The organism is Campylobacter concisus (assembly GCF_001298465.1).
GTDB lineage: Bacteria > Campylobacterota > Campylobacteria > Campylobacterales > Campylobacteraceae > Campylobacter_A > Campylobacter_A concisus.
Genome location: NZ_CP012541.1, coordinates 403,700 through 865,072 on the forward strand (window position 1 = coordinate 403,700; position 461,373 = coordinate 865,072).

The 461,373-nt window shown below is 37.6% G+C and carries 467 protein-coding genes, 13 tRNA genes and 13 pseudogenes (2 of these 493 only partly in view); 338 read left to right on the plus strand and 155 right to left on the minus strand.

Features of this window, described 5'->3' with window-relative positions; genetic code table 11:
- The 21 genes from CCON33237_RS02005 to CCON33237_RS02105 form a co-directional block, all read left to right on the plus strand.
- On the plus strand, positions 1 to 1,238 hold the 3' portion of the coding sequence (locus CCON33237_RS02005; protein ID WP_054196172.1) for a retention module-containing protein. 3,826 nt of this gene lie to the left of the window's left edge; the window shows 1,238 of its 5,064 coding nt (coding positions 3,827-5,064); its start codon lies beyond the left edge, outside the window; it ends in the stop codon at positions 1,236 to 1,238.
- Between the two features lie 99 nt (positions 1,239 to 1,337).
- Positions 1,338 to 1,931, plus strand: coding sequence for a LemA family protein (locus tag CCON33237_RS02010; protein ID WP_054196173.1), 594 nt, complete (start codon positions 1,338 to 1,340; stop codon positions 1,929 to 1,931).
- Positions 1,931 to 2,785 (plus strand): TPM domain-containing protein, encoded by an 855-nt coding sequence (locus CCON33237_RS02015; RefSeq protein ID WP_054196174.1) that lies wholly within the window; start codon positions 1,931 to 1,933, stop codon positions 2,783 to 2,785. Before CCON33237_RS02010 ends, CCON33237_RS02015 begins: the two co-directional genes overlap by 1 nt.
- Positions 2,786 to 2,851: 66 nt before the next feature.
- Positions 2,852 to 3,532 carry a hypothetical protein gene (locus CCON33237_RS02020; protein ID WP_054196175.1) on the plus strand — a complete coding sequence of 227 codons (681 nt, stop codon included), beginning with the start codon at positions 2,852 to 2,854 and terminating at the stop codon, positions 3,530 to 3,532.
- Positions 3,513 to 4,034, plus strand: a complete 522-nt coding sequence (locus CCON33237_RS02025; RefSeq protein WP_054196176.1) for a 4'-phosphopantetheinyl transferase family protein — start codon at positions 3,513 to 3,515, stop codon at positions 4,032 to 4,034. The genes CCON33237_RS02020 and CCON33237_RS02025 overlap by 20 nt, the downstream gene beginning before the upstream one ends.
- A 23-nt stretch (positions 4,035 to 4,057) precedes the next feature.
- A complete protein-coding gene (locus tag CCON33237_RS02030; protein WP_054196177.1) occupies positions 4,058 to 4,435 on the plus strand; it encodes a hypothetical protein in 378 nt (125 codons plus the stop codon).
- Entirely contained in the window at positions 4,419 to 5,588 is a 1,170-nt protein-coding gene (locus CCON33237_RS02035) for a beta-ketoacyl synthase N-terminal-like domain-containing protein (protein ID WP_236842017.1), read from the plus strand. The genes CCON33237_RS02030 and CCON33237_RS02035 overlap by 17 nt, the downstream gene beginning before the upstream one ends.
- Entirely contained in the window at positions 5,585 to 6,028 is a 444-nt protein-coding gene (locus CCON33237_RS02040) for a hotdog family protein (protein WP_054196179.1), read from the plus strand. Before CCON33237_RS02035 ends, CCON33237_RS02040 begins: the two co-directional genes overlap by 4 nt.
- Positions 6,021 to 6,740 carry a 3-oxoacyl-ACP reductase FabG gene (gene fabG / locus CCON33237_RS02045; RefSeq protein ID WP_054196180.1) on the plus strand — a complete coding sequence of 240 codons (720 nt, stop codon included), beginning with the start codon at positions 6,021 to 6,023 and terminating at the stop codon, positions 6,738 to 6,740. The genes CCON33237_RS02040 and fabG overlap by 8 nt, the downstream gene beginning before the upstream one ends.
- On the plus strand, positions 6,740 to 7,993 hold the full coding sequence (locus CCON33237_RS02050) for a beta-ketoacyl-ACP synthase (protein WP_054197373.1): 1,254 nt from the start codon (positions 6,740 to 6,742) through the stop codon (positions 7,991 to 7,993). Before fabG ends, CCON33237_RS02050 begins: the two co-directional genes overlap by 1 nt.
- A gap of 11 nt (positions 7,994 to 8,004) precedes the next feature.
- On the plus strand, positions 8,005 to 8,421 hold the full coding sequence (locus CCON33237_RS02055; RefSeq protein ID WP_021090821.1) for a hypothetical protein: 417 nt from the start codon (positions 8,005 to 8,007) through the stop codon (positions 8,419 to 8,421).
- Complete coding sequence (locus tag CCON33237_RS02060) at positions 8,421 to 9,089, plus strand: beta-ketoacyl synthase chain length factor (protein WP_054196181.1); 669 nt, start codon at positions 8,421 to 8,423, stop codon at positions 9,087 to 9,089. The genes CCON33237_RS02055 and CCON33237_RS02060 overlap by 1 nt, the downstream gene beginning before the upstream one ends.
- Entirely contained in the window at positions 9,016 to 9,825 is an 810-nt protein-coding gene (locus CCON33237_RS02065) for a lysophospholipid acyltransferase family protein (RefSeq protein ID WP_234402260.1), read from the plus strand. Before CCON33237_RS02060 ends, CCON33237_RS02065 begins: the two co-directional genes overlap by 74 nt.
- Positions 9,809 to 10,066, plus strand: a complete 258-nt coding sequence (locus tag CCON33237_RS02070; RefSeq protein WP_021090881.1) for a phosphopantetheine-binding protein — start codon at positions 9,809 to 9,811, stop codon at positions 10,064 to 10,066. Before CCON33237_RS02065 ends, CCON33237_RS02070 begins: the two co-directional genes overlap by 17 nt.
- 2 nt (positions 10,067 to 10,068) lie before the next feature.
- Positions 10,069 to 10,314 (plus strand): acyl carrier protein, encoded by a 246-nt coding sequence (locus tag CCON33237_RS02075; protein WP_021090641.1) that lies wholly within the window; start codon positions 10,069 to 10,071, stop codon positions 10,312 to 10,314.
- On the plus strand, positions 10,304 to 10,849 hold the full coding sequence (locus tag CCON33237_RS02080) for a COG4648 family protein (protein ID WP_054196183.1): 546 nt from the start codon (positions 10,304 to 10,306) through the stop codon (positions 10,847 to 10,849). Before CCON33237_RS02075 ends, CCON33237_RS02080 begins: the two co-directional genes overlap by 11 nt.
- Positions 10,839 to 12,395, plus strand: a complete 1,557-nt coding sequence (locus CCON33237_RS02085; RefSeq protein WP_054196184.1) for an AMP-binding protein — start codon at positions 10,839 to 10,841, stop codon at positions 12,393 to 12,395. The genes CCON33237_RS02080 and CCON33237_RS02085 overlap by 11 nt, the downstream gene beginning before the upstream one ends.
- Positions 12,392 to 14,002, plus strand: coding sequence for a glycosyltransferase family 2 protein (locus CCON33237_RS02090; protein ID WP_054196185.1), 1,611 nt, complete (start codon positions 12,392 to 12,394; stop codon positions 14,000 to 14,002). Before CCON33237_RS02085 ends, CCON33237_RS02090 begins: the two co-directional genes overlap by 4 nt.
- Positions 13,999 to 14,427, plus strand: a complete 429-nt coding sequence (locus tag CCON33237_RS02095; RefSeq protein ID WP_069174574.1) for an acyl-CoA thioesterase — start codon at positions 13,999 to 14,001, stop codon at positions 14,425 to 14,427. The genes CCON33237_RS02090 and CCON33237_RS02095 overlap by 4 nt, the downstream gene beginning before the upstream one ends.
- The gene (locus CCON33237_RS02100; protein WP_054196187.1) at positions 14,424 to 14,942 is read left to right on the plus strand and encodes a LolA family protein; all 519 of its coding nucleotides are present in this window, start codon (positions 14,424 to 14,426) and stop codon (positions 14,940 to 14,942) included. Before CCON33237_RS02095 ends, CCON33237_RS02100 begins: the two co-directional genes overlap by 4 nt.
- The gene (locus CCON33237_RS02105; protein ID WP_054196188.1) at positions 14,939 to 17,167 is read left to right on the plus strand and encodes an MMPL family transporter; all 2,229 of its coding nucleotides are present in this window, start codon (positions 14,939 to 14,941) and stop codon (positions 17,165 to 17,167) included. The genes CCON33237_RS02100 and CCON33237_RS02105 overlap by 4 nt, the downstream gene beginning before the upstream one ends.
- Before the next feature lie 157 nt (positions 17,168 to 17,324).
- On the opposite strand, the gene CCON33237_RS09980 is transcribed toward CCON33237_RS02105, so the two are convergent.
- The 3 genes from CCON33237_RS09980 to CCON33237_RS02120 all read right to left on the minus strand — a co-directional run bounded on the left by CCON33237_RS09980 (position 17,325) and on the right by CCON33237_RS02120 (position 19,629).
- Entirely contained in the window at positions 17,325 to 17,645 is a 321-nt protein-coding gene (locus tag CCON33237_RS09980) for a pectate lyase family protein (RefSeq protein WP_054196189.1), read from the minus strand.
- A complete protein-coding gene (locus tag CCON33237_RS09985; protein WP_054196190.1) occupies positions 17,639 to 18,256 on the minus strand; it encodes a pectate lyase family protein in 618 nt (205 codons plus the stop codon). Before CCON33237_RS09985 ends, CCON33237_RS09980 begins: the two co-directional genes overlap by 7 nt.
- A gap of 275 nt (positions 18,257 to 18,531) precedes the next feature.
- Positions 18,532 to 19,629 carry a CinA family protein gene (locus CCON33237_RS02120; protein ID WP_054196191.1) on the minus strand — a complete coding sequence of 366 codons (1,098 nt, stop codon included), beginning with the start codon at positions 19,627 to 19,629 and terminating at the stop codon, positions 18,532 to 18,534.
- 95 nt (positions 19,630 to 19,724) lie between these two features.
- Here CCON33237_RS02120 and ileS point away from each other — a divergent pair, with 95 nt between their 5' ends.
- From ileS to CCON33237_RS02190, 14 genes are all read left to right on the plus strand, one after another.
- Complete coding sequence (gene ileS, locus CCON33237_RS02125; protein WP_054196192.1) at positions 19,725 to 22,481, plus strand: isoleucine--tRNA ligase; 2,757 nt, start codon at positions 19,725 to 19,727, stop codon at positions 22,479 to 22,481.
- 99 nt (positions 22,482 to 22,580) lie between these two features.
- On the plus strand, positions 22,581 to 23,939 hold the full coding sequence (gene gatA / locus CCON33237_RS02130) for an Asp-tRNA(Asn)/Glu-tRNA(Gln) amidotransferase subunit GatA (protein WP_054196193.1): 1,359 nt from the start codon (positions 22,581 to 22,583) through the stop codon (positions 23,937 to 23,939).
- A gap of 4 nt (positions 23,940 to 23,943) precedes the next feature.
- Positions 23,944 to 25,392: an IMP dehydrogenase gene (gene guaB / locus CCON33237_RS02135; protein WP_054196194.1), complete on the plus strand. Its 1,449-nt coding sequence runs from the start codon at positions 23,944 to 23,946 to the stop codon at positions 25,390 to 25,392.
- Entirely contained in the window at positions 25,392 to 26,498 is a 1,107-nt protein-coding gene (gene metX / locus CCON33237_RS02140) for a homoserine O-acetyltransferase MetX (RefSeq protein ID WP_054196195.1), read from the plus strand. Before guaB ends, metX begins: the two co-directional genes overlap by 1 nt.
- A gap of 3 nt (positions 26,499 to 26,501) precedes the next feature.
- Positions 26,502 to 26,693: an exodeoxyribonuclease VII small subunit gene (gene xseB / locus CCON33237_RS02145; protein WP_004317712.1), complete on the plus strand. Its 192-nt coding sequence runs from the start codon at positions 26,502 to 26,504 to the stop codon at positions 26,691 to 26,693.
- Positions 26,686 to 27,480, plus strand: a complete 795-nt coding sequence (locus CCON33237_RS02150; protein ID WP_054197374.1) for a carbon-nitrogen hydrolase family protein — start codon at positions 26,686 to 26,688, stop codon at positions 27,478 to 27,480. Before xseB ends, CCON33237_RS02150 begins: the two co-directional genes overlap by 8 nt.
- 119 nt (positions 27,481 to 27,599) lie before the next feature.
- Complete coding sequence (locus CCON33237_RS02155; RefSeq protein WP_054196196.1) at positions 27,600 to 27,953, plus strand: MmcQ/YjbR family DNA-binding protein; 354 nt, start codon at positions 27,600 to 27,602, stop codon at positions 27,951 to 27,953.
- Between the two features lie 85 nt (positions 27,954 to 28,038).
- Positions 28,039 to 29,346: a UDP-N-acetylmuramate--L-alanine ligase gene (gene murC, locus CCON33237_RS02160; RefSeq protein ID WP_054197375.1), complete on the plus strand. Its 1,308-nt coding sequence runs from the start codon at positions 28,039 to 28,041 to the stop codon at positions 29,344 to 29,346.
- A complete protein-coding gene (locus CCON33237_RS02165; RefSeq protein WP_054196197.1) occupies positions 29,346 to 29,663 on the plus strand; it encodes a hypothetical protein in 318 nt (105 codons plus the stop codon). The genes murC and CCON33237_RS02165 overlap by 1 nt, the downstream gene beginning before the upstream one ends.
- Entirely contained in the window at positions 29,657 to 30,001 is a 345-nt protein-coding gene (locus CCON33237_RS02170) for a hypothetical protein (protein ID WP_054196198.1), read from the plus strand. Before CCON33237_RS02165 ends, CCON33237_RS02170 begins: the two co-directional genes overlap by 7 nt.
- On the plus strand, positions 29,998 to 32,202 hold the full coding sequence (locus CCON33237_RS02175) for an endonuclease MutS2 (RefSeq protein WP_054196199.1): 2,205 nt from the start codon (positions 29,998 to 30,000) through the stop codon (positions 32,200 to 32,202). The genes CCON33237_RS02170 and CCON33237_RS02175 overlap by 4 nt, the downstream gene beginning before the upstream one ends.
- 75 nt (positions 32,203 to 32,277) lie before the next feature.
- Complete coding sequence (locus CCON33237_RS02180) at positions 32,278 to 34,191, plus strand: EAL domain-containing protein (protein WP_054196200.1); 1,914 nt, start codon at positions 32,278 to 32,280, stop codon at positions 34,189 to 34,191.
- 8 nt (positions 34,192 to 34,199) lie between these two features.
- Positions 34,200 to 35,288, plus strand: coding sequence for a succinyl-diaminopimelate desuccinylase (dapE, locus tag CCON33237_RS02185; RefSeq protein ID WP_054196201.1), 1,089 nt, complete (start codon positions 34,200 to 34,202; stop codon positions 35,286 to 35,288).
- A gap of 378 nt (positions 35,289 to 35,666) precedes the next feature.
- On the plus strand, positions 35,667 to 36,065 hold the full coding sequence (locus CCON33237_RS02190; RefSeq protein WP_054197376.1) for a ribosomal maturation YjgA family protein: 399 nt from the start codon (positions 35,667 to 35,669) through the stop codon (positions 36,063 to 36,065).
- Between the two features lie 78 nt (positions 36,066 to 36,143).
- Here CCON33237_RS02190 and polA read toward each other — a convergent pair whose 3' ends face one another.
- Positions 36,144 to 38,780 (minus strand): DNA polymerase I, encoded by a 2,637-nt coding sequence (gene polA, locus CCON33237_RS02195; protein WP_054196202.1) that lies wholly within the window; start codon positions 38,778 to 38,780, stop codon positions 36,144 to 36,146.
- Between the two features lie 119 nt (positions 38,781 to 38,899).
- Between polA and CCON33237_RS02200 the strand changes: the two genes are divergently transcribed.
- The 7 genes from CCON33237_RS02200 (at position 38,900) to CCON33237_RS02230 (ending at position 44,808) form a co-directional block, all read left to right on the plus strand.
- On the plus strand, positions 38,900 to 39,943 hold the full coding sequence (locus CCON33237_RS02200) for a glycosyltransferase family 4 protein (protein WP_054196203.1): 1,044 nt from the start codon (positions 38,900 to 38,902) through the stop codon (positions 39,941 to 39,943).
- Positions 39,940 to 40,884, plus strand: coding sequence for a lipopolysaccharide heptosyltransferase II (gene waaF, locus CCON33237_RS02205; protein WP_054196204.1), 945 nt, complete (start codon positions 39,940 to 39,942; stop codon positions 40,882 to 40,884). The genes CCON33237_RS02200 and waaF overlap by 4 nt, the downstream gene beginning before the upstream one ends.
- A 135-nt stretch (positions 40,885 to 41,019) precedes the next feature.
- Positions 41,020 to 41,448 carry a TonB-system energizer ExbB gene (gene exbB, locus CCON33237_RS02210; protein WP_054196205.1) on the plus strand — a complete coding sequence of 143 codons (429 nt, stop codon included), beginning with the start codon at positions 41,020 to 41,022 and terminating at the stop codon, positions 41,446 to 41,448.
- Positions 41,435 to 41,818 carry a TonB system transport protein ExbD gene (gene exbD / locus CCON33237_RS02215; RefSeq protein WP_054196206.1) on the plus strand — a complete coding sequence of 128 codons (384 nt, stop codon included), beginning with the start codon at positions 41,435 to 41,437 and terminating at the stop codon, positions 41,816 to 41,818. Before exbB ends, exbD begins: the two co-directional genes overlap by 14 nt.
- Positions 41,793 to 42,569, plus strand: coding sequence for an energy transducer TonB (locus tag CCON33237_RS02220; RefSeq protein WP_054196207.1), 777 nt, complete (start codon positions 41,793 to 41,795; stop codon positions 42,567 to 42,569). The genes exbD and CCON33237_RS02220 overlap by 26 nt, the downstream gene beginning before the upstream one ends.
- Positions 42,570 to 42,731: 162 nt before the next feature.
- Positions 42,732 to 42,807, plus strand: a tRNA-Phe gene (locus tag CCON33237_RS02225).
- Between the two features lie 333 nt (positions 42,808 to 43,140).
- Complete coding sequence (locus CCON33237_RS02230; protein WP_054196208.1) at positions 43,141 to 44,808, plus strand: anaerobic C4-dicarboxylate transporter; 1,668 nt, start codon at positions 43,141 to 43,143, stop codon at positions 44,806 to 44,808.
- A 51-nt stretch (positions 44,809 to 44,859) separates the two neighbouring features.
- Here CCON33237_RS02230 and flhB read toward each other — a convergent pair whose 3' ends face one another.
- Positions 44,860 to 45,933 (minus strand): flagellar biosynthesis protein FlhB, encoded by a 1,074-nt coding sequence (gene flhB / locus CCON33237_RS02235; RefSeq protein ID WP_054196209.1) that lies wholly within the window; start codon positions 45,931 to 45,933, stop codon positions 44,860 to 44,862.
- Positions 45,934 to 46,065: 132 nt separating this feature from the next.
- On the opposite strand from flhB, the gene CCON33237_RS02240 reads away from it, so the two are divergent.
- The 27 genes from CCON33237_RS02240 to CCON33237_RS02370 all read left to right on the plus strand — a co-directional run bounded on the left by CCON33237_RS02240 (position 46,066) and on the right by CCON33237_RS02370 (position 66,901).
- Positions 46,066 to 47,028, plus strand: coding sequence for a hypothetical protein (locus CCON33237_RS02240; protein WP_054196210.1), 963 nt, complete (start codon positions 46,066 to 46,068; stop codon positions 47,026 to 47,028).
- Positions 47,029 to 47,135: 107 nt separating this feature from the next.
- Positions 47,136 to 47,450 carry a 50S ribosomal protein L21 gene (gene rplU / locus CCON33237_RS02245; protein ID WP_054196211.1) on the plus strand — a complete coding sequence of 105 codons (315 nt, stop codon included), beginning with the start codon at positions 47,136 to 47,138 and terminating at the stop codon, positions 47,448 to 47,450.
- 11 nt (positions 47,451 to 47,461) lie between these two features.
- Positions 47,462 to 47,719, plus strand: coding sequence for a 50S ribosomal protein L27 (gene rpmA, locus CCON33237_RS02250; protein WP_002942569.1), 258 nt, complete (start codon positions 47,462 to 47,464; stop codon positions 47,717 to 47,719).
- 225 nt (positions 47,720 to 47,944) lie between these two features.
- Positions 47,945 to 49,003 (plus strand): GTPase ObgE, encoded by a 1,059-nt coding sequence (gene obgE, locus CCON33237_RS02255; RefSeq protein ID WP_054196212.1) that lies wholly within the window; start codon positions 47,945 to 47,947, stop codon positions 49,001 to 49,003.
- 46 nt (positions 49,004 to 49,049) lie between these two features.
- A complete protein-coding gene (locus CCON33237_RS02260) occupies positions 49,050 to 49,385 on the plus strand; it encodes an EF-hand domain-containing protein (protein WP_054196213.1) in 336 nt (111 codons plus the stop codon).
- A 16-nt stretch (positions 49,386 to 49,401) separates the two neighbouring features.
- On the plus strand, positions 49,402 to 50,307 hold the full coding sequence (fmt, locus tag CCON33237_RS02265) for a methionyl-tRNA formyltransferase (protein ID WP_054196214.1): 906 nt from the start codon (positions 49,402 to 49,404) through the stop codon (positions 50,305 to 50,307).
- Positions 50,308 to 50,331: 24 nt separating this feature from the next.
- Positions 50,332 to 51,120, plus strand: coding sequence for a bifunctional hydroxymethylpyrimidine kinase/phosphomethylpyrimidine kinase (gene thiD, locus CCON33237_RS02270; RefSeq protein ID WP_054196215.1), 789 nt, complete (start codon positions 50,332 to 50,334; stop codon positions 51,118 to 51,120).
- 1 nt (position 51,121) lies between these two features.
- Entirely contained in the window at positions 51,122 to 51,757 is a 636-nt protein-coding gene (locus CCON33237_RS02275; protein WP_054196216.1) for a biotin--[acetyl-CoA-carboxylase] ligase, read from the plus strand.
- Positions 51,754 to 52,536, plus strand: coding sequence for a ParA family protein (locus tag CCON33237_RS02280; protein ID WP_021090449.1), 783 nt, complete (start codon positions 51,754 to 51,756; stop codon positions 52,534 to 52,536). The genes CCON33237_RS02275 and CCON33237_RS02280 overlap by 4 nt, the downstream gene beginning before the upstream one ends.
- A 15-nt stretch (positions 52,537 to 52,551) precedes the next feature.
- A complete protein-coding gene (locus CCON33237_RS02285; RefSeq protein WP_054196217.1) occupies positions 52,552 to 53,412 on the plus strand; it encodes a ParB/RepB/Spo0J family partition protein in 861 nt (286 codons plus the stop codon).
- Positions 53,413 to 53,507: 95 nt separating this feature from the next.
- Entirely contained in the window at positions 53,508 to 53,930 is a 423-nt protein-coding gene (locus CCON33237_RS02290) for a FoF1 ATP synthase subunit B' (RefSeq protein WP_054196218.1), read from the plus strand.
- A gap of 9 nt (positions 53,931 to 53,939) precedes the next feature.
- The gene (locus tag CCON33237_RS02295) at positions 53,940 to 54,452 is read left to right on the plus strand and encodes a F0F1 ATP synthase subunit B (RefSeq protein WP_054196219.1); all 513 of its coding nucleotides are present in this window, start codon (positions 53,940 to 53,942) and stop codon (positions 54,450 to 54,452) included.
- On the plus strand, positions 54,452 to 54,982 hold the full coding sequence (locus CCON33237_RS02300; protein WP_054196220.1) for a F0F1 ATP synthase subunit delta: 531 nt from the start codon (positions 54,452 to 54,454) through the stop codon (positions 54,980 to 54,982). Before CCON33237_RS02295 ends, CCON33237_RS02300 begins: the two co-directional genes overlap by 1 nt.
- A 14-nt stretch (positions 54,983 to 54,996) precedes the next feature.
- A complete protein-coding gene (atpA, locus tag CCON33237_RS02305; protein ID WP_009294343.1) occupies positions 54,997 to 56,514 on the plus strand; it encodes a F0F1 ATP synthase subunit alpha in 1,518 nt (505 codons plus the stop codon).
- Positions 56,515 to 56,523: 9 nt separating this feature from the next.
- Positions 56,524 to 57,411 (plus strand): ATP synthase F1 subunit gamma, encoded by an 888-nt coding sequence (gene atpG, locus CCON33237_RS02310; protein WP_002939426.1) that lies wholly within the window; start codon positions 56,524 to 56,526, stop codon positions 57,409 to 57,411.
- 11 nt (positions 57,412 to 57,422) lie between these two features.
- Positions 57,423 to 58,820, plus strand: coding sequence for a F0F1 ATP synthase subunit beta (gene atpD / locus CCON33237_RS02315; RefSeq protein WP_002939420.1), 1,398 nt, complete (start codon positions 57,423 to 57,425; stop codon positions 58,818 to 58,820).
- A gap of 18 nt (positions 58,821 to 58,838) precedes the next feature.
- The gene (gene atpC / locus CCON33237_RS02320; protein ID WP_054196221.1) at positions 58,839 to 59,228 is read left to right on the plus strand and encodes an ATP synthase F1 subunit epsilon; all 390 of its coding nucleotides are present in this window, start codon (positions 58,839 to 58,841) and stop codon (positions 59,226 to 59,228) included.
- Positions 59,229 to 59,813 (plus strand): MotA/TolQ/ExbB proton channel family protein, encoded by a 585-nt coding sequence (locus tag CCON33237_RS02325; protein ID WP_051288435.1) that lies wholly within the window; start codon positions 59,229 to 59,231, stop codon positions 59,811 to 59,813.
- On the plus strand, positions 59,814 to 60,212 hold the full coding sequence (locus tag CCON33237_RS02330; RefSeq protein WP_054196222.1) for a biopolymer transporter ExbD: 399 nt from the start codon (positions 59,814 to 59,816) through the stop codon (positions 60,210 to 60,212).
- A 1-nt stretch (position 60,213) separates the two neighbouring features.
- Positions 60,214 to 61,161 (plus strand): TonB C-terminal domain-containing protein, encoded by a 948-nt coding sequence (locus CCON33237_RS02335; RefSeq protein WP_069174576.1) that lies wholly within the window; start codon positions 60,214 to 60,216, stop codon positions 61,159 to 61,161.
- A 24-nt stretch (positions 61,162 to 61,185) separates the two neighbouring features.
- Positions 61,186 to 62,442: a Tol-Pal system protein TolB gene (gene tolB / locus CCON33237_RS02340; RefSeq protein ID WP_054196223.1), complete on the plus strand. Its 1,257-nt coding sequence runs from the start codon at positions 61,186 to 61,188 to the stop codon at positions 62,440 to 62,442.
- A gap of 65 nt (positions 62,443 to 62,507) precedes the next feature.
- A complete protein-coding gene (locus CCON33237_RS02345; RefSeq protein WP_021090913.1) occupies positions 62,508 to 63,014 on the plus strand; it encodes an OmpA family protein in 507 nt (168 codons plus the stop codon).
- Positions 63,015 to 63,031: 17 nt separating this feature from the next.
- Positions 63,032 to 63,874: a tetratricopeptide repeat protein gene (locus CCON33237_RS02350; RefSeq protein WP_054196224.1), complete on the plus strand. Its 843-nt coding sequence runs from the start codon at positions 63,032 to 63,034 to the stop codon at positions 63,872 to 63,874.
- A gap of 56 nt (positions 63,875 to 63,930) precedes the next feature.
- Complete coding sequence (locus tag CCON33237_RS02355; RefSeq protein ID WP_236842024.1) at positions 63,931 to 64,527, plus strand: FKBP-type peptidyl-prolyl cis-trans isomerase; 597 nt, start codon at positions 63,931 to 63,933, stop codon at positions 64,525 to 64,527.
- Between the two features lie 9 nt (positions 64,528 to 64,536).
- Entirely contained in the window at positions 64,537 to 65,466 is a 930-nt protein-coding gene (fabD, locus tag CCON33237_RS02360; RefSeq protein ID WP_054196226.1) for an ACP S-malonyltransferase, read from the plus strand.
- Entirely contained in the window at positions 65,463 to 66,146 is a 684-nt protein-coding gene (locus CCON33237_RS02365) for a 5'-methylthioadenosine/adenosylhomocysteine nucleosidase (RefSeq protein ID WP_054196227.1), read from the plus strand. The genes fabD and CCON33237_RS02365 overlap by 4 nt, the downstream gene beginning before the upstream one ends.
- Entirely contained in the window at positions 66,143 to 66,901 is a 759-nt protein-coding gene (locus CCON33237_RS02370) for a tRNA 2-thiocytidine biosynthesis TtcA family protein (RefSeq protein WP_021090654.1), read from the plus strand. Before CCON33237_RS02365 ends, CCON33237_RS02370 begins: the two co-directional genes overlap by 4 nt.
- 269 nt (positions 66,902 to 67,170) lie before the next feature.
- On the opposite strand, the gene recO is transcribed toward CCON33237_RS02370, so the two are convergent.
- The 7 genes from recO to bamA all read right to left on the minus strand — a co-directional run bounded on the left by recO (position 67,171) and on the right by bamA (position 73,843).
- Positions 67,171 to 67,785 (minus strand): recombination protein RecO, encoded by a 615-nt coding sequence (gene recO, locus CCON33237_RS02375; protein ID WP_054196228.1) that lies wholly within the window; start codon positions 67,783 to 67,785, stop codon positions 67,171 to 67,173.
- Positions 67,786 to 68,709, minus strand: a complete 924-nt coding sequence (locus CCON33237_RS02380; RefSeq protein ID WP_054196229.1) for a tRNA dihydrouridine synthase — start codon at positions 68,707 to 68,709, stop codon at positions 67,786 to 67,788.
- Positions 68,706 to 69,704 (minus strand): hypothetical protein, encoded by a 999-nt coding sequence (locus CCON33237_RS02385; RefSeq protein ID WP_054196230.1) that lies wholly within the window; start codon positions 69,702 to 69,704, stop codon positions 68,706 to 68,708. The genes CCON33237_RS02380 and CCON33237_RS02385 overlap by 4 nt, the downstream gene beginning before the upstream one ends.
- A gap of 9 nt (positions 69,705 to 69,713) precedes the next feature.
- Positions 69,714 to 70,070, minus strand: a complete 357-nt coding sequence (dksA, locus tag CCON33237_RS02390; protein WP_035167251.1) for an RNA polymerase-binding protein DksA — start codon at positions 70,068 to 70,070, stop codon at positions 69,714 to 69,716.
- Positions 70,071 to 70,080: 10 nt separating this feature from the next.
- Complete coding sequence (locus tag CCON33237_RS02395) at positions 70,081 to 70,536, minus strand: 23S rRNA (pseudouridine(1915)-N(3))-methyltransferase RlmH (RefSeq protein ID WP_054196231.1); 456 nt, start codon at positions 70,534 to 70,536, stop codon at positions 70,081 to 70,083.
- A gap of 2 nt (positions 70,537 to 70,538) precedes the next feature.
- Positions 70,539 to 71,453, minus strand: a complete 915-nt coding sequence (gene accD, locus CCON33237_RS02400; protein ID WP_054197378.1) for an acetyl-CoA carboxylase, carboxyltransferase subunit beta — start codon at positions 71,451 to 71,453, stop codon at positions 70,539 to 70,541.
- Positions 71,454 to 71,587: 134 nt separating this feature from the next.
- Positions 71,588 to 73,843: an outer membrane protein assembly factor BamA gene (gene bamA / locus CCON33237_RS02405; protein WP_054196232.1), complete on the minus strand. Its 2,256-nt coding sequence runs from the start codon at positions 73,841 to 73,843 to the stop codon at positions 71,588 to 71,590.
- A gap of 89 nt (positions 73,844 to 73,932) precedes the next feature.
- Here bamA and CCON33237_RS02410 point away from each other — a divergent pair, with 89 nt between their 5' ends.
- From CCON33237_RS02410 to ribD, 12 genes are all read left to right on the plus strand, one after another.
- Positions 73,933 to 74,763, plus strand: a complete 831-nt coding sequence (locus CCON33237_RS02410; protein WP_054196233.1) for a prephenate dehydrogenase — start codon at positions 73,933 to 73,935, stop codon at positions 74,761 to 74,763.
- 62 nt (positions 74,764 to 74,825) lie between these two features.
- Complete coding sequence (gene pgp6, locus CCON33237_RS02415; RefSeq protein WP_054196234.1) at positions 74,826 to 76,196, plus strand: peptidoglycan metallopeptidase Pgp6; 1,371 nt, start codon at positions 74,826 to 74,828, stop codon at positions 76,194 to 76,196.
- Between the two features lie 62 nt (positions 76,197 to 76,258).
- Positions 76,259 to 77,143 (plus strand): UDP-3-O-acyl-N-acetylglucosamine deacetylase, encoded by an 885-nt coding sequence (lpxC, locus tag CCON33237_RS02420; RefSeq protein ID WP_021090613.1) that lies wholly within the window; start codon positions 76,259 to 76,261, stop codon positions 77,141 to 77,143.
- Between the two features lie 41 nt (positions 77,144 to 77,184).
- Complete coding sequence (locus CCON33237_RS02425) at positions 77,185 to 77,586, plus strand: glycoprotease (RefSeq protein ID WP_054196235.1); 402 nt, start codon at positions 77,185 to 77,187, stop codon at positions 77,584 to 77,586.
- Positions 77,587 to 77,594: 8 nt separating this feature from the next.
- The gene (thrB, locus tag CCON33237_RS02430; RefSeq protein ID WP_054196236.1) at positions 77,595 to 78,479 is read left to right on the plus strand and encodes a homoserine kinase; all 885 of its coding nucleotides are present in this window, start codon (positions 77,595 to 77,597) and stop codon (positions 78,477 to 78,479) included.
- 21 nt (positions 78,480 to 78,500) lie between these two features.
- On the plus strand, positions 78,501 to 78,755 hold the full coding sequence (locus CCON33237_RS02435; protein ID WP_054196237.1) for a YlxR family protein: 255 nt from the start codon (positions 78,501 to 78,503) through the stop codon (positions 78,753 to 78,755).
- Positions 78,742 to 81,399: a translation initiation factor IF-2 gene (gene infB, locus CCON33237_RS02440; protein WP_054196238.1), complete on the plus strand. Its 2,658-nt coding sequence runs from the start codon at positions 78,742 to 78,744 to the stop codon at positions 81,397 to 81,399. Before CCON33237_RS02435 ends, infB begins: the two co-directional genes overlap by 14 nt.
- Positions 81,396 to 81,761: a 30S ribosome-binding factor RbfA gene (rbfA, locus tag CCON33237_RS02445; RefSeq protein WP_004317240.1), complete on the plus strand. Its 366-nt coding sequence runs from the start codon at positions 81,396 to 81,398 to the stop codon at positions 81,759 to 81,761. The genes infB and rbfA overlap by 4 nt, the downstream gene beginning before the upstream one ends.
- On the plus strand, positions 81,754 to 82,170 hold the full coding sequence (rimP, locus tag CCON33237_RS02450; protein ID WP_054196239.1) for a ribosome maturation factor RimP: 417 nt from the start codon (positions 81,754 to 81,756) through the stop codon (positions 82,168 to 82,170). Before rbfA ends, rimP begins: the two co-directional genes overlap by 8 nt.
- 1 nt (position 82,171) lies before the next feature.
- Entirely contained in the window at positions 82,172 to 83,821 is a 1,650-nt protein-coding gene (locus tag CCON33237_RS02455; RefSeq protein ID WP_054196240.1) for a formate--tetrahydrofolate ligase, read from the plus strand.
- 12 nt (positions 83,822 to 83,833) lie between these two features.
- Positions 83,834 to 84,385, plus strand: coding sequence for a hypothetical protein (locus tag CCON33237_RS02460; RefSeq protein ID WP_054196241.1), 552 nt, complete (start codon positions 83,834 to 83,836; stop codon positions 84,383 to 84,385).
- Positions 84,386 to 84,400: 15 nt separating this feature from the next.
- Positions 84,401 to 85,462, plus strand: a complete 1,062-nt coding sequence (gene ribD / locus CCON33237_RS02465) for a bifunctional diaminohydroxyphosphoribosylaminopyrimidine deaminase/5-amino-6-(5-phosphoribosylamino)uracil reductase RibD (RefSeq protein WP_054196242.1) — start codon at positions 84,401 to 84,403, stop codon at positions 85,460 to 85,462.
- On the opposite strand, the gene CCON33237_RS02470 is transcribed toward ribD, so the two are convergent.
- The 3 genes from CCON33237_RS02470 to CCON33237_RS02480 all read right to left on the minus strand — a co-directional run bounded on the left by CCON33237_RS02470 (position 85,459) and on the right by CCON33237_RS02480 (position 86,810).
- The gene (locus tag CCON33237_RS02470) at positions 85,459 to 86,322 is read right to left on the minus strand and encodes a VIT1/CCC1 transporter family protein (RefSeq protein ID WP_054196243.1); all 864 of its coding nucleotides are present in this window, start codon (positions 86,320 to 86,322) and stop codon (positions 85,459 to 85,461) included. The two genes, ribD and CCON33237_RS02470, sit on opposite strands and share 4 nt — an antisense overlap.
- A 54-nt stretch (positions 86,323 to 86,376) precedes the next feature.
- A tRNA-Leu gene (locus CCON33237_RS02475) sits at positions 86,377 to 86,461 on the minus strand.
- A gap of 46 nt (positions 86,462 to 86,507) precedes the next feature.
- Complete coding sequence (locus tag CCON33237_RS02480) at positions 86,508 to 86,810, minus strand: F0F1 ATP synthase subunit C (RefSeq protein WP_054196244.1); 303 nt, start codon at positions 86,808 to 86,810, stop codon at positions 86,508 to 86,510.
- A 206-nt stretch (positions 86,811 to 87,016) separates the two neighbouring features.
- Between CCON33237_RS02480 and CCON33237_RS02485 the strand changes: the two genes are divergently transcribed.
- The 7 genes from CCON33237_RS02485 (at position 87,017) to pckA (ending at position 96,545) form a co-directional block, all read left to right on the plus strand.
- Entirely contained in the window at positions 87,017 to 88,363 is a 1,347-nt protein-coding gene (locus CCON33237_RS02485) for a sodium-dependent transporter (RefSeq protein WP_081004423.1), read from the plus strand.
- On the plus strand, positions 88,360 to 89,691 hold the full coding sequence (locus CCON33237_RS02490; RefSeq protein ID WP_054196245.1) for a sodium-dependent transporter: 1,332 nt from the start codon (positions 88,360 to 88,362) through the stop codon (positions 89,689 to 89,691). Before CCON33237_RS02485 ends, CCON33237_RS02490 begins: the two co-directional genes overlap by 4 nt.
- The gene (locus CCON33237_RS02495; protein ID WP_054196246.1) at positions 89,691 to 91,031 is read left to right on the plus strand and encodes a sodium-dependent transporter; all 1,341 of its coding nucleotides are present in this window, start codon (positions 89,691 to 89,693) and stop codon (positions 91,029 to 91,031) included. Before CCON33237_RS02490 ends, CCON33237_RS02495 begins: the two co-directional genes overlap by 1 nt.
- A 9-nt stretch (positions 91,032 to 91,040) precedes the next feature.
- Positions 91,041 to 91,550: a TRAP transporter small permease subunit gene (locus tag CCON33237_RS02500; protein ID WP_054196247.1), complete on the plus strand. Its 510-nt coding sequence runs from the start codon at positions 91,041 to 91,043 to the stop codon at positions 91,548 to 91,550.
- Positions 91,550 to 92,938, plus strand: coding sequence for a TRAP transporter large permease (locus CCON33237_RS02505; protein ID WP_054196248.1), 1,389 nt, complete (start codon positions 91,550 to 91,552; stop codon positions 92,936 to 92,938). Before CCON33237_RS02500 ends, CCON33237_RS02505 begins: the two co-directional genes overlap by 1 nt.
- A 122-nt stretch (positions 92,939 to 93,060) precedes the next feature.
- Positions 93,061 to 94,863 carry a biotin/lipoyl-containing protein gene (locus tag CCON33237_RS02510; protein ID WP_054196249.1) on the plus strand — a complete coding sequence of 601 codons (1,803 nt, stop codon included), beginning with the start codon at positions 93,061 to 93,063 and terminating at the stop codon, positions 94,861 to 94,863.
- Between the two features lie 107 nt (positions 94,864 to 94,970).
- Positions 94,971 to 96,545, plus strand: coding sequence for a phosphoenolpyruvate carboxykinase (ATP) (gene pckA, locus CCON33237_RS02515; protein ID WP_211256089.1), 1,575 nt, complete (start codon positions 94,971 to 94,973; stop codon positions 96,543 to 96,545).
- 342 nt (positions 96,546 to 96,887) lie between these two features.
- Here the strand turns inward: pckA and CCON33237_RS02520 are convergent, their stop codons facing one another.
- The 3 genes from CCON33237_RS02520 to CCON33237_RS02530 are packed head-to-tail and all read right to left on the minus strand — an operon-like array spanning position 96,888 to position 99,468.
- Positions 96,888 to 98,243 (minus strand): cation:dicarboxylate symporter family transporter, encoded by a 1,356-nt coding sequence (locus CCON33237_RS02520; RefSeq protein ID WP_054196251.1) that lies wholly within the window; start codon positions 98,241 to 98,243, stop codon positions 96,888 to 96,890.
- Between the two features lie 11 nt (positions 98,244 to 98,254).
- Complete coding sequence (locus CCON33237_RS02525) at positions 98,255 to 98,749, minus strand: peptidylprolyl isomerase (protein WP_054196252.1); 495 nt, start codon at positions 98,747 to 98,749, stop codon at positions 98,255 to 98,257.
- Between the two features lie 11 nt (positions 98,750 to 98,760).
- Entirely contained in the window at positions 98,761 to 99,468 is a 708-nt protein-coding gene (locus tag CCON33237_RS02530; protein ID WP_054196253.1) for a YebC/PmpR family DNA-binding transcriptional regulator, read from the minus strand.
- A gap of 152 nt (positions 99,469 to 99,620) precedes the next feature.
- On the opposite strand from CCON33237_RS02530, the gene CCON33237_RS02535 reads away from it, so the two are divergent.
- The 4 genes from CCON33237_RS02535 to CCON33237_RS02550 are packed head-to-tail and all read left to right on the plus strand — an operon-like array spanning position 99,621 to position 103,096.
- Positions 99,621 to 100,175 (plus strand): GNAT family N-acetyltransferase, encoded by a 555-nt coding sequence (locus tag CCON33237_RS02535; protein ID WP_054196254.1) that lies wholly within the window; start codon positions 99,621 to 99,623, stop codon positions 100,173 to 100,175.
- Positions 100,172 to 100,375: a heavy-metal-associated domain-containing protein gene (locus CCON33237_RS02540; RefSeq protein ID WP_054196255.1), complete on the plus strand. Its 204-nt coding sequence runs from the start codon at positions 100,172 to 100,174 to the stop codon at positions 100,373 to 100,375. Before CCON33237_RS02535 ends, CCON33237_RS02540 begins: the two co-directional genes overlap by 4 nt.
- Before the next feature lies 1 nt (position 100,376).
- The gene (locus tag CCON33237_RS02545; RefSeq protein WP_054196256.1) at positions 100,377 to 102,554 is read left to right on the plus strand and encodes a heavy metal translocating P-type ATPase; all 2,178 of its coding nucleotides are present in this window, start codon (positions 100,377 to 100,379) and stop codon (positions 102,552 to 102,554) included.
- A gap of 2 nt (positions 102,555 to 102,556) precedes the next feature.
- Positions 102,557 to 103,096, plus strand: a complete 540-nt coding sequence (locus CCON33237_RS02550) for a hypothetical protein (RefSeq protein WP_054196257.1) — start codon at positions 102,557 to 102,559, stop codon at positions 103,094 to 103,096.
- A 2-nt stretch (positions 103,097 to 103,098) separates the two neighbouring features.
- On the opposite strand, the gene CCON33237_RS02555 is transcribed toward CCON33237_RS02550, so the two are convergent.
- The gene (locus CCON33237_RS02555) at positions 103,099 to 103,488 is read right to left on the minus strand and encodes a hypothetical protein (RefSeq protein WP_021090651.1); all 390 of its coding nucleotides are present in this window, start codon (positions 103,486 to 103,488) and stop codon (positions 103,099 to 103,101) included.
- A gap of 205 nt (positions 103,489 to 103,693) precedes the next feature.
- Here CCON33237_RS02555 and argH point away from each other — a divergent pair, with 205 nt between their 5' ends.
- From argH to CCON33237_RS10055, 3 genes and pseudogenes are all read left to right on the plus strand, one after another.
- On the plus strand, positions 103,694 to 105,094 hold the full coding sequence (gene argH, locus CCON33237_RS02560; RefSeq protein ID WP_054196258.1) for an argininosuccinate lyase: 1,401 nt from the start codon (positions 103,694 to 103,696) through the stop codon (positions 105,092 to 105,094).
- Between the two features lie 457 nt (positions 105,095 to 105,551).
- Positions 105,552 to 105,830 (plus strand): annotated as a pseudogene (locus tag CCON33237_RS10050) (methyl-accepting chemotaxis protein); the annotation flags it as partial.
- Positions 105,831 to 105,914: 84 nt separating this feature from the next.
- Complete coding sequence (locus tag CCON33237_RS10055; protein ID WP_374048490.1) at positions 105,915 to 106,223, plus strand: CZB domain-containing protein; 309 nt, start codon at positions 105,915 to 105,917, stop codon at positions 106,221 to 106,223.
- Positions 106,224 to 106,263: 40 nt separating this feature from the next.
- Here CCON33237_RS10055 and CCON33237_RS02570 read toward each other — a convergent pair whose 3' ends face one another.
- Positions 106,264 to 106,617, minus strand: a complete 354-nt coding sequence (locus CCON33237_RS02570; RefSeq protein ID WP_021091047.1) for a histidine triad nucleotide-binding protein — start codon at positions 106,615 to 106,617, stop codon at positions 106,264 to 106,266.
- Positions 106,618 to 106,735: 118 nt separating this feature from the next.
- Here CCON33237_RS02570 and pheS point away from each other — a divergent pair, with 118 nt between their 5' ends.
- The 8 genes from pheS (at position 106,736) to efp (ending at position 116,557) form a co-directional block, all read left to right on the plus strand.
- Complete coding sequence (pheS, locus tag CCON33237_RS02575) at positions 106,736 to 107,731, plus strand: phenylalanine--tRNA ligase subunit alpha (RefSeq protein WP_054196260.1); 996 nt, start codon at positions 106,736 to 106,738, stop codon at positions 107,729 to 107,731.
- A complete protein-coding gene (gene pheT, locus CCON33237_RS02580) occupies positions 107,728 to 110,064 on the plus strand; it encodes a phenylalanine--tRNA ligase subunit beta (protein ID WP_054196261.1) in 2,337 nt (778 codons plus the stop codon). Before pheS ends, pheT begins: the two co-directional genes overlap by 4 nt.
- Positions 110,061 to 111,338, plus strand: coding sequence for a 3-phosphoshikimate 1-carboxyvinyltransferase (gene aroA / locus CCON33237_RS02585; RefSeq protein ID WP_054196262.1), 1,278 nt, complete (start codon positions 110,061 to 110,063; stop codon positions 111,336 to 111,338). Before pheT ends, aroA begins: the two co-directional genes overlap by 4 nt.
- Positions 111,328 to 112,152: a 4-hydroxy-3-methylbut-2-enyl diphosphate reductase gene (locus tag CCON33237_RS02590; protein ID WP_054196263.1), complete on the plus strand. Its 825-nt coding sequence runs from the start codon at positions 111,328 to 111,330 to the stop codon at positions 112,150 to 112,152. The genes aroA and CCON33237_RS02590 overlap by 11 nt, the downstream gene beginning before the upstream one ends.
- Before the next feature lie 80 nt (positions 112,153 to 112,232).
- Entirely contained in the window at positions 112,233 to 113,909 is a 1,677-nt protein-coding gene (locus CCON33237_RS02595; protein WP_054196264.1) for a 30S ribosomal protein S1, read from the plus strand.
- A gap of 5 nt (positions 113,910 to 113,914) precedes the next feature.
- Entirely contained in the window at positions 113,915 to 114,397 is a 483-nt protein-coding gene (locus CCON33237_RS02600) for a hypothetical protein (protein ID WP_054196265.1), read from the plus strand.
- Positions 114,391 to 115,971: a phosphoglycerate dehydrogenase gene (gene serA / locus CCON33237_RS02605; protein ID WP_223155256.1), complete on the plus strand. Its 1,581-nt coding sequence runs from the start codon at positions 114,391 to 114,393 to the stop codon at positions 115,969 to 115,971. Before CCON33237_RS02600 ends, serA begins: the two co-directional genes overlap by 7 nt.
- A 19-nt stretch (positions 115,972 to 115,990) precedes the next feature.
- On the plus strand, positions 115,991 to 116,557 hold the full coding sequence (gene efp / locus CCON33237_RS02610; protein WP_021090997.1) for an elongation factor P: 567 nt from the start codon (positions 115,991 to 115,993) through the stop codon (positions 116,555 to 116,557).
- Between the two features lie 342 nt (positions 116,558 to 116,899).
- Here the strand turns inward: efp and CCON33237_RS10010 are convergent, their stop codons facing one another.
- Complete coding sequence (locus tag CCON33237_RS10010) at positions 116,900 to 117,157, minus strand: SelT/SelW/SelH family (seleno)protein (RefSeq protein WP_255349566.1); 258 nt, start codon at positions 117,155 to 117,157, stop codon at positions 116,900 to 116,902.
- Positions 117,158 to 117,241: 84 nt separating this feature from the next.
- On the opposite strand from CCON33237_RS10010, the gene CCON33237_RS02615 reads away from it, so the two are divergent.
- The 3 genes from CCON33237_RS02615 (at position 117,242) to CCON33237_RS02625 (ending at position 119,138) form a co-directional block, all read left to right on the plus strand.
- Positions 117,242 to 117,793, plus strand: a complete 552-nt coding sequence (locus CCON33237_RS02615; protein ID WP_054196267.1) for a DJ-1 family glyoxalase III — start codon at positions 117,242 to 117,244, stop codon at positions 117,791 to 117,793.
- A 225-nt stretch (positions 117,794 to 118,018) separates the two neighbouring features.
- Entirely contained in the window at positions 118,019 to 118,264 is a 246-nt protein-coding gene (locus CCON33237_RS02620) for an RNA recognition motif domain-containing protein (RefSeq protein WP_054196268.1), read from the plus strand.
- Entirely contained in the window at positions 118,242 to 119,138 is an 897-nt protein-coding gene (locus tag CCON33237_RS02625; RefSeq protein WP_054196269.1) for a glutamate--tRNA ligase family protein, read from the plus strand. Before CCON33237_RS02620 ends, CCON33237_RS02625 begins: the two co-directional genes overlap by 23 nt.
- Positions 119,139 to 119,207: 69 nt before the next feature.
- Here CCON33237_RS02625 and sppA read toward each other — a convergent pair whose 3' ends face one another.
- Both sppA and mqnF read right to left on the minus strand, forming a co-directional pair.
- Positions 119,208 to 120,071 carry a signal peptide peptidase SppA gene (gene sppA, locus CCON33237_RS02630; protein WP_054196270.1) on the minus strand — a complete coding sequence of 288 codons (864 nt, stop codon included), beginning with the start codon at positions 120,069 to 120,071 and terminating at the stop codon, positions 119,208 to 119,210.
- Positions 120,059 to 121,276 carry an aminofutalosine deaminase family hydrolase gene (gene mqnF, locus CCON33237_RS02635; protein ID WP_054196271.1) on the minus strand — a complete coding sequence of 406 codons (1,218 nt, stop codon included), beginning with the start codon at positions 121,274 to 121,276 and terminating at the stop codon, positions 120,059 to 120,061. The genes sppA and mqnF overlap by 13 nt, the downstream gene beginning before the upstream one ends.
- 84 nt (positions 121,277 to 121,360) lie before the next feature.
- On the opposite strand from mqnF, the gene aroQ reads away from it, so the two are divergent.
- From aroQ to CCON33237_RS09840, 15 genes are all read left to right on the plus strand, one after another.
- On the plus strand, positions 121,361 to 121,840 hold the full coding sequence (aroQ, locus tag CCON33237_RS02640) for a type II 3-dehydroquinate dehydratase (RefSeq protein WP_004317604.1): 480 nt from the start codon (positions 121,361 to 121,363) through the stop codon (positions 121,838 to 121,840).
- Positions 121,837 to 122,862, plus strand: coding sequence for a M24 family metallopeptidase (locus tag CCON33237_RS02645; RefSeq protein ID WP_054196272.1), 1,026 nt, complete (start codon positions 121,837 to 121,839; stop codon positions 122,860 to 122,862). The genes aroQ and CCON33237_RS02645 overlap by 4 nt, the downstream gene beginning before the upstream one ends.
- Positions 122,859 to 123,335 carry a 2-amino-4-hydroxy-6-hydroxymethyldihydropteridine diphosphokinase gene (folK, locus tag CCON33237_RS02650; RefSeq protein ID WP_054196273.1) on the plus strand — a complete coding sequence of 159 codons (477 nt, stop codon included), beginning with the start codon at positions 122,859 to 122,861 and terminating at the stop codon, positions 123,333 to 123,335. The genes CCON33237_RS02645 and folK overlap by 4 nt, the downstream gene beginning before the upstream one ends.
- Positions 123,336 to 123,344: 9 nt before the next feature.
- Positions 123,345 to 124,712 carry a flagellar biosynthesis protein FlhF gene (gene flhF / locus CCON33237_RS02655; RefSeq protein ID WP_054196274.1) on the plus strand — a complete coding sequence of 456 codons (1,368 nt, stop codon included), beginning with the start codon at positions 123,345 to 123,347 and terminating at the stop codon, positions 124,710 to 124,712.
- Positions 124,705 to 125,571, plus strand: coding sequence for a P-loop NTPase (locus CCON33237_RS02660; RefSeq protein ID WP_054196275.1), 867 nt, complete (start codon positions 124,705 to 124,707; stop codon positions 125,569 to 125,571). The genes flhF and CCON33237_RS02660 overlap by 8 nt, the downstream gene beginning before the upstream one ends.
- A gap of 13 nt (positions 125,572 to 125,584) precedes the next feature.
- Positions 125,585 to 125,929, plus strand: coding sequence for a hypothetical protein (locus tag CCON33237_RS02665; protein ID WP_021090750.1), 345 nt, complete (start codon positions 125,585 to 125,587; stop codon positions 125,927 to 125,929).
- Positions 125,901 to 126,605: an RNA polymerase sigma factor FliA gene (locus CCON33237_RS02670; protein ID WP_054196276.1), complete on the plus strand. Its 705-nt coding sequence runs from the start codon at positions 125,901 to 125,903 to the stop codon at positions 126,603 to 126,605. The genes CCON33237_RS02665 and CCON33237_RS02670 overlap by 29 nt, the downstream gene beginning before the upstream one ends.
- Positions 126,605 to 127,708, plus strand: coding sequence for a flagellar motor switch protein FliM (gene fliM, locus CCON33237_RS02675; RefSeq protein ID WP_054196277.1), 1,104 nt, complete (start codon positions 126,605 to 126,607; stop codon positions 127,706 to 127,708). The genes CCON33237_RS02670 and fliM overlap by 1 nt, the downstream gene beginning before the upstream one ends.
- Positions 127,698 to 128,546 (plus strand): flagellar motor switch protein FliY, encoded by an 849-nt coding sequence (fliY, locus tag CCON33237_RS02680; RefSeq protein ID WP_054196278.1) that lies wholly within the window; start codon positions 127,698 to 127,700, stop codon positions 128,544 to 128,546. Before fliM ends, fliY begins: the two co-directional genes overlap by 11 nt.
- Positions 128,546 to 129,139 carry an LOG family protein gene (locus tag CCON33237_RS02685; protein WP_054196279.1) on the plus strand — a complete coding sequence of 198 codons (594 nt, stop codon included), beginning with the start codon at positions 128,546 to 128,548 and terminating at the stop codon, positions 129,137 to 129,139. The genes fliY and CCON33237_RS02685 overlap by 1 nt, the downstream gene beginning before the upstream one ends.
- A 48-nt stretch (positions 129,140 to 129,187) precedes the next feature.
- The gene (mnmA, locus tag CCON33237_RS02690; protein ID WP_054196280.1) at positions 129,188 to 130,210 is read left to right on the plus strand and encodes a tRNA 2-thiouridine(34) synthase MnmA; all 1,023 of its coding nucleotides are present in this window, start codon (positions 129,188 to 129,190) and stop codon (positions 130,208 to 130,210) included.
- Between the two features lie 112 nt (positions 130,211 to 130,322).
- A tRNA-Asn gene (locus CCON33237_RS02695) sits at positions 130,323 to 130,397 on the plus strand.
- A 407-nt stretch (positions 130,398 to 130,804) separates the two neighbouring features.
- Positions 130,805 to 130,996, plus strand: a complete 192-nt coding sequence (locus CCON33237_RS02700; RefSeq protein ID WP_148817096.1) for a hypothetical protein — start codon at positions 130,805 to 130,807, stop codon at positions 130,994 to 130,996.
- A gap of 34 nt (positions 130,997 to 131,030) precedes the next feature.
- Positions 131,031 to 131,402 (plus strand): hypothetical protein, encoded by a 372-nt coding sequence (locus CCON33237_RS09835; protein WP_234402258.1) that lies wholly within the window; start codon positions 131,031 to 131,033, stop codon positions 131,400 to 131,402.
- Positions 131,403 to 131,550: 148 nt separating this feature from the next.
- Entirely contained in the window at positions 131,551 to 131,799 is a 249-nt protein-coding gene (locus tag CCON33237_RS09840) for a hypothetical protein (protein ID WP_234402257.1), read from the plus strand.
- Here the strand turns inward: CCON33237_RS09840 and CCON33237_RS02710 are convergent.
- Positions 131,786 to 132,540: pseudogene (locus tag CCON33237_RS02710) on the minus strand (IS1595 family transposase). The gene CCON33237_RS09840 and the pseudogene CCON33237_RS02710 sit on opposite strands and share 14 nt — an antisense overlap.
- A 17-nt stretch (positions 132,541 to 132,557) precedes the next feature.
- Here CCON33237_RS02710 and CCON33237_RS02715 point away from each other — a divergent pair.
- The 3 genes from CCON33237_RS02715 to CCON33237_RS10060 all read left to right on the plus strand — a co-directional run bounded on the left by CCON33237_RS02715 (position 132,558) and on the right by CCON33237_RS10060 (position 136,335).
- Positions 132,558 to 132,857, plus strand: coding sequence for a hypothetical protein (locus CCON33237_RS02715; RefSeq protein ID WP_141089929.1), 300 nt, complete (start codon positions 132,558 to 132,560; stop codon positions 132,855 to 132,857).
- A gap of 360 nt (positions 132,858 to 133,217) precedes the next feature.
- Complete coding sequence (locus CCON33237_RS02725; protein ID WP_054196284.1) at positions 133,218 to 133,562, plus strand: hypothetical protein; 345 nt, start codon at positions 133,218 to 133,220, stop codon at positions 133,560 to 133,562.
- Between the two features lie 529 nt (positions 133,563 to 134,091).
- On the plus strand, positions 134,092 to 136,335 hold the full coding sequence (locus tag CCON33237_RS10060; protein WP_234402256.1) for a molybdopterin oxidoreductase family protein: 2,244 nt from the start codon (positions 134,092 to 134,094) through the stop codon (positions 136,333 to 136,335).
- A 201-nt stretch (positions 136,336 to 136,536) separates the two neighbouring features.
- Here CCON33237_RS10060 and fdh3B read toward each other — a convergent pair whose 3' ends face one another.
- The 6 genes from fdh3B to tupB form a co-directional block, all read right to left on the minus strand.
- On the minus strand, positions 136,537 to 137,178 hold the full coding sequence (gene fdh3B, locus CCON33237_RS02740) for a formate dehydrogenase FDH3 subunit beta (protein WP_054196286.1): 642 nt from the start codon (positions 137,176 to 137,178) through the stop codon (positions 136,537 to 136,539).
- Position 137,179: 1 nt separating this feature from the next.
- On the minus strand, positions 137,180 to 139,990 hold the full coding sequence (locus tag CCON33237_RS02745; protein WP_155463287.1) for a molybdopterin-dependent oxidoreductase: 2,811 nt from the start codon (positions 139,988 to 139,990) through the stop codon (positions 137,180 to 137,182).
- A gap of 47 nt (positions 139,991 to 140,037) precedes the next feature.
- Positions 140,038 to 140,214 (minus strand): twin-arginine translocation signal domain-containing protein, encoded by a 177-nt coding sequence (locus CCON33237_RS02755; protein WP_054196289.1) that lies wholly within the window; start codon positions 140,212 to 140,214, stop codon positions 140,038 to 140,040.
- Positions 140,201 to 140,926, minus strand: coding sequence for a TorD/DmsD family molecular chaperone (locus CCON33237_RS02760; protein ID WP_054196290.1), 726 nt, complete (start codon positions 140,924 to 140,926; stop codon positions 140,201 to 140,203). The genes CCON33237_RS02755 and CCON33237_RS02760 overlap by 14 nt, the downstream gene beginning before the upstream one ends.
- Positions 140,927 to 141,227: 301 nt before the next feature.
- A complete protein-coding gene (gene tupC / locus CCON33237_RS02765) occupies positions 141,228 to 142,181 on the minus strand; it encodes a tungstate ABC transporter ATP-binding protein TupC (RefSeq protein WP_054196291.1) in 954 nt (317 codons plus the stop codon).
- Between the two features lie 94 nt (positions 142,182 to 142,275).
- Complete coding sequence (gene tupB / locus CCON33237_RS02770; protein ID WP_054196292.1) at positions 142,276 to 142,968, minus strand: tungstate ABC transporter permease TupB; 693 nt, start codon at positions 142,966 to 142,968, stop codon at positions 142,276 to 142,278.
- 72 nt (positions 142,969 to 143,040) lie between these two features.
- Here tupB and tupA point away from each other — a divergent pair, with 72 nt between their 5' ends.
- Positions 143,041 to 143,859 carry a tungstate ABC transporter substrate-binding protein TupA gene (gene tupA, locus CCON33237_RS02775; protein ID WP_054196293.1) on the plus strand — a complete coding sequence of 273 codons (819 nt, stop codon included), beginning with the start codon at positions 143,041 to 143,043 and terminating at the stop codon, positions 143,857 to 143,859.
- 73 nt (positions 143,860 to 143,932) lie between these two features.
- Here the strand turns inward: tupA and CCON33237_RS02780 are convergent, their stop codons facing one another.
- The 5 genes from CCON33237_RS02780 to fdhD form a co-directional block, all read right to left on the minus strand.
- On the minus strand, positions 143,933 to 145,135 hold the full coding sequence (locus tag CCON33237_RS02780; protein WP_054196294.1) for a hypothetical protein: 1,203 nt from the start codon (positions 145,133 to 145,135) through the stop codon (positions 143,933 to 143,935).
- A gap of 51 nt (positions 145,136 to 145,186) precedes the next feature.
- Positions 145,187 to 146,512 carry an aminotransferase class V-fold PLP-dependent enzyme gene (locus CCON33237_RS02785; RefSeq protein ID WP_054196295.1) on the minus strand — a complete coding sequence of 442 codons (1,326 nt, stop codon included), beginning with the start codon at positions 146,510 to 146,512 and terminating at the stop codon, positions 145,187 to 145,189.
- Between the two features lie 182 nt (positions 146,513 to 146,694).
- Positions 146,695 to 146,883 carry a hypothetical protein gene (locus tag CCON33237_RS02790; RefSeq protein ID WP_004321084.1) on the minus strand — a complete coding sequence of 63 codons (189 nt, stop codon included), beginning with the start codon at positions 146,881 to 146,883 and terminating at the stop codon, positions 146,695 to 146,697.
- A 10-nt stretch (positions 146,884 to 146,893) separates the two neighbouring features.
- The gene (locus CCON33237_RS02795; RefSeq protein ID WP_054196296.1) at positions 146,894 to 147,664 is read right to left on the minus strand and encodes a winged helix-turn-helix domain-containing protein; all 771 of its coding nucleotides are present in this window, start codon (positions 147,662 to 147,664) and stop codon (positions 146,894 to 146,896) included.
- Complete coding sequence (gene fdhD / locus CCON33237_RS02800; RefSeq protein WP_054196297.1) at positions 147,657 to 148,439, minus strand: formate dehydrogenase accessory sulfurtransferase FdhD; 783 nt, start codon at positions 148,437 to 148,439, stop codon at positions 147,657 to 147,659. The genes CCON33237_RS02795 and fdhD overlap by 8 nt, the downstream gene beginning before the upstream one ends.
- 1,066 nt (positions 148,440 to 149,505) lie before the next feature.
- Here fdhD and CCON33237_RS10065 point away from each other — a divergent pair.
- The 3 genes and pseudogenes from CCON33237_RS10065 to CCON33237_RS02810 all read left to right on the plus strand — a co-directional run.
- Positions 149,506 to 149,691: pseudogene (locus tag CCON33237_RS10065) on the plus strand (type I restriction enzyme subunit R domain-containing protein); the annotation flags it as partial.
- A 165-nt stretch (positions 149,692 to 149,856) separates the two neighbouring features.
- Entirely contained in the window at positions 149,857 to 150,750 is an 894-nt protein-coding gene (locus tag CCON33237_RS02805; protein WP_417903480.1) for a type I restriction enzyme endonuclease domain-containing protein, read from the plus strand.
- Positions 150,740 to 151,399 carry a M48 family metallopeptidase gene (locus CCON33237_RS02810; protein WP_054196298.1) on the plus strand — a complete coding sequence of 220 codons (660 nt, stop codon included), beginning with the start codon at positions 150,740 to 150,742 and terminating at the stop codon, positions 151,397 to 151,399. Before CCON33237_RS02805 ends, CCON33237_RS02810 begins: the two co-directional genes overlap by 11 nt.
- Before the next feature lie 111 nt (positions 151,400 to 151,510).
- On the opposite strand, the gene CCON33237_RS02815 is transcribed toward CCON33237_RS02810, so the two are convergent.
- The 5 genes from CCON33237_RS02815 to aspS form a co-directional block, all read right to left on the minus strand.
- A tRNA-Ile gene (locus CCON33237_RS02815) sits at positions 151,511 to 151,587 on the minus strand.
- Between the two features lie 122 nt (positions 151,588 to 151,709).
- A complete protein-coding gene (gene ppa / locus CCON33237_RS02820; protein WP_054196299.1) occupies positions 151,710 to 152,228 on the minus strand; it encodes an inorganic diphosphatase in 519 nt (172 codons plus the stop codon).
- A 70-nt stretch (positions 152,229 to 152,298) separates the two neighbouring features.
- The gene (locus tag CCON33237_RS02825) at positions 152,299 to 152,634 is read right to left on the minus strand and encodes a NirD/YgiW/YdeI family stress tolerance protein (RefSeq protein WP_054196300.1); all 336 of its coding nucleotides are present in this window, start codon (positions 152,632 to 152,634) and stop codon (positions 152,299 to 152,301) included.
- A 109-nt stretch (positions 152,635 to 152,743) separates the two neighbouring features.
- Positions 152,744 to 153,313 carry an adenylate kinase gene (locus CCON33237_RS02830; protein ID WP_054196301.1) on the minus strand — a complete coding sequence of 190 codons (570 nt, stop codon included), beginning with the start codon at positions 153,311 to 153,313 and terminating at the stop codon, positions 152,744 to 152,746.
- A 144-nt stretch (positions 153,314 to 153,457) separates the two neighbouring features.
- On the minus strand, positions 153,458 to 155,215 hold the full coding sequence (gene aspS / locus CCON33237_RS02835) for an aspartate--tRNA ligase (protein ID WP_054196302.1): 1,758 nt from the start codon (positions 155,213 to 155,215) through the stop codon (positions 153,458 to 153,460).
- 92 nt (positions 155,216 to 155,307) lie between these two features.
- On the opposite strand from aspS, the gene CCON33237_RS02840 reads away from it, so the two are divergent.
- The 13 genes from CCON33237_RS02840 to mrdA all read left to right on the plus strand — a co-directional run bounded on the left by CCON33237_RS02840 (position 155,308) and on the right by mrdA (position 166,925).
- Positions 155,308 to 156,183, plus strand: coding sequence for an NAD(+) kinase (locus tag CCON33237_RS02840; RefSeq protein ID WP_054197380.1), 876 nt, complete (start codon positions 155,308 to 155,310; stop codon positions 156,181 to 156,183).
- Positions 156,176 to 157,696 (plus strand): AAA family ATPase, encoded by a 1,521-nt coding sequence (locus CCON33237_RS02845; RefSeq protein WP_054196303.1) that lies wholly within the window; start codon positions 156,176 to 156,178, stop codon positions 157,694 to 157,696. The genes CCON33237_RS02840 and CCON33237_RS02845 overlap by 8 nt, the downstream gene beginning before the upstream one ends.
- 88 nt (positions 157,697 to 157,784) lie before the next feature.
- A complete protein-coding gene (locus CCON33237_RS02850; RefSeq protein WP_054196304.1) occupies positions 157,785 to 159,041 on the plus strand; it encodes a GGDEF domain-containing response regulator in 1,257 nt (418 codons plus the stop codon).
- Positions 159,038 to 159,823 carry a TatD family hydrolase gene (locus CCON33237_RS02855; RefSeq protein ID WP_054196305.1) on the plus strand — a complete coding sequence of 262 codons (786 nt, stop codon included), beginning with the start codon at positions 159,038 to 159,040 and terminating at the stop codon, positions 159,821 to 159,823. Before CCON33237_RS02850 ends, CCON33237_RS02855 begins: the two co-directional genes overlap by 4 nt.
- Positions 159,824 to 159,887: 64 nt before the next feature.
- Positions 159,888 to 161,099: a lytic transglycosylase domain-containing protein gene (locus CCON33237_RS02860; protein WP_054196306.1), complete on the plus strand. Its 1,212-nt coding sequence runs from the start codon at positions 159,888 to 159,890 to the stop codon at positions 161,097 to 161,099.
- Entirely contained in the window at positions 161,086 to 161,943 is an 858-nt protein-coding gene (locus tag CCON33237_RS02865) for a septal ring lytic transglycosylase RlpA family protein (RefSeq protein WP_081004425.1), read from the plus strand. The genes CCON33237_RS02860 and CCON33237_RS02865 overlap by 14 nt, the downstream gene beginning before the upstream one ends.
- Positions 161,944 to 161,958: 15 nt before the next feature.
- Positions 161,959 to 162,534 carry an imidazoleglycerol-phosphate dehydratase HisB gene (gene hisB, locus CCON33237_RS02870; RefSeq protein ID WP_169748889.1) on the plus strand — a complete coding sequence of 192 codons (576 nt, stop codon included), beginning with the start codon at positions 161,959 to 161,961 and terminating at the stop codon, positions 162,532 to 162,534.
- Positions 162,531 to 163,019 (plus strand): KdsC family phosphatase, encoded by a 489-nt coding sequence (locus CCON33237_RS02875; protein ID WP_054196308.1) that lies wholly within the window; start codon positions 162,531 to 162,533, stop codon positions 163,017 to 163,019. Before hisB ends, CCON33237_RS02875 begins: the two co-directional genes overlap by 4 nt.
- Positions 163,010 to 163,537, plus strand: a complete 528-nt coding sequence (locus CCON33237_RS02880) for an LptA/OstA family protein (RefSeq protein ID WP_054196309.1) — start codon at positions 163,010 to 163,012, stop codon at positions 163,535 to 163,537. The genes CCON33237_RS02875 and CCON33237_RS02880 overlap by 10 nt, the downstream gene beginning before the upstream one ends.
- Positions 163,510 to 163,986 (plus strand): lipopolysaccharide transport periplasmic protein LptA, encoded by a 477-nt coding sequence (gene lptA / locus CCON33237_RS02885; RefSeq protein ID WP_054196310.1) that lies wholly within the window; start codon positions 163,510 to 163,512, stop codon positions 163,984 to 163,986. The genes CCON33237_RS02880 and lptA overlap by 28 nt, the downstream gene beginning before the upstream one ends.
- Positions 163,983 to 164,597 (plus strand): ribosome biogenesis GTP-binding protein YihA/YsxC, encoded by a 615-nt coding sequence (gene yihA / locus CCON33237_RS02890; protein WP_054196311.1) that lies wholly within the window; start codon positions 163,983 to 163,985, stop codon positions 164,595 to 164,597. The genes lptA and yihA overlap by 4 nt, the downstream gene beginning before the upstream one ends.
- A 1-nt stretch (position 164,598) precedes the next feature.
- Positions 164,599 to 165,090 carry a hypothetical protein gene (locus CCON33237_RS02895; RefSeq protein WP_054197382.1) on the plus strand — a complete coding sequence of 164 codons (492 nt, stop codon included), beginning with the start codon at positions 164,599 to 164,601 and terminating at the stop codon, positions 165,088 to 165,090.
- Positions 165,087 to 166,925 (plus strand): penicillin-binding protein 2, encoded by a 1,839-nt coding sequence (mrdA, locus tag CCON33237_RS02900; RefSeq protein ID WP_054196312.1) that lies wholly within the window; start codon positions 165,087 to 165,089, stop codon positions 166,923 to 166,925. Before CCON33237_RS02895 ends, mrdA begins: the two co-directional genes overlap by 4 nt.
- Positions 166,926 to 167,122: 197 nt before the next feature.
- On the opposite strand, the gene queC is transcribed toward mrdA, so the two are convergent.
- Positions 167,123 to 167,836: a 7-cyano-7-deazaguanine synthase QueC gene (queC, locus tag CCON33237_RS02905; RefSeq protein ID WP_257719891.1), complete on the minus strand. Its 714-nt coding sequence runs from the start codon at positions 167,834 to 167,836 to the stop codon at positions 167,123 to 167,125.
- A gap of 25 nt (positions 167,837 to 167,861) precedes the next feature.
- Here queC and ybeY point away from each other — a divergent pair, with 25 nt between their 5' ends.
- A complete protein-coding gene (ybeY, locus tag CCON33237_RS02910; protein ID WP_054196314.1) occupies positions 167,862 to 168,308 on the plus strand; it encodes an rRNA maturation RNase YbeY in 447 nt (148 codons plus the stop codon).
- Here the strand turns inward: ybeY and CCON33237_RS02915 are convergent.
- Genes CCON33237_RS02915 through mobB form a run of 5 tightly spaced genes read right to left on the minus strand, consistent with a single transcriptional unit; the run spans position 168,297 to position 172,774 of the window.
- On the minus strand, positions 168,297 to 169,280 hold the full coding sequence (locus CCON33237_RS02915) for a hypothetical protein (protein ID WP_054196315.1): 984 nt from the start codon (positions 169,278 to 169,280) through the stop codon (positions 168,297 to 168,299). The genes ybeY and CCON33237_RS02915 overlap by 12 nt on opposite strands.
- Entirely contained in the window at positions 169,281 to 171,203 is a 1,923-nt protein-coding gene (gene metG / locus CCON33237_RS02920) for a methionine--tRNA ligase (RefSeq protein WP_054196316.1), read from the minus strand. It lies immediately after the preceding gene.
- Positions 171,204 to 171,222: 19 nt separating this feature from the next.
- Positions 171,223 to 171,432, minus strand: a complete 210-nt coding sequence (locus tag CCON33237_RS02925) for a hypothetical protein (RefSeq protein WP_054196317.1) — start codon at positions 171,430 to 171,432, stop codon at positions 171,223 to 171,225.
- Positions 171,432 to 172,295: a class 1 fructose-bisphosphatase gene (locus CCON33237_RS02930; RefSeq protein ID WP_054196318.1), complete on the minus strand. Its 864-nt coding sequence runs from the start codon at positions 172,293 to 172,295 to the stop codon at positions 171,432 to 171,434. The genes CCON33237_RS02925 and CCON33237_RS02930 overlap by 1 nt, the downstream gene beginning before the upstream one ends.
- Positions 172,295 to 172,774 (minus strand): molybdopterin-guanine dinucleotide biosynthesis protein B, encoded by a 480-nt coding sequence (mobB, locus tag CCON33237_RS02935; protein WP_054196319.1) that lies wholly within the window; start codon positions 172,772 to 172,774, stop codon positions 172,295 to 172,297. Before mobB ends, CCON33237_RS02930 begins: the two co-directional genes overlap by 1 nt.
- Before the next feature lie 120 nt (positions 172,775 to 172,894).
- On the opposite strand from mobB, the gene CCON33237_RS02940 reads away from it, so the two are divergent.
- Entirely contained in the window at positions 172,895 to 173,374 is a 480-nt protein-coding gene (locus tag CCON33237_RS02940; protein WP_054196320.1) for a hypothetical protein, read from the plus strand.
- Here the strand turns inward: CCON33237_RS02940 and CCON33237_RS02945 are convergent.
- The 3 genes from CCON33237_RS02945 to gltX are packed head-to-tail and all read right to left on the minus strand — an operon-like array spanning position 173,295 to position 176,507.
- A complete protein-coding gene (locus tag CCON33237_RS02945) occupies positions 173,295 to 174,932 on the minus strand; it encodes a lytic transglycosylase domain-containing protein (RefSeq protein WP_054196321.1) in 1,638 nt (545 codons plus the stop codon). The genes CCON33237_RS02940 and CCON33237_RS02945 overlap by 80 nt on opposite strands.
- On the minus strand, positions 174,910 to 175,203 hold the full coding sequence (locus tag CCON33237_RS02950; RefSeq protein WP_054196322.1) for a YggT family protein: 294 nt from the start codon (positions 175,201 to 175,203) through the stop codon (positions 174,910 to 174,912). Before CCON33237_RS02950 ends, CCON33237_RS02945 begins: the two co-directional genes overlap by 23 nt.
- Before the next feature lie 8 nt (positions 175,204 to 175,211).
- Complete coding sequence (gltX, locus tag CCON33237_RS02955) at positions 175,212 to 176,507, minus strand: glutamate--tRNA ligase (protein WP_054196323.1); 1,296 nt, start codon at positions 176,505 to 176,507, stop codon at positions 175,212 to 175,214.
- Between the two features lie 145 nt (positions 176,508 to 176,652).
- Between gltX and mscL the strand changes: the two genes are divergently transcribed.
- From mscL to CCON33237_RS02985, 6 genes are all read left to right on the plus strand, one after another.
- Positions 176,653 to 177,057: a large-conductance mechanosensitive channel protein MscL gene (gene mscL / locus CCON33237_RS02960; protein ID WP_054196324.1), complete on the plus strand. Its 405-nt coding sequence runs from the start codon at positions 176,653 to 176,655 to the stop codon at positions 177,055 to 177,057.
- A gap of 100 nt (positions 177,058 to 177,157) precedes the next feature.
- The gene (locus tag CCON33237_RS02965) at positions 177,158 to 177,796 is read left to right on the plus strand and encodes a Crp/Fnr family transcriptional regulator (protein WP_054196325.1); all 639 of its coding nucleotides are present in this window, start codon (positions 177,158 to 177,160) and stop codon (positions 177,794 to 177,796) included.
- Positions 177,797 to 177,916: 120 nt separating this feature from the next.
- Positions 177,917 to 178,489 (plus strand): cytochrome c3 family protein, encoded by a 573-nt coding sequence (locus CCON33237_RS02970; RefSeq protein WP_054196326.1) that lies wholly within the window; start codon positions 177,917 to 177,919, stop codon positions 178,487 to 178,489.
- A gap of 9 nt (positions 178,490 to 178,498) precedes the next feature.
- On the plus strand, positions 178,499 to 179,866 hold the full coding sequence (locus CCON33237_RS02975; protein ID WP_054196327.1) for a multiheme c-type cytochrome: 1,368 nt from the start codon (positions 178,499 to 178,501) through the stop codon (positions 179,864 to 179,866).
- A gap of 221 nt (positions 179,867 to 180,087) precedes the next feature.
- The gene (locus CCON33237_RS02980) at positions 180,088 to 181,200 is read left to right on the plus strand and encodes a metallophosphoesterase (RefSeq protein ID WP_054196328.1); all 1,113 of its coding nucleotides are present in this window, start codon (positions 180,088 to 180,090) and stop codon (positions 181,198 to 181,200) included.
- Position 181,201: 1 nt separating this feature from the next.
- Complete coding sequence (locus CCON33237_RS02985; protein ID WP_054196329.1) at positions 181,202 to 181,996, plus strand: phosphatidylserine decarboxylase; 795 nt, start codon at positions 181,202 to 181,204, stop codon at positions 181,994 to 181,996.
- 446 nt (positions 181,997 to 182,442) lie between these two features.
- On the opposite strand, the gene ychF is transcribed toward CCON33237_RS02985, so the two are convergent.
- The 6 genes from ychF to rpiB are packed head-to-tail and all read right to left on the minus strand — an operon-like array spanning position 182,443 to position 186,926.
- Positions 182,443 to 183,546 (minus strand): redox-regulated ATPase YchF, encoded by a 1,104-nt coding sequence (gene ychF, locus CCON33237_RS02990; protein ID WP_054196330.1) that lies wholly within the window; start codon positions 183,544 to 183,546, stop codon positions 182,443 to 182,445.
- Entirely contained in the window at positions 183,546 to 184,997 is a 1,452-nt protein-coding gene (locus tag CCON33237_RS02995; RefSeq protein ID WP_054196331.1) for a leucyl aminopeptidase, read from the minus strand. Before CCON33237_RS02995 ends, ychF begins: the two co-directional genes overlap by 1 nt.
- The gene (locus tag CCON33237_RS03000) at positions 184,978 to 185,583 is read right to left on the minus strand and encodes a DedA family protein (RefSeq protein ID WP_054196332.1); all 606 of its coding nucleotides are present in this window, start codon (positions 185,581 to 185,583) and stop codon (positions 184,978 to 184,980) included. The genes CCON33237_RS02995 and CCON33237_RS03000 overlap by 20 nt, the downstream gene beginning before the upstream one ends.
- 1 nt (position 185,584) lies before the next feature.
- Positions 185,585 to 186,133, minus strand: coding sequence for an adenine phosphoribosyltransferase (gene apt, locus CCON33237_RS03005; RefSeq protein ID WP_054196333.1), 549 nt, complete (start codon positions 186,131 to 186,133; stop codon positions 185,585 to 185,587).
- A 20-nt stretch (positions 186,134 to 186,153) separates the two neighbouring features.
- Positions 186,154 to 186,486, minus strand: a complete 333-nt coding sequence (locus tag CCON33237_RS03010) for a hypothetical protein (RefSeq protein WP_002939538.1) — start codon at positions 186,484 to 186,486, stop codon at positions 186,154 to 186,156.
- Positions 186,483 to 186,926, minus strand: a complete 444-nt coding sequence (rpiB, locus tag CCON33237_RS03015; RefSeq protein ID WP_054196334.1) for a ribose 5-phosphate isomerase B — start codon at positions 186,924 to 186,926, stop codon at positions 186,483 to 186,485. The genes CCON33237_RS03010 and rpiB overlap by 4 nt, the downstream gene beginning before the upstream one ends.
- Positions 186,927 to 187,035: 109 nt before the next feature.
- On the opposite strand from rpiB, the gene CCON33237_RS03020 reads away from it, so the two are divergent.
- Entirely contained in the window at positions 187,036 to 188,421 is a 1,386-nt protein-coding gene (locus CCON33237_RS03020) for a DUF4139 domain-containing protein (protein WP_054196335.1), read from the plus strand.
- 18 nt (positions 188,422 to 188,439) lie between these two features.
- On the opposite strand, the gene CCON33237_RS03025 is transcribed toward CCON33237_RS03020, so the two are convergent.
- Genes CCON33237_RS03025 through folD form a run of 3 tightly spaced genes read right to left on the minus strand, consistent with a single transcriptional unit; the run spans position 188,440 to position 190,854 of the window.
- Positions 188,440 to 189,099, minus strand: coding sequence for a site-2 protease family protein (locus tag CCON33237_RS03025; RefSeq protein ID WP_054196336.1), 660 nt, complete (start codon positions 189,097 to 189,099; stop codon positions 188,440 to 188,442).
- Positions 189,086 to 189,991 (minus strand): signal peptidase I, encoded by a 906-nt coding sequence (lepB, locus tag CCON33237_RS03030; RefSeq protein WP_054196337.1) that lies wholly within the window; start codon positions 189,989 to 189,991, stop codon positions 189,086 to 189,088. Before lepB ends, CCON33237_RS03025 begins: the two co-directional genes overlap by 14 nt.
- A gap of 2 nt (positions 189,992 to 189,993) precedes the next feature.
- Positions 189,994 to 190,854 carry a bifunctional methylenetetrahydrofolate dehydrogenase/methenyltetrahydrofolate cyclohydrolase FolD gene (gene folD, locus CCON33237_RS03035; protein ID WP_054196338.1) on the minus strand — a complete coding sequence of 287 codons (861 nt, stop codon included), beginning with the start codon at positions 190,852 to 190,854 and terminating at the stop codon, positions 189,994 to 189,996.
- Positions 190,855 to 190,937: 83 nt separating this feature from the next.
- Here folD and CCON33237_RS09620 point away from each other — a divergent pair.
- The 9 genes and pseudogenes from CCON33237_RS09620 to CCON33237_RS03080 form a co-directional block, all read left to right on the plus strand.
- Positions 190,938 to 191,273 (plus strand): annotated as a pseudogene (locus tag CCON33237_RS09620) (c-type cytochrome); the annotation flags it as partial.
- Positions 191,274 to 191,536: 263 nt separating this feature from the next.
- Entirely contained in the window at positions 191,537 to 192,820 is a 1,284-nt protein-coding gene (gene hemL, locus CCON33237_RS03045; RefSeq protein WP_054196340.1) for a glutamate-1-semialdehyde 2,1-aminomutase, read from the plus strand.
- Positions 192,820 to 193,098: an AtpZ/AtpI family protein gene (locus CCON33237_RS03050; RefSeq protein ID WP_054196341.1), complete on the plus strand. Its 279-nt coding sequence runs from the start codon at positions 192,820 to 192,822 to the stop codon at positions 193,096 to 193,098. The genes hemL and CCON33237_RS03050 overlap by 1 nt, the downstream gene beginning before the upstream one ends.
- A complete protein-coding gene (locus CCON33237_RS03055) occupies positions 193,049 to 193,606 on the plus strand; it encodes a hypothetical protein (protein ID WP_234402254.1) in 558 nt (185 codons plus the stop codon). Before CCON33237_RS03050 ends, CCON33237_RS03055 begins: the two co-directional genes overlap by 50 nt.
- On the plus strand, positions 193,596 to 194,840 hold the full coding sequence (locus CCON33237_RS03060) for an MFS transporter (RefSeq protein WP_054196343.1): 1,245 nt from the start codon (positions 193,596 to 193,598) through the stop codon (positions 194,838 to 194,840). Before CCON33237_RS03055 ends, CCON33237_RS03060 begins: the two co-directional genes overlap by 11 nt.
- Positions 194,841 to 194,861: 21 nt before the next feature.
- Positions 194,862 to 196,493, plus strand: coding sequence for a flagellar hook-length control protein FliK (gene fliK, locus CCON33237_RS03065; RefSeq protein ID WP_169748870.1), 1,632 nt, complete (start codon positions 194,862 to 194,864; stop codon positions 196,491 to 196,493).
- Positions 196,493 to 196,753 carry a FlhB-like flagellar biosynthesis protein gene (locus CCON33237_RS03070; protein WP_021090972.1) on the plus strand — a complete coding sequence of 87 codons (261 nt, stop codon included), beginning with the start codon at positions 196,493 to 196,495 and terminating at the stop codon, positions 196,751 to 196,753. The genes fliK and CCON33237_RS03070 overlap by 1 nt, the downstream gene beginning before the upstream one ends.
- Before the next feature lie 112 nt (positions 196,754 to 196,865).
- Positions 196,866 to 197,435, plus strand: coding sequence for a CheB methylesterase domain-containing protein (locus CCON33237_RS03075; RefSeq protein WP_054196345.1), 570 nt, complete (start codon positions 196,866 to 196,868; stop codon positions 197,433 to 197,435).
- Positions 197,422 to 198,246, plus strand: coding sequence for a CheR family methyltransferase (locus tag CCON33237_RS03080; RefSeq protein ID WP_081004427.1), 825 nt, complete (start codon positions 197,422 to 197,424; stop codon positions 198,244 to 198,246). The genes CCON33237_RS03075 and CCON33237_RS03080 overlap by 14 nt, the downstream gene beginning before the upstream one ends.
- A gap of 48 nt (positions 198,247 to 198,294) precedes the next feature.
- On the opposite strand, the gene CCON33237_RS03085 is transcribed toward CCON33237_RS03080, so the two are convergent.
- From CCON33237_RS03085 to CCON33237_RS03095, 3 genes are read right to left on the minus strand one after another with little or no spacing between them, the layout of a single operon-like run.
- Complete coding sequence (locus CCON33237_RS03085; protein WP_054196346.1) at positions 198,295 to 199,491, minus strand: MFS transporter; 1,197 nt, start codon at positions 199,489 to 199,491, stop codon at positions 198,295 to 198,297.
- A 1-nt stretch (position 199,492) separates the two neighbouring features.
- Positions 199,493 to 200,695, minus strand: coding sequence for a copper resistance protein NlpE (locus CCON33237_RS03090; protein ID WP_054196347.1), 1,203 nt, complete (start codon positions 200,693 to 200,695; stop codon positions 199,493 to 199,495).
- Between the two features lie 48 nt (positions 200,696 to 200,743).
- Entirely contained in the window at positions 200,744 to 201,172 is a 429-nt protein-coding gene (locus CCON33237_RS03095; protein WP_054196348.1) for a copper resistance protein NlpE, read from the minus strand.
- Positions 201,173 to 201,252: 80 nt separating this feature from the next.
- Between CCON33237_RS03095 and CCON33237_RS03100 the strand changes: the two genes are divergently transcribed.
- Together CCON33237_RS03100 and CCON33237_RS03105 are read left to right on the plus strand one after the other, a co-directional pair.
- On the plus strand, positions 201,253 to 202,167 hold the full coding sequence (locus CCON33237_RS03100) for an SPFH domain-containing protein (protein WP_054196349.1): 915 nt from the start codon (positions 201,253 to 201,255) through the stop codon (positions 202,165 to 202,167).
- A complete protein-coding gene (locus CCON33237_RS03105; RefSeq protein ID WP_021090625.1) occupies positions 202,164 to 202,556 on the plus strand; it encodes an NfeD family protein in 393 nt (130 codons plus the stop codon). The genes CCON33237_RS03100 and CCON33237_RS03105 overlap by 4 nt, the downstream gene beginning before the upstream one ends.
- A 22-nt stretch (positions 202,557 to 202,578) precedes the next feature.
- On the opposite strand, the gene CCON33237_RS03110 is transcribed toward CCON33237_RS03105, so the two are convergent.
- On the minus strand, positions 202,579 to 202,791 hold the full coding sequence (locus CCON33237_RS03110) for a hypothetical protein (RefSeq protein ID WP_054196350.1): 213 nt from the start codon (positions 202,789 to 202,791) through the stop codon (positions 202,579 to 202,581).
- Positions 202,792 to 202,923: 132 nt separating this feature from the next.
- On the opposite strand from CCON33237_RS03110, the gene CCON33237_RS03115 reads away from it, so the two are divergent.
- The 3 genes from CCON33237_RS03115 to recG are packed head-to-tail and all read left to right on the plus strand — an operon-like array spanning position 202,924 to position 207,007.
- Positions 202,924 to 203,970, plus strand: a complete 1,047-nt coding sequence (locus tag CCON33237_RS03115) for a dehypoxanthine futalosine cyclase (RefSeq protein ID WP_054196351.1) — start codon at positions 202,924 to 202,926, stop codon at positions 203,968 to 203,970.
- Positions 203,971 to 205,200, plus strand: a complete 1,230-nt coding sequence (locus CCON33237_RS03120) for a M16 family metallopeptidase (RefSeq protein WP_054196352.1) — start codon at positions 203,971 to 203,973, stop codon at positions 205,198 to 205,200.
- The gene (gene recG, locus CCON33237_RS03125) at positions 205,190 to 207,007 is read left to right on the plus strand and encodes an ATP-dependent DNA helicase RecG (RefSeq protein WP_054196353.1); all 1,818 of its coding nucleotides are present in this window, start codon (positions 205,190 to 205,192) and stop codon (positions 207,005 to 207,007) included. Before CCON33237_RS03120 ends, recG begins: the two co-directional genes overlap by 11 nt.
- Positions 207,008 to 207,082: 75 nt before the next feature.
- Here the strand turns inward: recG and CCON33237_RS03130 are convergent, their stop codons facing one another.
- From CCON33237_RS03130 to CCON33237_RS03145, 4 genes are all read right to left on the minus strand, one after another.
- Positions 207,083 to 207,289 (minus strand): excalibur calcium-binding domain-containing protein, encoded by a 207-nt coding sequence (locus CCON33237_RS03130; protein ID WP_054197384.1) that lies wholly within the window; start codon positions 207,287 to 207,289, stop codon positions 207,083 to 207,085.
- An 81-nt stretch (positions 207,290 to 207,370) separates the two neighbouring features.
- Positions 207,371 to 208,144: an ABC transporter ATP-binding protein gene (locus CCON33237_RS03135; RefSeq protein WP_054196354.1), complete on the minus strand. Its 774-nt coding sequence runs from the start codon at positions 208,142 to 208,144 to the stop codon at positions 207,371 to 207,373.
- Positions 208,144 to 209,151, minus strand: coding sequence for a FecCD family ABC transporter permease (locus tag CCON33237_RS03140; protein WP_054196355.1), 1,008 nt, complete (start codon positions 209,149 to 209,151; stop codon positions 208,144 to 208,146). Before CCON33237_RS03140 ends, CCON33237_RS03135 begins: the two co-directional genes overlap by 1 nt.
- 4 nt (positions 209,152 to 209,155) lie before the next feature.
- The gene (locus tag CCON33237_RS03145) at positions 209,156 to 210,211 is read right to left on the minus strand and encodes an ABC transporter substrate-binding protein (protein WP_081004428.1); all 1,056 of its coding nucleotides are present in this window, start codon (positions 210,209 to 210,211) and stop codon (positions 209,156 to 209,158) included.
- A gap of 217 nt (positions 210,212 to 210,428) precedes the next feature.
- Here CCON33237_RS03145 and CCON33237_RS03150 point away from each other — a divergent pair, with 217 nt between their 5' ends.
- Both CCON33237_RS03150 and CCON33237_RS03155 read left to right on the plus strand, forming a co-directional pair.
- On the plus strand, positions 210,429 to 212,660 hold the full coding sequence (locus CCON33237_RS03150) for a nitric-oxide reductase large subunit (RefSeq protein WP_021090748.1): 2,232 nt from the start codon (positions 210,429 to 210,431) through the stop codon (positions 212,658 to 212,660).
- 71 nt (positions 212,661 to 212,731) lie between these two features.
- Positions 212,732 to 213,274 carry a DUF1523 family protein gene (locus CCON33237_RS03155; RefSeq protein ID WP_054196356.1) on the plus strand — a complete coding sequence of 181 codons (543 nt, stop codon included), beginning with the start codon at positions 212,732 to 212,734 and terminating at the stop codon, positions 213,272 to 213,274.
- 34 nt (positions 213,275 to 213,308) lie between these two features.
- On the opposite strand, the pseudogene CCON33237_RS03160 reads toward CCON33237_RS03155, so the two are convergent.
- The 7 genes and pseudogenes from CCON33237_RS03160 to fliW form a co-directional block, all read right to left on the minus strand.
- Positions 213,309 to 213,599, minus strand: a pseudogene (locus CCON33237_RS03160) (DUF5131 family protein); the annotation flags it as partial.
- Between the two features lie 173 nt (positions 213,600 to 213,772).
- A complete protein-coding gene (gene hpf, locus CCON33237_RS03165) occupies positions 213,773 to 214,300 on the minus strand; it encodes a ribosome hibernation-promoting factor, HPF/YfiA family (RefSeq protein WP_054196358.1) in 528 nt (175 codons plus the stop codon).
- Between the two features lie 80 nt (positions 214,301 to 214,380).
- Positions 214,381 to 214,806 carry a hypothetical protein gene (locus tag CCON33237_RS03170; protein ID WP_169748871.1) on the minus strand — a complete coding sequence of 142 codons (426 nt, stop codon included), beginning with the start codon at positions 214,804 to 214,806 and terminating at the stop codon, positions 214,381 to 214,383.
- A complete protein-coding gene (locus CCON33237_RS03175) occupies positions 214,803 to 215,819 on the minus strand; it encodes a type II secretion system protein (protein WP_234402253.1) in 1,017 nt (338 codons plus the stop codon). The genes CCON33237_RS03170 and CCON33237_RS03175 overlap by 4 nt, the downstream gene beginning before the upstream one ends.
- Entirely contained in the window at positions 215,816 to 216,511 is a 696-nt protein-coding gene (locus CCON33237_RS03180) for a type II secretion system protein (protein ID WP_054196360.1), read from the minus strand. Before CCON33237_RS03180 ends, CCON33237_RS03175 begins: the two co-directional genes overlap by 4 nt.
- On the minus strand, positions 216,505 to 220,722 hold the full coding sequence (locus CCON33237_RS03185; RefSeq protein WP_141089924.1) for a hypothetical protein: 4,218 nt from the start codon (positions 220,720 to 220,722) through the stop codon (positions 216,505 to 216,507). The genes CCON33237_RS03180 and CCON33237_RS03185 overlap by 7 nt, the downstream gene beginning before the upstream one ends.
- 60 nt (positions 220,723 to 220,782) lie before the next feature.
- On the minus strand, positions 220,783 to 221,166 hold the full coding sequence (fliW, locus tag CCON33237_RS03190) for a flagellar assembly protein FliW (protein WP_054196362.1): 384 nt from the start codon (positions 221,164 to 221,166) through the stop codon (positions 220,783 to 220,785).
- 112 nt (positions 221,167 to 221,278) lie between these two features.
- On the opposite strand from fliW, the gene CCON33237_RS03195 reads away from it, so the two are divergent.
- Together CCON33237_RS03195 and lon are read left to right on the plus strand one after the other, a co-directional pair.
- Positions 221,279 to 221,926, plus strand: a complete 648-nt coding sequence (locus CCON33237_RS03195; RefSeq protein ID WP_054196363.1) for an outer membrane protein assembly factor BamD — start codon at positions 221,279 to 221,281, stop codon at positions 221,924 to 221,926.
- Positions 221,927 to 221,934: 8 nt separating this feature from the next.
- Entirely contained in the window at positions 221,935 to 224,352 is a 2,418-nt protein-coding gene (lon, locus tag CCON33237_RS03200; protein WP_054196364.1) for an endopeptidase La, read from the plus strand.
- Between the two features lie 487 nt (positions 224,353 to 224,839).
- Here the strand turns inward: lon and CCON33237_RS03205 are convergent, their stop codons facing one another.
- Positions 224,840 to 225,298 (minus strand): methylated-DNA--[protein]-cysteine S-methyltransferase, encoded by a 459-nt coding sequence (locus tag CCON33237_RS03205; protein WP_054197387.1) that lies wholly within the window; start codon positions 225,296 to 225,298, stop codon positions 224,840 to 224,842.
- Between the two features lie 127 nt (positions 225,299 to 225,425).
- On the opposite strand from CCON33237_RS03205, the gene CCON33237_RS03210 reads away from it, so the two are divergent.
- From CCON33237_RS03210 to CCON33237_RS03300, 21 genes and pseudogenes are all read left to right on the plus strand, one after another.
- Positions 225,426 to 228,011, plus strand: a complete 2,586-nt coding sequence (locus CCON33237_RS03210; protein WP_054196365.1) for a bifunctional aconitate hydratase 2/2-methylisocitrate dehydratase — start codon at positions 225,426 to 225,428, stop codon at positions 228,009 to 228,011.
- A gap of 36 nt (positions 228,012 to 228,047) precedes the next feature.
- Complete coding sequence (locus tag CCON33237_RS03215; protein WP_054196366.1) at positions 228,048 to 229,259, plus strand: ankyrin repeat domain-containing protein; 1,212 nt, start codon at positions 228,048 to 228,050, stop codon at positions 229,257 to 229,259.
- 8 nt (positions 229,260 to 229,267) lie between these two features.
- A complete protein-coding gene (locus CCON33237_RS03220) occupies positions 229,268 to 230,014 on the plus strand; it encodes an SDR family NAD(P)-dependent oxidoreductase (protein WP_054196367.1) in 747 nt (248 codons plus the stop codon).
- Between the two features lie 9 nt (positions 230,015 to 230,023).
- Positions 230,024 to 231,718, plus strand: coding sequence for a Na+/H+ antiporter NhaC family protein (locus tag CCON33237_RS03225; protein WP_054196368.1), 1,695 nt, complete (start codon positions 230,024 to 230,026; stop codon positions 231,716 to 231,718).
- Between the two features lie 2 nt (positions 231,719 to 231,720).
- Positions 231,721 to 232,824 carry a tRNA (uridine(54)-C5)-methyltransferase TrmA gene (trmA, locus tag CCON33237_RS03230; protein ID WP_054196369.1) on the plus strand — a complete coding sequence of 368 codons (1,104 nt, stop codon included), beginning with the start codon at positions 231,721 to 231,723 and terminating at the stop codon, positions 232,822 to 232,824.
- A gap of 25 nt (positions 232,825 to 232,849) precedes the next feature.
- Positions 232,850 to 234,061 carry a threonine ammonia-lyase gene (ilvA, locus tag CCON33237_RS03235; RefSeq protein WP_054197388.1) on the plus strand — a complete coding sequence of 404 codons (1,212 nt, stop codon included), beginning with the start codon at positions 232,850 to 232,852 and terminating at the stop codon, positions 234,059 to 234,061.
- Positions 234,062 to 234,163: 102 nt separating this feature from the next.
- Positions 234,164 to 234,859: a DUF4230 domain-containing protein gene (locus tag CCON33237_RS03240; protein WP_054196370.1), complete on the plus strand. Its 696-nt coding sequence runs from the start codon at positions 234,164 to 234,166 to the stop codon at positions 234,857 to 234,859.
- A 16-nt stretch (positions 234,860 to 234,875) separates the two neighbouring features.
- Positions 234,876 to 235,799: a Dyp-type peroxidase gene (locus CCON33237_RS03245; protein WP_054196371.1), complete on the plus strand. Its 924-nt coding sequence runs from the start codon at positions 234,876 to 234,878 to the stop codon at positions 235,797 to 235,799.
- A gap of 45 nt (positions 235,800 to 235,844) precedes the next feature.
- Positions 235,845 to 236,267 carry an EamA family transporter gene (locus CCON33237_RS03250; protein ID WP_054196372.1) on the plus strand — a complete coding sequence of 141 codons (423 nt, stop codon included), beginning with the start codon at positions 235,845 to 235,847 and terminating at the stop codon, positions 236,265 to 236,267.
- Positions 236,268 to 236,502: 235 nt separating this feature from the next.
- Positions 236,503 to 237,207, plus strand: a pseudogene (locus tag CCON33237_RS10070) (cache domain-containing protein); the annotation flags it as partial.
- 795 nt (positions 237,208 to 238,002) lie between these two features.
- Positions 238,003 to 238,443, plus strand: a complete 441-nt coding sequence (locus CCON33237_RS10075; protein WP_374048479.1) for a methyl-accepting chemotaxis protein — start codon at positions 238,003 to 238,005, stop codon at positions 238,441 to 238,443.
- Between the two features lie 225 nt (positions 238,444 to 238,668).
- Positions 238,669 to 239,409, plus strand: a pseudogene (locus CCON33237_RS10080) (cache domain-containing protein); the annotation flags it as partial.
- Between the two features lie 657 nt (positions 239,410 to 240,066).
- Positions 240,067 to 240,591 (plus strand): methyl-accepting chemotaxis protein, encoded by a 525-nt coding sequence (locus tag CCON33237_RS10085; protein WP_159070040.1) that lies wholly within the window; start codon positions 240,067 to 240,069, stop codon positions 240,589 to 240,591.
- Between the two features lie 539 nt (positions 240,592 to 241,130).
- Complete coding sequence (napA, locus tag CCON33237_RS03265) at positions 241,131 to 243,911, plus strand: nitrate reductase catalytic subunit NapA (RefSeq protein WP_054196375.1); 2,781 nt, start codon at positions 241,131 to 241,133, stop codon at positions 243,909 to 243,911.
- Between the two features lie 9 nt (positions 243,912 to 243,920).
- A complete protein-coding gene (gene napG, locus CCON33237_RS03270; RefSeq protein WP_087577164.1) occupies positions 243,921 to 244,679 on the plus strand; it encodes a ferredoxin-type protein NapG in 759 nt (252 codons plus the stop codon).
- Positions 244,676 to 245,467, plus strand: a complete 792-nt coding sequence (napH, locus tag CCON33237_RS03275; protein WP_054196377.1) for a quinol dehydrogenase ferredoxin subunit NapH — start codon at positions 244,676 to 244,678, stop codon at positions 245,465 to 245,467. Before napG ends, napH begins: the two co-directional genes overlap by 4 nt.
- Positions 245,464 to 245,991 carry a nitrate reductase cytochrome c-type subunit gene (locus CCON33237_RS03280; RefSeq protein ID WP_054196378.1) on the plus strand — a complete coding sequence of 176 codons (528 nt, stop codon included), beginning with the start codon at positions 245,464 to 245,466 and terminating at the stop codon, positions 245,989 to 245,991. Before napH ends, CCON33237_RS03280 begins: the two co-directional genes overlap by 4 nt.
- A complete protein-coding gene (locus CCON33237_RS03285; RefSeq protein ID WP_054196379.1) occupies positions 245,991 to 246,458 on the plus strand; it encodes a 4Fe-4S dicluster domain-containing protein in 468 nt (155 codons plus the stop codon). Before CCON33237_RS03280 ends, CCON33237_RS03285 begins: the two co-directional genes overlap by 1 nt.
- Entirely contained in the window at positions 246,455 to 247,390 is a 936-nt protein-coding gene (locus CCON33237_RS03290; protein ID WP_054196380.1) for a WD40 repeat domain-containing protein, read from the plus strand. Before CCON33237_RS03285 ends, CCON33237_RS03290 begins: the two co-directional genes overlap by 4 nt.
- On the plus strand, positions 247,387 to 247,728 hold the full coding sequence (locus CCON33237_RS03295) for a chaperone NapD (protein WP_054196381.1): 342 nt from the start codon (positions 247,387 to 247,389) through the stop codon (positions 247,726 to 247,728). Before CCON33237_RS03290 ends, CCON33237_RS03295 begins: the two co-directional genes overlap by 4 nt.
- Positions 247,729 to 248,140: 412 nt before the next feature.
- Positions 248,141 to 248,941 carry a hypothetical protein gene (locus CCON33237_RS03300; protein ID WP_054196382.1) on the plus strand — a complete coding sequence of 267 codons (801 nt, stop codon included), beginning with the start codon at positions 248,141 to 248,143 and terminating at the stop codon, positions 248,939 to 248,941.
- 74 nt (positions 248,942 to 249,015) lie between these two features.
- Here CCON33237_RS03300 and CCON33237_RS03305 read toward each other — a convergent pair whose 3' ends face one another.
- From CCON33237_RS03305 to CCON33237_RS03315, 3 genes are all read right to left on the minus strand, one after another.
- The gene (locus tag CCON33237_RS03305; protein ID WP_054196383.1) at positions 249,016 to 249,558 is read right to left on the minus strand and encodes an SCO family protein; all 543 of its coding nucleotides are present in this window, start codon (positions 249,556 to 249,558) and stop codon (positions 249,016 to 249,018) included.
- A 9-nt stretch (positions 249,559 to 249,567) separates the two neighbouring features.
- Positions 249,568 to 249,963 carry a hypothetical protein gene (locus tag CCON33237_RS03310; protein ID WP_021090968.1) on the minus strand — a complete coding sequence of 132 codons (396 nt, stop codon included), beginning with the start codon at positions 249,961 to 249,963 and terminating at the stop codon, positions 249,568 to 249,570.
- Between the two features lie 71 nt (positions 249,964 to 250,034).
- Positions 250,035 to 250,457 (minus strand): copper chaperone PCu(A)C, encoded by a 423-nt coding sequence (locus CCON33237_RS03315; protein ID WP_054196384.1) that lies wholly within the window; start codon positions 250,455 to 250,457, stop codon positions 250,035 to 250,037.
- 137 nt (positions 250,458 to 250,594) lie between these two features.
- Between CCON33237_RS03315 and pgp2 the strand changes: the two genes are divergently transcribed.
- Genes pgp2 through CCON33237_RS03340 form a run of 5 tightly spaced genes read left to right on the plus strand, consistent with a single transcriptional unit; the run spans position 250,595 to position 253,641 of the window.
- A complete protein-coding gene (pgp2, locus tag CCON33237_RS03320; RefSeq protein ID WP_021090919.1) occupies positions 250,595 to 251,560 on the plus strand; it encodes a cell shape-determining L,D-carboxypeptidase Pgp2 in 966 nt (321 codons plus the stop codon).
- Between the two features lie 2 nt (positions 251,561 to 251,562).
- A complete protein-coding gene (gene cmeU, locus CCON33237_RS03325; protein ID WP_021091016.1) occupies positions 251,563 to 251,802 on the plus strand; it encodes a CmeU family protein in 240 nt (79 codons plus the stop codon).
- Positions 251,795 to 252,808, plus strand: coding sequence for an alanine racemase (locus CCON33237_RS03330; protein ID WP_054196385.1), 1,014 nt, complete (start codon positions 251,795 to 251,797; stop codon positions 252,806 to 252,808). Before cmeU ends, CCON33237_RS03330 begins: the two co-directional genes overlap by 8 nt.
- A 9-nt stretch (positions 252,809 to 252,817) precedes the next feature.
- Entirely contained in the window at positions 252,818 to 253,249 is a 432-nt protein-coding gene (locus tag CCON33237_RS03335; RefSeq protein WP_054196386.1) for a hypothetical protein, read from the plus strand.
- Positions 253,250 to 253,299: 50 nt separating this feature from the next.
- Entirely contained in the window at positions 253,300 to 253,641 is a 342-nt protein-coding gene (locus tag CCON33237_RS03340; protein WP_069174589.1) for a flagellar protein FlaH, read from the plus strand.
- Positions 253,642 to 254,206: 565 nt separating this feature from the next.
- Here the strand turns inward: CCON33237_RS03340 and htpX are convergent.
- From htpX to ribA, 5 genes are read right to left on the minus strand one after another with little or no spacing between them, the layout of a single operon-like run.
- Positions 254,207 to 255,076, minus strand: a complete 870-nt coding sequence (gene htpX / locus CCON33237_RS03345) for a zinc metalloprotease HtpX (protein ID WP_054196388.1) — start codon at positions 255,074 to 255,076, stop codon at positions 254,207 to 254,209.
- Between the two features lie 8 nt (positions 255,077 to 255,084).
- Positions 255,085 to 255,450 (minus strand): hypothetical protein, encoded by a 366-nt coding sequence (locus CCON33237_RS03350; RefSeq protein WP_054196389.1) that lies wholly within the window; start codon positions 255,448 to 255,450, stop codon positions 255,085 to 255,087.
- Entirely contained in the window at positions 255,447 to 255,641 is a 195-nt protein-coding gene (locus tag CCON33237_RS03355; protein ID WP_054196390.1) for a hypothetical protein, read from the minus strand. Before CCON33237_RS03355 ends, CCON33237_RS03350 begins: the two co-directional genes overlap by 4 nt.
- Entirely contained in the window at positions 255,638 to 256,204 is a 567-nt protein-coding gene (gene rsmG, locus CCON33237_RS03360; RefSeq protein WP_054197389.1) for a 16S rRNA (guanine(527)-N(7))-methyltransferase RsmG, read from the minus strand. Before rsmG ends, CCON33237_RS03355 begins: the two co-directional genes overlap by 4 nt.
- Positions 256,204 to 256,767 (minus strand): GTP cyclohydrolase II, encoded by a 564-nt coding sequence (gene ribA, locus CCON33237_RS03365; protein WP_054196391.1) that lies wholly within the window; start codon positions 256,765 to 256,767, stop codon positions 256,204 to 256,206. The genes rsmG and ribA overlap by 1 nt, the downstream gene beginning before the upstream one ends.
- 68 nt (positions 256,768 to 256,835) lie before the next feature.
- On the opposite strand from ribA, the gene hemB reads away from it, so the two are divergent.
- The 11 genes and pseudogenes from hemB to CCON33237_RS03420 all read left to right on the plus strand — a co-directional run bounded on the left by hemB (position 256,836) and on the right by CCON33237_RS03420 (position 269,728).
- On the plus strand, positions 256,836 to 257,807 hold the full coding sequence (gene hemB, locus CCON33237_RS03370) for a porphobilinogen synthase (protein ID WP_054196392.1): 972 nt from the start codon (positions 256,836 to 256,838) through the stop codon (positions 257,805 to 257,807).
- A 1-nt stretch (position 257,808) separates the two neighbouring features.
- Positions 257,809 to 258,726: an ornithine carbamoyltransferase gene (gene argF / locus CCON33237_RS03375; RefSeq protein ID WP_054196393.1), complete on the plus strand. Its 918-nt coding sequence runs from the start codon at positions 257,809 to 257,811 to the stop codon at positions 258,724 to 258,726.
- Entirely contained in the window at positions 258,723 to 259,208 is a 486-nt protein-coding gene (locus tag CCON33237_RS03380) for a DUF2603 domain-containing protein (RefSeq protein ID WP_054196394.1), read from the plus strand. Before argF ends, CCON33237_RS03380 begins: the two co-directional genes overlap by 4 nt.
- Positions 259,201 to 260,562: an oxygen-independent coproporphyrinogen III oxidase gene (gene hemN, locus CCON33237_RS03385; protein ID WP_054196395.1), complete on the plus strand. Its 1,362-nt coding sequence runs from the start codon at positions 259,201 to 259,203 to the stop codon at positions 260,560 to 260,562. The genes CCON33237_RS03380 and hemN overlap by 8 nt, the downstream gene beginning before the upstream one ends.
- A gap of 114 nt (positions 260,563 to 260,676) precedes the next feature.
- Positions 260,677 to 262,346 (plus strand): annotated as a pseudogene (locus CCON33237_RS03390) (TolC family protein).
- Positions 262,347 to 262,366: 20 nt separating this feature from the next.
- Positions 262,367 to 263,023, plus strand: coding sequence for a transglutaminase-like cysteine peptidase (locus CCON33237_RS03395; protein ID WP_054196396.1), 657 nt, complete (start codon positions 262,367 to 262,369; stop codon positions 263,021 to 263,023).
- Entirely contained in the window at positions 263,020 to 264,969 is a 1,950-nt protein-coding gene (locus tag CCON33237_RS03400) for a bifunctional diguanylate cyclase/phosphodiesterase (protein WP_054196397.1), read from the plus strand. The genes CCON33237_RS03395 and CCON33237_RS03400 overlap by 4 nt, the downstream gene beginning before the upstream one ends.
- A gap of 3 nt (positions 264,970 to 264,972) precedes the next feature.
- A complete protein-coding gene (locus CCON33237_RS03405; RefSeq protein ID WP_054196398.1) occupies positions 264,973 to 267,111 on the plus strand; it encodes a type I secretion system permease/ATPase in 2,139 nt (712 codons plus the stop codon).
- 2 nt (positions 267,112 to 267,113) lie between these two features.
- Positions 267,114 to 268,580, plus strand: coding sequence for an HlyD family type I secretion periplasmic adaptor subunit (locus CCON33237_RS03410; RefSeq protein ID WP_054196399.1), 1,467 nt, complete (start codon positions 267,114 to 267,116; stop codon positions 268,578 to 268,580).
- The gene (locus tag CCON33237_RS03415; protein ID WP_054196400.1) at positions 268,580 to 269,071 is read left to right on the plus strand and encodes a DUF5416 family protein; all 492 of its coding nucleotides are present in this window, start codon (positions 268,580 to 268,582) and stop codon (positions 269,069 to 269,071) included. Before CCON33237_RS03410 ends, CCON33237_RS03415 begins: the two co-directional genes overlap by 1 nt.
- 18 nt (positions 269,072 to 269,089) lie before the next feature.
- Positions 269,090 to 269,728, plus strand: coding sequence for a response regulator transcription factor (locus tag CCON33237_RS03420; RefSeq protein WP_054196401.1), 639 nt, complete (start codon positions 269,090 to 269,092; stop codon positions 269,726 to 269,728).
- A 207-nt stretch (positions 269,729 to 269,935) separates the two neighbouring features.
- On the opposite strand, the gene CCON33237_RS03425 is transcribed toward CCON33237_RS03420, so the two are convergent.
- Complete coding sequence (locus CCON33237_RS03425; RefSeq protein ID WP_021090800.1) at positions 269,936 to 270,184, minus strand: hypothetical protein; 249 nt, start codon at positions 270,182 to 270,184, stop codon at positions 269,936 to 269,938.
- 236 nt (positions 270,185 to 270,420) lie between these two features.
- On the opposite strand from CCON33237_RS03425, the gene CCON33237_RS03430 reads away from it, so the two are divergent.
- The 28 genes from CCON33237_RS03430 (at position 270,421) to CCON33237_RS03565 (ending at position 296,366) form a co-directional block, all read left to right on the plus strand.
- Positions 270,421 to 270,496 (plus strand) — tRNA-Thr (locus tag CCON33237_RS03430).
- Positions 270,497 to 270,549: 53 nt separating this feature from the next.
- Positions 270,550 to 270,634: transfer RNA gene (locus CCON33237_RS03435), tRNA-Tyr, on the plus strand.
- Positions 270,635 to 270,641: 7 nt separating this feature from the next.
- Positions 270,642 to 270,718 (plus strand) — tRNA-Gly (locus tag CCON33237_RS03440).
- Between the two features lie 126 nt (positions 270,719 to 270,844).
- Positions 270,845 to 270,919 (plus strand) — tRNA-Thr (locus CCON33237_RS03445).
- Positions 270,920 to 270,993: 74 nt separating this feature from the next.
- Entirely contained in the window at positions 270,994 to 272,193 is a 1,200-nt protein-coding gene (tuf, locus tag CCON33237_RS03450; RefSeq protein ID WP_021090663.1) for an elongation factor Tu, read from the plus strand.
- Positions 272,194 to 272,249: 56 nt separating this feature from the next.
- The gene (gene rpmG / locus CCON33237_RS03455) at positions 272,250 to 272,408 is read left to right on the plus strand and encodes a 50S ribosomal protein L33 (RefSeq protein WP_035167196.1); all 159 of its coding nucleotides are present in this window, start codon (positions 272,250 to 272,252) and stop codon (positions 272,406 to 272,408) included.
- Between the two features lie 13 nt (positions 272,409 to 272,421).
- Positions 272,422 to 272,497: transfer RNA gene (locus tag CCON33237_RS03460), tRNA-Trp, on the plus strand.
- Positions 272,498 to 272,514: 17 nt separating this feature from the next.
- The gene (secE, locus tag CCON33237_RS03465; RefSeq protein ID WP_054196402.1) at positions 272,515 to 272,694 is read left to right on the plus strand and encodes a preprotein translocase subunit SecE; all 180 of its coding nucleotides are present in this window, start codon (positions 272,515 to 272,517) and stop codon (positions 272,692 to 272,694) included.
- 14 nt (positions 272,695 to 272,708) lie between these two features.
- On the plus strand, positions 272,709 to 273,239 hold the full coding sequence (gene nusG / locus CCON33237_RS03470; RefSeq protein WP_054196403.1) for a transcription termination/antitermination protein NusG: 531 nt from the start codon (positions 272,709 to 272,711) through the stop codon (positions 273,237 to 273,239).
- A gap of 10 nt (positions 273,240 to 273,249) precedes the next feature.
- Positions 273,250 to 273,675: a 50S ribosomal protein L11 gene (rplK, locus tag CCON33237_RS03475; RefSeq protein WP_054196404.1), complete on the plus strand. Its 426-nt coding sequence runs from the start codon at positions 273,250 to 273,252 to the stop codon at positions 273,673 to 273,675.
- A gap of 59 nt (positions 273,676 to 273,734) precedes the next feature.
- Positions 273,735 to 274,436: a 50S ribosomal protein L1 gene (gene rplA / locus CCON33237_RS03480; protein ID WP_054196405.1), complete on the plus strand. Its 702-nt coding sequence runs from the start codon at positions 273,735 to 273,737 to the stop codon at positions 274,434 to 274,436.
- A 104-nt stretch (positions 274,437 to 274,540) separates the two neighbouring features.
- Complete coding sequence (gene rplJ / locus CCON33237_RS03485; RefSeq protein WP_054196406.1) at positions 274,541 to 275,026, plus strand: 50S ribosomal protein L10; 486 nt, start codon at positions 274,541 to 274,543, stop codon at positions 275,024 to 275,026.
- Positions 275,027 to 275,055: 29 nt separating this feature from the next.
- The gene (gene rplL, locus CCON33237_RS03490) at positions 275,056 to 275,433 is read left to right on the plus strand and encodes a 50S ribosomal protein L7/L12 (RefSeq protein ID WP_054196407.1); all 378 of its coding nucleotides are present in this window, start codon (positions 275,056 to 275,058) and stop codon (positions 275,431 to 275,433) included.
- Between the two features lie 118 nt (positions 275,434 to 275,551).
- Positions 275,552 to 279,697 carry a DNA-directed RNA polymerase subunit beta gene (gene rpoB, locus CCON33237_RS03495; RefSeq protein WP_054196408.1) on the plus strand — a complete coding sequence of 1,382 codons (4,146 nt, stop codon included), beginning with the start codon at positions 275,552 to 275,554 and terminating at the stop codon, positions 279,695 to 279,697.
- Positions 279,684 to 284,198 carry a DNA-directed RNA polymerase subunit beta' gene (rpoC, locus tag CCON33237_RS03500; RefSeq protein ID WP_054196409.1) on the plus strand — a complete coding sequence of 1,505 codons (4,515 nt, stop codon included), beginning with the start codon at positions 279,684 to 279,686 and terminating at the stop codon, positions 284,196 to 284,198. The genes rpoB and rpoC overlap by 14 nt, the downstream gene beginning before the upstream one ends.
- Positions 284,199 to 284,320: 122 nt before the next feature.
- Entirely contained in the window at positions 284,321 to 284,710 is a 390-nt protein-coding gene (locus tag CCON33237_RS03505) for a DoxX family protein (protein ID WP_054196410.1), read from the plus strand.
- Between the two features lie 131 nt (positions 284,711 to 284,841).
- Complete coding sequence (gene rpsL / locus CCON33237_RS03510; RefSeq protein ID WP_021090705.1) at positions 284,842 to 285,240, plus strand: 30S ribosomal protein S12; 399 nt, start codon at positions 284,842 to 284,844, stop codon at positions 285,238 to 285,240.
- A gap of 78 nt (positions 285,241 to 285,318) precedes the next feature.
- A complete protein-coding gene (gene rpsG, locus CCON33237_RS03515; protein ID WP_021090980.1) occupies positions 285,319 to 285,789 on the plus strand; it encodes a 30S ribosomal protein S7 in 471 nt (156 codons plus the stop codon).
- 12 nt (positions 285,790 to 285,801) lie between these two features.
- Positions 285,802 to 287,880, plus strand: coding sequence for an elongation factor G (gene fusA, locus CCON33237_RS03520; protein ID WP_021090828.1), 2,079 nt, complete (start codon positions 285,802 to 285,804; stop codon positions 287,878 to 287,880).
- A gap of 79 nt (positions 287,881 to 287,959) precedes the next feature.
- A tRNA-Arg gene (locus CCON33237_RS03525) sits at positions 287,960 to 288,036 on the plus strand.
- Positions 288,037 to 288,411: 375 nt separating this feature from the next.
- Positions 288,412 to 288,789 carry a rhodanese-like domain-containing protein gene (locus CCON33237_RS03530; RefSeq protein ID WP_021090898.1) on the plus strand — a complete coding sequence of 126 codons (378 nt, stop codon included), beginning with the start codon at positions 288,412 to 288,414 and terminating at the stop codon, positions 288,787 to 288,789.
- Between the two features lie 149 nt (positions 288,790 to 288,938).
- The gene (locus tag CCON33237_RS03535) at positions 288,939 to 289,373 is read left to right on the plus strand and encodes a Dps family protein (RefSeq protein ID WP_054196411.1); all 435 of its coding nucleotides are present in this window, start codon (positions 288,939 to 288,941) and stop codon (positions 289,371 to 289,373) included.
- A gap of 82 nt (positions 289,374 to 289,455) precedes the next feature.
- A complete protein-coding gene (locus CCON33237_RS03540; protein ID WP_054196412.1) occupies positions 289,456 to 290,043 on the plus strand; it encodes a hypothetical protein in 588 nt (195 codons plus the stop codon).
- A gap of 132 nt (positions 290,044 to 290,175) precedes the next feature.
- Positions 290,176 to 290,613, plus strand: coding sequence for a hypothetical protein (locus CCON33237_RS03545; RefSeq protein WP_054196413.1), 438 nt, complete (start codon positions 290,176 to 290,178; stop codon positions 290,611 to 290,613).
- Between the two features lie 255 nt (positions 290,614 to 290,868).
- The gene (locus tag CCON33237_RS03550) at positions 290,869 to 292,143 is read left to right on the plus strand and encodes a major outer membrane protein (RefSeq protein ID WP_054196414.1); all 1,275 of its coding nucleotides are present in this window, start codon (positions 290,869 to 290,871) and stop codon (positions 292,141 to 292,143) included.
- A 92-nt stretch (positions 292,144 to 292,235) separates the two neighbouring features.
- A complete protein-coding gene (locus tag CCON33237_RS03555; protein ID WP_054196415.1) occupies positions 292,236 to 292,793 on the plus strand; it encodes a c-type cytochrome in 558 nt (185 codons plus the stop codon).
- 45 nt (positions 292,794 to 292,838) lie between these two features.
- Positions 292,839 to 295,934 carry a cytochrome c biogenesis protein CcsA gene (locus CCON33237_RS03560; RefSeq protein ID WP_054196416.1) on the plus strand — a complete coding sequence of 1,032 codons (3,096 nt, stop codon included), beginning with the start codon at positions 292,839 to 292,841 and terminating at the stop codon, positions 295,932 to 295,934.
- Entirely contained in the window at positions 295,935 to 296,366 is a 432-nt protein-coding gene (locus CCON33237_RS03565; protein ID WP_054196417.1) for a hypothetical protein, read from the plus strand.
- 666 nt (positions 296,367 to 297,032) lie between these two features.
- Here the strand turns inward: CCON33237_RS03565 and CCON33237_RS03575 are convergent.
- The 13 genes from CCON33237_RS03575 to sstT all read right to left on the minus strand — a co-directional run bounded on the left by CCON33237_RS03575 (position 297,033) and on the right by sstT (position 308,776).
- On the minus strand, positions 297,033 to 298,865 hold the full coding sequence (locus CCON33237_RS03575) for a peptidoglycan D,D-transpeptidase FtsI family protein (protein ID WP_054197390.1): 1,833 nt from the start codon (positions 298,863 to 298,865) through the stop codon (positions 297,033 to 297,035).
- A gap of 7 nt (positions 298,866 to 298,872) precedes the next feature.
- Positions 298,873 to 299,166 (minus strand): flagellar hook-basal body complex protein FliE, encoded by a 294-nt coding sequence (gene fliE, locus CCON33237_RS03580; RefSeq protein WP_054196419.1) that lies wholly within the window; start codon positions 299,164 to 299,166, stop codon positions 298,873 to 298,875.
- A complete protein-coding gene (gene flgC / locus CCON33237_RS03585; protein ID WP_054196420.1) occupies positions 299,166 to 299,666 on the minus strand; it encodes a flagellar basal body rod protein FlgC in 501 nt (166 codons plus the stop codon). Before flgC ends, fliE begins: the two co-directional genes overlap by 1 nt.
- An 8-nt stretch (positions 299,667 to 299,674) precedes the next feature.
- Complete coding sequence (gene flgB / locus CCON33237_RS03590) at positions 299,675 to 300,109, minus strand: flagellar basal body rod protein FlgB (RefSeq protein ID WP_054196421.1); 435 nt, start codon at positions 300,107 to 300,109, stop codon at positions 299,675 to 299,677.
- Between the two features lie 62 nt (positions 300,110 to 300,171).
- Complete coding sequence (locus CCON33237_RS03595; RefSeq protein ID WP_054196422.1) at positions 300,172 to 300,768, minus strand: thioredoxin domain-containing protein; 597 nt, start codon at positions 300,766 to 300,768, stop codon at positions 300,172 to 300,174.
- 8 nt (positions 300,769 to 300,776) lie between these two features.
- A complete protein-coding gene (gene smpB, locus CCON33237_RS03600) occupies positions 300,777 to 301,229 on the minus strand; it encodes an SsrA-binding protein SmpB (RefSeq protein WP_035170093.1) in 453 nt (150 codons plus the stop codon).
- A 14-nt stretch (positions 301,230 to 301,243) separates the two neighbouring features.
- Complete coding sequence (locus CCON33237_RS03605; RefSeq protein ID WP_054196423.1) at positions 301,244 to 301,987, minus strand: 4-(cytidine 5'-diphospho)-2-C-methyl-D-erythritol kinase; 744 nt, start codon at positions 301,985 to 301,987, stop codon at positions 301,244 to 301,246.
- Positions 301,984 to 302,214: a carbon storage regulator CsrA gene (gene csrA / locus CCON33237_RS03610; RefSeq protein WP_021090864.1), complete on the minus strand. Its 231-nt coding sequence runs from the start codon at positions 302,212 to 302,214 to the stop codon at positions 301,984 to 301,986. Before csrA ends, CCON33237_RS03605 begins: the two co-directional genes overlap by 4 nt.
- The gene (gene truB / locus CCON33237_RS03615) at positions 302,208 to 303,029 is read right to left on the minus strand and encodes a tRNA pseudouridine(55) synthase TruB (protein ID WP_054196424.1); all 822 of its coding nucleotides are present in this window, start codon (positions 303,027 to 303,029) and stop codon (positions 302,208 to 302,210) included. The genes csrA and truB overlap by 7 nt, the downstream gene beginning before the upstream one ends.
- Positions 303,026 to 305,095: an ATP-dependent helicase gene (locus tag CCON33237_RS03620; protein WP_054196425.1), complete on the minus strand. Its 2,070-nt coding sequence runs from the start codon at positions 305,093 to 305,095 to the stop codon at positions 303,026 to 303,028. The genes truB and CCON33237_RS03620 overlap by 4 nt, the downstream gene beginning before the upstream one ends.
- Before the next feature lie 51 nt (positions 305,096 to 305,146).
- Positions 305,147 to 305,596: a hypothetical protein gene (locus CCON33237_RS03625; protein WP_054196426.1), complete on the minus strand. Its 450-nt coding sequence runs from the start codon at positions 305,594 to 305,596 to the stop codon at positions 305,147 to 305,149.
- Positions 305,590 to 307,320: a M3 family oligoendopeptidase gene (locus CCON33237_RS03630; RefSeq protein ID WP_054196427.1), complete on the minus strand. Its 1,731-nt coding sequence runs from the start codon at positions 307,318 to 307,320 to the stop codon at positions 305,590 to 305,592. Before CCON33237_RS03630 ends, CCON33237_RS03625 begins: the two co-directional genes overlap by 7 nt.
- 88 nt (positions 307,321 to 307,408) lie before the next feature.
- Entirely contained in the window at positions 307,409 to 308,776 is a 1,368-nt protein-coding gene (gene sstT, locus CCON33237_RS03635) for a serine/threonine transporter SstT (protein ID WP_390622022.1), read from the minus strand.
- A 138-nt stretch (positions 308,777 to 308,914) separates the two neighbouring features.
- On the opposite strand from sstT, the gene metK reads away from it, so the two are divergent.
- Complete coding sequence (gene metK, locus CCON33237_RS03640) at positions 308,915 to 310,120, plus strand: methionine adenosyltransferase (RefSeq protein ID WP_054196428.1); 1,206 nt, start codon at positions 308,915 to 308,917, stop codon at positions 310,118 to 310,120.
- A 43-nt stretch (positions 310,121 to 310,163) separates the two neighbouring features.
- Here metK and CCON33237_RS03645 read toward each other — a convergent pair whose 3' ends face one another.
- Complete coding sequence (locus CCON33237_RS03645; protein ID WP_180997773.1) at positions 310,164 to 311,456, minus strand: apolipoprotein N-acyltransferase; 1,293 nt, start codon at positions 311,454 to 311,456, stop codon at positions 310,164 to 310,166.
- Here CCON33237_RS03645 and yajC point away from each other — a divergent pair.
- The 13 genes and pseudogenes from yajC (at position 311,432) to epsC (ending at position 326,310) form a co-directional block, all read left to right on the plus strand.
- On the plus strand, positions 311,432 to 311,704 hold the full coding sequence (yajC, locus tag CCON33237_RS03650; protein WP_021090619.1) for a preprotein translocase subunit YajC: 273 nt from the start codon (positions 311,432 to 311,434) through the stop codon (positions 311,702 to 311,704). The two genes, CCON33237_RS03645 and yajC, sit on opposite strands and share 25 nt — an antisense overlap.
- The gene (secD, locus tag CCON33237_RS03655; RefSeq protein WP_054196430.1) at positions 311,704 to 313,284 is read left to right on the plus strand and encodes a protein translocase subunit SecD; all 1,581 of its coding nucleotides are present in this window, start codon (positions 311,704 to 311,706) and stop codon (positions 313,282 to 313,284) included. Before yajC ends, secD begins: the two co-directional genes overlap by 1 nt.
- Positions 313,285 to 313,286: 2 nt before the next feature.
- On the plus strand, positions 313,287 to 314,258 hold the full coding sequence (gene secF / locus CCON33237_RS03660; protein ID WP_054196431.1) for a protein translocase subunit SecF: 972 nt from the start codon (positions 313,287 to 313,289) through the stop codon (positions 314,256 to 314,258).
- A 9-nt stretch (positions 314,259 to 314,267) separates the two neighbouring features.
- Positions 314,268 to 314,606 (plus strand): DUF6394 family protein, encoded by a 339-nt coding sequence (locus CCON33237_RS03665; RefSeq protein WP_021090699.1) that lies wholly within the window; start codon positions 314,268 to 314,270, stop codon positions 314,604 to 314,606.
- A gap of 8 nt (positions 314,607 to 314,614) precedes the next feature.
- Positions 314,615 to 317,080, plus strand: a complete 2,466-nt coding sequence (gene leuS, locus CCON33237_RS03670) for a leucine--tRNA ligase (protein WP_054196432.1) — start codon at positions 314,615 to 314,617, stop codon at positions 317,078 to 317,080.
- A 3-nt stretch (positions 317,081 to 317,083) separates the two neighbouring features.
- The gene (gene lptE, locus CCON33237_RS03675) at positions 317,084 to 317,623 is read left to right on the plus strand and encodes an LPS assembly lipoprotein LptE (protein ID WP_054196433.1); all 540 of its coding nucleotides are present in this window, start codon (positions 317,084 to 317,086) and stop codon (positions 317,621 to 317,623) included.
- The gene (locus CCON33237_RS03680) at positions 317,604 to 319,178 is read left to right on the plus strand and encodes a GGDEF domain-containing protein (RefSeq protein WP_054196434.1); all 1,575 of its coding nucleotides are present in this window, start codon (positions 317,604 to 317,606) and stop codon (positions 319,176 to 319,178) included. Before lptE ends, CCON33237_RS03680 begins: the two co-directional genes overlap by 20 nt.
- Complete coding sequence (locus tag CCON33237_RS03685) at positions 319,175 to 320,377, plus strand: Mur ligase family protein (protein WP_054196435.1); 1,203 nt, start codon at positions 319,175 to 319,177, stop codon at positions 320,375 to 320,377. The genes CCON33237_RS03680 and CCON33237_RS03685 overlap by 4 nt, the downstream gene beginning before the upstream one ends.
- Complete coding sequence (gene mfd, locus CCON33237_RS03690) at positions 320,358 to 323,303, plus strand: transcription-repair coupling factor (RefSeq protein WP_054196436.1); 2,946 nt, start codon at positions 320,358 to 320,360, stop codon at positions 323,301 to 323,303. The genes CCON33237_RS03685 and mfd overlap by 20 nt, the downstream gene beginning before the upstream one ends.
- Positions 323,300 to 324,064 (plus strand): ATP-binding protein, encoded by a 765-nt coding sequence (locus CCON33237_RS03695; RefSeq protein WP_054196437.1) that lies wholly within the window; start codon positions 323,300 to 323,302, stop codon positions 324,062 to 324,064. The genes mfd and CCON33237_RS03695 overlap by 4 nt, the downstream gene beginning before the upstream one ends.
- Complete coding sequence (locus CCON33237_RS03700; RefSeq protein ID WP_054196438.1) at positions 324,061 to 324,729, plus strand: endonuclease III domain-containing protein; 669 nt, start codon at positions 324,061 to 324,063, stop codon at positions 324,727 to 324,729. Before CCON33237_RS03695 ends, CCON33237_RS03700 begins: the two co-directional genes overlap by 4 nt.
- A 118-nt stretch (positions 324,730 to 324,847) precedes the next feature.
- Positions 324,848 to 325,754 (plus strand): annotated as a pseudogene (cysK, locus tag CCON33237_RS03705) (cysteine synthase A).
- Between the two features lie 4 nt (positions 325,755 to 325,758).
- Positions 325,759 to 326,310, plus strand: a complete 552-nt coding sequence (gene epsC, locus CCON33237_RS03710; RefSeq protein WP_054196439.1) for a serine O-acetyltransferase EpsC — start codon at positions 325,759 to 325,761, stop codon at positions 326,308 to 326,310.
- Positions 326,311 to 326,335: 25 nt separating this feature from the next.
- Here the strand turns inward: epsC and CCON33237_RS03715 are convergent, their stop codons facing one another.
- From CCON33237_RS03715 to rpmB, 3 genes are all read right to left on the minus strand, one after another.
- Positions 326,336 to 326,536 carry an HP1242/YdcH family protein gene (locus CCON33237_RS03715; RefSeq protein ID WP_054196440.1) on the minus strand — a complete coding sequence of 67 codons (201 nt, stop codon included), beginning with the start codon at positions 326,534 to 326,536 and terminating at the stop codon, positions 326,336 to 326,338.
- Positions 326,537 to 326,650: 114 nt separating this feature from the next.
- Positions 326,651 to 327,781, minus strand: coding sequence for a potassium channel family protein (locus tag CCON33237_RS03720; RefSeq protein ID WP_021090478.1), 1,131 nt, complete (start codon positions 327,779 to 327,781; stop codon positions 326,651 to 326,653).
- Positions 327,782 to 327,804: 23 nt separating this feature from the next.
- A complete protein-coding gene (rpmB, locus tag CCON33237_RS03725; RefSeq protein ID WP_021090707.1) occupies positions 327,805 to 327,996 on the minus strand; it encodes a 50S ribosomal protein L28 in 192 nt (63 codons plus the stop codon).
- 176 nt (positions 327,997 to 328,172) lie between these two features.
- Between rpmB and CCON33237_RS03730 the strand changes: the two genes are divergently transcribed.
- The 14 genes from CCON33237_RS03730 to CCON33237_RS03790 all read left to right on the plus strand — a co-directional run bounded on the left by CCON33237_RS03730 (position 328,173) and on the right by CCON33237_RS03790 (position 339,482).
- Positions 328,173 to 328,919 carry a hypothetical protein gene (locus CCON33237_RS03730; protein ID WP_054196441.1) on the plus strand — a complete coding sequence of 249 codons (747 nt, stop codon included), beginning with the start codon at positions 328,173 to 328,175 and terminating at the stop codon, positions 328,917 to 328,919.
- A 47-nt stretch (positions 328,920 to 328,966) separates the two neighbouring features.
- Positions 328,967 to 330,289, plus strand: coding sequence for a hypothetical protein (locus CCON33237_RS03735; RefSeq protein ID WP_169748872.1), 1,323 nt, complete (start codon positions 328,967 to 328,969; stop codon positions 330,287 to 330,289).
- A gap of 9 nt (positions 330,290 to 330,298) precedes the next feature.
- Positions 330,299 to 330,946, plus strand: a complete 648-nt coding sequence (gene rpe / locus CCON33237_RS03740) for a ribulose-phosphate 3-epimerase (protein ID WP_054196443.1) — start codon at positions 330,299 to 330,301, stop codon at positions 330,944 to 330,946.
- Positions 330,943 to 331,743: a 3'-5' exonuclease gene (locus CCON33237_RS03745; RefSeq protein WP_054196444.1), complete on the plus strand. Its 801-nt coding sequence runs from the start codon at positions 330,943 to 330,945 to the stop codon at positions 331,741 to 331,743. The genes rpe and CCON33237_RS03745 overlap by 4 nt, the downstream gene beginning before the upstream one ends.
- Positions 331,744 to 331,849: 106 nt before the next feature.
- The gene (locus CCON33237_RS03750; protein ID WP_054196445.1) at positions 331,850 to 332,290 is read left to right on the plus strand and encodes a hypothetical protein; all 441 of its coding nucleotides are present in this window, start codon (positions 331,850 to 331,852) and stop codon (positions 332,288 to 332,290) included.
- A gap of 180 nt (positions 332,291 to 332,470) precedes the next feature.
- Entirely contained in the window at positions 332,471 to 333,844 is a 1,374-nt protein-coding gene (locus CCON33237_RS03755) for a sodium-dependent transporter (RefSeq protein ID WP_054196446.1), read from the plus strand.
- Between the two features lie 11 nt (positions 333,845 to 333,855).
- Entirely contained in the window at positions 333,856 to 335,058 is a 1,203-nt protein-coding gene (locus CCON33237_RS03760; protein WP_054196447.1) for a M48 family metallopeptidase, read from the plus strand.
- Positions 335,048 to 335,860, plus strand: coding sequence for a peptide chain release factor N(5)-glutamine methyltransferase (gene prmC, locus CCON33237_RS03765; protein ID WP_054196448.1), 813 nt, complete (start codon positions 335,048 to 335,050; stop codon positions 335,858 to 335,860). Before CCON33237_RS03760 ends, prmC begins: the two co-directional genes overlap by 11 nt.
- A 10-nt stretch (positions 335,861 to 335,870) precedes the next feature.
- On the plus strand, positions 335,871 to 336,350 hold the full coding sequence (locus CCON33237_RS03770; RefSeq protein ID WP_054196449.1) for a DUF4149 domain-containing protein: 480 nt from the start codon (positions 335,871 to 335,873) through the stop codon (positions 336,348 to 336,350).
- On the plus strand, positions 336,334 to 337,116 hold the full coding sequence (locus CCON33237_RS03775) for a threonine/serine exporter family protein (RefSeq protein WP_054196450.1): 783 nt from the start codon (positions 336,334 to 336,336) through the stop codon (positions 337,114 to 337,116). Before CCON33237_RS03770 ends, CCON33237_RS03775 begins: the two co-directional genes overlap by 17 nt.
- The gene (locus CCON33237_RS03780) at positions 337,109 to 337,633 is read left to right on the plus strand and encodes a threonine/serine exporter family protein (protein ID WP_054196451.1); all 525 of its coding nucleotides are present in this window, start codon (positions 337,109 to 337,111) and stop codon (positions 337,631 to 337,633) included. The genes CCON33237_RS03775 and CCON33237_RS03780 overlap by 8 nt, the downstream gene beginning before the upstream one ends.
- A 114-nt stretch (positions 337,634 to 337,747) precedes the next feature.
- Positions 337,748 to 338,920 (plus strand): Cj0814 family flagellar-dependent secreted protein, encoded by a 1,173-nt coding sequence (locus CCON33237_RS03785; protein ID WP_054196452.1) that lies wholly within the window; start codon positions 337,748 to 337,750, stop codon positions 338,918 to 338,920.
- A gap of 10 nt (positions 338,921 to 338,930) precedes the next feature.
- Positions 338,931 to 339,083, plus strand: a complete 153-nt coding sequence (locus tag CCON33237_RS09535; protein ID WP_155463273.1) for a hypothetical protein — start codon at positions 338,931 to 338,933, stop codon at positions 339,081 to 339,083.
- A gap of 9 nt (positions 339,084 to 339,092) precedes the next feature.
- Positions 339,093 to 339,482 carry a YbgC/FadM family acyl-CoA thioesterase gene (locus tag CCON33237_RS03790; protein ID WP_054196453.1) on the plus strand — a complete coding sequence of 130 codons (390 nt, stop codon included), beginning with the start codon at positions 339,093 to 339,095 and terminating at the stop codon, positions 339,480 to 339,482.
- 43 nt (positions 339,483 to 339,525) lie between these two features.
- Here the strand turns inward: CCON33237_RS03790 and CCON33237_RS03795 are convergent, their stop codons facing one another.
- Together CCON33237_RS03795 and CCON33237_RS03800 are read right to left on the minus strand one after the other, a co-directional pair.
- Positions 339,526 to 340,776, minus strand: coding sequence for a hypothetical protein (locus CCON33237_RS03795; RefSeq protein WP_054196454.1), 1,251 nt, complete (start codon positions 340,774 to 340,776; stop codon positions 339,526 to 339,528).
- Complete coding sequence (locus tag CCON33237_RS03800; RefSeq protein ID WP_054196455.1) at positions 340,773 to 341,426, minus strand: uracil-DNA glycosylase family protein; 654 nt, start codon at positions 341,424 to 341,426, stop codon at positions 340,773 to 340,775. Before CCON33237_RS03800 ends, CCON33237_RS03795 begins: the two co-directional genes overlap by 4 nt.
- A 122-nt stretch (positions 341,427 to 341,548) precedes the next feature.
- Here CCON33237_RS03800 and rpmH point away from each other — a divergent pair, with 122 nt between their 5' ends.
- From rpmH to CCON33237_RS03880, 16 genes are all read left to right on the plus strand, one after another.
- Complete coding sequence (rpmH, locus tag CCON33237_RS03805; RefSeq protein WP_002940373.1) at positions 341,549 to 341,683, plus strand: 50S ribosomal protein L34; 135 nt, start codon at positions 341,549 to 341,551, stop codon at positions 341,681 to 341,683.
- Positions 341,671 to 342,006, plus strand: coding sequence for a ribonuclease P protein component (rnpA, locus tag CCON33237_RS09440; protein WP_081004429.1), 336 nt, complete (start codon positions 341,671 to 341,673; stop codon positions 342,004 to 342,006). Before rpmH ends, rnpA begins: the two co-directional genes overlap by 13 nt.
- Complete coding sequence (gene yidD, locus CCON33237_RS03815; RefSeq protein ID WP_054196457.1) at positions 342,003 to 342,344, plus strand: membrane protein insertion efficiency factor YidD; 342 nt, start codon at positions 342,003 to 342,005, stop codon at positions 342,342 to 342,344. Before rnpA ends, yidD begins: the two co-directional genes overlap by 4 nt.
- Positions 342,345 to 343,898, plus strand: a complete 1,554-nt coding sequence (gene yidC, locus CCON33237_RS03820) for a membrane protein insertase YidC (RefSeq protein WP_054196458.1) — start codon at positions 342,345 to 342,347, stop codon at positions 343,896 to 343,898.
- Positions 343,898 to 344,959, plus strand: a complete 1,062-nt coding sequence (locus tag CCON33237_RS03825; RefSeq protein WP_054196459.1) for a Jag N-terminal domain-containing protein — start codon at positions 343,898 to 343,900, stop codon at positions 344,957 to 344,959. The genes yidC and CCON33237_RS03825 overlap by 1 nt, the downstream gene beginning before the upstream one ends.
- Positions 344,956 to 346,281 (plus strand): tRNA uridine-5-carboxymethylaminomethyl(34) synthesis GTPase MnmE, encoded by a 1,326-nt coding sequence (mnmE, locus tag CCON33237_RS03830; RefSeq protein ID WP_054196460.1) that lies wholly within the window; start codon positions 344,956 to 344,958, stop codon positions 346,279 to 346,281. The genes CCON33237_RS03825 and mnmE overlap by 4 nt, the downstream gene beginning before the upstream one ends.
- Before the next feature lie 42 nt (positions 346,282 to 346,323).
- Positions 346,324 to 346,911, plus strand: coding sequence for an NAD(P)H-dependent oxidoreductase (locus CCON33237_RS03835; RefSeq protein ID WP_054196461.1), 588 nt, complete (start codon positions 346,324 to 346,326; stop codon positions 346,909 to 346,911).
- 273 nt (positions 346,912 to 347,184) lie between these two features.
- A complete protein-coding gene (gene purL / locus CCON33237_RS03840) occupies positions 347,185 to 349,374 on the plus strand; it encodes a phosphoribosylformylglycinamidine synthase subunit PurL (protein WP_054196462.1) in 2,190 nt (729 codons plus the stop codon).
- Between the two features lie 3 nt (positions 349,375 to 349,377).
- Positions 349,378 to 350,439 (plus strand): SDH family Clp fold serine proteinase, encoded by a 1,062-nt coding sequence (locus CCON33237_RS03845; protein ID WP_054196463.1) that lies wholly within the window; start codon positions 349,378 to 349,380, stop codon positions 350,437 to 350,439.
- A gap of 1 nt (position 350,440) precedes the next feature.
- Positions 350,441 to 351,175, plus strand: coding sequence for a TerB family tellurite resistance protein (locus CCON33237_RS03850; protein WP_054196464.1), 735 nt, complete (start codon positions 350,441 to 350,443; stop codon positions 351,173 to 351,175).
- Positions 351,176 to 351,748, plus strand: a complete 573-nt coding sequence (locus CCON33237_RS03855; protein ID WP_054196465.1) for a hypothetical protein — start codon at positions 351,176 to 351,178, stop codon at positions 351,746 to 351,748.
- A gap of 21 nt (positions 351,749 to 351,769) precedes the next feature.
- Positions 351,770 to 353,302, plus strand: coding sequence for a bifunctional phosphoribosylaminoimidazolecarboxamide formyltransferase/IMP cyclohydrolase (gene purH, locus CCON33237_RS03860; RefSeq protein ID WP_054196466.1), 1,533 nt, complete (start codon positions 351,770 to 351,772; stop codon positions 353,300 to 353,302).
- A gap of 80 nt (positions 353,303 to 353,382) precedes the next feature.
- Positions 353,383 to 354,423: a peptide-methionine (R)-S-oxide reductase MsrB gene (gene msrB / locus CCON33237_RS03865; protein WP_054196467.1), complete on the plus strand. Its 1,041-nt coding sequence runs from the start codon at positions 353,383 to 353,385 to the stop codon at positions 354,421 to 354,423.
- A 73-nt stretch (positions 354,424 to 354,496) separates the two neighbouring features.
- Positions 354,497 to 354,835, plus strand: coding sequence for a hypothetical protein (locus CCON33237_RS03870; RefSeq protein ID WP_054196468.1), 339 nt, complete (start codon positions 354,497 to 354,499; stop codon positions 354,833 to 354,835).
- Between the two features lies 1 nt (position 354,836).
- Positions 354,837 to 356,027, plus strand: coding sequence for a hypothetical protein (locus tag CCON33237_RS03875; RefSeq protein WP_054196469.1), 1,191 nt, complete (start codon positions 354,837 to 354,839; stop codon positions 356,025 to 356,027).
- A gap of 3 nt (positions 356,028 to 356,030) precedes the next feature.
- Complete coding sequence (locus CCON33237_RS03880; RefSeq protein ID WP_021091019.1) at positions 356,031 to 356,324, plus strand: metal-sulfur cluster assembly factor; 294 nt, start codon at positions 356,031 to 356,033, stop codon at positions 356,322 to 356,324.
- Positions 356,325 to 356,390: 66 nt separating this feature from the next.
- Here the strand turns inward: CCON33237_RS03880 and ftsZ are convergent, their stop codons facing one another.
- The 4 genes from ftsZ to CCON33237_RS03900 form a co-directional block, all read right to left on the minus strand.
- Positions 356,391 to 357,530: a cell division protein FtsZ gene (gene ftsZ / locus CCON33237_RS03885; protein WP_054196470.1), complete on the minus strand. Its 1,140-nt coding sequence runs from the start codon at positions 357,528 to 357,530 to the stop codon at positions 356,391 to 356,393.
- Positions 357,531 to 357,544: 14 nt separating this feature from the next.
- On the minus strand, positions 357,545 to 358,972 hold the full coding sequence (ftsA, locus tag CCON33237_RS03890; protein WP_021090773.1) for a cell division protein FtsA: 1,428 nt from the start codon (positions 358,970 to 358,972) through the stop codon (positions 357,545 to 357,547).
- A gap of 6 nt (positions 358,973 to 358,978) precedes the next feature.
- Positions 358,979 to 360,436, minus strand: coding sequence for a peptidylprolyl isomerase (locus CCON33237_RS03895; protein ID WP_054196471.1), 1,458 nt, complete (start codon positions 360,434 to 360,436; stop codon positions 358,979 to 358,981).
- A 139-nt stretch (positions 360,437 to 360,575) separates the two neighbouring features.
- Positions 360,576 to 361,163 (minus strand): class II aldolase and adducin N-terminal domain-containing protein, encoded by a 588-nt coding sequence (locus CCON33237_RS03900; protein ID WP_054196472.1) that lies wholly within the window; start codon positions 361,161 to 361,163, stop codon positions 360,576 to 360,578.
- 127 nt (positions 361,164 to 361,290) lie between these two features.
- Between CCON33237_RS03900 and rsmH the strand changes: the two genes are divergently transcribed.
- From rsmH to CCON33237_RS09635, 5 genes are read left to right on the plus strand one after another with little or no spacing between them, the layout of a single operon-like run.
- A complete protein-coding gene (gene rsmH, locus CCON33237_RS03905) occupies positions 361,291 to 362,214 on the plus strand; it encodes a 16S rRNA (cytosine(1402)-N(4))-methyltransferase RsmH (protein ID WP_054196473.1) in 924 nt (307 codons plus the stop codon).
- 2 nt (positions 362,215 to 362,216) lie between these two features.
- Positions 362,217 to 362,510 carry a hypothetical protein gene (locus CCON33237_RS03910; RefSeq protein WP_054196474.1) on the plus strand — a complete coding sequence of 98 codons (294 nt, stop codon included), beginning with the start codon at positions 362,217 to 362,219 and terminating at the stop codon, positions 362,508 to 362,510.
- Positions 362,501 to 363,307, plus strand: coding sequence for a hypothetical protein (locus CCON33237_RS09625; RefSeq protein WP_169748873.1), 807 nt, complete (start codon positions 362,501 to 362,503; stop codon positions 363,305 to 363,307). The genes CCON33237_RS03910 and CCON33237_RS09625 overlap by 10 nt, the downstream gene beginning before the upstream one ends.
- The gene (locus CCON33237_RS09630; RefSeq protein WP_169748874.1) at positions 363,264 to 364,280 is read left to right on the plus strand and encodes an FUSC family protein; all 1,017 of its coding nucleotides are present in this window, start codon (positions 363,264 to 363,266) and stop codon (positions 364,278 to 364,280) included. Before CCON33237_RS09625 ends, CCON33237_RS09630 begins: the two co-directional genes overlap by 44 nt.
- Positions 364,265 to 364,450 (plus strand): hypothetical protein, encoded by a 186-nt coding sequence (locus CCON33237_RS09635; RefSeq protein ID WP_169748875.1) that lies wholly within the window; start codon positions 364,265 to 364,267, stop codon positions 364,448 to 364,450. The genes CCON33237_RS09630 and CCON33237_RS09635 overlap by 16 nt, the downstream gene beginning before the upstream one ends.
- On the opposite strand, the gene CCON33237_RS03920 is transcribed toward CCON33237_RS09635, so the two are convergent.
- Positions 364,429 to 364,935 (minus strand): hypothetical protein, encoded by a 507-nt coding sequence (locus tag CCON33237_RS03920; protein WP_054196475.1) that lies wholly within the window; start codon positions 364,933 to 364,935, stop codon positions 364,429 to 364,431. The two genes, CCON33237_RS09635 and CCON33237_RS03920, sit on opposite strands and share 22 nt — an antisense overlap.
- Before the next feature lie 104 nt (positions 364,936 to 365,039).
- Here CCON33237_RS03920 and CCON33237_RS03925 point away from each other — a divergent pair, with 104 nt between their 5' ends.
- From CCON33237_RS03925 to CCON33237_RS03950, 6 genes are read left to right on the plus strand one after another with little or no spacing between them, the layout of a single operon-like run.
- Positions 365,040 to 365,906 (plus strand): D-amino acid aminotransferase, encoded by an 867-nt coding sequence (locus CCON33237_RS03925; RefSeq protein WP_054196476.1) that lies wholly within the window; start codon positions 365,040 to 365,042, stop codon positions 365,904 to 365,906.
- Entirely contained in the window at positions 365,903 to 366,349 is a 447-nt protein-coding gene (locus tag CCON33237_RS03930) for a 2-thiouracil desulfurase family protein (protein ID WP_054196477.1), read from the plus strand. Before CCON33237_RS03925 ends, CCON33237_RS03930 begins: the two co-directional genes overlap by 4 nt.
- On the plus strand, positions 366,342 to 366,836 hold the full coding sequence (locus tag CCON33237_RS03935) for a hypothetical protein (RefSeq protein WP_054196478.1): 495 nt from the start codon (positions 366,342 to 366,344) through the stop codon (positions 366,834 to 366,836). The genes CCON33237_RS03930 and CCON33237_RS03935 overlap by 8 nt, the downstream gene beginning before the upstream one ends.
- Entirely contained in the window at positions 366,833 to 368,842 is a 2,010-nt protein-coding gene (locus CCON33237_RS03940; protein WP_081004430.1) for a bifunctional C40 family peptidase/M15 family metallopeptidase, read from the plus strand. Before CCON33237_RS03935 ends, CCON33237_RS03940 begins: the two co-directional genes overlap by 4 nt.
- Positions 368,843 to 370,162, plus strand: a complete 1,320-nt coding sequence (locus CCON33237_RS03945) for an ATP-dependent DNA helicase (RefSeq protein WP_054196479.1) — start codon at positions 368,843 to 368,845, stop codon at positions 370,160 to 370,162.
- Entirely contained in the window at positions 370,159 to 370,698 is a 540-nt protein-coding gene (locus CCON33237_RS03950; protein WP_054196480.1) for a hypothetical protein, read from the plus strand. Before CCON33237_RS03945 ends, CCON33237_RS03950 begins: the two co-directional genes overlap by 4 nt.
- A 26-nt stretch (positions 370,699 to 370,724) precedes the next feature.
- Here CCON33237_RS03950 and lolA read toward each other — a convergent pair whose 3' ends face one another.
- Positions 370,725 to 371,237, minus strand: coding sequence for a LolA-like outer membrane lipoprotein chaperone (gene lolA, locus CCON33237_RS03955; protein WP_054196481.1), 513 nt, complete (start codon positions 371,235 to 371,237; stop codon positions 370,725 to 370,727).
- 97 nt (positions 371,238 to 371,334) lie between these two features.
- Here lolA and secA point away from each other — a divergent pair.
- From secA to CCON33237_RS03965, 3 genes and pseudogenes are all read left to right on the plus strand, one after another.
- Positions 371,335 to 373,731: pseudogene (gene secA, locus CCON33237_RS03960) on the plus strand (preprotein translocase subunit SecA); the annotation flags it as partial.
- Between the two features lie 108 nt (positions 373,732 to 373,839).
- Positions 373,840 to 373,941, plus strand: a pseudogene (locus CCON33237_RS10090) (SEC-C metal-binding domain-containing protein); the annotation flags it as partial.
- A gap of 52 nt (positions 373,942 to 373,993) precedes the next feature.
- Positions 373,994 to 375,193: an ABC transporter permease gene (locus CCON33237_RS03965; protein ID WP_054196483.1), complete on the plus strand. Its 1,200-nt coding sequence runs from the start codon at positions 373,994 to 373,996 to the stop codon at positions 375,191 to 375,193.
- 102 nt (positions 375,194 to 375,295) lie between these two features.
- Here CCON33237_RS03965 and CCON33237_RS03970 read toward each other — a convergent pair whose 3' ends face one another.
- From CCON33237_RS03970 to CCON33237_RS03980, 3 genes are read right to left on the minus strand one after another with little or no spacing between them, the layout of a single operon-like run.
- The gene (locus CCON33237_RS03970; RefSeq protein WP_054196484.1) at positions 375,296 to 376,921 is read right to left on the minus strand and encodes a cation:proton antiporter; all 1,626 of its coding nucleotides are present in this window, start codon (positions 376,919 to 376,921) and stop codon (positions 375,296 to 375,298) included.
- A gap of 3 nt (positions 376,922 to 376,924) precedes the next feature.
- Positions 376,925 to 377,299, minus strand: a complete 375-nt coding sequence (locus CCON33237_RS03975) for a heat shock protein transcriptional repressor HspR (RefSeq protein WP_054196485.1) — start codon at positions 377,297 to 377,299, stop codon at positions 376,925 to 376,927.
- 3 nt (positions 377,300 to 377,302) lie between these two features.
- On the minus strand, positions 377,303 to 378,199 hold the full coding sequence (locus CCON33237_RS03980) for a DnaJ family protein (RefSeq protein ID WP_054196486.1): 897 nt from the start codon (positions 378,197 to 378,199) through the stop codon (positions 377,303 to 377,305).
- A gap of 155 nt (positions 378,200 to 378,354) precedes the next feature.
- Here CCON33237_RS03980 and CCON33237_RS03985 point away from each other — a divergent pair, with 155 nt between their 5' ends.
- From CCON33237_RS03985 to CCON33237_RS04005, 5 genes and pseudogenes are all read left to right on the plus strand, one after another.
- The gene (locus CCON33237_RS03985; protein ID WP_054196487.1) at positions 378,355 to 379,758 is read left to right on the plus strand and encodes a Do family serine endopeptidase; all 1,404 of its coding nucleotides are present in this window, start codon (positions 378,355 to 378,357) and stop codon (positions 379,756 to 379,758) included.
- Positions 379,759 to 379,856: 98 nt separating this feature from the next.
- Positions 379,857 to 380,534, plus strand: coding sequence for a response regulator transcription factor (locus CCON33237_RS03990; RefSeq protein ID WP_054196488.1), 678 nt, complete (start codon positions 379,857 to 379,859; stop codon positions 380,532 to 380,534).
- A complete protein-coding gene (locus CCON33237_RS03995; protein WP_054196489.1) occupies positions 380,534 to 381,775 on the plus strand; it encodes an ArsS family sensor histidine kinase in 1,242 nt (413 codons plus the stop codon). Before CCON33237_RS03990 ends, CCON33237_RS03995 begins: the two co-directional genes overlap by 1 nt.
- A 31-nt stretch (positions 381,776 to 381,806) precedes the next feature.
- A complete protein-coding gene (locus CCON33237_RS04000; protein WP_021090991.1) occupies positions 381,807 to 382,244 on the plus strand; it encodes a hypothetical protein in 438 nt (145 codons plus the stop codon).
- Between the two features lie 20 nt (positions 382,245 to 382,264).
- Positions 382,265 to 383,708 (plus strand): annotated as a pseudogene (locus CCON33237_RS04005) (potassium/proton antiporter).
- A gap of 182 nt (positions 383,709 to 383,890) precedes the next feature.
- On the opposite strand, the gene CCON33237_RS04010 reads toward CCON33237_RS04005, so the two are convergent.
- A complete protein-coding gene (locus CCON33237_RS04010; protein ID WP_054196490.1) occupies positions 383,891 to 385,162 on the minus strand; it encodes an O-acetylhomoserine aminocarboxypropyltransferase/cysteine synthase family protein in 1,272 nt (423 codons plus the stop codon).
- A 106-nt stretch (positions 385,163 to 385,268) separates the two neighbouring features.
- Between CCON33237_RS04010 and CCON33237_RS04015 the strand changes: the two genes are divergently transcribed.
- From CCON33237_RS04015 to CCON33237_RS04065, 11 genes are all read left to right on the plus strand, one after another.
- Positions 385,269 to 385,601 carry a hypothetical protein gene (locus CCON33237_RS04015; RefSeq protein ID WP_054196491.1) on the plus strand — a complete coding sequence of 111 codons (333 nt, stop codon included), beginning with the start codon at positions 385,269 to 385,271 and terminating at the stop codon, positions 385,599 to 385,601.
- Positions 385,598 to 386,221, plus strand: a complete 624-nt coding sequence (locus CCON33237_RS04020) for an HAD family hydrolase (RefSeq protein ID WP_054196492.1) — start codon at positions 385,598 to 385,600, stop codon at positions 386,219 to 386,221. Before CCON33237_RS04015 ends, CCON33237_RS04020 begins: the two co-directional genes overlap by 4 nt.
- A gap of 48 nt (positions 386,222 to 386,269) precedes the next feature.
- On the plus strand, positions 386,270 to 386,524 hold the full coding sequence (locus CCON33237_RS04025; protein ID WP_054196493.1) for a DUF2018 family protein: 255 nt from the start codon (positions 386,270 to 386,272) through the stop codon (positions 386,522 to 386,524).
- Positions 386,517 to 386,948 (plus strand): hypothetical protein, encoded by a 432-nt coding sequence (locus CCON33237_RS04030; RefSeq protein ID WP_054196494.1) that lies wholly within the window; start codon positions 386,517 to 386,519, stop codon positions 386,946 to 386,948. Before CCON33237_RS04025 ends, CCON33237_RS04030 begins: the two co-directional genes overlap by 8 nt.
- Positions 386,949 to 386,958: 10 nt before the next feature.
- Positions 386,959 to 387,852, plus strand: a complete 894-nt coding sequence (locus tag CCON33237_RS04035) for a polyprenyl synthetase family protein (protein ID WP_054196495.1) — start codon at positions 386,959 to 386,961, stop codon at positions 387,850 to 387,852.
- Complete coding sequence (gene hemA / locus CCON33237_RS04040; RefSeq protein ID WP_054196496.1) at positions 387,852 to 389,135, plus strand: glutamyl-tRNA reductase; 1,284 nt, start codon at positions 387,852 to 387,854, stop codon at positions 389,133 to 389,135. Before CCON33237_RS04035 ends, hemA begins: the two co-directional genes overlap by 1 nt.
- Complete coding sequence (locus CCON33237_RS04045) at positions 389,125 to 390,825, plus strand: proline--tRNA ligase (RefSeq protein ID WP_054196497.1); 1,701 nt, start codon at positions 389,125 to 389,127, stop codon at positions 390,823 to 390,825. Before hemA ends, CCON33237_RS04045 begins: the two co-directional genes overlap by 11 nt.
- Positions 390,822 to 391,253: an FxsA family protein gene (locus CCON33237_RS04050; protein ID WP_054196498.1), complete on the plus strand. Its 432-nt coding sequence runs from the start codon at positions 390,822 to 390,824 to the stop codon at positions 391,251 to 391,253. Before CCON33237_RS04045 ends, CCON33237_RS04050 begins: the two co-directional genes overlap by 4 nt.
- Before the next feature lie 8 nt (positions 391,254 to 391,261).
- Positions 391,262 to 392,191, plus strand: coding sequence for a hydroxymethylbilane synthase (hemC, locus tag CCON33237_RS04055; protein WP_054196499.1), 930 nt, complete (start codon positions 391,262 to 391,264; stop codon positions 392,189 to 392,191).
- 3 nt (positions 392,192 to 392,194) lie between these two features.
- Positions 392,195 to 392,560 carry an Imm10 family immunity protein gene (locus tag CCON33237_RS04060; RefSeq protein ID WP_054196500.1) on the plus strand — a complete coding sequence of 122 codons (366 nt, stop codon included), beginning with the start codon at positions 392,195 to 392,197 and terminating at the stop codon, positions 392,558 to 392,560.
- 326 nt (positions 392,561 to 392,886) lie between these two features.
- Positions 392,887 to 394,695, plus strand: a complete 1,809-nt coding sequence (locus CCON33237_RS04065) for a menaquinone biosynthesis decarboxylase (protein WP_054196501.1) — start codon at positions 392,887 to 392,889, stop codon at positions 394,693 to 394,695.
- 144 nt (positions 394,696 to 394,839) lie between these two features.
- On the opposite strand, the pseudogene CCON33237_RS04070 reads toward CCON33237_RS04065, so the two are convergent.
- From CCON33237_RS04070 to CCON33237_RS04085, 4 genes and pseudogenes are all read right to left on the minus strand, one after another.
- Positions 394,840 to 396,945, minus strand: a pseudogene (locus CCON33237_RS04070) (RNA degradosome polyphosphate kinase); the annotation flags it as partial.
- A gap of 178 nt (positions 396,946 to 397,123) precedes the next feature.
- Positions 397,124 to 397,708 (minus strand): NUDIX domain-containing protein, encoded by a 585-nt coding sequence (locus CCON33237_RS04075; protein ID WP_054196503.1) that lies wholly within the window; start codon positions 397,706 to 397,708, stop codon positions 397,124 to 397,126.
- Positions 397,693 to 399,060, minus strand: coding sequence for a magnesium transporter (mgtE, locus tag CCON33237_RS04080; protein WP_054196504.1), 1,368 nt, complete (start codon positions 399,058 to 399,060; stop codon positions 397,693 to 397,695). Before mgtE ends, CCON33237_RS04075 begins: the two co-directional genes overlap by 16 nt.
- 9 nt (positions 399,061 to 399,069) lie before the next feature.
- Complete coding sequence (locus CCON33237_RS04085) at positions 399,070 to 400,239, minus strand: peptidoglycan DD-metalloendopeptidase family protein (protein ID WP_054196505.1); 1,170 nt, start codon at positions 400,237 to 400,239, stop codon at positions 399,070 to 399,072.
- 113 nt (positions 400,240 to 400,352) lie between these two features.
- Between CCON33237_RS04085 and CCON33237_RS04090 the strand changes: the two genes are divergently transcribed.
- Together CCON33237_RS04090 and CCON33237_RS04095 are read left to right on the plus strand one after the other, a co-directional pair.
- Positions 400,353 to 401,075 carry a plasminogen-binding N-terminal domain-containing protein gene (locus CCON33237_RS04090; protein ID WP_054196506.1) on the plus strand — a complete coding sequence of 241 codons (723 nt, stop codon included), beginning with the start codon at positions 400,353 to 400,355 and terminating at the stop codon, positions 401,073 to 401,075.
- A gap of 3 nt (positions 401,076 to 401,078) precedes the next feature.
- Complete coding sequence (locus tag CCON33237_RS04095) at positions 401,079 to 401,900, plus strand: YihY family inner membrane protein (protein WP_054196507.1); 822 nt, start codon at positions 401,079 to 401,081, stop codon at positions 401,898 to 401,900.
- Positions 401,901 to 402,281: 381 nt separating this feature from the next.
- Here the strand turns inward: CCON33237_RS04095 and CCON33237_RS04100 are convergent, their stop codons facing one another.
- From CCON33237_RS04100 to CCON33237_RS04150, 11 genes are all read right to left on the minus strand, one after another.
- A complete protein-coding gene (locus CCON33237_RS04100; RefSeq protein ID WP_169748876.1) occupies positions 402,282 to 403,016 on the minus strand; it encodes a hypothetical protein in 735 nt (244 codons plus the stop codon).
- Positions 403,017 to 403,018: 2 nt separating this feature from the next.
- The gene (locus CCON33237_RS04105; RefSeq protein WP_054196508.1) at positions 403,019 to 403,720 is read right to left on the minus strand and encodes a metallophosphoesterase; all 702 of its coding nucleotides are present in this window, start codon (positions 403,718 to 403,720) and stop codon (positions 403,019 to 403,021) included.
- Between the two features lie 177 nt (positions 403,721 to 403,897).
- Positions 403,898 to 405,373, minus strand: coding sequence for an aldehyde dehydrogenase family protein (locus CCON33237_RS04110; RefSeq protein WP_054196509.1), 1,476 nt, complete (start codon positions 405,371 to 405,373; stop codon positions 403,898 to 403,900).
- Between the two features lie 128 nt (positions 405,374 to 405,501).
- Positions 405,502 to 406,671: a sensor histidine kinase gene (locus CCON33237_RS04115; RefSeq protein WP_054196510.1), complete on the minus strand. Its 1,170-nt coding sequence runs from the start codon at positions 406,669 to 406,671 to the stop codon at positions 405,502 to 405,504.
- Positions 406,664 to 407,326, minus strand: a complete 663-nt coding sequence (locus CCON33237_RS04120; protein ID WP_054196511.1) for a response regulator transcription factor — start codon at positions 407,324 to 407,326, stop codon at positions 406,664 to 406,666. Before CCON33237_RS04120 ends, CCON33237_RS04115 begins: the two co-directional genes overlap by 8 nt.
- Before the next feature lie 9 nt (positions 407,327 to 407,335).
- Positions 407,336 to 407,590, minus strand: coding sequence for a pyruvate kinase (locus CCON33237_RS04125; protein ID WP_054196512.1), 255 nt, complete (start codon positions 407,588 to 407,590; stop codon positions 407,336 to 407,338).
- 62 nt (positions 407,591 to 407,652) lie between these two features.
- Positions 407,653 to 408,558, minus strand: a complete 906-nt coding sequence (locus CCON33237_RS04130) for an AEC family transporter (protein ID WP_054196513.1) — start codon at positions 408,556 to 408,558, stop codon at positions 407,653 to 407,655.
- A 97-nt stretch (positions 408,559 to 408,655) separates the two neighbouring features.
- A complete protein-coding gene (locus CCON33237_RS04135; RefSeq protein ID WP_054196514.1) occupies positions 408,656 to 410,425 on the minus strand; it encodes a hypothetical protein in 1,770 nt (589 codons plus the stop codon).
- Between the two features lie 66 nt (positions 410,426 to 410,491).
- Positions 410,492 to 410,578 (minus strand) — tRNA-Leu (locus CCON33237_RS04140).
- Between the two features lie 73 nt (positions 410,579 to 410,651).
- The gene (locus tag CCON33237_RS04145) at positions 410,652 to 410,954 is read right to left on the minus strand and encodes an HU family DNA-binding protein (protein ID WP_012001719.1); all 303 of its coding nucleotides are present in this window, start codon (positions 410,952 to 410,954) and stop codon (positions 410,652 to 410,654) included.
- A 123-nt stretch (positions 410,955 to 411,077) separates the two neighbouring features.
- Positions 411,078 to 411,824: a YaaA family protein gene (locus CCON33237_RS04150; RefSeq protein WP_054196515.1), complete on the minus strand. Its 747-nt coding sequence runs from the start codon at positions 411,822 to 411,824 to the stop codon at positions 411,078 to 411,080.
- A gap of 139 nt (positions 411,825 to 411,963) precedes the next feature.
- Here CCON33237_RS04150 and CCON33237_RS04155 point away from each other — a divergent pair, with 139 nt between their 5' ends.
- The 4 genes from CCON33237_RS04155 (at position 411,964) to CCON33237_RS04170 (ending at position 416,784) form a co-directional block, all read left to right on the plus strand.
- Positions 411,964 to 414,279: a flagellin N-terminal helical domain-containing protein gene (locus tag CCON33237_RS04155; protein ID WP_054196516.1), complete on the plus strand. Its 2,316-nt coding sequence runs from the start codon at positions 411,964 to 411,966 to the stop codon at positions 414,277 to 414,279.
- A 131-nt stretch (positions 414,280 to 414,410) separates the two neighbouring features.
- Positions 414,411 to 416,501 carry an FtsK/SpoIIIE family DNA translocase gene (locus CCON33237_RS04160; protein WP_054196517.1) on the plus strand — a complete coding sequence of 697 codons (2,091 nt, stop codon included), beginning with the start codon at positions 414,411 to 414,413 and terminating at the stop codon, positions 416,499 to 416,501.
- A 107-nt stretch (positions 416,502 to 416,608) separates the two neighbouring features.
- Positions 416,609 to 416,683: transfer RNA gene (locus CCON33237_RS04165), tRNA-Gln, on the plus strand.
- Between the two features lie 26 nt (positions 416,684 to 416,709).
- Positions 416,710 to 416,784 (plus strand) — tRNA-Met (locus tag CCON33237_RS04170).
- A gap of 46 nt (positions 416,785 to 416,830) precedes the next feature.
- Here CCON33237_RS04170 and CCON33237_RS04175 read toward each other — a convergent pair.
- The 9 genes from CCON33237_RS04175 to CCON33237_RS04215 all read right to left on the minus strand — a co-directional run bounded on the left by CCON33237_RS04175 (position 416,831) and on the right by CCON33237_RS04215 (position 424,939).
- Positions 416,831 to 417,703 (minus strand): tyrosine-type recombinase/integrase, encoded by an 873-nt coding sequence (locus CCON33237_RS04175; RefSeq protein WP_054196518.1) that lies wholly within the window; start codon positions 417,701 to 417,703, stop codon positions 416,831 to 416,833.
- On the minus strand, positions 417,703 to 417,936 hold the full coding sequence (locus CCON33237_RS04180; RefSeq protein WP_054196161.1) for a hypothetical protein: 234 nt from the start codon (positions 417,934 to 417,936) through the stop codon (positions 417,703 to 417,705). Before CCON33237_RS04180 ends, CCON33237_RS04175 begins: the two co-directional genes overlap by 1 nt.
- 10 nt (positions 417,937 to 417,946) lie before the next feature.
- Complete coding sequence (locus CCON33237_RS04185; protein WP_054196519.1) at positions 417,947 to 419,287, minus strand: rolling circle replication-associated protein; 1,341 nt, start codon at positions 419,285 to 419,287, stop codon at positions 417,947 to 417,949.
- 229 nt (positions 419,288 to 419,516) lie between these two features.
- Positions 419,517 to 420,659 (minus strand): type II secretion system protein GspD, encoded by a 1,143-nt coding sequence (locus tag CCON33237_RS04190; RefSeq protein ID WP_054196520.1) that lies wholly within the window; start codon positions 420,657 to 420,659, stop codon positions 419,517 to 419,519.
- Positions 420,610 to 421,749: a zonular occludens toxin domain-containing protein gene (locus CCON33237_RS04195; RefSeq protein WP_054196521.1), complete on the minus strand. Its 1,140-nt coding sequence runs from the start codon at positions 421,747 to 421,749 to the stop codon at positions 420,610 to 420,612. The genes CCON33237_RS04190 and CCON33237_RS04195 overlap by 50 nt, the downstream gene beginning before the upstream one ends.
- Before the next feature lie 2 nt (positions 421,750 to 421,751).
- Positions 421,752 to 422,168 (minus strand): hypothetical protein, encoded by a 417-nt coding sequence (locus CCON33237_RS04200; RefSeq protein ID WP_054196522.1) that lies wholly within the window; start codon positions 422,166 to 422,168, stop codon positions 421,752 to 421,754.
- Positions 422,169 to 422,171: 3 nt separating this feature from the next.
- Entirely contained in the window at positions 422,172 to 423,581 is a 1,410-nt protein-coding gene (locus tag CCON33237_RS04205; RefSeq protein ID WP_054196523.1) for a hypothetical protein, read from the minus strand.
- A 522-nt stretch (positions 423,582 to 424,103) separates the two neighbouring features.
- A complete protein-coding gene (locus CCON33237_RS04210; protein ID WP_054196524.1) occupies positions 424,104 to 424,325 on the minus strand; it encodes a hypothetical protein in 222 nt (73 codons plus the stop codon).
- A gap of 236 nt (positions 424,326 to 424,561) precedes the next feature.
- Positions 424,562 to 424,939 (minus strand): hypothetical protein, encoded by a 378-nt coding sequence (locus tag CCON33237_RS04215; protein WP_054196525.1) that lies wholly within the window; start codon positions 424,937 to 424,939, stop codon positions 424,562 to 424,564.
- 255 nt (positions 424,940 to 425,194) lie between these two features.
- Between CCON33237_RS04215 and CCON33237_RS04220 the strand changes: the two genes are divergently transcribed.
- On the plus strand, positions 425,195 to 425,413 hold the full coding sequence (locus tag CCON33237_RS04220) for a helix-turn-helix domain-containing protein (RefSeq protein ID WP_054196526.1): 219 nt from the start codon (positions 425,195 to 425,197) through the stop codon (positions 425,411 to 425,413).
- 2 nt (positions 425,414 to 425,415) lie between these two features.
- Complete coding sequence (locus CCON33237_RS09860; RefSeq protein ID WP_236842020.1) at positions 425,416 to 426,198, plus strand: hypothetical protein; 783 nt, start codon at positions 425,416 to 425,418, stop codon at positions 426,196 to 426,198.
- 6 nt (positions 426,199 to 426,204) lie between these two features.
- Here CCON33237_RS09860 and CCON33237_RS04230 read toward each other — a convergent pair whose 3' ends face one another.
- From CCON33237_RS04230 to CCON33237_RS04245, 4 genes are all read right to left on the minus strand, one after another.
- Positions 426,205 to 426,483, minus strand: a complete 279-nt coding sequence (locus tag CCON33237_RS04230) for an addiction module antidote protein (RefSeq protein WP_054196527.1) — start codon at positions 426,481 to 426,483, stop codon at positions 426,205 to 426,207.
- Positions 426,480 to 426,773, minus strand: coding sequence for a type II toxin-antitoxin system RelE/ParE family toxin (locus CCON33237_RS04235; RefSeq protein ID WP_054196528.1), 294 nt, complete (start codon positions 426,771 to 426,773; stop codon positions 426,480 to 426,482). The genes CCON33237_RS04230 and CCON33237_RS04235 overlap by 4 nt, the downstream gene beginning before the upstream one ends.
- Positions 426,774 to 426,900: 127 nt before the next feature.
- Positions 426,901 to 427,335 carry a tyrosine-type recombinase/integrase gene (locus tag CCON33237_RS10095; protein WP_338084042.1) on the minus strand — a complete coding sequence of 145 codons (435 nt, stop codon included), beginning with the start codon at positions 427,333 to 427,335 and terminating at the stop codon, positions 426,901 to 426,903.
- A gap of 148 nt (positions 427,336 to 427,483) precedes the next feature.
- The gene (locus CCON33237_RS04245; RefSeq protein WP_054196530.1) at positions 427,484 to 427,786 is read right to left on the minus strand and encodes a c-type cytochrome; all 303 of its coding nucleotides are present in this window, start codon (positions 427,784 to 427,786) and stop codon (positions 427,484 to 427,486) included.
- Between the two features lie 91 nt (positions 427,787 to 427,877).
- Between CCON33237_RS04245 and gmhB the strand changes: the two genes are divergently transcribed.
- From gmhB to CCON33237_RS04315, 14 genes are all read left to right on the plus strand, one after another.
- On the plus strand, positions 427,878 to 428,393 hold the full coding sequence (gene gmhB / locus CCON33237_RS04250) for a D-glycero-beta-D-manno-heptose 1,7-bisphosphate 7-phosphatase (RefSeq protein ID WP_054196531.1): 516 nt from the start codon (positions 427,878 to 427,880) through the stop codon (positions 428,391 to 428,393).
- A complete protein-coding gene (gene rfaD, locus CCON33237_RS04255) occupies positions 428,390 to 429,379 on the plus strand; it encodes an ADP-glyceromanno-heptose 6-epimerase (protein WP_054196532.1) in 990 nt (329 codons plus the stop codon). The genes gmhB and rfaD overlap by 4 nt, the downstream gene beginning before the upstream one ends.
- Positions 429,372 to 430,790 carry a D-glycero-beta-D-manno-heptose-7-phosphate kinase gene (gene rfaE1, locus CCON33237_RS04260; RefSeq protein ID WP_054196533.1) on the plus strand — a complete coding sequence of 473 codons (1,419 nt, stop codon included), beginning with the start codon at positions 429,372 to 429,374 and terminating at the stop codon, positions 430,788 to 430,790. Before rfaD ends, rfaE1 begins: the two co-directional genes overlap by 8 nt.
- Positions 430,765 to 431,334 (plus strand): D-sedoheptulose 7-phosphate isomerase, encoded by a 570-nt coding sequence (gmhA, locus tag CCON33237_RS04265; protein WP_054196534.1) that lies wholly within the window; start codon positions 430,765 to 430,767, stop codon positions 431,332 to 431,334. Before rfaE1 ends, gmhA begins: the two co-directional genes overlap by 26 nt.
- 1 nt (position 431,335) lies before the next feature.
- Entirely contained in the window at positions 431,336 to 431,731 is a 396-nt protein-coding gene (locus tag CCON33237_RS04270) for an SseB family protein (RefSeq protein WP_054196535.1), read from the plus strand.
- A gap of 125 nt (positions 431,732 to 431,856) precedes the next feature.
- Positions 431,857 to 434,478 (plus strand): DNA gyrase subunit A, encoded by a 2,622-nt coding sequence (gene gyrA, locus CCON33237_RS04275; RefSeq protein WP_054196536.1) that lies wholly within the window; start codon positions 431,857 to 431,859, stop codon positions 434,476 to 434,478.
- Between the two features lie 44 nt (positions 434,479 to 434,522).
- Positions 434,523 to 435,023 carry an LPP20 family lipoprotein gene (locus tag CCON33237_RS04280; RefSeq protein WP_054196537.1) on the plus strand — a complete coding sequence of 167 codons (501 nt, stop codon included), beginning with the start codon at positions 434,523 to 434,525 and terminating at the stop codon, positions 435,021 to 435,023.
- On the plus strand, positions 434,999 to 435,391 hold the full coding sequence (locus CCON33237_RS04285) for a hypothetical protein (protein ID WP_054196538.1): 393 nt from the start codon (positions 434,999 to 435,001) through the stop codon (positions 435,389 to 435,391). Before CCON33237_RS04280 ends, CCON33237_RS04285 begins: the two co-directional genes overlap by 25 nt.
- A gap of 12 nt (positions 435,392 to 435,403) precedes the next feature.
- Positions 435,404 to 436,558, plus strand: coding sequence for a sigma-54-dependent transcriptional regulator (locus CCON33237_RS04290; protein ID WP_054196539.1), 1,155 nt, complete (start codon positions 435,404 to 435,406; stop codon positions 436,556 to 436,558).
- Between the two features lie 70 nt (positions 436,559 to 436,628).
- Positions 436,629 to 437,654 carry an aspartate-semialdehyde dehydrogenase gene (locus tag CCON33237_RS04295; RefSeq protein ID WP_054196540.1) on the plus strand — a complete coding sequence of 342 codons (1,026 nt, stop codon included), beginning with the start codon at positions 436,629 to 436,631 and terminating at the stop codon, positions 437,652 to 437,654.
- Between the two features lie 83 nt (positions 437,655 to 437,737).
- Positions 437,738 to 438,244: a YqhA family protein gene (locus tag CCON33237_RS04300; protein ID WP_054196541.1), complete on the plus strand. Its 507-nt coding sequence runs from the start codon at positions 437,738 to 437,740 to the stop codon at positions 438,242 to 438,244.
- 104 nt (positions 438,245 to 438,348) lie between these two features.
- On the plus strand, positions 438,349 to 439,371 hold the full coding sequence (gene hemE, locus CCON33237_RS04305; protein WP_054196542.1) for a uroporphyrinogen decarboxylase: 1,023 nt from the start codon (positions 438,349 to 438,351) through the stop codon (positions 439,369 to 439,371).
- A 46-nt stretch (positions 439,372 to 439,417) separates the two neighbouring features.
- Positions 439,418 to 440,284 carry a radical SAM protein gene (locus tag CCON33237_RS04310; RefSeq protein ID WP_081004463.1) on the plus strand — a complete coding sequence of 289 codons (867 nt, stop codon included), beginning with the start codon at positions 439,418 to 439,420 and terminating at the stop codon, positions 440,282 to 440,284.
- Complete coding sequence (locus CCON33237_RS04315) at positions 440,285 to 441,109, plus strand: pyridoxamine kinase (RefSeq protein WP_054196543.1); 825 nt, start codon at positions 440,285 to 440,287, stop codon at positions 441,107 to 441,109.
- A gap of 9 nt (positions 441,110 to 441,118) precedes the next feature.
- On the opposite strand, the gene CCON33237_RS04320 is transcribed toward CCON33237_RS04315, so the two are convergent.
- On the minus strand, positions 441,119 to 441,478 hold the full coding sequence (locus CCON33237_RS04320) for a DUF488 domain-containing protein (RefSeq protein ID WP_054196544.1): 360 nt from the start codon (positions 441,476 to 441,478) through the stop codon (positions 441,119 to 441,121).
- A gap of 226 nt (positions 441,479 to 441,704) precedes the next feature.
- Here CCON33237_RS04320 and CCON33237_RS04325 point away from each other — a divergent pair, with 226 nt between their 5' ends.
- A complete protein-coding gene (locus tag CCON33237_RS04325; RefSeq protein WP_054196545.1) occupies positions 441,705 to 442,631 on the plus strand; it encodes a ribose-phosphate pyrophosphokinase in 927 nt (308 codons plus the stop codon).
- 58 nt (positions 442,632 to 442,689) lie between these two features.
- Here the strand turns inward: CCON33237_RS04325 and tilS are convergent, their stop codons facing one another.
- Genes tilS through panC form a run of 3 tightly spaced genes read right to left on the minus strand, consistent with a single transcriptional unit; the run spans position 442,690 to position 445,801 of the window.
- Positions 442,690 to 443,670, minus strand: coding sequence for a tRNA lysidine(34) synthetase TilS (gene tilS / locus CCON33237_RS04330; RefSeq protein WP_054196546.1), 981 nt, complete (start codon positions 443,668 to 443,670; stop codon positions 442,690 to 442,692).
- Positions 443,667 to 444,977, minus strand: a complete 1,311-nt coding sequence (gene rimO, locus CCON33237_RS04335) for a 30S ribosomal protein S12 methylthiotransferase RimO (protein WP_054196547.1) — start codon at positions 444,975 to 444,977, stop codon at positions 443,667 to 443,669. Before rimO ends, tilS begins: the two co-directional genes overlap by 4 nt.
- A 2-nt stretch (positions 444,978 to 444,979) precedes the next feature.
- On the minus strand, positions 444,980 to 445,801 hold the full coding sequence (gene panC, locus CCON33237_RS04340; RefSeq protein ID WP_054196548.1) for a pantoate--beta-alanine ligase: 822 nt from the start codon (positions 445,799 to 445,801) through the stop codon (positions 444,980 to 444,982).
- A gap of 121 nt (positions 445,802 to 445,922) precedes the next feature.
- On the opposite strand from panC, the gene prfB reads away from it, so the two are divergent.
- The gene (gene prfB, locus CCON33237_RS04345) at positions 445,923 to 447,023 is read left to right on the plus strand and encodes a peptide chain release factor 2 (protein WP_054196549.1); all 1,101 of its coding nucleotides are present in this window, start codon (positions 445,923 to 445,925) and stop codon (positions 447,021 to 447,023) included.
- A gap of 24 nt (positions 447,024 to 447,047) precedes the next feature.
- Here the strand turns inward: prfB and CCON33237_RS04350 are convergent, their stop codons facing one another.
- On the minus strand, positions 447,048 to 447,599 hold the full coding sequence (locus CCON33237_RS04350) for a tetratricopeptide repeat protein (RefSeq protein WP_054196550.1): 552 nt from the start codon (positions 447,597 to 447,599) through the stop codon (positions 447,048 to 447,050).
- A gap of 77 nt (positions 447,600 to 447,676) precedes the next feature.
- Here CCON33237_RS04350 and CCON33237_RS04355 point away from each other — a divergent pair, with 77 nt between their 5' ends.
- Genes CCON33237_RS04355 through CCON33237_RS04370 form a run of 4 tightly spaced genes read left to right on the plus strand, consistent with a single transcriptional unit; the run spans position 447,677 to position 450,628 of the window.
- Positions 447,677 to 447,997, plus strand: a complete 321-nt coding sequence (locus CCON33237_RS04355) for a hypothetical protein (protein ID WP_054196551.1) — start codon at positions 447,677 to 447,679, stop codon at positions 447,995 to 447,997.
- A 2-nt stretch (positions 447,998 to 447,999) separates the two neighbouring features.
- A complete protein-coding gene (locus tag CCON33237_RS04360) occupies positions 448,000 to 449,340 on the plus strand; it encodes a dihydrolipoyl dehydrogenase family protein (RefSeq protein ID WP_054196552.1) in 1,341 nt (446 codons plus the stop codon).
- Positions 449,341 to 449,350: 10 nt separating this feature from the next.
- On the plus strand, positions 449,351 to 450,004 hold the full coding sequence (locus CCON33237_RS04365; protein ID WP_054196553.1) for a tetratricopeptide repeat protein: 654 nt from the start codon (positions 449,351 to 449,353) through the stop codon (positions 450,002 to 450,004).
- A complete protein-coding gene (locus tag CCON33237_RS04370) occupies positions 450,005 to 450,628 on the plus strand; it encodes a tetratricopeptide repeat protein (protein WP_054196554.1) in 624 nt (207 codons plus the stop codon).
- 145 nt (positions 450,629 to 450,773) lie between these two features.
- On the opposite strand, the gene CCON33237_RS10100 is transcribed toward CCON33237_RS04370, so the two are convergent.
- The 8 genes from CCON33237_RS10100 to CCON33237_RS04410 form a co-directional block, all read right to left on the minus strand.
- The gene (locus CCON33237_RS10100; RefSeq protein WP_369126263.1) at positions 450,774 to 450,872 is read right to left on the minus strand and encodes a hypothetical protein; all 99 of its coding nucleotides are present in this window, start codon (positions 450,870 to 450,872) and stop codon (positions 450,774 to 450,776) included.
- A 493-nt stretch (positions 450,873 to 451,365) separates the two neighbouring features.
- On the minus strand, positions 451,366 to 451,902 hold the full coding sequence (locus tag CCON33237_RS04380; RefSeq protein WP_054196556.1) for a hypothetical protein: 537 nt from the start codon (positions 451,900 to 451,902) through the stop codon (positions 451,366 to 451,368).
- Positions 451,895 to 452,416, minus strand: a complete 522-nt coding sequence (locus CCON33237_RS04385; protein ID WP_054196557.1) for a hypothetical protein — start codon at positions 452,414 to 452,416, stop codon at positions 451,895 to 451,897. Before CCON33237_RS04385 ends, CCON33237_RS04380 begins: the two co-directional genes overlap by 8 nt.
- Entirely contained in the window at positions 452,413 to 453,417 is a 1,005-nt protein-coding gene (locus CCON33237_RS04390) for a hypothetical protein (protein ID WP_054196558.1), read from the minus strand. Before CCON33237_RS04390 ends, CCON33237_RS04385 begins: the two co-directional genes overlap by 4 nt.
- 60 nt (positions 453,418 to 453,477) lie before the next feature.
- On the minus strand, positions 453,478 to 453,924 hold the full coding sequence (locus tag CCON33237_RS04395) for a hypothetical protein (protein WP_054196559.1): 447 nt from the start codon (positions 453,922 to 453,924) through the stop codon (positions 453,478 to 453,480).
- The gene (locus CCON33237_RS04400; protein WP_054196560.1) at positions 453,914 to 454,693 is read right to left on the minus strand and encodes a lysophospholipid acyltransferase family protein; all 780 of its coding nucleotides are present in this window, start codon (positions 454,691 to 454,693) and stop codon (positions 453,914 to 453,916) included. The genes CCON33237_RS04395 and CCON33237_RS04400 overlap by 11 nt, the downstream gene beginning before the upstream one ends.
- Positions 454,674 to 455,975, minus strand: coding sequence for a tRNA (N6-isopentenyl adenosine(37)-C2)-methylthiotransferase MiaB (gene miaB, locus CCON33237_RS04405; protein WP_054196561.1), 1,302 nt, complete (start codon positions 455,973 to 455,975; stop codon positions 454,674 to 454,676). The genes CCON33237_RS04400 and miaB overlap by 20 nt, the downstream gene beginning before the upstream one ends.
- The gene (locus tag CCON33237_RS04410) at positions 455,975 to 456,217 is read right to left on the minus strand and encodes an HP0268 family nuclease (protein ID WP_002941786.1); all 243 of its coding nucleotides are present in this window, start codon (positions 456,215 to 456,217) and stop codon (positions 455,975 to 455,977) included. The genes miaB and CCON33237_RS04410 overlap by 1 nt, the downstream gene beginning before the upstream one ends.
- Before the next feature lie 172 nt (positions 456,218 to 456,389).
- Here CCON33237_RS04410 and nusA point away from each other — a divergent pair, with 172 nt between their 5' ends.
- Both nusA and CCON33237_RS04420 read left to right on the plus strand, forming a co-directional pair.
- A complete protein-coding gene (gene nusA / locus CCON33237_RS04415; RefSeq protein WP_054196562.1) occupies positions 456,390 to 457,493 on the plus strand; it encodes a transcription termination factor NusA in 1,104 nt (367 codons plus the stop codon).
- Positions 457,493 to 457,972 (plus strand): GNAT family N-acetyltransferase, encoded by a 480-nt coding sequence (locus CCON33237_RS04420; protein WP_054196563.1) that lies wholly within the window; start codon positions 457,493 to 457,495, stop codon positions 457,970 to 457,972. Before nusA ends, CCON33237_RS04420 begins: the two co-directional genes overlap by 1 nt.
- A gap of 203 nt (positions 457,973 to 458,175) precedes the next feature.
- On the opposite strand, the gene CCON33237_RS04425 is transcribed toward CCON33237_RS04420, so the two are convergent.
- Complete coding sequence (locus CCON33237_RS04425; RefSeq protein ID WP_054196564.1) at positions 458,176 to 458,646, minus strand: hypothetical protein; 471 nt, start codon at positions 458,644 to 458,646, stop codon at positions 458,176 to 458,178.
- A gap of 153 nt (positions 458,647 to 458,799) precedes the next feature.
- Positions 458,800 to 460,143 carry a transcription termination factor Rho gene (gene rho, locus CCON33237_RS04430; RefSeq protein ID WP_054196565.1) on the minus strand — a complete coding sequence of 448 codons (1,344 nt, stop codon included), beginning with the start codon at positions 460,141 to 460,143 and terminating at the stop codon, positions 458,800 to 458,802.
- Positions 460,144 to 460,438: 295 nt separating this feature from the next.
- Between rho and CCON33237_RS04435 the strand changes: the two genes are divergently transcribed.
- Positions 460,439 to 461,373, plus strand: partial view of a heavy metal translocating P-type ATPase gene (locus tag CCON33237_RS04435; protein WP_054196566.1) — the 5' end (the start) only. It continues 1,447 nt past the right edge of the window; 935 of the gene's 2,382 nt are visible here — the first part of the coding sequence; the start codon lies at positions 460,439 to 460,441; its stop codon lies beyond the right edge, outside the window.

Below are 461,373 nucleotides of genomic sequence, written 5' to 3' on the forward strand. Positions count from 1 at the left end.
AAATTCCTGGCGTTGCTATGCTTCCAGGTCGCGAAACTAGTGCAGTAGCTACTATAACAAATGGTGCTGAGACTACAACTAGTAGCGAAGCAAAAGCTAAACTTGCACCTTTAAGTGAAGCGGGATTAAGTGTAAGCATAGTTGCTGACAAAAACGACAATGGCATTATCTCAAGAGATGAGTCAGGTAGTAAAATTTCAAAGGTTCATGTTTCTATCCCAGGAAGTGTTATAGCTGGCGATAAGATAGATGTTAAGATAACAAATCCTAACGGATCTATCTTAACTAAACATTATGAAGTTATGGGAAAAGATGTAAATGGAAAAATTACACTTAAAAATTTAGATGATAATTCTCAACAAACGCTTGGCAGAGATAATCCACTTGATCTTGATGCTACTATCGCAGTTGATAAAGAAACAAAAGCTGAAGTTACTCTAACTGACACATTTGGTGAGAGCAAAACAGTAAGCGATACAGCACATGCTGAAATCGATGCTATAAGAGGTATCATGTTTAATAAAGATATAAAAACCTCAGAAAGTGGCGAGAGATCTACTACGGTTAAAGTTTATCTTAATGAAGATGCTAGAAATGGAGATACGGTAGAGTTTAAATACACTGATCCAGACAACCACCATGCACTAACCAAGACTGCAACACATACTTTATCGGCTGAAGATATAACAAAAGGTGTATTCGAGCAATCATTAGATATTAATGCTAGATCAGCTTATGATTTGGAAGTCAAAGCTACTCTTAAGACCTCGGATTCGGATGGTTTAGTGTCTAAGTCTTACGAGCCTTATGATAAATCACTTCATATAAATGTTCAAAACTATACGGTTAAATTTGACGCAAGCAAAGATATGAAAGGTGGCGAAGGCAACGATACTTTGGTCTTTGATGGCGACAAAGTTAACTTTAACAATATTCGTAATCTTGATTCAAAAGTAGAAAGCTTTGAAAATATTGAGCTTAAAGGCAAAACAGAAATCAAAGAATTGAATGCACAAAATATCCTTGATATCACTGATAATCATGATACGGTACTTAAGATAAAAGGTGGTGATGTTGATGCTAATGGTAATAAAATCACAAAAGTTGATCTAGGCGGCAAATGGAATCCAGAACATTCAAATGATACTAATGGATTTAAAGGCTACTCAAGCATAGATCAAATAAATGGAAAAACTATCCATATCCAAATAGACGACAAAATCCACACCGATCTTTAATCCCCAAAATGAGTGCGTAAATTCGCACTCATTTCAAACTCAACTCACATTATTTTTTAAGTCTTGTTTTACTAATATTTGCTCCTTAAAGGAGAAAATATGAAAAATTTAATAGCCGTTATTATAGTTATCGCTGCACTTGCTTTTGGTGCTTTTAAGTATATAAATTCATTTGTTGCACTTGATGAAAATGTAAATGCAAAGTGGTCGCAGGTGTTAAATCAATATAAAAGAAGGGCTGAGCTTGTGCCAAATTTGGTTGAAACTGTAAAAGGCTACGCAGCTCATGAGCAAAAAATTTTTGAAGATGTGGCAAATGCTAGAAGTAAGAGCATGCAAGTAAGCGTTGATGCAAGTGGTCTTAGTGATGAAGCTAAGATGAAAGAATTTATGACAGCACAAAGCTCATTTGGTTTGGCACTTGGTAGGCTTATGGCAGTTAGTGAGAACTATCCGGAGCTAAAAGCAAATCAAAATTTCTTATCTCTTCAGAGTCAGCTTGAAGGTACGCAAAACCGCATAAGCGTAGCAATGCATGATTATATCGAAGCTGTAAAAGAGTATAACGTAGCCCTTAGAAGCTTTCCAAATAAATTTATAGCAAGTGCTTTTTATCCTGAGCTAAAGCCAAAACAAAATCTTGAAATAAGTAACGAAGAGAAGATAAATCCAAAAGTTTCATTTGAGAAATGATGAAGAAAATTTTTGCTCTTTTATTTTTTACATTTTGCTTTTGTTTTGCCATAAATTTTAAAGAGCAGATAAATGATGAGGCTCAAATTTTCTCTAAAAATGAGAAAGCTGAGCTTTTAAGCTTGGTGCAAAATTACGAGCAAAATAGTACGACGCAAATTGCTGTCGTGACACTTAAATCACTAGAAAATAAAAGCATAGAGGAGATCTCTCTTGAGATAGCTAGAGGCTACAAGCTGGGACAAAAACAAAGCAGTAATGGAGCGCTTTTAATAATCGCTCCAAACGAGAGAAAAGTGCGTATAGAAGTTGGCTATGGGCTTGAAGGCGTACTAACTGACGCTATGTCAAGCCAGATCATAAATGATGTGATAGTGCCTAAAATTAAGCAAGGCGATATGGGCGGTGGCGTCATAGAGGGCACAAAAGCTATCATAAAAGTGGCTAGTGGCGAAGAATTTGAAAGTGTGAGTGATGATGAAGAGATACCGTTTGGAATAGTTGCCTTTTTTGCTGGCATGATCTCGTGTTTTATCTCTGGCTTTTTAGGTAAATTTTTTATGCGAGTTGGCTTTAGTGCGTGTTTTGCAGGGCTGATATCTACGGTATTTGAGCAATTTTTTGGCGTGGAAAATTACTTCATTGTCTTTGTCATTGTGTTTGTAATATTTTTTATTATTTTAAAAAATGCTTTTAAAAGAAATACTCAAAGCAAAAATACACATAGTGGTTTTAGAAGAGATAGATTAGACTCAAATAGCAGTGGCAGTGGCCATTCAAGCAGTTCAAGAGGTGGTGGCTTTAGTGGCGGCGGAGGCGGTTTTGGCGGAGGAGGGGCGAGTGGCAGCTGGTAAAATTTCATCAAAGGTTAGTTTGAAAAACTCAAATCCTTTAAAATATAAAAAATTTTAGGAGCAAAGATGCTAGCTGGCGAGCTACTTAAAAGCCATTTTGTTAAATTTGATCTGGTGGCGGTGCTTAGTAAATTTTTAGAGCAAAGTCATTTTGATAAAGAAAAATTTGATCTGCTTAAACAAAATAACTTTAAAATTTTAGATAAAAATATAAAGCAAGAGATAGTTGGGACTGCTGGTTTTAAAGAGTTTTTTGATGAGAAATTTCAGAGCTTTTTATGCGAGCTTATGCAAAGTAAAGTTTTGATTGTTTCTGGCAAAGAGTATAAATTTAGTGAGCTTGAAATTTATACTTGTTTTGACGCAAATACCTACAAAAGGCAGTGTGAGGCAGGAGAGATTTACTTTCACAACTTTGGTTTTGACATATCTTTTAAAAGCGAGCCATCGCTTTATGGCGGCGTTTTAGTAAGAAGCCTAAAGCCCTTAAACGGGCAAAATTTTATCTTTGGGCCAAGAAAATGTGCCTTGCATATCTTAAATAGCAAAATGAGCAATTTAAACTTTGATCTAAAAGAGGCTGATTTTAGAAAAGATAAGATCACTTTTGCGCCACGTATTAGATCATTTGGCGATGAAAACCAGCAAAAAAATGATTGTCTTAGAGCATTTACTGCCGAGTTTGAAAAAGCATTAGAGTTTGATGAAAATTATAAAAAGAGATTAAATGCCTATAAAAAGGGGTGAAATTCATCTTTTTATTAACTTTTGCGGTGAGAAATTTAGCCCAAAAATGCTAGATAAAAAAGATCGCAGAAGAGTAAAAAAATATCCAAATTTAATAAAACAAAACTCATTTAAAATATCTCGCTACTTAAAATTTAAAGCAAAGATGCGAGGTAAAATCTGTCTTTCTCATAAAGAAAATATCGCAGTTTTAGCCATTTCAAAAGAAAAGATCGGAGTCGATGTAGAAGAGCTAAAGCAGAGAAATTTTGACGCAGTAGCTAGCTTTTGCTTTACAAAAGATGAGAGCAAAATTTTGGCAAATGCAAGAGATAAAACGCAAAAATTTTATGAAATTTATACTGCAAAAGAGGCGATTTTAAAGCTTAAAAATTTATCGTTTAGCGATCTTGGTACTACCAGCTACGATGAAATGGCAAAAAAATACTTAATTATTAATAATTCATTTATTATTTGCCTTGCATTTAAGCAATGCAAAGATATAATTATTAAACTTTTGTAATTTTTAACATTAAAAGGTAAAGATTGCTTATAAAAAAAATAGTCATAATCCTTGCTATTTCGCTTTTTGCTCTTGGATGTGCAAAGAAATTTGATACGCCACAGATGGCAGATTTTGACTTAAAAACATTTAAGGTAAGCTCATCAAAGGGACTACTTTTGCTTTACGTGCAAAATAGCAAGAATGAGTATAAATTTAGCCTTGTAAATGCACTTGGCGCGCCAGAAGCTAGGCGAGTTTTAAAAGATGGTAGCTTTAAAAAATTAGGTTTTTTGCCACCAAATAGCGCCTATAATGAACTTTTTATAAAAGTACTAGAGATGATAAAAGATGAAAAAAAAGAGCAAAAATTTATGATAGGCGATCAATATTATGAGGTAGAAAGTGTTGATCTACGTTAGCAAACCAGCCATTATCAGTGCCGCAGGGAGCAGCAGTAATGAGAATTTGAGCTCGCTTTTAAGTGGAAAGAGATTTCTAAGCCTTAGCAGTGAGTTTCATCCTGAGAATAAATTTTTAGTTGCAAAATTTGATAAGGCACTGCCAGAGTTTGCCAAGAACACAAAAGAACACTTCAAAACAAGAACCAATGCTTTGCTTTTAAATACGCTTCTTGAGCTTGACGATGAGATAAAAAAGGCTATCAAGAAATTTGGTAAGAGCCGTGTAGGTGTTATTTTGGGCACTACAACGAGTGGAATTGAAGAAAATTTTGAAACTTTTAAAGAGTATATAAGAACTGAAATTTTTGATAAAAGTAAGTTTGGTATAGACAGAAACTGTCTTGCAAATGTGAGCGAATTTGTGAGCGAATTTTATGGATTAGAAGGTCCAAGTTTTTGTGTTTCAACTGCCTGTACTTCTGGTGTTAAGGCGATTATTGAGGCACAAAGACTAATAAAAAGCGATATTTGCGATGCGGTTATATGCGGCGGCGTCGATAGTTTAAACACATTAACCATAAATGGCTTTAACTCACTTAGCATTTTAAGTCAAAAACCAAGCCAACCCTTTTCTAAAAATAGAGAGGGTATAAACATAGGCGAGGGAGCTGGGCTGTTTTTGCTGAGCCGTGATGAAATTTCAAACGTCGTCGTAGTAGGCTCGGCCTCAAACTGTGACGCTTTTCATATGACTCAGCCTGATTTTAATGCCAAAATGGCAATTTGTTGTATAGAAGAAGCTTTAAAAAAAGCTGGCATAGACGGCGTGGACTATGTAAATTTGCATGGTACCGGCACGCAAGCAAATGACAAAATGGAGGCAAAAGCTGTAAATTTAACGCTTGGCTTTGCATATGCTAGCTCGTTAAAGCCACAGATCGGTCATACGCTTGGGGCTGCTGGAGCCATCGAGAGCGCCATTTGCGTTATGCTTTGCATGGGGGAAAATAGCCTCTTGCCACCACACGTTTATGACGGAGTGTATGACGAGAGTTTGGAAGCTATAAATTTGGTAAAAAGTGGCACGAAATTTGATGTTAAGGCGGCGATGTCACTATCTTTTGCATTTGGCGGAGATAACGCCGCAATAATTTTTAAAAGAGTGAGATGATGATAAGTGATTATTTGCCACACAGTAGCGCCATAACCCTGATCGATGAAATTTTAGAATTTACGCCTTGTGAGAGCATCAAAGTAAGAAGCGTGATAAATGAGCAAACTCCATTTTTAGAAGATGGGAAATTTTACATGCAAAAGGCGATTGAGATGATGGCTCAAAGCCTTGGTATTTATGACTCAAAGATGCGTGAGTTAAGGGGTGAGAAGGCGATATTTGGCTTTTTGCTAGGCAGTAGAAAATTTGAAATTTTTAGGCCGTACTTTAAAGTGGGCGATGAGATAGTGATCGTCTCAAATTGCTCGATCCAAGATGAGAGTGGATTTGGAGTGTATGACAGCGAGCTTTTTGTAAACGGCGAGCTTGGCGCAAGGGCGGTTTTAAACGTGATGAGCCCTGATGAAGAATTTGTAAAAAAGGCACTTAGTGAGTAAGAGAGTATTGATAACTGGATCAAGTAGAGGCATAGGAGCTAGCATCGCTAAACGCCTAGCTAGCGAGTACGAAGTGGTGATTCACGCAAGAAGTAAGAGCGATGATCTTTTAAAGATAGCTAGTGAGCTTGGGGCTAAATTTTTGACATTTGACGTGGCTGATACTTCCGCGGCTAAGGAGATGATAGAGGCTGACATGGAGGCAAATGGCGTCTACTACGGTGTTGTGCTAAACGCTGGTATAACAAGAGATAACACCTTTGTCGGTCTTAGCGATGAAGAGTGGTTTGATGTGATAGATGTAAATTTAAATGGCTTTTACAACGTTCTAAGACCAGCGCTAATGCCCATGATAAGGGCTAGAAAGCCAGCTAGGATAGTGACACTAAGCTCTGTTTCAGGCGTCATTGGCAACAGAGGTCAGGTAAATTACTCAGCTAGCAAAGCTGGCATCATAGGAGCTAGCAAAGCCCTTGCAGTAGAGCTTGCAAGCAGAGGCATAACAGTAAACTGCGTAGCACCAGGGCTTATAAAGACAGATATGAGCGAGGAAATTTTAAATAGCGACTTTTTAGACGAGGTGCTAAAAGCCATACCTGCAAAAAGAGCTGGCGAAGCAGATGAAGTGGCAGGACTTGTTAAATTTCTACTAAGCAGTGATGCTAGCTACATCACAAGGCAGGTTATCGGCGTAAATGGAGGACTTTGCTAATGCGTGTATTTGTCACAGGTATCGGCGCAGTCAGTGCTTTTGGCAATAGCTGGGAGGAGATGAGGGCTAAATTTCTTGAGGGTAACAATGCCGTGAGATATATGAGCGAGTGGGAGAGCTGTAAAGATCTAAACACGCGCCTAGCAGCGCCAATACTAGACTACAAACATCCGCAGGAGTGGGACAGAAAACAGCTAAGAAGCCTTGGTAAGGTCTCATGTTATAGCGTGCACGCGGCTGGACTTGCATTGAAAGACGCTGGCTTGTTAAATGGAGAGGAGTTGCAAGCTGCAAATTTAGATCCAAGCGTGCAAGATGGCAGGATGGGTGTAGCAAGTGGCTCAAGTACTGGTAGCACGGATTCCATCCTTGATATGGCAAAGCTAGTTTTGGACATGGATAGCAGCTTTAACGCAAATACCTACATAAAAATGATGCCTCACACCACAGCGGCAAATATTGCACTATTTTATTCGCTAAAAGGCCGTATCATCCCTACATCTTCTGCATGTACGAGTGGCTCGCATGCTATTGGATACGCATATGAGAGCATAAAAAATGGCAGCATAGATATGATGCTAGCAGGCGGTGCTGAGGAGCTTTGTGTGAGTGAGGCCTACGTCTTTGACAAGCTCTACGCTACAAGCGTGAAAAACAGCACGCCAAATTTGACCCCAACTCCGTTTGAAAAAGATAGAGATGGCTTGGTTCTTGGCGAAGGAGCTGGATTTTTAGTGCTTGAAAGCGAAGAGAGCGTTTTAAAAAGAAGGGCTAAAATTTACGCTGAGGTTGTTGGCTTTGGCTCGACATGTGATGGCACGCACATCACAAGACCACAAAGCGCTACGATGAAAGCGGCGATGAGCTTAGCGCTTAGAGACGCAAATTTAGAGCCAAAAAGCGTAGGTTACGTAAATGCTCATGCGACTGCGACAAAACATGGCGACATAGCCGAGAGTATCGCTACAAACGAGCTTTTTGGAGAGGGCATCGCTATTAGCTCGCTTAAAAGCTATCTTGGTCATACGCTTGGCGCTTGTGGAGGGCTAGAAGCGATCGCCTCTATCATGATGATGAGAGAAGAGCTATTTTTCCCAACTATAAATTTAAATGTGATCGATCTCGAGTGCGCAAAGCTAAACTATTTAAAAGAGCCAACTCCGATAAAAACGGACTTTGTTATGAGTAATAACTTTGCATTTGGTGGTGTAAATACATCTTTGATATTTAAAAGAGTTAAAAACATTTTTTAAAAAGGATAAACATGAAAAAATTAGTTTCATTAGTTGCTATTTTGGCGTTTGCTACAAGTCTTAATGCAAGAGATGATGTGAAATATCACTCACTTGACTTCCTAAATGGCCCAAAAGCTAAAAATTTCTTACTTCCAAATGTAAGTATCAGCTTTGGCACAGGCTATAGCGGACAGGTAATTGTAAAAGATCTAACATCTAATAAAAAGACGAATGGTTTTAATAAAAGTGATGAAGAGGCATGCCAAATCGCACTTCTTTCGGCCTTAAAGACTTTCCAAGAAAGAGCATTAAAAGAAGGCGGCACAAAGGTTGTAAATCTAACTGGCTACTACAAAAAACAGCCATTTAACTCAAAAACTCAGTTTCAATGTGGAAGCGGCGCTTTGATGTCTGGCGTTACTCTAAAAGGTGATATCGCGAAATAATGAAATTTCAGGTAGATTTTTTTGATGCGATAGCTTATGGCGATGTCGGCGAGGATCTAGCTAGATATAAAAAAGAATTTGATCTAGCAAAGATCCCACCGATTCAAAGAAGAAGATTGAGTAGTGCTGCAAAGTGCGCTTTTAGCTTGCTTGGTGGTTTTGACGAGCTTGATATGCCAGTTATTTTTAGCTCATATGAAGGAGAGATAAATCGCTGCTTTGAGCTAGAGACTACACTGGCAAAAGCCGAGCCAGTTTCGCCCACATCGTTTTCACTTTCTGTGCATAACGCTATCTCGTCGCTTCTTAGCATAGAAGCTAAAAATCACAATGAAATTCTTGCTATATCGTCATTTAGCCCAGTTGAAGATGCCTTGCAAGCGGCATTTTTAAGACTAAATGATGGATATGAAAAGGTGCTAATACTTGCCTATCACGAGTCGATAAAGCAGAGTTATTTTGATGAGAAAAAGCCGTCATTTATGCTAGCTCTTGTTGTCTCAAGGGCAAAAAACGATAAAGTGTTAACTCTAAAAAGAGCTAAAAAAGAAAAAGAAATTTGTGAGAATTTATTACAAAACTTTATTGTAAATTTTGATCCAAAAATATCAAAAAGCTGGCAAAGTTGTAGTTATTCTTCATCTTGGAATTTTAGCTATGAGCCTTAAAATTTTAAGAGCTGGATTTTTATTTTCCCTTTTTGCGATCATTTGCATAAGCGGAGATTTACTGCTTGTGCCAGTGGTGCTTTTGGGGCTAAATAAATTTAAATTTATACAAAATTTATGCCGTGATCTAGTTAGAATTTCTTGGGGATTTTTTATAAAAGTTACTAGAATTTGTGGGTGTTTGGACTATAAATTTGAGCTTAGCGAGCTAAATGGCGGATCAAATTTAGTCATAGCAAATCACCCTTCGCTTCTTGATGTGGTCTTTTTAGTTTCAAAATTTAAAAGGATAAACTGCATCGTAAAGGGCGAGCTTAGCAAAAATATATTTTTATTTGCGGCAATTAGAGCGTGCAACTATATACCAAATACAAACAACGAGGAATTTTTACAAAAAAGCGTAGATGTTTTAAAAAGTGGTGAAAATTTATTGATTTTCCCAGAGGGTACACGTACGAAAGATGAAATTATTTTTCATAAGGCAGCAGCTTACATAGGTGTAAAAGGCGCTAAAAATATTGTTTGCATCGGTATCAATATGCACCCAAGAAGCCTTAGAAAAAATGAACCATGGTATAAAACGCCAGATGAAAAGATAAAATATCATTTTAAAGAGATGAAAAATTTTGATGTTGATATGTTTTTAAAGGATAGGCCAAGCCCCGTGAGGGCCAGGGCGCTACACGAAGAGATAAGTAAAATTTATAAGGAGGAATTTGGTGAAAGAGCTAGTTAATGAGATAAAAGAGTTGATCATCACAAGCTTAAATTTAGAGGATATGAAGCCAAGCGATATTGATGAGAATGCGCCACTTTTTAATGATGGACTTGGTCTTGATAGCGTCGATGCTTTAGAGCTTGGACTTGCGGTGCAGAAAAAATATGGCCTCGTGCTTGACTCAAAGAGCGCAAATCTAAAAGAGATATTTTTTAGCGTATCTTCTCTTGCAAAATACATTTACGAAAATAGGAAATAACTATGAGTGAAAAAGAAATTTTTGAAATTTTAAAGAAAGCCTTGATCGATCTTTTTGAGATAGATGAGAGCAAGATAAAGCCAGAGACTAGGATATATGAGGATTTGCAGATCGATAGCATCGACGCTATTGACATGATTGATTACATCAAACGTCAAACTGGGCATAGGCTGATGCCAGAGGATTTTAAAAACGTAAAAACGCTTGATGATATCGTAAAAGCTGTAGCAAAGAAATTTGAAGCATAAAATAGTAAACCTAGTTCTAATTTTAGTAAGCATTGCTTATCCTTTAGTGCTATTTTTTTGGCAAGAAAACGCCACTTTGATATTTGGTGTTTTATGTGTGCTTTGGGGGCTTAGAGCCTATTTTGAAAGTGGCAAGAAAAGGCAGGTTTGCTTAGCGGCTGGGATGTTTTTCGCCATTTGTGCTATTTTTAGAAGCGTAAATTTAGCACTTTTATATCCAAGTATCGTAAGCCTTGGCTTTTTGGCGATCTTTTTTTACAGCTTAAATGGTGAGGCGATCATAACCAAAATCGCTAGATCAAAAGAGAAAAATATAGATGAAAAGGTCGTTAGTTACACAAGAGGGTTAACAAAAATTTGGTGCTTATTTTTTGTGTTTAATGCGGTTTTTGCATTTGTTTTATCGTACTTTGAAAATAAATTTTATTGGAGTATTTACTGCTCCTTTATCTCTTATATTTTGATGGGATTTTTGTTTTTTGGAGAAATTTTATATCGTAAAGTTTTTATTTTAAAGAGGAAAAATGGAGTTTGAAAATAGTCTAAAAGAGTTTAAATTTGTTGATATTGATAAAAATTTATACTCACAAGTTGGTATTTTTGGGGCAAATTTAAAAGAATATGGCGTGAGTGAGGTAGAGATCTATCTAAGCGAAACCTTTGACTTTTGTGTCGCCTTTTTTGGAGCACTTGCGATCGGCGTGAGACCGATTTTGCTTGCAAAGCCCATTTTTAGTAGTGATAAATTTAATATCAATGATGAAAATTTTAAGAATTTTTTAGCTCCAGCCAGAAATATGGAGCCAAAATTTAATCTAAATTCTACTTTTTTTCTTCAAACTTCAGGCTCGACTGGAAATAGCAAAAATATCCCAAAAAGACTTGGTGCGATGATAGAAGAAGGGCTATTTTTAAAAGAAGAACTTGGAGTTAATGAAAGCGATACATTTTTTTCAAGCGTTTCACATCAGCATATGTTTGGCCTTACTTTTAAGGTATTTTTGCCCATCATCTCTGGTGCAAAGGTTGTTAGTAGGGAGCTAAATTACCCAGAGGCGATCTTTGAGCTAGAGCTTGAAAATTTAAGCTTTGTCACAAGCCCAGTCTTGCTTCAAACGATAGTTTCTAGCCCAAGAGCAGCTGAAATTTCAGGGCTAAAAAACATAATCTGTGCCGGCTCAGCCCTAAAGAGTGAGCTAAGAGCTAGCATAGCAAAACTAAGCAGTGCACGCATTATTGACATCTATGGCAGCACCGAAACTGGTGTAGTGGCTAGAAATTTAGGCGATGAGCTTTTGCTTTTTAGTAAGGTAAAAGCTGCTTTAAGCGAGGACGAGGCACTAAACGTGAGTTCGCCATGGTGTGAGTTTTTTCAGACTAGCGACTGGGCGGAGATAGATGGTAGCAGGCTCACGCTAAAAGGCAGGATCGATAGGATCGTTAAGCTAAATGACAAAAGGGTTAATCTAATAAGCATCGAAAATAAGATGCTTGAAAGTGGTCTTTTAAAAGACTGCTACTGCGACACGCATCCAAAATTTAAACGTTTAGCCGCACTTTTAGAGCTTAGTGAAGAGGGTGTGAAACTCTTTAGAAATAGCGGTAAAAAGGGCGTTGTAGCAAGGCTAAATGAGCTTTTAAGGCCTGAGTTTAAAAATAGTGTTAGGTATTTTAAAATCGTTAGCTCACTTTGTAAAAACGCTCAAGGGAAATTTCTAAAAGCAAATTTTAAAGAGCTTTTAGAAAAGAGCGAAGGACCCAGCTGGGATAAAAGTAGCGATGGCGGCGTCTACAAATTTAAAACAAAGCTTAGCCCAGCACTTGGTATTTTTACCGAACATTTTCCAAATTTACCGCTGCTACCTGGCTTTGTGCAACTAGATTTTGTATTTAAATTTGCAAGAGAGCTTGGCGCAGAAGTAGGCGATCAGTGCGTGGTGGAGAATCTGAAATTTTTAAAATTTGTAAGGCCAAATGACGAGCTTTGTATAGAAATTTCGCAAAAAGATGAGAAAGTTTATTTTGAGATATTTTGCAATGGTACTAAAAGTGCTGCTGGTAGGATAAAGCTGGGCTTATGAAGACGCTTTTTCTCATACCATTTTACAACCATCCAGAGAAGATAAAAGCCCTTTGTAAGGCGCTTGTGAGATACAATCTACCCATTTTAATAGTTGATGACGGCTCAGATGAAGCTTCAAAAAAGGCTTTGCAAAATTTGAGCGAATTTGGTGTAGAAATTTTGACAAGAGCACAAAATGGCGGTAAGGGGGCTGCACTAAAAGATGGCTTTAGACATGCCTTGCAAAATGGCTACACGCATGCATTTCAGATCGACGCTGACTTTCAGCACGACATAAGCGAAGTGGTAGAGTTTTTAGAGCTTAGTAAAAAGTATCCGCATGATATGATCTTAGCTGATCCGATTTATGGCGAGGACGCGCCAAAGTCGAGATTTTATGGCAGAAAGATCACAAATTTTTGGGTCAAAGTAAATACATTTAGCGCCAACATAAAAGACGCGATGTGTGGCTTTAGAATTTATCCGCTAAAAGAGCTCGAGTGGGCGATATCTCAAAGCAAGTCAAATAGGATGGAATTTGACATGGAAATCCTTGTAAATGCCGTAAGAGCAGGTGTTGGACTAAGATGGATACCGCTAAAAGTAAGATATGAAAAAGGCGGCGTTTCGCACTTTAAAATGCTAAAAGATAATGTGTTAATAAGCCTTATGCATGCAAAATATTTTTTTAGTTTGGTTCCATTTTTACTGAGTAAAGCCTTTAAAGGGCAAAAATATGCATGGTGGCAAAAAGGCGAAAGATCAAATGAATTTTTCTTAAGGGTGAGCTTGTTTTTAACCAAGAATTTGCCTATTTTTCTTATAAAACCTATCGTTATGATCGTCGTTTGTTTTTATTATATTTTTTCAAAAATAGAGAGAAAAAATATAAGAGAATTTTTACAAAATGTAGAGAAATTTAGTGGCAAAAAGCCAGCTACTGGTGTTTTTAGAAATTTTTATGAATTTGGTATTGCGATTTGCGATAAATTTCGTATTTGGCAAAATGGTGTGCTCGAAAACGAACTAGATATTGACGAGCTTGTGTGGATAAAAGAAGAGTTTGAGGCATCAAAGCGTGGTAGAATTTTGCTAACAAGCCATCTAGGGAATGTAGAAATTTGCAAGACACTTTCGCTTAGATCGCCAAGTTTTCGTATGATCATCTTGGTTTATAGCAAGGGAAATGAAAATTTTTATAAAATTTTAGAGCAGATAAGTAAGGGACAGATTAGATTAATAAGCGTAGAAAATCTTGATGCAGCAGCTATGCTTGAGCTAAAAGAGGCGGTAGAAAACGGCGTAAATATTGGCATAATGGGCGATAGAACTCCGGTAAATGGCGATAAATTTGTTGAGGTTAGCTTTCTTGGCAAGATGGCTAAATTTAACTATGGCCCATACTTACTAGCTGGCATTTTGGGCGTAAAAATGAGCACGCTTTGGTGCGTGAAAAATGGCGATAAATTTAGTATCGAGCTAAGCGACATCGCAGATGAGATAAAACTAGGTCGCGACCGCAAGGCAAGCGTCATGCCATACGTGCAAATCTATGTAAGACAGCTCGAAGATCACGCTTACAAGAACCCATCACAGTGGTTTAACTTTTTTGATTTTTGGAGATGAGAGTGAAAATTTCACACGTTAGCACATTTAAAGTGGCGTTTTTTGACGTTGATAGCATGGAAGTGATGTGGCATGGCAACTACGTCAAGTACCTAGAAATGGCACGCTGCGAACTACTTGACAAGCTTGGATACAACTACATAGCTATGAAAAAAGATGGTTACGCCTTTCCTATCGTAAAACTTGACGTAAAATACGTGCGACCAGCCTTTTTTAACGACGTCATAAAGGTCATAACAACGCTTAGCGAGTGCGAAACGTTTTTGAAATTTCACTATCTTATAGAAAATGAAAAGGGCGAAAAACTAAGCGAGGCAAATACCGCGCAAGCTGTCATCGAGATGAAGAATTTACAAACTTGCTTTGAGATGCCAGAAGCCCTAAAAAAGGCGCTTAAAGCCTACAATGAAAAGGAGAAAAGATGAGAAAAATAGCTCTTTTTTTAGCCATTTTTATATCTTGCTTTGGCTACGAGCTGGGTGAGCTTAAAAATATAGTAAAAACAGATGGCGTAAGCGGAAATTTCACACAGACAAAGAGTCTGGCTGGCTTTAACAAAAGCATAAAAAGCTCTGGTGAGTTTAGGCTAGAAAAGGGTGGCCTTTACTGGGATACGCTTGAGCCTGTTACTTCAAAGATTTTTATAAATAAAAATGGCATTTTTAAAAACGAAAATGGCAAGCTTGAAAAGACAAGTGCAAATTTTGATGAAAAGCTCTTTTTGGCCATTATCAGCCTTGATGAGAGCGAACTTATGAGAGAATTTGACATAAAAACAGGCGGCAGTCTAAAAGAGTGGAGCATAGAGCTAAGCCCTAAAAATTTACTCTTTAAACAAATTTTTAAAACCATAAAGATAAGTGGCGACAAGGCGGTAAAAAAGATCGAGCTTGATGAGGTAAGCGGCGATAAAACGCTAAATGAGTTTAGTATAAAATGAAAAAACTAGCCACGATCTTGGCTTTTATCTTTGTTTTTTTAGCCTCGCTTGGATATTCGCTTGCGAGCCTAAAAAACGTCCAAACCGACATCTTTTCGCTGATAAATTTCAAAGACGCCAAAGAGGCAAAGGTGCTAAAAGAGGTGCAAGATGAGATGGCATCAAATTTTTTAGTACTAGTAAATTCCAAAGAGCTAGCCAATGACGTGCAAAGCTTGGCGCTTAAAAGCTCGCTTTTTAAGAGCTTTGAGGCGAACATTGACGTAAATTTAAATGATATAAAAAACGACATCAACCGCTCAAAGATCGCGCTTTTAAGTAGGGCTGATCTAGAGCTTTTAAAAAGCGATAAAAACGCCTTTTTCAAAAAGCGCGCAGAGGAAATTTTTAACAGTTTTAGCTTTAGGCTTTTAAATGTAAAAGATGATTTTTTCTCGCTAAGTAGTGGTTTTAGTGCAAAAAACGGCAATGTGAGTTTAAATTTATCAGATCTTATGCTTGAGGTAAAGGACGGAGAGAAGAGTTTTTTCTTGCTAAAAGGTGAGCTAAAAAAGGAAGCTTCGAGCGAGGGGCTAATAAAATTTTATAACGAGTTAAATGCGCTAAAAGTTGGACAAAACGAGCTTTTTGTGCACTCAAGTGCCCTCTATCAGGCATTTTCAAAGCAAAAAAACGAGAGCGAGAGCCTTTATATGAGTGCGCTTTCACTTAGTTTAACCGCTATGTTTTTGATGCTTGCCTTTAGAAATTTGCGAATTTTTTATGTGATATTTATCGCTGCATTTGGCTTTAGCGTGGCATTTGCAGGCACTTTGCTCTGCCTTGGTGAGCTAAACATCCTTACTATTTTAATAAGCACAAGCCTCATTGGACTCATGTTTGACTACGTCTTACACTGGCTTAGCAAAAACGAGGGCGAAGCGATCAGGGCAGACAGCATAAAAAATATGCTAAAAATCTTCTTGCTAGGCCTTCTTATCACGCTTAGTGGCTATCTAGCTTTTACGTTTTCTAATCTTAAACTGCTTAAAGAGGTGGCGCTATTTTCGGCATTTGCGCTCGTTACTGCGTTTTTGGCTAGCTACTTTTTCATGCCTTTAGTCTTTGAAGGGGTGAAATTTTATAGATCAAAGATTTTTGATGCGTTTTTAACTAAATTTTGCAAGCTCTCTGCCCTAGTTGCTAGGCATTTGGGGGTTAAATTTCTAGCTATCTCACTTATTTTGCTAGCTATTTTTCTTGTTTTTGATCTTAAAAATTTATCAAAAAGCGAAAACGTAAAAGACTACTCAAATATGCCAAAGAGCCTGCTAGCGGACTCTTCTTATATCTTAAATCTAACTGGAAATAATCAAAACACGATGATCGTGACAAGGTCTAGCGGTGACATTTTAGGAAGCGAAAAAAGCCTTTTAGACGAGCTAAAAAAGAGAAATTTGATAAAAGATGAGAGCTCGCTAAGTGATATGTTTTTAAGTAAAAGCGAGCAGGATGAGCTAAAAGAGGCGTTTAAAAAGGCGCTTGACGATGAGCAAATTTACGTGATTTATGAGAGATTTGGCTTTAGCAAGGATGAGATACGAAGCGAAATTTTAAAGGTTTTGGGCGAAAAAGAGCTTGGCGTGAGTGAAATTTTGGCTCTAAAATCAATGAAGGATTTTAAGAAATTTATGCTTGATGAAAATGCAAGTGTGGCTTACGCGAGCGGCTTTGTAAAAGGGGCAGCAAGTGATGAGGTTCTAGAGCGCCACAACGCCTTTAGTCTAAATTTCGCTAGCTCGCTAAATGAGAGCCTAACTCAGGCAAAAGAGCTTGCCTTAAAACTAAAAATAGCAGCGCTTGTGGTCGCGTTTTTATTGCTTTGGTTTTATTTTAGTGCGCTTGTTTCGGCACTTGTGATGGGCATCATCGTCTTTGGCGTGCTTCTTACGCTCTTTATTTTTGCTATTTTTGGCATAAATTTAAGTATTTTTGGCGTATTTGGGTTAATCCTTGCAAGCGCTGTGGGGATTGATTATATGATATTTGCACTAAATGATAGCCTTAGCGAAAAGGAGCGAATTTATGGGATATTGTGCGCATTTGTTACGAGTTTTATTTCGTTTTTTACTCTCTCTTTTAGCCAGACCGCGGCTCTTAGCGTCTTTGGACTAAGTGTTAGCCTTTGCGTGCTGATATATGGGCTATGTGCTAGCGTTTTATCTTGTAAAAATATAAAAATTTAGCTTTGTTTTCATGCCCCAAGCGTTTTGGCTAGCTCGGGGCTTTGGTTTTATTTTATAACGGCTAGTTTGCCTGTGCCTGCATTTTTATTTACCTCGTTTTGGACGTTTGAGGCTTGGATAAGTTCAAATTTATATGGAGGCTCAAATGGCGGCTTGGTTAGCTTTTCGCAAACGCTGCCTTTTTTGAAAGGTCTATGTTGCCGCTTTCAAAAATGGTGCCTTTGTTACACTTGTAGCTTATTTTGACGCCATTTGTAAAGTAGTTGTTTTGAGCGTATATTAGCGAGCCAAAGCGTACGCCAATGGCGTATTTTTGGTCATAGAAGCCATCTTTTGAGTCATAAAAGTTGTTATAGACGTGCACCTTTGCATTGCGCGCCATAGGTAAGCGTTGCGCGCAGTTGTCAAAAACGTTATGAGCGACCGTTATAGTCCTTGTTTCGCTGCTGCCGTCAGAGTCTATTGAGCCAATTAACATCGTTTTGTCATGGTTTTCAAAGATGTTGTGCGAGATCGTGATAGCTGCACTATCTCTCGCACAGTTCCGTCGTAAGTCTGCCATTTGGTAAGCTCTCCGCCTGCTAAATGCACATGGATAGGCTCGACCGTGTCCTTAAAATGGCAGTGATCTACCCAGATGTTTTTGCTTGACTCTATGCTGACGCCGTCATATTGCGCATTAAAGCCGTCATTTTTTTGTATATCTGGAAATGGATCAAAAGCATCTTCGATCTTCATATTGCGGATCGCGATATTTTGGACATTTTTTAACAAAAGCGAGCCGCCTTTTATTCCTGAGTTTTCGCCTAAGCCGATTATTGTGGTGTTGCTAGCTACCGGCACTACGATGAGCTTTTTCCACTCGTTGGCTAAATTTTTGCGAAGCGCTGCTAACTTTGGATCTTGCGAACCGTCTAAATTTGCACGGCATGAAACGCCGTAAGCCTGCATAAATTTGGCATAAGAGCTAAACTCGCCACCGCTAATCTCACTTATAAATTTATCCAGCCCATCGCTATTGCCATTTTGTGGGATCTTGCCTTCGCTAAGGTCTATGAGCCCATCCACATAGATGACGTAACCACCCATTTAAGCGTATTTTACGAGCTCTTGTCTATCTTTTGTGACAACTTCTTTACTCTCTTTATCGGCATATCCACAAAAATTTTGCGCCAATGTATCCAAAGGCGAGTTACTTGCTTTTATTTCGTCCGGCTACATCTTGGTGCAAATACAAATAACTAAGAAATGGCGAACAACAATATCTTTTTAAATATTTTTAGCTTCCTAAATTCGGCTTTTTGATCTTTTAGTATAAAAATTTTTGGCTAGCTAAATTTCACGCAAGATTTTAAAGGCAAATTTTAAGCAAAAAATATCTCGCTTTTTAGACGAAGTAGGCATAGATAGGCGCTTAGCACGCTCTGCTCTCTAACGTAGTTGCGATCCCCTTTTAAAAGTAGCCTCTCAACCTCTATGTTGCCGTTTCTATCGCCAGCTGCGACATAGACCGTTCCAACTGGCTTGCTAGCTGTGCCCCCACCAGGTCCAGCAATACCGCTAATAGCAAGTGCAAAGTCCGCATTTGTCGTGCTTAGCGTGCCTTTTACCATCTCCTTTACGCAAGGCTCGCTCACGGCTCCGTAAGTATCTAAAATTTCATCCTCGACACCCAGCCACTCGTGCTTTATGTGATTTGCGTAGGTCACCAATGAGCCATCAAAGCTAGCTGAAACACCGCCGTATCTTGCAAATTTAGCCGCCGCCAGCCCAGCTGTGCAAGACTCAGCAAACGAAATTTTAAGCCCCTTTTGCATGAGCCTCTTTGCTACAAATTTGATCACATCTTTTTGTAGAATAAATTTTTGTGAAAATAGCGTCTTTACCCCTTGTAAAAAGCTCTCGATCTGGCCAAATTTATTACTTTTTGCCCTTACTAGTATCAAATTTGGCAGGATCTGCGTAAGGGTGATATCGACCTCGTAAGTTTTAGCAAGTGGCAGCATAAGGATCTTAGCACTATCTGCGTCGATGTCTATTAGATGAAAGTAGCTAAAATCAGGCTCGTACTCGGTGAGAAACTCGCCTAGCTCTTCATTTGGATTAGCTTTTATGAGATTTATCTTAGCGTTATTTAGGCTTATTAAAAAGCTATTTTTTGAGTAGTCTAAGCTATCTTTAAGTGCAAGTGTTGTGCTATCTTTTAGCTCGAGCGAGCCCCCAGTTAGCGTCGCTACGATCTTTGCAGCGATGGCAAAATTTTCATCTGAGCCAAAAATGCTTACAAAGTCGTAATCTTTTGATAAATTTTCGATGATAAAAGGTAGCTCTTTGCTATTTTTTGGAGCAAAACTGACCACTCCAAGCTCGCCAAAATGATCCTCGTAACTTTGAAAAATGTAGTTTAGAAATTCTCTATTTATCTCAAGATCTTCGCCTATTATCAAGATACTTTGTCTCATTTTTAAGCTCCTTTTTTTGCCTCATTATACTATTTTTCAGTGTGATTTAACCAGCACAGGTGTAAAATTAGCAAATTTTAAAATCAAGGTAAAAAATGGACTACAAAGAGACACTTTTACTCCCAGAGACAAATTTCCCGATGCGCGGAAATCTCCCACAAAATGAACCACAAAGACTAAAATCATGGTACGAAGAGCGCAAGGTTTATGAAAAAATGAAAAAAAACCGCCAAAATGCGGTTAAAAATTTCAACATCCACGACGGCCCTCCGTATGCAAACGGCCACCTTCACATCGGCCACGCGTTAAATAAAATTTTAAAAGATATCATCACAAAAACGCACTATTTTTACGGCGAAAATGTCCGCTACGTGCCAGGCTGGGACTGCCACGGCTTGCCGATCGAGCAACAAGTCGAAGTAAAGCTTGGCGATAAGAAAAAAGAGCTTAGCAAGGTCGAGATCAGGGAGCTTTGCAGGCAGCACGCGAGAGAATTTATAGATATCCAGCGCGATGAGTTTAAAAGTCTTGGCATCATCGGCGACTTTGAAAATCCATACATGACGATGAAATTTGAGTTTGAGGCTGACATCTACAAAGCGCTTTGCGAGATCGCTAAAAAGGGGCTTTTGGTAGAGAGAAGCAAGCCAGTTTATTGGAGCTGGGCAGCTAGATCGGCGCTAGCTGAAGCTGAGGTCGAGTACGAGGAGAAAGAGGACTATTCTATTTATGTAGCCTTTGGCCTTGACAGCGACGCGCTAGAAAAGCTTGGCGCAAAAGAGGCAAGCGCTGTCATATGGACGACCACGCCTTGGACACTTCCAGCAAATCAAGCCATAAGCCTAAAACCAGATGAAATTTATGTGCTAACAGCTGAAAATTTGATCTTTGCAAAGCCACTACTTGAAAGCGTTGTGCAAAGCGGCCTAAGCAAGGGCGAGATCAAAAAAGAGTTCAAATCAAGCCTACTTGAAAACACTCACGCGATAAATCCACTAAACGGCAGAAAGTCGCGATTTTTACTAGGCGATCACGTCATGATGGATGGAGGTACTGGACTTGTTCATACAGCTCCAGGACACGGCGAGGACGACTACTATGTTTGCTTAAAATATGGCTTTAGCGAAATTTTGATGCCAGTTGATGATGGTGGCTGCTACGATGAGAGCATAAAACATCACGGACTATTTAGAAGTGACGTGGTAGATGAGTTTGTCGGTATGCACATCTTTAAAGCAAATGAGAAAATTTTAGAGCTACTTGGCAAAAGCTTGCTTAGCGTCTCTAAATTTAGGCACTCTTATCCATTTTGCTGGAGAACGCACAAGCCTGTCATTTATAGAGCCACAAAGCAGTGGTTCATCGCTATGGACGAGGCTAAACTAGGCGGCAAAACGCTTAGACAAACAGCGCTAAAAGAGCTTGAAAAGGTTAAATTTTACCCAAGTGTGGGCATAAAAAGAATAGGCTCTATGATAGAAAATCGCCCAGACTGGTGCATCTCTCGTCAGCGTGACTGGGGTGTGCCGATCGCGTTTTTCAGAGACAAAGCGACAAAAGAAGTTATATTTGATAGTGAAATTTTAGACCACATCGCAGGCATTTTCAAAGAAAAAGGCGCTGATGCGTGGTGGGCGCTAAGTATAGACGAGCTGTTACCAAAAGGCTCAAGATACAAGTCTGAAAATTTAGAAAAAGTGATGGATATCCTTGACGTTTGGTTTGATAGTGGCTCGACATGGCATGCGGTCTTGCAAAGCGATGAGTACGATGCTGGTAAATACCCTGCAAGCATGTATCTTGAGGGTTCAGATCAGCACAGAGGCTGGTTTCAAAGCTCACTTCTAGTAAGCACAGCTGTAAATTCTCACGCACCTTATGAGAGCATACTAACTCACGGCTTTACAGTCGATGCCAAGGGCGAGAAGATGAGTAAGAGTAAGGGCAATGTCATCGCTCCACAAGACGTGGCTAAGACTCATGGCGTCGAAATTTTACGCCTTTGGGTTGGTATGAGTGATTATTCAAGCGACCTAAAGATCAGCGAAGATATATTAAAACAAATTAGCGAGCAATACCGCAAAATCCGTAACACTATCCGCTTCTTGCTAGCAAACGTAAATGACCTTAAGAGCTTAAATACAGAGTTTAATATCCTTGATAAGTGGATATTAGCACGTGCTAAAAAGGTCTTTGATGAGGCGAGCGCTTGCTTTAAAAACTACGACTTTTCAAAGGGCTTTAACATCCTTTTAAATTTCCTTTCAGCCGATCTTAGTGGCGTATATCTTGACGTTTGCAAAGATAGACTCTACTGCGACGCAAAAGACGCCCCAAGACGAAGATCGGCCCAAAGTGCGATGGCGATCATCACAAAGACACTGCTTCCACTCATCGCTCCAACGCTTACTTACACAGTAGATGAGGTGATGGACTACGCTCCAAAGATCATCAAAGGCGAGGCAAAAGACGCGTTTGACTTAGTTTATGAGCCGATCAAGTTTGACCTTAGTTTTGAAGATGAGCTACTTTTTGCCAGCAGGGAGAAATTTAACGAGATCGTAGACGTTCTTAAAAAAGACAAGAAGATAAAATCAACTCTAGAACTAAGCCTAGAGACCACCAACCACAACATCACAAGCTACGACGAGCGTGAAGTAGCCGATCTTTACATGGTAAGCTCAGTTAGACCTTACGATGATAGCGAGCCTTTGGTAGAGTTTGAGCTTGAGGGTGATAAATTTAAGATCATGGCAAGTGAGCTTCATAAATGCCCAAGATGCTGGAAATTTAACGCTAGCAAAGAAGACGCGCTATGCCCAAGATGCGAAGAGGTCATAAGTGCTAAGTGAGCCAGTAAGCGCAACTATCATAGTCGCAACGATCGCTGCGGTGGTCGTTGCTAGCTTGTTTGGCATATTTTTGGTTAATAAATTTAAAGGATAAAAATAGTGGTAACTTTGAAAGAAGCTTTGAAATTTTCAGCTGAAGAGATAAAAAATTTAAGAGCTGAGCTTGAGGCTAAGATAATAAAAGAAAAAGAGCTTGGTGCTTATGTTGAGCAGCTAGCAAATTTAGAGATCGCAAAACTAGGCGAGGGCGTGCCTATCGCTATAAAAGATAATATCCAAGTAAAAGGCTGGAATGTAACAAGTGCTTCAAAAATTTTGCAAGGCTACGTAGCACCTTATAACGCAACTGTAATCGAAAAGCTACTTAGTAAAAATTTAGCTCCATTTGGCCGTACAAATATGGATGAGTTTGCTATGGGTAGTACGACAGAGAGCTCATTTTATGGCAAAACACTAAACCCACTAAATCACGCTCACGTCCCAGGTGGCAGTAGTGGCGGCTCGGCAGCAGCAGTCGCAGCTGGTCTTGCAGTAGCAGCACTCGGAAGTGATACTGGCGGCTCGATCCGTCAGCCAGCGGCATTTTGTGGATGCGTAGGTTTTAAGCCAACTTACGGCAGAGTGAGTAGATATGGCCTAGGTGCTTACTCAAGCAGCCTTGATCAAATAGGGCCGATCGCTCAAAACGTAGAAGATGCTGCCATTTTATATGATGCGATCGCTGGACACGACGCAAAAGATAGTACGAGCGCAGATGTGCCGTTTGTGAGCATTAGCGACAAGATAGATGGCGAGAAAAAACTAAAAATTTGCGTTGTCAAAAACTATGTAGGAAACGCAAGCGAGCAGACAAAAGTCGCTTTAAATTTAGCCATCGAGAAGCTAAAATCACACGGTCACAGTGTAACTTACACAAATTTTGAAGACTCAAAATACGACGTCGCAACCTACTACATAATAGCAACTGCAGAGGCAAGCGCAAATTTAAGCCGCTACGATGGCGTAAGATACGGCAGAAGAGCTGATGCTAAAAATTTAAAAGAGCTATATATAAACTCACGCTCTGAGGGTTTTGGTGAAGAGGTAAAAAGAAGAATTTTGCTTGGTACGTTTGTGTTAAGTAGCGGATACTACGATGCTTACTATATCAAAGCACAAAAAGCAAGAGCACATATAAAAGCTCAATACGAGAGAATTTTAGAAGAAAATGACCTTATATTTATGCCGGTAGCTCCGAGTACAGCCTATAAATTTGGAGCCCACAGTGATCCACTTCAAGCTTATCTAAGCGATATTTACACGATCAGCGTAAATTTAGCAGGCCTTCCAGCTATCTCTGTGCCAGTTGGCAAAGATGATCTAAATCTAAATATAAGCGCACAGCTAATCGCAAAAGCATGGGATGAACAGACCTTGATAAATGGTGCCAAGAGCCTAGAAAATTTAATAAAAGGATAAAAATATGAAGATAGTAAAGAGAGCTTTAACATTTGAGGATGTGCTTCTTGTGCCGCAATACTCTGAAATTTTGCCAAAGCAAGTTGATGTAAAAACCAGGATCAGCAAAAGTGTCACGCTAAATATCCCAGTGGTCTCTGCTGCGATGGATACGGTGACTGAGCACAGAACTGCTATTATGATGGCAAGGCTTGGCGGTATCGGCGTAATACATAAAAATATGGACATCGAAAGCCAAGCAAAAGAGGTTAAGCGTGTCAAAAAAAGTGAAAGTGGCGTAATCATAGATCCTATCTTCATACATCCAGAGGCGACCGTGGCCGAAGCTCTAGGTCTTATGGCTGATCTTCATATTTCAGGCGTTCCAGTTATAGATAAGGACCGCAAACTAATAGGAATTTTAACAAACCGCGATTTGAGATTTGAGACAAATATGAGCGTTTTGGTAAAAGACCGCATGACAAAAGCACCGCTTATCACTGCACCAAAGGGCTGCACGCTTGATGATGCGGAGAAAATTTTCTCTCAAAACAGAGTTGAAAAGCTACCTATCGTCGATAAAGACGGTAGACTTGATGGCCTTATCACCATAAAAGATCTAAAAAAACGTAAAGAGTATCCAAATGCAAACAAAGATAGCTACGGCAGACTTCGCGTAGCAGCGGCTATTGGTGTGGGTCAGATTGACCGCGCTAAAGCACTTGTCGATGCTGGTGTAGATGTCATTGTCATCGACTCAGCTCACGGCCACTCAAAGGGTATTATTGATACTTTAAAAGAGGTAAAGGCAAATTTTAATGTCGATGTCGTAGCTGGCAATATCGCAAATCCAGTAGCTGTAAAAGACCTAGCAGAAGCAGGAGCAGACGGCATAAAAGTGGGCATTGGACCTGGATCAATATGTACCACAAGGATCGTTGCTGGTGTTGGTGTGCCTCAAATTTCAGCGATTGACGACTGCGCAAGCGAAGCAGCGAAATATGGTATCCCAGTTATTGCTGATGGTGGTTTAAAATACTCAGGCGACGTAGCAAAAGCCCTTGCAGCAGGGGCAGCTTGCGTCATGGCAGGTAGCTTACTTGCAGGTTGCGAAGAGAGCCCAGGCGAGCTTATAACATTTCAAGGTCGCCAGTACAAAGTATATCGCGGTATGGGCTCAATAGGCGCTATGACAAAGGGCAGCTCGGATCGCTACTTCCAAGAGGGCACCGCTCAAGACAAGCTTGTACCTGAAGGCATCGAAGGCCGTGTGCCATTTGCTGGCAGCATAAAAGATGTGATCCATCAGCTAATAGGCGGCCTAAGAAGCGCTATGGGCTATGTAGGCGCAAAAGATATCCCAACTCTTCAAGAAAGAGCCGAATTTGTCGAGATAACAAGCGCAGGACTAAAAGAGAGCCACGTCCACGACGTAGTTATCACTCACGAGGCACCAAACTACAAAGTTAATTAGTGTTAGACCTGCAAACTAGAACTATTAAATTTAACGAGCCACTCTATCTTGAGAGTGGCCGTATGCTATCAAATTTCAAGCTTATTTACGAGACTTACGGCACGCTAAATGCTGATAAAAGCAACGTTATCGTGATCTGCCACGCCCTAACTGGCTCGCACCACGCTGCTGGCACTTACGCAGGCGATGAGAAAGCTGGCTGGTGGGACGGGCTGATAGGCAGCAAAAAGGCGGTCGATACCGATAAATTTTACGTTATTTGCGTAAATATCTTAGGCTCATGCTTTGGCTCGACCTCGCCGCTAAGCGTTGATCGAAGTAGCGGCAAAGAGTATAGGCTAAATTTCCCAGTCCTTGCTATAAGTGATGTGGTAAAGGCGCAAGTGAGATTATTTGGCGAGCTTGGTATCACAAGGGCAAGAGCCGTGATAGGTGGTAGTCTTGGCGGTATGCAAGCACTTTGCTACGCTATCGAGTTTCCAGAATTTGCGCAAGATATCATAATGCTAGCAAGCACCTATCAGACTAAGCCATGGGCAATAGCGTTTAACAAAATCGCCATCGAAGCCATTTTAAACGATGAAAATTTCAAAAACGGCGAATACGATGCGGAATTTATAAGAAAAAATGGTCTAAAAGGTATGGCTTACGGCAGGATGGCAGGGCATATCAGCTTCTTAAGCCCTGATAGTATGGATGAGAAATTTGGACGAAACTACGTCGAGACTGACGGCCTTTACGAGCTTTCTGGGCGCTTTCAGGTGGATCGCTACATGGAGTACAACGGCTACAACTTTCCAAAGAGGTTTGATCCGCTAAGCTACCTATATATCGTAAAAATGATGAATATCTTTGACTGTACAAGGCACTATGACAATCTAAAAGACGCCCTTGCGCCGATAAAAGCAAACTTACATCTAATCGCTTTCAAAGGCGATCTACTCTTTCCGCCGTGCTGTATGAGAGAAATTTATGACACACTTTGCGAGATGGGGCGAGGAGAGAATACAAATTTCGTAGAGATAGATAGCAACTACGGCCACGACGCATTTTTGGTCGAGATAGAAAAATTTGATGGATATATAAAAAATATATTAAAAGGATAGAAAATGGAGCAAAAAGAGCAGAGCTTTGAAGAAAAATTAGCCCTAGCAGATAAAATTTTAAACGATCTAAACAAAGATGATGTGAGTCTAGAAAATAGCATAAAGCTGCACGAGCAGGGCAAAAAGCTCTTAAATGAAGCAAGAGAAATTTTAGAAAACGCAAAACTTAGCATAAAGCAGGTGGATGATGAGTAGAATTTGTGCTCTTCAGCTACCAACGCAGCCTTTAAGTGAGGCAAGGCTTGATTATTATCTAAAAATTTGTGCTGACGAAAACGCAAGACTTGTTGTGCTTGGTGAATATGTGCTAAATAGCTTTTTTAAAGAGCTCATTAGCATGCCAAAAAGCCTCATAAAAGAGCAGAGCGAGCGCAAGAAAGAGGCTCTTTTTGCAATGGCAAAAAAGTATGATCTAAATATTGTTGCACCCATAGTAAATCTAAAAAGTAAGGAAATTTTTAAAAGTCTAGCTAAATTTACCCCAACACAAGTAAAGCTATATGATCAGCAAATTCTCATGCCTTACGCTCACTGGAATGAGGCGAAATTCTTTAATAACACAAGCGATGAGCTAAATTTGCCTATCTTTACCTACGATAAATTTAAGGTTGGTGTTATGTTTGGTTATGAGGCGCACTTTGATGTGTGCTGGGCGTATATGAGCGCCAAAAAGGTCGATATCGTGCTCGTGCCAACGGCTTGTACATTTTTTTCTCAGGCGCGCTGGGAGGAGCTTTTAAAGGTTAGAGCCTTTACAAATAACGTCTACGTGCTGCGCGTAAACCGCGTAGGAAGCCACAAGAGCGATGATGCGCAGTGGAGCTTTTACGGCGATTCGATGCTTATTAATCCGTTTGGTGAAGTTAAAAATAGACTCGGCAAGAACGAAGAGATGATGATCGATGAGCTTAACAAAAAGGAGCTTAGCGAGGCTAGAAACACTTGGGGTTTTATGCAGATAGAGGCTAAATTTAAAAGATGAAGCGCTGTGCCTAGGTAGAAAAGAGCAAATTTAGCAAAAGTTATCGCGATTACGAGTTGGGTAATGTGACATCACGACTACGAGAATGAGCGCTCTTTAAAGGAATTTTGGAGTGAAATTTGAAACGAAGCGAGATTGAAAAATATATAAAAGAGAAATTTGACGTTTTGGGCGAGCAAATTTTCCCAAAATATCCAAATTTTAGCGCCTTTCGCCATAAGAAAAATGAGAAGTGGTTTGCACTGCTTATGGATATAAGTGCAAGCAAGCTAGGTCTTGAAAGTGACGAGATAATAGAAGTTTTAAATCTAAAATGTAGCCCTGATCTAGCCATGGTGCTAGTTGATGAAGAGCAAATTTTTAAAGCATATCACATGAATAAAAAGCACTTGATAAGTGTAAATTTAAACTCCAAAATCTCACAAAAAGCCGTTTTTGATCTGATAGATGAAAGCTTTAGCTTAAGCAAATAAAAGCCATTTTCAGCCTTAAATTTAGTAGTTTTTGTTAAAATCACGAAAAACTTAAGGATAAAATTTGCAAGAGCTAAACAACGAGATCAGAAAAGTCCATTTCATAGGCATCGGCGGCATCGGCATCTCAGCCATCGCTAGATTTTTACGCGAAAAGGGTCACAAGATAAGCGGCAGCGACATCAAAGAGAGCAAAACGACGCTAGAGCTAAAAGATGAAGGCATCGAAGTCATCACGCCACACTGTAAAGAGGCGATAAAAGACCAAGACTTCGTGGTCTATTCAGCTGCGATAAAAGAGGATAATATCGAGCTAGTGGAGGCCAGACGAAAGGGCATAAAGTGCTTTTCAAGAAAAGAAATTTTGCCTTATGTGCTTGAAGATAAGTGCGTCTTTGCAGTAGCTGGCGCACACGGCAAGAGCACGACTTCAGCGATGCTAGCAAGCCTTATTGAAGGCTCAGTGATCATCGGCGCCATATCAAAGCAGTTTGGCTCAAATATGCGCTACGCCAAAAGCGATAACGTCGTATTTGAGGCTGATGAGAGCGATTCTAGCTTTCTAAACTCAAACCCATATCTAGCCATCGTCACCAATGCAGAGCCAGAGCACATGGAGCACTACGACTACGATCTAGCTAAATTTTACGCAGCTTACAAGGGCTTTTTGGAGCGTGCAAAGGTTAGAGTGATAAACGCTGAGGACGAGTTTTTGAGCACGCTTAAGCTTGATGCGATCAGGCTTTATCCAAGCAGTGATATCACAGAGCTAACGATGGTGGTAAGAGACTATCAGCCATACACTAGCTTCAACCTTAAAAATTTAGGCAAATTTGAAGCCTTTGGCATGGGCGAGCACATCGCTATAGACGCATCTTTGGCTATCCTTGCTGCGATGCACGAGACGCCGCTTAAAGACATTAGAGAAAATTTACTAAATTTTAAAGGGATCAAAAAGCGTTTTGACATCCTTAGCGCAAACAAAAATTTCGTCCTAATCGACGACTACGCGCATCATCCAACCGAGATAAAAGCGACGCTAAAATCAGTCTTTGAATACGCCAAAATTTTAGGTATAAACAGCGTCACAGCGATATTTCAGCCACACCGCTACACAAGACTTAGCACAAATTTACCTGGCTTTAAAGAGTGCTTTAAAGGCGTTGATGAGCTTGTCATATTGCCAGTTTATGCAGCTGGGGAAAATCCGATCGAAGTTGATATGAAGAGCGAGTTTAGCGAGTATAACCCGATCTTTACCGATAAGGTCGAAAGGGTTGAAGAGGGCATAGAATTTACAGATGAATTTGGCGTAAAAAACCGCCTGAGTGATGGCATCGTAGTTGGCTTTGGAGCGGGCGATATCAGCGTACAGCTAAGGGGCGGATATTAATGGATCTAAGCACTTTCAAGCTTCAAGATGAAAATGAAATTTTAAAAGAGATAAAAGAAAAAGAGCTTAGTGAAGAAGAAATTTCAAGCCTTATAAATTTAGGTAAAAAAGATATCTTGATCGCGCTTGCAAGGTCGCAAAAGCTAAGTAGCACTCAGATAAAAGAGATGCTGCCAAATGCCACGTATATGGCTGTTTGCTTGCTAGTTGAAAAACAAGATATCAGTGAGGTTAAGGCTGAAATTTTAGAAAAGATCGAGCCTCATTCTGAGCTTTACAAAGAACTCATCGCAAAATATAAGGGCGTAAAATGGTAAGAAATTTGATCCTAATCGCTGGCTTGATCGTACTTTTTGGAGCGATCTGGGCGATAAAAGATGAAAAGATCAGCAAAGGCATAAAAGCGCTCGTTAGCACGGTGCTTGTAGCGATCCTTATTTGCGTCTATTTTTACGAAGAGAATTTATCAAAGAACGAGGATGCCATCTCAAAGCTAGTTAGCGATTTTAAGCAGGGTAAAGTGCTAAAATGTGGCGAATATAACGTGAGCGCTGAGAAATTTAACTACGAATTTGGCACAGCGTCATTTTTAGCTAAAAGAGAATTTAGCGACCTCTCAGGCGTGATAGTGCCGATAAAAAGTTGTGAGCAATGACTGAAGAGATATTTTTAAAGCTTGATTTGGGCGAGTATTTAGAGAAATTTAACTCCTTTTTGGCAAGGCAAAAACCGCTATTTTTACAAGGTGACAGCAAAATCCACTTTGAAAACATTAGCGAGCTTTCAAAGTATGATTTTAAGGCGCCTGATGAGATAAAAGAGCTTGATGACGCGCTTATGAGACTTAGCAAGCAAGCAGTGCTTCACATCAGTGAAATTTACGAGTTTGCAAAGATCATTAAATATTTTTCATATCTAAAAAAGCAAAAATTTGAAGGCAGGCTTGGCGAGTGGATCGCTAAGGTTGAAATCCCTGAAGCGATGAGCCATATGGCAAACAGCTTTGATGAAAACGGCGAGTTTAGCGACAGCGTGGATGAGAGATTTTACGCGATAAAGCAGGCTTTTATCGAGAAAAAGCGCCAGATCGACGCTGAGCTTAAAAAGCTCATCTACTCAAAGCACATCACGCCCTATCTAGTCGATACCCAGACGCACTATATCAACTCGCAAGAGGCACTTTTGGTGCGTGGCGGCTTTAATCACGCCCTAAAAGGCACCGTTATCGCCAGAAGCTCAGGCGGCTACTTCTACGTCGCACCTGCAAGCACCGAGCGCCTAAAAAAGGAGCAAGGCGAACTGCTTGATAGAAAAGAGGAGATCATTTTTGAGCACTGCAAGAAATTTAGCTTGCAGATGAGCAAGAGCCTACTTTTTTTGAAATTTATAAACAACGCTTTTGATCAGTTTGACGCATATCAAGCGCGTGTAAATTTGGCAAGGTCACGTGATTATGAGTTTGTTTTGCCAAACAGCTCGCACGTCATAAAGCTTGAGAAATTTGCCCACCCAGCGCTAAAAAATCCAAAGAGCGTGAGTGTGGATTTTAGCAAAAAGGTACTTCTCATTACCGGCGTAAATGCTGGTGGTAAGTCGATGCTTTTAAAATCTATCATCTCAGCCACACTGCTTGCGAAATATTTACTACCTATGCGTATCGATGCAAACCGCTCAACGATCGGCTCTTTTAAAGAATTTGACGCTATTATCGAAGATCCGCAAAGTGTGAAAAACGACATTTCGACCTTTGCTGGCAGGATGGTGCATTTTGCAAAGCTTTTTACTAAAAGATCGATCATCATCGGCATCGACGAGATCGAACTTGGCACCGACTTTGAGGAGGCTGCGAGCTTATATGGAGTCATGATAGAGCGCCTCATCACTCAAGATATCAAAATGATCATCACGACCCACCACAAGCGCCTTGCGATGTTACTAGCTAAGAATCCAGAGGTTGAGCTAGTGGCGGCACTTTACGATGAGGCGGCTCAAAGGCCTAAATTTGAGTTTTTAAAAGGCACGATCGGCAAGTCTTATGCCTTTGAAACGGCGGCAAGATACGGCATATCTCAAAATTTAGTGGCTCAGGCAAAGAAAATTTACGGCGAGGATAAAGAGAATTTAAACGAGATCATCACAAAGACGCTAAATCTACAAACCAAGCTTAATGAGAGCATAAAAGAGGTTACGGCAAAAGAGGAGCGACTGGAGCGCTTGCTTGAGGAGCAAAAAGAGCTAAAAGAGAAAAATGAGATCAAGCTAAATGCGACTATTGCGCGCCTTGAAAAAGAGTATTATGAAGCGATAAATGCGGCAAAAGCTGTTATAAATTTCAAGGACATAAAAGACAAGCAAAGGGCGCTAAACGTGGCAAATGAGAAAAAAGCTGCCATCGTTAAGCCTAAAAAAACTGAGCGCGAGAGCCTAAAAATAGGCGATAGAGTGAAGTATGAAAATATAAAAGGCACGGTTTTAAGCATCTCTAAAAATGACGCAATGATCGAGTCAAATGGCATAAATTTACGCGTGCCACTAGAGCTTTTAAGAAAAAATGGCAACGAAGTAGTCTTGCCTAAAAAAGGTGGCGTGAGCCTAAATGTCGATAAACCAAAGACAGCCTCACTCTCGCTTGATTTGCATGGCATGAGAGCTGATGAGGCGATAGCAAAACTGGATAAATTTATCTCAGATAGTCTTGTTATGGGATTTGATGAGGTTAGCGTATTTCACGGCATCGGCACTGGCAAGCTCGCCTTTGCAGTTAAAAATTTCTTAAAAGAGCATCCAAGCGTGAAAGAATTTTTTGACGCACCGGCAAATCAAGGCGGATATGGAGCTAAAATAGTCAGGCTTTAACTTTTTCCCAAAAGTTAAAATTTATTTTAAGGTTGATATAATCAGGGCAATTACACAAAACAAGGGAAGTAACTTTTGAGTAACAAGGACGAGCAAACGGGTAAAAATCTAAACATCACTAAAACGATTATAGGTTTAGTGTTTGTTTTGGGAAGTATTTTTTTAGTTGAAAACCTAGCAGTTTTTTATTTTAAATTTAATAATGCTTCTGCTGAAAATGGCTTTAATCTTCGAAAGAAAGTTGATTATTTGACATATCAATATGTTGATTATTTCAAAAATGTCAGCAAATATGATGTCGCAAATTTTCAATCTTACATTAACGATAGCGCTATGGGTGATGTCCTTTTATTAAAGGATGATAATAAAAATGGATACAAGGTCGTAGCGTCTTCAGAAAAAAGAATAATAAATCAAGAATTTAACGACAAAAGCTGTGGAAATATCTTTGCTCATAATTTCCAAAAAGATTATTTTTGGGCAAAAATTTTGCCAGAAAATGCTGCTCAAGTTTGTATGTTTGTGCCGGTCGGAGAGTATATATTAGGCTTTAAAGGAAAGGTCGATCAACGTATTACTGGTGCGCATGATGAGTACTTTTTTGAGTGGCTTTTAAATAATATGACTTTAACATTTATCTTAAGCTTCGTTGGTGCAATAGTTGCTTTATCTACTTGTATATGGTATGCGGTTAAGTATATAAAAGAAAAAAATAACTATAACGCATTAAAAATAGATACTAAAAAGCAGATAGAAGAGCTTGGAGAAAAGCTTTATATAGATCCAATGACTGGACTTTTAAATAAAACAGCATTGGTGCGTGATATTAATAGCTATGAAAATCCTAAAGTAGTGCTTATAGATATTGATGATTTTGGTAAGATGAATGACTTTTACGGTAAATTTGCATGTGATCAGATTTTGGTCAAGATGGCTGATTTGATCAGTGAATTTGCCAAAGATGAGAATATGAAGGCTTACTGTATAGAAGCAGATAGATTTGCTCTGGTAGAAGATAGCGATAGCTTTATCGATAGATACGAGGATATGGTTGAAGATTTGATAGAAATTTTTAAAGGTCGTATGCTAAGTATAGTCGATGAAGATGGTAGAGAGATAGAAGGTATCGAGATACATAGTACAATAGGCTTTGCTCTTGATAGTGACCAAACACTAAGAAAAGCAACAATAGCGTTAAAAACAGCAAAAGAGCAAGATAAAGACTATGTTTGTTATTTCAAAGGGCTAAATCAAAAAGAGGAATACGCAACTCAAATAGAACGCTCTAAACTGATACAATACGCCACTATAAACAACAATATTGTTCCTTATTTTCAGCCGATAGTTAATGACCAAAAGGTACCCGTAAAATACGAATGCTTGATAAGACTTTTAGATAGAGGCGATGTTATATCACCAAATGTCTTTTTAGATATCTCAAAGCGCATTAAGCGTTATGCTGATCTTGAGAAACAACTCATTGTAAAGTGTTTTAAACAGCTTGTAGAGGATAAGAATTTAGTACTTTCTATAAATTTAAGCAGTAGAGATATGATCGATGGTGATGTTAGCTCACTTGTTTTAAATTTATTAAACAAGCACAATGTTGCTGGTAGAGTGGTGTTTGAGATCGTTGAAGATGAAGAGCTTAAAAATTTAGAGAGAGTTTCAAATTTTATCGAGCGTGTAAAAAGCATGGGTGCAAAGATTGCTATCGATGATTTTGGCTCAGGATATTCAAATTTTTCTTATATTATAAAGATCAAGCCTGACTACGTGAAGATCGATGGCTCTATTATAAAAGATATAGACATAAATAAAGATTCACACTCTATCGCAAGTGCGATCGTGGCATTTGCAAAAGACCTTGGTATAAAAACTATTGCTGAATATGTGCATTCAAAAGAGATATTTGAAATCTGTAAAGAGATCGGTGTAGATGAGTTCCAGGGCTTTTATTTTGGCGCGCCAGAGCGTGCTGGCTCATAAGGTACTTAGTGGTAATTAGCTTTTTAAAAGAGCTTTTAAGCTTTCGCTCTATCACACCTAATGATGCTGGGAGCTTAGAGTTTATCGCTAAATTTTTGCCTGATTTTGAGGCTAAATTTATAGAAAAAAATGGCACCAAAAATCTCATACTCTCTAAAATTTATGGTGATGGCGAGCATCTAGCTTTTGCTGGACACGTTGATGTCGTGCCTCCAGGTGAGGGCTGGGATAGTGAGCCATTTACTCCACTAGAAAAAGATGGCTACATCTATGCAAGAGGCGCACAGGACATGAAAAGTGGCGTGGCTGCTTTTGTTTGCGCTGCTAAAGATGCGAAATTTGATGGGAAGCTAAGCCTCATATTAACAAGCGACGAAGAGGGCGATGGCACATATGGCACGCCTTTAGCACTTGAATATTTACGCAAAATAAATGATTTGCCAAAATTTTGCGTAGTGGCTGAGCCAACTTGTGATAAAAAATTTGGTGATAGCATAAAAGTTGGCAGACGTGGCTCGATAAATGGCAAGATCGTGATAAAGGGCGTTCAAGGGCACGTGGCGTATCCTGAAAAGTGCATAAATCCGGTAAATTTAATAGCTCCACTTTTAAGTAAGATAGCTGATCACGATATGGACGCTGGAAGTGAGTTTTTTAGTCCAAGCAAGATTGTGGTAACTGATATCAGAGGTGGCATGCAAGTTTGCAACGTCACACCAAGCGAGCTTAGCATAATGTTTAATGTGAGAAACTCAAATTTAACCGACGTAAATGACGTCGAGAGCTATCTTAGAGAGGTTTTAGATGGGCTTGATTACGAGCTTAGTATAAAGCAAAGCTCAAAGAGATTTTTAACGAATAAAGATAGCAAAATCGTAAAAAATTTAATGGCTTCTGTCACAAAGTTCACAGGCGTTACGCCACTTTTAAACACAAAAGGCGGCACTAGCGATGCAAGGCACTTTGCTGAATTTGGCGTAGATGCGATAGAATTTGGCGTCATAAACGACCGTATACACGCTAAAAACGAACGGGTTAGCTCCCACGAAGTAAATAAACTTTATGAAATTTTTAAAGATTTGATAGAAAAATTTTAATCCATAAATTTCATTATCCTTAAACCAAAAGTTATTAATTGTCTAAAAAATACTTTCAAAAGCTATTTTGGTTGATATTTTTGTCAAAGAATTTTAAAAATAAGAAATTTTCTTTATTTGGCAATATTGCTATTATCTGTTACAATTCATGAAATAGCTGGGTTTTAGCAATTTTAAGTAAAACCTAATGAAATGCCCTTTTTAACGAGTACAAGATGGAAGTTATAAATACATTTATGGGCGAAAAATATATCCAGCACTATCCTGGCTTTAAAGATGGCATGGATATCATTTCTAATTTATAAAAAGGTAAAATTTTCAAATAAGTAAAAAATGCAAGTAAAACGAAAAATATACAAATCTTTTCAATACGAGAAAATGAGACATAGCTTGCGAGTTAGATTATCCTTTTTAGCCGTAGCAGTCGTGATTTTGGCAATCGAAATTTATATCGCAGCTTTTGTTAAAGGTGGCTTTGTACGTCATTATTTGGGTGATGTGTTAGTTACGGTGATGCTTTACGCATTTGGACGAGCCGTGTTTAAAACCGCACCAAAAATTTTAGCGTTTGAAATATTTGCTTTCTCACTATTTATAGAAATTTTACAATACTTTAAAGTACTTGAAATTTTAGATATTCATAATTTAATAATACGCATAGTCTTTGGTGGAACATTTGATGTTAGCGACATCGTATGTTACGCGTTGGGCTGCTTGCTGGCTTATTTGATTGATGTCATTTGCTTTCTGCAAAAGTATAAAAGTCCAAAGATATAGTGATAAACTACAACTTTATTTTTTTTAAGTATAAAGAAGGAGTTAATCATATTAAAAACTCCAGCAAAATTTATCCGTTTATTTTAGTTCACCCCAATTTTTGGCAATATTTAGCGATGTTTTAAGCGGCACATTTAGCGTATAAATTTCCTCCATTGTCTTTTGCGTCGCCTTGCCAAATTCCTGCGCAAACTCGTCTTTTACTTCAAAGATCAGCTCGTCGTGGATTTGAAGTAGCATTTTTGCATTTTCATCTAAATTTGCTCTAACTTTTACCATAGCCATCTTGACTAGATCGGCCGCAGAGCCTTGAAAGACTGTATTTACCGCCTCGCGTTCAAACATTGCTATTTGCATAGGCGTGGCACTTTTGAAGTCAAAGTAGCGTCTTCTGCCAAGCAGCGTCTGCACAAAGCCGTCGTTTTTAGCTGAAATTTTTATGCTCTCCAAAAACTCTTTGATCGTCTCAAACGCCTTAAAATAGCGCTCTATATACTCTTTTGCCTCGGCTCTTGTGATATTTACCTGATTTGCTAGCTTGCTTGAGCCCATACCGTAAATGAGGCCAAAATTTATACTCTTTGCCACGGCTCTATTTTGCCCATCACTGCTACCAAATATGCTAATAGCCGTCCTTGCGTGGATATCCTCGTCATTTTTAAACGCCTCAAGCAGCGCAGGATCACGGCTGAAGTGAGCTAGCAGCCTAAGCTCGATCTGGCTGTAGTCAAGCCCCACAAAGCTATAGCCCTCGCGCGCCTCAAAACACTCTCTAACATCCTTTGCGAGGCTACCACGAGCAGGGATGTTTTGTAAATTTGGATTTTTGCTTGAAAGTCTGCCAGTACTCGTGCCAGTTTGTAAAAAGCTCGTGTAAATTCGTGAGCCCTCATCCTTTTTCGCAAGCGCTAAAAGTGGCTCGCAGTAGGTGCTTTGTAGTTTATATAGCTCTCTGTAAGCTAAAATTTTCTCAATCACTGGATGAGCGTCCGTAAGTTCAGCTAGTACGCTCTCATCGGTGCTATATCCTGTTTTTGTCTTCTTTTTGGTTGGAAGCTTTAGATGCTCAAAAAGTATGACGCCAAGCTGTTTTACTGAGTTTATGTTGAAATTTTCGCCGCTTAGCTCGTAAATTTCACTTGTTAGCGTCTTTAGTTTGGTGTCGTTTTCAAGGATGAGCTTTTGCATCTTAGCTTCGTTTATCTTGATGCCGTTTTGCTCCATGTCAAAGAGTGTGAGGATAAAAGGAAACTCGTGCGTATCGGCAAGGGTGAGTAAATTTTTATCAAGTGTATTTAAAAAAGTTTTATAAAATTTAAGCGTTATCCAAGCGTCCTCACTCGCGTATTTGGCGGCATTTTCTAGCGGCACATTGCCAAAAGTTTGCCCCTTTTTGACAACGTCTTCAAACTTTATCGTGTCGTAGTCGTAGAGCCTCTTTGCTAGCGCATCCATGCCGACACTCGAGTTTGGATCGCTAAGCCAAGCAAGGATCATTGTGTCTTTAAAATTTGCTGGAGGATTTAGACCTAGGTTATTTTTAACTATCTCAAAGTCGTATTTCAAATTTTGTCCGATCACGCAACCTTTGTAAATTTGTCCTATCGCCCAAGTGGCAAATTTTAGGCTAATTTGCTGCGGCACACCAAGGTAGCTGTGAGCCACTGGCACGTAGTAGGCGTCCTCGTCGTTAAAGCAAAAGCTAAATCCAACGATCTTTGCGTTCCTGCTATCAACGCCTGTGGTCTCGGTGTCAAAGGCGACGATAGTCTCTGGTGTGACGTCTGATAAGAGCTTTTCAATGCTAGCCTCATCAAGGAGTAAATTTGCTCTAAAGCCAAGCTTAAATTCGGCATTTTCCTCTTTTTGCAAGCTTTTAAGAAGTCTGTTTAGATCGTACTCTTTTAAAATTTCTGAGATATTTATCAGAGGATTTTGCTCTGGAAATTTAGAGTGCTCAAGATCAAATGAACTAACTGCGTCATCAAATAAAGTGGCTAGCTTTTTGCTCAAAAATGCTTCGTCTTTTGCAGCTGCTAGCATATTTTTAGTGCGCTCGTTTCTAAGAAGGGCTAAATTTTCATAAATTCCCTCTAAGCTTCCGTACTCAGCCAAAAGCTTCTTAGCTCCCACTGCGCCGATGCCTTTTACACCTGGGATGTTATCCGAGCTATCGCCTGCGATGGCTAAAAAGTCCCTCACCTGTGCTGGATAAACTCCGTACTTTTCAAAGCAGCTTGCACTATCATGATCGATCTTGCTTTGTGGGCTGTAGATGCTCACTTTGCCGTCCTCTATGAGCTGGTAAAGGTCTTTATCGTGGGTGACTATTCGCACAAATATACCTTTATCCTTGCAAAATTTAACCGCACTTGCGATGATATCATCGGCCTCGTAGCCCTCTCGGCTAAGGCTGTAAAGTCCCATTTTTTCTATCATATCTATGCAAACTGGAAGCTGTTCTTTTAGCTGAGCTGGCGGCTCGCTCCTGTTTGCTTTGTAATTACCTAAAATTTCGTGACGTAAGGTCTTGCCTTTGCTATCAAGTGCGAAGATGAGATAGTCGCTTTGGTATTCATCCTTGAGGCTTGCTATAAAATTTGCAAAGCCACTTATCATTCCGCTTGGTTTGCCTTCTCTGTTTTTAAGTCCGCTCATGGCGTAGTAGAGCCTAAAAAAGAAACCAAAAGTGTCAATAATCGTAAGTGTTTTCATTTTTATCCTTTGTGTAATTTTATGAAATTTAGGCAAAAAATAGGCTGATTTATAAAAATTTTTGATATTATGGCGGACATTACAAATAAAAAATCACAAAAACAAAAAGCTTTGAGGTCATGAAAAAAATAGTTTTTTTACGTATCAATCCAAACGCAGTCGGTGGTGCCGAACGCTATTTAAGAAGGCTTACTAAAGCCCTAAAAGACGTAGGTATAGAGACATCTGTGCGCTCATATCTAGGAGAGGCTAGGATCTCGTCATGGAAAAAGGCTTTGAGATTTAACTCACAGGTAAAACGCCAGAAACAAAGCGATGAGGTATATTTTAGCTTGGAGCGAGTGAGCTGCGCAGATATTTATAGAGCAGGGGATGGGGTACATAAAATTTATCGTGCCACAAAGCCATTTTGGTGGGTTAATCCTCTAAATTTTGTCTATCCATATCTAGAAAAACGTTGCTTTAAAAATTCTAAAAAGATAATCGCAAATTCAAACTACATAAAAGAGCAAATCATCTCAGCTTACGGTATCGATGAGTCAAAAATCGTTACTATTTACAACGGTATAAATTTGCCACAAAAAGTAGAAAAAGGAGAAGCAAAACTTAGCGTATGTGAAGAATTTGGACTTGACTACAATTTACCAATTGTGCTTTTTATCGGAAATGGCTTTAAAAGAAAAGGAGCAAAGGACTTTTTACTTCTTGTCTCAAAGCTAAAAACACCAGTAAATGCGCTAATAGTAGGCAAAGATAAAAATTTAAATTCATATAAGAAGCTAGCAAAAAAGCTAAAAATAAAGGCATTTTTTACAGGTGAGCAAAAAATGACTGCAAAATTTTATGAAGCAAGCGATATTTTTATATTTCCAACACACTATGAGCCATTTTCAAATGTCGTTCTAGAGGCGCTTAGCTTTAAAAATATTGTCTTTACAACGGCTCAAAATGGGGCAGCTGAAATTTTAGAAAATCGTTTTATCATGCGTGAACCAAATGATGAAAGTATACTGGAGCTAGTGGAGCAGGTGCTTAATGATAATGACATGATGAGAGAGATGCAAGAAAAGTCATTTTTACTTTCGCAAAAATTTAGTATAGAAGAAAATGCAAGCAAAACTCTTGAAATCATAAATGAAGTGCTAAATTTGGAGCAAAAGTGAGAGTTTTTATAGAGCTTCCAACCTGGCTTGGAGATGCTGTGATGGCGAGCGGGGCGATAGAAAATTTAAGTAAAAATGCTAAAAATATTGTATTTTTTGGCTCTTATGTGGCCTGTGAACTTTACAAATCACATCCAAAGTGTGAAAAAGTAGTCATTGACGATAGTAAAAAGCAAAACTCAAGATATTTAAGTCTTATAAAAACAGCTAGCAAGCTTGGAAAATTTGATATTGCTATTAGTTTTAGAAGCTCATTTGCTAGTAAATTTTTGCTTTTTTTTCTAAAAGCAAAGCAAAAATTTTGCTTTAAAAAGAGTAGCGAGAGCTTGCATCAGGTGCAAAAATATCTAAATTTCATAAAGAAAAGCCTAAATTTAAAAGAAATTTCAAACGAATTAAAAATTTATTATGAAGCTAAGAAAAGCGAGCAAAAGCTTCTCGTGCTAAATCCAGGTGCTAGCTACGGAAGTGCCAAAAGGTGGTATCCGCACTATTTTGCAGAGGTTGCACTGCACTTTAAGGATGAATTTGATGTAAAGATTACTGGCTCAAAAGCCGAGCTTGAAATTTGCAATGAAATCGAGCAAATACTCTTACAAAATGGTGTGAAATGTGAAAATTTGGCTGGAAAAACAAGCATAAAAGAGCTTTGTGAGGTCATAGGTTCTATAAAAAATGGCATCTTTTTGACAAATGATAGTGGTCCTATGCATATCGCAGCTGCCTATAAAGTGCCACTTGTGGCTCTTTTTGGGCCGACTAAATTTAAAGAGACTAGCCCATGGCAAGATGAGAGTGCAAAGATGGTGCATTTAAATTTAGATTGTATGCCATGCATGAAGCGAGTATGTCCTATAAAGACACATGCCTGTATGAAGGAGCTTACGCCAAAAATGGTTATTGCTGAAATAGAGCTACTAAGAAAAAAATTAAATTTTTGAAATTCTAAACATAATTAAATATATACATACAAAATTAAAAATTTTAGTTTTTATTTGATTACATTTTTACTAAGCATTTGACATTGGTTATCAATATAGCTATAATCACGCAAAAATTTTTACTAAGAAGGTATTATGGAGCTAATTAAACATCACATTGATCACGTAATTATTGCGATTTTAGGCATTATGAGTTTTTTTGTACTTTGGTATACGATTGAGCGTATTATTTTTTATTCACGCGTTGATATAAAAGGCTACAAAAGTATCGAATCGCTTGAAGAGGCACTAACCAAAAATTTAACCACGCTTTACATTATCTACTCAAATGCGCCATATGTAGGACTTCTTGGTACAGTTGCTGGAATTATGATCACATTTTATGATATGGGTATGGCAGGCGGAATCGATACTAAAAGCATAATGGTCGGCCTCTCTCTTGCGCTAAAAGCAACTGCTTTTGGACTACTTGTGGCGATACCAACTTTGATGATTTACAATGGTTTTGTCAGAAAAGTAGATGTGATGCTAAATAGATATAAGGCTGAAAATGCGTCTAAATAAAAAAGATGGGTTAAATATTGTCCCATTTATTGATATTATGCTTGTTTTGCTTGCTATCGTGCTTAGCATTTCGACTTTTATTGCTCAAGGCAAGATAGCTATTGATCTTTCAAGTGCAAACAGTGCTGAGCAAAGCAAAGAGGACGATAAAAAGGTAAGCGTAGTAATTGATAAGGATAATAAATTTTTTATAGATGATGTAGAAATTTCTGAGAATGAACTCAAAGATAAGCTAAATGCGGTTGATATAAAGACATTGATCGAACTAAAAAGCGATAAAAATTCGAAATTTGATAGCTTTGTCAAAGTAATTGATATATTAAAAGAGAAGGGCCACGAAAATTTTGCAATCCAAACAATCTCTGAATAAAATTTCAAATTACAGCGGCTTAGCTGTTTCACTTATAGTGCATGGAGCAGCAGTATATTTTTTGCTTTCACATAATTTTGATGAGATAAAAATAGGTGAGCAAAAACCGATAAAAATAGCTCTTAATTCATTTACTCCAGTGCCGCAAGTCTCAGCACCTCAAATAGCGGAGCAAATGCTTATCCCAGAGCCAACTCCACCAGCTCCACCACCACCGCCAGAGCCACCAAAACCTGAGCCAAAGCCAGAACCAAAACCTGAACCTAAAAAGGTGGAGAAACCAAAGCGTGAAATAAAAAAGGTAGAGCCTAAAAAAGAGAAAAAAATAGAGCCAAAGCCTGAACCAGTAATTGCTCAGCCAGTGCAGCCTATTGTACCGCCAGCTAGTGTAAATACAAATTTGCCAGCCAATAACAAGTCTATCGCTGCAGCTCCAGTTCAAAATGTAACACCTGAGCTAAATTTATCAAATTCGCAAGGTGATGAAGATTTTACGAAGGTTATAATCGCAGTTAAGAGGCATAAAAGTTACCCAAATAATGCTAGACGTATGAAGCATCAAGGTATTGTAGAAGTTAGATTTTTACTCAAGCAAGACGGCAGCATAGATAAACTTAAAGTTAGTAAAAGCTCTGGTTTCGAGTCGCTTGATAATGGTGCTTTAGAAAATATTCAAAGAGCAAGTTCTGAGTTTCCAAAGCCTAAGCAAGATCGTTATCTGCGCTTTCCTATTTCGTATACACTAAAATAAATTACAAGCTTATTTAAGCTTGTAATTTATTATCTGCTTTATAGAATTTCTTTTATGTTTCAAGTCAAAATAGAAAAACATAACTTATTTTATTTAAAAAAGTGTGTATTTTAAACTTGCTTTAAATATTAAACATGTATAATCTGACTTTCTTTAACGAGTGGTTGGATAGCTCAGTCGGTAGAGCAGCAGACTGAAAATCTGCGTGTCGGCAGTTCAATTCTGCCTCTAACCACCATTACCTTTCTTTAAACATCAATCCTTTTTCTCTTAGTTCTATTAAATTTCGTATTTACAAGACTTCTAGGTTATTTATAAAATTTAAATAAATTTTTGTTATTAATAAATTTAAAATATAACAATGCTATTTTCATTTTATATATTCTAAGACAAATAAAATCTTCAAGATCAAATAAAAAATTTGTAAGAGATAATCTTATAAATTTTATCCTAAATAAGCCTTATTAATCAAAATGTTATATTTGTATCAAATTATCCTTAAAATATAAGTTTAATCTAAATCCATAAGAGATATAATCTTGATTAAATTTATATTAACTTAGGAGGTTTCATGGATTTTCTCATGAATTTAAGTGAAGGCATGCAGTTTGCTATACAGCTTCTCATCGTCCTTATCTGTTTGTTCTACGGAGCTAAAAAAGGCGGTATCGCACTTGGTATGCTAGGCGGTATCGGTCTTATAGTTCTTGTTTTTGGATTTAACATCGAGCCTGGTAAGCCAGCTATTGATGTTATGCTAACTATCCTTGCTGTTGTTGTGGCAAGTGCTACGCTTCAAGCCAGTGGTGGCCTTGATGTTATGCTTCAAATAGCAGAAACTATACTTAGAAAAAATCCAAAATATGTAAGTATCTTGGCTCCTTTTGTAACATGTACGCTTACTATTTTATGCGGCACTGGACACGTTGTTTATACCGTGCTTCCTATCGTTTATGATATTGCTATCAAAAATGGTATCCGCCCAGAGCGACCAATGGCAGCAAGCTCGATAGCTTCACAAATGGGTATCATCGCTAGCCCAGTTTCAGTTGCTGTTGTAACTCTTACAAGCTTTCTTATTAATGCTAAAACTCACCTAGCTGGCTTTGATGGGTATTTAGATCTTTTAAAGATTACAATTCCATCAACATTTTGTGGCGTTTTGGTGGTAGGAATTTTTAGCTGGTTTAGAGGCAAAGATCTTGATAAAGACGAAGTATTTCAAGCAAAGCTTCAAGATCCTGAGTTTAAAAAATATGTTTATGGCGATAGTGCGACACTTTTAGGCAAAAAGCTTCCTGGCTATCAATGGGCTGCGATGTGGATATTTTTAGGCTCTATCCTTGTAGTTGCGCTTCTTGGATATTTTAAAGATCTTCGTCCAAGCTGGACTACTTACAAAGACGCAACAGTCGTTCAAGTAATAGCTAACCTTCCAACTGAACAAAAAGTCTTAAAAACCTTAAAAATAAAAGATGCTAGCATCCAAACAGAGGCGGCTGAGTTAAAAGTAGCAAACGATAAGCTAAATGCTAATCAAAAAGCTCAATCAGTCAAAATCATCGGCAAAGATGCAAATCAAACTCTTACTCGCACAGCTGATGGTGCAGTAACATATATAAATGAAAAAGGCGCAAAAGAAGAATTCCAAGGTGCTTACATCAATATAAGTAACAAACAAGCATCTTCAAAGAGCCTAAGTATGGTTCATGTTATCCAAATTTTCATGCTTTTAACAGGCGCTATCATTTTAATCTTTACACCAACAGATGCTAGCAAGATCGGTAAAAACGAGATATTTAGATCAGGCATGATCGCTCTTGTTGCAGTATTTGGTATCTCTTGGATGGCTGAGACTATGTTTGCAGTGCATACTCCGATGATGAAAGAGGCGCTAGGAAGCATCGTAAAAGAGCACCCTTGGACTTATGCGGTTATGCTCTTGATTATCTCAAAATTTGTAAATTCTCAAGCTGCGGCCTTGGTTGCATTTGTACCATTAGCATTAAATATCGATGTTAATCCTGCTATCATTCTAGCCTTTGCGCCAGCTTGCTACGGATACTACATCCTACCAACATATCCAAGCGACCTTGCGGCTATTCAGTTTGATAGAAGCGGTACGACACATATTGGTAAATTTGTTATCAATCACAGCTTTATCATTCCGGGTCTTATTGGTGTTATATCCTCTTGTATATTTGGCTATATTTTTGCAACTGCTTTTGGATATCTATAATAGATAAATTCTCTTGCTGCTAGTAATTTCTAGTGGCAAGAGTAGAATTTATCAAAGCTTATCTTTAAATTTTTGTTTATTGCTCATATAAACGAAGCTTAGCACTTCGGCCACGGCCCTAAAAAGATGTGCTGGTATCGTATCATCGACTTCACAAATTTTATAAAGCTCTCTTGCGAGTGGTGGGTTTTCATAAATTTGCACACCATTTTCAACGGCTATTTTTTTGATTTGCAGTGCTAAAAAATCAACACCTTTGGCAAGTATTATCGGCGCCTCGTCGCGACTTTTATCATATCTTATCGCCACGGCGTAGTGAGTAGGGTTTGTTATGACTACGTCAGCTTGTGGGATATTTTGCATCATTCGACGCTTGGCTGCACGCATTTGTGCTTGACGAATTCTGCCCTTCACTTGCGGATCTCCTTCCATTTGCTTATACTCATCTTTTATCTCTTGCTTGCTCATACGAAGGTCTTTAAAGTATTGAAAACGCACGATGAGAAGGTCGATAAGTCCGATCACAAAAAGAATAAAAAGCATGACACTAACAAGAATGATGAGCTTTTCTTTTAGCCAAGCAAGCTGATCAAACATAGAAAAAAAGAGCGTGTGCGGAAGCTCTTTGATAAACTGCAAGAAAAAATAAAATCCAACACCAAAGACGATACTAACTTTTAGCACGATTTTAATGCTATCTATCACTTTTTTCATCGAGAATAAATTTTTTAGTCCCTTTAGTGGGTTTATCTTGCCAAAATTTGGCATTATAGGCTTTGCGGTAAAGATAAATCCAAACTGCATTACATTTGCGATGACACCAGCGATCGCCACACAGATACAAACTGGAAGTATCATAAGAAGCGACCTTGCAAAGGTATTTACGACGATCATTTTTACAGTTGGCAAGGTCAGTGGCTGACCGATAAATTTTGAGTAGTAGATATAAAGTGAGATGATCTGTTCTTTCATAAAATTTAGCATCGCAAGTAGTACGCCAATAGCGATGACAAGGGTCACGAACCCAGCTAGGTCCTGACTTTTGGGAACGTTGCCGTCTTTTTTGGCATCTTCTATCTTTTTGGGGGTCGCTTCTTCGGTTTTTTCCTGATCTTCGCCTGCCATCTTTATCCTGAGCTTGCTTAAATTTGAGCGATTATAGCCAAAATGCGGTTAAACTATCCGCTAAAGCCACCTTTTGCACGTGGAAAATTAGGCCTTTTTGGCTAAAATTAGCAAAAATAAGGAGCACGCAAAATGTCATTTTTAGAAGGCTTATTTAACATTTTTATAACCAAAAAACCACCAAAAAGCGACGAAGAGCTACTTTTAGACGAATATGCAAGCATTTACGCCGAGATAAAAGAGAAAAACTTAAACGATTACGACTTTTTATGTGAGCTCATACGATTACTCTCTTTTTCAAGAGCTAGACGCTACGACTTTTGCCTTGAAAAGTGCCTAGCTGAGGGCGACGCCGAGGCACTAAATGATCTTATCTTTCAATACTCTAAGCTGAATTTACTCCCAGGATGTAGCGGCGGATACGATCAGTGCGAGAAGCTCATACCAGCGTTTTTTGCTATCGCTTGTGGCGACACAGATAGTATGGCAAGCATCTTTCCAAAAGGCTTGCCACCTAGCAAAAACGGCTATAAATTTCTATGCGTCATGCATGATTTACTCACGGCAATGCTTTGGCAAGATGAAAATTTACTCGCTCCTGCCCTAGAAAAGGCTCACGCCTTTGCAGAGTCTAAAAAGCCAGCAAACGAAAGAGAAGCGGTTAAATTTGTGCTTACCCTACACGAAAAAGATACGGCTGCTATGAGCGAGCATTTACAGAAATTTTGCTCGACTTTTGGCAGGACAGATGCACCCAAATTTGAAAAACGTCTCTACATTTTCGCGCACGGACTTCATGCCTTAGCGCGCTACTTTTTGCCACTTGAGCTCTTTAAAGAGATAAAGCTTCCAAAGAACGAAAATTTCAGTAAATTTTACGCAAAAAGGCTCTTTCAAAATGAAATTCCCAAGCCAAAACTTTATTTTACTTTTCTGCCTGAGCTTGAACTGATAAATGTGATCTTAAATGCGCCAGTAGCTAAAACTCTGATATATCAGCCATATTTGCCAAATGACAAAACATTTTTTCTGGATCACGATGCGATGATTAAAAATTTGGCCGACGAGATCATAAAATCAGGGGCATTAAAGTAGAATTTATAAACTTTTGGCTAACATTCACATCTTACAACCAATAAAGCTCCATAAATCTTTTGCAAAAAAGTGCTTTTTGGTCTTACCAAATTTTAGAAAGGTAGAGTATGTCAAAATACGCTATATTTAAGCATGGCGGTAAGCAATATCGTGTTAGCGAGGGCGAGTACCTTAAGCTAGATCACTTTAGTGCTGAAGCTAAATCAACCGTTGAGATTACAGAAGTTTTAGCTGTAAATGACGGCGAAGTAAAGGTAGGTGCGCCATTTGTGAAGGGTGCAAAAGTTGTTCTTGAGGTCATTAATGAAGGCAAAGACAAAAAAGTAGTTATCTACAAAAAACGCAGACGTAAAGACTCAAAACTAAAACGCGGCTTTAGAAGACAATTTACACGTGTAAAAGTCGTAAGTATCGCAGCTTAAGGAGATAAGATATGGCACATAAAAAAGGTCAGGGTTCAACCCAAAATAACCGTGATAGTATCGGACGCCGATTAGGTGTTAAAAAATTTGGTGGTGAGTTCGTTCGTGCTGGAAATATAATCATCCGCCAAAGAGGAACAGCAACTCACGCTGGAAATAACGTAGGTCTTGGCAAAGACCACACAATTTTTGCATTAGTCGATGGCTTTGTAAAATTTGAAAGACTTGATAAAAACAGAAAAAAAGTATCTGTTTATCCAGCTGCATAATCTCAGGGGCAATCGCCCCCTTTCTTTCTTAAAATTATTCAAAAATCAAAATTTTTATTTAGTGTTTAGAATTTTTCAAATAGCTATTTGAGAGAAATTTTAAATCAACCATAACTTTATATTTTAGGCTTCATACTGATTATCTTTGCTTTATTTTAGACAAGATATTACGATTTAATTTCAGTAAAGTTGGATATAATCCAAATAAAAAATTTAAGGTAAAAAATGTTTATAGATAGTGCAAGATTGACTCTAAGTTCGGGGCATGGTGGAGCTGGAGCTGTGAGTTTTCGCCGTGAAAAACACGTCATTTTAGGTGGTCCAGACGGCGGAGATGGCGGTGACGGCGGAGATGTCTATTTTGTCTGCGATAACAACACCCACACACTGGCAAACTACAAGGGCAAAAGGGCGATGAGAGCGAGCGACGGCGAGGCTGGCATGGGCAGACGCATGACTGGCAAAAAGGGCGAGAGCTTAGAGCTCATCGTGCCACCAGGAACGGCGGTCTATGACGCGCAGAGCAATGAACTACTTTGCGACATGGTAGAAGAGGGGCAAAGGACGCTATTTTTAAAAGGCGGCAAGGGCGGACTTGGAAATTTCCACTTTAAAAACTCTATCAACCAAGCTCCAGAGTACGCTCAAAAGGGCATGCCAGAAGAGAGCATAGAGATCAGACTCGAGCTAAAGCTAATAGCTGATGTGGGTCTTGTTGGCTTTCCAAATGTCGGCAAATCAACCCTTATCTCAGCCGTCTCAAACGCCAAACCACAGATCGCAAACTACGAATTTACCACGCTTACGCCAAAGCTCGGACTTGTCGAGGTCGATCAGTTTAGTGGCTTTGTCATGGCTGATATCCCTGGCATCATCGAGGGAGCGAGCGACGGACGCGGCCTTGGCGTGCAGTTTTTAAAGCACATCGAGAGAAATAAAATTTTGCTTTTTATGATAGATAGTGCAAATTACAAAAGCATGAGCGAGCAGTTTAGCGTGCTAAAAGAGGAGGTCGCTAAATTTTCAAGTGTGCTTGCCAGCAGGGACTATGCTATCGCGCTCACCAGAGTCGATGCGGCTGAAAATTTAGATGAAAATATAAAAGAATTTATGAAAAGTATAAATTTAGAGCCAAATCAAGATGGTAAATTTGTCTATAAGCAAGATATTTACAGCTTTGACGCGAAAAAGCCATACTTTATTTTGCCGATCTCTTCAGCGACAAACGAGAATATCGACGAGCTTAAATTTGCACTGCTTGAGCTACTAAAAAAGGAGCTTTGAGTTGCGACTTTTTGGCACTTTGAGCATAGAAATTTAAGAGTATAAAATGAAGAAAATTTTTTGCATTATGTTATTTTGCTTTGGTGCATATAGCTGCGAGCCAGCCGATCCGGTGTATATGTTTTTGGATTACAATGACATAGATCGTGACGGCATGCTAAATTTAGGTGAATGGACGGCTTGCAAGGTGCCACCAGGACTAAAAATAGCACCAGATCTATGCACTAGTGAGGAATTTAAGAGGCTGGATCTTGATCGTAGTGGCAAAGTTAGCATTAATGAGCTAGGAAGTTTGATATTTCAAAAGATTGACTGGCAAGAAGATCCATGCGCCTCTTGGCTGACTAGTAGTAAAAACGTAGATCAAAATAAAAGTCGTTGAAATTTAAAGGAAAGTGATGAATGTAGTTTTTATGGGGACGCCTGATTATGCCGTTAGGATACTTAGGCACTTAAAAGAGGCTGGCTTTAATATAAAAGCGATCTTTACTCAGCCTGATAAGCCAGTTGGCAGAAAGCAAATTTTAACCCCAAGTGAGGTCAAAATTTACGCTCAAAATGAGCTAGTAGGCGTGCCAGTCTTTACACCAAATACGCTAAAAGATGAGTCTGTGGTTGCCGAGCTAAAGGCATTTGAGCCCAAATTTATCGTGGTGGCAGCTTACGGCAAAATTTTGCCTAGGAGCGTGCTTGACGTGGCGACTTGTATAAATTTACATGCTTCGATCTTGCCAAAATATAGAGGTGCTAGCCCCATTCAAAGCGCGATCCTAGCAGGCGAAAAGCAAACTGGTGTCACAGCTATGCTAATGGACACTGGCCTTGATACTGGCGATATGCTGGACTTCATCTATACGCCTTGCGAGAGCAAGATGTCAAGCGAGCTTTTTAACGAGCTTGGCGAGCTTGGCGGTGAGCTAATCGTAAAAGTGCTTAAAAATTTTGAAAATTTAAAACCACAAAAGCAAGATGACGCGCAGGCTACGCACTGCAAAAAGATAAGCAAGAGTGACGGGCTTTTTAGCTTTGATGAAGATGTGGGGCAAATTTATAATAAATTTCGTGCGCTTACACCTTGGCCGGGGATTTATTTAGAGAGTGGGCTAAAAATTTTATCACTTGAGCCAAGCGAAAAAAGTGGCAAAAGTGGAGAAATTTTAAGCGTAGAAAAAGATCACGTTGTGGTTGCTTGCAAGGGTGGCGCGGTCAAAATTTACGAGTTTCAAGAGCCAAGCAAAAAGTCAACAAACGCAAAAGCATATATAAATGGTAAGCGTCTTAGTGTTGGTGACAAGATAGAGTAATAATCAAATTTAATAGGAGAAAATATGAAAAATGCGCTAAGTATAGCAGGGGTTGATCCAAGCGGTGGAGCTGGGGTTTTAGCTGATATAAAGGTCTTTATAGCACATGGTGTGTATGCGATGGGGGCGATCACTGCGGTCACTGCTCAAAATACAAAGGGCATCTTTGGCATGCAGCTAGTTGAGACCAAGCTTATCGAGGATCAGATAAGAGCGATATTTGATGATATAAGAGTTGATGTGATAAAAATCGGCGTTGTCCCAAGCGTGGATATCATAAAATGCGTCGCAAAAACGCTAAGAGAGATCAAAAATTTACCACCAGTTGTGCTTGACCCAGTTATGAGCTGTAAAAATGGCGATATCTGGCTAGAAGGCGCTGCAAAAGACGCAATCGTGGAGGAGCTTTTCCCACTTGCTAGCGTGATCACACCAAATATCTTTGAGGCTCGTGAAATTTTAAAACGTGAGCTAAAAGGTGAGAGCAAGCTCAAAGAGGCTTGTAAGGATCTTTTAAAATTTGGCACAAAGAGCGTTTATTTAAAGTGTGGCGAGCTTGATGGCAAGTCACTTGATATATTTTATGACGGCAGCGAATATGAAATTTTTAGCGACGAGCGCATAAAAACGACCGCTACTCACGGCTCAGGCTGCTCGCTATCAAGTGCGATCGCATCAAATTTAGCAAATGGTCTTAGTCTAAAAGATAGTGTGAAAAACGCACATGACTATATCTTTAACGCTATCAAAAACGCAGTCATTATCGGCGGTGGACAAAATCCGGTAAATCACTTCTATAAATTTAAGGTGTGATTTGAAGGTTGAGTTTTTCCAAAGTCTGCCTTCAACGCAGGAATTTTTGGTAGACGCCCTAAAAAACGGCGAGATAAAAGCTCCATATATGGTCGTGGCGTATAATCAAACAAAAGGTGTCGGCAGCCGCGGCAACAGCTGGGAGGGGCTTGGCGGAAATTTGTTTATGTCGTTTTGCATAAGCGAAGATGAGTTACCAAGCGACATACCTCCGCCCTCGATCTCAATATATTTTTCTATGCTGATGCGTGAAGTCTTGAGCGAACTTGGCTCAAAGTGCTGGTTAAAATGGCCAAATGACTTTTACGTGGACGAGCGCAAAATAGGCGGTACTTTGACAAATAAAGTGGATGAAATTTACATTTGCGGCATAGGGATAAATTTAGCTAGTGCGCCCAAAAATGCGGGCATTTTAGACATAAAAGCTAGTGTAGATGAGTTAGTTTGGGGCTTTGTTAGCATGCTTGATAAAAAGATTTTATGGAAGCCAATTTTTAGCAAATTTAGGATAGACTTTTGCAAGTCAAAAAGTTTTATTACGCATATTGCAAATAGAGCTGTTTCGCTTCAGGATGCTGAAATTTGCGATGATGGAGCGATATTATTAAATGGGGAAAAGGTATATTCTTTAAGATGAGCGAGATAATAACAATAGCTAACCAAAAAGGCGGCGTTGGCAAGACCACAACGGCCGTAAATTTAGCCGCATCACTGGCGGTTGCTGAGAAAAAAGTATTATTAATAGACATCGATCCACAGGCAAATGCGACAACCGGACTTGGTTTTAGCAGAAGTGACTATGAGTTTAACATCTATCACGTCTTAACAGATAGAAAAAAGCTCTCGCAAATCGTGTTAAAAACTGAGATCCCAACACTTTTTTTAGCTCCGTCAAATATAGGGCTTGTCGGTATTGAACAAGAATTTAACGATCAAAATAAGGACTATAAACTAATCCTTAAAAATAAAATTTCAGAAGTTGTAAACGACTATGATTTTATCATCATCGATAGTCCTCCAGCACTTGGCAGCATCACGATAAATGCTCTTAGTGCAAGTGATAGTGTTATCATCCCTATTCAATGTGAATTTTACGCACTTGAGGGACTAGCGCAGATCCTAAATACAGTCAAGATTATTAAGAAGACAATAAATCCAAAGCTAAATATAAAGGGCTTTTTACCGACTATGTTTAGTTCGCAAAATAATCTCTCAAAAGAGACCATTGCAAATTTAAAGCAGCATTTTGAAAATAAGCTCTTTAAGAGTAAGGACAGCAAAGAGGAATTTGTGGTCGTTCCAAGAAATGTTAAACTTGCTGAAAGTCCAAGTTTTGGTAAGCCAGTGATACTTTATGATATAAAATCACCAGGCTCAATTGCGTATCAAAATTTGGCATATTGTATTTTAAACTAAAAAATAAGGAAAAAAATGGCTAAAAAAGGTGGATTAGGGCGAGGACTTAGTGCGATACTTGAAGATGTAGAGCAAGCCTACAGTAAAGAGATCGCAAATTTAAACGACTCTGAGATAGTCGAAGAGATAAATATAGATGAAATTTTGCCAAACCCATACCAGCCAAGAACACATTTTGACGAAGAGGCTTTAAGAGAGCTAAGTGCTAGCATCAAAAGGCACGGATTGATCCAGCCAATAATCGTCATCAAAAAAGATGATGGCTATATGTTAATAGCTGGTGAGCGCAGATACCGCGCTACAAAGATGCTTGGAGCAAGCAAGATAAAGGCAATCATCGCTGATATCAAGTCTCAAAATTTGAGAGAGCTTGCGCTTATCGAAAATATTCAGCGTGAAAATTTAAATCCAATCGAACTTGCAAAGTCGTATAAAGAGCTCATAAATGAGTATAAGATCACACAAGACGGCTTGGCAAATATCATTCATAAAAGTAGAACACAAATAACAAATACGATGAGGCTTTTACTTCTTAGTGACTATACGCAAAAACTTTTACAAGAAGACAAGCTCACACAAGGCCACGCTAAAGTTATAGTTGGGCTTAGCGCCGAAGAAGAAAAGATGGTTGTTGATACGATCATCGGTCAAAAGTTAAGCGTTAGAGACACAGAAATTTTAGTAAAAAAGATAAAAAATAAGGAAGAGATAAAAGATAAAAAGCTAAAAATTTCTGAGGAAATGAGTAAAAAACTATCAAATTTACAAGAAATTTTTAAAAATTTAAAGATAAAAGCAAAAGTAAAATCTAGCAATCTAGTTTTAGAATTTAATAATATTTCACAGATAGAAGAATTTATTTCTAGGCTAAAATAGAATTACAAATTTATTTTTATTTTTAGTAATTTATTGTAAAATCAGACTTTAATTTGAATATTAAATAAAACTTAATGATAAAATAAGGAGAGTGGATGTTAGAAATAGATGTGCCATTGATGCTTTTGACGGCTGTCGTTTTCTTGGTATTGATCGCTATTTTGAATTCCTTGCTTTATAAGCCAATGCTCAAATTCATAGATGACAGAAATGCCTCTATAAAAAATGATGAAGAGAGTACTAGTAAAAATGCAAGTGATCTAAGTGTTCATGAAAAAGAGATTGAAGAGATTATATTAAACGCAAGGACTGAGGCCAATAAAATAAGGCAAGAAGCCTTAAATTTGGCAAAAGAAGAGTCTTTAAAAGAAGTAAATGCCGTAAAGAGTAGTTTAGAGGCTAATTATAATGAATTTTTAAATGCTCTAAGCTCTCAGAAAGATAACTTAAAGGCAGATCTATCAGCTAAACTACCTGAACTTAGAGCGGCTTTAAATGCCAAGCTCTCTAAAATTTAAAGGAATTTCATGAAGATAAAAATTTTATTTTTTCTAGCACTTCCATTTCTAGCTTATGCTAGTGGGCATGGCGGAACAAATTACGATATAGTAGAGAGAACGCTAAACTTCTTACTTTTCTTTGCTATTTTGGTATATTTTGCAGCTAAGCCACTAAAAGCTCTTTATCAAAGCAGAATTGACAGGATCTCAAACAAGCTTGAAAGTATCCAAGAAAAACTCCGTGATTCTAAGGCCAAAAAAGATGACGCTCTAAAACGTGTAGAAGAGGCTAAGCAAAATGCAAACTCTTTAATCGAAACTGCTAAAAAAGAGGCTTTAAATTTAGCTGCTAAGGTTAAAAGTGATGTTCAAAATGATATAATAAATCTTCAAAAGAGCTACAAAGAGCAAAAAGAATTTGAAGAGCGCAAGATGACAAAAGGCGTTGTAAATGAAATTTTGAGCGACATTTTCTCAAGCGATAGCCTAAAAGTCGATCAAAAAGAACTTGTAAATATCATACTTAAAAAGGTTAGCTAATGAATGAAGTAGTAGCCAAAAAATATGTTAAAGCGATCCTGAGCGATGCAAAGCCGGGTGAGCTAAATGCCTTTATCGAAAATTTAGTTGAGCTAGCTGCCGCTTTTGGAAGCGAAAAATTTAAAAGCATCATAAGCTTGCCAACTTTAAAAGCTGCAAAAAAAGTAGAATTTATACTTTCTTTAGTAAAAAATTTAGACGCCAAATTTGCAAATTTTATAAAGCTTCTTGGTGCAAACAAAAGACTAGAGCTTATCCCAGCGATCTTAAACGAGATGAAGATAGAGCAATCTTTGCTTGAAAATACATATCGTGGTGAGGTCATTGGAAATTTTGAACTAAGCGCTGAGCAGCTAAAAGCTTTGGAAGAGAATTTCTCTAAAAAATTTGACTCTAAGATCAAACTTGATGGTTTAAAGAGCGATTATAATGGCGTAAAAGTTGAGTTGGATGATTTAGGTGTCGAGGTAAATTTCTCGATCGACAGACTAAAAAGTCAAATGAGTGAATATATATTAAAAGCAATTTAAAAAGGAGTGAAAGCGTGAGTGCAAAAATTAAAGCTGACGAAATTAGCACGATAATCAAAGAGCGTATTGAAAATTTTGATTTAAGTGTTGATGTAGAAGAGACCGGTAAAGTCATCTCAGTCGCTGATGGCGTTGCTAACGTTTATGGTTTGAAAAACGTTATGGCTGGTGAGATGGTTGAATTTGAAAGCGGCGAAAAGGGTATGGCTCTTAACCTTGAAGAGAGCAGTGTTGGTATAGTTATCCTTGGAAAAACTAGCGGCATCACAGAAGGAAGCTCTGTAAAAAGACTTAAAAAACTTCTACGCGTTCCAGTTGGCGACGCATTGATCGGCCGTGTTGTAAATTCACTCGGTGAGCCAATCGACGCAAAAGGACCAATCGAAGCTACTGAATCTCGCTTTGTTGAAGAAAAAGCAAAAGGTATCATGGCTAGAAAGAGCGTTCATGAGCCACTTCAAACAGGTATCAAAGCGATAGACGCACTTGTGCCAATCGGCAGAGGACAAAGAGAGCTAATCATCGGCGACCGCCAAACTGGTAAAACAACAGTTGCGATAGATACTATCATCAACCAAAAAGGTCAAGATGTCATTTGTATCTATGTAGCTATCGGTCAAAAACAATCAACCGTTGCTCAAGTCGTTAAAAAACTTGAAGAGTACGGCGCTATGGACTATACGATAGTTGTAAATGCTGGTGCTAGTGATGCAGCTGCACTTCAATATCTTGCTCCATATGCTGGCGTAACAATGGGTGAATACTTTAGAGATAACTCTCGCCACGCGTTAATCATCTATGATGACTTGTCAAAACACGCGGTCGCTTATCGTGAGATGTCTTTGATCCTAAGAAGACCACCAGGCCGTGAAGCTTACCCAGGCGACGTTTTCTACCTTCACTCAAGACTTCTAGAAAGAGCAAGCAAGCTAAATGACGCACTAGGTGCGGGATCTTTAACAGCTCTACCTATTATCGAGACTCAAGCGGGTGACGTTTCTGCTTATATTCCAACAAACGTTATTTCTATTACAGATGGTCAAATTTTCCTTGAAAGTGACTTATTTAACTCAGGTATCCGCCCAGCGATCAACGTTGGTCTTTCTGTTTCTCGTGTCGGTGGTGCGGCTCAGATCAAAGCTATCAAACAAGTTTCTGGTACACTAAGACTAGACCTTGCTCAGTACCGCGAGCTACAAGCATTTGCTCAGTTTGCAAGTGACCTTGACGAGAGCTCTAGAAAGCAACTAGAGCGTGGTCAAAAGATGGTTGAAGTACTAAAACAACCTCCGTACTCTCCGCTCCCAGTTGAGAATCAAGTAGTTATAATATTTGCTGGTGCTAAGGGTTATTTGGATGACGTTGCAACTGCAAATGTAACAAAATTTGAAGCTGAGCTATATCCATATATCGAGGCAAAATACCCTGAAATTTTCGAGCAAATCAGAACTAAAAAGGTTCTTGATAAAGAAGTAGAAGAAATTTTACATAAAGCGTTGAAAGATTTTAAAGCGACTTTTGCCGCTAACTAGGGCTAAGATATGTCAAATTTAAAAGATATAAAACGAAAGATCAAGAGCGTCCAGAATACTCAAAAGACGACGCGTGCAATGAAGCTTGTCTCAACAGCAAAGCTTCGCAAAGCTGAAGAGGCTGCACGCTACTCTAGAGTTTACGCACTTAAGATCAATGAGGTTTTATCAGAGATAGCTTATAAGATCAATCAATACGCTTCAGTTATGACTGAGAGTAAATTCTTTAATACAACGAAAAGTGTAGAGAAGGTTGATATTATATTTGTGACGGCTGATAAAGGACTTTGCGGTGGCTTTAACGTCCAGACTATAAAGACGGTTAGGCGTATGATCGATGAGCTAAAAGCCAAAAAGATCAAAGTTAGACTAAGAGCTGTTGGCAAAAAAGGCATAGAATTTTTCAATTTCCAAGGCGTTGAACTACTCGAGACTTATGTCGGAGCTAGCTCTTCTCCTACATATGAAAAAGCTCAAAAGATCATAAAAGACGCTATTGATGATTTTACAAACGGCATAACTGATAAAGTCGTGCTAATACACAATGGCTATAAAAATATGATTTCTCAAGAGATTAGAGTAAATGATATTGTGCCTATTGAGCCGTCTAAGATAGTTGCGGTTGAGACAAATTCTTTGATGGAATTTGAGCCAGAAGACAACTATACTAAGATTATGGACGAGTTGCTTAATAAGTATTTTGAGTATAGTATGTATTATGCCTTAGTTGACTCTTTGGCGGCTGAGCACAGCGCTAGAATGCAAGCTATGGATAATGCAACAAACAATGCTAAACAACGCGTAAAACAGTTAAATCTTGCTTACAATAAAGCAAGACAAGAGTCTATTACCACTGAGCTTATCGAGATTATCAGTGGTGTTGAATCAATGAAATAAAAGGAGTATGAATGAAGGGTGTTATTAGTCAAGTTATGGGCCCTGTGGTCGATGTTGACTTTAATGACTACTTGCCGAAGATCAATGAAGCTATCGAAGTTTTCTTTGAGGTTGAGGGCAAGAAACATAAACTAATATTAGAAGTTGCTGCTCACCTAGGTGATAATAGAGTTAGAACTATCGCTATGGATATGAGTGAGGGTCTGACTCGTGGCTTAGAGGCTAAAGCGCTTGGTGCACCTATAAGCGTGCCGGTTGGCGAAAAAGTTTTGGGTAGAATTTTTAACGTAGTTGGCGATTTGATCGACGAGGGTGAGGGTATAAATTTCGATAAGCACTGGTCTATCCACCGCGATCCTCCTCCATTTGAAGAGCAAAGTACAAAGAGTGAAATTTTTGAAACTGGTATCAAGGTGGTTGATCTTCTTGCTCCTTATGCAAAGGGTGGTAAAGTTGGTCTATTTGGTGGTGCTGGTGTTGGTAAAACGGTTATTATTATGGAGCTTATCCACAACGTTGCGTTTAAACACAGCGGTTACTCTGTATTTGCAGGCGTTGGTGAGAGAACTCGTGAAGGAAATGACCTTTATCACGAAATGAAAGAAAGTAACGTTTTGGATAAAGTTGCCTTGTGCTATGGCCAAATGAACGAGCCACCAGGAGCAAGAAACCGTATCGCGCTAACTGGTCTTACAATGGCTGAGTACTTCCGTGATGAGATGGGACTTGATGTTTTGATGTTTATCGATAATATCTTCCGTTTCTCTCAATCAGGTGCAGAGATGTCAGCTCTACTTGGACGTATTCCATCAGCTGTTGGTTACCAGCCAACTCTTGCAAGTGAGATGGGTAAATTCCAAGAGAGAATCACGTCAACTAAAAAAGGCTCAATTACCTCTGTTCAAGCTGTTTACGTTCCTGCGGACGACCTTACGGACCCAGCTCCTGCTACGGTTTTTGCTCACCTTGATGCTACAACGGTTCTTAATAGATCGATCGCAGAAAAAGGTATCTATCCAGCTGTTGACCCACTTGATTCTACTTCAAGAATGCTTGATCCTCAAATTTTAGGAGCAGATCACTATAAAGTAGCTCGTGGTGTTCAAGCTGTACTTCAAAAGTATAAAGACCTTCAAGATATCATCGCTATCCTTGGTATGGACGAGCTTAGCGAAGAAGATAAGTTAACAGTTGATAGAGCAAGAAAAATCGAGAGATTTTTATCTCAGCCATTCTTTGTTGCTGAAGTATTTACAGGTAGCCCTGGTAAATATGTAAGTCTTGACGAAAATATCGCTGGCTTCAAGGGAATTTTGGAGGGTAAATATGATCATTTACCAGAAGCAGCATTTTATATGGTTGGAAATATAGATGAGGCTTTAGCTAAAGCTGAGAAACTTAAGGCTTAAATTTTAAAAGGAAGCGTAATGGATAAATTACATTTAGAGATCGTAACTCCTCAAGGTCAGATATTTAATGATGACGTGAGCAGTGTAGTGCTTCCAGGTAGCGAGGGTGAGTTTGGTGTTTTACCAAACCATGCCTCATTAATATCTCTTTTAAAAGCAGGTATTATAGATATAGAACATAAAAATAAAAAACATGATGTTGTTGCGATTAACTGGGGTTATGCAAAAATTGACGAAGGCAAGGTAGTAATACTTGCTGACGGTGCGGTTTACGTCTCTGGCGATAGTGAAAGTGAGCTTGCAAATTCATTGGAAGCTGCTAGAAATTTGATAGAGAGCATGAGTAGTGATACAAATGCTTTTGCAGCAACTATATCTAAAATGGAAAATGTAGTGAGAGCAAGATAAGTGGGCGGTATAGATTTATTTTTAAATTACATTCAAAGAAGTAGTTTTATTACAATTATTGTTTTAACTTGGCTGTCAATATATTTTATAGTTAGTTTCACAATTCTTTTTTCAAGAATGGCTGGTATTGGAGCTTGGCAAAAACGTGAGCAAAATGCACTTGAAGCACTGCTTATGGGTGCTAAAAATATTCCAAATGATTCGTCTTTGAGAAAATGTGCAAATGGAAGAATCTCAAGAGAAAAACTAAACGTATGTATAAGTATAGCCGAGAAAAATGCTACAAGTGGACTAACGTGGCTAAGTGTAATAGCATCTACTTCGCCTTTTATCGGTCTTTTTGGAACCGTTGTTTCTATTTTAGAGACATTTTCACAGCTTGGAAATGGTGGAGGTTCATCACTTGGTATTATCGCTCCAGCTATTTCAGAGGCACTTGTTGCAACTGGTTGCGGAATTTTTGTTGCCATCCCAGCATATACATTTAACTTACTCATAAAAAGAAAAGCTTATGAACTAATGAGTGTTATTGAGCGTCAGGCTGATGTAATGATAGCACTTAAAAAAGATGATGAGATACTATAAATGGCCGTTAAATTTACCGATGAGACACCAGAGCTAAATATAACTCCTCTTGTTGACATTATGCTTGTTTTACTAGCCATTTTAATGGTTACTATGCCAACCATAACATATCAAGAGGATATTACTCTTCCGGATGGTTCAAAGGCAAAAACTTCAACATCTAAGCAAAAAGACCTTATAGTATCTATAAATTCGCAGGGACAAGTTAGAGTTGATCAAAGTACTATGAGCCTTGCTGAGTTTCCTGATAATATCGCATTAATGAGTACAAAATACGATAAAGCCTCGCCTATCTATATAAAAGCTGACAAAAATTTAAAATACGATGATGTTATGTTTGTATTAAAGACTTTGAAAGGTGCTGGTTTTAATAAAGTAGCTTTAGAGACAAACGGTTAAGATGTCAAATAAAGTTAAATTTCCAACGCTTAGTTCGTTTCTTGTAGCGTTTTGTATTTACGTTACTATTATACTTATTGTATTTATAAAGCTTACATTTTTTGTAGAACCTCCTAAGAAATACACCGATGATAAAGATGCTATTATGGATGTGGTTATGGTTGATAGGGAGATTGATCAAACCATTAAAGCTCCAAAACAAGCAGATGAAGTAGTTAAAGAGACAAAGCCTAAACCTAAAAAGGAGTCAGAGGAAGATAAGCAAGAGACTACAAATAAGCCTGTTGTACCAGATGAACCATTGCCAACTCCAAGCTTACCAACTCCTCCAAAAGAGGAACCAAAACCTGAACCTAAAAAATCAGAGCCAAAGCCTGAAATTTCAAAGCCAAGTGAAGAATCCAAAGAAGATGTTAAGCCAGAGTCAAAACCTGAGCCTAAGCCTACACCAAAGCCAGTTGAAAAGCCAAAACCAAAAGAACCAAATATAAAAGATCTCTTTAGTGACATAGACCCTACAAAACTTAAAAAAGATGATGGTATAAAAAAGACCGAAAATAAAGTGCAAAGTCGTAAAAAAAGCGAAGCTTCTAGTTCAAAAGCTGCAAAAGAAGCTAGTGATATAATAAAGAGTTTAAAGATAGATCAAAATCCAACTGCTCCAAAATCACAATCCACCGGTACTTACGATCCACTAATGGGTGCTATAACAAAACAAATTCAAAGAAGATGGCAAAGCTATAAGGCTGATTCTGCAAATTTAGCTAAAGTTAAAGTTATGATAGATCAGAGTGGAAATTTTAGCTATGAAATTTTAGAGCTATCATATAATGAAGAATTTAACGCAAAAGTAAGAGAGTGCTTAGAAAAACTTACAACGGAGAAATTTCCATTCAATCCAGACAAAAGCACTACTTTTAATTTAAATTTAGAAGATAAAATAAACTAAAATTTATAAAATTATGGAGTAGAGATGAAGAAAATTTTTCTTTTTTTATGTGTTGCTCTAGGGCTTTATGCTGCTGATGCAACCATATCTGTTGTAAATCAAGGTATTGCCTTGCCAAAGATAGCTTTGCAAGATGCAACAACTGCTGTTAGCGATGCGGGGTTTAAAGATAAATTCTTTAAAATCATGCTAGGAGATCTAAAGGTTAGTTCCGATTTTGAAGTAATCGAAGATCATGTGCCTTCTACCTATGAAGGAGATGCGACTACTAATACAATGAGTGATAAAGGCGTCGAGCTTATCTTTAGATATGCTCTTGAAGGCTCTATGGGCTCACCTCTTACTTTGAGAGTAAAACTGATAAACGCTAAAACAGCAACTACAAGATATGAGAAGGTTTATACTATGCCAGACGGCGCAAAGTATCCGTTTTTGGCGCATAAAAGTATAGTTGAGCTTACTAATGAGCTAAATTTACCACCAGTTGGCTGGATGGAAAAATTTATTATTCTTTCAAAATATACTTCAGCTCGTCAAAGCTCTATTATAGTTGCTGATTATACACTTACATATCAAAAGACTATAGTAAGTGGCGGGCTAAATATTTTCCCAAAATGGGCAGGCGCCGATCAGAGTAAATTTTACTATACATCTTATGTAAACAATAAGCCAACTTTATTTAGATATGATCTAAATTCTGGTACAAAAACAAAGATAATTGATAGCATTGGCATGCTTATAGCCTCAGATGTTAGTAAAGATGGAAGTAAAATTCTATTAACCATGGCACCAAAAGATCAACCAGATATTTTTATCTATAATACAAATAGTAAAAATTTGACGCAGATTACTAATTATCCAGGTATAGATGTAAATGGAAATTTTGTAGATAATGATAGTAAGATAGTTTTTGTATCAGATAGGCTTGGTTATCCTAACGTTTTTGCAACTCCTGCGATTTCTGGCGGAAGCGTTGAACAAATGGTATTTCATGGTAAGAATAATAACTCTGTAAGCACATTTGAAAATTATGTTGTTTATTCAAGTAGGGAAGCAAGTGGTAGTTTTAATATATATCTAATTTCAACTCAAACAGATTTTATACGCCAGCTTACAGCAAATGGCAAAAATAATTATCCAAGATTCTCAAGCGATGGGCAAAGTGTCGTCTTTATAAAAGAGCTTGGCGGTCAAAGTTCACTAGGGGTTGTTAGGTTAAATGAAAACAGAAGTTTTCAGTTTCCTTTAAAAGTAGGAAAAATTCAGTCTATAGATTGGTAAGATTCTGATAAAATTTAAAATTTTTGTGATATAATTCAATCAAATTTCTAAAAAAAGGATAAGGAATGAAAAAAGTAGTTCTAGCAAGTGTTGCAGTTGCAACTTTATTGTTGAGTGGTTGTAGCTCAAAAAACCCTGAAGTTGATATGAATTCAAATTCAAATCAATCTGCAGACAATTCAGGTAGCATGAGTGATGCTGATAGATTAGCAGCTCTTATTGCTAATATCGAGAGTCAAGTTAAAAGTGTATATTTTGACTTTGATAAATTTAATATCAAAGCTGATCAACAAGGTGTTGTTAGCTCAAATGCATCAGTATTCAACCAAGCTGACGCTCAAGCTCTTTCTATAAAAGTAGAAGGTAACTGCGATGAGTGGGGTACAGATGAGTATAACTATGCTCTTGGTTTAAAACGTGCTAAAAGCGCTAAAGATGCTCTTGTAAGAAATGGCGTTAGTGCTGATAGAATCGCTGTAGTTAGCTTTGGTGAAAGCAATCCAGTTTGTACAGACAAAACAAAAGCTTGCGACGCTCAAAATAGACGTGCAGATTTCAAAGTACTTCCGTAATTTATAATTAAATAATAATGAATAAAAAAATAATTGTAGTGGCTCTGATTGGAGCCACTATCTCCATTACCTTTGGCCAAGAGATTTCAGCTTTTGATGCAGGCAATATGGATAGTGCGAATCCATATGGTCTAACCGACAATGAAAAAGTTACCCTAAATAATAAGCGAAGTGTTCAAAATATTGAAGAGAATATGAATAGTGTTTTAGAACAACTTCAAGGTTTGCAAAGTTTGATTGAGAGTATGAGTGCTAGAATGAATAAGCTTGAGCAAAGAATAAATGATATAGAGACGAAGGTAAATGGTGGCATAAGTGATTCTGGTGTAAGTTTGACATCACTGAAGGCTTATGTTGATGAAACTAGAGATATACAAGACAAAAACTACAAGAATATCACCGCTGCCTTAAATAAATTAGGTGCAATAATGGATAAAAATACTGCTCAACCAAAGCAAAATACAAATCCAAAACAACAAAATAAGCCAACTTCAAATTTTAGTGGAAAAAGCGATAAAGATATTTTAGCTGATGGCATTAAGCTTTTAAATTCTGGCAATAGCACAGAAGCAGCTGAATATTTTGAATACTTAAATAAAAAAGGCTATAAAACTGGTGCTTCAAATTATTATCTAGGCGAAGTTGCTTATAGTCAAAAATCATACAGCACAGCCATACAATACTATAAAAAAAGTATACAAAGTGAAGATAAGGCTGACTACACTCCAAAACTTTTGTATCACACAGCTATAAGCTTTGATAAGATAGGTGACACGCAAAGTGCAAATAGATTTTATAAAGCTTTAAAAGTCGGCTATCCAGATAGTAAAGAAGCCAAAGCCTCTCCTAATAGAAACTAAATTTTAATCTTTTTTAGATATAATCCCACATTAATCAAGAAACCAAATCTAAGGAGATTATTGTGAGTAAAGATCAAGTCATAACTATGTTTTACGAACTAAAAGATGCTAATACTGGTGAAATTTTAGAGTCAAACATGCAAGAAGGTGGCCAAATTTCGTTTATAACAGGGCATGGCCATATTATAGAAAAGCTTGAAGAAGAAGTAAGCAAATTAAAATCAGGCGAAAGAGCAACTATAAGCGTAAAGGCAGCAGAGGGTTGTGGTGAATATAATAATGAAGCCATTCAGTCGTTACCAAAAGAGCAATTTGCTGGTATAGATTTGCATGAAGGAATGGAACTTTTTGGTCAAAATGAGGATGGCTCAAGCGTTCGTGTTATTGTTAAAGAGATCAAAGATGACGAAGTAACAGTTGATTTTAATCACCCATATGCTGGTAAAGATTTGCTATTTAATGTTGAAGTTTTAGAAGTTAAAGATGCGACAGAAGATGAAAAAGCAACAGGTATGGTAGCTGGGGCTCATACTTGCGGTTGTGGTGGTCATGAGCATGAGCATGAGTGCTGCGGGGGTCATGGACACGGGCATGGACACGGACACGAGGATGGCGGTTGCGGTTGCGGTGGACACGGACATCACCATCACTAAGAAGCTAAAATGAAAAAATTTGCTTTTGTTTTTGCGGGCCAAGGCTCGCAAAGTATTGGTATGGGAAAAGACTTTTATGAAAATTTTTCTACTACTAAGTTACTTTTAAATGATGCTTGTAATGACACTGGCATTGATTACAAAGAGCTTTTATTTACACAAAACGATAAGTTAGATAAAACAGAATTTACTCAGCCAGCTATCGTTTTAAACTCGCTAATGACTTATTTAGCTTTTTCAAATTTTATTAAAGAAAAACCAGAATTTAGTCTTGGACACTCACTTGGAGAATTTACCGCTCTTGCAGTTAGTGGAGCATTTAATTTTATTGATGCGATTAGGCTTGTAAATTTACGTGGTAAATTTATGCAAGAAGCTTGTGTTGGTAAAGATGCCGGCATGATGGTAGTTCTTGGACTTAGTGATGAAGTGGTTGAAGAAATTTGTAAAAAAGCAAGAGAAGAAGGCTTACAAATTTATGCTGCAAACTACAACTGCGATGGACAAATCGTTGTCGCTGGTGTAAGAGCTGATCTTGTTAGCTATGAAGCAAAATTTAAAGAAGCTGGCGCAAAAAGAGCAATGCTTTTAAATATGTCGGTAGCAAGCCATTGTCCGATACTTGAACCAGCTAGTGTTAGACTAGCAAGCGAGCTTGAGAGTACTTTGGCTACCAATTTTTCTCCAGTTGTCTCAAATGTAAATGCTAAAATTTATACTGATAAAAGCGAAGCACTAGTCCTACTAAAAGAGCAGCTAATAAAACCAGTTTGCTATAAACAGAGCATTAAAAACTATGAAAATGATGTTGATTGTTTTATCGAGCTTGGTGCTGCGACGTTAAAGGGCATCAATAAAAAAATTACTGAAAAGCCAACTTATAGTATTACTGATATGGCAAGTCTTGAAGAAGTTGTGAAAATTTTGGAGGAGAGATGATAGCGATACTTGGAGCTATGCAAGAGGAGATAACACCGATCCTTGAAATGGTTGGTGAATATAAAACTGTTCAATATGCAAATAATAAATTTTACTTAGCAAACTATAAGGGAAAAGAGCTAGTCATTGCCTATTCAAAGATAGGTAAAGTAAATGCAGCCATAACGGCAACTTTAATGGTAGAAAAATTTAAGGCCTCAAAATTGCTCTTTACTGGCGTAGCTGGCTCACTTGATGAGAGTTTAAAAATAGGTGATATGCTTTATGCTACTAGCTTGGTGCAACATGATCTTGATATCACGGCTTTTGGCCATCCTTATGGCTATGTGCCAGGCACAAGTATCTTTGTCAAAAGTGATGTAGGGCTAAATGAACTGGCAAAAAAGATAGCTGATAAAAAAGATATGGGCTTAAGCGCTGGTGTTATTGCGACTGGAGATCAGTTTATCTGCGATAATGAAAAGAAAGCTTGGATTAAAAAGATATTTAATGCGAGTGCTACCGAGATGGAAGGTGCTAGCGTTGCACTAGTTTGCGAAACACTTGGTGTGCCATTTTTTATACTAAGAGCTATCAGCGATGGGGCTGGTGATGCAGCAGAGTTTGACTTTGATAAATTTTTGCAAGATTCAGCAAGTGTTAGTGCAAAATTTATACTTGAAATGGTAGAAAATTTATGATAGAGCTTAGCAAAAGGCTTCTTAGGCAAGTTGGTCAGACAAATGCCAGATACAAGATGATAGAGGGCGGAGATAAGATCTTGCTTGGTCTTAGCGGTGGTAAAGATAGCCTCGCACTAGCTCACGTACTAAAGCATATCCAAAACGTTACACCTGAGAAATTTGAGTTTAAAGCAGTAACACTAAGCTACGGCATGGGTGAGGACTACGCTTATCTTACGAAGCATTGCAATGAGCACGGAATAGAGCATGAAGTGATAGATAGCTCAATCTTTGAGATTTCAAAAGAGAAAATCCGTAAGAATTCCAGTTTTTGTAGTTTCTTTTCTCGTATGAGAAGAGGTTATCTTTATACTTACGCCTTAAAACATGGTTTTAATAAACTTGCGATTGCTCATCATTTAGACGATGCAGCGGAGAGCTTTTTTATGAACTTTACATATAATGGTGCACTAAGGACGCTTGCTCCAAAATATACTGCAAAAAATGGAATCACGGTTATTAGGCCATTTATCTTCGTTCGCGAGAGACAGCTTCGCGAAAATGCTATCAAAAATGAATTAAGAGTCATTGGCGATGAAGCATGCCCTGCAATGAGATTTGACGTGAAGATGCCGCATGCTAGATATGAAACCAAACAGCTTTTAGCAACATTAGAAAAAGAAAATCCAAAACTTTTTACTTCGCTAAAAGCAGCATTTGAAAATATTCATACTGATACTTTTTTTGCTCTCAATAGCAGTAGTGAAGAGTAAAATTTTACTTGCTTTTTGGGACTAATCCCAAGAAGCAAGCTATAAATATTTCTATTTTAATTAGCTCGTATCAAAATAAATAAAAAATGTATGAATAGATGAAATTCTTGTACTTGTGCATAAATCAAAACTATCATATATAGCAAATACAAAAGCATTTAGTGCAAAAACTACTGGTTAGAATTTTATAACTTAGAAAATTGAAGCTTAAAAAATAGCCATGTGCTTTAAGCATTAAGAAATAGCTATTTAAAATAGCAAGCTATGGCTTAAAGTCCATCAAGTAAAATTTTATAAAGCCGGTTTATCTCATCATCATTTAGCTCGATCGTGCTTTTTGTATCAAACAAATTTTTGATCTTACCAGCGTCAAATTCGTTCCTATCAAGGCAGTGCTTGTGAGAGGGTAAAAAACCACGAGTTAAGCAAAGCTCGCTCTCTATCTCCTCGTCGCAGATGAAGCACTCAAGCTCGCTGTGAAGCCTACCTTCATACTCTAAAATTTTAACGTAGCTTTCGATGATAAGGCGCTTTGGATTTTGTAGCTGCATCTGTTTGGCGCAGCGATCAAGCTCGTTAAAATAAATTTCATCGAGCTGCTCGACCTCTTTTAGATGATCATAAAGTAGGCGCATGAACTGCTGCCAAATGATGAGTTTATCGCGTTCTAACAGCCATTTAAAGCCAAGATGAAGTATGCTTCTAAGCTTTGGTAGAAATTTTGCCTCTTGCTCTAGCTCAAAGTCGATCTTGTAGCCAGTCATGATGTTTGAGTGCCGTGCGCCAAAAAATCTATATGACTTTACGAGCAAATTTGGCGTTAGCACAAAGACTAAAAGGTCCTCGTCTCTGACCTTTTGCACGCGCAGGATGTAGCCTTGCATCTAGGCAAAAAACTCCCTTATGCGCTCTCTCATCACGTGGGCATCTTTGATGAAATTTACATCGTTTCTAAATGTTGTTGCGCCGTCGATGCCTTTGCTGTATTGGTGCAAATGCTTTCTAAATATACAAAGTCCATGCTCTCCGTAGTGCTCTATCATAGCGTCGAAGTGAGCTAGGATGATCTCTTGTTTTAGCGCCTTATCCACACTAGTTTTGCTCTTTATCTCGTGAAATATCCAAGGGTTGCCGATGCTTGCTCTGCCGATCATTAGGGCGTCGCATTTTGTAAGGTTTAAAATTTTATCTGCATTTTGTGCATTTATATCGCCATTTGCGACGACTGGAATTTTTACACTAGCCTTTACTCTAGCGATCGCTTCGTAATCAACCTTTGCGCTGTATCCGCCAGCTCTTGTACGCCCATGCACTGCGATGTAGTCTGCGCCGGCTTCTTCGCAGGCTTTTGCTATCTTTTCTTCATTTTTATCGTTAAAGCCAAGTCTAAATTTAACACTCAGGCTCTCTTTGTTTGAGACGCTTTTTATGGCTGAGATTATATTTTGAAGTTTGTTAAGATCGTTTAGTAAAGCAGAACCCGCTCCTTGTCTAACGACCTTTGGTACGGGGCAGCCGCAGTTTAGATCGAGCCCATAAATTCCATCAAATTTATTGATGATTTGCACAGCTTTTTTTATATTTTCCGTGTCATTACCAGCTATTTGAACGATGTAAGGCTCTTCGTTTGGGGATTTTTTAATCATTTCAAACGTTTTGTCACTACTCTCATATACTAGAGCATTTGCGCTGATCATTTCGCTAACAGTGACATCACAGCCAAATTTCTTAACTACGCTTCTTAGTGGCAAGTCAGAAAAGCCAGCAAGGGGCGCTAAGAAAAGTGGCTTTTTGCTAAAGTCTATCATTTAAAAAATAGCGAGCTAGGCACCATTTTGCCGTTATCTCGTAAAAACAGCAAGACCTTTATCTCTTTAAACTCATCTGGGTCGCTACCTTCGATAGCCTCTCTTACTTTATCAAGCATCTGAAGCTCAAATAGCGCATATACGTAAGCCTCATCAGCGTCAGCATGGATGCTTTTTAGCTTCTCAAAGATGCCGATAAATGCATCTGGTTTTAGCTTATTTTTAAGCATTATAGCTGCTTTGTCGTATTGTGCTTTTGTCACTTTTGCGTTGTTTAAAAGATCAAAAATTTCATCACTGCTTAGATCGATCTCGTCATTTACAAAGCGGGTAATAATAAGCATTATATCTTCACTCGCTAGTTCAAAATTTAATCTTTTGATCTCGCTGAAAGAAGCTACTTTTATGAGTTTATCAAATGCGGCTTTTTTAAGGCTCTCGTTTTGATCTTGATTTTTAAGTATGTCAAGATAGTAAGTAGGTAGTTGCTCGATTTTATTTAGCTCATTTAGGATATTTAACTTGCTATCTTTTGCTAGTCTAAATTTCTTTAGATCGACGATCTCTTTATTTTTTATACTTTTTATAGTTTGTAAGATATTGTTTATCTCGGCATCATCTACACCGACATCTTTAAGCTCGCCTACTGGTGAGATAGAGCGAGTAAGCTGTGAGGCGATCTTGTAAGTGTCGGTTTTGAAGTCTTTGTTGCTCTCAAAGCCAAGAAGCGTCTCTTTGGCTAAGTCTTTATAAAGCTGGCTATCTTTTTTGATCCATTTTTTATATCTATAAAAAGCATATCCATGATAAGCGATATGAAGTAGGGCAAGAAGTGCTAAAACAGCTACTGGAAGAGCGACCCAAATAGCAATTGGCAAAGTTATAGTTTGGCCTAAAAGCTCAAATGTGTAATCAGAACTATTAAGAGAATAAGTGAGTCCTGCAACAACTACTATGTAGATTATGCAGTAGACGAGAAATTTTCTAGTTTTCATGTTTTCTCCTTAGTTTTTTGCTGTTTTTTCGATTATTTCACGGCAAGTTATGCAGTATTTTGCATGTGGTTTTACTTTTAGTCGCGGTATGCTGATCTCCTCTTCACACATATCACAAATTCCATAAGTTTTATTTGCTATCTTCTCTAGTGCTTCATCTATCTCTGATAGCTCCGCTCTTTGTTGTGTCGATATCGAATGCTCGATTAACTGGTCTGTATTTACAGAGGCTATATCAAACTCATCGCTTACACCACTATCTCTTAAGCCATTTACTTCAACAGATGAATCATAGATATTTTTTTTGATCTGTAATTTTCTTTCTTCAAGTAATTTTTTAAAAAAATTTAGCTCAGTTTGTGTCATTTATATTCCTTTATTTGTGATATGGGTGGTTTGCATTTATGCAAAGTGCTCTAAAAATTTGCTCAAAAAGTACAAGCTTGGCAACCTTATGCGCCATCGTCATCTTGCTCAAACTTACGACTTTTTGTGCTTTATTTTTTAAATTTTGGCTAAGACCATAAGCTCCACCTATGAAAAAGTTAATTTGTGAATTTGAGTTTAAAATTTGTGCAAATTCTTGGCTGTCAAGTTGCAAGCCATTTTCATCAAGCATTACACAAAAGCCTTTTAAATTTGGCTCGTAAATTTCATCATAGGCTCTTAATGCTTCGCTTTTTCCGGCACTTTGAGCTTTTGCTATTTTTTCATTGAAAAAGATTTTATCGTTTACCTTGGCAAATTTTGCACTCATTTTTATATATTCTTGTATTTCGTTTTCAAAGTTGTCACGTGATGATTTTTGAATGCTAAAAACTGAAATTTCCAAATTTAGCCTTTGGTTTTTAGCTTTAGTTCAAAGTTATTTCCATTTTCATCTTGTCTTTCTTTTTGATGCATTGTCTTGTTATTTGTGAGAAATTTAACCATATCGCTTATATATTTTTTATGTTCGCTTCTTGGCACAATAGCATCGATTAAGCCATGTTCTAACAAAAACTCAGCTCTTTGAAATCCCTCTGGTAAATCAGCACCAATGGTTTGTTTGATGACCCTTTGACCAGCAAAGCCTATCAATGCGCCAGGTTCAGCGATTATTAGATCTCCAAGCCAAGCAAAAGAAGCACTAACGCCACCCATTGTTGGATCAGTAAGTATTGAGATATAAGGCAGCTTTGCTTCATCAAGTAGTTTTAAAGCGGCTGATGTCTTTGACATTTGCATCAAAGAGAATGTACTCTCTTGCATTCTAGCTCCACCTGAAGCACTCACTATGACTAAGGCTTGGCGTTTTTCTATCGCTCGTTTTATCGCTCTTACGATCTTTTCACCCTCAACTGAAGCCAATGAACCACCCATGAAACCAAAGTCAAAAACAACTAGCTGGATTTCTTGTCCGTCGCATTTACCTTCGCCGCATATCACTGAGCTTGTGCGTCCTGTTTTTTCTTTATTTTCTGTGATTCTTTTTTTGTATGATTTTTTATCAACAAAATTTAATGGATCTGCCGGTTTTAAATTCGCGTCAAATTCTACAAAGCTATCTTCATCACAGATCAAATTTATACGATCAGTAGCTTTTAGTCTCATATGATAACCGCATTTTGGGCATACATTAAAACAAGCTTCAACTTCTTTGTAGTACATCAGTGAGTGACAATTATCGCATTTTACCCAGTGTGTAGGCGCTTCTTCTGGACGAGGTTGAGCTTTTCTTATTTTTGAAAAAATATCTGAGAAATTCATATTTTTACCCACTTATATTAAAAATTGTGGGATTATATCTAATGTTTGCCTTGCTTTTTCTTATATGACTTAAAGTTTGTTTATTTGTAAAGGTTTGAAGGGGGGGGGTAAGTTAGCCCCTTCAAAGTATCTTATTAGAAGCGTCTTCCGATAGTAAACTCAAATGTATTTGTATCATCGCCCTCTTTAGGTTTAAGAGCTTTTGCAAAGATTAGTTGAAGTGGTCCGATAGGTGTTATCCACTCGATACCTGTACCAACTGATGATCTTTTTATCTCATTTAGGCTATTTTCGCCGATCATACCGTAGTCATAAAATACAACACCACGCATTTTGACACGATCTATTATAGGAAAGCTTATTTCAGCTGAATTATTAAATGAAGTTTCGCCGCCGTATTCGTAGTAGTCGCCATTATATTTTACCTTTGGAGATACGGTTCTGCTCTCGTAACCACGTAAGCTTCTTATACCACCAAGGTAAAGTCTTTCGTTGATCGGAGTATATCCTCTTTCCCAAATTTTGCCAAAGCTTGCTTTGTATCTTAAGATAAGATCGTAGTCGATGTATTCTCTAAGACCTAGGTAGTAGTTAAAATTTGTGCGATTTTTGATAAAGTCTATATCGCCACCAAGTCCAGCTATCTCAAATGATGTACTAGCTATGATGCCACGTCTTGGCAAGTAATAATCATCGGTGCTATTATATGTTAAAGCCGGAGTTATAGCGCTTTTTATAGCTTTACCTTCTCTATAAATTTCTTTTTTAGTTTTTGCGTTGATATCTCTTAGTTCATCATCTTTTAGAGTAATTTTGCTTTGCTCAATATTGTAAGTAAGCGATGCACTTAAATTTCTAGTTAGTTTTCTACCAAGAGTTGTGCTAAAGCCATAGCTTCTCTCTTTATATGTTCTCCAGTCATAGTCATTTGCATAAAGTGTTCCGCCAAGGCTATACTCTGAGTCGAAAATTCTTGGGTTTGTAAGACTTATCTGACCTGAAAGCTCTCTGTCACTTTTATCTACGCTTATTTGTCCTTGAAGGCCAGAGCCAAAGATATTTGTATCAGAAAGTGCTGCATTTAGTAGTAGTCCGTCACTGCTGCCGTATCCGATACCGCCGCTTATTGAGCCAGTTGAGGCTTCTTTTACTTTTACTTTTAGATCGACTGTATTTTTATCAACTGGATCTTCTTCTATCTCGACATCGTCAAAGTAGCTTGTTCTTTTTAGCGCATCTTTTGAGTCTTGAAGGTCGGTTCTACTATATAAATTTCCTTCGGTTAGATAAAGTTCACGTCTTACAACGCGGTCAACGGTCCTATCGTTTCCTGAAATTTGAACATTTCTTATATATACTTTTTCGCCAGGATCTACTTCATAATCAATATCGACAGTTTTATTTTCATCAAATTTATCAGTCTTTGGATAGACCTTCACAAACGCATAACCTTTATCAGCAACCATATCATCGAGCTTTTTCATATCTTGGCGAAGTCTTGCTGAGTTCATCGTATCGCCAGCCTCAAGCCTAAAGTCATCTATGATCTTTTTAGTGTCAAGCTCCAGCTCTTCAGGTGCTGTAATGCTTACATTTGAAACCTTATAAGGCTCACCTTCATGAACATAATAAGTAAGATCAGCTGTGTAATTATCAAACGATGAATTTAAATAAGGTGACGAAATAGTCGCGTCTAAATAGCCTTTTTGGAAATATTTGTCTTGTATTCTTGCTGGATCATTTTCAAGCTCAAAAAGTTTAACTTTACCGTCATTTCTGCCCCAAAGCCAGCCCATAAATTCTCTACTTTTATTTGCAACTACTGGCTCAATGTCGTCATAATCAAACTCTTTTGCGCCGACTAAATTTACATTTTTGATTATCATATTTTCGCCGCGGTTTATGTTGAGTGTTATAAAAAGTGAGCTGTCGTTGTCTGCAACTGGTTGTTTTTCTACGTCTACAACGGTATCAAAATATCCCTTTGACTCATAATACTGACGAATTCTCTCTTTAGTTTTTTCTATTGTAAGCTCATCGTACATATTGCCTGGTTTGATATTGATTAACGACTCTATGGCAGTTTTGTCATTTGTTACGACGCCTTTTAGATCGACCCTAGCAACACTTGGCTTCTCTTTTACAGCTACTAAAAGATTACCATTGCCTGTATCTTCTATGTAGATATCGTCGAAATAGTTTTGTTTGTATAAATTTGTGATCGCCTTATCGCTAAGCTTTGGAGTCAGATCCTGACCGACTTTTAAGCCCATTATTTGGCTTGCTACTTCAGGCGAAAGGTGAATTAGGCCTTTAAAGTTTATTGACTGGATTGTTTGTGCGCTTAGGCCGCTGAAAGCTAATGCTAATAAAAATAATTTCTTTTTCATTAAATTTAACCTAGAGTTTTAGTATAAGTGCGTATAATATCATATTTTATTTTTAATAAATTTAAATTTTATAATTTTGAAGGTTTTTTATGAAAATAGGTATCATCGGACTTGGTCTTATGGGTGGCTCGCTTGGTCTTGCACTAAAAGATGAAAAATTAATCTCTTGTGTTAGTGGATATGACAAAGATGAAAATCATAGCAAAAAGGCCTTAGAACTTGGCTTGGTGCATGAAATTTTAAGCATTGACGAGATGAAAAAGAAGTGTGACATCATCTTTTTGGCTGTGCCAGTTGAAGCTATCGTATCAATAGTGCAAAATTTAACCGATATTAGCGAAGATACAACTATCATTGATTTTGGCTCAACCAAACAAAAGATAATAGAAGCTGTGCCAGAAAAAATTCGTAAAAATTTCATCCCAGCTCATCCAATGGCAGGTACTGAGTATTCTGGTCCAGAGGCTGCCTTTAAATCACTTTACACAGGGGCAACTATTATCGTTTGTGACTTTGCTGAGAGCGCAGAAAAACATGTAAAAAGAAGCGTTGAGTTATTTTCTTGTCTTGGCATGAAGATCATTTTCATGAGCGCAAAAGAGCATGATCATCACGTAGGTCTTATTTCACATTTGCCTCATGCGATCGCATTTTCGCTTGCTAGTGGAATTTTAAAAGAAGAGGATAAAAGGCACATCGTAGCGCTTGGCGGACCTACATTTAAGGGCATGATACGTGTCGCAAAGAGTTCGCCTTTTATGTGGAGCGATATTTTTAAGCAAAATAAAAATAATGTTGTTGAAGCCATAAATATGTTTGAAAAAGAGCTAAATTTGTGCAAAGATCTCATCAAAGATGAACGCTGGGATGAGCTTTTTGCATGGATGAGCGACGCTAGAGCTGTAAGAGAAATTTTGTAATTAACTAAAAATTTATTGATTTACGTGTAAAATTTTGCAAATTAAATTTAAGGTAAAAATATATGTATAGACGTGGAATTGGCGGTTTTGGTATTGTTGTGCTTTTGCTAATTTTAATCTTAGTCGGTGGTTTTGGCTATGCTTTGATGTCAAAAGATTTTGAGCGAAATGAACCGATAATCGGTGTTGCTGATAAAGTTTATTGGAATCTTAGAACCCCAATGAATATCAAATTTAAAGACGATAGTGGTATAAAATTTGTACGAATTAGTATGAATGATGGGAAAAATGATCTAAATTTGTTAAATCAAATCATGCAAAATCCAAGTACTGAGCTTGATGTAAATTTAACCTTTCCAAAGACTGGCTTTTTTGCTCAAAAAGATACCTATGAGATGAATATCGAAGCTGTAGATACTAGCAAATGGAGTTTTTTTACTGGCAACAAAGCTAGCAAAAAGGTTGAAGTAGTGCTTGATACTTCAAAGCCTGATCTTTACGTACTTTCGCAATCTTATTCTATCTCAAAAGGTGGTAGTGCTGTTGTGGTGTTTAGAGCGACTGATAACCAGCTAAAAGAGGCCTATGTCCAGACAAATTTTGGTAAGAAATTTAAAGCTGTGCCATTTTATAAAGAGGGCTTTTATGCAGCACTTGTTGCTTGGCCAGTTCAGGTTGAAAATTTTAGTGCTGAGGTCATTGCAAGAGACTTTGCAGGCAATGAGAGCAAGTCTCACGTGAGATATTTTTATGAAAATGTAAAGTATAAAACTTCAACTATTGCGTTAAATGATAAATTTTTAGATGGAAAGATAGTTGATCTAACAGATCAATACGCAAAAGATCCAAGAGCGCTTTCAAGGCTTGAGAAAATGAGATTTGTCAATGAAACACTTAGAAACTCAAACGAAGAAAAGATAACAGCACTTACTTCAAATCCTGGCGATGAGATGCTAACTGGCTTTAGTGTGGCTCCATTTTACCCACTAAGAAATGGTAAAAAAGTGGCTGACTTCGCCGATCACCGATACTATACATATAATAATGAGCAAGTAAGTGAGTCTTGGCATATGGGAATAGACTTTGCAAGCGTGGCGGCAGCTCCAATAATAGCTACCAATGCTGGTCGTGTTGTGCTTGCATCAGAAAATGGAATTTATGGATTAAATATCGTGATCGATCATGGATTTGGGCTTTATTCACTTTATGGACACTGCTCAAGCACTAGAGTAAAAGAGGGCGATATGGTGGCAGCTGGCGATCAGATAGGTGTTACTGGAACTAGTGGCCTTGCACTTGGGGATCACCTTCACTTTGGAATTTTAGTCCAAGGCGAAGAGGTGAGACCACAACAATGGATGGACAAAAAGTGGATAAAAGACAATATCACAAGTGTCTTAGATGCTGCAAAAGCGATGATAGACAAGAACTAAAAAATTTGCAAAATTGATTTTTTAGTGCTATCATAAGCGGATTAAAAATATAAGGAAAATTCTTGAAACAAACTACTATCGCAAGACGCGTTGAGACCGTTGGTATAGGGCTTCATAAAGGTGAGCCGATAAGACTTATACTAGAACCTCTTGATGCAAATTCTGGCATTATTTTGCACCGCGAAGATCTTGGTATTAGTTTTAAAGCCGAACCTAAAAATGTGATAAATACGCAGATGGCAACCGTTGTTGGCAATGAAAAGGGCTTTATTAGTACGATTGAGCATCTAATGTCAGCCATAAATGGTTATGGCATTGATAATATTAGAATCTCTGTTGATGCAAATGAAATTCCAGTGATGGATGGTAGTGCAATAAGCTTTTGTATGCTACTTGATGAAGCTGGCATAAGATATCTTGATGCTGGCAAAAAAGTAATTCTTGTCCGCCGTGAAGTTGAAGTCATTGAGGGTTCTAAATTTGTACGAACTTCACCTTCAAGAAGTCCAAAATTTGACTATACGATAAAATTTGATCATCCAGTTATTGGTGAACAAAGATATGTTTTTGATTTTAGTAAAAGCTCGTTTATAAAAAATATAGCTCGTGCTAGAACTTTTGGATTTTTGAAAGATTTACAGCGTTTGCAAGCTCAAAATTTAGCCCTTGGTGCATCACTTGATAATGCTGTGGCAATCGATGATACACATATCCTAAATCCAGAAGGTTTGAGATTTGAAAATGAGTTTGTAAGGCACAAAATTTTAGATGCGATTGGTGATTTAAGCTTGCTTGGAGCGCCTTTATTGGGCGATTATACAGCATTTGCTGGAAGCCATGACCTAAATCACAAATTAACTCTTGCTTTGATGTCCGATGAGAAAAACTACGAGATCGCAACTCTAAATGGCGAACTTCTAAAAGAGTATCAAAAGGTATTTGCATAGAAAATATTGAAATTTTAGTTGTCTCTTTATCGACTCCGCTCTTGGTTGGAGTTTATAAAGATGGCGTAAAATTTGATGAAATTACGACTGATGAACATGTCAGTGAAGCTTTGATAAAGATCTTAGAAAATTTATCCTCTAAATTTAATATCGCAAAAATTATTTATGCAAATACGCCAGGCAGTTTTATGGGGCTAAAGGTGGCCTATGTCATCTTAAAGACTTTCTCTTTGGCAAAGGGTTGCGAATTTTATGCGGTTAGTGGCTTTAGCTTAAATGGTCACCAAGCGATCAGGGCAAATAAAAATTTAAGCTTTGTTTTAAAAAATGGCGAAATTTTACTTGAGAAAGTTGAACCTGTGAGATTTGTGTTGCCTTTAAATTTAGATGAATTAAAACTAAATTCAGATACACTTCCAAATTATATTATCCAAGCTGTTTAGGAGAAATTTTGAATATCTTAATCCCTGCCACGAGTGCAAATTTAGGTCCTGGTTTTGATGCTTTGGGGCTTAGTTTGAAGCTTTTTAATAGCGTAAAGATCGAGCCATCTAAATTTAGCTCAGTATCAATAAATGGTGAGGGAAGCGATAGTGTAAATTTAAAGAGAAACAACATTTTTTTGAGCATTTTTAATGAAATTTTTCTAGAACTAACTGGTAAAAATGAAAATTTCAGAGTAGTTTTTGAAAACAACATCCCATTTTCAAGAGGGCTTGGCAGTAGCTCAGCTGTAATCGTCGGCGCCATAGCTTCGGCTTATGAGATGGCTGGCTTTAAGGCCAGTAAAAGCGTTGTTTTAAATAAAGCGATCATCTATGAAACTCATCCAGACAATATCTCGCCAGCAGTTCACGGTGGATTTATCAGCACGATCGTAAAAAATGGTAATGTCTACGCAAATAAAATAAATTTAAGCGATGAGATCAAAGCAGTCGTTGTCATCCCAAATAAACCAATGAGCACGGCTTCATCAAGGCAAATTTTGCCAAAAAGTTACACCATGAAAGAGTGTGTGAATAACTTGTCTCGTGCTGCATTTTTAACATCATGTTTTTATGAAAAAAAGTATGATCTTTTGAGGATTGCAAGTGAGGATATGATGCACGAAGAGCGCCGAATGAGTGCTTTGAAAGAGCTCTTTGAGGTGCGAAAAGTAGCTTATGAAAATGGAGCGCTTATGAGCACACTTTCAGGCTCAGGCTCAAGCTTTTTAAACATCGCTTATAAAGACGACGCTAAAAATTTACAAGATGTTTTAAAGAGCAAATTTAGTGACTTTAGAGTTGAAATTTTTTCATTTGATAACGATGGATACGAAATTACACAAAGCTAGAAACAAGTTTAAAAAGATATAATGAATAAAAATAATCCAGTAAGGACATGCGTCGCTTGCAGAGTTAAAATTTCTCAAAACTTACTAAAAAGATACCGCTTGGTAGGTAAGAATTTAGAATTTGGCAAGGGAAATGGTCGCAGTTTTTATCTATGTAATGGCTGTTTGCAAAAAGACGACAAAATTTTAAAAAAAATAATTGATAAACAAACTAAAGGTGTTCTTGGACTTGATGCACCGAAGTTAAAGGAGATACTCTTAAATGAGCAATGTTAGGATTTCAGAGATCGCAAATGAGCTTGGCTACCCAAGCAAAGAAATAGTAGAAAAAGCTCAAGAGCTAGGACTAAAGGTCAAAACTCACGCAAATGCTGTTAGCCTTGAAGAAGCAGAGGCTATATATGAATACGTTCAAACTGGTGTAATACCAGATAAATTTAAAAAGAAAAAGAGTGAGCCAAAGACAAAAAAAGAGCCTAAAAAAGAAACAGAAAAAGAGTCAACTAAAAAAGAAGATAAATCTAAGACTGAGCCTAAAAAGGCAGCCACTAAGGTCGAGCAAAAGCCTGAGAAGCCAAAGGCTGAACCTAAAAAAGAGGTAGAAATTTCAGAGGAAAAACCTAAAGCTGAGCCTAAAAAAGAAGAGCCTGCAAAGGTTGAGCAAAAGCCAGTCGAGACACCAAAGCCAAAAGAGAGCTTGGCTGATGTAACTCAAAAAAGGCGCGGTCTTGTAATAGTTAAAAAGAAAAAGGACTACGAAGCCCCAGTTGCTGTAAAAGAAGAGAAAAAAACAGAACCAGTGGTGGCAAATATAAGTGATTTTAAAAATATGTTTTCTGCAAATGATGAAAATTTAGCAAGAAAAAAGAAAAAAGAGAAAAAAGTAGTAGTCGTAAGCAAAAAAGATAGTGCCCAGAAGATGGATCTACTTGGCGGAAGCGACTTTGGTGACATCGTGCTAGAAGATGAAGATGTGGTTGTTCTTCCTGATTTTAGTTTTAAAACCCCAGCACCAGCACCAGCACAAAAGACAAAACAGCCAAATGTTATGAGAACTACAGTCAATAACACAATAAATTCATTTGGCGAGGGCGGCATACAAAGAAGAGCTAGAAAAAAACATAAAAAGCCTGAAAATAAACAAAACAATGAAGCTGTGACCTCTATAAATATTCCGAAAGAAATTCGTGTTTATGAATTTGCCGAGAAGCTAAACAAGCAGCCAAGCGAGGTCATAGGCAAGCTGTTTATGCTTGGTATGATGACAACAAAAAATGACTTTTTGGACGAAGATGCAATTGAAATTTTAGCCGATGAGTTTAATGTTGAGGTAAATATCATCGACGATCAAAAAGAATTTGACTATGTAGCAGCCTACGAAGAAGAGATAAAAGATGATGAAAATCTCCAGCCAAGAGCACCAGTCATAACCATCATGGGTCACGTTGATCATGGCAAAACTTCACTGCTTGATTACATTAGAAATTCTCGTGTAGCAGCTGGTGAGGCCGGCGGTATTACTCAGCACGTGGGTGCTTATATGGTAAATAAAAATGGCAAAAACATCACATTTATCGACACTCCAGGTCACGAAGCGTTCACGGCTATGCGTGCAAGAGGTGCTGGTGTAACTGATATAGTTATCATCGTCGTTGCGGCAGATGACGGCGTAAAACCACAAACAAAAGAGGCAGTTAGCCATGCAAAAGCTGCTGGTGTGCCAATAATCATCGCAATAAACAAAATGGACAAGGAAACCGCAAATCCAGATCTAGTAAAAACAGGTCTTGCTGAACTTGATGTCATGCCAACAGAGTGGGGCGGAAAGTATGAATTTGTGCCAATCTCTGCAAAAATGGGTACAGGTATAGATGATTTACTAGAGATCGTACTTTTACAAGCTGAGCTTTTGGAGCTAAAGGCAAATCCAAAGGCAAATGCAAAAGCAACAGTTATTGAGAGTTCGCTTCAAAAGGGTCGTGGCCCAGTAGCTACCATTATCGTTGAAAACGGTACATTAAATGTTGGCGACACTGTTGTTGCAGGCGTTGCGTATGGCAAGATAAGAAGCCTGCTTGATGATCAGGGCAGGCCATTAAAAGAGATAAAACCAGGCGAATGTGGCGTGATAGTAGGCCTTAGCGAGATAGCAGAGGCTGGCGAGACATTAATAGGCGTAAAAACTGATAAAGAGGCTCGAGAATATGCACAGAAAAAGGCTGAATATATCCGCCAAAAAGAGCTTAGTAAGAGCACAAAAGTTAGTATCGATGAGCTTAGCGCTAAGATCGCTGAGGGCGAGCTAAAAACACTTCCAGTCATCATCAAAGCTGACGTTGGTGGATCACTCGAGGCGCTAAAAGCGAGCCTAGAAAAACTAGCAAATGACGAGATCAGAGTAAATGTGATCCACTCAGGTGTTGGCGGTATCACGCAAAGCGACGTTGCGCTTGCAGGTGCAAGTAATGACTGTATCATTCTTGGCTTTAATATAAGGCCAACTGGCGAGATTAAAGAAAAGGCAAAAGAGAGTGGCGTCGAGATAAAAACTTACAACGTTATTTATAACTTAATAGACGATGTGAAGGCGATTTTGGGCGGACTAATGTCGCCGATCATCAGAGAAGAGCAGCTTGGTCAAGCTCAGGTTCGCCAAGTGATCCATGTGCCAAAAGTAGGTGCAATCGCTGGATGTATCGTCACTGAGGGTACGATAAACAGAGGGGCAAAAATTCGTCTTATTAGAGAAGGTGTGGTCGTTTATGAGGGCTCGGTAAGCTCACTAAAACGCTTCAAAGATGACGTTAAAGAGGTTGCTAAAGGCTACGAGTGTGGTGTTGGTATCGAGAATTTCAACGACATCAGAGAAAATGACTACATCGAAAGCTTCAAAGAAGTCAAGGAGAAAGCTACTCTATGAACGCTAACGAAATAAAGCGTATGAGGACAGAGAGCGTGCTAAAAGAGCTCATACCAGAGGCTCTAGCCACTCTTGAAGATAGCATTTTAAAGGGGCTTTGCGTCACTGACGTCGAGTGCAAAAAGGGCAGATATGACGCCTTTGTCTATCTTGACAAGATGATGTTTGACGAGCGCGAGCAAGAGTATATTTTGGGGCATTTAAAGCGAGTTTGCAGGCACTTGCAAAACCACTGCATGGCTGCTGAGGGCTGGTATAGATGTCCAAATTTTCACTTTAAATTTGACGATAGATTAGAGTATCAAAACCATATGGATAAGTTGTTTGATAAAATTTCAAAGGATTTAAACAAAAATGGATAATTTAGACAAACTAGTACGCGAGTGCGGCGTAGAGCTTTATGACAGCGAGATCGCAAATGAAAATGGTAGGGCTATTTTTAGAGTTTACATCACAAAAAATGGCGGAGTGAGCCTTGATGATTGCGAAAAAGTGAGCCGTCTGCTCTCGCCTATCTTTGACGTGACACCGCCAGTTAGTGGAGACTACAACCTTGAGGTTAGCTCGCCTGGCCTTGAGAGAAAGCTTAGTAAGTCTTCGCATTTTAAAGCGAGCGTTGGTGAGCTAGTTAAAGTTCAAACCGAGAGTGAGAAATTTGCAGGAAGGCTTGTAAAAGCTGACGAAGAGAGCATCGCAGTAGAAAACGAAGAGGGAATTTTTGAGATCAACATTAGTGAGATAAAAAAAGCAAAAACATATTTGGAGTGGTAAAATGCTAAGCGACATCGAGATAACTCACCAAACGAAGTTAGAACACATCAGTAAAGTTGCCGCAAAACTAGGCTTAAACGAAGACGAACTTGAGCTTTACGGCAAATTTAAGGCTAAAATTTCCCCTAGGCTTGAGCCATCAAACTCAAAACTCATCTTAGTCACCGCGACTAATCCAACCCCATACGGCGAGGGCAAAACGACTATGTCAATAGGTCTAGCTGACGCACTAAATTTGCTTAATAAAAAGGTCTGCCTAGCACTTCGCGAGCCATCTCTTGGGCCAGTTTTTGGCATAAAGGGCGGAGCAGCAGGTGGCGGCTACTCGCAGCTAGCGCCGATGGAGGATCTAAATTTACACTTTACTGGCGATTTTCACGCGATAACATCGGCAAATAACCTGATTTCTGCCATGATAGATAATAGCCTCTATCAAGAAAACCCACTAAAAATAGAGAAAATTTTATGGAAGCGCTGTATGGATATGAACGACCGCGCGCTAAGATTTGTCACTGTGGGGCAGGGCGGCAGGACTGATGGCGTGCCAAGAGAAGATGGCTTTAACATCACCGCCGCAAGCGAGATCATGGCTGTGCTTTGTCTAGCCACAAGCCTTTCTGATCTAAAAGAGCGCGTGGCAAACATAATGGTCGCATATGATAGCGATAAAAAGCCTATCTATGTGCGTGATCTAGGCTGTGAGGACGCTGTTTGCATACTCTTAAAAGATGCGATCAAACCAAATTTATTTCAAACACTTGAACACACACCTACGCTCGTGCATGGCGGCCCATTTGCAAACATCGCACACGGCTGCAACTCCGTCATCGCAACAAAAACAGCTCTAAATTTAGCTGACTACGTCATCACTGAAGCTGGTTTTGGCTCGGAGCTTGGCGCGGAGAAATTTTTAGATATAAAGTGCAGGGTTGCTGACATCAAACCAAGTGCTGTGGTGCTTGTAAGCACGATCAGATCGCTAAAATATAACGGCGAAGCAAATAAAGACGAGATCACAAAACCAGACATGAATGCCCTTAAAAAAGGTATCGAAAACCTTGGCGGACACATCGAAAATTTAAAAGTCAAATTTGGTCAAAACGTAGTTGTGGCGCTTAATAAATTTGGCTTTGACACTGATGAAGAGATAAATTTCGTAAAAGAATACTGCCGTGGGCTTGGTGTAGAAGTGGCAGTTTGTGAGAATTTCTTAAAAGGTGGTAAAGGTGCACTTGAGCTTGCTGAGCTAGTTTTAAAAGCATGCGATAAGCCAAGTAAGATAAATTTCACATACGAGATGAGCGATGATACGAAAACTAAAATAGAAAAAGTCGCTAAGGAAATTTATGGAGCTGGCGAGGTAGTCTTTGAAGAGGCCGCTCTTAAAAAGATTGAGATGATAAAAGAGCTAAATTTGAGTCATTTGCCAGTTTGTATCGCCAAAACGCAGTACTCATTTAGCGACGATGCGAAGCTTTTGGGAAGAGCAAAGGGCTTTACATTTAGCGTAAAAGACCTTGACATTAGAACGGGAGCCGGCTTCATCGTCGCGGTTTGTGGTAAGATCATGCTGATGCCAGGACTTCCAAAAGTACCAGCCGCTGTCAATATGAAGATAGACGTAGATGGCAAGATCGACGGTTTGTCGTAAATTTGGAGAAATATGAAATTTGTAAAAATACTCTTTTTAATAGTTTTAGGTATTTTCTTTGTTGGATGTGGGGGAAGATATAAATATAATGTTGAGCCAACGCCGATACAAAAAGGCGTGGCTAAATACATTGTTAGTGATTTTAACCTAACATTGACAAATCAACCAACTAGATACGAGCACAACACTAACTATAAAAATGAAAGCGAACTTCGTGATGAGTTTGTGGAATTTATAAACAAACATCTAAAAGAGCAGGGCATTTTAGGGGATGAAAATAGCTTCAAGATAAAAATACAAATGGACTATGAAAGATGGTTTAACTGGGGTGGCAAGGCGTTAAACAAGCCACACTTTCGCTATAGCGTGAAAATTTATGATAACACTGATAGGCTTTTGGTTTCTTACGCTATACCACTCTCTACAACGAAATATAGCTATTTTAAAGATATCGCCGTTTCGGCAGAGATTGCTGCTTTTAGGTGGGACGCGGAGGATGAGCCGACCGATATCGACTTGATCTCAAAAACTCTTGTTGATGAGATAAAAGATATAGGAAAATAAATATAGCTTGTTAAGATGAACGACGAATTTTACATGGATCTTGCTTTAAGCGAGGCTTGGAAATTTCAGATCCTGACCTATCCAAATCCAGCCGTTGGATGTCTTATTCTTGATGAAAATGGTCAAATTTTATCTTGCAAGGCTCATGAAAAGGCTGGATATTTGCACGCTGAACCAACAGCGATACTCTTTGCACTTTGCAAAAAAAGTGAAAAATTTAAAGATGATTTCATAAAGGCGTATAACGCCAAATTTGCTTCTAATATAAAAGAGGGCGAATTTGGCCTTTTAGAGCCAAAATTTACCTACGAATTTCTACTAAATAATCACGCAAATTTACTAAAAAATGCAAAAGCATACGTCACTCTTGAGCCTTGCTCGCATCATGGCAAAACGCCACCTTGTGCAAATTTGCTAAAAGAGCTAGGTTTTAGAGAGGTAATAATAGGCAGTCATGATGAAAATAAGGTAGCAAGTGGTGGCGCAAATTTACTGCAAAGTGCTGGTATGAGGGTGAAATTTAGTGTTTTAAAAGAGCGTTGTGACAAGCTACTTGAGCCATTTTTAGCCTATCAAAATGGTGGATTTATTTTTTTAAAAATCGCCCTTAGTAAAAACGGCGTGGCAAGTGGCGGCATCATCACAAATGAGCTTAGCCGTACGCACGTCCATAAACTTAGAAGCGTCATAGATACGATAGTGATCGGTGGCAATACAGTGCGAGTTGATCGCCCAAAGCTTGACAGTAGGCTAGTAAGTGGCGGTAAAAATCCAGATGTCATAATCTACTCAAGAAGTGATAAATTTGATAAGACAATACCGCTCTTTAGTGTGCCAGATAGAAAAGTCAGCATTCAAAAAGAGCTTAATTTAACAGGGCTTACTATGTTTGAAGGAGCTGATGAGTTTTTAAAGCTTGCAAAAGATGGCAAGCTAGCAAACGTAAAATGGCTACTTATCTATCAAAGCTCAAATTTTAAGGATGGTAAAAATTTAAGCCTTGATCTAAATTTAAAGCCACTATTTAGTGGGAATTTTGGAGACGATAGCTACACTTGGTATGAAATTTTGGATTAAATATCTAGGCCAAAATAGTGCTTGACTAAAAAGCCAATGCCAAATGAAATGATCGCAACACCAAAAGTTATCACACACATTTCAATCACTCTTGGCAAAAATTTAAGCTCTTTTGCCACGCTTATGTAAAAGTTGTAAGTGATAATGGCAACAAAGGCAAAGAAAAACATCGACAAGACAGCGTAAACACCACTTGAAAAGATGAAAAATGGAAGTATCAAAAACGCCGTTGTTATGATGTACGAACCACCTGTGTAGAGCGAATAGGTAAGCGGTTTGATCTCGTCACTTGGATTTTCTTTTGACTCGAGATAGGCTGACCCTGCCATAGAAAGAGCAGCTGCAATGCCCATGATAAGGCCTGTTGCACCAACTGATTTTGTATTTGAAAAAGCTAGAGCGATGCCACTTAGCGTGCCAGTTAGCTCAACTAATGCGTCATTCATACCAAGAACGATACCACCGGCATTGACTAGTTTCGTGTCTTTTAGCATAGAAATTAAATTATTTTCATGATTTACTTCTTCATTATAAATATCTCTAGCTTCAGGATACTCATCAACAATACCAAGATAAAATTGCTCTGCGTCTTCTTCACGTGACTCCATAAATTTTAAAGTAAAAGATGTACCAAAAATTTTAACAAGTATCGTATAGAAGATGACTTTGAATAAATTTGCAGTTCTGCTCTCACCTGTTATCTTTTGGCAAAAAGCATAATGTCGTTTTTCCTCAGTGATTAATTTACGAAGTATTTTTTTATTTTCTTCACTTTTTTCACTAGCTTCGAGTAATGTATAGATAGCGGTATCATCTGCTTCATTTTGTAGCTGTTTTAAAGCACGCTTTTTATCTAGCATAAATTCCCCTTTTTAAATTTTGTAAGATTTTGAACTTTGAAGTGTAAGATTAGATGGTGCGATCAGCGAGACTCGAACTCGCACACCTAGCGGCACTACCCCCTCAAGATAGCGTGTCTACCAATTCCACCATGATCGCAAAAAGAGTAAAGCCCCAAAGAGGGGGCTAAATTTAAGCTCTACGCTTAGCCAAGCATTGGGTTTGCGTAAAGAACGATAAGTGTAATAACAAGTGCGTAGATAACTTGTGCTTCGATCATCGCAAGAGCAATAAACATTGTAGTCATAAGTTTGCTACCAACACCTGGGTTTCTAGCTGTTCCACTAATTGTTGCAGCAGCTGTATTGCCCATACCAATAGCGCCACCAAGAGCTGCAAGGCCAAGGCCAATACTACCAGCGATAACTGAATATGATTTGATCATCTCGCCATCAGCGCCGAATGCGAATGCAGCAAGACCAAGAATTAAAAACACGATCTTTTTCATCGTTGCTCCTTTAAAATTTTAAAGCTCTTTCGGATCTGTCCCCTACTTAAACTTTATGAGCCGTAATATTACAAAAACAAAACTTTGTTTCAAATAAAAACACTAAAAATTTAAATTGCCTATAAAAAATTCTTGGCTTAGAAAAATAAAAGTTTTTTTATGCTATCTTTTAAAAAAATTAATTTATTCTTAATCCTAGGTTTTCAATGATAAATGAAAAATTTTCAAAAATAGGCTTTGTTCTTGCGATGGCAGGTTCCGCTGTAGGTCTTGGCAATGCCTGGAAATTCCCTACAATGGTAGGAAATAACGGCGGTTCAGCATTTATAATTTTATATTTGCTCCTTACATTTGCTATCGCATTTGTGGCATTTTTGGCGGAGCTTAGTATAGGAAAGCTCGGTGAAAGCGACGTCGTAAGCTCTATTTATAAGCTTGCTCCAAAGCATAAAAAAGCGTGGTCTCTCTCTGGCTTTTTTATGATCGGCGCGATTTTGATAGCTTCATTTTATATGGTGGTTATTGGCTGGATTTTAAAGTATATCTATCTTAGTTTTTCGCCACTTTTGGCTGATACTAAAGAAGCAGCAGTGCAGTTTAATACACTTTTAGCAAATGACTTAACTAGTAGTGTACTTTGCTTTAGCATAGTTTTTTTAATGGTATTTTTTGCCGTTTCAAAAGGCGTAAAAAGTGGCATAGAAAAGCTAAATATATGGATGATGCCAAGCCTTTTTGTTTTACTTGTTTGTATGCTTTTTTACGCGCTTAGCATGGGCGATGGCTTTGTGAAGGCGGCTAAATTTTTATTTGTACCAAATTTTAGTGCGATCACACCAGATGTGATTTTACAGGCTCTTGGACTTGCGTTTTTTTCGCTATCTATGGGCGTTGGCGTCATACCAACATATGCTGCAAATTTACCAGAGCGTACAAATTTAATAAAATCAACACTTTCTATCATTTTTATAAATATATTAATAGGCATTATGATGGGGCTTGTGGTCTTTACATTTATATTTGCTTATGGAGCTGATAGCACGGCAAGTGGCCCGGGTCTTATCTTTATCTCGCTTGTCACGCTTTTTGCAAAGCTTGGCGTCGTTGGCAACGTCATGGCGGTTGCATTTTTTATATCGCTTTTGTTTGCAGGTATCACGAGTGCGGTTTCGATGATCGAGCCCTTTGCTTATTATTTGGTTAGAAAATTTGAAATTTCACGCAAGGCAGCACTTCTTTATATAGGCGCTTTTGTCTATGTTTTGGGAATTTTTTGTATATTTTCATACTATTCTGATACGGCCAGCACATTTAGTATATTTGGCAAGCCAGTATTTGACGCGCTCGACTTTCTTACATCAAATATTATGATGCCAATAGGTGCCATAATTTTTAGTTTTTTTGTTGGCTATAAACTTAAAAAAGAGAGCCTATATCTACTCTTCGGTGAATTTATGGGAAAAGTATTTTTTGAAATTTGGTATTTTGCTTTAAGATACATCGTACCAATCGCAATTTGTGTCATTATGATCTATCAAATAGCAGGTAAATGATGGATAGATTTAGTAAAGTTGGTTTTGTTCTTTCTATCATTGGAGCGGCTATTGGCCTTGGTAATGCATGGAAATTTCCATATATGGTCGGTAGTAACGGTGGTTCAGCATTTATTCTTATATATCTATTTTTTGCTTTTGTTGTTGGCCTTAGTATATTTTTTGCTGAGATGGCAATGGGAAAAATTTCTCGTCTTGATACGGTTGGAGCATTTAAGAGCCTAGCCACAAAGGGGTCAAATTTATGGAAATTTGCTGGCATTATAATGGTAACAGGGCTTTTGATAGCTTCTTTTTATACGCTCATTATCGGCTGGGTGCTAAAATACGTCATCCTAAGCCTTGGCGAGCTTCCTAAAGATATCACACACTCAGAGGCACTTTTTGTAAATTTTACTTCAAATGGCGCATTTGAGCAAATTTTATATTTTAGTATCGCCTTTTTTGCCTACTTTTTTATCTTGACAAAGGGTGTTAAAAGTGGCATAGAACGCATAAATGTCTATCTTATACCGGCTTTATTTGTCTTGCTTTTACTAATGCTTGGTTACTCTTTTGGTATGAATGGTTTTGACGAGGCGGCTAAATTTTTACTTGTGCCAGACTTTTCAAAAATTGATCAAGGTGCTATTTTAAACGCTCTTGGACTTGCTTTTTTTACGATGTGTATTGGTATAGGCTGCATACTTACTTATTCATCAAGTCTTGGTGATGATACAAATTTGTTCACTTCATCGCTTTATGTAGTCTTTGCAAATATAATTATTAGCGTAATTATAGGGCTTATAGTTTTTACATTCACCTATGAATTTGGCTCAGAGCCATCAAAGGGGGCAGGGTTAGCATTTATCTCGCTTCCAACGCTTTTTGCAAAGCTTGGTTTGCTTGGAAATTTCTTGGCTTTTGCATTTTTTACATCTTTATTTTTTGCTGGTATAACATCGGTTATTTCGCTAGTCGAGCCATTTATATTTTTCTTAAATAAAAGTTTGGGATTTAGTAGAAATAGATCAATTATTATTGTCGGTGCCGTAGTTTATGTTTTAGGGATTTTATGTGCGTTAAGCGGTATTGGCGTTTTTAAAGAAGCACTTACATTTTTTGGTAAGAGCTTTTTTGATTTGCTTGATTATCTTAGCTCAAACATTATGCTCCCACTTGGTGGCATTATATTTGCCATTTTTGTTGGATACTTTATGAAATTTGAGCTTTTAAAAGAGCTATTCTTGCCTTATATGGGTAAGATTGTTTTTAAAATTTGGTATTTTTTAATAAGGTTTGTGGCACCAGTTCTAGTTTTTGTGGTGTTAGTAAGGGAGATTGCATAATGGCAAAAGAACAGTTTTCTAAAATAGGTTATGTTTTAGCAGTTGCAGGGTCAGCTGTTGGACTTGGCAATGCATGGAAATTTCCATATATGGTTGGTGAAAATGGTGGATCGGCATTTGTTATTTTATATCTTTTGATAACGTTTTTAGTTGGCATACCTATCTTTATGGCAGAGCTAAGTATCGGCAAACTTAGTGAGAGCGATAGTGTAAATGCCTTTAGAAAGTTGGCGAATAAAAATAAAAATTTATGGCAGCTGGTTGGAATTTTAGCTATGGTAACCGCAGCCATAATCTCATCTTATTATATTGTGATCATCGGCTGGGTCTTTAAGTATTTCAGCCTATCTTTTACCGGTCTTCCAAACGATATAGAAAGTTCAAAAGTAATATTTAATGAGCTTCTTACGCATGGTCTTGGCGAGCAGACACTTTATTTTGTTATAGCATTTGTAGCTTGCTTTTTTATCCTTTCAAAAGGTGTGAAAAGTGGTATTGAAAAGCTAAATGTTTGGATGATGCCAAGCCTATTTATCATGGTTTTAATCATGCTTATCTTTTCTATGACAATGAATGGTTTTACAAAATCGGCTGAGTTTTTACTTGTTCCCGACTTTAGCAAAATTTCATTTAACTCGCTTTTGCTTGCTCTTGGTCTTGCTTTCTGGACACTATCTCTTGGTATGGCAGCGATCATTACATATTCAGCTAGCCTAAGCGATGATACAAATTTAGCCACTTCTACGCTAAGTATCGTCTTTATAAATATCGTCTTAGCCATCATGATGGGTCTTGTTATCTTTACATTTATATTTGAATTTGGTGCCGAGCCGTCTCAAGGACCAGGACTTGTCTTTATCTCGCTTCCAACGCTCTTTGCTAAGCTTGGCGTGATAGGTCAAATTTTAGCTATAGCATTTTTTGCTGCGCTTATCTTTGCTGGCATTACTTCAGCCATCTCTATCGTAGAGCCGTTTGTATTTTTCTTGATCAGAGAGTATGGCATTAACAGGATAAAAGCTCTTAGTATAGTTGGAGCTGGTGTTTTTGTTTTAGGATTTTTATGTCTTTTATCAAATATAGAAAATGTTGGCGACAAATTTATGCTCTTTGGTAAAAATTTCTTTGATTTTCTTGACTTTACCGCTTCAAATGTTCTGCTTCCAATTAGTGGTATTGGTGGAGCGATATTTGTTGGATATTTTATGAAAAGAGAGGCACTTTATGTGCTATTTAGTCCATATATGAGCGACTTTGTATTTAGTGCATGGTATTTTTTATTAAGATATGTGGCACCAGTTTGCGTATTTATCATCATGATAAATAAATTGTTTTTTTAAGGGTTGGTTATGCAAAAAGTTGAGAAATTTTTTGATAAGGTCGGCGATATAGTCGGCTATATTTGCATGTTTATTATGGCTTTGATGATAATAGATGTCTTTTTTAACGTTGTGGCAAGATATTTTTTCTCTTACGGTAATGTCGCATTTCAGGAGCTTGAGTGGCATTTTTTTGCTGTAATATTTTTACTTGGCATGAGCTATGCATTAAAAGAAGATGCACACGTTAGAGTTGATATCTTTTATGCTAAATTTTCACCAAAAAATAAAGCTCTTATAAATATGATAGGAACTGTTATTTTTGTAATCCCATTTGCACTTCTGGTTTCAAATTTATCATTTGAATTTGTGAGTGATGCTTATACTTCAGCTGAAGCTAGTGCAGATCCAGGCGGTCTTACTCACAGATGGATCATAAAAGCACTTATCCCTTTTTCTTTTTATCTGCTTGTATTTTTTGCGATTGGCTTTTTTATAAGAAATTTTAATCTTTACAAAAAAGCTAAAAAGGGGGAATAATGGCTGGTTTGATAATGTTTATAGCTGCACTTTTGATGCTAGGCATTGGCTTTCCAGTAGCCTTTACCTTTGGTGCGGTTTCGATGATATTTGGCATGATTGGTAGTATTGTTGAGAGTATTGGAGACGGAGACGGGCTGCTTGGAAGTATCGAAGTCTTCAAAGATATGTTTAACTTCATGCCTTATAGAATTTTCTCTATCATGGAGAGTAGAATTTTTATAGCAGTTCCACTTTTTGTCTTTATGGGCGTTGTGCTTCAAAAGTCAAAACTAGCTGAGAGGCTACTTGAGAGTATGGGTATGCTTTTTGGAGAAATTCGCGGAGGTATTGCTATTAGCACTATCTTGGTTGGAGCACTTCTTGCAGCTTCAACTGGTGTTGTTGGTGCAAGTGTCGTTGCGATGGGCGTTATAAGCTTGCCTGTTATGTTAAAGTATAAATACGACCAAGCGCTAGGTTGTGGCACTATATGTGCCGCTGGTACGCTTGGACAGATCATTCCACCTTCTATTGTGCTGATTATCTTGGGTGATATATTTTCAGTGCCAGTTGGTGAGCTTTTTCATCAAGCCATCATACCAGGACTCACACTTGTAGCAGTTTATATTATTTATATTTTGATTGTTGCTTATTTGAAACCAGATACTGCACCGGTAGTAAAAGATGAGAGCGGTGTTAGTAAATTTAAGCAGATCATGAGAGCACTAATTGCTATCTTTCCGCCGCTTTTACTTGTTATTTGTGTATTGGGCTCTATATTTGCAGGTATCGCTACACCAACTGAAAGTTCAGCTTTTGGCTGCGTTGGAGCCATTATTTTAGCTATTTTTTATAGGACATTTTCATTTTCTATGATAAAAGAGGCATTGGCAGAAAGCGTAAAAACCACAGCTCTAGTCTTTGCCATACTTGTTGGTGCGACAGCCTTTTCTATGGTATTTAGTTATACTGGTGGAGATGAGATTGTTGAAAAATTTATGACAAATTTACCAGGTGAGAAGTGGGGCTTTATCATTTTTAGCATGGTTGTCATCTTTGTGCTTGGCTTTTTTATCGACTTTGTTGAAATTTCATATATTGTGCTTCCTATCTTGGTACCAATAGCCGCAAAGCTTGGTATAAATCCAATTTATCTAGCAATCTTAGTTGCAATGAATTTGCAAACTTCATTCCTGACACCACCATTTGGTTTTAGCTTATTTTTCCTAAGGTCAGTCGCACCAGCTGAGATAAAAACGACTGCTATTTATAAAGGCGTTGTGCCTTATATTTTTATTCAGCTTGCTGTACTTGTATTTTTCTGCGTCTTTCTAATGGAATTAAAGCCAATGCTTGATGCGAGCCACGGCGGATTATTAAACTTCTTACTCTCACTTTTTAAATGATATAAAAGTTTTTGGTTGTAAAATACCAAAAAACAAGCAAAATGGCTAATTTGAGTTTCTAACCAATTTAGCCATTTTCTATGAATTCTTTAAATAAATTTATAAAATTAATGAGGTGGGTGATGGCGAAGAAATTTATCGATGTTATGGATACGACCTTTAGAGATGGCTTTCAGTCAGTTTATGGCGCTAGAGTGCTTATGAACGACTTTTTGCCCGCGCTTGAAGCAGCCAAAGAGGCTGGCATAGAGCATTTTGAATTTGGTGGCGGAGCGAGATTTCAAAGCCTTTATTTTTACCTAAATGAAGATGCTTTTACGATGATGGATAAAATTAGAAGCATCGTAGGACCAAAAGCAAATCTTCAAACCCTAAGCAGGGGCGTAAATACCGTAACACTTGATACTGGTAGTCGTGAGCTAATCGACCTTCACGCAAAGCTTTTCAAAAAACACGGAACCACCACCATTAGAAATTTTGACGCACTAAATGACGTTGAAAATTTAAAATATTCAGGCGAGAGAATAGCTCATCATGGACTAAAACATGAGGTCGTCGTTACTATGATGGATCTACCAAATGGCTGTGTGGGGGCTCATGATGTTAAATTTTATGAGAAAATTTTAAGAGAAATTTTAGATGCAAACATCCCTTATCACAGCGTTTGCTTTAAAGATGCAAGTGGCACAAGCAGCCCACAAAAGGTCTATGAAACCATAAAAATGGCTAGAAAACTACTACCAGAAAAAACTCATATCAGACTTCACACTCATGAAACCGCAGGCGTAAGTGTTGCTTGCTATCTTGCAGCGCTTGAGGCTGGCATTGATGGCATAGATCTAGCCGCAAGCCCAGTAAGTGGTGGTACAAGTCAACCAGATATCTTAACTATGCTTCATGCAGTAAAAGGCAAAAACTACGATCTTGGCGGACTTGACGTGGAGAAAATTTTAAAATACGAAAGCGTTTTGAATGACTGCTTAAAAGAGTATTTCTTGCCACCTGAGGCCGTGCAAGTAAGCCCACTCATACCATTTTCACCGATGCCTGGTGGCGCACTTACTGCAAATACCCAGATGATGAGAGATAACAACATCTTAGATAAATTTCCAGAGGTCATCCTTGCGATGCGTGAAGTGGTGCAAAAGGGTGGATACGGTACTTCAGTAACCCCTGTTAGCCAGTTTTACTTCCAACAAGCATTTAATAATGTAATGTTTGGCAAGTGGAAAAAGATTGCAGAGGGCTACGGTAAAATGGTGCTTGGCTACTTTGGCAAGACACCAGTTACGCCTGATAAAGAGATCATCAAGCTTGCAAGTGAGCAACTAGGCTTAAAACCAACTACAAAACACGCAGTTGATATAGCTGATAAAGATGAGAGTAAGTCGCTTGCTCACGTAAAAGAAATTCTAAAGCAAAACAATATAAAAACTACCGAAGAAAATATATTTATAGCAGCAGCTTGTAAAGAAAAGGGTATCGCATTCTTAAAAGGCGAAGCCAAAGTAAATGTAAGAAAGATCGATCCAAACGCTAAGGCAAATGAATGCAGACAAACTCAAAGTGGCAGATATAGTGTCGTTGTAAATGGTAGCCGCTACAATGTCGAAGTAAGCGAAGGCTTTAACGATAGCATCCAAGTAAAATCGATCACTGAAGTTGAAGGCAAGAGCGTAAAAAATGCTAAAAGTGCAGCAGCAGGCATAACAGCAAATGATATCGTTGCTAGCTTGCCAGGCGCTGTGCATAAAATTTTAGTAAGTCCTGGCGATCAAGTCAAAAAAGGGCAAGCTGTAGTCGTGCTTGAGGCGATGAAGATGGAGATAGAGGTCAAAGCCCCAAAAGATGGTGTGATAGGCTCTATTGAGGTTAGCAAAGGTCAAAGTGTCGCGAACAATCAAGTGGTGGCTAAATTTAAATAAATTTGCCCATTTTAAAAAGAGAGTGTTAAGCGAAATTTGATTAACATTTTGATGACTTTTAGGTCAGAATTTATAAAGAAATGAAAATTTTAAAAGGAAATAACATGATAAATAAACTAGACGAGCTAGGTCTAAAAGAGATCAAAAAGATAAATCACAATCTAAGCTATGACGAGCTTTTTGAGCTTGAAAAGGCAAACAACGAGGGCAGTGTTTCAAGTAACGGCACATTTATGGTTGATACTGGAATTTTTACTGGAAGAAGCCCAAAAGATAAGTACTTTGTCAAGCAAGATCCAAGTCAAAAATACATCGCTTGGGGTAAGATAAATCAGCCTATCACAAAAGAGCTTTTTGATAAACTTCTTAAAAAAGCAAAAGAGCAGCTTAGCGGCAAGGAAATTTTCATCCAAGATGCATTTTGTGGAGCTAGTAAAAAGAGCCAAAAATCAGTCCGTTTTGTCACCGAAGTAGCGTGGCAAGCGCACTTTGTAAAAAATATGTTCATCCGCCCAAGCGAGGCAGAGCTAGCTAAATTTGAGCCTGATTTTGTAGTATATAACGCTTGTAAAACAAAAAATGAAGAATATAAGGCTGATGGGCTACATTCAGATGTCTTTGTTATCTTCAACGTCGAGGAAAATGTCGCAGTGATCGGCGGTACGTGGTACGGTGGTGAGATGAAAAAGGGTATTTTTTCTATGATGAACTACTGGTTGCCACTTGAAGGTAAACTAAGTATGCACTGCTCTGCAAACGTAGGCGAAAAAGGCGATACAGCGCTATTTTTTAGCCTATCAGGTACTGGCAAAACGACACTTTCAACTGATCCAAAACGCAAACTAATAGGCGATGACGAGCACGGCTGGGATGATGATGGCGTGTTTAACTTTGAGGGTGGCTGCTATGCAAAATGTATCAATCTTGATCCAAGCAGTGAGCCAGAAATTTACGCAGCGATCAGGCGTGATGCGCTACTTGAAAACGTCGTGGCTGATGAAAAGGGTGTGGTTGATTACAAAGATGGCTCAAAGACTGAAAATACACGCGTGAGCTATCCGATCTATCACATCGACAACTACGAACCAAGTTCAAGCGCTGGCCATCCAAAAAATATCATCTTTTTAAGTGCTGACGCTTTTGGCGTGCTTCCTCCAGTTGCGAAGCTTACAAAAGAGCAGGCTATGTATTATTTCCTAAGTGGCTACACAGCAAAAGTTGCTGGTACAGAGCGCGGTATCACCGAGCCAGTCGCTACTTTTAGCGCTTGTTTTGGCGAGCCATTTATGCCACTTCATCCAACTGTCTATGCAAAATTACTTGGCGAGAAAATAGATAAACACGGCGTTAATGTCTATCTTGTAAATACAGGCTGGAGTGGTGGTGCTTACGGCGTTGGCAAGCGTATGAGCATAAAAGCAACTCGTGCTTGCATAAATGCGATCCTTGATGGCAGCATCACAAAATGTGAGTTTGAAAATTTTGATAAATTTAACTTCGCTATTCCAAAAGAGCTTGATGGCGTCGAGACAAAGCTACTAAATCCTATAAACACATGGACGCATCCGGCTGAGTATAACGCTTCACGTGACAAGCTAGCTAAAATGTTTGTTGAAAATTTCAAACGTTACGAAGATGTAAAAGAGGGCGTTGAGTACGCTAAAGCTGGTCCAAAAGCTTAATTTGCATAGCCTTGCAAAAAATTTTGCAAGGCTAGTTTTTTTAGTTGGCATTTTTGATATTAAAGTATCTTTCTTCTAAATTCCAAGTTCAATTGTTACATTTGTAAATTTATTCTAGTAAGTAACAAAATATTAGATATTGCCAAATATATGAGTTACTAATAAAATTTTCCTATTACACTTAGCCTAGTTTTTTCTGTGCTTGAACCAAGTATCAAATATCATTTATTGTGCTACTGTTTTCTAAAAATTTTTATAGGTTTTAGGAGGAGATAGATTGCATAAATTTAGGGTAAAAAGAAAAAATAAGGGCAAAGTTGCCCTTATAGTTATAAATGTATATTATGAGTGAAAGTGAAATTCCTCTGGATGATCTAGTGCGTATCTAAATTTATCCATATCGACTTTTTTATCCCAGATAGAAACTATCATGCAACCAACAGCGTTACCGCAGAGATTACCAACTGCACGCATCTCTGACATAAATTTATCAACGCCAAGTAGCACAGCCACGGTGACAACTGGTATGCCAGTGCTTGGGAGTGCGCTTAGTGTGCCTGCAAGGACGACAAAGCCTGAGCCTGTCACGCCAACAGCGCCTTTACTTGTTATCATTAGCACGATTAGAATACTTATTAGATGCTCAAAACTTAGCGGGATGTTGAAAGCCTGCGCTAAGAAGATAACGCTTAAGCTTAGATAGATGTTGGTGCAGTCAAGGTTAAATGAGTAGCCAGTCGGGATGATAAGTCCAACTGCGCCTCTATTTATACCAGCTGATTCTAGCTTTTGCATAAGTGGCGCAAGAGCTGTTTCGCTCGAGCTTGTCGCAAAGACTACCAATACCTCTTTTGAAATAAAACGCATAAATTTAAAGACATTGATTTTTGCAAAATAGCAAATAATGCCAAGCACGACAAAGATAAAAAAGCAGCTCGCAAGTGCCATAACAACCAAAAGCTCCATCATGCCAAGAAGCGTTCCGATACCAAATTTGCCGATTAGATAAGCCATAGCTGAAAATGCAGCCACTGGGCTAAAGAGCATAAGCCAACTAAGAAGTTTTAAGACATAGTGCTGGATAAATTCAAGTGGCTTTAGGCAAGCTTGTTTTTTATCATGAGCTAGCAGCGAAAGTACGATGGCAACGATAATAGCCATGAAAAGTACTTGAAGTGTGTTTGATTTTATAAATGGATCAAGTATATGCACGTATGGGAAAATGTCATCTACTGGCACAGCACCTCTTAAAAGATGAAGTGTATGTGCTACAAATCCGCTATTTGCGTCCATATTTGCAGCTTGAGATGTAAATTTAGCCACACTTGAGGCATCAAGCTGAGTATAGTCAAGATTCATACCATGTCCTGGACGAAGTGTCTCGCCAAAGATGATACCGACAGCAAGTGCAAGTGTGCTAACTATCTCAAAATAGATAAATGCCTTTAATCCAATAGACCCAAGATCTTTTAAACTCTCAAGTCCAACGATACCTGAAACGATCGTTAAAAAGATAATAGGACCAATCAAAATTTTAAGTGCTTTTATAAAATAATCAATGCCTGGCTTGCTTGCTATACCAAGCTCAGGTGCGACCATGCCAACGATAACGCCACCAACAATACCGATCACAACCCAAAAGGCAAGATTGGTAAATAATCTTATGGCAAGGCTTCCTTGCTTTTTAGTATTATTCATAAATTTCCCCTTTATAGGCTTTCTCTGATCTTAGCAGAGATGATCTTATCGCCTTGTCTTATAGCGTCAAGCACCTTTAGGCTCTCTTCATCAACGCATTTTCCAAAGACTGTATGCACGCCGTCAAGATGAGGTTGTTTGCTATGACAGATGAAAAACTGTGATCCGCCAGTATCACGCCCTGCGTGAGCCATGCTTAGGCTACCGCGCTCGTGTTTTACCTTTTGGTTGTCGCATTCGCATTTTATTCTCCAGCCAGGACCGCCTGTACCTGTGCCATTTGGACAACCGCCTTGGATAACAAAATTTGGTATAACTCTGTGAAAATTTAGACCAGTATAAAAGCCTGATTTTATCAAATGGATAAAATTTGCGACAGCTTGTGGAGCTTCTTCGGCAAAAAGTTCAAGTCTGATCTCGCCTTTGTCTGTCTCTAAAACTACAAATTTATCTTTTTTAAGTTCATCTAAATTTATATCATAAACTTTTAATTCATCAAAACGCATGTATTTCCCTTTTATTCGATATTTGTATAAACTGCTTGAACATCATCATCATCTTCTAGCTTATCAAGAAGTCTCTCAACCTCAAGCATTTGCTCTTCGCTTAGATTCACGGTTTGATTTGGTAAGTATTGAAGTGAAGCTTTTTTAACTACTAAATTTAGCTTTTCGATACCTTCATGAAGTGTGCCAAAATTTGCATAATCACCGTATACAAATAGCGTCTCATCGTCAGCCTCGATATCGCTTAGGCCATAATCTATCAGCTCAAGTTCGATCTCTTCAATGTCTGCGCTTGGTTTTTCAAGCTCAAAAACGCTCTTTCTTGTAAACATAAAGCTAAGGCTGCCACTTGGTAAAATTTCTCCACCATTTTTGCTAAATATCGCTTTAACATTGGCAACCGTTCTTGTTGGATTGTCGGTCGCACACTCAACGATGATCTGCACGCCGTGAGCTGCTTTACCATCATAAAAAATAGTCTTAATATCGGCACTGTCTTTGCCATTTGCTCTTTTTATGGCAGCGTCGATGTTATCTTTTGGCATATTTTCAGCTTTTGCTGCTGCGATTGCCGCACGAAGTTTTGGGTTCATATCTGGATCACAACCACCATCTTTTGCAGCTACTGTTATAGCTTTTGAAAGTTTTGGAAATACTTTGCTCATCTTATCCCATCTAGCTTCTTTTGCCGCTCTTCGGTACTCAAATGCTCGTCCCATAAATATCCTTAAATAAATTTTTTACGGATTATAACTAAAAAAATTTTATACTTTTTTAAAACATTTTTAGTTTGCATATTGCGGGTTATTAATTTGTAAATCGCAGATTGATATTTGGTAAAAATTTAAGCTAGAGTTTTATAATGACGCACATGATACAAAATGCTCAAAAACAAGATGCAAAAAGCTGCATAAAGCTACTAAATCTAGCAATGGAGGATATCGCCTACAAGCTAAGTGGCTACGACGATCCTATTAAAAGTGATGAAATTTTAGAAATTTTTTTCAAAAGTGAGACAAATAGACTAAGCTATAAAAATGTCTTTGTTTATAAACATAACGAGGAAATTATAGCTGCTATGTGTGCTTACTTTGGTGGCGACGTGGAGCAGCTTGATAGAGAAATTTCGCAGCATTTAATGGCTCTTGGCAAAGATACTCAAGTAGAAAAAGAGTGTTTTGACGATGAGTTTTATATAGATAGTATCGCTGTTGATAAAAATTTTAGAGGCCAAGGGCTTGCAAAAGAGCTCATAAGGCATTCATTTGTCGTAGCAAAAGAATTAGGGCATAAAAAGGTTTCATTAATAGTAGATACAAATAAACCAAAAGTTCGTAAATTTTACGAGAGCCTTGGCTTTAAATTTAATGTTAAGAAAATTGTAAATTTACATGAATACGACCATATGATAAAGGAGATAATATGAAAACATTTGAAGCAAGCAATATCCACTGCCAAAACTGCGCAAACACTATAAAAAACGCACTTGAAGATGACTTTGGCAAGATAGAAGTTGATCTTAGCAAAGAGCCAAGACAAGTTAGGGTTGATCTTAAAGATAGTGAAGTTGAAAAATTTAAATCTGAAATGGCTGATCTTGGATTTGACGTTATAAAGGAGCTTTGATATGCCTTTAAAAGTCAAGCTAAATATAGCGGGAATGAGCTGCGTAAATTGCTCAACCGCTATCGAGAAAGTTTCTAAAAAGATAGATGGGGTGCTTGAAGCAAATGTAAATTTTGCAAATGCAAGCGGCGAATTTGTCCTAAAAGACGCTAGCGTGCGTGAAGTTTTAGAGCAAAAGATAAAAAAGCTTGGCTACTTTGTGGCGACAAATATTGATGAATTCGAAGCCAAAAGAGACGAGCATATAACTGCGATCAGAAATAAATTTATATTTGCATTTCTAGCGAGCATGGTCATCATGGCGCTTGAGATGTTTGTAAGGCCTAGCGTGGTTGTAAATTTAGCCATTTTAGTGCTTGGCTTTTTGGTGCTAGCTTTTAGTGGCAAAGACTTCTTTGCTCACGCCATAGAGGCTGTTAAAAACAAAAACTACGATATGAACGTGCTTGTAGCTCTTGGAAGCGGCAGTGCATTTTTATACTCGCTTTTTGTTGTGATCTTTTCAGATTTCATCCCAGATGATCTAAAAAATGTCTATGTCTCGGGCGCAGCGATGATAATAGCCTTTGTTTTGCTAGGTAAGTATCTTGAAGAGCGCTCAAAGGCAAAGGCAGGCGACTACCTAAAGACGCTACTTAAAATTTCGCCAAAGACCGCCTTTTTGGTCATGCCAGATGGACATAGTAAAGAGGTAAATGTAAATGAGCTAAAAGTAGGCGACATCGTCATCGTAAAAAATGGCTACAACATTCCAAGTGATGGCGTGATAGTTCAAGGTGGCGCTGAGATAGATGCTTCTATGCTTACAGGAGAGAGCTTGCCAGTTTATAAAGAGGTGGGAGATGGCGTATTTGCCGGCACTCTAAACACAAATGGCTACATAAGCGTCAAGGTGACAAAGAGCTCTTACGAGAGCTTGCTATCTCAAATTTTAAACCTACTAAGCGACGCTAGCTCTAAAAAGATGCCTATCGGACGGCTGGCTGACAAGATAGCAAACATCTTTGTGCCAAGTGTCGTGGCGATCTCAGTTCTTACATTTTTTATATGGATAATTTTTAGTGGAAATTTCGCCTATGCGATCTCTAGCGCGATCTGCGTTTTAATAATCTCATGTCCATGCGCTCTTGGACTTGCTACGCCAATAGCAATAGTAAGCTCGCTTGCACGTGGTGCAAAAGCTGGAATTTTAGTAAAAAATCCAGAAGTTTTAGAGCTAATAAAAGATGCTAAATTTGTAGCATTTGATAAAACTGGCACGCTTAGTAAAGGGCAAATCAGTGTCAAAAGCTCAAATTTAAGCGAGCAAGATTTAGCTCTTATCGCTTCTGCTGAAAATTTAAGTGAGCATCTCATCTCAAAAGCTATCGTTAGATATGCAAAGCAAAAATGTATAGATTTACAAAAGCTAAATGGAAAATTTCAAAATGTTGTCGGGCAAGGCATCATCTATGAGGATGAGAATAATCAGATAATAATCGGAAACGAAAAGCTGCTTTTGGCAAATGAAGTAAGTTTAAATCCGGATGAAAGTAACGCTATAAAAGAGGCTACAAACGATGGAAGCGGCGTCATACTTTGTGCTATAAATAAAAAATTTGTCGGTTTTTTAACGCTTAGTGATGAGCTAAAAGACGAGGCAAGTGATGTTATAAATGAGCTTACAAGTCTAAATTTACAAAGTGTGATCCTCTCAGGCGATGATGAGAAAGTAGTTGCAAGCATCGCTAAGAAGCTAAATGTGAGCAAATATCACGCAAATATGTTGCCTGAAGATAAATTTAATGAGATAAAAGAGCTTACAAATCATGGTGGCGTTATCTTTGTTGGTGATGGCGTAAACGACTCACCATCACTTAAAGAAGCAAGTGTTGGTATAGCTATGAACTCGGGCTCAGATATAGCAAAAGGTGCTGGAGATATCGTGCTTATTAAAAATGATTTGCGTGGCGTGACCGGACTAGTTAGACTAGCAAATGCTACTATGGCAAACATAAAAGAAAATTTATTTTGGGCATTTATGTATAACGCGATTTGTATTCCAGTGGCTGCTGGTGTGCTTTACCCGGTCTTTGGGCTACTTTTAAGCCCAGTTTATGGCTCAATGGCGATGTGTCTTAGCTCTGTTACTGTCGTTTTAAACGCACTTAGACTTAGATATCTACGACTTAAGGATTAAAATTGAGGCTTGGGGAACTTTATAGCGTTGTAGCGGCTGCGCTTGCTGCAAATTTTAGTGGCATTTTGGATGTTTCATCTTTTATGCGTATCAAAAAGACAAATGCGTGGATAACGCAGACTAATAGCGAAGCAAATAAAAAAGGCAATGAGCTTTATGCCAAATTTATCAAAGATGAAAGTAGTGCTGCTTTATGTGACGATTTTGTCATTTTAAAGTCAAAATTTGAGGCAAGTTACTGTTTTTCTTCTGCAAAAGATGATCTAGCTCAATTTTACAAGGCTATAAATTTTCAGCCAAAAATGGGCGAGGTTGATAGCATCTCAAATCAGTTAATTTTAATAGCAAATATTTTAAAAAGTGAAGCATCTAAGGAGTCTATGAAGCTTCTTGCAGCTTTTAGTGTCTCATTTTTCTTGCCTTATGCTAAACAGCTTTCAAGAGATATCCAAAAAGACGCAACTAGCAATTTTTATAAATCAATGGGATATTTTTTAGAGGATTTTTGCCTAGTTTTAGAAACTATTATTGGTAAGGCTTAGTTTTAAGCCTGTGCCATTTCTATCATTTGAGTTTTAATGCTTAAAATGTTATTTTGAATGGCTGACTGCTCTAAATTTAAGTAATGAAGCATTTGCATAGAGTTACGATCTTTTAGGCTTTGGATGCTTGAAATTTGATGTGAAATATCTAGCTTTTGATCTTGTAATTTTTCTAAGTCTTTTTGTAACTGTATAGCGCTCGCTTTATTAATAATTATAGGGGAAATTTTAGCATCTTCTCTTTGTTCTACATGTACTTCATTGCTTCTAACAATATCTTTTTTGTCATAGCCAGAAGATACTAACATGCTTGTTTTTGAGCTATTTGAAGAGATAGATGTATAGCCATCATGATAGAAAATATTTGAGTTCATATTCGCATCTATTTGCATATCATCCTTCCTCTTATAGATTATTTTTATTTTAAACTATATTCAATAGAAAATTAAAATAGTTTTTAAAAAGTTATATTTTGAATTATATTTCTATATCCTTAAAGATAAATTATATTTATAACTTTTTTGCAACTTTATAGTTAAAATACCCAGTTAAGTGCTATTTTGTTAAAATCACGCAAAACTAATTAAAGGTAAAGCTATGAAAAAAGATGAAAACGCACATAAAAAGATGTGGGAGGGAAGATTTAGCGAGGCTAGCTCGAAGTTACTTGAGGAATTTAATGCTTCTATAAATTTTGATAAAAATCTTTTTGAAGAAGATATCGCTGGAAGTAAGGCTCACGCAAAGATGCTTGGAATTTGTGGAATTTTGAAAAAAGATGAGTCAGAGGCGATCATAAAGGGGCTTGATGAGGTTTTATCTGAGATAAGAGCAGGTAAATTTATTTTTAAAATAGAGGATGAAGATATACATATGGCAGTTGAGAAGCGCCTTAGCCAGATCATCGGAGCTGAGCTTGGTGGTAGATTGCACACAGCTAGAAGTAGAAATGACCAAGTTGCGCTTGATTTTAAATTTTACGTATTGAAGAAAAATTTAGAAATTTCTTCATGTATAAAAGAGCTCATCGCCACGCTTACAAATTTAGCCAAAAATCACAAAGATACGCTAATGCCAGGCTACACGCACCTTCAGCATGCCCAGCCGGTAAGCCTTAGCTACCATTTGCTAGCGTATGCCTTTATGTTTAAGAGGGATTTTGAGCGATTTGTTAGCTCCTATGAGCGAAATAACTTTAGTCCGCTTGGCTCAGCAGCACTTGCAGGCACTCCTCATAAGATAGATAGAACTATCGTTGCAAGTGAGCTTGGCTTTGCAGGTTGCACGCAAAATGCGATGGATAGCGTGAGCGACCGTGACTTTGCGCTGGAAATTTTATTTAACATTAGCGTTTTTATGACGCACGCTTCTAGGCTTTGCGAGGAGCTCATACTTTGGAGCTCTCAAGAATTTGGCTTTGTAAGCATTAGCGACGCTTATAGCACGGGCAGTTCCATAATGCCACAGAAGAAAAATCCAGATGTAGCCGAACTCATACGCGGTAAAACTGGACGTGTAAATGGAAATTTAGTAGCACTACTAACTACGATGAAAGGTCTGCCACTTGCTTATAATAAAGATATGCAAGAAGATAAAGAGGGTGTGTTTGACAGCGTCTCAACCATTTTAAGCTCGGCTACTATCCTAAACGAGATGATAAAAACGGCTAAATTTAATGAAAAAAACATGTTAAAAGCGACAAAAACTGGGCATCTAAGTGCCACTGATCTGGCTGATTATCTAGTGCGTGAAAAAAATATTCCATTTAGAACAGCACATTTTATTACAGGTAAAGCTGTTGCAAAGGCTGAAAGTTTAGGACTTGATTTGAGTGAATTAAATGAAGAGCAGCTAAAAAGTGTCGATGAAAATTTAGATGAAAATGCTATTAAATTTCTAGATCTTCACGCTTCAAAAGAGGCTCGCAATTCAAAAGGCGGCACGGCAAATAAAAGCGTTGAAGAGCAAATTAAAATTTTAGACGATTGGCTTAAGTAAAAAGAGTTATAATTACGCGTAATTTACAAATTTTAAAGGATGAAAAATGTTTTTTGATGGCAAGAATAAAGAGCTTTCTAGTAAAAATGAAGCTTTACAAAGAGAAAATGAAGCTTTAAAGGCTGAAATTTTAGTACTTAAAGAGGAGCTAAAAAACGTTAAAACTTGCGAGCCAAAAGAACAAGCTAAGGATAAGCAAGAGGCTGTAAATTTATTGCTTTCAAGTTATCAAGATGGTATAAATTTCTTGCAATTAACAATGGAAGAAAATCTAAAAATGCTTGAAAGTATAAACGGATTAAATGAAAAGACTTTCAAAGAGACAGGTGAACTCAAGTCGCAAACGGCTGAAATTTTAAACTCGATCGAGCAAGTAAGCCAGATGAGTGGCGATCTCTCAAACGACGCATCTTCACTTGATGGAAGCGTAAATTCGATTGTTGAGATTATAAATCTAATTAAAGACATCTCAGATCAGACAAATTTACTAGCTCTAAATGCTGCGATCGAGGCGGCCCGTGCTGGTGAGCATGGACGAGGTTTTGCTGTCGTGGCAGATGAAGTTAGAAAGCTAGCTGAGCGCACTCAAAAAGCAACACTTGAAGTAGAAGTGAATATAAATGGCCTTAAGCAAAGTGCGAATACGATGATCGAAATGAGTGAGAATTTTTCAAAAATTTCTGCAAATGCTATGAAAATTTTAGGTGGATTTGAAGGAAATATCTCAAGCGTAAACGCAAATACGCAAAATATCCTAAATCAGGCTTTAAATGTTACAAATGAAGTCTATGTAAGTAATGGAAAAATAGATCATATAAATATGAAGCTAAATGGATATAGAGGTGTGCTTTTAAATGAATTTAATAAAATTCAAGATGTTCATGAGTGTAGATTTGGCAAATGGTATGAAAAAGATGTGAAAAATACTCTTGTAAAAGATGCCAAAATTCTCTCAAGTATCGCAGCTCATCATGAAAATGTTCATCATGGACTAGAAAAAGCGATGGTTATTTTTGCTGATAAAGACAAAGGAAATCTACCTGGCGTTGAAATATTAAAAGATGTTGAAAACTCAAGTAAAGTAGGTTTTGAAGAGTTGCTTGAAGCTATTAAGTCTGCAAGAAAATAAAATCTTAGACTCATGCTTTGAGTCTAAGATTTATAAGTTATTAAAATGTGCTTTGTGGATCAGCTACGCCTTCGCTCCAGCCAAGCTTCGCTCCGCCAAGTAGGTGAAAATGTAGATGCATAACCTCTTGGCCGCCGTTTTCGCCGCAGTTTGTGATGAGGCGGTATCCGCTCTTATCAACGCCCATTAAGGTCGCCACTTCTTGGATAAATTTAGTCATCTCTCCCATTAAAACCGGATCCATCTCTTGGAAATTTTTATAGTGTTTTTTTGGGATGATTAGGATGTGGATCGGTGCTTTTGGATTTATATCGTTAAAAGCTAGAAATTTCTCGCTTTCAAGCACTTTGTTGCAAGGGATTTCACCAGCTACGATCTTTTCAAATATGGTCATTTTAGCTCCTTTGAAATTTTTCAAAATTATATCAAAGTGTGCTTAAATTTCGTGCTCTTTATCTTGATTTTAACTCTTTTTCTATAAAATCGACTCAAAAATTTATAAAGGTAAAAAATTGCAAGATTTCGTTAATAAAATCAAAAATGAAATTTCAACGCTTGACGATCTTGAGAAGGTCAGGGTAGAAATTTTTGGCAAAAAGGGCATCTTGGCGCAAGGTTTTGCAAAGCTAAAAGAGCTTGGCGAAGATGAGAAAAAGGAATTTGCAGCAAATTTAAATAAGCAAAGAGATGAGCTTAGCGAGCTAATAGAAGCTAAAAAGGCTGAGCTTAGCGAGCAAGAGATAGATAACAAGATGAAAAAAGAGGCTGCTGATATCACGCTATTTAATGAGCCAGTTGCTAGCGGAGCGCTGCACCCTGTTATGGCTACGATGGATAAGATAATTGAATACTTTTTAGCGCTAAATTTCTCGCTCGAGACTGGGCCACTTATAGAAGATGATTTTCACAACTTTGAAGCGCTAAATTTACCAAAATACCACCCAGCAAGGGATATGCAAGATACATTTTACCTAGATGATTTTAGACTTTTAAGGACGCATACAAGCCCAGTTCAGGTGCGAACTATGCTAAATCAAAAACCACCAATTCGTATGATAGCGCCAGGTACTGTCTTTAGACGTGATATGGATTTAACGCATACACCGATGTTTCACCAGGTCGAGGGCCTTGTGGTGGAGGATGCTGAGAAAGTTAGCTTTGCAAATTTAAAATCAATGCTAGAGGGCTTTTTAAAGCATATGTTTGGCGACGTTGAAGTGCGTTTTCGCCCTAGCTTCTTTCCATTTACGGAGCCTAGCGCTGAGGTTGATATTAGTTGTATATTCTGCCATGGCAAGGGCTGCAGAGTGTGTAAGCAAACTACTTGGCTTGAGGTACTTGGATGTGGTGTCGTTGATCCAAATGTATTTAAGGCGGTTGGCTATAAAAATGTAAGTGGATACGCTTTTGGCCTTGGCGTTGAGAGATTTGCGATGTTGCTTCATAGAGTGCCTGATCTAAGGTCGCTTTTTGAGGGAGATTTAAGATTGTTGGAGCAGTTTAAATGATAATTTCAAAGCATTGGTTAAACGAGTGGATCGACCTTAGCGACGTTAGCGGCGAGACACTTTCAAAGACATTAAATTCTATTGGGCTAGAGGTTGATAGCTATAAAGAGATAAATTTACCAAAGAGCATTGTGGTTGGCTACATAAAAAGTAGAGAAAAGCACCCAGATGCTGATAAACTAAGTGTTTGTCAGGTAGATGTTGGTGGAGAGACGCTTCAGATCGTGTGTGGGGCTAAAAACGTTGAAGCTGGCCAGTTTGTGCCAGTTGCACTTATTGGCACGACTATGCCAAATGGTCTTGAGATAAAAAAAGCAAAGCTAAGAGGTGTTGAGTCAAGTGGTATGATCTGTTCTTCAAGTGAGCTGGGACTTCCAAAGATAAATGATGGAATTTTGCCACTTGATGAGAGCATCGGCAAGCTAAAACTTGGTACAAGCCTTAGTGAATTTGAGGTCTTTAGGGATACGATAATAGAAGTTGATGTCACAGCAAACAGAGGCGATTGCCAAAATTTACATGGCATCGCAAGAGAAATTTGTGCAGCGCTTGATCTAAATATGAAAGATGGCCACGAAGACGATGAAAGCGAAAATTTACTAGGTATTGGCAGAATAGCTTCTGTGCGAGCAGAGGATAAAGTAAGTGGGTCATTTTTGTATAAGGCTTTTGAGCTAAAAGAGGGACTATATGAAAATCTAATAACTCGCATGCGTCTAGCATTAATAGAGTGCCAAAAGACAAATTTAGTTGAGAGACTGCTTGAATACGCGACATTTTGCACGGGTGTTTTATTTAGGGCTTATGATCACGCTAAGCTAGTAAGTGAAGGTGAAAAGGCTGTTTTTGATATAAAAAATGGCGAAAATGGCGAGTGCGTGGTTTTTTGTGAGGATAAAAATTTAGGTGTTGCTGGAATTTACCAAAGCGATGAGGCTAGGGTCGATGAGGGCTCAAAGGTGATCTTGGTAGAGGCTAGCTACGTAAAACCAGATGTTGTTTCAAAGGCTATTTTTGAAAACAAAAATTTACCAAAAGGCGATCAAGTTTATCGCTCAAGTCGTGGTAGCGAGCCAAATTTAGCTTACGGGGCGGACTATCTTTTTAAAAGGCTTGCTAGCTTTAAAGATAGCCTAAGTCTTTTTGCAGGCTCCCAGCAATCACTTCTAAACACCGAGCCTATCACTCTTAGCATCTCACTTGGCGAGCTTAAAAATATGATCGGTCAAGAGGTTGCAAGAAATGATGTCGTTAAAATTTTAAAGAAGCTTGGCTTTGAGATCGCAGTAAATGTCGAGCAAGAGAGCTTTAATGTAAAAGTGCCGCTATTTCGCCACGACATCGTAAATTCGCATGATATCTGCGAGGAGATCGTAAGGATAATAGGCATCGACAATATCGCCTCAACGCCGCTAAATTTTGCAGAGAAAAATAGGCTAAATAAGACATATTTTGACTATAAAAATGCTCTAAATTTAAGACACAGTGCTGCTGATAATGGATTTTTTGAGAGTGTGCATTATGTGTTTGATAGCCAAGATGAGCTCAGTGAGCTAAATTTCAAGCCATGCAAGGTCAAGATATTAAATCCTATAAACAACGAGCTAAATACACTTAGACCAACTCTTGTAAATCACCTCTTGAGCTCATGCGAGAAAAATATTAAAAATTCTAAACGCTCAGTTAGATTATTTGAACTCGGAGAAGTTTTTGATGAAGACGCAAGTCAAGGTCTAAATTTAGGCTTTGTTGTATCTGGGCTTTTAAAAGAGCCAACATTGATAAATGGAGCAAAAGGCGAGGAAGCAAATTTCTATGCTTTTGCTTCGATGGTGCAAAATGTTATAGGTAAATTTGAGCTAAAACCTTGCCATGGCATTTCATATCTTAGTCCATACGAGCAGGCACACATCTATCAAAATGGCGAAAAGATAGGCTATATCGGTAGAGTCGATGCGAGAGTCGAAGCAAAGAGAGATCTGCCAAGAACTTATATCTGCGAGATAGATTTTACCAAACTCAAATTCGAACCTATTTTGGCTATTCCTTATTCTAAGTTTCAAAGCACCACAAGGGATCTTAGCCTTATTGTGCCTGAAAATTTTGAGGCTGGGCGAATTTATGAGTGCATAAGAGGGCTAAATTTAAAAGAGCTAAAAGAATTTTTACCGGTTGATATTTATAAAGATGCGAAGCTAAATGGCTCAATCAGTCTTAGTTTGAAATTTACATTTCAGGATATGGAAAAAACACTTGAAGATGATGATATAAACGCACTTATGGATAAAATTTTAAATGAGCTAAAAGATAAACTAAATATCGGAATAAGATGAAAATTTACCCATTAGACAAAAGTTTAAATTTAACCATAGATGATATTGCTGCGGATAAGTCTATTTCGCATAGATGTGCAATATTTTCACTTTTAAGCGACAAGCCATCTCGGATTAGAAACTATCTAAGAGCAGATGATACGCTAAATACTTTAAAGATAGTCCAGCTCTTAGGCGCAAAGATCGAGGACAATGGCTCTGAGATAATGATCACTCCGCCACAAAAGATAAAGGAGCCAAGTGAAATTTTAGAGTGTGGTAACTCTGGTACGGCGATGAGGCTTTTTATGGGATTACTGGCCGCACAGGATGGCTTTTTTGTGCTAAGTGGTGATAAATACTTAAATTCTCGTCCAATGGCAAGGATAGCAAAGCCTCTAAATGAGATGGGTGCAAAGATAGATGGCGCAAACAACGCAAACAACGCTCCTCTTTGCATAAGAGGGACTAAATTTGAAAGATTTGATTTTGATAGTAAGATCGCCTCAGCTCAGGTAAAAAGTGCGCTTTTGCTAGCAGCTATTTATTCAAATGGCTGCAAATTTAGCGAGCCAGAGCTAAGTAGAGATCATACTGAGCGCATGCTTGCAGGTATGGGAGCTGATATAAAACGTGGCGACCTAGAGATTATATTAGAGCCGATGAGTTCGCCACTTGCGCCACTTGATATAGATGTGCCAAACGATCCAAGCTCGGCATTTTTCTTTGCAGTCGCAGCTCTAATCATCCCAAATTCGCATATTATTTTAAAAAATATCTTGCTAAATAAAACTCGTATCGAAGCTTACAGGGTTTTAGAAAAAATGGGCGCTGAGATAAAATTTCACAAAACCTCAAGCAAATATGAAGATATCGGCGATATCGAAGTTAAGTACTCGCCAAATTTAAAAGGTGTAGAAGTTAGCGAAAATATCTCTTGGCTCATCGACGAAGCGCCGGCTTTAGCCATCGCATTTGCCTGCGCAAAGGGACAAAGCAAGCTAATAAACGCAAAAGAGCTTCGAGTAAAAGAGAGCGACAGGATAGCTGTGACGATAAATGTGCTAAAGCAGTGCGGTGTAAATGCTAGCGAGCTTGAAGATGGCTTTATCATAAATGGTTCAGAGGCTAAATTTGCCACGATAGATAGCCACGGAGATCACAGGATCGCTATGAGCTTTGCCATACTTGGACTAAAATGTGGCATGCAGATAGAAAAGAGCGAATTTATCGCTACTTCATTTCCAAATTTTGCTGAAATTTTAAAGAAAATGGGAGCTAAAATTGAAAATTGAGCTTGCTAGTAGCTATGGATTTTGCTTTGGTGTAAAAAGGGCGATAAAAATCGCTGAAAATGCAGGAGATGCTGCAACTATTGGGCCACTCATTCATAACAATGAAGAGATAAATAGGCTTGAAAAAAACTATAATGTAAAGACGCTTGATGGCATAAATGAGCTAAAGGATGAAAAAAAAGCAATTATCCGCACTCATGGCATCACTAAAAACGATCTAGCTGAGCTAAAAAAGACAGACATAAAGGTGATCGACGCAACTTGCCCATTTGTGACAAAGCCACAACAAATTTGTGAAAAAATGAGCGAAGAGGGCTATGATGTGGTGATCTATGGTGACGTGCACCACCCTGAAGTAAAGGGCGTGAAGTCATATGCCAAGGGTAACGTCTATGTCGTGCTTGAAGAGAGCGAGCTGGAGGGCATTAAATTTAAGCAAAAGGTCGCACTTGTTAGCCAAACGACTAGAAAAGTCGAGAAATTTATGCAGATCGCAAACTACCTTATGCTTCATGTAAAAGAGGTGCGTGTTTTTAATACGATTTGCAACGCAACTTTTGAAAACCAAGAGGCTGCTAAAAATTTGGCAAAAAGGGCTGATGTGATGATAATAATCGGCGGTAAAAACAGCTCAAATACAAAACAACTCTACCTAATATCTAAAAATTTCTGCGAAGATAGCTACCTGATAGAAAGCGAAGAAGAGCTTGAAAAATCATGGTTTGATGGCAAAAATTTGTGTGGCATAAGTGCGGGTGCTAGCACGCCTGACTGGATCATACAAAAAGTCGTTGACAGAATCAAAAAAGTATAAAATTTATCCTAGCTAAAGCCACAATTAACTATAATAAGCCAATTTGCCTCTACTGGCATAATAAAATTTAAAGGATCAAGATGGCTGTGAACAAAAGTGTTCAATTAGGAAAAGCAAAAGACGAAGATATCGAAGATATCGATTTTGCTGCGATGTTAGAGGAGTCTTTTAAAAAGACTGAAGAAGATAGTGACGCAAAAATCGTCAGTATCAATGGCGATGAGGTTTTAATCGACGTTGGCAAGAAGTCAGAAGGCATTTTAAATGTTTCTGAAATCACTGATGTAAATGGCAACCTGACGCATAAAGTTGGCGATACGATCAAAGTTGTAATAACTGGATCAAGAAATGGAAGACCTATAGTGTCGCACAAAAAAGCACTTAGAAAAGAGAAAGTTAAAGCTTTCATCGAAGCTTACGATCCTGAAAATTCTGACGAAATAGATGTAAAAGTAGTTGGAAAAAATAAAGGTGGTTTTATAACTCAAGATGTAAATGGGGTGGAATTTTTCTTACCAAAAACTCACAGTGGCTTTAAAAATACTGAAGGCGTAATTGGTAAAACATATAAAGTAAGAGTTATAAAAATTGACAAAGAAGAAAATAGCATAGTTGTCTCTAGAAAGAAAATTTTAGACGATGATCGCAAAAAACGTAAAGAAGCTCTATCAAGCATAGTAGAAAATGATAGCGTTATAGAGGGCACAGTTAAAAAAATCACAACTTATGGTATGTTTGTTGATGTTGGCGGTGTCGATGGGCTTGTGCATTACAGCGAGATAAGTTATAAAGGCCCAGTAAACCCTAGCTCACTATATAAAGAAGGCGATAAAGTTTTAGTTAAAGTTATCAGTTATGACAACGAAAAACGCCACTTGTCTTTATCTATCAAGGCAGCTACTCCAGATCCTTGGGAAGAGATCATAAATGATGGACTAGAGGTTGGTGACACTATCAAAGTTACAGTTAGCAATATCGAGCCTTATGGCGCATTTGTTGATCTTGGAAATGATATTGAAGGATTTTTACATATATCTGAAATTTCATGGGATAAAAATATCAAAAATCCAAAAGATCACATCAATGAAGGCCAAGAAATCGATGTTGAAGTTATTGAAATTGATGCTAAAGGACACCGCCTAAGAGTAAGCCTTAAAAATTTACTTCCAAAGCCATTTGATGAGTTTAAGGCAAAACACAAAGAGGGCGACGTAGTAAAAGGCGTTGTGACAACTATCACAAATTTTGGTGCATTTGTTAGAGTGGGTTGCGTTGAAGGCTTACTACATAATGAAGACGCGTCTTGGGATAGAAACGATAAATGCAAAGATATGTTTAAAGCTGGTGACGAGCTTGAAGTAAAAATAATCAAAATCGATAGTGCTGAACAAAAAGTTTCACTTAGCCTAAAAGACCTAAAACAAAGTCCAGTTCAAGCATTTGCTGATAAATTTAATGTAGGTGATATCGTAAAAGGAACAATTCGCGACATTAAAGACTTTGGCGTATTTGTAGAGCTTGGTGATAACGTTGATGCGCTGATCCGCAAAGAAGATTTAGGTAGTGTAGACGTTAGTACGCTTAAGATTGGCGATGAGATTGAAGCGGCTATCGCATTTATCGATGAGAAGAAAAATAGAATTCGCCTTAGCATACGCCGTTTAGCAAAACAAAAAGAGCGTGAAGTGTTAAATGAGATCAATGATAACGACGATAAAGTAACACTTGGCGATATCATAAAAGAACAATTACTTTAGTTTAAATGGGCAGACGCGTACTTTTATTAGTAGTTGTCCTGCTATTTGTTATATTGGGTTTGGTTGGAATTTCTCTTGTTAAATTTGCAAGTGTAAATTTCAGCCAAATACATGAAGAAAATATCACAAATGAGCAAAATTTAACCAAAAGCACGACCAGCAATATTAACTGGATGAGTGAGCTAGCAACTATTAGAAAAAGAGATTATGTGCTGCCTGTAAATGAAATTTTTATAGAATACAACCGACCCAAAATAGAAAAACCAAAGATTACTGCATATGAGCTTTTGATAGATAAAAATGATATCTATTCAATGTTTTGTTTGATGCAGACTTTAAGAAAAAGCGAGGTCGATTTTACTGTTGTAAAAGATGGTGCAAAAAGCCAGATATTTTTAAATACTCAAGACTCTAAACTTCTACAAAATATCATTTTAGAACTAAGAGTTTATGATATCCACTCAAGTGTGAGAGAGGTGAAATTATGAAGACTATCATTGTTTGCGATGCGATACATCCAGTAGGTTTTGAACTTTTAAAAAAAGAGCAAGATATAAACGTAATAGATGCAGTTAATACTCCCAAAGATGAACTTTTAAAAATTTTAGGCGAGGCTGATGTTGCTATAACAAGAAGCTCAACTGAAGTAAATGAGGCCTTTTTAAACGCTGGTAAAAAACTAAAAGCCATCGTTAGAGCTGGTGTTGGTGTAGATAATGTCGATATAGAAGGATGCTCAAGGCGTGGCATAATAGCTATGAACGTTCCAACTGCAAACACTATTGCTGCAGTTGAGCTAACAATGGCTCATATGCTAGCTTCAGCTAGATCTCTTGAATACGCTCATAATGATCTAAAGCTAGATAGAATCTGGAAGCGTGAGAAGTGGTATGGGGTTGAGCTTTTTAAGAAAAAGCTTGGTGTGATCGGCTTTGGAAATATTGGCTCGAGAGTAGCTGTTCGCGCAAAAGCTTTTGGTATGGAGATCATCGCTTATGATCCATACATTGATCCATCTAAAGTCATTGATATGGGCGGTACTTATACTAAAAATTTTGATGATATTTTAGCATGTGATTTTATCACGATACATACACCAAAAACTAAAGAGACAACCAATATGATAGGCGCTAAAGAGATCGCAAAAATGAAAGATGGCGTAAGACTTATAAACTGTGCTAGAGGCGGTCTTTATAATGAAGAAGCACTTTATGAAGGACTAAAAAGTGGCAAGATAGCATTTGCCGGTATTGATGTTTTTACAAAAGAGCCAGCAACTGATCATCCACTTCTTGATCTAAACAATGTAAGCGTCACCCCACACCTTGGAGCAAATACGCTTGAATCACAGCGAAATATCGCAGTTGAGGCAGTCGAACAAGCTATTTTAGCAGCTCGTGGTATAAGCTATCCAAATGCGTTAAATTTACCTATAAAAACAGAAGATCTACCGCCATTTGTTGAGCCTTATATCGATCTTACAAGCAAGATGGCATTTCTTGCTGCACAGATAAATAAAAGCGTTATTAAGGCTATTCGTATTGAGACTCACGGTCAAATCAGCGAATATGCAAATTCAATGCTAACTTTTGCAATCGTAGGTGCTTTAAAAGAGAGTCTTGGTGATGCGATAAATTACGTAAATGCTAAATTTTTATGCGATGAAAAAGGAATAGTGACTGAAACTAGCCTTGGCGGAGATAGCATTTTTAAAAATAAAATCACAGTTCGCTTAACTACTGAAAATGGCATTGTAACCGTTGGTGGAACGGTATTTGGTGAAAATCAGCAACGTATCGTAACGATAAATGGCTTTAAGACCGACTTTAAGCCAAAAGGCAAGATGATCATATTTAAAAACCATGATGTGCCAGGCGTTATTGCTCAGATTAGTAAAATTTTAGCTGATGAAAAGATCAATATCGCAGACTTCCGCCTTGGTAGAGATGATCACAATATGGCACTTGCTGTTATCTTGGTTGATGAACATATAAAAGCAGAAACGTTAGAGAGACTAAACGCACTTGAAGCTTGCGTTTGGGCTCAATACGCAGTTATATAAAATTTTGAAAGGATAAAAAATGGCTTCATATTCAATGGGCGATCTAAAAAAGGGACTAAAGATCGAGATCGATGGCGTTCCTTATAAAATCGTAGAATATCAACATGTTAAACCAGGCAAGGGTGCAGCTTTTGTTCGTGCAAAAATCAAATCTTTTATCGATGGAAAAGTGCTTGAAAAGACTTTTCATGCAGGAGATAAATGCGAGCAACCACATCTTGAAGAAAAAGAGATGCAGTATCTTTATGACGATGGTGAATATTGTCAGTTTATGGATACAGTTACTTATGAGCAAGTTGCTATCAGCGACGAGGATGTGGGTGATGTTAAAAAATGGATGATCGATGGCATGATGGTTGAAATTTTATTTCACAATGGCAATGCGATCGGCGTTGAAGTGCCACAAGTAGTTGAGCTAAAGATAGTTGAGACTCCACCAAATTTCAAGGGTGATACGCAAGGTGGTAAAAAGCCAGCTACTCTTGAGAGTGGTGCGGTAGTTCAGATACCATTTCACGTACTTGAGGGTGAGGTTATCCGTGTGGATACTGTTCGCGGCGAGTATATCGAGCGTGCAAATAAATAAAGCAGTTTAATCTTTCTTACTAAATTTACGTTTAGTAAGCCTAATGCTTAGCTAAAGTCACTATTTAAAAAGTATTGGCTTTAGCAAAAAACTTCATTTCATACATTGTAAAATTTCAAGTAGCACTAGTATAGAATGCATAAAATTTTTATGCTCGATAAAAATCAAATATGGCCAAACATCAGCTAGTAAAATCTTTAAGAATCAAAAAATATATAAAAAAATGAAAATTCTTAGCGAGATAGACTAATGTTTTAATTATAAAATTTTTATATCAAGATAGTAGAATTGCAAGTTAAAAATGGGAAAAAACGAGACGGTTTCCCGTCTCGGTAGCTAGCATTAAGCCGACTTTTCTTTAAGATATTTGTTTATAAGAGTTGTGATCTCTTCACCGTGAGGAAATCTCGCTTCATCATTTCCGATGCGATCTTTCTTAGAAAATATAACATCTCCATCAACCTCGACGATGAAATTTCCACCATCACCTATAACCTTTTCGACTCTTGCATCACTAAAGTTCGCTTTTATTTCATCTTCTACACGAGAAGCTACCGGACGATAGTTTCAAGAGTTGCAGTAAATAATTTTTACTTGCATGCTCTGTCCTTTCTTGTGAAATAAGCCAATATTATATAAAATTTTACTTAACAAATAAAACATATTACTTGAAAGGATAAATTTATGAAAAAAGTTGCTGTGATTTTAGCTGAAGGATTTGAGGAGATAGAAGCACTAACTTCTGTTGATGTTTTACGTAGAGCTGGAGTGATAGCTTCTATTGTTGGACTAAATGACGTAAACATCAAAGGATGTCACAATATATGCGTAAAAGCCGACGTAACACTTCGCGAGATGAAAGAGCTAGACTATGATGCGATCGTCCTTCCTGGTGGACTTCCAGGAGCTAGCAATTTAGCAAACGATACAAGGCTCAAAGCAATTTTACAAAATTTTGATAAAAGCAATAAGCTTATTTGTGCCATTTGTGCTGCTCCTATGGTGCTTGAGAGTGCTGGTGTGCTAAAAGATCATTTTGTTTGTTATCCAGGATTCGAAGAAAATGTAAGAAGCGACAAAAGAGGCTACGTGAGCGATAAAAACGTGCTAAAAGATCAAAACATCATCACAGGAAAGGGTCCTGCATTTTCAATGGAATTTGCACTTTTTATAGTTAAAAATTTACTTGGCGATGAAGCTTATCTTAAAGTAAAGAATGATTTACTTTATAAATAGTTTATAAAAAAAATATAATTTTTTATTTAATTATTGTGTTTAAACTTAAGAATAAATTTTATTTAGAGTAATAGACTAAAACATCGTAGTGTTGTAATTTGTATCTTTTAAGGATATTTTTTTAAAAATTTGTAATAAATTTTTGCTTTTTGACATCATTTTGACGAAAATTAGCTATTATCACACTAACCGAACAAATCGGTAATTTTTTTAAGGAACACTCCTGTGAATATTTATGTAGGAAATTTGTCGTATAGAACGACAGAGGCAGAATTAAAGGAAGCTTTTGCACAATTTGGTGAAGTAAAGCGAGCAAAAATAGTAAAAGATAGAGAAACTGACCGCTCAAAAGGCTTTGGCTTTGTTGAAATGGACGATGCAAATGAGGGACAAAGAGCCATAGATGCATTAAATGAAAAAGAGCTAGGCGGACGTACTTTAAGAGTAAATGAGGCTAGACCAAGAGATTAATGACTATTTGCCACCAAATGGTGGCATAGTCTCTCGTATCGCTCCTACACCAAGCGGATTTTTACATGCTGGTAACGCTTATAACTTCATCCTAACTTATCTTTTGACACGTTCAGTAAGCGGCATTTTACACTTACGTATTGATGACTATGACCTTAGTAGATACCGGCGCGAATTTGTTCAAAATATCTTTGATGTTTTAGAATTTTTAGGGCTTGAATGCGATAAAGGGCCTACTTGCACGAGTGATTTTGAGCAAAATTTTAGCTTCAAAGTAAGAGCCAAAAGATATGAAGATGTGCTTGAAAAACTAGATGAAATTTATATCTGTGAATGTTCAAGGACTACAAAAGGTGCCTATAAAAACGGTATTTACACCAAAATATGCAAAGATAAAAATCTAAAATTTATAAAAGATAAAACCGCCATTAGGTTAAGCATTGATGAAGACGATGAGCTTGGTAAGGCTGTATCAGCGCAAATGGGTGATTTTGTAATTTATAAAAAAGATTTTACTCCGGCTTACAACCTTGCAAGCGTGATAGATGACGAGGATATGGGCGTAAATTTGGTTGTTAGAGGGGAAGATCTGCTACCTTGCACACTAGCTCAAAGATACATCGCAAAAATGCTAAAATTTAACTTCTCAGGGGCTACTTTTATTCATCATAAGCTGCTTTTAAAAGATGGCAAAAAACTATCCAAAAGTTCAAAATCACCGCCAATCGATCTAGGATCTAATCCGCAAATTTATTACAAAATATTAGCAAATGATCTTGGGCTGGATATCAAATCAACAGATAAAATCTCAAATCTTCTTTACGAGTTTAAGCTTAAAAATATTGCCAAAAATTTTTTGCAAAGTATGAGCTAAATTTATACTATATATGCAGTTTATCCCCGCCTTGATCTTTTTGCTTTGATTAGCCATGTATTGCTTTGATTATTTGAGCTTTGTCTCAAAAAATGCATTAAAAAGCGAGTTTATACCTTGCTTTGTAAATTTATCCATTATTTTTTCAATAGCTGGTTTTTCTTGCCAGATTGGCTCACCGACCATGCTTAGGTGTGCTAGAGTATCTTGAGCATCAAAGTAGCTACCCATGCTATCAATTAGGCGCATTTTAAGGGCATTGTGAGCTAAAAATACCCTTGCGTTTGCCCACTCATCTTTTTTCTTGATGTCTAAATTTCTAGCCTCCGCTACGTCGCTCACAAAGAGCATGTAGGCATCATTTACGAGCCCTTGTAGGCTCTCACGCTCCTGCTTGCTCCAGCTCCTCATAAAGGTGCCAGCTTCTTTAAGCTCGCCAGCCTTCACTACCTGCTCGCTCACGCCTAAATTTTTGGCTAAATTTTCGATGTTTGCCCCTTGCATGATGACGCCGATTGATCCTATGAAAGCACCTGGATTTGCGACGATAGTATCGGCATTTACGCCAGCGTAGTAGCTGCCACTTGCCATGTTACCAGCTGCGTAAGCGAGCACTTTTTTGCTCTCTTTTAGCCTCTTGACCGCCATAGCAAGCTCCACACTGGGACTTAGTGAGCCGCCTGGGCTGTCGATGTAGAGCAGCACGCCTTTGATGTTGTTATCAAGCCTTGCTTTTTCTAGCGACTCTAAGATCTCGCTTGTGTCAAGTATTGTGCCGACGATGTCTATTCGGGCTAAATTTGGCTCTTTTATCTTGCCACTTGGCGCAAATACGAAAAATAGGATCAGTAAAAATATGAGCGCCTTAAAGTAGTTGTTGATAAATTTAAAAATTCCCAAAATTCCTCTAAAAATAAGCCTTAAAATTTGCAAATTTTGCCTCCGATATATAGTTTTTTAGCCTCGTTTGTGTGAAGTATGAGCTGTAATATTAGCTCACTGTCATCGCACTCTAGGTCGTTATAGATGGCCAGATCGGCCGCACGTCCAGCTCTTATCTCGCCGTTATTCGTCCTAAGTGCCTTTGCGCCTTCATGCGTTGCAGCGACAAAAAGTCTGGTGGCAAGCTCGTTTAGATCAAGGCTAGCGTGGGTAAATAGGGCGGCTCTTAGTTCATGCCAGAAATTTAGGCTGATATTTGAGCTAAGACCGTCTGTGCCGATATTTAAGCTCACATTGTTTTTGAAAATTTCTTTTAAATTTAGCGCCTTTTTGCCAAGTAGCCTGTTTGAAACGGCGCAGTGTGTAACGCTATGATGAGGCTTAAATTTAGCAAAATCACTCACATAAACGCAGTGCGTAAATAGCGTATTTATCTCACGAAACATCTCAAAATAGCTCTTAGCGTCATACATCGGCCTTGGATCTGGGCTAAATCTTAAAAGATGTTTTTTAAAGCCACCACTGCCACGTTCTAGCCACTGCTTTTCAGCCTTGCTCTCTAAAAAGTGTGTGCTTACAAGTAGCTCATCTTTTTTAGCCATTTCAAGGGCAGCTTTGGCAAGCTTGGGGTGCACAGAGTAGGGCGAGTGCAGCGAGATGGCTGGGGTGAAATTTTTGTTTTTATAGCCCTTTGTCTTTTCAAATTTGGCTAAGAAATTTTGCAAATTTTGTTCGCACATCTTCTCGCTTGAGCCTAAAATTTCACTAAAAAGCACGACTTTTAATGGGCTGCTGGCTAAAATTTCAAGATCCGAGCCAAAGCTAGAGATCTCGCCAATAGTGCAAACTCCACTTTTAAGCAGTGAATTTATAGCCCCGTTCATCGCTTTTTTGGCGTCCATTTTGGCTAGTTCGCTCCCTTTGTCGATGATAGAGCCAAGCCATTTTATAAAGTCGCCGTATTTTAGGGTGCTGACGTTTGAGCTAAACTCTAAATGAACGTGAGTATTTACGAAGGCCGGGGCGATCACGCTATCACTAAAGTCACAAATTTTTGCCTCTTTAAATTTCTTAATCGCTGTTTTTTCGCTTAAAATTTCTAAAATTTTATCGTCATCGATGACAACACAAGAATTTCTTAAAATTTTTGGATTTTCTCCGCCAGTGATGATCTTTTTTGCTTTTAGAATTTCCATTTTTGGCCTTAAATTTTTGTTATTGTAGCGAAAATTTAGGAACGAAAATGTATAATTTAGGCTATTTAATCAAAAAGGAGTGACATGGATAAGAAGCTAAAAATAATGGTTATCCAAGGCCCAAATATCAACATGCTTGGCGCTAGAGAGCCAGGAATTTACGGCGTTATGAAGATGGAGGACATCCACTCTCAAATGAAGATTGTCGCCGATCAAAACGACGTCGAGATTGAGTTTTTTCAAAGCAACCTTGAGGGTGAGCTAGTTGATAAGATACAAGAGTGCTTGGGCGATGCTGACGGCATCATCATAAACCCAGCTGCTTACACTCACACATCAATAGCTATCCGTGATGCGCTAAGTGCGGTTGCGCTGCCAGTTATCGAGGTGCATATCAGCAATGTTTATAGAAGAGAAGAATTCCGCCACAAAAGCCTTATAGCGCCAGTTGCAGCAGGCCAGATCGTGGGCTTTGGACCAGTTGGCTATCATTTAGCAATGATAGGAATGCTTCAAATTTTTGAGCAGATAAAAGCAGTAAGAGCAAATCAAAAAGCACAATGAATTTCATCTTAAAGGACGAAAACGCCGTATATTATGAGTGTGGCTACAGCTGCGACAATGAATTTTTGCTATGCCTTGATGGCGTGAAGTACTTTTTCACGGACGCGAGGTATTACTTCGAGGCAAAAAGCTGCGTAAATGCTGGCGTGGTCGTTCTTTTAGCGCAGAGAAATTTAATAAGCGAGGTCAGGGTATTTTTAAGGAAAATGAAGCCAAGTAGCCTCGTTTTTAACCCTGACGAGTTAAGCTTAAGCGAGTTTAATGCACTTAGCAAGGGTTTTAAGATAAATTTCAAGCCAAAGGCAAATTTCTCTAGACTAAAGAGAATTTGCAAAAGTGAGGATGAGATAAAAATTTTAAAAAAAGCTAGCGAATTTGGAGCAAAATGCTTTGATGAATTTGCCAAATTTGTCCGTGAAAATGGCGAAGGAATGAGCGAAAAAGAGCTTCATTTTAATGCTTCGCTCATATTTAGGCAAAAAAACGAGCTAGGTCTTAGCTTTGATCCGATCGTGGCGATAAACGAAAATGCCGCAAAGGCGCATGCGCTGCCTGGGGATAAAATTTTAAAAAAGGGCGATTTGTTGCTACTTGATGCTGGGGTTAAATTTAACCGCTACTGCTCTGATCGCACGAGAACTGCTTGCTTTGATGAAAATTTTAACTTCTCAAAGGAGCAAAAATTTAAAAACGCCAAGATGCAAGAAATTTACGATATCGTAAAAGAGGCTCAGGCTGCTGCGATAAAGGTCGCTAGAGCTGGCGTTAAGGCGTGCGAGATAGACCTTGCAGCAAGAGATGTGATAGCAAGGGCTGGATATGAAAAGGCTTTTTTTCACTCGACAGGACACGGAGTGGGTGTAGATATACACGAGCTTCCAGTCGTCTCAGCAAGGAGTGAAACGCTCATAAAAGAGGGTATGGTCTTTAGTATAGAGCCTGGAATTTATCTAGAAAATGAATTTGGCGTGCGTATCGAGGACGTGGTGGTCGCAAGAGAAGGTGGGTGCGAGATTTTATGAAGCTAGCTGGAGCAAGAAAGATCGTAAAAAGCCGTTTTTGCCCTAGCTTTTTTCATAAAAGAGATGAGTTTAAGTATGAGGCGCTAGTTGGTATGGGTGGCAACATCGGTGACAGCGCAAAGAGGTTTGATAAATTTATAAGAGCGATTAAAAGTGATAGTAGGTTTCATGTAGTTGAAGTCTCGCCGATCCTTATAAATGCGGCGTTTGGCTACAAAGCGCAGGATGATTTTAGTAACGCTGTTATAAATTTACAAACATCTATGAGCCCTAGAGAAACTCTAAAAATTTTGGGGCACTATGAGAGTAAATTTAAGCGCGTGAGGACGTTTAAAAATGCACCACGTACGCTTGATCTGGATATTTTGTATTTTAGTAAAAAAGTCTATAAGACGCCGCGCCTTATCGTCCCGCACCCAGGAGCTGATAAGAGGCTTAGCGTTATCGTGCCACTAGGGCTTATGAGAAGTTAAAGGATATAAATGGCTACAAAATTTCATACTTTTACAGGTGAGAGTACCATTGAGGCTTTGAAAAAGGCTCAAGAGACGTGCGGCGAAAAGGCCATACTAGTTACTACAAAGCAAATTCAAGCCAAAACAATAAACAAAAAGCCACTTTATGAGATTTTAGTAAGTGTCGAAGAGGACGACGTTAAACAGCCTCCAAAGCCAAATGCAAAAGCCATAAACTACGAAAATGCCTATTCTAAATTTAATAAAAACTATGAACCTACTAAGCCAAAATTTGAGATAAAAGAAGAACCGGCTAAATTTGAGGCAAAGACAGCGTCGCCCGAGCCTTACGATCCAAATGAGAGCGTGCTTCTAAATATCTCAGCTGCTGCAAAAGAGATAAGCACGATCGCAAATGTAAATATCGATGACGTCAAAGATAAAGAGTCGAGCATACCAAATGGTATGAATAAAAAAATAGACGATGTGGCAAAGCAAGTAAGCGTGTTAAGCGAAAAAATAGGGCTCATAACTGACATGATCTGGGATGAAAAAGCCCCAAATCGCAATAATCTCTCGATCCCGCCAGAATTTGCTAGCATCTATAAGCTCGCAAAACAAAGCGGTATGAAAGAGGAGCATTTAGAGGCGATCATGCAAACGACGCTTGAAAATTTGCCAGTCTCGATGAAGAGCAATCCAACCGCAGTAAAGAGATATTTCTATTCGCTTTTGCGGAATATGCTGCCATGCAGAAAAGAGCCAAGCGATAAAAAACAACGTATCATGATGCTAGTTGGCCCAACTGGAGTTGGTAAGACTACGACTCTTGCAAAGCTAGCGGCTCGTTTTGCTTACGGCAATGAAAAGCGGTATAAAACAGGCATCATCACGCTTGATACGTACCGTATCGGAGCGGTTGAGCAGCTATTTCAATACGCTAAAATGATGAAGCTGCCCATTCTCGATGTTATCGAGATAGATGACTTTCAAAATGCTATCAAACAGCTTAATTATTGTGATGTGATACTTATTGATACGACTGGAAATTCGCAGTATGACAAAGAAAAGCTTGAAAGGCTTGATAAATTTTTAAAGCATAGCGGTGCAAAGATAGATGTAAATTTGGTTCTTTCGGCTGGCTCAAAGGTTGAGGATCTAATAGAAATTTATAATGGATTTTCATTTTTGGATATTGACACGCTGATAATCACCAAATTTGATGAGACAAAAATTTTTGGCAACGTCTTTTCGCTGATATATGAGACAAATACACCAGTGAGCTACTTTAGCGTGGGTCAAGAGGTACCTGATGATCTTGTGGAGGCAAAGAGCGAATTTTTAGTAGAGTGCGTGTTTGACGGCTTTATAAAGCAAAAGGCTAGCGATGAATAATCAAGCGCAAAAATTACAAAGTTTAGTCCAGTCTCAAAGCAAGAGCAAAAATACACATTTTATTGCGATAACTAGCGGCAAAGGTGGTGTTGGTAAGAGCACGATAAGTGCAAATTTGGCAAATGTTTTATCAAAAAATGGCTACAAAGTAGGGCTATTTGACGCTGATATCGGCCTTGCAAACCTTGACGTCATCTTAAATGTAAAAATGGGTAAAAATTTACTTCACGTGCTAAAAGGTGAGTGCAGCCTAAAAGATATCTTGATACCCATAAATAAAAATTTGATCCTCATTCCTGGCGAGAGCGGCGATGAAATTTTAAAATTTAACAATCAATTTTTATTTGAGAGGTTTTTAGATGAGGCGAGCGAGCTTGATGAGCTTGATTTTTTGATCATTGACACCGGAGCTGGCATAGGCGGTAGTACGCAGCTATTTTTAGAGGCGGCTGATGAGGTTGTAGTGGTGACAGTGCCTGATCCTGCAGCGATAACCGATGCATACGCTGTCATAAAGATCGTCTCAAGGTTTAAAAATAGTGAGCTTTTGCTTTTAAATATGGTAAAAAATGAAGCAGAAGCGACTAGAATTTATGAAAATATAAAACGCGTTGCTAATGCAAATATCGGGCCTAGCTTAAATTTAGAGCTTATAGGATTTGTGGCTTCTGATAAGAATGTTTCAAGAAGCATAAAACAACGAACGCTTTTTACAGACGACGCTGCTTATGCTGAGCCTAGTGCTCAGATAAAACAGATAGCTTCGAATTTACTTTATAGGTTGGAACGAAAAGTGCTTGACGATGAGCAAAGCAGGAGCTTTGGGGGCTTCTTTAAGCGTTTGATAGAACAATTTTAATGGAGATTGAGCTTTGCGTGCAGAAAATTTTATAGCATTTTTTACGGTTTGTGGCTTTTTTGTAGGTATAGTTTTTACCTTGCTAAAGGTGAGTGAGCCTATCGAAATGCTAGTTTATACACTAGTTATTACTTTGTTTTTTTATCTTATAATTCACATTGTTATCATGAACTACATCGATGTGAAAAGGGCTTTAACTAAAATTTTTGACAAACAAAAACACGAAGAGATCGCAGACTATCTCATCTCTGAGCTAAATACTAGAGAAAAGCGTATGGAAAATATAATGGTAAAAATGACTGCTGAAAATTTTGATTCTGGTAAACGAAATGCACGAGTTAAAGCAAAAGCAGCTTAACGCTTATAAAAACACGATAAAAAAGGAACAAGACGAAATCGTCTTAAAATATATGCCAGCACTGCGTGCAATGGCGTTTAGACTTAAAGAGAGGTTGCCATCAAGCATAGATACAAATGACCTAATAAGCATTGGCGTTGAGGAGATGATAAAACTTAGCAGGAAGTATGACAAGGAGCAAAATGACTCTTTTTGGGGTTATGGCAAAAAGAGAATTTATGGCTCTATGCTTGATTATCTAAGGACGCTTGATGTTGTTAGCAGAAGCGATAGAAAGCTAGTAAAGAGCATAAATACCGAGATAGATAACTACTTTAATGAATTTGAAGAAGAGCCAAGCGATGAGTATTTGGCCGAAAAGCTTAATGAAGATATTGAGAAGATAAGAGAGGCAAGAGGCGTTAGCGGTATTATCACTATTTTGCCAATAGACGAGCAAATGGAGCTAATTGGTCAAAATGACGTCGAGAAAAGCATTGAGAGAGAGGATCTCATTTTAAAAATAGAAGAAGCTTTAAAAGATTTTGACGAAAGAGATCAGATGTTGGTTCAGCTTTATTATTATGAAGAGCTAAATTTAAAAGAGATAAGCCAGATCATGAATATCAGCGAGAGTAGAATTTCACAAATTCATAAACGTTTGCTTGATCGTATCAGGCGTAGCTTGGGGGTTTAATGGCTGATATTTTAAGTCAAGAAGAGATAGACGCGCTACTTGAAGTTGTCGATGAAGATGGCGATACGAGTAATATTGAGGTCGAAGAGAGATCGCAGGGCGAACAAAAGCAGATCATTATTTATGATTTTAAGCGCCCAAACCGTGTTAGTAAAGAGCAACTTCGTGCGATAAAAGGTATCCATGACAAGCTTGCTAGAAACTTAGCTAGTCAAATTTCTAGTGTGATGAGAAGTATTGTCGAGATCAGACTTCATAGTGTTGATCAAATGACTTATGGTGAATTTCTGATGAGTTTGCCAAGTCCAACTAGTTTTAATGTCTTTTCTATAAAACCACTTGATGGAAACTGTGTTTTGGAGATAAATCCAAGCATTGCTTTTCCAATGATAGATCGTTTGCTTGGCGGAACTGGTGAAAATTTTGAAGCAAATAGAGAACTAACTGACATTGAGGTAAATTTACTTGATGCGGTGCTTAGAATGATCATGCAGCGTCTAAAAGAGAGCTGGTCAATGATAACTGATATGTACCCAAATGTGGAAGCTAAGGAGAGCAGTCCAAATGTCGTACAGATCGTCTCTCAAAATGAGATCGTCATCATGGTCGTTATGGAGATCATAGTTGGCGGATCAAGCGGTATGATAAATTTATGCTATCCAGTCATCTATCTTGAACCGATACTCTCACGCCTTGCAAACAGAGATATTATGCTTGGCGAAACAAGTGCAAAAAAAAGTAGAAATAAAGAGCTAAAAACACTTATCGGACGAGCAGAAATTTTATATGAGGCCATACTTGGCAAGTCGATCATTAGCGTAAATGAGTTTTTAAATTTAAAAGAAGGCGATATTTTAAGGCTTGATAGAGGAGCTGATGACAAGGCGATCGTTTGTATCGATAAAAAAGAAGTTTTCTTAGCTGAGGTTGGGCTTCATAGATTTAGAAAATCTATAAGGATTGAACAGTTAATACGCTCTGATAAAGATGAGATCAAAAATATCTTAGAAAAATACGAAGAAGAGCGAAAAGCAAAGCTAATGGCGTATGAAGCTAATGAGCGCAAAATGGAAGAAGAAGAGGACGACGAAGATGATGAATGATTTTTTTAATATATTTTCTAATGAATTAAAAGCTACTATCGAAGGACTTACGGGCAGAGCTCCAGAGGTTGGTGAAAGAAATGAATTTGATGCACCAACGCAAAATGGCATAAAACCGCCGGTAGTGATGGCTAATATCTCTTTAAGTGGCGACATCAATGCTAAAACAGAGATAGTATGCACTCCAGTTTTAATAAGTGCCATTAGCGAATGGATGATGGGCGAAGAGGAAATTTCAAAGAATGAAAATTTAGGCAGTGATGAGCTTGACGCCGCAAAAGAGATATTTTCAAACCTTTTTAGTGCTTTTAGTACATCTTTGGGCGCTCAAAAGGGCATGCCAAAGATAAATTTTGAAGTAATAAATGTAAATTTTTTAGATGAAAATTCTTCGCTTGATTTTAGTGTTTATGAAAAGCTATTTTTATTTAATGTAAAAATCGAAGATCTAAGCGAGCATATCGGTTTTGCTTGCGATCATTCGCTAATGAAATTTTTTGAGCCAACGAAGACTGAAGCACCAGCTGCACCAGCAAGCACTCCTCACATAGCTAAGGGCGATTTTAGCGCTGAAGAGATGAGAAATATCGGTCTTATAATGGACGTTAGGCTACCTATTCGTGTTCGTATCGGCTCAAAAAGAATGCTTTTAAAAGATGTGCTTACTATGGATATTGGCTCAGTTATTGAGCTAAATCAATTAGCAAACGATCCGCTTGAAATTTTGATCGGCGATAAGGTAATAGCTCTTGGCGAAGTCGTCATAATCGATGGAAACTTTGGCATCCAGATCACTCAGATAGGCTCAAAACGCGAGAGGCTTCAACAGTTAAAATAATGAATAATGAATTAGTTAGTGATCTTTTAAATTTTCCAAATGTCTTAAAATATAAAAATAAAAATGTTACCTTCTTTGGCTCGGCTAGATTTGATGAAGAAAATTTCTACTGCAAAAAGGCTTATGAACTAGCTTATAAGCTAAACGCGCTAGGATACGCCATCTTAACTGGTGGCGGAGACGGCATAATGAGAGCCGCAAACAAGGGCGCGTTTGATAGTGCAAAATCGCCAAGCATAGCCTTAAATGTGAGACTTCCGTTTGAACAAAATACAAACCCTTACGTCACAGCAAAATATCTCTTTTCAAATTTAAGCCCAAGAAAATTTGCACTTACCGATCGTTCAGTCGCATTTGTCGTCTTTCCGGGTGGCTTTGGCACTCTTGATGAACTTTTTGAAATTTTAGTACTTGCTCAAGTTGGTAGCAAAAAAGTAAAAATTTTTCTTTTTGGGAGCGAGTTTTGGCAAGGGCTTGATGAGTTTATAAAAAATACGCTAGTTAGCCAAAAAACAATAAAAAAAGAAGATATAAATTTATACAAAATCACCGATGATTTAGAGCTTATTGTAGATGAAATTTTGGCTATTTAAAAATAAGATATAAAATATCCCCTTTTAAATTTCAAAGAGGTAAAAAATATGAAAATAATGGTCGCAATGAGCGGTGGTGTAGATAGCACTATGACGGCTAAATTTCTGCAAGAAGCTGGTCATGAAGTGCAAGGTTGCTATATGATGCTACATCAAAAGCCAGGATATCACGAAGAAAATATCAGAAAAGTAAAAAAAGTAGGCGAGTATCTTGGCATAAAGGTGCATATTTTGGATCTGCAGGAAAAATTTAACGAGTTTGTCTATGATCCTTTTGTGAAGCTTTATAAAGAGGGCAAGACGCCAAATCCTTGTGCTTTGTGCAATAAATTTATAAAGCTTGGTGCGTTGCTTGATTTTGCAAAGGCAAATGGCTGTGAGAAGCTTGCTACTGGGCATTATGTGCAAGTTATTGATGGATTTATCACATGTGCAAAAGATCCTAGCAAAGATCAAAGCTACTTTTTAGCCCAAGTGCCAAAAGAGATATTAAAAGATGTTATTTTCCCGCTTGGGGATAAATTTAAAAAAGATATAAAAGAGCTTGCAAGAAGTGTAAAAGTGCTTGAAGAATTTGCTACGCAGGCAGAAAGTAGTGAAATTTGCTTTGTGGAAGATACTTATATCGAAGTTTTAAATAAGCATTACAATACAAATTTGCCAGGAAACGTAGTTGATAAAGACGGCAAAATAATCGGCCGCCACCAAGGTTATATGCACTATACTATCGGTAAACGCCGTGGTTTTGAGGTTTTCGGCGCCCATGAGCCACATTTTGTTATAAAGATAAATGCCGATAAAAACGAGATCGTCGTAGGAACAAAAGATGACTTGGCTCAAAAGGTAGTCGAGCTTGAAAACGTAAATTTGTTTATAGATAAAGATAAATTTGAGTGCGAAACTAAGATAAGATATAGAAGCCCTAAACTTGATGCTTTTGTTGAGGTTGATAAAGAGGATAAAACAGCGAAACTAACGCTAAATCAAAATGCACTTGGTGTGGCACAAGGCCAGCTTTGTGTTATGTATGATGGCGATAAGGTTATTGCAAGTGGATTTATAAAAGGCTAGTTTTAGCCTTTTATAAAAATTTATTGGGCTCTGTACGATTTTTTCTAAATTAAGCTAAAATTTATTGACAAAACATATCTTTTCGTCTATAATACGAGCTCTTTTCAAGTGTTCCGGATTAGCTCAGCGGTAGAGTAGGTGACTGTTAATCACTTGGTCGCTGGTTCGAACCCAGCATCCGGAGCCATATATACCCAAAAATCCATTTTAAGCCCCGATTTTACCGATATTTCAAGAGCTTTAAGCTTTATTGGTTTATTAAATTGGTTCCTTATTTGTTCCCGAAATTTTTTAATATTCAAATTTCTTACCAAGCTTTCTAAGTTAATCTAAGATACTTTATTTTTGTTTTTAAAAATACGAAAATAATTTTTTACTCTCAATTACTCTAAAATACCCTAAGGAACCATAGGGTATTAAAAATTTTTCGAAAATTACTTAAAAATCATTCAAAAATGCAAAAGTAAACGAAAAGTTGCTGTAATTAGTTATGTAAGAACTAAGCAGAAGGAGAAAAATAATATGCTTAAACTATATAACGACGTAGGGTACAAAACGCTTCTTGAGCACATATCTAGCCAATATAAAGGAAAAGTGGTTTTAGACAGAAAGCAAACCGCAGGGGTTCTTGACATCGGTGTATCTACTCTTGATCTTCGTATATCGCAGAGCAGAGATATTCCACGTTATATCAAAATGAGAGATGCAAAGAATTCTCGCATGGCGTTTGCGATAACCGATATTGCAGCTTATATTTTTCAAAAAAGGGTTAAAACATGCTCTTAATTTCTATAGTAGATAATAAAGAAAAGGATCAAAAATGAGTAATGCCCTTCAAATAGGCGGACACAACATGGTCCTTTGTGTAAGAAGCGAGTTTTTAACCTTAAAGAAGACTGCAACAAGATATGAGCACAATGTTAGAGAGGCTAAGCATGCCTCTAAAATCGGATATCTTAGAGGTAACAGCCGAAATAATAGATACATAGTGCTTAGCGAATATAACGATAACGGCAATATGCGAGAGATCACAGCAGGAGATAAAGAATTTAGTGATAAGAAATATATAAAAGCACTTTTGAGAGAATATCACGAAAAGATGAAAGCCGACTACGAAGCTCAAACTAAAATCTATAAAAACGGCAAGGCGGTAAAGAATCGTTGGCGAAACAATATGGTTGGGTTTTCCTAAGTGATCATAAGTTTCGGCACCGAGCGTCCAAAGACCCCAAAGAAGGACTAAATCAAACCGAAGTTAATTTTGTTAATGCTCAAGTTTCGCTTGACAGAGTTCTTAAATTTGCGAGATCGTACTGTGCAAAATATGGCGAAAGTGTTTATTGATTAGCGAACATAACGACGAAAAGACCAAGCATTATCAGCTTATTTTTACGAACTACCAATTTGAAAACCATAAAAATCTTAGGTTTAACGGCAAAGGCGAGACGTTAAAATTTGACAGAAGTATGCAAGAAATGGGCGGAGCGGCATTTGAAGGCATTGCTCTAAGGGGTGAGATCGGCAGTAAGGCAAGACATAAAAATCTAAAGCAAATACACCTAGACGAAAAAGAGTTTAACGACAAGTAAGAGCTAAAAAATTAAAGGCCCAATTAAACTTAAGCAGATTCTCTCTTATCAATTTTAATAGTTTTTGATATAAGTTTTCCTGTGTAGTTTTAGTATTATATCTAAATTCGCACTCTTTAAGATGAAGCAAGAAATTCTCTTTCTTAATGCCTTTAAATTTAGATAATCTATGCTTGGCATATCCCCAGAAGTTTTCTATGCCATTGATATGATTTTTACCGTTTGCAAATTCATTCTTTGAATGCTTTACTCTATAATGAGCTTTAGCTCCGTAATCAACCAAGCCATCATAGGCCTTCCAACAATCAGAGTAAATAACGCTCTCGTCCAGATCGCTAAATTCTGATAGTATGGGTATTAGTTCATTTGCAGAACAGTTTTTAACTATTTGGGTATAGACCTTACCGTCACGCTTTAACATTTCGAACACCGATGTTTTATTTGCCGCGTTTCTGCCTCTTTTCTCAAAGAGAGCGCAAGCGCAAGACCTCTTACTCCCTTAGCTCCAAAGTAGCTTTCGTCAATCTCTATCTCGCCTGAAAACTTAGATATCTTCTCACGCTCTTTAGACATAAGAATTCTTATTTCTCTAAAGATTTTACATAGGGTTGCTTCTGAAATTTTAGTTAAATTCGATATCTTTGATGCTTCTATATCTTCCGCGAAGTACTTTAGAATTTCTCTAAATTTCTTCTCTGAAATTCGGGAACGGATTATATATTTGTTTTTCATCGAACTCATCGTAACTTAATGCTCCTTTGCGTGAGCTTAAGTTAAAGAGAGCCAAAAATTATAAAGAAAAAATGCTGAAAGAACACACTCTTTTAGCAGTATTTTCTTTGCCTTCGGATGTCTTTCATCCCGGCTCTTCTTCAGTAGCGTGTTGTATGGTTTTTGAATTGGGTGTTAGGTATTCTTACACCCATAAAATATTTTTTGGATATTATAAAGATGATGCTTTTCAAAAAAGAAAAAAATTAGGTAGAGTAGAGAAGGCTGAGGGCTCGTGGGCTGAAACGGAGAAAGAATGGCTTAATCTTTATCGTAAAAAAAATTAAAAAGACGGAATCTCTGTTTTAAAAACAATAAATGCAAATGACGAATGGTTGGCTGAAGCATATATGAAAACAAACTTATTCTAGTATATCAATAAAGAATTTTGAAAAAACCGTAAGAGAATATGCGTCTTTTGTCGTAAAATTAGGAAAAGCAAATCTGAGCAATACTGCACCTAAGATGCAAAAAATAAATAAAAATTTAAATATTTCTAATTGGAAGTATTTTGAATTGGGAACTTTATTTAAAATTGAATCAACAAAAGGAAATAATACTAATAATTTAATAGAGGGGGGGCGAGACGTTGCGTATATAGCTGCAAAAAAAAGAATCAAACGGATACGAATTTATGTGGTCGCTTAATGACAATAAAGAATACATTTCAAGGGGCAATTGTATTATTCATACAACTTGAGCAAGGAAGCGCAGGCTGCTCGCTGTATCAAGGATATGATTTTATCGGAATGAGTGGAAAGACTTTCTGTGGATACAGTGAACGCCTAAATAAATATAATGGATTGTTTTTAACCACTATATTAGACTTAAAAAGAAATAAATTTTCATACAGTAGAAGTTGGACAGGCGATAGGCTCCTAAAAACAAACATTTTGTTGCCAGCCATAAAAATAAACGAAACCGATTTTGAGCCAGATTGGGATTTTATGGAAAATTACATAAAAACACTAAAATTTGCGAACATTATTTAGATTTAATAAAAAAATGAATTTGTGCGGATACTACATAATGCCGAAAAATATCGGAGCCGAAAGAAGAAGCAAAAGTTAAATACGAAATGATAGAAAATTTATAGGATAAGTTAGCTGTATTAGAAAACTTTAAAACGAAGGTTATTAATTTTATCTCAAAAATAAGCAATCTAATACCGAATTTTAGTAGGTTGCTAGATGACGAGCCTAGAGAAATAAAAAATGAGATAAAAGGCAAGATGTATAGTAGGGATGAGATGGGGATATAAGCAAGTTATCGGCAGCAAGAAATCTTTAATAGATTGTTATAGAGTGGGTACCGGTAGGACAAATTTTATCAAAATGACTAATATGTGATTTTTGCTTTCAAAATACGATTTTAAAGGCAAATTTAGCCAAAAAAGGAATATTCTAAATTTACATATTACTTAAATAATTCTTAAAAAAATATACTAATCTTAAAACTAAATTTATATTTGCCGTTGTATAATAATCTCATAATTTTTAGTAATACCAGAAAGGAGCAAAAATGGAAGAGATCGTAAAGACCACCTGTCCATATTGCGGTACGGGCTGCGGCATCGATCTTATCGTGCGAAACGGTAGAATCGTAGATGCCAAACCTAGCAAAGACCACCACGTAAACGACGGCGAGCTTTGCTTAAAAGGAATGTTCGGATGGGAGTTCGTAAACTCTCCTAAACGCTTAAGCCGACCGATGATGAGAAAGCTAAACGGCGTCTACGACAAGCACGGAGAGCTTGAAGAAGTGAGTTTTGAGGAGGTTTATGATTTCCTTGCGGATAAATTTAAATCCACCGTCGCAAAATACGGCCCAAGCTCGATCATGGGCTTTAGCTCTGCGCGCTCAAATAACGAAGATAACTACGTTTTCCAGAAATTTTTCCGCGCTCAGGGCAGCAACAACGTCGATCACTGCGCCCGTCTTTGACACGCTCCTACAGTGGCAGGTCTTGCCAGCACGCTAGGAAACGGAACGATGACGAACGATTTGGTCGAATTTGCGACTGACACGGACGTATTTTTACTCATCGGTACCAACACAAGCGAGTGCCACCCGATCATCGCTATGCAGATGCAGCGCGGCCTTCAGCGCGGCGCAAAGATGATCGTCGTAGATCCAAAGCGCACCGATATGGCTAAAAAAGCCGATATTTTCTTGCAAATCCCGATCGGAGCGAATATCAAAACGCTAAATACGATGATGCATGTCATAATCGCCGAAAATTTGCAAGATAGCGAGTTTATCGAGAAGTACTCCGAGGGATTTGAATATCTAAAAGAAGCGGTTAAGGACTTTACGCCTGAGCGTTTCGAGCGAGAAACCGGTATAAAAAAAGAGCTCGTCATAGAGGCAGCTAGAATGTATGCTAAAGCAGGTGCGGCGGCGATTTGCTACACGATGGGTATCACTCAGTTTAGCGACGGCACGTCAAACGTCTTTTCACTATCAAATTTGGCCGTTTTAACGGGAAATTTAGGCAAAAAGGGTGCCGGCGTAAATCCTCTGCGCGGTCAAAACAACGTCCAAGGCGCATGCGACATGGGCGCGCTGCCTAACGTAATCCCGGCAGGCGCGGTAAATAGCCCTTATGCACAGGAGCAAGCGCGCAAAGTATGGCACTTTGAGCTAAATCCGGTTCCGGGCTTTAAGCTAACGCAAGCGCCGGATAAAATGGATAGCGGCGAGCTAAAAGTCCTCTACGTCTACGGCGAAAACCCCGTAATGAGCGACCCTTGGACCGAGCACTTCGCCCACGCCGTGCATCATCTAGACTGCTTTATAGTGCAGGATTTGTTTTTCACAGAGAGCGCGCATAAGGCCGATGTGGTGCTACCTGCCGCGGGCTGGGGTGAAAAGGACGGAACCTTTATCAACACCTCTCGCCGCGTCCAACGCACGCGCAAGGCTAGTGAGCCCGTTAACGGCGTGGAGCCCGACTGGAAGGTCGTTTGCAACATCGCAAACCGCATGGGGCTAGAGGGGTTTGATTTTGCGAGCCCTGAACAAATTTGGAACGAGCTAAGGGAGCTTATGCCTAAATTTTTCGGCGGTATCAGCTACTATAGACTAGGCAAGCTAGGCGGTATCAGCTGGCCATGCCCGGACGAGGAGCATCCGGGTACGCCGGTGCTTTACGCAGATCACAAGTCCATGCTGCCTGGCGGCAAATTCCGCTTCGCGCCGGTACTTTACGTAGATGATAAAGAGGAGCGCGCAAAGGCTGAGGCTGAATTTAGAGCCAAGATGAATATCCCGGACGGCTACCCAGTCGGTAGCGGCGCGCTTAGTGAAGTGCCTGATGAGGTATATCCGTGCCTATTTACGACCGGACGCAAGGTCTATCACTACCACACCGGCACGATGACTAGAGAGTGTCCGGCTCTTGAATACGGTGCTGGCATCGAGGGCGCGCTCATAGAGGTGAGTCCCGATATCGCTCGCGAGAGGGAGCTAGAGGAGGGCTGCTACGCGCTCGTACAAAACAAACGCGGTCAGATCGCCGCCAAACTGCGAGTAAATCCGGATCTAAAAGAAGGCACGATATTTACGACCTTCCACTACAGCGAGGCCGACGGTAACGAGCTAGCAAACGCCGGCGATCCCGATCCGCTCTCAGGCATCACGCCGCTAAAGATGACGATAGCAAATATCAGGCGTCTAAGCGAAGAGGAATTTATCAAATTTAGAGAGCAAAACGAGATGTCGATGCACTCGGCAAATCCGTATTTATCGCCTGTTAGGGCTTAAATTTAGGGCGGGAGACCGCCCTTTTCTACTTAAATTTTATCTACATATTGATTTCAAATTTATCCGCATTCAAATTTGACGAACTATCTATGTAAATTTAATGAAGCGAAAAGAAGCGTGAGTTAAATTTGACGCAGTCAAACCGCGTCAAATTTGATGAGATTGCTCGCCCCTGCAATCTCGTCAAGAGCGAGCTAAATTTTAAGATTTTATTTTAAGCCTGTCGCCCGCGTAATAAGCAAGCTTCCAGGTCGGAGTTTGTTTTAGGTCTTTAAAGCCGTAGCCGCGAGCCTTGACTCTGTCGCCATAGATTTTTTCTATCATTGCGGATTCGCCTACTAGCAGCGCCTTTGTCGAGCACATCGCCGCACAAACCGGCACTTTGCCTTCGGAAATTCTATCCTGTCCGTACTCTTCACGCTCGGCTTCGCTATTGGTCGGTAGCGGACCGCCTGCGCACATCGTGCACTTATCCATCGAACCTTTGGCTCCAAACACTCCCTCGCGCGGAAACTGAGGCGCGCCGAACGGACACGCGTATAGACAGTATCCGCAGCCGATGCAGATATCTTTGTCGTGTAGCACGACGCCGTCGGCTCTGATGTAAAAACAATCAACCGGGCAAACCAGCGAGCACGGAGCGTCCTCGCAGTGCATGCAAGCTATCGAGGTTGATATTTCCTTACCTGGTACGCCTTCGTTTAGCGTAATGACGCGGCGACGGCGGATGCCAAGAGGCAGCTCGTGAGCCTCGTCGCAAGCTACCGCACAGCCGTTACAGTCGATGCATCTATCGTCGTCGCAGTAAAATTTAAGTCTATTGTTATCGTTAAATTCGCTCATTTTACGCCTTTTCTATGCGGCATAGACCGCTTTTGGTTTCAGGAATCTGAGTGTTTATATCATATCCGTAGTTAGTGACGGTATTTGCGCTCTCGCCTACCGCATAAGGCTTGGTGCCTTCCGGGAAATTACCAGTCATATCAACGCCTTGCATATAACCCGCATAATGAAACGGCATAAAGATGGTGTCGGGTTTAACGGACGGTACCACTCTGGCGCGCACCTTAACCTTAGTGCCTTCAGGCGAATGAACCCAGATGAAATCCCAGTTTTTAATGCCGTGTTTAGCCGCAAGTTCAGGGTGGATATCCGCAAACATCTCAGGCGTCAAGCGGCTTAGATACATACTAGCTCTCGTCTCCATGCCCGCGCCGCTAAAATTTACGAGGCGAGCCGTCGTGAGGATAATAGGAAATTCTTTTGAGTAGTCCTTTGCTAGCTGGACGGATTTAAATTTCGTATCGACGCGGTTTTGAAGTTTCTTATCCTCAAAGCTCGGATACTTCTGCGCTAGATCAAATCTAGGCGTATGCAGCGGCTCTCTGTGAAGAGGAATTTGATCCGCAAAAGTCCAAACGATCGTCCTAGCTCGTGCGTTGCCGTACGGAGCGATGTTTTTCTCCATGCATTTTTTAGCGATGATATTACTATCGTCATGTATCCAGCTGCCGCCTATTTTAGCCTTTTCATCTTCGGTTAGCGTGATGCCTAGCACCTTTTCGATGTTATCTTTTTTGATCTCCGGATATCCGCCCTTGACAAACGAATCTACGGGCGCACTACCGTTTGCGGCTAATTGGCTAACTCCGTTATGCTCTAAGCCGAAGCGGTTTCTAAAACCCATACCGCCTTGCCTAACGGACTTGTTTATATCGTAAAGTATCGGGCTGCCCGGATGATCCTCTGTCCAGCACGGCCACGGCAAGCCGTAGTATTCGCCTTCGACTACGGTGCCCGGTTTTCCTAGACTTGTTTTTTCGTCAAATTTATCCCAGTTTTCTTGGTGCTTTTTGAGCCTTTCCGGAGTCCAGCCCGTCATGCCGATAGTTTTTATTATATTTGCAATCTCGCGCGTAGCGACCTCAGGCCACTCGATCTTACCTTCGGCGTCTCTGATCGTGCGCGTTAGCTCGTCATAGTAGCCTAGCCTTTTGGCAAGCTCGAATAAAATTTCGTGATCCGGCATACTCTCAAACAAAGGCTCTACGACCTGGCTTCTCCACTGGCCGCTGCGGTTTGTCGCTACGACCGTACCGCTGGTTTCAAACTGCGTCGCCGCAGGCAGTATATAGACGTCGTCTTTTTTGTCAGTTATCACGCCGGCATCGTTTACGAAAGGATCTACCAGTACTAAAAGCTCAAGCGCATCTAGGCCTTCTTTTACTTTTACTTGTTGCGCGGTTGATGTGATACCGTTGCCGATTACCACTAAGGCTTTTATACTGTCGCCGGCATTATCTACGGCTTCGTTGCCGTTTTTACCGTCAAGCACGCCCGCCCACCATTTTGATAGCGTAAATCCGGGCTTAAACATCATTTCAGGCTTAACGAAATTCTTTTGGAGCCATTCAAAATCGACCTTCCACATCTTAGCGAAGTATTTCCAGTTGGCTTCGTTTTTTGGATAGTACCCGGGTAGCTCGGTCGGCAAATTCGCCATATCCGTCGCGCCTTGAACGTTGTCGTGGCCGCGAAGGATGTTACAGCCGCCGCCGCTAACGCCCATATTTCCTAGCACTAGTTGCAGGATCGGAGCGATACGGGTATTTGAGCTGCCTATGGTGTGCTGAGTTAGACCCATCGCCCAAACGACCGATCCCGGGCGATTTTTAGCGTAAACTTCGGTTATCTCAAGAAGCGTCTCTTTTTTGATCCCGCAAACATCTGCTACGACTTCAGGTGTCCATTTGGCAGCCTCTTCGCGGATCAGATCCATACCGTAGACGCGGTCGTTTATAAATTCCTTATCTTCCCAGCCGTTTTGAAAGATGATATTCATCATGCCATACATAAAAGGTATATCCGTGCCGGTACGAATTTGAGCAAAATAATCAGCCTTAGCCGCAGTTCTCGTGTATCTTGGATCGACCACGATTAGCTTTGCGCCGTTATTTTCCTTCGCTTTTAGAAAATGTCTAAAGCCGACCGGGTGATTTACCGCCGGATTTGCGCCCACTATAAAGATAGACTTCGCGTTTTGGATATCTCCAAGATGATTTGTCATAGCTCCGTAACCCCAAGTATTCGCCACACCGGCGACTGTAGAGCTGTGTCAAAGACGTGCTTGGTGATCTAGATTATTAGTCCCGAACATCGCTACGAATTTGCTTATATAATAGCTTTGTTCGTTGCAATCTTTTGCAGAGCCTAGAAACATTACTTGCTCTGGATTTTTTTCGCGATACGCTTTTAGTTTGGTGCCGATTTCATCAAGAGCCTCTTTGTAGCTGATGCGTTTCCATTTGCCGCCTACTTTTTTCATCGGGTATTTTACGCGGCAGTGAGAGCGCACCATATCGATGACGTCGCTACCCTTACAGCAGTGGCCACCAGCGCTTACCGGGTGATCTTGAGCTACCTCTTGGCGTACCCAAACGCCGTTTTCTACCTCGGCGCGCACTCCGCATCCAACGGAGCAAACCGTACAAACGGTTTTTACGATTTTAGAGTTTGGAAACGGATTTGCCATTTCTTCTTTTGTGGCGCTTCTAGTTACGCCGCTAGCAGCCAGCCCGCTCATGCCGCCCGCTACGCCTGCTAGCGCGGCCATTTTTAAAAACGATCTTCGCCCGACTGCGTTTGAGTGGGGCATAAGACGTAAATTTGCCTCAGACATATTTATCCTTTCTTAAATTTTTATTATTTTGCTTGTTCGTAGTATAGATCCCAGTTTTTGCTTCTTTTATAAAGCACTTCGGTCTTTTTGCTTTTGCCGTATTTTAGGTTTGACGCCACTGCCGTCGCTACTCCGGCCGTAGCCGCTACAGCTCCGACTAGCCCCGCCTTTTTTAAAAATTCTCGCCTATTTTTTTGCATTTTCTTCCTCCATAGCTTTTAGCTTTCTCACTCGGTTTTTTTGTCTTCTTATAGCCTCAGATCTTGAAACTCCGTCCAAAGTCTTTTTGTTTTCGCCGTGATTTATAGGACGCGGCGCGCTTAAAACTACGCGCTCGAACTCGATAAATCCTTGCAGTAGTACCGCGACGTCTTTGTAAATTTCGCTACTTTCGTGATTAAAAAGACTCTTTATAAACTCATCGATGTTTGGATTTATGACCTCTTTAAAAAGCTGCTCCTCTAGCTCGCCGTATAGCTCACGCTCGCCCTCGCGCGCGATAAATTCGCTCATCAGCGCAAATACAAAGCCCACGTTGTCTTCGTTTTCTTTAAATTTAGCCTCGTCGCGTCTAAGATCGGTGCTGGCTAAAATTTTACGCACTTTCGCGCAAGCATGCCCGACCTCGTAGCCCTCGTCGTAGTACGACAGTGAGTTTCTAAGAGGGCTTGGCGGAGCGTGGAAAATTTCATCGAATTCATCCACTAAATTTTGCGGATTTTTCTCGTCGAATTTTGCCTGTATGCGCATTATGGCAGCGGCCGATTCCTCGTTTAGAGCGTGCGCTGCGGCAAGGTCTAGTATCGCGTTTACGCCTGCAAATCTATCGGCGTCTTGGCTAAAAACGAAAAAACGCGAAAATAGCGAGTAGTAAAGCCCGCGTCCCGCCGCAAATTCGCCCTTGCTAGTCATCGCCTTCCTTTATCATTTTTGTCTATTTTTTGATATTTTTTTCGATCATGAAACTATACTACTTTTTGGCTTACTTCTTATACTTAAAAAAAAATAAATTAAAAAAATTAATATATGCTTAAATATGCCTTAGTTGCATATTACTTACGGCGAATTTTAGGGGATAAAATAAATATGAAATTTCCGCATATATATTGCATTTACGCTTCATTTTGATATTTACTTTTAACTAGGCTCTTTTAACGGGCGTTAAACGAGTCTAAATTTAAAATTTGAAGCGAAATTTGCAAAATTTCAGGGCTCACTCAAGCCCCAAAAACGCTTCCTCGTCAAATTTAAAATAAATCATCTCGCCGACGTTAAAATTTTGCGAATTCTCCGCCAGCGTTTTTATTAAAAAGTCGCCGACTTTGATTTTCACCAAAAGCTCTTTGCCAAGATAGAGCGAAACCGAGTGCAAGATGCCCTCAAGATAGCCTTCTATCAGCGTTTTGCTTAGCGTTATTTTACTTGGATTTACGGCGATCTTTACGGCGTTACGTAAATTTTGCGGTAAATTTACGCTCGCGTTTTCGTCAAATTTTAAAACCCCGTCCCGCGTGTCGAATATATTTTTGTACTCGAATTCGCACACGCGACCTTTGTGCAAAAAGACGTTTTCTTCGGCGATGGCGGTTAGCCATTTGTCGTCGTGGCTAGCGATCACAAAGCCGCAGCCGTATCTTTGCCGCATGTAAAGCACCGCCTTGCCAAACAGCTTTGACGTGCCCACGTCCACGCTATTTGTCGGCTCGTCGAGTAGATAAAGACGCGATCTAAGCGCCAAATTTAACGCAAAGCTAACGCGCTGCGTCTGTCCGGAGCTAAGCTCAAAGTGACGCTTGTTTAAAAAACTCTCGTCAAGCCCGACCAAATTTAACGCCTCGCTCGCTCGCTCGTCAAATTCCCCCAGCACTCCGCGGCTTTTTAAAACGGCCCTAAAATTTTCCCTCACGGAGCGTTTTAAAAGTGCCGGTTCTGGCAACAAAACGCTAACGTCGCGCAGTAAATTTAGACTAGGCGCGCTGCTTTCCCACAGCCGCACCTCGCCGCTAGTTGGCTTTTGTAAAAACGACATTACACGCATCAGCGTGCTTTTGCCGCTGCCGTTGCTGCCCGTTAGCGCGGTGATTTTGGTAACGTCGATATCAAGGCGCGGGATGTTTAAAATCTCGCTCGCGCCGTAGTTTAGGCGTAAATTTCTAACGTTTATCACTTTGCGCCTTTACCGTTAAATTTAAACAAAGGGCTCAAATTTGACGCGCCCAGCCCGCTTTTTGCGATCGTAAAATTTCTAAATTTATCAAATTTCATCTATCAAGCCTTTTTAGCGCATGTATCGCCAAATTTACTGCAAATGCGATAAAAATAAGTACCAAAGCTAGCGCGATACCCATCGCAAACTCGCCCTTGTTCGTCTCCAGCGACACCGCAGTCGTGATCGTGCGGGTAAAATATTTGATATTTCCGCCGATCATCATCGCCACGCCCACCTCAGCCACGATGCGCCCGTACGCCGTCGCTACGACCACCATCAGAGCATACCTTAGCTCGTAAAGCACGCAGCCAACTAGCCGCGGCGCGCTCAGGCGTAAATTTAAGATCGTTAGATAGTGTTTTTTGTCCATATTTTCCACGACGCTAGCGCTTAGCGAGATGATGATAGGTAGTGCTAGCACAAACTGCCCCAGCATCACGGCTTTTAGCGTAAAAAGCAGTCCAAACTCGCCAAACGGACCGTTTCGCGTGATAAATGCGTACAAAATAAGCCCGATCGCGACCGTCGGCATCGCAAGCGCCGTATCGCTGAGCAGTCTCAAAATCCTGCGCCCTTTAAAATCGTAAAATCCCAGCGTAAATCCTAGCGGAAAACCGACTAAAATCGCAAAAAATATCGAAACGCTTGAAGTGTAAAGCGTCGCCCTGATCGCCGAATACGTCTCCTCATCGCCGCTAAAAAGCAGCCTAAAGGCCTCTAAAAATCCGTTTAGTAGAAAGTCCAAATATTATTTCTCCGTATGTTTATATGGTTAATTTAATATGCTATAATAGCATACTTTAAAAAAAGGAGAAAAATGAAAAAAGTAATATTAGGCTCGCTAATCGCGAGCGTTTTGGCGTTTGCAGGCGATAGCGAACTCATCATGGCAACTACAACCAGCACCGATAACACGGGGCTACTAGACGCGATCTATCCTGCGTATAAGGCAAAAACAGGCGTCGATATCAAATGGACCGCCGTAGGCACTGGAGCAGCTTTAAAACTAGGCGAAAACTGCGATGCGGACATACTTTTCGTGCATTCGCCAAAGGTTGAGAAAGAATTCGTAGAAAAAGGCTTTGGCGTCGAGAGAAAACCCGTAATGTACAATGACTTCGTCGTTATCGCTGATAAATCAATCGCTGATAAATTTAAAGGTAAAGATATAAAAGAGAGCTTTGAGCTGATCAAAAAAGAGAATATCAAATTTTTCTCTCGCGGCGATAAATCAGGCACAGACAATAAAGAAAAAGGCATCTGGAAAAAGATCGCTGGTGAAGTCCCTGAAAAAGACGGCTGGTATATGCAAACAGGCCAAGGTATGCTAGCTACGATAAATGCTGCTGCTGAGCAAAAAGGCGTTACATTTACTGATCGTGGTACTTACATTAAATATGAAGCAAACCAAAAAGGTCATCCTGAGATGGTCATCATCAACGAGGGCGACAACGATCTTAAAAACTTCTACTCTCTAATCGCAGTAAATCCAAAACACTGCCCTAAAACTGACATCGAAAATGCAGAGAAATTTATAAAATGGGCTACAAGCGAAGAGGGTCAGAAATTTATAGGTGACTTTAAGCTGCTAGATAAGCCGCTTTTCACGCCTGACGCAAACAGTCGCAAAAACTAATTTTATTTACGCGCAAATTTGAGTCGAATTTATGGCTTAAATTTGCGTGATTCGGGTGCACTTTGCGCCCTTTTTATAAATCAAATTTAAACTCTCCGACGTTATTTTTAAACGTCTCAAAACATTTATTACTAACAACTTCGTCTTTAGTGTATGCTTGATATAATTTTAGTAATTCTAAAGTCGTTATTATTAATATACCTTCACTTTTTGCATAGCTTATTTGATTGGCATGTATCGGCTCCCTTTTGCCAGGCTCTATGTCACGTTGAGGGTTAACTATTAGCAAGCCTTTTACATTGCCAGGAGACTTGGTATCGTCTTCGGCTATTAAATCAGTTACATGTTTCTTGCACTGTGCTATATTGCTATTTTTGACGTTTGTATTTATTCCCTTTATCTCTACCATAAAGTTAACATCTTCAAATTCGAATCTAAAATCTTCTTTTTTCACATCTGTAAAATGACTGTCTGTTAGTTTGAAAATATCTACTAAAATTTCCTTCACTACACCAACTAGCTCATCTCCTGTTGAATATAGGATTGATTTGAATTTATTATTTTCATCAATTTGCCTATCTATATCTTCAATTTGCCGATATATATCCAATAATTTGTTGCGTTTGTTTTTCAGCATTGCATCATCGAAATACTCAAAACCATTAAACCAATCAGGAACATCGGATTTTTGGAATCTAGAAACAATAAATGATACTAAAATTTCTAAATCATTAGTTGCGTTTTTGATAAAAAGAGTAGTCGAATATAGCCTCTCATTATGTTTGACTATTGTGCTCTTACCTCCATTTGACCATTTGATGGTCTCGCCATCCACATTGTCAAATATAAAATCGGAATAAAAATTTTGCTCGTCTATGGTTGTTGTGCTTATTTCATATCTTAACTTTATATTAGACAAAACCAGTGTAGATAATTCCTGGTTAACTTGCTTGAGAATATCTTTAATTGCAACGGTTTGATTTGTATAATATCCAGAATAGTCCACTGATACCTTTATATTTGTAGGCATTATTATGATAAATATACCTCTTTTTGAGTTTCTCATAATTTCTTTTAATGTTTTAAGGTGATATACGGCCTCAGTGCACTTTTGGTATTCTGAGTTAAAACCCCATAAGTTGGAGTTATTTAAATCTATAACATTTATATCAAATTCATCAAAACTCTTAGGACGTTCAAAAGTGCTAATAGTACAAGATATGTGCGGATCATTTATTTTAAATATTGTGGAGTAAGATATTATTTGAATTTTCATTTATTATATTTCCTTAAACTTATTTACTTCCGTTTAACCACTATTGTAAAGCTAAATTTTCCCGCCGAACATCTCATACATCGCCTTTTCCTCGCCCCAGAGCTCGCGGTGCTTTTTGATGCAGGATTTTATCGCGCCCGCGAGATAGCGCACATCGCGCTCGGTGTGCGTGTAGTGCAGGCTCACGCGCACGAAGCCGGGCTTAGCTTCTGGCATGCGCCCCTCTTTGATGCCCAGCAGATCGTGAGCGTACGGCCCCGCGCACATCACGCCCGCGCGCGTCTGGATACCAAAGTCATTACTAAGGCTCGCGGCGAAATCATAAGCCGATACGCCGCGAATGTTAAACGAAAAAATCGGCAGCCGCGGCGCGTCCTTTGGAGCGTAGTTTATGATCTCGTCTATGCCTGCTAGCTCGCGCTCAAAAAGCCGCGCGAGCTCGTCCTCGGCACTTTTTATTTGTTCGAAGCCCACTTCGTTTCGCAGCGCATATGCCAAATTTGCCCGCATAAGCCCGGTGATAGGCGGCGTACCGCCTTCTTCTAGCTGCTCGGGATTTTTTAAAAACACGTGCCCTTCGCGGCTAGCGTATGCAACCGTCCCGCCCGCGGCAAATGTCGGCACGTCACCGTTAAACAGCTCCTTTTTGATCGCCAAAAGCCCGCAGCTAGCAGGTCCGCCAAGTAACTTATGCGGCGAGAGGAAAATAGCGTCGAAATAATCGCAGTCTAAATTTGCGTGCGAGCTCAGCGCCGCGCAGTCAAAAGCGACAATACCGCCCGCAGCTCTGATTAGCTCGCTGATCTTTTTATAGTCGCTAATGACGCCCGTGACGTTTGAGGCGGCGCTAAACGAGCCGATGATGCGGCGTCCGGCATTTAGCTTCAGGATGCGCTCAAGCGCTAGCAGATCGATCTCTCCGCCCTCGCTAAGAGGTACGCGCAGGTAGTCGCAAAGCCCCTCGCGATAGCTAAGCTCGTTTGAGTGGTGTTCGTAGGGCGAAACGAGCACGAGCGGAAGCTGCGCGGTGCGTAAATTTGCCTCGCCGATCGCACTTCTGGTCACAGGCGGCAGGTAGATACCTAGCAGTTCCTGAAATTTCTTGATCGCGGCCGTCGCGCCATGTCCGCAGGCGATGAGACAAAACCGCTCGTCAAGGCCCAGCAGCTTTTTCAGGCTCTCGCGTGCGCCCTCGTAGCGCCTCTGCGTGATGATCGCGCTCGAGCTACTATCGGAGTGGGTGTTGGCATAGGTTTTTAAAACGTCCGCTATCTCGCGCTCTACGGGCTCGTAAGCAAGCCCCGAAGCCGCGAAATCAAAATAGTGCACGCCTTGTTTTAGGATGATATTTTTTCTTATTTCGTCTAAATTTGCCATTTTTACTCTTTAAATTTGATGCGGTAATTATAGTAAATTTTCGCAAATTTGGGACTTTTGCGTTGGAAATGATTTAGTAAATTTGGAGATTAAATTTGAGCAAGCTAAATTTATCCGCAAGGCGGCAAATTTAACTTGATAAAGCACAGAAGCGCGAGCCACAGAGGCTCACGACCATTTTATTATTTGTTTATAAAATTTTTCTCTAGCCACTCGATAGCTTTTGCTTCGGTTTCAAAGCGTCCGCTTTTAGCGACTTGATTTTGCCCCTCATAGAAGCGGATCCTGATACCGTCTTGGACGCTATCTACCTTTACTCTGGTGATCTTATCTTTGTTTAGATAGACCCTATCGTTTAGTTTTACGTACATTTTTTCTCCCTTAAATTGATTTTTTATCTTTTTTGTCGTCTTTAGTTGCGTCATTTTTTTCGCCGTCTTTTTTCAAGAACAACTCCTTAAAGCGCTTATCCGCAAAATCCTCGATGTCGTTTTGAAGCTGCCTATAGGCGTTTATGAGCTCATGCGCGCGCTCGTTTAGCGTCGTACCGGCATTTTCGCCGCCGCCTTGCCTAGTCGTAAAAAGCTCCTCTTTTAGATTTTTTTGCAAAATTTGCAGATGAGTCCAGCATTTTTTATAGTTCATTCCTAGGATTTCGGCGGCCTTTGAGATCGAGCCGACCTCGGCGATGACGTCTAGGACTTCGGTTTTGCCCTTGCCGAATATCAGCTCGCCCTCGTCGTTTTCTATCCAAGTTTTGGTTTTTACTCTCATCTTTTTCCCTTTCTTCTCCTTAAAACACCCCAACTGGCAGTATTTTACGTCGATTTTATAGTCTTTTAGCGTCGATCGGATCGTCTTTAGCCCCACGCCCGCAGCCGCGTCTCTAGCGTCTTTGCACAGTATCCTGTCCTTTTCGTCGGTCATCTGTTTTAGCTGCGTCATCACGGTGTATTTACCGCGTCCGTTTTCTAGCCCGCCAAACTGCCCTAGCTCACAGTTGTCGATTTTTACGCCCATTTTTTCGGCCTCGTCGCTAACCTCGCCGATCTCCACGCCTAGCTTTGCAGCGATCTTAAACGCCGCTCCGCAGTCTAGCCTACCCTTTGGATTTAGCAGCTTGGTTATCAGTTCTCGTATTTGCTCACTCATAGATTCTCTCCGCGCCGCTATATACGTTTATGTTTTCGCCGCGTGCAAAGCCGCACAGCGTGAGGTTAAATTTACGCGCTATCACGACGCCAAGGCTAGTAGGAGCCGTGCGCGAGACGAGCACGGGGATGCCGTGCATGACGGCTTTTGCCACCATCTCGGAGCTTAGCCTTCCGCTCACCATCAAAAACGAATTTTGCAGCTGCGCGCCGGCTAATACCGCCTTGCCGACGGCCTTATCTATCGTGTTGTGCTGGGCGATATCTTCGCCGATGTAAAACTGCTCGCCGCTAACAAAAAGCTTGGCCGTATGCACGCAGCCCGTCATCTCGTAAAGCTCGCACTGCGTGTAAAACTGCCCCATCTGGCGCAAAATTTCGTCTTTGTGAAATTTAACCTCGCCCTTTATCGAGCGCGCCGCCATCGCCCCCGGGTCGATATTTGCCGTAGAGCTGCGCCCGCAGCCGCTGATTATCACCTTTTCCTCGTCAAACTGCTCGAGGCGCTTTTCGTTGATTTTAGCCTTTACCCGCACGCTTAAAGCGTCATCTGAGAGCTCGATACTCTCGATATCCTCGGGGCTCGCGATCAAATTTTCGCTGATTAGATAGCCTGCAGCTAGTGCCTCCTGATCGGTTGGAGTAGCCATCAGTGCGCCGAAACGCTTGTCGTTTATGTAGATCTCAAGCTTGATCTCACGCACCAAAATATCATCCACGGCGCTTTTTTGCGCGCCTTTAAATTTGATGATTTGCGTCGTAAAAATAGGTTGCATGATTTTCCTTAATTTTTGCGAAATGATAGCTTGAAAATCTAAATTTAGGATTTGATTGTAGTGAAATCTTGCTTAAATCAAGCAAAAACTTAAACTATTTTTAGTACGATTTTATCGGTATCTGATGATGATTTATATATGCGGATTTAGCATATATCTTAAGATATTTTTTGACTAAGATTTTATCATTATCTATTATTTGTATAAGAAATAAAAGAATAGTAAAAATAGTATAAGGCTAGAATTAGATCGCACATAACTTGCTGCATATGTAGATTAAATCTTGAAAAATTATAAATATAATTTGCGGCCTGACGTAAGACCGAGAAGGAAATTTATATTATAGAGTCAAGTCAAAAAAACTAATTTTTGTCAAGCTGTATTTTACTGTTATATAGTCCGTGCACGACTCAAACACGCCGACCGTATATAAAAAGCCCTTAATTATATTCATTAAGGGCTTTTTATATGAAAACTTAGACATTTTGCCGATGAAAAATCATTTTCGAGCGATAAGGTTTCGTCTAAGTTTTTATATTTTTCTTTTGCCTAGACAAAGAAAAATATCGGCCGTTTGCCAAGACCTTACAGCAAACTCATTTGAGTTTGCTAAGTAAGTATTAACATATTGCCTATGTAGGGATTGTTTGTTCTTAATATTTTGATAAATGATATTAAGCTCTAAGACTATACGATGGAATTAGAAGCTGTTATTTTTTATTAAGTTAAAGTAAATTTTGGTTTATAGGGAAATTTACTTTTGTTTTTTTATTTGGTATTTTAGCGCAAATTTTAAAAATTGAGATTTTGTTGGTTTTTATATAGCATAAATAAAGATTAAAGTAGAGATTGTTTTTTGAGCAAGAAATAAAAATCAAAAAGAAGAGTATTTTTGTGCGGGATTAAGATTATTTAATAAAACAAGCGTCGCTATAATATAGCCGTATTAGTTTTCGCAGTCGTATTAACCCCTCGATTTAGTTGCGTTTTGAATATGCCCATGTTATAAGAGCCTTATTTTTCCAAATCCTAACTATCGTATCCGCAAGAATCCCGTCTTGAGAATCGACAAAGCTTAATAATTTACGGCGAAGAGATAGATTTGCTTATCGTCGTGGATAAGCTTTTAACGGGCTTTGACGCGCCAAGAGCAAGCACACTTTATATAGATAAACAGCTAAAAGAGCATAATCTGCTTCAAGCAATAGCTAGAGTAAATAGGCTTTATGACGGAAAAGATTATGGCTATATTATTGATTATAGAGGGCTTTTGGGCGAGCTTGATCAGGCGCTTACTAGCTATGCTTCGCTAAGTGGCTTTGACCCAGAGGATATAACTGGAGCCGTGATAGACGTAAGAAGCGAGATAATAAAGGCAAAGACTTACTATACTCATCTGGACGATCTTTTTAGCGGCGTGAAATTTAAAGACGATCTAGAATGCTACGTGGCGGTTTTAGAGGACGTGCAAAAACGAGACGACTTTAAAGAGTGGCTATCGCAGTTTGCTAGGGCATTTAAACTAGCGCTTTCAAGTGAGAAAATTTATGACATATTAAGTGAAGAGGAGATCAAAGCTTATAAGCAGAGGGTTAAATTTTATAACGAGCTAAGAAAGGCTGTGCAACTAAGGTATCACGAGGCTTGTGACTTTGGCAAATACGAAGCGCAGATGCAAAAGCTGCTCGATACTTACGTAAATGCACAAGGGGTCAATGAGCTTACGAGGCTTGTAAATATCTTTGAGACAGAATTTGACGATGAGGTGCAAAGGATAGAGGGCAAAAACGCAAAGGCTGATACGATCATTAGCGCCGTAAGCGCGGTGGTAAAAGAGAAAATGGACTCAAATCCAGCGTTTTATAAATCAATAGCGCAGCAGATACAAGATATCATCGACGAATACAAGGCAAAAAGGCTAAGCGAGGAAGAAAAGCTTGCCAAAGCAAAACTGCTAAAAGACCTCATAACTGGCGCTTTAAAGTCAAATGAAGATAAGTATCCAAAAGAATTTAATGGTAAGAAAATTTTATTTGCTATTTATGACAATTTGCTTGACATTTTGGCAGATGTGGAGCTTGTGGATGTTGAGGTGGTCGCTAGAAATTTGAGCGAGAAATTTTATGAAATTTACGAAGATGCCTCAAAAAAACCAGAATGGCACAAAAATAAAGACGTAGAAAATGAGATAACAAGCGCTATGGAGGACGCTCTTTGGGAGGTAGAGGACGAATACGGCGTTTCTATCGATGAGAAGGAGAAAATTTACCAAACTATCCGTGGAATAGAGATAAGCTTTTATGTTAAATGAGGTGAAAATCATCAAAAAAGAGGTGAAAAATATCACCTTAAAAGTTAGACCAAATGGCGAAGCGATCCTAACTGCGCCAAAAGCCGCAAGCGATGAGCATATAAAATTTATCATAAAAAAAAGAGCTAAATGGATAGCACAAAAGCGTGCGTTTTTTGCCTCATTTAAGACGCCCAAAAAAGAATACGTAAGCGGCGAGGACTTTAAATATCTTGGACGAAGTTATCGGCTAAAAGTGGTGCAGTCTAAAGAGGAGCGCGTAAAGTTACAAAGAGGCTATCTTGAGCTATTTGTAAAAGATAAAGGCGATATAAAACGAAAAGAAAATTTGATTTATGAGTGGTATCATGAAAAGGCGAGGTTATACTTTTTTAATATCTTGCAAGAATTTAACAAGATAGTAAAACAAGATATCAAAAGCGTAAAAATAAGGCAGATGAAAACGAGATGGGGGAGTTGCAATCCTTATAAATCATATATAAATTTAAACATAGAGCTTATCAAAAAGCCAAGAGTGTGTATCGAGTATGTCGTATTTCACGAGCTTGCTCACCTGCTGTATCCAAATCACTCAAAGAAATTTTATGACTATCTGACGCTTTATATGCCTGACTGGCAAAAACGCAAGGAAATTTTAGAGAGAGTTTAGAAAATTTGGCTTAAATTTTGGACTATTAAACATTTTTGTATTTTAAAAGTATTTTAAAATCTAAGGAAAAGTGATGAAAAATTTTTAATTTTTTAGTGTTGATAAAGTAGGTGGTGGGTTCACCAGGACTCGAACCTGGGACCATCCGGTTATGAGCCGGATGCTCTAACCAACTGAGCTATGAACCCACAGTTGAAAGAAAATCGTATTATACAAGAAAAAGCTTATCTAAATATAAAAAATAGCCTTTTTATGTGGAGTATAAAACGAACAAATTTAAAAAGAAAAGCCCTAAAATAGGGCTTATAAATTATTTATAATTTTTTATCGCAGCGTCTAAAATCTCTTTTGCAGTATTTGCATCTTTAAATTCTTTCACCTTAACCCATTTGTTTGGCTCAAGAATTTTATAAGTTTCAAAGAAATTTTTGATCTTATTTAGCGTTGCAACTGGTAAGTCTTCGTAGCTTTTTATCGCATCATATCTTGGATCGATCTTTGTAACTGGAACAGCCAAAAGCTTCTCGTCCATGCCTGCTTCATCTTCCATCACCAAAACACCTATTAAGCGGCAAGGAATGACGCTACCAGCTTGGAGTGGATACTCGTTTAGCACTAAAATATCAGCTGGATCGCCATCGGCTGCAAGTGTATTTGGCACAAAGCCGTAGTTTGCTGGATAAAACATCGCTGAGTAGAGCACACGATCAACTACAACCGCACCGCTATCTTTGTCGATCTCGTATTTGATATTTGAGCCATAAGGTATTTCGATTACGGCATTGATTTTGTCTGGGTTTGAACCAGCTTTGATCTTTGAAACGTCCATATATTCGTCCTTTTTATTAGAAATTTTCGTGATTTTAGTATTTTTTGCATTAAATACGCGTAAAATTTAACTACTTTATAACCTCTACGCTATCGACATCGATCTCTGTTTTCATAAGGTCTTTATCCACCTCGCCTCTTATTCTCAAAAGCGTATCTTCGTTGGCTGTTATGTTGCCCCATTTTTTGTTATCGATCTCAATAATAATGACATCGCCATTTTTATCAATAAATTCATATTTGTCTGATTTTATATGTGATTTTATTTTGCCCTCAAGTACGACTTTAGCGTCGTCTTTCAGTTTCAAAGCCTCTTTTACGCTTATCGTTTCGCTTAAGTGCTTTGATGTGAAGCCTCCAGCCATTGCGATGCTAGCAGCTAGTGAAGCGATTATAATTTTTTTCATTTTTATCCTTTTGGAATTTATTGTAAAAATTTAAAAAGATATTACATTTTTGATGTTAATGAAAAGTAAGTTTTAAAACCTTGCACCTTTTGATGCAAGGTCTGTAAATTTATAAAAGTTTAGCTAGTAAATTTTTGATATCAGCTACGATCTCGTCGATGCCACGCTCACCGTTTACTACGTGAAGCAGCTCTTTTTTGCTATAAAATTCACGGATAGAAACAATCGGATCAAGATATACTTTCATTCGGTTGTTAAATACTTCGTTGTTGTCATCAGCACCTCTTGCACGGCCGAGCACCCTTGCCCTTGCCACATCTTCGCTAACATCTACTTCGATGACGCCTTTTAGAGAAATTTCTTTTTGTTCGCTTAATACTTTGTCAAGCTCTGTCATTTGCTCAACGCTTCTTGGGTATCCGTCTATTATGATGTTTGATTTTTCTGAGCCTTTAATGGCTGATACGATCGCATTTACGACAACGTCAAGCGGAACCAAATTTCCTTTTGAGATAAAGCCATCTATTAGCTTACCAAGCTCGCTACCGCTAGCAACCTCAGCTCTTAAAAGATCGCCAGTTGAGAAGTGTGCAAATTTTTCATCTTGCTGCGCGATAAGTGATGCGTCTGTTGTTTTTCCGCTACCTGGAGCGCCTATGATTAAAAATAAATTCTTCATTCTTTCCCTTTTTTGTATTTTTTGAGTGTCTTTGAATGAGTTTGAAAATTTCTACGCAACATCCAAAATCATCTCAAAAATTTAATCTTTAAATAAAATAACTCAAATTTAGACATCTAAAAGTCTAAATTTATTGCAAAAATTTTAATTCTTTTGCTCTTTTTCTCTTATCCTTAGTCCTAGCTCCCTAAGCTGTTCGTTACTAGCGTGGCTTGGTGCCTTTGTTAGTGGGCACTGAGCACGTTGTGTTTTAGGGAAGGCTATGACGTCACGGATCGAGCTTGCTTTATTTACAAGCATGTTTAGCCTGTCAAATCCGATCGCGATACCACCATGTGGAGGCGCGCCAAACGTCAAGGCATCAAGCAAGAAGCCAAATTTCTCACGTTGCTCTTCCTCATCTATGCCAAGGAGCTTAAATACCTTTTGCTGGATGTCATTTTTATGAATTCTTATACTTCCGCCGCCAAGCTCAAAGCCGTTTAGTACGACGTCGTGAGCGATAGAGAGGATATCCTCAAGATCAGGCTCGTCTATATTTTTTGGCATTGTGAATGGATGGTGCATCGCTGAGTAGCTGCCATCATCATTTTGCTCAAACATTGGGAAGTCAAGCACCCATAAAAACTCAAGTTTGTCTTGATCGATGATATTCATTTGCTCGGCTAGAAAAATTCTAAATCTTCCCATATAATCAAGTACTACTTTTTTCTTACCAGCGCCAAAGAATACAACATCACCGACTTTTAGTTCACATCTTGAGACGATCTCGTCAAGATCGCTTTGCTCGAAAAATTTACAAAGTGGGCCTTTTAGTCCTTCTTCTTTCATTTGGAAGTAGCCAAGACCTTGTGCACCAAATTTACGTACAAATTCTTCAAATCTATTCATCTCACGCTTACTAAAGATGTTGTCGCCATTTGGTACTTTTAGCGCTTTGATTCGGTTTTTCTTCTTATCTTTTGCAATAGAACTAAAAATTTCATTACTTGAGCGTTCAAAAATATCGATAACATCGATCATTTTTAGATCGTATCTAAGATCAGGCTTGTCTGAGCCGTAAGTCTCAGTGGCCTCTTTGTAGCTCATGCGTCTAAATGGCGTTTTGATGTCGTGTCCGCAGGCTTTAAAGATATCTTTTAGCATCGTCTCAGCCATATTTATGATATCTTCTTGCTCGACAAAGCTCATTTCGATATCTATTTGAGTAAATTCTGGTTGGCGATCAGCCCTTAAGTCTTCGTCGCGGAAGCATTTTGCGATTTGGAAATATTTATCAAAGCCAGAACACATCAAAAGCTGTTTAAATAGCTGTGGGCTTTGTGGGAGTGCATAGAACTGGCCCGGATATACGCGACTTGGCACTAGGTAGTCTCTCGCACCTTCTGGAGTTGCGCGTGTTAAAACCGGAGTTTCAAACTCGATAAAGCCCATTTTATCTAGGCTGTTTCTAGCTGCGATCGCCGCACGAGAACGCATTTTAAATATATTTTGCAAGCGTTCACTTCTAAGGTCTAAAAAGCGGTATTTTAGCCTAATGTCCTCATTTACGCTCTCATCGCCTATCATAAATGGTAGCGGCTCGCTTGGATTTTCGATGATTAGCTCACTTACTATTACTTCTATCTCGCCAGTTTTTAGCTTTGGATTGGTTAGCCCTTCGCCTCTAGCTCTTACTTTTCCTTTTGCTTTTAAGACATATTCATCTCTTACTTTTGCAGCCACGTCATGTGCTTCTTTGCTATCAGCCGGATCGCAAACTAACTGTATAAGCCCACTAACGTCTCTTAAGTCGATGAAAACAACGCCGCCGTGGTCTCTATATGTGTTTGCCCAGCCACAAAGTATTACTTCTTTACCGATATCAGCTTTGCTAAGATCGGTGCAATAATGACTTCGCATAAAATGCTCCTTTGCAATGTTTTTTAGGCAATTATAGTCGCTTTTTTCTTTTGAAAAGCTTTGTTAAAATAAAATATGTTACAATCATTTACATGAAAAATGAACAAAAATCTAATACTTTTTGCACAAAAAAAGTAGGACTTATTGCTAAAGATTATCCATTATTTAGGCAAGATTTAGAAAAATTAGAAAAAATTTTAAAAAAGTATAACGCAGAAATTTTGCTTGAAAAAAATTGTGCTAAGCGCATAGAAAAAAGTGGTTTTGAGCTTATAAAATTGGCCAAAGAGTGTGAATTTCTGATCACTCTTGGCGGAGATGGCACGATCATTTCAACTTGTAGAAAGCTAGCCCACATCTCGCCACTTGTCCTTGGCATACACGCTGGTAGACTCGGATTTCTAACTGACATAATGATTAATGAGAGTGAGAAATTTTTTAAAGACTTTTTTGATGGTAAATTTGAGGTAGAAATGCCTTTTATGCTCGATGTCACGCTTCACAAAAATGATGGCAAAACTGAGCAAAAAATAGCATTTAACGATGCAGTCATCGTTAGTAAAAATGGCGGTTCGATGACACATATCGAGGCACTTTTAAATGAAAAATATTTTAACTCATATTTTGGAGACGGCGTTATAGTGGCGACACCTGCTGGAACAACGGCATATAACATGAGCGCAAATGGCCCTATTATCTATCCATTAAGCGAGGTTTTTACAGTAACTCCTATCTGCTCGCACTCACTCACGCAACGTCCAGTTGTGCTTACCAAAAATCACACGGTTAAATTTAGAACAAAAAGCGACGCCATTTTAGTAATAGACGGCCAGGACCGCTTCGATATGAGTAAAATTTCAGCCGTTAGCATGAGCCTTAGCGATAAAAAAGCGAGGCTGATACGCCATATTGGTAGGGATTATTTTCAAATTTTAAAAGAGAAACTTCACTGGGGTTATAATGATTGATCGAATTTTGATTAAAGATTATCTAAATTTTAAAAATGTCGAGCTAAATTTCAAAGAGGGTCTCAGCGTATTTACGGGCGTTAGTGGTGCAGGCAAGTCCGTGCTAATGAGCGCGATCATGGCTGTTTTTGGGCTAAAAGATAGCGATGCAAGGCTCATTGAGGCTGACGTGGAGCATAAATTTGAGCTTGATGAGTTTGGCATAGAAAACGAAGAAGTTAATATCTTTAAGCTTTTAAAAGATAAAAGCACGAGATATTTTATAAATCAACAAGCCATCTCAAAGAAAAATTTAGCCCAGGTAGCGCGTGAGCATATCAAATATCTCTCGGCAAAAGAGGCAAACGAGTTTGAAAATGAGAAATTTCTAAATTTGCTTGACAGGCTAGAAATTTCGAAAAATGAGAAATTTAAAGAGACAAAGCAGGAATTTGAAGAGGCCTTTTTGGAATTTTCTAAAATTTCAAAAGAGCTAGCCACCATAAAAGAGGAAGAGAAAAAGGTCGAGGAGCTAAAGGAGCTTGCTAGCTTTGAGATCGAGAAGATAAGAAGCGTTGGGCCTAAAAAAGGCGAGTTTGAAGAGCTTATGGAGACTAAAAAAAGGCTTAGTAAAAAAGATAAGATAAATGAGGCGTGGGCTAGAGCTGATCGGATATTTGAGTTAGAGCATAGCGTAAATGAGGCGCTAAGTATCAGCGACCTTGATAATGGCTTTTTTGAAGATGCAATGAACGAACTAAGGGTTGCAAGAGATAGCCTAAATATGGAGGAGCTTGACGATATTGACGTGGAGAGCGTGCTTGATAGGATAGAAGCTCTTAATGCCATTATTAGGCGTTATGGCAGCGAAGAAGAGGCCTTAGAAGTGCTTGATAAAAAGGAAAAAGAGCTTGCCAGATATGAAAATTTAAGCTTTGAAAAGAGTGAGCTTGAGAAGAAATTTGAAATTTTAAGTAAAAAGGCAAATGAGCTTGCCAGCGCTTTAAGCAGGGCAAGGGGCGTAAATTTAAAAGAGCTTGAGGCGATGATAAATTTATACCTAAAAGAGCTTTATATGCCAGATATTACGCTGAGTATTGAGGCTAAAAAGCTTGATATCTTGGGCGCTGATGAAATTTGTCTAAATTTAAACGAGACCTCACTTAAAAATTTAAGCTCAGGCGAGCTAAACCGCCTAAGGCTAGCCTTCATATCTGCCTCTAGCGAGATCACAAAAACTGGCGGTGATGTCATCATTTTAGATGAAATAGATGCAAATTTAAGCGGAAAAGAGGCGATGAGCATCGCAAATGTCTTGCTTAAGCTTGCAAATTTTTATCAAATTTTTGCCATTTCACATCAGCCGCAGCTCAGCTCAAAGGCAAATTCGCACTTTTTAGTAGAGCGTCATGGAGAAAACTCGGTCGTAAGAGAGCTTGATAAAGATGAACGAGTGAGCGAATTAGCACGTATGATAAGCGGTGAGCACATAAGTGAAGAGGCAATAAATTTTGCTAAAGGGCTTTTAAAGTAGCTTAATTTAAATTATTAATTTAAGCTTTGTAAATAAATTTATTTGATAAAATCGCCACTAATTTGATAAAAAATTTTGTAGGAATAATATGGAAAGAATCCTTGTAGTTGATGATAATAAGGCGTTAGCAAAGCTGATTGTTATGCAAATGGAAAAGACCATTGATGAGATGGCAATTGATGTCGCATATAGTTTTGCCGAGGCTCAAATGCTAATTAATGAGCATGACAAAGATTATTTTATGACTATTTTGGATTTAAATTTGCCAGATGCTCCAAATGGCGAGATCGTTGATTATGCACTTTCCAAAGGGCTTTCGGCTATCGTTTTAACAGGTAGCATTGATGATGAAACAAGGCAAAATTTTATAAATAAAGATATTGTGGATTATGTTTATAAAGGAAATATGGACGATATCAACTATATCTTCCAAATGATAAATAGACTGAGCAAAAATAGACAATACAAGGTTTTGGTTGTTGAAGACTCGCTTCCTTTTAGAAATATGATAAAAAAGATATTAACCAGCCTTCAGTTTAAGGTTTTGGCCGCAGCTCACGGCGAAGAGGCAATGAACTATTTTGCGGATAATCCTGATATAAATCTTATAATAACTGATTATAGAATGCCGGTAAAAGACGGTCTTGAAGTTTTAAAAGAGGTTAGAAAAGAAAAAGATAAAAATAGTCTTGGTGTAATCGTTATGACATCGCCTAGCGAAAAGACTGACGCATCAATATTTTTAAAAAATGGTGCGAGCGATTTTATAGCAAAACCATTTTCAAAAGAAGAGCTGATATGTCGTGTTAATAATACGATTGAAGCGATGGAAAATATAAATAAGATAGCAAATTTTGCAAATCGTGACTTCTTGACCGGGGTTTATAATAGAAGATTTTTTTATTCTGACGTGGAAGAGTATATCCAAGCAGCTGAAGAGACCAATGAGCCTTATGCTTTTGCAATGATTGATGTTGATTATTTTAAGAAGATAAATGATACATATGGCCATGATGGCGGAGATAGGATACTAAAATCAATCGCAAAAATTTTAAATGACAATACAAAAGGAAGTGATATCGTTGCTAGATTTGGTGGCGAAGAGTTTTGTGTTGTACTTAAAAAGATAAGCCAAGAAGAAGCTGTCAAATTTTTTGTAAATTTACGAGCCAAAGTGGCTGAAAATGAGGTAGTTATAAAAAAACAAAAAATAAGAGTTACTATATCTATAGGTGTATCTTTTGGCAATGGGCATTGCGAGATAGACGATATGCTTGAGGCTTGCGATTCGGCACTTTACACCGCAAAAGAAAATGGTAGAAACAGAGTAGAAATAGCATTATGATTATAGATACACATTGTCATTTGGATAGTAAAATTTACGATCCTGACCTTGATAAAATTTTAGATGAAGCTAGAAATTTAGGGCTAAAAGGCTTTATTATCCCGGGAGCTGATATCAATGATTTACCAAAAGCGGCTAAAATAGCGCATGAAAATTCTGACATTTTCTTTGCCGCTGGAGTTCATCCATATGATAAAGAGAGTTTTAGTATTGAAATTTTAAGAAATTTTGCCAAAGATGAAAAGTGTGTGGCGATTGGTGAATGTGGTCTTGACTACTTTCGCTTACCAAAAGATGAAAATGAAAAGATAAAAGAAAAAGAGGATCAAAAACGTATTTTTTTAGCTCAACTTGATTTGGCTGTTGAGTTAAAAAAACCCGTTATTCTTCACATTAGGGAGGCTAATGAGGACTCTTTTAATATCTTAAAAGAGTATGCACCAAAGCTTGAAGCTGGAGCGATTTTGCATTGTTATAATGCTTCACCACTTCTTTTAGAGCTTTGTAAATTTGGGAATTTTTACTTTGGCATAGGCGGTGTTTTAACATTTAAAAATGCTAAAAATTTAGTCGAAATCTTGCCAAAAATCCCATTTGATAGGATAGTTATTGAAACTGACGCTCCTTACCTCACGCCAGAACCAAATCGCGGCAAGAGAAATGAGCCGGCGTTTACGACATTTGTTGCTAAAAAGATAGCTGAAATTTTAAACCTTGAGTTTGAAGTTGTTTGTGAAAAAACTTCAAATAATGCCAAAAGGTTGTTTAAGTGCTTTGCTTAAATTTTGAGCGTTGCACTTGTTTAAGATGCTAGCATCTTAAGTTTTGACACGAAAAAGGATAGAAATGAAAGCAATGCTTAAAATATTTTTAATGTTTGCATGTAGTACCTTGCTACTAGCAAATACGCCTGAAAAGAGCTCATACGACACTCAGGTAAAAATTTTAAAAGAGCTGGATATTGACGCTAGCTTTATGAAGACTTCTCACTATGCAAAGATGAGGCAAGGTATCAAACAATCACAACTTGAAACATTTGCAGAAGCTCTAAAAAATGGTTATATGTATATACCGATGGTAAAAGAGCAGATCAAAAAATCAGGCGTACCTGAGTCATTCTTTTATCTAGCTATGATAGAATCAGGCTTTTCAAATCACACAGTCTCAAACGCAAAAGCTACTGGCATGTGGCAGTTTATGGAGCAAACGGCTAGACTGCATGGTCTAAAGGTAGGACAGTATGTCGATGAGAGAAAAGATCCAGTAGAGTCTACTATTGCAGCAACAAATTATCTAAAGTCGCTTAAAAATCAATTTGGCAAGTGGTATCTAGCAGCTATGGCCTATAACTGTGGCGATGGAGCCTTAAAAAGAGCCATACAAAAAGCTGGCACAGATGACCTTGTAACGCTTCTTGACGCAGAGAAAAAATACCTTCCAGCCGAAACTAGAAATTTTGTTATCAAAATTTTAAGAGCAGCATATACCGCAAAAGACGCGGACTTCTTGATGTCTAAAGATTCATCTTTATTGAACATAAACGGAGGACTAAAGCTTGTAAAAGTAAAAGTACCTGGCGGTACAAATTTAGCTCAAATAGGCGATAGTATCGGCCTTAGTACAAAAAAGATGAAAAATAACAACCCGCATTTAAAATTTGTATTTACTCCACCAACTCTAAAAGATTATTATGTTTATATCCCTGAAAATAAAAAACAGCTTTTTGCAGAAAATTTCAAGCCATTTAACGGTAAAAATAATTTTTATACCTACGTTGTAAAAAAAGGCGAAACATTACTTTCTATCTCTAAAAAAACAGGTGTTAGCCATAGGGCGATTAAAGATTATAATGATCTTAGTACAAATGCGGTAAGTTATAATCAAAAACTAATTATTCCATTTTCCGCACAAAATAAATCTCAAAACTATATAGTCCAAACTGGTGATACGATAGCTTCTTTATCTAAGAAATTTAATGTGAGCGAAAAAGATTTAAAAGATGCAAATTCTTTTGCTAGTTCAAATTTAAATGTTGGAGCAAATATTGTCATACCATAAGAGCCTAAAATTTTATATAGGACTAAGTTTTACTCTTCTAGTTACTGGTTGCTCTTGGAGCGGGGCACCATTTACACCAAGTGGCCCAACTAATGTAAGGGGCAACAATTCAGCTTCTATCCAAAAAGCAACAATGAGACCTTACACGATAAATGGCAAAACATACTACCCAACCGTTGTAAGTGTGGGTGATAAGGCAAGTGGCACAGCAAGCTGGTATGGTCCAAATTTTCATGGTAAAACAACCTCAAACGGCGAAATTTATAATATGTACAATATGACTGCAGCACACAAAACTTTGCCGATGAATACGATCCTTAAAGTAACAAATTTAAGAAATCAAAAAAGTGTTATTGTGCGTGTAAACGATCGTGGACCTTTTGTGGCTGATAGAGTTTTAGACCTTTCAAAGGCGGCTGCAACCAAACTTGATATTATCGGTACAGGTACAGCTCCAGTCAGTATGGAAGTCATAGGCTTTAATGAAGATATAAATGCTGTTGCAAGCATTAACACTCAAACAAAACCGACAAGCACTGGCATAAAAGTGCCAAATCCAGTCTCACCCACAGCCCCAACTGGAGGCATCGTGATCTCATCAGAGCAGAGAGTCGTGGGTGGAGATTTTATGGTGCAAATTGGCTCATTTAAAAACATTGAGGGCGCAAACAGATATCAAAGAGAGCATCAAAGCATAGATGGCTACAAGTCGGTAGTCAGGACATTTACTATAGACGGCTCGACCATTTATAGGGTATTTTTGAATGGCTTTAGAAGCGAGGACGAGGCTAGGGATTACGCAAGAAGCGGTAAATTCCAAGGTGCATTTATAGTAAGAGGTTAGGACGTGAGAGAAGGAATTTTAGAACTAACTAGAAACACAAAAGAGACTCAAATTTCAATGAAGCTTAAAATTTACGGCTCTGGAGTTGCAAAAATAAGCACTGGCATAGGTTTTTTTGACCACATGCTTGAGGCATTTACCAAACACTCATTGCTCGATCTTGAAATTTCATGCAAGGGCGATACGCATGTTGATTTTCATCACAGCGTTGAGGATGTCGGCATAGTTTTGGGTCAGCTTTTAAAAGAGGCCTTATATCCTTTAAGTGGCGTTGAGAGATTTGGCGAGGCGAGCGTTGTTATGGATGAGGCAGCTGTTTTTTGCGCGCTAGATCTTAGCAATAGAGCCTACCTTGTATATGAAAATTTTATACAAAATGCCAAAGTAGGAGAGTTTGACACTGAGCTTGTGGAGGAATTTTTTAGGGCAGTTGCTGTAAATTCTGGTATCACGCTTCATCTAAATCAAATTCGTGGTAAAAATACTCACCACATCATTGAGGCTACTTTTAAATCATTTGCCGTCGCACTTCGCAGAGCGCTTGCTAAAAACGTAAGGATTGGCACACCAAGCACAAAGGGTGTTTTATGATAGAGATTATATTTTTAGATGTTGATGGCTGCCTAACTGATGGCAAGATCATCTATAATGCAAACGGCGAAGAGCTTAAATTTTTTGATGTAAAAGATGGCTATGCGATAGAAAGCTGGCTAAAGCTTGGCAAAAAGGTGGCTATTATCACTGGTAGAAAGTCAGCCATCGTTGAGCGAAGAGCAGAGGATCTAAAGATAAATCACGTCTATCAAGGTGTTAGTGATAAATTTGAAGTGGCGAGTGAGATATTAAAATTTGAAGGGCTTAACTTTAAAAACGCAGCAGCTATCGGCGATGACTACAATGACTATAAAATTTTAAATGCAGTTGCTTGGAGCTTTAAGCCAAAAGATGCGATAAAAGAGCTTGATGTAAAGACAAAACTAAAGCACAAAGGTGGCAATGGCGCGGTTAGAGAGATGATCGAGCTTATTATAAAATCAGAAAATTTATATGACGAGTGGTCGAAGCGTTGGTTGTAAAAATTTTCTACTTCGTCGTGGCTATTTTTAGTGTCGTGATGATATTTTTGGCGGCTCAAGATCCATATCTTGCAAATGTTTTAAAGATCGATACAAAGATATCAAATATGCAGATAAATGATGTGATAGATTATGAGATAAATTCCACAAAAATAAGCGGAGTCTATGAGGCTGACGAGCTAAATAGATACAATGATAAAGATGAATTTTTGAGTTTTAAAGCAAAAATTTTAAGAGGAAATTTAAAACATTTTCTAAGCTCAGACAAAGCAATCTCACAAAATAATGAAATCATCTTTCAAAAGAATGCGAACTATGAAAACAACGATAGTTTGAGATTTATAAGTGACGAAGTGATATATGGAACAAAAACAAAAATAGTAAGATCTGAAGCAAATTTCACAGTCACTAGAAACGGCGATAAGGCACTAGGTGAGAGCGGAAGCTACGATCTAAATAAAAAACAAACGCAGATAAAAGGGTTAAGGGCATGGGTAGAAGAAAATCAGCGATTTTAGCGGTGATATTGGGTTTTACATTTTTAAATGCAGAGCAAGTTGAAATCACATCAAATGATTTTTTTGCAGATGAGAATAAGCAAACTAGTGAATTTATAGGTAATGTAAATATCAAAAAGGGCTCATTTGATGAGCTTAAGGCAGATAAGGTGGTCGTCTATTTTGACAAAAAACGCCAACCTATAAAATATGTGGCTACTGGCAATGCAAGAGCTAAAATTTTTATAAAAGATAAGCACTACGACGGCAAAGGCAATACTCTTACATATGAGCCAGTAAAACAGATCTATACTGTTAGTGGAAATGGCTATTTGCATGAAGTAGAAACTGATAAGAATGTTTATGGTGAAAAGATCGTTGTCAATCAAAAAGATGGCACGTATAGTGTAAATAGTGATGAGAAAAAACCTGTTAAATTTATCTTTCAGGTAGAGGAAAAAGATAAGTGATAAGGCCACTAAGTGCTAAATTTATCACATCAAGTCCAAGTATAAAAGAGGCTCCAAGCTTCGTAACAAGCGAAGCCGTCTTTTTGGGTAGATCAAATGTTGGTAAAAGCAGCCTCATAAATATACTTGTAAATCAAAAAAATCTAGCCAAAAGCTCATCGACTCCTGGCAAAACTCAGCTTATAAATTTCTTTGAGGCCGAGTTTTATGAGCAAAAAGATGAACAGGAGGAAAAAGATAAATTTAAGCTCATTTTGGTTGATTTGCCAGGCTTTGGCTATGCAAAAGTGGCAAAGTCAAAGCATGATGAATGGCGTAAAAATTTAGATGAGTTTTTGAAATTTAGAAGCGACATTAGACTTTTTATACACCTAATTGATGCTAGGCATTTTAATTTAGACATAGACGTAAATGTGGATGCTTATCTAAAAAGCTTTTTAAGGGCTGATCAGAAAATTTTAAATTTATATACAAAAAGCGATAAGCTAAATCAAAGTCAAAAGAGTGCGGTAATGAAATTTGATCCAAGCGGCATCTTGGTCTCAACTCTTAATAAAAGCGGTATTGAAAAGGCTAGAGAAGCTATCATAAATAACGCTCTTGGTAGATAAAATGCAAACCATAAGTAGCTTAGATATTAAAATTTTTAAAGAATTTTGGTGGGCTATTTTTTTATTCTCATATGAGATCGCAACTACGCAATTTGGCTTTTTGCCGCCACTCATTGGCATTTTTTTTACTTATATGATTTTGGAGTATTCAAGAAAACAAAAGCAATACGACGAGTTTAAGCACAATTGGTACTTTGCGATAATTTTTATAATATTTGCTGAGCAAATTCATGGATTTCATCTTTTTTCAACGATTATTGCATTTTTGCTTTTTTATAATTTTATTTTAGACTGGCTATATACCACGATGAAGTGGCGAAACTGCCTACTTATCATCTTTGTAGCAGCTGGATACGCTTTAACCTTTCTTGTAAATAATCTATTTGCTTACGTTTTAAACGAGCAAAATTTAGCATTTTCGTCTGAATATCTATTTTTTATAGCATTTGAAAGTATCCTTGCTATCGTTCTTTTTAGGGATAAAGTGCTATGAGAATGCGCATCGTCTTTAGTGTGATCGCTCTTTTTTGGATTATACTTTTGGGACGAATTTATCACCTAAGCATAAACTCAAATACTTACTACAACGAGATTGCAGAACAAAACGCGATAAAGACTATTTATATTCCGCCAGTTAGGGGTATTATTTTTGACGCACATGATAAGCCAATGGCTGTTAATCGTCTTGGCTTTTCGGTATCCATTAGGCCTCATTTAAGTGCTAATAAAAAGGTAAAAATTTTAGATGATGAGCTAGCTTACATTGGCTCACTATTTAGCGATCTAAATGTTACAAAGCTTAAAAATGAATACATAAAAAATGACTCAGCTTATAACCAAGATTTTATAAATGTGGTCGAATTTATTGATTATGATAAATTTTTACCATTTTTTGCATCACTTTCTTTGCGTGAAAATTTAGAGATAAGGCCCGCTTCAAAACGCCACTATCCGTATAACGATCTAGCTTCTCACATCATCGGCTACGTTGGTAGGGCAAATCAAAAAGATATGGATAATGATCCTTTGACAAAGCTTACAAATTATATTGGAAGAAGTGGCGTGGAACGGTTTTATAATCCGATCTTACAAGGAATTCAGGGATTTAAAAAGATAAAGGTAAATGCCTTAAATGAAGAGATCGAGCAGATAAACTATCAAGCACCACAAAGTCAAAATATCAAGCTTGCAGTCGATCTTGAGCTTCAGCAGTTTGTGGCTGATGTCTTTGGTAAGGATGCAGGAAGCGTTATCGTTATGAGTCTAAAAGATGGTGCTATCATAGCTGCTGGTAGCTTTCCAGAGTACGATCTAAACCCATTTGTGCTTGGAATTTCTCAGCCTGAATGGGAAGAGCTTGTAAAAAACGTCGATCATCCTTTTACAAACAAGCTAATAAACGGCCTTTATCCGCCAGGTTCTGTCGTAAAAATGGGTATGGCGCTTGCGTTCTTGGATAATGGCATGAGTAAATACGATAGCTTTTTTTGTAGTGGTTCGTATGAGCTTGGAGGACGTAAATTTCGCTGCTGGAACTCTCATGGACATGGAAATGTTAATATGAATACGGCAATTAGAGAGAGCTGTGATGATTATTTTTATAAAGGTAGTCAAAAGATAGGCATAGATGCCATAGTGCCGATACTTGAGCGTATGGGCTTTGGTAGAAAAACCGAGGTTGATTTGCCAAATGAGTTTGTGGGGACTTTACCAAGTAGAGAGTGGAAGATGAGGAAGTATGGCAAAGCGTGGTTTCAAGGCGAGACCCTCATCACTTCTATCGGCCAGGGAAATTTCTTGGTCACGCCTATGCAAGTGGCAAAATATACAGCGGGCCTTGCAACTGGGCTAAATGTGACTCCACATTTTTTAAAGAGCATTGATGGCAAGGATGTTGATTTTACGCCAACAGATGATGCTTTTACGCCGTTTGAGAAGTCGCAGTTACCAGCCATTAGGCATGCAATGTATGAAGTGGCAAACCACCCAAGAGGAACGGCAAATAGGCATTTTATTGGAAGCCTAGTTAAAGTTGCTGCAAAGACCGGTACTGCCCAGGTCGTTGGAATTTCTCAAACTGAAAAGAAACGTATGAAAGAGGAGGATATGGCGTATTTGCAAAGATCTCATGCATGGATGACCACATATGCGCCTTATGAAGATCCGCAATATGTCATCACAATGGTTATCGAGCATGGTGGCCATGGTGGAAGTGCGGCTGGGCCAAAAATTGCTCAAATTTATAATAAACTCGTTGAAATGGGATATATAAATTTAGAAAAAATCCAAAGCGATCAAAATAAGAAACAAGATAATAAGAAAAAATAAAGATCACTAAAAAGTCGTGGTAGCGATCGCTTACTTAGAAATTTTTACTGTACCCTTGGCTAAATTTATTAACTACTTTTCAATCCTCCTTATTAAATTTTTGGCAAGCTTGATCGAGAATTTATGTTTTTGGTAGCTAGCAAGAGTCTAAGCGTTGATATATCTTTAAATTTGTTAAATGCCCTTGTTTTAGAGACTCATAAGGAAAATTTTTGATTTTTATATGCGATTTTATCAGTGGCGTTTGCCTTTTTAAAGCCATTTAGCCTTAGCCTGCAGCTATCGCAAAGTCCGCATGCCTCGTCCCCGCTCTCGTAGCAGCTCCAGGTTAGCTCTAGTGGCGAGCCAAGCTCAAGCGATTTTGCTACGATGTCAGCCTTGCTTAAATTTACAAGTGGAGTAATTATCTCACACGAAAAACTAGGTGATGTGCCTAAATTTATGGACCCGTTTATACTTTTTATGAAGCTTTCTTTGCAGTCAGGATAGCCTGAACTATCTTCTTCTACGACACCGATATAGATAGCTTGTGCATTTTCTTTTTCAGCAAGTGCGGCAGCGACCGAGATAAAAATACCATTTCGAAAAGGCACGTAAGTATTTGGCACATCTTTTTCCACTCCATCTTTTCTTATTTGCAAGCTTTTATCGGTTAAAGAATTTCCGCCTATTTGGGCAATAAAGCTAACATCCAAACTCATCTTTTTTGCAATGCCTAGTCTTTCGCAAATTTTGTTAAATGCACGTTTTTCGCGTTTCATCGTTCTTTGGCCATAGTCAAAATGAAGCGCTACGATATCATATCCAGCCTTTTTTGCCATTACAGCACAAAGCGTACTATCCATGCCGCCACTCATTACACAAACTGCTTTTTTCATATTTTGCCTTTTATTTTTGCTAGAATTATACAAAAAGTTACTAAGGAAAGAGCCTAAAATGATACTTTGCGAAGAGAGCTATCCAAAAATTTTAGATGAAATTTGTGAATATTTGACGTTAGGAGAAATCGAACTGGTTTTTGTCGGTAAAGAAGAGATGAGAGAACTGAATAAAACTGAGCGAGGCATTGATAAAACGACAGATGTTTTAAGCTTTCCGCTTGAACTTGTCATTCATGCTCCACTTGGCTCAATCGTTATAAACAAAGATATGGTAAAAGAGAAAGCTACTGAGCTAAATCATAGCGAAGAGGCCGAAACCGCACTACTTTTCACACATGGATTACTTCATATCTTGGGATTTGATCATGAAAAAGATGATGGCGAAATGAGAGAAAAAGAGTGCGAGGTTATCAAGAAATTTGAGCTGCCTAAAAGTCTAATCGTAAGAAGCGAGGATGTTAGGCTAATTGATCTTATAAATAATAAAAATTTAAAAGAGTAGATTTTCTTCAGATATTTTGTGAAGCTCTTCTAAAAGCTCCTCTTTTCGGCATAAAATCAATATATAGATAAAATTTTTAAGCTTTTTTGTCTCGCTTAAATTTTGAAAGTAGATTGCGTTTTGTACTTTTAATAAAGAGCCTTCTGGCAAACAAATTTTTATCTCATCAGGGCTAAATTTTTTATTTAAAAATATACTTTGACTTACAAATAGATCTTCATCGCTTTCAGTAATTATGGCTCTAAAGCTATTTCCAAAACTAGTAGGAATAAAATTTTTATCTATAAAAATCGGGTCAAAATGCCCGTGAATCCTACCTTCATAAGGCTTAAATGAAATTTTATTGCTATCAAGAAATTTTAAAAGTCCATAAAACATCCCAGCAAAAACTCGTGGTATGTTTAAGTTTTGATAGTATGTTTGCTTAAAGACTGTGCTTGTAAAAAATATCGAGCTTGGATTTATCTCTTGCATAGTTGTATCTGTGTAAATGGTCTCAAAAAGAGGCGATATTCTCTGAAGTGTTCTTGTATCATCGCCAAAAAAGATATCAAAGACCTTTGCGTGAAAAATTTGATTAAAAAGCTCAGTGATATTTTTTGACATGACGTGTGCGTTAGAGCCAAGTTTTGATTTTTCCAAAAAGTCATTTATATAAGGATTTACGGCGCAAAATTTTAAATCTTTATGAGTAGCCTCAAATCTCATGAGTTTTATCATGGCAGTTTGTAAGCTACTAACTTTTAAAAAAGCGATCTCTTTGTCGATAATTGGCACATTATCTTCGCTAATTATGGCGTATGCGCCTTGTTTAATCGCTGTTTCTATGTCGCTATCGTTCGCGTTTAAGCAAATATACGCAAAGCCACGTCTTACATGCTTTAGCTCGAAAACAAACTCGCTTACGCTAGTTATCGTCGGTGCATTTAGAGCCTCGGCATTTATTAGACGAGTTAAATTTTCTATTGTCATTTAACCAACGATCGCGCCATTTTTAACTTTACCTTGCGTACCAAGAAGCGTTAGCGAGCCATCAGATGCGCTTAGGATCATGCCTTGAGAGACATATTTTTTCATCATCGTTCGCTCTTTTAAATTTGCTAAAACGCACACTTGCTTGCCGATAAGCGAGCTAGGCTCGTAGTATTTTGCAATGCCAGATAGAATTTGACGCGGCTGCTCCTCGCCAAGGTCTATCTTAAATTTAAGCAGTTTATCGCTGCCCTCGACCCTCTCGCATTCAAGCACTTCGCCTACTTTTATCACCACCTTTGCAAAGTCATCAATGCTAATGATTTCGTCCTCTTTTTTCTCCTCTTTTGGCTCAGCTTTCGCCTCAACCTTTGGCTCATTTGCCTCGCTCATTAGCTCTTTTTCTATCCTTGGGAAAAGTGGCTCGGTAGCTTTTGCTACAAAATTTGAAATTTCATTTTTCAAAACAAGACTTTCATAAGATGTTGTGTCTATGCTAAAGCCAAGCGTGTCAGCTATCTTAGTACAAGTTTTTGGCATAGCTGGACTAAGTAGTATCGCTACTTTTGCAAGTAAATTTGCGCAAAGTGCCACAAGCGCGTTTGCCTCGTCAGTTTTGCCAGCTTTTACAAGTGACCATGGCTCATATTTTGCAACGGCTGCGTTTGCAAGCGTTACGACCTTCCAAAGATCCTCTAAGTAGCGATTTGTAGCTAAATTCTCTAAATTTTTTATAGCCTCATCAAGGTAGCCTTTTGCCTCATCAAGCTCGGCTTTGTGAAATTTGATCACATCTTTTGAATCGATTTTATAGTCGCTATACTTTGCACTCATGCCAACAATGCGGCTTAGCAGATTGCCAAGTCCATTGCCAAGTTCTGAGTTTATACGCTCGATCAAAGCCTTTTGGCTGTAATCGCCATCTTGTCCAAACGGCACCTCTCTAAGCAAAAAATATCTGAAATTTTCAAGTCCGTAAGCATTTGCAACTTCTCTTGGGTTTATAACATTACCCTTACTTTTGCTCATCTTTTCGCCATTTATGGTCCACCAGCCGTGCGCTGCTACGTGTTTTGGTAATGGCAAGCCAAGACTCATCAAAAATGCCGGCCAGTAAACTGCGTGAAAGCGTAAAATATCTTTGCCAACGATGTGAGTAGTGTATGGCCAAAGATCCATTCTAGCGTCATCTCTTGAATATCCTAGTGTTGTTAGGTAGTTTATAAGCGCATCAAGCCAGACGTACATAACGTGCTTTTCATCGTTTGCGCTCTTTGGTAGCTTTATGCCCCAGTCAAAGCTCGTTCTTGTTACTGAAAGATCTTTTAGTCCACCTTTTACAAAGCTTACGACCTCGTTTTTCTTACCTTTTGGGATGACGCAAAGCTCGTCATTTTCGTACCATTTTAAAAGCGCATCTTCATATTTTGAAAGCTTGAAAAAGTAGCTCTCTTCTTTAACTAAAGATGTCACACGGCCGCAGTCTGGACAGCGGTTGTCCTCAAGCAGGTCTCTTTGGTTAAAAAAAGTTTCGCAGCTAACGCAGTAAAATCCCTCATATTCGCCTTTGTAAATGTCGCCATTTGCTTGCATCTTTTCAAAGACATTTTGCACGGTTTGTTTGTGCTCTTCGTCGGTCGTTCTTATAAAATGGTCGTAGCTTATTTCAAACTCATCCCAAAGTGATCTAAATTTCGCACTGATCTCGTCAGCATACTCTTTTGGAGTTTTGCCTCTAGTGCTTGCGGCCTGCTCGATCTTTTGTCCATGCTCGTCCGTGCCTGTCATAAAGTATGTATCTTTGCCTTGTAAGCGATTAAATCTAGCAAGTGTATCGGCGATGATGGTAGTATATGCATGACCAATGTGTGGCACGTCGTTTACATAGTATATTGGGGTCGTTATATAAGCTTTTTCTTTCATATTTTTATCCTTTAAATTTTTAGAAATCAAATCCACCGTCGCTACCCGTATTGCCTTTTGACATCGAGTTATAGCAGCTGTTTACATACTCTTTTCTTGTCTCGCAGTCAAAAAATACTTCGCAGTTAAAGCAGCTTTTTTGCCCTTTTTGTTCTTGGCATTCTTGTAGGATCTTTGCCTTTTGCTTCAAGGCTAGTTCAAATGCGTCCAATTGCTCGCTTTCTTGCATTATTTTTGCTCGTAAAATTTATGCAAAAGAGAAATTTCATCACGTGAGCCAAAGAAGCATGGCGTTATTTGGTGAATTTTTTCTATTTTTATATCAAAAAGTGTCCGGTTTTTACCGTTTGTCGTTGCGCCCTTTGCGTTTTCATATATGAAGGCAAATGGCAATACCTCAAAGACTACTCTTAGCTTGCCATTTGGATGATCGCTCGTTGCTGGATAGCTAAAAAGACCGCCGCCTTTTAGCAAAATTTGGTGCAGGTCGCTCACCATCGCACCTGAGTATCTTAGCCTATATCCTTGGTTGAATAGCTCATTTATGAAATTTCTATGCGTTTGGCTCCAGCCTTTTTGTGTCGCTCCTGTAGCATTTAGCTTGCCTTTTTCTTTTAGCTCAAGCTCTTTTATAAATTTAAACTCGCCATCTTTGCCAAGTCTATAAAATTTAGGCAAAGCACCTTTTTTCTCAGCAATGACAAGCTCAAGTCTTGGACCATATATAGTGTAAGTTGCGGCTATTAATTTTTCTGGTTTTACCTCGTCTTCGTAGATGCCAAAGATCGAGCCAACGGCAAAATTTACATCAACTAGGCTTGAGCCATCAAGTGGATCGTAAGCGATTATAAATTTAGCATTTTTATTTATCTCAAGCTCGTTCTCTTTTTCTTCGCTAATTAGCGCTTTTACGCAATCAAGCTCGCTAAATTTAGCTGTGATGATCTCGTCGCTTTTGACATCAAGTTTTAGTTGCGTGTCGCCAGTCGCGTTTTCGTGGGTTGTGTAGCCAAGATCGGCGTATTTTATCACTTCGCTTATCTCTTTTGCGATCTCTTTTATGGTGTTAAAAATTTGGTTTAATTCTTGCATTATACAGCCTTTGCATTTTCTAATATCCACGCACAAATGGCGTTTGTATCGTCTAAATTGAGATTTTTTATTTCGTAGGGAATTTGCTCTTTATAAGTGGCGATCGCGTCTGAAAAGCTAAGGTAAGATTCGTCAATCTCGCCTTTAAAAACGCTTAGTCTTGGTAGAGGAAGTGTCTTTAGTCCTTCAACCAAGAGCATGTCAAACTCGCCGAGCATTTTAATAACATCACTAATTTCTTGTGAATTTTGTGAAAAATAAGTTGTTCTAGTCGGACTCATCACCACCACATCTGCTCCAGTTTGAGAAAATTTAAAGCTATCCTTGCCTTCAACATCAAATTTGGCCTTGTTGCCTGGATCATGTTTTACTATCGCGACTTTCAAACCATCATCTATAAATTTTTTTGCTACCTTTAAAATAAGAGTCGTTTTTCCGCTATTTGAAGGGCCAGAAAAAGCGATAGCAAGTCTTTTCATAAGAACCTTTTTTGTTAAAATTTCTCGCGATTATAACTTATGTTGGCTTTAAAATTTATGAGTGAAATTTAAAAATTAAAATGCTAAAATGGCAGAAATTTTAGAAATTCAAGAGTTTTTATGAGCAAATTTATATCGTTTTTTGTATTTATTTTGATGATATTTGGCTGTGCTGGTGAAAAAGTAATCGTGCATGAGCCGTTAAAAAATGAGCTTTTGGCTTACACAAGCAAGAGCGAGATCATTGACGGCACCGATAGAACGCTAATTGTAGCAACTTATCTAAATCCTATTTATAACTCAGATTTAGATGCAAGCAAAGAGCACTTTTTGGTGGCCATAAATCCAAAAGAGCACGCTAGTGAGCTAAATAATATCAAGGTAAACAACGACTCAAATGCCACAAATGCAAGGCTGCTTGATGAAAATGATAAGATGCTAAAATTTGTTGGATTTTCGATGCCTTGGGCGCTCTATTATGAAGTGACCGCACCAAGCAAGCAAAGCGATGATCTAGCACTTAGTTTCGAAATTTATCAGTCAAGGCCGGTTTTGTTAAATTTTCGAAAAGTTGCGAAATCTTTATATTGGAACCAGTAAGCGCCATATAGATCACGTAGTTTGCAAGCACCTTTTTGCCATAGTTTCTAGTCTCTGCGACCGGGACAAGCTCGATCGATAAAAACGGCTCAAATTTCCCCTCTTTAAACATATCATCTCGTGTGATAAGCTTTTTGGTAAAGCCGATACCGCCATTATATGCGTATGCGGTAAAGAGAGGATGATAGAGAAATTTATCAAGATAGTTTAGGTGATGGTTTGCAAATTTAAATGCAATATCTGTTTTAAAAAGATCGTCTTCATCAAAATTTGGGATTTTTAACTCTTTTTTGCCGATCGCATTTGCGAGAAATGGCATAAACTGCATCATACCAAGGGCGTATGAAGTAGAAACTACGCTTGGGATAAAGAGGCTCTCTTGTCTAGCCAATGCGTAGATCATCGATTTTCTCTCGTTGCTGATACCCTCAAGCTCAGGAGAACTTGGCATCAAAAAGTATTGTTTCTCCCAACCATGCGCCTTTTGCATGAAATATGCATAGGCACCGATACTTTCGTTTGTATAAAACTTCTTCGCAAATTCGCTTGCTTGCGTGGCATTCATATCCTTTGCAAGGGCTATAGTTTTGTTCCATAAGAACGGATCGCTCACGTCAAAATTTTCGATATTTTGCTTGCTAGGCCTTGGCACGATGACCTCAAGTGACTCGCCACCGATCAAATCTCTTGCGTAAAGTGAGTAGATATTCGCGTCCCTGCTGGCACTTAGCTCTTTTAAAAATCTTTCGTTTTTGCTTATCTGGTACTGCCAAAAGGCCGCATTGTCTCTTTGCCAAGCTCTTTCAAATGTGCTCTTGGCTCTTGCAAAAAGACTAAAAGCGATATCGTCTTGTCCTAGTAAAATCGCATTTAATCCAAGCGTAAAAGCGTCATTTTTTTCAGTGATGGCTGGATCGATGCTTAGCAAATTTCTCCTAAAGCCTTCATATTTTTTATTAAAAACAATATCGTTTAATAAATTTGTAAAGCCCTTTTGCGAGTAGAGCTTGGTCATAAAATTTGTATCAAAACTTTCGCTAAAAAGTGTACTTTTGTTTTGTGGGCTAGAGGCGTTAAATAGCTCTAAAAAGCTCTTTGTATCGTTTAAATTTGCAAAAACTTTAGCCGGATTTGCTTCATTTAATGCGAGTAAAATTTTTGATTTTTCTGGATTTGTCTTTGCAAGATTGGCTGCTAAAATTTCACGAGTATGATTGTCAAGCTTTAAACTAAAAGCAATAGATGTTAGCAAATTTTGGCAGGTTAGATTTGCCTGGGTGATATTTTTTGCATTTACACCAGGACATTTGCTAGGAGCTGCTTTTGGAGGTAAAATTTTATCGATTGATTTTTGAACAAGACCTGCTTTTCTAAATACATCACGAGAAAGATCTGCTATCTGCTCTTTTGTATAACTGCCCTCGTTGATAAGGCGGTTGATGTAGTAGTCTTTTGCTAGGCTTTTTGGCTCGTTTTTTAGCTCTTCATAGGTATAAATTTTGCCCAAAAGAGCAACACAAGCAAGAGAGAGAATACTAAAGTGACGCAGCAAAACCAAATAAAAGCCTTATTAAAAATTGATCTAAAAATTGAAGTGCTAAAAGTACGATAAGCGGAGTAAAGTCGATACCACTAAAATTTGTTTTTATGTAGCGTCTAATAAAGCTATAGACTGGCTCAGTTAGCCTATAAAGTAGCTGTACGACCGGTGAGCTAGGATAAGGTCTGACCCAGCTAATCAGAGCTGCTGCGATGACGACCCAAGTATAGACCGTGATAATAAGGTGCAAAATGTTTGCGATCGCTGAAAATAGAGTGGAAAGTATCATTTTTGCTCCTAGATTAAAATTTTTGCCAGATCATCTTTTATGAGCGGATAGAGCTCGCTTAGCTCAGGACCGTGAAGGTCGTTCGTAAGAAGCGCACGTAGCGGCATGAAAAAGTTTTTGCCTTTTAAATTTGTAGCGCTCATAAGCTCTTTTTTAAACTCATCAAATATTTCGCAAGCTTTTAAATTACGAGCTGCTTTTTTTATGATCTCAAATTCGTTTTTGTACTCATCTGGAGCTATTTTTGGTGAGTATATAGCCTCTACTTTTGCCTTTATCTCAGGCACTAGGGAGCTCTCTTGAGTGTAAAATTTAACTAGCTCAACCTTGTTATCATCCACGCCAAAGATCTCTTTTATGCGCTCTTTTGAAGCAAGCTTGATATGTTCTCTATTTATCTGCTCAAGTTTTTTCACGTCAAATCTAGCTGGAGAGCGTGAAATTTTGGTTATATCAAACCACTTCACCGCCTCTTCGATGGTAAAAATTTCAGTTGGAGTTTTGTTACCAAGAAGTATCAAATAATTTGCGATCGCTTCAGGTAAAAATCCTTGCTCAAAGAGCCATTTTACGCTTGATTCATTCTCGCGCTTGCTCATTTTTTTACCTTCAATATTTAAAAGGATAGGCAAATGCGCGTAGTTCATCTTGCCAGTGTAGCCAAGGCCCTCGCGTATGAGGTCTTGCTTTGGTGTATTGCTCACGTGATCCTCGCCACGTATGACAAAAGTTACGCCCTCAAGCATATCATCGACTGCGCAGGCGAAGTTATAAGTTGGTGTTTTGTCTGCTCTCATGATGACAAAGCTATCAACTGCGTCTGGCTCAAAGCTTAGCTCGCCTTTTATAGCGTCTGTAAAGCTCATAGTGCGTGTTGGCTTTTTCATGCGGATGACAAACGGCTTCTCGCAGTTTAAAACTTCAGTGTCGCTTAGTCTCTCGCAGGTGCCGTCGTATCTATATGCCACGCCTTGCTCTTTTGCTTTTTGTTTTTTTGCCTCAAGCTCTTCTTCGGTGCAAAAGCAAGCAAAGGCCTTTTTGTCAATGAGGAGCTTTGAAGCTAGCTGTCTGTGGAATTTTAAATTTTCACTTTGGATGTAAATTTGCTCTGGCTTTATGCCAAATTTGCTTAAAATTTCTAAGATATCTTTCTCTTTTCCCTCAATATTTCGCTCTTTGTCAGTATCTTCTATGCGTAAAATAAAGCCACTTTTATCTTGTAAAGAACAAATATAATTAAAAATAGCGGCACGTAAATTTCCTATGTGCATATCTCCTGTTGGAGAGGGTGCAAAACGATACATAAGCTCATTCCTTACGTTAAATTTTGAATTTGGATTATAACACCAGCTTGATAAATTTAAAGTTATGTAATTTGATTTTTTTAGCCGAAGCAAAGCATTTCTTGAATAAAATCCGAACAAAAATTTAACATTTTTAGGAGAAACAATGAGTTTTATAAGCGAATTTAAAGAATTTGCGATGCGCGGAAATGTCATAGATATGGCTGTTGGTGTTGTTATAGGTGGCGCGTTTGGAAAGATCGTTTCATCACTAGTTGGTGATGTTATCATGCCAGTTGTTGGCGTTTTAACTGGCGGTGTAAATTTTACTGATCTTAAGCTTACACTAAAAGAAGCGGTGGATGGAGCACCTGCTGTTACGATAAACTATGGCTCATTTATACAAACAATGGTTGATTTTTTAATAATTGCATTTTGCATTTTCTGCGTTATCAAAGCTTTAAATACACTTAAAAATAAATTACCAAAAGAGGAGCCAGCTCCAGCAGAGCCTGAAACTCCAGCCGACATTGCACTTCTAACTGAGATTAGAGATCTACTTAAAAAATAATTTCATAAATTCAAAGGGAAAATTCCCTTTGAAAATCTATTAAAATTTATCTTATTTTTATATGCTAAAATGTTTTTTATTTTAAAAAGTGAGTAAAAATATGATAGAGAAAATCCCATTTTTTCAAGGCTTAAACGAAGAAGATTTAGCCAAACTTGAAGCCATAAGTGTCGTAAAAAAGCATAAAAAGGGTGAATTTTTATTTATAGAAGGTGAGGAGCCAAAATGGTTAATATTTTTAATAAGCGGCTCTGTTAAGCTTTATAAAACCACGGCAAACGGAAAAGAAATTTTTATTCATCAGTTAGCACCTATGAATTTTGTAGCTGAAGTCGTAAATTTTGAAAATATTGTCTACCCGGCTAGTGCCATTTTTACCATATCTGGCGAGGTATTAAAGATAAATTATGAAAAATTTGCAGCAGAATTTTTAATAAAACCAGAAATTTGTATGAAATTTTTAAAATCAATGTCTGAAAAGATAAGAATCACAACAAATCTACTTCATCAAGAGTTAATTTTAAGCTCAGAAGAAAAAGTGGCTAGGTTTATTTTAGATCATGAAGATTTATTTAATGAGCTAAAACATACAAAAATTTCATCAATACTTAATATGACTCCAGAAACTTTTTCAAGGATTTTAAATAAATTTAAAACAAATGGTTTGGTTAAACTTGACGAAAAGAACCAAATTTTGGAAAAAGATGTAGGTGGACTGCAAGAAATTTATTCTTATTGAAAGTTAATATCAAATAAATATTTTTATTTACTTAAAGAAAAAATTTATATATTTTTTGATAGTATTCACTTAAAATTTTCGTAAAAATTTACGATATATTGATAAATTCAGGAGGAGATTTTGGCTGAAGTTAAGAAGAAATTTTTTGTTTGGTCATCTGTTATTATCGGCATTGTGATCGGACTTATTGCGTCTATGGGTATTGCTGATGCACTTCATGCAACTGGTAGCGGCTACATCTGTACCATTTGCCACACTATGGATCCTATGAATGCTGCATATCATGAAGATGTACACGGTGGCAATAACAAGCTTGGCATAAAAGCTGAATGTTCAGCCTGTCACCTAAATCATACAAGTGCCTATACCTATGTACTTACAAAACTTAAAGTATCGATAAATGATGGTTATAAGACATTTTTTACAGATACGGACAAGATCGACTGGCGCAAAAAACGTGAGCATGCATCTCACTTTGTCTATGATAGTGGATGTTTGACTTGCCACTCAAATTTAAAAAATGTTATTCAAGCTGGTAAATCATTCTTACCACATAGAGATTATTTCGTTCTTGGAAATCCTAATAAAAAATCATGTGTTGATTGTCATAATCACGTAGGCCACAAAAATTTAGGACTTCATATAGATAAATTTGAAGCAATTAAAAAACAAGAAAACAATAAAACCAAGTAAGGAGGAGAGATGTTTAAAAAGTCGCTAATGTTATTAGCCTGTCTAATGTCTTTTGGCTTTGCCGCAAACATGGATGCAAATAAATCTGACGCTTTAAACCTTAATGTTGTAAAAAACATTAAAGTTGCTCACAAAATGTCAGACTTATCAAAAAGCTGTGTTGAGTGCCACGCTGAAAAGACACCTGGCATAGTTGCCGATTGGAAAAATAGTCGCCACGCACACGTTGGCGTAAGTTGTATGGATTGCCACTCTGTAAATGCAGATAATCCTATGGCTTCAGTTAAGGTGCATCCAAAAGATTCTAACAACCATGTTTCAATGCTAGTTAGCCCAAAAACTTGTGCTAAGTGTCACGAAAATGAGGTTGAAGAATTCACTAAGAGTGGTCACGCAAGAGGTGCTATGCAAATGTATGCTAACCCTGTGATAGTAAAACTAATGTATCACTATGAAGGTATGGATCATCCAGAATACAAAATGGCTCCAGACGCTACTGGTTGTTCTCAGTGCCACGGAACCGTCATCAAACTAGACGCTGATCACAAACCTACAAAAGAGACTTGGCCAAACTACGGTATAGGTAATGTTTATCCTGATGGTGGCGTAGGCGGATGTAAATCATGCCACAGCGCACACACATTTAGCATAGCTGAAGCTAGAAAACCAGCTGCTTGTGCATCTTGCCACCTTGGACCTGATCACCCAGATATTGAGATCTTTAACAACTCAATGCACGGACATATCTATAATAGCGAAGCTCACAAATGGAATTTTGATGCTGCTCCTGATACATGGGATGTACCAGACTTTAGAGCTCCAACTTGTGCAGCTTGCCACATGAGTGGTGTTGGTGAAACAACAACAACTCACAATGTTTCAAGAAGACTAAAATGGAACCTATGGGGCGTCAGCAGTAAGCTAAGAACAGCTGGTGATGAACAAGCTGCTGTTGTTTACGAAAAAACTGGCAAACTAAACGTAGGAACACCTCTAGCAGGTCATCCAAATGGACCAGAAGCAGCAAGAGCTGAGATGAAGCTAGTTTGTAAAGCTTGCCATACATCAACTCATACAGATAACTTCTTCATTATGGGTGATAAACAAGTAGAGCTTTATAACGTTTACAATGCTGAAGCAACTAAGATGCTTGAAGAGTTGAAAGCTAAAAACCTACTACTAGAAGATGCTTGGTCAGATGAATTCCAAGATGTCTATTATCATATGTGGCACCATGAAGGTCGTCGTATGAGACAAGGCGCTCTAATGGGTGGCCCTGACTACTCACACTGGCATGGTGTATTCGAAGTTAAAAATGATATAAGAAAACTTCGCGAGATCTACAAAAAAAGAATGGAATCTGGTAAAGTAGAGTAATGCTTTTTAAGGTGGGAGTTTTTCCCACCTTTTTATTTTTAAATTCCAAAATTTTATCTTTTAGTTATTATCCTAAAGCAAATACCTTTTAACAATTATTTTTATAAATTTAAATTATAAAATCATACGGCTTAGCACTACAAATTGTTCTAAATAATTAATAAAATCTATAATGTAAATTTAAAAATATAAAATATAATCTTTGTTTTTAAGGAGATATTTTGGGACTTTTTCGGATCATTATCGGGGCATTTATCTTTAGTGTTCTTACAAATTTATACTCATACAAACGTTTTATCAAAAAGGTATCTTTTTTTGCCCCACACCTTAAAAAAATTCGCATATTTTTCTATATTATTAGTGTGTTTGAGTTTGTATTTGTTCTTCAACTAAGATTTTCCTTTTTAAATATAGAGCTCTATCTGATAGCAGGAACGCTCATTGGTTTTTCTCTATTTTTATTTGGCATTAGTTTGTTTTATGATGTTGTTAGATCCATTTGCTCAAAAGCTCATTTTAATCCCACAAGACGAAAATTTATTAAATTTTGCTTTGATGTGACATTTGTTGTTTTTATAGTTGCTTGCTTTTTGAAAGGAATTTTTAATGCACTTACTCCGCCAAAGATCAGACAGGTTAGTATAAAAATAAAAAATTTACAAAGTGATCTAAAAATAGCCATGATAACCGACGTGCATATTGGCGAGTTTTTGCAAAAGGATTTTGTGGCTGAGCTTGTGAAAGAGATAAATTTAGCTAGACCAGACCTGGTGGTGATAGTTGGCGACTTGGTTGATATGAGAGCTGAGCTTATAGGTGATTTTTTAGATCCATTAAAAAATCTTAAAAGCACCTATGGCACTTTTTATGTCCCTGGCAATCACGAATACTACCACGGAGTTGATGGGATATTAGAAAAAATTCGCGCTCTTGGCATTAGGATACTTGGCAATAAAAATGAAAAAATAGCTGGTATAAATTTGGCAGGAGTCTATGATCTAGCTGGCATAAGGTTTAAAAATTTAGAGCCAAATTTAGACGAAGCGCTAGCAGGATGTGACCCAGATCTACCGACCATCCTACTCTCTCATCAGCCAAAATTTATAAAAACTATGCAAAAAGATGTCGATCTAGTCCTTTGTGGTCACACGCATGCTGGACAAATTTTCCCTTTTAGCCTCTTGGTTTTACTTGATCAAGGTTTTTTACATGGGCTTTATAAGATTAATGATAAAATGCAAGCTTATGTTAGTAGTGGCGCAGGATTTTGGGGGCCTCCAGTTAGGATCTTTGCCCCAAGTGAGATCGCTATATTAAATTTAAGCAAGGAATAAAATGAATAGTGACAATCTCTTTTCTCAAATTTTTGGTAAAGTTGCAAAATTAAATTTTTTCAAACCGCTTCAAGAGCTTATCAACTCCTTTTATGTAAAGCTATTTAAGATCGACATGAGCGAGTTTAAGCCGGCAAATGAGTATAAAAATTTAAACGAACTTTTTACTAGAGAGCTCTTAAAGCCAAGAGAATTTGACGCAGCAGATGAGATATTTATAAGTCCGGTTGATGGCACCTGCCTTAGCTTTGGCACTACAAAAGAGCTAGAAGCTTTTAGCATAAAAGGTATGAATTACAGTCTAAAGGAGCTTTTAGGGCAGGGTGAGCTTGAAGGCGAGTTTGACTTTGCCAATATCTATCTTAGCCCAAAAGACTACCACCACTATCATGCACCTTGCGACATTATGATAAAAAAAGCGGTTTATATCCCTGGTAAGCTTTACAGTGTGGCAGTAAAATGGCTTAGCAAGGTCGATAGCCTTTATACTAAAAACGAGCGTGTGGCGCTACTTTGCGAGATGAAAAATGGCAAAAAACTTTGGCTAGTCTTCGTTGGTGCGCTAAACGTTGGCAAGATGAGATTTTGCTTTGATGAGCGCATTCAAACAAATGCTATGGCAAATTTTACGCAAATTTATGAGTATGAAAATTTACATATCAAAAAGGGTGAGCGCATTGGAAATTTTGAGCTTGGTTCGACCATCGTCATACTTAGCGAAAAAGATGCGATCGAATACAATCTCTTTGAAAATAAAGAGCTTAAATTTGCTGAGACCATTGGAATAATAAAATAAATATGCTAGGCATATAAGTAAAATTTTTATACCTTATTCGTGGCCGGTTCCCTATTTGCTCAGACTTTGGTGGTTTTTCATATATTCATTATAATAGCTTAAAACAGTGTCATGTTTTTTATAGTCACAAACTCATAGTTTTCAAAATTTATTATAGGTATGAAAGTTTGTAAAATATAATGAGTGTATTATTTTAAAATTTACTAAATAGTCAATATCGTCAACCTCTGCAACTAAGCTATTATCTTTACTTATAAAACCCCACAAAGCTGATAGCTTTTACATCATTGCTTGTATAGAGAACTTATGTATCAATAAAGATATTAATAAGACGATATAGCTTAGTATATTTTTCAAAAGAATTTATAATAAGGAAGTTTTAATTTACCTTATGTAGCCCAAGGATTAAATATTTTTTGACTATTTAGCCCAAAAGAGGGCTAAATTTAAACATTAAACCTAAAGTGCATAACATCACCATCTTGTACGATGTAATCTTTGCCCTCAAGCCTCATCTTACCAGCCTCTTTGGCTCCGTTTTCGCCGCCATGTGCGATATAGTCGTCGTAGCTTATCACTTCAGCTCTAATGAAGCCCCTCTCAAAGTCATTGTGAATGACGCTTGCTGCTTTCGGCGCTTTCCAGCCTTTTGTGATCGTCCAAGCTCTTACTTCAACGACGCCAGCAGTAAAATAACTTATTAAATTTAGCTTTGCAAAAGACGTTCTTATGATCTTTTCAAGACCGCTCTCGCTCGTACCGATAGATACCAAAAACTCGTGTGCCTCTTCTTCGCTTAGACCTATTAGCTCCTCTTCTACTTTGGCACAAAGCTTGATTACCTCATGATCTGAAGCCTTTGCGTACTCTTTTAGCGCTTTTACAAATTTATTATCTTCGCTAAGTCCCTCTTCATCGACGTTCGCACCATAAACTACCTCTTTGGCGCTTAAAAGTCTTAGTTCTCTATTTAACGCTAAAAATGCCTCACTATCTTTTTGTTCAAAGCTGCTTGCACTTTTACCTTCATTTAGGTGAGCCAAAAGTAAATTTGCTATCTCAAGTGCCTCTTTTGCACCTTTTGCATTTGCCTTCGCCTCTCTTGTGAGCTTTTCTATCTTTTTGTTTAGCTGCTCGATGTCAGCTAGTATCAGCTCGGTTTGGATGATCTCGATGTCTCTTACCGGATCGACGCTGCCCTCGACGTGAGTAATATTTTCATCTTCAAAGCAGCGAACGATGTGTAAGATAAGCTCGGTTTCTCTGATGTTTGATAAAAATTTATTGCCAAGCCCCTCGCCTGAGCTTGCACCCTTTACAAGACCTGCGATATCGACAAATTCGATGGTTGAATACTGAATTTTATTAGGATTAACTATCTTGGCAAGCTCATTTAGGCGCTTATCAGGCACTGGCACGATGGCTTTGTTTGGCTCGATCGTACAAAATGGATAGTTCGCACTCTCGGCATTTTGCGCCTTTGTAAGTGCGTTAAATGTCGTTGATTTACCCACATTTGGTAGGCCTATGATTCCAACTGAAAGTCCCATCAATTCTCCTTGCTAAGTGCTTGTAAAAAGTATAAATTCATCCTCACACCCGCTCCACTCGCACCTGCTTGGTTGTATCCCCAAGCCTTTTCACGGTATGCTGGGCCTGCAATGTCGAGGTGTAGCCACTTATCTTTATACTCATCTTTAATAAATTTATCTAAAAACATGCCAGCTGTGATCGCGCCACCATATCTGCTTGAGGCGCAGTTGCTAACGTCTGCGATCTGGCTTTTAATAAGCTCGCTAAGATAAGGGTTAAAATCAAGCGTAGTCACTAGTTCGCCGCTATCTTTTATCTTATTTTTAAACTCGCTTTTTAGACTCTCACTATTGCCCATGATGCCTGTTGTGTATTCGCCAAGTCCCACGATGCAAGCGCCAGTTAAGGTTGCCATGTCGATTAGGATATCTGGCTTAAAGTCCTGAGCGTAGCTTAGGCAGTCCGCCAACACCAAACGTCCTTCTGCATCAGTATTTCTCACCTCTATACTAATGCCACTTCTTGAAATAAGCACGTCATCAGGCTTGTAGGCGTTGCCTCCAATCATATTTTCAGTTGCACCCAAAATGGCGTGAATTTCAAATGGTAAATTTAGCTCCGCAGCACCTTTTATGATGCCAAGAGCCGCTGCTGCACCGCTTTTGTCTGATTTCATAGTGAGCATGTAGTCAGCCGGCTTTAAGCTAAGGCCACCGCTATCATATGTTAGGCCTTTGCCGACAAAGATGATGCGTTTTTTAGACTTTTTAGGCTTGTAAGTTAGGTGAATTAGTCTTGGTTTATGCACGCTTGCGCGATTTACTGCCAAAAATGCGTTCATATTCTCTTTTGCTAGAAATTTCTCGTCATAGACCTCGCACTTTATGCTTGCGATATTTTTGGCTAAATTTTGCGCGTCCTCGGCCATCTTTTGTGGTGTGTAAATTTCTGGAATTTCATTTACGATATCTTTTGCGAAATTTGTAGCATTTGCTATTATCTCTGCTTCTTTAAAGCCCTCATTTGCTGTCTTTAGATCGACCTTTTTGCCAGCAAATTCTTCAGTAGAAAAGATGATCTCTTTTAGGGTGTATTTTTCTTTTTTTTCTTTATACTTGTTAAATTCATAACTTCCAAGCAAAAAGCCCTCAGCTAGCACCTCAAAGCTTAGTTTTTGGCACTCTGCTACGTAAGAAGCTAGCTTTATACTCTTGATGTTTAGTGACTTTAGTGCATTATAAGCTTTAGCGGCTGCAACTCTTAGCTCGTCAAGATCAAGCTTAGAAAGTGGCACGTAAGCCCTTTTTGCCTCGCTTAGGATAAGGACGCTCTCGCCTTTGTAATTGTTAAATTTAATAGCCTCCTTATCGCCTATAAATTTATGTTTTAAGTCCTTATCTACTACGAAAATTAGTTCAATATCAGCTTTTATATCTTTTAATTTCTTATCAACTATTTGAAACTGCATGTCTTCTGTCTCTCCTTTCGTTTAAAATTTTATTTTCGATGCGCTTAAATGCATATATCAAAAGCCCCATAAATATAGCAACCACTGGGATAGCGACGTACCAGTGCTCTTTTGCTTCTTGCAAAAGCACAAGTATATGCTCGCCAAGTATCCAAGCAGGTATGGTGGTGATCGCCGCCCAGCACCAAGCGCTGATTAAATTTATAAAGGCGTACTTTTTAGCGTCATAGCCAGTAAGTCCTATGCAAAGCGGGATGATGACGCGAAAGCCATACATATAGCGTTGCAAAAAGATGATCGGCCAGCCGTATTTTTTCAGCATTATGTGCGCCACTGCAAATTTTCTCCGCTGCGTGTGAAGCCTTTTTGCGATGTATTTTTTATTATAACGGCCAAGGTAGAAGTAAATTTGATCACCCACAAAACCTCCAAGTCCAGCCACAAAGATAGCAAGAGCGATGTGCATATGTGTGGTGTGAGCGAGAATTCCAGCCATTATTAAGGCCATCTCGCCCTCCATGATACACCAGACAAAAAGTATGATGTAGCCGTACTCTTTAAGCAGCTCTATAAAAAACTCTTCCATTCTAAACCTCTAAAACGCTGTAAATTTTAGTAAGCGACTTTAGCTTTTCGCTACCTTTTAGATCGACTAGATCTATTAGAAAGCACGCCTCTACGCAGGTTGCGTTAGTTTGATTGATAAGCTCTACTGAAGCTTTTGCAGTGCCTCCAGTGGCTATGAGATCGTCCATCAAAAGCACTCTAGCACCTGCTTTTTCTCCAAAAGCATCGATGTGAATTTGCACTTCATCGACGCCATACTCTAGGCTATATTTTTGAGAAAGCGTGATAAAAGGCAGTTTTTTTGGCTTGCGTATCGGCACAAAAGGAAGCCTTAGCCTTGCTGCAAGCGCTGCGCCAAAGATGAAGCCACGAGACTCGATACCAGCGATGTAGTCGATCTTTGCATCCTCATATCTAGCCACTAAATGATCTATCAAAAAGTTAAATGCTTCTTTGTTGTTTAGTAGTGTCGTGATGTCGCGAAAGACTATGCCAGGCTTTGGAAAGTCGTTTATGCAGCGAATAGAGTTTAGTAAAAATTCTCTTCCTTTTTGATCTAAAATTTTCATAAATTTCCTTAAATTTGATGTTATAGTAGCGCTTCGATTTTGCCTTCAAGCTCACGGATGCGTTGTCTTAGCTTGTCGTTTTCTAAGCGGTACTGGGAATTTCTTGTGCGAAGCGAGGTCACGTCGTTTTTAGTTTTGTTTAGCTCGTCTGTTAAGATGTCGATGTTGCCTAGACTTCGTTGCAGTTGGATCTGAAATTTTCTTATGACGACCTCAGTGTCTTGGAGGTTATTTTTCATAAAATCTTTTGTCGCACGCTCTTTTTTAAGAAGCGTTTTGAAGTAAAAAACCATAACAGTTAGGTAGATCGCAGCACAAACAAGAGCGGTAAAAACGATCCACTCGCCTATCATTTGCCTGCCTTATGCTCTATTTTTTTGACTCTTCTTTCGTGTCTGCCGCCTGCAAACTCAGTCTTTAAAAACGCCTCAGCCGCCGATATAGCCACACCTGCGCCAATAACCCTTGCGCCAAAAGCGATGACATTTGCGTTGTTGTGCTCTCTGGCAAGTCTAGCGGTAAATTCGTCGTGGCAAAGGGCGCACCTTACGTTTTCATGCCTGTTTGCAGCTATTGATATGCCTATGCCTGTGCCACAAACTAGCACGCCGTAGCAGTTAGGCTCAAGCTTGCTTGCTAGCAAATGCGCATAATCAGGGTAATCAACGCTATTTTTATCGTTTGTACCAAGATCAACTACTTCGTATCCAAGCCCTTTAATAGCCTCTTTTAGCTCGTTTTTTAACTCAAAACCAGCGTGATCGCTAGCCAAGAAAACTTTGTCTATCTTCATGAAAAGTCCGTTAAATTTTTTGTTGATTATAGTCAAAGTTGCATTAAAATAAAATTTTACTCTCAGCCAAAATGAAGCTATAATTTACCAAAAATTTAAAGGAGAAAATGTGAAAAAAGCGCTCTTTTTAGTGGCTTCTACGCTAGCCCTTGCAAATGAAAATTTGATAGAGATCTACACAGATCAAACCATCATCACTCAAAAATTTAGTGACGCAAATAGCTCTTTTAGCGCCTTTGTGCCAGAGGGTGTGGAGAGTGAGAGCATCACTATAAATGGGGATTGTGATGCGAATGCTAATCTAAAAAAGATCAGCGAAGAAAATAGCCCAAGTTACATAAAATGGAAGCAAGAAGTTATAAGCTTAAACAACAAACTTGAGGCGCTAAATGCAAGAGGCAGGTTTATAGAACAAGCTTTGGTAGGAGAAGATAAAAGTAACGACGTGACAAAAAGAGCTGATGAGTTTTATAAATTTAGCCTAGAAAATATCGAGAAAATTTCAGCTGCTAAAAGTGAGCTTGAAGCGCTTAAAGAAAATGAGCCAAAGAGCGAGATGGCTGGATTTTTGCAGCTTGATATGAAATTTACTTGCGACCCAAAAGAGGCGATGCTTTCATATATGGATGATGAGGCGCCAAAGACGCTAAATGAAATTTATGCAGATACAAAAAACAAAAATATCTTAATAAAACAAGAAATTTTGCTCACCAACCCATTTGCCAGCGATGTTAAAAATTTAAAGCTCGCTATCTATCCGACCAGATACCAAAAGGCGCTTGCTCCAAGCAAGTTTTACCCTTGGTATGAGGAGAGCGAGGCGGAGGCTGATGGTTACGACGTTTCAAAAAATATGCTAAGAGCTGCGAAAGTCACTGCTGAGGTCGCTGATATGCGTGTGCAAAGAGATGAAAATGAGTTTGCCAAAATTTGGAAGATAGATGGGATAAATTTAGCAAAAGGCGAGAGCAAATATATAACTTACGACACGCAAAAAATGGATGCAAATTTTAGCGTTTTTGCTGATTTTTACGGCTCACTAAAGGCATATAACGTAGCTAGCTTTAAGCTAAATGATGATCTAACGCCAGCTAAAACGCAGTTTTACGTTAATGGTGTGAGTGTTGGCAGTCCAAGCGAGTTTGAGATGAAAGCTAAAGATGAGCCCACTCAGCTATTTTTGGGGCAAAACGAGCTAATCGAGCTTAAAAAAGAGCGCTTAAATAAATTTAAAAAGAGCTCGCTTCTTGGCAAAGAGCGCATAAGCGAAGAGGGCTATGAGATAAGTGTCAAAAATAATTCAAGTAAAAGTGTCGATGTCACTTTGGTGGAGCGTGTGCCAGTATCTGCCGACGAGGCGGTAAAGGTCGAGATAAAGGGCTTTGATAAAAAAGATATCAGCAAAGATGGCAAGGTGGAGCTTAAATTTAGCCTTGCACCAAAAGAGGAATTTAAAAAAGAGTACTCTTATAAGATCACAAAGCCAAAAATTTAGAGCAAATTTGCTCTAAATTTAGCCATTTATAAAGGAGCTTGCGATATCTAAAACGTATCTTGTCGGATAAAAGATAGTATCTTTTAAAGGCGAGACGAGGATGATGATAAGGATGACAAAGCCGTATCGCGAGATGCCCTCAAGCTTTTCAGCCAGTGCGTGAAAGCCAAAATTTCTAAGCGCATACTCGAGCGCGTGAAAGCCATCAAGTGGCGGGATCGGATAGAGGTTGAAGATGGCTAGCATCAAATTTAAAAGCGCAAGCGTAAATAAAAACTGAAGTAAAATTTCAAAGGTTTCTATATTTAATAAAGCCTTTAGCACAAAAAGCGACAAGATGCCTAAGATGACGTTGTAGCAGATGCCAGCTAGACTTACGTAGATAGCTGCCTTGTAGCCGCCATTTCGCACGACTGTGTAGGTATTTACAGGCACTGGTTTTGCCCAGCCAAACATCATACCAGTGCTTAGGTAAAGTACCAGCGGTACGACGATAGTGCCAACTGGGTCGATGTGTTTTATAGGATTTACGCTAAGCCTGCCAAGGTTTTTTGCAGTGTTGTCGCCAAATTTATAAGCGACATATCCGTGAGCGATCTCGTGACCGACGATAGCGATTATTAAAGAGATGACGATAGTGGCGACTTTAACTATATCTATGTTATCAATGAAGCCCATCTACTTCGCCTTCTTTTAGAGCTTTGTTAGTGAAAAATTCGTCATTTTCTATCGTATCTACAAAGCGTCCGATACGCTCCCAGCGCACATTGTAGTTATTGTCCCAGCTAAAATATATAAACCAAGGCTCTCCGACTATGTCCTTGTAAGTCACGCTTCCCCAAAAACGGCTATCATTTGAGTGATCGCGGTTGTCACCTATCATGAAGTACTCATCCTTTGGCACTTTTACGTAAAATGCGTTAAAGTTAAAATTTGGATTTTGCGGTAGTGAGCTAATGAGCGCTGGCTTCATAAAAACACTATCTTTGTTTGTATTTAGCATGAAAATCATCTGCTCAAATAAATTTACATTTTCATCGTAGTGGATGCCGCTAAATCTATATGGCTCTTTTATGAAAAGCTTACCATCAAGCTCGGCTATATCGTTACATGAGTAGCCAAATTTACTCTCTTTACCATTTAAATTTTCACGGCAGTTTGCCTTTATAAAATCATCTCCCTCTTTTGGACGCAAATACAAGGCTTTTTCGGTAAATACTATCTCATCTTCGCTCGTAGCAAAGCAGCGTTTTACAAAGTGGGTCTTTTCATCTTTTGGATAACGAAAGACGACTATATCGCCTCTTGCCGGACCATCACCTGTTATAAGATGTCCATTGTCATTTAGCTCGGGTAAAATTTTTACCTCAAGCCATGGAATTCTTGGTGTTGGTATGCCATAAACAAATTTTTTTGCAAATAAAAAATCACCAACCAAAAGCGTATTTTTCATCGAACCAGACGGGATAACAAAGGCTTGAGCTATGAAAAATATAACAAAAAGTACGATGATGACCGTGCCTGTCCAGCTCGAGCAAAAGTCATAAAATTTAGTAAAAAATTTTTTCATTATTAGGCTCTTTTTTGGCTAGTTATCTTAGCTTGAGCTGCAAGGATGGTGTTGTTTAAAAGCATGGCTATGGTCATCGGACCAACGCCCCCAGGAACAGGCGTGATGTATGAGCATTTTGGTGCGACCTCGTCAAAGTCCACATCGCCTACAAGCCTGCCATCATCAAGTCTATTTATGCCCACATCAACGACTACTGCGCCATCTTTTACCATGTCAGCCTTTAAGAAAAATGGCTTACCAATGGCTGCGACGATGAGGTCGGCATTTTTGCAAATTTCTTTTAAATTTTTAGTCTTGCTGTGAGTCACGGTAACGGTTGCTGACGCGTTTAAAAGCAAATTTGCCATAGGTTTGCCAACGATATTACTTCTACCTATAACAACCGCGTTTAGCCCAGCTACTTCTATGTCATACTCTTTTAAAATTTCCATCACGCCAAGCGGTGTGCAAGGCACAAAGCCATCAAGGCCGCTAACAAGTTTGCCGACATTTACAGCGTGAAAGCCATCTACGTCTTTTGCTGGATCGATCGTTGCTAAAACGGTGTTTGTATCTATATGTTTTGGAAGTGGCAACTGTACTAAAATTCCATGGATGCTATCGTCTAAATTTAGCACATTTATAAGCGCTAGAAGCTCTGCTTGGGTTGTATTTTCGCTTAGACGGTGAGCTACGCTTTTTATGCCGTATTCGTTGCAAGCTTTTTCTTTGGCTCTAACGTATGTTTGAGATGCTTTGTCTTCGCCTACTAAGATAACAGCTAGGGTTGGTTCTACGCCAAATTTTTTTAGTTCTTCAGCTCTTACTTTTACGCTTTCTTTAACCTTTAAAGATACGGCTTTGCCGTCTAAAGTTTTCATATTGGATCCTTATTTAAAAGCTTTTTTAATCACAAGGGTGGTATCATACCTAAAATTAAATTAAAATTTTTAAAGAGAGGTTTATGCGGTCTGTTTTTTTGATTTTGCTTTTTTGTGTGGCGATTTTTGGAGCTGATTTTATCACAAAGACCGAATACGCCAAGATGCTCTACCTAAATCCACGTGGCATAGGATGCGATAAATGTCACGGCACAAAGGGCGAGGGCAGTCTAATCTCCAAATACAAACACTTTGATAAAAAGGCAAACAAAACGGTTGACGATGAGCTTAGAGCACCAAAGATAAACGATATAGAATTTGAAAGCTTTAAAGCCGCTCTAACAAAGCCAAAAGGTGTCATGCCAAGCTACTTTTTGACAGACGAGGAGACTACGATTCTTTATGAATACATTACAAATAAGATAAATACTCCTTCAAAAGCAGCAAAAGCGCAAAATTTAACCAAGCCTGCAGTACCTGCTGTTACACAAAAACAGCCAGAACAGCCAGCCAAAGTTGCTCCTGTTGCAAAGGCTACAGAGCCAGCTAAAACTGCCCCAGCAAAACCAGCTGAGCCAGCAAAAGCTGTTACACAAGTGGCAAAAACACCAGCAAAACCAGCTACAAACCCAAAAGATAATCAAAAAACAAATTTAAAAACACAAAATCAAAAGGATAAAAAATGACAAATAAAGAGGCATTTAATGAAGCCAAAAAATATATCCCAGGTGGCGTAAATTCGCCTGTTCGTGCATTTGGCAGCGTTGGTGGTGAGCCTGTAATGATCGATCACGCAAAGGGAGCTTATCTATACGACGTCGAGGGTAAAAAATATCTTGACTTTATCCAAAGCTGGGGACCGCTAATCTTTGGCCACTGCGACAAAGATATAGAAGAAGCTATCATCTCTGCTGTAAAACAAGGCGTATCTTACGGCGCGCCATCTCCAAAAGAGACAGCTCTTGCAAAGCTAATATGTGATGAGTTTAAACAAATAGATAAAATTCGCTTCGTAAGCTCTGGCACAGAGGCCACTATGAGCGCTATCAGAGTGGCTAGAGGATATGCTAAAAAAGATGGACTAATAAAATTTGAAGGCTGCTATCACGGACACAGCGATGCACTTCTTATAAAAGCAGGAAGTGGCGCTACGACATACGGCAACGCTTCAAGCAGCGGCGTGCCACAAGATGTTGTGAAAAACACTTATCTAGCAGTTTATAACGATATCGAGAGCGTAAAAGCCATCTTTGAAAACAATAAAGACAAAATCGGCGTCGTCATAATCGAGCCAATTGCAGGAAATATGGGGCTTGTGCCAGCTGATAAGAAATTCTTACGTGAGCTTAGAGCGCTTTGCGATAAATTTGGCGCTGTGCTTATCCTTGATGAGGTTATGAGTGGCTTTAGAGCCTCACGCCTTGGCTCATATCCATTTCACGAAGTGGGCGCTGATATTATAACATTTGGTAAGGTTATAGGCGGAGGCATGAACGTTGCTGCATTTGGCGGTAAGGCTGAAATTATGGACTGCTTAAGCCCAGAGGGTGCTGTATATCAAGCAGGCACGCTAAGTGGCAACCCAGTGGCTATGAGCGCTGGTATAGCGGCTATTTCTAAGATAAATAGTGATCCAGATTTATACGCTAGACTCGAAAAGCTTGCTACAAAACTAATGAACGGCTTTAAAGAAGCTGCAAAAAGCGCTGGCATCACCATCCAAACTGATGTTCGTGGCTCGATGTTTGGCTACTTTTTTACAGATCACGCTGTGAAAAACTACGAGGATGCGCTAAAAAGCGACACAAAACTCTTTGCTAAATTTCACCAGGCGATGCTTAAGCGCGGAATTTATCTAGCACCTAGTCAGTTTGAGACTGGATTTATTTGCGATGCGATGAGTGAAGCCGACATTGATCTAGCTATAAATGCAGCTAAAGATGCATTTTTAGAGATAAAAGCCTAATGGCAAAGTTAAAAGTAAAAGATATCGTAGTTGGTGCTGAGCAGCTAAGTCTTGGTATCTCGATGGTTGTGGCTGTGGTAATCGGCACTGGACTAGGATATCTTGTAAAAAAGGCTACAAATTTTACGCCAGCACTTTGGATAGGCTTTGCTATCGGTATTGCAGCTGCTATTTTAAATGTCTATAAAGCTTACAAAGCACAGATAAAAAGCCTAGATGAGCTAAAAGATGAAAGCAGATACAAAGGCTACACAAAAGACGATGATGAGGATGATTAGTAGGCTTTTGATTTGCTATTTTGCGCTTTGGCTAGCTCTTAGCGCGGTTGGCAAATTTATATCAAATTCATTTTTTATAAGCTCACAAATTTCATTTTTTGCTTCGCTTATCATCTTAACGGCTAGTTTTTTTGCATATAAAAACCGCATAAATTCTCGGCTAGAGAGTGCTAGAGATGAAATTTTAGTCAAGATAGAAGAAGAGGATGAAGAGGATGATGAAATTTTGCCCCAAAATGAGGTAAAAGAATTTAGCTTAAAAGACGAAAAAGCAAGGCTAAAAAAGCAGAAATTTTCATTTAAAGATAAAAGTTTCGCAGCAGCCTTTATGCCTTACCGTTTGGTGGCTTATGCGATACTTTTTTTTGGATTTATTTTTTTAAAAAATGAAAATTTACTAAACGTGCCTGGCTTTTTAGTGGGGCTTGCTCCGATGCCTATTGGTGCTTTTGTTTTTGGGCTTATGGAGAATAAATTTAATACTGCAAAGGACACTGATGGCAAGTAGCTTTAGGATCATCCGTTCGATGGGGCCGCTATTTTTGGGCATGAGTTTGCTTTTTATCGGAAATGGCCTAGTCATCGCATCTTGCAGCGCACTTCTTAAGCAAAATGGAGTGGGCGAGCTAGAGATTGGATTAATTAACACGGGCTTTTTTGTAGGTGCGTTAATTAGTACCATTACAGCTCACAGAGTCATCTCAACTACTGGCCACATTAGAGCCTTTGCCATCTTTTCAGCCATTTTTGCAGTCTCAGCTATGCTTCATGCGGTAAATCAAAATTTAGTATTTTGGGCGATATTGCGTGCATTTTTGGGATATTGCTACTACGCGCTTTTGATGGTTATAGAAAGCTGGCTAAATGCAAAAATTCCAAATAAAATAAGATCTCGCGTGATAGCCTTTTATGAAGGCGTTTTTTACACGAGTTTTGGACTTGGCATTTTGATCTTAGCACTTAATCTGAATACCTTTGAAATTTTCATCATAAGCGCAGCTTTTATCATGCTTTCAAGCATTCCATTAAATTTGATCCGTATAAATCAGCCCCAAATCCCAGAGCGTCAGCCAATAAACATCCCAAAAATTTTTGGTATCGTCCCGCTTGCTCTTGTTGGCGCGCTCATTGCAGGCTTAGCAATAAATGGCTTTTTTTCGATGGCAAGCCTTTTTGTTTTGCTTCAAGGATACGGTACAAAAGAGGCGTCATTTTTTATGACGGTTGCGATGATCGGAGGCTTTTTAGCTCAAGTTTTTATCGGTAGTTTCTCTGATAGATATGGCAGAAGGCCAGCTATTTTGCTTTGTAGTAGCGTGGCTTTAATAAGTGCGGTTTTGTTTTTACTAAATGGCAAAAATTTAACGGTTGAATATCTGCTTTCATTCTTTTTTGGGGCTGGAATTTTTTGCACATATGGACTTTCGCTCGCTAGGGCAAATGACGAGATCACAGACAAAACAAAGAGCGTGCAAGTCGCACGTGCTTTGCTATTTAGCTACTCTTTGGCTTCGCTTTTCTCGCCGCTTCTTATGAGCTATGCGATGAAAATTTTTGGAGCATTTGGCTTTATCTATGTTTATTTGGTACTTTTTGCTGGGCTTATTTTATTTGCACTAACGCAAAAGACAATACCACAGCACATGAGAAAAGAGTACAACGATAGGCTCGTTGCAAGGACGGCTGGCATCGCTACTATTGAGCAAAATGGAAATTTTGCCGATAGAAAAAATAAAAAGTAAAAAATGGACGTAGGAAATTCTTTGAATATATCAAACACTTCGGTTCAGACCGGGCAAAATGCTATTCAAAATGTGCCAGTTCGTAAAAATGAAGGCTCGCTTTTTAAAAATCAGCCAAGCGTACAAACGCCTAGTGAACAGAGCATTTCAGAGACACTTGATAATGTTGGAAAACTCGTTGCAAGAGTGCTTGATGATCTAAAAAGCGCTTCAAGTCTTAGCAAGGCTGAACAAATTTTATCTCAAGCAAAAGATACAAAAATCGCTCCAAATTTAGTGGGCGAGCTATCAGACCTTGCAAAAAGTTTAGAAGCAGAAGCAACGCAAAATGAAAGCCCTGAGATAAAGAACCTTGCACTAAAGCTAAAAGAATTTCTAAAACCAATAGCTGATTTAAAAGCCGGCTCACTAAATGATCAGATCAAAAACTCAGGCGTAATGCTTGAAGCAAATTTAAAAGACGCACTTAGCCCAGAAAAGCTTCCAAGCTCGGTTCAGAAGCTGCTAAGCGATATAAAAAATCTCTCAAGCGGGAATTTGCTAAATCAAATTTTAACCCTAAATGATGAAAAATTAGACAATCAAAACTCTTTTTCAAAACTTGCTTCTATACTTGAAAAAGCAGGTAGTGACGCAAAAAACATCCTTGATAACTCAAACATAAAAACCCTTTTAAAAGATGTTGATAAGCTTGATAATGTGGTTAAATTTTTAGATAAAAATTTTTCAAAAGATCAAAATGGCGAGCTAGTAAAAAATCAAATAGGCAAAATGCAAAATTTTATCTCAAATCTAAGCGAGAAAGTCGCAAGCCTAGCAAATGAAAAGCTAAATCAAAATTTTGGTTTTAGCCAAAATCACAAAGAGCTAAAAACTATCCTTGATAGCATAAAAAATGATCTAAAAACGCTAAATAACATAGGCGATGAAGTGGGGCTTGTAAAAGCGTTTAATGAGATGAGTGATGTTTCAAAGGATGGCAGCTTACAAGATAAGCTTCAAAGTGCGGCGAGACGTCTTGCTCATAGCCTAAGTCTTGCTGATGCTAAGGCAAGTTTGGCTAAAAATGAGCTAAGTGAGAGCAAGGCGCTTTTAAAGCAGTTAAATCTCGCCACAAACGATATAAATAACATTACGACTAAAAATAGCAGCGAAATTTCAAAGGTGCTAAGCCAAGATATAAAAAGTACGCTTTTAAATATTAGTGAAAAGAGTCAAAACCCGCAAAGCGTAAATGCTGCAAATAAGATGATTTCGCAGATCGAGATGCATCAAATGATATCAAGCCTTCAAGGCGGGATCCAAACTTATATGCCTTATATTTGGGACGGCGTTGAGGGTGGAAATATCGCATTTAAGCAAGGCAAAAAGGATAAATTTTACGCTCAGATCGATCTAAATTTTAAGAAATTTGGACAGATAAATGTGATGGTTGGACTTATTGATAAAAGATACATCGATCTTTCGGTGGCTACGCAAACAAATGATTTTAAGGAGCTAATCCTCTCAAACTCTAGCGAATTAAAACAAGCAATATCAAAGCTTGGACTTATAGTTTCAAACTTTAATATCAAAACTTTGTCAAAAGTAAAGCTAAATGATAGATTTAAAAAATTTGGCGGCCTTGATGTGGGCTTTGATAAGAAAATTTAATGCAAGTAAATAAGAAAAAAGCAGTAGCTCTTGGCTACAACAGATCTAAAGATAATGCTCCAAGAGTGCTGGCTAGTGGCGCTGGAGAGATAGCAAATAGAATAATTGATCTTGCAAAAGAGCATGATATACCGATCAAAGAGGATCCTGATCTTATTGAAATTTTAAGCAAGGTTGAAGTTGATCAAGAAATTCCACCAAATTTATATAAAGCTGTTGCTGAAATTTTTAGCTTTTTATATAAGATCACAAAGAAATGATCTATAAATTTGCTTAAAAGTTAGCAAGGCATATAAAGAGTGGCAAGGATATTGACGATATACAAAAAAGTGGCGTAAGCTAAATATTAAATTAAAATTTTAAAGGCTATTTGTGGCACAAAAATTAATATTAATAGGGGCGTCTACTGGCGGGCCTGGGCATTTAAAAAAGTTATTAAAAAACGTAAAACTAAATGGGGCTATCATCGTGATAGCCCAGCACATGAATAAAATGTTTATAAACTCTTTTGCTATGCAAATTGGAAAAGAGTGTGGCTTGGATGTTGAAATTTTAAATGAGAGGAAAATTTTAAAAGAAAATACCGTATATGTCTGCGAGCAAAATATAGTGGTGTCACCAAATTTACCAATCAGCGCAAAGCCAAATACAGAGGAAAAGACTATATATACGCCAAATGTTGATGTGTTGTTTAAATCTGGAGTTGGAATTTGCAAAAGCGCAAATGTCCTAGCTATCTTGCTAACTGGCATCGGAGATGATGGTGCATCTGGGCTTGATAAGCTTTATAAGGCTGGAGCAAAATGTATAGCTGAAAATGAAGAGAGCGCGATAGTTTATGGCATGCCAAAACGTGCAAAAGAGCTAAATCAAAGCTTAAAATCATTAAATCTAACTATGATAAAAAAAGAGCTGGAGGATTTTTTAAATGCTATTAACTAATGACGCAAAAGATACAAAAACAATGCAAACAAATACTTCACAAGATATGGATAGTTTTAATGAATTTATGAATGTTATCAAAACTCTTTGCGGAGTTGATCTGGAGCCAAAAAGAGATATCACATTGCAGCGAATTACCATTTTTATTAGAGATCGCCAGATAAAAAGCTTTAAAGATCTTGTTTCGATGATAAGATATAACTCAAGCTTGCGACAAGACATTTTAAATCTAGTAACTGTAAATGAGACTTATTTTTATAGGGAGTTGCCTCAGCTTAAAGATGTGATCTATTACGCAAAGGAGCTTGGAGGAGCTAGAATTTTGTGCGCCCCTTGCTCTACTGGAGATGAGTCATATTCGCTTGCGATGCTTGCTTATGAGATGGGATTTAAACAGCATGAAATTTCAATCGTAGGTATAGACATAAACTCAGAAGCCATAGCAAGCTGTCAAAATGGTATTTTTAGTGAGAGGAGCTTGCATAGGTTAAGCGATTTTCAAAAAGAGAGATTTTTTACAAAAGTCGATGATAAATTTAAGATAAAAAAAGAAAATTTACCAAGGTGTGAGTTTAAAATTTTAAATGTTTTTGATGATGCTATTTTTAATCTAGGAAAATTTGATATCGTGCTTTCAAGAAATATGATGATCTATTTTGATGATGATTTTAGATTAAAATGCGTTGAGAGGCTTCATAAATTGCTTAAGCCAGATGGTAGGCTTTACGCTGGGCACGCTGATCTTGTGCCTTACACTCCAGCTTATGAAAAGCGCTTTTCAAATGGAACTACCTACTATCTAAAAAAATAAAAATTTGCCAAGTCGCCTTTTAACTTAGGCGACTTAATTTAAAATCAATTATCTTATTTTGTAGCTTTTTAATACGATGTGATAGTAAAAAGCCCCTACAAAAAAGAGGCTTCCCATAAAACTTGCAATCATCTCAACGCTAAATCCAATATCATAAAGCAGACCAATGATAAATGAAATGAGAGCGCTAAAGCCAAGAAAAATCATATCGTTATATGCAATCACTCGGCCATAGAATTCTTTTTTGCAGTTTTGCTGAAGCATTGTATAGGTGTAGCTCCAAAGACTTGATGTGCAAAATCCAGCGAAGATAATGCCAATAAGCGATAGATAAAAATTCCAAAGCGATAAAGCCCAAATAATGATACCAAGGCCTTGACCGATATATACGAAAATAAGCGTATTTTTATTTATAAATTTACTAAGTATAGCTGGAGCAAACATAAGTGAAATGGATCTTGAAGTATTTAATAGTCCTATAACTAGCGATGTCGAGAGTAAATTTGCATATTTGTAATCAGCCAAAAGTGCGATCAATGCGTCATAAGCAGTAATGCCAACAAAGGCATGTAAAAATATAAGATGCACGATGAGTCTATTTTCTTTTAAATACACAAGGCCATTTTTTAGCATTTTTAGAGGCTTTTCTATAAATTCTGGCTTTAGGCTTTGTAAATTTAAAAAATATAAAAATCCAAAGCTAAGAATGTATAGTATGCCATCAAGCAAAAAGGCGCTTTTAATACCAAAAAAGTGTATATAAACTCCCGCTAGCCCCATGCCAGCAGTGTATGAGACTGCCCAGATGATAGAGTGGATCTCATTTGCGAGTTTGAGATTTTCTTTGCTTAAAATTTTTGGCAGTACGCTCATCTCTACTTGAAAATACATTCCACCGGTGCCATTTCTAACAAAAATGATAAGTAAAAGTAGCCATAAAAAATCAAGTGAGTCTATAAAAAGAAGCATGAAAACGCTTATCGTCTCAACTGCCATCATGATGACAAGCATCGGTTTTGGGCTAAATTTATCAACTAAAATTCCACTAAAAGGAGCTATGACAACACCTGGGATAAATGCCATCGCTGCACTTAGCGTAATCGCCCAAACAGGAGCGTCAAGCTTGATAAGAAGGGTAAAAATACCTGTGTGCGAAAACCATACGCCAAAATAACATATAAGCTGAATGATGCTTAAGAGGCGAAAATTTTTCTCTTCTTTTAAAAGTTTAAGATATTCTTTCAACTTATTGATTCCACATTAGCGTTATTTGTTCTATCTTTGTTTCATCTGGTATATCGTTTAGGCTTGTTATATCTTTGGCAAGTGGATTTTTTAGTGTGATTAGCATATCGTGGCTATCTATTTTTAGGTAGATATTGTTTTTGTCACTACTAAATTTAGAGATAACAAGAGAATTTTTTATATCTTTGAAATTTGATTTAAGACTGATATTTTCTGGAGTTTTAAACTCGTTTGAGTAAATTTCAATGCTTGTGATAATGCCATTTAGCAAGGTGTATTCAAAAATTCTTTCATTTTTGTTTGTTACGATGTAGCTGTTTTCTTTTTTTGTGTTATCTCGTTTTATGTTTTTTGAGCCGTAAATTTTTATCACATCTCTATTTGCTGATTCGTTTGTCAGCTCTGCAAAAAAGCCTTTACCAAAGAGATTTTTTTGATCTTTATCTTTTTTATATCGTCCGCTTATGTGAGCATTTTTACAAATTTTGTCATTTGCTACTAGAAAAATTGCATTATTTATTCTGTGTATGCTTAGGGCGATGCCTTTTTCATCTAAAAGGTAAAAAATTCCTTTATCGTAAAGTAGCTCAGAGCTAAACTCGCAAAGTGGTGAGCCATTTTTTAATGATGAATAAAAATTTATTTTCGCGCCATTTTTACTTGGCACGATTACGATATCTAAAAAGTTATCTTTGTTTTTAAATTTATAAAATTTAGCAAAAAAACTATCTTTGTAAGCTTTATTTACCGGTTCAAAATTATAAATTTGAGCTAGCACGCCAACTCGCTTATTTTTCTTATCATCAAGCTGAAGAAGTGAGTTTTTATTTGGTGCGAAATAGCTAAGATTGCCATTTTCATCTTTTAAAATGATAGCACTATCATCAACATCAAATGTGCCATTTTTTTCAACCAAGCTTACTTCTTTATCCATAGTAAGCATTGTTTTTGTGTAGGTTTTATCTTTATTTAGCGTAATGATAGTTTTTATGCCTTCGCAATTTGGGCAAGGCAAAATAGTGTGAAAACTGCTATAAATTGAGTTTGGAAGTATTAGCTTTTCTGGCTTTTTGGGTGTATTTACTTGAACTAGCGGCTTGTCTTCTTTTACTGTATTTTGTGTGTTTTGTTTTGGCTCTAAATTTTCATTTTTTGCGCAGCCAAGGATGAAAAATGAGATAAGTATGGCAAAAAGATATTTCATTTGCAACTCCTTAAAAATTGTAAAATTATATCATTTTGCCTTTAAAATTTATTTTACGCGTTTAAAGATGTATTTATCTTTTAGCTCGCCAGTGACCTCTTTTTGATCCATATCTAGCATTTTTAGGTTCTCGCCTTCTATTTTATAAAAGCTCTTTTCTTTATACTCATCAATCGTTGTTATCACACCATTTTCGATTGAGTATTTGCCTTTGCTAACGGCTTTGTAGTTGTCTTTTGACTTATAGTCCATCACGCTTTCAAATGTGCCATCTTTTTTTAATGTTAAGCGTGAATCAACACCCATGCAACTAGCGCAAGGTAAAAATGCTTTATAAGTGCCCTCGATGCTGTTAATTGCAGCTTCGCAGCTACTTTTTACTTCACATTTGCCTTGTGGGACGTTTGCGTTTTGGCTAGATGAGGCACAACCTGCCAAAAGTAGAGCCGCACTTAGTGCAAATATAAAATTTTTCATGCTAATCCTTTTTGAAAATAAAATTTAAAATGTATTATAATACTTAAGAAAATAACAAATTATAAATTAAAGGAGTAAAAATGCAAATCGAAGCATTTGGCGTTTTAGTCGTAGTTCTGGTTATCTTTGCGTTCTTGTTTTTAAAGGCTGGTATCAAGATCGTCTCACAAGCTGATAATCTACTCATCGAGCGACTTGGTAAATTCCATAAAGTGCTTGACGGCGGATTTCACATAATCATACCATTTGTCGATCAAATAAGAGCGATAATCACCGTAAAAGAGCAGCTTGTAGACATCACAAAACAGCAAGTCATCACAAAAGATAACGTAAACATAAGCGTCGATGGTATCGTCTTTTTAAAGGTTTTTGATGCAAAAATGGCAGTTTATAATGTCGATAACTACAAGCGTGCCATTGCAAATTTAGCCATGACTACGCTTCGTGGCGAGATAGGCGCGATGAATCTTGACGATACACTAAGCTCACGTGACCGCCTAAATGCCGCACTTCAAGTGGCTCTTGGCGACGCTGCTGGCAACTGGGGCGTAAAGATCATGCGTGTAGAAATTTCTGAAATTTCTGTCCCACTTGGCATCGAAGAGGCGATGAATATGCAGATGAAAGCCGAGCGTGAAAAACGTGCGATCGAGCTAAAAGCATTGGCTGAAAAAGAGGCACTAATACGCAATGCCGAAGCACTAAAACAAGAAAAAGTGCTTCAAGCAGAGGCGATAGAGCGTATGGCTGATGCGAAAAAATACGAACAAATCGCTATCGCAACGGCTCAAAAAGAGGCCATGGATATGATAAATGATAGTATGAGCAAAAACGCAAATGCAGCAGAATTTTTGCTCGCTCGCGATAGAGTCGGGGCATTTAGCGAGCTGGCTAAAAATAGCTCAAAAGATAAAATTTTGGTCCCTTATGAGGCAACTGAGCTTATTGGCTCCCTTAGTGTTTTGAAAAATTTCCTAGCTAAGGATAAGGCGTGATCAGCCCTTTTATAATGATAGCAATCGGTGTGGTTTTATGCATCACCGAGTTTATCTTTTTTTCATTTTATTTGCTATTTTTTGGCATAGCTTTTATCGTAGTTGGAGCTATAAATTTTGGTTTTAGTTTTGCTTGGAGCTATCAAATTTTAATTACAGCAGCGATTGCGATCGTGCTCCTTGTGCTTTTAAAAGCGCCGTTAAAGAGTAAATTTATGTCCAGAAAAGAGAGCTTTAACGAGGAATTTTTAGACGAAGCCGGCGTTGGCGAGATCAGAGAAAATATGGTCTATTTCAAAGGTACACTTTGGAAATATGACGGAAATTTAGCTAACGGAGAGAAGGTGACGGTTCTTGGCACCAAAGGTGACAAGGTGATATTAAAATAAAAGTGCCTTTTTGGCACTTTTACTATTTTGCGCGAGCTGGGCAGCCTGCTGGCATTTGCTCATGCATCGCCCCTTGCATGCCATGATGTGGGCAGCTTGGCATATTTTCTTGCATCATTTTTTGATGATGAGCACATCCGCAACTTGCACCTTGAAGCCCTGCTGGCTTTGGCTCGTTTTTAGCACAACCAACCAAAAATAGTCCGCAAATAACGGCAAATACTATCTTTTTCATAACTTGCTCCTTTAAAGAATTTCTCACATTTTAGCCTTTAAAAATTAATTTTTCATAACGCTTGATTTATCATATTTAAAAGCATTTTTGGCTAAACTCTCGCCCAAAAATAAGCAAAATAAAAGGTTAAATTTGAAAAGACTTAGTGTAAATGAAGCCATCGATCTTATAGAAAATGCACCGCTTCACGAGCTTGGCAAGATGGCGCTAGCTAGAAAAAAAGAGCTTCATCCAGAAGGCATTACGACCTTCATCGTAGATCGCAACATCAACTATACAAATGTTTGCTGGGTGGATTGTAAATTTTGCGCATTTTACCGCCACGCAAAAGAAGAAGACGCTTATGTGCTAAGTTTTGAGGAGATCGGCAAGAAGATCGAGGAGCTAATCGCCATTGGTGGTACGCAAATTTTATTTCAAGGTGGCGTTCATCCAAAGCTAGAGATCGAGTGGTACGAGGAGCTTGTAAGCTACATCAGCAAGCACTATCCAAGCATCACGATACATGGCTTTTCTGCCGTTGAGATCGACTACATCGCAAGAGTTTCAAAAATTTCTACAAAAGAGGTCTTAAGACGCCTAAACGAAAAGGGCTTATACTCGATGCCAGGGGCTGGAGCGGAGATTTTAAGCGATAGAGTGCGTGACATCATCGCCCCAAAAAAATGCGACACCGCAGACTGGCTTCGCATACACAAAGAGGCGCACGAGCTTGGCATGAAAACGACTGCCACGATGATGTTTGGCACGGTTGAGAGCACTCGCGAGATCGTAGAGCACTGGGAGCACGTCAGAAATTTACAAGATGAAACGGCTGGATTTAGGGCATTTATACTTTGGAGCTTTCAAGGGCTAAATACAAAGCTCATGCAGGAATTCCCAGAGATCAAAAAGCAAAGCTCAAACGTCTATCTAAGACTTCTTGCGGTCTCAAGGCTCTTTTTGGATAACTTTAAAAATATCCAAAGCAGCTGGGTCACGCAGGGCAGCTACGTTGGTCAGCTAGCGCTTCTTTTTGGCGCAAACGACCTTGGCAGCACAATGATGGAAGAAAACGTCGTAAAAGCCGCAGGAGCGAGCTTTAGGATGAATCAAGATCAGATGATCGAGCTTATAAAAGATGTCGGAGAAATCCCAGCTAAGCGCAACACAAACTACGATATTTTGGAGAAATTTTAGATGAAAATTTTAGATATCAATGTAAAAAATATAAAAATCCCGGTCGTTTTCGAAAGCTCAAAAGCGATGCCAGTAGTGAGCCTCAGACTTGTTTTTAAAGCAGCTGGTAGCTCTCAAAATGGTAAGCTAGCAGGCCTAGCTAGGCTAAGCGCAAATTTACTAAACGAGGGCGATATAAAGCTAGGCTCGGCTAAATTTGCCAAAGAGCTTGAGGTGCGGGCGATTAGCCTAAATGCAAGCTGCGGCTTTGAGACATTTTGCATCGATCTAAACTGCCTAAAAGAACATTTTGCCTTTGCGTGCGGCAAGCTAAAAGAGCTACTACTCGCTCCAAATTTAACAGATGAGATCCTAAATAGGTGCAAGACCGTCACTCTTGGCGAGATCGCGGCAAATGAAAACGACTTTGACTACGTGGCAAGGCAAGGGCTTTTTGAGATTTTATACCCAAAAAGCGTGCTTGCTCAGCCAAGTATCGGCACTAAAAAGAGCATTAAAGCTATAACGCTTGAAGACGTGAGGAAATTTTTAAACGAGCACTTAGACCTTTCAAATTTGCTCTGTGTGCTTGGTGGCGACATCGACGAGAGGCAGACAAAAGAGCTTGCTAGCGTTTTAGAAATTTTAAAACCTGGCAAGGTGCGAAAGCTAGAGCGCTTTAGCCCAAGCAACAAATGTGAAACCAGCGAGATCATAAGGCAAAGCGAGCAGGCATATATCTACTTTGGTGCGCCGTTTAATGTAAAACCTGAAGAGAAATATAAGGTGGCAGTGGCGACATTTATCCTAGGCGAGGGTGGCTTTGGCTCGAGGCTCATGGAGGAGATCCGCGTGAAAAGAGGGCTTGCATACAGCGCCTACGCTAGAAATTTACTAAATCTCTCTTACAGCCAGCTTTATGGCTACATGCAGACAAAAAATGAGAAAAAAGATGAGGCCATCGCTGTTATAAAAGAGGAAATTTTAAAATTTAGTAAAAAAGGCGTTAGCAAGGCCGAGCTTGAGCAGGCGAAGAAATTTTTGCTTGGTTCGTTGCCACTTAGACTTGAGACGCTATTTAAGCGCCTTGACATCGCGCAGGGCGAGTTTTATGAGCATGGCGAGCTTGGGGCATTTTTAAAGGATTTGGATAAAATTTCAGCCCTTTCACTAAGCGAGCTAAATAGCTTCATAAAAGCCCACGCAGAGATCAATCAGCTAAGTTTTTGCGTTTTAAAAAATGAAATTTGAAGCAAGCGATAGAGCAAAACTTCTAAAAATAGGCGTGCTTAGCCTGCTTGACCTTGCTCTCGTGCTACCAAAGGGCTTTGAGGATACGACGATCGCTAAGAGCCCAAGAGAAGGGCAGGTCTGCATAAATGTAAAGATCACCTCACTCGCCTCGCGCCCTGGCATGCTAACGGCGCTTGCCTTTTGTGAGCAGTGGCAAAGTAGCATAAAGATCGTCATTTTTAATGCAAAGTCCTGGCACTATGGCGCTTTTAAGACAGGCAAAGAGATGGCGATATATGGGCTTTGCTCCTACGCCTTTGGCTCGTGGCAGATAGTAAATCCAAAAATTACCACAAAAATAGGTCAGATCGTGCCTAAATTTAAGACCGAGCTAAAAGATGAGGAAGTCAAAAAACTTGTTTTAAAATATATAAATTTACAAAATTTACTGGCTGAGGGCTTAAGTGAGCGAGAGGCTAAATTTCTAGCTGAGCTGCAAAGACTAGACGAGCAAAGTGTACAAATTTTATACCGCCTAAAAAACGATAATGAGGGCGTGCAGATCTTAAAATTTGTAGAAATTTTTAACTACATAAAAAAGCTAAGTGCCAAAAAAATCTACTTTAAAAGTCCTAAAATAGAGCTTTTTGATATAAGCTCTTGGCTTAAAAGCTTGCCATTTACGCCGACAAACGACCAACTAAATGCTATAAACGACATCAGAGACGACCTTGGTGCTGTGCAGGCAAAAAGACGCGTGATAATGGGTGACGTGGGAAGTGGCAAGACGCTAGTGATCCTAGCAGCAGCACTCAGCGTCTATCCACAAAGTACCATTTTGATGGCGCCAACAAGCATCTTAAGTGAGCAAATTTATAATGAAGCAAAGAGGCTTTTGCCTGCTTTTATGAATGTGATGCTGGTGCGAAGCGGGGAGAAAAAGATAGACTTTAGCGGGGTAAATTTGATCATCGGTACGCATGCGCTGCTCTTTCACGAGCTGCCAAACTCGCCACTTGTCATGGTCGATGAGCAGCACCGCTTTGGCTCAAATCAGCGCAAAAAGATAGAGGAGCTTGCCTCAAACGAGGAGGAGCGAGCAAATTTCGTGCAGTTTTCAGCTACACCTATACCAAGGACGCTAAGTTTAATTCAGTCTGAGATCGTAAATTTTAGCTTTTTAAAGCAGATGCCGTTTAAGAAAAATATAACGAGCCAAATTTTAGGCGCTAGCGAGTTTGGCTACCTGCTCGCTCACATCAAAAAGCAGCTTGCGGGCGGCTTTCAAGTAGCCATCATCTATCCGCTAGTTGAGAGCAGCGAGAGTTCAAACTACCAAAGTCTAAGCGAGGCGCAGGGCTTTTGGCTAAAGAATTTCAAAAATGTCTTCGTCACGCACGGCAAGGACAAAGAAAAAGAGGAAATTTTAAGGAGATTTAGAGAAGAGGGCGAAATTTTGCTCTCAACCACTGTTGTTGAGGTTGGGATCTCGCTGCCAAGGCTAAATACGATAGTGATCGTGGGTGCTGAGCGGCTAGGGCTTGCCACGCTTCATCAGCTGCGCGGCAGAGTAGGGCGAAACGGTGGCGATGGATACTGCTTTTTATTTACCAAGCTAAAAGAGGCGCCAACAAGACTAAAAGAATTTTGTGCGACAAATGACGGCTTTAAGGTGGCCGAGCTTGATCTTAAAAACCGACAAAGTGGTGACATACTAAACGGCTTTGTCCAGCATGGAGCGACATTTAACTTCTACGACTACGAGGATGATATCACACAGGCTGCAAAGGCTAGAGTGGCGGCACTTGCTAAAAATAATGCCTAGTTGCTTTTAATTTAACTTAAATTTTTGATTTGATTTTGTTGGCTTTAAAATTTAGCGGAGTAAATTTTAATAAAATTATTTTTCTACTCTATGTTCTTTGCATACATTCTCGCATGGTATGCCGTCACGATCACGATCAAACCCACTGCGTCCGCATTTTCTTAGATAGTGATATGCCTCTTCGCAACTTTTCATCTCTTTGCAGTAGCGTTTAGAACAATCAAATTTATCCGCCGCGTTTGCCATCAATGCAAAAAATAAAATCAAAACTACTTTTTTCATTTTTACTCCAAAGGCAGTATTAAATAAGAAAAATAATACAAAAAGCGCTCTCAAAAGAATTTCTCTTTTGAGAGTATAAATTTAAAGAGGATATGTTAAACAGCACTCTCTTTTTACTTCGTCGATGTAGCTCACGTTTAAATTTAGTCCGTAAAGCTTGCTTAAATTTTCGCTTCTGATGATCTCATCAACCGTGCCAAATCCAACCTCGCCATCACCCTTTACAAGTGCTACATATCCGCCAAGAAGTACGGCAAAGTCAGGGTTGTGAGTGGTTAGCACGACTGAGTAGCCAATCTCTTTTAGCCACTTGAGTGTGCGTAAAAATTTATACTGGTTGCCGTAGTCAAGCGCGCTCGTTGGCTCGTCAAATATGATCATTTTTGGTTGCGCAGCCATCGCACGAGCGATCATACACATCTGCTTTTGACCGCCACTCATTTGAGTGATAAATTTCTCTTCAAGGTGCTCGATCTCAAGCTTTTTGGTGTAAATTCTAGCGATCTCCTCATCCTCTTTGCTAGGTCTTGCAAAGATGCCAAGGTGCGCCGCGCGTCCCATTGTTATAAATTCGAGTCCAGTGTAGTCATACTCGGTAACCTCGCTTTGAGCGACATACGCCATGATCTTAGCGCGCTCTTTGTTGCTTAGGCTATCAACGTTTTTGCCATCAAGGAAAATTTCTCCAGAAACTGGCTTTAGCGAGCCACTTATCAAGCCTAGGGTTGTTGATTTGCCAGCTCCATTTCGACCAAGAATGGTTAAAATCTCACCTGCACCTATCTTTAAATTTACATTTTCTAGTTTGCCAGCCCCATTTGGGTAGCTAAAGTTTAAATTTCTAACTTCAAGCATCACGCAACCTTTTTATTTCGCCATAAAACCCAGACGAAAAATACTGTGCCGATAAAGCCGGTAAGTACGCCAAGAGGCACTTCGCTCACGCTTATGCTACGAGCTAATGTATCTACAAATAGTAAAAACATCGCACCCATAAATATGCTTGCTGGCATGCTTTTTATGTTGTTTGCACCAACTAGCATACGCGCTAAGTGAGGCATGAGAAGTCCCACCCAAGCGACTATACCGCTTATGCAGACGCTGCAGGCTGTAAGAAGCGTAGCGCAGATGATGATGACAGCGCGCTCAAAAGCCACATTTACGCCTAGTCTTGCCGCACTCTCGTCGCCAAGAGAGAGCAAATTTATACGCCAGCTCATGGCTATTAGCAAAACGGCGCAGATGATCATCACTGGGGCGATGTATATTAAGTTATCGCTATCAAGCTTAGCAAGGCTACCAAGCTGCCAATAAACAATGTCAGGTAGCTTTGTCTCAGGGTCTGCGACATATTTTAAAAAGCCGATTATTGAACCCATGAGGCCACTTACGATGATACCAGAAAGAACCAGCATAAGCGTGCTCGTGCGCCCCATCATCTTAGGTATGGCTAGAGTGATAGCAACGGCTGCTAGGCCAAAGCCAAATGCAAAAGCCTGCACCCAAAATAGCGATAGATCAAAGATGATCGCAGTGGCAGCTCCCACGCAAGCACCAGCCGAGACGCCTAGAAGATCAGGGCTTACTAGCTGGTTCTTAAAGACGCCTTGATAGGCAGCACCGCTCACGCTAAGAGCGGCACCGACTAAAATGGCTGCAATGATGCGAGGTATGCGCAAATTTTCTATCACGTTTGTGATGTTACTAGCTGCCCCATCGCCAAAGCCAAAGCCGTGAGCTAGCACGCTAAAGACATCGCTAAAAGGTATATAAAACCTACCAACGCCAAGTGCGACAAATGCGCAAATAAGCGTCAGTATGGCTAAAAATATAGCAACTAATGAAAAATTTGCGTTTTTCATAATCTTACTTGCTGCTACCGTCTGGATTTAGAGCTTTTAAGATATAGCCATACTCTTTGTCACTAAGATCGTGATTTAAAAACTCTTTATAAAACTCTTTTGTTTTTACTTTCATATCGACATCTTTAAATAGATCTGGTTGGATAGTTTTTGCTGCCCATAAAATTTGAAGAATGCTTTCAGCACCATATCTATCCCAGCTCCATACACCTTTTGGGTTGCCGTAAATTTTGCCGTTTTTAACAGCGTTTGAGCCAGAGAATGCGGGGTGCTCTTTTATCTTTTTGATCTGTGCGTCTGTGTCATTGCCGCCAACGATGATGATATCAGGGTTTGCATTGATGATCTCTTCAGCGCTAACTTCGATCATAAAACCCTCAGTATTGATAGCATTTACGCCGCCACCTAGCTTGATCCAAGTGTTTTGGATAGTGTTTGTGCCATCAACTTTTAGCAAATTTGCGCCACCAAGCAAGTGAAGTACTTTTGGACGTTTAGCGTCAGGGATGTTTTTTGTTCTTGCTGTTACAAACTCAGAGTTATCGTGGATTTTATTAGCAAGTTTTTCAGCTTTTTTTCTAGCATCATCAGTGCCTATGACTTCAGCTGTTGCATAGATGCTTTTCTCCATGTCTGGATAGTCTCTAAAGATCAAATTTACCGCGCTAAAGCCATTTTTGATAAGTTCATCTTGAAAATTTTTGTTATACACTATGATAACGTCAGGTGCAAGTTTAACAAGCTCTTCGATCTGAAGGTCTTTGCCATTTAGTGCGGCTGGTAAATTTTTAAGTTTTGGATAGACGTGCTCAAACCACTTGTTGTTTTTGATCAGATCGGTTGTGGCTACAACCTTATCCATACCGCCAAGTGCTAGGATGATCTCGTTGTTTGCATTCCACAGTGCAGCGATCTTCTCAACTTTTTCTGGGACGCTTACTTTTACGCCTTGCATATCGGTTATGCTTCTTGCAGACTCAGCTGCGTTTAGGCTAAGAGCCATAAATAGTGAAGCAACAAGGCTAAATTTGGTTACTTTATGCATAAAATTTGTTTGCATATTTTTTCCTTTATTTTTGAAGTATAAACATGTATGTTAATAATATTTATATTAATTCTATGTAAATTTTGCATATACATTATGAAGAATTTGCATATATTGTAAATTCTTATAAAACTAATGGGATAAATTCTCTCCTTTTATTGACATATGTCATTATTTGCTTTTTTAAAATGAGCTAAACTTCACCTCAAAATTTTTAAAAAAAGGAGAATCAATGCGTGAATACAAAAAGTATTGGCTAGCACTTGTTGCAGTACTAGTAATTTGCTTTAGTATTTTAGGCTACTACGGCGTTGAAGTTTATAGAAGCTCGCCACCAGTTGTAAATTTTACAGATGAGAATGGTAATGTCGTTATCGACAAAGAGAGCATCTACAAAGGTCAAGAGGCCTGGCAAAGCATAGGAGGTATGCAAGTTGGCTCTGTTTGGGGACACGGTGCATATCAAGCACCCGATTGGAGTGCGGACTGGCTTCACAAAGAGTTAGTTATATTTTTAGAGTTAAAAGCAGATGAAATTTATCACTCAAAATATGCTGACTTGAATGACGAGCAAAAGGCAAATCTAAAAGTTCTACTTAAAAAAGAGTACCGAGAAAATGGTGTAAAAGACGATAAAATCGTACTTAGCAGCGATAGATTAAAGGCTATGAAACAAGTAAGCCAAGAGTATTCGTCACTTTTTGGAAATGACCCTAAGTTTAAATCTTTAAGAGAAGCTTATGCGATGAAAGAAAATACTCTTCCAAATGCTTCTGATAGAGATGATCTTAATAACTTTTTCTTCTGGTCAGCCTGGGCAACCGCAGCAAACAGACCTAATAGCGATGCTACATACACAAACAACTGGCCACATGAGCCACTAATCGATAATGTACCAACAAGCGAAAATATCTTTTGGTCAATCGCAAGCGTTGTAATACTTATTGCTGGTATTGGATTTCTTGTTTGGTTTAGCTCTTTTTATGGTAAAAAAGATGATGAAAAGTTGGAAGCTATTAGCGAAGATCCACTTAGTAAATTAAGCCTAACTCCATCTCAAAAAGCTCTTAAAAAATATCTTTTTGTAACTTTGGCTCTTTTTGCATTCCAAATTTTAATAGGTGGCTTTACGGCTCACTATACAGTCGAAGGACAAGAATTTTACGGTATAAATTTATCAGCTTATATCCCTTATTCACTTGCTAGAACATGGCACATTCAGGCTAGTATCTTCTGGATTGCGACAGGATTTTTAGCAGGCGGTCTTTTCCTAGCACCTATTATAAATGGCGGTAAAGATCCAAAATTCCAAAAGCTTGGCGTAGATTTATTATTTTACGCATTACTAATCCTTGTGGTTGGCAGTTTTGCTGGTGAGTATTTAGCGATCGCAAATATTATGCCTATAAATTTAAGCTTCTGGTTTGGACACCAAGGATACGAATATATCGAGCTTGGACGTGTTTGGCAAATTATTTTATTTGTTGGTCTTGTCATTTGGATGCTACTTTTACTTCGCGGATTTATCGGCGGATTTAAGAACAAAGGTGATAAAAATTTACTTGCTATCTTTGCAGCTTCAGCTGTTGCAGTTGGATTATTTTACGGAGCAGGATTATTTTACGGCCAAAGAAGCCCACTTCCAGTAATGGAATACTGGCGCTGGTGGGTTGTACACCTTTGGGTTGAAGGCTTTTTTGAGGTCTTTGCTACCGCTTCACTTGCTTTTGTATTTGTTAGTCTTGGTCTTGTTTCAAAGAGATTTGCTACATTTTCAACACTTGCGAGTGCATCACTTTTTTTAGTGGGCGGAATTCCAGGAACTTTCCACCACTTATATTTTGCGGGCACTACAACACCTATAATGGCAGTTGGCGCTAGTTTCTCAGCACTTGAGGTAGTTCCTCTTGTATTGCTTGGTGCTGAAGCTTATGAGCATTACAGACTTCAGTTTGCTCAAACTTGGGCTAAGACATTAAAATGGCCACTTTACTGCTTTATCGCAGTTGCTTTCTGGAATATGCTAGGTGCTGGTGTATTTGGATTTTTAATAAATCCTCCGATCTCACTATTTTATATCCAAGGCCTAAATACGACTCCAGTTCACGGACATGCTGCGCTATTTGGTGTTTATGGATTTTTGGCACTTGGATTTGTTTGGCTAGTAGCTACTTATCTATTCAAAGGTCAAGAATTTGATGAAAAACTTATGAAAGTAGGTTTTTGGGGCTTAAATATAGGCCTTATGCTAATGATCGTGCTTTCACTACTTCCAATAGGAATTTATCAAGCATTTGCAAGCCTAGAGCATGGTATGTGGTATGCAAGAAGCGCTGAGCTTTTACAACAATCACACTTGCAAAATTTAAGATGGGTAAGAATGATTGGCGATACGATTTTAATAATCGGTGGAATTAGCTTCCTTGCACAACTTCTAAAATTTATGCTTAATAAAAAAGCTTAAAACTAAAGGGGTATTTTGCCCCTTTATTAAGCTATCTTTTCATAAAATAACGCAAATTTAAAAGGAAAGAAATGATTACATTTTTTAAAAGAATTTGCGTTATTTTTATTGTACTCTTACACTCTTTTTTGGCTCTTGTAGTTGATTATTCGTTTCCACACTATGCAAATGTGCAAATCACAGGTGGCGATGTCAAACGTATGGACAAAGATGGTATCATCGACGCTAAAAATCCGGCAGATGGCCCTACCAGAGATGTTTATTTTATCTACACTAAAGATTCTAATAATTCAAATAAGGTCATGGCTTATAGAAATGAAGATACTGCATGGGGATTTCCGTTTTATTTTAAATTTAACTCAGCTGATGTACAAGCCAAAGCTCAAGGCTTTGCAAATAGCGATAAAAACGTAACTGTAAAATATTATGGATATAGAATTTCTATGCTTCAAGAGTTTAGAAATGTCATCTCACTAAAAGAAAGTGGCACAGATACTAGTTGGCCGGTAGCTAGCTATGTGCTTTACTTTATCTTATTTATCTCGCTAATCATTTGGATAAGAAAGATAAACAAGGCTTTTACACCAAAAGTTAGTGAAAATTTAGATAAATAACTTAGTAGATTGTATTTTTCGATTGTTGGATATTTTAAAAATCAAAAAGAGAGCCTTGTCTCTCTTTTATCTTTGGAAATTCTTTATATCTGATGCCATCAAGCGTTTTTAGCTCGTTTGCTCTGTTGCGCCATTTGCCACATTCATCTACACTTCCCCAGCCCATAAAATAAAATGTTACGCTTTGATCTTTGCACTCATTTTTTAAGGAAAGTATCCATTCTTTTTTCATGGCACGTGCTTCTTTACCGTGCTCTCCGCCAGCTGCAACCCAGTTTATGCCGTTTAAATTTAGCTCGCCAAGATCTTCTAAAAGTTGCTCGCACGAAAGCCATCTTTATAGAGCTTAACGCCTCTTTTTTGAAAATTTAAAGCCATTTTGCTGGCGTAGCAGTTTTTGTAACCAGGGCTTATTTTACTGCAATCTATCCTTGGATTTCAGGAAGAAAATTTATAGTGAATCGGCATAAATTTTTAGGGGCAAAGCTGCCCCTGTTTTTAGTAAAGACCGAAAGTTCCGTCTGTTCTTTTGTAGATCACACGCATTTTTGCGTCAACGTCGTTAAATACATAAAATTGTTTATCGCTTGATTTTAGTTTCTCAAGAGCTTCTTCGACTTCAAGTGGTTTATAAATTTCAAGCTCCATAGGTACGATCTCCTCGACACCCTCGATCTTTTCTTCACCTATTCTTGAGCGAAAGTCTTTATCATCTGCTTTACCTTTTACAGTAAATTTCTTGTCATGCTCTCTTCTTAAAACTTTTGAAGCTTTTTCGACAGCAAGATCGATCGCAGCATAAAGATCTTTATCTTTTTGGCGAACGACTATCGTATCTTTATGTGCCATATTTAGAGAAAATTCTGCGTTAAAACCTTTCTTGCCTTGTTTTTCATCGGCTGCTACAACACATCTTGCAGAGATGATGTCAAGATTGTATTTGCCAAGTGTATCAAAAGCGTCTTGGATATAGTTTTTGATCGGCTCTGTTAGCTCAAATTGTTTTCCTACAATGCTTATATTCATTGCAATCTCCTTTATAGAAAGTAATGAGATTATAACACGCTAAAACTAAAAACAAATTAAATTAAAATCTTTATAAAATTTTAAAGTTTCTGAAGAGTTCGTTTGTGAAAATTTATAGGATTTGGTGTTTTTTTATCTTTTGATGTTACAAAAACATCAAAGATCATATTGCCAGTGCTTGCGACTCCCTCAGTGCCAGGCATGATGGTCGGTGGAGTGCATATACCAATATCGCCAAAGTAAGTTATTTTTACTTTAAAGTCGAACATATCGTTAAATTCTCCATCTACTTTATCTAAGCATTTATTTGAGAAATCGGTTCTAAAAATTTCAAACATCGCATACTCTGCTGCTGCTTGAGCAACGAGTTGTGCTTGCTCTCTTAGATAAATTTCACTACTCTGCCTAGCTGATGTGCTAGCTATCGAAAGGGCAAGAGTGCTGATAGAAGCTGCCACAACTAGAAAAAATATCGCCGCTATTAATGTAAATCCTTTTCTCATCAATAAACCGCCTTTGACTTGCAAATGGTTATTTCTGATCTTTCTGCTTTAAGGCAAAGCTTTAATGCGATGACTCCATTTTTTTCTGTAAAGACAAATCTTGTTACATGTTTGGCTAGTGTTGCACTTTCGGCTTTGATATCCTTTGTGGATGTTGGGCTAAATTTTTTAAAGCCTTCGTTTAGCCATGGCCTATAGTTGTAGTAAATTTTAAGGTCAAAAGAGCCGTTTTGTACATCCTCGGCACTTTGCTCAGCTGGTGCTATGGCAATGGCTGTATAAGCTAGCTTATACTGCTCTGAAATTTTTTTATTTTTAAAATCACTTGAAATTTTAAGCGTGTCGATTGATTGTATGCCAACTTTTGCGATATCTAAGTGCCTTTGGTCTAAATTTTCTTGATAGCCAAAGCTACTACCAACTCTATAAAGTATGCTAGAAAATATCGCTACTAAACCACCATTTTCATTATCGGCGTTTATACACCTAGAGCCGCTATTTACATCTTCTTCATTGCTGTCATTTTCGCAGGTCAAGTCCATTACGCCGTTTCTAAAAGCATCATTAAATTTGCTTCCAGGGCTTTTTAGTCCATTTGCAATAGAACTATTTGCAAGATCTACATATCCGCTATATATACCTTCTTCGAAGATGGGATCTCCGTTAGTATCATCTCCCTTATATTCGTTGATACCATCAAATAACTCATAAGCAGCTGGGATAAATTCTAAAATTTCAAAGTCACTACTTAAATTTACGCCACTATCATTTAGAGCTAGATAATCTCCATTTTTTTTCCTAGCGATAACGCTTTGTTTGATTCTGTGGCTAAGCAGCATTGAAATTTGCTCTAGAGCGATTTCGCTTTGTGTTTCTAGTTCGTTTATTACTTTGCTTTGAAAATAGTTTTGATATAAATTCATAAGCGTATTAAAGCTCATAAGTGAGATGACGCCAAGCACGGTGATGACTATTATTAGCTCAATTAATGTAAAAGCTTTTTTTGTTTTTTTCATTTCCATTCTTTTACACTTAGAGTACTACTTTCGCCTATATTAAAGGCATATCCATAAAGTACACTTTTGCTCTCTTTTGTAGTTTTCATAGTTGTATCTAGCTTTATCTGTAAAACATCACTATCGTTTAAAGGAGTGCTAACTACAAATTTATCAGCTCCATTTGTTATGGTTGGAGTCGTTTCTGTATCTATGATAAAGTCGCGTTTAGTAGTGCTAGCAGTTGGTGAGATGGATTTTTGAGTATTGAAATTTTTGATAGATTTTACTTTAAAATTTACGCTTTTGATTGATTCTGGAAGCTTTGAATCACTAGGCCTTGTGGCACATGCAGATGAATTTTGTACCGGATATGCAAGTATCCTATGTCCTTCACCTTTTACACCGCTTTTTTCATAAAAATCCGGATTTGCCCCTTGGTCGCAGATAATAAGAGGAAAAATTATAGCCTCTTGAGTGGTTATAGATGATGGCATGGTATTTTTACCGGCTATTAAGACTTGATCGCTAAATGGTGCTTTTAATATTAATGACATATAGGTTTTAGCATTCATTAGTCCTTCTTGCATTAAGGATTGCTCGCTTAAATTTGAAGTAGTTCTTACCGCTAGTGGCAGGCTTGCACTTACTATGGCTACTACAAGCACTGACAAGATAAGCTCTATTAATGAAAAGCCACCTCTTTTTACCACTCTATTCTCCTGTTTGTCTTGTCGCTTATATCTAGGTTACTATCACTATTAGATTTTACTCCTATAAAACCTCCAACTGCACCGCTTGTCTTATCCTCTATATTATTGCTCTTTAGGACTTTACCAGCCCATTCGCCATTTGGTACTAGAAAATTTAGATTGAAATTATTTGTTTCAGGTTTCTCATCAAATTCACTATAAAGAAGCCAGCTAGGTGCTCTCATTTTAGCCACATCAGTAACCGCTGAAGGGTTTCTTATAAAAATTATTTGCTCACCATTACTTATGCTGCTTACATCATTTCTTAAAACAGTGCCGCTGTAAGTGTTTGTAAAGCTAAAGTCGTGATAGTTAAGTACTCCTGCGCTATGTTTTGGATTGGTAGCCCAAAATGGTGCAGCTGGAAAGTCTTGCCACAGTTTGCCATTATCTTTCATATAGATATTTTTATTGCATCCATCGCAGTAGGCACCATAATAAATTTTGGCATAAAAGCCACTATAAAGCCCTTCATAAAATGGTGCATAAACCCTACCAAAGTAAAATTTTGCTGTCGTTTCTGTTGCTGGTTTTTCATATTTTTTTACTGTATCGGTACTGTCTGACATACCGCTAAAGCTAAAATCATTACTCGAAATAGTAAAAGGATTTTTAGCATGATTTACTTTTCTTTCAAAATTAAAATATACTTCACCTTTGCCTACGCCATTTACAAAAGTATTTTTTTCTACATAAAATGTTGATTTTGTAGCACTTGGATCTATTGCTTTTCTAGTATTTGAGCCAGGAATTTCAAAAAACAAAATTTCTTCATTTGCTTTTGCTAATGTACCGGCATTGCCATCGTTGTCTGTAAAATTTAAAGGAACTCTATCTAGCTTTATGTCAAAGTTCATATTCTTTGCATAGCAATCTTCATTATAAAGCTTTGCAGGGTCATCGTTAAACAACCTAGCAGTTACTTCAAAGTCAAGCTTTGCTTTTTGTATGCCTTCATTATCAAGGTATGTTATATCGCTATCTTTTGTTATCTTTAACTTGCTTATTTGTATATCTTTTGGTCTAAATAGATAATCTCTATTACCTTCTAGCTTTATACTACATCCGATCCTTCCTTCTTGAGCAGTATCTTGTGATGGATCGTTGCTAATTGAGTTTTTTACACAATCATCAGCTCTTGATGGTGTATGTTGATCAGTTATTGTATAGTCTTTGTCTAATACATAAAAATATGTATCGCCTATATCTGAGTAAGAAAAGCCAACAGGTCCACTTGATGTGTGACGGAAAATTTTACCCAATGCTTTATTTGGATCGTTAAAATCTACGCTTAGTTTGTTCTCGCTCTCTATAATGCTAGGATCACAAGTCGCACTATATGCTGGTACAAGTTTTATCTCTCCATTTGAGCCACTTATGTTATTTATATAGCCATTTGCTAAGCCACTATCAAGAGGTTTCATAGCTGCAAGAGCAATGTTATTATAAACTTTGCCGCCTATTAAAACATTGTTATTATTGATCGTATTCTTGTCAGTATCCCATAGCCTAAAGTGACTTGGTCTTATGGCAAAATCATCTAATTTTTCGCATTCAACCTTTGTAGTATTTGTCACTGGATCAAGATGAGAAATTCTAAATTTTACGCTTTTATAGGCTCTATCAATACTAATGCCTGACAACAAAATATCAGTTACGCCATTAAATGTTATATCTTGTTCATATAAATTTGTTGGAGCACTGCAAGACTCGACCAACTCTACTTTTACATCTACTGGGGCATCTGGTACTTTTTTGTTGCCATCCGTATCATAGTTTGTGATATAGACATTAAATGGCGTAGAAACGATTTTTGTTAGAAGTCTATTTTTAAATTTAGTTTTAAAAGTCGCTGAATCATCGTCTTGTCTATTACTTGCGACGAAATTATTTGGACTGGCACTAACGCCTAAAGTAATGTTGTAGTTTTGATTGCTACATCTTCTTATGTATGTGTCATAGGGCTGTAAATTTATATCAGCATTTGCGACCGTGGCTTTGTAACTATTTGGCTCAAATTTAGACTTAAGGGTAGTTTCATATATGGCATAAGCGTAGTTGCCTTGATGAATTAGCATTTCTCCACCCTTATTTGCAGCAGCACCTTGCCCTAAATAAAAAGTTAAGTCATTTCCGCTTAATTGCTGCAAGCCTGTGTTGTCGTTATAGTGTACCTGTCCTGACATAGTGAGCAGATCGCTAGGCCCTTGTGATGCTTTATCTGCGTAAATGTAAGTTGAGTTTGGATTATAAATTTGGCTTGGATCTATTGTAGCTTTTAGTGCAAAGTCTTGGGCGGCTTCATTAGTATTATTTGTAACTTCAACGAAAGTTTTTAAAATAGTATTTGCTGGCACTACCGTTGGGGTATTTTCTTGCACCTTTGTAAAAGTACTATCGCTAGGTTTTTTTGCATAAATATATTCCATATAGCAAACATCTGGTTTGTATATACGAGAAGAAAAGCCAACTAGAGCTAAATTTATACGGTCAGCACTTACGACATTAACACCGCCTGAGCTTTTAATTGTTGTAACTGTAAATTTTATATCTGCTTCTTTTTGAGCATATGACATTTTGTCTGATATATCAAATATATCTAAGTCTGCTTGAGAGTGAAATTTTTTACCTGGATTTATAAGTTGTCCAAATTTTGTCATAGTTGAGTTAAACTGATCGCCTTGTGCGTTATATCCGCTAGTGATACTCTGATAGCTGCCGCCATTTTTTATCTTGATATCTTCACCTTTTGTTTCTGGCTTGCCGCCAAAGGAAAACATTGTGAGCGAAGCATCTATATTTCCTGCTTTTGGCGTATAGATATTTTCAAATTTTACATCTATGGTTGAGCTCTTTACAGTACCAAATGGATCGCTTGACTTCATCCAGTCCGCTGCAAGTCTTTCTAGCCCATCAAATATACTAACAAGCTTTGGCTCTATATTGTTTGCTGCGGCGGTTTTATCATCAAAGTCATAAATTATGACCAAACTCCAAGCTGCAAATTGTGGTGCGATGGATTGTATCCAGTAGCCATTTTGTCCTTGGACTGGCGAAAACAGCAGTGTGCCGTATGTTTTTTTTAATTTTCTATTAGTAGAGTTGTTTACCTTATATATGCCATCATTTGGGTCTATAAAATCATCACTGAAGGGAATCGTAGTGGATCTGATATTGCCAGCATAAAATGTCCTATCTGACTCACTAGTACCAAGAGAATCTCTAACTATATCTGTTACATCAGCACTTGCAACATATTGGTAGTTTATTCCAGCCTTTACATAGTAGCTATTAGACTCGTTTTGATTATATGATTCAAGAGTCATTGATTTTGGTTTATACTCACTAAATGAACCAAACCAAAAGACATCTTTTGGATCAGCATCTATTGTGATTGCATTTTTTCCAGGAGCTTTAAAATCAATCCTGCTATATCCTTTTATGTAATTTAAGGCACTTACATATAAATTTGACCCAAGATTTTTTATTGCCCAGTTTTGATAAAGAGAGCCACCCCAATAAAGCCTGGCATAGACTACGTTTTTACCTTTTAAATTATTTTGTATAAAGGTATTTTTCTCACTAAAATCAAATGTGGAAGAGGATGAATTTTTACAATAAGGATGCTTGCTAGGATTATAAATATATGTTGTTTGACAAAGTGTGTAATTACTAGACGTAAAACTACCAGTATCTAAAAATATTCTATCGGCTGTAGATGATGTTCTTGTTACGTTAGATGGATCTGGAACAAAATTATATCCAGCGTATTGTGGAATCATAATAGTAGCACCAATGGTAGCTATATCTCCATTTACTCTGGTATTTAGATTTCCATTTATTGATCTTTGTCTTAAGCCTTTAGAGTGATCATCCCACATACCTACTAATGATCGTTGATTCCATGGAGAAAATTGCTCAACGTAAATATGATAGTGATCTTGTGCTAAGCCTGAAGAAAAACTATTGGTATCTATCGTCCAAGTTCTATCAGATTTTCTTATGCAATGTGGGATATTTTTAGAAGAGTTGTCTTGATACTCTTCAGCGTCTATAAAGCAAGAATAATTTACTCCACTACAACCAATAGATGCTGCTTCTGCTGTCGTACAAGCTCTGGGTGCACAAAAACCAAACGTGACAATAAAACAGAGTAAGTATATTATCTTCACAACAAGTCCTCTAAATAACAATAAAAAATCTCTCCTTAGATTTTTAAAAGCCTTTAGCTACTATTTTTGTATAAAATTTTCTATCATTTCAGCTTGCCCGTATTGAGGATATTTGGCAATGTCTAAAACGACTTGAGATAAGGTCATGTTGTCCATATTGCAAACGATAGGAGCTATAAAATTTACAGTTGATTTTTCAAGCGGAAGTGCAACCACGATAATGTTATAAATTCTAAGTTGAGAGCTTTCTTTAATCTCCATAAGATCTTCATAATAGCTTGGAATATCGAATTCGTAGCTTCTTAATGCAAAAGGATTTATCATTGTAAAAGATGTCTCATCATCTTTGCTTGCTAGCTTAACAAAAAATTTATCAAGTTCAATTAACTCCATCGTCTTGATATGCTCAAAGCCTAAAATAGGGCTTTTAACACTAAAAATCATACTAACTCCTATTTTGTAAAGTTGCCGTATTTTATCATAGTTTTAAAAAATTTATACAAAAATAATGCCAAAAAATGTAGAATACGAGGATTTAAACTTTTTAAGGAAAAGCATGAAAAGATTTTCTAAATTTCTAGCAGTTGTAGCTCTTTTGGGGCTTTTTAGTGGTTGTGCTGAAAAATATACCGAGCTTTACAATCTAACTCCTGATGAGTGGTATGCTCAGGTTATAGCTGATATAAAAGATGGCGATCTTGAAGCGGCCGATAAACACTATGTCTCAATGGCAAGCGAACACGTAGCAAGCCCACTTTTGGAGCAAATTTTACTTATCCTTGCCCAAGCTCACGCAAATGATGAAGAGTATCTGATGGCAAATCACTATCTTGACGAGTACATCAAAAGATATGGTGACAACGGCCCAAAAACAGAGTTTGCTCAGTATCTAAAGATAAAAGCAAATTTTGACTCATTTGCTCAGCCAAACCGTAACCAAAAGCTTATGGAAGATAGCGTAACGGAGATTGAGAAATTTCTTTATATGTATCCAAATACTGAGTATAAGCCACTTATTGAGACTATGCTTATTAAATTCAAACTCGCACTTTACTTCCTGGATATGCAAATAGCAGATCTTTACAATAGGACTGGTCGTGATGTTTCGGCTAAAATTTACGAGCAAAAGCTAGAAGAGTCGCCGTTTAAAAACTCGGACCTTATAAAGCCTGATGTGGCATGGTATAGAAAACTGTTTGAATAGGAGAAATTTTGCAAATAAACGAAAATAAAGGCTTTCCAACCGAAATTCCCATTATCGTTGAGGATGAGCTATTTTTATATCCATTTATGATAACTCCGCTTTTTTTAAGCGACGATGAAAATTTAAAGGCACTTGAACTCGCCATACAAGAAGAGACTCCGATACTTGTGGTGCCCACAAAGCCTCAGCAAGACGGCGCTAGAGACTTTGATGGTATCTATGATGCTGGTGTGATCGGCACGATAATGCGCCGTGTGCCACTACCTGATGGACGCGTAAAAGTACTATTTCAGGGTATTGACAAAGGTAAAATTTTAAAACAATCAGGCATAAACCCGCTCCGTGGTATCGTTGATATGCTTCATGTCAAACGTCCATCTCAGGTAAAAACTGACGCACTAATCGTTGTTTTAAGAGAAAAGGTAAGAGAGCTTTCGCAGTTTAGCCACTTTTTTCCACCAGATCTTTTAAAAACTATCGAAGAGAGTGCTGAAGCGATCAGGGTTTGTGACCTAGTTTCAAGCGCACTTCGCCTAAAAAAACAGATCGCTTATAGCTTTTTTGTCGAGGAAAATTTAGAGCAGCGCTTGCTAAAGCTCATCGACTATGTTATCGAGGAGATCGAGGCAAATAAGCTTCAAAAAGAGATAAAAAATAAAGTCCATTCAAAGATCGACAAGACAAATAAAGAGTACTTTTTAAAGGAGCAGCTAAAGCAAATTCAAGCTGAGCTTGGAGCGGATACGAGCCGTGAAGAGGAGCTTGAAGAGTACCGCAAAAAGCTTGACACGAAGAAGAAATTTATGGCTGAGGACGCCTATAAAGAGATCAAAAAACAAATAGATAAGCTTTCTCGCATGCACCCAGACTCAGCAGACGCAAATACCTTGCAAAGCTATCTTGACTGGGTTTTAGAAATTCCATTTGAAAATGTAGCTAAGAAAAAGTCATCCATCAGCGAAGTGAGCAAGCATCTAAATGCCGATCACTACAGCTTGGAGAAGCCAAAAGAGCGCATCGAGGAGTATTTTGCTTTGCGTGAGCTTTTGGAGCTTAGAGGCGTTGGCGAAAAGGTAAATAATGGCGCTATTTTATGCTTTGCAGGCCCTCCAGGCGTAGGTAAAACTAGCCTCGCAAACTCGATCGCAAAGGCGTTAAAGCGCGAGTTAGTTAGGATCGCACTTGGTGGACTTGAGGATGTAAACGAACTAAGAGGCCACCGCCGCACATATATAGGTGCTATGCCAGGCCGAATAGTGCAAGGACTCATAGAAGCTAAGCAAATGAACCCAGTGGTTGTGTTAGATGAGATCGATAAGGTTGGCAGAAGCTATAGGGGCGATCCGACTGCGGTTTTACTTGAAATTTTAGATCCTGAGCAAAATAATAAATTTAGAGATTATTACCTAAATTTCAACATCGATCTTAGCAAGATCATCTTCATCGCCACAGCAAATGACGTGAGCATGATCCCAGCCGCACTTCGAGATAGGATGGAGTTTATCGAGCTTAGCTCATACACTCCACAAGAGAAATTTGAGATCGCTAAAAAATATCTCTTGCCTCAGGAGCTTAAAAAGCACGGGCTAAAACCAAGCGATGTGAGCATAGGCAAAGAGGCATTTGAGCTAATTATCAGCGACTATACAAGAGAGAGTGGTGTGAGAAATTTACGCCGCAGGATTGCTGATATACTAAGAAAAGTTGCCAAAAATATCCTCACCAAAAAGAATGAAGGCAAGATTAGCGTCACGGCTAAAAATTTGAAAGAATTTTTAGAGAAAAAGGTCTATGAGATCGAACTAGCGGATAAAAAAGATCAGATAGGTCTAGTAAATGGCCTTGCGTGGACTAGTGTCGGTGGTGACGTGCTAAGGATAGAGGCTATCAGGATCCAGGGTAAAGGCAGCATGCAGATCACCGGCCAGCTAGGTGATGTGATGAAAGAGAGCGCTCAAATAGCATTTAGCGTGGTAAAAGTGCTGATCGATAACAAAAAACTAAAAGTACCGATGGCTATCGTGCCAAAACTAGATGATGATAAGCGTAAGCTCGAAGCTAGCGATGTTTATAGGCGCTATGATCTTCACTTGCACGTACCAGAGGGTGCGGTGCCAAAAGATGGCCCAAGTGCTGGCATCACGATGGCAACTGCGATCGCATCTATACTAACCGACACAAAGGTAAGACACGACATAGCAATGACTGGCGAGATTACGCTAACTGGTAGAGTACTACCGATCGGTGGTCTAAAAGAGAAGCTCATCGCTGCACACAAAGCTGGCATCAAAACAGCTCTGATACCTCGCAAAAACTATGATCGAGACCTTGTAGATATCCCTGCTGAAGTAAAGGGTGATATGAAGATTATCGCCGTAGACACGATCGATGATGTGCTAAAAAATGCTCTTGTAGCTAAAAAATAATCCTTTCTCTAGCCTCATATTTCGTTTGGGGCTAGTGGAATTTATAAATTTTGACGATTCTAAAATCTAAACAAAAAGCCATATAACGTATAAAGACAATTAATAATTTAAACAATATAATCACATACAGCACACTAAAGAAAAATAAATTTTAAAATTTATGAGCGAGCATATCACGCTTCGATTTCAGTGACAAGCAAATAATGAAACCTGAATTTGGTAAGTTGCTAAGGCGATTGAGTAAAGTTTTAAAATTTGTAAAGACAGCTTGATTAAATTTGTAAATTCCTTTTTATTCAAAAGAGAGACAGTGTGGTTTGAATTACGAGGTCGTCCTCTTATTTTCCTTTTTAAATCTGCTAGATCCCTCACGTTCAAGGTGCATTCAATGGCTCTAAAGCACTACATGCGTTTTAAATACTCTGATAAATTTTAGAAATGTTCGCTTTAAAATTTGCTGGACTTTTATTTTGCTGTAAATTTTTAGCTATTTATGCTTTGCTTCATGCTCTAAGAGCCAAATTTTAGTTGGCAGACCATCTCCACCTGAGTAGCCGCCAAGCCCACTGATAGCTAGCACTCTGTGACAAGGGATGATGATAGGCACTGGATTTTTAGCATTGGCTGATCCTGCTGCTCGGTAGGCATTTTTATGACCTACGGCAAGTGCAAGGGCCGCGTATGTGGTCGTTTCTCCGTATGGCACTTTTTGTAAGGCCTCGTAAATTTTTGCTCTAAAATTAGTTGTTTTTATATCAAGTCTAACGCTAAATTTTTTAAGCCTACCTTCAAAATATGCTTTTAACTCATCAAGACAAAGCTTTAAATTTTCATCTTTTACTGCAATTTTTTCAAATTTATCTACAAAATTTATCTCACAAATTCCATTATTACTGGCAACGATCTCTAAAATTCCAATGGGAGATTTTAGGTAAGCTTTTGACACATTTGCTCCTTTAAATTTGAAAATTTGGGCAAATTTTACTTTAGTTTGTTTTGCTTTTTGATAAAATGCAAGCAAAACTAGCGATTTTTAGACTAAAAATAACAAGCAAAAACCACAAAGGAATTTTATGAGCTTTTTTACCGACTACGAAAAACACGTGAGCGAGCGAGAAAAAGAGGGCGTGCCACCGCTTGCGCTAAACGCCAAGCAAACAAGCGAAATTTGCGAGCTAATAAAGCTTGCCAGTAAGTCTAGTGGCGATGAAAAGGCGCAAAGCGAGCTAAAATTTCTTATAAATTTGCTTGAAACTCGCATCAATCCTGGCGTTGACGACGCAGCGAAGATAAAGGCAGAATTTCTTGGCGAAGTGATAGATGGGCTTGCTGTTAACGGCCTTAACGCTATGAGTGCTATTAAAATTTTGGGCAAGATGCTTGGCGGATATAATGTAGAAATTTTAGTGCGAGCTCTAAAAAATAGTGATGAAAATATCGCTCGCGCTGCGGCAAATGAGCTAAAAAATATCATCCTGGTGCATGAATATTTTGATGAGATAGTAAAACTAAGTAGCAACAATAAATTTGCAAAAGAGGTGCTTCTCTCTTGGGCAAATGCGGAGTGGTTTACGCATAAAAAGCCAATCGAAACCTGTATAAACGCAGTCGTTTTTAAGGTACCAGGTGAGACAAATACTGATGACCTAAGTCCAGCGAGCGAGGCCTATACAAGGGCCGACATACCACTTCATGCAAAAGCAATGCTTGTTAAAAAGATGCCTGAAGGCTTAGAAATCCTAAAAGAGCTAAAAAGTTGTGGCAAAAGCGTAGCGTATGTTGGTGACGTGGTTGGCACTGGCAGCAGCAGAAAGAGCGGCATAAACTCGATCCAGTGGCATTTGGGCGATGAGATAGAGGGTGTGCCAAACAAAAAAACGGGCGGCATCGTGATAGGCACGACAATAGCTCCTATATTTTTTAACACTGCCGAAGATAGCGGTGCACTGCCGATAGTTGCAAACGTAAACGAGCTTGAGATGGGCGATGAGATAGGAATTTATCCATTTAAAGGCGAAATTTATAAGCTTATTGGCACTGAGAAAAAGCTCGTGGCAAATTTTAAACTTAGCCCAAACACTCTAAGCGACGAGATAAGAGCGGGTGGCAGGATACCACTTATGATAGGACGTCAAGTGACTAAAAAGGCCAGAGAGGCCTTGGGGCTTGGCGAGGAGCAAATTTTTATAAAGCCAGATCAGCCAAAAGAGCAGAGTGGTGGCTATACGCTGGCTCAAAAGATGGTTGGCAAGGCTTGCGGCGTAGCTGGCGTGAGAGCTGGGGCTTATGTGGAGCCTGAAATTTTAACTGTTGGCTCACAAGATACGACTGGACCGATGACTAGAGATGAGGTTAAAGAGCTTGCTAGCCTTAGTTTCGGGGCGGATTTTGTTCTGCAAAGCTTTTGCCACACGGCCGCTTATCCAAAGCCAAGTGATCTTGTGATGCATGAGAGCTTGCCAAAATTTATAAATTTACGTGGCGGTGTGAGTCTAAAGCCAGGCGATGGTGTCATCCACTCGTGGCTAAATCGCATGGTATTACCTGATACGGTGGGCACTGGAGGCGATAGTCACACGAGATTTCCTATCGGTATCAGCTTTCCAGCAGGCAGTGGACTAGTGGCGTTTGCAGCGGTGCTTGGAATGATGCCGCTAAATATGCCAGAGTCAGTTTTGATCAAATTTAAAGGCGAGCTAAAAGAGGGTGTGACGCTTCGTGATCTTGTCAATGCGATACCTTATTTTGCTATCAAAAAAGGGCTTTTAAGTGTTGAAAAGAAAAACAAAAAGAACATTTTTGCAGGCAAAATTTTAGAGATAGAAGGGCTTGAGAATCTAAAAGTAGAGCAGGCGTTTGAGCTAAGTGACGCTTCGGCTGAACGCTCGGCCGCGGCTTGTGTGGTAAATTTAGGCGTTGATAGCGTTGTGGAGTACGTTCGCTCAAATGTTGCGCTAATTGACGCGATGATAAAAGCTGGTTATGAGAGCCGTGAGACCCTGCTTAGACGAAAAGAAAAAATGCAAAAATGGCTTGAAAATCCGACTCTTTTAAGAGCCGACAAGGACGCAAGATATGCTGAAATTTTAGAGATCGATTTGTCGCAGATAGATGAGCCGATTTTGGCTTGTCCAAATGACCCAGACGATGTGGCAACACTAAGTGAAATTTTAACTGATAACAAAAGAGTGCATAAAATAGATGAAGTTTTTGTGGGAAGCTGTATGACAAATATAGGCCATTACAGAGCGCTAGCTAGAATTTTGGAGCGTGAGAGCAAGCTTACAACTAGGCTTTGGATCGCACCGCCGACAAAGATGGATAAAAGCACACTTGAAGATGAAGGTATTTATGAAATTTTTAAAAGATTAAATGCAAGGACAGAGGTACCAGGCTGCTCGCTTTGTATGGGTAATCAAGCAAGAGTAAACGATAACGCAGTGGTGTTTTCTACATCAACCAGAAATTTTGATAACAGAATGGGTATGGGTGCAAAGGTCTATCTGGGAAGTGCCGAGTTAGCCGCCGTTTGTGCGCTACTTGGGCGTTTACCAAGTGTAGATGAATATAAAAAGATAGTAAAAGATAGCCTTAGCTTAAATAAAGATGAAATTTATAAATATCTAAATTTTAATGAAATAAGCGAGTTTAGCATATAAATTTGTTACAATATCGCGAAATTTTAAGGAGCTTTGATGAAAAAAGTAGTTTTTTTTCTCTTTTTTAGCGTTTGTTTTTTGATAAATTTACACGCTTTAGAGTGCAGTGATCTTGCCAAAAAAGAGAGCTTTAAAACTACTCCAAACGATCTTGCTTACGCGAATGAGGGGCTATTTTACTGTGATGGTTCGCTTTTAAATTTAAAAGAGGTAAAAGAGCTTTTTGATGCGAGTGTGGCTGTGAGAAGTGAGTCTCAAAGCTGCGTTGGCGATAGAGTTTATAAAGAAAATTTAAACAAGCTTAGATGGCTTTTGCTAAAAGCGTCATTCGCACCTGAGCTTTATCAAAAAGAGCTTGCAAAGCCTGATATTGCTGAAGAGCAAAAAGATGCCAGGATGGAGTATTTTAGATACTGGGCAAACGAGAGCTTGTTTAATTTTTTAAAATATAAAAAATTTATCGAAGCTTACAAAAACGCTCAAACTCCGCTTGTAAAATTTTATGAAAGCCTGGGAATTGATACACCAAGTGCTGCTTACTACGCAACTAGCGTGGTAAATGAGTTTTTGACTTTTGGTGTCGGTAAAAGTGTAAATAAAGCTAAAATTTTAACACCTGAGCAAAGTATGATGGCTCAAAGGATAAATTCCGATGAGCTAGCAAATTTACTTTACTCAAAAAATTTCAGTACCGCTGAGCTTACAAATTTGCTTAATATCGCACTTTTAAACGAAAAAAGTAGCGATATGATAAAAGAGATTATAAGGCGTGGGGCCGATGTGAATTTGGGCGATGAGACACCGCTATTTTTTGCTTTAAAAAATATAGAAAACGTAAAAATTTTACTTGCAAACAAAGCCGATGTAAATCACACAAATTTTTTTGGGAAAAGTGTGCTTTTTTATGCTGTGCAGTTTAGTGATAAACCACTTTGCGAGCTTTTGCTAAAAAATGGTGCCAATGCCAACGAGAGCTATATAGACGAAAATGCCAAGATGAATATGATAAATTTGGGTATGACGCAAGTTGAAGATACATGTGGTCTAGAGCATACAAATAGAAGCGTTTTTATGCATGCAGCAGCTCACGCAACGCCAGAAATTTTAAAGCTTTTGATGGATAATGGCGCTGATATCAACGCGACTGATGACGCTGGATTTAACGCGCTTGACTATGCCATGAAAGAACAAAACGAAAAGACGATCAAATTTTTAGAAAATTTGGGTTTAAAACCAAATTTAAATTAGGAAAAATCATGAAAAAGACAGCTTTTGTAACCGGTGCAACATCTGGATTTGGCGAGGCGATCGCCAGAAGACTCTCAAAAGAGGGCTACAAGATAGTCGCTCTTGCAAGGCGCGAAGATAGGCTAAAGAAGCTTGCAGCAGAGCTTGACGATACGCATATTATCGTAGCTGACATACGCGACAAAGAGGCTGTTTTTAAAGCGGTTGAGAGCTTGCCTGATAAATTTAAGGACATAGAAGTGCTTGTAAACAACGCTGGCATGGCGCTTGGGCTTGAGAAGACGATAGATGCGAAGGTGGAGGACTTTGAGGCGATGATAGACACCAACGTCAAGGGTCTTATCTACTCAACAAAGGCGGTTTTGCCACTACTTTATAAGCAAGAAAAGGGCTATATCTTTAATATTGGCTCGACAGCTGGCTCATGGCCATATCCTGGAAGCAACGTTTATGGTGCCACAAAAGCCTTTGTAAAGCAGTTTAGTCTAAATTTAAGAAACGATCTAGTTGGTACAAATATCAGGGTGACAAACATCGAGCCGGGGCTTTGCAAGACCGAATTTAGCGAGGTTAGGTTTAGAGGAGATAAAGTAAAGGCGGATAGTCTTTATGAAAATACAAATTTCATCACATCTGAGGATATCGCGACGATTTTGATAAATTGTCTAAATATGCCCGGAAGTGTCAATATAAATAGAGTCGAAGTCATGGCAAATACGCAGACTTGGGCTGGACTTGCGATAGAAAAATTTTAAGGAGTTCTTGTGAGACAAATTTTATTATTACTTTTTTTTAGCGTTGCGCTTTTTGGTGTCGATCCAGAAGTGGCAAAGAGAAACGCTGAAATTTATGGCGTATTTACGCTTATACCGCCTGTTGTGGCAATAGCACTTGCTTTTATCACAAAAGACGTCATCTTGTCGCTATTTATAGGTGTTTTTAGCGGAACATTTCTCATAAATATCATCAATGAAAACATCTTTATGGGTATCGTAAAAGGCTTTACAGGTATTGTTTCAAGAGTCGTTGAATCAATGGCTGACAAGACCGACTCAGGTATCTTACTTCAAGTGCTTTGTATCGGCGGCGTGGTCGCACTCATTACAAAGATGGGTGGTACAAAGGCGGTTGCTCTTTGGCTTAGCAAAAAGGCAAAAAGCGGCATTTCAGCTCAAATTTCAACATGGCTCATGGGAATTTTTGTATTTTTTGATGACTACGCAAATGCCCTAATCGTTGGCCCTATAATGAGACCAATAAGTGATAAATTTAAAATAAGCCGCGAAAAACTAGCTTTTATCATAGATGCTACCGCAGCACCGATCGCTGGTATTGCTATCATCTCGACATGGGTTGGCCTTGAGGTTTCACTCATCGAAAAGGGCTATGAGCTAGTTGGAGAGACTGGAATTAACGCTTATTCTATATTTATCGAGACAATTCCATATAGATTTTACAACCTCTTCATCTTATTTTTTATAGTCTGTACAGCCTTGATGCAGCGTGAATACGGACCAATGCTGTTAGCTGAAAGACGTGCTAGAAGAGGCGAGCTTCACTCAGGTAAAACTCAAATCCAAGATCTTGAAGATAAAACACTTGAGCCAAAAGAGGGCGTGAAATTAAGCGCTGCAAATGCTGTTGTACCACTTCTTGTGCTGGTCATTGGCGCATTTACTAGTTTTTATTTTAGTGGTCTTGCTGCACTTGAGGGTGATGCTCTTAAAAATGCACTTGCTAATCCGCTTTCATTTTCTACATTTAAAGATACTTTTGGCGCAGCAGACTCAGCTACATCACTATTTCAAGCAGCACTACTTGCTAGTATTGTAGCTATCACAATGGGTGTTTGGCGTAAAATTTTTGACGTAAAAGAGGCTATCAGCACATGGGTAAAGGGCTGGAAGACTATGATAATTACGGTTGTCATTTTGCTTCTTGCATGGAGCCTTAGTGCTGTTATCAAAGAGCTTGGCACATCAAGATATTTGGTTGATTTATTAAGCTCTTCAACGCCTAAATTTATCCTGCCAGTTGCTGTTTTTATCCTTGGTTCGTTTATTAGCTTTTCAACTGGAACGAGCTATGGTACGATGGGAATTTTAATGCCTCTAGCTATCCCACTAGCTTATGCAGTCGGCAAAAACTACGGTCTAGAGGGTGATGCGATGCACGCTTATATGATCGTAAATATCTCAGGCGTACTTACAGGTGCGATCTTTGGCGATCACTGCTCACCGATATCGGATACTACGATACTTTCATCAATGGGCGCAGGATGTAATCATATCGATCACGTCTCAACTCAAATGGTATATGCACTTAGTGTTTGTGCGGTTTGTGTGCTAGTTGGCTACTTGCCGGTTGCACTTGGTCTTAGCGTTTGGATCGCGCTTCCTTGCGGATTTTTAGCGATTTGGGCGTTAGTTAGATTTGTCGGTAAAAAGGTGGAAGCGTAAATTTGGATTGCAATTATCTAAAAGAGTGCGGCTCTTGCACTCTTTTTGCCCCTTACGATGAGCAAATTTTATTTAAAACTGACCTTGTAAAACAAAATTTTTCAGAGTTTTATGATGGCAAATTTGATGTGTTTAGCTCCAATCCAAAACACTACCGCACAAGGGCTGAGTTTGGTATCTGGCACGAAGGTAGCAAGCTTAGCTATACCATGCATGCAAGTGAGAAGGGCAAGAGAATTTTTATAGATGAGTGCCCTAAGGTTTGTGAGCAAATTTCAGAGCTTATGCCAAGCTTAATTTACAGCTTACAAGAGAGTGAAATACTAGGCGCAAAGCTTTTTGGCGTAGAATTTATCTCTTGTAAAAGCGGTGTTTTAGTCACGCTTCTTTATCACAAAAAACTTGATAGTGAGTTTGAAGCAGAGATTAAAAATTTAGCCAATAAGCTTAATGTCACGATACTTGCTAGATCTCGCGGGCAAAAGCTACTAAGTGGTGAGCTAAATTTGATAGATGAGCTAGATGTTGGTGGTGAAATTTATAAATTTAGCCTAAGTGAGAATGCCTTTATCCAGCCAAATAGAGCCGTAAATGAAAAGATGATAGCTTGGGCAAAAGAGTGCGTGGAGGCTGGTGGCGACCTGCTGGAGCTCTACTGCGGACATGGAAATTTTACTATTCCGCTTTCGTTTAAATTTAAAAATGTCCTTGCCACTGAAATTTCAAAAAGCTCGATCGCAAATGCCCTTAAAAACTGCGAGCTAAACAAAGCTAAAAATATCAAATTTCTACGTATGGACGCTGATGAGCTTATGAGTGCATTTGCTGGCGTTAGGGAATTTAACAGGCTAAAAGAGATAAATTTAAGCGACTTTAGCTTCTCGCACATTCTTGTCGATCCGCCTCGTGCAGGACTAAGCGAAAGTGTCGTAAATTTCATCAAAAATTTCAAAAATATCATTTACGTCTCGTGCAACCCAGAGACTCTAAAAGAAAATTTAAATGAGCTTTGTAAAAGCCATAAAGTGATAAAATTTGCCATTTTTGATCAGTTTGCAAACACTCACCACATCGAGTGCGGCGTGCTACTAAGGGCAAAAGAATAATTTTAAAAAGGAAAATTTGAAAAAAATGGTTTCACTAAATAAAATCATCCAAGCAAAGATCACGATCGGTCATTTCGTGACTAAGACCCCATTTGCGCTAAGTGCAAAGCTTAGTAAAATTTTAGGTGCAAGTGTTTACCTGAAAGAAGAAAATTTACAAAGAACTGGTGCATATAAGATAAGAGGCGCATACAATAAAATAGCTAGCCTAAGTGATGAGGAGCGAAAGCTTGGTGTAGTAGCTGCAAGCGCTGGTAACCACGCTCAAGGTGTAGCAATAAGTGCAAAGGAATTTGGCGTGCATGCTTGCATTATCATGCCAGAATCAACCCCACTTCTAAAGGTTGCTGGCACGAAGGATCTTGGTGCAGAGGTCATTTTAAAGGGCGATAACTTTGACGAGGCGTACGCTTTTGCGGTGAACTATGCTAAAGAAAAGGGCATGACCTTCGTTCATCCATTTAACGACGAGTACGTCATGGCAGGGCAGGGTACTGTTGGGCTTGAGATGCTTGATGAGATCAGCGACCTTGACATGGTTATCGTTCCAGTTGGTGGTGGCGGATTAGCTAGTGGTGTGGCTAGTTGTATAAAGCAGGTCAATCCAAAGACAAAAGTGGTCTGCGTTGGTGCAAAGGGTGCTCCAGCTATGTTTAATAGCTATGGCGCTAAAAAAAGCATAAACTCAAAATCAGTCCGCACGATCGCAGATGGCATCGCTGTGCGTGACGCGAGCGAGATCACACTGGCAAATATCGTAGAGTGCGTAGATGAGTTTGTGCAGGTTGACGATGAAGAGATTGCGACTGCGATTTTGTTTTTGTTAGAGACGCAAAAGATCGTAGTTGAAGGTGCTGGTGCAGCTGGTGTAGCAGCACTCATGCATGATAAGATAAAATTTAAAAAAGGTGCAAAGATAGGCGTAGTGCTAAGTGGCGGAAATATCGATGTACAAGTGCTGTCTATCATCATCGAAAAAGGTCTTATCAAGTCACACCGCAAGATGACCTTGCAAATAACGCTTGTGGATAAGCCAGGAGCGCTTATGAGCCTAACAGATAGTCTCAAATCAGCAAATGCAAACATCGTAAAAATCGACTACGATCGCTTCTCTACAAGGCTTGATTATGGTGATGCAAGTATCACGATCACGCTTGAGACAAAGGGTCTTGAACATCAAGAAAAGATCAAAGAAGTGCTTGAAAAAAGTGGTTTTTCATTTTCTCAATTGTTTTAAAAATTTTTGCTATTTTGTGGATTTCAAGATAGCAAAAAACAAGCTAAAATTCCTTTTGCATTACAAATTTAAGCTAAAATAGTAAGCTTTAAAGGAGAAAGAATGAGTGAATATGTAAATTTGATATTAGCCCTTTTGCTTGCGGTTCTTGTATTTGCATTTTACAGGGCAAATAAGGCTTTAAAAAAAGCCAAAGATGAGAGTCAAAATGTATCTGTTAGCACGGAAATTTCGCAGCTAAAAAGTATAGGCGAGCTATCTGTCTTTCAGGTATATAGCAAAGAGATCGTCACAAAAACCGACCATGCGTTTGGAAATTTTGGCAAAGAGTATCTAAGGTGGCTGGTAAGCGAAAAGAAGCTTTCGATGATATTTGAGTTTGAGATAAATTTCATCTACGATCTAACTAGTCCAAAACTTGAAATCATGCAGATCGCAAACTCTAGCTACAAGATAAAAATGCCCCCATGTAAGTATAAATTCTCAATCGCCGATATGAAATTTTACGATGAGAAAAACGGCAAATTTATACCATTTTTACTGCCTGATTCGCTAAATGGCTTTTTTGGAAGCACATTTACAGAAGAGGACAAAAACAGACTTATAGAAGAGGCCAGAAGTGAAGTAAAAAAGATGAGTGTTCGTCTTATCTCACAGCTTCAAGGCAAGATCCATAAATCGGCTCGCGACACGCTTGAAGCGATAGCAAAGAGCTTTGGGGCAAACAAGGTCGAATTTGTTTTTGATGATAACGATGAGCAGATAAATTCACAGCTAAATTTAGAAAATATCGCATAAATTTAAAGGAGAAAAAATGAGTTTTAATTCACAAGAGGTTACACAAACTCCAGGCAACAATACCGTCTTTCAAACTTGGGTTTTAAAAGATGATAAAAAGGCGTGCAAAGAGGGCTTTGCTAGGCTTTGTGCTTTGGTTATAAATTTAAATAAAACTGCAAAGGTTAGATTTGGTGCGGGTGAAAATGTAAACTGCGTCCTTGGCGTCGGACACGATGCGTGGAGAAAGCTGGCCATCACAAAAACCTTGCCAAAAGAGCTTGTAAATTTTAAAGCGATCAAAGGCGACAAACACGAGGCTGTTAGCACAAAAGGTGATTTGCACATTCATATCCGTGCATTAAACGCGGCTGACTGCTTTGACATGGCACAAAGTGTAAAGGGTGTGCTATATAAATTTGCTGATATTGTAGACGAGGTGCAAGGCTTTAAATACCACGACGGCAGAGCGATAATAGGCTTTGTTGATGGCACTGAAAATCCTGAGGGCGAGGAGAGAGATTTCTTTGCTAAAGTTGGCGACGAGGATGCTAAATTTAAGGGCGGAAGCTACGTTTTTGTGCAAAAATACTTTCATAAAATGCAAGAGTGGAACGCCACAAGCGTAAGCGAGCAAGAAAAGGTTATAGGCCGCTCAAAAGAACTTGATATCGAGATGAGCGATGATGTAAAACCTAACAATTCACACTCAGCCGCAGCAAATGTTGGCGATGATAAAAAGGTTGTGCGCGGCAATATGCCATTTACTGAGGGTAGCAAAACTGGCACTTATTTCATCGCTTATGCGAGCACATTTTCAACAGTTGAGCTTATGCTTAAAAAGATGTTTATCGGCGAGCCAAAGGGCAACTCAGATAGGCTACTTGACTTTAGCACACCTGTTACTGGTGCGCTATATTTTGTGCCAACAGTTGATATGTTAAGCGATTATGAGGGCTAAATTTAAATGGGTGAGGCAACTTGCCCTTTTAAATTTTAAATAAAAATGCCAGAGTGGTTTATCTACGCAGCTCTTTCAGCTATATTTGCTGCACTCACTGCGATCTTTGCAAAGCTTGGTGTAAAGGATATCGACAGCGATTTTGCAACATTTATAAGAACGATCGTTGTCATTTTGATGCTTGTTTTGCTTTTAAGCGTGGCTAAAAAATGGCAACCATTAAGTTCGCTATGCCCTAAAAACTGGCTCTTTCTCATATTAAGTGGCATAGCAACTGGACTTTCTTGGCTTATGTATTTTAAAGCGATGCAAGTTGGCAAGGTCTATCAAGTAGCCTTGGTTGATAAATTTAGCGTTGTGCTTGCTATCATTTTGGCTGTTGTTTTTCTTGGGGAGAGACTAAATTACAAAGAAATTTTAGCCATTTGCCTTATTATTTCAGGTGTTATTTTATTGATTTTCAAGTAAAAATTTATACTCTATGTCTAGCAAAAGAATAAAAAGTAAAACTAGCTTATTTAATGATATTTTGTGATCTAAAATTTATTCAAAAATTTTTAATTGTCAAGATATCTTTATTAATTTTTAAAAAGCATTAAATAGAGGGTAAATTTAATACTAGTTTTAATTCTTTTTCGATAAATTAAAGCGATTTTAACTTTTTAAAGGAGGAAAGATGAAGTCCATAACTTCAAAGATAGCGATGATTATCATCTCATTGCTAGTTATTTCGTTTGCTGCTATTTCGGCAGTCAGCTACTATACAGCGGAAAGTAAGGTAGTAGAGTTGGTCAGCCAGACCCAGGATCAGATTCTAAGTGACATCAAAGCAACCACGGATTCTTTTTTTGAAGATTATTTAGAAGTTGCCAAAAAGTCTGCTTCAGATATAGCACAAACACCAAATAATGATGACTCGTACATGGAAAGGACAAAAATACAAAAAGAAAATGTTAGTCATCTAGTTTCTAATATTTTTTATGGTCGCGAGAGTGATGGACATTTTTTCCAATCAGATGGAACTAGAACAACTCCAGCCGATAATTACGATCCTAGAACTAGAGGCTGGTATAAAGCAGCAAAGAGTGCAAATGGTGCTATCTATACCGAACCTTATAAAGCTGCTATGTTTAACGCTTTAGTAATTAGTTTTGCCGCTCCAGTAAATAAAAATGGAAATTTTGATGGCGTTTTGGGACTTGATTTAAACATAGATGCTTTAAGTAAAAAAATCCTTGAAATGGGTAAAACAAAATACGGCTATGTTTATCTAATGAATAAAGACGGCCTAATACTAATGCATAACGACCCAAACAACGTCGGTAAAACCGTTCCCGCAAGCAAATATCTAGCCGAGGCGTTTGCAGCTAAAAAATTTGACGAAAACGGGCTAATCCCTTACACCAACTATAAGGGCGAAAACGTAACAGCAAAAGTAATGGCCATAAACGATCAAGGCTGGCTAGCCGTAGCCGCTATCGGAGCAGATACTTTTTCGTCTAATACATTGCCTTTATTAAAAGCTCAAATAATCCTAGCCGTAGCTTTTATAGTCATACTTTCGGCTATCGTATTTGTTCTTCTTAAAAAATCTCTTAGTCCTATTAGAACTATTCAAACTAAGCTTGAAGACGCGTTTAAATTTATCACTTACGAAACGCCTAACGCTCCGGAAAAGCTAGCAGTTACTAGCGAGGACGAATTCGGCAAGATGAGCGAATCTATCAACGAAAATATAGAAAAAGTTCTTAACGGCGTAAAAAGAGATAGCGCTTTAATAGAGGAAATGAACGGTATCGCAAACCTTATGATAAAAGGCCATATGGGAGCTAAGATTAATTCAGTCCCTAATAACCCGGCTCTCGTACAGCTAAAAGATCTGCTAAACCGCTTCTTTACTTCAATCTCCGATAATTTAAAAGGCATAGCCGTAGTTTTGGCCTCTTATAATAAAAACGACTATACTCCTAGATTAGAGCTAAAACCAGAGCTTGAAAGCGACCTAAAAGATATGATAGTAGGCCTTCAAAGCGCGGGAGACGCCGTAAGCAATATGCTAAGAGAAAATCTAAAAGAAGCAGAAAGCCTAGAAGCGAAGGCTAAAATTTTAGCAGAATCTATGAAGAGTCTAACCGACGGAGCTCACAAGCAAGCAGACTCCATCCAAGAAAGCGCAGCTGCTATAGAAGAGATGAGTAGTTCTATGAACGCCATTAGTCAAAAAGCTAGCGACGTAACAAGACAAAGCGAAGAGATTAAAAACATCATCGTTATTATTAGAGATATAGCTGATCAAACCAATCTACTTGCTCTAAATGCGGCTATCGAAGCGGCACGTGCTGGTGAACACGGCAGAGGCTTTGCCGTAGTTGCCGACGAGGTTAGAAAACTAGCAGAGCGAACTCAAAAATCACTTGGCGAGATCGAAGCTAACGCAAATGTTTTAGCTCAAAGCATCAATGAGATGAGTGAAAGCATCAGAGAGCAAAGCGAAGGCATAAATATGATAAATCAAAGCGTAAGTCAGATCGACAGTATTACAAAACAAAATATTAATATTGTTGGTACAACAAATGAAATTACTGACCAAATAGATGACATGGCTAAGACGATAGTAGCCGACGTTAGAAAAAATAAATTTTAATCTTAGACCGAATTTAGGGGTTTGCTTCCCCTAAATTCTAATTTTATATCGCTGATTTTAACTATCTAAAATGAAAAAATAATTTAAAATTATTATTTAATGTATACATCACTATTTTGTAATTAATATTATTTAAGACTATTTAATATAAAAAAATATAAAATCGTATCTTAATTTTTTGTAAAAGGAAAGTAAATGCGATCAATCGCAAACAAAATATCTTTAATGCTAATACTGGCATTATTTATATCATTCTCGCTAATATCTTTAGCTAGTTATAACACAGCTCATGATAAAGCCATTGAGCTAGTAATACAAACTCAAAAGCAAATCTTAAAAGATGTGAAAATCACACTAAATAGCTTTTTTACCAATAATCAGTATGCTATAGAGAAAATGGCTGAGACTCTTAGTAAGATAAGCGAGAAAAGTGATGGCTCGATGAATGCTGATGGTATAAATTTAGCTTTATCTCAAGCAAAAGCTGTATCTGGAAAAGAGATTACACTTATCTATGCTGGATATGAAGATGGAGCTATGTTTAGATCAAATGGGCAAAACAAAGCTGGATACGATCCAAGAGTTAGAGGATGGTATAAACAAGCTAAAGCCGAGAATAAACCAATATATACTGATCCATACATGGCAGCTTCATTAAATGCGATGGTTATAACTTTTGCTGCACCTATTAAAAATATTGGAGTTACGGGCATAGATGCCTCTATTGAGGAGTTGAGCAATAATATATCGCAAATCAGTAAGACTGAATACAGCTATGCTTTTGTTACAGATCAAAATGGCAACGTTATAATGCACCCAAATAAAGAATTAGTTGGCAAACCTCATGAGATCGCAAAGAGTCTAATAAAACAATATAATGAAAAGAAATTTGATGAAAATGGATTAATAGCATATAAAAATACAAAAGGCGAAGATGTCTATGCTTATATGTTAGAGATAAACGACAAAGGTTGGTTGGCAATAACAGCAATGGATCAAAATATCTTTAGCTCGCATACTTTGCCTATTTTAAAAGTTCAAATTATTTTAGCCTTTATATTTATAGTTGTCTTGTCTGCATTTGTATATTTCTTGCTAAAAAGATCGCTTAATCCGATTAAAACCATTACAGACGCTTTGGTTAGTTTCTTTAGATTTTTAAATTTTGAGATAAAAGAACCAGTTGTTTCGAAGGTAGCAACAAAAGATGAATTTGGCGTAATGAGCAAACTAATAAATGATAATATTGCTAAAATTTTTGACAATGCCGATCAAGACTCTAGAGTGGTATCTCAATCTGTTGAGACTGCAAAGGCGATAGAAAATGGAAATTTAAAAGCAAGAATAGTAGATGTTCCAGCCAATCCAAAACTAATTGAATTAAAAGATGTCTTAAATAAAATGCTAGATGTTTTGGAGAAAAGAGTAGGTAGCGATTTAAATATGATCCAAAAAACTTTTAATGATTTTAGAAATTCTGATTTTACTTCAAGAATTTTGGATGCCAAAGGCAATGTCGAACTAGTAACAAACGAGCTTGGCGAAGAGATAGCTAATATGCTTGCGTTTAACTTAAAACAAGCACAATTCTTAGAAGAAAAAGCCAAAAATTTAGATGCATCAATGAAGCAAGTAACTCAAGGTGCTAGCACACAAGCAAATTCTCTCCAAGAAAGTGCTGCTGCGATCGAGCAAATGAGTAGCTCAATGAGCGCAATTAGTCAAAAGACTGTAGATGTTATAAAACAATCTGAAGAGATTAAAAATATCATCGTTATTATTAGAGATATAGCCGATCAAACAAATTTACTTGCTCTAAACGCTGCTATCGAAGCGGCGCGTGCTGGTGAGCATGGGCGAGGCTTTGCTGTGGTCGCAGATGAGGTGAGAAAACTAGCCGAGCGCACCCAAAAGTCACTTGGCGAGATCGAAACTAATGCAAATATACTTACTCAAAGCATTAACGAGATGAGTGAGAGCATCAGAGAGCAAAGCGAAGGCATAAATATGATAAATCAAAGCGTAAGCCAGATTGATAGCATTACAAAGCAAAATGTTGATATCGTGAGTTCAACAAATGAAATCACCGCCCAAATCGATGAAATGGCTAAGACAATAGTAGCTGATGTTAAAAAGAATAAATTTTAACCTTATAGCTTAACACCTAAAATTTTATTAATATTTCATCCTCAAATTTTGAGGATGAAAATAACTCCTTTTTATCTCTAATCTTAAAATTATTTTTTGTTTTATAAATATAATAAAATTTTTAAAAATAATCTAATATTTATAGCTTTATAGTGATATTGCTAGTTAAATTTTTATAGATTATGTTTGTCGTAATGTAATGAAAATTATTAGAATTTATTCTTACAATTATTGCTATTTCAGTAAAGAGATAAAATTTTTAATAATACTTTATGTTACTTTTTTACTCAAATATTCAAAAATAATTTTACTTTATTTCCTTTAGCTTTTTTGATAACAGCTCTAAAATTTTTAAATTTTATTAAATAGTATTTTCTTTTAAAATCGTGCTTTGTAAGAAAATTAATATTTTTATGTAGAAAAATATTTACATTTTTAGATTAAGTTTTTTGAAATTTTTATAAATGTAAATCAGTTGTAAATAAGTTTTGCAAGGTTAATATCAATTAAATTTGTTTTAAATCTTTAAAGGAGAAAGAATGAATCGACGAGAATTCATAAAAAGTGCTGCGGCTAGTGCTGCTTGTGCTAGTGCTGGTATAGCCGTACCAAGCTCGCTAAGTGCAGCAAGCGAAGCCGAAAAAGGCTGGCGCTGGGATAAGGCTGCCTGTAGGTTTTGTGGAACAGGCTGTGGCATCATGGTCGCTACAAAAGAGGGCAAGATAGTAGCTGTAAAAGGAGATCCAGAAGCACCAGTAAATCGTGGTCTAAACTGCATTAAAGGCTACTTTAATGCTAAGATCATGTACGGCGAAGACAGGATCACTCATCCGCTTTTACGTGTAAATGAAAAAGGCGAATTTGATAAAAAAGGTAAATTTAAGCAAGTAAGCTGGAAGCAAGCATTTGATGTTATGGAGGCTCAGTTTAGAAAATCATACAATGAACTAGGCCCTCACGGTATCGGAGTTCTAGGCTCTGGTCAATATACTATTCCAGAAGGCTATGCTGCCGTTAAACTTATGAAAGGTGGCTTTAGAAGCAATAGCATTGATCCAAACGCAAGGCACTGCATGGCAAGTGCGGTTCTTGGCTTTATGCAAGTTTTTGGTATAGATGAGCCATCAGGCTGTTTTGATGATATCGAGCTAACTGATACTATCGTGGCTTGGGGCGCAAATATGGCTGAAATGCACCCAATCCTTTGGGCACGTGTGAGCGATAGAAAGCTTAGCGATCCTGATAGAGTAAAGGTCGTAAATTTAAGCACCTACTCAACTAGAACATCAAATTTGGCCGATATCGAGATCATTTTTGCTCCGTCATCTGACCTAGCTATCTGGAACTACATCGCTCGCGAGATAGTTTATAACCACCCAGAGATGATCGATGAAGAATTTGTTAAAAAGCACTGTGTCTTCACAGCTGGCCCAGTTGATATCGGATATGGCCTTCGTCCAGACATTCATCACAAAAAATATGCTCCAAGCGAGCTAGATACTGCTGCGACTGAGAAGTCAAAGGTACTAAGCGAGGCTGAGGGCGTTACGCTTTCTTATCTTGGGCTAAAAGCTGGTGATACACTTGAAAATAAAAATGCTGCAAAGGCTGGCGATCACTGGCAAATAACATTTGAAGAGTTTAAAAAAGCTCTTGATCCTTACACACTTGACTTTACAGCTAAGGTGGCAAAGGGCGATCCAAACGAAGATATAGAAGAATTTAAGAAAAAATTAAAAACACTTGCCGATCTTTATATCGAAAAAAACCGCAAGGTCGTAAGTTTCTGGACTATGGGCTTTAACCAACATCAACGCGGTACATGGGTAAATGAGCAAGCTTATATGGTGCATTTCTTGCTTGGTAAGCAAGCACTTCCAGGCTCAGGAGCATTTTCTCTAACTGGCCAACCAAGTGCATGTGGTACTGCAAGAGAGGTTGGAACTTTCGTTCACCGCTTACCAGCTGATATGGTTGTCGCCAATCCAAAACATAGAGAGACAACTGAAAAAATTTGGAAACTACCTGCTGGCACACTAAATGCCGTTCCAGGCTCACACTACGTAAAAATGATGCGTGATGTTGAAGATGGCAAGGTTAAATTTATTTGGGTTCAAGTAAATAACCCATGGCAAAATACTGCAAACGCAAACCACTGGATCAAAGCAGCTCGCGAAATGGATAACTTCATCGTCGTAAGCGATCCTTATCCAGGAATTTCTGCAAAAGTAGCCGACCTTATTCTTCCAACTGCGATGATCTATGAAAAATGGGGTGCTTACGGTAACGCTGAGAGAAGAACACAACACTGGAGACAGCAAGTACTTCCTGTTGGTGAAGCGATGCCTGATATTTGGCAAATGATGGAGTTTAGCAAGCGCTTTAAGCTAAAAGATGTTTGGGGTGAGAAAAAAGTAAATGACAAAGTTACACTTCCAAACGTGCTCGATGCTGCAAAAGCTATGGGATATAGCGAAGAAGATACGCTATTTGATGTACTTTTTGCTAACGAAGAGGCTAAGAAATTTAGTGCAAACGATCCTATTATGGAAAACTACGACAATACAGAAGTATTTGGCGATAGCAGAAAAGTGATCGGTTCAGATGGCAAAGAATTTAAAGGATATGGATTTTTCATCCACAAATATCTTTGGGAAGAGTATAGAAAATTTGGCGTTGGACACGGCCATGACCTTGCAGACTTTGACACTTACCACAGAGTAAGAGGTTTAAGATGGCCAGTAGTTGATGGCAAAGAGACTCAGTGGAGATTTAACACTAAATTTGACCCATATGCTAAAAAAGCTGCTCCAAATGAGAAATTTGCATTCTATGGCAACAAAAATGCAGCACTTCCAACAGGAGATCTAAAAGGCGTACAAAATAAAGAGAAAACGTCTCTTGCAAATAAAGCAAAAATTTTCTTCCGCCCTTACATGGATCCATGCGAGATGCCAAGCAAAGACTATCCATTCTGGTTATGTACTGGCCGTGTGCTAGAGCACTGGCATACAGGTACGATGACTATGCGTGTTCCTGAGCTTTATAGAGCTGTTCCAGAGGCGCTTTGCTATATGCACGAAGATGATGCTAAAAAACTTGGTGTAATGCAAAATGAGGTCGTTTGGGTCGAATCACGCCGTGGCAAGATAAAAGCAAGAGTTGATCTAAAAGGTAGAAATAAGCCGCCAGTAGGTCTTGTTTATGTGCCTTTCTTTGATGAAAACGTATATATAAACAAAGTATGTCTTGACGCTACTTGCCCAATCTCAAAAGAGACTGATTATAAAAAGTGTGCGGTTAAAATTTACAAAGCATAGGTGAGCGATATGGGATTTTCAAGTAGGCGAGAGGCTTTAAAATTTGGAGCAAAAGTAGCGCTTTTGGCTCTTGGTGGAGGCTTTGTTTGGTCGCTTAGTGCCAAAGCTTCGCCACTTATGCTTCTTAGACCTCCTGGTGCAAAAGAAGAGAAGCAATTTTTACAAAGCTGCATTAGGTGTGGGCTTTGCGTAGAGGCTTGTCCATTTGATACGCTAAAGCTCTCATCGCTAGAAGATGGCATAAGTATTGGAACACCTTATTTTGAGCCTAGAAAAATTCCTTGCTATATGTGTGAAAATATCCCTTGTGTGCCAGCCTGTCCGACTGGAGCTTTGGACGTAAATTTAGTAAGCACAAAAGGTAAGCTTGACATAAATAAGGCCAAAATGGGTGTTGCGGTGGTTGATATGAAAAACTGCGTGGCACACTGGGGCATACAGTGCGATGCTTGTTACAGGGCTTGTCCTCTTTTGGATAAAGCCTTATATCTTGAGTATCGCCGTAACGAAAGGACACAAAAGCATGCCTTTTTACTTCCAGTGGTCGATAGCGACATCTGCACCGGATGTGGCCTATGCGAGCGAGCCTGTATCACTAAAAAAGCAGCCATTACCGTGCTAAATCGTGACGCGGTGCTTGGCAAAGTAGGCGATAACTATGTCAAAGGCTGGATCAAAGAAGACGAAAGACGCATAGACGACGCAGACAGCAAAATAAAGCTTGACATTAAAAAAGCGACTGATTATCTAAATGGTGGTGAGCTATGAAATTTTTAATCTTAAGGCGAATAACTCAAATTTCTATCCTAGCACTATTTGTCCTAGGAAATTTTTACGGAGTTAAGATACTTAGTGGAAATTTAAGCTCATCTTTGCTTTTTGGAAAAATTCCACTAAGCGATCCATTTGCTTTGGTTCAAATTTTACTTGCAAGCTTTAGTGCTGGCATAAATGCAATTATTGGAGCTGGCATTATCTTTGCATTTTACGCGCTAGTTGCTCCAAGAGCGTTTTGTTCGTGGATATGCCCAATAAATTTACTAACCGATATCGCTTTTAAACTAAGAGGGAAATTTGGCTTTAAGGGCGAAAAAGTCTTAAATGTGAGTAAAAATTTACGTTATTACTTGCTGGCTCTTGCTCTTATATTAAGCCTTGCTTTGTCTTATCCAGTATTTGAGAGCGTTAGCTATATTGGCATTATTCAGCGTGGCATTATTTACGGCTCAGCTAGTGCTTTAGGCATAGCAGTTGCGATCATTGCTTTTGATATGTTTGTGTTAAAGCGTGGCATTTGCTCGCACGTTTGTCCACTTGGTGCCTTTTATGCCATTATCTCAAAATTTGCCCTCATTAGAGTAAAACATGATGCCCAGGCTTGCACAAAATGTATGAAATGTAAGCTTATTTGCCCAGAAATGCAAGTGCTTGACATGATCGGTAAAGAGAGCCGCTCAGTTAGCTCAAGTGAGTGCATAAGCTGTGGCAGGTGCATTGATGTTTGTGGAGACGGGGCTTTGAAATTTAGTATTAGAAATTTAAGGAGAGAAAAATGAAAATAAAAATAATGATGCTTGGAGGATTGTGTGCTGCGTTTTTTGCGGCATGTACTTTTAATAATCCAAGTATTAGTGATTCGCAAATCGGCCTTAGAAATATCGATTTGCTAGACGATAAAGACGTTGTATTAAAAGATGTGAACTACACAAAAGAGCCAGCTGGTATGTCAAAGAAATTTGATAGGTCTTTTGAAAATGCACCACCATTTATCCCACACGATACTGAGGGTTTAGTACCTATCACAAAAGATATGAATATGTGCGTAACCTGCCATATGCCTGAGTTTGCAAAAGATAGTGGAGCAACACCGATACCATCATCTCACTTTTATGATATCAGAAACAAAAAAGATCTTGCAGGCAAGCTTGATGATGAAAGATATAACTGCACAACATGCCACGTTGAGCAACAAAATGGTGTAACGCAGCTCGTTGGTAATAAATTTAAGCCTGATTTTAGAGATAAAAACGGCACTCATAAGTCAAACTTGCTAGATGTTTTAAACGATGGTGTTAAATAATGCAAAGCAGGCGAGAGCTTTTTAGTAAAATTTTGGGGGCAAAATCTGCTCCCAAATTTATAACTCCGCCTTTTTTTAGCGGTGAGTTTGACTGCGATGGATGCGATGCTAGCTGCGTAAACGCTTGTGAAAAAGAGCTTCTTAGCTTTGAAAATGAAAGGGTAGTTTTTAAAGTTAAAAAGCTGGGCTGTGACTTTTGTGAAGAGTGCGCAAAGGCTTGCGAGAGTCTTGGTAAGAAGACATTAAGCTTAAACTCACCAAAGAGTATAAATGCAAAAGTTAGCATCGATGTTTCTAGCTGTCTAGCGTGGAACGATACGATCTGCTACAACTGCCTTGATGCTTGTAAATTTAAAGCAGTCGAATTTCTTGGCGTTTTTCGTCCTATTGTTAATCAAAACTGCGTAAGTTGCGGCGAGTGCTTTGATGTTTGCTTTAAAAAATCACTTCAAATGGAGGCCTTATGAGAGCTTTGTTTTTTATTTTTTGTCTATTAAATTTTATCTTTGCAAGTGAGATCACCACTCCATACAAGCAAATAGAGGCTAGTGCAAATGTGCTAAGCACAACGCTAATAAATGGTAAACTCTTTATCGCGACTGATGGAGGGACGGTTGAAATTTATGATCCTAAAGAGTCTAAATTTGAAGAGATCATTAAGATGGATGATATAAAAACTTATGTTAGTGATCATGAAAGACCAAAAATTTTAAACGTTGATGAGTTAAATGGCAAGATACTCATCCTAAGTGAGGGTGACTATGCTACAAAGGTGCTTTATACAAGAGAAAATGGGCAGATAAAAAGCATAAAAATACCAAATCAAGCGACAAAAAAGGCATTATTTTTAGATAATGAGCATGTTGCGCTTGCTTCAATTAGTAATGAAATTTACTTTTTAAACCTAAAAAGTAGCGAAATTTATGATAGCTTTAAAATTTCAATCGCGATGCTCTCAGATATGGAGATAAATGAAGATAGAAGCACGCTAGCTATCGCTTGCGAGAGTGGTAAGGTCTATTTTTACAATGTTCGCACTAAAAAAATGGACAAAATTTTAGATATCCACACTGATAATATCTACGATATCGCTTATAAAAATGGCGTCATGATAAGTGGAGGCACCGACAGGATAGTGGGGATATTTTCAGCTGGAAGCCTAAAAAAGATAAATACTGGCTTTTTGGTCTATGGCGTCGGCCTTAGCGATGATGGCAGAGTGGCAGCCTATATGAGCGATGAGATGAGCGATGTAAATTTAGTTGATAGTAAAAGCTTAGAAAATATCGCAATGCTAAAAACTGGACAAAGTACGATAAATAGCATAGTTTTTATAAGCGATAACGAAGTCGCAACTTCAGCCTATGAGAATAAAATTTTGTTTTGGAGAATTAAATGAATATTTCAAGTTTGATAGTTTATACGGACAATAAAAATGAAAGTGTAAAAAACGAAATAAAAAAGCTAAAAGAGTGTGAAATAATAACTGACGCAGACGATAGAATCGTAGTGGTAGTTAGCTCAGATAGTATTGAAGATGAGATAAAAAATTTTAAAAAGATAGAAGTTATCAGCGGAGTAGTGAGCGTTGCGATGGTTTATAGCTATCAAGAAGATGCCGAAGAAAATAGGAAAAAACTAGAAGAAAATGGCAAGATAAGTGAAATTTTAACAAGTGATGAGGTAAAGGCTGAGGATATTACTTATGGCGGCAGCGTACATCATAGAGTGAAATAGTAAAACTTAAATTTTTAGCTTTTGTATTGTGATTAAAATTTATAGTGCAAAAGCCTACCTTTCGTATAGATCTTCTTAACAAATTCATTGCTAGTACTGCTTATATTTAATCAACTTTGTTTGGCTTGTAGATTTAAGTATAAAAATTTTTAAAAAAAGATAAATTGCCCTTCAGAAAAAAAACGATTTACTTCGTAAATCTTTTAAAGGAGCAAAAATGCTAGATAAAATAGGCGAAGGGATAAATGAAGGTCTGCAAAATGCAATTTCAAGTGTTATTGTAAGTAAGCAAGCAGATTGAGAAAAAGGTGGTGTACCAACAATTAGCAGTATAGAAAGCATCATAGATAAGTATAGCTACCTAAATGCAAGTATTTCAGGTGGTGCAGGACTTATTCCTGGGCCTTTTGGTATGGCAGCTGCAGTACCTGAGATTGTTTCAATTATTAGAAATCAGATAGCAATGACTGCAGATATTGCGAGGGCTTATGGTTATAAAGAGCCGCCAAAAGAGATTATTATGGAGGCTTTGTTTGCAGCCTCAGGTAACATAGCAACAGGTCTTATAGTAATTCAAGGACAAAAGTTAATTGTAAAGCGTGCTAGTCCTAGTGTTCTACAAAAGTTAATACAAATTTTGGGTGGAAAAATTACTCAGCAAGCATTAAAATCAATGGCAACAAAGTGGATACCCCTTGCAGGTGCTACAGCAATGGCTGCTTGGAGTAAATATAGTACAAATAAAATTGGCAAAAAGGCAAAAGAGCTTTTTAGTAAAGAGATAGCTTTTGATGAAGATTTGGTAGAAACTGAACTTACTGCAGTAGAAAAAGACGAGATTTTATCTCAAATTCCAAATTTCATAAATGGTCTTGAAAAGGCAAATGCAGAGCTTGCAAATTTTATAGATGAGAAACAGCAAATTGTAAAGCCTAAGATTGAAATTTTTATAAATTTAATGAAAATTGATGGATATTGCGACGAAAGAGAGAAGAAAATCATTTATGAGTTTATAGATGACGCCAAATTAAATAGTGATGAAAAAGCTAGATTGCTATCTCTTACAAATAGTAACGAAAAGGTAGAAGTAAATCTTGATGTATTTAAGGGCAATGCTCTTGAAATTTCAACACTGATGATAGACCTTGTGGCGATCGCTAAAGCTGATGAAAAAATATATTTAAAAAGTATAGCAAGTGAATTAAATTTTTAGTTTAGAAGATCTTGAGATGATATTTGCATAAAGAATTTTAGTAGGCCAGTTTTGGCTTACTAAATTTTCTAGCCCTAAGGTCTATCTTTGATCAAATTTAATAAATTTTCTCCAATGTTTTCATTTGTTAGATTTGAAATTTCTTTATAAAAATTTCCTTTTTTGTCTATTAAATATATTGAAGAGCTGTGAGCAACAGAGTAGCCCATGGCTGAGTTTTCAAGACGGACTTTTTGAAATTTTACACCATAGGTTTTTGCCACTTCTTTTAAGGCATTTAGTTTTAATCCATCGGCGTCTTTGTAGAAATTTTTTGCCATTAGAGTTAAATTTTCAGGAGTGTCGCGTTCAGGATCAAGCGTAATAAAAAGCAGCTCAAAGTCATCTCTTTTTAGTTTGTTTAGTTCATCGCCAATCAAAGAGAGCGCAGTAGGGCAGACATCGGGGCAAAAAAGATAACCAAAATATATAACTTTGTACTTTCCGTCATAATTTTTAAGACTTACTTCACCGTTTTGTGAAAGTGCCTTAAAATCATACTTGTTTGGCTTTATTAGCAAAAGTGCAACACCTATACAAATTAAGATTATTATTAAGCCCCAAAATGCCTTTTTCATCGTTACCCTTTATAATTTTAGATCAAGATCTACAAAAAAACCAGTTTCTTTTTCGTCATCAAGCACTTTAAATCTATATCTCATAAGCTCGACAACACAAGCACTTAGCACTACTTGAGCAGTTAAGTTATCGCCTCTTGGCTCAAGTCTTGCTTTGATCGATCCCATATTCATATTTATGCCATCTATCTCAAGACTAGGATTTTTTAGCCCTAAATTTTTACCATTAATGATTTTAAAGCTAAAAGGTCTCATAGCATAAATAGGTCTTGGCGAGATGTCTATTTTTAGCTTTACGCCTTTAAATTCCATCTCACAAGATTTATTGTTTAGATCACATTTTAAAGGATCTAGCGATGTGTTTACATCGGCAAATTCAGGTGGATCTTCCTTGCTTGTTGTCATAAGCTTATAGCCTATCGAAAAAGCACCTAAAACAATAAAGATAAATGAAAAAATAATTATGATTTTTTTCATTATTTAAAGTTTTTAGTTACTCCAATATTATCAAGCTTTATGCTCTCGCCATTGCTAAATTTTAGCTCTAAATCAACTTTATCACCATCTTTTAATGGTTTATTTAGATCCATAAGCATAATGTGTAAACCGCCAGGAGCTAGTTTTGTTTCACCATTTTTTGGGATCACTGCATCTTCGATTTGAACCATAGCCATCATACCATCATTCATTTTGTGTGTATGAATTTCTGTACTTTTGCAAACGCTTGAGTGAGCGCCAATAAGCTTTACATCAGAATTTGAAGCATTTTTGATATTCATAAAAATTGCACTATTGTTTGTGCCAGGTTTTGTATCTCTAGCTCTAACATTTTCTAGGCTGATATCAGCCGCCATAAGAGCAGAAGCTGCAAGCATCGCACCAAAAACGATTTTTTTCATATTTTTCCTTTATGATAAAATTAATAATGGTTTTCACATTATACATTTAAAACTACTTAATTTACCTTTAAAATCTAAAAATATAAATTTTTTAGGATATAATTACGGACTAAATTTTACTTTTTGGGATATTTCACTTGAAAAAAATTATATTTTTCTTCATCGCGTTATCGCCTTGTCTTTTTGCCCAAAATTACGAAGAAATTTACTTAAAAAATGGCTCAGCTGCTGTTATTGATGCCATCGAAAAAAATATTTTAAGTAAGGATTACTGGCTAAAAAAGCTTGAGGGCAAGGATGTAAGATATGGATATTATGACAATGAGATACTTCTAAGTGTAGTTGATAAAACTAAAAAGAAGCTTGAAGTGATCTCTTATAATGGCGGCATTACAAAAAAGCTTTTTAGCTCAAGCGTTATAGTTGGCAAAAATGGTGATAAGCTTCTTGAAGGCGATCTAAAAACACCGGTTGGAGTGTATCAGCTTACACGTAGATTTACGCCAAATGATAGATATCTTGGCCCACTTGCATTTTCGCTTTCATATCCAAATTTGCTTGATAAGCTTGCAAAGCGAAATGGCGGTGGCATTTGGATACATGGCTATCCACTTGATGGTCAAAGGACAGATGAGCTAAAAACAAAAGGCTGCGTGGCTATGCAAAATGATACTTTGATGAAATTTGATGATGTAGTGGATCACAAAAAAACACTTGCATTTATTTATGAAGATAAGCGCCCAGAAGCTAGTGCAAAAGATATTGCAGTGATCATTTCTGGACTTTTGGGTTGGAAAAAGACATGGAGCGAGAGCGACATTGAAAACTATCTTAAATTTTATGATAAAAACTTTGAGCGATACGATGGTATGAGCTTGGAAAAATTTAAAAGTATGAAGCGGGCCATTTTTTCTAAAAAAGAGAAAAAACGCATTAGTTTTTCAAATTTTCTCATCACGCCTTATCCAAATCTTAAAAACGATAGGCTTTTTCGTGTGAGTTTTTATGAGGATTATGTATCAGATACACATAAATTTGCTGGGCAAAAGACGCTTTATGTGAAGCTTTACAACGATGATATGAAAATTTTTATAGAGGAGTAAAAGTGGAAAAATCTCAAGAAGTAAAAGAAAAAATCGAAAAAATTTTAGAGGCAAGAGCTGCTTTTTTTGCTGAGCTTGACCGCCAAGTTCCAAAGAAAGATGGTACTGATGTTTTTGATTTTAGCAAAGTAAAAGAGGCTGATCTGAAAGAAATTTATGCTAAATTTTATGCATTTGATTACAACGTAAGAAAACTTTTACCGGATGTTTATACTGCTTTTAATGTGAATTTTAATGTCTGAAATACGTCTGAATAAAGCTTCATATATCCATAACCTCACTCAAATTTGTGCTAAAGCTGGTGGCAAAGCGAAAGTAATAGTTGTATTAAAAGACAATGCTTATGGCCATGGTGCAAGGCTTATTGCAAATGAAGCTAAAAAATTTGGCATAGAAATTTGTGCTGTAAAAAGTGAGTTTGAAGCAGATGAAATTTCTGACATATTTGAAAATATTCTCATTCTCTCACATATCCCAACCGGAAATGAAAGTAGTAAATTTATCTATGCGATAAACGACATAGAGGCACTTTTAAAGATAAAAGATGGCTCAAAAATCAACCTTGCAATTGACACTGGTATGCATAGAAATGGGCTTGATATAAGCGAGCTTGATTACGCCTTTGAAATTTTAACAAGAAGGAATTTAGAGCTTCTTGGAGCTTATACTCATTTTCGCGCAAGTGATGAGCTAAATGCTGATTATTTTGTGCAAAGGGAAAATTTTAGGGCTGCAAAAGAGAAAATTTTAGCTCTTTGCGATGAGTTTGGTATAAAAAAACCGATCTTTCACTCTCACAACTCAGCTGCTCTTGAGAGAGCAGGCGAGCTTGAAGATGATATGGTGCGTATTGGTATTGCCCAGTATGGATACTCTCAGTTCAATGATAGTTTGGGGTTAAAGCCGGTACTTTCACTATGGGCAAAAAGAGTTAGCAAGCGTATTTTAAAAAGTGGTCAAGGTGTTGGATATGGTGCTAAATTTAGCGCAAAAGAAGATATAAATGTAGCCACTTATGATCTTGGATATGGCGATGGATTGCTAAGATACAATGGATGTGGCGAGCTAAGACTTGCCAATAACGAGCCAATACTAGGCAAAATTTCTATGGATAGCTTTAGCTGTAAAGATAGCGGCGAATGGGTCTGTGTCTTTGAGGATGCAAATATTTGGGCGAAATTTTTTGATACGATAAGTTATGATATTTTAGTAAAACTCTCGCCAAATATAACTAGAAAATTTATATAAAGGTAATGTGTGAAAAAGATCGTTTTATTAGCTCTTGCTAGCCTTGCTTTTGGTGTGCAAGAGAGTGAGTTTAAAATTTATGAGCAGATACTAAATCAGCTTGACACTAAGCAGATCCCAACCTTTGTCGTCCAAACTGCAAAGCCAAATTTACCAAGCAGGGTCGATGAGATGATCACGCTAAAAGATGTAAGTAGCAGTGGGCTAAACATACATGGTGAGTTTGTTTTAAACGAGACCAAGACAAAGAGGATAAAAGGCTACAATAAAGCTCAAATTTTAGCTTTAAAAGATGAGTTTTATAAAAATGGAAAAGATGCGCTTTGCAATTCAGGTATGGCTAGAGCTGTGCTAAATCGTGGCATCACGCTAAGTGGTAGTTACGGCTTTGAGGGTAGGCATTTTTTTGATATAAATTTGGATAAAAGTAGTTGCGAGTAGTCATTTTTTTACTGTTTTTTTACTCGCTTGCCCTGGCTCTTACGCCAGATATGGCAGCGAAAAATCATGCAACTTACTACAAAAAAAAGCTCCCATTTATCTGTACGCCAACACTGACACTTAACGATATCTTGAATGTCGGTGATACGCTCATCTATAGATACGCCGTCAAACATGCAAGAAAGCAAGAGATCAAAAGGCTTGAAGAGAAAGAGCTTTTAGAATTTATCGAAGCTATCAAAAAAGAGAATTTGCGAACTGCTTGCAAAGATAAAGAGATCTTAAATATGCTAAGCATCGGTGTCTCCTTGGATGAGCTTTTCTATTCAGAAAATGGTGAGCTGATCTTTGAGTACACTATAGAAGATCGTGACTGTAAGAAATTGCAGTGAAATTTGGAGTTAAATTTTAGTTTTTAACTTGTAATTTTGATCTTTTTCAAATTTTAAAATTCTATTTACTCACAAGAATCGACTACTGATTTTAGGCCTCGAAAAGTTTGCCACTAAAATCAGAGCCTAAATTACTCACTCATGAAATTTAAAAATTGCCTGACGCTTATCCGATATGCAAACACTTGCATTGCATTAGTATGTTTGTATGCCACGACTAACGTTGTCGGGGTTAGGGAATTTGTTAATGGGGAGAGGGAACGACTTCTTAATTTGATCCTCTTTCTCCTTAACAACAGAATTTATATTTATTTTGTGTAATTACAAGCTTGCAAAGTATAATTCAAGTTTTCTTTTTCTTGAACAAACAAATTTGTAAATTTTAAAATCTTATTCATTTGTCTTAGCAGACTATTTTTAATTCTCATGGATACTCGCCACTAAATTTAGAGTCGTTATATACTCGCTCATAAAATTTAAAATTTCTTGTAAATGTCTATATTTAAAGCCAAAAAATATAGCAGAAAGAAGAAATTTAGCCCAAATTTTACTAAGGGCTAAATTTTTACATGCCTCTTTTTATCTCTTGTTCAAGTCTTTCAAGCTCAGCAATCCTATCGCTAGTGCTTGGGTGCGTTCTAAAAAGTACGCCAAGCTTGTTAGTTAGCGAGCCAAATGGATTTACGATAAACATATGAGCACTTTGTTCGCTTGCATTTTGCATAATGTAAGAATTTGAGTAGCTCTCAAGCTTTCTTAGAGCGCTTGCTAGCCACTCTGGGTGTCCTGTTAGATAGGCAGCACCCTTGTCTGCCTTGTACTCGCGCTCCCTTGAGATCGCCATTTGGATGATTGTGGCAGCTATTGGCATGAGTATAGCAAGTGCTAGCATAACGATGGCATTACCGCCGCCTCTTCTTGAACCGCCACTCTGCCCAGCAATACCGCCAACTTTAGCAAAATTTGCAAGCATTGCGATAGCACCAGCTAGTATGGCAGCGATTGAGCCAGTTAGGATGTCGTAGTGTCTTACGTGACTTAGCTCGTGAGCTAGCACGCCTTCGATCTCGTTTTCATTTAAAATTTTTAAAAGTCCCTCGGTTACCGCGACAGCTGCGTGGCTTGGATTGCGGCCTGTGGCAAAGGCGTTTGGTACCTCTTCTGGGATGATGTAAATTTTTGGCATCGGCAAATTTGCCTTTTGTGTGAGGCGAGATACGATCTTATAAAGCCCGTGAGCGTTACTCTCATCAACTGGGATAGCGTTATATCTTTTAAGCACCAGAGTATCACTAAAAAAATATGAAAAGATATTTGTACCAGCCGCCATCAAAAAGGCGATCATCATGCCATGCTCACCTCCAATATATCCGCCAACAGCGATAAAAATCAGCATTAAAGTAACCATTAAAAAAGCAGTTTTAAAAATTTCCATTTTTGTCCTTATTCTTTTATAGCATTTGGCAAGATCGCGGCATCGATGTTAAATTTTGCAAGCTGTGCTAGCTCGCTTTCATCTTTTATCAAAACAGCTATAAGTGCGTCAAATAAATAACTCTCAGCAATCTTCGCTAGATCTTTTGCAATATCAATATCTGCGATAATAAATTTTGCTCCAGCCGCGTTTGCGATAATGGCTTCATTTGCATTCGTCACAAAAACGCTAAAGCTTGCTCCAACTTCTAGTGCTCTTTTTATGAAATTTCTATCAAATTTAAAGAGATTTTGCCTGCTGCTTGAAATTTCATCTTCACTTTTACAAAGATATAGTGGCTCAAATTTGATCAGCTCATCACCTAAAATTTTCATCTCTCACCCTTTATGCACTCTTTGCAGATGTATTTTCCGTCTCTTAATACCATTTGATCGATGTCGCTAAAGACACCGCATTTGCTACACTCTTCGAAGTTGCTGGTGCTTATCTTGTCGCTTTTTTTTCTATTTTTAAAAAATATGATGTAAATCGCAATCAAAATCGCTACAAAAAGCAAGTATTTCAATGTTTTTCTCCATGTTTTTTGAGATTAAAAAATATGTAGTTTCTATTTTTTTCATTATAAATTTGCGCGTCTATGCCTGAAATTTCATCCATGACACTAGAGCCTTTATAGATGAGAAATTTAGTATTTTCATCGTAAAAACCATCGCAAATTTTTATAAGCTCTTTTGTCTTGCTAAGTGCCCTTGAGGTGATGAGATTAGCTATAAATTTATATGCAAGCTCGATCTTTTGGCTATGAACTTCTAAATTTTCTATGTCAAGCTCGATCTTAGCGTAGCTTAGAAATGATGACTTTTTGGCTATCGGCTCAAAAAGGTGCCACTTTGTTTGCGGCATCGCAAGCGCTAAAAATATCGCTGGAAAGCCAGCTCCACTGCCTACATCTATCGCTGTTTTGGCACTTAGGTCAAAAATTTCAAGCGGCTTTATGCTATCAAGCACCTGCTCGCTTATGTCTTTATAATTGCTTAAGCTATGAACTTTGTTAAATTTAGCAAAAATTTGAGCGTAAGCCTTTACTTTTTCGTTAAATTCAGCTGGCAAGCAAAGCTCATTTTTTATCACAAGATGTGTCCCATTTGCTCTTTTTTTACTTTCAAGTAGTCTTCGTTAAATTTATTTGGCTTGATGACGATAGGTACGCGTTTTACAATCTTTACTGAGCTTAGTCCGTGAAGTTTTAATGGATTATTTGTGAGTAAATTTACCTCTTTTATGCCGTAGTGATTTAGGATAAAATCAACCACTTCATACGTCCTCTCATCGGCCTTAAAACCTAGCTGGTGATTAGCCTCAATGGTGTCAAAGCCCTTGTCTTGGAGGCTGTAAGCGTTTATCTTGTTTAAAAGCCCGATATTTCTGCCCTCTTGACGCAGGTAGATGACCATGCCACCATTTTCTTCGATATATTTCAGGCTCGCTTCAAGCTGGTCGCGGCAGTCGCACTTTAGGCTTCCGATCGCATCGCCAGTTAGGCATTCGGAGTGAATTCTAAGATTTACCGTCTCGCTTAAAGGCTCTTTGTAGATCACTAGGTGCTCTTTTGACCCTTCTTTGAAGGCTTGAACCTTATAAGTGCCAAATCTTGAAGGTAGATTTGCGGCGTTTGAAATTTCTATTTTCATTTTAAATTTACTCCAACTGTGCTAAACTAGCTAAAAATCACGCATTTTAACAAAGAAAAGGCAAAAATATGTTTAAACGTTTTAGAAGATTAAGAATAAATCCAGCTTTAAGAGAGATGGTAAGAGAGACTAGCCTTAGCGTAAATGACTTTATCTATCCGCTCTTTGTAGTTGAGGGCAAAGGCGTTAAAAACGAGATCGCTTCGATGCCGGGCGTTTATCAAATGAGTATCGATGAAATTTTAAAAGAGTGCGAAGAGATAGTAAATTTAGGTATAAAATCGATTATTTTATTTGGCATACCAAGCCTAAAAGATAGCGTTGGCAGTGACGCACTAAGTAATGACGGCATTATCGCAACCGCGCTTAGAGCCATAAAAGATAAATTCCCAAATTTAGTAGTCGTCACCGATCTTTGCTTTTGCGAATACACAGACCACGGTCACTGCGGCATAATCGACCACGTGCATAACACCATTGACAACGACGCAACGCTTGAAATTTCAGCCAAACAAGCTCTAATACACGCTCAAAATGGCTCTGACATGATCGCACCAAGTGGCATGATGGATGGCATCATCGCAACGCTAAGAGAGACGCTTGATAGCAATGGCTTTGAGAATTTGCCAGTGATGGCTTACTCGACTAAATTTGCCTCAGCATACTACGGACCATTTCGTGACGTAGCGCAAAGCGCTCCAAGCTTTGGCGATAGAAAGAGTTACCAAATGGACAGCGCAAACCGCCTTGAAGCTATAAATGAGAGCTTGCAAGACGAGGTGCAAGGCGCTGATATCTTGATGGTAAAGCCAGCGCTTGCCTATCTTGACATCGTTAGGGAGCTTAGAAATTTAACACTTTTGCCACTTTGTGTCTATAACGTAAGCGGTGAGTACGCACTGCTAAAAGCTGGCGCAAAAGCTGGCATCATCGACTATGATCGCGTTATGATGGAGACTTTGATCGGCTTTAAAAGAGCAGGGGCAAATTTGATCATTTCGTATCACGCAAAAGAAGCAGCCAAAATTTTAAGGGGCTAAGATGAGGCACTTTTTGACGTTAAATGACTTTAGCAAAGATGAAATCGAGCAGATTATAAATTTAGCCCGCAAGATCAAAAAAGAGGCGAAGGCTAGAGAATTTAAGCCATATCTTAAAGACCAAAAGCTTGCTATGATATTTGAAAAAAGCTCGACTAGAACGAGAGTAAGCTTTGATGTGGGCATGCATGAGCTTGGCGGATATGCGCTATTTTTAAGCAAAAATGATATACAAATAGGCCGTGGCGAGCCAATCCGCGACACCGCTAGAGTGATAAGTAGGATGTGTGACATGGCTATGCTAAGGGTCGATAAACACGAGACACTAGAGGAATTTGCTAAATTTTCAAGCGTACCAGTGATAAACGGACTAAGCGATAAATTTCACCCAGTGCAGCTAATGGCGGATTATCTTACGATGCTTGAATTTAGCGCAGGCGAGAAGGTAGCGTACGTAGGTGATGGTAACAACATGACTCACTCGTGGCTCATGCTAGCCAGCAAACTTGGCCTTGAACTAAGGGTCGCTACGCCAAAAGGCTACGAGGCGGACGCTGAAATTTTAAAAATGGCTAATGAAAACGCAAAAATTTCAGGGGCTAAAATTTTTATCACAAATGATATAAAAGAAGCGGTAAATGGTGCCGATGTAGTGACTACGGATACTTGGGTATCAATGGGACAAGAGGCCGAGAAAGAAAAGAGACTAAAGGACTTTGCTGGATACTGCGTGGATGAAAATTTGATGAGCTTAGCTAAAAAAGATGCGATATTTTTGCACTGCTTGCCAGCTTATAGAGGCTATGAGGTGAGCGAGACTGTCTTTGAGAGGCACGCGGATGAAATTTTTAGCGAGGCTGAAAACAGGCTTCATGCCCAAAAAGGTGTAATGGTCTGGCTAGATGAGAGAAGAAGATGAGCAAAGAAAAAAGTATATATGATGAGATAGATGAGATCGGCAATAACCTTGGGCTGAGTAGCCCTGAAAAAACGATCTTTGAGATAGTTTCAACCAAAAACCCAAATGAGCATATTTTAAATTTAAAAAGTGGCTCTTGGGACTCAAAAGAGCCGTGGTTTGGTATTGATGAAAATCAAAATTTACACACGGTAATCTCTGTAAAATCGCTTTCAGCTTTGATCGAGGCCTTAAAAGAGTCTCAAAAAGAAAATTTTGATCTAAGGCTTGAAAAGACGATCTGGCAAAATATACCGGTTGATTTTAGCGATGTTTGGGTGGTTGCTATGGATGAGATAAAAAAGATCGCAAGCGATAAAAAAAGCAGACAATTTAATATTGATCTTGACAAACTAGTAAAAAATATCAAAAAAGAGCACCCAAATTTATTTGTAGACATAAAAGAGGTGATTCAAATGGCAAGGAGTAGGGCAGATGATTGATTTTAGTGCTTATGTAAAGTATTCAAGGCCAGGGCCAAGATATACTAGCTATCCGACAGCACCAGAGTTTAGTGATAAATTTAGCTATGAGGCATATATAAAAGAGCTTGAAGGCCGTGATCTAAAGCGACCGCTTTCGCTTTATTTACACTTGCCATTTTGCAGAAGTGCTTGTTATTTTTGTGGCTGTAATGTCATTTATACGAGCAAAGAGGACCGCAAAGAGAAATATATAAGATATATAGAAAAAGAGCTTGAAATTTTAGCTCACCACCTGGACACCAGTGCTGAGGTCTTACAGATGCACTTTGGTGGCGGTACACCAACATTTTATAATGCCGCTCAGCTTGATGAGATCATCAAACTTATTAAAGCTAAATTTAAAAATTTCTCAAAAGAGGCTGAGATAAGTTGTGAGATAGATCCGAGATTTTTGACAAATGAGCAGCTTGACGTGCTCATATCTCATGGCTTTAACCGCATAAGCTACGGCGTGCAAGACTTTGATGAAAAGGTGCAAAAAGAAATTCATAGAATTCAGCCCTATGAGATCACTCAAAATGCCGTAAAAATGGCTAGGCAAAAGGGCATAAAATCAATCAATATGGACCTGATCTATGGCCTGCCGTATCAAAGCCTAGAGAGCTTTAAAAAGACGCTTGAGCTAGCCCTCACACTTGATCCTGATAGGCTTGCGGTATTTAACTACGCTCACGTACCGTGGATAAAAAAGTCAATGCGTAAATTTGATGAGACGACACTGCCAAATCCAGAAGTGAAGCTTGAAATTTTAAAATTTACGGCTGAGTTTTTAACCAAAAATGGCTATAAAATGATAGGAATGGATCACTTTGCAAAGCCAAATGATGAGCTTTTTGGTGCTCTGGCAAATGGTACTTTGCATAGAAATTTTCAAGGTTATACGACAAAGGGTGGCGCTGATCTTATTGGTATAGGCGTGACAAGTATCGGTGAGTGCAAAAGGCACTACGCACAAAATCATAAAGACATGGACGAGTATGAAAAGGCGATCGATAGTGGGAAGTTGCCATATGCAAAGGGAATTTATCTAAGTGATGAAGATTTGCTTAGAAAGAGTGTGATTATGAACTTAATGAGTAATTTTGGGCTTGATATCAAAGCTATCGAGAATAAATTTCATATAAATTTCTTTGAACACTTTAAGGAAGAGCTTGAGGAGCTTAAAAATTTAAGTGAATTTGTCAATATTACAGCAGATAAAATCAGCGTAAATGAAACAGGGACACTAATAATACGCAATATTGCAATGTGCTTTGACGAGTATCTTAAGAAAATTCCCGAGAATTTAAGGCGTTTTTCTAAAACTATATAAAAATTATTTTTTTGTCATAAGATATTTAAAATGCATTTAATATTTCTTGGTGTATAATTCGCATTAAATTTTAAGTATAGACTTAATAATAAAAAAGGTAAAAGGATCTTAGTTATGAAAAAGATATTGGCAATTAGTGCTTTGGCAGCAACTGTGCTGTCAGCTCAAGATGTTCCTTATAGGATTTTTCTAGCTTCATTTGCACAAGATGATAATCAGGCTAGAATTGATAGTGCTGTTAATAAAGTTAATAGCAAAATTTCTGATAGCAGACTAACTACAGGTATCTATGAGGTTGGTGGACGAAAATTTTTGTATGTTGACACAGTTCCAGTTTCTGAAAATGAAGCTAATGAATTATTGACTAAAGTTCAAAATGAGTCAGGATATAAAGATGCTTTAATGAGAGCAAAAGCACCTGTAGCTGATACTCAAATAACAAAAAAATCTAATATAGAACAAGCTATATCAACTGAAGTAAAACCAGTAGCACAAGTTGATGATGGAGTTTTGACTTTAGATCAAGTTATAAAGACTATTTTAAATGAAAATCCAAGTTTAAAAGCTACAGAATTTAACTATCTACAAGTTGGTAAAGATCTAAAAATAGCAAAAAATGCCTATTATCCAACACTTGACGCTGCTGCTAGAGTGGGATATGAGAAAAAACGCCTTGATGATGGAGTTTCTACAAGAAGAGGAGATGGAAGAATTTCTGGCACATCTCTAACCTTGGTTGAAAATTTATATAATGGTGGTGCTGATAAAAATAGAATAAATTCTCAAAGCGCAAGGCTTGATTCAGCTGCTTATTCAGTAGCACAAGCTGCAGATAGACTTACATTAAATGCTACAAATGCTTACTTGCAAGTTCTTCAAACTAAGAGAATTTTAGACATTGAAGAAGAAAACGTAAAGAGTCATGAGGAAATTTATAGCCAAATTAAAGATAGAGCAAGATCAGGTTATGGCGTAGCTTCTGAAGAGAGACAAGCTGGATCACGCTATACTCTAGCTCAATCAAACTATACAGCTGCTAAAAATAACTATGAAGATGCACTTTCTACATTTGAGAAATTATATGGAAAAAAAGTTGCAGCTAAAAATTTAGTAATGCCTGAGTTTAGCCTTCCTTTGCCTAGCACGAAAGAAGCTGTTTACAACAAAGCCATTCTTTGCAATCCGTCACTTTTGGTTCAAAAATCAAATATTGCTATGGCAGAGTCAGTTGTGAAAGAGAAAAATGCGCATTCTTGCCAAAACTAGATCTTGTTGTATCTGGTGCGTATGATCATTCAAATGTTTTATATGACAATTATGAAGAACAAACATTTGACGCACTTTTAAGACTAAACTATAACCTTTACAATAAAGGTAATGATAAACTAGATAAAGAAAAAAGCCAACTTGCCGTTCAACAAGAGCAACAAACTTTGGATAATCTTGTAAGAGAGCTTAAAGAATCTTTGGAATTTTCATGGCAAAATTATGTTCTTAACCAAGAAAAAATGGGATACTTAAATCAACACGTTGAGTATGCTAAAGCTACACTTGATGCTTATCAGGATGAATTTAGAATCGGTCGTCGCGATCTTATAAACTTGCTTGATGCTGAAAATGAATATAACTCTGCGTTAAAAGAGATTGCTACAACTGAGACAGCACTATCTTATGCAAAATACAGACTGTTAGATAATATGGGAATGATCTCAGATAGCTTTGAACCAGGTTTTGCAAAGAGATACATTCAAGGTGCTTGCAGCATTCAAAACGATTTAAGATAAAAATGTAAAAAGTAATGACCATGAGGGTCAAGACAAATTTTTGGACGCTTATAGTAAGCGTCCTTTTTTTATTATTAGCAAGTGCTATTGGAGATTTTATAAAATCAACAACTATAGCAAAGGTAGCTAAAATTTATGGAGAAGATGCAAGAAGAAGAGCTTCTGCTCTAAATTCTTTAATGACTTCATTGCAAGATGCAACTGAACAAGAGAAATTAATAAAAGTAAATGACTTTTTTAACTCTTTTAGATGGGTTGATGATATGCAACTTTGGCACAAAAAGGATTATTGGGCTACTAGAATGGAATTTATAGGAAAAGGTGCTGGTGACTGCGAAGACTACGTTATTGCAAAATATTTTACACTAAAGCAACTAGGAATTCCAACTCAAAAATTATACTTCACATATGTTAAAGCCTTAAGATACAATCAAGCTCATATGGTTTTAGCATACTACGATACACCAAAATCTATTCCATTAATTTTAGATAACATAAATGGTAAAATAAAAATCGCAACTCAAAGAACAGACCTTGTTCCAGTTTATAGTTTTAATGGTGATTCGCTATACTTGGCAAAACAAGAAGGTCTTGGTCAAGCAATACCAGGTGGAAATAAAAAACAAAATCCTAAGTGGATGGAACTAATAGATAGGATAGGAAAAGAGGATTTATGACGCTATTTAAACAAATTATGATCGCCGTGATAACTTTTGGTATCATGATTTTTGTGGCTGTTGGCTACTTAAATTTTAAGAGCCTAAATGGATATATTAATGACCAGCTTGGTGAAAACGCAAGACATACAGCAAATTCGCTTGGACTTGCTTTAAAGCCTATTATCGATCCAGATGACATGTCCTTGGCTCAAACAATGATAAATTCTATGTTTGACAGCGGTAGATACAAGCTTATTAAACTTGAAGATGTTGATGGCAAGGTTCTTATTGAAAATTCTCAACAAACTGTTGTTAAAGATATTCCCGAGTGGTTTTACAAAATAGCCAAGTTTGAAGCGCCAATAGCAGATAGCGAGATTATGACTGGCTGGGCAAAATTTGGCACGCTTTATGTTCAAGGTAGTACCGCACTAGCCTATAATGAGCTTTATACCAACTCAAAAAATATTTTTAATTTTCTTCTTCTAATGATAATTGTCACTCTTGTGGTGGCATATTTCGCTCTAAAAGCTATTTTTAGACCGCTTATGAAGGTTCAAGATCAGGCTGAGGCTATACTTGATAATAAATTTATCATTCAAAAAAGAATTCCATTTACAGCCGATCTTAAAAAAATGGTTCTAGCTATGAACTCTATGGTTAGTAAGGTAAAAGACATTTTTGAGAGAGAGGCGGCCACACTCAGTAAATATCAAGAGCTTTTATATAAAGATACAATGAGTGGTGCTAATAACAGAAGATTTTTTCAAACTAAATTTAGTGAGTATCTAGCTAGTGAAGAATATTCAAGTGGTGTTGCTTTACTTGTTAGTTTTAAAGATCTAATAAATTTAAAAAGTACGCTTGGCTTTGAAAAATGGCAAAGCGTTGTAATGAAAATAGCTCAAATTTTACAAGAAAAATCAATTCATAATGATAAAAATGCGATTGTTGCAAGGCTTAACGATAATGATTTCATTGTACTTTCGTATGGTAGAAATTCATCAAATTTCTTGGCTCTATGTGATGAAATTATGAACGAGTTTAAAAAGCTTTATGCAAATTTTGCACTAAATGATAGCGAGTATCCAGTAAATGCTGCGATAGTTGAGTATTCGCCAAATACTGATATCAAGACACTTCTTACTTCAGCTGACGTTACATTGGCTAGCTCAAGACTTGCTGGTAGCTTTACATATAAGGTATTTAATGAAAATCAAAATACTTTAGTGATTGGTAAAGAGAAGTATAAAGAGCTTATTTTTGACTCAATAAAAGAGGATGAATTTAAATTTGCAGCTCAAAAAGTGATTGATCTTGATTCAAATTTTGAGCAGTATGAGCTTTATTTGAGGCTTGTTGATAAAGATGGTGTATGGCGTATGGCCTCATATTTCATGCCGATGGTAAATGAGTTAAATTTAGGTGCAATGCTTGATCTTCATATCTTAAATAGGGTAGCCAGAATTTTACCGGAGAATATCCTGCCAAGTGGCAATTTAGCCATAAATTTGGGAAAAGAGATATTAAACTCAGATGAAAATTTTTCAAAACTTGAAGCTACACTTAAAAAGATAAGTCAGATTTCGAAATATAAAAACTATATAGAAATTCCAAATAAAGACGATATTAGCATAGAAAGTATAGTTAAGCTTACTAAAAAATTAAAAGAACTTGGCTTTGGATTTGGTTTTGACCACTTCGAGCTTAACGCAAAAGGTATCGAGAAACTAAAAGAATTTAACCCTGATTATGTAAAAATTCAGTCAAATGTCTTGATTGACTTCTTAAGTGATAAGTCAGGGGTAAACACAAAACAATCACTTGATGTTGTTTTAAGCTCAAAAGACATTATTTTGATCGCAATCGGTGTTGAAAGCGAAGAGCAGAAGAAAAAGTTAATCGATCTTGGCATTAAAAATATGCAAGGAATTTATATAGATGAAATTAAGAACATTGGATGATAGATGCATAGTGATAAGATAAAAGATGAGCTGCTTCAATGTTTGGTTATTTTTACCAAGCTTCATAATAATCCATACAGCGCTGATGCTTTAACTATTGGCTTGCCAGTAAAAGATGGCGATGAGATTGAGCTTTTTTCACTTAAAAGCTCAAGGTCTTTATTTTCTCGTGCTGCTTCTCGTGCTGGCTTTGCTTCTACTCTTGTAAGAAAAGATCTTGAACAAATCTCTCCTTTAGTTTTACCTTGCATTTTAATGCTTAGAGGCAAAAAAGCTTGCATATTGCAATCTTTTAGTAAAGATAAAAAGACAGCAAATATCATAACACCAGAACTTTCAACTGGTACTAGTGCGATAGAAATAAGTAAATTAAAAGAAGAATATTTAGGCTATGCATACTATCTAAAGCGCGAGTTTGTTCCAGAGGATACTAGCTCAACAAAGCTAATTGATGCGGGTAATGACCACTGGTTTTGGGGAACTCTAAAACGTTCAAAAAAGATTTATTTTGATGTTGTTCTTGCAAGTTTTATTATAAATTTATTTGTTCTTGCTAGTCCGCTTTTTACGATGAACGTATATGACCGTGTTGTGCCAAATAATGCGGTTGAGACACTTTGGGTCTTAGCACTTGGTGTAAGTGTAGTTTATGGTATAGATCTTTTTTTAAAATTTGTAAGATCATATTTCCTTGAGATTGCTGGCAAAAAGAGTGACATCATAATGAGCTCTATTTTATTTGAGCGCGTTATGGATATGAAATTTAGCAATAAACCAAAATCTGTTGGCTCATTCGCTAGTAATCTAAAAGAGTTTGATACGGTTAGAAATTTCTTCTCGTCAGCCTCATTGGCAGCCATTGTCGATCTTCCATTTGCGATCATTTTCTTGATAGTTACTTATTTTATAGGAAGCTATATTGTACTCGTGCCAATTGTTATCATGATAGCTATTTTATGTTATACATTTTTTATAAAAGATCCACTTCAAAATGCTATTAAAAGTACATTTGAGGCTTCAGCTATAAAAAATGGAATTTTAATAGAGAGCCTTAGCAGTCTTGAAACCATCAAAACTCTTGGTGCTAGCGGACATATACAGTGGAACTGGGAAGAGGCAACCGGTGAAATAGCAAATAGAAGCATTAAATCAAAAATTATCACAACTTCGATAACCACTGTTACATCTTTTTTAGTGCAATTAAATACTATTGCCATCATCGTTCTTGGTGTCTATATGATACAAGATACACATCTTACAATGGGTGGTCTTATCGCTGCGGTTATGCTTAGCTCTCGCGCTATCGCTCCTATGGGACAGGTGGCTTCACTTGCTGCAAATTTTGAGCAGACAAAAACAGCATATCAAAGTCTTAGCAAGATTATGCAAATGCCTGTCGAAAGGCCAGAAGGTAAAAAATTTGTTAGAAGAAATTCTTTTGATGGAAAGATTGAGTTTAAGAATGTAAGCTTTACATATCCAGATACCACAAAAGGTTCGCTTGATAGGATAAATTTTGTTATTCAGCCAGGTGAAAAAGTTGGCATTATAGGCAAAAATGGCTCTGGAAAAACTACTTTACAAAAGCTCATTTTGGGACTTTACTCACCAACTGAAGGCTCAGTGCTAATAGATGGTATTGATATTAATCAAATTGATCCAGCCGATCTTAGGCGAAACATCGGCTACGTTCCGCAAGATGTTGTGCTTTTTAAAGGAACGGTTAGAGAAAATATTGTTCAAAAAGCGCCATATGTTGATGATATTCAGATTATAAAAGCAGCCAAAGTAAGTGGGGTTGATGAATATGTAAATGCTCATCCGCTTGGATTTGACATGCCGGTCTTTGAAAGAGGCGATGGCATAAGTGGTGGACAGCGTCAAAGCATAGCTGTGGCTAGGGCATTTTTATTAGATAGTCCTATTATTTTGCTTGATGAGCCAACAAATTCTCTTGATAATACAGTTGAAAATAAGTTAAAAATAAATTTAAAGACAAATACAGCAAATAAAACGATGCTGCTTGTCACACATAGGACGTCGATGCTAGATCTTGTTGATAGACTTATAGTTATGGACAATGGCAAAATTTTATTGGACGGACCAAGAGATGAAGTTTTAGCAAGACTTAGTGGGAAGTGATCATGCAAGAAGATATCAAGAATAAACAAAATGAAAATCCAAAAAACGAAAAAAGATTAATTTCTGAAAATAACATAAAAGAACAAGAGGAAGCTAGTAATAAAATTTTAAATAGTGTAGATGACATAAAGTCTAATCTTCAAACAAAAAATTATGATGCTTATGATTTGAAATTTATGTCAAGTCTTTCTGAGGCTGTTTTGGCTAAAGCCCCATCAACATCTAAAAAGATACTCTATACGGTTGCCATAACTATGTTTTGGCTTCTTGTTTGGGCCTCTTGGGCACAAATAGATGAGATTACAAGAGGTAGTGGCAAGATCATCCCGTCTGGAAAAAACCAAGCGATACAAAATCTTGAAGGCGGTATAGTCGATCAAATTTTTGTAAAAGAGGGTGATGAAGTCAAGAAAGATCAAATTCTAATAAGGCTAGATAATAAAAATTTTACGAGTAGTTATGGTGAATCAAAACTAAGACTTGATGAACTTCAAGCAAAATTTATGAGGCTTGATGCTGAGGCAAATGATAAGGATTTTGACTACGATGAAGCTAGAGATGCGAACAATAGCAAAGCCATAAGATATGAGCTAAGTTTGCATAGTTCAAATATCGATCACTTAAATGAACAGATAGGAATTTTAACAGAGCAAATTCATCAACGCCAGAGTGAGTTGGTCGAACTAAAAAATAAAATTTCTCAAACTCAGAATAGCTATAACCTTGTTCTAAAAGAAAAGGCCATTATGGAGCCAATCTTTAAAAAAGGTCTTGTTAGTGAGGTTGAATACATTCAGCTTCAAAGACGAGTAAATGATCTAAGAGGCGAGCTTGATGCTGCTGTTCTTGCTGTACCAAGAGTTGAATCAACTATAAAAGAAGCGAAAAATAAGATCGAAGAAGCAAAACTTGCATTTAAAAACAATGCAAAAAAAGAGCTAAATGAAGTTTCAGCGGAGATTGCAAGGATAAATGAATCACAAATTAGCCTAAGCGATAGAGTGGAAAGAACATATGTAAGATCTCCAGTAAATGGTATCGTCAGCAAAATGATGGTTCATACCGTATCAGGAGTTATTAAGCCTGGTGAAAATATTGCTGAGATCGTTCCTCTTGAAGATAAACTGGTTGCTGAAGTAAAAGTAAAGCCAGCCGATGTTGCATTTTTGAGGCCTGGACTTGATACGATGGTTAAATTTACAGCTTATGATTTTAGTATTTACGGTGGTTTAAAAGGCAAAGTAACACAGATTAGTGCCGATACGGAGACTAATGAAAAAACTGGCGAGAGCTATTATTTAGTTAGGATAGAAACTGAGAAAAATTATCTTGGTAGCGAAGAAAAACCGCTTAGGATAAAAGTTGGTATGATAGTCTCAGCTGATATCATTACCGGCAAAAAGACAATACTTGATTATTTATTAAAGCCTATTTTAAAGGCAAAACAAAATGCCTTAACGGAGAGGTAATGGGCAAGATCGCTTTTTATGATAAGAAATTTGATGAATACGACATTGAAAAATTTCAAAATTTACAAAATTTCTATCTCATAAAAGATAATCATTGCTGCGATATAGTTAATGATGAAATTGAACGATTTAAATTTAGTGATTGTGAAATAGAATTTTTACAATTAGTAGATGTTGCTAGCAGACATGAAAAGCTATTTAAAAATCTAAAAATTTACGATGATATAGTAAGAAGTATTAAAATTTTAATAAAAGGCTATGACCAGAGTTTGGATAAATTTGACTTTGATCCTGGAATTTTAAATTTAAATACCCCTTATAAATATGCTATATCACAAGATTTTTTTGAAATGACCATTTTTTTAGAAGAAAAACCTTCTATGGTTACTAAATTTTTATCATCGATAGATTACAAGATACATAAAAATGGCGAAAGTCGTCACGTAGAATTTTTTATAAATAATAAAAAAATTTATGAAAGAATCATATAAATAATCCAAGGAAAGGTAATGCAAGTTATTTTATTTACACAAAATAGTGCATTAAACAATATTTGGAGAAGCTATTTTACTGGCAATAGCGATGTGAAATTTATACATAATAGAAAAGAGTTTTTTTCTCATATAAATGATGATATTGATATTATAGGCATTGATATTGATGTTTTTAAAGATAATATTGATGATGTTATAAAAAATATAATTGAAAATTCCCCAAACATAAAAATACTCATACTCTCAAATAGGCCAACGATAAACGAAGGCAAGCATCTGCTTACGCTTGGAATCAAGGGCTATGCAAATTCTCACATGAGAAAGACACACTTTGAAGATGCTTTTGAAGCTATTTTTAATGGAAATATATGGCTTTATCAAGAATTTGTTCAGGCAATGATTAGTGAGCTAACCGGCTCGTATATTAATAGTGAAAGTGAAAAGGCAGATAAAAGGACTGACCTCTCTGAGCTTAGTTTAAGGGAAAGAGAAATCGCAGATTTAATCTATCAGGGTCTAACAAATAATGAAATTTCAGAAAAAACAGGTATTACACTAAGAACAGTCAAAGCACATACAAGCTCGATTTATAGTAAGCTAAATGTAAAGGATAGAATAGGGCTTGTGCTTTTGATGAAGCAGCTTGACGCATAAAATCTTGACTTGTTTTTTGAAAAAATAAGATTCTTCGTCAAAAACTATAAATTTTTATACATGCGCCCATAAAGAAATACATATACAACTTTTACTAGCTGAAGAATACAATAAATATAAAATTTTCAAATAAAAAATAATTTGCTAAAATCTTAAATAAAAATTTCTAGCAAATTTATTAATAGCCGAGATAAGAAATCAGAAACTTTAGTCTTCCAAATCGATATCTACTTTTTCAACATTTGTTATGATGTCTTTTGTATTTTTTTCAATATCGTGTTTATTTTTTTCAATAAGTGATCTATTTTGTCCAATCAAATCCCTATTTTCTTTAATGCCATCACTATTTTGTTCAATTAATTTGCTAAGAGTTGATATTCTTTTCTCATAACGTATCATTAAAAAATAAATTACGTAAATTAGTAATAAAATTATCGCCCAAGGTAAAAATTGCATATTAAATCCTTATATATTTTTTGTAATTATAGAAATTTTAGCTTTTAAAAAAAATAAAACCATAAAAATTATACATATTTTATAAATACTTAATAATGCATTACGGATTTAAATGTAATAAAAATTTGTATTCTTAAATGGTTATATTTTATGATTTTAATTTTTATGAAAATTTTTTAAATTTCCCTTGACTTTTACCTTGTTTTGATATATAATTGCCACTTCACAAAACAGGTGCTGGTGTAGCTCAGTTGGTAGAGCTACTGCCTTGTAAGCAGTGGGTCGGCGGTTCAAGTCCGTTCACCAGCTCCATTTTTGTAACAGTGTTTGACCAGAAAATACCAAAATAGTTTATTAATGTTTAAGGTGAGATACTCAAGCGGCCAACGAGGGCAGACTGTAAATCTGCTGACTATGTCTTCCGTGGTTCGAATCCACGTCTCACCACCATTGTTATGCGGGAGTAGCTCAGTTGGCTAGAGCATCAGCCTTCCAAGCTGAGGGTCGCGGGTTCGAGCCCCGTTTCCCGCTCCAAAATTTGGGAAAATAAACTGGGAGCTGTATCTAGATTTTACTAAACACAGTTATTCCTTACTTTATTTTCAAAATTTTTAGTTGTTTGTATTATTTAATTGGAATCATCTCTGCCAAGCGTTTTTCGCTCATATGGCTCAGAGGTAGAGCGCTTCCTTGGTAAGGAAGAGGTCGCGGGTTCAAGTCCCGCTATGAGCTCCACTGGTTAATATGATTTTATTATGATTATACAAATTTGGTAAGAAAAAAGACATATATCACATACGGAGGAAAAGATGGCTAAAGAAAAATTTTCACGTAACAAGCCGCACGTAAACATAGGTACTATTGGTCACGTAGATCATGGTAAAACTACATTAACAGCTGCAATATCTGCTGTTCTTTCACGCAAAGGACTTGCTGAGCTAAAAGATTATGATAATATTGATAATGCTCCAGAAGAAAAAGAGCGTGGTATTACAATTGCTACTTCACATATTGAGTACGAGACAGAGAAACGCCACTATGCCCACGTTGACTGCCCTGGTCACGCCGACTATGTAAAAAATATGATTACAGGTGCTGCACAAATGGATGGAGCTATTCTGGTTGTTTCTGCAGCTGATGGTCCAATGCCACAAACTAGAGAGCATATTTTATTATCACGCCAAGTTGGTGTTCCATACATTGTTGTTTTCATGAACAAAGCTGATATGGTTGATGATGCAGAGCTACTTGAATTGGTTGAAATGGAAATCCGTGAATTACTTAATGAGTATAATTTCCCAGGCGATGATACACCTATTGTTTCTGGTTCAGCACTTAAAGCTCTTGAAGAGGCAAAAGCTGGTCAAGATGGTGAATGGTCAGCAAAAATTATGGAATTAATGGATGCAGTTGATAGCTATATTCCAACTCCAGTTCGTGCAACAGATAAAGACCTTCTTATGCCAATCGAAGATGTTTTTTCGATTTCAGGTCGTGGTACAGTTGTAACTGGTAGAATTGAAAAGGGTGTTATAAAAGTTGGTGATACAATTGAAATTGTTGGTATTAAACCAACTCAAACAACGACAGTTACTGGTGTTGAAATGTTTAGAAAAGAGATGGATCAAGGCGAAGCTGGTGATAATGTCGGCGTTCTTCTCCGTGGTACCAAAAAAGAGGACGTTGAGCGTGGTATGGTTCTTTGCAAGCCTAAATCAATTACCCCTCATACAAAATTTGAAGGCGAAGTCTATATCTTGACAAAAGAAGAAGGTGGTCGCCATACTCCTTTTTTTAATAACTATAGACCACAATTCTACGTAAGAACAACTGATGTTACTGGTTCAATTACGCTCCCAGAAGGAACAGAGATGGTTATGCCAGGTGATAATGTAAGAATTTCTGTTGAATTGATTGCTCCAGTAGCACTTGAGGAAGGCACTCGTTTTGCTATCCGTGAAGGTGGTAGGACTGTTGGTTCAGGTGTTGTTTCAAAAATACTTGGTTAATTTATAAAAATTTGTCAAAGGGAGGATATCCCTTTGATATCTTAATAAGGACTTATATGAGAATTAAAATTGGTTTAAAATGCTCCGAAAGTGGTGATATAAATTATACAACAACTAAAAATAGTAAAACTACTACGGATAAAGTTGAACTTAAAAAGTATTGCCCAAGATTAAAAAAACATACTATTCATAAAGAAGTTAAATTAAAAAGTTAATTAAGAAGCTATTAGGGCAATAGCTCCAACGGTAGAGCGCTGGATTCCAAATCCAATGGTTGGGGGTTCGAATCCCTCTTGCCCTGCCACGACTAAGGTTAAGATTATGGAGAAAATTATAAATTATATTAAGCTTTCTAAATTGGAAATAATGAAGGTTATCTATCCTACAAAAGAACAAATTAGAAATGCTTTTTTTGCAGTTTTTATCGTAGTTGCTGTTGTATCACTTTTTTTAGCTCTTGTCGATGTTATTATGTCCTTTGTTCTATCTAAAGTTGTATGATATAAGGAAAAGTAATGTCACATAAATGGTATGCTATACAGACTTACGCTGGAAGCGAAATGGCAGTAAAAAGAGGAATTGAAAATTTAGTAAAAGATCATGGAATAGAAGATCAGCTAAAAGAAGTTATAGTTCCTACAGAAGACGTAATTGAGATAAAAAATGGTAAGCAAAAAATCAACGAAAGAACTCTTTATCCAGGTTATGCTTTTGCATGCTTAGACCTTGATACAGCTCTTTGGCACAGGATTCAATCTTTACCAAAAGTTGGACGTTTTATTGGTGAGGCCAAAAAACCTACGCCATTATCTGAAAAAGATATAAATACTATTTTGGAAAAAGTTCAAAAAAGGGCTGCACCAAAACCTAAGATATTCTTTGAGGATGGTGAGAGTGTTCGTATAACAGAAGGTCCTTTTGCTAACTTTACAGGTATTGTTGAAGAATATGACATGATACATGGCAAACTTAGGCTTAATGTTTCTATTTTTGGTAGAAGCACCCCTGTTGATATTTTGTATTCACAAGTTGAGAAGATAATTTAAGGAGCAAAAAATGGCTAAAAAAGTTATAGGTGAAATAAAATTACAAATTGCTGCAACAAAAGCAAACCCTAGTCCGCCGGTTGGTCCAGCTCTTGGACAAAAAGGTGTTAATATTATGGAATTTTGTAAAGCCTTTAATGAGAGAACAAAAGATATGGTTGGGTTTAATATTCCAGTTGTTATAACTGTTTATGCTGATAAAAGTTTTACATTTATCACAAAACAGCCTCCTGCTACAGATCTTATTAAAAAGGCTGCAGGTATAACAAAAGGAACTGATAATCCTTTAAAAAATAAAGTAGGCAAACTAACAAAAACTCAAGTTTTAGAAATAGTTGAGAAAAAACTTGTTGATTTAAATACAAACGATAGAGAGCAAGCAGCTAAAATTATTGCTGGTTCAGCTCGATCAATGGGTGTCGAAGTAATAGACTAAAACCTTTACCGTCAGGTTGATTAGCAAAAGACGGAAGCAATATATATGCGGAGAAATTTATGGGAAAAACTAGCAAGAGATTTCAAGAATTGCTCAAAAAAGTAGAGCAAGATAAAATTTATAACCTTAGCGAAGCTATTGACACAGTTAAAACTTTGGCTTCTGCTAAATTTAATGAAACAGTTGAGATCGCATTAAAATTAAATGTTGATCCAAGGCATGCTGATCAAATGGTTCGTGGTTCAGTTGTTTTGCCGGCCGGTACAGGTAAAACTGTAAGAGTTGCTGTTATTGCTAAAGATGCTAAAGCTGATGAGGCAAAGGCAGCTGGTGCTGATATTATTGGTGCAGATGATTTAATTGAAGATATACAAAAAGGTATAATGAATTTTGATGTTCTTATAGCTACTCCAAACTTAATGGGTCTAGTAGGTAAAGTCGGTAGAATTTTAGGACCAAAAGGTTTGATGCCAAACCCAAAAACTGGAACAGTTACAATGGACGTTGCTCAAGCTGTAAATAATGCAAAGAGCGGTCAAGTAAATTTCCGTGTTGACAAACAAGGAAACATCCATGCTGGCCTTGGCAAAGTAAACTTTACTAAAGAACAACTTAGTGAAAATATTTCAACATTTATAAAAGCAATAAATAAACATAAACCAGCTGCTGCAAAAGGTAGATATGTTAAAAATGCTTCATTGTCTTTAACAATGAGCCCATCTATATCTCTTGATACTCAAGAAGTTATGGATTTAAAATAAAAATTTAGACAAAATTTATATCTTAGATTGGAGATAGCCGAGGCCTTTGGGCTTAATTGATTCGACCCGCTCTGCTTGAAATCGCCGGTCGGAAAGGAGAAAAAGTGACACGTAACGAAAAATCTGAAGTTGTTGCAAAATTAGAGAGTGAATTTAAAATTGCTGAAGCTATTGTAGTTTGTGACTATCGTGGTCTTTCAGTCAAAAAACTTGAAGTTTTAAGAAATTCTGCAAAAGAACAAAATGTAAAAGTTCAAGTTATTAAAAATACTCTTGCAAATATTGCTCTTAAAAATTCTGATAAAGTCGGAATGGAACTTAAAGATACAAATATCTATCTTTGGAGCGAAGATCAATTAGCAGTAACTAAAGTAGCCGCAAAATTTGAAGAGTCTAATGCTGATCTTTTCAAAATCAAAACAGCTTATATTGATGGCGAAGTTGCAAGCGTTGATAAAGTTAAAGCTCTATCTAAAATGCCTAGTCGTGATGAGCTTATTGCGATGCTTTTGCAAGTTTGGAATGCGCCAATTCAAAATTTCACAATTGGTTTGAATGCGCTTAAAGAGAAAAAAGAACAATCAGCTTAATTAAAATTAAAAAATAATAAGGATTAAAAATGGCAATTACTAAAGAAGACGTATTAGAATTTATATCTAATCTTTCTGTACTTGAACTTAGCGAACTTGTAAAAGAGTTTGAAGAGAAATTTGGTGTTAGTGCAGCTCCTGTAATGGTAGCTGGTGGTGCTGTTGCTGCTGCTGGCGCAGCTGCTGCTGAAGAAAAAACAGAATTTAATATCGTTCTTGTTGATTCTGGTGATAAGAAAATCAACGTTATTAAAGTTGTTAGAGCACTTACTGGTCTTGGTCTTAAAGAGGCTAAAGACGCAGTTGAGGGAACACCATCTGTTCTTAAAGAAGGCGTTAGCAAAGATGAAGCTGAAGCAGCTAAAAAAGAGCTTGAAGAGGCTGGTGCTAAGGTTGAACTTAAATAATTTTTTATTATTTGAGCTTAATATTTCAAGAGAGGGCACAGGCTCTCTCTTTTTTAAATTTTAGATGCCTTGTTAAAAGGCTATACTTTTCTTTCAAAATTACCACGAGGTAGATGCAATGTTAAATAGCTTATACTCAGGAAATCGTCTTAGGGTTGACTTCTCTAATGTCGTTAAGGAGATAGACGTTCCGAACCTACTACAACTACAAAAAAAGAGTTTTGATAATTTTTTAAATCTAAATAACAATCAAACTGAAAGCGGTATCGAAAAAGTTTTTAAGTCGATTTTCCCTATACATGATCCGCAAAATCGTTTGACTTTAGAATATGTTAGCTCAGAAATTGGAAAACCAAAATATACGATCAGAGAGTGTATAGAAAGAGGTCTTACATACTCTGTAAATTTAAAAATGAAAATACGCCTTATAGTCCATGAAAAAGATGATAAAACTGGTGATAAAGTTGGCGTAAAAGATATAAAAGAGCAAGAAATTTTTATACGTGAAATTCCTTTGATGACAGATAGAATTTCATTTATTATAAATGGTGTTGAGCGTGTTGTTGTAAATCAACTTCATAGAAGCCCTGGCGTTATCTTTAAGCAAGAAGAGAGTGCGACTGTTGCAAATAAGCTGATCTACACCGCTCAAATAATTCCGGATCGCGGATCTTGGTTGCACTTTGAATATGATACAAAAGATATTTTATATGTTAGGATAAATAAGCGCAGAAAAGTGCCTGTAACTATCTTGTTTAGGGCATTAGGATATAAAAAACAAGACATTATTAAGCTATTTTATCCAATACAAAATTTAACAATTAAAAATAATAAATTCTTAACTCTTTTCAACCCAGAAGATTATCTAGGAAGAGTTGAGTATGATATAAAAAATGAAGAGGGCGATGTTCTTCATCAAGCTGGCAAGCGCCTAACAAAGAAAAAAGCTGATAAATTAATCGAAGATGGCGTTAAATTTGTTGAGTATCCGATCGAGGCGCTTATTGGTAGATATTTGGCAAATCCTGTGATAAATACAGAAAGTGGCGAAATTTTATATGACACACTATCTGCTCTTGATGAGAATAAACTTGCGAAAATTTTAGCTGAGCATGAAAGCATTGAGATCATTAATAACTCTGCTGCCGGTGTTGACGACGCTATCATAAATTCATTTATTGCTGACAACGATATGCTTAAAGTTTTAAAACAAACTGAGAGCGTTGATGACGAAAATGACCTTGCTGCTATAAGAATTTATAAGGTTATGAGACCAGGAGAGCCAGTTGTAAAAGAGGCCGCAAAGAGTTTTGTAAATGATATGCTATTTAACCCTGAGAGATACGATTTAACAAAAGTTGGTCGTATGAAAATGAATCATAAGCTCTCACTTGATGTACCAGAATATGTTACTTTACTAACAAGTGAAGATATCATAAAAACTGCAAAATATCTTATAAAAGTTAAAAATGGACAAGGTCACATTGATGACCGAGATCACCTTGGCAACCGCCGTATAAGATCAATCGGCGAGCTACTTGCTAGCGAACTTCACCTCGGTTTTGTAAAGATGCAAAAGGCTATCCGCGATAAATTTACAAGTTTAAGTAATAATACCGAAGAGATTATGCCATACGACCTCATTAATCCAAAAATGATTACTGCAACAATTATGGAATTTTTCACAGGTGGACAGTTAAGCCAGTTTATGGATCAGACAAACCCACTTAGCGAAGTTACTCACAAGCGCCGTCTATCTGCGCTTGGCGAGGGTGGCTTAGTAAAAGAGCGTGCTGGCTTTGAGGTGCGTGACGTTCACCCAACCCACTACGGCAGAATTTGTCCGGTTGAGACTCCAGAAGGTCAAAATATTGGTCTTATCAATACGCTTTCAACCTATGCAAAAGTGAATGATCTTGGCTTTGTTGAAGCTCCTTACAAAAAAGTTATAGATGGCAAAGTGACTGATGAGATAGTTTATTTAACCGCAACTCAAGAAGAGGGCAATGTTATAGCTCCAGCATCAACTAAACTTGATGAAAATGGACACATCGTTGAGGACTTGATTGAGGTTAGAAAAGATGGCGAGATGATGCTTGCCCGTAGAGAAGATGTTACTTTGATCGACCTTTGTTCTGGTATGATAGCTGGTGTTGCGGCTTCACTTATTCCATTCCTAGAGCATGATGATGCTAACCGTGCTCTTATGGGTTCAAACATGCAACGTCAAGCAGTACCACTACTTCGCTCAACTGCTCCTATTGTTGGAACAGGTATGGAAAGCGTTATTGCAAGAGATGCGTGGGAAAGCGTAAAAGCAAGACGTAGTGGCGTGGTTGAAAAGGTTGATAATAAAAATATCTTTATTCTTGGTGAAGATGAAGCTGGTCCATATATCGATCACTACTCTTTAGAGAAAAATTTAAGAACAAACCAAAATACGACATTTTCACAACATCCGATCGTTAAAAAGGGCGATGAGATCGAGGCTAATCAAATCATAGCTGACGGCCCAAGTATGGAAAAGGGTGAGCTAGCTATCGGTAAAAATGCACTAATAGCATTTATGCCTTGGAATGGCTATAACTACGAGGATGCGATCGTTATTAGTGAAAAAATGATACGTGAAGATGCCTTTACAAGCGTTCATATCTACGAAAAAGAGATCGAGGCTCGTGAGCTAAAAGATGGTGTTGAAGAGATAACAAAAGATATACCAAACGTCAAAGAAGAGGAACTTATGCACCTTGATGAAAGTGGTATTGTTAAAATCGGTACAGAGATCAAGCCTGGCATGATCCTTGTTGGTAAAGTATCTCCAAAAGGCGAGGTTAAACCAACTCCGGAAGAGAGGCTACTACGTGCTATCTTTGGTGAAAAAGCTGGCCACGTGGTAAATAAATCGCTATATGCTTCAGCTTCGATGGAAGGTGTGGTTGTTGATGTTAAAATTTTCACCAAAAAAGGTTATGAAAAAGATAGCAGAACAAATAAAGCTTACGAAGAGGAGAAGACTCTTTTAGAAAAAGAACATCATGATAGACTACTTATGCTAGACCGCGAAGAGATGCTAAAAGTTACAGCACTTCTTTCTAAAAATCCACTAGCGAGTGATCAAGAGGTAAATAAAAAAGAGTATAAGAAAGGCTCAAAGATCAATAAGGCTGATCTTGAAAATATAAATAGGTTTACTCTAAATGCTATCGTTAAAAGCTTTTCAAAAGATATCCAAAAGAAATATGACGAGCTAAAAAATTACTTCCAAAACGAAAAGAAAAAGCTCAAAGAAGAGCACGATGCTAAAATAGAAATTTTAGAAAAAGACGATATTTTACCAAGCGGCGTTGTAAAACTTGTAAAAGTTTATATAGCTACAAAACGCAAACTAAAAGTTGGCGATAAGATGGCTGGACGTCACGGAAACAAAGGTATCGTTTCGAATATAGTAAGAGAAGTCGATATGCCTTATCTTCCAAGCGGTCAGATCGTAGACATTGTGCTAAACCCACTTGGTGTTCCAAGCCGTATGAATATCGGTCAAATTTTAGAGAGCCACCTTGGTCTTGTTGGCTATCGCTTAGGCGAGCAGATCAATGAAATTTTCGAGACCAAAAAAGGCGAGTGGATAAAAGAGCTAAGAGCTAAGATGATAGAAATAGCAGGCGTTGCCAAGCTAATGGACGCTAAAAAAGCTCTTAGTAAGATGAGTGACGAGAAGCTTCTTGAATATGCAAAAGATTGGAGTAATGGCGTAAGATTTGCAACTCCGATTTTTGAAGGCGTTAAGGCTGACGAATTTGCAAAACTATTTGAGATGGCAAAGATAGATAGCGACGGCAAAACTGAACTATATGACGGACGCACAGGCTCAAAGATAAGAGAACGCGTTAATGTTGGTTGTATGTATATGCTAAAACTTCACCACTTGGTTGATGAAAAAGTTCACGCAAGAAGTACCGGACCATACAGCCTTGTTACACAACAACCAGTCGGTGGTAAGGCACTATTTGGTGGTCAAAGGTTTGGTGAGATGGAGGTTTGGGCACTTGAGGCTTATGGTGCTGCTCATACACTAAGAGAGATGCTAACTGTAAAATCAGACGATGTTGAGGGAAGACTTTCTGCTTACAAAGCTTTAACAAGAGGTGAAAACGTTCCTGAGACTGGTATCCCTGAGACGTTCTTTGTTCTAACAAACGAGCTAAAATCACTAGCTCTTGATGTAGAAGTATATGATGAGGATGAGACAAATGAAACTAACTAATTTAAAACCAGTTGAGATAAAAGAAGAGCATAGGCCTCGTGATTTTGAAGCTTTTCAACTTCGTTTAGCAAGTCCTGAGAAGATAAAATCTTGGAGTTACGGCGAGGTTAAAAAACCAGAAACCATCAATTACCGCACGCTTAAACCTGAGCGTGATGGCTTGTTTTGTGCGAAAATTTTTGGACCGATCCGTGACTACGAGTGTCTTTGTGGCAAATATAAAAAGATGCGTTATAAGGGCATTAAGTGTGAAAAATGCGGTGTTGAAGTAACTACATCTAAAGTTCGCCGCTCTCGCATGGGTCACATCGAGCTTGTAACTCCAGTGGCTCACATTTGGTATGTAAATTTCTTGCCAAGCCGTATTGGTGCACTTCTTGGTATTAAGATGAAGGATCTTGAGCGCGTACTTTACTATGAGGCATACATTGTTGATAATGCTGGCGAGGCTTATTACGACAATGAAAATTCTAAAAAAGTTGAAAAATACGACGTTTTAAATGAAGAGCAATATCAAAGCCTAGCTTCAAGATATGAAGAGACTGGTTTTACAGCTAGAATGGGTGGTGAGGTCATCTATGACATGCTAGCTGAGCTTGATTTGATGGAAATTTTAAATCAACTAAAAGAAGAGATGGAGTCTACAAATTCTGAGGCTAAGAAAAAGACTATCGTAAAACGCCTAAAAGTTATCGAGAGCTTTTTAAATTCAGGTAACCGCCCAGAGTGGATGATGATAACAAATTTACCAGTTCTTCCACCTGATCTTAGACCGCTAGTCAGCCTTGATGGTGGTAAATTTGCTGTTTCAGACGTAAACGACCTATATCGCCGTGTAATAAATAGAAATAGCCGTCTAAAGCGTCTACTTGAGCTTGACGCACCTGAGATCATTATCAGAAATGAAAAGAGAATGCTTCAAGAAGCTGTTGATGCGCTATTTGATAATGGCCGCAGAGCAAATGCAGTAAAAGGTGCAAATAAGCGCCCACTAAAATCACTAAGTGAGATCATTAAAGGTAAGCAAGGTCGCTTCCGTCAGAATTTGCTAGGTAAGCGTGTTGACTTCTCTGGACGTTCTGTTATCGTCGTTGGTCCAAAGCTAAAGATGGATCAGTGCGGTCTTCCAAAGAAGATGGCTCTAGAGCTATTTAAGCCACATTTGCTTGCTCGCCTAGAAGAAAAAGGCTATGCAACAACTGTTAAGCAGGCTAAAAAGATGATAGAAGATAAGACAAATGAGGTTTGGGAGTGCCTAGAAGAGGTCGTTAAAGACTATCCAGTTATGCTAAACCGTGCTCCAACACTTCACAAACTTTCTATCCAGGCGTTTCACCCAGTGCTTGTTGAGGGCAAGGCTATCCAACTTCACCCGCTAGTTTGTGCGGCGTTCAACGCAGACTTTGACGGTGACCAAATGGCTGTTCATGTGCCACTATCACAAGAGGCTATCGCTGAGTGCAAAATTTTAATGCTTAGCTCAATGAACATCTTGCTTCCTGCAAGCGGTAAGGCTATCACAGTTCCTTCACAAGATATGGTTTTAGGAATTTATTATTTAAGCCTAGAGAGAAATGACGAAAAAGGCGCAAATAAAATTTTTTCAAGCGTTGATGAAGTAATGATTGCTGAAGAGGCTAATACTCTTGGTCTTCATGCTAAAATCAAGACTATGGTTGATAATAAGATCATCTTTACGACGGCTGGTCGCTTGATTTTAAGAGCAATACTTCCTGATTTTGTTCCTGAAAATATGTGGAATAAGATTATGAAGAAAAAAGATATCGCAAATTTGGTTGATTATGTTTATAGAAATGGTGGCCTTGAAGTAACGGCCAATTTCCTTGATAAGCTTAAAAATTTAGGCTTTAGATATGCGACAAAAGCGGGAATTTCTATCTCTATTGCTGATATAATCGTGCCTGATAGCAAGCAAAAATATATTGACGAAGCTAAGAAAAAAGTTCGAGAAATTCAAAAGCAATACGGCGCTGGTCTTTTAACAGATAGTGAGAGATACAACAAGATCATTGATATCTGGACAGATACAAACAACAGCGTTGCAAGCGAGATGATGAAACTTATCCAAAACGATAAAGGTGGATTTAACTCAATTTATATGATGGCAGACTCAGGTGCGAGAGGTAGTGCAGCACAAATTCGCCAGCTAGCTGGTATGCGTGGTCTTATGGCAAAACCTGATGGTTCGATCATTGAAACACCGATCATTTCAAACTTCCGTGAAGGTCTAAACATAATGGAGTACTTTAACTCTACCCACGGAGCTAGAAAAGGTCTTGCGGATACTGCGCTAAAAACAGCAAACGCTGGTTACTTAACAAGAAAGCTAATCGACGTTGCTCAAAATGTTAAAGTCACAATGCATGACTGCGGTACGCACGAGGGTGTTGAAATCACAGATATTACTGAGAGTGGCGAGCTAATAGAAAGCCTTGAAGAAAGAGTATTGGGCCGTGTTTTAGCAGATGATGTGATCGATCCTATAACAAATGAAATTTTATTTAGCGAAGGCACGCTACTTGATGAAGAAAAAGCTAGAGCTATAACTGAGGCTGGTATAAAATCAGTAAGCATTAGAACACCTATCACGTGCAAAGCACCAAAAGGCGTTTGTGCAAAATGCTATGGCTTAAACTTGGGCGAGGGCAAACTTGTAAAACCAGGTGAAGCAGTTGGTATTATCTCAGCTCAGTCTATCGGCGAGCCAGGTACGCAGCTAACACTAAGAACATTCCACATCGGTGGTACGGCTTCTACTGAACAACAAGATCGCCAAGTAATCGCTCAAAAAGAAGGTTTTATCAGATATTACAACCTTAATACTTATGATAATGGCGATAAGAAGATCGTTGCAAATAGAAGAAGCGCAGCCGTGCTACTTGTTGAGCCAAAGATTAAATCAACGATTGATGGCAAAATAGAGATCGAATATGCCCACGAAGATGTAAATATCGTGATAAAAGGTAAAAAAGAAGAGGTTAAATATACAATTAGAAGAAATGATCTTGCTAAGCCAAACGAATTAGCTGGTGTTAGCGGAAAGATCGAAGGAAAGATGTATATACCTTATGTAAGTGGCGATAAGGTAAAAGAGAATGAAAGTATCGTTGAGATCATAAAAGAGGGTTGGAATATCCCAAATCGTATCCCATACGCTAGTGAACTTAAAATTTCAGACGGAGATCCTGTAACTCGTAAAATTTTAGCTGACGCAAATGGTGTGGTTAAATTTTTCATATTAAAAGGTGATTATCTTGATAGGGTTAAAGATATCAAAAAAGGTCACAAAGTAACTGAAAAAGGCTTCTTTGTAGTTGTTTCTGATAAAGATGGACGTGAGGCGGTTCGCCATTATATCCCAAGAAATTCTATCATTCAAGTTTCTGATAATGATGCGGTTGAGAGAGCGACAGTAGTTTCATTACCTGAAAAAGATGATAAGTTGATTATTGCCGAGTGGGATCCATACTCAACTCCAACTATTGCTGAAGAAGCCGGTGTGGTTAGTTTTGAGGATATTGAACCAGGATATAGTGCGACTGAGCAAGCAGATGAGGCGACTGGACAAAGACGTCTTGTTATCAACGAGTATTTGCCAAGCGGTGTAAAACCTGCGATTATTATCGCTACTAAAAAAGGAAATTTAATTAAGTATCCGCTTGATCCAAAAACTGCGATCTTTGTTTCAAGCGGAGATGAAGTAGCACAGGCTGATATTTTGGCTAAGACTCCAAAAGCTGTCGCTAAGTCAAAAGATATTACTGGTGGTCTTCCAAGAGTTAGTGAGCTATTTGAAGCAAGACGCCCTAAAAATACAGCTATCGTTGCAGAGATTGATGGCGTGGTTAGATTTGACAAGCCACTTCGCTCAAAAGAGCGCATAATTATCCAAGCCGAAGATGGCACAACTGCTGAGTATTTGATCGAGAAAAGTCGTCAGATACAAGTAAGAGACGGGGAATTTGTCCATGCTGGCGAGAAACTAACTGATGGGCTAATCTCAAGCCACGATATTTTAAGAATTCTTGGCGAAAAAGCGCTTCATTATTATTTGATTAGCGAGATTCAACAAGTTTATCGTCGCCAAGGTGTTGCGATCGCAGATAAACATATCGAGATCATCGTCTCTCAAATGCTTCGCCAAGTCAAAATCGTCGATAGCGGAAATACAAATTTCATAGTTGGCGATATGGTCTCAAGAAATAAATTTAAAGAAGAGAACGAGCGCATCATGAACATGGGTGGTGAGCCAGCTATTGCTGAGCCGATCTTGTTAGGCGTTACAAGAGCAGCTATCGGAAGTGATAGTGTGATCTCTGCTGCATCGTTCCAAGAGACAACTAAAGTCTTAACAGAAGCATCGATTGCTGCTAAATTTGACTATCTTGAGGATCTAAAAGAGAATGTTATCCTTGGACGTATGATCCCGGTTGGAACTGGTTTTTATAAGGATAAAAAAGTAAAAATCAAAGAAAACTAATACTTCAAGCCCCTATTTTTGGGGCTTAACCTCTTTATAGAATTAAATCGATTAAAAATTTACAAGCTATTAATTATCACCTAATAAAATCCTTATCTTTGAAATCACATCATGGAGAATTTATGAAAAACATTGATCTTGGACTTTTGTTTATACGTTTAGGACTTGGTATCTGCCTTTTTATGCATGGTTTTGGTAAAATTTTACATGGACTTAGTGGGGTAAAAGGTATATTGGTAAATGCTGGTTTGCCTGGATTTTTGGCATATTTTTCTTACCTTGGAGAGGTCTTAGCACCCATTATGTTAATTATTGGTTTTTATTCAAGAGTAGGCGCTATCCTAGTTTTAGGTACTAGTATTACTATTTTATACTCGTACTATGGATTTGCAAATTTATTTGCATTAAATGAGGTTAATGGCTTTAAATCGGAACTTATCTATCTTTATATTGCTATTTCACTTTGTATTCTTTTGATAGGTAGTGGCAAATATGCTGTCAAACAAGACTAATACAAAATAAAGACGGCAGAGTTTTTATAAAATCAAGAATTAGATGAGTAAGTCTAACTTATTAACCGTTATTTAAGTTTATTTTAAATAAAATTAGGTCTTTTTAATAAATTTAGTTGAAAGGAATTATTGTGCCAACCATAAATCAATTGGTCAGAAAAGAACGCAAGAAAGTGACTGTTAAGTCAAAATCTCCAGCGTTAAAAGAGTGCCCTCAAAGAAGAGGAGTTTGCACTAGGGTTTATACTACGACTCCTAAAAAACCAAACTCAGCTTTGAGGAAAGTTGCCAAAGTTAGGCTAACAAGCGGTTTTGAAGTCATCAGCTATATCGGTGGTGAAGGTCACAACCTACAAGAACACAGTATCGTTTTAGTTCGCGGCGGTAGGGTTAAAGACTTACCAGGTGTTAAATATCACATCGTTCGTGGTGCACTTGATACTGCTGGTGTTGCAAAAAGAACAGTTTCTCGTTCTAAATATGGTGCGAAACGCCCTAAAGCTGGCGCTGCAGCTGCAACAAAAAAGTAAAAATTTAGGTTCGCAGACTTTGCTAAAATTTGCAAACGTTTGAGTAAAATTTCATAAAAATTTGAAGGAAAGATCAAAATGAGAAGAAGAAAAGCCCCTGTAAGGGAAGTCTTGCCTGATCCGATTTACGGAAATAAAATAATCACTAAATTTATTAATTCTCTTATGTATGATGGCAAAAAAAGCGTCGCTACTGAGATAATGTATGGTGCTATTAAAGCCATAGAAAAGAAAAATGCTGAGGTTAAAGGCATCGACGTTTTTAACGATGCTATTGAAAATGTAAAACCTATTCTAGAAGTTAAATCACGCCGTGTTGGTGGTGCTACTTATCAAGTACCAGTTGAGGTTCGCCCAGCTCGCCAACAAGCTCTTGCTATCCGCTGGCTTATAACTTACGCTAGAAAGAGAAGCGAAAGAACTATGATAGATAAACTAGCAAATGAGCTCTTAGATGCGGCAAACTCAAAAGGTGCATCTTTCAAGAAGAAGGAAGATACTTACAAGATGGCAGAAGCTAATAAAGCATTTGCTCACTACCGCTGGTAAGAAAGAATTAATATGGCAGAAAGAAAAACGCCTTTACATAAGGTAAGAAATATCGGTATTGCGGCTCATATTGATGCTGGAAAGACAACTACTAGTGAGAGAATTTTATTCTTTACTGGCATGAGCCATAAAATAGGTGAGGTTCATGACGGCGCTGCTACTATGGACTGGATGGAACAAGAAAAAGAGCGTGGTATTACTATTACTTCAGCTGCAACTACGGCATTTTGGAAGGGTTATCAAATAAACCTAATCGACACTCCGGGACACGTTGATTTTACTATCGAAGTTGAGCGTTCTATGCGTGTTCTTGACGGTGCTGTTTCAGTATTTTGTTCTGTTGGCGGTGTTCAGCCACAATCAGAAACTGTTTGGAGACAAGCAAATAAATATCACGTACCAAGAATCGTTTTTGTTAATAAAATGGATAGAATAGGTGCAAATTTCTTTAGAGTTGAAGAGCAGATCAGGGAAAGACTAAAAGCAAACCCAATTCCTATTCAAATTCCTATAGGTGCTGAGGATAACTTTAGAGGTGTGGTTGACCTTGTAAGAATGAAAGCTTACGTTTGGAATGATGAGAAAAAGCCAACTGACTATGTTGAAGAAGAAATTCCAGCTGAAGTTAAAGATAAAGCAGAGGAATACCGTGCAAAACTAATCGAAGCAGTTTCAGAGACAGATGATAGCTTGATGGAGAAATTTTTTGCTGGTGAAGAGTTAAGTGAAGAAGAGATTAAAAAAGGCATAAAAGCAGGCTGCTTGAGAATGACTATCACGCCTATGCTTTGCGGAACTGCGTTTAAGAACAAAGGTATCCAACCTCTACTTGATGCTGTTGTTGATTATTTACCAGCTCCAGATGAGATCGCAGCGATAAATGGTGTTTATGAAGATGGCGCTGAAGTGACTGTTGAAAGTACAGATGATGGCGAATTTGCCGCTCTTGCGTTTAAGATTATGACTGACCCATTTGTTGGACAGCTAACATTTATCCGTGTTTATAGAGGGAGCCTTGAAAGTGGTAGCTATGCTTACAACACAGTTCAAGACTGCAAAGAGAGAATCGGTCGTTTGCTAAAAATGCACTCAAATAAACGTGAAGAGATTACTGAGCTTTTTGCTGGTGAGATCGGCGCTGTTGTTGGTCTAAAAAATACTCTAACAGGCGATACTCTAGCAAGTGAAAAAGATAAAGTTATCCTTGAAAGAATGGACTTCCCAGAGCCAGTTATTAGTGTTGCAGTTGAACCAAAAACAAAAGCAGATCAAGAAAAAATGGCGATCGCTCTTCAAAAACTAGCTCAAGAAGATCCAAGCTTTAGAGTTAGCACTGATGAAGAGAGTGGTCAAACTATTATTAGCGGTATGGGTGAGCTTCACTTGGAGATCATAGTTGATCGTATGCTTCGTGAATTTAAAGTAGATGCTGAAGTTGGACAACCACAAGTTGCTTATCGTGAAACTATTCGTAAGACAGTTGAGCAAGAATATAAGTATGCTAAACAATCAGGCGGTCGTGGTCAATACGGTCACGTATTTTTACGTATTGAGCCGCTTCCAGCTGCTAGTGGATTTGAGTTTGTTAATGATATCAAAGGTGGTGTTGTTCCAAAAGAATATATTCCAGCCGTTGAAAAAGGTTGCAAAGAGGCACTTCAAAGCGGTGTTCTTGCTGGTTATCCAGTTGAAGACGTTAAAGTTACACTATTTGATGGTAGTTACCATGAAGTTGACTCGTCTGAAATGGCATTTAAGCTTGCTGCTTCAATGGGCTTTAAGGAAGGTGCTAGAAAAGCAGGTGCTGTTATTCTTGAGCCTATGATGAAGGTTGAAGTAGAAACTCCAGAAGAGTATATGGGTGATGTTATAGGCGACCTTAATAAACGCCGTGGCCAAGTAAATTCAATGGATGATAGAAATGGCGTAAAGATCATTGCAGCTTATTGTCCATTGGCTCAAATGTTTGGCTATTCAACAGATCTTCGCTCAATGACTCAAGGCCGTGCAACTTATTCAATGGAATTTGATCACTACGAAGAAGTTCCTAAAAACGTAAGTGATGAGATCATTAAAAAAAGAAATGGCTAATTAACCAAAGAAGGGCAGAGTAATCTGTCCTTCAAAAATTATTTATTCTGATAAAATCTATCTACAAAATATATGAACTGTCCTCATAGCTCAGCTGGATAGAGCGTAGAATTCCTAATTCTAAGGCCACAGGTTCGAACCCTGTTGGGGACACCATTATATAATCATCTTTATAAAATACAAAATACTCAAACAAGTATATACTAAAACGTACAATTAAGATATAGCAATTTATAAAAAATATTCTTATGCTGATCAGCAAATAGAGTAAAAGAAAAAATAAAAAGAATAAACTTTTAAAAAAATAAGATCACTAAAATCAAAGAAAAATTTTTAAAAATGTAATGGCAAGTGAATATATTTTTATCAATCTAGTCGGTTTATCTATATATGCATTCGTAGTAGGTTTAGCTTTTTTATCAATACGTTATATTATTAATTTTTATCTAAACTAATAAATTTTATCAACAAAAATTTTTATATATTTAATAATCCGTGCTAACATTTCGAAAATTTATTTAAGGAGAGTAGATGAAAAAAATTTTACTTTTAGGAGCTGTTTGTTGTATGTTGTCAGCTGATGTTAAAACCGTTAATATAAGCCCAGATGAGATCAAAAAATATGATCAGATTATCGATATAAGAACTCCATCTGAGTGGCAAGAGACTGGCGTTATCGCAGGTGCAAAGACTATAACTTTTAATCCAAACGATAAGAGTGCATTTTTAGAGGAGCTTTCAAAGGCAGTTGATATCAAAAAACCTATTGCTCTTGTTTGCAGAAGTGGCAGAAGAAGCACAGCAGCTGCAGCAGCGATAGATAGCTCAGATCTTAAGATAATAAATTTAGATGGAGGTATGAGCAGTTTGATCGAGCAAGGCTACAAAACTACACCATATAAAAAATAGAAAAATTTATGATTCTACGTTTGACTACAAGATAATTTTATTTTGTAGTCAAATTTTATATCAAATAATAAAATTTATTATTTGATTAACCGCTGATTAACTCTAGCTATATATAATTTCATCATATTTACAATAAAGAAGGAGACAAAATGTCAAAAGTTATTTTACAATTAAATGTTATTCAGGCTGATGCAAATGCACTTTATATTAAATTTCACGATCTTCACTGGAATGTAAAAGGTATTCAATTTTTTAGTGTTCATGAATACACAGAAAAAGCTTATGAAGATATGAGTGAGATATTTGACGATACAGCTGAGAGAGCTCTTATGCTTGGTGGTAGACCTATCGTCAAGGCTGAGGAGCTAGCAAAAGTTACTCATATCAAACACGAGCCAAAAGAAATTTACACTCCAACTGAGGTTTTAGAGATTGTCTTGGCTGATTATAAACACCTTTTGGGCGAGTTTAAAAAGCTTGACGAGCTTGCAGAAGGTGATACAACAACTCAAATGTATGCACAAGATCAAATCGCAAAATTTGAAAAAGCCATCTGGATGCTAAACGCAACACTTAGCAAATAACTACTAGCGGGAGTTTTCCCGCTCTATCTAAATAAATTCTACTTTTTGGCGATATTGATTTTATAAATTTTAAGGAGCCAAAATGAAAATTTCTCAAATCGCAAACTCATATAATAGTTCAAGTATAAAAGAAAATGTAAAATCAGAAATTTCGCTTCATAAAGAAGAAAAAGGTATCTCTAAAAAAGAGTCTGAAATTACAAATTTAACAGCCAAAGACATTTCAAATAGCTATTTTTTCCAGTATCAAAAAGAGATTGTTAAAAGTAGTAGTTCAAATTTACTAGCCCAAGGTAGCTTAAGCTTTAATGCGCCTAAAAATTTATCAGAAATTTTATCAGGACTTGATCTTGCAAGTACCGGCTATAACGGTAAATCTTTAAACGAGCTAAGTAGTGACGAGGCAAATGATCTTATTAGCGAGAATGGATTTTTTGGTATCGCAAATACGGTTGATAGGATAGCTAGCTTTGTGTTAAATGGTGCAGGTGATGACGTAGAAAAACTAAAAGCTGGTAGAGAGGGTGTGGCAAAGGGTTTTGAGGATGCGAAGAAAATTTGGGGAGGTGAGCTTCCTGAAATTTCTCAAAAGACTATTGAAAAGACCCTTGAGAGTCTTGATAAAAAGATCGCCGAGCTTGGCGGTAACGTTTTAAATGTTTCAGCTTAACTATCTTAGGCAGGCTCACCTAAGATAAATTTATATGATTTGCATATAAATTTAGATACGAGCCTTTAATTTCCCGCAAAATTTATTTAATCTTAAAAGTTATACTTCGCCGTTTTACACTAAGGAGAACAGATGAAAGCTAAAATTTTACTTCCACTTACAACTGCTATCATGTTTTTGGGTTGCTCATTTTTTGAAGACAATCCACCAGTACGAAAACAGCCAAGACAGGTCATGCAAAATACACCAGCAAAAAGCTCGATCAAAGGTTTTATAAAAGAGGTTACTTATAAAGATTCAAAATACTGCTATGAAATATTGGCGAGCGATACAAAAAACCACAAACTCAATAAAGCAAATTTTTGTGCAAATAGATACTATTATGATAAAGGCGACTTAGTCTATGCGACTTTTTATGCAGATAAACTTATAGATATGCTTCTTATAAAAGAAGGTGGCTCTAGTGGCTTATATAATGGTATAAAAAAGCCACAAAATGAAGTCATTATTAAAAGAAAAAATGTAAAAACAAATATCGAAGTGCCAAAAGAGGAAAAAATTTCTTTTTAATTACCGTTGATTTACTGCTTGCTTATATAATTTAAACAGCAATCAAAACTAGAACTCCTTTTAAGGGGCAAAGCAATAGCCCCTTTTTCTTTTTACTCCTTTAAAATTTCGTCCTTGTTTTATTTAAAATTATCAACTTTTATCTATTTTTGATTAATTACGGTAAACGATCGGTAACTGGAATTAAAAATTTTAAGCTTCATGTTAAATTTTATTGATTATAATCGTCGACACAAAACCTTAAAAGGAGAAAAAATGAAACTAACAAAAATTAGTTTAGCCACTTTGGTTGCTTTAGGTGCATTTTCAAGCGTAGCAAGCGCTACTCCACTTGAAGAAGCTATAAAAAATGTAGATCTTTCAGGATTTGCAAGATATAGATATACAAACGATAAAAAACACGGTGAGTTTTCTAATACAAAATCAGAGTCTGGCTCAAAAGCTGGTCATCAATTTAAAGCAGTAACAAATTTTAAAGCTGCTATCGATGATAACTTCTTTGGTGTTATTGGTTTAAGATATAACGCTACTGATAAATCTGGTGATAATACTCAGGGCAATCAAGGCTCTAGAGGCACTGGTACAGATAAAACAAATACAACCAATGCCTTTGAAGTTCATCAGTTCTATCTTGGTTATAAAGCCGGAAACACTACTATAACAGCTGGTAAGCAAGAGATTGGCTCGTTCTTTACAGATGATGCTATCGCTACTGGTGTAAGAGTAGTAAATGAAGATGTTGAAGGACTAACACTTACTGCTTTAGCTTTTGATGCAATTGAGGGTGATAGTGTTGAGAGTGATGGAGATCTATATGTAAATACTGGTTACTTAAATATTTATGATGTTGGTAATCTATATGCAGCTGGTATCGCTGGTTCATATGATCCTATCAATTTCCAACTATGGTATGCTAGCCTAACAAATCTAGCTGATCTACTTGCAGCTGATGTTTCAGCAAATTTTGCTATTAATGATGATGTTAGCTTAGGTGGTAGAGTTAACTATATAAATACTACTGTAGATAAAAGTGCAAAAGCACATCTTTCTAAAGGTATAGATGAATCTAATGGCGTTGCAAACTATAATGATGGTAACTTCTATGCTGGCGAACTTACAGCTTCACTATTTGGCTTTGATTTGAGAGCTGGTTATATGGGTTGGAAAGTTGATAATAAAGGTGTAACATCATTTGCTCTTGAAGATAAAGGTAGTCTAATAGATGTTGGTGAGCTTACACTTGATCCAACTTGGGCCGATGGAAAAGCAAACCTAGTATATGGAACAGCTGGATATACATTTGATAAATTTACAGTTGGTGTTGATTACATAAAAGGCCACATTAAACACGCTGCAGCTGCTGGCGAAAATGGCAAAGAAAAAGTTGAAGAGGTTACTCCAAGATTTGCATATGAGTATAGCAAAAAGCTAACATTTAGCTCATACTATGCATTCAAAACTTCAAAATTTGCTGATGAGGCTAAAAACAAAGAAGATCAATTCAGATTTGAAGCTAAATACTCATTCTAATCGTAGCTCATTAATCAACTTATGATATAATCCCGGGTCGGAGCAATCTGATCCGGGATTTTTAAATTTAGAGCAAAATTTCAAGGAAAGTTATGAAAAGTATTAAAATTTCTTTTTTGGCGTGTTTTTTGGTGGCAAATGCCTTTGCAGCTTCACAAGTCTACTATATAGAAGCTCGTGGTGAGTTTGGTAAAGAACTTGCTGAAATGGCAAAAAAGCAGGCTAATGATAGAAATGAAAAAGTAAATGTCTATGTCGATGAAGATCCAAGACGTTATAAAGATAATAGAATTTTAAAATTAGGCGTTGATAGAAAGGGCAGATATAGTGTTTCTTTAGGTAGGGAACTTTATGAAAAGCAATGCGCTAGCTGTCATGGTGAAAATGCTGATAAAAGGCCATTTGGTTCAACGCCTCTAAAAAATATGGATGCTAAGGATATTGAAGATAGTATCATCTCTTATAGAAGTGACTCAAGTTTTGGTGGAAGCGGTAAAAATGTAATGCAAAATCAAGCTAAAATTCTTTCAAATAATGATCTTGGCGCGATTCTTGCCTATCTAAAAGGTAAAGATGCATTTGCTGAACAAGATGCAAATGAAAACAAGCCAGTCTCTACCCAAACAAAGCAAGGCAGTTATTTAAGATAAGTTTTACTTTGATAGCTTTGTCATAATATAAATAAAAGGAAGCAGATGTTAAATCCAAAATCATTATTTTTAAGTATGGGCTCAGCTATCATTTTGATGATAATCTTTGCCATAGCTAGTGGAGCCGCTACAATAATAGAAAGTAAAACTAGCACAGAATCTGCATGGTACTATATTTATGGTGCCAGCTGGTTTGCTCTCATTCAACTACTTCTTGGCATAAATTTGACCTATAATATCTTTAGATATAACTTAATCGATCCCAAAAAACTTCCTTCGCTTATCTTTCATCTTGGTTTTATAGTTATCTTAATCGGTGCTGGCATAACAAGATATCTTGGCTTTGAGGCTGATATGCATATAAGAGAAAAAACTCAGTCAAATATCGTTACGACAAAAATATCCTATTTAAATTTAACCGCTTTAAACGATAATGGAGAAGAGATAAGCGCTGCTTTGCCAATAGGACTTTCTGATGCAAAAAAAGGTTTTGATCTAAAACTAAAAATAGCAGATAATGAAGCTAATTTAAAATTTAAAGAATTTGTGCCAAATGCAAGTTATAAGTTTGTGGATGATAAAAATGGGCAACCAGTAGTGGAATTTGTGGTTTCAAACGAGAGTGAAAGTGAAGAAATCTTCTTATTAGAAGAAGAGGAGGCAAGGGTTGCAGATATTAGTTTTATCTTTAATGCTAAGCCAGACGAGAGTAAAAAATATGTACTTTTTAAATTAGTGGACGGAAATTTCACAGTTACTTCAAATACTGATCTTTCAAAATTTACAATGAGTGATAGCTCAAAAACTGAGTTAAAAGCTGGTAGCGTAAATGATTTTGGCATGGGTAGTCTTTATACTATTTCAAATATAAATTTTGCTCCAAGATTAGTTTCGACTCATGCTTCAAGAAAGCTAGTTAGCACAAAAGATAGCGAATTTAACGCCTTGATAGCTGAATTAAATTATAAAGGCGAGAGTAAAGAGATGCATATTTTTTATAACTTAACAGAGCCTTCACGCTTAGCTGTGGCTGGACAAAAATTTAACGCTTCATGGGGTGCGCAGCAAGTTAAACTTCCGTTTAGCTTATACTTAAAAGACTTTGAGCTTAAAAGATATCCTGGCTCAAATTCGCCTATGAGCTATTCAAGTGAAGTTATTGTAAAAGATGATACAAACATGTCGGGGCTTGACTATAAAATTTATATGAATCACGTGCTTGACTATGATGGCTATAGATTCTTCCAAAGCTCATACGATACAGATGAAAAAGGAACCATTCTCTCTGTTAATAAAGATCCGGGCAAGATACCAACTTACATTGGCTACTTTTTACTTGGACTTGGCTTTGTGTTAAATGTTGTAAATCCTGGTAGCCGTTTTAGAAAACTAGCTAAGTTAATCGATAATGAATCAACAAAAGACGGTAAAAAGGTTGTTGCTATCATTGCCATTATGCTTTTAAGTTTAAGTTTTAGCTCATTAAAGGCTGAAGACTTTTTGCCTAATATCAGCAAAGAGCACACACAAAAGCTTTCTAGACTTATTGTGCAAAGCTCAGATGGTAGAATGAAGCCATTTGACACTCTTAGTAAAGAAATTTTAAATAAAATACATAGAAGCGAGAACATAAATAGCCTAAACTCTAATCAAGCTATGCTTTCAATAATGGTAACGCCTGATTTTTGGCGAAATGAAAAAATTATCTCACTTGGACAAAGCAAGGAGCTAAAAAAAGAGCTTGGCATAGATGAAAATGCAAAATATGCAAGTTTTAATGATTTTTTTAGAGCCACAAAAGATGGCGGAAGTGAATATAAACTTACAAAATTTGCTGAAATTGCTAATCGTAAGCATCCTGGATCACGCAATACATTTGATAAAGATGTGATAAAGATCGATGAGAGATTGAATGTTTTTTATATGATATTTATTGGTGAAATTTTTAAAATTTTTCCAAAACAAGATGATCCATCAAACTCTTGGTATTCGCCTGCTAGTGCAATGATGTACTTTCCGCCTAAGGAGGCCGAACTAGTCATTAATATGATGAGAGAGTATTTTGCAGCAGTTGATGCAGCAACAAAAGATAATGATTGGAGTAAGGCTGATGCTACACTTGATAAAATTTCAGCCTATCAGCAAAAGTATGGCTCTGCTGTAATGCCAAGTGAAGAAAAGATAAATATAGAAATTTTATTTAATAAAATTCAAATTTTTGAGCGATTGACACCGGTTTATCTTTTAGCAGGCCTTGCGCTTTTATTTTTTGTTTTTGTCAAAATGCTAGCTCCAAAGGTTCAGATAAATGGCATTGTAAAGATTGTGTATATTATAAATTTACTAGCTTTTTTTGCTCATACTGTCGGACTTGGACTTCGTTGGTACATTGCTGAACATGCGCCTTGGAGTAACGCTTATGAATCGATGGTCTATATCGCTTGGGCTTTAGGATTTTCTGGTATCGTCTTTGCAAAACGTAGTCCTATCGCTCTTGCTCTTACGTCCATATTGGCTGGTGTTACATTATTTGTTGCGCACCTTAGCTGGATGGATCCACAGATCACTACACTTGTGCCAGTACTTCAAAGCTACTGGCTAACAATACATGTTTCTGTCATTACTGCAAGTTATGGATTTTTAGGGCTTTGTGCGTTACTTGGTGGCTTTACACTATTGCTTATTATTTTGCAAAATAAGAAAAAGCCAAATCCAGAAATTTCTCGTAACATCCTCGAAGCTACCCGTATAAATGAGATGGCAATGATACTAGGACTTAGTTTACTTACTCTTGGAAATTTCCTAGGCGGTGTATGGGCGAACGAGAGCTGGGGCAGATATTGGGGCTGGGATAGTAAGGAGACTTGGGCATTAGTTTCGATACTTGTTTATGCCGCAGTTCTTCATATAAGATTTATTCCAAGGCTAAACAACCAGTATGCATTTGCAGTGGCTTCATTCTTTGCTTATTGGTCGATTATTATGACTTATTTTGGTGTAAATTTTTATTTAGCCGGCATGCACTCGTATGCAGCTGGTGATCCATTACCAGTACCCGATTTTGTCTGGATTAGTATCGTAATAATGATACTTATGAGTGTTTTAGCATTTACAAAGCGCTCACTTTGCTCAAGGCTTTAGATGCTAATAAAAGGTCTAATAGTTTTCTTTATTATACTGCTATTAATTGCAATTTGTGCGCTAATCTATTTACTTTTAAGAAATAGGGATTATAGCACTGAAACAAAGGACCTTGCATTAGAAAAAGAAGAGATAACGATCGAAAAGCTTGAAAAGCTTGCGGGTGATAATAGTTTAAGTAAAAACGAGCTTTTCGAACTTATTCAAATCTTTGTAGGAAATTTTAGTATACCAGCCAAAAATAACCAAATCATGCCAAAAGAAGCAAATAACTATATAAATTTCATAATTTTAATCTGCTCTCATAAAAATTCTGATGCGAAGCTCATTAGTTTTTTAGACAAAGAGGCTAAAAAGAAAAATCCAAGCTACATTGTCGAAATAGAAGAGAGTGAAAAAATTGGCATAGAAAATCGCAAAAATCGTAGATAAATTTATTCAAAAAAGTGTAGTTAAAATATCTTAAAATCAAGTTTGGTCTAAAAATGGGTTCTTATGATTTTGATTCTGTGTACGTGATATTTTTTATTTTTTTTTCAATCGTATTGCCTATATTTTTGATAATTCCTACAGGTAGGTATAATATAAAGGTTTATGCGAGTAAATTTGATCTAATTGGACTTCATCTAATTTTTCCAATTATTATATTGCCTACTTTGGTAGGTACTTTTATTTTAGTTTGTAGCTTTTTAAATATTTCAGATTATACTGGTTTAAGCTTTGTGTTCTATGCTTTTTTGATTCTAATGATATCCTATATAATTTATGGCTTTTATGTTTGCATCAAATATAACTACGGCTTTTTTCATTGTATCGTAGCGCTTTTTTTAAGATTTAATTATGTTACCCCACTTATTTATCTGCTCTTTTTAGGCGGAAAAAACTACAAAGATGACAAAGAGATAACTTCTAAAAATATTAAAGACTTAAAATTTTTTGATCAGTTTAGATTTTCCATTTATAATTTAATTGCTATTATAAACTAAAAGTATTTTAAGAGCATTAAAGGTTTTGCAATTAGAGAAAACGCCAAAAAGCAAGAGAAATTTTTACATTTAGTTTTTGCTTAGTTTTTAGGTCTTTTTTGTTTTTAAAATTTTAGTCCAAAGCAGGCTTTTGTTTTGTCTTATCGTTTTTAAGCTTATCTTTTTTGGCTTCAAACTCAGCTATTATATTTGCATCAGGAAATAAATATCCATCCTCAACCATCAGATCAACTGCCTTTTTAAACATAGGCAAGGCACTTTGAGCGCCGAAGTAGTAGTAAGGTCTTTGAGGATCCCTTGCTAAAACGCCTATTGTGTAGCTATTGCCTCTTGTGTCATTTACAAAGCCAAAAAAAGAGCCATTGTAGGTATTGCTGTATCCACCACTACCTGAGGCAATGTGTGCAGTTCCAGTCTTGCCACCTATCTCAAGCCCTGGCGTAAAGGCTTTTAGTCCAGTACCTTTTTCAACCGTTTTTATTAAAATTCTCTTCATTATCTTTGCGGTTTCTTGTGATATAACTTGAGCTGGTTCGGACTTTGGCAAATCGTATCTTTTTCCATTTCTCTCTAAGTGGGCAACCATGTGAGGAGTAACTTCAATGCCTTTATTATTAAATGTATTATAGGCTTTTAAAAGCTGCATAAATGTAGCTTGCAAGCCGTATCCGTAGCTCACAGTCGCCTTATATGTCGATGAGTTTAGCTTTGTAACTGTTGGCATCATACCTACTTGCTCGTAAGGTAGATCTATGCCAGTCTTTCTTGAAAAGCCAAAATTTAAAAGTCCTTGATAAATTTGTGGACCATTTAAACGTTCAACAAGTTGAATCATACCGATGTTTGAGCTATGTACGATTATATCTTCAGCACTCATAAAAGGCTCTGGATGGGTATCTTTAATTATCCTTTTACCAAGTTGATATCGGCCATTATAGGTATTTACAAGCTCAAATGGATTTACTTTCTTCTCCTGAAGTAAGATGGAAAATATAAATGGCTTAAAAACTGAGCCAACTTCATAAGCATATTCACTAACGGTCGAATTTAGAGCGCTATAATCTTGCTTTCTTATGTTTGAAGGATCATATCTTGAGCTAGAGGCTAGAGCTAAAATTTCTCCATTTTTGCTATTCATTATACAGATGACTAGCTCTTTTGCATCTAGAAATTCACGCTTTTCATCTAAAATTTGCTCTAGTTTGGTTTGAAATTTAAGCGGTATAGAAAGTACTGCATTGTAGCCATCTACTCTTGTTGCTAAATTTGAGTCGCTTGTTAAAATGATATTATTTCCAATATCGCGAGGCCCTAAAATTTTTGCATTTTGTATAGGGGCTAAATAATCTTCATAATATCTCTCAAGACCTTTTACACCTTTGCTTTTTGTAAGCGCGTCACTTTCAGTTTTGCTCACGTAGCCAATAGCTGGTGTGAGGGCATCTTTTGACATAAATTTACGATTTTGTCCGCTCTCCATTACTCTCATGCCCTGAAATGAAGCAAGGCCTGTTTTTGGGTCAAGATATGAAACCAAAATACTCTTGCGATTTAGCTTTCTTGAGAGCTCTTGAAGGTAGGTAGCACCCTTTGCATCAATACTATATGAGAGTGTAACGATACCTTTTGTACCATTTATGATCTTTCTTACTTTGTTTGGATCGTCGCCGCTGTAAAGCGAATATAGCTTGATAAACATCTCTTTTTTATTAGGATCAATATTTCTAGTGTCAAGCATTACTTTGTAGAGTTTTTGACTTGAAGAGATGCTAAAGCCATCTTTTGTGATTATATTACCACGAATTGCTGTATTTATATCGCTTGTTTGAAGTCTAGGAAGCTTTCGCTCGATACTTGCTCTATAAAATATGACAAGCACAAATATTGAAATTCCAAAAGTAATTAATAAAAAAAGTATGGTTATTTTTGATTTTCTGGAATTCATTAATGACTTAAATTTGTGTTCTAGAAATTTCTTTATAAGCACTTAGTGCTTTGTTGCGAATTTCTAGCATAAGCTTCATGCTAGTCTCTGCTTTACCTATCGCAATAGCAGCTTGGTGAAGATCTTTTACCTCGCCAGTTGCAAGATCAGCTATGGCTTTATCAGCGTTTATTTGAACCTTGTTTAGCTCTTTTAAAGAGTCGTTTAAAGCATTTTCGAAGCCGCCTTGTTCGCCTGCTTTTGCTATTTTATTTGAATTTTCATTTTTATTTATTTTGTCTAAATTTATACTATTTATCATTATGCTTGTCCTGAAATAAGTGATATTGCACTTTGTGCTATTGTTTTTGCGTTTTGAAAGGCTGCCACGTTTGCTTGATATGCTCTTGTTGCTTCAAGTAGGTCAGACATCTCAATAACCGGATTTATATTTGGAAATGCGACGTAGCCATTTGCATTTGCGTCTGGATGGCTCGGGTCATATTTTAGCTGAAAGTCCTTATCGTCACGCACCACTTTATCCACGATCACGCTAGTTAGGGCAGGGTGAGCGTTTCTTGGTGAGCTTGGGTCGTCGAGTGGATTTTCATACTCGAGTAGACTTTGTGAGCTTTTAAGCTGATCGTTTAAAATTTTATCAAAATTCATCTCTTTAAAGATGACCTCTTGCCTTCTATAAGGGCCACCTTCAGCCGTTCTTGTGGTTTGAGCATTTGCTATGTTTGAGCTGATGACGTTCATCCTGAAGCGTTGCGCACTTAGTCCGTATCCACTAATATCAAAATCATTTAAGTATGACATCATCTCTCCTAGTTTTTAGCACTTGCGTCTATTACGCTTTTAAAGATATTGCTTTGAGCCTTGTAGGCGTTATCAAGGGCGTTTATCATAACTGTGTTTTTACCCATTTCTGTTGTCTCAACATCAAGATCGACTGTGTTTGCGTCGTTTCTAGCCATGTGACCGTCACGCAAGAAAATTTGAGCTGTGTCGCTTTTTGGAAAATCAACCGCAGCCATATGCGCTTCGTTTGTTTTAGCAAGCTGTAGCTTTTTTTGGCTTGAAGTGTTATAAATTTCATTTGCTTTTTCTTTTAAAACATCTTCAAATCTTATATCTCTAGCTTTATAAAATGGTGTATCAACGTTTGCAAGATTACCAGAGATTAGTTTTTGGCGTAGTTCTCTACCTGCAAGAGCTGATTCAACAAGTGGGCTAGATTTTGATTTATCTAAAACAAACATTTAAAATCCTTATGAAATTTCACATTTTTATAAGCAAACGATGTTCCAAATATAGGGCAAATTTATTTTGTCTCATAAATTTTTGCCAGATCTTCTTTCATTTTTGTGACTTTTATACCACCAAGATAGTATTTTACTCCGTATTGTCCGCTATCTACGTCTGTTAAAATTTGATATTCGCCATTTTTTATCACGACCTTAAAAGGTAGTGCGATCTCGTGTTTGTATTCGATGTCTCTTACGATCTGCTCGGCAAGTCTGTCATTTATCTTTTGATCGTTTGTTATGAAGTAGTAGGCGTTAAATTTTTGCATAAATTCGTGCAAAACATACTCATTTGTGACATTTTCAAAATGAGTTAGTCCTATTAGCGTAAATTTATCTTTGTTTTCAAGCTGATATTTTGTAAGCTCAGCTGCCTCTTTTTGGCAAGGTGGGCAAAATGTACCAAAAATATCGATCATTGAAACTTTATTTTCATCATTTTTGATAGCAAAGCCATGATTTTTTCGAACTAAAGTAAGCTCCTTGCCGCTTACATCTACAAGCTTAACCTCTTCATTTGGACTAAATTCTTTAAAATTTACACTACTGCTCTCATCGTCACCACAGCCAAAAAAAGCAAATAAAGTGATTATTAAAACAAGCAAATTCTTCATCTTATCCCTTAAACATATCTTTTTATGGCAGCTCTTGCCTCTTTGTCTGCCTCGCGTCTTTTTAGAGTCTCGCGCTTGTCGTGTAAATTTTTACCTTTTGCGAGTGCAAGCCTTGCTTTTACGATGTTTTTATCACTCAAATAAAGTGCTAAAACAACTAGTGCTAGTCCATCTTGTGAGACTTGACCGAAAATTTTATCGATCTGCTTTCTATGCATCAAAAGTTTTCTGGCTGCTCGCTCATTTGGACGAAATGCGCTATGTGTAGTCTCAAGATAGCTAATGTGGGCGTTTAATAAAAAAAGCTCACCCTTTATGACACGCACAAAGCTATCTTTTAAATTTGCTCTGCCAGCCCTTAGTGCTTTGACTTCGCTGCCTTTTAATACAATGCCAGCCTCGAAGGTCTCAAGTATGCTAAAGTCGTGCAGAGCTTTCTTGTTTTTTGCTAGATCTTTTATCAAAATTTTACCTTTTATTTCACGCTAAATACGCTACTGCCGCTACCACTTAGAAATTTATCTTTAAACTCATTCATCTGTGGATAGAGCTTGAAGCATGGGGCAAAAAGATCGTTTAACTCACCATTTTTATAAATTTCAAGTAGCTTTTTGCTCTTTAAATTTTGCATCTTTTTTGCAGCATTAACGTCTATGTATTGTAAGAAATTGCTTCTAAATTCTTGATAAACCGCCGGTGTAGAGCAAAAAACATTTGGCGTGAAAATATTTAAACCAGGTACTTCATCATCAAATTCTTCTATGATCTCACCTATGCCGCTTACATTTGCTGCTTTGTAGCCACTTACGAAAAAAGCCACATCTGCACCGATTTTAGACGCTATTTGTATCAAATTTTCACGTTTTATATTTAAATTTAGCTCGTCATTTACCATTAGCAAAAAGGTGGCAGCGTTTGAACTACCTCCGCCAAGACCCGCACCAATTGGGATATTTTTGTTGATGATGATTTTATGAGAGCCAAAAAACTCGTCAAGCTCGTTTGAAAAGCCGGCTCTTTTTAGCTCATCTATCGCTTTTTGAATGATGTTATCTTTTATATCGTGGTTGTTGCATTCTATGGCAAATGAATTTGATTTTTTAAAATAAATTTCGTCAAAAAGCTGCTCACAGAGGATAAAGCGCGATGAAATTTCGTGGTAGCTGCCTCTAGTACCAACTATCTTTAAAAATACATTTATCTTTGCAAAGCTTTTCATTTCTCGATTTTTTTAGCTAGCTCATGAATATCGGCTTCACTTGCGGTTTTTGTGGCATGGATATTTTCGTTTTTGATATCGTTTGCTAGTTCGCTTCTTAGTATCATTGTATTTCGTGGCGCTTCGATACCGAGTTTAACAGTATTTTTTGAAATATTTACTATGACAACTTTTATGTCATTTCCTATTAAAATTTCTTCATTTTCTTTTCTTGCTAGGATTAACATTTTTCAACCTTATTTAGAGTGTAATTTATAGTATCATCCGTGATTTGGATTACGCTCATAAATTTATCATAATTTAGCAAATAAATTCCTTGCTTTTGTGTTTCAAAATCGTTAATTTTTAATTTCTTACCATCAAGAATATCATTTATATCCCCAAAGTATGTATTCTTCTGAATGTTTAAAAAATCACAAATATTCAAAAATTTTTCATTTTCGTAGCAAAATTTACCTTCACTCATCCTTTTTAATGAGCTTAAAGTTACATTATAACCAAGCTTTTTTCCAAAAATTTCTGCATACGAACGGATATAACTTCCTTCGCTTACGCTTAGACGGATAGTTAAAAATGGGTGCGAATAGTTTAAAATTTGGCTATCAAAAATTTCCATCGTTTCTGTCTTTAGCTCAAATTCTTCGCCATTTCTAGCTAGCTTATAGGCTCTTGTGCCATTTACGTGCTTGGCGCTAAATTTTGGCGGGATATAGCTTATCTTGCCTATTAGCTCGCCTCTAATGGCTTCAAGTTTTTCTAAATTTATCTCTTTTGCATTTGAAATTTCAGTAATATTTTCATTGTCCATGCTAGGACTACTCGCCCCAATCCAGATCGTAGCTTCATAGACTTTTGGACTTTTATCTAAAAATCTAAAAAATTTCGTATACGAGCCAAAAGCGACTATTAGGCAGCCGCTTGCGAATGGATCGAGCGTGCCTGAAAATCCAGCTTTTTTAACGCCGTATTTTCTCTTTAGTCGCCCTAAAAAGTGGTTTGAGCTCATGCCAGCAGGCTTGTTTGCCACGAAAATGGCGTTCATACGGCCTTTTCCACGAAGCTTGACATGATCTCTCTTACGTTGCCACCAAAATTTATAGTTAGCTTAAACTCTTTTTTGATCTTGCTAACCGCACTCACCCTGCCGATACCAAAAATTTTATGTTTAACAAGGTCGCCTTTTTTAAATTCATTACTCTTTTCGATAACTAGCGAGCCATGCGTGATACCGCTCTCGCTTAAAAATCTACTCTTATTTAACCTCGTGCGCTGACCTTTGTAAAAGCGCGAATTTGCAAAGCTTAGACTAAGTGTCTTTTTAGCTCTTGTTATCGCCACGTAAGCTAGCCTGCGCTCCTCTTCGATGTCGCTTCCATCGCCAATTAGTGGGAAAAATCCCTCTTCAAGACCGATAACAAAAAGGTGCTCAAACTCAAGACCCTTGCTAGCATGCACACTCATAATGCTAATAGCCTCATCGCTGATGCCGTCTTGCTCGCTTGTTAGCGTGATCTCGTTTAAAAACTCCTCCAGATCAAAGCTTGGATTTTGCTTGATCTGATCTTTTAAAACAGCGTAAAACTCATCGATATTCGCCGCTCTTTCAGCGCCATCTGGCAAGCTCTCGTAGTATTTTTTCACGCCAAATTTAGCTTCAAATTTATCTATTAGGTCAAAAACTGAGCTGCTTTCTTGAAGCTCTTTTAGGTTGCTTGCAAACTCAACAAGAGCTGATTTCACCTTTTTGCTAAAGGCTTCATCGTTACCAGAGATGTTTGAGATCGCCTCGTAAATGGAAATTTTGCTATCAAATGCTATTTTTTCAAGCTTATCAAGGCTTACTTTACCAAGGCCGCGCTTTGGACGGTTTATGATGCGCCTTATTGAAAAATCATCGTTTGGATTATTTATCAGCCTTAGGTAGCTTATGATATCTTTGATCTCGGCTCTTTCGTAAAATTTTACACCACCGACCATTTTATAGGCGATCTGCTCTTTGTTTAGTCCATCTTCAAGTGAGCGAGAGAGCGCGTTTATGCGGTATAAGATCGCGATATCTTTTGCTTGCACGCCTTTGCTTAAAAGCTCTTTTATACATTTTGCGATCTTACCAGCCTCAACGCTCTCATCAAAGCTCTCTATCAAATTTACAGCCTCGCCTTCGCCTTTTGTGCCCACAAGCTTTTTGCCAAGGCGGTTACGGTTGTGGTCTATTAGTTCGTTTGCTGCTTTAAGTATTGCATTGCTTGAGCGGTAGTTTTTTTCTAGCCTTATGATCTTTACGTCTTTAAACTGATCTTTAAAATTTAAGATATTATCTATCTTAGCACCACGCCAGCCGTAGATGCTTTGGTCATCGTCACCCACGACACAGATATTTTCGTGGCACAAGCAGAGCTTTTTTAGGAGTTTGTACTGAAGGTCGTTTGTATCTTGATACTCATCGACCATTATGTATTTGTAGCGATTTGAAATTTCTCTCGCAAGATCTTCGTTTTCATCTAAAATTTTATACGTAAGTCCTAGTAGATCGTCAAAATCAACAAGATTATTTGTTTTGAGATAATCTTCATATTTTTCATAAATTTGAGCAGCTTGTTTGTAAAAGTTATCCTTGCTTTTGTCAAATGAAGAGAAATTTGCGTTTTTACAGACCTCTTCGACGCTTAAAAGTGAGTTTTTGTAGTTTGAAATTTCGCTTGACAAAATCGCCGTGGCAACTGGACTTTCAAAGCTTTTGATGATGCGTTTTTTATCATCTGTGTCGATTATGACGAAGTTGTTTTTTCTACCAAGTTTTTCTATGTAAAGCTTTAAAAACAAAAGTCCAAATTTATGAAATGTGCAAAGTAGCGGCGAATAGTTTTTACCGCTTTGGCTTAGCATCGCCATGGCTCTACTACGCATCTCGTTGGCGGCTTTGTTTGTAAAAGTAAGAGTTAGTGTATTTGCTGCGTCTATACCGACCTCGCCGATGAGGTAGGCAAGTCTAGTCGTGATCGTCTTTGTCTTACCGCTGCCAGCTCCTGCAAGTATGAGCATCGGACCATCTATATGAGTGGCTGCTTCGCATTGGGCTTCGTTTAAATTTGATAGTAGTTTTTCCATTTTTTACTTTTTAAATTTTCTTTTGATTTTAGCCAAAAATGCTTAAAACTACTATTTTTTCTTAAATATATCTTTATTTTTTGGATTTTGTAAAAAGACTGAAACCGATTTTTTTGTGTGGTCCGCTTGCTTCTCTTTTGGCTTATGAATAGAAAAATTTACAAGGATCGGGCTATTTTCAACCAAAATTTGTACAATACCACCAAGTGGAAAAGAGACCACAGAGGCGAAATTTTCACTACCAAAGCCAGCCTCAAAGCTAAGCTCATCTTGTGTTAGTTTTGTACTTTCAAGCGTATATCCACCAAGTGAGAACATAATGACTGGCATGCTAAAGCTCTTGCTTATCTCATCTGGCAAGCTAGGCTCAAAGCTAACTAGCGGCAAATTTGCCACAACTGAGAAATTTACCCCTTTTTCAAGCAAAAAATCAATGCACTCATAAACGTGCATCTTCATCAACAGCGCAAATTTCTCATCATCTAAAATTTCATCTAACATCTCATTCCTTTTGAAATTTCTAAAAACTCATCTACTAACTTTTTAACTTCATTTATGCCTATCTGCCAGAAATTTTTATCATCTATGTCAAAGCCAAATTTACCAACAAGCTCCCTTGGGCTAAGGCTGCCGCCAAGGCTTAAAAACTCGGTGTAAATTTCGACAAAATTTTTGCATTTGCCGCTTTTGTAAAGCCCAAAAAGTGCAAGTACAAGAAGCTGCGCGTAAGAGTAGGCGTAGCAGTAAAACGGTGTGTGGATGAAGTGCGGGATGTAGCTCCACCAAATTTTGTAGTAGTCATTTAGCGTGACACTTTTACCAAACATCTTTTTGCTTTCTCTTAGCCAAATTCTATTTAGCTCATCTAGGCTGATCTCGCCCTCATGTGCGTGTACAGCTCGCTCAAATGTGGTGAAATTTATCTGGCGGTAAAGCGTGGCAAATATATCCTCGATCTTGCCAGCAAGTAGTGAAATTTTCTCTTTTTTGCTAAGACCGTCTTTTATGTGATCAAAAACTAACATCTCACAAAAGACTGAAGCCGTCTCAGCCGTGGTTAGCGGCGTGTCTGAGTTTAAGTAGCTTACGTTATATGAGAGCTTTTGATGCACGGCGTGGCCAAGCTCGTGAGCAAGCGTGAAAAGGTCTCTTCGTTGATTTGTGTGATTTAGTAAAACATAAGGGTGCGTGTCGCTTGATCCTGAGTGAGAAAATGCCCCGCCTCGCTTGTTTTGCGCCGGATAAACGTCGATCCAGCCGTCACTAAAGGCACTTTTAGCGATTTCGCCAAACTTGCTTGAGAAATTTGAAAATGCTTTTAAAACTATCTTTTTACAATCATCAAATTTATACTCACCCTCACTGCTAAGAGGTGCGTATCTGTCGTAGTCATAAAGCCTTTTAAGGCCTAAAATTTCTCTTTTTCGCTCGTAAAATTTAGCAACTAGGTCGAAATTTTTCTCAGTTACGGCGATGAGCGAGTCAACGCTTTTTTTACTGATTTGATTTTCAAGGTGTCTTGGCTCTTCTGGTAGCTTAAAATTTCTAAGCTCGCAGCTAGTCTTTAGATCAGTTTTTATCATATTATATATATAGCCAAGAAGGTGCTGGTGCTTACTAAGCTCGTTTGAGAGGCTTTTGGCGGCTAGTTTTCGCACGCTTTGGTCGCTCTCATGAAGCTTGGCTAAAATTTCCTCTTCATTTAAAAGCTCACCTTTAAATTTAAACCTCATCTTGCTCATACTTTCATCAAAAAGCCTCGAAAACCCCTCAGCTCCAGTGCTTGCAGTGCGAAGCAAAACTCTTTCTTCAGCAACGCTAAGTTGGTGCGGTTTTGCTTTAGCGAGATTGCTTAGATAGTAGCCATATTTTTTAGAGCTTTTGATGATCTCTTCTTGTTTTTTAGGGCTAAACTCATTAAATTTGATCTCAAAAAATATCAAATTTTCATTTGCTTTTGTCGCGATCTCATCGATCTTTGCATAAAATGCGCCTTTGCTTGTATCTTTAGCAAAATTTAAAAAAGCGTAGGTCATTACTTTTGAAATTTTGGCTACCAAGCTTTCATATTCTTCAAATGCCTTTAAAAACTCATCTGTTTTTAAATTTTCATAATTTTCAAGATATTTATCTTTAAATTTCTCGCACTCTGCCTGTAAATTTAGTGCATTTTGCTCGCACTCTTTTTCGTTTGCAAAAAGTGCTTTTAGATCCCAAATTTGCATAATCGTCCTTTAAATTTTTTGGGATATTTTACAAAAAAATGGATAAAAGTAAAATTTCAGCCAAAATTTAGCTGAAATTTTATGAAGATTAGTTTGAAGTCTCTGAGGCTACGGCTGTAAAAAGCACGTCTGATGAGCTATTTAGCGCAGTTTCAACTGAGTCTTGGATGACGCCTATAGTAAAGCCAACTGTGACAAACTGCATAGCGATGTCATTGCCGATACCAAAAAGACCACACGCTAACGGCACTAGAAGCAGTGAGCCACCAGCCACGCCAGAAGCACCGCACGCACCTAGTGCTGAGATGAAGCAAAGAAGAAGCGCATCGCCAAATGTAACTGTGATAGATGGGATAGAATTCACTGCAGTAAGCGCTAGGATGCTGATAGTAACTGCCGCACCTCCCATATTTATAGTAGCACCTAGTGGGATAGAGATCGAATAAAGCTCCTCTTTTAGCCCAAGCTTTTTGCAAAGTGCCATATTTACAGGGATATTTGCAGCTGAACTTCTCGTAAAAAATGCTGAAATAGCACTCTCTTTTAAGCAGATCATGACAAGTGGATAAGGATTTTTTCTAGTTAATATAAAAACCATGGCTGGATAGATGATAAATGCGACAACAAGCATTGCTCCAACAAGAACCAAGATGAGCTTAAGATATCCAGCAAGTACCTCAAATCCAGTTTCATGAATGCTGATAGTAACCATACCAAAGATACCAAATGGAGCTAGTCTAATGATAAATTTAACGATATGAGTCACACCATCGCTTATGTCTTTAAATACTTTTTTGGTCTCAGCTGTGGAATTTCTAAGTGCTATACCACTACCAACTGCCCAGGTGATGATGCCTATATAGTTACCATTTGCAAGGGCGTTTATTGGATTTTCGACCATTTTATAAATGAGATCTTTTAAAACATTGGTAATCCCTTGAGGCGCTGACATATCAGCACTTTGTAGGCCTTTTAAAGAAAGCTCCACTGGAAATAAGAAACTAGCAACAACTGCAACAACGGCTGCTAAAAATGTACCGACAAGATAGAGTGTAATGATCTTTTGCATACCTTTTGTATGACCAAAATCTCTTAAAATGATGGATGTTGCTACCAAAACAAAGACAAGAATTGGTGCGATAGCTTTTAAAGCGCCTTTGAATAAATCGCCTAAAACTGAAGCAGAAGCAGCGATAGAATCGGCTGAGCTAGCTTTTTCTTTAGCTTCGTTTAGCTGCTTGGCTTCATCCTGACTAAGGCGAGTTTTTATAACTTCATCTACGCTCAAACCACTTTCGTTTTGAATAGTTTGAATTTTAGCTGAAATATTGTTGTAAGGGGCTGCCTGATAATGTGTGTAAAAGCCAACTAGGGCACCTAGGATGATACCAACTAAAATTTGAACGATCAAATTTCCATCGGCGTATCTTCTTGCAATGTTTTTAAACATATTCATTTGAAACCTTAATAAGTTAATTTTTTGCTGATTCTAGCTAAACAATTTTTAAATATAAAGAAATTTAGACAGATTAATTCGCTTTTTATAAAGATTAGTTACAATTGCACAAAATTTTAGTCAAGAAAAAGGATGAAAATGTATCTATTTACTTCCGAAGTTGTAAGTCCAGGTCATCCAGATAAATGTGCTGATATAATCGCTGATAGCATTGTTGATACCATTTTAACACAAGATCCAAATGGACGCATCGCAAGCGAAGTCTTTGTGGCTGGAAAAAACATAGTAATAGGCGGAGAGATAAACTCAAAAGTAAAACTCTCTTTTAAAGATTACGAAAAGATCGTAAAAGACGCTCTTGCTCATATCGGGTATGACGGAAAGAGTAAATTTACAAAAGAGCAGTGCTTGCACCCAGATGATATAGAGGTCAAAGTCTGCTTAAATCAACAAAGCCCAGATATAAATCAAGGTGTTGATCAAAGTAGCGGTGAGATTGGAGCAGGTGATCAAGGTATCATGTTTGGCTTTGCAAGCTGCGAAGCGAAAGAATTTATGCCAGCAGCTATAACTTATGCAAGAATGCTTTGTGAAAAAGTATATAAATTTGCCAAAGCAAACCCTGATAAGCTTGGCGTTGATATTAAAACGCAAGTTACGATTGATTACGGCAGCAAAGATAACTTTGAAAACTGCAAACCTCAAAGCATCCACACTATCGTCGTATCTGCTCCTTGCGTGGAGAGCATGAAGATAGAAGAGCTTCGCGCACTAATACAAAATTTAATAGACGAAACTGGTCTTCCAAAAGAACTGTATAATAAAGAAAAAACGATCATTTACATAAACCCAACGGGCAGATATGTAAATCACAGCTCACTTCACGATAGCGGTCTAACAGGCAGAAAACTAATCGTTGATAGCTTTGGCGGATATAGCCCGATAGGCGGCGGTGCTCAGTCAAGCAAGGACTACACAAAGGTTGATAGAAGCGGACTTTACGCAGCGCGCTGGATAGCTAAAAATATCGTCGCTGCTGGCCTTGCTAAAAAATGCATCGTCCAGATAAGCTACGCAATAGGCGTTGCAAAGCCAACTTCAGTTAGTGTTGATACCATGGGAACTCATGCAAATGGCGTAAATGACGATATGCTTTCAAATTTTGTAAGCGAGCATTTTGCTCTAACGCCTCGCTGGATAACAAATAAATTTGGTCTTGATAAACCAAGCAAAGATACATTTTTATATGCAAAAGTAGCCGCAAAAGGTCAAGTAGGAAATGCAAAATACCCTTGGGAAAAGCTTGATGCGGTTGATACCTTCAAGGCTTTACTAAAAAAATAATCAAAAAAGTGGCTTTATCTAAAAGCCACTTTAAATCTCCTTTTTAAAACTCATCCCAAAACGCTTTTTTAGGCTTTATGATCTCACTTTTTGAGCCATTTACGCTGTGATAGACCGCTTTATTATATTTTGTAGCAAGATGCTTTATAAGCAACATTTGAAGCACAGGTTCGCTACTTGGTATAAACCAGCCGTTATTTGTGATAGTCACGACCACGTCAAATTCGCCATTATAAAGCTCCTCTTTTGTTGCCTCATAGCAGATAGCGTTTCTAATTTTTACTCCATCTACCTCGTAGTCGCTAAAATTTTCAGCCCTTTTAAAGTCACTAGCTCCACCAAAAAATATCTTATTTACTGCATCTTGCATAAATTTTGGCAGAGGAATTTCTTCTCCAAATGGTACTAAAAATTTCTTATCCATTCGCCTAAGATTGCCATCTTGAAACAAAAATGCAGAGTTATAAAATTGCTTATTTTCATAGGCAAGCGCGCCAGCTACGATGGTTATCTTTTTTGAAAGCTCTTTTAGCTCATCGACAAGTAGTGGCTCATTTGTCATAAATAGTGGAAATGCACTCTCTGGAAGCACGATGAGGCGTTTTTGCTCGGCGATAGCGCTATTTATCATGTCTAAATTTTCATTTGTAAATTTCATGCGTAAGCTTTTATCCCAGCGCACCCTTTGAGCGACATCGGTGTTTATTAGCTCCACGTCAAATGGCAAAGTCTTTGCCTCACCACTTTTAAACTGCAAAGCGGCGATGAGGCAGATAAAAGCTAGGATAAATTTTAAAATTTTATCTTTTAAACTCAAAGAAATGGCTGCTAAAAACATAAAAATAAGCCCTCTCGTACTTGGCTCAAAAGCGCCTAAAACAAGCGTTGCTTCAAGGTTAAACCAGTTAAAGCCAAATGGATGAATATAGCTTACTAAAAATAGCAAAATAGCTCTAAGCACTATAAAGCTTGGGAAAGAGGCTATCCAAAACATAAATCCGTAAACAATGGCTACAAAGAGGATGACAAAAGGTATGAGCCAGATCAGATCGTAGTAGATAAAACTAAAGCTAATCCAATAAAACCATAAAATTCCTGTGAAAAATCCAGCCACGAAAAAACCAGCTCTGCTTAAATTTATGATGATGTAAATTCCAGTCAAAGTTAGAAACGGCGAGATAAAATTTAAGAGCAAATTCTCGAAGAGGCTTAAAAAAATAAAGTTGGAAAGCAAAAAAGCACCGACAAAGGCTTTTATTATAATTTTAGTGCTAAAATGCCCATTTAAAAATCTTACAAATAAGGAAATCCATGCAAAACGCTGATTTTTTAACATCATTACTACCTCTTGTTGTGCTTTTCGCCATATTTTACTTTTTGGTTATTAGACCTCAACAAAAACAACAAAAAGCCCATGCAGCAATGCTCGCAGCTCTTGATAAAGGTGATAAGATAATAACTAATGGCGGACTTATCTGCGAAGTGATTAAAGCCGAAAATGATTTTATCAAAGTTAAACTTAACGATGATGTAATCGTTCGTATAGCACGCGAGTTTGTAGCTAAAAAGATCGAAGATAAATAATGCGTAACGCAAGAGTCACATATAGGCTAGTTATCTTAATATTAGCCTTGATTTTTGGTTTTGGCTTTTCGGTGCCATCTTTTTTTCAAACACAAAGTGGAGCTAAAATTTCACTTGGCCTTGATCTTCAAGGCGGCCTTCATATGCTACTTGGTGTTGAAACGAGCGAAGCTATTCACTCAAAAATAAAATCAATAGCTGGAAGTATAAATTATTATGCTAAAAAAGAAGATGTGTTAATTGATAAATTTAAGATTAAAGAAGAGAACATTGACTTTACTCTCCTTGATGGCGACGAGGCTCCAAAAGTAGATAAAGCACTAGCCGAGATAAAGGGGCTTAATATTAAAAAAGATGGTTTAAATTACAGCATATCTTTAACCGAGCAAGAAAGAACGGATACGATCGAATATGCGATCTCGCAAGCTGTTGAAACCATCAGAAACAGACTTGATCAGTTTGGTCTAGCTGAGCCAACTGTTGCCAGACAGGGCAAAGATAATATCCTAGTTGAGCTTCCTGGTATAAAAACTGAAGAGGATGAACAAAGAGCAAGAGATCTCATCGCAAAGGCTGCTCACTTGCAGCTTATGGCAGTTGATGATAAAAGACAAGATCAGGCTAATGCAATGAGCGAGGCTGAAGCTGAAAGCTACGGCGATGTGATCTTTAAAGATGCTAAAAATGACCGCGTGAAATACGTCGTTAAAAATATCCCAGTGCTTGACGGCTCGATGCTAACTGATGCAAAAGTCGCATTTTCTCAGCAAAATAACTTGCCTATTATAAATTTCACTCTTAACTCAGAAGGCGCTAGAATTTTTGGTGATTTTACTGGCGCAAATGTCGGCAAAAGGCTTGCTATTGTACTTGATGGCAAGGTTTATTCAGCTCCTGTTATAAATGAAAGAATAGGTGGCGGCAGCGGCCAGATCAGCGGTGGTTTTACCCTTGATGAGGCTCACGACGTAGCGATCGCACTTAGAAGTGGCGCACTTTTAGCACCTGTGAAGATGCTAGAAAAAAGAAGCGTTGGTCCATCTTTAGGCCAAGAGAGCATCAACCAAAGCATGGTTGCTCTTGCTGCTGGATCTATCTTGGTTGTGCTATTTATGCTAGTTTATTATGGAATTTCTGGAATTTTTGCAAATATCGCGCTAGTTGCGGATGTCGTTATATTAGTTGCTGTCATGGCACTTTTTGGAGCTACGCTTACCTTGCCAGGTATGGCTGGTATCGTGCTAACGATTGGTATGGCAGTTGATGCAAACGTCATCATAAACGAGCGTATACGTGAGCTTTTACGTGAAGGTGTTGCGATAAGGACAGCTGTCCAAAAGGGCTATGAGCACGCCATGAGTGCGATCATTGACTCAAACTTAACTACTATCATTACAGTTGCTGTGCTTTATGCTTATGGTACTGGCCCAGTTAAAGGCTTTGCTGTGACAATGGCCATAGGTATCATGGCTTCTATGCTAACAGCCATTTTAGGCACACATGGCATGTTTGATGCTGCTATGGACAAGATAGAAAAAAGTGGAAATACCAGACTTTGGTTTGGTTATAAAAGGAGCTAATGATGCAAATTTTTACTAAAGCAAAAGTTTATGATTTTATGCGTTTTAGATTTGCTTCACTAGCATTTTCTATATTTTTATTTGTTGGCTCTATTGTTTTACTTGCTACAAAGGGGTTAAACTACGGCATTGATTTCTCTGGCGGTACGCTTATTCAGCTCAAATACGACACAAAAGCGCCACTTGATAAAATTCGTGATGCTTTTGGCACAAATGAAGTGCTTAAAAATGCCTCTGTTACCGAGTTTGGAAGCGAAGATGAAGCTGTTATTAGATTTTCAGGCTCAAGCTCAAATTTAACCGGCGACGTCGGTGCTGAGATAAAGCAAATCTTAAAAGACACTGGGAATTTTGAAGTAAGACGTGTCGATATTGTTGGTCCAAAGGTTGGCGATGAGCTCAGACAAAAGGGTTTAATGGCTCTAGGAATTTCTCTAATAGGTGTGCTAATTTACATCACTTTTAGATTTGAGTGGCGTTTTGCTCTAGCTGCAATCGCAACTGAAATTCACGATATCATCATAACTGTTGGTGCTATTTCGTTATTTGATATAGATGTAAATTTAGATACTTTAGCAGCTATTTTAACAGTGCTTGGCTACTCTCTAAATGATACTATCATCATTTTTGACAGGATAAGAGAGGGTATCAAAGAGAGTAAGAGAACTGATATCGAGGGCGTTATCAATGAGTCAGTCTCAGCCACACTTTCAAGGACTATCTTAACTTCAGCCACTACGATGATGACGGTTCTTGTGTTATTTTTATTTGGTGGAGATATGATACATGGATTTTCATTTATTCTTATCGTTGGTATTGTCATAGGAACTATCAGCTCGATCTACATCTCTTCGCCGTTTCTTATCTGGTTTAAATTTAGCATCGAGCATTTTAGAAGTAGAGAGACTGAAAAGCAAAAGATAAAAAAAGAGCGCGAAAAAGAGCGTGCTATGTTTGAGAAAGGCGTTGTGTAAGGAGGGATAATGAACTGGGGAAAAGTTATCTACATATTTTTTGCATTGATGAGTCTTACGACCACGGCAGAATTTTTATATGATAAAAACGAGATTGCACTTTTTGTGGCAGCTAGTATAAATTTGGTTTCAACGCTACTTAAGATTGGTGTTAAAAATTTACTCTCGGCTGAGCTTTTTGCAAGCTCGCTGGTTGCTGATTTGCACCTTATACCAGCTTTTGTTATTTTGCAAGTCTCTGAAAATATAACACTTAGCTATTCGTTGGCTATTGGCGCAGTCATTGCAAATATATTTTCACTAGCCTTGGTTTTAATAGAATCAAGCAAAGCTCAAGAAGAATTTTAGGAGAAAAAATGGCTGAAAAGAGAAAATATGAGCCTTTAAAGATAGAAAAAAAATGGCAAGAAATTTGGGATAAAAATGAAGAATTTGAACCAAAAGACGATCTAAGCTTGCCAAAAAAATATATCCTAAGTATGTTTCCTTATCCAAGCGGACGCATACATATGGGGCATGTAAGAAACTACTCTATCGGCGATGCACTTGCTAGATCATATAGAAAAAGCGGCTACAACGTGCTTCATCCTATTGGCTTTGATAGCTTTGGTATGCCAGCTGAAAACGCAGCCATAAAACATAAAATTCACCCTAAAATTTGGACTTATGAAAATATCGACTATATGAAAAAAGAGCTAGCAAGCCTTGGCTTTTCATTTTCTAAAAAGAGAATTTTAGCCACGTCTGATCCACTTTACACAAAGTGGGAGCAAAGCTTTTTTATAAAGATGTTTGAAAAAGGGCTTGTTTATAGAAAAAATGCAATTATAAATTGGTGCGAATACGATCAAACTGTGCTTGCAAACGAGCAGGTGGAGGATGGCAAATGCTGGAGATGCGGTAATGATGTTGTACAAAAAGAGCTTCCTGGATATTACTTTAACATCACAAAATACGCTAGCGAGCTACTTGATGATCTGAAGCTTCTTGAAGGCAAATGGCCAAATCAAGTAATTACAATGCAAGAAAACTGGATCGGTAGAAGCTACGGCTTGGAGTTTAAATTTTATCTTGATGAAGCTTCAAAAGAGGCTTTAGGTGGTAAATTTGATGGCTTTGAGGTATTTACTACAAGAGCTGATACGATTTACGGCGTTAGCTACACAGCCCTTGCACCTGAACATCCTATTGTAAAAGCGTTGCTTGAGAGTGATAAAATCGATGAAAACAAAAAGACAAAGATAAAAACAATCCTAAATCAAAGCCCAAGAGAGCGTCAAGCGAGCGAAAAAGACGGAGAATTTTTAGGAATTTACGTCGTTCATCCACTCACAAATGAAAAAATCCCAGTTTGGGTTGCAAATTTCATCCTAGCTGACTACGGCAGTGGCGCTATCATGGCTGTGCCTGCGCACGATCAAAGGGACTTCGAGTTTGCAAGTAAATTTAATCTTCCTATAAAACCAGTCGTAAAGCCACTTGATGGCGAGAGCGATAGCTCTAAAGCATACTCTGAGTATGGAGTTGCTATAAATTCTGAGCTGATAAATGGCCTTAATTCAGAAGAGGCTAAAAGCTTTATAATAGAGAAATTCGAAAAAGATGGCCTTGGCAAGAGGATCACAAACTACAAACTAAGAGACTGGGGAATTTCTCGCCAAAGATACTGGGGTGCGCCAATACCAGTAGTGCACTGCAAATGCTGCGGCGTAGTGCCTGAAAAAGAGGAAAATTTGCCTATTGCACTACCTGAAGATGTTGAGATCACAGGCGAGGGCAACCCCCTTGATAAACACCCAACTTGGAAATTTGCAAAGTGTCCAAAATGTGGCAAAGACGCGATCAGAGAGACTGATACGATGGATACATTTGTGGAGAGTAGCTGGTATTTTGCTAGATTTACAAGCGATGAGAAGACGTGGAAACAAAAAGCGCTTGATGAAAAGAGTGTAAACTACTGGATGAACGTAGATCAATACATTGGTGGTATCGAGCATGCGATATTGCACCTTTTATACGCTAGATTTTTCCAAAAGGTCTTAAGAGATCTTGGCTATCTAAGAGATGATGAGCCGTTTGAAAATTTACTAACTCAAGGCATGGTCTTAAAAGATGGCAAAAAGATGAGCAAAAGTAAGGGCAACGTCGTAGATCCTGATGATATCATCAATAAATATGGTGCTGATACGGCAAGGCTTTTTATCCTTTTTGCAGCACCTCCTCAAAAAGAGCTTGAGTGGAACGACAGTGCAGTTGAGGGTGCGTTTAGGTTTTTAAATAGGCTTTGGGAGAAGGCACACACTATCAAAAAGATAGATAAACTGCCTCAGATAGATCATGAAAGCCTAAACAAAGATGAGAAATTTGCAAGGCAAAAAATTTATGAAGCGCTTAAAAAATCAACCGAGGTTTTTGGTGATACATTTGCTTTTAATACACTAATCGCTGCTTGCATGGAGGCACTAAATGCTATAAATGCGCAAGATAATGAGGATGTAAATGCTGAGGGCTTTTTCATCATCTTAAATTTACTAGAGCCTATCGTACCGCATATCGCAAATGAGCTTAGTGAAGAGCTTTTTGGTAGAAAAAATTTCACAAAGATAGCCGTAAAAGAAGAGGTTTTTGTAAAAGATAGCATCGCTCTTGCAGTTACGGTAAATGGCAAAAAAAGGGCTGAGTTTGAAGTGGCAGCAAGTGAGAGCGAGGGTGAAATTTTAAAGCTAGCTAAGCAAAATGTGGCTAAATGGCTTGAAGGAAAAGAAATTTTAAAAGAGATTTATATAAAAGGCAAATTAGTAAATTTTGTCATTAAAGGATAAATTTTGAGGTACTTTTTAGCATTTTTTGTAGCGATATTTATCTGCGGGTGTGGCTATAAACCAGTATCAAAGATCACACATGACCTAGTTGGTGATAAAATTTACGTTGATGTGATCATCAGTAAAGAAGAACCAAAAAATAGCGTTTGGATAAAGGACGCTGTTAAAGAGGGCATGGTCGCAAGGCTAAATAAAAATTTATCAAGTAAAGAGAGTGCTGATACTTTGATAATTATTTCGGTAAAAGATTTAAATTACGAAGCGATCATTTATGATGAGTTTGGCTACATTACGTCATATAAAGCACATTTAAGCTTAAATTATAAGACTAAATTTAAAGATGGTAGCGTGGTTGATATTCCAGCCACTGGCGAGTATGACTTTAGTGTCGCAAGACGTCAAAAAGATGTAAGATTTGCTGATAGCATTCTTAGTGATACTCAAAAATACGAAGCTATCAAAGAGGCATCAAAAGAAGCCTTTGATGAGTATATCGCAAGTTTAGCGGTAAAAGGATATAGAAATGGCAGCAGTAACCGTTAGTCAAATAGTCAAGGAAGCCTTAAATGAGATCAAAGATCGCCATTTGATGCTAACGCCAGAGAATTACACTGAAGTCTATAATGAAATTTCTAAAAAATATGGCTTTACAACAGAAGAGAGTAAAAAGATAGAAAAATATATCTCAAGGCTTGGTGATGAATATAAAAATCAAGCCCTAAGCCTTCATATAAAGACGGTCGATGAGTTTGTCGCTTTTATGACTGCTAGGCTCTCTAGAGGTGCTCAACAAGGAGCAAGCCTTATGGCTGATGATAAAAAATTACAATCACTAAACGCATTTGCTAGAAGAATTCTCCAAGCTATCTCAATGCTTCACAATAAAGATGCAAAAAGTTTAGCAGAGCAAAGTATGCAACTGCTCGCTAGAAGATATGATGAGAAAAATCTTGAAGAAATGTGCCTTAGATGGTTTGATTTTGTTAGCTCTTACGATACTGAATTTTTAGAATTTTTGAAATATTATGGTGTTAGAAATTTTGATGATTTAAAGACAATGAGTTTTGAACTTGAGAAATTTCTTACACAAAAAGATGAAGATGGCGAAGAGGATGTTTTGATTCAGCTTTTAAGCCTTACTCTTGAGCCTTCTATTACAAAGGATCTTGATGAAGAGCTTAGCATGATAAGAAGTACTTTGAAGCAAAATCCTAAAACCTTAAATAGCAAAGAATTTCAAGAAAAGGTAAAGGCATTTGTTGATCGCAGAATAGAAGAAGATAGAACGGAGATCATAGAAAAAGTTGGTTCGCTAAATAATGTTTTACAAAATATAAGCGAGAGAATTTCTGATATTGCAGTTAGTTCACAAAGTAGTTCTGATAAAGTAAAAAGCATTAAAAATGATCTAAAAAATGTAAATTTAAATACAAATAGCATCGATCAAGTAAGGAGCATGCTTATTGAGATCGCTGGTGCTTTGGAGATCGAGAGCAAAGAGCTTGGTATCGAGATGCACAATAGGCAAGCTACTATCTTAGAGCTTCAAAACAGAGTAAATAGTCTTGAAAAAGAGCTTGAGGAAGCTAAGTTGGAGAGCAAAGAGGACTTTTTGACAAAAGTATCTACTAAGCGTGCTTTGATGAACGAGATTCAACGCATTGAAGAGGCATATAAACGCTATGGGACTGACTATTCTATCTGCTTTGTTGATATTGATCATTTCAAAAGCATAAACGATACTTATGGGCATGAGGCTGGAGATGTTATTCTTTCAGCAGTGGCTCAAGTGCTTAAGAAAAACGCTAGAAAGGTTGATTTCGTTGGTAGATATGGCGGTGAAGAATTTGTAATCTTGCTTCCAAGCACTGGTTTAAAAGATAGTGTTAAATTTGGAGATAAGCTAAGAAGCATGATAGAAAATTTTAAATTTATCTATAAAAATGAGCGTATTAAGGTTACTATAAGCTCTGGTATAGCGACAAGAAGTGCAAATTTAAGCGAGACGATGACGCTTGAAGCTGCTGACAAGATGCTTTATCTCTCAAAAGAAAATGGCAGAAATCAAGTAATGCCAAAGATAATCGAGGAAAAATGAGCCTAGCTAAATTTCTTGATGGCAAACCACTTTACTATAAAGAGATTGACTACGGCAGGATCATTAGAGCGTATGCGACTATAAAAGAGCATATAAAGCCATTTAAGATTATTCACATAATAGGTACAAATGGTAAAGGAAGTACTGGACGCTTTTTAGCGCAAATTTTAAGCCAAAATGGCGCAAAAGTAGGACACTACACGAGCCCGCATATATTTAAATTTAACGAGCGATTTTGGCTAAATGGTGAGGTCGCTAGTGATGAAATTTTAGAAGCAGCTCACGAGCGCTTGCAGGCTCTTTTAAGTGACGAGTACAAGATAAAAACAAGCTATTTTGAGTATATGACGCTGCTTTCTGCCGTACTTTTTGAGGATTGCGATTATTTTGTCTGCGAGGCCGGCATGGGTGGTGTGCTTGATGCGACAAATGTCTTTGAAAAAGAGCTAAGCATTTTTACTCCGATCGGCTTTGATCACACAGCGATACTAGGAAATAGCTTAGAAGAAATTTCACGCACGAAGTTTGAAGCTATGGGCAAAAGAGCTATTTTAAATGATGAGATGAACGAGATAAGCGTTACTATCGCAAAAGAGATCGCAAGCGAGAGGGGCGCAATTTTGAGCTTCCCAAGAGAAATTTTAACCAAAGAAAATTTAAATGAGATCGCAAACTATGCAGATAAATTTAATCTACCAGAGTTTTTACGATCAAATTTAACCCTAGCCTACGCTGCTGCTAAAATTTTAGATAGCGGTATAGACATAAAAAAGCTTGGTGCTCTTACGCTTCGTGGCAGATGTGAAAAGATCACCTCAAATTTATACGCTGATGTCGGTCACAACGAGCTTGGCGCAAAGGCTATAGCTAAGAAATTTAGCTCTAAAGAGTTTAGTGACAAGAAGCTAACTCTAGTTTATAACTCATTTTTAGATAAAGATTTCAAAGCTGTCTTAGCAGCTCTAAAGCCAGTTATTGATAGCGTGCTACTTTATCACTACCGCTGCGAGGGCAGGGAGCTTGGCGGAGAGCTCATAAATAAAGCGCTAAATGAGCTTGAAATTTCACATAGAGAGTTTGAGCCAAGCGATATGAATGATATAAAAGAGGCAAAAAACGGCAAAATTTATCTAGCCTTTGGCTCATTTCATCTAGCCGAAGCCTTTTTAAAAGAGTACTATGCAAGCAAAGGTCTATGAGTATCTTTTAACACACGCCCCACAAATTCTCATCTGTGAAGATGATAAAGAGGCGGCACTTTGTGCTGATGCGGCCAGTTTTGCTGGCTTTAACGTTTTTAAATTACCTGATTTTAGAGCTAAAAAGGGCGATGATCTAAGAAGCTTTAACGAAGAGCTTTTTGAAATTTCATCCGTTCTTAGCAAATACTATAAATTTGATGGCAAAAAGATTATCATAAGCCCATTTAGCACGCTTTTAAACCCACTTCCAACGCAAAAAAACCTAGAAAGCTCAACAATCAAGCTAAAAGACAATCTAAATTTAAACGAATTTGCCGACTTGCTCATACGCTTTGGCTATGAGTGCGTCGATATCGTTGAGAGCGTTGGCGAGTTTAGCATACGTGGAGAAGTGATCGACATTTACGGCGTAAATATGGATGATCCTGTTAGGATTTTGCTTTTTGGTGATGAGGTTGAGAGTATAAGAAACTATAACACCGCCACGCAAATTAGCAATAAAGCTGAGCTAAGCGAAGCTGAGATCGTGCCATTTATCGCAAATTTGAGCAAAGATGAGTTTGAAAAAGTTAGCCAAAAGATTGAGGATATGCAAAGTGACGCCTTGGTGAGTGATCTAAATTCGCTTGGATTTTGGGCGATAGATAGCTTTAGTGACTACTTAAAAGAATTTGACTCAAAACTTGTTAAAAAGATCGATTTTGAAATTTATGATGTGCCTGAGGAGAAATTCAAGGGCATTGAAATTTTACCTGAGCCAAAGGTTTATAAAGATCTTGAGGTTACTTTAAATTTTGACTTTTTTGAGCTAAATAAGAGCAAAAGCATAACCGTTCTTTCAAGAAATGAAGGGCTTTTTAAGGGCTATGAGCTTGATGGCTTTGCTAATGTAAAGCTTGAAATTTCGCCCCTTGTAGTAAATTTAACCTCAAGTGATAAGATCGTAGTCTCACTTAATAAATTTGAGAAAAAAAGACGAGTTAAACGCTCAAGTCTCGTGGTGGATGAGCTAAAGGTAAATGACTACGTCGTGCATGAAGATTATGGTATAGGCAGATTTTTGGGGCTTGAAAAGATCAAGGTTTTGGGCGCGACAAAGGAATTTGTGGTTATCGCCTACCAAAATGACGACAAGCTTCTTTTGCCAGTAGAGCATCTAAATTTGATAGACCGCTATATCGCTCAAAATGGTTCTATGGCGGTGCTGGACCGCTTAGGCAAGGCAAATTTTGCCAAGATAAAAGAAAAGGTTAGAGAAAAACTCTTCGCGATCGCTTCAAAGATCGTAGCAATGGCGGCAAAAAGAGAGCTTGTGGCTGGTAAAATTTTGCAAAAAGAAGACATCTCTTATCTAAATTTTGTCCAAGACGCTGGCTTTTCATATACGAGTGATCAGCAAAAAGCGGTAAATGATATAAAAGATGAGCTAAAAAGTGGCAAGGTCATGGATAGGCTGCTTAGCGGAGACGTTGGCTTTGGTAAGACTGAAGTTGCGATGAACGCCATATTTACCTGCATAAAATCAGGCTTTAGCGCATTTTTCTTCGTGCCAACGACGCTTCTTAGCTCGCAGCATTATAAGACACTAAGCCAAAGATTTAGCAAATTTGACATAAAGGTCTTTAGGCTAGATCGCTTCTCAAGTGCCAAAGAGAAGTCGAGCCTGCAAAAAGCACTAAAAGAAAATGAGCCGATAGTTTGCGTGGGAACGCATGCGCTTCTTGGTGTAAAGGCTGAGAATTTAGGGCTTATAGTGGTTGATGAAGAGCATAAATTTGGCGTTAAACAAAAAGAGCAGTTAAAAGAAATTTCTCAAAATTCACACATCTTAAGCATGAGTGCCACTCCTATACCAAGAAGCCTAAATATGGCGCTTAGCAAGATAAAAACATATAGTATTTTAGCCACTCCGCCAAGTTCAAGACTGGATGTTAGAACAAGCGTGAGAGAGTGGGACGAGAAGGTCATCAAAGAGGCGATCATACGTGAGCTAAGACGTGGCGGGCAGACCTTTTACATCCACAACCACATCGCAGATATCGAGCAGACGGCAAATGAGCTAAGAAAAATTTTGCCAAAGCTTAGGATTTTAATACTTCACTCAAAGGTAAATGCGAAAGTTACTGAAGATGAGATGATGAAATTTGAGCGGGGCGAGTATGACTTGCTGCTTTGCACCAGCATCGTTGAAAGCGGCATCCACTTGCCAAATGCAAACACCATAATCGTAGAAAATGCTAATAAATTTGGTATGGCTGACCTGCATCAGCTCCGCGGACGCGTGGGTAGAAGCGACAAGCAGGCTTATTGCTACTTTTTGGTTGAGGATAAAGATGCCATTAGTAAAGACGCTCTAAAACGACTTGTGGCACTTGAAGGCAACTCGTTTTTGGGCGCTGGCTCGGTGTTAGCATATCACGACCTTGAGATAAGGGGTGGTGGCAACATCATCGGCGAGGCACAAAGCGGCCACATCGAGGCTATCGGCTACTCGTTATATCTAAAGATGCTAGAAGATGAGATAAATAAGCTTCTTAATCAAGACTCCGCAAAGCTTGACAAGATCGATCTAAAGCTTAGTGTGAGCGCCTTTTTAAATCAAGAATTTATAAGAGAAGATAGACTACGACTCGAAATTTATAGGCGCCTTAGCAAGTGTAAAGAGGTCGCTGAGGTCTATGAGATACAAAGCGAGCTTGAGGATAGATTTGGCAAGATAGATACATATACAAAGCAGTTTTTAGACCTTATCATCATCAAAATTTTATCTCTAAAAGCTGACATAAAGACGATCTCAAACAGCGAACAAAATATACTAATAACAAAAAATGATGACGAGAAGATCAGGCTAAAGTCACGTAGCAAGGACGATGACGATGTTTTGGCTGAAATTTTGGTCTATCTAAGAAAGAATAAGAAATGATAGATTGGGGAGTGAAGTACGCAGCGATTTATAAGAGCACAAAAGGGATGTTAAAGCCAGTTGACGATATTGATTTTGTAGATATCAACTCACTTTATGGGCTAGAAAAACAAAAAGAAATTTTACTAAAAAATACTCTAAATTTTATAGATGGTAAGGATGCGAACCACGTGCTTCTTTGGGGTGAGAGAGGATGTGGCAAGTCAAGTCTCGTAAGGGCTGTTTTTACTAAGTTTTATAAAGCCGGACTTCGCATCATCGAGATCGGCTGCGAGGATCTAAAATACCTTGGCGACATCATCGACGAGATCAGAAAGAGCGAGTTTAAATTTATCATTTTCTGCGACGATCTAAGCTTTGAAAATGGCAGCAATGAGTATAAATTTCTAAAACCTATTATGGATGGCTCTATCCAAAAACCGCCTAAAAACGTCCTTTTATACGCCACATCAAACCGCAGACATCTAATAAGCGAGTTTAAAAGCGAAAATGAAAACTCAGAGCTAATAGACGGAGAAATTCACTACAGCGACGCAGCTCAGGAGAAAATTTCGCTCTCGGACCGCTTTGGTCTTTGGATCAGCTTTTATCAAGGCAACTACGATGAGTATCTAAAAATGGTTGATTTTTACTTTAAAGACTACACTGGTGACAAAGATGAGCTTCACACGCTTGCTAAAAATTTTGCCACGCTAAGAGCTAGCAGAAGTGGCAGGACGGCAAAGCAGTTTTACCTAACTTTTAAAGAAAATTTAAAATGAGATCAACTGATCTGTTTATAGCTTTGCTAAATCACAAAAGTAGAAATTTAGACGAGCTAAAATGGCCAGGCGAGGGCACTTTTGAGGTTATTTTGGGTGCTATTTTGGTGCAAAATACCAACTGGAAAAACGTAGAAAAAGCTCTAGCTAATCTAAAAAAAGCAGGCAAAGATAGCCTGCAAGGCATTTGCGAGCTTGAAAACAGCGAACTTGCCACGCTCATAAAGCCAAGTGGCTTTTACAACACAAAGGCAAAACGGCTAAAGACGCTTTGTCTAGCTATAAAAAATGAATTTGAGAGCTTTGATAACTTCAAAGAAAACGCAAGCCGCGAGTGGCTAATAAACGTAAAAGGCGTTGGCGCAGAGACTTGCGACGCGATACTAGCTTATGCTTGTGGGAAGCCATATATGGTCGTTGATGCCTACGCGCTTAGGATAATGGCATATTTTGACTATAATTTCGAGTGTTATGACGAGGCGGCTGAGTGGTTTAGCTCGCTTGAGTATGATGAAATTTACAAATTTCTTGACAGTGATAAATTTGATGAGACCGAGGTCTTAAAACTCTATCATTCACTTATTTTAGAGTTTTGCAAGGAAAATTTCAAAGGCAAAATTTTAAGCCAAAATGGTCAAAAAATATTAAGTAGCATTAAAAATTAAACTACTAATATGTAACAACTCTTTATAAATTTGCCAAAGATTGGGGCTTTTTATAATCTATTTTAAAATTCTGTGCTAAATTTACACAAAATTTATCTTATTTAATTTAGGAGGAGTGATGATTTACGATAACATCGTTAAAACGATTGGTAATACACCTATTGTAAAGATAAAAACAGGTGCTGATGAAGCCGAAATTTATGTAAAATTAGAGTTTTTTAACCCAGGTGGCTCTGTAAAAGATAGGATCGCATTTAATATGATAACTAAAATGCTAGCTGACGGTACGCTAAAATATGGTGATACTATCGTTGAGCCAACGAGTGGAAATACTGGCATTGGTGTAGCGATGTGCGGTGCTGCACTTGGTTTTAAAGTGATACTTTGCATGCCAGAGAGCATGAGTATCGAAAGACGCAAAATAGTGGCTGCTTATGGCGCACAGCTTGAGCTTACTCCAGCGTCTGGTGGTATGAAAGCAGCGATCGCAAGAGCTACAGAGCTAGCAGCTCAGCCAAATCATATAATGCTAAGCCAGTTTGAAAACAAGTATAACCCACAAGCTCACGAACTAACAACAGCTGCTGAAATTGTGGCTGATTTTAGTAAGCTTGATGCATTTGTAGCTGGTGTTGGCACAGGTGGTACAATAAGTGGCGTAGCAAAGATTTTAAAAGAAAAGGGCTATGATACTAAGATCATCGCAGTTGAGCCTGAAGCATCGCCGGTTTTAAGTGGTGGCAACCCAGGACCACATAAAATTCAAGGCATTGGAGCTGGATTTTTACCAAATACTATGGAATATGAGCCTAGTTAGCGAAGTAGAAAAAGTAAGCAACGATGACGCACTAAACGCAGCTAGAGCAATCGCAAAAAGTGATGGACTCATGATAGGTATAAGCGGTGGTGCTGCTTACGTGGCTGCAAAAAGAGTGGCTAAAAGACTTGGTGCTGGCAAAAAAGTACTTTTCATAGCTCCAGATAACGGCGAGAGATACCTAAGTACAGAGCTTTACGGAGCATAAAAATATGTGGGATAGTCTAAAGGAGCTAGTTCAAACTGTTCGTGAAAAAGACCCATCGGTACATAAGTGTTGCTTTTTGGCAATACTTATAAACACTCCTGGCATCCATGCGGTTTTGTTTCATAAAATTTCTCATTTTTTATATAAAAAAGAGCATTTTTTTCTAGCTAGACTCATCTCGCAAATTGCAAGATTTTTAACAGGCATCGAGATACACCCTGGAGCAAAGATCGGCAGGAGATTTTTCATAGATCATGGTATGGGTGTGGTTATCGGTGAGACAGCTGAGATAGGCGATGATGTAATGATGTATCATCAAGTAACGCTTGGAGGCACCGGAAAAGAGTGTGGCAAAAGGCATCCAACTGTAAAAAATGGTGTGACTATCGCAGCTGGCTCGAAAATACTTGGTGCCATAACGATCGGCGAAAATGCTAAGATTGGCGCAAACTCAGTCGTACTAAAAAATGTCCCAGCAAACGCGACAGTCGTTGGTATACCAGCAAGAATAGTTCGAGTAAATGGGACAAAATTTGAACCAGAATTTATTATCTAATCTCAAAGATTAGATAAATTTATTCTTACTTTTTATGCTTTAAAATTTGAACATAAATTTCGTCTTTTAGTTTTAACTTCTCTTTTTTTAAATTATCAATTTCAGATGGTTTTGCCAGATTGTCGTCTATTTTTTTATTTAGTTCATCATGCTTTTTGCAAAGAGCAGCAAAACGAGCATCTGTTTTCTTTAGCTCATTTATAAGGTCTGTATATTCATGTAACATATCGGCTCCTATAAAAATTTGAGAAATTTTATCAAGACTTTGTAAATACTTGGATATAAAAAAGGTGCCAAGCCATTGCTTAAATTTTTAAAAAGAGCAAGTAGAAAATTTATTTTATACGTATTTAAATTCTTCAGGTTTGTGTTTGCTTTTTACAACGCGTTTGGTTAGACGTATTCCATCAACGGTACCGATGACTAAAAGCTTTGATCCTGTTCCTACTAATGTGTCACCATTTGGCATTGGTACAAAATTATTATTTATATCTCTAATGCCTACTATGTCTGCATTTGTAATATTTCGCAAATGAGTCTCTTTTAGTCTTTTAAATCTTATCCAAGAGTAATCAGGCACAAGAATTTCTTCTATATCGATAGGTGAATTTTTTGTATACAAAAACTGCTCTAATAAATTTTCCATGTCCGGCCTTACGCTCATGGCACTTAACCGCTGCGCGACTAAGCGAGATGGACTTACCACATTGTCAGCACCTAATTTTTTTAATCTTTGCGTATCGTCTTCTGTCTCTGCGTTTGTGATGATATGATAAGGCTTTCTGCGACCTATCTCTTTTTCATAAAGTCTTACAGATGCTATAAGGGCGATGTTATCAGCAATATTTGAGCTAAGAGTTATAAGTCCTTTTGCGCTTGATAGATGTGTTTTTAAAAAGGCAATTTGTGTATGCGGCTGAGCTTTTATGAAATATGGATATTTATAAATTTGAGCTAGCTCTGCAATATCTTCTCTGTCATCGACCACTACAAAAGGTATATGATTTTCACGAAATTGAGCACTAAGTTCGATTGTGTATAGATTGTGATAACAAATAACGAAGTGATTTTTTAGTCTTGCGATCCTATAAAGCATGCGTCGTTCCTTTAAAATGCTAATTAATGTACCTCTTTTTAAAACCTCAACCACAATACCGATCGATAGCGTAAATATAATAAAACCAATAAGTATAAACGTGATAGTAAAAATTCTGCCCTTTGGAGTTATTGGAGCAACTTCGGTAAAACCAACTGTTGTAAAAGTCATGCCAGCTTGGTAAAAGGCATCTATTAGCGAGAAATTATCTATTAAGACATAACCTAATGTTCCAAAAAGTAACAGTAATACGACTGAAATTAGTGGAAATCTAAAAGGTTTTAATTGTTCGTAAAGCTCAGTATCTAGGCTTATTTCTGGTTTTGTAGAGTTTGACCAGTTGAGGAATTTTAAAAGTCTTGAGAGAAAAGACATAAATTCCTCTTCATTTTATATTCTTAGTTTGATTGTTTCTTCATCGTTCTTAGAGTAGAAGCAGCAACTTTTATCTTTCTTGTAGTACCATCTTCTAGCGTAACGCGAATCGTTCTAAGATTTGGCAAGAATCTTCTTTTAGTTTTATTGTTAGCGTGGCTCACATTGTTGCCTATCATCGGTCCTTTGCCTGTTATCGCACATCTTTTTGACATTTTTTTTCCTTATAAACAAAAATTTCTGCTGATTTTATCTAAAACAAACAAAAGTAATGCTTAAATCAATTCTTTTTTAAAAGAATTGATTTTTATTTATAATCTAGATAAAATAACGCCTTTGTCTATAAATTATAAATAGCAAAAAAATATTTAGAAATCTTGAGTGATACAAAATGCTTAGTAAAGAGTTGATCGAAAAAAATGTTGATTTTGTTTTACAGATGCCAACTCTTTTTGAAAAGATCGAGCACTTGTTGTTAGCTGGTAATGTAACTGATGCAGTTACTACTTTGCAAAATATAGCATCTTTTAAAACTTATTTTAGCTCCATTTTTAAACGTACAAAATTTGATATTCCTTATGATGGCAATGATTTGGTAGTAATAGCAAATATGCTTGGCATTGATACTTTTAGAGCGATAGTGCTTTCTTATTTTATATTTTTAAAATCCCCAAAAATTTATAAGGTATTTAATTTTAAAATCGTCGATTTAATCGAGCTTAATGCTAAAATTTTATCAGATTGGCTAAAGATATTAAACTCTTTTAAAGAAAAACACTACAACTATTTATCGCTTGCTCCGTATTCTATGGCCTGTATTATAGTGTGTGAGAATTTATTTTCAAAATATCCATCTTGCATGTCAGACGTTATTTCGTATTCTGATGTAAGCTATAATAAAATTTTGCAAAAAAAATATGGCTTTAGTCTTTGGGATATTTTTTTAAAAGCAATGAATATGAGTAAGCAATCATTAAGCAAGATTGATAAAGAGATGCTTTGTTTTTTTAAAATTTTACTCTCTTATGAGTCCAGCAGGTCTGAATTTTATGATTTTGGAGTTGATAAAATTTTAGATATCAATGTTTATCCAGAGATGCAAACCATTATATTTATTAAAAAAGCTCTACAAAAATGAAATTAACTTTTAATGGTTCTATGGCAATTATAAGGCCTTTTGGTTTTTTGGAAGCAGAGAATGTTCCATTAAAATTAAGTGAAAAATACATAAACCAAATTTTATCGCGCGATATCAGCGCTATACTGCTCTCACTAAAAAATGTTACATTTTTTAGTCCTGTTTGGCTTGGTAGAATAATTGAAAATTTAAGCGAAGAAGCACAAAAGCATGGGGTAGTATTTGCGATTTGCGATTACAATGAAATTTTTTATGAATTGATGATGAAAACAGTTAAGAATATTTTAAATATTTCAATGTTTGAAAGTGAAAATATCGCAAGCTTGTTTTTAAATAAATTTCTAAACAATGCAAATAACAAAGTTTTCATTTATAACTCAACTGAGCAGTATAAGCACTATTTGGCCAATTATCTCAAAAATCGATCATTTGATGTGGTTGAGGCTAGAGATGCGACCGAGTTTAATAAAAAAAAGAATTTATATAGTTATGCAGTATCACAGCTAAATCATGTAAGATTAAGACAAAATCAGATAGATACTTTTATAAAAGATGGTGTCGTTATTTATGCCATAAAAAGTTTTATGGACTCAGATTTTATTGAAGATTTTGATATGTCAGCTCATGACATTATGCTAAGAATCGGATATAAATTTTTTATTTTATGGGTAAATATTTCCGGTGCTCTAAATATAAGGGGTGCAAAATTTCTAATCAAGCTTGCTAGCATTAGCAAAAGATCAGGTGCATTTATTTCGCTTTGTGGCATAAACGAATCAAATTTATCTATTGAATTAGTAACATACCTTAAAGATGCAAACATATTTATCTATAAAAATTTAAATGACTTTTACAAAGACGACACTATTTTTTATCTTAAAAAAAGAGACTTTGATGTAGAGCCAGTAGATATCAACAAGAGCGTTGCTCAAATTTCATCTTATGTGACGCAAATCGCGAGCAAAATTATCTCACAGTTAGCAGAAGAAGAAATTTTGTGTGTTGATACCAAGGTTAGTGCGCTTGACATAGAGGATGAGTGCGATTACTTGCGTATTTGTGTTCAGTATTATGGTGATATTTACGCAAGAGTGCTATTTGGAGTAAAAAAAGATAAATTAGACAAAATTTGCTCTATTTTTATGCCTGAAGGCAATGATTCAAATGATTATTTAAGTGGATATTCTCAAATTTTTAGTATCATTACAGATAAATTTTTGACTCATCTTTGGCAAAAAGGCATAAAAGTAAAAGTTAGTTTGCCTAAAATTTTATCCGATGATGTTTTTTTCGATCACAATAGTGTAGGCATCATGAATAGACTAGATGTAAAAGATGACGAAATAGGCTTTGTATTTGTAACCAAGTAAGGAGAAGAAATGTATGTTGCACCTAGTATTTTATCGGCTGATTTTGGAAATTTGGCAGCTGAGATAAGAGCCATTTGCGAGGCTGGGTGCGATCTGGTGCATGTTGATGTTATGGATGGGCATTTTGTGCCAAATTTAACCATCGGACCAGTTGTGGTAAATGCCGTTGCAAAGGCAGCTACAAAGCCACTTGATATACATTTAATGGTTGAGAATAACTCGTTTTTTGCCGACCTTTTCTTGCCGCTAAAGCCAAAATTTCTAACCTTTCACATTGAAGAGGAGAAGCATCCATTAAGGCTCATAGATCACATCAGGAAAAACGGCGTTGGCCCTGGCATCGTGCTAAATCCGCATACGCCAGTTAGTGCGATCGAGTATATTATTGATGAAGTTGATATGGTGCTTTTGATGAGCGTAAATCCTGGCTTTGGCGGTCAGAAATTTATGCCAGTCGTGCTTGAAAAAACAAGGGCGCTACGAGAGCTGATAGAACGAAAAAACGCTAAGTGCCTCATCGAAGTAGATGGTGGCATAAACGGACTAAATGCACCTGATCTTGAAGAGGCAGGAGCTGATATTTTGGTGGCTGGCAACTACATCTTCTCATCAAATTCTTACGAACAAGCCATTCGCGCCATAAAGCTTGAGTTTTGAAACCAAAAAAACAGCGTTTAGAAAATAGCATAGAAATTTTAGCTAGGCAAAATTTAAGCTATCACGAGTTTATTTTAAGATTTAGCGATATTGAAGAAATTTCATCACTTATTGACGTGCGCGACCTTGATATGTGGCGAACTCTTGGGCTTGACATCACCAGAAATGAAGAGAATGAGATCGAGCTTGGCACGAGATTTAGAGATATTAGCGAGCAGGAATTTTGTGTGGTTGATATCGAAACGACTGGCGGTACGACGAGCGGACAGATCATTGAAATCGGTGCAATAAAAATGAAAAATAGCATTGAGATAGGGCGTTTTGAAAGCTTTATAGCAGCTAATGTGGTGCCTGAAAATATCACCGAGCTAACCGGTATAAAGGCTAGCGATTTAGTTGGCGCGCCAAATTTACTAAATGTGCTTGAGCGGTTTAAAATTTTTCTAGGAACTAGCGTCTTTATCGCTCATAACGTAAATTTTGACTATGGCTTTATCTCTAACAGCCTAAATGAGATCGGTCTTGGTATGTTGCTAAATAGAAAGCTTTGCACCATCGATCTTAGTCGCCGCACTATCGCTTCTCAAAAATACGGACTTGGCTCGCTAAAAGAGCTTCTTGGCATAAATAATACCCACCACAGAGCCCTAAATGATGCAATAGCTGCGGCTGAAATTTTTAAAGTCTGCCTCACACGCCTGCCTTTTAGTATCCAAACGACAGAGGATCTCATAAGTTTTAGCAAAAGAGCTCCAAGTGTGAAGCTAAAACCTGAACCAGTTTTGTGTGCGAATTAGCGATAAAAAATTATCCATAATCCTAAATTTAATCATTAATTTTTATGTGTTCTTTGTTTTTAAAGGATTATGGACAGTTTACTAAATTTTACAAAAAAGGAGACAAATGAGCCAGAAAAATTTAGTTTCAAATTTCATCTCAGCCGATGATGAGATGCTTGCTTTTTTGTCAAATTTTGGTGAAAATTGGTGTACGAGTAATGATGAAGCGGAGTTTATAGAGCAAAATTTTACCTTTATTGGCTCAAAGCCAGTTTTGCAAAATTTAAAAGATTACAAAACGGCTGAATATAAAAAATTTGCCGACATTAAAAAATTTCTCAGCTCAAATCCAAGTATCAAAAGTAAAATTTTAAGTGGTGATATAAGCTACATCGGCGACAACTTAACAAATATAGAGGTTAAATTTGCGCCTAAGTATTTTTACGATTTTTTAAAATTTATAGTTGAAAATATCCCAGAGCATCACTATTTTTGTGGTCCCAAGGAGGGCTGGATATTGTTTATTGCGATGGAGGGATATGTAGAATTTGGTGTTTTGCACTAATAAATTTATTTTTAAGCAGTTGTCTAAAATTGTCCAGAAAAGGCAAAACGTGAAAGAAAATTTATTCGTAAAAATTCTTAAAATTAATAAAAAACTGAGCTTGCATCCTAACACCGCTTGCTGCTAGCAAAATTTAATCAATTTTTTTATATAATCCCTATTTTTCATAAAGGCAAAAAGATGGATAGAAAATCTTGGAGTTCAAGGCTCACATACATTTTAGCTGTTGCAGGAGCTACGGTCGGCTTTGGTGCGACATGGCGTTTTCCGTATTTGGTCGGGCAAAACGGCGGCGGCGCCTATGTACTCGTGTTTTGCATCGCGATGATCGTGATCGGTATACCGATGATTTTGGCTGAAAATGCGATCGGCAGACGCCTAAAATGCAATGCTGTGGATGCTTTTGGTGGATCGATAAATGGCAAAAAGATCAGCAAAAAGTGGCAGATCGTTGGCTGGATGGGGCTTGTTGGTGCATTTGGCATTATGGCTTACTACATGGTTATTGGTGGCTGGGTGCTAAACTACATCGCCCAAATTTCATTTGGCTTGCTTGATCTCTCACATGTGGTTAGTTTTGAGGAGACAAGTGCATTTTATGAGCAAAATATCGTAAGCAATCCACTTGCTATAAGCTTTGCAACACTTGTTTTCGTGCTCGTAAACTATGCGATCTTGGTACAGGGCGCAGTTGGCGGTATCGAGCGATCAGCGAAATTTTTAATGCCACTACTTTTTATTTTAATGCTTATTATGATTGCTAAAAATATCACGCTAGATGGTGCAATAGAGGGTGTGAAATTTTACTTAACACCCAACTTTTCAAAGATAAACTTAAAGCTTTTCGTTGATGTTTTGGGGCAGGTATTTTTTGCTCTTTCGCTTGGTTTTGGTGTGATGATCACTCTTTCTAGCTTTGTGAAAAAGGATGAGGGTTTGGTTAAAATTTCTATTATTACAGGCATTTTAAATACGGTAATCGCTGTGCTTGCAGGCTTTATGATATTTCCTTCTCTTTTTAGCTACGGCGTATCGCCAGATAGTGGCCCAAGTTTGGTATTTAAATCACTACCAATTGTTTTTTCTCACATGCCATTTGGTGGTTTTTTCGCGGTTGCTTTTTTTGCACTATTAATGATCGCTGCACTTACAACATCGCTACCAATATATGAAGTAATAATCACGACACTTCAAGAAAAATTTAAGATAAAACGCAAAAAGGCAATATTTTTAGTTCTTGGAGGCATATTTATTTTAGGAAATTTACCTTCGCTGATGGCTACAAATATACTAAGTCACGTAAGCATTTTTGGTAAGAATATTTTTGATGCATATGATGCAATAAGCGCAACGATATTTTTTGTATTTACTTCATTTGGGTGTGCAATATTCGTAGGTTGGGTGCTAAAAGATGATGCAAAAAAAGAAATTTTGCAAGGTAGTGAAAAACATGCAAAATTAATAAATGTCTGGTTTTGGTATATAAAATTTGTCGTGCCGTTTATCATTTTGGTGCTTTTTATCAGCTCGTTTTACGATAATTTTTTGAAATAGGGCGTAAAAATATGTTTTATTTTTTACTCGGTATTTACTTTTTTTACGTTGCTGCAAAGGTGTGGCTAGCGATTTTGCAGATAGGCTTTATCCGTGCGGAGGCTAAAAAGCCGGCCGTCGTGCTAGAACAGAATGAATACGAAACCGCCGCTGCCGCAGCGATAACTAATCAAAAATTTGAGATAGTTAGCCTTCTCTATCACGCCGCGATATTTATGATGTGGGCATGCTGGGGGCTTGGCGCAATATCGGGGCATGCTTATAAAACGGGAGATATAGGCGATAACGTCTTTATGGTTATGGTATTTTTGCTCGTTTCGTCGCTGCTAGAACTACCGCTAAATATCTACGAAAGCTTCGTCAAAGACAAAAAGCTCGGCTTTTCAAACGTAACGCCTAAAATTTTTGCGCTCGATCTACTTAAAACGCTCGCGCTAACGCTGGTGTTTGGCACGCTGTTTGTATGGCTGGTGCTGCTTTGCATTAGATTTTTGGGCGATTTTTGGTGGTTTTGGGCGTTTTTGCTTAGCTTCGCGGTCGCGCTTGTTATAAATCTCATTTACCCGACGCTCATCGCGCCAATTTTTAACAAAATGCAGCCACTAGAAGATGGCGAGCTAAAAGGCCGTATAGAAGGGCTTTTGGCGCAGTGTGGGTTTAAAAGTAGCGGCGTTTTTACAATAGACGCTAGCAAGCGCGACAACCGCCTAAACGCCTATTTCGGCGGCCTTGGCACGACTAAACGCGTGGTACTTTTCGACACGCTCGTTAAAAAACTAAGCTTAGATGAGATAATCGCCGTTTTGGGGCATGAGCTGGGGCATTTTAAGCACAAAGATATCCTAAAAATGATCGCTCTAAGCGCGGTTATGCTTTTTGCGATGTTTTTGATATTCGGCAACATCCCTGACGCGGCGTATAAAGCGCTTGGGCTTCATAGCGGAGGCGGCGGAACGATCGTGTTTTTGCTACTTTTTTCGCCGATTTTCGGATTTTTATTTTCGCCCGTTAGCTCGTATTTTAGCCGCGCGAACGAATTTGGCGCCGATAAATTCGCAGGCAAGCTTTCAAACAAAACCGACATGATAAGCGCGCTAAAAAAACTAGGCAGCGAAAACAAGGCCTTCCCGAAGGCTCATCAGCTCTATGCGTTCGTCTATCATTCGCATCCAAGTCTTTTTGAGCGTATAAACGAGCTGAAAAATGAAAATTGAAGAGGCTATTAAAGAGGCTAGTTTAAGACTAAGCTCACTTTGTCAAAATCCAAGCAGAGTGGCTAAAATTTTGCTTATGAACTATCTTGACGTAAGCATTGAATGGATATTTTTAAATCAAAAAAATGAATTTGATGATAGCGGCTATTTTGCTCTAGTTAAAAGGTATGAAAACTACGAGCCTCTTGAATATATAACTGGTAAAGCTAGCTTTTATGGGCTTGATTTTTACGTGGAAAGCGGAGTGCTGATCCCAAGACCTGAAACAGAAATTTTAGTGGATAAAGTAATAGAAATTTCACGCGAATATAATGAACCAAAGATCGCAGAAATAGGCACAGGAAGTGGAATTATTAGTATCATGCTAGCTCTAAAAACAAAGGCAAATATCGTAGCAACAGACATCAATGAAAAAGCTTTGATGCTTGCTAAAAAAAATGCAGATAAATTTGATGTAGGTGGGAGGATCAAATTTTTAAACTGCTCTTATGTGGATAAAATTTTAGAAGATATTGATATTTTGGTTTCAAATCCGCCATATATTGCAAGAGGCTATAAACTTAGTAAATTTGTACTAAATGAGCCAGAAAGTGCGCTCTTTGGAGGCGAAGTAGGAGATGAAATCTTAAAAGACATTATTCTCATAGCCAAAGATCGTAATATCAAAAATGTTGCTTGTGAGATGGGGTACGATCAAAAAGCAAGTATGCAAAAATTCTTAGAGGCCAATGGTTTTGAGTATAGCTTTTACAAAGACTTGGCTGGCTTTGATAGAGGCTTTTGCGCGAAGTTAAAAATATAAAGGAGAGAGTTTGAGAGGAATTTATTTTTTGCTTTTGGCAGTACTTATAGGAGCTGAGCTAACGCTTGGTATCTTGGTGGCGCCAGTCATATTTTTCCCGCAAAGCATCATAGGAGATGGTGTACTTACGCATTTTATGAGTGGTCAAATGATGACAAAGATATTTTTGAAATTTAATTATATTTTGCTTTTTATAAGCATAGTTGTAATGATTAGCGAGCTATTTGATCTTAGAAAAAAACTTATTTTTTCACTAAAATTTAGCATGTTAATGCTTGCTTTTTTAAATTTGACTTTAGCTTTGAGCTTTGTATTTTTCTTTACGCCTTTTATAGTTTACGCTCAAAATTTGGGGGTCGATGCGACACAGACGGCAGAATTTGCCAAAATGCATAGTGCGAGTGAATATGTGATGAAAATCATGCTTATTTTACAAATTATTTTATTTTTTGTGAAATTTAAGATTAGTCAAAATGAATGCAAAGCCTGATATTCAAGTCTTAACAAATTTTCTAGCCGAATACACGACAGCTATGGTTAGTGCCGGTACCTATACAGCGCGTGTAGAAAAGTGCGTAGATCGCATAGCTAAACACTACGGCTACGACGTTAGCGTGACGATTTTCGTGAAGTATTTTACCATTAGCGTCATGGATTCGGCCGACAACTCCCTGCGCCGAACCTACGTAAAAAAGATCCCGTTTGGTCATGTGAGCTTTAACCGCATTTCCGAGCTTTCGTCGCTTAGTTGGCGGATTTTGGATGAAGATTTAAGCCTAGACGAGGCCAAAGAGCAGTTTGAGGGCGTCATGCGCATCGGGGCGAATAAATTTGCAAGCTCGCTTATTTTGATTAGCCTTGCAAATGCGGCGTTTTGCAAGCTTTTCGGCGGCGATGCTGGCTCGGTGGCTTGCGTATTTTTCGCGACGCTCGTGGGGTATAGCCTTAGATTTGCGCTTGCTAAAATGGGCGTAAATTTAAAAATCCAGTATGTTTTAGTGTCGTTCGTCGTCTCTTTTATCGCTTATCTTGGCGTATTTTACGGCTTTACGCACACTAGCGACGTGGCGATCGGCTCGTCGATACTCTTTTTGATGCCGGGCGTTTTTCTCATAAACTCGGTCTTTGATATCCTAAACGACAACACGCTAGTAGGCATCAGCAGGGCCGTGAGCACGGGCATCCTGATACTTTGCATAGCAGTGGGCGTCTATATCACGCTCTCGCTTAGCAGCGCGGAGATTTTACATGTTTGAGCTTTTGACTGCGACTCTCATAGACGGTGCCTTTGCCGCGGTGGCGGGTCTTGGCTTTGCCTACGCTAGCTCGCCGCCTAAAAGAACTCTTGTATTTTGCGCGCTGCTTGCGGCATTTGCGCACGCCAGCCGTTTTTGGATCATGCAGATGGGATTTTTTAACATCAGCGTCGCCACTCTCATCGTCTCTTTTTTAAGCGGGATTTTAGGTATGCTCTTTGCCAAACGGCTCAAAGCGCCCGCCGAGATCATCGCATTTCCCGCACTTTTGCCGATGGTACCTGGAGTTTACGCGTATAAGGGTATTTTGGCGCTATTTTCGTTTCTAAACGAGCCTGATATCGCTAAGAAAAACGAATACCTAATCATATTTTTCGATAACGCGATCACAACTACGACGGTCTCGCTAGCTCTAGGCGTGGGCGTTTCGGTGGTGCTTATTTTATTTTACGATCAGTCCTTGATGATTACCCGCGGCGCCAAATGCGATCTGGCGACGAGAAAGACGCGCAGATAATTTTAACTTTGGCATAGAAATTTGCATGGCTTTTTGATAGTTTTTATTATTTTTACTAGATATTTTTTAAATTTTGCCGATATAGCTTAAAAATAAATTTCAAAAGGATTTATGATGTTAAGCGGTATCGGCGGATTTTCTAGCGTCGCTAAAAATTTTCAGCTAAATGAAAAACATAGCATAAAGAGTCAAATCATATATAAAAATGAAATCTCGCAGCCGGATACGGTCGAGCACAAATTTAACGAAGTTTTAGGCTATAAAGTAGGTGCGGACGGATATTTTACGTCCGAATTTAACGAAGCTGCAGGTATCCCAAAGGACTACAAAATCCACTCTGATACCTTAAAATCTCTCTTGAACGTAAATACTAACTCGGGCATTTTAAAAGCCGATTTTAAAAAGATAGATATAGCCAAAACAGTCGGCAATGCATATAAAATTTTATCCCAAGTAGTCGGCGAGGACGTTTTAAATTCCAAAGAAAGTTTTAGCAAAGAAGACCTCGCCAAATTTCCTCAAGGATACGAATACGACAATAAAACGCTCAAGGTATTAAAGCTTCATAGCAAAATATCAGACTATATGGGAGCCGATAGTAGCTTTCAAAGAAATGAACGAACTAGCATAACGACTACTTTTTATAATAGCTCCACTATCGGTTACTACTCAGAGCATAAGAGATTAAAACCATCTACCGATATATTAAACAGCAACAGTGGCGGCAAAGAAGATATAAACAGCGGGATGTATTTTGATACTACAAAAGACAAATATACCGATAAAGACGGCAATATAACCAAAGGCGGGCTTTTGGTCGGCATTTTAAACAAAAATAGTCACGCCATAGAAGGTGAAACCACCTATCACGGCAAGATTAACGGGTTAGATAAAAACATATCCTCGCAAGAGTACCAAGCAAAAATTAGAGCCTTTACCGACTTGCATGGACATAAATACGATAAATACTCGCAATCTTTGGTAGATTCATTGCCTCAAGATTTAAAAGATTTCGTAGATTTTGCAAGGAGTTTAAAATTTGTCGGCGAGATAAACGTCAGTGACAACGGCAAAGAATCAAAAAGCCTCTTTGAAATAATGCAAGAGGATATGAAAGAGGCGCAAAAACGCCTAGAAAAGCTAATAGAGCAAGAAAAGCGAACACAAAAGATGCTGGATAAAAATAGAAAATACGACAAAGAGTTAAAGCAAAATACTAGAAAAAATTTAGAAGAACTTCGGGCGATGATGAAATTTAACGATAAGAGCGTGGATATAAAGGCTTAAAAGGATTAATATGATAAGCGGCGTAAACGGATTTAACGCAAACGTAAATTTTGATTTTAGCGGCGCTCGCAGGCAAAATTTAAAGACGCATGAGGAAAAAGAGGTGGATATAATGGGGCTTTTAAGAAAATTCAGTAAAATGTGCCTTAATCTAAAAGCCTAAGGAAATATCTTGAAAATACGAATCTACTACGAAGATACCGATGCTGGTGGCATAGTCTACCATACAAACTACATTAAATTTTGCGAGCGAGCTAGAAGTGAAGCATTTTTTCAGGCTGGGCTAAATTTTACAAAAGAGGGCGGATACTTTGTAGTTTCATCGATTGAGGCCAAATTTATAGCTTCTGCCGTGCTTGGTGATGAAGTATTTGTTAGAACCAAAATTTTAGAGCTTAAAAAAGCTAGTCTTGTTTTGGAGCAAGAAATTTATAAATTTGATGACAAAAATGCCGAAAAGCTACTTTTTAGAGCGACGATTACGTTAGCCTTTATGAAAGAAGAGAAGCTTGCTAAGATAAATGACGAGATAAAGAAATTTTTGGAGAATTCTAAATTTTAGATCGTGGCTAAGTTTAGAAATTAGCATTAGCCACTTTGTGCTTTTACATTGAGCTATTTTGATCGAGCAAAATTTCTTGATTTGCTTCGTCAAAGTGGTCGCCCTTTGCGTTATAAATTTTAACCCCATATAAGACTTGAGAGTTTTCAACTCTTTCGGTAAAAATTCTATCAGCGCTTTTATCTATAAAATTTGTGTATATGTACTCGGCACCAAAAGCACTTGAATAGCCGATTTGTGAATATCTAAAATCTACATCAAAAAGATCACCAAGCCCCAAAAATAAGTCGTTAATAGGATTTAGTGAGTTTGCGATGAAAAGATTTTGTCTATCTCTTTGCGCGATGGCATTAAAGATATTTGGTAAAAAATTTATCTGTGTACTTAAAAGTGCGTATGGTTTTATCTCAAAGCCTCTCATCTGCGTTGCTACAAGAGAAGCTTTGACGATTGGGATGTTTAAAAATACACTTGCGTCATCAAATTTGGATTTTTTACTTAAAGTGTCGTTTAAATTTATATCTTTGCCTACGATAGAGGCTTCATGATAATCGCTACTTTGCATGCGGACATATTCATTTAGCTTTTGCCCTAATGAACTACCATCATCAAATGCAACTATTTTTTCGTTCGAGTAAGCTAGCAAAGCTGAAATTTGCTCTTTATAATCAATGCCACCAAAGATCAAATTTGGCTTTGGAGTTATGACAAAAGAGCTATGAACGCTTGGAATGTAGATAAGCTCATTTGATAGGACTAGCGAATTCATAATGTTTGCACCATTTGATGTAAGGGCTGCGATAAAATAATTAAAGCCTTGGGCTCTAGCCGTTTGCATAGCATTTGTAAGACTTTGTGGGCTTTCATCGTTGCTATTTATAAATTTGATCTCGATATCCGCGTCTTGCTTTAAGACATAGCTTAAGACCGCATTTGATACAACATTTGCATAAGATTTTATAATCTTTTGTGGGATTATTACAGCGATTTTGCCGCTTTTATTAACTTTTAAAATAGCTTCACCACCAAGAGAGATATAAAGCTCTAAAAGAGCGTTATCGTCTATTTTTGCTGGCTCAAATCTTGCCATAAAACTAGCCAGTAAATCAGACTTAATAAGCTCATTTAGGCAGGCATTATCACAAAATTCTGGTTCTAAATTTATATAAGTAATCTTTGCTGGAGGTATGCTTGATAGACTTTGATTTTTTGTAATATTACTCTCAAAGTTTATCTCATCTTGCGATGCAAAAATAGTCGAAAAAATGGCTAAAAAAAGTAAAATTTTTCTCATATCACTCCTTTGATCTTTCTTAAATCATCTATAAAAATATTTTCAAAACTAGGATTTTTGCTGATCCACTCTGGTGAAAACGTTGGTAAAATAAGGCTATTTTCATTTTTTAAAATACTACCTCTTATGCTTGCAAATCCGCCTTTTAGCAATAAATTTGGATATAAATGCATAAAGGCTTTCTCTCCTAAAGTCACGATTATCTTTGGCTCTATCAGCCTAATCTCTTCAAACAAATAAGGACGACAAAGTTCAATAGAACTGCTTAAAATCGGACTTTTATCATCATTTTGTGAAATTTCACACCGAAGTAGAGAACTTATATAAATTTCTTTTATATCTAAATTTAAACTATTTTTTATGGCATTTTCTAAAAATTTTTTACTGTTATTTTCATAAGAGTCACTTTTATTAGAAAATAATATAAACATGATTTTGCTATTTTCATTGCCGATACCGGCTGTTACGCCTTTTGAGCTGTTTCGCAAAGAACAAAGAGAACATTTTTTTACTTCGCGGTTTAGCTCATCAATATTGTTGTAATCATGATAATTGCTTAGACTAAGAAAATTTTTATCAATAAACTTATAGCCAATTAGTTTTAAGAAAAATAATTTTTTTAAAAGCCTATTGTCTTTATTAAAATTCATTTTTGGATTATAACTTGATTTGCTTAAAGTTTGAGTTGTGGCTTTTTAAGCTAAGTTATTCAAAGGAATTTAAGTATTGCTTTGATAAAATCCCACTTTTTATATTAACTTTAAGGATAGAAATGAAAAGGACTTATCAACCTCATAAAACCCCTAAAAAACGCACTCACGGCTTTCGCTTAAGAATGAAAACTAAAAATGGCCGAAAGGTAATAAATGCTAGACGTGCCAAAGGTAGAAAAAGATTGGCTGCTTAGCTGGTTTTGGGTCGTTAAGCGGCTCAAAAGAATTCTCTCAAGTTTATAAAGAGGCTAGCAAGTGGCATTGTGATGCTTGCATTGTTTTTTATAAACCAACAAATGAAAAAAAAATAGCAGTAGTTGCTAGTAAAAAAGTAGGAAAAGCGGTAGTTAGAAATAGAGCTAAAAGACTTTTGAGAGCCGCTTTTTTTAACATTTCTAGTGAATTAAAAGATGGCACATATATTATGATCGCAAAAAATGGAATTACAGAAATTTCATTTGAAAAAATTTGTAAAAATTTAAGTTGGTCTACAAAAAAAATGGGATGTTTAAAATGAAAAAAATTGCGATTAAAGCTATCGCTTTTTATCAAAAATATATTTCCATACTTCTACCAAAAAGCTGTCGCTATTATCCGACTTGCTCACAATACGCGATTTGGGAATTTCAAACAAATAGTTTTTTTTCTGCTTTTTTTGCAACCTTCATGCGAATTTTAAAATGTAATCAGCTTTTTAAAGGCGGTATCAGCTACCCAATCATCTACAAAAAATTTAACTTATGTTTTATATCTCAAAAAAGTGATACCAGAAATGTAAATTTTTGGTTTGTCCCTTGTCAGAATAGTAAATTTTATGTCGTAAAAGTATTAGATAAATTAAAGGAAAAAAAATAAATGGAACAGATATCTATGCAAAAAAGACTGCTTCTTGCAGCACTTTTATCTATTGTATTTTTCATAGTATATGACTTTTTTATGCCAAAAAGAGTGCTGCTTGAGCAAAATCAAACTACAATGTCCCAAACAATAGATCAAAACAAAGCTCCAAATACAAACCAAAATACTCCAAAGTCAAATGAAAATTTAGCTTCAAATGAAACAATCGCTACCATTAAAGGTCTCAGCTATGAAGCTAAGATAGATAAACTGGGAAGAATTTCAAAATTTTATTTAACCGAAGAGAAATATAAAACTGAAGATGGCGATAAAATCGAGCTTGTTTCGCAAAATCCATTGCCACTTGAGCTTAGATTTAACGATAACACGCTAAATGCCGATGCTTTTAAGGTTGCATATAGTAGTGACGCTAGTGAGATAGATGCCAGCAGCGAGCCTAAAACTATAAAACTTACTCAAATTTTAGATGGCGTTACGATTACAAAAAATATCAAATTTTACCCAAATGGTAGATATGAAGTTGAAGTAAATTTAAGTAAAAGTGTTGATTATTTCATCACTCCTGGCTTTAGGCCAAACATCGCAGTAGATAGCTATACGGTTCACGGCGTGATGCTTAGAAACACGGATGATAGCCTAAATATTATTGAAGATGGCGACGCTAAAGAGGTTAAAAACTATGCAAATACCACAATAGCAGCCGCATCTGATAGATATTATACAACGCTATTTTACTCATTTGAAAAGCCATTTGAAGTAGCCGTAGATAAAGATGCTAGTAATAATCCTATTCTTTTTGTAAAAGCAAGTGAAAATTTAAAATTAGGCGGTTATATCGGACCAAAAGAGCATAAAATTTTAAGCTCAATGGATGAGAGATTAAATGATGTTATCGAGTATGGTTGGTTTACATTTATAGCAAAACCGATGTTTGCATTTTTAAATTTCTTGCATAACTACATTGGAAACTGGGGTTGGGCGATAGTTGTGCTAACACTTGTTATAAGGATAGTTTTATTCCCGCTTACATACAAGGGTATGCTATCTATGAATAAGCTTAAAGAGCTTGCTCCAAAGGTAAAAGAGCTTCAGACAAAATATAAAGATGATAAGCAAAAAATGCAAGTTCATATGATGGAGCTTTATAAAAAGCATGGTGCAAATCCGATGGGTGGCTGCTTGCCGATCTTGCTTCAAATTCCAGTATTTTTTGCAATCTACCGCGTTTTACTAAATGCAATCGAGCTAAAAGGTGCTCCTTGGATAGTTTGGATACACGATCTTTCGGTAATGGATCCATATTTTGTATTACCTATTTTGATGGGTCTTACGATGTTTTTGCAGCAAAAGCTTACACCAACGACATTTGCTGATCCTATGCAAGAAAAGGTGATGAAATTTTTACCTCTTATATTTACATTTTTCTTCGTGACATTCCCAGCTGGTCTTACACTTTACTGGTTTGTAAATAACGTTTGCTCGGTTGTTCAGCAAGTATTTGTAAACAAACTTTTTGAAAAACATAAAAAATCTGCGGAGGTAAAAGCTTAATGAAAATAGAAGCAAATACCCTTCAAGAGGCATTTCAAAAGGCAGCTGAGCAACTTAACTGCTCAGTAACTCAGCTTGATATAAAAGTTTTACAGCATCCAAGCAGTGGCTTTTTTGGATTTTTTAAAAGAAGTGCGATCATAGAAGCAAATTTAGAAAATCAGCCAAAACTACAACATAAACCAAAAAATGATAAAAATTTTGTTAAAAAAAATGATGAGAACGAGGCTATAAAAGAAGATAAAAAGCAAGCTAAAAAACACGATCATTGTGATAAAAAGCGAGGTTCTAAAAAACATAGAGATGAAAAAAGCGAAACTAAATTTGAGCAAAAAGAGCATAAAAATGAAAAGTCAAATTTAAGTGAAAAAAATGAAGCTCTAGCTAAAGATGCATTTGCTCAAAAGAGTGAAGAGGAGGCTGAACCAGGATATGTAATAAAGAGACTTGATGAGCCAAAAGAAATAAAGGAGTCACAAGCTGGTAAAAATGCTCCTAAAAATATTTTAGATAATTCTATTATTGAAAATTTTAACCAAACTGATGAAGAGAGTGCGGCTCAAGCTTTACAAAAAGAAAAAAAAGAAAAAGCAACAATCGACTTTGATAAAATTTTACCTGAGATCAAAGATGGCATGAACCGTCTTTTTAAGGCAAGTTGTTTTGATATTAGTAAAATTGAAGTTAGCAAATTTGACGATGAAACGGTGCTTATAGAGCTTGATGGAGCTGATGCAGCACTACTCATAGGCAAAGAGGGCTATAGATATAAGGCGATCTCTTACATGCTTTACAACTGGCTAAATTCAAAATATGATCTTGCTATCCGTCTTGAGATCGCACAGTTTTTGCAAAATCAAGAAGCGATAATGGAGCAATATTTAAACGGCGTGATCGAGAGAGTACAAAACACTGGTAGGGCTCAAACTAAGCCACTAGATGGAGTTTTGGTTAAGATCGCACTTGAGAAGCTCCGCCAAAAATTTCCAGATAAATATGTTGGCATAAAAAGCGGCAATGACGGCAAATTTGTCGTCGTAAATGACTTTTTCAAAAAATGAGTGAAACTATCGCAGCCCTTGCCACAGCTTATGGCATCGGCTCAGTTTCTATCGTAAGGCTTAGCGGTAAGGACGCTCTGGCCACCTCTTTAAAACTCCTTAAACTTTCAAATTTAGAGCCAAGATACGCAAAACTAGCCAAAATCTACTCCCTTGATGATGAAATTTTAGACGAGGGCATCGTTATATATTTTAAAGCCCCAGCAAGCTTTACAGGCGAGGATATCGTCGAATTTCAAACTCATGGCGGTATCGTAGTTAGTGAAAGAATTTTAAACGAACTAATTAAAGCTGGTGCAAGGCTTGCTATGCCTGGCGAGTTTAGCAAGCGAGCGTTTTTAAATGGCAAGATGGATCTAGCAAAGGCAGAGGCGATGCAAGGGCTTATCACTTCAAAAAGTGAGATCGCTGCTAAAATTTTAACCCGCCAAATGCAAGGCGATCTTAGTAAATTTGTAGGAGAGATAAGGGGTGAAGTGGTCAAAACTCTTGCCTTTGTTGAGACGATGATTGATTATGCTGATGACGATCTGCCCACAAATTTGCTAGATCAAACTAAAGAGATGCTTTTAAGAAATAGCGAGAAGTTAGAGCATATAGCCACTCTTAGTGAGCAAAGAAGAGGACTCATAGATGGCTTTAAGATCGCGATCGTTGGCAAGCCAAATGTTGGTAAAAGTTCTATTTTGAACTCGTTTTTGGCCTACGAGAGAGCTATTGTAAGTGATGAAGCAGGCACAACCAGAGATAGAATAGAAGAAAATTTTAAGATAGGTTCGCATTTAGTTCGCATAATAGACACTGCTGGCATCAGAAAAGATGCTGGAAAGATCGAGCAAATCGGTATAAACTACTCGATTTCTGCCATTAATGAGGCCGACATCATCCTAGCTGTTTTTGATGGCTCTTGTCTAAGCGATGAGCAAGATAAAGATATAATTAGGCTCGTTTCTAACTCAAGTAAAAAAGCCTTTTTTATCCTAAACAAAAGCGATCTAGCGTTTAAATTTGATATAGAGCTAGATGACGCTATCAAAATTTCAGCAAAAACCGATACAAGCGTAGTTTTAAAAGAGCTTGAGAGCTACCTCAAGACGCAAGACACTGATGAGATCATGCTAAGCTCAAACCGTCAAATTTTAAGCTGTAAAGAGGCGAGTGAGGCTTTAAAAAGAGCATTTTTAAGGCTAAGTGAAGAAGAGCTAGAAATTTTTGCTTATGAGCTAAATAGTGCGATAAAGGCGCTTGCAAGCATCACAAAGCCATTTGAGAGAAGTGAAATTTTAGACGAGATGTTTAGCCATTTTTGTTTAGGAAAATGATAGTTTTTTTGGTTAAAATTTTCGTTTTTTAAAGGAGATACGATGAAAATTTTACTTATAAATGGTGGTAAAAAATTTGCCCACTCAGATGGCAGACTAAATCAAACACTTCACGACCTTGCATGCGAGAAGCTCGCAAAAATGGGTCACGAGATAAAACAAACTACAATAGATCATGGCTATGATATCGAGGCTGAAGTTGAGAAATTTCTCTGGATGGAAGCGGTAGTTTGGCAGATGCCAGCTTGGTGGATGGGCGAGCCTTGGATAGTGAAAAAATATATCGATGAGGTCTTTACTGCAGGCCACGGCAAGCTTTATACGAGCGATGGCAGGCATAGGGTGGATCCAACTAAAAACTATGGCAAGGGTGGCTTGCTAAATGAAAAGAAATTTATGCTAAGCCTTACTTGGAATGCCCCAGCTGAGGCATTTAGCGATCCAAGCGAGTTTTTTGATGCGCGCGGGATCGATGGGGTTTATTTTCATTTTAGAAAGGCAAATGAGTTTTTGGGCATGAAGCCACTTCCATATTTTATGTGCAATGATGTGATCAAGATGCCAGATGTACCAAGATACATAAAAGAGTATGAAGCGCATCTTGAAAAAGTTTTTAAAAATACGAAATAGAAATTTAAAATAGAAACAAAACTGCAAATATGAATAAAAGTGGCAACAAAATAGCTACGAGCTAGGTTTGAAAATTTTGCCACTTTTTATTACCATGCTAGCAAAAATAAAACACTGGCATAAATTTTTAAAATACTGCTACAAAAAAGACCTTATTAAAGTAGGCAAAATTCTCTCAATAATGCTTTATTCTGCTAAATTTCAAAAGGCTTTTTAGTAACTTTTTATAAGCAAGATTGTAAAATGGCTTAAAATTCTTAAAAGGTTACATCAATGGATAAAGCTACCATACAAGCACATAAAATTAGCGACGAAGAGTATGAAGAGATCTTAAAAATCCTAGGCCGCGAGCCAAATTTACTAGAGCTTGGCATATTTTCAGCGATGTGGAGCGAGCACTGCAGCTATAAATCAAGCAAAAAATACCTAAATGGCTTTCCGACAAAAGCGCCTTGGGTCATCCAAGGACCTGGTGAAAATGCCGGCGTCATCGACGTTGGCGATGGGATCGCAGCTGTGTTTAAGATGGAGAGTCACAACCATCCAAGCTTTATCGAGCCGTTTCAGGGCGCTGCAACTGGCGTTGGTGGAATTTTAAGAGATGTCTTTACGATGGGCGCAAGAGTTGTTGCGAACATGAACTCGCTTCGTTTTGGTGAGATAAGAGGCGAGAGCGAGCTAGCTAAAAAGCATAGATATTTGATAAAAGGAAGTGTGGCAGGCATCGGTCACTACGGTAACTGCATGGGTATCCCGACGATCGGTGGCGAAACTACCTTTGATCCTAGTTTTAATGGCAATATCCTAATCAACGCCTTTGCACTTGGCCTTTGCAAAAGTGATGAAATTTTCTATGGCAAGGCTGAAGGTGTAGGCAACCCAGTCATTTACGTGGGCTCAAAGACCGGTAGAGACGGCCTTGGCGGCGCTGTGATGGCGAGCGATAGCTTTAACGACGAAAATAAATCGCTTCGCCCAACGGTGCAAGTAGGCGACCCATTTGCCGAGAAGCTGCTTATGGAAGCTTGCTTGGAGCTCTTTAAAAAAGACTACATTATCGGCATTCAAGATATGGGTGCGGCAGGACTAACAAGCTCTAGCTTTGAGATGGCTGGTAGAAGTGGCAGCGGTATGAAGATGTATCTAGACCGCGTGCCGATGCGTGAAGTTGGCATGACGCCTTATGAGCTAATGCTAAGTGAGTCTCAAGAGCGTATGCTAATATGTGCCAAAAAGGGCTATGAGCAAAAAGTGCTTGAAATTTTTAGAAAATGGGACCTTGACGCTGAGATCATCGGCGAGGTCACAAGTAGTGGCGTGATGCAGCTTTACTGGCATGGTGAGCTTGCAGGCGAAATCCCTATCGGCCCACTTAGCGAGGCAGCTCCAGTGCTTGATCGCCCAGTTGCACGTCCAAAATACCTTGATGAGATAGCAAATTTAGAAATTCCAAATAATGTTGATAACAAAACCGCATTTTTCAAGCTTTTAAAAGAGCCAGAGGTGCTAAATAAAAGCTTTATCTACGATCAATACGACGCAAATATTCAGACAAATACTATAAAACAGCCCGGACACTTAGGCGCTGCAAGTATCAGAGTAAAAGGCACTAAAAAGGCCGTCTCTATGGCTGCGCAGTGTAATCCTAGGGCAAATTTTGTTGATCCAAAAATTGGCGCTGCAAGAGCTGTCGCGGCAGCTGGCAGGAAAGTAGCGATGAGCGGCGCTGTGCCACTTGCGATCACTGACTGCTTAAACTACGGCAACCCACAAAATCCAGAGGTAATGTGGCAGTTCAAAGAGGGATGTGAAGGCATAAAAGAGGCTTGCCGTGAGCTAAACACACCAGTCGTGAGCGGCAACGTGAGCCTTTATAACGACACTGACGGCGTGAGCGTCTATCCGACACCAGCCATCGTCACAGTTGGCGTAAATGAAGATGCGAACTTAAATCTAAAAAGCACATTTTTAAGCGAGGGCAGGGCGATTTACCTACTTGGTGAGACAAATGGGGAATTCGCTGCCTCGCTTTACGCAAAGGCGCTATTTGATGCAGTCGGCGGCAAGTTAAAAGAGGTTGATTATAAAGCTGAGCGAGCTCTTTGGGACCTAGTGATCGAGGCAAATAAAGAGCAAATTTTAGAGTTTGCAAATAGCATAGGCGTAGGCGGTCTTGCTATTACGCTAGCAAAAATGGCTAGTATTTCAAATATCGGCGTAAACTGCGAGGCGAAATTTAAAGAGTCAAATTTTATCTTTGACGAGAGCTTTTCAAGGGCGGTCGTTGGCGTAAAAGATGAGACTAAATTTGAAGCGCTTGCTGCTAAATTTGGTGTGAAATTTGAGAAGATTGGCGTTAGTGGTGGTAAGAGATTTAAACTAAATGATATTGATGAGAACATAGACGAGATAAGAGAAATTTATCTAAATGAGTTTGCAAAAATCGTTAGAAAAGAGGATTAAAAAATGGCTTTGAAAAAGAGCAAGGTCGCTGAGGCTGAAAATGAGCAAAAGGAAGCAGAACAAGTTGAAAAACGAGTCGTAGCAAAGCCGCCAGTACTTTTTAGTAAGACACAAAATTTAATAAAATCGATCGAAAAAAGACTAAACGCTACCTTGATAACTTACTATAATTCAAACGCTGGTAGTGTTTGCGGCAACGATGCAAGTGCTATGTATGAAATTTTAAAGGGTAAAAAGATAGATACTGCTTATCTTTTTATAAAAAGTGACGGCGGAAGTGGTATTGCTGCTCTTAGGATCATCACTACACTTAGAAATTACTGCAAAAATTTAATAGCTCTAATACCTGCAAACTGCGCCTCGGCTGCTACCATGATGGCACTTGGCGCAAATGAGATCGTCATGGGGCCACTTGCCTATCTAACGCCTGTTGATACCTCACTCAAACACGAGCTTAGTCCGACAAATAAAGGCAATGAGCTTGTGAGCGTTTCGATGGACGAACTTAGTCGTGTGGTCAAACTTTGGAAAGAGCAAGACAAAGATAGGCCAAACGACACAAACCCTTATAACTCACTTTATGAGTATATTCATCCGCTAGTCTTTGGTGCGGTTGATCGTGCTAGCTCGCTATCACTTAAGATTTGCACCGAGCTTCTTAGGTATCACATCGATGATGATAAAAAGATCGCAGAAATTTCTGAAAGGCTAAATGGCGACTACCCAGCTCACGAATATCCGATCCTCTTTAGAGAGGCGCACGAGATCGGCCTTCATGTAAAAAAGATGGATGATGATCTAAATGAAATGCTTCAGGAGCTAACGCTACTTTACTCTGAGATGGGACAGCGGGCTTTTACCGACTACGATGAAAATAGCTACCATGATAACAATATCGCAAATATCATCGAAACAAATGGCAAGCAAATTTACTATCAGATAGATAAAGACTGGTTCTACCGCCCTGAAGAGCGCCGCTGGAATGTGATGAACGACGAGAGCTCTTGGCGTAAAAACGAACTAGTAAATGGCAAAATAAAAAATACTATCTATCACTTGTGGTAATATGTCTGGAGTCCTGTTTTTACTGATATTAGGCGGTGCGATATTTCTCTTTATGAATGTCCAAATAGGTAGTAACCGCAAGAAACAAGCAAATGTAGATGAGGCTAAATTTCTAGTCTCACTGCTTGCAAAAGTAGCTAAAAGTGACGGCAGAGTTAGCGAGCTAGAGGCCAGGCTGATCACTCAAGTGCTAGATGATCTAAGCCAGAAAGTTAGCGGCGTTAGCGGTGTGCGTGAGTATCTAAAAGATGTCTATAATAGTCAAAAAGAGAATGTAGATAACGCCTATGAAACCGCTAGAAACTATAAGCGTGCGTTTAATCTAAACTACGATACATGTGTCGCTAGGCTCACGTTTTTTCTAAATTTAGCCTACATCGATGGAGATTTTAATAAAAATGAGCAAGATGTTATAAGAAATATCGCTTATGGATTTGGCATTGATAAAGAAACGCTTGATGAGATCATCTTTAAATTTGATAGCTTTTATGGCTCAAGATTTGAGGCAAATCCCGATGAAATGGTCCAAGAAAAAGATGCATTTGAGGTTTTAGGGCTTAGCAAAAATGCAAGCTTTGATGAGGTAAAGCTTCGTTATAAAGAGCTTGTAAGGCAGTATCATCCCGACATTTTAATGGGTAGAGGCGAGAGTAAAGAGGTGATCGAGCGCTCAACTAAAAAGCTTCAGGAGATAAACGAGGCTTATGGGCGATTAAAAGAGAAATTTGGAGTTTAGATGAAGAAATTTATTATTTTGCTGCTAGCAGTGGCTGGCTTTTGTAATGATTTTAAAGTGGTAAATATCGATGGAAAAGAGATAAAATTTAAGCTTACGCAAAGCGAGCTTTATCAAGATCAAAGATTAGTCATCAGCAACTACGATGTTAAAGATAGCAATGTGAGCATAATATTTGTCGACAAAGATGGCAACAAGAGCGACATTATGTCAGTTCAAGCAAAAAAATTAAATGAAATTAGTGAGTATATCTTTTCGTATGATCGCGGCATAAAGGTGATGAAATTTAGCTCGAAAAAGCCGATATGCGAGGCGCTTGAGAAAGAGGAGCCTATAAATTTAAGCGTATTAGATGCGAGATATTTTGACGGCAATCAAATTTCAAGCTATGCCTTTAGCGTTGATATTGTTGGTCAAAAGCGTGAAAACTTTGTAGAGAGAAAAGACTATTATATAGATGCAGCTGCAAATGTTATGGTTACGCTAGAAGCCTTATCGATAAAGAATATCGCAAAAGATATAAAAATGGGGCAGCTTCTGCTTGCAAAAGGTATGTGTTTAACAAAAAGATAAAAATTTAATAAAGGAGAAAAAATGAGAGCATTGCTTAGCGTTAGCGATAAAGAGGGCATTGTAGAGTTTGCAAAGGGGCTAGAAGAGCTTGGCTGGCAGATACTTTCAACTGGTGGCACCTATAAACTTTTAAAGGCTGAGGGCGTCAAAGCCACTGAGGTTAGCGAATTTACGTCGTCGCCTGAGATGTTTGAAGGCAGGGTAAAGACGCTTCATCCAAAGATACATGGCGGTATCTTACACAAACGTGACGACGCTACACATGTGGCTCAGGCAAAAGAGCATGGCATCGAGGGTATAGACCTAGTTTGCGTAAATTTATATCCATTTAAAGAGACTACCATCAGGACTGATGACTTTGCTGAGATCATCGAAAATATCGACATTGGTGGCCCAGCTATGGTAAGAAGTGCAGCTAAAAATTTTAAAGACGTAATTATAGTTACAAGCGTGCTTGATTATGATGAAATTTTAAAGCGCCTAAAAGAGAAAAGCGATGATTTTGAGTTTAGAAGATCGCTGATGATAAAGGCATTCGAGCATACAGCGGCATATGATAGCATGATCGCAAACTATATGAATGATAGATTTAATGGCGGTTTTGGCGATGCTAGATTTATCGTGGGAAGCAAGGTTTTTGACACAAGATACGGAGAAAATCCACACCAAAAAGGCGCACTTTATGAGTTTGATTATTTCTTCACAAACAACTTTAGAGCCTTAAAAGGTGAGGCAAGTTTCAATAATATGACCGATATAAATGGCGCATTGATGCTTGCAACTAGCTTTGATGATTCTCCAGCTGTGGCTATCATCAAGCACGCTAATCCTTGCGGCTTTGCGGTAAAAGATACATTGCTTGAGAGCTACGAGGCTGCGCTTAAATGCGATCCGATCTCAGCTTACGGCGGTGTAGTCGCGATAAATGGCACACTTGATGAGAAGCTAGCTAAAAAGATAAATGAAATTTACGTTGAGGTAATAATTGCTGCAAATGTTGATGAAGCAGCTCTTAAGGTGTTTGAAGCTAAAAAGCGCATCAAAATTTTCACTCAAGATAATAAATTTTTAGTTCGCTCAAATGATAAATTTGACTTTAAGCACGTTGATGGCGGATTTGTATTTCAAGAAAGAGACTATGTAAAAGACGAAGAGCTTGAAAATATGAAGCAAATGAGCAAGAAATTTGCAACTGGTAGCGAGCTAAAAGACGCTCAGATCGCTTGGAAAGTGGCTGCGCTAACGAAGAGCAACTGCGTAGTTTATGTAAAAGATGGCGCTATGGTAGCTATTGGCATGGGTATGACAAGCCGCGTTGATGCTGCTCGTGCAGCCGTGGCAAAGGCAAAAGAACTAAAGATCGATCTAAACGGTTGCGTACTTGCAAGCGAAGCGTTCTTTCCGTTTAGAGATAGTATCGATATCGCTAGTAAGGTCGGCGTAAAATGCGTCATCGAGCCAGGTGGTAGCATCAGAGATGATGAGGTGATAGAGGCTGCCAATGAGCATGGCATGTCACTATACTTCACTGGCGTTAGACACTTTTTACACTAAAATTTAGGGGCGCTTGCCCCTTTCTTCACACTTTATAACTTTAATTTTCGTATAATCTTTCAAAAACGAAAGGAGATAGAATGAAAAATATCTTAAAATTTATCTTAATGGCGGCAGTGTTTTTTGGTCTAAATTTGATGGCAAAAGATGAGCTTATAAAGGAGCAGACGATGGCAGGGCAAAATTTAAAAGAAATTTATCTAGCAGGCGGTTGCTTTTGGGGTATGCAGGGGTATTTTAAAAAGATATTTGGCGTAGTGGATACAAAGGTAGGCTACGCAAATGGCAAGAGCGAAAATACTAGCTACCGCGAGCTTCATGAGAGCGATCATGCTGAGACACTTTATGTAAAATACGACGAAAATAGAGTCGCTTTGGCTGAAATTTTGGCTCACTTTTTTAGAGTGATCGACCCGACATCGCTAAATAAACAAGGCAATGACGTCGGTAGGCAGTATAGAAGCGGAATTTACTATGTGAGCGAAAGTGATCTGCCAACGATAGAGAGCTTTATGAAAATAGAGCAAAAGAAATTTAAAGATAAGATCGTGGTTGAGGTAGCGCCACTTAAAAATTTCGTCTTAGGTGAGGAGTATCATCAAGATTATCTTGATAAAAATCCTTTTGGATATTGTCACATCGATCTAGGTTTAGCCGATAAACCGCTTTACGATGAGGCGAAATTTAAACCGCTTAGTAAAGATGAGCTAAAGAAAAATTTAAGTAGCGAGCAGTATGCCGTGACGCAAGAAGCAGCGACTGAGAGGCCGTTTAGCAGCGAGTATGATAAATTTGATCAAAAAGGCATTTATGTAGATATAACGAGTGGAAAGCCACTTTTCTCAAGTGCAGATAAATTTGATGCAGGATGTGGTTGGCCAAGCTTTACAAAGCCTATCACGACAACAGCTCTTTCATATAAGGAGGACAACTCTTTTATGATGAAAAGGGTCGAAGTTAAGTCTCAAAATAGTGACGCGCACCTTGGGCATGTTTTTGACGATGGCCCAAGCGATAAGGGTGGGCTAAGATATTGCATAAACGGTGCGAGCCTTAAATTTATACCGCTTGAAGATATGGCAAGACTAGGGTATGAGGAATTTATACCTTATGTAAAATAGCTTTTGTTGAAGCAAATCAATAGTTTGAAAAGTTTAATCAGAGTATAATTCTCCAAAATTAAAAGGAGAAAAAATGAGCGATTTTTTCAAAAATGCGGAGCAGTTTAATGTCGATGGTGCAACCGTGCCATTTTATAAATTTAATGAAAATGGTGTAAATTTTGTTGGCTTTGACTCACGTCCTTGCGTGCCGCCAGAGCCAATGGTCAATGCATTAATCGCTATTAAATTTGCTGATAAAAACACAAAAATTATGATGCTAAATCATAAATTTCCAGCTGGTCTTATACCAAAGATAGATAAGAGCTTTGATATAGAGCGTGAAGATATAGATGGTGGGGCTGTAAAGATGATTTTTAGCCTAAAAGACGGTGCAAACATAGAAGACGTAGATATGAGTCTTTGCCACTAAGATGCTTTTAAATACTTACGCACCACCATTTAAGTTAGTTGGTGGATATTTTATTGCTGGAATTTTCTTTTTAGCATTAAGTGTGCCGGCATTTTTTTATACAGATTTTGATGCGATTAGATCGCTAAATACAGCTGGTTTTTTGCATATATTTTTTGTTGGTTTTGTTATGAGCATTATCATCGGAGCACTTTATCAGCTAACCTCAGTCATCTTAGAAAAGCCATTTTTTACAGCAAAAGGTGCTATTTTAAATTTGGCTATTTTTTGTCTATCATTGCTGGGCATGTGCTACGGGATGTTATTTGCTGAGACTAAAATTTTACAAATTAGTGGAGTTTTGCTTTTTTGCTCGCTTGCTTTTTTTGCTACGACTTATGCATTAAGCTTTATGGATAATGAAAAAAAGAGCTTTGCGACCTTTGCACTTTTTGTTTCAGCTATCTTTTTGGTAATTGGAATAACGCTTGGTTTTTGCTTGCTTATGATACTTAGTGGCACGCTGATGCTTGATTTTGAGATGACACTAAAATTTCACGTTTATTTTGTACTGGGATTTGTGTTTCTTGTGATACTTGGAGCTGCTAGTGTACTCTTACCTATGTTTGCACTAGCTCATGATCTAAAATTTACACTTAGTAAAGCCTCACTAGCATGTTATATTTTGGGTGGTATCTTACTAGCTTTTAATGAAAATTTGTCTGTTTTGTCAATATGTGTGGCAGCTTTACTTTTTATAGCTCAAGCACTTTATATTTTAAAAAAACGCGTTAGAAAGGCGTATGATTACTGGAATGTAAATATCGTACTTTCGTTGGTTGCTTTGCTTGGTGCTACTGTTTTTATAGCTTTAGGCAAATTAAATTTAGCTGCATATTTTTTAATATATGGCTTTTTGTTTGCTTTTATCGTAGCTCATCTTTACAAGATCGCACCATTTCTAATATGGTATCACTACGTAGCACCTTTTGTCGGAAAGGTAAAAGTGCCACTTCTTGATGCCATGATACTAAAAAAGATAGCTTATTTTGGTATAGCTTTTAATGTTATCTCGCTTCTTTGCTATCTTCTCTCAACTTGCTTTGAACTAGAAATTTTAGTGCAAGCTAGTATGATGTTTATAGCTCTTAGTATAGTTTTGCTATCGATAAATATAATAAATATTTTTAGATTTACTGGTTTTAAAGGATAAAAAATGAAAGAAAAAATTTATAACGCGCTGTCAAATATCGTTGATCCAGAAGTTGGCTTTGATATCGTTTCGCTCGGACTTATATATGATGCGAGCTGCGATGAGAATGGAAAAGCAAAAGTTACTATGACGCTTTCAACCAAATCTTGCCCACTGCACGAAATGATACTTGGCTGGGTAGAAACTGCCGTGCTCGATATAGAAGGTGTCAAAGAGTGTGAGATCGATCTTGTCTGGGAGCCTGAGTGGAATATACAAATGGCAAGCGATTTTGTAAAAGCACAACTTGGAGTTTAAATTTTAAGTTTTTAGATTTGCTAGAGAGCAAAAGCTCTCTAGAAATTTTAAGGAGTTTGTTTTTTATTAGTCCATTTGATGGCGCATAAATGATGGCACATCAAGTTGTGACATATAGTCTTCGTCATATCCACCACTAACTTTTTTAAGTCTTAATATACGCTCTTTTTTTATAATATCGTTTGCATTAGAAGTTTGTATTTCATCTTTTTTTTCAGCTTCTTTTTGTGAGCTTTGAAAACCTGTTGCTATTATTGTAACTTCAACTTTATTGTCTTCTATTTTGTCATCAGTTGTTGTACCAAATATAATTTCAGCATCTTCATCCGCTGCCTCATGAATAATACTCATCGCATTATTGATATCAGCTAGTGGGCAACTAGGGCTTATTCTAAAATGAACTAAAATACCAAATGCACCATTTATTGTCATGTTATCAAGAAGTGGTGATTGTATAGCATTTTTTATAGCTTCTTGCGCTGCATCCTCGCCACTTGCTTCGCCAACACCCATTAAAGCTAGTCCTCTATGGCTCATAATCGTTCTAACATCTGCAAAGTCTAGATTTATGTCGCTTTTTCCTGAGTCAAGTACGATCGTACTCATACCATTGACGGCTCTTGCAAGTACTTCATCAACCATTTCAAAGCTTTCTTTTATGCCAGCATTTTTATCAATTAATGTTAGGAGTTTATCGTTTGGAATGACTACAATAGAATCGCTTTCTTTTCTAAGTTCTTCAAGGCCGCAATCAGCCAATTTTCTACGTTTTTTTCCTTCAAACATAAAAGGCATAGTAACAACTGCAACTGTTAGCGCACCAATGTCTTTTGCAGCTTGAGCAACTACTGGAGCTGCGCCTGTACCAGTTCCACCACCAAGTCCTGTACCAATGAAAACTATATCTGATGTCTCAAGTGCACTTTTTACTTCATCGTAGCTCTCTTCAGCAGCAGCTTTTCCTATTTCAGGTCTCATGCCTGCACCTAGGCCCTTTGTTGTTTTCTCGCCTAGTTGAATTTTTGTATGTGCAAGAGAATTTTCAAGAGCCTTAGCATCTGTATTAGCAACAATAAGATCTATATTTAAATTTGGATTAACTCTTATTATGTGGTTGACCATATTGCCACCACCTCCACCTACACCTACGACCTTTATCTTTGCACCATAGATGCTTTTATTTTCTTCTACTGTGAAGCTACTCATTTTTGAAATTCTCCTTAAAATAATTGTGTAATACTATACCAAAATTTTGCAAAAGCATTTGGCTTTTTTTCTTGTTTGCTAATATCTGCAATATTGGCAAGCTCTTCTTTGTTTTTTGATTTATTTGCTATCTCTAATTCAAAATCTTTATCAGAAAAACTATCCTCTTTTTCATTTGGATCCTGCACCTCTTGTCCAAAATTTTGTACGTTTTCTTCTTCTACAAAAACATTTCTAAAATTTGCTTTCGGTTTTGAGGCTATTTCCCCTTGGTATCTCATTTTTTTCTCAGAATCAATCTCGTATGGGCTAAAGTTGCCAGCACCATACAAACAAAGCCCTATAGCACAAGAATTTGCTGGATCTCTTAAAATTTCAAATAATCCATCCATCTCTTTTGGTTTTGCTATACGAACTGGCATTTTGTCAAATATCGCGGATGCAAGATCTCTAATACCTTCTAACTTAGTCATACCACCAGTAAGTATTATTCCAGCACCAATGCTATCTTTATAGCCGCTATCTTCTAGCATTTTAGCAAGTACCATAAGGGTTTCTTCTGCTCTGGCATATATAACATTTGATATTATGTCTAGTGAAACTTCGTGGCTTTTTGTTTCATCTCCAAGGATCGGGAGCTCTATTAGATCAACTGACTTATTTATTAAAGCGCCATAGCCTAATTTTATCTCTTCTGCCTTTGGAAGTGGTGTATGCAGAGCCATAGAAAGATCATTTGTAATGTTTGCTGAGCCAACAGGTAAAAATTCATTGTATCTTATAGAATTTCCAGAATGCACTACAAGATTACAAGTAGCACCACCCATATCAACAAGTGCAGCACCAAGCTCTTTCTCATCTTTTGTTAATGTTGCTATCGCAGAAGCATATCCTGAAAGGACTATGTTATCTAGTTGAACACCTGCTAAATTTACGGCTTTTCTTAGGTTGCTAATAGATGACTTTTGTACTGTAACAATATGTGTTTGAACTTCTAGCCTGCTACCATTCATGCCTATTGGATCTTCAATATGTTCTTGTCCATCTACTTTAAAATTGTAAGGAAGAACATGTAGCTTTTCATACTCATGAGGTATATCAGCTGTATGATCGGCCATTTGCATAGCACGTTCGATCTCTTTTATACCTATTTCATGATTTGGTATATTTACTACACCACTACTGTCAACGCTTTTTGTATACGCACCAGAAATAGAAACTATGACTTTTTCATAGCGTGTTCCTGCAACTCTTTGTGCTTCTATTAATGCATTTTTTATTGACTTTGCAGCTTGCTCAATATTGGTTATAACACCTTTTCTTATTCCTTGTGTTTTTTCAGTTCCAATTCCAATTATCTTAATACCATTTTCATCATGTTGTGCTATTACTGCACAAATCTGGAAAGAGCCGATATCTATACCTAAAATTTTTGTACTCAAGATAAATTACCTTTTGATATATTCTTTAATTTCATAGTATTTTTTCAGTTTGTTTGTTAAATCTTTTATTAACTCATTATTTTTAAGCATTGTAACGTTTTGCTGTGTTATTTGCTTATAGTTATTATCCATATTATCTACAAGCAACCTTTGTTCCAAAATATCGTATATAACGGCCTTATCCTCTAATATAACATAATCTTTTTTATTGTTAGTTTCAAAAAGTTGAGAAACAAAAGCTCTAGTCTCACTTTCATTTAGTCCTGAGATAGAGCTATTTATATCTCTACTAATAAAGCCTATATCAGTTCCTTTGAAATTTTGTAAAGACTCTTTTGCCATAGTTGTTAAGTTTTCTTTTTTCTTTTTATCTTTGTAAATTTCAAGTACCATTGCTCTTGCTTGTTCAAAACTCATAGGTTGTGGAGGAGTTATGCTTTTTACCCTAACTATCAAATATCCATCTTTATATGTAAATGGTTTTATAACCTCACCAACTTTTGCCCCTTTTATTTCATCAAGCGAGAATGTCGCATTATCTTCATTTACACTAACAAATTCATTTGTTGCAAGCTCGGCTTTTTTGATAGAGGTATATTTTTTTAAAGCATCAGTCTTACTTTTCTCGATATTGTAGTCTTTAATAACTTCAGTCTTTACTTCGTCAAATGATTTGATTTTATCATCAGAGCCTTTATATCTCTCCTTATTTTCATTATAGTAGTCACTCAAAGTAGTTTGATTTACATCATTTTTATTTGACTCTATAAAGTATGTTTCTAGACCGTATATGGTCTTTGTCATATAGTTGTTTTTATTTGTTTCCCAAAGATCCTTTAGCTCTTTTTCATCTATTTTTATATCACTTTGATTAGCATTTATTATCTGTATTGCTAATTTGTCTTGCATAAAAAAGCTTGCTTCCATCATTGCAATGTCTTCTTTGTTGGCTGGTAAATTTAAAATAGTTCTAAGTTTATCAAGTAGTATTGTTAGTTTTAAATTTTCTTCAAAATCGGTTGGGTTTATTCTGGCTCTTCTTAAAATATCGTAGTATAAATTTTTATCAAAAGCACCATCTTTTTGAAATGTTGGATCAACGATTATATATTTTAAAATATCATCTTTGCTAACACTAAGACCTATATCGTCTGCAAAATTTAATAGTAAATTCTCTTGAATTGTAGCCTGAAGTGCAGCATTTTGTAATCCTAACTCATTAGCCTTTTCTTGTGTTAATTTGCCATCAAAAAGATTATTATAGTATTGATATAAACTATCGTATTTTTGTTGCAGTTCTTGAATGCTTATATTTCTATGTCCTACTTTTGCTACTGAAGTGGCTCGATTGCTGTTTAAATCATATGCTCCCCAGCCTACAAAGCCTGCTCCAACAAAGGCTATTGTACTTACCCAAATGGTAACAACTAGGTATTTTTTATGTTTTTGCATCCAAGACAACATTAAATTTTCCTTTAAAAGACTAACGAAATTTGTATGATATATTATATAAAATTGCCTTAAATAAGCTTAAAATAGGGGCTTTAAAAATACCTTTGTAAAGAATTTTGCTAACAATTTTTTAGTATTGTTAGCAAAATTTTTAAATACTATAATCGCTATAACCACTAGTTAAATGAAGCAATTTGCAGCTATTTTCTAGCAAAGCTATCTCTTTTGCAAGAAGCTGAGGGCTTCTACTGTATGCGTAAATGCCATACCCTTTGACGATAATAATATTTGTATTTTTTTCTAGCATATATCTATAAATTTCAGTTTCTGCACGCTCATACCAGTCGTCATATTGTTTTGGATCATAGACTAAAATTTCATTAAATCTCATATACCCAAAATAATCTTTCGGTACGATTTTTTCATGTTTCATTGCGTAGGCAGTTGCGTATGGTGGCATTGCGTAGCAAACAAATCTTGCCTCATTTATATTTTTATAAATATTTAAGTGTATATCAGCATCAAGACTAGCTTCATTCCAACGATAGTCTTTTTTTGATGAAAGAAGCGTCAAGTCATCATCTTTTAAATTATCAAAAATGGCATTTTGTTTATTGATTATAAATTGATTTTTTTCGACTCTTGCTGAAATCGAGCCGTGAAAGACGCCAAAAAAATTCTTTCTAAACATAGAAAGTGATATCGTTTTTATCTCATTTATTGAGTGTTCTAGCTCCATTTTTTCTCCTACGTTTAAGCGATTATATTTAAGCTATCTTAAAATTTATGTAAAATTTTGTGTAATGATAGCTTTTTAAGTAAAATTTCGATAAATTTGCCACACTATTTACTATAAAGAGGCAGCGTTGCAAAGTCCACATATTAGTGTTTTACTCGATGAAGTTCTATCTTTTTTTAAAAATTTAAATGGAAATTTTATAGATTGTACGCTTGGATATGCTGGGCATTCTAGTGCCATTTTATCTCAAAATGAAAATTTAAATTTAATTGCCTGTGATAGAGATAACGAAGCTATAAATTTTTCACTAAAAAAACTTGAGCCATTTGGTAGCAGAGTGAAAATTTATAAGAGCAATTTCTCTGAGCTTATTAGTAAGCTTAGCGGTGATGAAATTTTAAATGTTAGAGGAATTTTAGCCGACATTGGCGTTAGTTCGCTGCAGATAGATAAAGATGATAGGGGCTTTAGTATCGGCTCAAACACTCTTGATATGCGCATGGATAAAGAGCGAGATTTTAGCGCCTATGACGTGGTAAATGACTACTCGTTTGATGAGTTAGTTAGGATTTTTAGGGATTATGGCGAGCTAAAAAATGCCTCTGGGATCGCAAACAAGATAATAAATGCTAGAAATTTAGCCAAGATAACAAGTGCAAAAGAGCTTGCAAATTTAATAGGTACAGCCCAGATAAAAGGGCGCGGAGTTAGTCCTGCGATACTCGCCTTTCAAGCGATTAGGATAGAGGTAAATGGTGAGCTAGATGAGCTAACAAATTTACTTGATAGTATAGAAAAATGTGGGTTTAAAGATTGTCTTGTGGCGATTATTACATTTCACTCGCTTGAAGATAGGATCGTAAAAGAGCGCTTTAAAAGATGGGCGAATAGCTGTATCTGCCTACCTGGTGTTTATAGATGTGAATGCGGAAACAATCACGAACTAGGAGAAATTTTAACCAAAAAGCCACTAACAGCGAGCCAAAGTGAGCTAGCGCAAAACTCACGAAGTAAGAGCGCAAAACTGCGTGTTTTTAAGATAAAAGGATAAAGATGCAAGAAAAAGAAGAGCTACTAACACTTCACGATGAGGAGCAAAAACGTGAGGTAAATTTAAGCTTTAAGACGCTAGTGATGGTCTATCTGGCGGTTTTTATAGCGCTGGCTCTATTTTTGCCAAAAATTTACATAGCAAATCAAATTTATTATATAAGTAGAGATATAGCGGATGTTAGCGGTAAGCGAGATATGCTTTTAGAGGAAAATAGAGCTCTTAATATAAAGCTCGAAAATTTGCGTTATAAAAATCAAATTTTAAACAATATGCAAGAGCGTCAATGGAAATAATTAAGAAATTTAAAAGCTTCATTCACTACTACGACCCTGCAAATTTCCAGCTCATCTACTCGCTAAAAGCTGCCACGACCATCGCTTTTAACTGCTTTTTGTGCTTTCATCTCTTTGGTATCAGCGGCGCAGTCATGGCCGTAAATATCACGATGGGTATATTTTTTATCAGCGCGCTTGAGTGTAAAGATAGCAGCAAGCTTGCTTTTTTGCTACTTTATATCGCTCTTTCATCTTTATTTATGCCCTTTGTTGCACCCCTTATGAGCCTTGGAATTTGGCTAGCACCGATCGTTTTTATCTGGGTTTTTATCATCTCTATCAGTCAAATTTTTAGCGCAAATTTAAATAAAATCTTGCTCGCAGTAAATGCAACCGGACTAGTTGCCTTTGTCACGAAGTCGGCCGCTGGGCTAGATGTATTAGACGCTATTGGTGCGATGGCGCTTGCTGGCGTGTTAAGTATCATCATTAAATTTGAAAATTTTGGCAAATACGGCAAATTTACCAAAAAAAGTATCGGCTTTTTGCTGGATAACGCCATATTGTCTAGTAAAAATTTAGGCACAAGAGAGTTTAAGCCAAGCATTTTAAATACTATAAATTTAGTCGATAAAGCCAAAGAAATTTTTGCCAGCCAGAGCTTAAATTTAAAAGATATAAAGCTAGTTAGAAACCAGGCTAGAGCGGTCTTTTATCTATACAAGGTCGAAGAGATCGTCATCTTGCTTCGTTCGCTGGAGGCAACATTTGATGAGGATAGAGGAGAAGAGGCTTTTAGAAGAGGTCAAAAATGAGATCGCTTACAATCTTTTTGAACTTAAAAATATCTTTAAAAATCAAACTCCAAAGCTAAAATTTGAAGCGCTAAATTTAGCTAAAAACTCAAATTTTAAAATTTTTGCAAGCTCGCTTGGTGTGCTTTATGATAAATTTTTGCTTATAAAAGAGGGCGGCGAGGATAAGCTCTCTTTTAATAACACAAAAAAGATCACGCTAAAAGAGGCATTTAAAAAAATAAATTTAAAAAATGAAATATTAAAAGAGTCTTTAAGACTTGCCATTTGTATGTCGCTAGCCATTTTTATAGCGCAGGCTATGCATATAAATCATGGAATTTGGATCGCCATAGCTGTGATGAGCTTAAACAAAAGCGACGAAGATGCTTTAAAAAATGCTGGCAGAGATAGCCTTCTTGGCGGAGTTATCGGCTTTTTTATCGCACTTGTTTTTGTGAAATTTATGGGTGAATCATACGCATTTTACGTGGTTGTCTTTATCGGTATGTTTTTGGTTTATTACCTTAAAGCCTATAAGCAAATTGTCTTTGCAACGGCTTTTATGTTTGAATTTACAGCCATTTTTTCGCTTATAAAAAGAGACTTTTTAGCTCTTATGGTTGATAGATTACTTGATGTGGCGGCTGGTTTTGTGATAGTTTTTGTCACATATTTGCTAACTAGGAAAAATGACTATACAACTATAAAAGATAGCTTAAGCAGTGCCTTGATGTGTTTTAGAAATTTAGTGCAAATTTCTCTAAATGAATCAAACAAAGATGCTTTTAGCACGGATGAAAAAGGGGTTTTGGGATCGTTAAATGAGCTAAACAACGCTATCAAAGTTAGTAAAAATTTAGACAATGATAGTATGAAAAATGCAAAATTTATAGCTAGCAAGCTTGATGATATAAATAGCGATCTGGTTAAACTTAGAAATTATTTAAACTTAGACGAGTTAAAAGAGAAAAAACCTTGCAAAATGATGTAAAAATCATCTCAGATAGATTTTTAATGCTAGATAAAAAGATCAAGAAGCTTCCATATTACTTTATAAGTGATATAGAAGCGAAACTACTTTGCAAAGACGAAAACGCTAAAAAGTTAATTTTACGAGTTACTTTAGGGCAAAATGAAATTTACTCAGCGCTCTCTTTTTGAGAAATTAGCTTTTCATATATATATTGTTCTAAATCTTTTTTTGAAACATCATTTTTAAGAGCGGTGTTATAAATTTCTTCAACCTTGCTTGAATATTTTTCGTAGGCAAAATATGGAAAATGCACGCTCCAAGCCTTTTTTATAAGCTCTTCACTCATCTCTCTTCTGGCCCAGACTTTAAACATATCAAAGCCAATAAAAACGGCTGATGTGACGACAGCAGTCGCTATTATCGATATATGCGCATCAGTTTTTGCTAAAAAATGATGCGTGATGATTAACAATGGAAATAAAATGACAAAACAGATAAGTGCGTAAATCTGATAGAGCTTGATGTGGTTAAATCTAAAATTTAGCTTTGCTCCATCTATTAGCATACCTTCGTTAAAAAGGGCATTCGCTTCTAGTAGATCCCTAAATAAAACTGGCTGTTTTGAAACAAAAAAAACGTTTTTTATGATTCTATCTTTTAAAGTTTCTTGCATTTTTTATAGACTTTTTACCTTTGAAATTTTGACTAATTATATCTAAGAATCTATAAATTCAAACAAAATTAGATACAATTTGCCCAAAATTTAAGGAGCTAAAAATGGCAGATCAAGCTTTGCAAACCGTCTTTTTAAACGGAGAATTTTTGCAAAAAGACGAGGCAAAAGTTAGTGCTTTTGATAGAGGATTTATATTTGGTGATGGAATTTATGAGGTTGTGCCTGTGATAAATTCAAAAATGGTTGATAAAGATGGATTTTGGGCGAGATTTGAAAGAAGCTTAAATGAAATAGATATAAGTTTGCCATACGAAAAGGAAAAATTTGAAGCGATCTTAAACGAGATAATCACTAAAAATGGCCTAAAAGAGGGCGGAATTTACATGCAAGTAACAAGAGGTGTGGCGTTTAGAAATTTCTATTTCATAGAAAATTTAACACCAAGTGTCTTTATTTTCTGTTACCAGAGTGAAATTTTAAACAATCCTGCTGCAAAAACTGGCATAAAAGTCGTGAGTGTCGAGGATATCAGGTGGAAAAGGCGTGACATCAAGTCTATCTCACTTCTGGCCCAGTGCTACGCTAAAAATGAAGCTCACAAAAAAGGTGCAGATGAGGGCTTTATGGTGGAAAATGGCTTTGTGACAGAGGGCTGTAGCTCAAGTGCTTTTATTATCAAGGATAAAACTTTAATTACAAAACCACTTTCAAATGAAATTTTGCCAGGAATTCGCCGCATGAGACTTTTAAAGATTGCTAAAGATATTGGCCTTAAGATAGAGGAGCGAAAATTTAGCATGGATGAAGTTTATAGTGCTGATGAAGTCTTTATCTCGGCTGCGACGCTCATACTCTTGCCGGTTGTTTATGCTGATGGCAAGGCGATCAATGGTGCAAAAGTAGGAGAAATTTCAAGCAAACTTCGTGAAATTTATGCTGGTGAACTTTTAAAAGAAGCTGGACTTTGAGAGAAAAAATCTTAATAAGCGCTTGCCTAGTCGGCATAAACTGCAAATTTAACGGCGAAAATAATCTCTTAAACAAAGATGTTTTAGATGAAATTTCAAAGAGATATCATCTGCTTTTTGTCTGTCCTGAAGTTTACGGTGGGCTTAGTACGCCAAGAGAGCCAGCTGAGATGAAAAATGGTGCGGTTGTTTGTAAATTTTCAGGTAAAGATGTGAGCGAAAATTTTAAAAAAGGAGCAGAAATTTGCCTAAAGATAGCCAAACTAAATGGTTGTAAAAAGGCTATTTTAAAATCAAAAAGTCCAAGTTGTGGAAGTGGGCAAATTTATGACGGAAGCTTTAGTAAGAGGCTTATTTCAGGCGATGGCATCACAGCAAAACTGCTAAAAGAAAATGAAATTTTAGTTTACAGCGAAGATGAGATAGTGGGACTTGATGTTTGATAGGCTAAAAGACAACATTATACTTGAGGTGATTTTTAAGTACATCATCTTGTTGTTTCTTTTTATCTGTGTGATCGGTCTTTTTATGAGCGGCGTTCTTTTCTTAAATGGGGAGATGAGTAAAAATTCGCTAAATTTACATATTTTCTTCGGCTTTAGTTTGGTTGTTTTGACGATTGTCCATAGTTATGTTAAGAAGAAAAAGTTAAAGAAATTAAGCCTTGAGTTTAAAAATATATTAAATCACAAGCCAGTGCAGATGGATTGTAACACTACTAGATTTTTAAACGCTCTAAATGATGTAAAAGTGGGTGAGCTTTCAAAGAAATTTGGCTCTGATATTGTAGAAATTTTAAAATCAAATGACATAAAAGTAAAAAGCGAGAATGAGACTATGAAACAAATTTGTAAAAACAACGATGAAAAGATGTTTTATGTTTTTGTTTTGATTGTAGAAGCTATTTTTAAGGATAAGGAAAAAAGTTGAAAAAGGGTATATTTTTAGCGTTTAGTATTGCTTTGTTTTTGGGATGTTCGCAGACCCAGCCAAAGCCAAGTGTGCAAAATTCTTTACCAGATGAAAATGTATATAAGCCAAATGAACGCATTAGTTTGCTTGATTTTGAAATGAAGCAAGATGCCTCGTCGCTACCGCAAAATATACAAAGTGCAAGCTTTGACCAAGAAGAAATTTTAAAAAGAAGGTTTAAGGTTTTTACATTAAGGGGCGTAAAATTTAATCCAAACGATGTCTTTTGGGCATTTAATATATATAAACCAAGCGAAAAGAGAAAGTATTTTGGCTCAAATTTTAGACAGATACCTCAAAGCTGGTTTGACGCACAAAAGGACAATGCAAATTTCTCAGCTCTTTCAAGCATCTCTGCTTATGCTCTAACTTCGGCAAACACAGCTTTAAGAAATTTTCCAACCGATGAGCCGATATTTTTAAATCCGCAAACTCCAGGCGAGGGCTATCCGTTTGATTATCTGCAAGAATCAACCCTAAGCATCGCTCATCCACTTTTTGTCTCACATCTTTCTAAAGACAGGGCTTGGGCGTTTGTTAGTGATGATGCGGTTTGGGGCTGGGTAAAGGTCGAGGATATAAAATTTATAAGCGATGATGAGGCAAATGCCTATCAAAAATCAAGTTTTGTAACTATAAAAACGGACAAGATGCCAGTTTATGACAAGGCTGGAAATTTTTTATTTTACTCAAGAGTTGGGGCGATACTGCCTGTTTTGGCACAGGATAGTAAAAACTACTATGGTAAAATTTATGTAAGAAATCTCTTGAGAGAATTTGTGTTGCCAAAATCTCTTGGCGCTCTTTTCCCTCTTAAATTTAATGACTCAAATCTAAAAACACTTATTAGCTCCCTTCTTACTCAGCCTTATGGTTGGGGCGGGGTAGATAAGCTAAGAGATTGCTCGCTTTTTACCAAAGATTTGTTGGCTAGCTTTGGCGTGTGGCTACCTAGAAACTCAAAAGCTCAAGCAAATATGGGGCAAAAATTTGATCTAAAAGGGCTTAGTAACGCAGCTAAAACAAAAGAGATAAAAGAAAAAGGTGTGCCATATCTTACGCTTGTGCATCTGCCAGGACATATCATGCTCTATGCTGGATACAAGGGCGATGATATATATGTGGTGCATGATGCTTGGGGGTTAAAAACCGAAAATAACGGCAGAGCGTTAATCGGTGCTACGGCAGTAACTACGTTAAACATTGGACAAAACAGAAGCGACATACAAAACTCAAATTTGCTTATTTCAAAGGTCGATTCTATAAATGTGATAAAGCCCGAAAATGTAATAAGTGATAAAGCTAGAAAAATTTCAGCTTTACAAAGAGCTTATGATGTTAAGGTCGAGGATAATTTAGTCAAATTTGGTGATGGAACAATATTTATCTATGATGACTTTAAACAAAAAGATGATGAGTGTAGTATCGGTGCTGATATAGAGGATATGAATGTGCTTGATTACGCTGCATTTTCGCCACTTAGCACCGTACTAAGCGATGCTGGTAGATGTAGAAATTATGAATTTTTAGGCAAAATTTATGGCTCAAGCGAGAGCGAGGTAAAAGCAAATTTGGTAGATGTCGTTTGGCTAAAAGATAGCCTTGCGATGAAACTACCATTTAACTCTAAAAACGGAGCCGCAACCGCCTTACAAGACGTAAGCAACGAGCTAAACGATATGGTAAAAAGTGATGCGAGCTTGCTTGAGTATTTAAAAGATCCAGGCGGGACATTTAAATGGCGCATCATCGCTGGCACAAACCGCTTGAGTCCGCACAGCTACGGTATTGCGATCGATATAAATGTGAAAAAGAGCCACTACTGGCAGTGGAGCAATGGCTATCAAAACCTCATCCCTGAAAAGATAGTGCGTATTTTTGAAAAACATAAATTTATCTGGGGCGGACGCTGGAAGCACTTTGATACGATGCACTTTGAGTATCGCCCAGAGATGTTTGAGTAGATGTTAGAGCAAATTTTAGAAATTTTATCTCGCTCAAACGTCTTTTTAACAGGCGGCGGCGGTGTTGGCAAGAGCTATCTAACCGCCTCCGTCATAAGACACTACAAAGAAAATTTTAAAAACGTCATCATTCTTGGCTCAACTGGCATAAGTGCCGTTAGCCTTGGAGGAGTTAGCTTGCATAGTTTTTTTAAATTTGGCTACTGCAAGGACTACGAGGAGCTAAGGCGCTTTGACTATCATCAAAAAGATAAACTAAGCAAGCTAAGAAATATGCTTGATGCATGTGATCTGCTTGTAATTGATGAAATTTCAATGGTGAGCTCAGATTTAATGGAAATGATAAGATACCGACTACTTACTTCCAAATTTAAAGGTAGGGTGCTTATAGTGGGTGATTTTTATCAGCTTCCACCAGTGCAAAGGGAGCAAAACGAAAATAGGCTTTTTAATTTTTTATACGCTTTTAACTCCAGTGCGTGGGAGGATATGAAATTTATAAATGTCGAACTTCTCATCTCAAAACGCACAAGTGATCTTAAATTTTATGAGATTCTCTCTAGGCTGCGAGTAGGTGAGCTAGATGATGAAATAATGAGTTATATAGAGAGTTTAAGAGTGACCAAGATAGAGCCAGATGATGATACGAGTGTGCTTTTTGGTAGAAACGCCGAGGCTGAAATGCTAAATCAAAAAAGGCTTTCAGAACTTGATACGCCACTTGAAATTTCAAACTCAGATGTGAGCATTTTGGATGAAAATTTAGATAAAAAAGAGTTTGAAAAATGGGCAAATACACTAAATATCTCAAGAGATTTGGAGATGAAGATAGGCGCTAAGATTATCTTTACGTCAAATAAATGGGGCGAATATTACAACGGAGAGCAAGGCAAGATCATGCAAATTTTAAAAGAAAATGGCATCATCTCAAGCGTGATCGTGAAAAAAGATAGCGGCGAAATTTGTGAGATAGAAAAAGCCGCTTATATATTTAGTTCGTTAAATTTAAACGAAGATGAGATCGAAGAAAATGTACAGGCATCGCTCCATCAGTTTCCATTTAAGCTTGCCTATGCCCTAACCATCCACAAATCTCAAGGAATGAGCATAAACTCGCTCATTTGTAATATCAACCATATTTTTGCCAAAGGACAACTCTACGTCGCACTTTCTCGTGCAGTAAGTCCTAAAAATTTAAAACTTTTTTATGATAAAAAAAGTGATTTTAGGCAGCATTTAAGAAAAGTGGTTAAAATTGACGACGAAGTTAAGAAATTTTACCAAGAAAACGTATTTTTGCATATTAAGGAGAATTTATGAAAAAGCTATTTTTAAGCCTTACTTTTTGTATTTTTGCATTTGCAGACGTGCTAAAAGTAAGAGATTTTCAAACAGATATCTACTCAAAAGCTGGACAAAATTTAACAAAAAAGATAAATATGAACCTTGAAGTTGTCGGACGTGATGTTGAAGAGAATGAAGCGTATGTTCTTGATGCTTTAAACATAATAGTTGGTAGCTTTTACGTGGAAGATATTTTAACCTCAATGGGAAAAGAGAAATTTAAAGAGCTTTTCATAAAATACGCAGCCAAAAAGCACTCTCTTGATATCGATGATGTACTTATCTTAAATATAAAAGTGATAAATAATCTTGAGCTAAGCGAGATCATAAAAGCAATAAAGAGCCAAAATTTATGCTCCGATCCAAGTGTTAATGAAGAGATTGTAACAAAACCAGAAAAGAAGAAAAAAGGCAATGAGATCATCATCTCGCCAGATCCAAATGATGTAGTTCAAAAGCCTATTGATCTAAATAATGTTCAAGAATTTGGAAAAGATTTTGGAGAGAAGTGAGTAAATTTGGCTAAAGCTAGCCAAATTTATTGATTTACAATGTCATAACCTTGAGGAATGACAGGTGTTAGCGTCTCTTGTGGTATGAGCGCATCTTTTACTGGATTGCTTAAGGTTATCTTTATTTTATTTGAAAGCTTGTCTTTATAGTCAATCGTCGTTGGAAGCGTGTTTTTAATAGTTATAAAGTACTCAACTCCGTCGTATATTGCTTTGTAAAGTGTTGGTTGAATTTGCTCCGCATGAGCCAAGATTTGTGTCAAATTTGGCGTATCATCAAGCTTTGAAATGATAGCTTGCTCAAGCTCGTCCTCAATCACGATCACACGCTCTTTGTTAAAATAAATTCTCTTTGGCGTTGGACTTTCATATATCCAAAGTGCAGTATTGTCGTTTTTTGCGTAAAATCTACCCTTATAATTTATGCTTTTGCCTTCGCTAAATACAGTTTGCGTAAAGTCACTTTGCAGGCTTTTGAAATTTAAGCCAGCACCAAATGAGCAAACTGCAACTAGAGATGCAACTAGAAATTTTCTCATTCTTTATCCTTTTTTGGCGTATTCTAGCCCAGTTTAATTAAATAAATAGTTAAACTATGCTAAGATCCAAAGTTTAAAAATTTAGGAAGGTAAAATAATGATTTCATCGGTATTTAGAAAGATTTTTGGCACAAAAAACGATAGAGAAGTCAAAAAGTATATAAGACGCGTTGCACAGATAAATGCGCTAGAGCCTACTTATGAAAAGATGAGCGACGATGAGCTTAAGATCAAATTTAATGAGCTAAAAGCCCAAGTAGTAGAAGAAAAAGTCACTTTAGATGAAATTTTAAATGATGTTTTTGCAATCGTTAGAGAGGCTAGTAAAAGGGTGCTTAAGATGCGCCATTTTGACGTACAGCTAATAGGTGGCATGGTGCTAAACGAGGGTAGGATCGCTGAGATGAAAACGGGCGAGGGTAAGACCTTGGTGGCAACTTTGCCAGTTATATTAAATGCGATGAGTGGCAAGGGCGTGCACGTCGTAACTGTAAACGACTACCTTGCAAAGCGTGACGCTACGCAAATGGGCGAGCTTTATAACTTTTTAGGCTTAAGCGTCGATGTGATACTAAGCGGTGGATACGATGATAACGTAAGACAAGCTGCTTATAACGCCGACATAACATACGGCACAAATTCAGAATTTGGCTTTGACTATCTTCGTGACAATATGAAATTTGAAGCTGGTCAAAAGGTGCAAAGAGGCCACAACTTCGTTATCGTGGACGAGGTCGATAGTATCTTGATAGATGAGGCTAGAACACCGCTGATAATATCAGGCCCAACAAACCGCACACTTGATGGCTACATAAGAGCTGATCAGGTCGCTAAACAGCTTACTAGAGGCACTCCAGCCGATCCAAATGTACCAGGCTCAAAGCCAACAGGGGACTTTATAGTAGATGAAAAAAATAGAACGATAATGATCACAGAAGCTGGCATAAGCAAGGCTGAAAAATTATTTGGTGTTGAAAATTTATATAACCTTGAAAATGCCATACTAAGCCACCACCTAGATCAAGCTCTAAAAGCGCACAACCTCTTTGAAAAAGACGTTCATTACGTCGTAAAAGATGGCGAGGTTGTCATTGTTGATGAATTTACTGGACGTCTAAGCGAGGGCAGACGCTTTAGCGAGGGACTTCACCAAGCACTTGAGGCAAAAGAGGGTGTGAAAATTCAAGAAGAGAGCCAAACGCTAGCCGATACCACATATCAAAACTACTTTAGGATGTATAAAAAGCTTGCAGGTATGACTGGTACGGCTCAGACTGAAGCTACTGAGTTTTCTCAAATTTACAACCTTGATGTTATCTCGATACCTACAAACGTGCCAGTTATAAGGATCGATTCAAACGATCTTATCTACAAAACTCAAAACGAGAAATTTAAGGCTGTTATCGACGAGATCAAAAAAGCTCATGAAAAGGGCCAGCCGGTGCTTGTGGGAACTGCAAGTATCGAGCGCAGTGAGGTGCTTCACGAGATGCTTAAAAAAGTTGGCATCCCACACTCTGTGCTAAATGCTAAAAATCACGAAAAAGAGGCCGAGATCATCGCACAAGCTGGCGTAAAAGGTGCTGTGACTATCGCTACAAACATGGCTGGACGTGGTGTTGATATCAGGATCGATGATGAGGTTAGAAATTTAGGCGGTCTATATATCATCGGCACTGAAAGGCACGAGAGTAGAAGGATAGACAATCAGCTCCGTGGCCGTGCTGGACGTCAGGGCGATCCTGGCATGAGTAGATTTTATCTAAGTCTTGAAGATAATCTTTTAAGAATTTTTGGTAGTGACCGCATAAAGGCGATCATGGATAGGCTTGGTATCGATGAGGGCGAGAGCATCGAGAGTCGAATGGTAACAAGAGCTGTTGAAAATGCCCAAAAGAAAGTTGAGAGCTTGCACTTTGAGGCTAGAAAGCACTTGCTTGAGTATGACGATGTGGCAAATGAGCAAAGAAAGACTATCTATAAATACCGCGACGAGCTACTTGATAAAAACTATGATATGAGCGAAAAGATAGCTCAAAATAGAAAAGAGTACGCTGCAAATTTACTTGATACGGCTGAAATTTTCCATGGTGGCTTGAAAGATGACTTTGATATTAAAAATTTATGCTCTATCATCCTTGCAGACTGCGGTGAAGAGATAGACGAGAGCGAGTTAAAAGGCCTAGAGTATGATGAGCTAATAGAAAAGCTTGCGCAAATTTTTGAAGCAAGATATAACGAAAAAATGAGCGTGCTAAATGAAGATCAAAGAAAAGAGATAGAGAAAATTTTATACCTTCAAGTGCTTGATAATGCGTGGAGAGAGCACCTTTATCAAATGGATATCCTAAAAACCGGCATCGGCCTTAGAGGGTATAATCAAAAAGATCCGCTTGTTGAATACAAAAAAGAGAGCTATAACCTCTTTATGGAGCTAGTTAGCAGGCTAAAAAGTGAGAGTGTTAAGACGCTTCAGGTTGTAAGATTTAAGAGCCGTGAGGAGCAAGAAGAGCAAGCTAGAATGATGCTTGAAGCTAGCCAAAATGCTGAAAATGAAAATTTAAGCTATAACAACCAAGGCGAGGATGAAAATTTCACGCCTGAAAAAAAGATACCAAGAAACGCTCCATGCCCTTGTGGAAGTGGTAAAAAATATAAAGATTGCCACGGAAAAAGTGGCCCTAAAAAAGGCATATTTGCTTAAAATTTCTACTTTTAAGGCGCCAAAAGCGCCTTAATCTTTTAAAGGCTATTTGATGACAAGCTTACCAAAGTATCTACTTTTTAAATATTTAAGATTTGATAAAACTCAGCCATTTATCACTCTAAGTGCCTTGCTTGCCTTTCTTGGTGTTAGCATCGGACTTATGGTTTTAATCGTTGCGATGGCGATTATGAATGGATTTGACAAAGAATTTGAGCGTAAACTTTTTACTATGAACTATCCAATAACCGTTCAAAGCGCCTTTAAGGGCTCTATTGATGATGACTTTGTTGATGAGCTAAAGGCTAAATTTAGTGATCTTAAATTTAGTCCATATATCAGCACACAGGTCATTTACCGCTCGGCAAATGCACTTGAGGGCGGACTGGTTTATGGCGTAAATTTTAAAGATGAAAAACAGATAAACTCAGTCGTAAATGAAGCTTTAAAAGATAAAGAGCTAGATGGTTTTGAGATACTTGTGGGAAGTGGCATAACGAGTGAGTTTAGACTAAGAAACGATGAAAAACTAACGCTTATCTTTACAAAGGCTGACCCAGCTGGCTTTTCACTAACGCCAAAGATGAAGCGCTTTGATATTGGCGGTTCATTTACATCTGGGCTTATCGCCTACGATAAAGCCTTTTCATATACTTCGGTCGAGGCTTTGAGGAAAATTTTGGACTATCCAAATGGCGTGTATGATGGTATTCATATCTTTTCAAAAAAGCCATTTGATGATATAAAAAGGGTGCGTGAAGGCCTTCCGTCTGGCACGGTTGCAATTGGCTGGTGGGAGCAAAATGGCAACTTTTTCTCAGCACTTGCACTTGAAAAAAGAGCGCTTTTTATCGTTTTGATGCTTATTATCCTTGTGGCGTCACTAAATATCATAAGCTCACTACTAATGACTGTGATGAACCGCAGGCAGGAGATCGCCTTGCTTCTAGCACTTGGAGCTAGCAAAAGCGAGATAAAAAGAAGCTTTTTTTATCAAGGGCTAGTTATCGGCGGAGGTGGCATTATATTTGGCTTGATACTTGGATTTTTAGGGCTATTTTTACTTGGAAATTTTAATATCATAGACTTGCCAGCTGACGTTTATGGCTCAAGCAAACTGCCGCTTGAACTATCTATGATAGATCTTGTTCTTATCATCGTTGGAGCTGTATTTATCGTGGCCATCTCGTCTTATTACCCAGCTAAAAAAGCCACAGAAGTAAATGTGCTTCAAACTTTAAGAAATGAGTAGAGCCTAGAGATCTAGGCTTTCTCATTGCTTGTAAAAGTTATTTTTAAAAGATTATTTTAAAACTAGCATAAACTCGTAAAATTCTAGGATAAATTTATACTTTTACGCTCTTATATCATGATCGATTTTGCATTGAAGAGCCTCGTGTACGAGTGTTTTTGCCATGACACGCTCTTCGTTTATTAGGTGAAAATTTTTACCTAACTCACCAAAAATATCTTTATTACCCTCACCATTTATTTTTATTATAGTTTGGGTATTTACGCCGTAGTCTTTTATCTTTTGCGCGATGAGCTCCACTCTTTGCTCATTGTTAACGGTTATAATAACAGCGGCTGCATCGCTTAGGCAGGCATTTTCAAGTGTATGGCTTTGAAGAACGTTACCTAAAAATACATTTTCCCCGCGGCTCCTACCAAGCTCAACTAGACTAATATCATTATCAAGCACAAGGTATAAAAGCTTTGTCTCTTTTAGTCTTAAAACGACTTCTTGTCCAAGTCTCTCATAGCCAAAAACCACGATGTGATTTTTTATTTTTTGTGGCTTTAGGGTTTCATTTGGTTCAACAACGATCTCACGTTCTATGAGGTCAGCTATCGCGTCTAGTTTTTTGAGTATAAAAGGCGTAGCAAACATCGATACAACAGAGGCTGCGATAAAAATTTGAGCAGTTTGTATATCAAGTAAATTTCTAGTAGTCATTAGTCCAAAAACAGCTAGTGCAAATTCGCCTATTTGACAAACACTAAGTGCAGTTTTTGCAGCAACTCTTCGCTTTAAGTAGATGTTTAAGATAGCAAAAACGACAACTGCTTTTATCACCATGACACTAAATACTAGGCCAAGAACAAGCCAGATGTTTGAGATGACGACAGCAAAATTTATCTGCATACCAACGGTTATAAAAAATAGTCCAAGAAGTAGATCTCTAAAAGGAATAAGATCAACCTCGATTTGGTGTTTATACTGTGTCTCTGCCATCATCATACCGGCTAAAAACGCACCCAAAGAGTATGAGAAGCCAAAGAAGTGAGCCAAAGTGCTAGAGCCAACGACCATAAATAAAATCGTAGCTATAAAAACCTCTTGCGAATTTGTTTGAATGACTTTATAAAATATCCAGTTGATGACATATTTACCAAGTAAAAATAGCACAACAATAAGAATAATCGCACTTGTAAATGTCTTTAGTAAAAGCTCATTTATTGAAGCATCTTGCGAGCTAAACATATCTATCATAAGTAAAATAGGAATGACGGCAATATCTTGGAATAGTAAAATTCCAAGTGCTTTTCTGCCGTAAATTTTACTCACATCGCCACTATCATTTAGTGTCTTTAGTACGATCGCAGTTGATGAGAGTGCAAGCGCAAGACCTGCAATAAGTGCCGTTTCGTCTTTTAAGCGAAGGACATAATAAAGCATCACACCCATTATAAAGCCACTTAAACAAACCTGTAATCCGCCATTTAAAAAGACCTCTTTTTTCATGCCCATTAAGTGCTTAAAGCTAAACTCAAGCCCAATGGTAAACATCAAAAATGCGATACCAAACTCGGCAATATGAGAAATTTCATCATTGCTTTTTAGGTTGAAAAATTCTGATATAAGCGTACCTGTTACGATGTAACCGATGATGGTTGGTATCTGAAATTTTTTAAAAATAACGTTTAATGCGACTGAGATCGCTGCAACAAGCAAGAAACCTTCTAAAATTTGTTCCATAAATTATTTTTTACCTTCATAAAAGACTAGATCAAAGCTATTTTTCCTTTTTACGAGCGATCTTTTGGTGCTAGTTTGACTGGTAGCTTCGTGCAATTTTTTATTTAGCTCATCAATAGTTGATTCTAAATCGTCAATTTTTTCTTTCAACTGAAGTATCACATCAACGCCAGCTAAATTTATACCTAGTTCACGGGTTAAATTTAGTATAGTTTTTACGCGATCAACGTCTTTTTGTGAGTAGAGCCTCATCTTGCCATCTGTTCTTGATGGCTCGATAAGTCCCTCTCTTTCATACTGTCTTAAAGTTTGTGGATGTATGCTTAAAACCTTTGCAACAACGCTTATTAAAAAAAGTGGTTCTTCATAATTTTGCATTTTTTACTCCGGTAATTTTTCTTTTAACTCTTTTACTAAGCCTTCATCAAGCTCACTAATATTTGGAAGTTTTACCCTGGCTTTTAAGTAAAGATCGCCATAAATTCCGCTCTTTCTATTTTGCACGCCATATCCTTTTAAACGGATCTTTGTACCTGTTTTTGAGTTTTCGGCTATTTTAATGGTGACATCTTTTTTATAAGTATGTACATCGACTTTTCCGCCAAAAAGCATAGTTTTTAGTGGAATTTCTATATCTTTATAAAGATCGTCTCCGACTCTTTCATATTCGTCGCTTGGCTCAACGCTAATAGCAAGTATAAGATCGCCTTTTTGACCACCAGCGCTCTTGCCTTTGCCTTTTACACGAAGTTTTTCACCACCTTCTATGCCACTTGGAATTTTTATCTTAATGCTTTCGCCATTAAAATTTATCTTATGTTCGCCACCAGTTACAGCTACGTCAAATGGTATAGAAATTTTTGCATTTACGTCTAGATCAGCTCCGCCAAAGCCAAATCCACCACTACTAAATCCGTCAAAGCCTCCAAAATTACTACCAAATCCGCTGCTAAATTTAGCTCCACCACCGCCAAAACCACCTGAGAAGATATTCTTTAAAATTTCATTTAGATCGCCCATATCGGCTGAACTACTAGCAAAGTCGTGGAAATTTTGACCGCCAAACATAGTATCGCCGTACTGGTCGTATTGAGCTCGTTTTTTATCGTCGCTTAAAATTTCATAAGCGGCGTTTATCTCTTTAAATTTATCTTCTGCTCCAGGGTCTTTATTGATATCTGGGTGATATTTTCTGGCAAGTTTTCTATAAGCTTTTTTTATCTCGTCGCTTGAGGCACCCTTTGAAACTCCTAAAGTCTCATATAAGCTTTCACTCATATATTCTCCTTATATTTTTTTGATACGGATTATATCACAAAGCTTTAGTCTATGCAAGTCAAGTTTATTTTTGTTTAATAACAAGAAAAAGTGTTAAGATTTTATTTTTTCACTATATTTATAATTTGCAAAAATTTTTAGTTTAAAGGAAAAAAATGAAAAAGATTGTGCTAATTTCATTAGTAGCAGCTTCTTTTTTAGTGGGGGCTGATATTAAATTTAATGAAGCTAACTCTAATATCACGAGAGTCTCGCCACTTAGCGATAAAAATAGCGTACTTTCTTATTATGACTCGATCGCTCAGGCAAAGCTTTCAGTTGTAAATATTTCAACTACAAAAACGGTGAATAACGCTGGTATTGAGCAGATGTTTAACGACCCTTTTTTCAATGAATTTTTTGGATTTAACTTTGCAAAACCAAAAGAAAAAGAAAAAACTACTTCACTTGGTTCTGGCGTTATTATCTCAAATGATGGATATATCGTTACAAATAACCATGTTATAGAAGATAGTGATCAAATAGTCGTAACTCTTGCAAATGGCGGCAAAGAGTATAAAGCAAAGCTAATAGGAAGTGATCCAAAAACCGATTTAGCCGTCGTAAAGATAGAAGCAAACGGACTAAATGCAATTACTTTTGCAGACTCATCAAAACTACTTGATGCAGACGTTGTATTTGCTATAGGAAATCCATTTGGCGTTGGTGAGAGTATCACTCAAGGCATCGTCTCAGGTCTAAATAAAGATAATATAGGCCTTAATCAATATGAAAATTTTATCCAAACAGATGCTTCGATAAACCCAGGAAATTCAGGTGGAGCTTTGGTTGATAGCAGGGGCTATTTGGTCGGGATAAACTCAGCCATACTTTCAAAAAGCGGTGGCAATAACGGCATTGGCTTTGCGATCCCATCAAATATGGTAAAAGATATCGCTAAAAAGCTGATAACTGACGGCAAGATCGAGCGTGGCTTTATCGGCGTTACGATTGCAAATTTAACAGATGAGCAAAAAGAGCTTTATACAAATAAAGAAGGTGCTTTAATAAGTGGCGTAGAGCAAGGCATGCCAGCAGATGAAGCTGGGCTAAAAAGAGGCGATTTGGTTATATCGGCTAATGATAAAGTTAGCAAAAATGCAAATGATCTTAAAAATTTCATCGGCTCACTAACTCCAAATAGCAGCGTTGATATAACTTACGAGCGATCAAATAAAATAATGAATGCAAAAATTAAGCTTGCAAACGCTGATCATAATTCAAAAGACATAGCAAAAAGCATTATAATCGAAGGACTTAGCGTTAGTAATCTAAGCGATGAGATAAGATATAAATACAAAATCAGCCCAGATACTCAAGGCGTGCTAGTAACTGATGTAAAATCAGGCTCAAAAGCTGAAGACTTTGGCTTTGAAAGAGGTGATGTGATCGTTCAAGTTGGCGAAGAGAGTATAAAAGATCTTCAAACATTTGCAAATACAATCAAAAATACAAAAGGCAAAAAGACACTAGTGTGGATAAATCGTGGTGGTATCATACAAGGCCTTGTTATAAAATAATCATCTAAGAGCTGAAATTTCAGCTCTTATCCCTTTTAAATTTTTAAAACCTTAATCTGCTATAATCCTTAAAAATTAAATTTACAACAGGAAAGATCATGACTAGAATTTTAATGATAGAAGATGATATGGAACTTGCTGAAATTTTAACCGAGTATCTGGAAAATTACGATATCGAAGTGATAACTGCCGAAGAGCCGTATATCGGACTATCTACGCTAAATACAAGTAAATTTGACCTAGTTATACTAGATCTTACACTGCCCGGTATGGACGGACTAGAAGTTTGTAAAGAGATCAGGAAAAATCACAATATCCCTATAATCATATCAAGTGCAAGGCATGATATAACAGATAAGGTAAATGCTCTTGATAACGGTGCTGATGATTATTTGCCAAAGCCATATGACCCACAAGAGCTTTTGGCTCGTATCAAAAGTCATTTAAGAAGACAAAATGTGACCCCTTTAAATGAGTCAAAAAATTTAAACAAAGACTTGGTTTTAAAAGAGTTTGAGCATGAAATTTTATTCAAAGGAAACGTGCTAAATTTAACTGCTGCAGAATATGACATCTTAAAATATCTACTTTTAAAAGAGGGTGGAGCGGTTACTAGAGAGGAGCTTATCTATAACTGTGAAAGCATAAATGAAGATAGCTCAAACAAAAGTATAGATGTTATCATTGGCAGGATTCGCCAAAAACTAAATGAAAATCCAAAAGAGCCAAAATATATCCATGCGATCCGCGGTATTGGCTACAAATTGGTTCTTTGATGCCAAGATCGTCTATTTTTATAACTATAACTTTTATCTTCGGACTCGCACTTGTTTCGATATTTTTAGCCTTTTTGTGGCTCATGGGTTTTGATAAGCAAAACTATACAAGAGAGTTAAATAACAAATACTCAAATGTTGCTAGGACAAATTTGTTTTACATGGGTGGCATCATAAATAAAGCTCAGTATGACCGCCAGCTTTCAAACATCGATATGCCAGAGATCAAAGATGAGAAGAAAAAAGATGAAATTTTAAAGCAAGCAACTGTTTTGGAAGAAATTTCAAGCGATTTAGGATCTAGTGCCATTTTACTTTATGAAAAGCATCACTATCTAAAGATTGAGCATTTAGACGAACTAAAACTTTTAATGGATAAGGAATTTCAGCCTTACAGATACGAGGTGATAAAGGCTGTTTTTCTGGTGGTTGCGGTCATTTTGCTAGGTGCTTACATTTTTGTCATATATAAGATAAAGCCGCTTAGAAAGCTAAAGCGTCAGATCGTGAAATTTGCAAATGGTGAGCTTGATGGCGTACAAAATGTTGGCAACGGCAAGGATGAAATTTCTGAAGTTTCTGAAGCATTTTATGAGGCGGTTTGTCAGATCAAGGCGCTTAATGACTCAAGGCATCTTTTTTTAAGAAACATAATGCACGAGCTAAAAACTCCTATCACAAAAGGCCTAATCGCTGCTCAAATGATAGAGAAAAGTAAAAATCAAGAGAGGCTGATCTCTGTCTTTCACAAGCTTGAAAACTTAATAAACGAACTTGCGGCGATCGAGCAGATAACATCAAAAATAGGGCTTAGTAATAAAACGCCATGTTTTATGAGGGATCTCATCGATGAGGCAATCGATATAGCCATGGTAGAAAAAGAGTGTGTTGGTGTCAGTGAGCTTGATGAGGTTAGGGTGCTTGTTGATTTCAAGCTATTTTCAGTTGCTATAAAAAATATGATAGACAATGGCATAAAATATTCAACTGATAAGCACGTAAATATCGTTGTTAGCAAGGATCATATGAAATTTATAACCCAAGGTGAGAAACTAAAAAATGATCTTGATTTTTATATCCAGCCATTTATTAAAGGAGAGAATGCGCAAAAAAGTTTTGGTCTTGGTTTATATATAGTTAGCAATATACTTGATGCTCATGGACTCAAATTTAGATACGAATACAAAAACGGAATGAATGTCTTTGTTTTTGAAAATTTACAAGATATAATAGTGACTTAAATAAAACATAATAAACAAAAGAGGGCTAAAAATGGCAGCAAAAATTTTCTCACCAGTTGATATCTTATCAATAATAGATCTTGAAATAGCTTTTATAAATCGTTATAAAAATGTAAAAGATTATGCAAAAAATTTATCTTTGATATATTTTTCTTTGCCAAGCACTAAAGAGTATAGTGAACTATTTGAAAAATTTTTAAGACAAACTGACGTCGTTGTAAGAGAGAACGAACATTATGTGGTCGTGCTTCATGGAACAAATGAAAGAGGAGCTAGCGAACTATTATCGGGTATTCAGGAGTTTTTAAACGCTGAGCCAATTGATTTGATTGTAAGCTATCCAAAAGATGGAAGAAATGCTAAAGAGCTTACTACTAAGCTTCAAGATGAGATAAAAGATAATTATGGCGTATTGCTTGAAATGCTTTCAAATCAAGAAAAATTTGAAGCTTTTGAAAGTATGATTTAATATAATTTTGTGGAGTTTATTTGGAGAATTTACTACTATTTTTTGCAGTTTTGCTTATAACTAGCATTCTTTTAAGTAAGATCTCTGATAAATTTGGAATTCCATCTTTAATAATATTTTTAGGTGTTGGCATGCTGGCTGGCTCAGATGGGCTGCTTGGCGTAAATTTTGACGACCAAGTAATTGCTCAAAATGTCGGCATGCTAGCACTCATATTTATACTTTACGCAGGTGGGCTAGATACTGATTTTGCAGCGATTAAACCTATTTTTGCTAGAGGTTTAGCGCTTGCTACACTTGGCGTTTTCTTAACCGCGCTAGCTATCGCTCCAGTAGCAAAATATCTGCTTGATTTTACTTGGGCGGAGGCCTTTTTACTAGGCTCCATTATCTCTTCAACAGATGCAGTAGCGGTATTTGCCATACTAAGAGCTAAGAAAATTTCACTTAAAAATAGCATTGCGCCATTGCTTGAACTTGAATCTGGCTCAAACGATCCAATGGCGATATTTTTAACTATGACGATCATTCAAATGATCTCACTAAATAGCACTCCAAGTGCGTCAGAGTGGGCGATCACACTTGTTAAGCAGTTTGGCATAGGTATCGCTATGGGCTATTTATTTGGCGTTGCTTTGCCAGCTATCTTTAATAGACTTCGCCTAAAAAGCTGGGGCCTTTATCCAGTTTTTTCTATCGCTTGGATATTGCTTTTATACACACTTTGCTTTAAGGTTGGCGGTAATGGCTACCTGGCTGTTTATATTGCTGGAATTTTTATAAACAAAAAAGAGTTTTCTCACAAGAAAAATTTGGTCGGTTTTCACGGCGGTATCGCTTGGGCGATGCAAATAGTTGTCTTTTTAACACTTGGTCTTTTAGTAAATCCTTCCGAGCTTCCAGCAACGGCACTAATGGCGCTTGTTTTGGCCTTGTGGCTTATGTTTTTTTGCAAGACCACTTGGTGTTTTTGCGTCGCTTGCATTTTCAAAATTTAAGATAAATGAGCAAATTTTTATCTCTTGGGTTGGACTAAGAGGTGTTGTGCCAGTGGTTCTAGCTACCTATGTTTATGTAGATGGCGTACGTGATGCGGATATGATTTTTAACATTATATTTTTTATGGTTTTGATTTCGATTTTGATACAAGGCATGTCGCTTGGCTTTGCGGCTGATAAATTTAAGGTTAAAGAGAGTGAGCAAGAGGATATTAAGCCGGTAGAAAACTCTCCGATCTTAAGCTACACGCTTCGCCAGCATACCATCCACTATGGCTCAAAACTAATTGGCAAAGATTTGGCTCAGCTTGAGCTTCCAACTGAGTTTTTAATAATCCTAATAAAGCGTAAAAACGAGTATCAAAAGCCAACTGGCTCAACAATCTTTGAAGAAAATGACTTACTGCTAATACAATGCGAAAATCAAGTGCTTTATCAAGATACGGTTAAGTATTTGACATATTAAATTTATGCTATTTCACCAATAAAATTTTTATAAAACATATTTGGTAAAAAGCACAACCGTATATACCTCTATAATGGGCGGTAGATTTTTAATTTGAATTTGTCTTGCAGCCAAGTTCAGACAAGGTATTTAAAATTAGACTAAAATTTAAATTTCTAGCCCAAAATGAGCTAGAAATTTTATTATTCTAAGGCTTGAGCTAGATCAGCTATCAGATCCTCGGCGTTTTCAAGGCCTATGCTAACTCTTATTAGCTCTTTTGTGATGCCAGCTTTGATGAGCTCTTCGCTACTTAGTTGTTGGTGAGTCGTTGAGGCTGGATGCGTGACGAGCGACTTTGTATCGCCGATATTTACAACGATCTTAAAGAGTTTTACGCGCTCTAGCATCTTTTTTGCGCGCTCAAAGCTATCGGTTTCAAAGCAAAATAGCCCGCTAGCCATGCCGTCTTTAAAGTATTTTTGAGCCTTTGCGTGATCTACGTTGTCAGCAAGCCCGGGATATGCCACGCTTTTTATATGCTTGTGAGAGTTTAGAAATTTAGCCACTTTTAGCGCGTTTTGTGAGTGTCTCTCAACCCTAACAGCAAGCGTTTCTAGCCCTTGTATAAGCTGCCAAGAGTTAAACGGAGATATTACAGCGCCGATGTCGCGCACGATAGCAAGTCTCATTCTTAGTGTGTAGATGTCAAAACGATCCGTCATATCAGCATAGACGATGTCGTGATAGCTCGCATCTGGCACATTAAAATGCTCATATCTCTTGTTGCCTTTTAGCTTTTCGTTTAGGTGATTTGCACTTACGACCACACCTGCTAGGCTAAGGCCCTGACCGCTCATATATTTGCTCGCACTATGTACGCAAACATCGACACCGTGGCGAAGTGGCTGAAAGATGATAGGCGTTGGCACGGTGTTATCAGTGATGCTGATAATGCCATATTTGTTTGCGATCTCTACGATTTTCTCGATATTTGGGATAGAAATTTGCGGATTTGAGAGCGTTTCAAAAAATATAGCTCTAGTTTTATCATCTATAAAACTCTCCAGATCATCAGCTGTGTCGCTGTCAAAGACTCTAGCTTCTATGCCAAATCTTTTCAGTGTGTGGGTAAAAAGCACCGTCGTGCCGCCATAAATTTTCTTAGCGATGATGATGTTATCGCCTGCTTGGGCTAAATTTATTATGCTGTAAAACAAAGCTGACTGACCGCTTGCAGTCGCTATCGCAGCGGCTCCGCCTTCAAGTGCGGCAACCCTTTTTTCAAAGATGTCTGTTGTTGGATTGCCAAGTCTTGTGTAGATGTGGCCGCCATCTTTTAGATCAAACCTAGCAGCCGCAGTCTCGGCGCTTCCAAAGTCATAAGCCGTGCTTTGAAAAATAGGCACAGCCATCGTGCCAAAGCCCTCGTTTGTGTCGTAGCCTACGTGGATCGCAGCGGTTTCTTGCTTCATTTTTGCTCCTTGTTTGGTAATTTTGGCGTAAATTATACATTAGCAAAGCCAAAATTTAGGGGATAAAGTCAAATTTTGATATAATTTGCCAAAAAAAAGGAAAAATTTGAACCAAGTCACGGACAAATTTAAGCGTGTAAAATATCTTCGTGCGCTAGAAAAATTTGCAAAATCAGCAATAAACGGGCTAAAAAGAGATGACTTTGACGAGACTGAATTTCGCCAAAGAGTTGAGAAAAATGCAAAAGTCATCGAAAAAGTCGAAGCTGTCTATCTTGATCAGCCATACTCAAAGGCACTAGAAAATTTTATAAATTTGCTTATCAAAAATGCTTCAAAAGATGAGCTTCTAAAGGCGGCAAATCTACTTGATAAGCTAAAAAATCAAAAGACATATAAAAAAGAAAAACATAAAAATAAATTTAAGGATGAGGATTGAAAGTAGTTATTTTTGATATGGATGGCACCGTGATCGATAGCGGCGAGGCGATATATAAAACGGTGAATGAAGTAAGAGATGAGCTAAATTTGCCGCCACTTGAAAAAGAATTTATCATAAAAGCGATCAACGAGCCAGGTAGAAATTTGGCCCTTGAGTTTTACGGCATCGACACGCCAAGCAGGAGCTTAAAAGAGGGCTTTGAAGAGAAATTTAAGAAATTTTACGATGAGTGTGCGAGCACGTATGAGGGCGTAAAAGAGCTTTTGCAAAAGTGCAGAGATGCTGGCTACAAAGTCGTTTTGGCAAGCAATGCACCACACGATACGCTAGAGAAAATTTTAAAGAAAAATGAAATTTATGAGCTATTTGACGAGGTTATCGGCGCTAGCAAAGAGATACCGCAAAAGCCAGATCCTGCGATGCTTCATCTAGCTGTTAGTAAAACTAAAGCTAACAAGGCGATCTTTGTTGGAGATAGCCTAAAAGACGAGCTAGCTGCCAAAAATGCAAATATGCCTTTCTTGCAAGTTAGCTGGGGATTTGGCGAGGAGAGCAAAACTGCGACCTATAATGCCAAAAATGTTGGTGGGGCGTGGGAGATAATATTAAATTTTTAACTTAGTTTTAATTGGCTATAATCTTAAGAAATTTTCAAAGAAACAGTGATGATAGATATATTTGAGGGCAGTGCGAGGGATAAATTTTATGACATTTTGTTTAACGCAAATGCCGTTTTGGTTAAAAACGAGATAGATAAAATTTTTGAGAAATTTGTGGCTCTTAGCGAGCTTTGCGAGAGGCATGGCATTAACGAAGATGAGGTTGCAAATTTTGTGGCTAGCGAACAAGATAAAATTTATAATGGTTTAAATGACCTGTATATTGGGCTTAGTGGAGAAATTTTAAGCCAAAATGAGTAAGATTTTTGCACTCATTGCTTTGCTTGTTGCTCTTATTTTTGCTAAGGAGCCAAATTTTGACCCAAGTGCAATTCACACATTTGAGCTTAAAAAAGATGAGTGGGCGAGGGTTTTTATAACTGAAAAACGAACTCAAAGGGTCGAGACATTTGACTTTCGTTGGACGCTATTTGATAGCACAAATATTACCGTGCAAAGCTTTTTTAGGCGCTATCCAAGGCAGATGGTCTTTTCGCTAAGACAAGGACAAAACACCTATATGCAGCGAGTTTTGCCTGATTTTACGATGCCGCCAAATGAGAGCGTAAGCCTTTATATATCATTTATTGACTTTAAGGATAAAAAGGCGCATTTTAGGGTAGCTTTGCTAGATGAAAGCAAGCGCGTGGATGTGGGTTTTAGAGATCCAGATGAGGCTAAATAGAAGGATAAAAATGGATAAAATCGATGAAATAATGGGTAAATTTATAAGCGAGCTTGGCTGCAAAGAGGCGTTTGAGATGTTTTTAAAGATAAGCTCAGGCAAGAAGCTGCGCTCAAAACTTCTTTTAAAGATCGCAGGAGAAAGTGAAATTTCACTTAAACTCTGCGCTATCATCGAGCTTATTCACCTTGCAAGCTTGCTTCATGACGACGTCATAGACGAGGCAAATATAAGACGAGGCAAGCCAAGTATAAATGCACTTTATGGCAGCAAAAACTCAGTCATGCTAGGCGACATCCTCTACTCGAAGGCTTATTTTGAGCTTACAAAATTTGATCCAAACATCGCAGCTATCATCTCAGACGCAGTAAGCAAGCTAAGTATCGGCGAGATGATGGATGTAAAAATGGCTGAAAATTTTAATGAAAATGAGCAAGAATACTTAAAAATGATCTACTATAAAACAGCTGTTTTGATAGAAGCCACGGCTATTTGCGGGGCGAAGCTAGCTGGCAAAGATAGTGAGAAATTTGGAATTTATGGCAAAAATTTAGGTCTTGCATTTCAGGTCGTTGATGATATATTAGACATAACTCAAGATGAAAAAACGCTTGGCAAGCCAGCACTTAATGACTTTGTCGAAGGCAAAACGACACTTCCTTACATTTATCTTTATAAGAGCTTAGATGAAGCTGGCAAAGCAAAACTTAGATCGCTTTGGTCAAAGAGACTAAACGCAGGTGAAATTTCTTGGCTAAAAGAGGAATTTATTAAGACAAATTCGCTTCAAAAAGCGGTTAATGAAGCAAAAAGGCTTGGAAATGAAGCGATAGAAGCGATAAAAGAGTATAAAAACGCCGAGCTTGAAGGGATCATAAAAAGCATGATAGATAGGGAATTTTGATGCACTATTTAGATATAAGTTTTACATATAAAAATACTGATATTTCGGTTAGAGAAAAGCTTGCATTTGATAGCGATGAGAAAAAAGAGCAAATTTTAAAACTACTAAGGTCAAACAAAAGTATAAACGAATGTATGGTTTTAAATACATGCAACCGCGTCGAGATAATTGCAAGCGTTAGTGATCTAGAAAGTGCAACGACGCATGCGTTTAGATGCATGTCTGTATTTTCAGGTGTTTTTGAAGATGAGCTTTATGAAAGGGCTGATATTTATGAAGATAGCGGAGCCGTGCACCACCTCTTTGCCGTGGCAAGCTCGCTTGATAGCCTAGTCGTCGGCGAAACGCAGATCGTTGGCCAGCTAAAAAATGCCTTTAAATTTGCTTACGATAGCTCAGCTTGCGGCGAACAAATCAGTAAAATCATCCACTATGCATGTAAATGCGCTGCTAAAGTTAGAAACGAAACTCAAATTTCTAAAAACCCGATCTCCGTTTCAAGCGTTGCTGTGGCAAAAGCAAAAGAAATTTTTGGTACGCTTGAAGGAAAAACTGCTATCGTTGTAGGCGCTGGCGAGATGGGCGAGCTAGCAGCAAAACACCTAATCTCAAGTGGCGCAGAGGTGATCATCATAAACAGAAGCTCCGAGCGTGTTGAGCAGCTAGTTGATAGTCTAGGAGATAACGCTAGCTGGGATAGCATTTTAAAATTAAAAGAGTATGTAAATAATTACGACCTAATATTTTCAAGCACCGCAGCCCCGCACGCTATCATCACAAACGCCATAATCGAACCAAGAGAATTTCATAGATACTTTTTTGATATTGCCGTACCAAGGGATATTGATCTTATAAATACAGAATTTATTAGCGTCTATACGGTCGATAGTTTAGAAGAGATAGTAAGGAAAAATTTAGCCCTAAGAGAGGAGCAAGCACAAAAGGCTTATTCTATCGTAGGTCAAAGCACAAGCGAATTTTTAAAAATTTTAAAAGAAGATATGAGCGTTCCACTCATAAAATCGATCCGCAAGCAAGCTGAAATTTGTGCTAAAAATGAGCTAGAAAAGGCGATAAAAAAGGGTTATTTAAAACATAGCGACTTTGAGGAGGCGCAAAAGCTCATCCATCAAGTCTTTAAGGCATTTTTGCACCAGCCAACTATGAAGCTAAAAGGACTTGCAGACGAGGAGAGAGCGAGTGAGCTTTCAAATGGAGTTAAATTTTTATTTGACATACAAGATGAACAAAATTTTCAAGCAGGAGATATAGATGAAATTTAGTAAATTTTACGCCCCAACGACCAAAGAAGCACCAAAAGACGCATCTTTGCCAAGTCATCAGTTTTTGATCAGGGGTGGATTTGTCGAGCAATTTGGCTCCGGACTTTACAACTATCTGCCGCTTGGAAAGATCATGCACGATAAAATTTCACGTGTGGTAAAAGAGGAGATGGACGAGGCTGGCGCGCTAGAGGTGAGCTTTAGCGTGGTTACTTCAAGCGAGCTTTGGAAACAAAGTGGCCGCTACAACGTCTTTGGCAAGGAGCTTTTGCGCTTCAAAGATAGAAAAGAAAATGACTTTGTACTAAGCCCAACAAACGAAGAGGCAGCCGTTGCCTTGGTGCGTGGCAAGGTTACTAGCTATAAGCAGCTGCCATTAAATTTATATCAGATAAATACTAAATTTCGTGACGAAGCAAGACCACGCTTTGGCTTGCTAAGAGGTCGTGAATTTACGATGAAAGATGGTTATAGCTTTCACTCCAGCAAAGAGGATCTAAAGCGTGAGTTTGATCTTATGGAAGCAACTTACAGCAAAATTTTTACTCGTCTGGGGCTAAATTTTAGAGCCGTTGAGGCTGATAGTGGAGCCATTGGCGGTAGCGGCAGTAAAGAATTTATGGTGCTTGCAAGTAACGGAGAAGATGACATCCTTTGCTGTGAGACTTGCAAATACGCTGCAAATATAGAGGCTGCTAGAAGAAAAGCTAGAACAACCGATGCTGAAGCACCAGAGGCTGACGCGGCTAAATTTAAAACGCCAGATACAAAGACTATAAAAGGTGTGGCTGAGTTTTTTAAAGTTAGCGAGTTTTACTGTATAAAAGCTGTTATTAAAAAAGCTATTTATGAAGACAAAGAAGAAGTTGTGGTCTTTTTCGTAAGAGGCGATGACGAGCTTCAAGAGACAAAGGCACAAAATGCTTGTAATGCGCTCGAGCTTGTCGATGCTAGCGAAGAAGAGATTATAAAAGCTGGGCTTGTGGCTGGATTTTGCGGACCAGTTGGGCTAAAAGATGTAAAATTTTACATAGACAACGAGCTAAAAGGCGCAAATAATATGATATGTGGTGCCAACGAAAAGGACTACCACTTTGTTGGCGTTAGCGTTAGCGGATTTAACAAAGAGAGATTTAAAGATCTTATAAAGGTAAAAGAGGGTGATAAATGCCCAGTTTGCGGCGGAAATTTAAAACTTAGCAAGGGTATCGAGGTAGGCCATATCTTTCAGCTAGGCGATAAATATTCAGCTGCGATGAACGCGACATATCTTGATGAAAATGGCAAAGCAAAGCCATTTTTGATGGGCTGCTATGGCATTGGCATCAGCAGGCTGATCGCTGTGATGATAGAGGCTAGCCACGATGAGAAGGGCTGCATCTGGAAAAAAGAGTGCGCGCCGTTTGATGTGGAGATCATCATCTCAAATTTAAAAGATGAGGCGGGCGTGGAATTTGCATTTGAGCTTTATGAGAGCCTTAAAAAAGCTGGCATTAGTGTTATCATCGATGATAGAAACGAGAGATTTGGCGTTAAGATGAATGATTTTGAGCTTATCGGCTTTCCTTACGCGCTACTTGTGGGTAAAGAATTTGCAAATGGCAAGGTCGAGTTTATAACAAGAGATGGTTTAAGTAAAGAAACGATCGGTGTAAACGAAGCCTTTAAAAAGATAAAAGAAAGCTTATGAGATTTTTTGCATTTTTGTTTTTTTTGATAGAAGCGATATTTATCTATCTTTTTGTTGATAAATTTGGCTTTTTAAACTACTTTCTTGAGGTGCTTGTTTCTGGATTTGTGGGTATCGCATTTCTTTTAAATGCTGGATCTTCTAGCTTAAATTTGCCTCAAGTGGCGTTTAAAAGCTTTCTTGGTGGAAATTTATTTAGTCAGTTAGGACTTAGCTTTGGTGGAATGCTTTTATTTTTGCCAGGAATTTTAACAGATGTTTTTGGCATAGCTGTAGTCGTTTTTTCTTTAGTGTTTAAGAAAAATGCAGCCAAAAACGAGAGTTATCAAGAGTTTAAATTTCAAAATTTTAGCGAACAAAGTACTAAAAAAGATGATGGCGAGATCATCGACGTTGAGGTTATAGAAGAGCCAAAAAGAGTAAATTAGGAGAGATGATGAAAGAGATAAAAATAGCAACTAGAAAGAGTATCTTAGCGCTTTGGCAAAGCGAGCATATCAAAGCTAGAATAGAATCAAAACATAACGATATAAAAGTTGAGCTTATTGGCATGAAGACAAAGGGCGACGTGATCCTTGATACGCCGCTTGCAAAGATCGGAGGCAAAGGGCTTTTTACAAAAGAACTTGAAGATAGCATGCTAAAAGGCGAGACTGACATCGCAGTACATAGCCTAAAGGATGTGCCAGTAGTCTTTCCAGAAGGACTTAAACTTGCAGCGATTTGCTCACGCGAGGATACAAGAGATGCGATGATAAGCGAGAAATTTTCTAAATTTAGCGACCTACCACACGGTGCAAAGGTTGGTACAACGAGCCTGCGCCGCAAGATGCAGCTACTTATCATGAGGCCTGATATTGAGATCATCTCGCTTCGTGGAAACGTGCAAACTAGACTTAGAAAGCTAAAAGAGGGCGAATTTGACGCGATCATTTTAGCGATGGCTGGCATAAACCGCCTAAATGTCAAGGCTGAAGTGGCACATATCTATACATTTGGCTTTGACGAGATGATACCTGCGATGGGTCAGGGCGCTCTCGGGATAGAAGCTAGAGATGAGAAGAAAATTTTAGATGAGATCTCTTTTTTAAACGATAAAAATGCGGTTATAGAAACGACCATAGAGCGTGACTTTGTAAGCGTTTTAGAAGGCGGCTGCCAGGTACCAATTGGCATAAGCGCAAGGCTAAAAGGTGATGAAATTTCTATCGATGCGATCGTTGGTCTGCCTGATGGAAGCGAGTTTATAAAAGATAGCTTAAAGGTTAGCAAAGATAAATTTCAAAGCGTTGGCAAGGAGCTAGCTCATAAATTTATAGAAAAAGGGGCGAGAGAGCTTTTAAAACGCGCTGAAGAGATGGCTTAGAGTGTGTTTGAGCTAAAATTTAAAGCAAAAGCCCTAACCGCTACTAAAAATAGCAAAGACAACTACTATATGATCGGTCTTGCAGACGACAAATACGACTACAAAAACTACATAATCTTTCAAAGACCGATCAAGCTCAAAAAAGATGACGACGAAAACGCCGACATAAACGGCATATACGCAGAGTGCAACGGCGACGTTTGCTACAACGCTTGCAAATGCGTAACTATCACTGATAAAACTATCATTTTTGAGGTGCAAGATAGCCTCATTTGCGTAGATACCGAGGATGTAAAGCTTAATGAGCGCTTTATGAAATATAGCAAAGAGATATTTGGCAAACTGCTAAAATGTAGCATATCGAAGTAATTAATAAAATTTACTGCCGTTTTTAAAACTGCGATGCCATCTAGCGTTTAAAAAAATTGTAATGAATCACTTTGGAAAAGACGTAAGTATGCCGGCCATGTGTGGCTGTGCGTTGAGCACTAGTTTGCGGACGTTATGACAATGGAGTATAAATTTAGTGCTTGTGTCTATTTAAACGGCGAGGCAATACCGCAAAGACTGCTTCCGAAACAGCGATCGATACTCTGATAGCTATCGGTGCGTTCGGCAAATAATAAATACCCGCTTTGCTTCGCCTTTTTCAGCTATTTTTGGCTAAAATCGCCCAAAAATCAAAAAGGCGAAATATGGACTACATCAAGCTTTTAAAAGAAAATAATCTACTTCGTGTTATCGACGAGCCAACAGATATTGATCTTGAGATCGCGCACGCTAGCTACATCGAGGTCAAGCGTGAGGGCTCGCAAGCGCTACTTTTTAAAAACCCAGTTTGTAAAAAAACTGGGCGTAAATTTGCCCCTGTGCTTACAAATATCTACGGCTCAAAACGTGCGCTTGAGCTTATCTTTGGGCTAAAGCCTGATGAGATCGCAGCCGAGATAGAAAAGCTTTTAAAGCCCAGAAAACCAGAGAATTTCAAAGAAAAGCTTGATTTTTTAGCCTATCTTTTTAGTATGAGAAAAATTTTCACTAAGAGATTAAAAGGCGAGGGCGAGTGCCAGCAGGTCAAATTTATAGGCGAGCAGGCTGATCTTTTTAGCCTGCCTGCGCTAAAAACATGGCCGCATGACGGAGGCGCTTTTATCACGATGGGGCAGGTCTATACGCAAAGCTTGGACGGCTCTTTGCAAAATTTAGGCATGTATAGACTGCAAATTTATGACAAAAATCACCTTGGCATGCACTGGCAAATACACAAAGACGGTGCAAATTTCTTTCACGAGTACAAGCGTGCAGGTAAAAAAATGCCCGTTTCAGTAGCTATTGGTGGCGATCCGCTTTATATTTGGTGCGGGCAAGCACCGCTTCCAAAGGGAGTTTTTGAACTTTTGCTTTATGGTTTTATCCGCAAAGAGCCAGCCAAACTTGTAAAATCCTTAACGAATGAAATTTGCGTCCCGCACGATGCAGACTACGTGATAGAGGGTTTCGTGGATACTACTAAGAGCGAACTCGAGGGGCCATTTGGCGATCACACTGGCTTTTATACACCTATCGAGCCTTTTCCGGTGATGGATGTAACGGCGATAACTAGCAAGCGTGAGCCGGTATTTCACGCAACTGTGGTTGGAAAGCCACCACTTGAGGATAAATATATGGGCTGGGCGACTGAGCGGGTTTTTTTGCCGCTTTTACGAACGACCGTGCCTGAACTACTGGACTACAATATGCCTGAAAATGGCGTTTTTCACAACCTAATCTTAGCTAAGATAAATACGCTCTATCCAGCTCATGCAAAGCAGGCTATGCACGCATTTTGGGGTGTTGGGCAGATGAGTTTTGTAAAACATGCCATTTTTGTTGGAGCCGATGCGCCTGAGCTTAAAGATTATGATAAATTTACTAGCTTTGTTTTAAATCGTTTTGGTAGCCAGAGTGTGTTAATAAGCCAAGGTGTGTGCGATCAGCTTGATCACGCTAGTCCAAATTCGTGCTTTGGCGGCAAACTCGGCGTAGATGCGACGCAAGACTTTTGTAAATTTAGCCCTGCGGTTTTAAGCGACAGCGAGCTTTTGGCTAAATTTCAAAGTATAGCACCAAATATAAAAGAGCTTAGGCAGTTTAAAACGGATACCAAAACGCCTATTTGTGTGGTGAAATTTGAAAAAGATTGTGTGGTAAAAGAGCTTTTTGACAAGCTTTTGACATTTAGAGAATTTTTCAAACTCCTTATCGTTGTGGATATGCAAAATCACCTTGAAAACTCATATATGCTACTTTGGCGTGTGACAAACAATATCGATGCTTTGCGTGATATTTTCATAGATGGTGAAAATTTCTGCGTGGATGCAACGAGCAAGGACGAGCTAGAGGGATATACGAGAGGCTGGCCGTTACAAACTGATTGTGACCGCGAAGTAGTTGCTGATCTAGTTAAGCGCGGCATAGTAAAAAATGAGCCAGAGTTATTTAAAAAATTTGAAATATTTGGATAGCTTTGAGGTGCTCAAGCAAATTTATAAATTTTGCTTTTTGCTGCGGATTTGAAATTTTTAATAAGACTTGCTTAATCAAACGCTAGTGTTTTTATGCTAATTTAAAAATAGCTTTTAGACTAGGTCTAAAAGCTTAATTTGTTTTTAGCTCTCTTTTAAGAGTTTGCTTGCGAGCATATCGGCTTTTGCTTTATCTGTATCTTTTTTTACGGATTTATAAATTTTAGATATATAATTTTCCAAAACTTCGTGGCAAGATATTACTTTTTCGTTTTCGCTTCTTGCTACTTTTACGTATTCACCGCTATTTTGTAGCTCAAAAGCCAGGTCGTTGTCGCTTAGCTGAAGCTCTAAAATTTCAAGTAGCCTCTCTTGAAGCCTAGGCTCAAAAATAGGCGTCATAAGCTCCAAGCGACGCTCTAGATTTCGTGGCATCCAGTCAGCGCTTGAGATATAAATTTTTGGCTGAGCATGTTTAAAATATAAAATTCTAGCGTGCTCTAAGTATTTGCCAATTATTGAGCGAACTTTTATATTTTCGCTTTTTCCTTTTATGCTAGGCCTTAGTCCGCATACGCCACGAACTATTAGATCGATTTTGACGCCTGCATTTGAGGCATTGCTAAGCTCATTTATCACGTCTTCATCAATTAGGGCGTTCATTTTAGTGATGATTCTACCTTCGCTTCCTTTACTTGCCTCCACTCTTATCTTTTCTATAATGCGCTCTTTTATCTGAAAAGGCGACATGCTAAGAGCGTTTAGGCGACGGTTTTTATTATACCCTGAGAGGATGTGAAAAAATGAGGTCGTATCCTGGCTAAATTCTTCTTTGCTTGTAAATAGGCTCACGTCGGTGTAAATTTTAGCCGAACTGCCGTTGTAGTTGCCTGTACCAAAGTGCATGTAAAATTTAAGCTTATCGCCGATTTGGCGGATGACCTGGCTAACTTTTGCATGCACCTTAAAGCCTGTGATACCATATATCACGTGCGCCCCAGCATCTTCAAGTGCCTTTGCCCAGTGCAAGTTATTTTCCTCATCAAACCTTGCCTTTAGCTCAACCATCACGGTTACTTGCTTGCCGTCACTTGCGGCGTCTATTAGACTTTGAATTATTGGTGAGCTTTTATCGACTCTATAAAGTGTCATTCGAATAGATATGACTTTTGGATCTTTGCTAGCTTCTTTTATAAAGCTTACAACTGGATCAAAGCTCTCAAATGGATGCACTAAGAGTACATCTTCTTTATCTATGGCGTCAAACACAGATATGCCATTACCAAATGGTGGTAGTGTTTTTGGAACGTAAGGTGTATTTGCTAGGTGGGTAAAATTTTTACTTCCAGCTATCTCCCAAAGCGAGCTAAGAGTGAGTGGGATACTTGAAAAATAGACATCTTTATGAAAAATTTTCATATGAAAATTTAAGAAGTCCAAGATGTCAGCATCTACATTTTTATCAATTTGCATACGAACAAAAGCCCCTTTTCTGCGAAGCTTTAGTCCTTGCTCAAGTATCATCATAAAATCATCCGCCTCTTCTTCTTCGATGACGATATCAGCGTTTCTTGTCACTCTAAAAGCAGCCGAGCTAAGTAGCTTATACCCTGGAAAAATTTCTTCTGCGTGGCGGTGTACGATCGTTTCAATCGGCACAAAAACATTACTACTTGGCTGTGTAAAACGTGGCAAGACTCTTGAAATTCTTATCATGCCGTATTTTAAAATTTCTGGATGCTCAATATCGGCAAGCTTAACTGCAAGCGAGAAGCTAAGGTTGTTTAGGTGCGGAAATGGATGAGTCGCATCGACAGCGATAGGCACGATGACTGGCAAGATATTTGAGAAAAAGTATTCGTCACACTTTTGTTTCAAGCTATCATCAAGCTCGTCATAATTTTTTATAAAAAGCCCCTCTTTGCTAAGAGCATTTACTGTTTTTTTATAGTGATCTTCTACTAAATTTTGCTCATTTTGTAGATATTTTCTAATCTCTCTTAGCTGATCAAGTGGGCTCATGCCATCGCCACTGCTTGTAGTAGCTCCAGCTGCAAAAAGCTGCTTTAAGCCAGCAACTCTGATCATATAAAACTCGTCTAGGTTTGTCATATAAATAGCTATAAATTTTAGCTTTTCAAGTAAAGGAATTTCCTTTTCACACTGAGCGAGCACCCTTGAATTAAAGCGTAGCCAGCTTAATTCTCGGTTTATAAAAAGAGTTTCATTTTCGCTCATCATCTTCTCCTTGTGTGTTTTTGAGTTATTTTATGATATATGCGGTTATAAAGTTCTTACTTTATTTAAAATTTTGGTTACAATAAGCCAAAACTTAAATTTAAAGGCTTATTATGTCTGATTATGTGATATTAGTTGGTATCTTTTTAGTGGCAGTCGTTGTTTTTGCGCTTATTAAAAAGATATCGTTTTAGCTTTTAAATTTCTCCCACCACAAATAAGCAAATATGAGCCCAAAGCCCTTGACTTTGCTCTCGTCAAAGGCAAATTTCATCATATCTTCTCGTTTTATAAAAACAAGCTCGATATCTTCGCCATCGACGCCACCGCCAGAATTTACCTTCATACTCTCATCGATCTTTGCGTAAAACATCGTTTGTGTGTTGCCTCCAAAGCCAAAAGCACCGTATGTCATTGTGATACGCTCTATCTCTTTTAGCTCATAGCCCACTTCTTCGATCGCTTCTTCTCTGGCTGTTTGCTCTTCGCTTAGTCCTTTATCCATAAGCCCTGCGCAAAGCTCGTAAGTAAAGCCTTGCTCATTTGTTTTGATGCCTTCTTTCTCTTGTGAGTACCAAACAGCCGGGCGAAACTGCTTTACAAATAAAAAGGCATCTTTTTGCTCGTGATATAAAAAAATACTAACGCTATTCATCACTTTTACGCAGTCCCAATCTCTTTGAACACCATTTTGCATAAATTTCATCTTAAATGGCTTTAGGTATTTTGACTCATCAAGAGGCAGAATTTCTAAATTAGTTATAGTAGTATCCATTTTGCAAGTCCTAAAAAGCTAAAAAATCCTATCGCATCTGTAAAAGTAGTAAGAATGACGGCTGAGCCGACTGCAGGATCTATGTTAAAGCGCCTTAGCATTAAAGGTATGATCGTGCCAAAAAAGCCAGCAAAGAATAAATTTGTAACCATGCTAAGCCCAATAACAACGCCAAGCATACCTTTGTCAAACCAAACAGAGGCAATTATGCCCATTACCACACCAAAGATTAGTCCATTTATGAGTGAAATACTAACCTCGCGTTTTAAGACATTTTTGGCATCTTTAAACTCTATCTCGCCAAGTGCCAAACGGCGAACCGTAACGGCAAGCGCTTGTGTGCCGGTATTTCCACCCATTGATGCAACTATTGGCATTAAAACAGCAAGAGCGACGTAGGCTGCGATTGTCTCGTCAAAAAGTCCGATTATGGATGAGCTAAAAAGAGCTGTTAGTAAATTTACGCCAAGCCAAACCGCACGACCACGACCAGCCTTAAAAAGCGTATCGTCCTCTTCTGACTCGTCATCAACGCCGGCTAGGTTATAAATTTGCTCAGTTGCACTCTCTTGAATATAGTCGTGAATATCATCAGATGTGATACGACCAAGCAAAATTCCAGTGCTACTTGTAACTGCGATAACATTTAAATCGTACTCTTGAAACATATCAGCGACATTTTGCATAAGGTCCATATCATTTGCAACATGTGGCTTGTAATGATCGATCTGTGCTGACTCGATATTTTGCTTTAGCGTCTTTGTAAAATCAAAAAGTATAAGATCTTCAAGTGGGATAGCGTATTGTAAAACGCCATTTTTATCGATGATAAAAAGCTGAGAGATATTTTCTAGCTTGCCTTCTTGCTTTTCTCGTCTAAGTCTTGCTACTGCATTGCCAAGCTTTTCTTCAAGGTGAGCCGAAAAAAGCTCTGTTTGCATGTGAGCACCAGCTCTATCTTCTTCGTAGCTTCTAAGTCTTAAAATTTCATTTTGGTTTTCTCTATCAAGCTCGTTAAAAAGCTCTCTAGCTTTATCTTCGTCGATATCCTCGATGTATTGAAGCAAATCAGTCGCATCATCGCTCTCTAGCTCTTCAAGTGCTTCTACGATCTTTTCAGCTGGAAGTTGTTCGATCACATCTTTTAGCATATGATCAGGTAACTCAATAGCAACATCACCTAAAATTTCAGGATCTAGCTTCTCAAGATAGTGAGCAAAAAGCTCTTCATCGTGCTTTTTAAGTGTTTTTAGGTGCTGGGCTAGCTCGTAAGGTGAGAGTTCATTGTCTTCTAAATTTTCATCTAAATGCTGATCTATCAGCTCTTTTGCTTCATCTAGTTCTTGATTCAAAATTTGCCTTTAAAATTCTATTACGTTAGGGAAAAATTCCACTTTATGATACTCTTTTTCGTTGCTTAAAGCATTTTTTATTAGCTCATCATTTTTACTAACAACTGCTTTAAATTTAGCTGATTCTTTCTTATCCTCTAGGCTTTTAACGACCTTTATTGCACTTTCTGGATTGATAGGTTTATTGTCTCTATAAAGACCAAAATGAAGGTGTGGCCCTGTGCTCATACCGCTTGTGCCAACGTAGGCTATAAGCGTGCCTTGTTTGACTTTTAGACCACCTTTTATGCCTTTAGCAAAGCCATTTAGGTGAGCATAAAGTGTCTCGTAGCCACCAGCATGAGAGATGATGACGGTTCTGCCATATCCGCTTTTTTGTCCGACAAATTTAACCGTACCATCGCCTGCGGCTTTGATTGGTGTACCTTTTGGAGCACCGTAGTCAACGCCAAGGTGCGCTCTATATCTTTGTAAAATAGGGTGCCATCTTTTTAGAGTAAAAGCTGATGTGATTCTAGCGTTTGCAAGAGGGCGAACTAGTAAAAATTTATCATTTTTCTTTCCGTTTTTATCATAAAATTTATCTTCAAATTTATACATGACATATCGTTTATTTTTTGTTTCTATCATCGCAGCATAGATTTCTGGAGTGCCAAAAGAGCGGCCCATACGTATTTTTTGATTATAAACGATAGCGATCGTATCGCCTTTGTTTATCTTTTTAAAATCAATGCCACTTCCTTTAAAAATTTCTTTAAAGCCAAGAGCTAGCGTGCCAGAGCCAGTGTAGTCAAAAATGTCTTCAGAGACTGATTTGTCCACCTTTAAGGCTAAAAATTTATCCTCACTTTGATAAGAGATGGGAAGAAATTCGAGCTTAAATTTATCATTGTCATCTCTAAAAATATGCATTTGAAGCTCGTCACTAACAGGGATTAGTACTTGTTTAGTGTTACCGTTGTCGTCTTTATAAATTTGATACTTTGTGCCAGCGATGATCTCTTCTGTTAGCTCTTGATCTTCGGTTGCTAAGTTATAGTAAAGTGAAAGTGGGATTTTGTTTGTCTCTAAGAAATTTAAGAAGTTACTTCCATTTGGCCAGCTAAGCTCGTCGACACTTGGCTTTATAGCGTATAAATTTATAGATAATATTGCAAAAATTATAAAAATACGAGGCATTAATGTCCTTTTAAAAAGCTGGTGGGATTTTAACTAAAACTTGCTTTAATTTTGCAAAAGATAAAGCATTTTAGGCTATAATCGCTCTAAAAATTTAAACTTAGGAGATATTTTTGAAACGTATATTTGTGATTTTATCGCTAGTTTTTGGCTTTGCTTTTGGGGCTGATTTTTCTTTAAATGAGTATAGAACTCCTATAATTAGCGTCGATAGTGATGGCACAGCGACAATAGTTGATAGTCCAGAAATTTTAATTGGCTCAAGTGGCGTTGTGCTTCATAAATTTGACACTGATAGCTCTATCATCGCAAGAGTCAGTGTTATCTCAAAAAATTCTGGCTTTGCTAAGATTAGATTTGAAGTGTTTGATCTACTTGAACAAAAAGCGCTCCCACTTCCAGGCATTGCACCTGCAAATGGCGATATGGTCGTGCTAAACTATCTTTATAACCGCTCATTAATCATTGTGCCAAATAAAGAAATTTACGAAGAGATCACATCTGCGTTTCCAAATATGATATTTATCCATCCAGACCTTATTGGAGCGTATCTAAGCTACGAATACAAGCCAAATCCAAGCAGAGATGACTTTAGAAAAATGTGTGCTCAAAGTGCAGCTGGCTTAATTTTTATAGCAATGGATGGTAGGAGCGTTTTTGCTGATTGCCAAAGCTTTAAAGTGCTAAAAGAATTTAAAAGTGGCGAGGTTGAGTACTATCAACTTCCATTTTATACAAGAGTTAGCGACATAGACACCGTCTTTTGGAAGCTAAATAGCGAGCACATCAACAACTACGACGCTCACTACGAAAAACTTTTTGAAGAAGACAACTGATAAATGAGCCGTTTGTTCTTAAGTAAGCAAAATTTAAAGGAGTTTTTAAATTTGCTCCCAACGCTTAAGGACAAAGAGCTCTTTCACTATGCCTCAAGCCTTAGTTTTCATACGATTTTATCGATCATTCCGATACTTCTTATATCGTTTTCTATCTTTACAAAACTGCCTAGTTTTGAGGATTATTACGCCAAAATTCAAGACTTTATATTTTCAGCTCTTTTGCCAAGTAATCAAGAGATCATCTCAAACTACTTGCAAAATTTCTTACAAAATAGCGGAAATTTAGGCTTAGTTGGCTTTGTAGCGATGATATTTACATCGGCTATGTTTTTTAGCGACTATGAATATGTAGTTTTAAAAGTGACACGTGCAAATAAAGCTAGAGGATTTTGGTCGGCACTTAGCTCATACTGGACGCTTATAACGCTTGCACCACTTGGCCTTGCCGGTAGTTTTTATCTCTCAAGCCTCATTCAAGAGATGCTAAACTCAAACGTGATCACAAACTCGATAAATTTTTTAAGCATATTCCCATATCTCATCATCTGGGCGATATTTTGCATCACATATCTCATCTCAGTAAATGACGAGATAAAGTTTAAAAGCGCACTTTTTAGCTCATTTGCAGCCTCGCTTGTTTGGTATCTTGGAAAGTCGGCCTTTGTCTATTACGTCCTTTACAACAAGACCTATCTAAGCGTTTATGGCTCGTTTTCAGCCGTGCTTTTTTTCTTTGTCTGGATCTATATATCGTGGATCATCTTTTTATATGGACTAAAGCTTTGTGCTTATCTCTCAAACAGCTCAAAATTTAAAAGATAAATTTAATAGTTAGTACCAGCTGGCAATATATTTTTATAAATTTACCAGCTGGTGTGATTTGTATTATTTTATGTAGAATATTATGTAAAATCAGCGTTTAAACTCGCAAATTTCTATCTTTACGCCAAGTTCTTTGCTAAATTCTTTAGCCTTTTTCTCTAGCTCGTCTTTGTCAAAGCAGATAAGATCTATGTAAGATCGCATCTCGCCATTTGCTTCACCTATGATCTCACAAATTTCACTCTCTTTTAGCGCATCTGAAATTTTGTTTTTGCTATCAACGCCAAACTGTATGTCGCCACCGTGAGATATGGCTAAAAAGCAAAAATTTATGCCAAGCTCAAAAGCTTCGTTATAAGTATCGCTTGCACCGTCGTAGTACTAGTTTAGTAGCTCGCTAAGAGATGTATATCCTGTAAAAACGTCGTCACGTAGTTCATTTGAACGAGGCTCTAGCTCATAGACCATAAAATTCTTAAGCGGCTCGTTTGAGGCTTCTTTGCCAAATTTATCATCTATAAGATCGGTAAAGTCGATCAGCGGCACGCCTTTTTCTCTTGGCTCGTCCACGATCTCAAACTCTCCAAGCATATTTATCATGATCATCTCACCAACTACGTTGTCACAAAGTATGAGAGATAATGTATAAGCCTTATTTTCATCTTCGCTTTTAAGCTTGCTTAGAGTTTCGTTGTAGAGACACATATCTACGCTTTTGTCATTGAAATTTGCATAGACCATGACGTCGTTTGCATCAACACTTACGCCATACATCTGTATAGTAGCGACGTTTCGTGGTGCACGTGGTTTGCCAAGTGTGCAAGTAAGCTTTGCTTCATACTCTTTTGGCATACGCGATTTGATAAATTTAAGCCACAAAAGCCTATGTTTAAGTCCTTCTGGAGTAAGTACTAGATCGATCTTCCCATCAATAAGGCCTATCATAAAAGTTGGATCAACCAAACATAAATTTAGTGCCTCTTCGGTCATCTTGCTTGCAGCTTCAAAATTTTTATCTTCTAAATTTTGTTTGATGGCGTCTAAATTTTTGCCAAACTCGCTCCAAAATTTATCAACTCTGCTTGCAAAGCTAGAGCTCTTTTTAGAAAACCACATTTTTATCCTTGTTTATTAAATTTTTCAACATTTTTTTGCGCATAAATTTTCATCGATGGAAATTCTAAGGCACTTAGCTTATCATATCCCTCTTCATTAAAAACACATCCAGTATCAATATTAGCGCTATTTGTATAGAGCTTAGCCTCACGCACTGGCGTGTGTCCGTAGACGTTAAATACGCCTTCTACTTGCGTCATATCGCCTCTGCCTGATAGTACATGCCTTCTAAACTCATCTCTTGATCTATCATCATCTCTTAAGTCCCAAAATTTACCAACGGCCGAGTGAGAGACGACTAGATGCTCGCCATTTTGGTTTTTACACTCTTTAAACTCCAGATAAACTGGCCTTTGATCTAAAAAGTCAATATGCCTTTGCTTGAACCCCACGCTTTGGCCAAGGTATGATCCATATGTCGCCACGCCACCATTGTTGAAAAACCAACTCGTGTCAAACGGTGCTTGGTTGTTTAAAAATTCATATTTATTGCTTAGCAGTCTGCGCTCATGATTTCCCATTACCATTTTATAGTTATTTTGTATGATTAGCTCGACTACATTGCAACTAAAAAGCCCCCGATCTATTACATCTCCGACAAAGCAAATTTGTGATTTTTCTTTGTCTGGAAACTGCTTGATAAGCTCTAAAAGTGTGTTAAAACAGCCGTGCACATCGCCTATGATATAAATTTGCTCGCTCAATTTTTCTCCTTTGTGCCAAATTTTAGTCTATTAAGCTTAAAAATGTAGTGTAAAAAAACACTTTTGTATAGCTGTACTATATTGGTGTAATGCTAGCGATATATTAAAGTTAAAACCTAGTAAAAGTATTTAAAATTTAAGGAATTTAAAGTAGAAGGGAGCCTAAGCTCCCTAAAATCATTGTGCGTAAAAGCCGCTGACCTTACCGGTTAGGTCAATCATGATGTTTTTCATCTGAGTGTAGTGCTCAAGGATGATCTTGTGAGTTTCTCGGCCGATACCTGAGTTTTTATAGCCACCAAATGGGCTTCCTGCTGGGATTTGATTATAAGTATTGACCCAGACTCTGCCAGTCTCCATAGACCTTGCAACTCTTAGAGCTTTTGTGATGTCTTGCGTGAAAATTCCGCCACCTAGACCGTATTCGCTATCATTTACCATTTTGATAAGCTCGGCTTCATCTTTAAATTTGATGACAACGCCAACTGGTCCAAAAATTTCTTCCTGAGCCACTCTCATATCGTTTGTCACATCAACTAGCAGCGTTGGCTCGACAAATGCGCCCTTGTCGCAACCATTTGCGGTGTAGGCTTTGCCGCCGACTGCTACTTTTGCGCCTTCTTTTTTACCGATCTCGACGTACTCTAATATCTGCTCAGCTTGTTTTTTATTGATCTGCGAGCCCATTTGAGTGCTAGGATCTAGCGGATCGCCAACTTTTATAGTGCTAAATTTCTTAACCGCAGCCTCTATAAATTTGTCGTAAAAGCTCTCTTCTACGAAAATTCTAGATCCTGCGCAGCAAACTTGACCTTGGTTAAATAGTATTCCAAGCTGAAGGCCATCAAGCGCTTTGTCTAAATTTGCGTCGCTAAAGAAGATATTTGCGCTCTTTCCGCCAAGCTCAAGTGTAGCTGGGATGATACGGCGAGCTGCAGCTATGGCGATATCTCGGCCGATCTCTGTTGAGCCAGTAAAAGCTAGTTTGTCAAGTCCTGGATGGTTTTTGATCCACTCGCCACTCTTACTACCTCTGCCAGTTACGATGTTTATTAAACCTTTTGGCAAAATTTTATCTATCAGCCTAAATAGCTCAAGCACGCTTAGACTTGTCTCGCTTGAAGGTTTAAACACGCTCGCATCGCCTGCTGCGATCACTGGAGCTAGCTTCCAAGCTGCCATTAAAAATGGAAAATTCCAAGGCACGATCTGACCCACAACACCTATTGGCTCGCGTAAAACGATAGAGAGTTGCTTCTCGTCAAGGACGTTTGCGCTGCCTTCTTCGCCCATGATAACGCCAGCAAAGTACCTAAAATGCTCTGCTGCAAAAGGAATATCAACATTTAGCGTCTCTCGGATCGGCTTGCCATTGTCCATGCTCTCAACTTTTGCCAAGTGCTCTTTGTTTTCATCGATGATGTCAGCGATTTTGTTTAGTAGCTTTGCACGCTCGCTAACTGTGGTGTGTTTAAATTTCTTAAAAGCCTCACGTGCAGCACGTACAGCGTCATTTACATCTTCTTCGGTAGCATCAGCGATCTTTGCAAGGTGCTCGCCGTTTGCTGGATTTTTTGCATCAAGTGTAGCACCGTCTTTTGCGTCACGCCACTCACCATTTATGAAAAGCCCATATTTTTCTAGTAGTTTCATACTTTTCTCCTTTATTAAGATTTTGTAAAAGGATTATAATATTAATAAAATTTATCAAAAATAAATTTTGGACATAAATTCTATTTTTTAATAAATTTTATTGTTTAGAGTAGGATGATTTTTTAAATTTAATTTTGCCAAGAGAGCGAAAACGTAGTCTCGCCATCAAGTTTGCTTTGGCATTTTACGAAGATATCATTTTTCTTGCAGCACTCTTTAACTAAATTTAGCCCTATGCCAAAGCCACCTTGATCGTCGTTAAATCTCGTATAGCGGTCAAAAATTTTCATCTGATCCTCTTTGCTGATGCCTCGACCGGTGTTGCTTATGCTAAAGAAATTTGGCTCTAAAGTGATGCGTACTTTTGAATTTGGCGCTGCATATTTGGAGGCGTTGCTAAGAAGGTTGTCTAAAATTTTGCTCACACCCCCAAGATCTGCATTTATAAAGCTTGGCTTTAGGCTACTATCTATCTCAAGTCCGCGTTTGGCAAAAAATGGCGAGAAATAGTTCAGCCTTTGTGTGGTTAGTAAATTTAGGTCTATGAGCTCTTTTTTGCCAGGCTTATCTAGGTTAAAGCTTAGATGAACGAGCGCGTCATAAATGTTATTTAGGCTCTTTGCGGCAAGGCTGATATTGTTAAAACGCTTTAAATTTCGCTCATTTAGGTTGTCAAGATCGGCCGTTTCTATGCTCATGGAGATGACGCTTAGAGGCGTGTTTATCTCGTGTGTTGAGTCTTTTATAAAGCGGTTTAGCGTATCTATCTTTTCATAAAGCGGTCTTAGGCTTAGTTTTGCTAGGTAAAAGGCGACAAAGAGCAGGGCAAAAAAGAAAAAGAGTGCCTTTAGTGTGGTTGAAATTTGTAAAGACAAAATTTCAGCCTTGATATCTTTGCCAACTAGAAAAATATCTGCGTGTGAGAGCTCATCTGTGGTGTTGTCGTCCATGTACTGGATCTTTTCAAATATCGCGACCTTGCCGCTGATCAAATTTACATTTTTGCTTTTATCGATCTTTTGACAGTCAAAGTCTTTATAAATTTTCTCACCATTTTTTAGCACGATGCAAGCATGCACGCCTTTTTCTTTTGTTAGACTTGAAATTGAATCAAGTCCATTCATTCTAGCTTTCATGTAAATGCCCATTTTTATCTCTTTTAAAGACTTCACCTCGTTTAAAATGAGCGTTTCTTTTTTGTTTTTATAGTCATGTATGAAAAAATATCCTAAAAATAGCACAGAGCTAACAAGATAAAGAGATAAAATTTTAAATAAAATTTGCGTTTTTTCAGACATAGATATAGCCGTCTCCACGCCTGTTTAATATGGCTTCTTTGCCCAAAATTTGGCGTAAATTTTTGATATATACACGAAGGCTAAGCTCGCTTGGCTCCTCGTTATATTTCCAAATTTTATTAAAAATTTCATCTTTGGTTAAAATTTTGCCTTTGTTTTGCAAAAATAGGGCGAGTAAGTCACTCTCTTTACTAGAGATATTTACATTTTTGCCATCTTTGCTTAGTGTCTTGCTCTGCGGATGAAAGCTAAATTCGTTTGAAATTTTGATCGCATCGCCACTGTGATGTGAGAAATTTCTCTTTAGAAGTGCTTGTATACGAATGAGTAGCTCTTTTAGCTCAAATGGCTTTTTTAGATAGTCGTCGCAGCCACTTTTGTAGCCTTTTTCAAGATCGTCGATGGTGTTTAGTGACGTGGTAAAGATGCTAGGTGCACTAACACCTAGCTCTCTTAAGGAAGAAAGAAGTGAAAAACCATCTCCTTGTGGGAGTTTGACGTCAAGTATAAGCAGGTCGAAATTTTGCTCATATGCAAGATCAAGCGCCTCTTTGGCGTTATCTGAAGTGGTGACATCATAGCCATTTTCGCTTAGATACTCACTGATGAGATCAAGTAAAATTTCATCATCTTCAACGAGCAAAATTCTAACCATTAAGCACCTTTACATGCCTTTTTTCATTTCGTCTTTTTTCATACCCATGTCGTCTTTTTTCATTTCGTCTTTCATGCCCATGTCATCTTTTTTCATTTCATCTTTTTTTATCATGGGTTTTTTGCCCATGTCATCTTTCATCATCTGCTCTTTCTTCATCATCTCGTCTTTGCCCATGTCATCTTTTTTCATCATTTCAGTAGCATTTGCAAGACCACCAAGCATAAACATAGCACCAAGTGCAACTAGTAGTAATTTCTTCATAACGTCTCCTTTAAATGAAATATGATGAAATACTATCTCTTTAGTGTTAAGTGAGTGTGAATTTACGCAAATACAAAATAGATAACTGGAAGCGTGATAAATGAAAACAGCACGCCGATAGCCACTGAGGATATGGCTAGAGAGCTATCAAGGCCAGCTTTTATGATCATTGCACTTGCAAGGGCTGATGTTGGCATTGCACATTGAAAAAGACCAACGACCCATGTTCTATTCATTTGGATACCTGAAAATTTTAATATGATGAAAAATATGATAGCTGGCAAGATCATCTTGCATAAAAGCACGACACTAACACCTTTGTAAGTGCTTGTGATACTGCTAAAGTTAAGTCCAACACCAATCGCAAAAAGTGCCACCGGAGTAACGCTACCTTCAAACATCCTAAGTGGAGCAAAGATAAACTCAGGTAAAGGGACTTCTTTTAAGATAAGAGCCATAATAAGCGCGATAAATGGCGGAAATTTTAAAATTTTCATCGTATTTTGAAATAGCGAAACCTTCTCAGGTGCGGCAAAAGAGAGAATAAGTGGCCCAAGGATCGAAAGTGGGATACCAGTGGCTATTTGATCGTAAAAGATGACCTCATTTACCATTGCATCGCCAAAGAAGCCTTGAATGACAGGCATACCGACAAATAGGGTATTACCAAAAAGGCTTAGCATGACCATACTAACAGTTGTTACTTTAGTAAATTTAAAGATCTTACCAAGCACCAATGCCATGACAGCGCTGATAGCTGTTGAGCCAAAGCCAATTAAAATTGTATTTATAAGCGAAACATCGACGTTTACGTGATAAATTTTGTCAAAGATTAGCGCAGGCATTGCAAAACAAAGGACAAAATCCACAAATGGGATCGAGTGCTTTTGCTCAACAATGCCGACTTTTTTAGCAAAAAAACCAGTTGCGATTATGAAAAAAATTGCAAAAAGTGGAGTGAAGTTCATAGCATTCTCTTTTAAATCTAAATTTTTACGGAAAATTGATTATAGGACCCATAAGATTAAATTACAATAAACCTTTTTTAAAATTTGCTCTCAAAATTTATGCCTTAATATCAACCTTTTTATAAAATTTATCTCTCTCATCTATCTTTTCTTTACTCTTTAAATCATTTTCAAGATAGCTGATATTATAAATTTCTCTTGTAGATATGCTTTTGCCATTATTTAGACTGATTAAAAATTTACTCTCAAATTTATTCGATAGATTGGCAATAGCGATCGCTCCAGCATCTTTTAGGCTTACGATTTTATCACCTTGCATGAAGCCAATATCCTTAAAATCCAAGCTATTTAACTGAACATTATTCATATCTTTTGCCTCTAAATTTATGCTAGTTTTTAGCTCGCTTGATGTATTTAGCTTGCCAGTATCGTTATAAAGCTCTTTTACGTCTATCTCTCTACCACTATCAAATTTTAGCCTTATAGTGCCATCTTTGTTTAGCTTCATAGCTATGACGCTATCGCTATCTTGCAAAGATGCGGCAGCTGTGGCTTCATTTGTTATAAAAGCCTTTTTTACTTTTTTTAAATTTGAGACACTAAACTCAAGTCCAGTTGCTTGCTTAAATTCATTTTCCATCGCGATCATTTTGGCTGATTTTGTCTTCTCAAGCTTTGATATATAAGCGTCTGCATTTTCTTCAAATTTCTTTAAATTATTGCCAAGATTTTCTATCATTTTATTATATGCGTCAAACTCAGCGTTATAATCTTTGTAAAATTTCATAAAACTATCTTTTTGAAATTTTGTATATGAGAAATTTTCATCTTTTTTGTAATCTTTGCTCGGCTCAATGATTGGATTAAACTCGCTTAATCTTGCAGTGTCATCAAAACCCACTTTAAGATAGGCAAAATTTTTAAAAGAGCTATCTTTGCCAAAGATATTATTGTGTCTTAGATCGACCCAGCCGTCATTTTGGGCATATTTTTTAAAGAAATTATTTATATCATTTTTCTCTATCTTTTCATATCTGTTTTCTGCAGCGAACAAAGTATTTGGATCTGAGGCGTAGTAAGAGTGTCTATAATCAATATCTTTTGTATCCACATAAAGATCGGGATTATTTGTGATCGTTGCTTTACGATTTAACTCTTCTCTTTTTATTTGATTGTGATTTATGACATTTGTGCTGATAAACTGCCTAAGATCAACCCTTGGCATCACATCGCTTAAATTTGCTATTTTTTCATTTCCATCTTTGTCGTAACCCCTTACTTTTAGCTTATCAAAGAGTATATCTTTTTGGTCTAGCACACCATCACTATTACTATCAAAGCTAAAAAGATAACTATTATTTTCTAATTTTGTAGTGCCAAGTTTATCGTTATCGCCGTAAATATCTAAAAATACTTCTACTTCGCCATATTTTGTTTTTAGAGTGTTTGAATAAGCGTAATCATTTAAATTTTTAAATTTTGTATTTTCTAAGTATCCACTTTTTAGTGTAGATAACATGCTGCTACTATCTGAAGCTTTTATATTTTTAAAGTAGGAATTTTCACTAAAATGATAGCCTCTAGAAAGCTCATCGGAGTAAATTTTATTGTTGCTGTGGATGAGATTTTTTGAGTAGTTATTTAAAATTTCTTCTACTTTTTGTAGGATTTTGTGTCTATTTTGCTCTTTGATCTCGGAATCAGTGATATTTATAACCTTGCTTGCCTTTATACTTTCTTTTAAATTTGAAATTTGTTCGTTGTTTATCTCTAAATCTTGTTTATCCTTAAAGGCATGGAGCATATCTGTAGGATTTTCTAAATCTTTTAAATTTATAAAGTTATATTTTAAAGATGCAATATTCATCTAAAATCCTTTTTAAAGATGTTGTAGATAATATCGGATAAATCTAGAAAGTATTTAGGCGTATAATGGTGCCCGAGGTCGGACTCGAACCGACACAAGGTTGCCCTTACCAGATTTTGAGTCTGGCGCGTCTACCAGTTTCACCACTCGGGCTAAGTTAAGATTGAAATTTTAGATTTGTGAGAAAAAAAGAAAAAAGGGGAGACTTGCTCCCCTAAAAAGAAAATTATTTCTTTTTACCTTTTTTAGCAGCACCAGCAGCAACTGCTTCTTTAAGTTTTTTGCCAACTTTGAATTTAACTGCTTTGCTAGCAGGAACGTCGATAACTTTTTTAGTTCCAGGAACTCTAGCTTTTCTTGCAGCTCTGTCAGCAGTACCGAAAGTACCAAAGCCTATAAAGCTAATTGTATCGCCTTTTTCAAGAACTGCTTGGATTGTCTCCAAAGTAGCATCAACAACTTTTAGAGTATCTTTTTTTGAAAGACCAGCCTTATCGGCAACAGCTTGAATAAATTCAGCTTTTTTCATGAACCATCCTTTTAAGAAGTTATGTGGCTATATTACACTCTTTTAAAAAAAAATACAATACTTTTTCCCTAAATTTAGCTCTTTTTTACGTTTTTTTAACAAAAAATGCAATTTTTTAAAAATTTACTCGCAAATTTCAAACATAAGCTCGGTCTTTAGACCAAACTTTTTCATATCAATAAGCTTTAAATTTTTAAAATTTAAGCTCATTAGTTCATCTTTATTTTTTATAAGTTTATTTGCTATCTGGCGCAAGACTTCGCCTCTATACGCTTTTGCGTGATGACTCACTATTTTTTTATTTTTTACAAAACAAAAAGTTATGTATTCTTTTTTTATAGTGTAAAATTTTTCATAAAACTTAGCTCTAAGGTCTAAGATCTCATCATTTTGTAAAAATTCATCAACCGCTTTACTAAAATTTTTTTCATAAAATTTTGAAATTTCAAAGCCATCTAGCTTTTCACCTTGCTTTAGTTTGTACTCTGGTATCTCATCTTTTGCTAAGATAGGCCCAAATAAATTTGAAAATATTAAAACATTATTATTTATATATTTTTGTGCCTCGTTGTCTAAACCACGATAGTTTAGATGTTTATAAGCCACTCCATCATACCTTAAAGTAGCTTTTATGCTGCCTTTTTGAGATAGGGTTTCTCGCAGCTGCTTACTCTCTTCAAGCTCTTTTAGCCCAAAAAGCTTTTTTATATCGTCTAAATTTGCTTTTTTTAAAAACTCATCGTATCTATTTAAAATTTCAACTCTTTTATCAAAAAGCTCTGGAAATATCAAATCCTTACCATTAAATTTATTATTTGTATTTAGAGAAATTTTACTTTCGCTTGGAGAAAAGAGAATTTTTAATGCCATTTTTCTTGCCTATTTTATATATAAATTTTTGTTGGATTATACAATAAACTTTTTATGCTAAAAAAAATCAAATTTTTACCGATATAAAAACAAGCGGAATCATTTTTGCTTAGAGTGAATAAAAATTTAGGAAAAAATTATGAGAATAACAAACCAACTACGTTTTAGTCAGACTTTGAATGACTACCAAAAAAATATGACTGGTGTAAATAAAAGCTACAAGCAGCTCTCAAATGGTTTGAAAATTCAAGATCCATACGATGGTGCTGCGACTTATAATGATGCAATGAGGCTTGATTATGAAGCGACTACTCTCACTCAAGTAGTTGATGCCACTGGTAAATCTGTAAATTTCTCAAAAAATACAGATAATGCATTGCAAGAGTTTGAAAAACAGCTTGAAAATTTTAAGACAAAAGTAGTCCAAGCAGCTAGCAGCGTGCATAGTAAGACATCGCTAGAGGCTTTAGCAAATGATCTTCAAGGTATAAAAAATCACCTTGTGAATATTGCAAACACTTCGGTTAATGGGCAGTTTTTGTTTTCTGGAAGCGCTGTTGATACAAAGCCAATAGATGGTGCAGGAAAGTATCAAGGCAACCGTGATTATATGAAAACATCAGCCGGTGCTCAGGTTGAGCTTCCTTACAATATCCCAGGATATGATCTATTTTTAGGAAAAGACGGTGATTACAGTAAAATTTTGACCACAAATGTTCGTTTAGCTGATCAAACTAGAACCGATATCTCTTATGCGCCAAAATTTCTAAACGATAACAGCAAGATAAAAAATATGATAGGGTTAAATTACGCTAGTGATTCAGTGGTTAGAAGTGATGGCTCTTACAATGGCACAATAAATCCGGATTATGATTTTTTAGATAATTCAAATGTAAATTTTCCGGATACATATTTTTTCATGCAAGGTAAAAAGCCAGACGGCACGACATTTACTAGCAAATTTAAGATGAGTGCAAATACAACAATGGCTGGACTTATGGAAAAAATCGGCATGGAATTTGGCAATACAAAAACAACAAAAGTTGTTGATGTAAGCATAAATAACGATGGACAATTTAATATAAAAGATCTTACTAAAGGTAATCAAACTATTGACTTTCATATGGTTGCGGCCACATCAGTAGCACCAAATCGCGGCGCAATCGCTCAAAACAACGCGCTTGATACGGTAAATTCTCTTGAAGATCTTGAAACTATGGCAAATAAGGTTCCAAAAAAGGTTCATATCACCGAGTTTGTAAAGAGCAAATATACCGATAAAGATGGAAATGCGACAAATGCATTTGACTATGATAAGGTTAGATTTGAGAGAAAGGATAATGAGCTAATCGCGAATTTACCTCAAGTAGCTAGAAGAACGGGCGAATATGCAACAGATCAGACAAAGCTAAGCGAAGTCTCTGGTACAAAAGAGAGCTACGATAGAAATTTATATCCAAAAGATGTTGATGCTAGAAAGAGAGAGCTTTTTAATATCGACAACCAAGAGATAAATTTACAAGTAAAGTCAATCACCGGCACAAAATATGACATAAAGGTAAAAATGGGCACAGCAGGGGGTACAAATACTCCAGTGCAATTTGAAATAACATCTACACCACCAGGTGGCACACCTTCTGCACCTAGGACTTTAACTGTTTATAACTCAGATGAGTTTGGAAGTTACAGAACTTATGCTAGTGATTTTACTTATAGGCAGCTTATGGATATCGTTGCTATGGCAGCAAGCGATAATATTCCAAACCCTCCACATGCAGAAGACGCAAATTTTGATACAGATATAGAAAAGGTAAAAAGAGATCAAAACTACAATGCCTATAAAGAGGCTTTATCAAAAACAAAGGGCACGGTAGAGACAACTTTAGATGATCGTGGCAGAATGGTTTTAACCGATAAGACAAAATCAGTAACAAACATAGAAGTAACTATGCATGATGCAAAAAATAGCGATAAATTTGATGGCGATAGCACTGGTAGAGATACAGCTGGTAATGCTGGCCACCCTCAAGGAAAGGGTTCTGTCTTTAGCTTTAATGAAAATAATGCTTTAACTATTGATGAGCCAAGTACGAGCGTTTTTCAAGACCTTGATAATATGATCGAAGCTGTTAGAAAGGGATATTATAGAGCTGATGCAAATAGCAATGACCCACGAAATACCGGCATGCAAGGCGCATTACAAAGGCTTGATCATTTAATAGATCATGCAAATAAAGAGCTTACAAAGATCGGCTCTCAATCAAGACTTTTAACAGCTACAAAAGAGCGAGCCGAAGTAATGAAAGTGAATGTACAAACTGTTAAAAATGATGTAATTGATGCAGACTATGCGGAGTCATATCTCAAATTTACGCAGCTTTCACTATCTTATCAAGCAACCCTACAAGCGAGCGCAAAGATAAATCAACTAAGCTTGCTAAATTATTTAAATTAAAATTTAAATCAGCAGGCCGCCTAGCTTGCTGATTTTTTAAAATTAAACTCAAGCGTGCTATAATAAGCCTTTTTTATAAAGGATCTAAAATTTTACGACATATCTTATTTACAATTTTTGTTTGCATTTTTATATATTTTGGTATCGCTACAGCTGCTCCAACTGCTGATTTTGTTGGCTTGCTTGGACAAAGCCTTGGTATTTTAAATATCAAATATTTTGGACTTATCGCGTATGTTTATCCATTTTTATTGATCATTTTGGGCTATTTTGTCTATAAAAATTTTAAGAAATTCGACTTTGATTTTGCTCAGTTTTTGGTAGGAATTTTTCTCTTTTTTATAGCTTTTTTGATGTTTCAAGCCTTGAGTGCTTCAAGTGTAAATGGCGGTATAATTGGGAATTTTATAGTTAGTGCTTTAAAAGAGGTGATTGGCTCTATCGGCACTGCGGTTGCTATACTTATGATGTTTATTATCTCACTTGGGCTTGCTTTTAGGGAAAATTTTATCATTGTTTTAAGAAAGGCTTTTGTGGATAAAGAGGTAAAAGTCCATGAAGAGAGAAATTTAAAAGAGATAAAACAAAAACAACTTCCAAAAATCGAACGCAAAAAACAAAAGAATAATGATATAAAAGAAGAAGAACTTATCGAAGCTCAGGTGCTAAATGATGATGAACAGAATTTAGATGAAGAGCTAGAGCCTGAGCCAGAAATAGAGAGTAGGGCCTCAACTATAAACGGAGTTGAAATTTTAAACGAAGTGGCTGAGAATAAGAAGCTGCTTGATCAAATAGAACGAGGAAATGTGGAAAAGCCAAAGAATTTTGTCTTGCCACCGCTTAAATTTTTAAACGATCCGCCAAAACGCTCGCATAGCGTAAATGAAACGGAAATCGATCAGCAAATTTCTAATTTGCTTGATAAACTCCGTAAGTTTAAAATAGACGGAGATGTGGTTAGAACTTATACTGGGCCTATCGTCACGACATTTGAGTTTCGTCCAGCTCCACATATCAAGGTAAGTAAAATTTTAACACTTCAAGATGACCTAGCGATGGCACTAAAAGCTCAAACGATCCGTATCCAAGCGCCAATTCCTGGTAAAGATGTGGTAGGTATCGAGGTACCAAATCAAAATTTGGAAACAATCTATCTAAAAGAAATTTTAGAGAGCGAAGTCTTTAAAAATGCAAGTAGCCCGCTAACTATGGCACTTGGTAAAGATATCGTCGGTGCTCCTTTTGTGACTGACCTTAAAAAGCTCCCACATTTGCTAATAGCTGGAACAACGGGATCTGGCAAGAGTGTCGGTATAAATGCGATGCTTTTAAGCTTGCTTTATAGAAATAGCCCACAAACTTTGCGTCTAATGATGATAGATCCAAAAATGCTTGAGTTTAGCATATATAACGATATCCCGCATCTTCTAACCCCAGTTATCACAGAGGCTAAAAGGGCGATCACTGCACTTGCCAATATGGTCGCTGAGATGGAGCGAAGATATAAGATAATGAGCCAAACTCGTACTAAAAATATAGAGAGCTACAATGAAAAGATGAAAGAGGAGGGCGGAGAGCAGTTTCCATACATCGTTGTGATCATCGACGAGCTTGCTGATCTTATGATGACTAGTGGCAAGGATGTGGAGCTTTATATTGGACGCTTAGCGCAGATGGCAAGGGCTAGTGGCATACACTTGATAGTGGCAACCCAGCGCCCAAGTGTCGATGTCGTGACTGGTCTTATAAAGGCAAATTTGCCAAGTAGGATAAGCTATAGAGTAGGGCAAAGGATCGATAGTAAGGTCATCCTTGATCAAATGGGAGCTGAGAGCTTACTTGGACGCGGAGATATGTTATTTACACCTCCAGGAAGCCCTGGTGTGATCAGACTTCATGCGCCATTTGCTAGCGAAAAAGAGATAGAAACGGTCGTAAATTTCTTAAAAGAGCAACAAGATGTAGTTTATGATGAGAAATTTTTAATAGAAGAAGGTGCAAGCGGAAGTGTGGTTACCGGTGCTCTAGGAGAAGGTGAACTTGACGAGCTTTACGAAGAGGCTAAAGAGATCATTTTAAGTGAGCAAAAAACGTCGATCAGTTATCTGCAAAGACGTTTAAAAATAGGTTATAACAAAGCTGCAAACATAATAGAGCAAATGGAAAAAATGGGTGTCTTAAGCCCAGTGAATGCAAAAGGCCAAAGAGAAATTTTATAGCTAAAGTAATAAATTGCTTTAATTTTAGAATTTTAATTTTTATTAAAATTCTAAAAAGCCTTGACAAAGCACATTAAAATCTATATAATTACAACTCTTAAAAACATTGGGGTATCGCCAAGCGGTAAGGCAACTGGTTTTGGTCCAGTCATTCAGAGGTTCGAATCCTCTTACCCCATCCACTTTTTAAATCCAAAATAATACTTATCGCGGAGTAGAGCAGTGGTAGCTCGTCGGGCTCATAACCCGAAGGTCGGCGGTTCAAATCCGTCCTCCGCAACCAAATGCCCATTTTATCGATATTTGAAATACTTTTTAAAATGCTTAAATTATTCTGAAATTGATTTTAGTAAATTTTCGATAGTTTCTTTAGATTTTTTAACGTTTGCAGTAATATATTTTTGTGTTGTAGTTATATTTGTATGCCCCAATGTAAATGATACTTGCTCGATGGGAATTTTTAAATAATTAATTGAATATGTGCCGATTAAATGCCTTATATCGTGAAGTCTGATTTTAGGTAAGTTATTCTTTTTAAGAAGTGAAGCCCAGCTTTTACGCAAATCTTTAAATTTATCGTTAGTCATAGGATTAATAAAGACATAATCGTTTAGCTTATTTTCTTTCTTAGCTATCAAAAATCTTTTGTAAAGACGATTAAAAAGTTCATCGCTCATCTTATAAATCATATTTCTTTTGGCCTTATTGATTTTAAAGGGGATAATATAAGTCCTAGTCTTAAAATTTATATCGCTAAATTTTAAGCTTAATACTTCATTTTTTCGTCTGCCGTGAAGTAGAAAAAAGAATATATCAGAGCTTGCATCGGTATTTTCACTAATAGCCTTAATAAAGCGTTTTTGAATAGCGATCGAGTAATCAAAATATCTTTTATTATCAAACTTTGGCAGCTCAATAAAATCACAAGGATTTTTATTTATTAACTCCAGCTTTATACCCAGTTTGAAAATAACCTTTAGCTTTGCAACGATATTCTTAATAGTCTTTATCTTGTAATCTTGCTTGATAAGATCATTACAAAACTTTTGAATATCGATAAAATTTATATCTTCTATATCCTTTAAGCCAAGTGAGTTTTTAAAATGCTTGTTATATGTAGCTATATCGCTTCTTAGAGTAGTTGGACTTAAAATAAGCTCATAAAAGCTAATGTAATTATTAAAAAGCTCATTTAGTGTCATTAAATATGCTCAAAACTATCATAATCAAATTTTTTAGCAAAGGCTTCAAGAAGATCATCAAAACTAGAAAAATCACATAACCCATATTTAGAAAAAGAATAATAAGTTTCAAAAAAGGTAGTATCAAATTCTTCATAATTATATAAATGAAATTCTTCTACAGAAATACCTAAATCTAATTGTGGAAAATAACAACAAGGATAGTGAGAACAATCAACTAATAATTTTTTCATAATATACTCCTTAAAATTCATTACAAATCAAAAATCTATTTACAAAGCTATCAATATCAGGGGCATTAAGATCGTGCTTTTTGTGATAGCGTGTAAAATTATCTAAATTTCTATCAAGCATTAAATTTTCAACATAAGCTAAATGCTGGGCATTTACATCACCACCCAAGCTTTGATAATAATTAACTAACTCGTAATCTTTCATTCTACTTATTGGTTTAGGCTTTTCATCGCTTTTAAAAAGCTCATCACAAAGCTTTAAAATTTGCCTTTGTTTTAAATTGGTGCCAAAGCTTTTTATTTCATCTTGTGCGTTTTCATCTTTTTGGCTATCAATTTTCAATCTATCGTAAAAATTGATAAGCCTACCACTTATGTAATGCTCCAATCTGCCATTTAAATAAATAATTTCTTCTTTATTAAAAGGCAAATTTATATATATGTAATCATCTTTCTTATTCCACTCTAAAATAGCCCTATGATCGTTTTTTAAGTCATTTAAGTGATAAAAGTCTTGCATTGTGCTAATAAAATTAATCTTCCTATATACCCATAACGGCACTTTGGTTCGAGAACTCAAAAAACGTCTTACTTTATGCTTTACATACCAGGCGGAAAGCTCATCAAAATCTTGCGTTTCTTTTAAGTTGATGAAAGTCTTTTGAATATACTTCATAACATAGCCGCTGGGATTATTGATACTGGTTTGAAAGCCGTTTAATTCGCCGTTTTTTTCTTGCTCGCTTGTGATAGCATTTGTTTTTAGGTTTTGCGGAGCATAAAAAATATCTTTATAAATTCTTTTCATAAAATCGATTGTGTAAGCTGGGACATAAAATAAAGCGTGGATATGTGGCACACCATCTTTTTTATGTGGCTCAAAACACCTTATATAGCTTCTGTCGATTTTTTTAAATTTATAAGAATATCGCATAATAAATAAATTCCACTGATGATTAAGAATGGCTACCAGGTCAGAAATAGTCAAAGGTGCTGAATTCTTAGCCTTATACTTAACTTCATCAGGCAAATATTTATAATCGATAGGCATAAATTTAGAATAATCGCCATTTAACGCACCCCTAAAGCAGCCGTTAAGGGTAATGGTTAGAAATACCGGAACTTGAAAATAATCAATCGCAAAAGAGTTAAGCACATTAACACGATTAGACACTTCGGCATAATATTTATCGCTAAAATTAGCAGACATTGAAATATCAAGCAAATTTCTAACCTGCCCATTAGCATTAACAAAAGAGAAAGAACGCATATACTCCCTTTGACTATCAAGCTTTGCTTGACAAAGCTCTACATCAAAAGGCGAAACACCGTATAAATTCTTTACTGGCATAATCGCTTCCTTAAACCTAAGAGTTTTTTATTAATTTGACAAGGGCTGCTTTGTGGCGGACTTCGTCCGCCCAAAGGCAGCCTTTTTTGGCTACGCCAAAACACATCTAGGCGGAAAGGGTGTTTTAAACCCAAAAAGCATATTAGTTGCACGGCTCGATTAAGCAGAATGTGCCAATAAGCTTTATTTCTCGCCTTTTGTAGGGGAAATCCCCTACACCCCTAAAACATTAAATAATTTGAATTGTGAGCGTTAGAACAGAGTTTATTTCGCTGTCTTGCTCGACTGAAAAAAGATACTTTAAAAACCATATATCTTTAAGGATAGGCACGCCATTACGTTGCTTAGAAGTAGTCGTTTTATTAATACCGCTAAGAACTAGAACGTCGCCACGCTTTAAAGAATACGAGCTTTTAAGCTCCTTTTTTGAAACAATGGGCGTTAATGATGTACTTTGAGAGAGAATATCTTCAAGTATTAAGTGTAAGTCAAAATCAATGTGATCAGATAAAATGATAGGCTTTAAATTTATCTTTAAACCAATGTCTTTATATTCATAACTATCAGTCTTTTGATAATTTAAATTAGATATATCAGTTTTTGAAACTAAATAAGGGATATTTTGAACGGAACTAAAATAAACTTCGGTGTGATTTTTTGCCGTCAATACTGGCGATGAGATAATTTTTGTAATGCCATTTGTGTCAAGAAAATTTAATATGCCAAAAAAGGCACGATCATCATTTTTAATAATATTTGAATTAGTAATATAAGGGGAAGTAATCAGATTAATATAATAAGCTAAATCGCCGTGATTAAGTGGCTTAAGCAAGCCCTTTAAATTTGTGCCTAAATCTTTAATGTCTTTTAGATTTGTTTCAGTGATAGTCAGTTTAAATGTTACTTGCTCCAGGCTCTTATCAATCTTTGAAATGGCTTCTTTAATCTGATCAAATATATAGTCATCAGCCCTAAAGAAAACCGAATTAGAAGACGTCGAATAAGTAGCATTTAAATCAAACTGGCTAAGAATTTTATTAACGTCATCATAAACATAATTCTTTAGCTCGATACGCCTAAGATCATAATCAGGCAATTTTTGAGAGCTTACGTAGTAGAAATTATCCTTTTTATAAAGGTATAAATTCTTAGCTTCAAGCATTTTTCTAAACATTGCAATCGTGATCTTAACTTCATCTTCATAGATAAAATAATATTCGCCCTGGTGTATGCTTTCATCAGTTACAATGGCTATATTATTAGCCCTACTAGTAAGACGTGCGAAATCTAAAAGATCAGTATAAATTTCGGCAGCAAACAAGCTATTTAAAAACAGCAGCGGAAGAACTAGGAACTTGATTAAACTTTTCATCGGAAACACCTTTGTTATTTTTTGAAATTAAATTTTGAAAAACTGGCTTGTCAAATACATAGTAGTACTTGACAAGCTCGTGAGATTTTGGCTCGTAATAAAAATATAATGGCGTATACATTGAAGATATGTAACTAAGTAATGATAATGGGTATAAATGATAGTCGTCGTCAAAATGGCAAGATGAATTAACGCAAGTAATGTTATATATATAAATTTCTGGCACATCGGAACTATTTTTAATGTTATTTTTTGAAGTGTCTTTGAATATATCTGGAAAATCTGAAATACTATTTTTTTGAGAATTTGAAAAAGAAGTTTTATCTTGATTTGATAAATTGTTTTCAGCTGGAGTGTCAGGCTTAAAAATAGACATAACAACAAAATAAAAATAAAGCAAAAGAAAAATAAATACAACAATAGCCAGTAAAAAATAAAATCTTACAAATGATTTTTTATTTGAACTTTGTCCGGAGTGATATAAATTAAATACTTCTTCAAGATATGGAATATTAATAATCTCTAATCTATCTTTTTTATAAAGCCTATAAGATGCAAAAACTTCATAACGGAATTTCTTTGAAAATAATCTTTTTGCGCTATCAACTGCCCTATAAAATTTCTCTGCTATACGTTTATATTCGTTATTAACTAGGGTTAAATCTTGAGTAATTAAATAAATATCCTGGTATAAATGGCGATGGTAGGTAAGCCACCAAACTAAAATTTCGTCTTTTTTGTCTTTAAAAAAATTATGACACTCATCAAGAACAAATACGCAACCATATAAATTTAACTCTTTGGCTTTTTCATTAACTTCGTTATCGGTTGCACCAGTCTTATATAAAGCATATAAATTTCTTAAGCCTAAATAGAACTCATCAAAATCGAACTTTTTAAATTTGTCGGATAACTCAAACTTGAACTCATTTATATTTGTGTAGCAAAATGAATAACTAGGCTTTTCTTTTGGCTTTGCAAATTTAGATAAAAATGTTTTCTTTGGCTCAAATAAAAAGGTCTGATAAATCATATATACTGCGTAATATGTTTTACCACTACCAGGATTGCCAACTAAATAAGTAATCATTTTTAAAGCTTTGCCAAAATAAATGTAACTAAAGTTTCGCGAATAAATCTAAAAATAGTAATGCCTATCTTTGTCGCATAAACTACAAAAAATGAAAGCAAGATAGGCGAAAATATAGAAAACACATCACAAAAGGCATTCCAAGCACCAAGAGATTTTAAAATAGAAAAAGCAGTCGTAACGATCTTATCACTACCAATAGAGAGATTATTAACATAATCAATAATGTAGTTAATCTTAGAATAGATGAAATTAATAATATAAATAACAGCAGCAGCATAAGATAAAACAAGAGCACCTAAAATTACGTTAATAACAACCATTTTAGAAAATGTAATAGCTTTAAAAACAAAATTAATAGCATTTTCCCATTTAAAAAAGCGAAAGAATAAAACAATAGTAGCTATAATTGCTTGCATATCTTACCACCCCATAAAAGTAAAAATAAATAGCTTGGCTATTAAAAATAAAAACAACAAAAAGAAAGCTACAAAGAAAAAGACATAAAGAGAAGAAGCAATCGGCGAAAGAATACTACAAAAATCAAAGACAACTTTTTTACTGAAAAAAACCATATCTATATCAAAACTTAAAGGGCAAGTGTTAGGAATACCGCCTTTTTTTAAGCTCATTAAATTGCCATCTTTGATTTTTGAGATAGTATCATTTAAGCTTTTTTTAATACCATCAATAGGCTCAAAAAGATTATTAATATTTTCCTTATACGTATTTGCGAGATCAGCGGTTCTTTCTTCAAGCTCGCCATAATCTATATTGCCAGGTGTAGCGTTTTCAGAATTGCCATTGTTTCCTTGTCCGCCACCTTGTCCGCCGTTTCCTTGATTATTGCCACCGCTTGAACCACCGCCAGTACCGCCACTCGATCCGCCGTTATTTCCACCAGATGAGCCGCCACCAGTGCCACCACTTGAACCACCGCCACTGGAGCCGCCACCGCCAGGCGTAGTATTGTCTTTGTCTTTATCTTTGCTTGGATCTTCTTTATCTTTGTCTTTATTTGGATTTTCCTTGTCTTTATCCTTATTCGGGTCTTCTTTTTCTTTATCCTTATCTTTATTAGAATTTTCTTTGCTTTTATCAAATTTGAAAGTAATCAATCTTTCATCTTTGCAATGTGCCTGAACAATATTAGGTTTATTAGGATCCCAAGCATAACCAGGATTATAAGAAGAGCCAAGACCAGAGCAGTAACATCTTGCAATATCATCTATTGTTAAAGCACTAGAACAATTTATACAAGTATAATCAGAAGTAAAAAATTTATGATTATCTTCATCAGTGCAATCAACAACACAAGCATTAGTTTTAACATTCCATAATTGACCAGCTGGACAAGGATCAACGCATTGCATAGTGTCGGTGTTAAATTCTTGATTTAGCTTACATCTAGCAACTTCTTTGGAATTGAAAACAATAAAATCATAATAATTAAAAAGAGGGTCTTTTGTATTATCAGAAGCAACATAACGTTCATAATCGCCAATACTGCCACGCTGACCAAAGCGACCAACTCTAAGATTGCCACCTATATAAACATGACCGTAACCAACATAAAAACCTGGAGTTCTTGAGCCTAAAAAATAATAGGCATCTTGGCTAATTGTAAAAGAATATATAAAGTAATAGCCAGTTTCTGGCGATCTAAGACCGAAATAATTATTACCTTTTAAAAATTTGCCATCGATAGGCTTAAAGGAACTAGGTAAATTATAATCACGCATAACATAATAATAGCCGTTATCGCCATTTTTAGAAAAAGCAAGAGAGCATAAAAGAGATAAGAAAATGAAAGATCTAATTAGAAATTTCACCATAAAGCCTTATAAAAATCTTTTTGTTAAAAGAGTTAAAGCGGCACAAATAGGCAAAGATAAGATTAAGAACCAAATAAAAATCGAAAAGAAGTAATCAAAAGCAGGGATACCAATAACACTAAACATTTTAAACACCTTTTTACATTTTGGATAAGATTATGAAGATAAACAAGCAGACCAAGAAACCACATAAAGCACCAGTAAGCGACATTAAGAAGTTATATTGCTCTATTGATAAATCAAGATAAACTTTATCCATAAAATTAAACCCTAATAAAAACCTGACGCACTTCACTTGTCGGCTTAAAGCTTTGCTTTGCACTCTGCTTTAAGCTTTAAAATTTATGTGCTAACTTTTAAAAAGACTAAAAGCGGAAGTAATGGCAGTAACACAAGCAAAAAAGACAATTACAACAGCAAAGAAAGAATTTAAAAAAATTCCCAATTTCGTAACGTCTATAAAATCAAAATACACTTTTAACCTTTTTAAAAATTAGCCCCCCAATAAAGGGGAACAAGCTATTTCAAAAGAGAAAGACCTTTTTTAACAGCAAAAATTGCAGCTAAAACAATAATAACCGCACCAGCTACGCTCATAAATGGACCAACATTAAGATCGCCAGTTACTGTGCCATCTGCACCCATTGTTATACCAGCTGCAAGAGCATTGCTTGACATTGTGCTAACAGCAGCAACACCACCTAGAACCTTAGCTTTAGTAGAAGAAAGAAATTTTTTCATCTCTAACCCTTTTTTATTGAAATTTAGTAGCCTTAACTACTTATTTAAGGAAACACACTTAAATAAATAGTTAAAGGGGCTAAACCCCTTTTTTATCTATTTATGGAACTTTTATCTTTAAAATCTTGCTTTAAAGCAAAGAAAAGACCGAAGCCGACACAAACAAAAATAATGGTAAAAGAAATTAAAATAGCGTCAGATATAACATCAAACATTTTTATAATTGCCTTTACTTATTATTTGTTTTCAGTCTTTTTTACTGGCTTTGTGTCAAACAAAAAATATTCAATCGGATTTGCTATTGTGATAATTCTTTGATCGTTAGGGAAGCCACCTTCAACCGGTATCTCTTCGCCTTTTTTAAATTTTTCTTTTATTGCAGCCGCTACAAGTCCAGCGGTATTATTATCTGGGCAGATAATTTTAAAAACTACTTTTTGCTCTACTTCATCAGTAAAGCCAGTCTTTTCATTAACAACGTCATAAATATTTGAAGAAGAAATACGAACTGAAGAAGAGTAATCATTACCTTCAAACTTACCAGAAGCCGAACTTCTAACAAGACCACCCCTAAGAACATACTTTAAATCATATTCAGATTTAACGATTTGCATTTTTAACACCTTTTTTTAATTTATTTTTTTGAAACACCATTTAACATAGCCCCGAAAAGGTGTTTCGTCCAAACGGGGCTAAAATAGTTTAATGCCATATTCAGGGCAAAACCTATGCAATTTTTGATATAATTTTGTTGCGAACAAAAATCAAAAAATTATGCACAATAATTGTGCATTTGGATAATGAAATGTTAAATAAAAAACCCTTAAAAATTAATAAAATGCAAAATAATTTGTCAAAAAGTATGAAAAATGACTAGACAAGAATTAGCAGACAAATTAAATATTACTAGAAATACACTCACAAATTGGGAAAAAGAAAAGCCAGAATTAATACGATTAATAAATCAAGGTTTAGCATTAGATGAACAAATTTTAGAAACCAAAAAATTTCTAGAAAGATTAGAAAAAATAAGAGAAAAAGCAAACAATGGAAAAATAAATACTAAGATAAATAAATCAGAGGAATAATGTTGGAACAAAATTTAAATCTAATTATTCCACTCATAAAAATTTTTATATCTGTAATGCCTATTTTATTATTTATATTTTTAATAAAATTAATAATAAATTTTATAGAAAAACAAGTAAGAAAAACAAATTTTAAAAAAAGGAATTTTATGCAAATTATAACAGCAAAACAAATAGCAGAAGCATTTAATAAAAATTCAAAAGAGATAAACGAAGCTTTTGTAAATATAGGTTATGCCGAAAAATGTAGTAATGGATATACAGTAACACAACTTGGAAAAAGTAAAGGTGGAGAGCAAAATTTTTATATGGGAAAAGCAAATATTAGATGGACAGAAGAAATACTAAAAGATGATATCTTTATAAACGAAATAAAAAAAGAAGAAAAAGAAGAAAAAGAACAGAAAGAAGAAAAGCAAGAAAATTTTAGAGATAAATTTAAGGCAGAGTATAGAACTAATGATGGACACTATGTAAGAAGCAGGGCTGAAGTAATTATATCAAACTGGCTATTTGGGGAGTGTATAGCACACGCTTATGAAAAAAGAGTTCCAATAGAAGAAGATATGTATTGCGATTTTTATATACCAAAAGGAAAAATTTATATAGAATTTTGGGGATACGAAGAAGATGAAAAATATTTAGCGAGAAAGGAAAAGAAGAAACACCTTTATAAAAAATATGGTTTAAATTTAATAGAAATAGATAATGAAATAATAAACAATATAGATGACTTTTTACCAAAAGAGCTTTTAAAATTTGGGATTAAATTAAACCTTGATTAAGATATATTAAGCATAAACGAGCTTAATATCAAGGGCATTTACAACCTTAAATATACTTTCAAATCTAGGTTTTGAATTTTCTTTAAACATCTTATAAAAGCTTTCCCTATTTAAATTTGCTTTTTTTGCAACTTTCTCAATACCTTTTGATTTTGCTATATAAAACAAAGCCCTTTTAAATTCTTCGATATCGCCATCAGACAAAACCTGATTTAAATACTCTTTTCTTAATTCATCAGTTGTTAAATAGTCTTCTAAATTAAATTTTGTAAATTCTTCTTTCATTTATAATCCTTTAATATCTCTTTTGCTTTTTTAATATCATCGCTTTGACTATCTTTATCGCCAGCATTTAATAATATAATTATTTCATCGCCATTAAAAGTAAAAAATATTCTTAACCCACCACGATTGAAAAACCTAAGCTCATATAAATCAGTATCAATAAATTTATAATCTCCTAGATGATCTTTAGTTTCTATTTGATCCAATCTTCTTAAAATAGAAATTTTAACAACCGGATTATTTAATTTATTTAACCATTTGTCAAATGTAGTGCTTTTTAATATTTTCATAAAATGGATTTTAAAAAAATGTAGCTTAATGGCTACTTATAAAAGCCCTTAACGCTCATAACCCGAAGGTCGGCGGTTCAAATCCGTCCTCCGCAACCAAATGCCCATTGCTTTTACCATCTTTTTACTAAGCACCAACCCCCACGCCATCACGTATATCATCAACATTGAGATGAACGTAGTGTAAGCTACTTTTAATATCTGTATGACCCATAAAAGCCATCAATTTATGAGCATTAAATCCCTTCAAACTCACTAACCTAGAAGCCACTGTATGTCGTAATACATATAGTCCGTGAGTGTTGTTTTCTCCCTTATATCCTAGATGGTTTCTTACGGCCCACCACATACGATTTGCTGTATCGTGGTTTAGATGAGTTAAGGGCACTTGTTTAAGGGTAGGTCTCTTTGCAGTTACCATAAGAGCACCTTGAGATACCCAGCAGTAAGCCATACGAAGCACTTGGTCGTCTTTTATTTCAGTAAAGAGTTTACGAGCCTCTATTTTACTTACGCTCTTAGCTATTTCTAAGCGTTGCTTTATGGCTTTGAAGACTAGAATAGTTTTGTTTTAATATGTAAAAAGAAAGATTAGTAAAAAATAGGTTTCATAACTTTTAAATATAAAAAGAGAAATTCCTACCCAGTATTGTTTTATGGGTTATTAGTATAAATTTAAAAATATAGAAGGGGGCGAATGCCCCTAATTTTTATTTTAAAGTTTGGATGTATTCAGCTACTGCTTTTGCATCTTCGTCGCTCATTGGAGTAGCGATAGGTTTCATCATAGCGCCAAGACCAAATTTATTTGCTCCTGTTTTATAACCCTTTAGTGCCTCTTCGATAGCTGCTGCATCAAGAGATGTTAAAGCTGGAACTTTATTATTGAACATTTTTTCAGCTTTTGCACCATGACAGGCGATGCATTTTTTGTAGATAGCAGCACCATCTGCAGCAAAGGCAGCAGTTGAAAGTAGAGCCGCAATGCTAGAAACAATTAGTAATTTTTTCATTTTTCATCCTTTGTAAAAAATTTTATGCATTATAGTACAAAAAGGTAAATTCGCAAGAAGCTAGTTAAAATATTTTGGCTATAATCACCAAATGAATAAAAATGAGCCTATTAAAGCACTTTTTCTAGACCGCGACGGCGTCATAAATGAGGACGCTGGATATGTTTGCGAGATCAAAGACTTTAAATTTATTGATGGCATTTTTGATGCATTGAGAGAATTTAGCGATGCTGGCTATAAACTCTTTGTTGTGACAAATCAATCAGGCATCGGCAGGGGCTACTATACGCAGGAGCAGTTTGACGCTCTAAATAAATTTATGTTAGAAAGCTTTAAAAAAGAGCAAATTTTTATCACCAAAGTCTATTTTTGTCCGCACGCTCCGGAGGTTAATTGTCTCTGCAGAAAGCCAAATCCCAAGATGATCCTTGATGCATGTGCCGAGTTTGACATAGATATTGAAAACTCGCTCATGATAGGTGATAAGCCAAGCGACGTCGAGGCTGGCAAAAGGGCAGGGGTTGGTAGAAATTTCTTGCTTGATGGCATAAATTTTAAAAATGTAAAAGATGTTTTAAATAAGCTAAAAAAGGAAAAATCACTATGAATTTAAATGGAAAAAAGATAGTTATAACTGGCGGCGCTGGATTTATAGGTTCAGCCTTAGCGCATTATTTTGATGAAAATTACAAAGATGCTCACGTGCTTGTCGTGGATAAATTTAGAAACGACGAGACATTTAGCAATGGCAACCTAAAAAGCTTTGGCCATTTTAAAAATTTACTTGGATTTAAGGGTGAAATTTATGCTGGCGACATCAACAACCCTAGCACACTTGAAAAGATAAAGAGCTTTTGTCCAGACGTTATCTACCACGAGGCAGCGATCTCAGATACGACCGTAAAAGAGCAAGACGAGCTAATAAAAACAAATGTAAACGCCTTTGTAAATTTGCTTGATATCTGCGAGAGTTTGGGCGCAAAGATGATCTATGCAAGCTCAGGGGCGACTTATGGCAACGCAAAGAGCCCACAAACCGTTGGCGAGTGCGAAGCGCCAAATAACGTCTATGGCTTTAGCAAGCTAAGCATGGATAATATCAATAAAATTTACGCAAAACGCGGCGTGAGTGTGGTTGGACTGAGGTATTTTAACGTCTTTGGCAAGGGCGAGTTTTTCAAAAATAAAACCGCCTCGATGGTGCTTCAGTTTGGCTTGCAAATTTTAGCTGGCAAGACCCCAAGGCTCTTTGAGGGCAGCGACCAGATCAAACGCGACTTTGTCTATATAAAAGATATCATTGACGCAAACATAAAAGCACTTGACGCGCCAAGCGGCGTCTATAACGCAGCTACTGGCAAGGCTAGAAGCTTTCAAGATATCGCTGATATATTGCAACGCGAGATCGGCGTAAATTTAGGCAACGAATATATCAAAAATCCATTTATCGGCTCATATCAGTTTCATACAGAGGCCGACGTAGCTCCAGCTCGCGAGGCATTTGGTTTTAGCGCGACTTGGAGCTTGGAAGAGGCAATAAAAGACTACTTGCCAGAAATAAAGAGAATTTACAAGGAAGAGATAAATGGCTAAGAGAGTTAAAATTTTAGTCGTCGGCGATCTCATGCTGGACCACTATATCTGGGGCAGCTGCGACCGCATCTCTCCTGAAGCGCCAGTGCAGGTTGTAAAGATAAATAACGAAACCTACACGCTTGGTGGCGCTGGCAATGTGGTGAGAAATTTGCTTTCCCTTGGTGCAAACGTGAGCGTGGCTAGCGTCTTAGGAGATGATGAGGCTGGCAAAAAGATAAAAGAGAGACTCGCTGAGCTAAACGTAAAAGATGAGCTCATACTCACCGAAAAAGGACGCGAAAGCTCGATAAAAAGCCGTATTATGGCATCGCACCAGCAAGTTGTCAGGATCGATAAAGAGAGCGTTGTTAAGATAAATTTAGAAAATGAGCTCGTCTTAAAAGTAAAAGAAAATCTTGCAAATTTTAAGGCTGTCTTACTAAGCGACTACGGCAAAGGCGTGCTTAGTGAGAAGGTCTGCCAAGAGATCATAAACGAGTGCGTGAGGCTAAATATCCCAGTACTTATCGACCCAAAAGGCAGCGACTACTCAAAATATAAAAACGCAACCCTTCTAACTCCAAATAAAAAAGAGGCGAGCGAGGCTACAAATTTAAAGATAAAAGACAAGGCCGAGCTTGAAAAGGCAATAAAACAGCTAAAAGACGATCTAAATTTGACCTATTCGCTCATCACGATCTCGGAAGAGGGCATTGCGCTATATGATGACAGGTTGCACATTTTTGCTGCTAAAGCAAAAGAGGTCTTTGATGTCACTGGTGCCGGAGATACGGTGCTTGCCACACTTGGCTATATGCTGGCAAATGGGGCTGACATAAAAGAGGCGATCAAGATAGCAAACCTCGCAGCAGCCGTTGTCGTGGCTAAGATAGGTAGCGCAACGGCTAGCTTTAGCGAGATCGAGCAGTTACTAAATAGCTCATTTGGGGCAAATTTCGAGCACAAGCTAAAGAGCCTTGATGAGCTAGAGGAAATTTTGAGCCAAAAGGGCAAGAAAAAGGTCGTTTTCACAAATGGCTGCTTTGATATCTTGCACGCTGGACACGTAAAATACCTAGCTCGTGCAAGGGAGCTTGGCGATCTTTTGGTCGTTGGGTTAAACTCAGACGCTTCAGTTAAGAGGCTAAAAGGCGAGGCTAGGCCTATAAATTCGCAAGATGATAGAGCTTGCGTGCTAAGTGGACTTGGATTTGTTGACTATGTCGTGATTTTTGACGAGGATACGCCTCTAAATTTAATAGCAAAGATAAAGCCTGACGTGCTTGTAAAAGGGGCTGATTATAAAGACAAAGAGGTCGTTGGCAGCGAGATCGTAAAAGAGGTCAGGCTCATCGACTTTGTCGAGGGTAAAAGCACGACAGGGATAATAAAAAGGATAAAAGATGCCAAAAACGATGATAAAAAATGAGCTCGAGGCTCACCAAAAGACCTTTAGCGAGCATGTAAATTTGCTTGATAGCCTAGAGCGTGCTTGCCAGATGGTAGCTGATACGCTAAAAAATGGCAAAAAGGTGCTAATATGCGGCAACGGCGGCTCAGCGGCGGACGCTCAGCACTTTGCAGCCGAGCTAACTGGCAGATATAAAAGCGAACGTCAGCCACTACCTGGCATCGCGCTAACTACTGATACTTCGGCACTTACGGCCATTGGCAACGACTACGGCTTTGACTACGTTTTCTCACGCCAGTTTGAGGCTTTGGCTCAGCCAGGCGACTTGCTCGTGGCGATCTCAACGAGTGGCAACAGCAAAAATGTCCTTGAAGCTATAAAAAGTGCCAAGAAAATGGGTGCATCAGTGCTTGGACTTAGCGGCAAAGGAGGTGGCGCTATGAATGAAGGATGTGATCTAAATTTAGTCGTTAGCTCAAGCGACACTGCAAGGATACAAGAGTCGCACATATTTTTTATCCACACGATCTGCCAAGCTGTAGATGAGGCTTTTAGGGGCTAAAATGCAAGAAGCGATGGATAAATTTTTAAGTGATCCTAGCCAGCAAAATGAGGTAAATTTGATATCGGCTTTGAAAAAGGCTAGCTTTTTTGCTCCGGTGCTTTTAAACCAAGCACTTGCAAAGCCTGATGGTGGTGTGGTTTATGAAGAAGAGGGCTCAAATATCAAATTTATCCTACTTGAAGATGAGGGCGAGAAGCTTAGCTATTTTCCGGCGTTTACAAGCAAAGAGGCGATGAGGCTTTGGAGAAATGACAGCGAGCAAGAAAGCATAGAGATAGGGCTAAAAGAGTATCTTGCGATGCTAAAAGAGAGTAGTTATGCTGGAGTCGTAGTGGATGCTTTTAGCTACGATTTTATTCTTAAAAAAGATCAGATAGAAAAAATTTTGAACTAAATTTTGCTTTATAAAAAGAAATTTTTGTTTTACTATAGCGATCTTTCGCACTGCACAAATTTGCTATTTAGCAAGTTTTTATTAATTTTAAGCTAAAATCAGCCAAGCTAAATTTAAGGAAAAAAATGAAAGACAATCTACTTGAATTAACCCAAGATATTGCGTCTGTTGATATCGAAGAGTCTATAAAAACTAGCTATCTTGACTACTCTATGAGTGTTATCGTCGGACGTGCCTTGCCTGATGCTAGAGACGGCTTAAAACCAGTCCATAGAAGAATTTTATACGCTATGGACAATCTTGGTGTTGGCAGCAGAAGTGCCTACATGAAGTCAGCTCGTATCGTCGGTGAAGTCATAGGCAAGTACCACCCACACGGCGACACAGCAGTTTATGACGCTCTTGTTCGTATGGCGCAGAAATTTTCTATGCGTTATCCAGTCGTTGACGGACAAGGAAACTTTGGCTCTATTGACGGCGACAGCGCAGCTGCGATGCGTTATACAGAAGCTAGAATGACTATGCTTACTGAAGAGCTTTTAAAAGATATTGACAAAGACACGGTTGATTTTGTACCAAACTACGACGATAGGGAGGTTGAGCCAGACGTACTTCCAAGCCGTGTGCCAAATTTATTATTAAACGGCTCAAGCGGTATTGCGGTCGGTATGGCGACAAATATCCCACCACACAGCCTTGATGAGCTTATAGATGGTCTTTTGCTGCTTCTTGAAAACAAAGAGGCGACACTTGAAGAGGTGATGGAATTTATCAAAGGTCCAGACTTCCCAACTGGCGGTATCATCTTTGGTAAAAAAGGTATCATAGAGGCCTACCGCACAGGTCGTGGCAGAGTCAAACTAAGAGCCAAAACTCACATAGAAAAAAAGCCAAACAAAGACGTGATCGTCATCGACGAGCTACCATATCAAACAAACAAAGCTAGACTTATCGAGCAGATCGCTGAGCTTGTAAAAGATAAGCAGATAGAGGGCATTAGCGAGGTTAGAGATGAGTCTGACAAAGATGGCATCCGCGTAGTCATCGAGCTAAAACGCGACGCTATGAGCGACATCGTGCTAAATAACCTATTTAAATCAACCACGATGGAGAGCACTTTTGGCGTTATTATGCTTGCTATTAATAACAAAGAGCCAAAGGTATTTAACCTTATCGAGCTACTTAAGCTATTTTTAAATCACAGAAAAACAGTCATCATTAGAAGGACGATATTTGAGCTTGAAAAAGCGCGTGCAAGAGCCCACATCTTAGAGGGTCTAAAGATCGCACTTGATAACATCGATGAGGTGATCGAGCTTATTAGAAATAGTGCTGATACGGCGGTTGCTAGAGAAGGCTTGATGAGTAAATTTAACCTCTCAGAGCTTCAAGCAAACGCTATCCTTGATATGCGCCTAAGCAAGCTTACCGGCCTAGAGAGAGAAAAACTAGAGGCTGAGCTAGCCGAGCTTATGGCTGAGATCGCAAGACTTGATGAAATTTTAAAAAGCGAGACATTGCTTGAAAATTTGATCAAAGAAGAGCTTTTAGAGATCAAAAATAAATTTAAAGTACCAAGAGTGACTGAGATCGTTGATGACTACGATGATATCGACATTGAAGACCTCATACCAAATGAAAATATGGTCGTAACCATAACTCACCGCGGCTACATCAAGCGTGTGCCAAGCAAGCAGTATGAGAAGCAAAAACGTGGCGGCAAGGGCAAAGTAGCAGTCACAACATACGATGATGACTTTATCGAGAGCTTCTTTACTTCAAATACTCACGATACGCTTATGTTTGTGACAGACCGCGGACAGCTATACTGGCTAAAAGTCTATAAAATTCCAGAGGGAAGCCGCACAGCAAAGGGCAAAGCAGTTGTAAATTTGATCCAGTTGCAGCCTGACGAGAAGATAAAAGCGATCATCCCAACGACTGACTTTGACGAGAGCAAATCGCTAGCGTTTTTCACTAAAAACGGCATCGTAAAACGCACAAATTTAAGTGAGTTTAAAAACATCCGCTCAGTTGGTGTAAGAGCTATAAGCCTTGATGAGAACGACGAGCTAGTAACTGCGCTCATCGCTCAAACATACGATGATATCCCAGTAACTGACCCTGAAAATGAGCTAAGCGTAGAGAGTGAAGTGCTTGAGATAGAAGAGATACAAAACGAGATCGATGAAGACAATGCAAACGCCGAAGAGGACGCAAACTCAAGCGATGAGACAATGCTATTTGTAGTTACCAAAAAAGGCATGTGTCTTAAATTTAAGATCAGCAAAGTTCGCCAAATGGGTAGAACGGCGCGCGGCGTAACTGGTATCAAATTTAAAGAGCCAGGCGATGAGGTCGTAGGTGCAGCAGTCATCGAAAGCAATGATCAAGAAATTTTAAGCATATCTCAAAAAGGTATCGGCAAGCGAACAACCGCTGATGAGTACCGCTTGACAAATCGCGGTGGCAAAGGCGTCATCTGCATGAAACTAACAAGCAGAACAGGCGATCTTGTGGGCGTTGTGATGGTTGATGAAGAGCAAGACCTTATGGCTCTAACATCAAGCGGCAAGATGATCAGAGTTGATATGCAAAGTATCCGCAAAGCAGGACGTAACACAAGCGGCGTGATCGTCGTAAATGTCGATGGCGATGATGTCGTAAGTATCGCAAGATGCCCTAAGGCTGAAGACGGCGAGGACGAGGATGAAGCACCAGGCGAAGATATGGGGCTTTTGGAATAAAATTTGCTGTTAAATTTTAAATAAAAGCATAAAAAAGGTTGTTTATGAAGGTTAAAATTTTATTTTTTGCTTTGATGGTTGCTATTTTTGGCGGTTGCTCATTTAACGGCTTTATGGGCGAGCCAACTAGCACATCAAACCGCAATGTAGTCATCCAAAAGGTCGATAAAGACGATCTTAGAGAGGTGATGAAAAAAGAGAAGATGATATATGATAGCGCTCCAAGAGAGACTACATTTAGAGCCACAGGTGAGGGTATAGCTCCGTTAAATTCGCTCTCATACGCTCAGTCTGTCACTCTTGCAAAAAGAGCGGCGATGGCTGATGCTTATTCGCAGCTTGCAGGTAAGCTTTATGGCGTAAAGATCAATGCTGAAGACACCGTAAGAGACGCGATGCTAAACGACTCATCTATCACTTCAAAGGTTCAAGGTCTTGTCAAAAACGCAAGGATCGTAAGTGAAAATTTCAAAGACGGGCTTTATAAGGTAAATATGGAGCTTAAGATAGACGAAGATAAGTGGCGAGAAGTCTTTTCTTACTAACGATACTTTTAAATTTCGCCTTTTGCCTGGAGGAGTTTATCTTCTGGGCAAAGGTCGATACGACAAATCACATCATCGCTAATGAGGAAATTTCATTTTCAAAGGCGATGACCCTTTCGCCAAATCCAAAACCAAAATTTCTTTGCCAGATAGACGCTTTTAAAGATGAAAACACTACAACTCTTAGCTTTTTAAATTTACACAAAGATGAAATTTTTGACTGCTTTGCCTTAAAAAAAGTGATGATAAAAAATGAGCTAAATGTCAAAAATGCGCAGGTCACAAACGCTTCAAATTTGAAAATTTTGCCAGTTAGATTTATGGTGGAATTTAAGCCAAAATCCGCTATCATCGGCATACTTCAATAAAAAAGAGATCAAATGAATATCGTCATAGTAGAAGATGACATCAATATGCGAAAGTCGCTTGAGATCGCGCTTGGTGAGTATGATGAGCTAAATATCAAAAGCTATAAGAGCGCAGTTGAGGCACTAAAAAAGCTAGGCGAGGACACTGATCTAATAATCACCGATATAAACATGCCAAAGATGGACGGACTAGAGTTCATTAAAGAGCTAAACGGTAAATTTGACGTCATCATAATGACTGGAAACGCCACGCTAAATAAGGCGATCGAAAGCGTTAGGCTTGGCGTGAAGGACTTTTTAACCAAGCCATTTGACGTCTCAACGCTTTATGAGACGATAAAAAGGGTAGAGACGCTAAAGCAAAAAACCCCAAAAAGCATAAAAAAAGTTGAAACTAAAAGCGAAAATAACGGCTTTTTAGCCACTTCAAAGGCACTTGAAGCGACGCTAAATATCGCGCTAAAAGCCGCAAGAACGGACGCTTCTGTCATGCTTAGTGGCGAAAGTGGCGTTGGCAAGGAGGTCTTTGCTAAATTTATCCACGCAAACTCACCAAGAAAAGATGCGGCGTTTGTCGCTTTAAATATGGCAGCGATACCTGAAAATTTGATAGAAAGCGAGCTTTTTGGCTTTGAAAAAGGCGCATTTACCGACGCAGCTACTACCAAAAAAGGGCAGTTTGAGCTGGCAAATGGTGGAACGCTATTTTTAGATGAGATCGGCGAGATGCCTATAAATTTACAGCCAAAGCTGCTTCGTGCGCTTCAAGAGCGCGAGATAACAAGGCTTGGCGCTACAAAGAGCGAAAAGATCGACGTTCGCATCATCTGCGCTACAAATGCAAATTTAGAGCTTGCGATGAAGGAGGGCAGGTTTAGAGAGGATCTTTTCTACCGCCTAAACACGATCCCACTTTTTATACCGCCACTTCGCGAGCGAAAAGATGAAATTTTGCCTATCGCACAAGATGCCTTAGAAAAATGCTGCAAAGAGTATGGCTTTGAGGCTAAAAATTTCTCAAAAGCAGCCAAAGAGGAGCTTTTGGGCTATGATTATCCAGGCAACATAAGAGAGCTTATCTCAGTCGTGCAGCGTGCAGCGATACTAAGCGAGGGCGATGAAATTTTGCCAAAAGATCTATTTTTGCAGGCGAGAAGTAAAAAATAGGTAAAAATTTAAGTTTTTGGCTAGTAAAATTATGCAAATTAAGAAAATTAAAAGAAACTAAGGAGAGCAGATGAGAAAATTTAACGTAGCGGTCGTTGGTGCGACAGGAGCGGTCGGCGAAGAGCTTTTTAGAGTTATGGAAGAGGTTGATTTTCCAGTTGGAGAGCTTTTGCCGCTTGCTAGCGCAAAAAGTGCTGGCAGCGAGATCGAATTTAATGGCAAATATTACAAAGTAAAAGAGCTAACCGAAAAGGTTTTTAGTGAGCACGAGATTGATATCGCATTTTTTAGCGCAGGCGGCTCAGTTTCAGAGAAATTTGCTAAATTTGCAGCTGACAGCGGCGCAGTAGTCATCGATAACACCAGCCATTTTAGGATGGATAAAGATATCCCTCTTGTTGTGCCAGAGTGTAATCCAAGCGACATTGCCATGTGGAAAAACCGCGGCATCATCGCAAATCCAAACTGCTCAACCATCCAAATGGTGCAAATTTTAAAGCCACTAAATGACGCTTTTGGCATCAACAGGGTCGATGTTTCTACATATCAAGCAGCAAGCGGCGCTGGCAAAGAGGGCATGGAAGAGCTTGTTGTTCAGATGCAAAAATTCTTTGAGTTTAAGCTTGATGAGTGCGAGCCAAAGGTATTTGCGCACCGCCTAGCACTAAATGTTATCCCTCACATCGACGTCTTTTTGGACAATGACTATACAAAAGAAGAGATGAAAATGGTCAATGAGACGCAAAAAATTCTTCACAAAGATATCGAAGTTAGCGCTACCTGTGTGCGTGTGCCAGTGCTTAGAAGTCACTCTGAGGCGATCACTATTCATTTTGATAAAAATGTGAGTGCAGATGCAGCAAGAGAAATTTTGAGTAAAGCTCCAAGTATCGTTGTAGTGGATAACCCAGCCCAAAAAGAGTATCCGATGCCTATCCTTTCAAGCGATACAAATGAGACTTATGTTGGAAGAATAAGAGTTGATAATTACAGACCTAACGTGCTTCATCTTTGGTGTAGTGCCGATCAGATCCGTGTGGGGGCTGCTACAAATGCTGTTAGAATCGCTCAAAAATGGATCGAAATGCAAGAGTAGGTTAATCAACCAACAAGCTTCTAAATTTAAGGAAAAAACTATAAAATAGCCCCTTTTTTAAATTTATACAAAAAGGGGCTTTATTGCGTAGATTATTTGAAAGAATTTTGCTTGCAAGCAATAGTTTTACGCTGTTTCCAGTTATTTTTGGTCTTTTGGGTGCGATCATGCTTTTTGTTATCGCTAGTTACGATGTTGGCAAGGTGCTTTTGGAGGTTTATAAATATTTCTTTGTTGAGAGTGCACACGCTGAAAATTTTCATTCAGAAGTTGTCGGTGAAATAGTTGGTGCGATCGATCTATACTTGATGGCACTAGTTCTTTATATCTTTAGTTTTGGAATTTATGAGCTTTTCATTTCAGAGATCACGCAGCTAAAGCAGTCAAAGCAGAGCAAAGTCTTAGAGGTTCACTCTCTTGATGAGCTAAAAGACAAACTTGGCAAAGTAATCGTCATGGTCCTAATCGTAAATTTCTTCCAAAGAGTGCTTCATGCAAACTTTACAACACCGCTTGAAATGGCTTATTTGGCGGCTTCTATCCTTGCGCTTTGTGTTGGACTTTACTTTCTTCATAAAGAAGGCCATTAAAATTTTAAGCGTTTTTACGCTTAAAATTTCTCTCAAATCTTTTATTTAGCGTTAAATTTATATATATTTAGATAATATCCCTTTAAAAATTTAAAGGAAAATTTATGATTTTTATAGATGCTTGTTTAAAAAAACCGACGCCATACACGCCCGTTTGGATGATGCGTCAAGCCGGTAGATATCTGCCAGAATATATGGCTGTAAGAGCCAAGGCAGGGGATTTTTTATCACTTTGTAAAGATTATAAAAAAGCTAGTGAAGTCACGCTTCAGCCAGTCGATATCCTTGGTGTTGATGCGGCTATTTTATTTAGCGACATCCTTGTAGTGCCGCTTGAAATGGGTATGGATCTACGTTTTGAAAAAGGCGAGGGCCCGGTTTTTACAGAGCCGTTGCGTGACCAAGCATCTCTTGATGCACTTAGTATTAAAAAATCGGTAAAAAATTTAGCATACGTCTATGATACGATCAAGCTCACAAGAGAAAATTTAGCTAAAGATAAGGCACTAATTGGATTTTGCGGTGCCCCATGGACGATAGCTACATATATGATCGAGGGTGGTGGCAGTAAGAACTATGCGATCTGCAAAAAAATGCTATATCAAAATCCAGAATTTTTACACCAAATTTTAGAAAAAGTGACACAAGCTCTCATTTTATATATAAAAGAGCAAATCAAAGCTGGCGTAAATGCGGTGCAAATTTTTGATAGCTGGGCGGCTGCACTTGAGGAGCAGGCTTATTTTGAGTTTGGATTTAGCTATATAAATAAAATAGTTGATAGCGTAAAAGCTGAGTTTCCAGAAATTCCGGTCATCGTTTTTCCAAAGGGGATAAGTGGCTATTTGGATAAAATTTCAGGAAATTTTGATGTTTTTGGCGTTGACTGGAGCACTCCAATAGAGCTAGCCAAAGCAAAACTAAGTCCAAAATACGTCCTTCAAGGCAATATGGAGCCAACTAGACTTTATAGTAAAAAAGCGATAGATGAAGGTGTGGATAAAATTTTAAGCACTATGAAAGATGCTCCTCATATCTTTAACCTAGGTCACGGAATCTTACCAGATGTGCCAGTTGAAAATGCAAAATATTTCATAAAACAGGTTCAGACAAAAAGTGCAAGGTAATAAGCCTTGCATCATCTTTGGTCCGATAAATTCACGCCGTTTTGGCATGAGTCTTGGCATAGATCTAAGCCCTAAGCAAAAATCATGTAATTTTGACTGTGTCTATTGTGAGCTAAGTGGTGCAAAAACAGTCAGCGCGATACAAGATCCGCCAAGTGTTAAAGAAATTTTAATAGCTTTAAAAGATGCTTTGCGTACTCATCAAAACATCGATGTTATAACACTTACGGCAAATGGAGAGCCGACTCTTTACCCATACTTACAAGAGCTAATTAACGAGATAAATAACCTAAAAGGCAGTTCAAAAACACTTATTTTAAGTAATGGCTCAGGCGTGTGTGAGCCAAAAATTTGCGAGGCTTTAAAAGAGCTTGATATAGTGAAATTTAGTCTAGATAGCGCAGTGCAAAGCACTTTTAAAAAGATAGACCGCAACAAAAGCGGTATAGAAGTAGGCGAGATTATAAAAGCAATGGCTAAATTTCGCAAGGAATTTGCTGGTGAGCTCGTGCTTGAAATTTTAGTCGTAGCTGGTTTTAATGATAAAAAAAGTGAGTTTGAAGCACTTAATATGGCGATAAATGAGATAGCTCCACACCGAGTAGATATTGGTACGGTAGATCGCCCACCAGCCTATAATGTAAAGGGCGTAGACGCTAAAAAGTTAGAGGAGTTAGCCGAGCAGATAAGTGGCGTGCCAGTTAATATCGTCAAAGCTCACAAGATAGAGCAAAAATATAACTTTAGTGAGGATGAAATTTTAGAAATGCTGAAACGTCGTCCGCAAACTATCGCAAATGTTGAAGAGAATTTTTCTGACTCTTCAAAGCAGACTCTAGCAAAATTTTTACAAGATGATGTGGTTTATTTATCCGATGTTGCTGGAGTGAAATTTTACAAACTAAGAGCATAAATGAAAAGAATCCTTACAATACAAGATATCTCGTGCGTTGGCAAATGTTCCCTTACTGTCGCACTTCCGATAATTAGCGCTCAAGGCATTGAGGTGTGTATATTGCCTACTGCGCTACTTTCGACTCATACTGGCTTTAAAAATTTCACATTTCGTGATCTGACTGATGAATTTGACGCGATAACACAAGTATGGCACAAAGAAAATATCGCATTTAATGGAATTTATACCGGGTTTTTAGGCAGCTTTAGTCAGCTTGAGCTGATAGAGAAAATTTTTAATGAGTTTAATGACTCTGCTCCACTAATACTTGTAGATCCTTGCATGGGCGACAATGGCAAGCTCTATCACGGATTTGATGAAAAATTTGTTATGAAAATGCGCGAACTTTGCACAAAGGCTCACGTTATCACGCCAAACATAACTGAAGCAAGCTTTATGTGTGGGATGCCGTTTTTAGGCAGTGACTATACGCAAGATTATATTTTAGAGTTGCTTGAAGGCTTAGCTAGCTTTGGAGCTAGAAAGATTGTGTTAAAGGGTATTAGATACAAGCAAAATGAATGTGGCATCATAGCTTACGATGCAAAGACAAAAGAGAAAGTAGAGTATTTTCACGAGTTTTTGCCATTTCACACGAGTGGAACTGGAGATATTTTTGCTTCTGTGCTTTTTGGCTCGCTAGTAAATGGCGAAAGCATGCAAAATTCTATCAAAAAGGCAGCAAACTTTGTGCTTAGTAGCATTAAAATCACGCTAAAAGATAAGAGCCGCACATGGTATGGTGTGCAGTTTGAAAAGGTGCTTGGCACTCTTGCAAGATAGGCTGGCAAACTACTTATTTAAAATTTTTAATAACACAACGATATGGCAAAGATTGATATCTTTACTAGCTGTTAGAAGAGCTATGTTGCCGTATTCTTTTTCTAAATTTTTTAGTGTTTTAAAGCAAGATTGTGCTTTTTCATTATCAAGCTCGAGCTCAAATTTTTCACAAAACTCATCAAATCTAGCTTCTCTATCTTCATGAAACCACTCTCTTAAAGCAGTGCTTGGTGTGATATCCTTTAGCCAAAGGAAATTTGAAAATATCTCTTTTCTTATGCCTCTTGGATAGAGTCTATCAACAAAAGCCGCCTTCATATCCAAACTATCATCTTTAATAAAATCATAAATTCTATAAGCTTTAAACATGTTGTGATTGTAGTCCTATAATGTTTATAAATAAAAAAATATTCTTAGTTATCTTATATTTTTTATACTTGTTTAAATTTTAAGGTTTGTAAAATCAAAGCTAAAATTTTTGATTGTGGCAATAAGAATTAAACTAGGACTAGAAAATAGTCCTAAAAAAATAAATTTAAATTAAAGCTCGTTTTGATAAAATCCCAACATAAAAATCACTAAAAGGGTTATCATTATGAGAGGCTATAAAATTTTCTCAGGAACGGCTAATATTGAGCTTTCAAAGAAAATTTCGCAATATCTTTCACTTCCTCTTAGCGAGGCAAGTATAAAAAGATTTAGCGATGGAGAGATCAGTGTGCAAATCGGCGAGAGCGTGCGCGGAAAAGATGTTTTTGTCATTCAGCCAACATGTGCACCGACAAATACAAATTTAATGGAGCTACTTATCTTAACTGACGCTTTAAGACGCAGTAGCGCAAGCTCTATAACAGCGATTGTGCCGTATTTTGGCTACGCTAGACAAGATAGAAAAGCAGCTCCTAGAGTGCCGATCACTGCAAAACTAGTGGCAAATATGATGCAAACAGCAGGCATCGATAGAGTCGTCACTATGGATCTTCACGCAGGACAAATTCAAGGATTTTTTGATATTCCGGTTGATAACCTTTATGGAAGTATCATTTTTAATGACTACGTAAGAGCTAAAAATTTACCAAATCCAATCGTTGCAAGCCCTGATGTAGGCGGCGTGGCTCGTGCTAGATCCTTAGCTAAAAATCTAAATCTTGACATGGTTATCGTAGATAAGCGACGCGAAAAAGCAAACGAGAGCGAAGTGATGAATATAATCGGTGACGTAAATGGTAAAGATGTGATTTTAGTTGATGATATGATAGATACAGCTGGCACGATCGTAAAAGCAGCTGAAATTTTTAAAGAGCGTGGCGCAACTAGCGTTATGGCGTTTTGTACGCACCCAGTCCTTAGTGGGCCAGCTTATGATAGGCTAAGACTAGGCTTTTTAGATGAGCTAGTGGTAACAGATACGATACCTTTAGCAGAGGAGCTACCTTGTATAAAGGTGCTAAGTGCAGCTTCTTTATTTGGCGAAGTGATACGCCGTGTATATCACAATGAAAGCGTAAATAGCTTATTTTAATTAATTTTGGCTTTTGTTTTTAGCGTTTCAGGCAAAAAGCCAAATCTTTCAATGCTTATTAGAATTTAATTTTTGATAAATCAAAATTTATAGCAAAAAGATAGCCTCTATTTATAGCTGGAATTTTTAAAATTCTAGCCTTCTCTTTAAAAATTTTTGGCATTATGGCTTTGCAAAATGGAGTTACTAAAAGGCAAGTGTCTGCGTATCCGACAGCGATCTTGCCGCTTAGCACCACGCTTGTTTGCTTTGCTAAATTTGCATTTAGCTCATCTTTTTGAGCTTTACTTAGAAGTACGTTTAGCTCTTTTGCCGCCATATCAACGCCTCGTATCGCATTACTATCATTTTTTATGATAAAAATTTCGTCACTTATTTTTGTGATATTTGGCATTAAAATTTGTCTATCGACTTCTAAAAACTCAAAGCTCTTTTGTACGCCACTAAAATATCTATCCAAAAATGGCTCACTAAAATTTAGCCGAATAAAGCTTCTTTTTAACTCGCCTTTTAAATTTGTCTCATCGATAAAATAGCGCAAACCTCGCTCATCAAGATAGTTTTGAAGCTCTTTTTTGCGTAAATTTAAAAGCGGCCTAACTAACCAAAAGTACTTTCTCTTTTCAAGCTCGCTCATGCCAAAGAGCTCTTTTAGTCCAGCACCCTTACTAAGCTGCATTAAAAACCACTCAAATTTATCGTCAAACTGATGCGCTAGGATCAAATTTTCATAGCCAAATTTTTGGCAAATTTCATCAAAAAACTCATATCTCGCCTCACGCGCGTTTTTTTCAAAATTTGACATATCTAAAAAAACGCTTTTGGTATAAATTTTTTTACCAAATTTATCTGCGAGCTCTTTTGCACTTTTTATCTCGCTTTTACTTTGCTCTCGAACATTGTAATCAACCATCGCTAGATCAAATTTGATCCCAGCCTCTTCTAAAATATAAAAAAGTGCAGTGCTGTCTATACCGTGCGAGAATGCAAGCAGGTTTGCACCTAAGTTTAGCTTTTCTCGCACATTTTGACTTATCATTTTGCTTTTTTGATGATTTTAGCGATCAGTTTTTGATCGACCACGTCGCTTGCTTCGCAAAGATAGAGCGAGCCGATCTCAAGCTCTTTTAAGTCGCTTTCGTTGATTAAAATTTCGCCGTCTATATCTTTATCCCAGATATCTTTTTTGGCCGCGTAAAACATCTCTCCCTCGCTACTTTCGCCCTCAAGAGAAGCATAAATTTGCTTACCAAGCTCTTTTTGCAAGCTCTCATTTATCGCTTTTTTAGTGATCTTTTCTATCTTATTTAGTCTTTTTGAGATGATTTTAGCTGGGATTTGCTCCATTTCAAAAGAGGCAGTGTCTTCTTCTTTCGAGTAGGCAAAGGCCGAAATTCTATCGAATTTAAACTCTTCTAAAAACGCGCAAAGCTCGTCAAAATCATCCTCGCTCTCGCCCGGGTGTCCCACGATGACACCAGTTCGTAAGAATGAATTCTCGGCATTTCTCATCAAATTTAAAAGCTCTTTTATCTTTTTAGCACCGCTTCCACGCTTCATTATCTTTAGCATGTCTTCGCTGATGTGTTGGATGGGCATGTCGAAGTAGTTGTGAAAGACAGGCGAAGCGATGATACGTTCAATTAGCTCCTTGCTGGTCGTGCTTGGGTAGAGGTAAAGTATCCTAGCACTCCTTACGCCTTTTATCTTTTCTATCTCATCTATTAAATTTATAAGCCCGTCGCTAATACCGTGATCGCGCATATATGAGCTTGAGTCTTGGGATAAAAAGCTAAAGTCGTAGTAGCCTTTTTTGACTAGATTTTTGACCTCATTTATGATGTTTTCAAGCGAGCGCGATTTTAGCTTGCCTTTAAATGTCGGTATCGCGCAAAAGCTACACTTTTGGTTGCAGCCCTCTGAAATTTTGATGTAGGCGTGGTAGTTTGAGCCAGTTATCACACGCTCTTCATTTGCTTGCAGATAAGTTTGCGGACTAAATAAATTTTGCTTTTTCAAGATGATCTCATCTATCTTGTCGTAGTCGGCCACACCAGTAAAGAGATCAACTTCAGGCAGCTCTTTCATAAGCTCGTCTTTGTAGCGCTGCATAAGACAGCCAGTCACTACCAGCAAAGAGCCATTTTTGCGGGCTTCGTGCATTTCAAGTATGGTTTGGATACTCTCTTCTTTGGCAGATTTTATAAAGCCGCAGGTATTTACGATGATGACGTCAGCATCGCTGATATCATCCGTGATATCGTAGTTTTGCAGTCTACCAAGCATGATCTCAGAATCAACTAAATTTTTGTTACAGCCAAGTGAAATTAAGTGAAGTTTTGGCATTTTTAGATCCAGATGTTGTCTATTAGCCTAGTTTTACCAACGTAAGCTGCTACTAAAATGATGGTGTTATTTTTTTCTATTTTGGAAATTTCATTTAAATTTCTATCCGTAATGGCGACATAATCAACCTTTAATGGCTCTAACACTTCAAGCATCTTTGTTTTGATCTCACTTGTGTCTTCCTCGCCGTTTTGGATCAAATTTTGTGCTTTATTTAGCGATCTTGAAAGCCTTAGAGCATTACATTTATCTTCGTCGCAGATATAGACATTTCTACTTGAAAGTGCAAGTCCGTCCGGCTCTCTAACGATATCGCAAGCCACTAGGCTGGTATTAAGAAAAAATGTCTTTATCATGTTTTGCACGATGATTAATTGTTGTGTATCTTTTTTGCCCATATAGACGCTATTTGCACGAGTTAGTCGAAATAGCTTATTTAGCACTCTTAAGACGCCATCAAAGTGGCCTGGCCTAGTTTTGCCCTCTAAGATAGCTGAAAATTTCTTTGGAGCGATGATTAGAGGCTCATCTTCAAAGTAAAGCTCATTAGCATCTGGGATAAAAATAGCGCTAACGCCATTTTGCTCGCAAATTTTAATGTCGTTTTGTTCGTTTCTTGGGTATTTGTCCAGATCTTCGCCTGGTAAAAATTGAGTTGGATTAACGAATGTTGAGACGATACTTATCTCATTTTCGCTCACGCATTTTTTGATAAGGCTAACATGTCCGTCATGAAGTGCGCCCATGGTTGGCACAAAACCGATCTTTGAGCTTGTGCTAGAGACGAAATTTTGAAGTTCTTTTATAGTTCTTATGATTTGCATTTTTGACTCTTTTTGTTTGAAATTTTAACTTGGCATTGTAACAAAAAAGGATTAAAAGGGCGTAAATTTAAAAATGTAAGCAACTTTTGGCTAAAATCGGCAAAAATTTTTGGAGAAAAAATTGGATAGTTACGAATACAACGAGCTTTTAAAGAAGCTACAAACAAAAGTTGAAAACATAGGCTCTATCGTAAAGCCTGAAGAGATCAAGGCTAGACTAAAAGAGATCGAGGCCACCGAGCAAGATCCTGATTTTTGGCAAGATATCGCAAGAGCTGGGGCGCTAAATAAAGAAAAGACAAAAATTTCAAATATGCTTGCAAAATTTAACGATGCTAATCAGGCAGTAAGTGATGCAAAGGAGCTTTTTGAGCTAGCAAATTCTGAAAATGACGAAGAGACTATAAATTCTCTTTTTGATGACGCTAAAAATTTAGATGAAAAGATAGTAAATCTTGAAATTTCTATGCTTTTAAGCGGCGAAGATGACGGCAAAAATGCGATCGTATCGATCCATCCTGGAGCTGGCGGCACTGAGAGTAACGACTGGGCCAGCATGCTTTATAGGATGTATCTTAGATTTTGTGAGAGAGAAGGCTTTAAGGTCGAGACTCTTGACTTTCAAGAGGGCGATGAGGCAGGGCTAAAAGACGTGAGTTTTATCGTAAAAGGCGAAAATGCTTATGGTTACTTCAAAGCAGAAAATGGCATCCACAGGCTCGTTCGCACAAGTCCATTTGATAGTGCAGGGCGCCGTCATACGAGCTTTTCTAGTGTCATGGTAAGCCCTGAAGTAGATGATGATATAGAGATCGAGATCGAAGAGAAAGATCTAAAGATAGACACTTATAGAGCAAGTGGTGCAGGCGGTCAGCACGTAAACAAGACTGAATCTGCCATCCGCATCACGCACATACCAACTGGCATCGTCGTGCAGTGTCAAAATGACCGCAGTCAGCACAAAAATAGAGCCACAGCGATGAAAATGCTAAAATCTCGTCTTTACGAACTTGAGCTAATGAAACAACAAGAAGCAAGCAATAGCGTCGAAAAAAGCGAGATCGGCTGGGGGCACCAGATAAGATCATATGTACTTTTCCCATACCAGCAAGTAAAAGACAACCGCAGTGGCGAGGCATACTCACAAACTGATGCGATACTTGATGGCGATATCAAAAAGATGATAGAAGGCGTTTTGATCGCTCAAAAGGCTGACGCGTAATAAATTTACAAAAAGAGATGGGAGCTAAAATTTCATCTCTTTTAGCTTTGTGCAAGCTCCTTCTTTGCCTTTAAAGCAAGCTTCATCAAGATAAATTCTCGCTTTTTTGTAGTTATTTTTACCTAGATAGATAAGCCCTAGATCGTAGCTGGCCTCGCTTGAGCCAAGGCTTGTGGCTTTTTCGTAAAAATATATCGCTTTTTCTAAATTTTTGTTTACACCAAGGCCATACTCGTAGATATATCCAGCGCTTCTTAGTCCGTCTATGTTGCCGTATCTGCCAGCTGTTTCAAACCAGAAAAGTGCTCTTAAGATATCCTTACTAAAGCCTTTGCCGTCACGAAAACAAATGCCAGTTTGCTGCATGGCAAGCACATTTCCATCTTTTGCGTAGTCGTAAAATCTCTTGCAAGCCTTTGGATAGTTGCCTTCATTGTATAGATAGATGGCGTCTGCTATTTGCTCGACTTCAGGATCAAGTGGTGGCTCACTAAGGCCAAAATTTTGTGAAATTTGATCTAACGAACATCCCCAAAATAGTAAAACACTAAACACAAAAATGATAAATTTTTTCATATTTGTCCTTGAAAATTTAGGCGATTTTATCCAATTTTATCTTATAATGCCCGCAAATTTTAAGCAAAAGGAACGATATGGATCATAATGCACTTTTAATCCAGCTTGGCTATAACGTCAATGAAACGACCACTGCTCAAATGTGTAGAATTTTAAACAATACTGATGGTCTTTTGCCAAAGAGCATAATTGAACTAAACGATCATTTAAAGCCGCACCTTTGTTTTGTGGCGATGAGTGGAAGTGAAGATAGACTAAAGATAAAAAATGTAGCTACCGTTAATGAAATAAAAGAGCGAGTTGATGAAATCATAAAAAACTGGGCTAATAAATATAAAATGGAGCTAAAAAAGATAAATGAAACAACTTACTATATAATGGGAAAGATAAGGGACTGAAAATGAAATATGATATTGTAATTATTGGTTTTGGAAAAGCTGGCAAAACGCTAGCAGTTAAAGCTGCCGCACTTGGCAAAAAAGTGGCTCTTATAGAGAGATCGCCAAAGATGTACGGAGGTACTTGCATAAATGTTGGCTGCATACCAACCAAACGTCTAATAACAGCCGCTAAAGAGGCAAAATTTGTAAATAATAGCGTTGAGAGCGAATATTACACACTTAGTGTGGAAAATAAAAATAAGCTAATTTCAGCTTTGAATGCTAAAAACTATGTGATGCTAAATGATAAAGAAAATATCGATGTGATCGATGGTGTTGGCTCATTTGCTAGTGAAAATAGCGTACTTGTAACAACGACAAGCGGCGAGAAAAAGATAATAGAGGGCGATTTTATTATCATAAATAGTGGCTCAAAAGAGGCAGATGCTCCTTTTGAGGTTGTAAGCTCAAATGTATTTTCAAGCCAAACTTTGCTTGATCTAAAAAATTTACCAAAGCATTTTGTCATTATCGGTAGTGGTTTTATCGGTATAGAGTTTGCATCAATGTTTGCAAATTTTGGCTCAAAAGTGACTATCGTAGGACGTTCAAAACTACTTAAAAACGAAGATGATGATATAGCTAATAGCGTAAAAGAGGCTCTTAGAGTCCAAGGCGTTGAAATTTTAGAGGATTGCGAGATAGGGTGCGTTAAAGAGAATGTATTAAATTTCAAGCAAAATGGTGAGCAAAGATGCCTTAGGGCTGATGCATTTTTGATCGCGCTTGGCAGAGTGGCAAATGTGGATGATTTAAATTTAAAAGCTGCTGGAGTTGAGCTAAATGAAAAAGGCTTTATAAAGACAAATGAAAATCTTCAAACAAATGTGCCAAACATCTATGCGGTAGGCGACGTGCGCGGCGGAGAGCTTTTTACTTACACGAGCTTGGATGATTTTAGGATAGTTTATTCACAAATTTTTGGTGATAAAAAGAGAAATACTAAAAATAGAAGCATTCACGCAAATGTACTATTTACTGATACTCCGCTAGCAAGAATTGGAGTAAATGCAAAAGAGGCTAGTAAATTTGGGCTAAATTTTAAAGAGCTAAAGCTTAGCATGGCAACAGTACCAGGTGCAAAAGTACTAAATCACGATGTAGGTATGCTAAAAGCTATCGTTGATGTACAAAGCGGCGAAATTTTAGGTGCTAGCTTTCACTGCATCTATGCAAATGAGCTAATAAATGAAATCGCAATTGCAATGAATTTAAAAGCGAACGCAAATTTCTTTAAAAATCAAATTTTCACTCATCCAAGTATCAGTGAAGCACTAAATGACTTATTTGGACAATTTTAAAAGGAAAAGAATGAAAAAATATTTATTGCTTTTATCGGCTTTATTTTTCACTGGCTGCTTAAATGTGATTGGTGTAGGACAAAAACAAGATGATTCGTGGCAGCAGCCAAAGGATGAAAAAATAGTGCAAAATAAAGAGCAAATTTCAAGAAATGCGATCGAAATTTTAATACCAAAATGCGAAGAAGGCGATGCGGAAGCTTGCAATGATTTGGGTGTAAATTACGAGCTTTTAAAAGAATATGAAAACGCTTTAACAAATTATAAAAAAGCTTGCGATGCGAAAGTGCAAGTCGGTTGTGCAAATTTGGGCACTCTTTATGAGCTTGGACTTGGAGTTAAAAAAAATCCAAAAAAGGCAATTTCGATTTATAAAGAAAGTTGCAATGGTGGAGGCATGCAAGCTTGCTATCATCTAGGCAACGCCTACCGCAAGGGCGAGATCGTAAAACAAGACTACTATCTAGCGATGGAGGCATATACAAACGCTTGCAATGCTGGCGACTTACCAAGTTGTGCTAATATCGGAGCGATGTACGAGCTTGGTCTTGGTGTCAATAAAGACGAAAAAAGGGCTTATGGAATTTATAAAGTTGCTTGCTTTCGTGGGCTAAGCAAGGCATGCCCACAGATGAAAAGACTAGGCACAAAGCTAGGAATGTAAGTGAAAAAGGTCTTAAATTTTGGTCTTATTTTGGCTATGGGCTTTATACTTAGTGGTTGCTGGTCTTGGCAAAAGATGGTAAGCTTTGGCTTTTGGCAAAGTGATGAAGAGGCGAGGGCAGAGCGTCTTGAGCTTGAAAAAGAGAAGATGATGCAAAACTGCGAGGGTGGAAATAGCATCGACTGTAACAACCTAGCTGTAAATTTTAGCAACGAAAAAGACTTTGTAAAAGCAAAAGGCTACTACGAAAAAGCTTGCAATGCTGGGCTTGCAACGGCTTGTTCAAATTTGGGTCAAATTTATGAGCAAGGGCTGATTGATGAGCAAAAAGATATCCAAAAAGCTCTAAAACTTTATAAACTAGCTTGTGATAGTGGCGATGGTGTTGGCTGCTATAATGAGGCTATGGGGCTAAAATCCTACATCGAAAGTGAAAATTTAAAGACTCATAAGATAGATAGAACTAAGGCCGAGGCTAGAGTGCTAAGGCTTTTGGCAAAGAGTTGCGAGCTTGAGTATGCTCAGTCATGCTTTTTGCTTGCAAAGCTAAGCGGCAATGAAGCAAAGGCAGACGCACTTTACAAAAGAGCCTGCCAACTTGGCAAATGTGTGGATAAAAAGTAATACTAGTCAAAATACTGTTCTAAAAATTCGTAATAAATCAACAAAGGCTCTTCTTGAGTCTTTTAAAATTTGATGTTTTATTCGAGAAATTCTAAAAATACCTTCAAATGTGTGTAAATCCGGACAACATCTTGTTTGGGGGTAGTCAGTCCTCAAGGCGCATGTAGCTCGCACCAGTTTCTTTGCTGGCTTCTTTTATATTACTTGTTTCTATTGTATAAGTGTGACAGCCACTTAAAACGATATCTGTTGCACCATCTGCTTTATATTCATCTACAAATTTTTAATAGCATCAGATATTGCGTCGTTTTTGTACATTACAGAAGATGGGGTGTCTTTAAGTAACATTTGGCGATATTTTCTACAAGGTCGCCTTGTGTGCTTATATTATTTTTAAATTTTTTAGTTCCTGTACAGTTTTCAAAAACTACTACATCCGCTTCTACACTTGCTCTTCCATATTCAGTAGCTACGATCGAGGCATATTGATAGCTTTTTTGTTCTAAAATTTCTTTTATATCGCGTACTATTTTTATGGCACTAAAACTACTTGATAACAAAAAAATAGATCACAAAAATTATCTTGATTATCTAGTATTGTTACTTTTGTAGATGTTGAGCTTATATCAATACTGATGAAATACATAAATTTATGTCCATAAAAATATGATTTCTATAACTAAGAACTTGAGAGAAATGTTATCTATTTGTAGCTTTTTTAAATAAAATCTAAAATTTCACTTCAACCCAAAAACTTTTATATTAAAAGTAGTATGGATTTTATCCTTTTCGCCTTTCATGACGATAGGAAATTCGGTCTTTACGATACTGTCATAGCTGCTAAGCGCATCTAAAAAGTCATAAAATTTTTGTGGTGTCCTTAGAGAGCTAGTTACATTTAGGCGAAATCTAAAAAATTTCTCACTAGCGTTATTATCACTTTCTTCTATTTTGCTAAGGCTCACTTCACTGAAAAATTTAGAGGCAAATTCTATAAATTTATCTTTATCAAATTTAGCCTCAAAAGCTGAAATAATAGCTCCATCTTTTTGTTTGGTTGCTTCAAGGTTTTTAAATTTGGCTTCAAATTCATTTTTTACTTTTGTATAAGATGATGTCTGTGAATAATTTTGTCTAGTTAGGCTTTTAAATTCTTTTATATTTGGCACGATAAAACCAAATATCATAATGAAACAAACTACAATAAAAGCAAATATAAAAAGTAAAAGCTTGACGGGATCTATTTTTTCTAAGCTCGTATCTTTTTTACTCATTATATCCCTCAGAATTATCAATTTTATTTGTGCTTATAAAGCCGTACCAGCCGTTTTTACTTTGATAAAAGCTAGTATTCGAAGTCGTAAAAATAGATCTTAAAGGTGAAGCTAGAAGCTGATTAAATACATCTTTTGTCGGCGTTATACCACGAATGATGAGTGAGTTTTTATCCATAAAAACCTCTTCGAGCGTTATACTGTCAGGCACTAGATCAAAAAGATTGTGCAAGCTTTGCTTGAGAATAGAATTTGATGTGAAAATATCATTTGCAGATTCTATTTGTACGGCCAGTTTAGCTGAAATTTCATCTGTTGTGACTATTTTTTGACTAAGTTCTTTTTGCTCATTTGATAAAAAATTTATATTTTTTTCAATTGAATAGTTTTTATAGAGTATAAAAAAATTTGTTGCCAAAAGAGCTATAAAAACAAAACTTATAAGACTTAGCCAAATTTTGCTAAAGATAGATATAAGTGGTCTTGGTTCCGGAGCAATAAAGCTAAATCTCATAATATTATCTCTTCTTGCATGATTTCATTCATAATATGGTTTGTATTCACTGGATACACCGAAGTCTCCACTAAAAGCTCGGATTGCAGATATTGTAAAAAGGTTGCACTTGTTTTTGTATTTTCAAAAACAATGATTTGTTCAATAAAATCGCCGCCGTAGAGAGGATTTTCGTAAAATTCTTTTACAGCCTTTACGATGTAATCAAACATCTTCATGTCATACCCAAAAATAGCAACCGATTTTTCTACATTTGTAGAAACTGGCATATTTAGTTCATAGTTTAGATCTTCAAATTCTTTTGGTTTATCATCACTTAAAAAATCATCTAAACTTTTAAAATCATCAAGCGATGTTGCGTCATTTTCTTCTTTAATTATTAAGTTATCAATATCTGTTATATCTTCTTCTTTTAGGCTTTCAGCTTCCTGATTAGTTTCCTCAATACCAGCCATATTTAAAAAAGTGGATAATTTCATTTGTTTATCTTTAAATATCGCAAGCGTAAACGAATGTGCATGGATATAAAGATAAAGTGTAGTTTTTGGAGAAATTCCGCGTTTTAAAAGCTCGTGAAAGAGTAGGGCAATAGGTGAGTAGATGAGATCTACACTATCTTGTCCAAATAAATTTTTATATTTTTTTATAGCATTTAAATTTGCATAAATACTCCAGCTATCCTGCATGATAAGGCTTGTAAGATTTTTAGTATTTATATTAAATTTTTTATATTCATCAAAGCTAGTGCTAGGAAGCGCGCCTTGCGAGTCGTCGTTAAAAAAAACTGAGACATATACGCCAAAATATGCTTTTTCTTGCTCTTCTATGTATTTTATGATTTTTTCATCGATATTATCGATATTTATATCTGTAAATTTAGCGTTTATGGTTTTTATAAGCTTGCCATTTCTAAAGACCTGACCGTAAAAAACGCACTCATTGCCCTCGATCACGGCGCTTAAGAAAAGGTTTGAAAAAAGCTTTTTGATGCTAAAAGACATAACTCTCCTAAATTTAGTGCATTATTTTTGGTATGTTAGCTAAAAAGGGATTAAATAAGTTTAAAACAGCTCGTTTTTTAGTTTTGCAAATGCCTCTTTCATCTGCAGAGCCTCGCTTTTTAGCTCATCATCAAGCAAAGCAGAATTTCTTAAGCTTTCAAAGTCCTCTATCATCACATCACACATCATTTTGATGCGCTCATTATCAGCCTTACTGACGCCATTTTGGCTCATTTTTTTGATGCGTTCAAGATACTCTTTGCCGTTTTTTATGTATGAGCTAAATTTCATAGCTGCCTTGCTTTGATTAAGCGTGGTGGCGGCCATCTTGTTGTATACGTCAAGATCAAGGGCTTTTTGGCTTAAATTTATAGCCTTTTCATACTCTTTACTCTCGTAGTAAAATTTCGCTTCAAGGGCGAGCTTGTAGGAGTTGTCGCTGTAAAAAAAGAGCCCAAAGAAAGCTATTATAAAAATGGCTATAAAGATAGAAATTTTATTTTTCATAAATTTCGTCCAAAATTTCTCTTATCTCGTCGCTTATTTGCGGATTTTTATGCGCATATTTTTTCCACCAAATTTTTAAATTTGACCTAAAGTCCTCTTTATTTTGTAGCACGCTCTTGCCACCGTCATTTTGCGAGGCCTGCCAAAGCTCGTTTTGTATCTTCTCTTTTGCCTCTTTTTGTTCTAAATTTGCCACGCTAAAAGGGGCTGAGAGGCTAAATTTTATAGTTGAAAATGGCTTTGGAAGTATCATCTTGTCCCAGCTTTTAAACTCCCAAAACGAGTTTGCTTCGAAATTTAGAGCATAAATTTCGCAAGATGACTTTTGCGCGATCACCGCAGCTCCGTCTGCGACGCTGTGTCTTGGTCCGCGTGGGCCATCTGGCGTGATGATGACGTCGTGACCTTGCTTTATCTCTCTTAAAGCCTCTATAAGTGCCCTTGCGCCGCCTTTTGAGCTGCTACCTCTAATGGTGCCGATGCCAAAAAATTTGATTATTCTGGTGATGAGCTCGCCATCTTTGTGGTCGCTTATTATCACCTTGCCTTGTTTTCTGTTTTGGCTGCTCCACCAGCGTCTGTAAGCAAAGCTCATAAAGCTAAGTCTGCCATGCCAAAAAACGACGACGCAGCCATTTTGCGGTAAGAAATTTGGAGTGTAGCTCTTTTTGCAGGTTAGAAAAATGAGCCACATCAAAATGTAGATGAAAAAGACACCAATGTTCGTGGCGAGCTTTTCAAGGGTGCTTTTAAATTTGCAGCTCACCATACAAAACCATTCGTTTTGGGTTTGTGATCTTGATTTTTTGTGTAGTGCCAAGAAGCTCTTCACTGCCATCAACTTGAACTAAAAAGTTATTAAAGCTTCGCCCAGCAACGCCGCCATTTGCTCTTAGCTCTTCAAAATATACATCAAAAATTTTATCTTTTTGTGCCGCCACGATCTCGTCTAAAATTTCATTGTGGCGATTTTGTAGGCGAGTAAGCCTAGCTGAAGCGGTCTTGTCGTCTATTTGATTTGTAAAAGTAGCTGCCTTGGTAAGAGGGCGAGGCGAATACTTGAAGCTAAAAATTTGCTCAAATCTAACTTGTTCAAGCACGTCCATCGTGTCTTCAAATTCGCTATCGCTCTCGCCCGGAAATGCGACGATGATATCAGTTGAGATGCTCACATCTGGGCACATCTTTCTAAGTCTTAGCGCGCGGTCTAAAAACCACTCTTTTGTGTATCCGCGCTTCATCTCGCGTAAAACTTTGGTATTTCCGCTTTGAAGTGGCATATGCATAGACTTGCAAATTTTAGGGTTGTTAGTGAAAATTTCTAGAAATTTATCATCCATGTGAAGTGGGTGCGGGCTTGTAAATCTTATCCTCTCAACGCCCTCTATCTCGCTTATCTTTACTAATAGGTCGCTAAAATCGATATTTTCTTGCACGCCTGAAAATCTTTTGCCGTAGTTATTGACATTTTGCCCTAGTAAAAATATCTCTTTTGCGCCGCTTTTTGCCGCCTTTTCTACCTCTTTTAGGATGAGGCTTGAAGGGATAGAAATTTCATCGCCTCTAGTATGTGGGACGATGCAGTAGGTGCACTTTTTGTCGCAGCCGATCGAGATATTGATGTGGCTTTTATATGGCGAGCCTCTAAATTCGCCAAATGCGTATTCGCTCTCGTCATGATTGATGTCGGTTGAGATAAATTTAGGTGTATTTACCGCTTTTGTGATCTTACTAACATTTCTTGCGCCAAGAACAAAATCAACATAAGGTGCGCGTTTAAAAATTTCACTACCCAAATGGCTTGCAGTACAGCCACAAACGCCTATTTTAGCACCTCTTTTTTTGGCTTTTTCAAACGCGCCGACTTCGCTAAAGAGTTTATGAACTGGCTTTTCACGAACCGAGCAAGTATTTATAAGGATTAAATCAGCTTCTTCTATATTTTGTGTTAAGGAGTAGTCTTCTTTTTGTGAGAGCTCGGCTATGATATGCTCGCTGTCACGAACATTCATAGCACAGCCTAAAGTTTGGATAAAGAGTTTTTTACTCATTAAAGTATATGCACTTCATACATGTAGTCGCTATCATCAAGTCCGTATTTTACGGTTCTGTGATAAACGCTTAGCCCTTTTTCTTCAAAATGCTCAACTAAGGCGATTAATTGTTTGTGTGTGTTTTCTTTATCAAAATAGAAAATTTTCTGACCCTCTTTTTCGACAGCTGCCTCTATTTTTTCTAGTGAAATCGTTTTTGGTTTTGCGTCTAATTCAGCTCTTGCAAGTTTTAGCTCCATTTTTAATCCTTTCAAAATCTTAAATTTTAATCGGTCAATATATCCAAAACATCATAAAAAAAGGATTAAATAAAAGTTAATAATAAGCTTAAACTTATTAAAAGTATGGCTTATGTATAATTCCAGAACTTCACGAAAAATCCCCGAAATTTATCGTTACAATGGAGAAAAAATGGAAAGAATTTCAGATATCATCGAGTCAATTGCAAATGAGAAAAATTTAGAGATAGAAGATGTAAAAGAGCGCGTTATAAGAGCCTTGATAAATACAGCAAAGAGAGTTTATGGCGAGAATTATGAGTATGATGTAAATATTGATGCAAATAAAAATTTAAAGCTTTATCAAAAAATTTTAATTGTAGCAAACGATGACGAGAGGCTAGAAGAAGACAATGAGCACTTTTTGAGTTTAAAAGAGGCTAAGAAAATAGATAGCGGTGTTGAAATCGGCGATGAACTAACTTACGAGCTAAGCCTTGATAATCTTGGCAGAACAGCCGCCCAAACACTTCACAAGGAGCTTGAATACCACATCCAGCGCCTAGTCGAAGAGAAAATTTTACAAAAATATAATGAGATGAGCGGTCACATGGTCTTTGGGCCAGTTGTCAGAGTCGATAATGATGAAAATACATTTATTGAAATTGACGAGCTTCGCGCTGTTTTACCACGTAAAAGCCGTATAAAAGGCGAGAAATTTAAAGTAGGAGACGTCGTAAAAGCTGTCATTAGAAAAGTTTTTACAGATAAAAATTTAGGCATAAAAGTAGAACTCTCAAGAACTTCACCAAAATTTCTTGAAGCACTGCTGACTTCTGAAGTGCCTGAGATAAAAGATGGCGGTATTATCATTCAAGGAAGTGCTAGAATCCCTGGTGAAAGGGCCAAAGTAGCACTCATCTCAACCACTCCAAACATCGATCCAGTCGGCGCAACAGTCGGCACAAAGGGCGTTAGGATAAATGCCGTAAGCAAAGAGCTTCATAACGAAAGCATCGATGCGATCGAATATGCCACCGAACCAGCGATATTTGTCGCTCGTGCGATGGGACCAGCTATCATCACATCGGTAAAGATAGAGGAAAACAAAGCGATTGTTACACTTGCAAGTGAGCAAAAGAGCAAAGCGATCGGTAAAAACGGCATAAATATCCGCCTTGCAAGCATGCTAACAGGCTATGAGATCGAGCTAAACGAGCTTGGCTCAAAAACCAGCAGTGGCGATAGCGACGGTGGCATGATCAAGGATCTAAAAGCACTTTTTGGTGATAACTAATGAAATTTCAAATAAGAAAAGCAACTAGAGACGACATAGACGTGATCTGTGAGCTTGTAAGAGAACTTGCAAGCTATGAAAATCTGAGTGATCAAGTCACTTTTACAAATGAAATTTTTGCAGACTCCATCTTTAATAAAAACCATGCAAAAGCCCTTATCTGCGAGAGTGAGAGTAGGACTATTGGTTATGCTATATACTTTTATACATTCTCCACATTTTTAGGACTTGGTGGGATGTACCTTGAGGACATTTACGTGAAAAAAGAGTTTAGAAAACAAGGTATTGGGAAAGCATTTTTTAAATTTCTAGCTCAAATTTGTAAGGATGAAAATTTAAAGAGGCTTGAGTGGTGCTGCCTAAACTGGAATGAGCCAAGTATCAAATTTTATGAAAGCATGGGTGCTAAAAACCAATCTCTTGAGTGGAGAACCTACCGCTTGGACGGCGAAAATTTAGAAAAGCTAGTAAATTTATAGTTTCTAATAAAAGCTCAAATTTGCTTTGAAATTTGAGCTTGCTGGTGATTAAAATTTATATGTATATCCCAAATAAAGACCCACGTTTGTCTCTTTTGTTTTGAATTGTCATATTTTGTTATAGAGTTTTATGGGAAATTTGTTCTAAGAAAGTTAAAGCTAGAAGATATAAATTTATTAAAAGGTGGTTAGCCCACCTTTTGTTATTTTATTGCAATTATTTTTGTATCTTTTTGTTTAAGCTCTAGGCTGCCATCTACATTACATCTCGGATTTAAGGTTTCTAGTGTTGCTAAAACTTCTGTTTTATCGCCTTCACCTATGTCATCATATTTTTTTAAGATATACATATGCGGTGTTCCTTTATCTACGCTACCAGCTGGTATAGTGTAAGCAAAAGCTTTTACGTTAAATTTTTCTAGATCAACCTTTGTATCTTTATCGACTATCAGATAGCCTTTAATGCCGTCTTCTTTTAATTCTTTTTTTTGGGTTTCCATATTGTATTCCAAGTCATAATTTACCCTTTTATAGACTTTTACTTCGCCTTTAAAATGTTTGATACTTCCCATGTCAGCTTTGCAAATTTCTGCTAAAGTTGTAGGTTCGCCACATCCGGTTAGTGCAAGAGCAAGTATTGCTGTAATGCCTGAAAAAATGACTTTAGTTTTCATATTTTTCCTTTTTGTATAAGTTAGAAATTTGGATTTTACAAAAAAAATAAAACTGAAAAATTTAAATTAGTATAACCATGAAAGATTTATTGAGAAATTTGATGTAAAAAAAGAAATTTGAGCTCAAAGCAACTGCTTTAAGCTCAGTTAAATTTACTCGTTTAGGATAGAGAGAAGCTCTTTGTTGTCTTTTGTTTTTAGCATTTTTGCATATAAGAATTTAAGCGCTTCGACGTCGTCCATTGTGGCGATCGCAGAGCGAATAGCCCAAATTTTTTGAAGCTCATCAGGTTTTTGAAGTAGCTCTTCTTTTCTTGTACCTGATTTTAGCACGTTGATAGCTGGGTAAATTCTACGGTCTGAGATATTGCGGTCAAGCACGATCTCGCTGTTGCCAGTACCTTTGAACTCCTCAAATATCACTTCATCCATGCGCGAGCCAGTGTCGATTAGTGCGGTTGCGATGATGGTTAGCGAGCCGCCATGCTCGATGTTTCTAGCTGCGCCAAAGAAGCGTTTTGGTTTGTGAAGCGCGTTTGCGTCCACGCCGCCTGTTAGCACCTTGCCGCTTGGTGGGGTGACTGTGTTGTAGGCACGTGCTAGACGGGTTATGCTATCAAGCAATATAATGACGTCTTTGCCCATCTCAACTAGACGTTTTGCCTTTTCGATGACTAGCTCTGCCACGCGGACGTGATTAAACGCTGGCAGGTCAAATGTCGAGCTAAATACCTCGCCTTTTACGCAGCGCTGCATGTCTGTAACTTCTTCTGGTCTCTCATCGACCAAAAGTACCATGAGCTGGGCTTCTGGATGATTTTTAGCGATACCGTGAGCTAGCTCTTTCATAAGCTCAGTTTTACCGCTTCTTGGAGGTGCGACGATGAGACCACGCTGACCTTTGCCAATAGGTGTGAAAAGATCAAGTACACGGCCCGTTAGCTTCATTGGATCATATTCTAAATTTAGCTTTTCAGTTGGGAAAAGTGGGGTTAGGTTGTCAAATAGCGGCCTCTCTTTTGCGTCTGCTAGAGGCATGTAGTTCACTGCCTCGATCTTTAAAAGAGCGTAGTATTTTTCCTGATCTTTTGGCTCTCTTACTTGGCCAGTGATGATGTCGCCCACACGAAGTGCAAATTTACGGATCTGTGAGTTTGAAACATAAGCGTCGTTTGAGCTGTCGCTTAAATTTGCATCAACAGCCCTTAAAAAGCCATAACCTTCGTTTGTGATCTCTAAAATTCCAGTAAATAGTATAAAGCCACCTTGTTTTGTCTGGGTTTTTAGTATTTCAAATATCAAATCCTGCCTGCGAAATTCGCGTGGATTTTCGACGCCAACGCTATTTGCGATCTGCACTAGCTCATCTAAACTAAGCGTTCTTAGCTCTTCGATCTTGTGTCCATCGACTGGTACGTGGGTTCTTGATGTTTGGTGTTTTTTTGTAGTTTTTGTGCTTTGAGCAGCACCTTGCTCAGTTTGGTTATTGTTTTCCATTTTTCCTCTTTAAATGCGGGGATAAGATTGCAGAATTCTGGGCTTCAAAAGTTTTTGAAAGTTTTGGCATTTTATAAAAATAAAACTTTGTTGTCAAGAAATGGTATAAAATAAAATTTTTGCTCAAAAATGGTTGATTTGCTATAATCTCGCCATTTTATAACGATAACAAAAGAAGAAATTTGTGCCTATTTTTGTAGTTTGTCTGCTTCAAATTTATGTATTTAAATTATGGTACGCAATAGGCATGTGATGCAATAATATTGGTAAAAATTTTAGATAAAAGAAAGTAAAAATGCCACAAAGTAGATGTGCTCATTGTAGATTAAAATTTGATGAAAGCGTGATGATCTCAAATGAAAGCGGACTTAAATTTTGCTGTGTTGGTTGTAAAGGTGTTTATGAAATTTTAAATGAAAATGGACTTAGCGAGTTTTATGAGCGTCTTGGTAAAAATACACTTACACCGGCGAGCAACGGTACAAATATCAAAAATTTAGCGGCAAATTTTAGTGAGCTTGTGACAAAAGAGGGCGACTTTAGTCAAATTTCATTTTTAATTGATGGCATCACTTGCTCAGCTTGCATCTGGCTACTTGAAAAGGCACTTTTTAGCTTGCCTGGCGTCTTGGAGGTAAATATCAACTCGCTTAATCAAAAAGCGGTTATTGTTTTTGATGAGCAAGAGCTTTTGGTAGAGCAAATAATTGAAAAAATTTATGCCGTTGGTTATGTCCCAAAGCCTTATGCTACGAGTCAAAAAGAGGACGAGCTAGCTAAGAAAAGAAGAAATTTTTACACAAAAGCGCTAGTTGGTATCTTTGCTACGATGAACATTATGTGGCTAGCCATTGCTCAGTATAGTGGGTATTTTAGTGGTATAAGAGGCGATATAAAAGATATTTTAAGCTTTGCGCAGTTTGTATTAGCAACGCCTGTGCTTTTTTATACTGGTAGCGAGTTTTTCAAAGGAGCAAAGATAGCCATAAAAAACGCTTCGCCAAATATGGATCTGCTCGTTATCACCGGAGCTAGCATTACTTATATTTACTCGATTTATGCGATGTTTACGAGGAGTGGTGAGAGCTATTTTGACTCAGTTGCGATGATCATCACCTTTGTTTTTATCGGTAAATTTTTAGAAATTTTGGGTAAGAAAAAGGCGCTTGAGACTTCAAATTTCTTAAATGATATGCTGCTTGCAAAGGTGTGTATTTTGGAGGATGGCAA

Bases quoted from the DNA above. Each gene is read 5' to 3' on its own strand.
- CCON33237_RS02010 (WP_054196173.1), top strand. From the start codon at position 1,338: ATGAAAAATTTAATAGCCGTTATTATAGTTATCGCTGCACTTGCTTTT.
- CCON33237_RS02015 (WP_054196174.1), top strand. From the start codon at position 1,931: ATGAAGAAAATTTTTGCTCTTTTATTTTTTACATTTTGCTTTTGTTTT.
- CCON33237_RS02020 (WP_054196175.1), top strand. From the start codon at position 2,852: ATGCTAGCTGGCGAGCTACTTAAAAGCCATTTTGTTAAATTTGATCTG.
- CCON33237_RS02025 (WP_054196176.1), top strand. From the start codon at position 3,513: ATGCCTATAAAAAGGGGTGAAATTCATCTTTTTATTAACTTTTGCGGT.
- CCON33237_RS02040 (WP_054196179.1), top strand. From the start codon at position 5,585: ATGATGATAAGTGATTATTTGCCACACAGTAGCGCCATAACCCTGATC.
- CCON33237_RS02050 (WP_054197373.1), top strand. From the start codon at position 6,740: ATGCGTGTATTTGTCACAGGTATCGGCGCAGTCAGTGCTTTTGGCAAT.
- CCON33237_RS02055 (WP_021090821.1), top strand. From the start codon at position 8,005: ATGAAAAAATTAGTTTCATTAGTTGCTATTTTGGCGTTTGCTACAAGT.
- CCON33237_RS02060 (WP_054196181.1), top strand. From the start codon at position 8,421: ATGAAATTTCAGGTAGATTTTTTTGATGCGATAGCTTATGGCGATGTC.
- CCON33237_RS02075 (WP_021090641.1), top strand. From the start codon at position 10,069: ATGAGTGAAAAAGAAATTTTTGAAATTTTAAAGAAAGCCTTGATCGAT.
- CCON33237_RS02085 (WP_054196184.1), top strand. From the start codon at position 10,839: ATGGAGTTTGAAAATAGTCTAAAAGAGTTTAAATTTGTTGATATTGAT.
- CCON33237_RS02090 (WP_054196185.1), top strand. From the start codon at position 12,392: ATGAAGACGCTTTTTCTCATACCATTTTACAACCATCCAGAGAAGATA.
- CCON33237_RS02095 (WP_069174574.1), top strand. From the start codon at position 13,999: ATGAGAGTGAAAATTTCACACGTTAGCACATTTAAAGTGGCGTTTTTT.
- CCON33237_RS02100 (WP_054196187.1), top strand. From the start codon at position 14,424: ATGAGAAAAATAGCTCTTTTTTTAGCCATTTTTATATCTTGCTTTGGC.
- CCON33237_RS02105 (WP_054196188.1), top strand. From the start codon at position 14,939: ATGAAAAAACTAGCCACGATCTTGGCTTTTATCTTTGTTTTTTTAGCC.
- CCON33237_RS09980 (WP_054196189.1), bottom strand. From the start codon at position 17,645: ATGTTAATTGGCTCAATAGACTCTGACGGCAGCAGCGAAACAAGGACT.
- CCON33237_RS09985 (WP_054196190.1), bottom strand. From the start codon at position 18,256: ATGGGTGGTTACGTCATCTATGTGGATGGGCTCATAGACCTTAGCGAA.
- CCON33237_RS02120 (WP_054196191.1), bottom strand. From the start codon at position 19,629: ATGAGACAAAGTATCTTGATAATAGGCGAAGATCTTGAGATAAATAGA.
- ileS (WP_054196192.1), top strand. From the start codon at position 19,725: ATGGACTACAAAGAGACACTTTTACTCCCAGAGACAAATTTCCCGATG.
- guaB (WP_054196194.1), top strand. From the start codon at position 23,944: ATGAAGATAGTAAAGAGAGCTTTAACATTTGAGGATGTGCTTCTTGTG.
- xseB (WP_004317712.1), top strand. From the start codon at position 26,502: ATGGAGCAAAAAGAGCAGAGCTTTGAAGAAAAATTAGCCCTAGCAGAT.
- CCON33237_RS02150 (WP_054197374.1), top strand. From the start codon at position 26,686: ATGAGTAGAATTTGTGCTCTTCAGCTACCAACGCAGCCTTTAAGTGAG.
- CCON33237_RS02165 (WP_054196197.1), top strand. From the start codon at position 29,346: ATGGATCTAAGCACTTTCAAGCTTCAAGATGAAAATGAAATTTTAAAA.
- CCON33237_RS02170 (WP_054196198.1), top strand. From the start codon at position 29,657: ATGGTAAGAAATTTGATCCTAATCGCTGGCTTGATCGTACTTTTTGGA.
- CCON33237_RS02175 (WP_054196199.1), top strand. From the start codon at position 29,998: ATGACTGAAGAGATATTTTTAAAGCTTGATTTGGGCGAGTATTTAGAG.
- CCON33237_RS02190 (WP_054197376.1), top strand. From the start codon at position 35,667: ATGAGACATAGCTTGCGAGTTAGATTATCCTTTTTAGCCGTAGCAGTC.
- polA (WP_054196202.1), bottom strand. From the start codon at position 38,780: ATGAAAACACTTACGATTATTGACACTTTTGGTTTCTTTTTTAGGCTC.
- CCON33237_RS02200 (WP_054196203.1), top strand. From the start codon at position 38,900: ATGAAAAAAATAGTTTTTTTACGTATCAATCCAAACGCAGTCGGTGGT.
- exbB (WP_054196205.1), top strand. From the start codon at position 41,020: ATGGAGCTAATTAAACATCACATTGATCACGTAATTATTGCGATTTTA.
- exbD (WP_054196206.1), top strand. From the start codon at position 41,435: ATGCGTCTAAATAAAAAAGATGGGTTAAATATTGTCCCATTTATTGAT.
- CCON33237_RS02230 (WP_054196208.1), top strand. From the start codon at position 43,141: ATGGATTTTCTCATGAATTTAAGTGAAGGCATGCAGTTTGCTATACAG.
- flhB (WP_054196209.1), bottom strand. From the start codon at position 45,933: ATGGCAGGCGAAGATCAGGAAAAAACCGAAGAAGCGACCCCCAAAAAG.
- CCON33237_RS02240 (WP_054196210.1), top strand. From the start codon at position 46,066: ATGTCATTTTTAGAAGGCTTATTTAACATTTTTATAACCAAAAAACCA.
- rplU (WP_054196211.1), top strand. From the start codon at position 47,136: ATGTCAAAATACGCTATATTTAAGCATGGCGGTAAGCAATATCGTGTT.
- rpmA (WP_002942569.1), top strand. From the start codon at position 47,462: ATGGCACATAAAAAAGGTCAGGGTTCAACCCAAAATAACCGTGATAGT.
- obgE (WP_054196212.1), top strand. From the start codon at position 47,945: ATGTTTATAGATAGTGCAAGATTGACTCTAAGTTCGGGGCATGGTGGA.
- CCON33237_RS02260 (WP_054196213.1), top strand. From the start codon at position 49,050: ATGAAGAAAATTTTTTGCATTATGTTATTTTGCTTTGGTGCATATAGC.
- fmt (WP_054196214.1), top strand. From the start codon at position 49,402: ATGAATGTAGTTTTTATGGGGACGCCTGATTATGCCGTTAGGATACTT.
- thiD (WP_054196215.1), top strand. From the start codon at position 50,332: ATGAAAAATGCGCTAAGTATAGCAGGGGTTGATCCAAGCGGTGGAGCT.
- CCON33237_RS02280 (WP_021090449.1), top strand. From the start codon at position 51,754: ATGAGCGAGATAATAACAATAGCTAACCAAAAAGGCGGCGTTGGCAAG.
- CCON33237_RS02285 (WP_054196217.1), top strand. From the start codon at position 52,552: ATGGCTAAAAAAGGTGGATTAGGGCGAGGACTTAGTGCGATACTTGAA.
- CCON33237_RS02290 (WP_054196218.1), top strand. From the start codon at position 53,508: ATGTTAGAAATAGATGTGCCATTGATGCTTTTGACGGCTGTCGTTTTC.
- CCON33237_RS02295 (WP_054196219.1), top strand. From the start codon at position 53,940: ATGAAGATAAAAATTTTATTTTTTCTAGCACTTCCATTTCTAGCTTAT.
- CCON33237_RS02300 (WP_054196220.1), top strand. From the start codon at position 54,452: ATGAATGAAGTAGTAGCCAAAAAATATGTTAAAGCGATCCTGAGCGAT.
- atpG (WP_002939426.1), top strand. From the start codon at position 56,524: ATGTCAAATTTAAAAGATATAAAACGAAAGATCAAGAGCGTCCAGAAT.
- atpD (WP_002939420.1), top strand. From the start codon at position 57,423: ATGAAGGGTGTTATTAGTCAAGTTATGGGCCCTGTGGTCGATGTTGAC.
- atpC (WP_054196221.1), top strand. From the start codon at position 58,839: ATGGATAAATTACATTTAGAGATCGTAACTCCTCAAGGTCAGATATTT.
- CCON33237_RS02330 (WP_054196222.1), top strand. From the start codon at position 59,814: ATGGCCGTTAAATTTACCGATGAGACACCAGAGCTAAATATAACTCCT.
- CCON33237_RS02335 (WP_069174576.1), top strand. From the start codon at position 60,214: ATGTCAAATAAAGTTAAATTTCCAACGCTTAGTTCGTTTCTTGTAGCG.
- tolB (WP_054196223.1), top strand. From the start codon at position 61,186: ATGAAGAAAATTTTTCTTTTTTTATGTGTTGCTCTAGGGCTTTATGCT.
- CCON33237_RS02345 (WP_021090913.1), top strand. From the start codon at position 62,508: ATGAAAAAAGTAGTTCTAGCAAGTGTTGCAGTTGCAACTTTATTGTTG.
- CCON33237_RS02350 (WP_054196224.1), top strand. From the start codon at position 63,032: ATGAATAAAAAAATAATTGTAGTGGCTCTGATTGGAGCCACTATCTCC.
- fabD (WP_054196226.1), top strand. From the start codon at position 64,537: ATGAAAAAATTTGCTTTTGTTTTTGCGGGCCAAGGCTCGCAAAGTATT.
- CCON33237_RS02365 (WP_054196227.1), top strand. From the start codon at position 65,463: ATGATAGCGATACTTGGAGCTATGCAAGAGGAGATAACACCGATCCTT.
- CCON33237_RS02370 (WP_021090654.1), top strand. From the start codon at position 66,143: ATGATAGAGCTTAGCAAAAGGCTTCTTAGGCAAGTTGGTCAGACAAAT.
- recO (WP_054196228.1), bottom strand. From the start codon at position 67,785: ATGCAAGGCTACATCCTGCGCGTGCAAAAGGTCAGAGACGAGGACCTT.
- CCON33237_RS02380 (WP_054196229.1), bottom strand. From the start codon at position 68,709: ATGATAGACTTTAGCAAAAAGCCACTTTTCTTAGCGCCCCTTGCTGGC.
- CCON33237_RS02385 (WP_054196230.1), bottom strand. From the start codon at position 69,704: ATGAAAACTAGAAAATTTCTCGTCTACTGCATAATCTACATAGTAGTT.
- dksA (WP_035167251.1), bottom strand. From the start codon at position 70,070: ATGACACAAACTGAGCTAAATTTTTTTAAAAAATTACTTGAAGAAAGA.
- accD (WP_054197378.1), bottom strand. From the start codon at position 71,453: ATGAATTTCTCAGATATTTTTTCAAAAATAAGAAAAGCTCAACCTCGT.
- bamA (WP_054196232.1), bottom strand. From the start codon at position 73,843: ATGAAAAAGAAATTATTTTTATTAGCATTAGCTTTCAGCGGCCTAAGC.
- CCON33237_RS02410 (WP_054196233.1), top strand. From the start codon at position 73,933: ATGAAAATAGGTATCATCGGACTTGGTCTTATGGGTGGCTCGCTTGGT.
- pgp6 (WP_054196234.1), top strand. From the start codon at position 74,826: ATGTATAGACGTGGAATTGGCGGTTTTGGTATTGTTGTGCTTTTGCTA.
- CCON33237_RS02435 (WP_054196237.1), top strand. From the start codon at position 78,501: ATGAATAAAAATAATCCAGTAAGGACATGCGTCGCTTGCAGAGTTAAA.
- infB (WP_054196238.1), top strand. From the start codon at position 78,742: ATGAGCAATGTTAGGATTTCAGAGATCGCAAATGAGCTTGGCTACCCA.
- rbfA (WP_004317240.1), top strand. From the start codon at position 81,396: ATGAACGCTAACGAAATAAAGCGTATGAGGACAGAGAGCGTGCTAAAA.
- rimP (WP_054196239.1), top strand. From the start codon at position 81,754: ATGGATAATTTAGACAAACTAGTACGCGAGTGCGGCGTAGAGCTTTAT.
- CCON33237_RS02455 (WP_054196240.1), top strand. From the start codon at position 82,172: ATGCTAAGCGACATCGAGATAACTCACCAAACGAAGTTAGAACACATC.
- CCON33237_RS02460 (WP_054196241.1), top strand. From the start codon at position 83,834: ATGAAATTTGTAAAAATACTCTTTTTAATAGTTTTAGGTATTTTCTTT.
- ribD (WP_054196242.1), top strand. From the start codon at position 84,401: ATGAACGACGAATTTTACATGGATCTTGCTTTAAGCGAGGCTTGGAAA.
- CCON33237_RS02470 (WP_054196243.1), bottom strand. From the start codon at position 86,322: ATGCTAGATAAAAAGCGTGCTTTAAAACAGCTACAAAATGAAGCAGAT.
- CCON33237_RS02480 (WP_054196244.1), bottom strand. From the start codon at position 86,810: ATGAAAAAGATCGTGTTTTTAATTCTTGGTCTTGCTGCATTCGCATTC.
- CCON33237_RS02485 (WP_081004423.1), top strand. From the start codon at position 87,017: ATGATAAATGAAAAATTTTCAAAAATAGGCTTTGTTCTTGCGATGGCA.
- CCON33237_RS02490 (WP_054196245.1), top strand. From the start codon at position 88,360: ATGATGGATAGATTTAGTAAAGTTGGTTTTGTTCTTTCTATCATTGGA.
- CCON33237_RS02495 (WP_054196246.1), top strand. From the start codon at position 89,691: ATGGCAAAAGAACAGTTTTCTAAAATAGGTTATGTTTTAGCAGTTGCA.
- CCON33237_RS02500 (WP_054196247.1), top strand. From the start codon at position 91,041: ATGCAAAAAGTTGAGAAATTTTTTGATAAGGTCGGCGATATAGTCGGC.
- CCON33237_RS02505 (WP_054196248.1), top strand. From the start codon at position 91,550: ATGGCTGGTTTGATAATGTTTATAGCTGCACTTTTGATGCTAGGCATT.
- CCON33237_RS02510 (WP_054196249.1), top strand. From the start codon at position 93,061: ATGGCGAAGAAATTTATCGATGTTATGGATACGACCTTTAGAGATGGC.
- CCON33237_RS02520 (WP_054196251.1), bottom strand. From the start codon at position 98,243: ATGAATAATACTAAAAAGCAAGGAAGCCTTGCCATAAGATTATTTACC.
- CCON33237_RS02525 (WP_054196252.1), bottom strand. From the start codon at position 98,749: ATGCGTTTTGATGAATTAAAAGTTTATGATATAAATTTAGATGAACTT.
- CCON33237_RS02530 (WP_054196253.1), bottom strand. From the start codon at position 99,468: ATGGGACGAGCATTTGAGTACCGAAGAGCGGCAAAAGAAGCTAGATGG.
- CCON33237_RS02535 (WP_054196254.1), top strand. From the start codon at position 99,621: ATGATACAAAATGCTCAAAAACAAGATGCAAAAAGCTGCATAAAGCTA.
- CCON33237_RS02540 (WP_054196255.1), top strand. From the start codon at position 100,172: ATGAAAACATTTGAAGCAAGCAATATCCACTGCCAAAACTGCGCAAAC.
- CCON33237_RS02545 (WP_054196256.1), top strand. From the start codon at position 100,377: ATGCCTTTAAAAGTCAAGCTAAATATAGCGGGAATGAGCTGCGTAAAT.
- CCON33237_RS02555 (WP_021090651.1), bottom strand. From the start codon at position 103,488: ATGCAAATAGATGCGAATATGAACTCAAATATTTTCTATCATGATGGC.
- argH (WP_054196258.1), top strand. From the start codon at position 103,694: ATGAAAAAAGATGAAAACGCACATAAAAAGATGTGGGAGGGAAGATTT.
- CCON33237_RS10055 (WP_374048490.1), top strand. From the start codon at position 105,915: ATGAAGCTAAATGGATATAGAGGTGTGCTTTTAAATGAATTTAATAAA.
- CCON33237_RS02570 (WP_021091047.1), bottom strand. From the start codon at position 106,617: ATGACCATATTTGAAAAGATCGTAGCTGGTGAAATCCCTTGCAACAAA.
- pheT (WP_054196261.1), top strand. From the start codon at position 107,728: ATGATAATTTCAAAGCATTGGTTAAACGAGTGGATCGACCTTAGCGAC.
- aroA (WP_054196262.1), top strand. From the start codon at position 110,061: ATGAAAATTTACCCATTAGACAAAAGTTTAAATTTAACCATAGATGAT.
- CCON33237_RS02595 (WP_054196264.1), top strand. From the start codon at position 112,233: ATGGCTGTGAACAAAAGTGTTCAATTAGGAAAAGCAAAAGACGAAGAT.
- CCON33237_RS02600 (WP_054196265.1), top strand. From the start codon at position 113,915: ATGGGCAGACGCGTACTTTTATTAGTAGTTGTCCTGCTATTTGTTATA.
- efp (WP_021090997.1), top strand. From the start codon at position 115,991: ATGGCTTCATATTCAATGGGCGATCTAAAAAAGGGACTAAAGATCGAG.
- CCON33237_RS02615 (WP_054196267.1), top strand. From the start codon at position 117,242: ATGAAAAAAGTTGCTGTGATTTTAGCTGAAGGATTTGAGGAGATAGAA.
- CCON33237_RS02625 (WP_054196269.1), top strand. From the start codon at position 118,242: ATGAGGCTAGACCAAGAGATTAATGACTATTTGCCACCAAATGGTGGC.
- mqnF (WP_054196271.1), bottom strand. From the start codon at position 121,276: ATGGAAATTCTAAAAGCAAAAAAGATCATCACTGGCGGAGAAAATCCA.
- aroQ (WP_004317604.1), top strand. From the start codon at position 121,361: ATGGATAAGAAGCTAAAAATAATGGTTATCCAAGGCCCAAATATCAAC.
- CCON33237_RS02645 (WP_054196272.1), top strand. From the start codon at position 121,837: ATGAATTTCATCTTAAAGGACGAAAACGCCGTATATTATGAGTGTGGC.
- folK (WP_054196273.1), top strand. From the start codon at position 122,859: ATGAAGCTAGCTGGAGCAAGAAAGATCGTAAAAAGCCGTTTTTGCCCT.
- flhF (WP_054196274.1), top strand. From the start codon at position 123,345: ATGGCTACAAAATTTCATACTTTTACAGGTGAGAGTACCATTGAGGCT.
- CCON33237_RS02660 (WP_054196275.1), top strand. From the start codon at position 124,705: ATGAATAATCAAGCGCAAAAATTACAAAGTTTAGTCCAGTCTCAAAGC.
- CCON33237_RS02670 (WP_054196276.1), top strand. From the start codon at position 125,901: ATGCACGAGTTAAAGCAAAAGCAGCTTAACGCTTATAAAAACACGATA.
- fliM (WP_054196277.1), top strand. From the start codon at position 126,605: ATGGCTGATATTTTAAGTCAAGAAGAGATAGACGCGCTACTTGAAGTT.
- fliY (WP_054196278.1), top strand. From the start codon at position 127,698: ATGATGAATGATTTTTTTAATATATTTTCTAATGAATTAAAAGCTACT.
- CCON33237_RS02685 (WP_054196279.1), top strand. From the start codon at position 128,546: ATGAATAATGAATTAGTTAGTGATCTTTTAAATTTTCCAAATGTCTTA.
- mnmA (WP_054196280.1), top strand. From the start codon at position 129,188: ATGAAAATAATGGTCGCAATGAGCGGTGGTGTAGATAGCACTATGACG.
- CCON33237_RS09835 (WP_234402258.1), top strand. From the start codon at position 131,031: ATGAGTAATGCCCTTCAAATAGGCGGACACAACATGGTCCTTTGTGTA.
- CCON33237_RS02725 (WP_054196284.1), top strand. From the start codon at position 133,218: ATGACAATAAAGAATACATTTCAAGGGGCAATTGTATTATTCATACAA.
- fdh3B (WP_054196286.1), bottom strand. From the start codon at position 137,178: ATGAGCGAATTTAACGATAACAATAGACTTAAATTTTACTGCGACGAC.
- CCON33237_RS02755 (WP_054196289.1), bottom strand. From the start codon at position 140,214: ATGCAAAAAAATAGGCGAGAATTTTTAAAAAAGGCGGGGCTAGTCGGA.
- CCON33237_RS02760 (WP_054196290.1), bottom strand. From the start codon at position 140,926: ATGACTAGCAAGGGCGAATTTGCGGCGGGACGCGGGCTTTACTACTCG.
- tupA (WP_054196293.1), top strand. From the start codon at position 143,041: ATGAAAAAAGTAATATTAGGCTCGCTAATCGCGAGCGTTTTGGCGTTT.
- CCON33237_RS02780 (WP_054196294.1), bottom strand. From the start codon at position 145,135: ATGAAAATTCAAATAATATCTTACTCCACAATATTTAAAATAAATGAT.
- CCON33237_RS02785 (WP_054196295.1), bottom strand. From the start codon at position 146,512: ATGGCAAATTTAGACGAAATAAGAAAAAATATCATCCTAAAACAAGGC.
- CCON33237_RS02790 (WP_004321084.1), bottom strand. From the start codon at position 146,883: ATGTACGTAAAACTAAACGATAGGGTCTATCTAAACAAAGATAAGATC.
- CCON33237_RS02795 (WP_054196296.1), bottom strand. From the start codon at position 147,664: ATGAGTGAGCAAATACGAGAACTGATAACCAAGCTGCTAAATCCAAAG.
- fdhD (WP_054196297.1), bottom strand. From the start codon at position 148,439: ATGCAACCTATTTTTACGACGCAAATCATCAAATTTAAAGGCGCGCAA.
- CCON33237_RS02810 (WP_054196298.1), top strand. From the start codon at position 150,740: ATGTTAAATGAGGTGAAAATCATCAAAAAAGAGGTGAAAAATATCACC.
- ppa (WP_054196299.1), bottom strand. From the start codon at position 152,228: ATGGACGTTTCAAAGATCAAAGCTGGTTCAAACCCAGACAAAATCAAT.
- CCON33237_RS02825 (WP_054196300.1), bottom strand. From the start codon at position 152,634: ATGAAAAAAATTATAATCGCTTCACTAGCTGCTAGCATCGCAATGGCT.
- CCON33237_RS02830 (WP_054196301.1), bottom strand. From the start codon at position 153,313: ATGAAGAATTTATTTTTAATCATAGGCGCTCCAGGTAGCGGAAAAACA.
- aspS (WP_054196302.1), bottom strand. From the start codon at position 155,215: ATGCGAAGTCATTATTGCACCGATCTTAGCAAAGCTGATATCGGTAAA.
- CCON33237_RS02840 (WP_054197380.1), top strand. From the start codon at position 155,308: ATGAAAAATGAACAAAAATCTAATACTTTTTGCACAAAAAAAGTAGGA.
- CCON33237_RS02845 (WP_054196303.1), top strand. From the start codon at position 156,176: ATGATTGATCGAATTTTGATTAAAGATTATCTAAATTTTAAAAATGTC.
- CCON33237_RS02850 (WP_054196304.1), top strand. From the start codon at position 157,785: ATGGAAAGAATCCTTGTAGTTGATGATAATAAGGCGTTAGCAAAGCTG.
- CCON33237_RS02855 (WP_054196305.1), top strand. From the start codon at position 159,038: ATGATTATAGATACACATTGTCATTTGGATAGTAAAATTTACGATCCT.
- CCON33237_RS02860 (WP_054196306.1), top strand. From the start codon at position 159,888: ATGAAAGCAATGCTTAAAATATTTTTAATGTTTGCATGTAGTACCTTG.
- CCON33237_RS02875 (WP_054196308.1), top strand. From the start codon at position 162,531: ATGATAGAGATTATATTTTTAGATGTTGATGGCTGCCTAACTGATGGC.
- lptA (WP_054196310.1), top strand. From the start codon at position 163,510: ATGGGTAGAAGAAAATCAGCGATTTTAGCGGTGATATTGGGTTTTACA.
- CCON33237_RS02895 (WP_054197382.1), top strand. From the start codon at position 164,599: ATGCAAACCATAAGTAGCTTAGATATTAAAATTTTTAAAGAATTTTGG.
- mrdA (WP_054196312.1), top strand. From the start codon at position 165,087: ATGAGAATGCGCATCGTCTTTAGTGTGATCGCTCTTTTTTGGATTATA.
- ybeY (WP_054196314.1), top strand. From the start codon at position 167,862: ATGATACTTTGCGAAGAGAGCTATCCAAAAATTTTAGATGAAATTTGT.
- CCON33237_RS02915 (WP_054196315.1), bottom strand. From the start codon at position 169,280: ATGACAATAGAAAATTTAACTCGTCTAATAAATGCCGAGGCTCTAAAT.
- metG (WP_054196316.1), bottom strand. From the start codon at position 171,203: ATGAAAGAAAAAGCTTATATAACGACCCCAATATACTATGTAAACGAC.
- CCON33237_RS02925 (WP_054196317.1), bottom strand. From the start codon at position 171,432: ATGCAAGAAAGCGAGCAATTGGACGCATTTGAACTAGCCTTGAAGCAA.
- CCON33237_RS02930 (WP_054196318.1), bottom strand. From the start codon at position 172,295: ATGCAAGAATTAAACCAAATTTTTAACACCATAAAAGAGATCGCAAAA.
- mobB (WP_054196319.1), bottom strand. From the start codon at position 172,774: ATGAAAAGACTTGCTATCGCTTTTTCTGGCCCTTCAAATAGCGGAAAA.
- CCON33237_RS02940 (WP_054196320.1), top strand. From the start codon at position 172,895: ATGAGCAAATTTATATCGTTTTTTGTATTTATTTTGATGATATTTGGC.
- CCON33237_RS02950 (WP_054196322.1), bottom strand. From the start codon at position 175,203: ATGATACTTTCCACTCTATTTTCAGCGATCGCAAACATTTTGCACCTT.
- gltX (WP_054196323.1), bottom strand. From the start codon at position 176,507: ATGTATCGTTTTGCACCCTCTCCAACAGGAGATATGCACATAGGAAAT.
- mscL (WP_054196324.1), top strand. From the start codon at position 176,653: ATGAGTTTTATAAGCGAATTTAAAGAATTTGCGATGCGCGGAAATGTC.
- CCON33237_RS02965 (WP_054196325.1), top strand. From the start codon at position 177,158: ATGATAGAGAAAATCCCATTTTTTCAAGGCTTAAACGAAGAAGATTTA.
- CCON33237_RS02975 (WP_054196327.1), top strand. From the start codon at position 178,499: ATGTTTAAAAAGTCGCTAATGTTATTAGCCTGTCTAATGTCTTTTGGC.
- CCON33237_RS02985 (WP_054196329.1), top strand. From the start codon at position 181,202: ATGAATAGTGACAATCTCTTTTCTCAAATTTTTGGTAAAGTTGCAAAA.
- ychF (WP_054196330.1), bottom strand. From the start codon at position 183,546: ATGGGACTTTCAGTTGGAATCATAGGCCTACCAAATGTGGGTAAATCA.
- CCON33237_RS02995 (WP_054196331.1), bottom strand. From the start codon at position 184,997: ATGCAGTTTCAAATAGTTGATAAGAAATTAAAAGATATAAAAGCTGAT.
- CCON33237_RS03000 (WP_054196332.1), bottom strand. From the start codon at position 185,583: ATGGAAGAGTTTTTTATAGAGCTGCTTAAAGAGTACGGCTACATCATA.
- apt (WP_054196333.1), bottom strand. From the start codon at position 186,133: ATGAAAATTTTAGATCAAAAAGGAAGAGAATTTTTACTAAACTCTATT.
- CCON33237_RS03010 (WP_002939538.1), bottom strand. From the start codon at position 186,486: ATGATAGGCGAGTGGATCGTTTTTACCGCTCTTGTTTGTGCTGCGATC.
- rpiB (WP_054196334.1), bottom strand. From the start codon at position 186,926: ATGAAGATAGACAAAGTTTTCTTGGCTAGCGATCACGCTGGTTTTGAG.
- CCON33237_RS03025 (WP_054196336.1), bottom strand. From the start codon at position 189,099: ATGGGCTTCATTGATAACATAGATATAGTTAAAGTCGCCACTATCGTC.
- lepB (WP_054196337.1), bottom strand. From the start codon at position 189,991: ATGAAAAAATTTTTTACTAAATTTTATGACTTTTGCTCGAGCTGGACA.
- folD (WP_054196338.1), bottom strand. From the start codon at position 190,854: ATGAAAACTTTAGACGGCAAAGCCGTATCTTTAAAGGTTAAAGAAAGC.
- hemL (WP_054196340.1), top strand. From the start codon at position 191,537: ATGACAAATAAAGAGGCATTTAATGAAGCCAAAAAATATATCCCAGGT.
- CCON33237_RS03050 (WP_054196341.1), top strand. From the start codon at position 192,820: ATGGCAAAGTTAAAAGTAAAAGATATCGTAGTTGGTGCTGAGCAGCTA.
- CCON33237_RS03055 (WP_234402254.1), top strand. From the start codon at position 193,049: ATGAAAGCAGATACAAAGGCTACACAAAAGACGATGATGAGGATGATT.
- CCON33237_RS03060 (WP_054196343.1), top strand. From the start codon at position 193,596: ATGGCAAGTAGCTTTAGGATCATCCGTTCGATGGGGCCGCTATTTTTG.
- CCON33237_RS03070 (WP_021090972.1), top strand. From the start codon at position 196,493: ATGCAAGTAAATAAGAAAAAAGCAGTAGCTCTTGGCTACAACAGATCT.
- CCON33237_RS03080 (WP_081004427.1), top strand. From the start codon at position 197,422: ATGCTATTAACTAATGACGCAAAAGATACAAAAACAATGCAAACAAAT.
- CCON33237_RS03090 (WP_054196347.1), bottom strand. From the start codon at position 200,695: ATGAAATATCTTTTTGCCATACTTATCTCATTTTTCATCCTTGGCTGC.
- CCON33237_RS03095 (WP_054196348.1), bottom strand. From the start codon at position 201,172: ATGAAAAATTTTATATTTGCACTAAGTGCGGCTCTACTTTTGGCAGGT.
- CCON33237_RS03100 (WP_054196349.1), top strand. From the start codon at position 201,253: ATGCAAATCGAAGCATTTGGCGTTTTAGTCGTAGTTCTGGTTATCTTT.
- CCON33237_RS03110 (WP_054196350.1), bottom strand. From the start codon at position 202,791: ATGAAAAAGATAGTATTTGCCGTTATTTGCGGACTATTTTTGGTTGGT.
- CCON33237_RS03120 (WP_054196352.1), top strand. From the start codon at position 203,971: ATGAAAATTTTAGATATCAATGTAAAAAATATAAAAATCCCGGTCGTT.
- recG (WP_054196353.1), top strand. From the start codon at position 205,190: ATGAAATTTGAAGCAAGCGATAGAGCAAAACTTCTAAAAATAGGCGTG.
- CCON33237_RS03130 (WP_054197384.1), bottom strand. From the start codon at position 207,289: ATGAAAAAAGTAGTTTTGATTTTATTTTTTGCATTGATGGCAAACGCG.
- CCON33237_RS03135 (WP_054196354.1), bottom strand. From the start codon at position 208,144: ATGCTTGAAGTTAGAAATTTAAACTTTAGCTACCCAAATGGGGCTGGC.
- CCON33237_RS03140 (WP_054196355.1), bottom strand. From the start codon at position 209,151: ATGAAAAACGCAAATTTTTCATTAGTTGCTATATTTTTAGCCATACTG.
- CCON33237_RS03145 (WP_081004428.1), bottom strand. From the start codon at position 210,211: ATGCAAACAAATTTTATGCATAAAGTAACCAAATTTAGCCTTGTTGCT.
- CCON33237_RS03150 (WP_021090748.1), top strand. From the start codon at position 210,429: ATGCGTGAATACAAAAAGTATTGGCTAGCACTTGTTGCAGTACTAGTA.
- CCON33237_RS03155 (WP_054196356.1), top strand. From the start codon at position 212,732: ATGATTACATTTTTTAAAAGAATTTGCGTTATTTTTATTGTACTCTTA.
- hpf (WP_054196358.1), bottom strand. From the start codon at position 214,300: ATGAATATAAGCATTGTAGGAAAACAATTTGAGCTAACAGAGCCGATC.
- CCON33237_RS03175 (WP_234402253.1), bottom strand. From the start codon at position 215,819: ATGAAAAAAACAAAAAAAGCTTTTACATTAATTGAGCTAATAATAGTC.
- fliW (WP_054196362.1), bottom strand. From the start codon at position 221,166: ATGATTTTTAGTGTTAAAAGCCCTATTTTAGGCTTTGAGCATATCAAG.
- CCON33237_RS03195 (WP_054196363.1), top strand. From the start codon at position 221,279: ATGAAAAGATTTTCTAAATTTCTAGCAGTTGTAGCTCTTTTGGGGCTT.
- CCON33237_RS03210 (WP_054196365.1), top strand. From the start codon at position 225,426: ATGAGCTTTTTTACCGACTACGAAAAACACGTGAGCGAGCGAGAAAAA.
- CCON33237_RS03215 (WP_054196366.1), top strand. From the start codon at position 228,048: ATGAAAAAAGTAGTTTTTTTTCTCTTTTTTAGCGTTTGTTTTTTGATA.
- CCON33237_RS03220 (WP_054196367.1), top strand. From the start codon at position 229,268: ATGAAAAAGACAGCTTTTGTAACCGGTGCAACATCTGGATTTGGCGAG.
- ilvA (WP_054197388.1), top strand. From the start codon at position 232,850: ATGGTTTCACTAAATAAAATCATCCAAGCAAAGATCACGATCGGTCAT.
- CCON33237_RS03240 (WP_054196370.1), top strand. From the start codon at position 234,164: ATGAGTGAATATGTAAATTTGATATTAGCCCTTTTGCTTGCGGTTCTT.
- CCON33237_RS03245 (WP_054196371.1), top strand. From the start codon at position 234,876: ATGAGTTTTAATTCACAAGAGGTTACACAAACTCCAGGCAACAATACC.
- CCON33237_RS03250 (WP_054196372.1), top strand. From the start codon at position 235,845: ATGCCAGAGTGGTTTATCTACGCAGCTCTTTCAGCTATATTTGCTGCA.
- CCON33237_RS10075 (WP_374048479.1), top strand. From the start codon at position 238,003: ATGAACGCCATTAGTCAAAAAGCTAGCGACGTAACAAGACAAAGCGAA.
- CCON33237_RS10085 (WP_159070040.1), top strand. From the start codon at position 240,067: ATGAAGCAAGTAACTCAAGGTGCTAGCACACAAGCAAATTCTCTCCAA.
- napA (WP_054196375.1), top strand. From the start codon at position 241,131: ATGAATCGACGAGAATTCATAAAAAGTGCTGCGGCTAGTGCTGCTTGT.
- napG (WP_087577164.1), top strand. From the start codon at position 243,921: ATGGGATTTTCAAGTAGGCGAGAGGCTTTAAAATTTGGAGCAAAAGTA.
- napH (WP_054196377.1), top strand. From the start codon at position 244,676: ATGAAATTTTTAATCTTAAGGCGAATAACTCAAATTTCTATCCTAGCA.
- CCON33237_RS03280 (WP_054196378.1), top strand. From the start codon at position 245,464: ATGAAAATAAAAATAATGATGCTTGGAGGATTGTGTGCTGCGTTTTTT.
- CCON33237_RS03285 (WP_054196379.1), top strand. From the start codon at position 245,991: ATGCAAAGCAGGCGAGAGCTTTTTAGTAAAATTTTGGGGGCAAAATCT.
- CCON33237_RS03290 (WP_054196380.1), top strand. From the start codon at position 246,455: ATGAGAGCTTTGTTTTTTATTTTTTGTCTATTAAATTTTATCTTTGCA.
- CCON33237_RS03295 (WP_054196381.1), top strand. From the start codon at position 247,387: ATGAATATTTCAAGTTTGATAGTTTATACGGACAATAAAAATGAAAGT.
- CCON33237_RS03300 (WP_054196382.1), top strand. From the start codon at position 248,141: ATGGCAGCTGCAGTACCTGAGATTGTTTCAATTATTAGAAATCAGATA.
- CCON33237_RS03305 (WP_054196383.1), bottom strand. From the start codon at position 249,558: ATGAAAAAGGCATTTTGGGGCTTAATAATAATCTTAATTTGTATAGGT.
- CCON33237_RS03310 (WP_021090968.1), bottom strand. From the start codon at position 249,963: ATGACAACAAGCAAGGAAGATCCACCTGAATTTGCCGATGTAAACACA.
- CCON33237_RS03315 (WP_054196384.1), bottom strand. From the start codon at position 250,457: ATGAAAAAAATCGTTTTTGGTGCGATGCTTGCAGCTTCTGCTCTTATG.
- CCON33237_RS03330 (WP_054196385.1), top strand. From the start codon at position 251,795: ATGTCTGAAATACGTCTGAATAAAGCTTCATATATCCATAACCTCACT.
- CCON33237_RS03340 (WP_069174589.1), top strand. From the start codon at position 253,300: ATGGCAGCGAAAAATCATGCAACTTACTACAAAAAAAAGCTCCCATTT.
- htpX (WP_054196388.1), bottom strand. From the start codon at position 255,076: ATGGAAATTTTTAAAACTGCTTTTTTAATGGTTACTTTAATGCTGATT.
- CCON33237_RS03350 (WP_054196389.1), bottom strand. From the start codon at position 255,450: ATGAAAATTTTAGGTGATGAGCTGATCAAATTTGAGCCACTATATCTT.
- ribA (WP_054196391.1), bottom strand. From the start codon at position 256,767: ATGAAAATAGAAATTTCAAACGCCGCAAATCTACCTTCAAGATTTGGC.
- hemB (WP_054196392.1), top strand. From the start codon at position 256,836: ATGTTTAAACGTTTTAGAAGATTAAGAATAAATCCAGCTTTAAGAGAG.
- argF (WP_054196393.1), top strand. From the start codon at position 257,809: ATGAGGCACTTTTTGACGTTAAATGACTTTAGCAAAGATGAAATCGAG.
- CCON33237_RS03380 (WP_054196394.1), top strand. From the start codon at position 258,723: ATGAGCAAAGAAAAAAGTATATATGATGAGATAGATGAGATCGGCAAT.
- hemN (WP_054196395.1), top strand. From the start codon at position 259,201: ATGATTGATTTTAGTGCTTATGTAAAGTATTCAAGGCCAGGGCCAAGA.
- CCON33237_RS03395 (WP_054196396.1), top strand. From the start codon at position 262,367: ATGAGGGTCAAGACAAATTTTTGGACGCTTATAGTAAGCGTCCTTTTT.
- CCON33237_RS03400 (WP_054196397.1), top strand. From the start codon at position 263,020: ATGACGCTATTTAAACAAATTATGATCGCCGTGATAACTTTTGGTATC.
- CCON33237_RS03405 (WP_054196398.1), top strand. From the start codon at position 264,973: ATGCATAGTGATAAGATAAAAGATGAGCTGCTTCAATGTTTGGTTATT.
- CCON33237_RS03410 (WP_054196399.1), top strand. From the start codon at position 267,114: ATGCAAGAAGATATCAAGAATAAACAAAATGAAAATCCAAAAAACGAA.
- CCON33237_RS03415 (WP_054196400.1), top strand. From the start codon at position 268,580: ATGGGCAAGATCGCTTTTTATGATAAGAAATTTGATGAATACGACATT.
- CCON33237_RS03420 (WP_054196401.1), top strand. From the start codon at position 269,090: ATGCAAGTTATTTTATTTACACAAAATAGTGCATTAAACAATATTTGG.
- CCON33237_RS03425 (WP_021090800.1), bottom strand. From the start codon at position 270,184: ATGCAATTTTTACCTTGGGCGATAATTTTATTACTAATTTACGTAATT.
- tuf (WP_021090663.1), top strand. From the start codon at position 270,994: ATGGCTAAAGAAAAATTTTCACGTAACAAGCCGCACGTAAACATAGGT.
- rpmG (WP_035167196.1), top strand. From the start codon at position 272,250: ATGAGAATTAAAATTGGTTTAAAATGCTCCGAAAGTGGTGATATAAAT.
- secE (WP_054196402.1), top strand. From the start codon at position 272,515: ATGGAGAAAATTATAAATTATATTAAGCTTTCTAAATTGGAAATAATG.
- nusG (WP_054196403.1), top strand. From the start codon at position 272,709: ATGTCACATAAATGGTATGCTATACAGACTTACGCTGGAAGCGAAATG.
- rplK (WP_054196404.1), top strand. From the start codon at position 273,250: ATGGCTAAAAAAGTTATAGGTGAAATAAAATTACAAATTGCTGCAACA.
- rplA (WP_054196405.1), top strand. From the start codon at position 273,735: ATGGGAAAAACTAGCAAGAGATTTCAAGAATTGCTCAAAAAAGTAGAG.
- rplL (WP_054196407.1), top strand. From the start codon at position 275,056: ATGGCAATTACTAAAGAAGACGTATTAGAATTTATATCTAATCTTTCT.
- rpoB (WP_054196408.1), top strand. From the start codon at position 275,552: ATGTTAAATAGCTTATACTCAGGAAATCGTCTTAGGGTTGACTTCTCT.
- rpoC (WP_054196409.1), top strand. From the start codon at position 279,684: ATGAAACTAACTAATTTAAAACCAGTTGAGATAAAAGAAGAGCATAGG.
- CCON33237_RS03505 (WP_054196410.1), top strand. From the start codon at position 284,321: ATGAAAAACATTGATCTTGGACTTTTGTTTATACGTTTAGGACTTGGT.
- rpsG (WP_021090980.1), top strand. From the start codon at position 285,319: ATGAGAAGAAGAAAAGCCCCTGTAAGGGAAGTCTTGCCTGATCCGATT.
- fusA (WP_021090828.1), top strand. From the start codon at position 285,802: ATGGCAGAAAGAAAAACGCCTTTACATAAGGTAAGAAATATCGGTATT.
- CCON33237_RS03530 (WP_021090898.1), top strand. From the start codon at position 288,412: ATGAAAAAAATTTTACTTTTAGGAGCTGTTTGTTGTATGTTGTCAGCT.
- CCON33237_RS03535 (WP_054196411.1), top strand. From the start codon at position 288,939: ATGTCAAAAGTTATTTTACAATTAAATGTTATTCAGGCTGATGCAAAT.
- CCON33237_RS03540 (WP_054196412.1), top strand. From the start codon at position 289,456: ATGAAAATTTCTCAAATCGCAAACTCATATAATAGTTCAAGTATAAAA.
- CCON33237_RS03545 (WP_054196413.1), top strand. From the start codon at position 290,176: ATGAAAGCTAAAATTTTACTTCCACTTACAACTGCTATCATGTTTTTG.
- CCON33237_RS03550 (WP_054196414.1), top strand. From the start codon at position 290,869: ATGAAACTAACAAAAATTAGTTTAGCCACTTTGGTTGCTTTAGGTGCA.
- CCON33237_RS03555 (WP_054196415.1), top strand. From the start codon at position 292,236: ATGAAAAGTATTAAAATTTCTTTTTTGGCGTGTTTTTTGGTGGCAAAT.
- CCON33237_RS03560 (WP_054196416.1), top strand. From the start codon at position 292,839: ATGTTAAATCCAAAATCATTATTTTTAAGTATGGGCTCAGCTATCATT.
- CCON33237_RS03565 (WP_054196417.1), top strand. From the start codon at position 295,935: ATGCTAATAAAAGGTCTAATAGTTTTCTTTATTATACTGCTATTAATT.
- CCON33237_RS03575 (WP_054197390.1), bottom strand. From the start codon at position 298,865: ATGAATTCCAGAAAATCAAAAATAACCATACTTTTTTTATTAATTACT.
- fliE (WP_054196419.1), bottom strand. From the start codon at position 299,166: ATGATAAATAGTATAAATTTAGACAAAATAAATAAAAATGAAAATTCA.
- flgC (WP_054196420.1), bottom strand. From the start codon at position 299,666: ATGTCATACTTAAATGATTTTGATATTAGTGGATACGGACTAAGTGCG.
- flgB (WP_054196421.1), bottom strand. From the start codon at position 300,109: ATGTTTGTTTTAGATAAATCAAAATCTAGCCCACTTGTTGAATCAGCT.
- CCON33237_RS03595 (WP_054196422.1), bottom strand. From the start codon at position 300,768: ATGAAGAATTTGCTTGTTTTAATAATCACTTTATTTGCTTTTTTTGGC.
- CCON33237_RS03605 (WP_054196423.1), bottom strand. From the start codon at position 301,987: ATGAAAAGCTTTGCAAAGATAAATGTATTTTTAAAGATAGTTGGTACT.
- csrA (WP_021090864.1), bottom strand. From the start codon at position 302,214: ATGTTAATCCTAGCAAGAAAAGAAAATGAAGAAATTTTAATAGGAAAT.
- truB (WP_054196424.1), bottom strand. From the start codon at position 303,029: ATGAACGCCATTTTCGTGGCAAACAAGCCTGCTGGCATGAGCTCAAAC.
- CCON33237_RS03620 (WP_054196425.1), bottom strand. From the start codon at position 305,095: ATGGAAAAACTACTATCAAATTTAAACGAAGCCCAATGCGAAGCAGCC.
- CCON33237_RS03625 (WP_054196426.1), bottom strand. From the start codon at position 305,596: ATGTTAGATGAAATTTTAGATGATGAGAAATTTGCGCTGTTGATGAAG.
- CCON33237_RS03630 (WP_054196427.1), bottom strand. From the start codon at position 307,320: ATGCAAATTTGGGATCTAAAAGCACTTTTTGCAAACGAAAAAGAGTGC.
- sstT (WP_390622022.1), bottom strand. From the start codon at position 308,776: ATGAATATGTTTAAAAACATTGCAAGAAGATACGCCGATGGAAATTTG.
- metK (WP_054196428.1), top strand. From the start codon at position 308,915: ATGTATCTATTTACTTCCGAAGTTGTAAGTCCAGGTCATCCAGATAAA.
- yajC (WP_021090619.1), top strand. From the start codon at position 311,432: ATGCAAAACGCTGATTTTTTAACATCATTACTACCTCTTGTTGTGCTT.
- CCON33237_RS03645 (WP_180997773.1), bottom strand. From the start codon at position 311,456: ATGTTAAAAAATCAGCGTTTTGCATGGATTTCCTTATTTGTAAGATTT.
- secD (WP_054196430.1), top strand. From the start codon at position 311,704: ATGCGTAACGCAAGAGTCACATATAGGCTAGTTATCTTAATATTAGCC.
- secF (WP_054196431.1), top strand. From the start codon at position 313,287: ATGCAAATTTTTACTAAAGCAAAAGTTTATGATTTTATGCGTTTTAGA.
- CCON33237_RS03665 (WP_021090699.1), top strand. From the start codon at position 314,268: ATGAACTGGGGAAAAGTTATCTACATATTTTTTGCATTGATGAGTCTT.
- leuS (WP_054196432.1), top strand. From the start codon at position 314,615: ATGGCTGAAAAGAGAAAATATGAGCCTTTAAAGATAGAAAAAAAATGG.
- CCON33237_RS03680 (WP_054196434.1), top strand. From the start codon at position 317,604: ATGGCAGCAGTAACCGTTAGTCAAATAGTCAAGGAAGCCTTAAATGAG.
- CCON33237_RS03685 (WP_054196435.1), top strand. From the start codon at position 319,175: ATGAGCCTAGCTAAATTTCTTGATGGCAAACCACTTTACTATAAAGAG.
- mfd (WP_054196436.1), top strand. From the start codon at position 320,358: ATGCAAGCAAAGGTCTATGAGTATCTTTTAACACACGCCCCACAAATT.
- CCON33237_RS03695 (WP_054196437.1), top strand. From the start codon at position 323,300: ATGATAGATTGGGGAGTGAAGTACGCAGCGATTTATAAGAGCACAAAA.
- CCON33237_RS03700 (WP_054196438.1), top strand. From the start codon at position 324,061: ATGAGATCAACTGATCTGTTTATAGCTTTGCTAAATCACAAAAGTAGA.
- epsC (WP_054196439.1), top strand. From the start codon at position 325,759: ATGTGGGATAGTCTAAAGGAGCTAGTTCAAACTGTTCGTGAAAAAGAC.
- CCON33237_RS03715 (WP_054196440.1), bottom strand. From the start codon at position 326,536: ATGTTACATGAATATACAGACCTTATAAATGAGCTAAAGAAAACAGAT.
- CCON33237_RS03720 (WP_021090478.1), bottom strand. From the start codon at position 327,781: ATGTCTTTTCTCTCAAGACTTTTAAAATTCCTCAACTGGTCAAACTCT.
- rpmB (WP_021090707.1), bottom strand. From the start codon at position 327,996: ATGTCAAAAAGATGTGCGATAACAGGCAAAGGACCGATGATAGGCAAC.
- CCON33237_RS03730 (WP_054196441.1), top strand. From the start codon at position 328,173: ATGCTTAGTAAAGAGTTGATCGAAAAAAATGTTGATTTTGTTTTACAG.
- rpe (WP_054196443.1), top strand. From the start codon at position 330,299: ATGTATGTTGCACCTAGTATTTTATCGGCTGATTTTGGAAATTTGGCA.
- CCON33237_RS03750 (WP_054196445.1), top strand. From the start codon at position 331,850: ATGAGCCAGAAAAATTTAGTTTCAAATTTCATCTCAGCCGATGATGAG.
- CCON33237_RS03755 (WP_054196446.1), top strand. From the start codon at position 332,471: ATGGATAGAAAATCTTGGAGTTCAAGGCTCACATACATTTTAGCTGTT.
- CCON33237_RS03760 (WP_054196447.1), top strand. From the start codon at position 333,856: ATGTTTTATTTTTTACTCGGTATTTACTTTTTTTACGTTGCTGCAAAG.
- prmC (WP_054196448.1), top strand. From the start codon at position 335,048: ATGAAAATTGAAGAGGCTATTAAAGAGGCTAGTTTAAGACTAAGCTCA.
- CCON33237_RS03775 (WP_054196450.1), top strand. From the start codon at position 336,334: ATGAATGCAAAGCCTGATATTCAAGTCTTAACAAATTTTCTAGCCGAA.
- CCON33237_RS03780 (WP_054196451.1), top strand. From the start codon at position 337,109: ATGTTTGAGCTTTTGACTGCGACTCTCATAGACGGTGCCTTTGCCGCG.
- CCON33237_RS03785 (WP_054196452.1), top strand. From the start codon at position 337,748: ATGTTAAGCGGTATCGGCGGATTTTCTAGCGTCGCTAAAAATTTTCAG.
- CCON33237_RS09535 (WP_155463273.1), top strand. From the start codon at position 338,931: ATGATAAGCGGCGTAAACGGATTTAACGCAAACGTAAATTTTGATTTT.
- CCON33237_RS03795 (WP_054196454.1), bottom strand. From the start codon at position 340,776: ATGAGAAAAATTTTACTTTTTTTAGCCATTTTTTCGACTATTTTTGCA.
- CCON33237_RS03800 (WP_054196455.1), bottom strand. From the start codon at position 341,426: ATGAATTTTAATAAAGACAATAGGCTTTTAAAAAAATTATTTTTCTTA.
- rpmH (WP_002940373.1), top strand. From the start codon at position 341,549: ATGAAAAGGACTTATCAACCTCATAAAACCCCTAAAAAACGCACTCAC.
- yidD (WP_054196457.1), top strand. From the start codon at position 342,003: ATGAAAAAAATTGCGATTAAAGCTATCGCTTTTTATCAAAAATATATT.
- yidC (WP_054196458.1), top strand. From the start codon at position 342,345: ATGGAACAGATATCTATGCAAAAAAGACTGCTTCTTGCAGCACTTTTA.
- CCON33237_RS03825 (WP_054196459.1), top strand. From the start codon at position 343,898: ATGAAAATAGAAGCAAATACCCTTCAAGAGGCATTTCAAAAGGCAGCT.
- mnmE (WP_054196460.1), top strand. From the start codon at position 344,956: ATGAGTGAAACTATCGCAGCCCTTGCCACAGCTTATGGCATCGGCTCA.
- CCON33237_RS03835 (WP_054196461.1), top strand. From the start codon at position 346,324: ATGAAAATTTTACTTATAAATGGTGGTAAAAAATTTGCCCACTCAGAT.
- purL (WP_054196462.1), top strand. From the start codon at position 347,185: ATGGATAAAGCTACCATACAAGCACATAAAATTAGCGACGAAGAGTAT.
- CCON33237_RS03845 (WP_054196463.1), top strand. From the start codon at position 349,378: ATGGCTTTGAAAAAGAGCAAGGTCGCTGAGGCTGAAAATGAGCAAAAG.
- CCON33237_RS03850 (WP_054196464.1), top strand. From the start codon at position 350,441: ATGTCTGGAGTCCTGTTTTTACTGATATTAGGCGGTGCGATATTTCTC.
- CCON33237_RS03855 (WP_054196465.1), top strand. From the start codon at position 351,176: ATGAAGAAATTTATTATTTTGCTGCTAGCAGTGGCTGGCTTTTGTAAT.
- purH (WP_054196466.1), top strand. From the start codon at position 351,770: ATGAGAGCATTGCTTAGCGTTAGCGATAAAGAGGGCATTGTAGAGTTT.
- msrB (WP_054196467.1), top strand. From the start codon at position 353,383: ATGAAAAATATCTTAAAATTTATCTTAATGGCGGCAGTGTTTTTTGGT.
- CCON33237_RS03870 (WP_054196468.1), top strand. From the start codon at position 354,497: ATGAGCGATTTTTTCAAAAATGCGGAGCAGTTTAATGTCGATGGTGCA.
- CCON33237_RS03875 (WP_054196469.1), top strand. From the start codon at position 354,837: ATGCTTTTAAATACTTACGCACCACCATTTAAGTTAGTTGGTGGATAT.
- CCON33237_RS03880 (WP_021091019.1), top strand. From the start codon at position 356,031: ATGAAAGAAAAAATTTATAACGCGCTGTCAAATATCGTTGATCCAGAA.
- ftsZ (WP_054196470.1), bottom strand. From the start codon at position 357,530: ATGAGTAGCTTCACAGTAGAAGAAAATAAAAGCATCTATGGTGCAAAG.
- CCON33237_RS03895 (WP_054196471.1), bottom strand. From the start codon at position 360,436: ATGTTGTCTTGGATGCAAAAACATAAAAAATACCTAGTTGTTACCATT.
- CCON33237_RS03900 (WP_054196472.1), bottom strand. From the start codon at position 361,163: ATGGAGCTAGAACACTCAATAAATGAGATAAAAACGATATCACTTTCT.
- CCON33237_RS03910 (WP_054196474.1), top strand. From the start codon at position 362,217: ATGCAAGAAAAAGAAGAGCTACTAACACTTCACGATGAGGAGCAAAAA.
- CCON33237_RS09625 (WP_169748873.1), top strand. From the start codon at position 362,501: ATGGAAATAATTAAGAAATTTAAAAGCTTCATTCACTACTACGACCCT.
- CCON33237_RS09630 (WP_169748874.1), top strand. From the start codon at position 363,264: ATGAGGATAGAGGAGAAGAGGCTTTTAGAAGAGGTCAAAAATGAGATC.
- CCON33237_RS03920 (WP_054196475.1), bottom strand. From the start codon at position 364,935: ATGCAAGAAACTTTAAAAGATAGAATCATAAAAAACGTTTTTTTTGTT.
- CCON33237_RS03925 (WP_054196476.1), top strand. From the start codon at position 365,040: ATGGCAGATCAAGCTTTGCAAACCGTCTTTTTAAACGGAGAATTTTTG.
- CCON33237_RS03935 (WP_054196478.1), top strand. From the start codon at position 366,342: ATGTTTGATAGGCTAAAAGACAACATTATACTTGAGGTGATTTTTAAG.
- CCON33237_RS03945 (WP_054196479.1), top strand. From the start codon at position 368,843: ATGTTAGAGCAAATTTTAGAAATTTTATCTCGCTCAAACGTCTTTTTA.
- CCON33237_RS03950 (WP_054196480.1), top strand. From the start codon at position 370,159: ATGAAAAAGCTATTTTTAAGCCTTACTTTTTGTATTTTTGCATTTGCA.
- lolA (WP_054196481.1), bottom strand. From the start codon at position 371,237: ATGAGAAAATTTCTAGTTGCATCTCTAGTTGCAGTTTGCTCATTTGGT.
- CCON33237_RS03965 (WP_054196483.1), top strand. From the start codon at position 373,994: ATGACAAGCTTACCAAAGTATCTACTTTTTAAATATTTAAGATTTGAT.
- CCON33237_RS03970 (WP_054196484.1), bottom strand. From the start codon at position 376,921: ATGGAACAAATTTTAGAAGGTTTCTTGCTTGTTGCAGCGATCTCAGTC.
- CCON33237_RS03975 (WP_054196485.1), bottom strand. From the start codon at position 377,299: ATGCAAAATTATGAAGAACCACTTTTTTTAATAAGCGTTGTTGCAAAG.
- CCON33237_RS03980 (WP_054196486.1), bottom strand. From the start codon at position 378,199: ATGAGTGAAAGCTTATATGAGACTTTAGGAGTTTCAAAGGGTGCCTCA.
- CCON33237_RS03985 (WP_054196487.1), top strand. From the start codon at position 378,355: ATGAAAAAGATTGTGCTAATTTCATTAGTAGCAGCTTCTTTTTTAGTG.
- CCON33237_RS03990 (WP_054196488.1), top strand. From the start codon at position 379,857: ATGACTAGAATTTTAATGATAGAAGATGATATGGAACTTGCTGAAATT.
- CCON33237_RS03995 (WP_054196489.1), top strand. From the start codon at position 380,534: ATGCCAAGATCGTCTATTTTTATAACTATAACTTTTATCTTCGGACTC.
- CCON33237_RS04000 (WP_021090991.1), top strand. From the start codon at position 381,807: ATGGCAGCAAAAATTTTCTCACCAGTTGATATCTTATCAATAATAGAT.
- CCON33237_RS04010 (WP_054196490.1), bottom strand. From the start codon at position 385,162: ATGAAGCAAGAAACCGCTGCGATCCACGTAGGCTACGACACAAACGAG.
- CCON33237_RS04025 (WP_054196493.1), top strand. From the start codon at position 386,270: ATGATAGATATATTTGAGGGCAGTGCGAGGGATAAATTTTATGACATT.
- CCON33237_RS04030 (WP_054196494.1), top strand. From the start codon at position 386,517: ATGAGTAAGATTTTTGCACTCATTGCTTTGCTTGTTGCTCTTATTTTT.
- CCON33237_RS04035 (WP_054196495.1), top strand. From the start codon at position 386,959: ATGGATAAAATCGATGAAATAATGGGTAAATTTATAAGCGAGCTTGGC.
- hemA (WP_054196496.1), top strand. From the start codon at position 387,852: ATGCACTATTTAGATATAAGTTTTACATATAAAAATACTGATATTTCG.
- CCON33237_RS04045 (WP_054196497.1), top strand. From the start codon at position 389,125: ATGAAATTTAGTAAATTTTACGCCCCAACGACCAAAGAAGCACCAAAA.
- CCON33237_RS04050 (WP_054196498.1), top strand. From the start codon at position 390,822: ATGAGATTTTTTGCATTTTTGTTTTTTTTGATAGAAGCGATATTTATC.
- hemC (WP_054196499.1), top strand. From the start codon at position 391,262: ATGAAAGAGATAAAAATAGCAACTAGAAAGAGTATCTTAGCGCTTTGG.
- CCON33237_RS04065 (WP_054196501.1), top strand. From the start codon at position 392,887: ATGGACTACATCAAGCTTTTAAAAGAAAATAATCTACTTCGTGTTATC.
- CCON33237_RS04075 (WP_054196503.1), bottom strand. From the start codon at position 397,708: ATGGATACTACTATAACTAATTTAGAAATTCTGCCTCTTGATGAGTCA.
- CCON33237_RS04085 (WP_054196505.1), bottom strand. From the start codon at position 400,239: ATGCCTCGTATTTTTATAATTTTTGCAATATTATCTATAAATTTATAC.
- CCON33237_RS04095 (WP_054196507.1), top strand. From the start codon at position 401,079: ATGAGCCGTTTGTTCTTAAGTAAGCAAAATTTAAAGGAGTTTTTAAAT.
- CCON33237_RS04100 (WP_169748876.1), bottom strand. From the start codon at position 403,016: ATGTGGTTTTCTAAAAAGAGCTCTAGCTTTGCAAGCAGAGTTGATAAA.
- CCON33237_RS04110 (WP_054196509.1), bottom strand. From the start codon at position 405,373: ATGAAACTACTAGAAAAATATGGGCTTTTCATAAATGGTGAGTGGCGT.
- CCON33237_RS04115 (WP_054196510.1), bottom strand. From the start codon at position 406,671: ATGTCTGAAAAAACGCAAATTTTATTTAAAATTTTATCTCTTTATCTT.
- CCON33237_RS04120 (WP_054196511.1), bottom strand. From the start codon at position 407,326: ATGGTTAGAATTTTGCTCGTTGAAGATGATGAAATTTTACTTGATCTC.
- CCON33237_RS04125 (WP_054196512.1), bottom strand. From the start codon at position 407,590: ATGAAGAAATTACTACTAGTTGCACTTGGTGCTATGTTTATGCTTGGT.
- CCON33237_RS04130 (WP_054196513.1), bottom strand. From the start codon at position 408,558: ATGAACTTCACTCCACTTTTTGCAATTTTTTTCATAATCGCAACTGGT.
- CCON33237_RS04135 (WP_054196514.1), bottom strand. From the start codon at position 410,425: ATGAATATTGCATCTTTAAAATATAACTTTATAAATTTAAAAGATTTA.
- CCON33237_RS04145 (WP_012001719.1), bottom strand. From the start codon at position 410,954: ATGAAAAAAGCTGAATTTATTCAAGCTGTTGCCGATAAGGCTGGTCTT.
- CCON33237_RS04150 (WP_054196515.1), bottom strand. From the start codon at position 411,824: ATGGCATTAAAAATTCTCTTTTCTCCAAGCGAAAGTAAAATTTCTCTA.
- CCON33237_RS04155 (WP_054196516.1), top strand. From the start codon at position 411,964: ATGAGAATAACAAACCAACTACGTTTTAGTCAGACTTTGAATGACTAC.
- CCON33237_RS04175 (WP_054196518.1), bottom strand. From the start codon at position 417,703: ATGACACTAAATGAGCTTTTTAATAATTACATTAGCTTTTATGAGCTT.
- CCON33237_RS04180 (WP_054196161.1), bottom strand. From the start codon at position 417,936: ATGAAAAAATTATTAGTTGATTGTTCTCACTATCCTTGTTGTTATTTT.
- CCON33237_RS04185 (WP_054196519.1), bottom strand. From the start codon at position 419,287: ATGCCAGTAAAGAATTTATACGGTGTTTCGCCTTTTGATGTAGAGCTT.
- CCON33237_RS04190 (WP_054196520.1), bottom strand. From the start codon at position 420,659: ATGAAAAGTTTAATCAAGTTCCTAGTTCTTCCGCTGCTGTTTTTAAAT.
- CCON33237_RS04195 (WP_054196521.1), bottom strand. From the start codon at position 421,749: ATGATTACTTATTTAGTTGGCAATCCTGGTAGTGGTAAAACATATTAC.
- CCON33237_RS04200 (WP_054196522.1), bottom strand. From the start codon at position 422,168: ATGCAAGCAATTATAGCTACTATTGTTTTATTCTTTCGCTTTTTTAAA.
- CCON33237_RS04210 (WP_054196524.1), bottom strand. From the start codon at position 424,325: ATGAAAAAATTTCTTTCTTCTACTAAAGCTAAGGTTCTAGGTGGTGTT.
- CCON33237_RS04215 (WP_054196525.1), bottom strand. From the start codon at position 424,939: ATGCAAATCGTTAAATCTGAATATGATTTAAAGTATGTTCTTAGGGGT.
- CCON33237_RS04220 (WP_054196526.1), top strand. From the start codon at position 425,195: ATGACTAGACAAGAATTAGCAGACAAATTAAATATTACTAGAAATACA.
- CCON33237_RS04230 (WP_054196527.1), bottom strand. From the start codon at position 426,483: ATGAAAGAAGAATTTACAAAATTTAATTTAGAAGACTATTTAACAACT.
- CCON33237_RS04235 (WP_054196528.1), bottom strand. From the start codon at position 426,773: ATGAAAATATTAAAAAGCACTACATTTGACAAATGGTTAAATAAATTA.
- CCON33237_RS04245 (WP_054196530.1), bottom strand. From the start codon at position 427,786: ATGAAAAAATTACTAATTGTTTCTAGCATTGCGGCTCTACTTTCAACT.
- gmhB (WP_054196531.1), top strand. From the start codon at position 427,878: ATGAATAAAAATGAGCCTATTAAAGCACTTTTTCTAGACCGCGACGGC.
- rfaD (WP_054196532.1), top strand. From the start codon at position 428,390: ATGAATTTAAATGGAAAAAAGATAGTTATAACTGGCGGCGCTGGATTT.
- rfaE1 (WP_054196533.1), top strand. From the start codon at position 429,372: ATGGCTAAGAGAGTTAAAATTTTAGTCGTCGGCGATCTCATGCTGGAC.
- gmhA (WP_054196534.1), top strand. From the start codon at position 430,765: ATGCCAAAAACGATGATAAAAAATGAGCTCGAGGCTCACCAAAAGACC.
- CCON33237_RS04270 (WP_054196535.1), top strand. From the start codon at position 431,336: ATGCAAGAAGCGATGGATAAATTTTTAAGTGATCCTAGCCAGCAAAAT.
- gyrA (WP_054196536.1), top strand. From the start codon at position 431,857: ATGAAAGACAATCTACTTGAATTAACCCAAGATATTGCGTCTGTTGAT.
- CCON33237_RS04280 (WP_054196537.1), top strand. From the start codon at position 434,523: ATGAAGGTTAAAATTTTATTTTTTGCTTTGATGGTTGCTATTTTTGGC.
- CCON33237_RS04290 (WP_054196539.1), top strand. From the start codon at position 435,404: ATGAATATCGTCATAGTAGAAGATGACATCAATATGCGAAAGTCGCTT.
- CCON33237_RS04295 (WP_054196540.1), top strand. From the start codon at position 436,629: ATGAGAAAATTTAACGTAGCGGTCGTTGGTGCGACAGGAGCGGTCGGC.
- hemE (WP_054196542.1), top strand. From the start codon at position 438,349: ATGATTTTTATAGATGCTTGTTTAAAAAAACCGACGCCATACACGCCC.
- CCON33237_RS04310 (WP_081004463.1), top strand. From the start codon at position 439,418: ATGAGTCTTGGCATAGATCTAAGCCCTAAGCAAAAATCATGTAATTTT.
- CCON33237_RS04315 (WP_054196543.1), top strand. From the start codon at position 440,285: ATGAAAAGAATCCTTACAATACAAGATATCTCGTGCGTTGGCAAATGT.
- CCON33237_RS04320 (WP_054196544.1), bottom strand. From the start codon at position 441,478: ATGTTTAAAGCTTATAGAATTTATGATTTTATTAAAGATGATAGTTTG.
- CCON33237_RS04325 (WP_054196545.1), top strand. From the start codon at position 441,705: ATGAGAGGCTATAAAATTTTCTCAGGAACGGCTAATATTGAGCTTTCA.
- tilS (WP_054196546.1), bottom strand. From the start codon at position 443,670: ATGATAAGTCAAAATGTGCGAGAAAAGCTAAACTTAGGTGCAAACCTG.
- rimO (WP_054196547.1), bottom strand. From the start codon at position 444,977: ATGCCAAAACTTCACTTAATTTCACTTGGCTGTAACAAAAATTTAGTT.
- panC (WP_054196548.1), bottom strand. From the start codon at position 445,801: ATGCAAATCATAAGAACTATAAAAGAACTTCAAAATTTCGTCTCTAGC.
- CCON33237_RS04350 (WP_054196550.1), bottom strand. From the start codon at position 447,599: ATGAAAAAATTTATCATTTTTGTGTTTAGTGTTTTACTATTTTGGGGA.
- CCON33237_RS04355 (WP_054196551.1), top strand. From the start codon at position 447,677: ATGGATCATAATGCACTTTTAATCCAGCTTGGCTATAACGTCAATGAA.
- CCON33237_RS04360 (WP_054196552.1), top strand. From the start codon at position 448,000: ATGAAATATGATATTGTAATTATTGGTTTTGGAAAAGCTGGCAAAACG.
- CCON33237_RS04365 (WP_054196553.1), top strand. From the start codon at position 449,351: ATGAAAAAATATTTATTGCTTTTATCGGCTTTATTTTTCACTGGCTGC.
- CCON33237_RS04380 (WP_054196556.1), bottom strand. From the start codon at position 451,902: ATGAGTAAAAAAGATACGAGCTTAGAAAAAATAGATCCCGTCAAGCTT.
- CCON33237_RS04385 (WP_054196557.1), bottom strand. From the start codon at position 452,416: ATGAGATTTAGCTTTATTGCTCCGGAACCAAGACCACTTATATCTATC.
- CCON33237_RS04390 (WP_054196558.1), bottom strand. From the start codon at position 453,417: ATGTCTTTTAGCATCAAAAAGCTTTTTTCAAACCTTTTCTTAAGCGCC.
- CCON33237_RS04395 (WP_054196559.1), bottom strand. From the start codon at position 453,924: ATGAAAAATAAAATTTCTATCTTTATAGCCATTTTTATAATAGCTTTC.
- CCON33237_RS04400 (WP_054196560.1), bottom strand. From the start codon at position 454,693: ATGGTGAGCTGCAAATTTAAAAGCACCCTTGAAAAGCTCGCCACGAAC.
- miaB (WP_054196561.1), bottom strand. From the start codon at position 455,975: ATGAGTAAAAAACTCTTTATCCAAACTTTAGGCTGTGCTATGAATGTT.
- CCON33237_RS04410 (WP_002941786.1), bottom strand. From the start codon at position 456,217: ATGGAGCTAAAACTTGCAAGAGCTGAATTAGACGCAAAACCAAAAACG.
- nusA (WP_054196562.1), top strand. From the start codon at position 456,390: ATGGAAAGAATTTCAGATATCATCGAGTCAATTGCAAATGAGAAAAAT.
- CCON33237_RS04420 (WP_054196563.1), top strand. From the start codon at position 457,493: ATGAAATTTCAAATAAGAAAAGCAACTAGAGACGACATAGACGTGATC.
- CCON33237_RS04425 (WP_054196564.1), bottom strand. From the start codon at position 458,646: ATGAAAACTAAAGTCATTTTTTCAGGCATTACAGCAATACTTGCTCTT.
- rho (WP_054196565.1), bottom strand. From the start codon at position 460,143: ATGGAAAACAATAACCAAACTGAGCAAGGTGCTGCTCAAAGCACAAAA.